This window comes from Reinekea marina, assembly GCF_030409715.1.
Classification (GTDB): Bacteria; Pseudomonadota; Gammaproteobacteria; order Pseudomonadales; family Natronospirillaceae; genus Reinekea; species Reinekea marina.
Map to the genome: position 1 here is coordinate 1 of NZ_JAUFQI010000001.1, position 459,755 is coordinate 459,755.

At 44.3% G+C, this 459,755-nt stretch carries 504 protein-coding genes, 1 other RNA gene, 6 pseudogenes and 1 riboswitch; of the genes and pseudogenes, 225 read left to right on the forward strand and 286 right to left on the reverse strand.

The window, feature by feature from the left end:
• From QWZ13_RS00005 to QWZ13_RS00025, 5 genes are all read left to right on the forward strand, one after another.
• A partial coding sequence (locus tag QWZ13_RS00005) for a hypothetical protein (RefSeq protein ID WP_290279864.1) occupies positions 1-185 on the forward strand: 185 nt, incomplete at its 5' end.
• 216 nt (positions 186-401) lie between these two features.
• Positions 402-668, forward strand: a complete 267-nt coding sequence (locus QWZ13_RS00010; RefSeq protein ID WP_290279866.1) for a DUF1513 domain-containing protein — start codon at positions 402-404, stop codon at positions 666-668.
• Positions 640-768: a hypothetical protein gene (locus QWZ13_RS00015; RefSeq protein ID WP_290279868.1), complete on the forward strand. Its 129-nt coding sequence runs from the start codon at positions 640-642 to the stop codon at positions 766-768. Before QWZ13_RS00010 ends, QWZ13_RS00015 begins: the two co-directional genes overlap by 29 nt.
• Positions 746-985 carry a hypothetical protein gene (locus tag QWZ13_RS00020; protein WP_290279870.1) on the forward strand — a complete coding sequence of 80 codons (240 nt, stop codon included), beginning with the start codon at positions 746-748 and terminating at the stop codon, positions 983-985. The genes QWZ13_RS00015 and QWZ13_RS00020 overlap by 23 nt, the downstream gene beginning before the upstream one ends.
• Entirely contained in the window at positions 966-1,280 is a 315-nt protein-coding gene (locus tag QWZ13_RS00025) for a DUF1513 domain-containing protein (RefSeq protein ID WP_290279872.1), read from the forward strand. Before QWZ13_RS00020 ends, QWZ13_RS00025 begins: the two co-directional genes overlap by 20 nt.
• A 7-nt stretch (positions 1,281-1,287) precedes the next feature.
• On the opposite strand, the gene QWZ13_RS00030 is transcribed toward QWZ13_RS00025, so the two are convergent.
• Positions 1,288-1,476: a hypothetical protein gene (locus QWZ13_RS00030; protein ID WP_290279874.1), complete on the reverse strand. Its 189-nt coding sequence runs from the start codon at positions 1,474-1,476 to the stop codon at positions 1,288-1,290.
• Between QWZ13_RS00030 and QWZ13_RS00035 the strand changes: the two genes are divergently transcribed.
• Together QWZ13_RS00035 and QWZ13_RS00040 are read left to right on the forward strand one after the other, a co-directional pair.
• Positions 1,459-2,208 (forward strand): NAD(P)/FAD-dependent oxidoreductase, encoded by a 750-nt coding sequence (locus tag QWZ13_RS00035; protein ID WP_290279876.1) that lies wholly within the window; start codon positions 1,459-1,461, stop codon positions 2,206-2,208. The genes QWZ13_RS00030 and QWZ13_RS00035 overlap by 18 nt on opposite strands.
• The gene (locus tag QWZ13_RS00040; RefSeq protein ID WP_290279878.1) at positions 2,172-2,603 is read left to right on the forward strand and encodes an FAD-dependent oxidoreductase; all 432 of its coding nucleotides are present in this window, start codon (positions 2,172-2,174) and stop codon (positions 2,601-2,603) included. Before QWZ13_RS00035 ends, QWZ13_RS00040 begins: the two co-directional genes overlap by 37 nt.
• Before the next feature lie 60 nt (positions 2,604-2,663).
• On the opposite strand, the gene QWZ13_RS00045 is transcribed toward QWZ13_RS00040, so the two are convergent.
• From QWZ13_RS00045 to QWZ13_RS20085, 5 genes and pseudogenes are all read right to left on the reverse strand, one after another.
• Positions 2,664-3,035 carry a DNA-deoxyinosine glycosylase gene (locus tag QWZ13_RS00045; RefSeq protein ID WP_290279880.1) on the reverse strand — a complete coding sequence of 124 codons (372 nt, stop codon included), beginning with the start codon at positions 3,033-3,035 and terminating at the stop codon, positions 2,664-2,666.
• Positions 3,014-3,172 carry a uracil-DNA glycosylase family protein gene (locus QWZ13_RS00050; protein WP_290279882.1) on the reverse strand — a complete coding sequence of 53 codons (159 nt, stop codon included), beginning with the start codon at positions 3,170-3,172 and terminating at the stop codon, positions 3,014-3,016. Before QWZ13_RS00050 ends, QWZ13_RS00045 begins: the two co-directional genes overlap by 22 nt.
• A gap of 16 nt (positions 3,173-3,188) precedes the next feature.
• Positions 3,189-4,046, reverse strand: a complete 858-nt coding sequence (locus QWZ13_RS20075; RefSeq protein WP_494338225.1) for a 3'-5' exonuclease — start codon at positions 4,044-4,046, stop codon at positions 3,189-3,191.
• Positions 4,025-4,524: pseudogene (locus QWZ13_RS20080) on the reverse strand (3'-5' exonuclease). The gene QWZ13_RS20075 and the pseudogene QWZ13_RS20080 overlap by 22 nt, the downstream one beginning before the upstream one ends.
• Before the next feature lie 84 nt (positions 4,525-4,608).
• A pseudogene (locus tag QWZ13_RS20085) lies at positions 4,609-5,450 on the reverse strand (UvrD-helicase domain-containing protein); the annotation flags it as partial.
• A gap of 48 nt (positions 5,451-5,498) precedes the next feature.
• On the opposite strand from QWZ13_RS20085, the gene QWZ13_RS00060 reads away from it, so the two are divergent.
• The 4 genes from QWZ13_RS00060 (at position 5,499) to QWZ13_RS00075 (ending at position 8,689) form a co-directional block, all read left to right on the forward strand.
• Positions 5,499-6,836 (forward strand): PAS domain-containing protein, encoded by a 1,338-nt coding sequence (locus tag QWZ13_RS00060; protein ID WP_290279884.1) that lies wholly within the window; start codon positions 5,499-5,501, stop codon positions 6,834-6,836.
• Positions 6,779-7,525 carry a GGDEF domain-containing protein gene (locus tag QWZ13_RS00065; RefSeq protein WP_290279885.1) on the forward strand — a complete coding sequence of 249 codons (747 nt, stop codon included), beginning with the start codon at positions 6,779-6,781 and terminating at the stop codon, positions 7,523-7,525. Before QWZ13_RS00060 ends, QWZ13_RS00065 begins: the two co-directional genes overlap by 58 nt.
• Positions 7,522-8,322, forward strand: a complete 801-nt coding sequence (locus tag QWZ13_RS00070; protein WP_290279887.1) for a putative bifunctional diguanylate cyclase/phosphodiesterase — start codon at positions 7,522-7,524, stop codon at positions 8,320-8,322. Before QWZ13_RS00065 ends, QWZ13_RS00070 begins: the two co-directional genes overlap by 4 nt.
• A gap of 172 nt (positions 8,323-8,494) precedes the next feature.
• Complete coding sequence (locus QWZ13_RS00075; RefSeq protein ID WP_216000553.1) at positions 8,495-8,689, forward strand: PA3496 family putative envelope integrity protein; 195 nt, start codon at positions 8,495-8,497, stop codon at positions 8,687-8,689.
• A 51-nt stretch (positions 8,690-8,740) separates the two neighbouring features.
• Here QWZ13_RS00075 and QWZ13_RS00080 read toward each other — a convergent pair whose 3' ends face one another.
• Positions 8,741-8,881: a hypothetical protein gene (locus QWZ13_RS00080; protein WP_290279890.1), complete on the reverse strand. Its 141-nt coding sequence runs from the start codon at positions 8,879-8,881 to the stop codon at positions 8,741-8,743.
• Positions 8,859-9,404, reverse strand: coding sequence for a gamma carbonic anhydrase family protein (locus tag QWZ13_RS00085; protein ID WP_252729015.1), 546 nt, complete (start codon positions 9,402-9,404; stop codon positions 8,859-8,861). The genes QWZ13_RS00080 and QWZ13_RS00085 overlap by 23 nt, the downstream gene beginning before the upstream one ends.
• A 215-nt stretch (positions 9,405-9,619) precedes the next feature.
• Here QWZ13_RS00085 and QWZ13_RS00090 point away from each other — a divergent pair, with 215 nt between their 5' ends.
• Positions 9,620-9,982, forward strand: a complete 363-nt coding sequence (locus QWZ13_RS00090) for a phosphoribosyltransferase (protein ID WP_353958960.1) — start codon at positions 9,620-9,622, stop codon at positions 9,980-9,982.
• A gap of 257 nt (positions 9,983-10,239) precedes the next feature.
• Here QWZ13_RS00090 and malG read toward each other — a convergent pair whose 3' ends face one another.
• From malG to malE, 4 genes are all read right to left on the reverse strand, one after another.
• Positions 10,240-10,881, reverse strand: coding sequence for a maltose ABC transporter permease MalG (malG, locus tag QWZ13_RS00095; protein WP_290279892.1), 642 nt, complete (start codon positions 10,879-10,881; stop codon positions 10,240-10,242).
• Positions 10,791-11,498 carry an ABC transporter permease gene (locus QWZ13_RS00100; RefSeq protein WP_290279894.1) on the reverse strand — a complete coding sequence of 236 codons (708 nt, stop codon included), beginning with the start codon at positions 11,496-11,498 and terminating at the stop codon, positions 10,791-10,793. Before QWZ13_RS00100 ends, malG begins: the two co-directional genes overlap by 91 nt.
• A gap of 16 nt (positions 11,499-11,514) precedes the next feature.
• A complete protein-coding gene (gene malF / locus QWZ13_RS00105; protein ID WP_290279897.1) occupies positions 11,515-13,083 on the reverse strand; it encodes a maltose ABC transporter permease MalF in 1,569 nt (522 codons plus the stop codon).
• A gap of 309 nt (positions 13,084-13,392) precedes the next feature.
• Entirely contained in the window at positions 13,393-14,475 is a 1,083-nt protein-coding gene (gene malE / locus QWZ13_RS00110) for a maltose/maltodextrin ABC transporter substrate-binding protein MalE (RefSeq protein WP_290279899.1), read from the reverse strand.
• Between malE and QWZ13_RS00115 the strand changes: the two genes are divergently transcribed.
• Positions 14,447-14,569 carry a hypothetical protein gene (locus QWZ13_RS00115; protein WP_290279901.1) on the forward strand — a complete coding sequence of 41 codons (123 nt, stop codon included), beginning with the start codon at positions 14,447-14,449 and terminating at the stop codon, positions 14,567-14,569. The two genes, malE and QWZ13_RS00115, sit on opposite strands and share 29 nt — an antisense overlap.
• A 10-nt stretch (positions 14,570-14,579) precedes the next feature.
• Here the strand turns inward: QWZ13_RS00115 and QWZ13_RS00120 are convergent, their stop codons facing one another.
• The 5 genes from QWZ13_RS00120 to serA form a co-directional block, all read right to left on the reverse strand.
• Complete coding sequence (locus QWZ13_RS00120) at positions 14,580-14,708, reverse strand: hypothetical protein (RefSeq protein ID WP_290279903.1); 129 nt, start codon at positions 14,706-14,708, stop codon at positions 14,580-14,582.
• Positions 14,709-14,753: 45 nt separating this feature from the next.
• Positions 14,754-14,930, reverse strand: coding sequence for a hypothetical protein (locus tag QWZ13_RS00125; protein WP_216000557.1), 177 nt, complete (start codon positions 14,928-14,930; stop codon positions 14,754-14,756).
• 137 nt (positions 14,931-15,067) lie between these two features.
• Positions 15,068-16,816, reverse strand: coding sequence for a methyl-accepting chemotaxis protein (locus QWZ13_RS00130; RefSeq protein ID WP_290279905.1), 1,749 nt, complete (start codon positions 16,814-16,816; stop codon positions 15,068-15,070).
• Between the two features lie 94 nt (positions 16,817-16,910).
• Complete coding sequence (locus tag QWZ13_RS00135) at positions 16,911-17,378, reverse strand: hypothetical protein (RefSeq protein WP_290279907.1); 468 nt, start codon at positions 17,376-17,378, stop codon at positions 16,911-16,913.
• Between the two features lie 40 nt (positions 17,379-17,418).
• Positions 17,419-18,648, reverse strand: coding sequence for a phosphoglycerate dehydrogenase (serA, locus tag QWZ13_RS00140; protein ID WP_290279908.1), 1,230 nt, complete (start codon positions 18,646-18,648; stop codon positions 17,419-17,421).
• Positions 18,649-18,679: 31 nt separating this feature from the next.
• On the opposite strand from serA, the gene QWZ13_RS00145 reads away from it, so the two are divergent.
• Genes QWZ13_RS00145 through QWZ13_RS00155 form a run of 3 tightly spaced genes read left to right on the forward strand, consistent with a single transcriptional unit; the run spans position 18,680 to position 19,559 of the window.
• Positions 18,680-18,886, forward strand: a complete 207-nt coding sequence (locus tag QWZ13_RS00145) for a hypothetical protein (RefSeq protein WP_290279910.1) — start codon at positions 18,680-18,682, stop codon at positions 18,884-18,886.
• 22 nt (positions 18,887-18,908) lie between these two features.
• Complete coding sequence (locus tag QWZ13_RS00150; RefSeq protein ID WP_290279912.1) at positions 18,909-19,319, forward strand: c-type cytochrome; 411 nt, start codon at positions 18,909-18,911, stop codon at positions 19,317-19,319.
• Positions 19,320-19,352: 33 nt separating this feature from the next.
• Entirely contained in the window at positions 19,353-19,559 is a 207-nt protein-coding gene (locus QWZ13_RS00155; protein ID WP_290279913.1) for a hypothetical protein, read from the forward strand.
• Positions 19,560-19,572: 13 nt separating this feature from the next.
• Here the strand turns inward: QWZ13_RS00155 and QWZ13_RS00160 are convergent, their stop codons facing one another.
• The 5 genes and pseudogenes from QWZ13_RS00160 to QWZ13_RS00175 form a co-directional block, all read right to left on the reverse strand.
• Positions 19,573-22,398, reverse strand: coding sequence for a M16 family metallopeptidase (locus tag QWZ13_RS00160; protein ID WP_290279915.1), 2,826 nt, complete (start codon positions 22,396-22,398; stop codon positions 19,573-19,575).
• Positions 22,399-22,460: 62 nt separating this feature from the next.
• On the reverse strand, positions 22,461-24,527 hold the full coding sequence (locus QWZ13_RS00165) for a peptidase domain-containing ABC transporter (RefSeq protein ID WP_290279917.1): 2,067 nt from the start codon (positions 24,525-24,527) through the stop codon (positions 22,461-22,463).
• A 231-nt stretch (positions 24,528-24,758) separates the two neighbouring features.
• Entirely contained in the window at positions 24,759-24,926 is a 168-nt protein-coding gene (locus QWZ13_RS00170) for a hypothetical protein (RefSeq protein ID WP_290279919.1), read from the reverse strand.
• Positions 24,927-24,944: 18 nt separating this feature from the next.
• Positions 24,945-25,538 (reverse strand): annotated as a pseudogene (locus QWZ13_RS19880) (CPBP family intramembrane glutamic endopeptidase); the annotation flags it as partial.
• Positions 25,539-25,802: 264 nt separating this feature from the next.
• Entirely contained in the window at positions 25,803-26,048 is a 246-nt protein-coding gene (locus QWZ13_RS00175; RefSeq protein WP_290279921.1) for a hypothetical protein, read from the reverse strand.
• Between the two features lie 17 nt (positions 26,049-26,065).
• Here QWZ13_RS00175 and QWZ13_RS00180 point away from each other — a divergent pair, with 17 nt between their 5' ends.
• Positions 26,066-26,203, forward strand: coding sequence for a hypothetical protein (locus tag QWZ13_RS00180; protein WP_290279923.1), 138 nt, complete (start codon positions 26,066-26,068; stop codon positions 26,201-26,203).
• On the opposite strand, the gene QWZ13_RS00185 is transcribed toward QWZ13_RS00180, so the two are convergent.
• The 4 genes from QWZ13_RS00185 to QWZ13_RS00200 all read right to left on the reverse strand — a co-directional run bounded on the left by QWZ13_RS00185 (position 26,178) and on the right by QWZ13_RS00200 (position 30,699).
• Entirely contained in the window at positions 26,178-26,336 is a 159-nt protein-coding gene (locus QWZ13_RS00185) for a hypothetical protein (protein WP_290279925.1), read from the reverse strand. The genes QWZ13_RS00180 and QWZ13_RS00185 overlap by 26 nt on opposite strands.
• A gap of 197 nt (positions 26,337-26,533) precedes the next feature.
• On the reverse strand, positions 26,534-26,686 hold the full coding sequence (locus QWZ13_RS00190) for a hypothetical protein (protein ID WP_290279926.1): 153 nt from the start codon (positions 26,684-26,686) through the stop codon (positions 26,534-26,536).
• A gap of 192 nt (positions 26,687-26,878) precedes the next feature.
• Positions 26,879-28,180, reverse strand: a complete 1,302-nt coding sequence (locus QWZ13_RS00195) for a beta-barrel domain-containing protein (RefSeq protein WP_290283212.1) — start codon at positions 28,178-28,180, stop codon at positions 26,879-26,881.
• A gap of 314 nt (positions 28,181-28,494) precedes the next feature.
• On the reverse strand, positions 28,495-30,699 hold the full coding sequence (locus QWZ13_RS00200; RefSeq protein WP_290279928.1) for an ATP-dependent helicase: 2,205 nt from the start codon (positions 30,697-30,699) through the stop codon (positions 28,495-28,497).
• Positions 30,700-30,807: 108 nt separating this feature from the next.
• On the opposite strand from QWZ13_RS00200, the gene QWZ13_RS00205 reads away from it, so the two are divergent.
• The gene (locus QWZ13_RS00205) at positions 30,808-31,062 is read left to right on the forward strand and encodes a DUF4404 family protein (protein WP_290279930.1); all 255 of its coding nucleotides are present in this window, start codon (positions 30,808-30,810) and stop codon (positions 31,060-31,062) included.
• Here the strand turns inward: QWZ13_RS00205 and QWZ13_RS00210 are convergent.
• From QWZ13_RS00210 to QWZ13_RS00220, 3 genes are read right to left on the reverse strand one after another with little or no spacing between them, the layout of a single operon-like run.
• On the reverse strand, positions 31,059-32,288 hold the full coding sequence (locus QWZ13_RS00210; protein WP_290283214.1) for a DNA recombination protein RmuC: 1,230 nt from the start codon (positions 32,286-32,288) through the stop codon (positions 31,059-31,061). The two genes, QWZ13_RS00205 and QWZ13_RS00210, sit on opposite strands and share 4 nt — an antisense overlap.
• Positions 32,281-32,937 (reverse strand): TIGR01621 family pseudouridine synthase, encoded by a 657-nt coding sequence (locus QWZ13_RS00215; RefSeq protein WP_290279932.1) that lies wholly within the window; start codon positions 32,935-32,937, stop codon positions 32,281-32,283. Before QWZ13_RS00215 ends, QWZ13_RS00210 begins: the two co-directional genes overlap by 8 nt.
• Positions 32,928-33,362: an SRPBCC domain-containing protein gene (locus QWZ13_RS00220; RefSeq protein WP_290279933.1), complete on the reverse strand. Its 435-nt coding sequence runs from the start codon at positions 33,360-33,362 to the stop codon at positions 32,928-32,930. The genes QWZ13_RS00215 and QWZ13_RS00220 overlap by 10 nt, the downstream gene beginning before the upstream one ends.
• Before the next feature lie 57 nt (positions 33,363-33,419).
• On the opposite strand from QWZ13_RS00220, the gene QWZ13_RS00225 reads away from it, so the two are divergent.
• A complete protein-coding gene (locus tag QWZ13_RS00225; RefSeq protein ID WP_290279935.1) occupies positions 33,420-34,394 on the forward strand; it encodes a hypothetical protein in 975 nt (324 codons plus the stop codon).
• 12 nt (positions 34,395-34,406) lie between these two features.
• Here QWZ13_RS00225 and QWZ13_RS00230 read toward each other — a convergent pair whose 3' ends face one another.
• A complete protein-coding gene (locus QWZ13_RS00230; protein ID WP_290279937.1) occupies positions 34,407-34,664 on the reverse strand; it encodes a PilZ domain-containing protein in 258 nt (85 codons plus the stop codon).
• Positions 34,665-34,877: 213 nt separating this feature from the next.
• On the opposite strand from QWZ13_RS00230, the gene QWZ13_RS00235 reads away from it, so the two are divergent.
• Entirely contained in the window at positions 34,878-37,493 is a 2,616-nt protein-coding gene (locus tag QWZ13_RS00235) for a bifunctional diguanylate cyclase/phosphodiesterase (RefSeq protein WP_290279938.1), read from the forward strand.
• Here the strand turns inward: QWZ13_RS00235 and QWZ13_RS00240 are convergent.
• The 10 genes from QWZ13_RS00240 to QWZ13_RS00285 all read right to left on the reverse strand — a co-directional run bounded on the left by QWZ13_RS00240 (position 37,485) and on the right by QWZ13_RS00285 (position 45,406).
• Complete coding sequence (locus QWZ13_RS00240; protein WP_290279939.1) at positions 37,485-38,393, reverse strand: DMT family transporter; 909 nt, start codon at positions 38,391-38,393, stop codon at positions 37,485-37,487. The two genes, QWZ13_RS00235 and QWZ13_RS00240, sit on opposite strands and share 9 nt — an antisense overlap.
• A gap of 63 nt (positions 38,394-38,456) precedes the next feature.
• A complete protein-coding gene (locus tag QWZ13_RS00245) occupies positions 38,457-38,879 on the reverse strand; it encodes a F0F1 ATP synthase subunit epsilon (protein WP_216000582.1) in 423 nt (140 codons plus the stop codon).
• 23 nt (positions 38,880-38,902) lie between these two features.
• Positions 38,903-40,303: a F0F1 ATP synthase subunit beta gene (gene atpD, locus QWZ13_RS00250; RefSeq protein ID WP_216000583.1), complete on the reverse strand. Its 1,401-nt coding sequence runs from the start codon at positions 40,301-40,303 to the stop codon at positions 38,903-38,905.
• Positions 40,304-40,324: 21 nt separating this feature from the next.
• Entirely contained in the window at positions 40,325-41,191 is an 867-nt protein-coding gene (gene atpG, locus QWZ13_RS00255) for a F0F1 ATP synthase subunit gamma (RefSeq protein WP_290279941.1), read from the reverse strand.
• A gap of 45 nt (positions 41,192-41,236) precedes the next feature.
• The gene (atpA, locus tag QWZ13_RS00260) at positions 41,237-42,781 is read right to left on the reverse strand and encodes a F0F1 ATP synthase subunit alpha (RefSeq protein ID WP_216000585.1); all 1,545 of its coding nucleotides are present in this window, start codon (positions 42,779-42,781) and stop codon (positions 41,237-41,239) included.
• Positions 42,782-42,794: 13 nt separating this feature from the next.
• Entirely contained in the window at positions 42,795-43,331 is a 537-nt protein-coding gene (locus QWZ13_RS00265; protein WP_216000586.1) for a F0F1 ATP synthase subunit delta, read from the reverse strand.
• Positions 43,332-43,343: 12 nt separating this feature from the next.
• Positions 43,344-43,814, reverse strand: a complete 471-nt coding sequence (locus QWZ13_RS00270) for a F0F1 ATP synthase subunit B (RefSeq protein WP_216000587.1) — start codon at positions 43,812-43,814, stop codon at positions 43,344-43,346.
• 49 nt (positions 43,815-43,863) lie between these two features.
• On the reverse strand, positions 43,864-44,091 hold the full coding sequence (atpE, locus tag QWZ13_RS00275; RefSeq protein WP_216000588.1) for a F0F1 ATP synthase subunit C: 228 nt from the start codon (positions 44,089-44,091) through the stop codon (positions 43,864-43,866).
• 86 nt (positions 44,092-44,177) lie between these two features.
• On the reverse strand, positions 44,178-45,059 hold the full coding sequence (gene atpB / locus QWZ13_RS00280; RefSeq protein WP_216000589.1) for a F0F1 ATP synthase subunit A: 882 nt from the start codon (positions 45,057-45,059) through the stop codon (positions 44,178-44,180).
• Between the two features lie 14 nt (positions 45,060-45,073).
• Complete coding sequence (locus QWZ13_RS00285; protein ID WP_290279946.1) at positions 45,074-45,406, reverse strand: hypothetical protein; 333 nt, start codon at positions 45,404-45,406, stop codon at positions 45,074-45,076.
• On the opposite strand from QWZ13_RS00285, the gene QWZ13_RS00290 reads away from it, so the two are divergent.
• A complete protein-coding gene (locus QWZ13_RS00290; RefSeq protein ID WP_290279948.1) occupies positions 45,381-45,575 on the forward strand; it encodes a hypothetical protein in 195 nt (64 codons plus the stop codon). The genes QWZ13_RS00285 and QWZ13_RS00290 overlap by 26 nt on opposite strands.
• A 57-nt stretch (positions 45,576-45,632) precedes the next feature.
• Here QWZ13_RS00290 and QWZ13_RS00295 read toward each other — a convergent pair whose 3' ends face one another.
• From QWZ13_RS00295 to mnmG, 4 genes are read right to left on the reverse strand one after another with little or no spacing between them, the layout of a single operon-like run.
• Complete coding sequence (locus QWZ13_RS00295; protein WP_290279950.1) at positions 45,633-46,517, reverse strand: ParB/RepB/Spo0J family partition protein; 885 nt, start codon at positions 46,515-46,517, stop codon at positions 45,633-45,635.
• 10 nt (positions 46,518-46,527) lie between these two features.
• Positions 46,528-47,337, reverse strand: a complete 810-nt coding sequence (locus tag QWZ13_RS00300) for a ParA family protein (protein WP_290279952.1) — start codon at positions 47,335-47,337, stop codon at positions 46,528-46,530.
• A 34-nt stretch (positions 47,338-47,371) separates the two neighbouring features.
• Positions 47,372-48,001, reverse strand: a complete 630-nt coding sequence (gene rsmG, locus QWZ13_RS00305; protein ID WP_290279955.1) for a 16S rRNA (guanine(527)-N(7))-methyltransferase RsmG — start codon at positions 47,999-48,001, stop codon at positions 47,372-47,374.
• The gene (mnmG, locus tag QWZ13_RS00310) at positions 47,998-49,884 is read right to left on the reverse strand and encodes a tRNA uridine-5-carboxymethylaminomethyl(34) synthesis enzyme MnmG (RefSeq protein ID WP_290283215.1); all 1,887 of its coding nucleotides are present in this window, start codon (positions 49,882-49,884) and stop codon (positions 47,998-48,000) included. The genes rsmG and mnmG overlap by 4 nt, the downstream gene beginning before the upstream one ends.
• Positions 49,885-50,059: 175 nt before the next feature.
• Here mnmG and QWZ13_RS00315 point away from each other — a divergent pair, with 175 nt between their 5' ends.
• A complete protein-coding gene (locus QWZ13_RS00315) occupies positions 50,060-51,439 on the forward strand; it encodes a hypothetical protein (RefSeq protein ID WP_290279956.1) in 1,380 nt (459 codons plus the stop codon).
• A gap of 44 nt (positions 51,440-51,483) precedes the next feature.
• Here QWZ13_RS00315 and QWZ13_RS00320 read toward each other — a convergent pair whose 3' ends face one another.
• The 12 genes from QWZ13_RS00320 to QWZ13_RS00375 all read right to left on the reverse strand — a co-directional run bounded on the left by QWZ13_RS00320 (position 51,484) and on the right by QWZ13_RS00375 (position 62,881).
• Positions 51,484-52,458 carry an FHA domain-containing protein gene (locus QWZ13_RS00320; protein ID WP_290279957.1) on the reverse strand — a complete coding sequence of 325 codons (975 nt, stop codon included), beginning with the start codon at positions 52,456-52,458 and terminating at the stop codon, positions 51,484-51,486.
• Positions 52,446-53,720, reverse strand: a complete 1,275-nt coding sequence (locus QWZ13_RS00325; RefSeq protein WP_290279958.1) for a S1C family serine protease — start codon at positions 53,718-53,720, stop codon at positions 52,446-52,448. Before QWZ13_RS00325 ends, QWZ13_RS00320 begins: the two co-directional genes overlap by 13 nt.
• 3 nt (positions 53,721-53,723) lie before the next feature.
• Entirely contained in the window at positions 53,724-56,114 is a 2,391-nt protein-coding gene (locus QWZ13_RS00330) for a Lon protease family protein (RefSeq protein ID WP_290279959.1), read from the reverse strand.
• Positions 56,115-56,122: 8 nt separating this feature from the next.
• Positions 56,123-56,335 (reverse strand): hypothetical protein, encoded by a 213-nt coding sequence (locus tag QWZ13_RS00335; RefSeq protein WP_290279960.1) that lies wholly within the window; start codon positions 56,333-56,335, stop codon positions 56,123-56,125.
• A 43-nt stretch (positions 56,336-56,378) separates the two neighbouring features.
• Positions 56,379-57,239 (reverse strand): hypothetical protein, encoded by an 861-nt coding sequence (locus tag QWZ13_RS00340; protein ID WP_290279961.1) that lies wholly within the window; start codon positions 57,237-57,239, stop codon positions 56,379-56,381.
• Between the two features lie 112 nt (positions 57,240-57,351).
• Positions 57,352-58,203 (reverse strand): thymidylate synthase, encoded by an 852-nt coding sequence (locus QWZ13_RS00345; RefSeq protein WP_290279962.1) that lies wholly within the window; start codon positions 58,201-58,203, stop codon positions 57,352-57,354.
• Positions 58,200-59,090 carry a prolipoprotein diacylglyceryl transferase gene (gene lgt / locus QWZ13_RS00350; RefSeq protein WP_290279963.1) on the reverse strand — a complete coding sequence of 297 codons (891 nt, stop codon included), beginning with the start codon at positions 59,088-59,090 and terminating at the stop codon, positions 58,200-58,202. Before lgt ends, QWZ13_RS00345 begins: the two co-directional genes overlap by 4 nt.
• A 64-nt stretch (positions 59,091-59,154) precedes the next feature.
• A complete protein-coding gene (locus tag QWZ13_RS00355) occupies positions 59,155-61,083 on the reverse strand; it encodes a protein kinase domain-containing protein (RefSeq protein ID WP_290279964.1) in 1,929 nt (642 codons plus the stop codon).
• Positions 61,061-61,339: a hypothetical protein gene (locus QWZ13_RS00360; RefSeq protein WP_290279965.1), complete on the reverse strand. Its 279-nt coding sequence runs from the start codon at positions 61,337-61,339 to the stop codon at positions 61,061-61,063. Before QWZ13_RS00360 ends, QWZ13_RS00355 begins: the two co-directional genes overlap by 23 nt.
• Positions 61,320-62,102, reverse strand: coding sequence for a bestrophin-like domain (locus QWZ13_RS00365; RefSeq protein WP_290279966.1), 783 nt, complete (start codon positions 62,100-62,102; stop codon positions 61,320-61,322). The genes QWZ13_RS00360 and QWZ13_RS00365 overlap by 20 nt, the downstream gene beginning before the upstream one ends.
• 251 nt (positions 62,103-62,353) lie before the next feature.
• Positions 62,354-62,587, reverse strand: coding sequence for a hypothetical protein (locus tag QWZ13_RS00370; protein WP_290279967.1), 234 nt, complete (start codon positions 62,585-62,587; stop codon positions 62,354-62,356).
• 3 nt (positions 62,588-62,590) lie between these two features.
• Positions 62,591-62,881: a GIY-YIG nuclease family protein gene (locus QWZ13_RS00375; protein ID WP_290279968.1), complete on the reverse strand. Its 291-nt coding sequence runs from the start codon at positions 62,879-62,881 to the stop codon at positions 62,591-62,593.
• Between the two features lie 67 nt (positions 62,882-62,948).
• Between QWZ13_RS00375 and QWZ13_RS00380 the strand changes: the two genes are divergently transcribed.
• Positions 62,949-64,427 (forward strand): efflux RND transporter periplasmic adaptor subunit, encoded by a 1,479-nt coding sequence (locus QWZ13_RS00380; RefSeq protein ID WP_290279969.1) that lies wholly within the window; start codon positions 62,949-62,951, stop codon positions 64,425-64,427.
• On the forward strand, positions 64,424-67,486 hold the full coding sequence (locus QWZ13_RS00385) for an efflux RND transporter permease subunit (RefSeq protein ID WP_290279970.1): 3,063 nt from the start codon (positions 64,424-64,426) through the stop codon (positions 67,484-67,486). Before QWZ13_RS00380 ends, QWZ13_RS00385 begins: the two co-directional genes overlap by 4 nt.
• On the opposite strand, the gene QWZ13_RS00390 is transcribed toward QWZ13_RS00385, so the two are convergent.
• Complete coding sequence (locus QWZ13_RS00390; RefSeq protein ID WP_290279971.1) at positions 67,455-67,598, reverse strand: hypothetical protein; 144 nt, start codon at positions 67,596-67,598, stop codon at positions 67,455-67,457. The two genes, QWZ13_RS00385 and QWZ13_RS00390, sit on opposite strands and share 32 nt — an antisense overlap.
• 58 nt (positions 67,599-67,656) lie before the next feature.
• Here QWZ13_RS00390 and QWZ13_RS00395 point away from each other — a divergent pair, with 58 nt between their 5' ends.
• Positions 67,657-68,445 (forward strand): transporter substrate-binding domain-containing protein, encoded by a 789-nt coding sequence (locus QWZ13_RS00395; protein ID WP_290279972.1) that lies wholly within the window; start codon positions 67,657-67,659, stop codon positions 68,443-68,445.
• Positions 68,446-68,537: 92 nt separating this feature from the next.
• On the opposite strand, the gene QWZ13_RS00400 is transcribed toward QWZ13_RS00395, so the two are convergent.
• Positions 68,538-69,011 carry a hypothetical protein gene (locus QWZ13_RS00400; protein WP_290279973.1) on the reverse strand — a complete coding sequence of 158 codons (474 nt, stop codon included), beginning with the start codon at positions 69,009-69,011 and terminating at the stop codon, positions 68,538-68,540.
• Between the two features lie 140 nt (positions 69,012-69,151).
• On the opposite strand from QWZ13_RS00400, the gene QWZ13_RS00405 reads away from it, so the two are divergent.
• Positions 69,152-70,654: a YifB family Mg chelatase-like AAA ATPase gene (locus tag QWZ13_RS00405; RefSeq protein WP_290279974.1), complete on the forward strand. Its 1,503-nt coding sequence runs from the start codon at positions 69,152-69,154 to the stop codon at positions 70,652-70,654.
• A gap of 15 nt (positions 70,655-70,669) precedes the next feature.
• Here QWZ13_RS00405 and QWZ13_RS00410 read toward each other — a convergent pair whose 3' ends face one another.
• Positions 70,670-71,410 (reverse strand): exodeoxyribonuclease III, encoded by a 741-nt coding sequence (locus tag QWZ13_RS00410; protein WP_290283216.1) that lies wholly within the window; start codon positions 71,408-71,410, stop codon positions 70,670-70,672.
• Between QWZ13_RS00410 and QWZ13_RS00415 the strand changes: the two genes are divergently transcribed.
• From QWZ13_RS00415 to QWZ13_RS00435, 5 genes are all read left to right on the forward strand, one after another.
• Positions 71,394-71,585, forward strand: coding sequence for a hypothetical protein (locus QWZ13_RS00415; RefSeq protein ID WP_290279975.1), 192 nt, complete (start codon positions 71,394-71,396; stop codon positions 71,583-71,585). The genes QWZ13_RS00410 and QWZ13_RS00415 overlap by 17 nt on opposite strands.
• Entirely contained in the window at positions 71,527-72,279 is a 753-nt protein-coding gene (gene pyrE / locus QWZ13_RS00420) for an orotate phosphoribosyltransferase (RefSeq protein WP_435406690.1), read from the forward strand. Before QWZ13_RS00415 ends, pyrE begins: the two co-directional genes overlap by 59 nt.
• A 117-nt stretch (positions 72,280-72,396) precedes the next feature.
• Positions 72,397-73,044, forward strand: a complete 648-nt coding sequence (locus QWZ13_RS00425; protein ID WP_216000613.1) for a DUF4124 domain-containing protein — start codon at positions 72,397-72,399, stop codon at positions 73,042-73,044.
• 49 nt (positions 73,045-73,093) lie between these two features.
• Positions 73,094-73,912: a DUF547 domain-containing protein gene (locus QWZ13_RS00430; protein ID WP_290279976.1), complete on the forward strand. Its 819-nt coding sequence runs from the start codon at positions 73,094-73,096 to the stop codon at positions 73,910-73,912.
• Positions 73,909-74,610 carry a TVP38/TMEM64 family protein gene (locus tag QWZ13_RS00435; protein WP_290279977.1) on the forward strand — a complete coding sequence of 234 codons (702 nt, stop codon included), beginning with the start codon at positions 73,909-73,911 and terminating at the stop codon, positions 74,608-74,610. The genes QWZ13_RS00430 and QWZ13_RS00435 overlap by 4 nt, the downstream gene beginning before the upstream one ends.
• Here the strand turns inward: QWZ13_RS00435 and QWZ13_RS00440 are convergent.
• The 7 genes from QWZ13_RS00440 to QWZ13_RS00470 form a co-directional block, all read right to left on the reverse strand.
• The gene (locus QWZ13_RS00440) at positions 74,582-75,157 is read right to left on the reverse strand and encodes an acyloxyacyl hydrolase (RefSeq protein WP_290279978.1); all 576 of its coding nucleotides are present in this window, start codon (positions 75,155-75,157) and stop codon (positions 74,582-74,584) included. The two genes, QWZ13_RS00435 and QWZ13_RS00440, sit on opposite strands and share 29 nt — an antisense overlap.
• 176 nt (positions 75,158-75,333) lie before the next feature.
• On the reverse strand, positions 75,334-75,465 hold the full coding sequence (locus QWZ13_RS00445) for a hypothetical protein (protein ID WP_290279979.1): 132 nt from the start codon (positions 75,463-75,465) through the stop codon (positions 75,334-75,336).
• Positions 75,466-75,480: 15 nt separating this feature from the next.
• On the reverse strand, positions 75,481-75,609 hold the full coding sequence (locus QWZ13_RS00450; protein ID WP_290279980.1) for a hypothetical protein: 129 nt from the start codon (positions 75,607-75,609) through the stop codon (positions 75,481-75,483).
• Positions 75,587-76,687 carry an IS110 family RNA-guided transposase gene (locus tag QWZ13_RS00455; protein ID WP_290279981.1) on the reverse strand — a complete coding sequence of 367 codons (1,101 nt, stop codon included), beginning with the start codon at positions 76,685-76,687 and terminating at the stop codon, positions 75,587-75,589. The genes QWZ13_RS00450 and QWZ13_RS00455 overlap by 23 nt, the downstream gene beginning before the upstream one ends.
• The gene (locus tag QWZ13_RS00460) at positions 76,653-76,817 is read right to left on the reverse strand and encodes a hypothetical protein (protein ID WP_290279982.1); all 165 of its coding nucleotides are present in this window, start codon (positions 76,815-76,817) and stop codon (positions 76,653-76,655) included. Before QWZ13_RS00460 ends, QWZ13_RS00455 begins: the two co-directional genes overlap by 35 nt.
• Positions 76,818-76,856: 39 nt before the next feature.
• Positions 76,857-77,072 (reverse strand): hypothetical protein, encoded by a 216-nt coding sequence (locus QWZ13_RS00465; RefSeq protein ID WP_290279983.1) that lies wholly within the window; start codon positions 77,070-77,072, stop codon positions 76,857-76,859.
• Between the two features lie 23 nt (positions 77,073-77,095).
• Positions 77,096-77,260, reverse strand: coding sequence for a hypothetical protein (locus QWZ13_RS00470; protein ID WP_290279984.1), 165 nt, complete (start codon positions 77,258-77,260; stop codon positions 77,096-77,098).
• A gap of 2 nt (positions 77,261-77,262) precedes the next feature.
• On the opposite strand from QWZ13_RS00470, the gene QWZ13_RS00475 reads away from it, so the two are divergent.
• From QWZ13_RS00475 to QWZ13_RS00495, 5 genes are all read left to right on the forward strand, one after another.
• Positions 77,263-77,394: a hypothetical protein gene (locus QWZ13_RS00475; protein ID WP_290279985.1), complete on the forward strand. Its 132-nt coding sequence runs from the start codon at positions 77,263-77,265 to the stop codon at positions 77,392-77,394.
• A 127-nt stretch (positions 77,395-77,521) separates the two neighbouring features.
• On the forward strand, positions 77,522-77,638 hold the full coding sequence (gene lptM / locus QWZ13_RS20000) for an LPS translocon maturation chaperone LptM (RefSeq protein WP_216000617.1): 117 nt from the start codon (positions 77,522-77,524) through the stop codon (positions 77,636-77,638).
• 20 nt (positions 77,639-77,658) lie between these two features.
• Entirely contained in the window at positions 77,659-78,909 is a 1,251-nt protein-coding gene (gene lysA, locus QWZ13_RS00485) for a diaminopimelate decarboxylase (RefSeq protein WP_290279986.1), read from the forward strand.
• A 7-nt stretch (positions 78,910-78,916) separates the two neighbouring features.
• A complete protein-coding gene (gene dapF / locus QWZ13_RS00490; protein WP_216000619.1) occupies positions 78,917-79,741 on the forward strand; it encodes a diaminopimelate epimerase in 825 nt (274 codons plus the stop codon).
• Positions 79,742-79,746: 5 nt separating this feature from the next.
• Positions 79,747-80,415, forward strand: coding sequence for a DUF484 family protein (locus QWZ13_RS00495; protein ID WP_290283219.1), 669 nt, complete (start codon positions 79,747-79,749; stop codon positions 80,413-80,415).
• Here QWZ13_RS00495 and QWZ13_RS00500 read toward each other — a convergent pair.
• Positions 80,384-81,289, reverse strand: a complete 906-nt coding sequence (locus tag QWZ13_RS00500) for an aspartoacylase (RefSeq protein WP_216000621.1) — start codon at positions 81,287-81,289, stop codon at positions 80,384-80,386. The two genes, QWZ13_RS00495 and QWZ13_RS00500, sit on opposite strands and share 32 nt — an antisense overlap.
• A 60-nt stretch (positions 81,290-81,349) precedes the next feature.
• Positions 81,350-83,491: a DUF1631 family protein gene (locus tag QWZ13_RS00505; RefSeq protein WP_290279987.1), complete on the reverse strand. Its 2,142-nt coding sequence runs from the start codon at positions 83,489-83,491 to the stop codon at positions 81,350-81,352.
• Between the two features lie 278 nt (positions 83,492-83,769).
• Between QWZ13_RS00505 and QWZ13_RS00510 the strand changes: the two genes are divergently transcribed.
• On the forward strand, positions 83,770-84,279 hold the full coding sequence (locus tag QWZ13_RS00510) for a dihydrofolate reductase (protein ID WP_290279988.1): 510 nt from the start codon (positions 83,770-83,772) through the stop codon (positions 84,277-84,279).
• Positions 84,280-84,332: 53 nt separating this feature from the next.
• Here the strand turns inward: QWZ13_RS00510 and QWZ13_RS00515 are convergent, their stop codons facing one another.
• A complete protein-coding gene (locus QWZ13_RS00515; RefSeq protein ID WP_290283220.1) occupies positions 84,333-85,550 on the reverse strand; it encodes a multidrug effflux MFS transporter in 1,218 nt (405 codons plus the stop codon).
• A gap of 60 nt (positions 85,551-85,610) precedes the next feature.
• Between QWZ13_RS00515 and QWZ13_RS00520 the strand changes: the two genes are divergently transcribed.
• Together QWZ13_RS00520 and QWZ13_RS00525 are read left to right on the forward strand one after the other, a co-directional pair.
• Positions 85,611-85,820 (forward strand): hypothetical protein, encoded by a 210-nt coding sequence (locus tag QWZ13_RS00520; protein WP_290279989.1) that lies wholly within the window; start codon positions 85,611-85,613, stop codon positions 85,818-85,820.
• A complete protein-coding gene (locus tag QWZ13_RS00525) occupies positions 85,801-86,874 on the forward strand; it encodes a Leu/Phe/Val dehydrogenase (RefSeq protein ID WP_290279990.1) in 1,074 nt (357 codons plus the stop codon). The genes QWZ13_RS00520 and QWZ13_RS00525 overlap by 20 nt, the downstream gene beginning before the upstream one ends.
• Positions 86,875-86,912: 38 nt before the next feature.
• On the opposite strand, the gene malT is transcribed toward QWZ13_RS00525, so the two are convergent.
• Entirely contained in the window at positions 86,913-89,612 is a 2,700-nt protein-coding gene (gene malT / locus QWZ13_RS00530; RefSeq protein ID WP_290279991.1) for an HTH-type transcriptional regulator MalT, read from the reverse strand.
• A 235-nt stretch (positions 89,613-89,847) separates the two neighbouring features.
• Between malT and hemL the strand changes: the two genes are divergently transcribed.
• Positions 89,848-91,143, forward strand: a complete 1,296-nt coding sequence (gene hemL, locus QWZ13_RS00535; RefSeq protein ID WP_216000627.1) for a glutamate-1-semialdehyde 2,1-aminomutase — start codon at positions 89,848-89,850, stop codon at positions 91,141-91,143.
• Positions 91,144-91,198: 55 nt separating this feature from the next.
• On the opposite strand, the gene QWZ13_RS00540 is transcribed toward hemL, so the two are convergent.
• The 4 genes from QWZ13_RS00540 to QWZ13_RS00555 all read right to left on the reverse strand — a co-directional run bounded on the left by QWZ13_RS00540 (position 91,199) and on the right by QWZ13_RS00555 (position 97,087).
• Positions 91,199-92,095 (reverse strand): hydroxymethylglutaryl-CoA lyase, encoded by an 897-nt coding sequence (locus tag QWZ13_RS00540; RefSeq protein WP_290283221.1) that lies wholly within the window; start codon positions 92,093-92,095, stop codon positions 91,199-91,201.
• Positions 92,096-92,111: 16 nt separating this feature from the next.
• The gene (locus tag QWZ13_RS00545) at positions 92,112-94,133 is read right to left on the reverse strand and encodes an acetyl/propionyl/methylcrotonyl-CoA carboxylase subunit alpha (protein ID WP_290279992.1); all 2,022 of its coding nucleotides are present in this window, start codon (positions 94,131-94,133) and stop codon (positions 92,112-92,114) included.
• A gap of 142 nt (positions 94,134-94,275) precedes the next feature.
• Complete coding sequence (locus tag QWZ13_RS00550; protein ID WP_290279993.1) at positions 94,276-95,883, reverse strand: carboxyl transferase domain-containing protein; 1,608 nt, start codon at positions 95,881-95,883, stop codon at positions 94,276-94,278.
• A 34-nt stretch (positions 95,884-95,917) separates the two neighbouring features.
• Entirely contained in the window at positions 95,918-97,087 is a 1,170-nt protein-coding gene (locus QWZ13_RS00555; protein WP_290279995.1) for an isovaleryl-CoA dehydrogenase, read from the reverse strand.
• Between the two features lie 175 nt (positions 97,088-97,262).
• Between QWZ13_RS00555 and QWZ13_RS00560 the strand changes: the two genes are divergently transcribed.
• Positions 97,263-99,263, forward strand: a complete 2,001-nt coding sequence (locus QWZ13_RS00560; protein WP_290283222.1) for a PAS domain-containing hybrid sensor histidine kinase/response regulator — start codon at positions 97,263-97,265, stop codon at positions 99,261-99,263.
• Here the strand turns inward: QWZ13_RS00560 and QWZ13_RS00565 are convergent, their stop codons facing one another.
• The 3 genes from QWZ13_RS00565 to QWZ13_RS00575 are packed head-to-tail and all read right to left on the reverse strand — an operon-like array spanning position 99,264 to position 100,577.
• On the reverse strand, positions 99,264-99,791 hold the full coding sequence (locus QWZ13_RS00565; RefSeq protein ID WP_290279996.1) for a phosphatase PAP2 family protein: 528 nt from the start codon (positions 99,789-99,791) through the stop codon (positions 99,264-99,266).
• Between the two features lie 10 nt (positions 99,792-99,801).
• The gene (smrA, locus tag QWZ13_RS00570) at positions 99,802-100,398 is read right to left on the reverse strand and encodes a DNA endonuclease SmrA (protein ID WP_290279997.1); all 597 of its coding nucleotides are present in this window, start codon (positions 100,396-100,398) and stop codon (positions 99,802-99,804) included.
• A gap of 26 nt (positions 100,399-100,424) precedes the next feature.
• On the reverse strand, positions 100,425-100,577 hold the full coding sequence (locus QWZ13_RS00575) for a hypothetical protein (RefSeq protein ID WP_290279998.1): 153 nt from the start codon (positions 100,575-100,577) through the stop codon (positions 100,425-100,427).
• Between QWZ13_RS00575 and QWZ13_RS00580 the strand changes: the two genes are divergently transcribed.
• The 4 genes from QWZ13_RS00580 to QWZ13_RS00595 all read left to right on the forward strand — a co-directional run bounded on the left by QWZ13_RS00580 (position 100,566) and on the right by QWZ13_RS00595 (position 103,675).
• Positions 100,566-101,264 (forward strand): response regulator transcription factor, encoded by a 699-nt coding sequence (locus QWZ13_RS00580; protein ID WP_216000635.1) that lies wholly within the window; start codon positions 100,566-100,568, stop codon positions 101,262-101,264. The two genes, QWZ13_RS00575 and QWZ13_RS00580, sit on opposite strands and share 12 nt — an antisense overlap.
• A gap of 3 nt (positions 101,265-101,267) precedes the next feature.
• Entirely contained in the window at positions 101,268-102,644 is a 1,377-nt protein-coding gene (locus QWZ13_RS00585; protein WP_290279999.1) for a sensor histidine kinase, read from the forward strand.
• Between the two features lie 14 nt (positions 102,645-102,658).
• Positions 102,659-103,138, forward strand: coding sequence for a Cys-tRNA(Pro) deacylase (gene ybaK, locus QWZ13_RS00590; protein ID WP_290280000.1), 480 nt, complete (start codon positions 102,659-102,661; stop codon positions 103,136-103,138).
• Between the two features lie 111 nt (positions 103,139-103,249).
• Positions 103,250-103,675 carry a DUF2147 domain-containing protein gene (locus QWZ13_RS00595; RefSeq protein WP_290283223.1) on the forward strand — a complete coding sequence of 142 codons (426 nt, stop codon included), beginning with the start codon at positions 103,250-103,252 and terminating at the stop codon, positions 103,673-103,675.
• A 58-nt stretch (positions 103,676-103,733) separates the two neighbouring features.
• On the opposite strand, the gene rpiA is transcribed toward QWZ13_RS00595, so the two are convergent.
• A complete protein-coding gene (rpiA, locus tag QWZ13_RS00600) occupies positions 103,734-104,438 on the reverse strand; it encodes a ribose-5-phosphate isomerase RpiA (RefSeq protein WP_290280001.1) in 705 nt (234 codons plus the stop codon).
• Positions 104,439-104,662: 224 nt separating this feature from the next.
• On the opposite strand from rpiA, the gene ilvA reads away from it, so the two are divergent.
• The 3 genes from ilvA (at position 104,663) to typA (ending at position 109,209) form a co-directional block, all read left to right on the forward strand.
• Positions 104,663-106,177, forward strand: a complete 1,515-nt coding sequence (gene ilvA / locus QWZ13_RS00605) for a threonine ammonia-lyase, biosynthetic (RefSeq protein ID WP_290283224.1) — start codon at positions 104,663-104,665, stop codon at positions 106,175-106,177.
• 14 nt (positions 106,178-106,191) lie between these two features.
• Positions 106,192-107,298, forward strand: coding sequence for a threonine aldolase family protein (locus QWZ13_RS00610; RefSeq protein ID WP_290280002.1), 1,107 nt, complete (start codon positions 106,192-106,194; stop codon positions 107,296-107,298).
• Between the two features lie 93 nt (positions 107,299-107,391).
• Positions 107,392-109,209 carry a translational GTPase TypA gene (gene typA, locus QWZ13_RS00615; protein WP_290280003.1) on the forward strand — a complete coding sequence of 606 codons (1,818 nt, stop codon included), beginning with the start codon at positions 107,392-107,394 and terminating at the stop codon, positions 109,207-109,209.
• A 60-nt stretch (positions 109,210-109,269) separates the two neighbouring features.
• Here typA and QWZ13_RS00620 read toward each other — a convergent pair whose 3' ends face one another.
• From QWZ13_RS00620 to QWZ13_RS00630, 3 genes are all read right to left on the reverse strand, one after another.
• On the reverse strand, positions 109,270-110,247 hold the full coding sequence (locus QWZ13_RS00620; RefSeq protein WP_290280004.1) for an ABC transporter substrate-binding protein: 978 nt from the start codon (positions 110,245-110,247) through the stop codon (positions 109,270-109,272).
• A 148-nt stretch (positions 110,248-110,395) separates the two neighbouring features.
• Entirely contained in the window at positions 110,396-112,687 is a 2,292-nt protein-coding gene (ptsP, locus tag QWZ13_RS00625; RefSeq protein ID WP_290280005.1) for a phosphoenolpyruvate--protein phosphotransferase, read from the reverse strand.
• A complete protein-coding gene (locus tag QWZ13_RS00630; protein ID WP_216000645.1) occupies positions 112,674-113,165 on the reverse strand; it encodes an RNA pyrophosphohydrolase in 492 nt (163 codons plus the stop codon). The genes ptsP (QWZ13_RS00625) and QWZ13_RS00630 overlap by 14 nt, the downstream gene beginning before the upstream one ends.
• Here QWZ13_RS00630 and QWZ13_RS00635 point away from each other — a divergent pair.
• The 3 genes from QWZ13_RS00635 to QWZ13_RS00645 all read left to right on the forward strand — a co-directional run bounded on the left by QWZ13_RS00635 (position 113,128) and on the right by QWZ13_RS00645 (position 115,176).
• Positions 113,128-113,277, forward strand: a complete 150-nt coding sequence (locus tag QWZ13_RS00635; RefSeq protein ID WP_290280006.1) for a hypothetical protein — start codon at positions 113,128-113,130, stop codon at positions 113,275-113,277. The two genes, QWZ13_RS00630 and QWZ13_RS00635, sit on opposite strands and share 38 nt — an antisense overlap.
• A gap of 73 nt (positions 113,278-113,350) precedes the next feature.
• Positions 113,351-114,013 carry a histidinol-phosphatase gene (locus tag QWZ13_RS00640; protein ID WP_290280007.1) on the forward strand — a complete coding sequence of 221 codons (663 nt, stop codon included), beginning with the start codon at positions 113,351-113,353 and terminating at the stop codon, positions 114,011-114,013.
• Complete coding sequence (locus QWZ13_RS00645; RefSeq protein ID WP_290280008.1) at positions 113,980-115,176, forward strand: imelysin family protein; 1,197 nt, start codon at positions 113,980-113,982, stop codon at positions 115,174-115,176. The genes QWZ13_RS00640 and QWZ13_RS00645 overlap by 34 nt, the downstream gene beginning before the upstream one ends.
• Before the next feature lie 5 nt (positions 115,177-115,181).
• On the opposite strand, the gene QWZ13_RS00650 is transcribed toward QWZ13_RS00645, so the two are convergent.
• Positions 115,182-116,375 carry a class I SAM-dependent rRNA methyltransferase gene (locus QWZ13_RS00650; protein WP_290280010.1) on the reverse strand — a complete coding sequence of 398 codons (1,194 nt, stop codon included), beginning with the start codon at positions 116,373-116,375 and terminating at the stop codon, positions 115,182-115,184.
• A 104-nt stretch (positions 116,376-116,479) separates the two neighbouring features.
• Positions 116,480-117,289: a 3'(2'),5'-bisphosphate nucleotidase CysQ family protein gene (locus QWZ13_RS00655; protein ID WP_290280012.1), complete on the reverse strand. Its 810-nt coding sequence runs from the start codon at positions 117,287-117,289 to the stop codon at positions 116,480-116,482.
• Between QWZ13_RS00655 and QWZ13_RS00660 the strand changes: the two genes are divergently transcribed.
• The 3 genes from QWZ13_RS00660 to hslO are packed head-to-tail and all read left to right on the forward strand — an operon-like array spanning position 117,280 to position 118,723.
• Positions 117,280-117,408: a hypothetical protein gene (locus QWZ13_RS00660; RefSeq protein WP_290280013.1), complete on the forward strand. Its 129-nt coding sequence runs from the start codon at positions 117,280-117,282 to the stop codon at positions 117,406-117,408. The genes QWZ13_RS00655 and QWZ13_RS00660 overlap by 10 nt on opposite strands.
• A 21-nt stretch (positions 117,409-117,429) precedes the next feature.
• Positions 117,430-117,828, forward strand: coding sequence for a ribosome-associated heat shock protein Hsp15 (gene hslR, locus QWZ13_RS00665; protein ID WP_290280014.1), 399 nt, complete (start codon positions 117,430-117,432; stop codon positions 117,826-117,828).
• The gene (hslO, locus tag QWZ13_RS00670; RefSeq protein ID WP_290280015.1) at positions 117,761-118,723 is read left to right on the forward strand and encodes an Hsp33 family molecular chaperone HslO; all 963 of its coding nucleotides are present in this window, start codon (positions 117,761-117,763) and stop codon (positions 118,721-118,723) included. The genes hslR and hslO overlap by 68 nt, the downstream gene beginning before the upstream one ends.
• Positions 118,724-118,759: 36 nt before the next feature.
• On the opposite strand, the gene QWZ13_RS00675 is transcribed toward hslO, so the two are convergent.
• The 3 genes from QWZ13_RS00675 to hemH all read right to left on the reverse strand — a co-directional run bounded on the left by QWZ13_RS00675 (position 118,760) and on the right by hemH (position 120,478).
• The gene (locus QWZ13_RS00675; protein ID WP_290280016.1) at positions 118,760-119,092 is read right to left on the reverse strand and encodes an HlyU family transcriptional regulator; all 333 of its coding nucleotides are present in this window, start codon (positions 119,090-119,092) and stop codon (positions 118,760-118,762) included.
• 153 nt (positions 119,093-119,245) lie between these two features.
• Complete coding sequence (locus QWZ13_RS00680) at positions 119,246-119,383, reverse strand: hypothetical protein (RefSeq protein WP_290280017.1); 138 nt, start codon at positions 119,381-119,383, stop codon at positions 119,246-119,248.
• A 78-nt stretch (positions 119,384-119,461) separates the two neighbouring features.
• Positions 119,462-120,478: a ferrochelatase gene (gene hemH, locus QWZ13_RS00685; protein WP_290280018.1), complete on the reverse strand. Its 1,017-nt coding sequence runs from the start codon at positions 120,476-120,478 to the stop codon at positions 119,462-119,464.
• 85 nt (positions 120,479-120,563) lie between these two features.
• On the opposite strand from hemH, the gene QWZ13_RS00690 reads away from it, so the two are divergent.
• Both QWZ13_RS00690 and QWZ13_RS00695 read left to right on the forward strand, forming a co-directional pair.
• Positions 120,564-124,037, forward strand: a complete 3,474-nt coding sequence (locus QWZ13_RS00690; protein ID WP_290280019.1) for a PAS domain-containing hybrid sensor histidine kinase/response regulator — start codon at positions 120,564-120,566, stop codon at positions 124,035-124,037.
• Positions 124,038-124,101: 64 nt separating this feature from the next.
• Positions 124,102-124,479, forward strand: a complete 378-nt coding sequence (locus QWZ13_RS00695; protein WP_216000655.1) for a hypothetical protein — start codon at positions 124,102-124,104, stop codon at positions 124,477-124,479.
• A 3-nt stretch (positions 124,480-124,482) separates the two neighbouring features.
• Here QWZ13_RS00695 and QWZ13_RS00700 read toward each other — a convergent pair whose 3' ends face one another.
• Both QWZ13_RS00700 and QWZ13_RS00705 read right to left on the reverse strand, forming a co-directional pair.
• On the reverse strand, positions 124,483-124,716 hold the full coding sequence (locus QWZ13_RS00700) for a hypothetical protein (RefSeq protein ID WP_290280020.1): 234 nt from the start codon (positions 124,714-124,716) through the stop codon (positions 124,483-124,485).
• Positions 124,717-124,882: 166 nt separating this feature from the next.
• Positions 124,883-125,539, reverse strand: coding sequence for a response regulator transcription factor (locus QWZ13_RS00705; protein WP_290280021.1), 657 nt, complete (start codon positions 125,537-125,539; stop codon positions 124,883-124,885).
• Between QWZ13_RS00705 and QWZ13_RS00710 the strand changes: the two genes are divergently transcribed.
• Positions 125,534-125,683 (forward strand): hypothetical protein, encoded by a 150-nt coding sequence (locus QWZ13_RS00710; RefSeq protein ID WP_290280022.1) that lies wholly within the window; start codon positions 125,534-125,536, stop codon positions 125,681-125,683. The two genes, QWZ13_RS00705 and QWZ13_RS00710, sit on opposite strands and share 6 nt — an antisense overlap.
• Before the next feature lie 3 nt (positions 125,684-125,686).
• Here the strand turns inward: QWZ13_RS00710 and QWZ13_RS00715 are convergent, their stop codons facing one another.
• The 5 genes from QWZ13_RS00715 to QWZ13_RS00735 are packed head-to-tail and all read right to left on the reverse strand — an operon-like array spanning position 125,687 to position 129,155.
• The gene (locus tag QWZ13_RS00715) at positions 125,687-126,937 is read right to left on the reverse strand and encodes a cystathionine gamma-synthase family protein (protein ID WP_290280024.1); all 1,251 of its coding nucleotides are present in this window, start codon (positions 126,935-126,937) and stop codon (positions 125,687-125,689) included.
• A 6-nt stretch (positions 126,938-126,943) separates the two neighbouring features.
• Positions 126,944-127,492, reverse strand: coding sequence for a DUF2058 domain-containing protein (locus QWZ13_RS00720; RefSeq protein ID WP_290280025.1), 549 nt, complete (start codon positions 127,490-127,492; stop codon positions 126,944-126,946).
• Positions 127,493-127,505: 13 nt separating this feature from the next.
• Complete coding sequence (gmk, locus tag QWZ13_RS00725; protein WP_290283225.1) at positions 127,506-128,120, reverse strand: guanylate kinase; 615 nt, start codon at positions 128,118-128,120, stop codon at positions 127,506-127,508.
• A gap of 44 nt (positions 128,121-128,164) precedes the next feature.
• Positions 128,165-129,073, reverse strand: a complete 909-nt coding sequence (locus tag QWZ13_RS00730; protein ID WP_290283226.1) for a glycerophosphodiester phosphodiesterase family protein — start codon at positions 129,071-129,073, stop codon at positions 128,165-128,167.
• Positions 128,997-129,155 (reverse strand): hypothetical protein, encoded by a 159-nt coding sequence (locus tag QWZ13_RS00735; protein WP_290280027.1) that lies wholly within the window; start codon positions 129,153-129,155, stop codon positions 128,997-128,999. Before QWZ13_RS00735 ends, QWZ13_RS00730 begins: the two co-directional genes overlap by 77 nt.
• A gap of 106 nt (positions 129,156-129,261) precedes the next feature.
• Between QWZ13_RS00735 and QWZ13_RS00740 the strand changes: the two genes are divergently transcribed.
• Positions 129,262-131,160: a DUF294 nucleotidyltransferase-like domain-containing protein gene (locus QWZ13_RS00740; RefSeq protein ID WP_290280029.1), complete on the forward strand. Its 1,899-nt coding sequence runs from the start codon at positions 129,262-129,264 to the stop codon at positions 131,158-131,160.
• Positions 131,161-131,874 carry a 3'-5' exonuclease gene (locus tag QWZ13_RS00745; RefSeq protein ID WP_290280030.1) on the forward strand — a complete coding sequence of 238 codons (714 nt, stop codon included), beginning with the start codon at positions 131,161-131,163 and terminating at the stop codon, positions 131,872-131,874.
• A 53-nt stretch (positions 131,875-131,927) separates the two neighbouring features.
• On the opposite strand, the gene QWZ13_RS00750 is transcribed toward QWZ13_RS00745, so the two are convergent.
• Positions 131,928-133,502 (reverse strand): BCCT family transporter, encoded by a 1,575-nt coding sequence (locus tag QWZ13_RS00750; RefSeq protein ID WP_290280031.1) that lies wholly within the window; start codon positions 133,500-133,502, stop codon positions 131,928-131,930.
• Here QWZ13_RS00750 and QWZ13_RS00755 point away from each other — a divergent pair.
• Positions 133,483-133,626, forward strand: a complete 144-nt coding sequence (locus tag QWZ13_RS00755; RefSeq protein WP_290280032.1) for a hypothetical protein — start codon at positions 133,483-133,485, stop codon at positions 133,624-133,626. The genes QWZ13_RS00750 and QWZ13_RS00755 overlap by 20 nt on opposite strands.
• Before the next feature lie 31 nt (positions 133,627-133,657).
• Here the strand turns inward: QWZ13_RS00755 and QWZ13_RS00760 are convergent, their stop codons facing one another.
• Positions 133,658-135,052: a hypothetical protein gene (locus QWZ13_RS00760; RefSeq protein ID WP_290280033.1), complete on the reverse strand. Its 1,395-nt coding sequence runs from the start codon at positions 135,050-135,052 to the stop codon at positions 133,658-133,660.
• 111 nt (positions 135,053-135,163) lie between these two features.
• Between QWZ13_RS00760 and QWZ13_RS00765 the strand changes: the two genes are divergently transcribed.
• The 8 genes from QWZ13_RS00765 (at position 135,164) to QWZ13_RS00800 (ending at position 144,698) form a co-directional block, all read left to right on the forward strand.
• Positions 135,164-135,346 carry a hypothetical protein gene (locus QWZ13_RS00765; protein ID WP_290280034.1) on the forward strand — a complete coding sequence of 61 codons (183 nt, stop codon included), beginning with the start codon at positions 135,164-135,166 and terminating at the stop codon, positions 135,344-135,346.
• Positions 135,291-137,141 (forward strand): hypothetical protein, encoded by a 1,851-nt coding sequence (locus QWZ13_RS00770; protein ID WP_290280035.1) that lies wholly within the window; start codon positions 135,291-135,293, stop codon positions 137,139-137,141. The genes QWZ13_RS00765 and QWZ13_RS00770 overlap by 56 nt, the downstream gene beginning before the upstream one ends.
• A 20-nt stretch (positions 137,142-137,161) precedes the next feature.
• Entirely contained in the window at positions 137,162-138,070 is a 909-nt protein-coding gene (locus tag QWZ13_RS00775) for a hypothetical protein (protein WP_290280036.1), read from the forward strand.
• Between the two features lie 74 nt (positions 138,071-138,144).
• Positions 138,145-139,074, forward strand: coding sequence for a hypothetical protein (locus QWZ13_RS00780; protein WP_290280037.1), 930 nt, complete (start codon positions 138,145-138,147; stop codon positions 139,072-139,074).
• A 14-nt stretch (positions 139,075-139,088) separates the two neighbouring features.
• Positions 139,089-140,135, forward strand: coding sequence for a caspase family protein (locus tag QWZ13_RS00785; protein WP_290280038.1), 1,047 nt, complete (start codon positions 139,089-139,091; stop codon positions 140,133-140,135).
• Between the two features lie 23 nt (positions 140,136-140,158).
• Positions 140,159-140,914, forward strand: coding sequence for an outer membrane beta-barrel protein (locus QWZ13_RS00790; protein ID WP_290280039.1), 756 nt, complete (start codon positions 140,159-140,161; stop codon positions 140,912-140,914).
• Positions 140,911-141,426, forward strand: coding sequence for a DUF4384 domain-containing protein (locus tag QWZ13_RS00795; protein ID WP_290280040.1), 516 nt, complete (start codon positions 140,911-140,913; stop codon positions 141,424-141,426). The genes QWZ13_RS00790 and QWZ13_RS00795 overlap by 4 nt, the downstream gene beginning before the upstream one ends.
• 131 nt (positions 141,427-141,557) lie before the next feature.
• The gene (locus QWZ13_RS00800) at positions 141,558-144,698 is read left to right on the forward strand and encodes a DEAD/DEAH box helicase (protein ID WP_290280041.1); all 3,141 of its coding nucleotides are present in this window, start codon (positions 141,558-141,560) and stop codon (positions 144,696-144,698) included.
• 42 nt (positions 144,699-144,740) lie between these two features.
• On the opposite strand, the gene QWZ13_RS00805 is transcribed toward QWZ13_RS00800, so the two are convergent.
• Entirely contained in the window at positions 144,741-144,869 is a 129-nt protein-coding gene (locus QWZ13_RS00805; RefSeq protein WP_290280042.1) for a hypothetical protein, read from the reverse strand.
• 73 nt (positions 144,870-144,942) lie between these two features.
• Positions 144,943-145,182: pseudogene (locus QWZ13_RS00810) on the reverse strand (endoribonuclease YicC domain-containing protein); the annotation flags it as partial.
• Between the two features lie 283 nt (positions 145,183-145,465).
• Here QWZ13_RS00810 and QWZ13_RS00815 point away from each other — a divergent pair.
• On the forward strand, positions 145,466-145,774 hold the full coding sequence (locus tag QWZ13_RS00815) for a helix-turn-helix domain-containing protein (protein ID WP_290280043.1): 309 nt from the start codon (positions 145,466-145,468) through the stop codon (positions 145,772-145,774).
• Between the two features lie 97 nt (positions 145,775-145,871).
• Here the strand turns inward: QWZ13_RS00815 and QWZ13_RS00820 are convergent, their stop codons facing one another.
• Together QWZ13_RS00820 and rph are read right to left on the reverse strand one after the other, a co-directional pair.
• On the reverse strand, positions 145,872-146,735 hold the full coding sequence (locus QWZ13_RS00820) for a YicC/YloC family endoribonuclease (RefSeq protein ID WP_290280044.1): 864 nt from the start codon (positions 146,733-146,735) through the stop codon (positions 145,872-145,874).
• A 45-nt stretch (positions 146,736-146,780) separates the two neighbouring features.
• On the reverse strand, positions 146,781-147,503 hold the full coding sequence (rph, locus tag QWZ13_RS00825) for a ribonuclease PH (protein WP_290283227.1): 723 nt from the start codon (positions 147,501-147,503) through the stop codon (positions 146,781-146,783).
• 73 nt (positions 147,504-147,576) lie between these two features.
• Between rph and QWZ13_RS00830 the strand changes: the two genes are divergently transcribed.
• Both QWZ13_RS00830 and QWZ13_RS00835 read left to right on the forward strand, forming a co-directional pair.
• Positions 147,577-147,708, forward strand: coding sequence for a hypothetical protein (locus QWZ13_RS00830; RefSeq protein WP_290280045.1), 132 nt, complete (start codon positions 147,577-147,579; stop codon positions 147,706-147,708).
• A complete protein-coding gene (locus tag QWZ13_RS00835) occupies positions 147,705-149,747 on the forward strand; it encodes a M3 family metallopeptidase (RefSeq protein ID WP_290280046.1) in 2,043 nt (680 codons plus the stop codon). Before QWZ13_RS00830 ends, QWZ13_RS00835 begins: the two co-directional genes overlap by 4 nt.
• Before the next feature lie 89 nt (positions 149,748-149,836).
• Here QWZ13_RS00835 and QWZ13_RS00840 read toward each other — a convergent pair whose 3' ends face one another.
• The 11 genes and pseudogenes from QWZ13_RS00840 to QWZ13_RS00890 form a co-directional block, all read right to left on the reverse strand.
• Positions 149,837-150,151: a cation:proton antiporter regulatory subunit gene (locus QWZ13_RS00840; protein WP_290283228.1), complete on the reverse strand. Its 315-nt coding sequence runs from the start codon at positions 150,149-150,151 to the stop codon at positions 149,837-149,839.
• A gap of 27 nt (positions 150,152-150,178) precedes the next feature.
• Positions 150,179-151,057: pseudogene (rimK, locus tag QWZ13_RS00845) on the reverse strand (30S ribosomal protein S6--L-glutamate ligase); the annotation flags it as partial.
• Positions 151,058-151,284: 227 nt separating this feature from the next.
• On the reverse strand, positions 151,285-152,226 hold the full coding sequence (locus QWZ13_RS00850; protein WP_290280047.1) for a DMT family transporter: 942 nt from the start codon (positions 152,224-152,226) through the stop codon (positions 151,285-151,287).
• Positions 152,144-152,329: a hypothetical protein gene (locus tag QWZ13_RS00855; RefSeq protein ID WP_290280048.1), complete on the reverse strand. Its 186-nt coding sequence runs from the start codon at positions 152,327-152,329 to the stop codon at positions 152,144-152,146. The genes QWZ13_RS00850 and QWZ13_RS00855 overlap by 83 nt, the downstream gene beginning before the upstream one ends.
• Positions 152,324-152,471, reverse strand: a riboswitch (FMN riboswitch). It overlaps the preceding gene by 6 nt.
• 69 nt (positions 152,472-152,540) lie before the next feature.
• Positions 152,541-154,064 (reverse strand): B-box zinc finger protein, encoded by a 1,524-nt coding sequence (locus QWZ13_RS00860; RefSeq protein WP_290280049.1) that lies wholly within the window; start codon positions 154,062-154,064, stop codon positions 152,541-152,543.
• The gene (locus tag QWZ13_RS00865; RefSeq protein ID WP_290280050.1) at positions 154,051-155,493 is read right to left on the reverse strand and encodes a rhomboid family intramembrane serine protease; all 1,443 of its coding nucleotides are present in this window, start codon (positions 155,491-155,493) and stop codon (positions 154,051-154,053) included. Before QWZ13_RS00865 ends, QWZ13_RS00860 begins: the two co-directional genes overlap by 14 nt.
• A 91-nt stretch (positions 155,494-155,584) precedes the next feature.
• Positions 155,585-156,973, reverse strand: a complete 1,389-nt coding sequence (locus tag QWZ13_RS00870; RefSeq protein WP_290280051.1) for a hypothetical protein — start codon at positions 156,971-156,973, stop codon at positions 155,585-155,587.
• A 1-nt stretch (position 156,974) separates the two neighbouring features.
• The gene (locus QWZ13_RS00875; protein ID WP_290280052.1) at positions 156,975-157,757 is read right to left on the reverse strand and encodes an outer membrane lipoprotein-sorting protein; all 783 of its coding nucleotides are present in this window, start codon (positions 157,755-157,757) and stop codon (positions 156,975-156,977) included.
• An 11-nt stretch (positions 157,758-157,768) separates the two neighbouring features.
• On the reverse strand, positions 157,769-160,219 hold the full coding sequence (locus tag QWZ13_RS00880; RefSeq protein WP_290280053.1) for an efflux RND transporter permease subunit: 2,451 nt from the start codon (positions 160,217-160,219) through the stop codon (positions 157,769-157,771).
• Positions 160,216-160,857: a TetR/AcrR family transcriptional regulator gene (locus QWZ13_RS00885; RefSeq protein WP_290280055.1), complete on the reverse strand. Its 642-nt coding sequence runs from the start codon at positions 160,855-160,857 to the stop codon at positions 160,216-160,218. Before QWZ13_RS00885 ends, QWZ13_RS00880 begins: the two co-directional genes overlap by 4 nt.
• 19 nt (positions 160,858-160,876) lie before the next feature.
• Positions 160,877-161,056 (reverse strand): hypothetical protein, encoded by a 180-nt coding sequence (locus tag QWZ13_RS00890; RefSeq protein WP_290280057.1) that lies wholly within the window; start codon positions 161,054-161,056, stop codon positions 160,877-160,879.
• On the opposite strand from QWZ13_RS00890, the gene QWZ13_RS00895 reads away from it, so the two are divergent.
• A complete protein-coding gene (locus QWZ13_RS00895; protein WP_290280058.1) occupies positions 161,031-163,151 on the forward strand; it encodes a diguanylate cyclase domain-containing protein in 2,121 nt (706 codons plus the stop codon). The two genes, QWZ13_RS00890 and QWZ13_RS00895, sit on opposite strands and share 26 nt — an antisense overlap.
• Before the next feature lies 1 nt (position 163,152).
• Here QWZ13_RS00895 and QWZ13_RS00900 read toward each other — a convergent pair whose 3' ends face one another.
• From QWZ13_RS00900 to QWZ13_RS00915, 4 genes are read right to left on the reverse strand one after another with little or no spacing between them, the layout of a single operon-like run.
• Complete coding sequence (locus QWZ13_RS00900) at positions 163,153-163,455, reverse strand: DUF1330 domain-containing protein (RefSeq protein WP_216000697.1); 303 nt, start codon at positions 163,453-163,455, stop codon at positions 163,153-163,155.
• Positions 163,456-163,470: 15 nt separating this feature from the next.
• The gene (locus tag QWZ13_RS00905) at positions 163,471-163,923 is read right to left on the reverse strand and encodes a DMT family transporter (RefSeq protein ID WP_216000698.1); all 453 of its coding nucleotides are present in this window, start codon (positions 163,921-163,923) and stop codon (positions 163,471-163,473) included.
• Positions 163,920-164,330: a DMT family transporter gene (locus tag QWZ13_RS00910; protein ID WP_290283229.1), complete on the reverse strand. Its 411-nt coding sequence runs from the start codon at positions 164,328-164,330 to the stop codon at positions 163,920-163,922. Before QWZ13_RS00910 ends, QWZ13_RS00905 begins: the two co-directional genes overlap by 4 nt.
• Entirely contained in the window at positions 164,308-164,451 is a 144-nt protein-coding gene (locus QWZ13_RS00915; protein ID WP_290280059.1) for a hypothetical protein, read from the reverse strand. The genes QWZ13_RS00910 and QWZ13_RS00915 overlap by 23 nt, the downstream gene beginning before the upstream one ends.
• Positions 164,452-164,484: 33 nt before the next feature.
• Between QWZ13_RS00915 and QWZ13_RS00920 the strand changes: the two genes are divergently transcribed.
• Positions 164,485-164,907, forward strand: coding sequence for a VOC family protein (locus tag QWZ13_RS00920; protein WP_216000699.1), 423 nt, complete (start codon positions 164,485-164,487; stop codon positions 164,905-164,907).
• Positions 164,908-164,921: 14 nt separating this feature from the next.
• Here QWZ13_RS00920 and QWZ13_RS00925 read toward each other — a convergent pair whose 3' ends face one another.
• Positions 164,922-165,512 carry a peroxiredoxin-like family protein gene (locus QWZ13_RS00925; RefSeq protein WP_290280060.1) on the reverse strand — a complete coding sequence of 197 codons (591 nt, stop codon included), beginning with the start codon at positions 165,510-165,512 and terminating at the stop codon, positions 164,922-164,924.
• On the opposite strand from QWZ13_RS00925, the gene QWZ13_RS00930 reads away from it, so the two are divergent.
• Positions 165,513-166,265, forward strand: coding sequence for a helix-turn-helix transcriptional regulator (locus QWZ13_RS00930; RefSeq protein ID WP_290280061.1), 753 nt, complete (start codon positions 165,513-165,515; stop codon positions 166,263-166,265).
• Here the strand turns inward: QWZ13_RS00930 and QWZ13_RS00935 are convergent.
• Together QWZ13_RS00935 and QWZ13_RS00940 are read right to left on the reverse strand one after the other, a co-directional pair.
• Positions 166,212-166,394, reverse strand: coding sequence for a hypothetical protein (locus QWZ13_RS00935; RefSeq protein WP_290280062.1), 183 nt, complete (start codon positions 166,392-166,394; stop codon positions 166,212-166,214). The two genes, QWZ13_RS00930 and QWZ13_RS00935, sit on opposite strands and share 54 nt — an antisense overlap.
• Positions 166,395-166,449: 55 nt before the next feature.
• Positions 166,450-167,436 (reverse strand): aldo/keto reductase, encoded by a 987-nt coding sequence (locus QWZ13_RS00940; RefSeq protein WP_290280063.1) that lies wholly within the window; start codon positions 167,434-167,436, stop codon positions 166,450-166,452.
• A gap of 74 nt (positions 167,437-167,510) precedes the next feature.
• Between QWZ13_RS00940 and arfB the strand changes: the two genes are divergently transcribed.
• From arfB to QWZ13_RS00960, 4 genes are all read left to right on the forward strand, one after another.
• Positions 167,511-167,927, forward strand: coding sequence for an alternative ribosome rescue aminoacyl-tRNA hydrolase ArfB (arfB, locus tag QWZ13_RS00945; protein ID WP_290280065.1), 417 nt, complete (start codon positions 167,511-167,513; stop codon positions 167,925-167,927).
• A 163-nt stretch (positions 167,928-168,090) separates the two neighbouring features.
• The gene (locus tag QWZ13_RS00950; protein WP_290280067.1) at positions 168,091-168,852 is read left to right on the forward strand and encodes a hypothetical protein; all 762 of its coding nucleotides are present in this window, start codon (positions 168,091-168,093) and stop codon (positions 168,850-168,852) included.
• Positions 168,853-169,023: 171 nt separating this feature from the next.
• Positions 169,024-169,953, forward strand: coding sequence for an exopolyphosphatase (locus QWZ13_RS00955; RefSeq protein WP_216000704.1), 930 nt, complete (start codon positions 169,024-169,026; stop codon positions 169,951-169,953).
• 24 nt (positions 169,954-169,977) lie between these two features.
• The gene (locus QWZ13_RS00960) at positions 169,978-170,412 is read left to right on the forward strand and encodes a GNAT family N-acetyltransferase (protein WP_290280069.1); all 435 of its coding nucleotides are present in this window, start codon (positions 169,978-169,980) and stop codon (positions 170,410-170,412) included.
• 22 nt (positions 170,413-170,434) lie between these two features.
• Here QWZ13_RS00960 and QWZ13_RS00965 read toward each other — a convergent pair whose 3' ends face one another.
• Entirely contained in the window at positions 170,435-171,937 is a 1,503-nt protein-coding gene (locus QWZ13_RS00965; protein WP_290280071.1) for a carboxypeptidase M32, read from the reverse strand.
• 84 nt (positions 171,938-172,021) lie between these two features.
• Between QWZ13_RS00965 and modF the strand changes: the two genes are divergently transcribed.
• Positions 172,022-173,488 (forward strand): molybdate ABC transporter ATP-binding protein ModF, encoded by a 1,467-nt coding sequence (modF, locus tag QWZ13_RS00970; RefSeq protein WP_290280072.1) that lies wholly within the window; start codon positions 172,022-172,024, stop codon positions 173,486-173,488.
• Here modF and QWZ13_RS00975 read toward each other — a convergent pair.
• The 3 genes from QWZ13_RS00975 to QWZ13_RS00985 all read right to left on the reverse strand — a co-directional run bounded on the left by QWZ13_RS00975 (position 173,454) and on the right by QWZ13_RS00985 (position 174,672).
• Entirely contained in the window at positions 173,454-173,945 is a 492-nt protein-coding gene (locus QWZ13_RS00975; protein ID WP_290280074.1) for a Crp/Fnr family transcriptional regulator, read from the reverse strand. The genes modF and QWZ13_RS00975 overlap by 35 nt on opposite strands.
• 99 nt (positions 173,946-174,044) lie before the next feature.
• Positions 174,045-174,539, reverse strand: a complete 495-nt coding sequence (locus tag QWZ13_RS00980) for an EVE domain-containing protein (protein ID WP_290280075.1) — start codon at positions 174,537-174,539, stop codon at positions 174,045-174,047.
• Entirely contained in the window at positions 174,529-174,672 is a 144-nt protein-coding gene (locus QWZ13_RS00985; protein ID WP_290280077.1) for a hypothetical protein, read from the reverse strand. Before QWZ13_RS00985 ends, QWZ13_RS00980 begins: the two co-directional genes overlap by 11 nt.
• Before the next feature lie 24 nt (positions 174,673-174,696).
• Here QWZ13_RS00985 and QWZ13_RS00990 point away from each other — a divergent pair, with 24 nt between their 5' ends.
• Positions 174,697-174,855 (forward strand): hypothetical protein, encoded by a 159-nt coding sequence (locus QWZ13_RS00990; RefSeq protein ID WP_216000710.1) that lies wholly within the window; start codon positions 174,697-174,699, stop codon positions 174,853-174,855.
• 59 nt (positions 174,856-174,914) lie between these two features.
• Here QWZ13_RS00990 and QWZ13_RS00995 read toward each other — a convergent pair whose 3' ends face one another.
• The 5 genes from QWZ13_RS00995 to QWZ13_RS01015 all read right to left on the reverse strand — a co-directional run bounded on the left by QWZ13_RS00995 (position 174,915) and on the right by QWZ13_RS01015 (position 177,343).
• The gene (locus QWZ13_RS00995) at positions 174,915-175,523 is read right to left on the reverse strand and encodes a 5-formyltetrahydrofolate cyclo-ligase (RefSeq protein WP_290280079.1); all 609 of its coding nucleotides are present in this window, start codon (positions 175,521-175,523) and stop codon (positions 174,915-174,917) included.
• A 33-nt stretch (positions 175,524-175,556) separates the two neighbouring features.
• A non-coding RNA gene (gene ssrS / locus QWZ13_RS01000) (6S RNA) lies at positions 175,557-175,736 on the reverse strand.
• A gap of 106 nt (positions 175,737-175,842) precedes the next feature.
• Complete coding sequence (locus tag QWZ13_RS01005; RefSeq protein ID WP_290280080.1) at positions 175,843-176,622, reverse strand: hypothetical protein; 780 nt, start codon at positions 176,620-176,622, stop codon at positions 175,843-175,845.
• 186 nt (positions 176,623-176,808) lie between these two features.
• The gene (locus tag QWZ13_RS01010) at positions 176,809-177,138 is read right to left on the reverse strand and encodes a cell division protein ZapA (protein WP_216000713.1); all 330 of its coding nucleotides are present in this window, start codon (positions 177,136-177,138) and stop codon (positions 176,809-176,811) included.
• The gene (locus QWZ13_RS01015) at positions 177,131-177,343 is read right to left on the reverse strand and encodes a TIGR02449 family protein (RefSeq protein ID WP_216000714.1); all 213 of its coding nucleotides are present in this window, start codon (positions 177,341-177,343) and stop codon (positions 177,131-177,133) included. Before QWZ13_RS01015 ends, QWZ13_RS01010 begins: the two co-directional genes overlap by 8 nt.
• 228 nt (positions 177,344-177,571) lie before the next feature.
• On the opposite strand from QWZ13_RS01015, the gene QWZ13_RS01020 reads away from it, so the two are divergent.
• The 3 genes from QWZ13_RS01020 to QWZ13_RS01030 are packed head-to-tail and all read left to right on the forward strand — an operon-like array spanning position 177,572 to position 180,283.
• Positions 177,572-178,222, forward strand: a complete 651-nt coding sequence (locus tag QWZ13_RS01020; protein ID WP_290280083.1) for a UPF0149 family protein — start codon at positions 177,572-177,574, stop codon at positions 178,220-178,222.
• A 12-nt stretch (positions 178,223-178,234) separates the two neighbouring features.
• Positions 178,235-179,569, forward strand: a complete 1,335-nt coding sequence (gene pepP, locus QWZ13_RS01025; RefSeq protein WP_290280084.1) for a Xaa-Pro aminopeptidase — start codon at positions 178,235-178,237, stop codon at positions 179,567-179,569.
• A gap of 57 nt (positions 179,570-179,626) precedes the next feature.
• Positions 179,627-180,283: an NAD(P)H-binding protein gene (locus QWZ13_RS01030; protein ID WP_290280085.1), complete on the forward strand. Its 657-nt coding sequence runs from the start codon at positions 179,627-179,629 to the stop codon at positions 180,281-180,283.
• Here QWZ13_RS01030 and QWZ13_RS01035 read toward each other — a convergent pair.
• Positions 180,280-183,393: an ATP-binding protein gene (locus QWZ13_RS01035; protein WP_290280087.1), complete on the reverse strand. Its 3,114-nt coding sequence runs from the start codon at positions 183,391-183,393 to the stop codon at positions 180,280-180,282. The two genes, QWZ13_RS01030 and QWZ13_RS01035, sit on opposite strands and share 4 nt — an antisense overlap.
• A 172-nt stretch (positions 183,394-183,565) precedes the next feature.
• On the opposite strand from QWZ13_RS01035, the gene QWZ13_RS01040 reads away from it, so the two are divergent.
• Both QWZ13_RS01040 and QWZ13_RS01045 read left to right on the forward strand, forming a co-directional pair.
• Positions 183,566-187,738: a response regulator gene (locus QWZ13_RS01040; RefSeq protein WP_290280088.1), complete on the forward strand. Its 4,173-nt coding sequence runs from the start codon at positions 183,566-183,568 to the stop codon at positions 187,736-187,738.
• Entirely contained in the window at positions 187,728-188,675 is a 948-nt protein-coding gene (locus QWZ13_RS01045) for a diguanylate cyclase (RefSeq protein WP_290280090.1), read from the forward strand. Before QWZ13_RS01040 ends, QWZ13_RS01045 begins: the two co-directional genes overlap by 11 nt.
• Positions 188,676-188,679: 4 nt before the next feature.
• Here QWZ13_RS01045 and QWZ13_RS01050 read toward each other — a convergent pair whose 3' ends face one another.
• Positions 188,680-189,318, reverse strand: a complete 639-nt coding sequence (locus QWZ13_RS01050) for a YdeI/OmpD-associated family protein (protein ID WP_290280092.1) — start codon at positions 189,316-189,318, stop codon at positions 188,680-188,682.
• Between the two features lie 6 nt (positions 189,319-189,324).
• On the opposite strand from QWZ13_RS01050, the gene QWZ13_RS01055 reads away from it, so the two are divergent.
• Positions 189,325-189,477, forward strand: coding sequence for a hypothetical protein (locus QWZ13_RS01055; protein ID WP_290280094.1), 153 nt, complete (start codon positions 189,325-189,327; stop codon positions 189,475-189,477).
• Here the strand turns inward: QWZ13_RS01055 and QWZ13_RS01060 are convergent.
• The 10 genes from QWZ13_RS01060 to recQ all read right to left on the reverse strand — a co-directional run bounded on the left by QWZ13_RS01060 (position 189,416) and on the right by recQ (position 196,084).
• The gene (locus QWZ13_RS01060) at positions 189,416-189,742 is read right to left on the reverse strand and encodes a YciI family protein (protein ID WP_290280096.1); all 327 of its coding nucleotides are present in this window, start codon (positions 189,740-189,742) and stop codon (positions 189,416-189,418) included. The genes QWZ13_RS01055 and QWZ13_RS01060 overlap by 62 nt on opposite strands.
• 39 nt (positions 189,743-189,781) lie before the next feature.
• Positions 189,782-190,186 (reverse strand): DUF1761 domain-containing protein, encoded by a 405-nt coding sequence (locus QWZ13_RS01065; RefSeq protein WP_216000723.1) that lies wholly within the window; start codon positions 190,184-190,186, stop codon positions 189,782-189,784.
• Positions 190,187-190,246: 60 nt separating this feature from the next.
• The gene (locus QWZ13_RS01070; protein WP_290280099.1) at positions 190,247-190,660 is read right to left on the reverse strand and encodes a DUF1801 domain-containing protein; all 414 of its coding nucleotides are present in this window, start codon (positions 190,658-190,660) and stop codon (positions 190,247-190,249) included.
• Between the two features lie 54 nt (positions 190,661-190,714).
• On the reverse strand, positions 190,715-191,305 hold the full coding sequence (locus QWZ13_RS01075) for a GNAT family N-acetyltransferase (RefSeq protein WP_290280102.1): 591 nt from the start codon (positions 191,303-191,305) through the stop codon (positions 190,715-190,717).
• A gap of 70 nt (positions 191,306-191,375) precedes the next feature.
• Positions 191,376-192,326 carry an aldo/keto reductase gene (locus QWZ13_RS01080; protein ID WP_290283230.1) on the reverse strand — a complete coding sequence of 317 codons (951 nt, stop codon included), beginning with the start codon at positions 192,324-192,326 and terminating at the stop codon, positions 191,376-191,378.
• A complete protein-coding gene (locus QWZ13_RS01085; protein ID WP_290280103.1) occupies positions 192,277-192,411 on the reverse strand; it encodes a hypothetical protein in 135 nt (44 codons plus the stop codon). Before QWZ13_RS01085 ends, QWZ13_RS01080 begins: the two co-directional genes overlap by 50 nt.
• A 38-nt stretch (positions 192,412-192,449) precedes the next feature.
• Complete coding sequence (locus tag QWZ13_RS01090; RefSeq protein WP_290280104.1) at positions 192,450-192,911, reverse strand: copper chaperone PCu(A)C; 462 nt, start codon at positions 192,909-192,911, stop codon at positions 192,450-192,452.
• Positions 192,912-192,991: 80 nt separating this feature from the next.
• The gene (locus tag QWZ13_RS01095; protein WP_290280105.1) at positions 192,992-193,333 is read right to left on the reverse strand and encodes a hypothetical protein; all 342 of its coding nucleotides are present in this window, start codon (positions 193,331-193,333) and stop codon (positions 192,992-192,994) included.
• 47 nt (positions 193,334-193,380) lie between these two features.
• Positions 193,381-194,244, reverse strand: a complete 864-nt coding sequence (locus QWZ13_RS01100; RefSeq protein WP_290280108.1) for a GNAT family N-acetyltransferase — start codon at positions 194,242-194,244, stop codon at positions 193,381-193,383.
• Positions 194,245-194,278: 34 nt separating this feature from the next.
• Positions 194,279-196,084: a DNA helicase RecQ gene (recQ, locus tag QWZ13_RS01105; RefSeq protein ID WP_290280109.1), complete on the reverse strand. Its 1,806-nt coding sequence runs from the start codon at positions 196,082-196,084 to the stop codon at positions 194,279-194,281.
• 206 nt (positions 196,085-196,290) lie between these two features.
• Between recQ and QWZ13_RS01110 the strand changes: the two genes are divergently transcribed.
• Complete coding sequence (locus QWZ13_RS01110; RefSeq protein WP_290280111.1) at positions 196,291-196,737, forward strand: YaiI/YqxD family protein; 447 nt, start codon at positions 196,291-196,293, stop codon at positions 196,735-196,737.
• 13 nt (positions 196,738-196,750) lie between these two features.
• On the opposite strand, the gene QWZ13_RS01115 is transcribed toward QWZ13_RS01110, so the two are convergent.
• Both QWZ13_RS01115 and QWZ13_RS01120 read right to left on the reverse strand, forming a co-directional pair.
• The gene (locus QWZ13_RS01115; protein ID WP_290280113.1) at positions 196,751-198,529 is read right to left on the reverse strand and encodes an aldehyde dehydrogenase family protein; all 1,779 of its coding nucleotides are present in this window, start codon (positions 198,527-198,529) and stop codon (positions 196,751-196,753) included.
• 72 nt (positions 198,530-198,601) lie between these two features.
• Positions 198,602-198,751: a hypothetical protein gene (locus QWZ13_RS01120; protein ID WP_290280115.1), complete on the reverse strand. Its 150-nt coding sequence runs from the start codon at positions 198,749-198,751 to the stop codon at positions 198,602-198,604.
• A 91-nt stretch (positions 198,752-198,842) separates the two neighbouring features.
• On the opposite strand from QWZ13_RS01120, the gene QWZ13_RS01125 reads away from it, so the two are divergent.
• From QWZ13_RS01125 to fghA, 4 genes are all read left to right on the forward strand, one after another.
• Positions 198,843-200,057 carry a hypothetical protein gene (locus QWZ13_RS01125; RefSeq protein ID WP_290280116.1) on the forward strand — a complete coding sequence of 405 codons (1,215 nt, stop codon included), beginning with the start codon at positions 198,843-198,845 and terminating at the stop codon, positions 200,055-200,057.
• Between the two features lie 20 nt (positions 200,058-200,077).
• Positions 200,078-201,094 carry a DUF6976 family protein gene (locus QWZ13_RS01130; protein ID WP_290280118.1) on the forward strand — a complete coding sequence of 339 codons (1,017 nt, stop codon included), beginning with the start codon at positions 200,078-200,080 and terminating at the stop codon, positions 201,092-201,094.
• Positions 201,095-201,293: 199 nt separating this feature from the next.
• The gene (locus QWZ13_RS01135) at positions 201,294-202,424 is read left to right on the forward strand and encodes an S-(hydroxymethyl)glutathione dehydrogenase/class III alcohol dehydrogenase (RefSeq protein ID WP_290280120.1); all 1,131 of its coding nucleotides are present in this window, start codon (positions 201,294-201,296) and stop codon (positions 202,422-202,424) included.
• A gap of 59 nt (positions 202,425-202,483) precedes the next feature.
• Positions 202,484-203,338, forward strand: coding sequence for an S-formylglutathione hydrolase (fghA, locus tag QWZ13_RS01140; protein WP_290283231.1), 855 nt, complete (start codon positions 202,484-202,486; stop codon positions 203,336-203,338).
• Positions 203,339-203,372: 34 nt separating this feature from the next.
• Here fghA and QWZ13_RS01145 read toward each other — a convergent pair whose 3' ends face one another.
• From QWZ13_RS01145 to ubiE, 15 genes are all read right to left on the reverse strand, one after another.
• Entirely contained in the window at positions 203,373-203,834 is a 462-nt protein-coding gene (locus QWZ13_RS01145) for a HopJ type III effector protein (RefSeq protein WP_290280122.1), read from the reverse strand.
• The gene (locus tag QWZ13_RS01150) at positions 203,761-204,642 is read right to left on the reverse strand and encodes a cytochrome c (RefSeq protein WP_290280124.1); all 882 of its coding nucleotides are present in this window, start codon (positions 204,640-204,642) and stop codon (positions 203,761-203,763) included. Before QWZ13_RS01150 ends, QWZ13_RS01145 begins: the two co-directional genes overlap by 74 nt.
• Positions 204,643-204,651: 9 nt before the next feature.
• A complete protein-coding gene (locus QWZ13_RS01155) occupies positions 204,652-205,530 on the reverse strand; it encodes an SPOR domain-containing protein (protein WP_290280125.1) in 879 nt (292 codons plus the stop codon).
• Between the two features lie 46 nt (positions 205,531-205,576).
• Positions 205,577-206,398, reverse strand: coding sequence for a shikimate dehydrogenase (gene aroE, locus QWZ13_RS01160; RefSeq protein ID WP_290280127.1), 822 nt, complete (start codon positions 206,396-206,398; stop codon positions 205,577-205,579).
• 78 nt (positions 206,399-206,476) lie between these two features.
• The gene (locus tag QWZ13_RS01165) at positions 206,477-208,135 is read right to left on the reverse strand and encodes a putative bifunctional diguanylate cyclase/phosphodiesterase (protein ID WP_290280129.1); all 1,659 of its coding nucleotides are present in this window, start codon (positions 208,133-208,135) and stop codon (positions 206,477-206,479) included.
• A 150-nt stretch (positions 208,136-208,285) separates the two neighbouring features.
• On the reverse strand, positions 208,286-209,404 hold the full coding sequence (locus QWZ13_RS01170) for a lipase family protein (protein ID WP_290280131.1): 1,119 nt from the start codon (positions 209,402-209,404) through the stop codon (positions 208,286-208,288).
• A gap of 20 nt (positions 209,405-209,424) precedes the next feature.
• Positions 209,425-210,183 (reverse strand): twin-arginine translocase subunit TatC, encoded by a 759-nt coding sequence (tatC, locus tag QWZ13_RS01175; RefSeq protein WP_290280133.1) that lies wholly within the window; start codon positions 210,181-210,183, stop codon positions 209,425-209,427.
• Complete coding sequence (tatB, locus tag QWZ13_RS01180) at positions 210,164-210,490, reverse strand: Sec-independent protein translocase protein TatB (protein ID WP_290280134.1); 327 nt, start codon at positions 210,488-210,490, stop codon at positions 210,164-210,166. Before tatB ends, tatC begins: the two co-directional genes overlap by 20 nt.
• Before the next feature lie 24 nt (positions 210,491-210,514).
• Complete coding sequence (tatA, locus tag QWZ13_RS01185) at positions 210,515-210,751, reverse strand: Sec-independent protein translocase subunit TatA (RefSeq protein ID WP_290280135.1); 237 nt, start codon at positions 210,749-210,751, stop codon at positions 210,515-210,517.
• A 14-nt stretch (positions 210,752-210,765) separates the two neighbouring features.
• Positions 210,766-211,125 carry a histidine triad nucleotide-binding protein gene (locus QWZ13_RS01190; protein WP_290280136.1) on the reverse strand — a complete coding sequence of 120 codons (360 nt, stop codon included), beginning with the start codon at positions 211,123-211,125 and terminating at the stop codon, positions 210,766-210,768.
• A 22-nt stretch (positions 211,126-211,147) separates the two neighbouring features.
• The gene (locus QWZ13_RS01195; RefSeq protein ID WP_216000745.1) at positions 211,148-211,480 is read right to left on the reverse strand and encodes a phosphoribosyl-ATP diphosphatase; all 333 of its coding nucleotides are present in this window, start codon (positions 211,478-211,480) and stop codon (positions 211,148-211,150) included.
• Between the two features lie 30 nt (positions 211,481-211,510).
• Positions 211,511-213,073 carry a ubiquinone biosynthesis regulatory protein kinase UbiB gene (gene ubiB, locus QWZ13_RS01200; RefSeq protein WP_290283232.1) on the reverse strand — a complete coding sequence of 521 codons (1,563 nt, stop codon included), beginning with the start codon at positions 213,071-213,073 and terminating at the stop codon, positions 211,511-211,513.
• The gene (locus QWZ13_RS01205; RefSeq protein ID WP_290280137.1) at positions 212,988-213,236 is read right to left on the reverse strand and encodes a hypothetical protein; all 249 of its coding nucleotides are present in this window, start codon (positions 213,234-213,236) and stop codon (positions 212,988-212,990) included. The genes ubiB and QWZ13_RS01205 overlap by 86 nt, the downstream gene beginning before the upstream one ends.
• Positions 213,133-213,765, reverse strand: a complete 633-nt coding sequence (locus QWZ13_RS01210; protein WP_290280138.1) for a ubiquinone biosynthesis accessory factor UbiJ — start codon at positions 213,763-213,765, stop codon at positions 213,133-213,135. Before QWZ13_RS01210 ends, QWZ13_RS01205 begins: the two co-directional genes overlap by 104 nt.
• Positions 213,762-214,532, reverse strand: coding sequence for a bifunctional demethylmenaquinone methyltransferase/2-methoxy-6-polyprenyl-1,4-benzoquinol methylase UbiE (ubiE, locus tag QWZ13_RS01215; RefSeq protein WP_216000748.1), 771 nt, complete (start codon positions 214,530-214,532; stop codon positions 213,762-213,764). The genes QWZ13_RS01210 and ubiE overlap by 4 nt, the downstream gene beginning before the upstream one ends.
• Positions 214,533-214,682: 150 nt before the next feature.
• On the opposite strand from ubiE, the gene hemB reads away from it, so the two are divergent.
• The 5 genes from hemB to rho all read left to right on the forward strand — a co-directional run bounded on the left by hemB (position 214,683) and on the right by rho (position 217,723).
• Positions 214,683-215,675, forward strand: coding sequence for a porphobilinogen synthase (gene hemB / locus QWZ13_RS01220; protein ID WP_290283233.1), 993 nt, complete (start codon positions 214,683-214,685; stop codon positions 215,673-215,675).
• A 7-nt stretch (positions 215,676-215,682) separates the two neighbouring features.
• The gene (locus QWZ13_RS01225; protein ID WP_290280139.1) at positions 215,683-215,811 is read left to right on the forward strand and encodes a hypothetical protein; all 129 of its coding nucleotides are present in this window, start codon (positions 215,683-215,685) and stop codon (positions 215,809-215,811) included.
• Positions 215,784-215,978, forward strand: a complete 195-nt coding sequence (locus QWZ13_RS01230) for a hypothetical protein (RefSeq protein ID WP_290280140.1) — start codon at positions 215,784-215,786, stop codon at positions 215,976-215,978. Before QWZ13_RS01225 ends, QWZ13_RS01230 begins: the two co-directional genes overlap by 28 nt.
• A gap of 4 nt (positions 215,979-215,982) precedes the next feature.
• Positions 215,983-216,309, forward strand: coding sequence for a thioredoxin TrxA (gene trxA / locus QWZ13_RS01235; RefSeq protein ID WP_216000750.1), 327 nt, complete (start codon positions 215,983-215,985; stop codon positions 216,307-216,309).
• Positions 216,310-216,466: 157 nt separating this feature from the next.
• Positions 216,467-217,723 (forward strand): transcription termination factor Rho, encoded by a 1,257-nt coding sequence (gene rho, locus QWZ13_RS01240; RefSeq protein WP_290280141.1) that lies wholly within the window; start codon positions 216,467-216,469, stop codon positions 217,721-217,723.
• A gap of 111 nt (positions 217,724-217,834) precedes the next feature.
• On the opposite strand, the gene QWZ13_RS01245 is transcribed toward rho, so the two are convergent.
• Entirely contained in the window at positions 217,835-217,972 is a 138-nt protein-coding gene (locus tag QWZ13_RS01245; RefSeq protein WP_290280143.1) for a hypothetical protein, read from the reverse strand.
• 597 nt (positions 217,973-218,569) lie between these two features.
• Between QWZ13_RS01245 and QWZ13_RS01250 the strand changes: the two genes are divergently transcribed.
• Complete coding sequence (locus tag QWZ13_RS01250; protein ID WP_290280144.1) at positions 218,570-218,689, forward strand: endo alpha-1,4 polygalactosaminidase; 120 nt, start codon at positions 218,570-218,572, stop codon at positions 218,687-218,689.
• Positions 218,690-218,864: 175 nt separating this feature from the next.
• Here the strand turns inward: QWZ13_RS01250 and QWZ13_RS01255 are convergent, their stop codons facing one another.
• From QWZ13_RS01255 to QWZ13_RS01285, 7 genes are all read right to left on the reverse strand, one after another.
• Complete coding sequence (locus tag QWZ13_RS01255) at positions 218,865-219,677, reverse strand: ABC transporter ATP-binding protein (RefSeq protein ID WP_290280146.1); 813 nt, start codon at positions 219,675-219,677, stop codon at positions 218,865-218,867.
• 5 nt (positions 219,678-219,682) lie between these two features.
• Positions 219,683-220,705 (reverse strand): FecCD family ABC transporter permease, encoded by a 1,023-nt coding sequence (locus QWZ13_RS01260; protein WP_290280147.1) that lies wholly within the window; start codon positions 220,703-220,705, stop codon positions 219,683-219,685.
• Entirely contained in the window at positions 220,698-221,762 is a 1,065-nt protein-coding gene (locus QWZ13_RS01265) for a FecCD family ABC transporter permease (protein ID WP_290280148.1), read from the reverse strand. The genes QWZ13_RS01260 and QWZ13_RS01265 overlap by 8 nt, the downstream gene beginning before the upstream one ends.
• On the reverse strand, positions 221,743-222,780 hold the full coding sequence (locus QWZ13_RS01270; protein WP_290280149.1) for a Fe(3+) dicitrate ABC transporter substrate-binding protein: 1,038 nt from the start codon (positions 222,778-222,780) through the stop codon (positions 221,743-221,745). Before QWZ13_RS01270 ends, QWZ13_RS01265 begins: the two co-directional genes overlap by 20 nt.
• A 175-nt stretch (positions 222,781-222,955) precedes the next feature.
• Entirely contained in the window at positions 222,956-223,459 is a 504-nt protein-coding gene (locus QWZ13_RS01275) for a VF530 family protein (protein ID WP_290280150.1), read from the reverse strand.
• 55 nt (positions 223,460-223,514) lie between these two features.
• Positions 223,515-224,513, reverse strand: coding sequence for an oxidoreductase (locus QWZ13_RS01280; RefSeq protein WP_290280151.1), 999 nt, complete (start codon positions 224,511-224,513; stop codon positions 223,515-223,517).
• 94 nt (positions 224,514-224,607) lie between these two features.
• Complete coding sequence (locus QWZ13_RS01285) at positions 224,608-225,906, reverse strand: NAD(P)/FAD-dependent oxidoreductase (RefSeq protein ID WP_290283234.1); 1,299 nt, start codon at positions 225,904-225,906, stop codon at positions 224,608-224,610.
• Positions 225,907-226,146: 240 nt separating this feature from the next.
• Between QWZ13_RS01285 and QWZ13_RS01290 the strand changes: the two genes are divergently transcribed.
• Positions 226,147-226,743, forward strand: a complete 597-nt coding sequence (locus tag QWZ13_RS01290) for a hypothetical protein (RefSeq protein WP_290280152.1) — start codon at positions 226,147-226,149, stop codon at positions 226,741-226,743.
• Positions 226,744-226,834: 91 nt separating this feature from the next.
• Here QWZ13_RS01290 and QWZ13_RS01295 read toward each other — a convergent pair whose 3' ends face one another.
• The 3 genes from QWZ13_RS01295 to QWZ13_RS01305 form a co-directional block, all read right to left on the reverse strand.
• Complete coding sequence (locus QWZ13_RS01295; protein WP_290280153.1) at positions 226,835-227,326, reverse strand: DUF4442 domain-containing protein; 492 nt, start codon at positions 227,324-227,326, stop codon at positions 226,835-226,837.
• Positions 227,327-227,464: 138 nt separating this feature from the next.
• Positions 227,465-228,646, reverse strand: a complete 1,182-nt coding sequence (locus QWZ13_RS01300; protein ID WP_353959006.1) for an alpha/beta hydrolase — start codon at positions 228,644-228,646, stop codon at positions 227,465-227,467.
• Positions 228,612-228,749 (reverse strand): hypothetical protein, encoded by a 138-nt coding sequence (locus QWZ13_RS01305; RefSeq protein WP_290280154.1) that lies wholly within the window; start codon positions 228,747-228,749, stop codon positions 228,612-228,614. Before QWZ13_RS01305 ends, QWZ13_RS01300 begins: the two co-directional genes overlap by 35 nt.
• Between QWZ13_RS01305 and QWZ13_RS01310 the strand changes: the two genes are divergently transcribed.
• Positions 228,730-229,584 (forward strand): DMT family transporter, encoded by an 855-nt coding sequence (locus tag QWZ13_RS01310; RefSeq protein WP_290280155.1) that lies wholly within the window; start codon positions 228,730-228,732, stop codon positions 229,582-229,584. The genes QWZ13_RS01305 and QWZ13_RS01310 overlap by 20 nt on opposite strands.
• On the opposite strand, the gene QWZ13_RS01315 is transcribed toward QWZ13_RS01310, so the two are convergent.
• Complete coding sequence (locus tag QWZ13_RS01315) at positions 229,581-230,765, reverse strand: MFS transporter (RefSeq protein WP_290280156.1); 1,185 nt, start codon at positions 230,763-230,765, stop codon at positions 229,581-229,583. The genes QWZ13_RS01310 and QWZ13_RS01315 overlap by 4 nt on opposite strands.
• Positions 230,766-230,849: 84 nt before the next feature.
• On the opposite strand from QWZ13_RS01315, the gene soxR reads away from it, so the two are divergent.
• Positions 230,850-231,281: a redox-sensitive transcriptional activator SoxR gene (gene soxR, locus QWZ13_RS01320; protein WP_290280157.1), complete on the forward strand. Its 432-nt coding sequence runs from the start codon at positions 230,850-230,852 to the stop codon at positions 231,279-231,281.
• 41 nt (positions 231,282-231,322) lie between these two features.
• Here the strand turns inward: soxR and QWZ13_RS01325 are convergent, their stop codons facing one another.
• Both QWZ13_RS01325 and QWZ13_RS01330 read right to left on the reverse strand, forming a co-directional pair.
• Positions 231,323-233,161, reverse strand: coding sequence for an ABC transporter ATP-binding protein (locus QWZ13_RS01325; protein ID WP_290280158.1), 1,839 nt, complete (start codon positions 233,159-233,161; stop codon positions 231,323-231,325).
• 23 nt (positions 233,162-233,184) lie between these two features.
• The gene (locus QWZ13_RS01330; protein WP_290280159.1) at positions 233,185-235,017 is read right to left on the reverse strand and encodes an ABC transporter ATP-binding protein; all 1,833 of its coding nucleotides are present in this window, start codon (positions 235,015-235,017) and stop codon (positions 233,185-233,187) included.
• On the opposite strand from QWZ13_RS01330, the gene QWZ13_RS01335 reads away from it, so the two are divergent.
• The 3 genes from QWZ13_RS01335 to rsgA all read left to right on the forward strand — a co-directional run bounded on the left by QWZ13_RS01335 (position 235,010) and on the right by rsgA (position 236,683).
• Positions 235,010-235,336, forward strand: coding sequence for a hypothetical protein (locus QWZ13_RS01335; protein WP_290280160.1), 327 nt, complete (start codon positions 235,010-235,012; stop codon positions 235,334-235,336). The two genes, QWZ13_RS01330 and QWZ13_RS01335, sit on opposite strands and share 8 nt — an antisense overlap.
• Positions 235,321-235,515, forward strand: coding sequence for a hypothetical protein (locus QWZ13_RS01340; protein WP_290280161.1), 195 nt, complete (start codon positions 235,321-235,323; stop codon positions 235,513-235,515). Before QWZ13_RS01335 ends, QWZ13_RS01340 begins: the two co-directional genes overlap by 16 nt.
• A 106-nt stretch (positions 235,516-235,621) precedes the next feature.
• Positions 235,622-236,683 (forward strand): ribosome small subunit-dependent GTPase A, encoded by a 1,062-nt coding sequence (rsgA, locus tag QWZ13_RS01345; protein ID WP_290280162.1) that lies wholly within the window; start codon positions 235,622-235,624, stop codon positions 236,681-236,683.
• Positions 236,684-236,717: 34 nt separating this feature from the next.
• On the opposite strand, the gene QWZ13_RS01350 is transcribed toward rsgA, so the two are convergent.
• Both QWZ13_RS01350 and QWZ13_RS01355 read right to left on the reverse strand, forming a co-directional pair.
• Positions 236,718-237,653: an isopenicillin N synthase family dioxygenase gene (locus QWZ13_RS01350; RefSeq protein ID WP_290280163.1), complete on the reverse strand. Its 936-nt coding sequence runs from the start codon at positions 237,651-237,653 to the stop codon at positions 236,718-236,720.
• Positions 237,654-237,751: 98 nt separating this feature from the next.
• A complete protein-coding gene (locus QWZ13_RS01355) occupies positions 237,752-238,696 on the reverse strand; it encodes an ABC transporter permease (protein ID WP_290280164.1) in 945 nt (314 codons plus the stop codon).
• Between QWZ13_RS01355 and QWZ13_RS01360 the strand changes: the two genes are divergently transcribed.
• A complete protein-coding gene (locus QWZ13_RS01360; protein ID WP_290283438.1) occupies positions 238,608-238,814 on the forward strand; it encodes a hypothetical protein in 207 nt (68 codons plus the stop codon). The two genes, QWZ13_RS01355 and QWZ13_RS01360, sit on opposite strands and share 89 nt — an antisense overlap.
• A 12-nt stretch (positions 238,815-238,826) precedes the next feature.
• The gene (locus QWZ13_RS01365) at positions 238,827-239,042 is read left to right on the forward strand and encodes a hypothetical protein (RefSeq protein WP_290280165.1); all 216 of its coding nucleotides are present in this window, start codon (positions 238,827-238,829) and stop codon (positions 239,040-239,042) included.
• Here QWZ13_RS01365 and QWZ13_RS01370 read toward each other — a convergent pair.
• From QWZ13_RS01370 to QWZ13_RS01390, 5 genes are all read right to left on the reverse strand, one after another.
• Positions 239,024-240,040 (reverse strand): IS110 family RNA-guided transposase, encoded by a 1,017-nt coding sequence (locus tag QWZ13_RS01370; RefSeq protein WP_290283236.1) that lies wholly within the window; start codon positions 240,038-240,040, stop codon positions 239,024-239,026. The genes QWZ13_RS01365 and QWZ13_RS01370 overlap by 19 nt on opposite strands.
• 103 nt (positions 240,041-240,143) lie before the next feature.
• Positions 240,144-241,265, reverse strand: a complete 1,122-nt coding sequence (locus QWZ13_RS01375) for an ABC transporter permease (protein ID WP_216000770.1) — start codon at positions 241,263-241,265, stop codon at positions 240,144-240,146.
• Complete coding sequence (locus QWZ13_RS01380) at positions 241,262-242,821, reverse strand: ABC transporter ATP-binding protein (protein ID WP_290280166.1); 1,560 nt, start codon at positions 242,819-242,821, stop codon at positions 241,262-241,264. Before QWZ13_RS01380 ends, QWZ13_RS01375 begins: the two co-directional genes overlap by 4 nt.
• Positions 242,822-242,943: 122 nt before the next feature.
• Positions 242,944-243,942 carry a BMP family lipoprotein gene (locus QWZ13_RS01385; protein ID WP_216000772.1) on the reverse strand — a complete coding sequence of 333 codons (999 nt, stop codon included), beginning with the start codon at positions 243,940-243,942 and terminating at the stop codon, positions 242,944-242,946.
• Positions 243,943-244,166: 224 nt separating this feature from the next.
• Positions 244,167-245,174 (reverse strand): BMP family lipoprotein, encoded by a 1,008-nt coding sequence (locus QWZ13_RS01390; RefSeq protein WP_290280167.1) that lies wholly within the window; start codon positions 245,172-245,174, stop codon positions 244,167-244,169.
• Between QWZ13_RS01390 and QWZ13_RS01395 the strand changes: the two genes are divergently transcribed.
• The gene (locus tag QWZ13_RS01395) at positions 245,146-245,310 is read left to right on the forward strand and encodes a hypothetical protein (protein ID WP_290280168.1); all 165 of its coding nucleotides are present in this window, start codon (positions 245,146-245,148) and stop codon (positions 245,308-245,310) included. The two genes, QWZ13_RS01390 and QWZ13_RS01395, sit on opposite strands and share 29 nt — an antisense overlap.
• Before the next feature lie 25 nt (positions 245,311-245,335).
• On the opposite strand, the gene QWZ13_RS01400 is transcribed toward QWZ13_RS01395, so the two are convergent.
• A complete protein-coding gene (locus QWZ13_RS01400) occupies positions 245,336-246,349 on the reverse strand; it encodes an asparaginase (RefSeq protein WP_290280169.1) in 1,014 nt (337 codons plus the stop codon).
• 216 nt (positions 246,350-246,565) lie between these two features.
• The gene (locus tag QWZ13_RS01405) at positions 246,566-246,697 is read right to left on the reverse strand and encodes a hypothetical protein (protein WP_290280170.1); all 132 of its coding nucleotides are present in this window, start codon (positions 246,695-246,697) and stop codon (positions 246,566-246,568) included.
• 4 nt (positions 246,698-246,701) lie between these two features.
• Here QWZ13_RS01405 and QWZ13_RS01410 point away from each other — a divergent pair, with 4 nt between their 5' ends.
• Positions 246,702-248,072, forward strand: coding sequence for a tryptophanase (locus QWZ13_RS01410; protein WP_290280171.1), 1,371 nt, complete (start codon positions 246,702-246,704; stop codon positions 248,070-248,072).
• Here QWZ13_RS01410 and QWZ13_RS01415 read toward each other — a convergent pair.
• From QWZ13_RS01415 to QWZ13_RS01425, 3 genes are all read right to left on the reverse strand, one after another.
• Positions 248,069-248,497: an acyl-CoA thioesterase gene (locus QWZ13_RS01415; protein WP_290280172.1), complete on the reverse strand. Its 429-nt coding sequence runs from the start codon at positions 248,495-248,497 to the stop codon at positions 248,069-248,071. The genes QWZ13_RS01410 and QWZ13_RS01415 overlap by 4 nt on opposite strands.
• 95 nt (positions 248,498-248,592) lie before the next feature.
• Positions 248,593-249,501: a DMT family transporter gene (locus tag QWZ13_RS01420; RefSeq protein WP_290280173.1), complete on the reverse strand. Its 909-nt coding sequence runs from the start codon at positions 249,499-249,501 to the stop codon at positions 248,593-248,595.
• 88 nt (positions 249,502-249,589) lie between these two features.
• The gene (locus QWZ13_RS01425) at positions 249,590-250,588 is read right to left on the reverse strand and encodes an antibiotic biosynthesis monooxygenase family protein (RefSeq protein ID WP_290280174.1); all 999 of its coding nucleotides are present in this window, start codon (positions 250,586-250,588) and stop codon (positions 249,590-249,592) included.
• Here QWZ13_RS01425 and QWZ13_RS01430 point away from each other — a divergent pair.
• Positions 250,566-250,763 (forward strand): hypothetical protein, encoded by a 198-nt coding sequence (locus QWZ13_RS01430; RefSeq protein WP_290280175.1) that lies wholly within the window; start codon positions 250,566-250,568, stop codon positions 250,761-250,763. The genes QWZ13_RS01425 and QWZ13_RS01430 overlap by 23 nt on opposite strands.
• Here the strand turns inward: QWZ13_RS01430 and QWZ13_RS01435 are convergent.
• Positions 250,684-251,094: a DUF3465 domain-containing protein gene (locus tag QWZ13_RS01435; protein ID WP_290280176.1), complete on the reverse strand. Its 411-nt coding sequence runs from the start codon at positions 251,092-251,094 to the stop codon at positions 250,684-250,686. The genes QWZ13_RS01430 and QWZ13_RS01435 overlap by 80 nt on opposite strands.
• Positions 251,095-251,407: 313 nt before the next feature.
• Positions 251,408-251,569, reverse strand: coding sequence for a hypothetical protein (locus QWZ13_RS01440; RefSeq protein WP_290280178.1), 162 nt, complete (start codon positions 251,567-251,569; stop codon positions 251,408-251,410).
• Between the two features lie 90 nt (positions 251,570-251,659).
• Here QWZ13_RS01440 and dndB point away from each other — a divergent pair, with 90 nt between their 5' ends.
• From dndB to QWZ13_RS19885, 5 genes and pseudogenes are all read left to right on the forward strand, one after another.
• Positions 251,660-252,820 (forward strand): DNA sulfur modification protein DndB, encoded by a 1,161-nt coding sequence (gene dndB, locus QWZ13_RS01445; RefSeq protein ID WP_290280180.1) that lies wholly within the window; start codon positions 251,660-251,662, stop codon positions 252,818-252,820.
• A complete protein-coding gene (gene dndC / locus QWZ13_RS01450) occupies positions 252,820-254,361 on the forward strand; it encodes a DNA phosphorothioation system sulfurtransferase DndC (protein WP_290280181.1) in 1,542 nt (513 codons plus the stop codon). The genes dndB and dndC overlap by 1 nt, the downstream gene beginning before the upstream one ends.
• The gene (gene dndD / locus QWZ13_RS01455) at positions 254,361-256,331 is read left to right on the forward strand and encodes a DNA sulfur modification protein DndD (RefSeq protein ID WP_290280182.1); all 1,971 of its coding nucleotides are present in this window, start codon (positions 254,361-254,363) and stop codon (positions 256,329-256,331) included. The genes dndC and dndD overlap by 1 nt, the downstream gene beginning before the upstream one ends.
• Positions 256,332-256,359: 28 nt before the next feature.
• Positions 256,360-256,683, forward strand: a complete 324-nt coding sequence (gene dndE / locus QWZ13_RS01460) for a DNA sulfur modification protein DndE (protein ID WP_290283237.1) — start codon at positions 256,360-256,362, stop codon at positions 256,681-256,683.
• Positions 256,684-256,841: 158 nt separating this feature from the next.
• Positions 256,842-256,958, forward strand: a pseudogene (locus QWZ13_RS19885) (integrase core domain-containing protein); the annotation flags it as partial.
• 67 nt (positions 256,959-257,025) lie between these two features.
• Here QWZ13_RS19885 and QWZ13_RS01465 read toward each other — a convergent pair.
• Both QWZ13_RS01465 and QWZ13_RS01470 read right to left on the reverse strand, forming a co-directional pair.
• A complete protein-coding gene (locus tag QWZ13_RS01465; RefSeq protein WP_290280183.1) occupies positions 257,026-258,810 on the reverse strand; it encodes a DUF262 domain-containing protein in 1,785 nt (594 codons plus the stop codon).
• Positions 258,811-259,152, reverse strand: coding sequence for a putative phage abortive infection protein (locus QWZ13_RS01470; protein WP_290283238.1), 342 nt, complete (start codon positions 259,150-259,152; stop codon positions 258,811-258,813).
• On the opposite strand from QWZ13_RS01470, the gene QWZ13_RS01475 reads away from it, so the two are divergent.
• A complete protein-coding gene (locus QWZ13_RS01475) occupies positions 259,139-259,297 on the forward strand; it encodes a hypothetical protein (protein ID WP_290283439.1) in 159 nt (52 codons plus the stop codon). The two genes, QWZ13_RS01470 and QWZ13_RS01475, sit on opposite strands and share 14 nt — an antisense overlap.
• 306 nt (positions 259,298-259,603) lie before the next feature.
• On the opposite strand, the gene dptH is transcribed toward QWZ13_RS01475, so the two are convergent.
• From dptH to tkt, 4 genes are all read right to left on the reverse strand, one after another.
• Positions 259,604-264,694, reverse strand: a complete 5,091-nt coding sequence (gene dptH / locus QWZ13_RS01480; protein WP_353958962.1) for a DNA phosphorothioation-dependent restriction protein DptH — start codon at positions 264,692-264,694, stop codon at positions 259,604-259,606.
• Positions 264,675-265,775, reverse strand: coding sequence for a DNA phosphorothioation-dependent restriction protein DptG (gene dptG / locus QWZ13_RS01485; RefSeq protein WP_290283240.1), 1,101 nt, complete (start codon positions 265,773-265,775; stop codon positions 264,675-264,677). The genes dptH and dptG overlap by 20 nt, the downstream gene beginning before the upstream one ends.
• A gap of 287 nt (positions 265,776-266,062) precedes the next feature.
• Positions 266,063-267,715: a DNA phosphorothioation-dependent restriction protein DptF gene (gene dptF / locus QWZ13_RS01490; protein WP_290280184.1), complete on the reverse strand. Its 1,653-nt coding sequence runs from the start codon at positions 267,713-267,715 to the stop codon at positions 266,063-266,065.
• A 208-nt stretch (positions 267,716-267,923) separates the two neighbouring features.
• Positions 267,924-269,915, reverse strand: coding sequence for a transketolase (tkt, locus tag QWZ13_RS01495; RefSeq protein WP_290280185.1), 1,992 nt, complete (start codon positions 269,913-269,915; stop codon positions 267,924-267,926).
• A 211-nt stretch (positions 269,916-270,126) separates the two neighbouring features.
• On the opposite strand from tkt, the gene QWZ13_RS01500 reads away from it, so the two are divergent.
• The 5 genes from QWZ13_RS01500 (at position 270,127) to QWZ13_RS01520 (ending at position 276,741) form a co-directional block, all read left to right on the forward strand.
• Positions 270,127-270,900: a cupredoxin domain-containing protein gene (locus QWZ13_RS01500; protein WP_290280187.1), complete on the forward strand. Its 774-nt coding sequence runs from the start codon at positions 270,127-270,129 to the stop codon at positions 270,898-270,900.
• Positions 270,890-273,232 (forward strand): EAL domain-containing protein, encoded by a 2,343-nt coding sequence (locus tag QWZ13_RS01505; RefSeq protein ID WP_290280188.1) that lies wholly within the window; start codon positions 270,890-270,892, stop codon positions 273,230-273,232. The genes QWZ13_RS01500 and QWZ13_RS01505 overlap by 11 nt, the downstream gene beginning before the upstream one ends.
• Positions 273,219-274,067 carry a DUF3034 family protein gene (locus QWZ13_RS01510; RefSeq protein WP_290280189.1) on the forward strand — a complete coding sequence of 283 codons (849 nt, stop codon included), beginning with the start codon at positions 273,219-273,221 and terminating at the stop codon, positions 274,065-274,067. The genes QWZ13_RS01505 and QWZ13_RS01510 overlap by 14 nt, the downstream gene beginning before the upstream one ends.
• A 7-nt stretch (positions 274,068-274,074) precedes the next feature.
• Positions 274,075-274,512 (forward strand): group I truncated hemoglobin, encoded by a 438-nt coding sequence (locus QWZ13_RS01515; RefSeq protein WP_290280190.1) that lies wholly within the window; start codon positions 274,075-274,077, stop codon positions 274,510-274,512.
• Positions 274,513-274,776: 264 nt separating this feature from the next.
• A complete protein-coding gene (locus QWZ13_RS01520; RefSeq protein WP_290280191.1) occupies positions 274,777-276,741 on the forward strand; it encodes an ABC transporter substrate-binding protein in 1,965 nt (654 codons plus the stop codon).
• 9 nt (positions 276,742-276,750) lie between these two features.
• On the opposite strand, the gene QWZ13_RS01525 is transcribed toward QWZ13_RS01520, so the two are convergent.
• From QWZ13_RS01525 to QWZ13_RS01545, 5 genes are read right to left on the reverse strand one after another with little or no spacing between them, the layout of a single operon-like run.
• Entirely contained in the window at positions 276,751-277,509 is a 759-nt protein-coding gene (locus QWZ13_RS01525) for a hypothetical protein (protein WP_290280192.1), read from the reverse strand.
• Positions 277,510-277,522: 13 nt separating this feature from the next.
• The gene (locus QWZ13_RS01530) at positions 277,523-278,512 is read right to left on the reverse strand and encodes an iron-siderophore ABC transporter substrate-binding protein (protein ID WP_290280193.1); all 990 of its coding nucleotides are present in this window, start codon (positions 278,510-278,512) and stop codon (positions 277,523-277,525) included.
• A gap of 9 nt (positions 278,513-278,521) precedes the next feature.
• Positions 278,522-279,553 (reverse strand): FecCD family ABC transporter permease, encoded by a 1,032-nt coding sequence (locus tag QWZ13_RS01535; protein ID WP_290280194.1) that lies wholly within the window; start codon positions 279,551-279,553, stop codon positions 278,522-278,524.
• Positions 279,550-280,587, reverse strand: coding sequence for a FecCD family ABC transporter permease (locus QWZ13_RS01540; protein WP_290280195.1), 1,038 nt, complete (start codon positions 280,585-280,587; stop codon positions 279,550-279,552). Before QWZ13_RS01540 ends, QWZ13_RS01535 begins: the two co-directional genes overlap by 4 nt.
• Positions 280,584-281,399, reverse strand: a complete 816-nt coding sequence (locus QWZ13_RS01545; protein ID WP_290280196.1) for an ABC transporter ATP-binding protein — start codon at positions 281,397-281,399, stop codon at positions 280,584-280,586. The genes QWZ13_RS01540 and QWZ13_RS01545 overlap by 4 nt, the downstream gene beginning before the upstream one ends.
• 124 nt (positions 281,400-281,523) lie before the next feature.
• Between QWZ13_RS01545 and QWZ13_RS01550 the strand changes: the two genes are divergently transcribed.
• Complete coding sequence (locus QWZ13_RS01550) at positions 281,524-282,492, forward strand: metalloregulator ArsR/SmtB family transcription factor (RefSeq protein ID WP_290280197.1); 969 nt, start codon at positions 281,524-281,526, stop codon at positions 282,490-282,492.
• A 25-nt stretch (positions 282,493-282,517) separates the two neighbouring features.
• Positions 282,518-283,666, forward strand: a complete 1,149-nt coding sequence (gene metK, locus QWZ13_RS01555; RefSeq protein ID WP_290280198.1) for a methionine adenosyltransferase — start codon at positions 282,518-282,520, stop codon at positions 283,664-283,666.
• 115 nt (positions 283,667-283,781) lie between these two features.
• Here metK and QWZ13_RS01560 read toward each other — a convergent pair whose 3' ends face one another.
• Positions 283,782-283,982 carry a hypothetical protein gene (locus QWZ13_RS01560; RefSeq protein ID WP_290280200.1) on the reverse strand — a complete coding sequence of 67 codons (201 nt, stop codon included), beginning with the start codon at positions 283,980-283,982 and terminating at the stop codon, positions 283,782-283,784.
• A 100-nt stretch (positions 283,983-284,082) separates the two neighbouring features.
• Here QWZ13_RS01560 and ahcY point away from each other — a divergent pair, with 100 nt between their 5' ends.
• From ahcY to QWZ13_RS01590, 6 genes are all read left to right on the forward strand, one after another.
• Positions 284,083-285,465, forward strand: coding sequence for an adenosylhomocysteinase (gene ahcY, locus QWZ13_RS01565; protein WP_290283241.1), 1,383 nt, complete (start codon positions 284,083-284,085; stop codon positions 285,463-285,465).
• A 642-nt stretch (positions 285,466-286,107) separates the two neighbouring features.
• Positions 286,108-286,947, forward strand: coding sequence for a methylenetetrahydrofolate reductase [NAD(P)H] (metF, locus tag QWZ13_RS01570; RefSeq protein ID WP_216000799.1), 840 nt, complete (start codon positions 286,108-286,110; stop codon positions 286,945-286,947).
• A 78-nt stretch (positions 286,948-287,025) separates the two neighbouring features.
• The gene (gene yihG, locus QWZ13_RS01575; RefSeq protein WP_290280201.1) at positions 287,026-287,928 is read left to right on the forward strand and encodes a 1-acylglycerol-3-phosphate O-acyltransferase, YihG family; all 903 of its coding nucleotides are present in this window, start codon (positions 287,026-287,028) and stop codon (positions 287,926-287,928) included.
• 105 nt (positions 287,929-288,033) lie between these two features.
• On the forward strand, positions 288,034-288,978 hold the full coding sequence (gene argC, locus QWZ13_RS01580; protein ID WP_290280202.1) for an N-acetyl-gamma-glutamyl-phosphate reductase: 945 nt from the start codon (positions 288,034-288,036) through the stop codon (positions 288,976-288,978).
• Entirely contained in the window at positions 288,978-289,355 is a 378-nt protein-coding gene (locus QWZ13_RS01585; protein WP_290280203.1) for a hypothetical protein, read from the forward strand. The genes argC and QWZ13_RS01585 overlap by 1 nt, the downstream gene beginning before the upstream one ends.
• Entirely contained in the window at positions 289,352-290,077 is a 726-nt protein-coding gene (locus QWZ13_RS01590; protein ID WP_290280204.1) for a 16S rRNA (uracil(1498)-N(3))-methyltransferase, read from the forward strand. Before QWZ13_RS01585 ends, QWZ13_RS01590 begins: the two co-directional genes overlap by 4 nt.
• Here QWZ13_RS01590 and QWZ13_RS01595 read toward each other — a convergent pair.
• Genes QWZ13_RS01595 through QWZ13_RS01610 form a run of 4 tightly spaced genes read right to left on the reverse strand, consistent with a single transcriptional unit; the run spans position 290,074 to position 293,059 of the window.
• Positions 290,074-290,976 (reverse strand): aldo/keto reductase, encoded by a 903-nt coding sequence (locus QWZ13_RS01595; protein WP_290280205.1) that lies wholly within the window; start codon positions 290,974-290,976, stop codon positions 290,074-290,076. The two genes, QWZ13_RS01590 and QWZ13_RS01595, sit on opposite strands and share 4 nt — an antisense overlap.
• Positions 290,977-291,016: 40 nt before the next feature.
• Positions 291,017-291,997, reverse strand: coding sequence for a TauD/TfdA family dioxygenase (locus QWZ13_RS01600; protein ID WP_290280206.1), 981 nt, complete (start codon positions 291,995-291,997; stop codon positions 291,017-291,019).
• A gap of 55 nt (positions 291,998-292,052) precedes the next feature.
• Positions 292,053-292,193, reverse strand: a complete 141-nt coding sequence (locus tag QWZ13_RS01605; RefSeq protein WP_290280207.1) for a hypothetical protein — start codon at positions 292,191-292,193, stop codon at positions 292,053-292,055.
• Positions 292,166-293,059 (reverse strand): LysR family transcriptional regulator, encoded by an 894-nt coding sequence (locus QWZ13_RS01610; protein ID WP_290280209.1) that lies wholly within the window; start codon positions 293,057-293,059, stop codon positions 292,166-292,168. The genes QWZ13_RS01605 and QWZ13_RS01610 overlap by 28 nt, the downstream gene beginning before the upstream one ends.
• 94 nt (positions 293,060-293,153) lie before the next feature.
• Between QWZ13_RS01610 and QWZ13_RS01615 the strand changes: the two genes are divergently transcribed.
• Entirely contained in the window at positions 293,154-294,137 is a 984-nt protein-coding gene (locus tag QWZ13_RS01615) for a YeiH family protein (protein WP_290280210.1), read from the forward strand.
• 17 nt (positions 294,138-294,154) lie between these two features.
• Here QWZ13_RS01615 and QWZ13_RS01620 read toward each other — a convergent pair whose 3' ends face one another.
• Complete coding sequence (locus QWZ13_RS01620; protein WP_290280211.1) at positions 294,155-295,477, reverse strand: cytochrome-c peroxidase; 1,323 nt, start codon at positions 295,475-295,477, stop codon at positions 294,155-294,157.
• 48 nt (positions 295,478-295,525) lie between these two features.
• Between QWZ13_RS01620 and QWZ13_RS01625 the strand changes: the two genes are divergently transcribed.
• Positions 295,526-296,026, forward strand: a complete 501-nt coding sequence (locus QWZ13_RS01625) for a tetratricopeptide repeat protein (RefSeq protein ID WP_290280212.1) — start codon at positions 295,526-295,528, stop codon at positions 296,024-296,026.
• A 62-nt stretch (positions 296,027-296,088) separates the two neighbouring features.
• Here QWZ13_RS01625 and QWZ13_RS01630 read toward each other — a convergent pair whose 3' ends face one another.
• The 3 genes from QWZ13_RS01630 to QWZ13_RS01640 form a co-directional block, all read right to left on the reverse strand.
• Positions 296,089-297,165, reverse strand: a complete 1,077-nt coding sequence (locus tag QWZ13_RS01630; protein WP_216000810.1) for a TRAP transporter substrate-binding protein — start codon at positions 297,163-297,165, stop codon at positions 296,089-296,091.
• Positions 297,166-297,266: 101 nt separating this feature from the next.
• A complete protein-coding gene (locus QWZ13_RS01635) occupies positions 297,267-298,553 on the reverse strand; it encodes a TRAP transporter large permease (protein WP_216000811.1) in 1,287 nt (428 codons plus the stop codon).
• A 3-nt stretch (positions 298,554-298,556) separates the two neighbouring features.
• Complete coding sequence (locus tag QWZ13_RS01640) at positions 298,557-299,126, reverse strand: TRAP transporter small permease (protein WP_290280214.1); 570 nt, start codon at positions 299,124-299,126, stop codon at positions 298,557-298,559.
• Between the two features lie 278 nt (positions 299,127-299,404).
• Here QWZ13_RS01640 and QWZ13_RS01645 point away from each other — a divergent pair, with 278 nt between their 5' ends.
• Together QWZ13_RS01645 and QWZ13_RS01650 are read left to right on the forward strand one after the other, a co-directional pair.
• A complete protein-coding gene (locus QWZ13_RS01645; RefSeq protein WP_290280215.1) occupies positions 299,405-300,175 on the forward strand; it encodes a GntR family transcriptional regulator in 771 nt (256 codons plus the stop codon).
• 52 nt (positions 300,176-300,227) lie between these two features.
• Entirely contained in the window at positions 300,228-301,340 is a 1,113-nt protein-coding gene (locus QWZ13_RS01650) for a Gfo/Idh/MocA family protein (protein WP_290280217.1), read from the forward strand.
• 57 nt (positions 301,341-301,397) lie between these two features.
• On the opposite strand, the gene pfkB is transcribed toward QWZ13_RS01650, so the two are convergent.
• The 5 genes from pfkB to QWZ13_RS01675 form a co-directional block, all read right to left on the reverse strand.
• The gene (pfkB, locus tag QWZ13_RS01655; RefSeq protein ID WP_290280220.1) at positions 301,398-302,321 is read right to left on the reverse strand and encodes a 1-phosphofructokinase; all 924 of its coding nucleotides are present in this window, start codon (positions 302,319-302,321) and stop codon (positions 301,398-301,400) included.
• Entirely contained in the window at positions 302,321-304,060 is a 1,740-nt protein-coding gene (locus QWZ13_RS01660; protein ID WP_290280221.1) for an alcohol dehydrogenase catalytic domain-containing protein, read from the reverse strand. Before QWZ13_RS01660 ends, pfkB begins: the two co-directional genes overlap by 1 nt.
• Positions 304,061-304,087: 27 nt before the next feature.
• Positions 304,088-306,682, reverse strand: a complete 2,595-nt coding sequence (gene ptsP / locus QWZ13_RS01665) for a phosphoenolpyruvate--protein phosphotransferase (RefSeq protein WP_290280224.1) — start codon at positions 306,680-306,682, stop codon at positions 304,088-304,090.
• A 146-nt stretch (positions 306,683-306,828) separates the two neighbouring features.
• Positions 306,829-308,211 carry a PTS mannitol transporter subunit IIBC gene (locus tag QWZ13_RS01670; RefSeq protein ID WP_216000817.1) on the reverse strand — a complete coding sequence of 461 codons (1,383 nt, stop codon included), beginning with the start codon at positions 308,209-308,211 and terminating at the stop codon, positions 306,829-306,831.
• A gap of 27 nt (positions 308,212-308,238) precedes the next feature.
• Positions 308,239-308,715, reverse strand: a complete 477-nt coding sequence (locus QWZ13_RS01675) for a PTS sugar transporter subunit IIA (protein WP_216000818.1) — start codon at positions 308,713-308,715, stop codon at positions 308,239-308,241.
• Between the two features lie 233 nt (positions 308,716-308,948).
• Between QWZ13_RS01675 and ulaR the strand changes: the two genes are divergently transcribed.
• The 4 genes from ulaR to QWZ13_RS01695 are packed head-to-tail and all read left to right on the forward strand — an operon-like array spanning position 308,949 to position 311,272.
• Positions 308,949-309,716: an HTH-type transcriptional regulator UlaR gene (gene ulaR / locus QWZ13_RS01680; protein WP_290280226.1), complete on the forward strand. Its 768-nt coding sequence runs from the start codon at positions 308,949-308,951 to the stop codon at positions 309,714-309,716.
• A 3-nt stretch (positions 309,717-309,719) separates the two neighbouring features.
• Complete coding sequence (locus QWZ13_RS01685) at positions 309,720-309,872, forward strand: hypothetical protein (RefSeq protein ID WP_290280228.1); 153 nt, start codon at positions 309,720-309,722, stop codon at positions 309,870-309,872.
• Complete coding sequence (locus tag QWZ13_RS01690) at positions 309,806-310,594, forward strand: substrate-binding periplasmic protein (protein ID WP_216000820.1); 789 nt, start codon at positions 309,806-309,808, stop codon at positions 310,592-310,594. Before QWZ13_RS01685 ends, QWZ13_RS01690 begins: the two co-directional genes overlap by 67 nt.
• 6 nt (positions 310,595-310,600) lie before the next feature.
• Positions 310,601-311,272 (forward strand): class I SAM-dependent methyltransferase, encoded by a 672-nt coding sequence (locus QWZ13_RS01695; protein WP_290280230.1) that lies wholly within the window; start codon positions 310,601-310,603, stop codon positions 311,270-311,272.
• Here the strand turns inward: QWZ13_RS01695 and QWZ13_RS01700 are convergent.
• On the reverse strand, positions 311,225-311,413 hold the full coding sequence (locus QWZ13_RS01700; RefSeq protein ID WP_290280232.1) for a hypothetical protein: 189 nt from the start codon (positions 311,411-311,413) through the stop codon (positions 311,225-311,227). The genes QWZ13_RS01695 and QWZ13_RS01700 overlap by 48 nt on opposite strands.
• Here QWZ13_RS01700 and QWZ13_RS01705 point away from each other — a divergent pair.
• Both QWZ13_RS01705 and QWZ13_RS01710 read left to right on the forward strand, forming a co-directional pair.
• A complete protein-coding gene (locus tag QWZ13_RS01705; protein WP_290280234.1) occupies positions 311,397-312,986 on the forward strand; it encodes an ABC-F family ATPase in 1,590 nt (529 codons plus the stop codon). The genes QWZ13_RS01700 and QWZ13_RS01705 overlap by 17 nt on opposite strands.
• 10 nt (positions 312,987-312,996) lie before the next feature.
• Entirely contained in the window at positions 312,997-313,125 is a 129-nt protein-coding gene (locus QWZ13_RS01710; protein WP_290280236.1) for a hypothetical protein, read from the forward strand.
• Here the strand turns inward: QWZ13_RS01710 and QWZ13_RS01715 are convergent.
• Positions 313,112-314,431, reverse strand: a complete 1,320-nt coding sequence (locus tag QWZ13_RS01715; RefSeq protein WP_290283242.1) for a DEAD/DEAH box helicase — start codon at positions 314,429-314,431, stop codon at positions 313,112-313,114. The two genes, QWZ13_RS01710 and QWZ13_RS01715, sit on opposite strands and share 14 nt — an antisense overlap.
• A gap of 203 nt (positions 314,432-314,634) precedes the next feature.
• Between QWZ13_RS01715 and QWZ13_RS01720 the strand changes: the two genes are divergently transcribed.
• From QWZ13_RS01720 to QWZ13_RS01745, 6 genes are read left to right on the forward strand one after another with little or no spacing between them, the layout of a single operon-like run.
• Positions 314,635-314,853 (forward strand): hypothetical protein, encoded by a 219-nt coding sequence (locus QWZ13_RS01720; protein WP_216000824.1) that lies wholly within the window; start codon positions 314,635-314,637, stop codon positions 314,851-314,853.
• Between the two features lie 9 nt (positions 314,854-314,862).
• Positions 314,863-315,072 (forward strand): hypothetical protein, encoded by a 210-nt coding sequence (locus QWZ13_RS01725; RefSeq protein ID WP_290280238.1) that lies wholly within the window; start codon positions 314,863-314,865, stop codon positions 315,070-315,072.
• A 25-nt stretch (positions 315,073-315,097) separates the two neighbouring features.
• A complete protein-coding gene (locus QWZ13_RS01730; RefSeq protein WP_252729042.1) occupies positions 315,098-315,418 on the forward strand; it encodes a YbjQ family protein in 321 nt (106 codons plus the stop codon).
• Entirely contained in the window at positions 315,327-315,875 is a 549-nt protein-coding gene (locus tag QWZ13_RS01735) for a YbjQ family protein (protein WP_290280239.1), read from the forward strand. Before QWZ13_RS01730 ends, QWZ13_RS01735 begins: the two co-directional genes overlap by 92 nt.
• Positions 315,872-316,651: a M48 family metallopeptidase gene (locus QWZ13_RS01740; protein WP_290280240.1), complete on the forward strand. Its 780-nt coding sequence runs from the start codon at positions 315,872-315,874 to the stop codon at positions 316,649-316,651. Before QWZ13_RS01735 ends, QWZ13_RS01740 begins: the two co-directional genes overlap by 4 nt.
• Positions 316,648-318,027, forward strand: a complete 1,380-nt coding sequence (locus tag QWZ13_RS01745) for an MATE family efflux transporter (RefSeq protein WP_290280241.1) — start codon at positions 316,648-316,650, stop codon at positions 318,025-318,027. The genes QWZ13_RS01740 and QWZ13_RS01745 overlap by 4 nt, the downstream gene beginning before the upstream one ends.
• Here the strand turns inward: QWZ13_RS01745 and QWZ13_RS01750 are convergent.
• The gene (locus QWZ13_RS01750) at positions 318,024-318,824 is read right to left on the reverse strand and encodes a TatD family hydrolase (RefSeq protein WP_290280242.1); all 801 of its coding nucleotides are present in this window, start codon (positions 318,822-318,824) and stop codon (positions 318,024-318,026) included. The genes QWZ13_RS01745 and QWZ13_RS01750 overlap by 4 nt on opposite strands.
• A 72-nt stretch (positions 318,825-318,896) precedes the next feature.
• Entirely contained in the window at positions 318,897-320,231 is a 1,335-nt protein-coding gene (gene glgC / locus QWZ13_RS01755) for a glucose-1-phosphate adenylyltransferase (RefSeq protein WP_353958963.1), read from the reverse strand.
• A gap of 183 nt (positions 320,232-320,414) precedes the next feature.
• Here glgC and glpX point away from each other — a divergent pair, with 183 nt between their 5' ends.
• Positions 320,415-321,437, forward strand: coding sequence for a class II fructose-bisphosphatase (glpX, locus tag QWZ13_RS01760; protein ID WP_216000832.1), 1,023 nt, complete (start codon positions 320,415-320,417; stop codon positions 321,435-321,437).
• Here the strand turns inward: glpX and QWZ13_RS01765 are convergent.
• From QWZ13_RS01765 to QWZ13_RS01795, 7 genes are all read right to left on the reverse strand, one after another.
• Complete coding sequence (locus QWZ13_RS01765; RefSeq protein ID WP_290280245.1) at positions 321,434-322,417, reverse strand: Gfo/Idh/MocA family protein; 984 nt, start codon at positions 322,415-322,417, stop codon at positions 321,434-321,436. The two genes, glpX and QWZ13_RS01765, sit on opposite strands and share 4 nt — an antisense overlap.
• 12 nt (positions 322,418-322,429) lie before the next feature.
• Positions 322,430-322,888 (reverse strand): hypothetical protein, encoded by a 459-nt coding sequence (locus QWZ13_RS01770; protein ID WP_216000834.1) that lies wholly within the window; start codon positions 322,886-322,888, stop codon positions 322,430-322,432.
• A gap of 74 nt (positions 322,889-322,962) precedes the next feature.
• Positions 322,963-323,487 carry a hypothetical protein gene (locus tag QWZ13_RS01775; RefSeq protein ID WP_290280247.1) on the reverse strand — a complete coding sequence of 175 codons (525 nt, stop codon included), beginning with the start codon at positions 323,485-323,487 and terminating at the stop codon, positions 322,963-322,965.
• Positions 323,488-323,492: 5 nt separating this feature from the next.
• Entirely contained in the window at positions 323,493-323,969 is a 477-nt protein-coding gene (locus QWZ13_RS01780; RefSeq protein ID WP_290280249.1) for a PspC domain-containing protein, read from the reverse strand.
• Positions 323,966-324,220, reverse strand: coding sequence for an envelope stress response membrane protein PspB (gene pspB / locus QWZ13_RS01785; protein ID WP_216000837.1), 255 nt, complete (start codon positions 324,218-324,220; stop codon positions 323,966-323,968). Before pspB ends, QWZ13_RS01780 begins: the two co-directional genes overlap by 4 nt.
• A 3-nt stretch (positions 324,221-324,223) precedes the next feature.
• A complete protein-coding gene (gene pspA / locus QWZ13_RS01790) occupies positions 324,224-324,892 on the reverse strand; it encodes a phage shock protein PspA (protein ID WP_216000838.1) in 669 nt (222 codons plus the stop codon).
• Positions 324,893-324,932: 40 nt separating this feature from the next.
• Positions 324,933-325,082 (reverse strand): hypothetical protein, encoded by a 150-nt coding sequence (locus QWZ13_RS01795; protein WP_216000839.1) that lies wholly within the window; start codon positions 325,080-325,082, stop codon positions 324,933-324,935.
• Positions 325,083-325,246: 164 nt separating this feature from the next.
• Here QWZ13_RS01795 and pspF point away from each other — a divergent pair, with 164 nt between their 5' ends.
• Together pspF and QWZ13_RS01805 are read left to right on the forward strand one after the other, a co-directional pair.
• Positions 325,247-326,257, forward strand: a complete 1,011-nt coding sequence (gene pspF / locus QWZ13_RS01800) for a phage shock protein operon transcriptional activator (RefSeq protein WP_290280253.1) — start codon at positions 325,247-325,249, stop codon at positions 326,255-326,257.
• A gap of 62 nt (positions 326,258-326,319) precedes the next feature.
• Positions 326,320-326,670 (forward strand): hypothetical protein, encoded by a 351-nt coding sequence (locus tag QWZ13_RS01805; protein WP_290280255.1) that lies wholly within the window; start codon positions 326,320-326,322, stop codon positions 326,668-326,670.
• A 145-nt stretch (positions 326,671-326,815) separates the two neighbouring features.
• On the opposite strand, the gene glnK is transcribed toward QWZ13_RS01805, so the two are convergent.
• From glnK to QWZ13_RS01820, 3 genes are all read right to left on the reverse strand, one after another.
• Positions 326,816-327,154, reverse strand: coding sequence for a P-II family nitrogen regulator (gene glnK / locus QWZ13_RS01810; protein WP_216000842.1), 339 nt, complete (start codon positions 327,152-327,154; stop codon positions 326,816-326,818).
• A gap of 93 nt (positions 327,155-327,247) precedes the next feature.
• On the reverse strand, positions 327,248-327,886 hold the full coding sequence (locus QWZ13_RS01815; RefSeq protein WP_290280257.1) for an ATP-dependent Clp protease proteolytic subunit: 639 nt from the start codon (positions 327,884-327,886) through the stop codon (positions 327,248-327,250).
• A gap of 152 nt (positions 327,887-328,038) precedes the next feature.
• Positions 328,039-329,886 carry an ATP-binding cassette domain-containing protein gene (locus QWZ13_RS01820; RefSeq protein WP_353958964.1) on the reverse strand — a complete coding sequence of 616 codons (1,848 nt, stop codon included), beginning with the start codon at positions 329,884-329,886 and terminating at the stop codon, positions 328,039-328,041.
• Between QWZ13_RS01820 and QWZ13_RS01825 the strand changes: the two genes are divergently transcribed.
• The gene (locus QWZ13_RS01825; protein ID WP_290283440.1) at positions 329,822-330,382 is read left to right on the forward strand and encodes a hypothetical protein; all 561 of its coding nucleotides are present in this window, start codon (positions 329,822-329,824) and stop codon (positions 330,380-330,382) included. The two genes, QWZ13_RS01820 and QWZ13_RS01825, sit on opposite strands and share 65 nt — an antisense overlap.
• A 28-nt stretch (positions 330,383-330,410) precedes the next feature.
• On the opposite strand, the gene QWZ13_RS01830 is transcribed toward QWZ13_RS01825, so the two are convergent.
• Positions 330,411-331,553 carry a hypothetical protein gene (locus QWZ13_RS01830; RefSeq protein WP_290280262.1) on the reverse strand — a complete coding sequence of 381 codons (1,143 nt, stop codon included), beginning with the start codon at positions 331,551-331,553 and terminating at the stop codon, positions 330,411-330,413.
• An 18-nt stretch (positions 331,554-331,571) separates the two neighbouring features.
• Here QWZ13_RS01830 and QWZ13_RS01835 point away from each other — a divergent pair, with 18 nt between their 5' ends.
• Positions 331,572-331,700 (forward strand): hypothetical protein, encoded by a 129-nt coding sequence (locus QWZ13_RS01835; RefSeq protein WP_290280264.1) that lies wholly within the window; start codon positions 331,572-331,574, stop codon positions 331,698-331,700.
• Here QWZ13_RS01835 and QWZ13_RS01840 read toward each other — a convergent pair.
• Together QWZ13_RS01840 and QWZ13_RS01845 are read right to left on the reverse strand one after the other, a co-directional pair.
• Positions 331,671-332,381 (reverse strand): nucleotide-binding protein, encoded by a 711-nt coding sequence (locus QWZ13_RS01840; protein ID WP_216000847.1) that lies wholly within the window; start codon positions 332,379-332,381, stop codon positions 331,671-331,673. The two genes, QWZ13_RS01835 and QWZ13_RS01840, sit on opposite strands and share 30 nt — an antisense overlap.
• 47 nt (positions 332,382-332,428) lie before the next feature.
• Complete coding sequence (locus QWZ13_RS01845) at positions 332,429-333,508, reverse strand: WD40 repeat domain-containing protein (protein ID WP_290280266.1); 1,080 nt, start codon at positions 333,506-333,508, stop codon at positions 332,429-332,431.
• On the opposite strand from QWZ13_RS01845, the gene QWZ13_RS01850 reads away from it, so the two are divergent.
• Together QWZ13_RS01850 and QWZ13_RS01855 are read left to right on the forward strand one after the other, a co-directional pair.
• Positions 333,496-333,858 (forward strand): GFA family protein, encoded by a 363-nt coding sequence (locus QWZ13_RS01850; protein WP_290280268.1) that lies wholly within the window; start codon positions 333,496-333,498, stop codon positions 333,856-333,858. The genes QWZ13_RS01845 and QWZ13_RS01850 overlap by 13 nt on opposite strands.
• 85 nt (positions 333,859-333,943) lie before the next feature.
• The gene (locus tag QWZ13_RS01855; protein WP_290280270.1) at positions 333,944-335,725 is read left to right on the forward strand and encodes a sensor domain-containing diguanylate cyclase; all 1,782 of its coding nucleotides are present in this window, start codon (positions 333,944-333,946) and stop codon (positions 335,723-335,725) included.
• On the opposite strand, the gene QWZ13_RS01860 is transcribed toward QWZ13_RS01855, so the two are convergent.
• Positions 335,722-337,890 carry a LemA family protein gene (locus QWZ13_RS01860; protein WP_290280273.1) on the reverse strand — a complete coding sequence of 723 codons (2,169 nt, stop codon included), beginning with the start codon at positions 337,888-337,890 and terminating at the stop codon, positions 335,722-335,724. The two genes, QWZ13_RS01855 and QWZ13_RS01860, sit on opposite strands and share 4 nt — an antisense overlap.
• Before the next feature lie 99 nt (positions 337,891-337,989).
• Between QWZ13_RS01860 and QWZ13_RS01865 the strand changes: the two genes are divergently transcribed.
• A complete protein-coding gene (locus tag QWZ13_RS01865) occupies positions 337,990-338,718 on the forward strand; it encodes a pyridoxine 5'-phosphate synthase (protein ID WP_216000852.1) in 729 nt (242 codons plus the stop codon).
• Here QWZ13_RS01865 and QWZ13_RS01870 read toward each other — a convergent pair.
• The 3 genes from QWZ13_RS01870 to QWZ13_RS01880 form a co-directional block, all read right to left on the reverse strand.
• Positions 338,715-341,780 (reverse strand): beta-galactosidase, encoded by a 3,066-nt coding sequence (locus QWZ13_RS01870; protein WP_290280275.1) that lies wholly within the window; start codon positions 341,778-341,780, stop codon positions 338,715-338,717. The two genes, QWZ13_RS01865 and QWZ13_RS01870, sit on opposite strands and share 4 nt — an antisense overlap.
• A 117-nt stretch (positions 341,781-341,897) precedes the next feature.
• Positions 341,898-343,085, reverse strand: coding sequence for an MFS transporter (locus QWZ13_RS01875; protein ID WP_290280277.1), 1,188 nt, complete (start codon positions 343,083-343,085; stop codon positions 341,898-341,900).
• On the reverse strand, positions 343,067-343,690 hold the full coding sequence (locus tag QWZ13_RS01880) for a LysE family translocator (protein WP_216000855.1): 624 nt from the start codon (positions 343,688-343,690) through the stop codon (positions 343,067-343,069). The genes QWZ13_RS01875 and QWZ13_RS01880 overlap by 19 nt, the downstream gene beginning before the upstream one ends.
• On the opposite strand from QWZ13_RS01880, the gene QWZ13_RS01885 reads away from it, so the two are divergent.
• The 3 genes from QWZ13_RS01885 (at position 343,663) to QWZ13_RS01895 (ending at position 345,176) form a co-directional block, all read left to right on the forward strand.
• Positions 343,663-343,818, forward strand: a complete 156-nt coding sequence (locus tag QWZ13_RS01885; RefSeq protein ID WP_290280280.1) for a hypothetical protein — start codon at positions 343,663-343,665, stop codon at positions 343,816-343,818. The two genes, QWZ13_RS01880 and QWZ13_RS01885, sit on opposite strands and share 28 nt — an antisense overlap.
• Complete coding sequence (locus tag QWZ13_RS01890; protein ID WP_216000856.1) at positions 343,809-344,450, forward strand: hypothetical protein; 642 nt, start codon at positions 343,809-343,811, stop codon at positions 344,448-344,450. The genes QWZ13_RS01885 and QWZ13_RS01890 overlap by 10 nt, the downstream gene beginning before the upstream one ends.
• Before the next feature lie 111 nt (positions 344,451-344,561).
• Positions 344,562-345,176: a hypothetical protein gene (locus tag QWZ13_RS01895; protein WP_290280282.1), complete on the forward strand. Its 615-nt coding sequence runs from the start codon at positions 344,562-344,564 to the stop codon at positions 345,174-345,176.
• Here the strand turns inward: QWZ13_RS01895 and QWZ13_RS01900 are convergent.
• The 5 genes from QWZ13_RS01900 to QWZ13_RS01920 form a co-directional block, all read right to left on the reverse strand.
• Positions 345,173-345,811: a UPF0149 family protein gene (locus tag QWZ13_RS01900; protein ID WP_216000858.1), complete on the reverse strand. Its 639-nt coding sequence runs from the start codon at positions 345,809-345,811 to the stop codon at positions 345,173-345,175. The genes QWZ13_RS01895 and QWZ13_RS01900 overlap by 4 nt on opposite strands.
• Complete coding sequence (locus tag QWZ13_RS01905; RefSeq protein ID WP_290280285.1) at positions 345,808-346,110, reverse strand: DUF1244 domain-containing protein; 303 nt, start codon at positions 346,108-346,110, stop codon at positions 345,808-345,810. Before QWZ13_RS01905 ends, QWZ13_RS01900 begins: the two co-directional genes overlap by 4 nt.
• A gap of 11 nt (positions 346,111-346,121) precedes the next feature.
• Positions 346,122-346,535, reverse strand: a complete 414-nt coding sequence (locus QWZ13_RS01910) for a translation initiation factor Sui1 (protein WP_290280287.1) — start codon at positions 346,533-346,535, stop codon at positions 346,122-346,124.
• A 43-nt stretch (positions 346,536-346,578) separates the two neighbouring features.
• Positions 346,579-347,199 carry a BamJ family beta-barrel-assembly machinery protein gene (bamJ, locus tag QWZ13_RS01915; protein ID WP_252729043.1) on the reverse strand — a complete coding sequence of 207 codons (621 nt, stop codon included), beginning with the start codon at positions 347,197-347,199 and terminating at the stop codon, positions 346,579-346,581.
• A 65-nt stretch (positions 347,200-347,264) separates the two neighbouring features.
• The gene (locus QWZ13_RS01920; RefSeq protein WP_290280292.1) at positions 347,265-347,909 is read right to left on the reverse strand and encodes a DsbA family oxidoreductase; all 645 of its coding nucleotides are present in this window, start codon (positions 347,907-347,909) and stop codon (positions 347,265-347,267) included.
• A gap of 162 nt (positions 347,910-348,071) precedes the next feature.
• Between QWZ13_RS01920 and ribA the strand changes: the two genes are divergently transcribed.
• Positions 348,072-348,680, forward strand: coding sequence for a GTP cyclohydrolase II (gene ribA, locus QWZ13_RS01925; protein ID WP_290280294.1), 609 nt, complete (start codon positions 348,072-348,074; stop codon positions 348,678-348,680).
• On the opposite strand, the gene QWZ13_RS01930 is transcribed toward ribA, so the two are convergent.
• The gene (locus tag QWZ13_RS01930; protein WP_290280296.1) at positions 348,677-348,808 is read right to left on the reverse strand and encodes a hypothetical protein; all 132 of its coding nucleotides are present in this window, start codon (positions 348,806-348,808) and stop codon (positions 348,677-348,679) included. The genes ribA and QWZ13_RS01930 overlap by 4 nt on opposite strands.
• Here QWZ13_RS01930 and QWZ13_RS01935 point away from each other — a divergent pair.
• Complete coding sequence (locus QWZ13_RS01935) at positions 348,790-349,719, forward strand: alpha/beta fold hydrolase (protein ID WP_290280298.1); 930 nt, start codon at positions 348,790-348,792, stop codon at positions 349,717-349,719. The two genes, QWZ13_RS01930 and QWZ13_RS01935, sit on opposite strands and share 19 nt — an antisense overlap.
• 4 nt (positions 349,720-349,723) lie before the next feature.
• On the opposite strand, the gene QWZ13_RS01940 is transcribed toward QWZ13_RS01935, so the two are convergent.
• From QWZ13_RS01940 to rpmH, 6 genes are all read right to left on the reverse strand, one after another.
• Entirely contained in the window at positions 349,724-350,149 is a 426-nt protein-coding gene (locus tag QWZ13_RS01940; protein WP_290280300.1) for a (deoxy)nucleoside triphosphate pyrophosphohydrolase, read from the reverse strand.
• The gene (gene mnmE / locus QWZ13_RS01945) at positions 350,124-351,428 is read right to left on the reverse strand and encodes a tRNA uridine-5-carboxymethylaminomethyl(34) synthesis GTPase MnmE (protein WP_290283244.1); all 1,305 of its coding nucleotides are present in this window, start codon (positions 351,426-351,428) and stop codon (positions 350,124-350,126) included. Before mnmE ends, QWZ13_RS01940 begins: the two co-directional genes overlap by 26 nt.
• Positions 351,377-351,556 (reverse strand): hypothetical protein, encoded by a 180-nt coding sequence (locus tag QWZ13_RS01950; protein ID WP_290280302.1) that lies wholly within the window; start codon positions 351,554-351,556, stop codon positions 351,377-351,379. The genes mnmE and QWZ13_RS01950 overlap by 52 nt, the downstream gene beginning before the upstream one ends.
• Positions 351,557-351,573: 17 nt before the next feature.
• The gene (gene yidC / locus QWZ13_RS01955) at positions 351,574-353,235 is read right to left on the reverse strand and encodes a membrane protein insertase YidC (RefSeq protein ID WP_290280304.1); all 1,662 of its coding nucleotides are present in this window, start codon (positions 353,233-353,235) and stop codon (positions 351,574-351,576) included.
• Positions 353,236-353,337: 102 nt separating this feature from the next.
• A complete protein-coding gene (gene rnpA, locus QWZ13_RS01960; RefSeq protein ID WP_290280306.1) occupies positions 353,338-353,712 on the reverse strand; it encodes a ribonuclease P protein component in 375 nt (124 codons plus the stop codon).
• A 27-nt stretch (positions 353,713-353,739) separates the two neighbouring features.
• The gene (gene rpmH, locus QWZ13_RS01965) at positions 353,740-353,874 is read right to left on the reverse strand and encodes a 50S ribosomal protein L34 (protein WP_216000867.1); all 135 of its coding nucleotides are present in this window, start codon (positions 353,872-353,874) and stop codon (positions 353,740-353,742) included.
• A 537-nt stretch (positions 353,875-354,411) separates the two neighbouring features.
• Between rpmH and dnaA the strand changes: the two genes are divergently transcribed.
• The 4 genes from dnaA to gyrB are packed head-to-tail and all read left to right on the forward strand — an operon-like array spanning position 354,412 to position 360,514.
• A complete protein-coding gene (gene dnaA, locus QWZ13_RS01970) occupies positions 354,412-355,857 on the forward strand; it encodes a chromosomal replication initiator protein DnaA (RefSeq protein ID WP_290280308.1) in 1,446 nt (481 codons plus the stop codon).
• A gap of 20 nt (positions 355,858-355,877) precedes the next feature.
• Positions 355,878-356,984, forward strand: a complete 1,107-nt coding sequence (gene dnaN, locus QWZ13_RS01975) for a DNA polymerase III subunit beta (protein ID WP_216001084.1) — start codon at positions 355,878-355,880, stop codon at positions 356,982-356,984.
• An 18-nt stretch (positions 356,985-357,002) separates the two neighbouring features.
• A complete protein-coding gene (gene recF / locus QWZ13_RS01980) occupies positions 357,003-358,100 on the forward strand; it encodes a DNA replication/repair protein RecF (protein WP_290280309.1) in 1,098 nt (365 codons plus the stop codon).
• The gene (gyrB, locus tag QWZ13_RS01985; protein WP_290280310.1) at positions 358,097-360,514 is read left to right on the forward strand and encodes a DNA topoisomerase (ATP-hydrolyzing) subunit B; all 2,418 of its coding nucleotides are present in this window, start codon (positions 358,097-358,099) and stop codon (positions 360,512-360,514) included. Before recF ends, gyrB begins: the two co-directional genes overlap by 4 nt.
• A gap of 73 nt (positions 360,515-360,587) precedes the next feature.
• Here gyrB and QWZ13_RS01990 read toward each other — a convergent pair whose 3' ends face one another.
• From QWZ13_RS01990 to QWZ13_RS02000, 3 genes are all read right to left on the reverse strand, one after another.
• Positions 360,588-361,148 (reverse strand): GNAT family N-acetyltransferase, encoded by a 561-nt coding sequence (locus QWZ13_RS01990; protein WP_290280311.1) that lies wholly within the window; start codon positions 361,146-361,148, stop codon positions 360,588-360,590.
• Complete coding sequence (locus QWZ13_RS01995) at positions 361,117-361,425, reverse strand: MGMT family protein (protein WP_290280312.1); 309 nt, start codon at positions 361,423-361,425, stop codon at positions 361,117-361,119. The genes QWZ13_RS01990 and QWZ13_RS01995 overlap by 32 nt, the downstream gene beginning before the upstream one ends.
• Positions 361,426-361,510: 85 nt before the next feature.
• Positions 361,511-361,987, reverse strand: a complete 477-nt coding sequence (locus QWZ13_RS02000) for a peroxiredoxin (RefSeq protein ID WP_216000873.1) — start codon at positions 361,985-361,987, stop codon at positions 361,511-361,513.
• A 35-nt stretch (positions 361,988-362,022) separates the two neighbouring features.
• Here QWZ13_RS02000 and QWZ13_RS02005 point away from each other — a divergent pair, with 35 nt between their 5' ends.
• Both QWZ13_RS02005 and QWZ13_RS02010 read left to right on the forward strand, forming a co-directional pair.
• The gene (locus QWZ13_RS02005) at positions 362,023-362,154 is read left to right on the forward strand and encodes a hypothetical protein (protein ID WP_290280313.1); all 132 of its coding nucleotides are present in this window, start codon (positions 362,023-362,025) and stop codon (positions 362,152-362,154) included.
• Positions 362,147-364,510 carry a hybrid sensor histidine kinase/response regulator gene (locus QWZ13_RS02010; protein ID WP_290280314.1) on the forward strand — a complete coding sequence of 788 codons (2,364 nt, stop codon included), beginning with the start codon at positions 362,147-362,149 and terminating at the stop codon, positions 364,508-364,510. The genes QWZ13_RS02005 and QWZ13_RS02010 overlap by 8 nt, the downstream gene beginning before the upstream one ends.
• On the opposite strand, the gene QWZ13_RS02015 is transcribed toward QWZ13_RS02010, so the two are convergent.
• The 4 genes from QWZ13_RS02015 to QWZ13_RS02030 all read right to left on the reverse strand — a co-directional run bounded on the left by QWZ13_RS02015 (position 364,511) and on the right by QWZ13_RS02030 (position 368,345).
• Positions 364,511-365,953 carry a sensor domain-containing diguanylate cyclase gene (locus QWZ13_RS02015; RefSeq protein WP_290280315.1) on the reverse strand — a complete coding sequence of 481 codons (1,443 nt, stop codon included), beginning with the start codon at positions 365,951-365,953 and terminating at the stop codon, positions 364,511-364,513.
• A gap of 59 nt (positions 365,954-366,012) precedes the next feature.
• The gene (locus QWZ13_RS02020; RefSeq protein ID WP_216000876.1) at positions 366,013-366,834 is read right to left on the reverse strand and encodes an endonuclease/exonuclease/phosphatase family protein; all 822 of its coding nucleotides are present in this window, start codon (positions 366,832-366,834) and stop codon (positions 366,013-366,015) included.
• A gap of 111 nt (positions 366,835-366,945) precedes the next feature.
• Positions 366,946-367,575, reverse strand: a complete 630-nt coding sequence (locus QWZ13_RS02025) for a thiol:disulfide interchange protein DsbA/DsbL (RefSeq protein WP_290280316.1) — start codon at positions 367,573-367,575, stop codon at positions 366,946-366,948.
• 137 nt (positions 367,576-367,712) lie between these two features.
• On the reverse strand, positions 367,713-368,345 hold the full coding sequence (locus tag QWZ13_RS02030) for a c-type cytochrome (RefSeq protein WP_290280317.1): 633 nt from the start codon (positions 368,343-368,345) through the stop codon (positions 367,713-367,715).
• Between the two features lie 140 nt (positions 368,346-368,485).
• On the opposite strand from QWZ13_RS02030, the gene yihA reads away from it, so the two are divergent.
• Positions 368,486-369,124 (forward strand): ribosome biogenesis GTP-binding protein YihA/YsxC, encoded by a 639-nt coding sequence (yihA, locus tag QWZ13_RS02035; protein ID WP_290280318.1) that lies wholly within the window; start codon positions 368,486-368,488, stop codon positions 369,122-369,124.
• On the opposite strand, the gene QWZ13_RS02040 is transcribed toward yihA, so the two are convergent.
• Entirely contained in the window at positions 369,116-370,102 is a 987-nt protein-coding gene (locus QWZ13_RS02040) for a MaoC/PaaZ C-terminal domain-containing protein (protein ID WP_290280319.1), read from the reverse strand. The genes yihA and QWZ13_RS02040 overlap by 9 nt on opposite strands.
• Positions 370,103-370,216: 114 nt before the next feature.
• On the opposite strand from QWZ13_RS02040, the gene QWZ13_RS02045 reads away from it, so the two are divergent.
• The 3 genes from QWZ13_RS02045 to QWZ13_RS02055 are packed head-to-tail and all read left to right on the forward strand — an operon-like array spanning position 370,217 to position 372,061.
• Entirely contained in the window at positions 370,217-370,453 is a 237-nt protein-coding gene (locus QWZ13_RS02045) for a YheV family putative zinc ribbon protein (protein WP_216000881.1), read from the forward strand.
• Positions 370,454-370,505: 52 nt separating this feature from the next.
• Positions 370,506-370,976: a 5-(carboxyamino)imidazole ribonucleotide mutase gene (gene purE / locus QWZ13_RS02050; protein WP_290283245.1), complete on the forward strand. Its 471-nt coding sequence runs from the start codon at positions 370,506-370,508 to the stop codon at positions 370,974-370,976.
• A complete protein-coding gene (locus QWZ13_RS02055) occupies positions 370,973-372,061 on the forward strand; it encodes a 5-(carboxyamino)imidazole ribonucleotide synthase (RefSeq protein ID WP_290280320.1) in 1,089 nt (362 codons plus the stop codon). The genes purE and QWZ13_RS02055 overlap by 4 nt, the downstream gene beginning before the upstream one ends.
• Before the next feature lie 37 nt (positions 372,062-372,098).
• Here QWZ13_RS02055 and QWZ13_RS02060 read toward each other — a convergent pair whose 3' ends face one another.
• Positions 372,099-373,337 (reverse strand): MATE family efflux transporter, encoded by a 1,239-nt coding sequence (locus QWZ13_RS02060; RefSeq protein ID WP_290280321.1) that lies wholly within the window; start codon positions 373,335-373,337, stop codon positions 372,099-372,101.
• 324 nt (positions 373,338-373,661) lie between these two features.
• On the opposite strand from QWZ13_RS02060, the gene coxB reads away from it, so the two are divergent.
• From coxB to QWZ13_RS02080, 4 genes are read left to right on the forward strand one after another with little or no spacing between them, the layout of a single operon-like run.
• Positions 373,662-374,801, forward strand: coding sequence for a cytochrome c oxidase subunit II (gene coxB / locus QWZ13_RS02065; RefSeq protein ID WP_216000885.1), 1,140 nt, complete (start codon positions 373,662-373,664; stop codon positions 374,799-374,801).
• Between the two features lie 10 nt (positions 374,802-374,811).
• Entirely contained in the window at positions 374,812-376,395 is a 1,584-nt protein-coding gene (gene ctaD / locus QWZ13_RS02070; protein WP_216000886.1) for a cytochrome c oxidase subunit I, read from the forward strand.
• 15 nt (positions 376,396-376,410) lie between these two features.
• The gene (locus QWZ13_RS02075; protein WP_290280322.1) at positions 376,411-377,007 is read left to right on the forward strand and encodes a cytochrome c oxidase assembly protein; all 597 of its coding nucleotides are present in this window, start codon (positions 376,411-376,413) and stop codon (positions 377,005-377,007) included.
• Positions 377,008-377,058: 51 nt separating this feature from the next.
• Positions 377,059-377,961: a cytochrome c oxidase subunit 3 gene (locus QWZ13_RS02080; RefSeq protein ID WP_216000888.1), complete on the forward strand. Its 903-nt coding sequence runs from the start codon at positions 377,059-377,061 to the stop codon at positions 377,959-377,961.
• A gap of 19 nt (positions 377,962-377,980) precedes the next feature.
• On the opposite strand, the gene QWZ13_RS02085 is transcribed toward QWZ13_RS02080, so the two are convergent.
• The gene (locus QWZ13_RS02085) at positions 377,981-378,205 is read right to left on the reverse strand and encodes a DUF2909 family protein (protein WP_216000889.1); all 225 of its coding nucleotides are present in this window, start codon (positions 378,203-378,205) and stop codon (positions 377,981-377,983) included.
• On the opposite strand from QWZ13_RS02085, the gene QWZ13_RS02090 reads away from it, so the two are divergent.
• The 8 genes from QWZ13_RS02090 (at position 378,204) to QWZ13_RS02125 (ending at position 385,906) form a co-directional block, all read left to right on the forward strand.
• Positions 378,204-378,926: an SURF1 family protein gene (locus tag QWZ13_RS02090; RefSeq protein ID WP_290280323.1), complete on the forward strand. Its 723-nt coding sequence runs from the start codon at positions 378,204-378,206 to the stop codon at positions 378,924-378,926. The genes QWZ13_RS02085 and QWZ13_RS02090 overlap by 2 nt on opposite strands.
• Positions 378,895-379,536, forward strand: coding sequence for a redox-active disulfide-containing membrane protein (locus tag QWZ13_RS02095; protein ID WP_290280324.1), 642 nt, complete (start codon positions 378,895-378,897; stop codon positions 379,534-379,536). The genes QWZ13_RS02090 and QWZ13_RS02095 overlap by 32 nt, the downstream gene beginning before the upstream one ends.
• 4 nt (positions 379,537-379,540) lie before the next feature.
• A complete protein-coding gene (locus QWZ13_RS02100; RefSeq protein WP_290280325.1) occupies positions 379,541-380,557 on the forward strand; it encodes a COX15/CtaA family protein in 1,017 nt (338 codons plus the stop codon).
• Positions 380,550-381,473, forward strand: a complete 924-nt coding sequence (cyoE, locus tag QWZ13_RS02105) for a heme o synthase (protein WP_290280326.1) — start codon at positions 380,550-380,552, stop codon at positions 381,471-381,473. Before QWZ13_RS02100 ends, cyoE begins: the two co-directional genes overlap by 8 nt.
• Before the next feature lie 34 nt (positions 381,474-381,507).
• Positions 381,508-382,170, forward strand: a complete 663-nt coding sequence (locus QWZ13_RS02110; protein WP_290280327.1) for an SCO family protein — start codon at positions 381,508-381,510, stop codon at positions 382,168-382,170.
• Positions 382,171-382,245: 75 nt separating this feature from the next.
• Positions 382,246-383,214, forward strand: coding sequence for a prolyl aminopeptidase (gene pip, locus QWZ13_RS02115; RefSeq protein WP_290280328.1), 969 nt, complete (start codon positions 382,246-382,248; stop codon positions 383,212-383,214).
• Positions 383,211-383,648: a D-aminoacyl-tRNA deacylase gene (dtd, locus tag QWZ13_RS02120; protein WP_290283246.1), complete on the forward strand. Its 438-nt coding sequence runs from the start codon at positions 383,211-383,213 to the stop codon at positions 383,646-383,648. Before pip ends, dtd begins: the two co-directional genes overlap by 4 nt.
• A 128-nt stretch (positions 383,649-383,776) precedes the next feature.
• Entirely contained in the window at positions 383,777-385,906 is a 2,130-nt protein-coding gene (locus tag QWZ13_RS02125; protein ID WP_290280329.1) for a diguanylate cyclase, read from the forward strand.
• Here QWZ13_RS02125 and QWZ13_RS02130 read toward each other — a convergent pair.
• From QWZ13_RS02130 to QWZ13_RS02150, 5 genes are all read right to left on the reverse strand, one after another.
• Positions 385,900-386,238: a hypothetical protein gene (locus tag QWZ13_RS02130; protein ID WP_290280330.1), complete on the reverse strand. Its 339-nt coding sequence runs from the start codon at positions 386,236-386,238 to the stop codon at positions 385,900-385,902. The two genes, QWZ13_RS02125 and QWZ13_RS02130, sit on opposite strands and share 7 nt — an antisense overlap.
• A gap of 6 nt (positions 386,239-386,244) precedes the next feature.
• Positions 386,245-387,147, reverse strand: a complete 903-nt coding sequence (locus QWZ13_RS02135; protein ID WP_290280331.1) for a DMT family transporter — start codon at positions 387,145-387,147, stop codon at positions 386,245-386,247.
• A 94-nt stretch (positions 387,148-387,241) separates the two neighbouring features.
• On the reverse strand, positions 387,242-387,916 hold the full coding sequence (locus QWZ13_RS02140; protein ID WP_216000900.1) for a YiaD family glycine zipper/OmpA-like lipoprotein: 675 nt from the start codon (positions 387,914-387,916) through the stop codon (positions 387,242-387,244).
• An 83-nt stretch (positions 387,917-387,999) separates the two neighbouring features.
• Positions 388,000-388,329, reverse strand: coding sequence for an HU family DNA-binding protein (locus QWZ13_RS02145; RefSeq protein WP_216000901.1), 330 nt, complete (start codon positions 388,327-388,329; stop codon positions 388,000-388,002).
• Positions 388,322-388,450 carry a hypothetical protein gene (locus QWZ13_RS02150; protein WP_290280332.1) on the reverse strand — a complete coding sequence of 43 codons (129 nt, stop codon included), beginning with the start codon at positions 388,448-388,450 and terminating at the stop codon, positions 388,322-388,324. Before QWZ13_RS02150 ends, QWZ13_RS02145 begins: the two co-directional genes overlap by 8 nt.
• A 125-nt stretch (positions 388,451-388,575) precedes the next feature.
• On the opposite strand from QWZ13_RS02150, the gene QWZ13_RS02155 reads away from it, so the two are divergent.
• Positions 388,576-389,787, forward strand: coding sequence for an MDR family MFS transporter (locus tag QWZ13_RS02155; RefSeq protein WP_290280333.1), 1,212 nt, complete (start codon positions 388,576-388,578; stop codon positions 389,785-389,787).
• Here QWZ13_RS02155 and QWZ13_RS02160 read toward each other — a convergent pair.
• Entirely contained in the window at positions 389,784-390,380 is a 597-nt protein-coding gene (locus QWZ13_RS02160; RefSeq protein WP_290280334.1) for a prepilin-type N-terminal cleavage/methylation domain-containing protein, read from the reverse strand. The genes QWZ13_RS02155 and QWZ13_RS02160 overlap by 4 nt on opposite strands.
• A 251-nt stretch (positions 390,381-390,631) precedes the next feature.
• On the opposite strand from QWZ13_RS02160, the gene QWZ13_RS02165 reads away from it, so the two are divergent.
• From QWZ13_RS02165 to QWZ13_RS02180, 4 genes are all read left to right on the forward strand, one after another.
• Positions 390,632-392,950: a Tex family protein gene (locus tag QWZ13_RS02165; RefSeq protein WP_290280335.1), complete on the forward strand. Its 2,319-nt coding sequence runs from the start codon at positions 390,632-390,634 to the stop codon at positions 392,948-392,950.
• Between the two features lie 181 nt (positions 392,951-393,131).
• The gene (locus QWZ13_RS02170) at positions 393,132-393,257 is read left to right on the forward strand and encodes a hypothetical protein (protein WP_290280336.1); all 126 of its coding nucleotides are present in this window, start codon (positions 393,132-393,134) and stop codon (positions 393,255-393,257) included.
• A complete protein-coding gene (locus tag QWZ13_RS02175) occupies positions 393,245-393,646 on the forward strand; it encodes a VOC family protein (RefSeq protein ID WP_290280337.1) in 402 nt (133 codons plus the stop codon). The genes QWZ13_RS02170 and QWZ13_RS02175 overlap by 13 nt, the downstream gene beginning before the upstream one ends.
• 69 nt (positions 393,647-393,715) lie before the next feature.
• Complete coding sequence (locus QWZ13_RS02180; RefSeq protein ID WP_290280338.1) at positions 393,716-394,129, forward strand: SRPBCC family protein; 414 nt, start codon at positions 393,716-393,718, stop codon at positions 394,127-394,129.
• Positions 394,130-394,140: 11 nt separating this feature from the next.
• Here the strand turns inward: QWZ13_RS02180 and QWZ13_RS02185 are convergent, their stop codons facing one another.
• On the reverse strand, positions 394,141-394,320 hold the full coding sequence (locus QWZ13_RS02185; protein WP_290280339.1) for a hypothetical protein: 180 nt from the start codon (positions 394,318-394,320) through the stop codon (positions 394,141-394,143).
• 51 nt (positions 394,321-394,371) lie between these two features.
• Between QWZ13_RS02185 and QWZ13_RS02190 the strand changes: the two genes are divergently transcribed.
• The 6 genes from QWZ13_RS02190 (at position 394,372) to rmf (ending at position 397,963) form a co-directional block, all read left to right on the forward strand.
• The gene (locus QWZ13_RS02190) at positions 394,372-394,539 is read left to right on the forward strand and encodes a hypothetical protein (protein ID WP_290280340.1); all 168 of its coding nucleotides are present in this window, start codon (positions 394,372-394,374) and stop codon (positions 394,537-394,539) included.
• A gap of 40 nt (positions 394,540-394,579) precedes the next feature.
• Positions 394,580-394,933: a DUF1428 domain-containing protein gene (locus QWZ13_RS02195; RefSeq protein WP_290280341.1), complete on the forward strand. Its 354-nt coding sequence runs from the start codon at positions 394,580-394,582 to the stop codon at positions 394,931-394,933.
• Complete coding sequence (locus QWZ13_RS02200) at positions 394,905-395,867, forward strand: sensor domain-containing diguanylate cyclase (RefSeq protein WP_290280342.1); 963 nt, start codon at positions 394,905-394,907, stop codon at positions 395,865-395,867. The genes QWZ13_RS02195 and QWZ13_RS02200 overlap by 29 nt, the downstream gene beginning before the upstream one ends.
• Positions 395,854-395,976 (forward strand): hypothetical protein, encoded by a 123-nt coding sequence (locus QWZ13_RS02205; RefSeq protein WP_290280343.1) that lies wholly within the window; start codon positions 395,854-395,856, stop codon positions 395,974-395,976. Before QWZ13_RS02200 ends, QWZ13_RS02205 begins: the two co-directional genes overlap by 14 nt.
• Before the next feature lie 11 nt (positions 395,977-395,987).
• Positions 395,988-397,541 (forward strand): glutamate--cysteine ligase, encoded by a 1,554-nt coding sequence (gene gshA, locus QWZ13_RS02210; RefSeq protein WP_290280344.1) that lies wholly within the window; start codon positions 395,988-395,990, stop codon positions 397,539-397,541.
• A 215-nt stretch (positions 397,542-397,756) separates the two neighbouring features.
• Positions 397,757-397,963: a ribosome modulation factor gene (gene rmf / locus QWZ13_RS02215; RefSeq protein WP_216000911.1), complete on the forward strand. Its 207-nt coding sequence runs from the start codon at positions 397,757-397,759 to the stop codon at positions 397,961-397,963.
• Here the strand turns inward: rmf and QWZ13_RS02220 are convergent, their stop codons facing one another.
• The gene (locus tag QWZ13_RS02220) at positions 397,964-398,341 is read right to left on the reverse strand and encodes a flagellar basal body-associated FliL family protein (protein WP_290283247.1); all 378 of its coding nucleotides are present in this window, start codon (positions 398,339-398,341) and stop codon (positions 397,964-397,966) included. It lies immediately after the preceding gene.
• A gap of 236 nt (positions 398,342-398,577) precedes the next feature.
• Between QWZ13_RS02220 and rsd the strand changes: the two genes are divergently transcribed.
• Positions 398,578-399,042 (forward strand): sigma D regulator, encoded by a 465-nt coding sequence (rsd, locus tag QWZ13_RS02225; RefSeq protein WP_216000913.1) that lies wholly within the window; start codon positions 398,578-398,580, stop codon positions 399,040-399,042.
• Between the two features lie 34 nt (positions 399,043-399,076).
• On the opposite strand, the gene lspA is transcribed toward rsd, so the two are convergent.
• The 3 genes from lspA to QWZ13_RS02240 are packed head-to-tail and all read right to left on the reverse strand — an operon-like array spanning position 399,077 to position 400,405.
• Positions 399,077-399,586: a signal peptidase II gene (lspA, locus tag QWZ13_RS02230; RefSeq protein ID WP_290280345.1), complete on the reverse strand. Its 510-nt coding sequence runs from the start codon at positions 399,584-399,586 to the stop codon at positions 399,077-399,079.
• A 51-nt stretch (positions 399,587-399,637) separates the two neighbouring features.
• The gene (locus QWZ13_RS02235) at positions 399,638-400,210 is read right to left on the reverse strand and encodes an Lrp/AsnC family transcriptional regulator (protein ID WP_435406691.1); all 573 of its coding nucleotides are present in this window, start codon (positions 400,208-400,210) and stop codon (positions 399,638-399,640) included.
• A 30-nt stretch (positions 400,211-400,240) separates the two neighbouring features.
• Positions 400,241-400,405, reverse strand: coding sequence for a hypothetical protein (locus QWZ13_RS02240; RefSeq protein ID WP_290280346.1), 165 nt, complete (start codon positions 400,403-400,405; stop codon positions 400,241-400,243).
• Positions 400,406-400,499: 94 nt separating this feature from the next.
• Here QWZ13_RS02240 and leuA point away from each other — a divergent pair, with 94 nt between their 5' ends.
• The 3 genes from leuA to QWZ13_RS02255 all read left to right on the forward strand — a co-directional run bounded on the left by leuA (position 400,500) and on the right by QWZ13_RS02255 (position 403,472).
• Positions 400,500-402,185 carry a 2-isopropylmalate synthase gene (gene leuA, locus QWZ13_RS02245; RefSeq protein ID WP_377362468.1) on the forward strand — a complete coding sequence of 562 codons (1,686 nt, stop codon included), beginning with the start codon at positions 400,500-400,502 and terminating at the stop codon, positions 402,183-402,185.
• A 77-nt stretch (positions 402,186-402,262) separates the two neighbouring features.
• A complete protein-coding gene (locus QWZ13_RS02250) occupies positions 402,263-402,655 on the forward strand; it encodes a tellurite resistance TerB family protein (RefSeq protein WP_290280348.1) in 393 nt (130 codons plus the stop codon).
• Between the two features lie 4 nt (positions 402,656-402,659).
• Complete coding sequence (locus tag QWZ13_RS02255) at positions 402,660-403,472, forward strand: DUF4922 domain-containing protein (protein WP_290280349.1); 813 nt, start codon at positions 402,660-402,662, stop codon at positions 403,470-403,472.
• Here the strand turns inward: QWZ13_RS02255 and QWZ13_RS02260 are convergent.
• Positions 403,469-404,089: a lecithin retinol acyltransferase family protein gene (locus tag QWZ13_RS02260; protein ID WP_290280350.1), complete on the reverse strand. Its 621-nt coding sequence runs from the start codon at positions 404,087-404,089 to the stop codon at positions 403,469-403,471. The genes QWZ13_RS02255 and QWZ13_RS02260 overlap by 4 nt on opposite strands.
• Before the next feature lie 75 nt (positions 404,090-404,164).
• Here QWZ13_RS02260 and QWZ13_RS02265 point away from each other — a divergent pair, with 75 nt between their 5' ends.
• Entirely contained in the window at positions 404,165-404,794 is a 630-nt protein-coding gene (locus QWZ13_RS02265; RefSeq protein WP_290280351.1) for a DsbA family protein, read from the forward strand.
• Positions 404,795-404,824: 30 nt separating this feature from the next.
• Here the strand turns inward: QWZ13_RS02265 and hemF are convergent, their stop codons facing one another.
• The 5 genes from hemF to QWZ13_RS02290 form a co-directional block, all read right to left on the reverse strand.
• Positions 404,825-405,748 carry an oxygen-dependent coproporphyrinogen oxidase gene (gene hemF / locus QWZ13_RS02270; RefSeq protein WP_216000921.1) on the reverse strand — a complete coding sequence of 308 codons (924 nt, stop codon included), beginning with the start codon at positions 405,746-405,748 and terminating at the stop codon, positions 404,825-404,827.
• A gap of 14 nt (positions 405,749-405,762) precedes the next feature.
• Complete coding sequence (gene tsaC / locus QWZ13_RS02275; RefSeq protein ID WP_290280352.1) at positions 405,763-406,326, reverse strand: L-threonylcarbamoyladenylate synthase type 1 TsaC; 564 nt, start codon at positions 406,324-406,326, stop codon at positions 405,763-405,765.
• Between the two features lie 54 nt (positions 406,327-406,380).
• The gene (dprA, locus tag QWZ13_RS02280) at positions 406,381-407,472 is read right to left on the reverse strand and encodes a DNA-processing protein DprA (RefSeq protein ID WP_290280353.1); all 1,092 of its coding nucleotides are present in this window, start codon (positions 407,470-407,472) and stop codon (positions 406,381-406,383) included.
• Between the two features lie 130 nt (positions 407,473-407,602).
• A complete protein-coding gene (locus QWZ13_RS02285) occupies positions 407,603-409,627 on the reverse strand; it encodes a methyl-accepting chemotaxis protein (RefSeq protein WP_290280354.1) in 2,025 nt (674 codons plus the stop codon).
• Positions 409,628-409,864: 237 nt separating this feature from the next.
• Positions 409,865-410,941, reverse strand: coding sequence for a LysM peptidoglycan-binding domain-containing protein (locus QWZ13_RS02290; protein WP_216000924.1), 1,077 nt, complete (start codon positions 410,939-410,941; stop codon positions 409,865-409,867).
• Between the two features lie 89 nt (positions 410,942-411,030).
• Between QWZ13_RS02290 and QWZ13_RS02295 the strand changes: the two genes are divergently transcribed.
• From QWZ13_RS02295 to QWZ13_RS02325, 7 genes are all read left to right on the forward strand, one after another.
• Entirely contained in the window at positions 411,031-411,153 is a 123-nt protein-coding gene (locus tag QWZ13_RS02295; protein WP_290280355.1) for a hypothetical protein, read from the forward strand.
• Positions 411,154-411,183: 30 nt separating this feature from the next.
• On the forward strand, positions 411,184-411,693 hold the full coding sequence (gene def / locus QWZ13_RS02300; protein WP_216000925.1) for a peptide deformylase: 510 nt from the start codon (positions 411,184-411,186) through the stop codon (positions 411,691-411,693).
• A complete protein-coding gene (gene fmt / locus QWZ13_RS02305; RefSeq protein ID WP_290280356.1) occupies positions 411,693-412,661 on the forward strand; it encodes a methionyl-tRNA formyltransferase in 969 nt (322 codons plus the stop codon). The genes def and fmt overlap by 1 nt, the downstream gene beginning before the upstream one ends.
• Entirely contained in the window at positions 412,658-413,953 is a 1,296-nt protein-coding gene (gene rsmB / locus QWZ13_RS02310) for a 16S rRNA (cytosine(967)-C(5))-methyltransferase RsmB (RefSeq protein ID WP_290280357.1), read from the forward strand. The genes fmt and rsmB overlap by 4 nt, the downstream gene beginning before the upstream one ends.
• Positions 413,954-414,042: 89 nt before the next feature.
• Positions 414,043-415,419 (forward strand): Trk system potassium transporter TrkA, encoded by a 1,377-nt coding sequence (gene trkA / locus QWZ13_RS02315; protein ID WP_290280358.1) that lies wholly within the window; start codon positions 414,043-414,045, stop codon positions 415,417-415,419.
• A gap of 15 nt (positions 415,420-415,434) precedes the next feature.
• On the forward strand, positions 415,435-416,883 hold the full coding sequence (locus QWZ13_RS02320) for a TrkH family potassium uptake protein (protein ID WP_290280359.1): 1,449 nt from the start codon (positions 415,435-415,437) through the stop codon (positions 416,881-416,883).
• A 64-nt stretch (positions 416,884-416,947) separates the two neighbouring features.
• A complete protein-coding gene (locus tag QWZ13_RS02325; protein WP_290280360.1) occupies positions 416,948-417,382 on the forward strand; it encodes a DUF1801 domain-containing protein in 435 nt (144 codons plus the stop codon).
• Between the two features lie 58 nt (positions 417,383-417,440).
• On the opposite strand, the gene QWZ13_RS02330 is transcribed toward QWZ13_RS02325, so the two are convergent.
• Positions 417,441-418,208: a transporter substrate-binding domain-containing protein gene (locus tag QWZ13_RS02330; RefSeq protein WP_290280361.1), complete on the reverse strand. Its 768-nt coding sequence runs from the start codon at positions 418,206-418,208 to the stop codon at positions 417,441-417,443.
• The gene (hisC, locus tag QWZ13_RS02335; protein ID WP_290280362.1) at positions 418,205-419,278 is read right to left on the reverse strand and encodes a histidinol-phosphate transaminase; all 1,074 of its coding nucleotides are present in this window, start codon (positions 419,276-419,278) and stop codon (positions 418,205-418,207) included. The genes QWZ13_RS02330 and hisC overlap by 4 nt, the downstream gene beginning before the upstream one ends.
• 90 nt (positions 419,279-419,368) lie before the next feature.
• Between hisC and QWZ13_RS02340 the strand changes: the two genes are divergently transcribed.
• Positions 419,369-420,274: a LysR substrate-binding domain-containing protein gene (locus QWZ13_RS02340; RefSeq protein WP_290280363.1), complete on the forward strand. Its 906-nt coding sequence runs from the start codon at positions 419,369-419,371 to the stop codon at positions 420,272-420,274.
• Here QWZ13_RS02340 and QWZ13_RS02345 read toward each other — a convergent pair.
• Positions 420,263-420,388: a hypothetical protein gene (locus QWZ13_RS02345; protein ID WP_290280364.1), complete on the reverse strand. Its 126-nt coding sequence runs from the start codon at positions 420,386-420,388 to the stop codon at positions 420,263-420,265. The two genes, QWZ13_RS02340 and QWZ13_RS02345, sit on opposite strands and share 12 nt — an antisense overlap.
• Positions 420,389-420,567: 179 nt before the next feature.
• Here QWZ13_RS02345 and glyQ point away from each other — a divergent pair, with 179 nt between their 5' ends.
• From glyQ to pdxH, 4 genes are all read left to right on the forward strand, one after another.
• Positions 420,568-421,530 (forward strand): glycine--tRNA ligase subunit alpha, encoded by a 963-nt coding sequence (glyQ, locus tag QWZ13_RS02350; protein ID WP_216001086.1) that lies wholly within the window; start codon positions 420,568-420,570, stop codon positions 421,528-421,530.
• Positions 421,530-423,593, forward strand: coding sequence for a glycine--tRNA ligase subunit beta (glyS, locus tag QWZ13_RS02355; RefSeq protein ID WP_290280365.1), 2,064 nt, complete (start codon positions 421,530-421,532; stop codon positions 423,591-423,593). Before glyQ ends, glyS begins: the two co-directional genes overlap by 1 nt.
• An 81-nt stretch (positions 423,594-423,674) precedes the next feature.
• Positions 423,675-424,496 (forward strand): bifunctional DNA-formamidopyrimidine glycosylase/DNA-(apurinic or apyrimidinic site) lyase, encoded by an 822-nt coding sequence (gene mutM, locus QWZ13_RS02360; protein ID WP_290280366.1) that lies wholly within the window; start codon positions 423,675-423,677, stop codon positions 424,494-424,496.
• A gap of 9 nt (positions 424,497-424,505) precedes the next feature.
• Entirely contained in the window at positions 424,506-425,144 is a 639-nt protein-coding gene (gene pdxH / locus QWZ13_RS02365; protein ID WP_290280367.1) for a pyridoxamine 5'-phosphate oxidase, read from the forward strand.
• Position 425,145: 1 nt separating this feature from the next.
• Here pdxH and QWZ13_RS02370 read toward each other — a convergent pair whose 3' ends face one another.
• Positions 425,146-426,357: a cyclic di-GMP phosphodiesterase gene (locus QWZ13_RS02370; protein WP_290280368.1), complete on the reverse strand. Its 1,212-nt coding sequence runs from the start codon at positions 426,355-426,357 to the stop codon at positions 425,146-425,148.
• A 156-nt stretch (positions 426,358-426,513) separates the two neighbouring features.
• Entirely contained in the window at positions 426,514-427,629 is a 1,116-nt protein-coding gene (locus QWZ13_RS02375) for an SAM-dependent methyltransferase (protein WP_290280369.1), read from the reverse strand.
• Between the two features lie 38 nt (positions 427,630-427,667).
• Between QWZ13_RS02375 and QWZ13_RS02380 the strand changes: the two genes are divergently transcribed.
• The 6 genes from QWZ13_RS02380 to QWZ13_RS02405 all read left to right on the forward strand — a co-directional run bounded on the left by QWZ13_RS02380 (position 427,668) and on the right by QWZ13_RS02405 (position 431,228).
• Positions 427,668-428,168, forward strand: a complete 501-nt coding sequence (locus QWZ13_RS02380) for a 2-thiouracil desulfurase family protein (protein WP_290280370.1) — start codon at positions 427,668-427,670, stop codon at positions 428,166-428,168.
• Between the two features lie 6 nt (positions 428,169-428,174).
• Positions 428,175-428,498: a hypothetical protein gene (locus QWZ13_RS02385; RefSeq protein WP_290280371.1), complete on the forward strand. Its 324-nt coding sequence runs from the start codon at positions 428,175-428,177 to the stop codon at positions 428,496-428,498.
• Between the two features lie 14 nt (positions 428,499-428,512).
• Positions 428,513-428,770, forward strand: a complete 258-nt coding sequence (locus QWZ13_RS02390; RefSeq protein WP_290280372.1) for a hypothetical protein — start codon at positions 428,513-428,515, stop codon at positions 428,768-428,770.
• Between the two features lie 69 nt (positions 428,771-428,839).
• Complete coding sequence (locus QWZ13_RS02395) at positions 428,840-429,298, forward strand: BLUF domain-containing protein (protein WP_290280373.1); 459 nt, start codon at positions 428,840-428,842, stop codon at positions 429,296-429,298.
• A gap of 12 nt (positions 429,299-429,310) precedes the next feature.
• Positions 429,311-430,159 (forward strand): PhzF family phenazine biosynthesis protein, encoded by an 849-nt coding sequence (locus tag QWZ13_RS02400; protein ID WP_290280374.1) that lies wholly within the window; start codon positions 429,311-429,313, stop codon positions 430,157-430,159.
• Positions 430,104-431,228: a hypothetical protein gene (locus QWZ13_RS02405; protein WP_290280375.1), complete on the forward strand. Its 1,125-nt coding sequence runs from the start codon at positions 430,104-430,106 to the stop codon at positions 431,226-431,228. Before QWZ13_RS02400 ends, QWZ13_RS02405 begins: the two co-directional genes overlap by 56 nt.
• A 2-nt stretch (positions 431,229-431,230) precedes the next feature.
• Here QWZ13_RS02405 and selD read toward each other — a convergent pair whose 3' ends face one another.
• From selD to mnmH, 3 genes are read right to left on the reverse strand one after another with little or no spacing between them, the layout of a single operon-like run.
• A complete protein-coding gene (gene selD, locus QWZ13_RS02410) occupies positions 431,231-433,468 on the reverse strand; it encodes a selenide, water dikinase SelD (protein WP_290280376.1) in 2,238 nt (745 codons plus the stop codon).
• The gene (locus QWZ13_RS02415) at positions 433,365-434,144 is read right to left on the reverse strand and encodes a hypothetical protein (protein ID WP_290280377.1); all 780 of its coding nucleotides are present in this window, start codon (positions 434,142-434,144) and stop codon (positions 433,365-433,367) included. Before QWZ13_RS02415 ends, selD begins: the two co-directional genes overlap by 104 nt.
• Before the next feature lie 4 nt (positions 434,145-434,148).
• Complete coding sequence (gene mnmH / locus QWZ13_RS02420) at positions 434,149-435,261, reverse strand: tRNA 2-selenouridine(34) synthase MnmH (RefSeq protein ID WP_290280378.1); 1,113 nt, start codon at positions 435,259-435,261, stop codon at positions 434,149-434,151.
• 243 nt (positions 435,262-435,504) lie between these two features.
• On the opposite strand from mnmH, the gene QWZ13_RS02425 reads away from it, so the two are divergent.
• Positions 435,505-435,984: an FKBP-type peptidyl-prolyl cis-trans isomerase gene (locus QWZ13_RS02425; protein ID WP_216000947.1), complete on the forward strand. Its 480-nt coding sequence runs from the start codon at positions 435,505-435,507 to the stop codon at positions 435,982-435,984.
• 86 nt (positions 435,985-436,070) lie between these two features.
• Here QWZ13_RS02425 and QWZ13_RS02430 read toward each other — a convergent pair whose 3' ends face one another.
• A complete protein-coding gene (locus tag QWZ13_RS02430; protein WP_290280379.1) occupies positions 436,071-437,567 on the reverse strand; it encodes an aldehyde dehydrogenase in 1,497 nt (498 codons plus the stop codon).
• 236 nt (positions 437,568-437,803) lie between these two features.
• Between QWZ13_RS02430 and aptA the strand changes: the two genes are divergently transcribed.
• From aptA to QWZ13_RS02445, 3 genes are read left to right on the forward strand one after another with little or no spacing between them, the layout of a single operon-like run.
• Positions 437,804-439,120, forward strand: coding sequence for an omega-aminotransferase AptA (gene aptA, locus QWZ13_RS02435; RefSeq protein WP_290280380.1), 1,317 nt, complete (start codon positions 437,804-437,806; stop codon positions 439,118-439,120).
• Positions 439,121-439,145: 25 nt separating this feature from the next.
• Positions 439,146-440,636, forward strand: a complete 1,491-nt coding sequence (locus tag QWZ13_RS02440; protein ID WP_290280381.1) for a CoA-acylating methylmalonate-semialdehyde dehydrogenase — start codon at positions 439,146-439,148, stop codon at positions 440,634-440,636.
• Positions 440,637-440,647: 11 nt separating this feature from the next.
• Positions 440,648-441,934, forward strand: a complete 1,287-nt coding sequence (locus tag QWZ13_RS02445; protein ID WP_290280382.1) for an NAD(P)/FAD-dependent oxidoreductase — start codon at positions 440,648-440,650, stop codon at positions 441,932-441,934.
• Between the two features lie 40 nt (positions 441,935-441,974).
• Here the strand turns inward: QWZ13_RS02445 and QWZ13_RS02450 are convergent, their stop codons facing one another.
• Positions 441,975-443,333, reverse strand: coding sequence for a glutamine synthetase family protein (locus QWZ13_RS02450; RefSeq protein ID WP_290280383.1), 1,359 nt, complete (start codon positions 443,331-443,333; stop codon positions 441,975-441,977).
• Between the two features lie 390 nt (positions 443,334-443,723).
• Here QWZ13_RS02450 and QWZ13_RS02455 point away from each other — a divergent pair, with 390 nt between their 5' ends.
• From QWZ13_RS02455 to QWZ13_RS02490, 8 genes are all read left to right on the forward strand, one after another.
• Positions 443,724-444,500, forward strand: a complete 777-nt coding sequence (locus QWZ13_RS02455; protein ID WP_290280384.1) for a gamma-glutamyl-gamma-aminobutyrate hydrolase family protein — start codon at positions 443,724-443,726, stop codon at positions 444,498-444,500.
• A complete protein-coding gene (locus QWZ13_RS02460; protein ID WP_290280385.1) occupies positions 444,497-445,849 on the forward strand; it encodes a glutamine synthetase family protein in 1,353 nt (450 codons plus the stop codon). Before QWZ13_RS02455 ends, QWZ13_RS02460 begins: the two co-directional genes overlap by 4 nt.
• 95 nt (positions 445,850-445,944) lie before the next feature.
• Entirely contained in the window at positions 445,945-447,036 is a 1,092-nt protein-coding gene (locus tag QWZ13_RS02465; RefSeq protein ID WP_216000955.1) for a polyamine ABC transporter substrate-binding protein, read from the forward strand.
• Positions 447,037-447,108: 72 nt separating this feature from the next.
• Positions 447,109-448,239, forward strand: a complete 1,131-nt coding sequence (gene potA / locus QWZ13_RS02470) for a polyamine ABC transporter ATP-binding protein (protein WP_216000956.1) — start codon at positions 447,109-447,111, stop codon at positions 448,237-448,239.
• Positions 448,236-449,138 (forward strand): ABC transporter permease subunit, encoded by a 903-nt coding sequence (locus tag QWZ13_RS02475; RefSeq protein WP_290283249.1) that lies wholly within the window; start codon positions 448,236-448,238, stop codon positions 449,136-449,138. Before potA ends, QWZ13_RS02475 begins: the two co-directional genes overlap by 4 nt.
• A gap of 29 nt (positions 449,139-449,167) precedes the next feature.
• Positions 449,168-449,962, forward strand: a complete 795-nt coding sequence (locus tag QWZ13_RS02480) for an ABC transporter permease subunit (protein WP_290283250.1) — start codon at positions 449,168-449,170, stop codon at positions 449,960-449,962.
• A gap of 15 nt (positions 449,963-449,977) precedes the next feature.
• Positions 449,978-450,952 carry an agmatinase gene (gene speB, locus QWZ13_RS02485; protein WP_290280386.1) on the forward strand — a complete coding sequence of 325 codons (975 nt, stop codon included), beginning with the start codon at positions 449,978-449,980 and terminating at the stop codon, positions 450,950-450,952.
• 99 nt (positions 450,953-451,051) lie between these two features.
• A complete protein-coding gene (locus tag QWZ13_RS02490) occupies positions 451,052-451,462 on the forward strand; it encodes a GFA family protein (RefSeq protein ID WP_290280387.1) in 411 nt (136 codons plus the stop codon).
• Positions 451,463-451,470: 8 nt separating this feature from the next.
• Here the strand turns inward: QWZ13_RS02490 and QWZ13_RS02495 are convergent, their stop codons facing one another.
• The gene (locus QWZ13_RS02495) at positions 451,471-452,766 is read right to left on the reverse strand and encodes an NAD(P)/FAD-dependent oxidoreductase (protein ID WP_290280388.1); all 1,296 of its coding nucleotides are present in this window, start codon (positions 452,764-452,766) and stop codon (positions 451,471-451,473) included.
• A 181-nt stretch (positions 452,767-452,947) separates the two neighbouring features.
• On the opposite strand from QWZ13_RS02495, the gene QWZ13_RS02500 reads away from it, so the two are divergent.
• Positions 452,948-453,505: a cupin domain-containing protein gene (locus QWZ13_RS02500; RefSeq protein ID WP_290280389.1), complete on the forward strand. Its 558-nt coding sequence runs from the start codon at positions 452,948-452,950 to the stop codon at positions 453,503-453,505.
• Positions 453,506-453,539: 34 nt separating this feature from the next.
• Here QWZ13_RS02500 and QWZ13_RS02505 read toward each other — a convergent pair whose 3' ends face one another.
• The 7 genes from QWZ13_RS02505 to soxA form a co-directional block, all read right to left on the reverse strand.
• Complete coding sequence (locus tag QWZ13_RS02505; RefSeq protein WP_290280390.1) at positions 453,540-454,829, reverse strand: NAD(P)/FAD-dependent oxidoreductase; 1,290 nt, start codon at positions 454,827-454,829, stop codon at positions 453,540-453,542.
• 95 nt (positions 454,830-454,924) lie between these two features.
• The gene (locus QWZ13_RS02510; protein WP_290280391.1) at positions 454,925-455,425 is read right to left on the reverse strand and encodes a DUF302 domain-containing protein; all 501 of its coding nucleotides are present in this window, start codon (positions 455,423-455,425) and stop codon (positions 454,925-454,927) included.
• The gene (locus QWZ13_RS02515) at positions 455,391-455,870 is read right to left on the reverse strand and encodes a thioredoxin family protein (RefSeq protein ID WP_290280392.1); all 480 of its coding nucleotides are present in this window, start codon (positions 455,868-455,870) and stop codon (positions 455,391-455,393) included. Before QWZ13_RS02515 ends, QWZ13_RS02510 begins: the two co-directional genes overlap by 35 nt.
• Positions 455,854-456,729: an alpha/beta hydrolase gene (locus tag QWZ13_RS02520; RefSeq protein WP_290280393.1), complete on the reverse strand. Its 876-nt coding sequence runs from the start codon at positions 456,727-456,729 to the stop codon at positions 455,854-455,856. The genes QWZ13_RS02515 and QWZ13_RS02520 overlap by 17 nt, the downstream gene beginning before the upstream one ends.
• Positions 456,730-456,742: 13 nt before the next feature.
• Positions 456,743-458,491, reverse strand: coding sequence for a thiosulfohydrolase SoxB (gene soxB, locus QWZ13_RS02525; RefSeq protein WP_290280394.1), 1,749 nt, complete (start codon positions 458,489-458,491; stop codon positions 456,743-456,745).
• 74 nt (positions 458,492-458,565) lie between these two features.
• A complete protein-coding gene (locus QWZ13_RS02530; RefSeq protein ID WP_290280395.1) occupies positions 458,566-458,871 on the reverse strand; it encodes a SoxAX-binding protein in 306 nt (101 codons plus the stop codon).
• A gap of 9 nt (positions 458,872-458,880) precedes the next feature.
• The gene (soxA, locus tag QWZ13_RS02535; protein ID WP_290280396.1) at positions 458,881-459,744 is read right to left on the reverse strand and encodes a sulfur oxidation c-type cytochrome SoxA; all 864 of its coding nucleotides are present in this window, start codon (positions 459,742-459,744) and stop codon (positions 458,881-458,883) included.
• Between the last annotated feature and the right edge of the window lie 11 nt (positions 459,745-459,755).

Genomic DNA, 459,755 nt, shown 5'->3' on the forward strand with positions numbered 1-459,755 from the left:
TGGTTGGCCAATTTTACGGACTGAGCGCTCAAATTAACACCTTGTTTACGCAGCTCGACCCTGGTTCTGATCAGCGTGCACGAACAGAACAGTTGCTTTCTCAAGTGATTAATTCAGACTTATCTTTAACTCAATCAGAGTTAACAAACTTAAACCAAAACTCAAATCGCTTGCGCAATATATAGAAAATGATCTTGCCTCATCACTCGATGTTTATTTAGGGTTTAACAATTTTGACGGTGATTAGTCGGCGAGCGTTTTTAGGCCAAGGGTCGGCTTTGGCGTTAGCACTCAACTTAAATCTTTAGCCTTTGCAAACGCCACGACCAATACTGACGAGCTAATCATTGGCGCGTCCAGATTAGGCAGCGACCACTTTGCCATCAGCGCGGTAAACCTCAATGGCGCGCTGCAATGGCAATGCCTTTACCGGGCGCGGGCATGATATTGCACTGCACCCAAGCCTAGACTTTGGTATTGCCATTGCGCGTAGACCAGGCCGCTATTTACAGTTATTTAGCTCACGAAACGGCCAAGATTTAGGGCTAGTCAGAGTTAGTAATCATTTAAAGTTAACGGCACGCTTGCTGGGTAAACAACAAGCTCATTGTCAGCGCCAGTCATCGAGCCAGCTCTCAAATGTGTTTACTCAGCTACAAATTAGCTGACAATAAATTGGTTGAAGTTGGCCAGCAGTTTTTGATTATGTTGGTCCACATGAAATCGCCTCTACGCCCAATGCCATTTGGGTTGCTGTTGGCGGCTTAAAAACCAAGGGTCGAGAAGTGACCAACAAAATAGTCTAACCTCATTTTTGCTTCAGCTATCACCCAATAACTTGACTGTTGAAAAAGAGTTCCCGGCTCCTTTTGCCGGGCTTAGTTTAAGCACCTTGCCTGCTCTGACAGCGGAAGCCTTATATTGCGGGCCAATACCAACTGGACCCAGGCGACAGCCCGCCACTGTTGTTTGCGCTAAAAAATGAAACGCTCACGCCACTGAAGGCACCGCCTAGCCTTTGGGCTCAACTGAAAGGCTATATTGGCAGTGTGGAAGTCAGTGAAGGAATGATTGTAGCAACCAGCCCTCGTGCTCACTGGCTAGGCTGGTTTGCAGAGCATAATTTTGAATTGAACGATCAGTTTTTACTGCCAGACGTATGCGCGCTGGCAGCAACCTCGCAAGGTTTGTTCGCAGGTTCAGGCACAGGGAGAGTCTACAACCAAGGAGATGTGATTCCGAGCAAGATACGATGGGATAACCATTTCAGCGTGACTTGAACACAAGCTAAAAGCCTGAGACTATCAGGGCATATATCACACCCGAGGTCTGTATGATTTTTCCAAACAATGATGATGGCTGTGGCTGGCTTAACCAACTCGCACCACGTACGCCTAACGTTGAACTAAAAAAGCGATCCAATGCGATTGGCTGATCATCGGCGCGGGTTACACGGGCTTGTCTGCAGCACGACAACTTGCAGCACTGCGACCCAATGACCGTATTGTTATTGTTGATGCACAACGCGCGGGCGAAGGTGCCAGTGCCAGAAATTCTGGCTATTTAGTTGACTCAACTTTGAACGACGGCCACCTGACCGGAGAGCACCTCAGTTTATACAAGCAAAAATATGATTTAAATCGAGCCGCCTTAGAAACAGTTAAAAGATTTGTGGATGCTTATCAGGTAGATTGTGATTGGGATGACTCAGGAAAATTTCACGCAACGTCGATGCTCAAAAACGAAGCAAAGCTCACTCAATTTCATCAAACATTGGCCAGCTGTGGCATTAAAAGTTCATTGCTGGCGGGTAGCGAGTTACACGAGCGCCTTGGTACCAAATTTTATCGCATGGCGGTGCACACGGAAGGTGGAGTCATGTTACAACCGGCTAAATTAGCGCGCGCTATGATTACCGCTTTACCCAATAATGTGGCGTTATATGAGAATACGCCTGTCCACAAAATAGAATACGGCTCCAAAAAAGTATCGGTGACTACACACCAAGGTTCAGTGACGGCGAAACAAATTTTATTATGTGCTAACGGCTTTTTGCCATCGTTAGGTGCATTCACGCAACGCGCCTTTCCTTTGACGTTAACCGCTAGCTTAACCGTACGCTTACCGAACAAGAATATTCATCAATCGGCTCGCCAAAACCTTGGGGGTTATTGTCGGCACAAGCTATGGGCGCAACCGTACGGTTAACCGAAGATAAACGCATTATGATTCGTAATACGGCTGAAGCGATCACCGGTGTTCACTTATCAACTCAAGGGTTGCAACGGCGTATTCATGTTCACAAGCAGGGCTTAGAAAAACGTTTCCCTTCTCTGCCCGATAACCTCATAGAGCACAGCTGGGCAGGCATCACCTGTATCAGCGGAAACTCAGCGAATATTTTTACTCGGGTCTCAGAAAATTGCCTTGCCGCTGGCTGCTATAACGGTGGAGGTATTGGCTTGGCTACGCACTTTGGTGAGCAGCTCGCTTATTTAGCCATCGGCGAGAACACGCCAGAAATTGAACAGATAAACCAGCGCCCACAACCGAATTGGTTGCCACCCAACCCTTTTTACAGTGGGGAGTTAAAATGCGTTTAGCCAAAGATAGGCTGTTCGCAAAAGCCGAGCGTTGATTAAAACGCTTAAGTGAGTAGTTCTCTAAAAGTACAAAGATAAGCATTGGTGCCATTGCTGACACTTTTGTTCAAATGACATCGCCGCAAAAGCAGGGCTTGTTGATGGCAACTTGTGTGTGGCGATGTTGGCAAATACAGGCTGCTTGGCAAATACTTTTTTAAAACTGGATTCTGCTTTACCCCCGTTGAATAAAATAGCCTCCACACTTGTGTGTTGCGTTATAAAAGCATCAATGGGGTTTGCTTGTTCCGTTTGTATATTGATGGCGCTGTCTAAACTGCCTTGACGCTCTGCCCGGCCAAGCACATCCCACAAGGCTATATTTTTATCGAGTAAGCCCGCTAGGCGGTGTTCATAGTCTGACTGTTCATCTAGACCAAAATAGCGACACATGATGGACCAAAAAGCATTTCTTGGGTGCGCGTATATTGGTGCGCGTTGAGAGAAGCAACGCCAGGAATCGAACCCAAAATTAATACTTTGGGCTCGCTCTTTGTTTCCGCATCAAAAGACTGAATGGCGTTATTCATAAACTGCTATTTTTGCTTACAACGGAATCAAGTTAGCGTATTGCAGCATGAGCACGCGCTCTTTACCTTCATCAAAGGCAACGGTAATTCGAGTTTGGGCACCTCCGCCTTCGGCGTGAACAATGGTGCCTTCGCCAAACATGGCGTGTTCGACGCGCTGGCCCATAGACAAACCTGCATCTTCTACAGCCATGTTTTGTTGCAAACCAAAATTAACTGGACGAGAGACTTGGGCGCGTAAGCGAACTTCATTTAAGTATTCATCGGGTATTTCACGTACAAAGCGTGACACACTATTAAATGTTTCATTACCGTACAACCGTCGGCTTTCTGCATAGGTCAGCGTTAACTCTTTTTTGGCACGCGTTATACCAACATAGGCGAGTCGACGCTCTTCTTGAATGCCGCCGACATCATCCATCGACATTTTATGAGGAAAAAGATTTTCTTCCATCCCGGCTAAAAATACGTGATCGAACTCGAGCCCTTTTGCACTGTGCAACGTCATTAGATTTACGCTGTCTTCAAATTCATCGGCTTGGCCGTCACCAGCATCCAACGACGCTTCCCCTAAAAATTGCGCCAGTAATTCACCTGTCGATTCAACATCGACTTCGGTTGAAAAGCTTTGTGCCGCGGTAATCAACTCGTTTAAGTTCTCTATACGAGTGCGCCCTTTTTCACCCTTTTCTTTCTCGTGGTATTCGATCATGCCTGAAGCGTCGTTTACAAACTTCACTATATCGCCCAGATCATCTTGTTCGATAACCTCAACTTCGATATCTGAAATGAGTTGCATAAAATTCTTGAGCGCATTGCCTGCGCGTGCGGCAAATACACCATTTTCTAGCGCTAGCTCTGCCGCTTGCCACAAAGAGCAGCCTGATCGCGAGCAAATAATCGCAAAGTCTCAACCGTTTTATTACCAATGCCTCGAGGAGGAACATTGATGATTCGCTCCATAGATGCATCGTCTAATCGGTTAACCACTAAACGTAAATAAGCGACTGCATTGCGTATTTCCATTCGCTCGTAGAAGCGAACACCGCCATAAATTCGATACGGCACCTGAACCTGAATAAGCGCTTCTTCGAGTACGCGTGATTGAGCATTTGAACGGTAAAGTAAGGCTATTTCGCTCGGGTTTGTCGAGGATTCGATGAGTCGCTTCATTTCGTCTGCAATAAATCGTGCTTCATCTTGCTCGTTAAAACCCGCATATAAACGGATAGGCTGGCCATCGTCGCTTCTGTCCAAAGTTTTTTACCTAATCGGCCGCTGTTGTTTTCTATTACCGCATTCGCGGCATTCAAAATATTGGCCGTCGAACGATAATTTTGCTCTAAACGCACAACTTCGGCATCACTTTGAACCGCCGAAAAATTTTGAATGTTTTCTACTTTCGCACCACGCCAACCGTAAATTGATTGGTCATCATCGCCTACGATCGTTAAGCTTAGCTTCTCTCCGACCAGAACACGTAACCAAGCGTATTGAATTTCGTTAATGTCTTGAAATTCGTCGACCAAGACATGCGTAAATCGGTCTTGGTAGTGGGTCAATAAATCAGGTTGATTCAGCCATAACTCGTGAGCACGCAACAACAATTCACCGAAATCGACCAAACCGCTTTGTTGGCAAAGCTCTTCGTAGCGGCTATATAAATCTTTTAATGTTTCTTGATACCAATCACCTTGGGTTTGAACATATTCCGCTCGGCGACCCTCATCTTTTTGCCCGTTAATAAACCATTGAACTTGCTTAGGCTGAACACGATCATCGGTAATATTGAGATCGGCCATGATTCGTTTAACTAATCTCAGCTGATCGTCAGAATCCATGACCGTAAAGTTTTGCGGTAGATTAGCTTGTTGCCAATGTGCTTTTAACAATCGATGCGCTAAACCATGAAATGTGCCAACCCATAAACGTGAGAAGGCGTTTCCAATAACTCTTCAATTCGGCCTTTCATTTCTCGTGCAGCTTTATTTGTAAAGGTAACCGCTAAAACACTGTAGGGAGAGGCAAGCCCTGCTGCAACGAGCCAACCAATGCGATGCGTTAATACGCGTGTTTTACCAGAACCAGCGCCCGCTAATACGAGTAAATGCTGTGCATCGCTAGTTACCGCTGCTCTTTGTTCGGTATTAAGCAAATCTAGTTGCAGAGAATTCATGAAAAAGCCTACTGTATATAAAAACAGGCTAAGTTTATCAGAATGAAATAAAAAGGCTTGGCCATTGAAAATTTTCAATGAAATCAAAGAAAAGCGCGTCATATCCAAAAACTTGCTTAAAAGTATCTATAATTAATTCACAGACTATAAATGAAGATACAGATGTACTCAGAATTTGAGACTTTAAGGCACCGACGCCTACAATATTTACTGAAAAATGCACCCTATTATTGGCTCACTAGCCTTGGTTTAAGCATCCTCTGTGCAATATATGAGCTCAATTTCAAAGAAACTCTGCACCTGGGTTCTATCGCTGTATTAGTGTGTGTATCTATTGCGGGTTATTTATCAACAGTTTTCAGCCAAGTACAGGCTCGCAAAGACCCTTTGTGGAGCCCGGTGTTATGGTTTTTGGCTATTTTATTGTGCAACAGCATGGTTTGGGGGCTTTTTGCACGCCACGAGCCCTTTTTTAACTCGCTTGCCCTTGTATTAGCAGCGGTTGCCAGTATGGCCTTCTACTCGCATTGCCGCCTAAGTGCTGCAGCCATCATTCCAGCAACGTTAATTCCAATTCCTTTTTTGTATTTTTCAAACCTTGAGTTTTTATGGCAACTTCATTTGCCCGCGATCATTTTAATATACATTGCCAGTAAGCAGCGCCACTCAATGGGTTTGGCGAACGTCCGGAGCGATTTTGAAGCATCGCGCTTGAATCATATGATGACGACAACGCAAACCGATCTGCAAAAAACCATTCAGCAAAAAAACCACGAATTACAGGAAGCAAATGCACGACTCAGTACTGAAGTCGATCTGCGTAAAGACGTAAACCAAGCGCTTATTAATAGCGAAGAGCAACTTAGTCTAGCTATTGCAACTGCAGGCATTGGGTTTTGGGATTGGGATATTCCCGCACGCAAAGTTTACCACTCAGACACCGAGCGCTTTTTTGGGTTTCAGCAATTGCCAGGACAAGAACCTTTGGATTTGTTCGATATCGTGCTTGAAGACGATATCCTTGTGATCAGAAAAGCCATGCTTGACCACCTACGTGGAAGGACAGATTACTATACCGCGCGGTATCGCGTTAAAACGATACGCAACCAAGATATCAAGTGGATCGAAGACACCGGGAAAATCAGCGAACGGGATGATTTAGGACGCGGCGTTCGTTTACTGGGAACGCGCCGAGATATCACCTTAGATATGCAACAGCAAGAAGAGCTGAGTTTGGCGGCCAGTTTATTTAATACCAATCCAGACGGTGTATTTATTTTAGATGCACAACAAAACTTCAGAACCTGTAACCGTGCATTTTGTGACATTTTACAACGACAAAAAGGTGAGTTACTTGGTGAGCCTTTATTCAAAGTATTGAGGACAGAGCAGCACGCACGGATAGAATTAGGTGTAGCCAACAATGGACGATGGAATGGCGACATTGTCGCCGCCAGAGGAAAGATGAGCGTATACCTATTTCCTTAACTCTGACCGCCGTCACTCGAGATGATAAATCTGTATCGCATTACTTAGGCATTTTTAGAGACTTATCCGACGTGAGCTCGGCCACGGCCAACACAGAAACGCTCGGTCATACCGATAAACTCACTGGCTTGTATAATCGTGGTTATTTTCATCAGGTTTTGAATCAATTCCATGAACACCGCCCATTGCAAGAAAATCATTACGCCGTGTGTGTTTTAAACTTGGACCGATTCAAAACCATCAATGAAAGCTTAGGCATCGAAGTTGGGGACCAACTGTTAAGTGATTTGGCGGCTCGCTTAAACAACTTGCAAGAGCCGGTAAGGCAGGTGTCTCGCTTAAGCAGTGATGAATTTGCTTTAATTATCGAGTATGAAAACGACCAAAATCACCTGCATGAAATTTTAACCGCTATCCAAGCCGATGTGACTCGTCCATTCTTAGTGGACGACCATGAGCTCATAGTTACGGCCAGTATTGGGGTTTGTATCGTTTCAGAAAATAACCTGAGCCAATTAATGAATCACGCAATTGCGGCTATGAATCAGGCGCGTTATAAAGGCGGCAATAATTTTCAGTTCTATCATCAAAAACTCGCGACTTCGCCTTTAGAGCGGTTACAACTTGAAAAATCGCTGCGCAAAGCCATCGTAACCATGAATTCTCTGTCGAATTCCAACCTAAATTGAACCTCTCCAGTGGCATTATCGATTCTGTCGAAGCGCTGGTTCGCTGGCGGCACCCACACAAGGGCTTACTCGATCCACAAGATTTCATCCCATTAGCAGAAGAAACAGGATTAATATCGGCCATTGGCGAGCAAGTGCTGAATAAAGCCTGCATGGAGGCCTCTACTTGGCGTGACCGAGGGTTTGGTGATATATCCGTTTCGGTTAACTTATCTAGCCACCAGATAAGACGTGATGATCTCTACGAAGTGATACAAAATGCACTCAAAACCTCGCAGCTACCGGCTGAGTACCTTGAGCTAGAGCTGACCGAAAGCATGTTGATGGAAGACATCAATCATGCTCAGGACTTTTTGAATCAATTAAGATCTCTCGGTGTGCGCTTGGCGCTAGACGATTTTGGCACGGGTTATTCCTCTTTAAGTTACTTAAAGCGATTGCCAATAGATACCCTGAAAATAGACCAATCGTTTGTGGCAGAGATACGCCCGGGAGAAAAAAGCCCGATCGTTGAGGCCATTATGGCTATGGCCGACAGTTTGAATTTAAGCGTTGTCGCAGAAGGCGTTGAAACTCGCCAACAACTGGAATATTTAGAATCGCTGGCTTGCGATTACGCACAAGGATTTATCATTAGCCGAGCGTTACCTGCATCTGAAATTCTCACCTTAATCAGGCATTCAAACTTACAAATGCTGAATCAAAGCCCGAATCAGTGCATTAGAAATGCGCTGATTGACCTCTCAAGACATAAAAACGCGACTTTAGCATTGTTGGCGCGACACTTGCTTACTTAATAGCGACCAAGTGACCTAGCCAATTTGGAAAGCGTCTTCATTGCTACGATGAAGTTCACAGAAATGTCATCCGAAATGGCTAAAATTACTCTCGAACTGAGCGATGATACGTACTCTTGGTTGAACGACTTATAACAATAATACGGCAGTAGCCTCTAAAGGAGCCATGTAAATGTCTACAAACCTTTTTGAACTCGAATTGGCCAATATTGAAGACTCTATCCTCCACAAGCCAGCCGATGCTAGCCAAAACAAGCGACAAGAAAACCATCGTCGTCTTGCGGCTCGTCGAGCTATTGAAGACTATATGGAGCAGCAAAGAATGCGCTCTGAGTATCACGACCTTGAGTTAGACGTTTTTAACTAACAGGGTAAACAATAAAGGCCGCATTAGCGGCCTTTATTGCTTTTGAAGCTGTTACTTAACTCTACGCGAGATGTTACCGATGGTTACCTGATCGCAGCACTCACCTTTTTCTTGATGGGGAGAACGGCCAGTCTGCTCAAAAAACTTACAAAAATTAACACCCTGCCAGTTATACGACTGATAAACCTTCATCAATGTACTGGTCTTTCAATTTACAATAGTTTTTGGCTGAGTATTTAAAAAAACTCAATTCTTTGTCGGTCAACTTTCGAGCTTGTTTCGCGGGTGAGCCAATGTACATATAACCCGATTCTAAGCGTTTTCCAGGTGGTACTAAAGCACCCGCCGCAATGATGACCTTATCTTCTACCACAGCACCATCTAATACCGTTGCTCCAATACCAATCAACACTTCACTTCCAATCGTACAGCCATGCAAACAAGCTTGATGCCCAATTGTGACATCTGAGCCAATAGTTAAGGGGTATCCTAGTTCATTGTAATCACTGGCGTGAGTAATATGCAGCACGGCACCGTCTTGTACAGAGGTTCGAGCACCGACGGATATTCGATGCATATCGCCTCGTATAATTGCGCCAGGCCACACAGAGACATCATCTTCTAAGGTAACATCACCCAGCACAAAACTGAGTTCTGCAATCATTACTCGTTGCCCGAGCCTAGGCTGCTGATCTCCTAACGTATGAATTGCCATGCGACTGTACCCTCCTGAAGTTTTTGGTTTTATCGCAAAAACTTACCACAGACACAGGTTAAAACACATGATTCTTTCGGTAAGCGCTCCTGAGCTTGCTTAAATGCTGAGATTATTGAGCGAACCGTTGCAATTTAAACTAAAATTAACCCATTCTCGTCAAGGTCGTTTATAATTCTGGCCAACAGGTTAACTTTCCTTTTAAGGTTCTCAACATGACAGACAAGGTTTTTATCAGCTCGCAAGAGCTCTTGCAGGACTCCTTTCGCTTGGCACATAAGGTATTAGAAGATGGCTTTCGTCCAGATTTTATTATTGGTATTTGGCGTGGGGGCGCTCCGATTGGTATCGCAGTACAAGAGTACTTTGATTTTAAAGGCATAGAAACCGATCATATTGCGGTTCGAACATCGTCTTATTACGGTATAGGAAAGCAATCTAAAGAAATTAAAGTACATGGTTTACACTACTTAATTGATCACGCCAATGCTGACGATTCGCTACTTATTGTTGACGATGTTTTTGATTCAGGTCGCAGTGTAGACGCCCTGATCAAATTCGCCAGCAGTCTCGGTTAAACACACCGAAAGATATTCGCGTTGCCTGCCCGTGGTATAAACCTAAAAACTCACAAGTGGACATTGTTCCTGACTACTACGTTCAGCAAAGTGAAGAGTGGTTGGTTTCCCACATGAATTATCTGGCCTTACGCCAGAAGAATTAGTCGAAGGCAAAAAAGAACTCAGTGCGATTAAAGATATACTTCTTTAAAAATGCCGATATAAAAAAGGCTCCTAAACGTAAGTTTAGGAGCCTTTTTTTGTGCTGTTAGAAATTAACCTTTCACACCACCAGAGGTTAAACCACCTACAAGGAAGCGCTGAGCAATTAAGAATACAATTGTAATTGGAACGCCGGCTAAAACGGCGGCCGCAGCGAAGTCGCCCCACAATAAATTTTGATCTTGAATGTATTGCTGTGATCCTACTGCGAGCGTCATCTTATTAATGTCACTGATTAACAAAGCCGCCAAAGGGTACTCATTCACAATACCAATAAAAGCCAAAATAAACACGACGGCCAATATAGGTACACTTAATGGCAATAAGATTTTATAAAATGTTTGCCACGGTGTTGCGCCATCGATTGAAGCAGACTCCTCCATCGCGGGATCAATGGTATCGAAATAGCCAATGATCAAGAAAATATTCAAAGCCATCCCGCCCATATAACCAAAGATGAGCGCCGAGTGCGTATTAAGTGCCAACAGATCAATAAATGCACCCAACTTATCAAAGATTAGGTACAACGCGACCAAGAATAAGGTATTCGGAAACATTTGAATAACCAGTAAACTTTTAAGCATCTGATCTTTACCCGTAAAGCCTAAACGCCAAAAGCGTATGCTCCCGTGGTAGAGAACAATAAAATTAGGAAGCCGGTAATACTGGCTACTTTTACTGTATTCATTAACCAAGACAACACAGGGAATTTAGGAACCGCTACATAAGCATCCCCGTATTGTAAGGTCGTTCGCGTTGCACCTTCTGGTAAACTCGGTACATCTAACTGCCCATTGATCGAGCCCTCGGGCGTTGTGAAATGAACATCACTTGAGTATTGATCACGGTTTTCTTCTAGATCTAATACAATTTTCTGATAATCGTAAAAGCCTCGCTTGTCTGCCCCTTCAATGATGATTTTGTCGCCTACTTGATTCAAGAAGGAAATCGCCAAGTAACTGGTAATAGGAAAGTCTTCTTCACTGAATTCCGTGTCTGCTTGCAACGACCAGCGACCATCAGCGTAAAAAGTAAGATCCCCTAAGCCGTTATTTAACTCAACAACCTCGACACCGTCTAAATCTTTCTTAAGCGGGTTCATACCGGTGTAATTGTTCTCCAGCGCTAACGCCCAGTGCTCCATTGTAGGGCTAGACGGTATAAGCAAATTAACTGGATCTACTAAGGTTTGGCCACTGCGAAATGAAATCGAAATAACATAGAGCAATGGATAGATAACAAAAAACAAGAATGCTAAGAGTAAAATGTGTACGCCAACAACTCGGGCGAAAAACGATTTTGATTTAACCATGTGAATTCTCCGAGAATTATTTTTGCACGCCAATTTTTACTTTCAATGCTTTGAGATAAAACACAGCCATGATGCCAATCATCACAAAGATAAAAGTCGATATGGTTGCACCCAGTGCATAATCTTGCGTATCACCCAAAAAGGCCAATCGGTAAGCATAGTTCACCAGTAAATCGGTTCCACCAGCGGGAGGATTAGAGGCCAACATCAGTGGAGCGCCTCGGGTTAAGAGCTGAATTAATACAAAGTTGTTAAAGTTAAATGCAAAGGAGGCAATCAACAACGGCAACAAAGGTTTAATGATTAACGGCAAAGTAATCTTAAAAAAGTTTACGATGGGGTTCGCTCCCTCTAAGCTCGATGCTTCGTATAGATCTTTCGGGATTGATTGCAACATGCCTAAGCATAAAATAAACATATAGGGGTAACCTAAATAAACATTCACCAGCAAGATTTTGGTTTTCGACATGGTGATGTCAGTATCCCAAGCCACCTGAAATTGAAACAGCGCATCTAAGGCGTGGTTAATCTGCCCAAAGTTCTGATTGAACAGTGCTTTAAAAACGAGCATTAGAATAAAGGCTGGCACCGAGTAAGGTAAAATCAATAGCAGCTGATAAATACTGCGGCCTTTGATTGGGTCCCATTGCACGAAACTCGCTAAGACAATTCCCAGCATAAATGTTGCGGCCACGGAGAATATAGAAAAGAAAATGGTCCAGGTAAAAATTGATAAAAATGGTTTTAACATATCTTTATCAGTGACGACTCTTATGTAGTTATCCAAACCAACGTTAACTTGGAAACCGGGAGAGACATAATCGCCATTGGGTAGCTCGAAGAAGCCAGTTTCAAAATTTGCGGAAACCTGCTCCCCTGTATCTTGATTGACCAACACATCGTCTTTTTCAGCGATCCACAATGGGTGTATTTCTGCATATTCCCGTAATTTAGATTTCGCGAGCTCTGTACCATTAGGCAGCACCAGCTTGATATCGGCGAGTGGTTGTCGGTAAGTAATCACAGACTTTCTTGGGGCTTCTTCCAGCGCTGGCTCTTCGTTGATTGGCACCATGGGTAGTTTAATGGCTTCAGAATTGTCTAATCCAATCGGATCTTGCGTGATGAACATTTGATCATCGTTCGCCACCAGCGCTAGGTGAAACTGATCACCTTGGTGATAAATTTTTAAACCATAAGATTCACTGCCTTCGGCAATATACGTTTGGCTTAAGAAATAATTCTTAGCTTGCTCATATTCGAGTAAGTGCAGGTTTGACTTATTCGTAAAGGTCAGCCCTAAGGTGTATAAAATCGGCATGATGATAAAAAAGGAAACGCCAACAAGTGACGGGAATATATAGCGCCAGACATAAGCTCTATCTGACGTAAATACGAATGCAAAAGCACACGTAAACACCAGCATAATGCCTGCGTATAGCATTTCACCTTGGGCATACATTAAAAAGGTAATGTATAAAAAAAACACCGACAACGTGCAGACTAAGCCGTACTGAATTACCGTTTTCCATCGCTCCTGGGCCGTCATTTCTGGCGCCATCGGGATGGCGTTTGCATTCGCCATGTTCCATCCTTTAATTTACTTGTAATTGATAGGGCTAAGATTAAAGTTTAATCGTTGATTTGTAAGGGTTGAATTTAACACAGTTGGGCAAAACCCAGCTTAATCCATTTCGTTGGTGGACTGCCCCTTAAGCTCTTCACTTAGATTATAGTTAAGCTAAAAAAAGGGCTTACAGCCGCAGCTATAAACCCTTTTTTAACCCCCGAATAGAGTTACGGGGGTCTAGCTAACGGATCACTTATTCAGTGATACGAGCCGCTGCATCATTCAATGCCGCTTCAGCTGTTTGCGCACCTTGAGTAATAGAGGTTAACGCAGCTTCCATGTTGCTCCAGAACGCATCCATTTCTGGTACGTTGGCATTGGCTCACTGGTTGTCCAAACTTTAAAGGCTTCAGCAATACGCTTATCTTCTTTACCCACTTTCTTCATGAATTTCTTATGAGTCACGGCACCTAGGGCACGATCATCATTAACCATGGTCAAACCTTCTTCAGTTAATAGGTAGTTTTCAATGAACTCTACCGCTAACTCTTTGTTTGGAGAAGAAGCGTTGATACCAGCAGAAAGTACGCCAGTGAAAGCTCTTGGCTTACCTTTTCCTACTTTAGGATAAGGTGCAAGTTCGAAATCGATGCCCGCTTTTTGGTAATCAGCCCAAGCCCATGGTCCGTTAATGACACAAGCTACTTCGCCAGCTTTAAATGCGGCATCGAATACGCCGTAGTCAACACCAGCCGGCATAACACCTTCGTCGATTAAATCTTTAATCATTTGAGCACCAGCAATGGCACCCGGAGTATTAACACCCGTTACTTTAGAATTGTAAGAACCATCAACCTGTTCAAACGCGTAACCACCTTCAGCTGTTAAGAAGCCATAAGTGAAGTAAGTGTTGTTGTAATCCCACATAAGCGCTTTTTTACCTTGAGCTGCTAGGCCAGGCGCTGCTTCACGTACTTCATCAATAGATTTAAATGGCTTGTCAACGATATCGGTGTTACAGATCTGAGTAGGACCTTCAACGTTGATTGGGTAACCATAGACTTGACCGTTATAAGATGTAGCCGACCAGAAAGAGTCATCTAATGCTTTCATAACATCTTTACTTGGAGAAATTGGAGAGATCAAACCAGACTTCGCCCAAGAGCCAAATCGATCGTGTGCCCAAATGAAAACGTCTGGACCTTTACCAATAGCAGCTTCTTGCTGGAATTTACCGGTTGCATCATCAGGCGTTTCAACAGTTACAGTAATACCAGTGTCATCGGCAAAAACATCACCGACTTCTTGCAAACCGTTATAGCCTTTATCTGAACCAATCCAAATGGTCAGAGAGCCTTCTTCCCAAGCCATTGCTTGAGTGCCTAAGGTAGCACTGGCAACAGCCAACGCCGTAACTAATGTTTTCTTCATCATTGTTGGAGCTTCCTATCTTATTATTGTCGTGTGCCTAAGAATTACTTCATTACAGCACTTAAATTAACGTCTTCTACTTAAGTGTCCAAGATCGGTTTTTTCATTCTACGGTAAAATCCACCTAACCCACCCCATCTAACTACCACTTTTGGCAAATTAGACGGAATGGCCATGAAATGTTTGACGATCTTAAGTCTATTGCTCAAAGGGTGAACAATAGCTGAATGCCAACTTTTTATTTGCCTTACGCTCTATTCATCGTCTAATAACGAATAATGCGTTTGCAATTGATACGCCACCAAAAAGGCAATCAACGCCCCGAGTGTGCAAAAAATCGATAAGCTGAACAGGCCACTGTCAATAAGTACCATGGCAGTACCTAATAAAGCGCAAGCGGTAAAAACGGTAATCAAGAACAACCCTTTCATACAACCCCCTCTCTTCAGAATTCTAGCGCACCCTGCGCCAACTGGTTAAAGAGAGTTTAGTTCACATATTTCAGGCCTGCATCGAATCGTACAAAAACAACACTATTTGACGACAAATTGACAGCTCAAAAGACCCCTTATGATTTGAGCTGATCACTTATTTTGTGCACGGAGCCTGCCATCTGATCAAGCAACAGGGCATGTTCAGTTAAGCGCGTAATCTGCTCTGTGATACGCATGACGCTGTCGTCGACACTGATGGCTACCGAAGATTGCTCACCCGTTGCCTCGGCTATTTGATTATTTAACTTTTGCATCTCACTCACGAGCTGAGCCACCTGCTCTATCGAATCTTGAACTTGCCGTGCATGTGCCATATTTTTTTCGCTGCTGGCACGAGATTCACTCATTTCTTTTACGGCCTGCTCGGCACCTTGCTGAAGCTTTTGTACAGTCTCTTGAATCTCAACGGTCGATTGCTGGGTTCGGCTGGCCAAGCTCCGTACTTCATCCGCGACCACGGCAAAGCCGCGGCCTTGATCCCCTGCTCTGGCGGCCTCAATAGCAGCATTCAATGCAAGTAAGTTGGTTTGCTCTGATATTCCACTGATCACTGACAACACCGTGCCGATTTCTTCGGTGTTTTTAGCCAACTCGTTCACGACTTCGGTAGAATTGTCGATCCGATGAGTTAATCGCTCCAAGCTTTGAACGCTCTCAGCAATCGTTTGCTGACCAAAAGTGACTGCACTGGTTACTTGTGAAACTAATTCAGACGCCGTTTCCGTGGTGGATTTTACCTGCTCCGCACTGTCGGATAATTGATGCGTGGCGACCGATACCATCTCTATTTCTTTTTGCACTTTGTTGGTATTTTCCGATAACCCTTCTTCTTTTGGACTCGCTTGAGCCATTAAAGAATCAAGTAGCTGAGCACTGTGTTCCGTTGCTTGCCGTGATGAGTTTATTTGCTCAACTAGCTTGTTATAAGCAGTAACTACGCCATGCAACTCTGGATCGCTATGCGCTTCTAAAAGCGGCCATTCGTTTCTTTTAATACCAGCCTGTATCCGTTTCGATAACTGTTGAATAGGTTTTAACAGCATTTGGAATGCAACCGCCGCCGCTATAACAATAATAACCAATAATGCAACGCTGTAGGTCAGTGCAGATCCGATAATACTCTTTGCGGTTCGTCCAATATTTTCTCCTGCAGCATAGGCTGCATCGCCAGCTTGCTTAATCGCGTTAGAGCCTTGGCTAATCTGATCCATTGAATTGGCTTGTTCATTCACGTATTGGTCACGTAAGGCATTGAGCAACGTCAATACTTTATCGGCCTGCAATTTTGCACCTTCGCCCATCGACTTACCCATAGACACCGAATTACTTTCGAACATTTCAAACATACGCTCAGCGTAGAGTTGAAAGCTTTCAGCCTCTTTTGTGATGCCTACAAAAACTGCAGCATTTTCGGGATCACTTCGGCTCATAGCCGTAAGCTGTTGCAAAAGCTGGTCATGCTTTTCTCGGCCAGACTCTAATGAGGCGGTGACCAACGTCAACGCTCCTTGAAAATACCAATAGGTGGTCTCATTCAGTAAATTAATGGCACCGTTTATTTGATGTACCCGCTCGATATTAATTTGCTGATTTGCGATTAACTCGATGTGCTGTGTTGATTGCGCTGCTTGCGTTGCTATGAGGGTTAATTGTTGATCGACTATCGGATGAACCGTCTGAATCTTTTTTATAATAAATAGGTTTACAGCAAGCACTGCCAGCGCAATCGCTAATATAAAACAGGCAAAACGCACCTTAAGTGACCCGCTTCGAGACTTAGGCTTTTCTGGGGAGTGGTTTTTCATTAAAGGCGCCTCAAACATAACTATACCTAAGGAGTAGCCTAGCAGCCTTTGCAAAAATAGTGAGATCAGGCTGATAGAGAAACAGAGTCTTATTTATCGGCCATTGTTTGAGTTACTTGAAGGGCTTTTCTTTCTCGAAACGAGCCTTATAAAAGGCATCATTCTCTGGGAGACCAATTAATAGCCACAATTCGCCTTTAGGACTGACCCGGCTACGAATGACTCGAGCTTCTCGGTCTAGGTATTTTTGTAGCCACTCTAAAGCGGCTTGCCTTGAATTAGGGAGCCGATACCACTGGTTCGCCCATTCATTACTCCATGCCATTATTTGATCTTCATACACATGGCGAATGCGCTCATCGACACTGGCGTCCGATAAAGGAGACTGCCGAAGTTGCGTAACAGGGTAACCCGGCATTTGAGGATCACACACAAATGCCGGCGCAGGAGTGCGGGGGCTATCGGGGTATACGCAACGAGTCATCTCGGTATTTAAAGACCGAGAACTACAGGACAACATCAAGCACCCTATGGCCAAATAGGCCAACAAAGACTTAATGTGGAGCCAAACGTTCGCCATAATTACCCTCGTACTACCTTTAAAACCCGAGCCTGTATTATTAAAACAATATACGAGCTCGAATTGTTCCCGTTACTGCCAATACTTTTTCTAATGCCGTTTCAGAGCAATCTGCCGAAACATCAATAACAACATAACCGATTTGCTCAGAAGTTTGTAAGTACTGACCAATAATGTTGATGTTATTTTCAGAAAACACGGTGTTAATTTCCGATAATACGCCAGGAATATTTTTATGAACATGCAAAATTCGATGCGCATTGGGGTGCGATGGTAATGCAACTTGTGGGAAGTTAACGGCCGACAGCGTAGTACCGTTGTCGGAGAATGTCGCCAGTTTTTCGGCTACTTCAATGCCAATGTTAAGTTGCGCTTCAAGCGTAGACCCACCGACATGAGGTGTAAGAATGACATTGTCGAACTCCCTTAACGGTGAGACAAACTCATCCGTATTTGAGCGTGGCTCAACTGGGAACACATCAATAGCGGCACCTAAAAGCTTGTTACTTCGTATGGCATCGGCTAAGTCGTCTATATCTACTACTGTGCCTCTAGCTGCATTAATGAAGACGCTATTCTCTTTCATTTGATCAAACTGCGCTTTTGCCATCATCCACTTAGTTGAAGTCGTTTCTGGCACATGAAGCGATACTACATCGGCTTTACTCAGAAGATCATTTAAAGAACCGACTTGTTGAGCGTTGCCCATTGGAAGCTTGGTCACAATGTCATAAAACAGCACTTCCATGCCCAGCCCTTCAGCAAGCACACCTAACTGGGTGCCGATACTGCCATAACCCACAATACCGAGCTTTTTGCCACGGATTTCATAGCTGTTCTCGGCTGTTTTTTTCCAACCACCTTGATGGCAGGCGGCGTTTTTCTCAGGGACACCGCGTAACAATAATATGGCTTCGGCCAAGACCAACTCAGCAACCGATCGAGTGTTTGAATAAGGAGCGTTAAAAACAGCTATACCACGGGCGGCTGCGGCTTTTAAGTCTACCTGATTGGTTCCTATGCAAAAGCAACCTACCGCGACCAGCTTTTTCGCGGCTTCGAATACTTTTTCAGTCAATTGCGTGCGAGAACGGATGCCAATAAAGTGGACATTTTTGATTTTTTCGATCAGTTCGGCTTCAGGAAGCGAACCTTTCAGTAATTCTATGTTGCTGTAACCAGCATTGGTTAGTGTATCTAAGGCGCTTTGGTGAACGCCCTCTAAGAGTAAAATGCGAATTTTGCTTTTATCGAGGGAAGTTTTGTTCATCTTTGGGCTCTGCTAAAGGTGACTAATAGGGTTGCAACTCCATGATAACACAGGCTTTATGTGGATTTTCAGCCAAATATTGCAATGTAATCATTCATTTCAGGGTATTTTCGCCCTTTTTCTAACTCAATCACAACCAGATACGAGTTATATTGAGTATTCTAACCTCTTTACCCTTGGGTTATTGCCGCCTAGGCCACTATATCGTTATACTTGCCGCCATTCTAAAAATTGCTGACTTGAATAAAACGGACTAATACATGAAAAAACTGCTTATTTTAATTAGTACATTGACTGCAAGCTTCGTGTTTGCCGACTATACAAGCTATGAAGACGAAGTAGCCGAACGTTTGAAACCGGCCGGAAACGTCTGTGTGCAAGGCGAAGAATGTACAACCGCCACGGCTACAGCGACCGTTGCTGACACGGGTCCTAAAAGTGGTGATCAAGTTTATACAACAGCCTGCGCCGCCTGCCACGGCACTGGTGCCTTAAATGCGCCGAAATTAGGTGATGCCGCAGCTTGGGCGCCTCGCCAAGCCAAAGGTTTAGACACACTTTACGCAAATGCTATTAATGGCTTCAATGCGATGCCGCCTCGTGGTGGTAATGCCGCGTTGAGCGACGATGAAGTGAAAGCCGCCGTTGATCACATGTTGAATGGTCTATAAAACATTGATCTGAGTACAAGCAAAAATTTAAGGGTGGCCTATGCTGCCCTTTTTAATGCCCATCCTTTGAGCGTCAGCGCCAACCCTGCTTTTGTGAACAGTTCGACTTCAACTTCTGTATTTAACTCCAATGTACGTACTACTGAGTCTACCACCAAAATAACTCTTCGTTTTTTCACTAATTTATACAGCCAGGTAAGAATAGGGCTAAAGACAAACACCTGCTTTAACCCTAAATAAAACCAATTCGACGTTATGGGTGGTGTACCGCGACAACTTTTTTCCCATTTAACAACAAACCAAGTAAGTCATTCACCTGCTCAGTTGTGACAGTGGCTAGCATAGCCTCACCATTATCATAATCTGTAATATCGCCGCCTAAAAATAGAATACCGGTTAGATTATTCAAAATACCTGTATTGGTGGCGAGGTTTTGTTTTTCTGATTCCGCCACACGATGACTTGCTTCCAAGACCTCCTGGTCCGTCAACGGGGTTTCTATCAGTTTTTGCAAGGTTTCATCCAATGCGGTTAGGGCTTCTTTTTCTCGAGCTGGTTCTGTACTCAGGTGAATTTGTAATTGCCACTGCTGTTGATCAAAGGTCTGAATACCCTGAGAAACCGCCGTTCCGTATGTGAGACCCGAATCTTCACGTATCGCTTTATGCAAGCGTTTTTCTACAGCTTGAATCATCACTTCCGACGCTAAGTAGCGTTGCACGTCAACGGGTAATTCTGTCTGTGCAAAAAGGTAGGTTATGTCGGTTTTTTCTTCAGCTTGACCCGCAACGCGGATAAATCGGCTCTCTGTGGTAATTGGTCCCAAGCTTCTGCTAACACTTGGCCCAGGCAATGGCAAACCCGCCAAATAAGTCTTTAAGGCGGGGGCAACTTGATCTGGCGTTACATCACCCACAATAGCCACTATAACTCCCTGATTATCCTTTAAAATCGACTCTTGCACCGCAACAAGATCAGCACTTGTAACCGCAGCAATATCGTCTGGGCTGAAATAGACATAACGTGGATCTTCAACGCCATAAACCGCCGCTAAGAACTGCTTTTCAAATTCATACGTCGGGGTAGTTTGGTATTGTGCACTGTGTTCCACACTGCTGTTTAAGGTAAGAGCGATCATTTGCTCGTTCAATGCAACATCGGTCAATGAACCAGATGTTAGCTTTAACATTTGGCCTAGCTGGTCTGCTTGACCGGAAAGTTCGACCCCGCTAGCGTTTCCATCAATAAAGACATTGTAACCAATGCCATCAAGATCTAATTTATCGAAAAAATCTTGGCCGCTTCGGCCTTCTAGCCCAGAACGAATACGGACCTCACTCCATTGCTCCGAAGCCGCAATGAGGTCATTGCTCATTTGACGGTTGCCACCAAAAACCATAGTTTGGGTATAGACACGACTCGGTTCAATGTCACTTTGCTTAAGAACGACGGTAATTCCATTCTCTAGCGCCCAAATAAACAAACCTTCCTCTTCTGTTAGGTCAAATTCTTGGCTAATGGAGCCTCGGAATTCATAATTAAGCCCTCCCCCTGCAGCAGAAGTTTCAACTGGCGAACTCACCTCTTGCTGCCAAGCCTTCGCGTATATTGCGGCCCAGTCTTGCGTCTCAGGTGTGATTGTTTTTGGGTGATAAAAATAGGCGGCCAGGTCTTGTGAACCGATGGTTTGAGCAATGTAGTGATTGATCTTTTCAAGTTTAACAGCAGCTGCCATTTTTTCCGATTCAATAACCGCGGCATCAATGTCTTCTAACGCCATGTTTGTGCTTAAAAAGTACATCAAATAATCGGCATGACTCCCGCTATCGGCACCTTGCAACCAGCTTTGAATGTTCTTATTCTGCATAAGAATTTTTTGTTTGGCCGTTGCAAACTCGGAGGCCGTAATACCATATCGTTGTAGGCGGTTAAGCTCTAGTGTTATATCGTTTAGCGCTTGGTTTTGTTGCCCATCATAAGCCGTCGCCCATACATTTAGGTATTTAGTTTGTTCAAAGAACTCCCCTATTTGAGAGCCAGCATCAATAATTGCAGCATCTGAAACTTCGCCCAATCGTTGTAACCTTGCACTTAAAACAGACGTATAGACCTGATCGATAAAATCAATCTCGCGGGCAATTGGCGTGTCTGAGCCATACCGATGTACTGGCAAATATAACTGCCATTGATGGCTTGTGACATTACTGTCGGTGACACCTTTAAAACGAGATCCTTCTATTGCTACGGCACCTAATGCGTAATTGATTTCAGGGGTTGGCTCAGCAGTCCAGGGCGTAAAAACAGTATTAATCGTTTCAACCGCATCAAAAACGCCTTCTGGATACACCACAACAAACTCAGCGTTGTCTGGGCGGTACCATTTCTGATAATAATCTCTTAGCTGTGTGGCCGTTGCGCTGGCCACGATATCATTGTCGCCAATAGGCAAACGATTCAGTAAATGCGTCCCCTGATACAAGTCGTTATATTCTTGCAACCAAGACTGCTCTTCTGTTCCAAAGTTAGAACGCCATTCTTCAATGACCACTGGAGCCTCTTTAGACACCTCTTCTTGCGCAAAGCTAATGGCCGTTGCCCAGTCGTACATTACTTCAAAAGCGGTTTTGATAAGCTCTGGTTGATCGGCGGGAATAGTCAGTTTGTAAACAGTCTCGCCAAACGAGGTATGAGCGTTGATATCGCCACCAAAACTCATGCCTGCCGATTCAAAAAACTCGACGATGTCATTTTTAGGAAAGCGTTCAGTGCCATTAAAGGCCATGTGCTCAACAAAGTGCGCAAGTCCTAATTCAGTATCCGTCTCAACCAACGAACCTGAGCGTATCCGTAAGCGCAACTCTACTCGGTCACGAGAACCGTTATCGGGTAACGTTTTTACATGCCAATCTAACCCATTAGGCAATGTACCACTTTGGATATGCCGATCGGGCACCGCCTGCCATGCTTGCTCAGCGCTGAAAGAAACGACTTGCGAGCGTTCTGTGGACTGCGATGACAGAACACTGCAACCTGCGAGTACAACTGCAGATAAGGTAGCTCCGATTACTGACTTTTTCATTAAGGTTCCTTCTATGATTTTAGTAAATAACTAATGGGTAAATATGCTTAGATTGGTTAATATCAATTACTTACAGAATTATTAAGCTGGCCCATATTAATAGCCAAGTCCGCACTTTTTATAGTTTCAGGGCGATGGGCAACAATAATGCGTGTCACGTCCATTTTCTTTATATTGCTATTCACAACGGACTCACGCTCAACATCTAAGTGACTGGTGGCTTCGTCTAGAAATAATAATTTTGGTTCACGGTAAAGTGCTCGCGCTAGGATCACGCGTTGTTTTTGGCCGCCGCTAAGAGAGGTGCCCATGTCCCCGACCAAGGTATTGTATTGCATGCCAAACTTTAAAATATCTTCATGCACGGCTGCTTTTTGGGCGCATAAGGCTATTTTCTCGAAATCGAGTTTAGGATCAAAGCAGGCTATATTGTCAGCTACCGAACCCGACAAAAGCTGATCATCTTGCATCACTGCGGCTATTTGGGTGCGATAATCATCTCGCTTAGTAATGTCCACTCCATCAACTAAGACTTGCCCGCTATTAGGTTTTAACAAACCCATCATTACTTTCAGTAAGGTAGTTTTGCCGCAGCCACTAGGGCCGACGATAGCAGCCGATTGACCTGCGGGGATGCGAAAGCTAATATTTTCAAAGATAGAATCGTCTGTTTCAGAATAACGGAAAGTTAAGTTCTTAACTTCAATAGATCCTTTAACATCAGATAGATGTTGAAGCTTTGAGGTATAACGGTCTACATCTTCGGCTTCGGTAAAGGTTATATCGGCAAGCCGATCAAGATGAAGGCCAATCATTTTGAATTCGATGAGCATATCTATTAGCCCATCCATACGGGCAACAAACTGGTTTTTATAGCTCATAAACGCATAGAGCATACCCAAAGACATTAGGTTACCCATCACCGACGTTGCCAATAGGTATATAACGACTATGTTTTCTATACCAAATAGCAGACTATTTAGGGTTTCATAGGCAATGCCCCATTTTGCAACGGACACGTCGGTATTTAGAGCTTCAGTGTATTTATTTTGCCATAAATTTTGTCGGTCATTCTCCCGCTGAAAAAGTTTAACCGTTTGAATGGCTCGAACAGACTCCATAAAATTAGAATCTTCTTTGGCATGTGCAATTATACTTTCTTCAGATAAGCGACGAAAAGGGCGATAAAGAGCAAAGCGCAATAGGGTGTATAGGCCTACGATAACTAAGACCACCAAGGCAACTTTTACAGAGTATATAAACATCGCCGTTAACGTGATTACAGCCATTACGCCATCGACTATGGAGCTAACTAAGCCCGTGGTAAGCAAATCTTTAACGGACTGTAACGACCCAAAACGAGAAACAACATCACCTATATGGCGTTTTTCAAAATAGTCTAAAGGCAACCTAATAAGGTGACGAAATAAATTGGCGGCCATCTGATAGTTCAATTTTGTCGATAGATGCAAGATCACAAAGCTACGCAGAGTATCAGTTGCGGTTTGCAACAGCATAAGTAAGCCAAACCCCAGCGCCAAGACCAACAACAAACTGCTGTCGTTCCGTAACAGCACATCATCAACAACCGTTTGCATATAAAAAGGTGCAACCACTGCAAAGAGCTGCAATAGAAAGGACAGCGCCACAATGGTGATTATATTTCGCTTAAGTCCAAAAATACGCTGCCAAAAGTGAGACAAGGTCAGCTTTTGTCGCACCTCCTTTCTCTCGAATTTTGCAGTGGGTGTTAGCTCAAGCGCAATTCCCGTGAAGTGCGCTGAAAAATCAGTGTGGCTATAAGTGACTTCTCCGATCGCAGGATCAAGAACCGTAACTTTGTTTTTGCCTACGGCCTTTAAAACAACAAAGTGGTTCATATCCCAATGCAAGATGCAAGGGAGTTGAAGCTTATATAAATCAGCAAGGTCTAATTGCAAAGCTCGACCCGCTAATTCTAACTTCGCAGAGATATCCATGAGCTGCTTTAAGTTTGTGCCTTGTGAAGAAATCTTAAATTGATTTCTTAAATTTGAGAGGTCAGATACATAGCCATAGTGGCCCGCAATCATGCCGACGCAGGCAAGTCCGCATTCTGAAATTTCCGTTTGTAGTATTAATTTAAGCATAAGTTATCTTGATTTTACTTCCTTGTTTTACTTTTTAACGTCGAAACACATAAACCCTATTAATACTTACCCAACACCTCTAACAATAAAGTCGGTAGTAGCTATATGTAAAAATAACAATTTATTTTTATTGGGTTAATATAAACGAAACTTTTATAGCAAAAATCTCGCCCAGAAAACAACGAAACTAAGCTTTGTAACTTCATAATACCTCACGTTATTTAGAGGAAATTAAACTTCTTCAAGGCTTCTAATATACCGCGTCGTAAGCCAGTATATTGAAATACTTGAAGTTACTATTAACATCATCAAAACAGCGATGTTTTCACTTAGGTAGACAGACGCAAGAGTATCTAGATCACCAATAATTTCATTGTCTATAAAGAACTGAAAAACCACCAAAAATCCGTTAAAAGTAGCATGAATAAAAATATTATTAGCAATACTTATAGAGCTTATATAGTAAAAGCTTAAGACCATCGAAAAAACAAATGATCCAATCAGGTCAATATGTACAATTCCAAAAATAAGTGCTACCACAATGATACTAAAAAGAGGCTTCATTCTATTTTTCAGTTTTTCATAAAGCCACTGTCGAAAGAAAATCTCTTCTACAATTGGAGCAATGATGATGAAGAGAAAAACATCCGAAATGAAATAAGGAATATTACTGTATTTTAGATTTGAGCCATCCTCAACCAGCCAACTCCAACCCAACACCTCCGTTTGCAAAATTATACAGCAGTAGGAAAAAGCTAAAAGGGAAATAGCAATCGGAACAATAGGCATATTGGGGCGAGTACCTACTTCGTCTATATACCTCTTTGGTTCAAAAGCTATTAATAGTAGAAATCCGTATATAGCGAGTACATATAAAAGAGTAACTACCCACTCTTTAGACAATGCCAAGCGATCCAAAAGAAACAATGTTATAATTATATATACAATGGAAATATAATATCTATTCTTTAACAATCTATCTAATATATTCATTAAATTTTTCCAAAACATAAAATTGTTACACAGAACCGTTTAAACTACATTTAGAAAATTTTCATTTCATTAATTTATTATGAATAAAATGAGATTTAATATAGTACTTATCAAAATAATATTTTTAAACTTTAGATTTTATTTTCTAGATTAAACCGATTCCGTGAATATAACACCAGCATTTTAAAACTACTAAGTTCTACAAGAGTTCCAAGTCAAACTAATATCATAAACAATTTTTCACTTTAAAATTAGAATAATTCCAAGTGTATATTTACATTGTCAATTTTCGTTTAGCTTTAATTTTAGGTGTTTTAAAATTTTAGAAACTCTAGTTAACGCATACCAAGCAGAATAAAGTAAGAAGACGTTATTCTCACTGTATTCAAAAGACACATTTATGTATACCACGCAACTGAATATGGATAGAAGCAATACTTCAGCAATAAGTCTAGCAGGCTTAACGCCTGCTATATTCTTACTTTTGGTGTCCACTATGTCGTACACTTTGGACTTCAGAAATAGCACCTATTGATGCTGCCGTCTTGCTCTTTGAGGACCTTCTAATTTTCTTAGCTGCCCATTTAACACTCTTAATTACTAGCCTGCCAACACCTCCTCTAACATGGGTGATATCTTCATCAATCAAATATTTCATTATCTTCCTCCAGTGCAGTATTTAATTCCACCGTTTGAAACATGGCATGAACCTGAAGACTTTCCGGAGTTAGACTTAGGTTTGGTTAGCATTTTGTAAGCCTTTTCAGCGGCCTTGGATACCGCATATCCTGCTGCAGTGTTCCCTAACCATTTCACACCTCTTTTAATAGCCTCAATTCGGCCACCACCAATTACTTGCTCTTGATGAAAATCTGCTAATTCTTTCATTTTATTTTCCTTTCCGTTTAAAAAATAACAACCCCAGTCATCTTGGCGATTTCCTCAAAGGCTGCTTTGCTTTACAAGCAAGTGAACCATTTCACTCCCTCGATTTGCTCTATAGAGCAAATTCTTTAATACTTATTTAGTCCAACTATCCCTGGCGTCGGCAATGGACGTTTCTGACCGCCTGCTTTTGGCAATGGTCTGTTTTGGCTTCTTATTACTACCGTACTTCGACCTGCGCCTTTTACTTCTACTAGATTTTTAGTGCCAATATCTTTCATGTATTTTCCTTTTCAAGTTTTATTGCTAAACTCGAAAGACCTCATTCCTTTTCGAGTGTTGGTTAGGGGCGCTTCCAGTCATCTTGGCGGATATCTCAAGGGGCGCCCCGCTTTTGTCACCATCAAACGAGTGATTCTTGTCTGTTCGTTTATCATTTCTAATTTTCACTATTGCAATTATGCAGCCAAGCACTACAACCTACCTTTTAAACTGAATAGGGGCTCAAATAACCATTCTAATAGGGTTCGTTCTGCTAATTTAATATCGGCTTCTAATGAAATACCTTCTTTAAGGCTCAAAGGTTTTCCATATGCGTCAATATTCTGCTGGGCAAGCTTTGCAGTCACTCTGTACATGGGTTCTTGAGCATTGATAGCCAAGCCTGTTAATTCATTCGGCAACAATACGGTTTGAGAGACATTCGTTATCGTTGCATCATATAGGCCAAACTTTTGGAAACTAAAAGCCGAGTAACGTATTTTGACGGCTTGATCTTTTTCAACAAAACCAATTGCACGGGCGGGCACCAATAATTCTGCCTCAAGCTCGCTGCCCTCTGGGGTTAGAGTAAGCAACGGAATATTACCAAGTGCTTCTTGCCCTTCACTTATTTGAATATTTGAAACAACACCTGCACTACTTGCCTTTAATATGTACGCTTGCTGGCCATGAAGCTGTGTAATACTTTGCGCAATAGCTGAAAGGCTGGCTTGCAACTGGTCTTCGCTATCCATTTGCTCAAAGCTTAGAGCCGTGCTTTGCAGTTGAAGTGTTTCTAGCGTTATTTTATGGGCATCTGAAGTACGAGCGATCTCTTGGAGTTGGGACTTTAACGACAGTACTTTTTCTATGGCTGCATCGACATCGCTTTGAGTTGCTAAGCCCTGATCAGCTAATGACTCCATATTTACTAGCTGTCTTGAGGCTAAATCAAGTTGTTGCGTTATTAGAGTTCGCTGTTTAGTTAAGTGCTTTAGATCACTCTTTGTAGCCTCTATGCGCTTGTCTAGCTCATTCGCCTTACCTGCATATACTTCTGGCAAGCGACCAATTTGATTGGAAAGTGTATGTTTCTGAGATAAAAATTCATCTAACATCAATGTTTCTAGGTGATCACCACTGGCTAGAATTTGATCGCCGTTTATCAATACGAGTGCTTGATCTTTAACAACTTTGTCACCTTCTTTTACGAAGATCTGGCGAACTATCCCTGAGCGCGATGCATATACTTTTAGCACTCCGGTATTGGGTACCAGAAAGCCCTGCACAGTTTCTTTACGCGCATAGCTGCCATTGACTAATAGAACCATAGCGGCTGTCACAAACAATATGAGGGTGATCGTTATGATGGAATACGACAGTGGCGGGATTACTAGAACATCGCCTAACAGTCTGTCTTGTTGTTTTTCAACAGCTTGTTTGCGAAATAAACCATGGCGCTCTTCTTTTTGTTCACCAGTATCTAGCGATGCATTGTCCATGTGAGTAGTCATTGCCAATCCCTTTTAAACCAAATAAAACATGACAAACTCTATTGTCAGTTCTGAGCAATCCTTGCTCGATCTGGCTTATATATTAGGGTGTTTTTTGAAACAAACAACAACTCTTTAAAGCAACAATCAATTTTGTGACCGTGATCAATAATTAGAATTAGCTAATTAATAGGAATGAAGAGATTGGTGTTACATGCGTTAAGAACATTGTGCTGCTACTAAAATTTTAATTGGCGATTCCATATAAAAATATTACTTAATAGGAATTTATCTCTTACTCTTTTAATACTTTAGTCAAGGAGTATTCAATCAAGTTAAAATTTAATCAACGGCAGCACTATGTCGCGTTCAAATTCTCTTATTTTCTTTTCGGTCAAAAAATGGATCGAAATTCTACTTGAGCTTTCTTTGACTATTTGCCCAATTCCTAACTTTGGATGTGAAACTGTTTGCCCAACCAGGCTATCGATCGTACTGCCAATAGACCAATCAATGGTTACTTCACTTTGAAAACTCTCTTTGTAATGCCCGACGCTGGGTCGGTGCATTAACCTAGGTAAAGCAACAGTGCTCTGGTCATTTTTTATTGCCTCTAAAAACTTTGGAATACCTTCGATAAAGTCCATCGGTAAAAAAGGCGACATGGGCAATTCAGAATCTTCTTTTGGGACACACAACACTAGCCTTTCTTGTGCTCGGGTCATGGCGACGTACAACAGCCGTCGCTCACTGGCTAACGAACTAGGGCTGGCCATTTCATGCTCTGGCTCGTAAGGGTAAAAGCGTCCATTCAACTCTGGAATAATCACCAGTGGCCACTCTCGACCTTTGGCTTTATGAATCGAAGAGATTAAAACACCTTCACCGGTGTTTTCCCTTTTTTGCTGCAACAGCACGGCCAAATGTTCAGTCGTATCGCTCGCGGCCCAATTGTTTTGGCGAAGGAATTTTGCGAAGGCTTTTACCGTTGCGATTTGATCGTCTACTTGCGAAACGGAAAACGCATTGTCTTTTAAAGCATCATAATAGTCGGTGCCTTGCACCCAGCCGACGGTCAGTTCATAGGCTGTGGCTTTGCCACGCTCAGCTTTTTCTATCCATCGTGCTCGCTCTAACAGCTGCTCAGCTTGATACTTCGATAAGGTTTCAGGAATGGCATTTCGAAGCGCTTGCCCCCATTTATGGGTATGGCCTACGAGCGAGCGCATCATGGTATCCGTCAACGATTTTTTAATTTTCAAAAATGGCTGCGTTAATAATGCTTGCCATGCAGCTCTGCGAACCGAGCTATTCCATGTGGTATTTGCGCCAGAAGCGAGCTGAAATAACACTCTAAAAGGCTTTAACTCATGACGCTCCAACACCACCTTACTGTGATCTAATTGGTAAGGTATGTTTTCCGATAACAACATTAACTCTAGACGGACACTGTTGGACCAAAGACGATTCAAAACCGCTATCTCGTTTAGTGCCCGATGCTCTGCCCATTGCTTAATTTCGGTTAGAGCTAATGCCGCACTGTCTACTCCTCGCAAAGCTGTTACGGTTGTTGAGGGTGTTGAATCATGCGAAAAACATTGGGTTCTAGGGTGATTGTCTTGATAATTTCCAGCAATAACTTGGTTGGCCAGCAAACTGATTTCATGACCAAAGCGAAACGTATTACTCAACTGATAATCTTTCACGTTGGCAAATGTTTCTGAAAAAGTATGCGTTAGCAAACTGGGGCGAGAGCCACGGAATTCATAGATCGTTTGGTCAGGATCGCCGACAACGATTACCTGCCCTCTGTTGCCATGCAGAGTATCTAGCAGAAATTGCTGGGTAGGATTGATATCTTGAAACTCATCAACAATTATTTCATCCATATGCGCGGCAAAGTGCGAGGCAATTGCAGGTTCTTTTTTAAACCTTAGGGCAGGCTCATAAAGTAGATCATTAAAAGAGAGTTTTTGCTGCTGGGCTCGCCAGTCTTCGAAGTGATCAAATGCTTCAATAAAAAGCTGGCAACTTTTGGGTAAACCTGAGCGTTCAAAGACATCCGTTGGCGAATCTAACGTACTTTTGACCTGCTCGATAAAAGACAGCATGGGTTCTACCCATTTCTTTTTTCGTGCGAGAATATCCTCTGCAAGCGTCGCATCGGCTATCGACCTTAAAATGCGCCACAACACTTGCTCAATCTCGCTGTCTTTGAGAAGCGCTCGATCAAATGCTGGCATGTGCCCTTGCTCAACCAAGCTTTCGCACAGCTTAAAACCCAAAGAATGAAAGGTACGAACATTAGGTAACTGACTCGGAGGCAGGCCCGATTGATCGATTAATCTACGCTGAAAATCTTGCTGCGCCGATTTATTGTACATTAAGATCAGCATGCGTTTGGGCGACACTCCCGCCGCTAAACGAGCGGAGACATAGGCCGTTAAGGTTTGGGTTTTACCTGAGCCGGCTACCGCGATAATACGGGCATGACCAGACGGATGCTGAATGATGTTAGATTGTTCGTCGGTATAGCGCACAGGTTGGTAGTCTGACTTTGAAGAGAGCGCTTAGAATAGCATTTTGGCGGGCTCCAACAAACCTTGCTATAGTGAATATCTAACAATTACAAAATCGGAGCACAGATTATGCCTAAAACCGAGCTAAAAAGTTTGTTCCAACGCCTTAGAGAGAAGTTGCCAGAATCGGAAGCCAGCCCAACGCAACAAATGCTGATGGAAAAAATACAGTACCATTTACACGATGAAGGGGAGGCAGACCCAGCCGAACCTAACTTAAGGGAATCGGTTGAAATTCTGCTTGATGAGATCGAAGCTGAGCACCCAAAAAGCGCAGCCATTGCACGCAATATTCTTGAAACGCTAGCCGCGATTGGTATTTAGCTTTCTTTCTCTACTTGCTTGCCGTGGTAGTTTTCGGGCATTGTTTTAGACGTCGGTGCCCCTAGGTCCTTTAATTTTTCAACCTGTTCAATTAATGAGCCGCGACCATCTCGTAGCGTCCCCATCGCTTCTTGCCAGGTTGATTGTGTTGTTTCCACTTGCTGCCCGAGCTTTTCTAACTTTTTCACCAGCACCGTCATTTTGTCGTATATTTTACCGGCATGTTGAAACAGGATAGATGCATTTTCATTCTGCTTTTCTAACACCCACATGGTGGCAACCGTTTTTAATGTTGCCAATAAAGTTGAAGGCGTGACAACAACAATATTGCGCTCAAAAGCCTCATCAAATAAACGCGGCTCCGCTTCGAAGGCGGTCACAAATGCGCTTTCTATCGGCATAAACATCAGCACAAATTCAGGCGCATTTAAGCCTTCTAAGGCCGGGTAGTTTTTGTCACTTAAGCTTCGAACATGCTGGCGTACGGCGGCGATGTGTTGTTTTAAGTACTGTACTTGTGTCTCTTCGTCATCTGCGCTGACATAGCGTTGATACGCATTTAAAGTAACCTTACTGTCTATTATGATGTGCTTGCCCTCGGGCAAATTAACGACAAAATCGGGCCGCTGATTCTGTCCTTCAGTGGTTTTGAAGTTTGCTTCTCGTTGATACTCTCGACCATTTTTAAGACCAACGCTTTCTAATATGCGCTCTAACTGCAACTCACCCCAGTTACCTTGCAACTTTTTGTCGCCACGTAAAGCTAGGGTAAGGTCTTCGGCTTGCTTATGCAGCTGGCCATTCAAATCTCTAAGCTGATTCAGCTGCGATTGCAACATCGCTCGGCCTTGAGTATCGTGCGTGTGTATTTCATCAACTCGCTGACGAAAGTGAGACAATTGCTTTTCAAAAGGCTCTAACATAGCACTGATATTGGCCTTTGATTGCTGTTGAAATTGATTGTTTTTTTGTTCAAACAAATGGCTAGCCAATAAACTAAATTCTTTTTTTAGTTGTTGTTTAGTGACATCCAATTCTTGTGATTGAAGTAATTGGCCTTGAACTTTTGCGAGTTCTAATTCGTATTGCTTCAATGTCTCCAGTAATTCGCCCTGTTCTCTCTGTCCACGACCATAGAGCCAAAGATAAGCCAAACTGCTGACAGCAAAACCCAATACAAAGACCGCTGCAAATAAGCTTTTATCGGCAAACAACCATTCAATCATTTTGATCACTCTCTAACCATTGGCGAAACAAAGGGTCTTTGGGCGGTGCTATGACACTGTATTTTCTACCCTCTAAATCAAACGCTAATTGCCAGGCGTGTAAATACAGACGGGCCGATGGCGACCCAGAATATAATGCATCCCCTAATATTGGGCTTCCAATGCTTTTCATCGCTACTCGTAACTGGTGCGTCTTACCAGTTTTTGGGAACAACTTAAATCCGCGTATTCCTGGCTCTATCAATTCAGATTCGAAATAAGTTATTGCGGGGTTTTCTTGGCTACGCAACAATTTATACTGACCGCGGCGGCTGGACGCCATATCACCTTTGATCCAGCCTTGCTTTTTTTTCGGCTTTTGATCGCTGATCGCTAAGTATGTTTTTTGAATTTCCTTGCTCGCGAACAATTGGCTAAGTTTTTGATTCGCATCACGAGTTAGGGCCACAATCAGTAACCCTGAAGTAGGCTTGTCTAATCGATGAACAGGAAAGCACGGCACAGAAAGCGTTTGCGTCACCCATTCTAATATCCCAGGCGCTTGGGCATCTTTTTGAACTGTCCACCCAATGGGTTTAAAGACAATACAAAAACCCTCATGACGCTCAATAATATAGGGAGTATCTAACGGTTGATTTGTTAGGTCCATAAACCCAAGTCTACGTCATCGTTTGGATTAACTTCGCTGAGTAAAGATTGTTTGAGTCGATCAATGGTCACACCCCAAAAGGTGTTTAGCCCAGCAGCATGTTGTGACGTCACTTGAAGATCGCGATGCTCCAACGTTAAGGTTTGACGATCATCTTGGCTCTCTAAGCGCCAATGAATCAATGTGTTCACCCAATCTTCAGGGCCTTGCACGCACAACCACTCAAGCGCTTGGTCGGGTATGTCTTCAACGACCTTAATGATGATTGAAGATTTTGTCGCCTGGTGCGTTAAACACCAGCTATCGCCGCCAGAAATTGAAACATCATCGGGCCACCACTTTAATAACCCTACACGCGTAGTTAACGCGGCCCAAACATCACTTGGAGAAGTTACTAAACTAATTTCATGATAGAGTGTGGACATAGTTGGGTTCTTCCAAGTAATAAAACTGAATGAGATAAGTTTACCAGAGTAATCTAGATGCGTAACCGCCCTGACAGCAAATCATTGACGATGACGCCTGATGGCTCGTTGAATCACTTAGAAGTTGAATGCTCACTGTTATCTCAACAGGACCCATTACTGGGTGCAGAAAATCTCACTGGGGCTCAATTGGCCTCTAGCCTTGCGTTACAGCAACTTATCACACATTTTATCGTGGATCGCTCATTGAATATTCGCCGATTTTTGGACGAATTCAGCGATAAAAATGCGCAACATAACGATATTCTCGATTGCTTCAGCCGCCGACTCGCCAGTGTGATTCATACCGCCAAAGCAGGTCAACGGTGGCCATCAAAAGCCAATACAGATTTAACAGCGTTGATGCACTATTGGCAACATACCGACACCATCGTTATTTCTGGTGGCTTAACAACGGGTTTATTTGGTCAATATTTAGCCTCTCGTATTGAAGCATTGCTTCCTGAAGTTACCGTATTGAGCTCGCCTTGGGCCGGTCAAACGGCGTTAATTGGCTTAGCCCAAACCGTAAAAAGCGCTACGGATTTACTGGTGATTGATTTCGGAGCTACAGGCATTAAACGAGCGGTGGCGTCTAATTATGGTAATCGCCTAAAAGAACTAACAGAATTTTCTACGGCTTCCTTTACTGACGCGCATGGCCACATTGGTAAACAGGGAGTATTAGAGGTTTTGAGGCAGACACGCCGTGAGTTATCGTCGCCGTTACCCGTAGCCATTAGTTTAGCTTGCTACCTAAACGAAGGTCATCCATTTCAATATAAATCTGGCATTTACTATCAATTGGAAGCTGATTGCGAAAACCTAACGAAGGCTTTAAACGATGATTGGCTGCCCAGTTGTGGGTTAGGCTCGCTTGCATTGCTAGAACATGACAGTTCAGCAGCGGGGCTAGCCTTTCGGTTCAATCAACCGGCAATGATGATTACATTGGGTACCGGTTTGGGCTCCGGGCCTTGCCCGTTAGCCTAATTAATAGCCGAGTTATACAAACCTAACGGCAAACCCATCGGCCTCAACGCGTTCAACAACAATCGATACGCTCGTTAAAGTGCCCCTTTTAAGCATTTTCGTCTGAAACATAGTCCCTACTTTTACTTCAGCTAAGGGCTCGGCGGGTCTTAGATAGGCTCCGGTACTGGAGATATTAATACATGAACAAACCAATGGCTGGTTGTCTTGTGTGACCAATGTCAGTGGTATTTCCAGCTGTCCACATCTTGGCGCTCTCGATTCTGTCACTTAACTCACCCTGTTTTAGTGTCGTTTTTTTGACTACAGTATCACGCTATTTTTAAAGCTTGTACCCCAAAGCCTTCTGTGGCCTTGCTCTTTATTTAATCGTTTTTTAACACAGTTAAAAACTTTAGCACGAAAAAGTGACAGATACGCTGACTCAGCTATACTAAATCGAATGAAACTAACTATTCTCCTACCGAAGATTAACTGGCAACTATGACATTTATTCTCACCATTATCGCATCTGTCTGTTTAGTTGCTATTTTACTGCTTCCATCAGTCTGGATTAACCTCTTACTCACAATGCTCGGTGTGGCAAGTTTAATCTATGTAGTGCAAAAATCGCCCAAAATGCTATTGCCCGGGTTTGCGTTGATAATGGCATTGATCGTGGTTCCGGTAACTAAATGGTACCTACCGGCACTGTTAAAACAGTCTACTTCGGTTTTAGAAAGCAAAATTGAAACAGAATTCGATGTTATCGAGAGTACTCTGCAGCAATTTTTCTTCAACAACTCTGCCGCTCTCGATTCTTTGAATCTGTTAATCGCCAATGAAGAAGTACTGACGGACCGAGTTTTTCAAAACTGGATGAAACAGCTGCTGCCTGATTACCGCAACAACTACTTAAATATTGCCATCAGTGAAGATCTTATTGCGAAACACGTTTACCCAAAATCTGAAGCCAATTTAAAGGTACTCGCACGCAATTTAGGCGAAACTCCCAACATGGGGTTTGTATATCATGAGGTATTAAAAACCAATGTACCTGGCATCATCGGCCCGGTCGATTTAATACAAGGCGTGCCTGGAGTGATTCGAGTGGTACCAGTCGAAGGCAAACCAAATGTCATCATTTCTGGCGTCCTTTCTTTACAAAGCCTAAAAGAACAGCTGATTCCTCTCGTTTCGGAGTCCAGTAAGCTATCTATTGCCGTCACCGGTTATGCAGACCCTTATTACCTAGTTAACCAAGCAGAACCTCAAAAGAGCATCCTAAAACGAGTTGAGTATCAGGATATTAAAGTAGATATCTATATTCAATCTGATTTACTGCAATCGACGATCACTCGAACGCGATGGACCTCTTATGCGGTGTCTTTTTTAGCTTGGCTGCTATTAACGTCTAGCTTCACATGGCAAAGGCATTCTATTCGCTTAAGAGACCAACAACGCAGCGCCATTTTAGAAAACAAAAACGCCTTAATCGAAGCTCAGCGCCTAGGTCAACTGGGCTCTTGGCGGCAATCGGGCGATGACTCCTTCAAGCTGTCAGAACCGCTGCAAAGTTTAATTGGCGTGATGAAAGAAACAATTGCGCTCAAAGACTTAGATAGCTTGGTTCATCCGAGTGAACACAAAAAGGTTCAGACTGCATTTGAGGAACTCTCCTCCGGGAAACTCACCAGAATCACGACTCAGCATCGCCTTAGAGTTGGCGAACGCTATCGCTGGTTTGAACACCGAATCGCACGCTCTGAAGATGGTGAGTTAACTGGCATTGTGCGCGATATTCAAACGATTAAAGAGCAAGAAAAGCAAGTGGCAAAGCTTGAAGCATTTGACCCGCTGACAGGTGCATCTAATCGTCGACACTTTCACCAGCTCGTGTCACAAAACATCGCCCTGTGTGATCGTCGTAATACCACTCTTGGTTTAATGCTGATCAACATTGATGACTTTCGATCCGTCAATGAAAAATACAATCAAGCCGTTGGTGATGAGCTGCTAAAACTAATCGCCAGCCGATTAACCACCATTTGTCGCAAAACAGATTTTATTTCTAGATTAGGTGGTGACACATTTGCAGTAGCACTTGTCGATGTCGGCACAGCAAGCCAGTCGGTTATCGCGGTTGAAAATATCCTTCGAAAGTTAAAAATGCCTTATCGATTAAATAATGAAGAGGTATTTCCGCAACTTACCTGTGGTGTGGCTCTATACCCAGACGATGGGCTAGATTTTGAACATCTGTTACAGCGGTGTGAACAAACATTATCGATCGCTAAAACTAATAAACGCGGACACTATTCATTTTATTCAGCCGAGTTGGATTCTCAAACGAACCGCCGGCAGCGAATTTTGGCTAGCCTTCCAAGCGCTCTGAAGAATGATCACTTTTACATTGTCTTTCAACCTCGGGTCAGCAGTACTGGGGATCACTCATCACTGAGCATGGAGGCGCTGGTACGCTGGCAAGACCCTGAGCTAGGGTTTGTCTCACCTGGCGAGTTTATTCCGATTGCCGAAGGTACCAGCCTAATAGCCGATATTGGTACTTGGGTCATGAACGCGGCTTTTTCAGCACTACATCAATATAAAGATCAGCTACCCAGAGGATTATCGATATCCATCAACCTATCTCCTCGCCAGTTAGAAGACACTACCTTAGTAAGCAAGGTAAAACAGGCACTCGATAAGTTCGATATTGACCCTAATTGTATAGAGTTAGAAGTTACCGAGCATTCAATCGCGGTCGAGTCTGATATCGTGTTGAGCAATATGAAGGAACTTAATGACTTAGGGTTTAAGTTCGCCCTTGACGATTTTGGTACCGGTTATTCTAATTTAAGTATGTTGCAATCTTTACCGCTACACGTTCTTAAAATCGATATGAGCTTCATTCGAAACATTGGCTTTAGTGATAAGTCGAATGAGTTGGTACGAGCCATTATTGATTTGGGCCACACCTTAGGGCTACATACGGTTGCAGAGGGTGTTGAGACCATTGAGCAAGTCTCTTATCTAGAAAAGTTAGGGTGCGAAGAGCTCCAAGGTTTCTACTTTTATAAACCAGCCCCCATTGAAGATCTCATCAACAGGTTAGCGTGATGCCGTTTTATTCAACAGCAGTGTAGCGGCAACACCTGCACTGACCAATGCAATGCCCATCCATTGTATTGGGCTTATTGTCGCGTTTAACACCACCATGCTTAAAATTGCGTTAAACAAAGGCGCAGTCGTGATCATTAAACCTGCAATAGTTGCGTTTGATCTGTTAACGGCCGATATCCAACAAAAGTAAGACACCAATGAAGGGAACAGGGCTACAAACAGAACAGCCCAATATTGATCCTTAGCCGGAACAATGAATGCGCCTTCTCGAACCATATCAAATACCCAAAACGGAACAATAAAGAGCGTTCCAACACCCATAAAAAATGTCAATAAAGCCACTGAACTGATACCAATGGGTGACAGCTTTTTCAATAATACGGTATAGAAAGACCAACTGAGCATGGCGACCACAAGCAGCAATTCACCGACTCCAGTACCAGATTCTCTTAAAACTGACCAGTCTCCCTGCGTAACAACGACAAGTGCGCCAAACACCGCCAACAAAAAAGTAATCCACTGGATAAGTGATTGTTTAGCGCCACCAAATATACTCGACACAATGGCAATAAATACTGGAAGCATAGCTAAAAAGGCCCCTACATTAACGGGCTGGGTATATTCTAATGCCCAATATTGGAAGGTGTTGTACAGGGTAACACTTAAAATGGACAACCCAACCAATGGCCAAAAATTCGCTTTAAACCAGTTTTTTTGGGCGAGGAGTTTTGGCAAACCGAATGGCAGTAAAATTAAAAAAGCGGTAATCCAACGAAACTGTGAAAGGGTAAAAGCCGGTAATGTTGCCACTACCATCTTTCCTACAATTGCATTGGCCGCCCAAAAAAAGCTGGCGGTCGAAGCGAGCACTACTGCAATTACTGTTTGATTTGCCATTGTCCCTCTCACTAAAAAAAAAGCGACCCTAGGGTCGCTTTTAACTTAAACCAAAAATGGTTATTAACGAAGTGCTTTTCGTGCCTGCTTAATGGTACGAAGTTGGCCAACAGCTCTTGCTAACTGAGAAGCAACTTCAGCAAACTCTTTGCTTGCCATGCTATCAGCTAAGGTTTGAGCAGCCGCTTGCTTCGCCTGTTCGGCTTTCGCTTCGTCTAAGTCATCGGCTCGCACAGCTGTATCAGCTAAAACCGTAATTTGGTTTGGCTGAACTTCAAGATAACCGCCATCTACGTAGATGACTTCTTCTTTACCATGCTGCTTAATGACTCGGACAGGTCCCGGCACTAATCGAGTTAGTAGAGGAGCGTGCCCTGGCTTTATGCCGAGCTCGCCCGCTTCACCCTCACACACCAACAGTTCGACAAGGCCATCAAAGACCTTCTCTTCGGCACTGACGATGTCGCAACGTACAGTCATAGCCATGTGATGTTACCTCCAGTGTGTGATTAACTACGCTTGTTGTGAGCTTCCACAACTTCGTCAATACTGCCCTTCATGTAGAAATCTTGCTCGGCAATGTGATCGTACTCACCGTCTAAGATGCCTTTGAAGCCACGGATCGTGTCTTTCAACGATACGTACTTACCAGGAGCACCCGTAAAGATTTCAGCAACGTGGAAAGGCTGAGACAAGAAACGTTCAATCTTACGCGCTCGGCTTACAGTCAATTTATCTTCATCAGACAATTCGTCCATACCCAAGATCGCAATGATGTCTTTCAGCTCTTTATAGCCCTGAAGAACACCTTGAACATTACGAGCCACATCATAGTGTTCGTTACCGATAACTAGTGGGTCTAACTGACGAGAAGTAGAGTCAAGAGGATCTACCGCAGGGTAAATACCTAAAGCTGCAATATCTCGGCTCAATACAACCGTTGCATCTAAGTGAGCAAAGGTGGTTGCTGGAGATGGGTCAGTTAAGTCATCCGCTGGTACGTATACCGCTTGAACAGAAGTAATAGAACCTTCTTTCGTTGAAGTAATACGTTCCTGAAGAACACCCATTTCTTCAGCCAAAGTTGGCTGGTAACCTACCGCAGATGGCATACGACCTAACAATGCAGATACTTCGGTACCAGCAAGAGTATAACGGTAGATGTTATCTACGAAGAAAAGTACGTCTTTACCTTCGTCACGGAATTTTTCAGCCATGGTCAAACCAGTCAAAGCAACACGTAAACGGTTACCTGGTGGTTCATTCATTTGGCCGTAAACCATCGCAACTTTAGACTCGGCAAGGTTATCCAGTTTAATTACGCCTGCGTCAGACATCTCGTGATAGAAATCGTTACCTTCACGAGTACGCTCACCAACACCTGCGAATACAGATAAACCAGAGTGCTCTGTAGCAATGTTGTTAATCAACTCAAGCATGTTTACGGTTTTACCAACACCGGCACCACCGAACAAGCCAACTTTACCACCCTTAGCAAACGGGCAGACCAAGTCGATTACTTTAATACCTGTCTCAAGAATGTCTTGAGATTGAGATTGTTCAGCATAAGTAGGCGCTTCACGGTGAATGCCCATCTTTTCTGTTACTTCAATCTCGCCACGTTCGTCAATTGGGTTACCCAATACGTCCATGATGCGACCCAATGTACCCATACCTACAGGTACAGAAATCGCTTCACCAGTATTGTTCACGTCTAGTCCACGTTGCAGACCTTCAGTTGAACCCATTGCAATTGTACGTACAACACCGTCGCCCAGCTGCTGCTGAACTTCTAGTGTTAGACCTTTCGCATCGACCATTAATGCATCGTAAACACGTGGCACGCTTTCACGTGGGAATTCTACGTCTACAACGGCACCAATGATTTGCGTAATACGTCCGCTACTCATGTTTGTGTCCTCTTTAAACCGTTATTGCACCGCCGCAGCGCCGCCAACAATTTCAGAAATTTCTTGAGTAATCGCGGCCTGTCGGGCCTTGTTGTACTCAAGTTTCAGGTTATCGATCATTTCACCAGCGTTGTCGGTGGCGCTCTTCATAGCCATCATTCGAGAGGCTTGTTCACAGGCTCCATTTTCGACAACACCCTGGTATACCTGGGCTTCGATAAAGCGTGTTAACAATCCATTCAAAAGCGATTCCGCATCTGGCTCATAGAGATAATCCCACGCATAACTGCGCTTCGTTTCATCTTCTGCCGCTTTCAACGGTAACAACTGGTCTACCTTTGGTTTCTGTACCATGGTGTTTATAAACTCGTTATAAACAACATACAGACGGTCAATCTTGCCGGCTTCAAAGTCATCTAACATAACTTTAACGCCGCCGATTAGGTCTTTTACGGTTGGCTTATCGCCAACATGCGTGATGGATGCGACTACGTCGAATCCACGCGCCTTGAAAAAACCTGTGCCTTTACTACCAATGGCACAAACCTGAGTTTCAACACCTTTTGCTTTCCATTCTTCAGCATTTTTGCTGATCGCCTTGAAAAGGTTAGCGTTCAAACCACCACAGAGACCTCGGTCGGTGGACACGACAATGTAGCCCACTCTTTTTACTTCACGATCTTGCAGATAAACGTGCTTATACTCAGTGTTCGCATTGGCTAGGTGCCCAATTACCGCTTGCACTTTTTGTGCGTACGGCTGGCTCACTAACATACGATCTTGAGCTTTACGCATTTTACTCGCTGCAACTAACTGCATTGCAGAGGTAATTTTTCGCGTATTATTAATGCTATTTATCTGCGTTCGTATTTCTTTTCCGACTGCCATAGCATTAGCCTCAGTTAGTTGGCTACTTTCGTAGCCAGAATCAATTTACCAGCTTTGAGTCGCTTTGAATTTTTCAAAAGCGGCTTTAAAGGTGCCTTCGATATCATCATTCCACTTACCTGATTCAGAAATTTCTTTCATCAGATCGCCGTGTTCACTGTTCATGTAAGCATGAAGAGCGGCTTCAAAAGGAAGTACTTGAGAAACTTCAAGTTCATTCAAGTGACCTTCGTTAGCGGCATAAACTGAGACAGCCATTTCAGCAACGCTTAAAGGCGCATACTGGTTTTGCTTCATCAATTCGGTAACACGAGCACCGTGGTCTAACTGTGCTTTAGTAGCGTCGTCTAGGTCAGATGCGAACTGCGAGAATGCCGCAAGTTCACGATACTGAGCCAATGCAGTACGAATACCGCCAGACAGCTTTTTCATGATTTTCGTTTGCGCCGAACCACCCACACGAGATACCGAAATACCGGCGTTCATAGCAGGACGAACACCTGCGTTGAATAAATCAGATTCTAAGAAGATCTGACCATCGGTAATCGAAATTACGTTGGTAGGTACGAATGCAGATACGTCACCACCTTGGGTTTCAATAATTGGTAATGCAGTTAAAGAACCTGTCTTACCTTTTACTTCACCTTTAGTGAATTCTTCTACGTATTCTGCGTTTACGCGCGAAGAACGCTCTAGTAAACGTGAATGCAAGTAGAAAACGTCACCTGGGTAAGCTTCACGACCCGGCGGACGACGTAACAACAATGAAATTTGACGATAAGCAACGGCTTGCTTAGACAAATCATCGTAAATGATTAGGGCATCTTCACCGCGGTCGCGGAAGTATTCGCCCATAGAGCAACCAGAGTATGGTGCAATAAATTGCATCGATGCTGGTTCAGAAGCCGAAGCTACAACGATGGTGGTATATTCCATCGCACCGTGCTCTTCTAATTTACGTACAACGTTAGCAATGGTTGAACGCTTCTGGCCGATAGCAACATAGACACATTTAATGCCAGTTCCTTTCTGAGCCAAGATAGCATCAACGGCCATCGCTGTTTTACCTGTTTGACGGTCACCAATAATAAGCTCACGTTGTCCGCGGCCGATTGGTACCATTGAGTCAACAGATTTATAACCAGTTTGTACCGGCTGATCGACCGACTGACGAGCAATTACACCTGGTGCAACTTTCTCGATTGGGTCAGACAATTTCGCATTGATATCGCCTTTACCATCGATTGGGTTACCCAAAGAGTCAACCACACGACCCAGTAGTTCAGGACCAACAGGGACTTCAAGAATACGGCCGGTGCACTTACAAGTTTGGCCTTCGGCCAACATCTTGTACTCACCAAGTACAACAGCACCCACAGAGTCTTGCTCTAGGTTAAGTGCCATACCGAAAGCGCCGCCTTCGAATTCGATCATTTCGCCGTACATTACATCGGCTAGACCGTGGATACGTACAATACCGTCAGATACACCGACGATAGTACCTTCATTTTGTGCTTTAGAACCCGTATCTAACTTCGCGATACGATCCTTAATAATGTCACTGATTTCTGAAGGATTCAGTTGCTGCATGCGTTTTCCCTCATTAGGAATTCATTGCGTCAGCGAGTTTCGACAATTTTCCGCGTACGGAGTCGTCGATAACCAGATCGCCAGCTTTGATGATGACACCGCCAATTAAGGCTGTATCGATTTCAATTGTCAGAGAAACTTCACGATCTAACTTCTTCGCCAGTTTATCTGATAACGTTTTTTGCTGAGCGTCGCTGAGTGAAAAGGCACTCTTAACGACTACATCGGCACTTTTTTCATGCTCGGCTTTGAGCAAGTCAAATTGTGCGCTGATTTCTGTCAACAAAGGAAAACGGTTATTTTCTGCTAATACATCTAGCAGGCTTTTCGCCCCTTCGTTGCAATCATCCCCTGCTAACTGCGCAAGAGTAGTCGCTTTCTCAGATGCCGTTACTGATGGGTTACCAATAAACTGGTGTACCTCATCAGAGCCAATAATTGCGCCAAGCGTTGCTAATGCTGAAGACCATGCGGATAGTTCGCCGGCTTCAACGGCTGCATTAAATGCAGCTTTCGCGTAAGGTCGGGCGAGCGTACTTAATTCTGCCATATTCCCATCTCCTTACAGCGACGCTGCTAGCTTGTCCAACAATTCGCTGTGTTTCTTCTCATCAACTTCAGACTGAAGAATTTTCTCTGCACCGGCTAACGTAAGTTCAGACACTTTAGCGCGTAATTCTTCACGAGCTAAATTGCGTTCTTTCTCTACGTCAGATGCGGCACTTGCGACAATGCGCTTAGCTTCAGCGGCTGCTTCAGCTTTTGCTTCGTCTACAATACCGGCAGCACGTCGATTCGCTTGCTCAATAATTTCAGCGGCAGTCGCTTTAGCTTCGCTAATTTGCTTTCCTGCGTTTGCTTGAGCAAGTTCTAAATCTTTGCTTGCACGGCTTGCGGCGTCTAAGCCTTCGGCGATTTTCTTCTGGCGCTCCTGCATGGCGGCCATAATTGGCGGCCATACATACATAGCACACAACCAGACGAAAATGGCGAAGACGACGATTTGGCCAATTAATGTTGCGTTAAAATTCACGCCTTCACCTCGTTTTGGTTAATGAATCAAAAGGTCTTTTGACCGACAATTAAGCACCAAGAACGAAGATCAGGTACATAGCAATACCAACACCAATAATTGGAATCGCATCGATCAAGCCAGCTACGATGAAGAATTTAGTTTGTAGCATTGGACCCAACTCAGGTTGACGAGCCGTAGACTCAAGCAATTTGCTGCCCAAAAGGCCAACACCGATTGCCGCGCCAATTGCGCCCAAACCCATCATCAAGCCAGCAGCTAGATATAAAAATTCCATATGTTTCTCCTAGTTTTTTTAAATTACAAGTTTCAGTTTATAAAAAGGGTGTAACCCTGGTGCCCAACCGAAGCTGAGCGAATTTTTTAATGATCTTCGTGTGCCTGACTTAAGTAAACTATCGTCAAGACCATGAAAATAAAGGCCTGCAATGGAATAACCAGAATGTGGAACGCGGCCCACGCTAACTGCATTACACCACCCAGTACTGCAAACACTAATCCACCGCCAAACATTAATGCGATCAAAATAAAGATGATTTCAGCCGCATATAAGTTACCGAATAATCGTAGGCCTAATGAGAATGGCTTAGCGATTAATCCAACTAACTCTAGTGGTAAGTTAAACCAAAACAAGTACGGCGTATTAAACGGTGTTAAACACAGTTCTTTAACAAAGCCCATGCCTTTCACTTTGATCGAATAATAGATCATAAGAATAAAGACGAAAATGGCCGTACCTAAGGTAATATTTGGATCTGTTGATGGAACGATCTTCTGGTATTTAACCCCAGCTAGCTCCAACAACCATGGAATAAGATCGACAGGTAGAATATCCATAAAATTGGACAACAACACCCAACAGAAAACTGTTAGAGCTATTGGCGCAATCCATGGGTTTCGACCATGAAAGACATCTTTAACGTTGTTATCTACAAACTCAACAACCGTTTCGATGAAGTTTTGCATACCAGAAGGTACGCCGGTAGTAACTCGTTTCGCTACGCTGCGAAATACCATCAAGAAGATAGCACCGAGAATGATAGACCACGCCATACTATCGACATGGATTGCATTGAACCCCATTGCAGCGGCTTCGTCGCCACAATGTGCAAAACCCCAAGATGATTGCTCGGCTACAGTACCGTCGCATAGCGTAGTGCCAGCTTCTAGTTTACCGTAGGTCAAGTTCGTCAAATGGTGCTGAATATATTCAGCCGAATTTGCGTAACCGCCTTCGCTTGCCATAAATGTTAAACCCCTTAATTGTATAATTCGTCTTTCGACGACTTTTTAACTAAAACTGGCAACAGCAATGCACCTAACGTATGAAGGCCAAAAACACTGGCGTAGAGCACTGCTGCATTAAATTCTTGTATTGTTACGGCTACCGCCGTAGTGGCTGCAATGATAATCAGCCATTTACCCCACATCGCCCTACTGGCGGAGAGTAAGACCAACCCCGTATTGGGTGATCCGTAATGTTTCAGCGCGCGCATGTTATAAAACGCTTGGCCGCAAATAGCAATCATTCCTCCGGACAATATCGTCATTCCGGATTGTGTGTTAATGAATGCCGCTAATACAGCTAGCACTATAGTCACAACACACATAACCACAAGCACCTGTGCTGTCTCAGGTCGTTTTATACTTGGCTTGGGTCTGTCTTTAAAATATGGCATCAACACTTATTTTTATTTACTGGCGATTCGGTGCCAAATTCGAGCGCAGAGTATATTGGGTTCGTTGTTCCGCATCAACTAGCATAGTGACATGGCGCTACAACAATTTACCTGCAACCCACCTGACACAGCGTTCGAATTACTTTACGTGCGCCAAGATACCGTCGAGCTCATCTAAACTGGTGTATTTGATTGTCAACGAACCTTTACCACCAGCTCCATGCTTAATTTGCACTGACGCACCCAAACGCTTTTCCAGCATGCTCTCTAGACGCTTTATGTTGGCATCATTAGACATGACCGATTTTGACGAATCCGTTGGTTTCGGTGAGTTCGTTTGACGAACCAATGCCTCAGTTTGGCGAACCGTTAAACCTTTAGCGACAACTTGCCGAGCCGCATCTATCTGCGAGTCTCCCGACAACCCTAACAAAGCTCGCGCATGACCCATTTCTAAATCGCCATGCTCTAACATGCGGCGCACATCAGGCTCTAAACTGATTAAGCGCAATAGGTTAGTCACCGTCACACGGGATTTACCAATGGCTTGAGCCACTTCAGCTTGAGTAAGCTCAAATTCTTTTTGCAGACGCTGCAATGCAAACGCTTCTTCCATTGGATTTAAGTTTTCTCGCTGAACGTTCTCGATCAACGCCATGGCAATGGCGTCTTCATCGGACACATCGCGAATCACCGCTGGAATTTTTTCCAACTCAGCCATTTGCGAAGCACGCCAACGACGCTCGCCAGCAATTAATTCATACGATTGCGGGCCGATAGGACGCACCACTACGGGCTGCATAACACCTTGAGCACGTATAGAACTGGCTAACTCTTCTAACGCCTCGGTCGACATATCGCGTCGAGGCTGATAAGTCCCCGGTTGTACCCATTCAATAGGCAACTCTTTAAGACCACCATCTTTAAGGGTCTCAACCGGCTGTTCTGTTATCTCAGCAACTTCCTGGCGCTTAGTAATGAGCGCGTCTAATCCTTTACCTAAGCCTCTTCTTTTGGCTGACATCTCTATTACCTTACTGTTTTACAGTTTCTAACGCAGTGTCTGTGCTGGCTTTGTCGCCTTCAACTCGACGAACAAGCTCGCCGGCTAACGCCAAATAAGCTTTTGCACCGCTGGATTGACGATCATAAACCAAGGCTGGCAACCCATAACTCGGGGCTTCAGCTAAACGCACATTTCTGGGAATGACGGCGCTGAATACTTTATCGCCAAAGTGCTCAAACAATTGTTCTGACACATCATTTGTTAAGCTATTTCTTGGATCGTACATGGTACGCAGTAATCCACCCACCTCTAAAGAGGGGTTAATCACTTTCTGGATTCGGCTGATGGTATCGAGCAAAGCGGCCAACCCTTCTAACGCGTAGTATTCGCATTGCATAGGAATAAGGATTTTTTGCGCAGCACAAAGCGCATTGACGGTAAGCATGTTCAACGATGGTGGGCAATCGATGAAAATATAGTCGTAGTTTTTCTTAACTTCTGCCAGCGCATACTGTAATCGATGCTCTTTCATTTTAAGCTCTATGAGCTCAACTTCTGCGGCCGTTAAGTCACCATTGGCTGGCAAGACATCGTAGCCCGCTTCTTCAGAATGCAATATGGCTTCATTGCAATCGCACTTGCCGGTCAATACATCGTAGGCTGACAAATTGAGGTCAGATTTATCAATTCCGCTGCCCATGGTCGCGTTACCCTGAGGATCTAGGTCGACCACCAGCACTCTTCGCTTCATAGCGACTAGAGATGCGGGCAAGTTAATCGCCGTCGTTGTTTTGCCGACACCGCCTTTTTGGTTCGTAATTGCGAATATTTGACTCAAAACGCTTCCTAAGTATGGGCTTTAATAATAATTGTTAACGAATACCTAGCTCTACCATGTGCCGCTCGCCTTCATTACCGGGAACTTTAATCGGCGAAACGGCCAACACATCAATGTCTTCAGGCAGTTGAGCTATTTCATCTTCGGGGTATTGCCCCTTCATGGCGATAAATCGACCATCTGATGATAATAAGTGGCGAGAGAAGCCTACCATATCTGACAGCGTTGCAAAGGCTCTAGATGTGATCTGGTTAAAATCTTGGCCAGGTTGCCAACTTTCTAGCCGATGATGGATCACTTCGGCGTTATCTACCTTAAGCTCCATCTTTACTTGATTCAAGAAGCGCGTTTTTTTGCCATTACTGTCTAGCATATAAACCGGCAGCGCTGGGTTAATTAAGGCAATGATCATCCCAGGCAACCCCGGACCCGTGCCGACATCCAGTAAATTGGTCGATTTTATAAAAGGAACAATACTTAAACTGTCTATTAAGTGCCTAGCGATCATCTGGGCTGGGTCACGCACACTGGTGAGGTTATAAGCTTTATTCCATTTTACGAGCATGGCGTGGTACGCCAAAAGCCGTTCAATTTGTTCGTCATTCAAGGCCAACTCTAACTGAGCAATGCCTCGTTCTAACTGTGCTCGATACTCTTGGCTCATGCGCTTTGCTTACTGGCGTTGTGTTTCTTGATATGAATATATAGCATTGAAATCGCCGCTGGCGTAACACCTTGTATTCGAGATGCTTGCGCTAATGTTTCCGGCTGAACTTGCTTCAATTTTTGCTTCACCTCGTTGGAAAGCCCACCTACATTGTCTAAATCTAATGTTTCTGGCAGCTTAGTGTTTTCATGGCGACGCATGCTTTCAATTTCTTCTTGCTGGCGAGAAATATAGCCTTCATATTTTGCCGCAATCTCAACTTGCTCGGCGGCATCAATCGAAAGTGGAGCATCAGGTGCGGCCGCTTGCTCTATGTCGCTGTAGGTGAGTTCAGGTCGTTTGAGGAGATCGGCTAAGCTAAATTCTTTCTTCAAAGGCTGTGGCAGCTTTTCAGATAACACGGCCGCTTGCTCTGTTTTAGGCTGAATAAAGGTAGTTCGCAATCGGGCTTGCTCAGCGGCAATGGCATCTTGTTTCGCACTAAATGCGGCCCAACGAGCATCATCGACTAAGCCTAACTGACGGCCGGTTTCGGTTAATCGCGCATCGGCGTTATCTTCACGTAACAGCAAGCGGTGTTCGGCTCTGCTGGTAAACATGCGATAAGGCTCTAAGGTGCCCATGGTAATGAGATCGTCGACTAGTACGCCAATGTAGGCTTCGTCTCTTCTTGGGTACCAGGTTTCTTGCCCTTGCGCTTTGCGAGCGGCATTTAAACCCGCCAATAAGCCTTGCGCACCGGCTTCTTCATAGCCAGTGGTTCCGTTAATTTGGCCCGCAAAGAACAAATTAGCGATGTATTTGGTTTCTAAAGAATGCTTTAAATCTTGTGGGTTAAAATAATCGTACTCGATGGCATAACCAGGACGAGTAATATGGGCATTTTCAAAACCTTTCATGGTGCGTATAAATTGCACCTGCACATCAAACGGAAGACTCGTTGAAATACCGTTCGGGTATAACTCGTAGGTGGTTAAACCTTCTGGCTCAACAAATATTTGGTGGCTGTTTTTATCTGCAAAGCGAGTGACTTTATCTTCGATAGACGGGCAATAGCGTGGTCCGATGCCTTCGATCTCGCCCGCAAACATGGGCGATTTGTCTAAATTATTACGAATAATGTCGTGTGTTTCTTCGCTGGTGTTGGTGATATAGCAACTCACCTGCTCGGGATGCTGCTCAACTGAACCCATATAAGACATAACCGCTGGCTTTTCATCACCGGGCTGCTCGATCATTTTACTAAAATCTACCGAGCGAGCATCGATACGCGCCGGCGTACCAGTTTTTAAACGGCCCACATTAAATGGCAATTCTCGTAACCGCTCTGATAGCGAATTACTGGGTGCATCGCCCATGCGACCACCGGAATAATTTTGCATGCCGACGTGTATTTTACCGCCTAAGAATGTGCCCGCAGTTAACACCACGGCCTTGGCGCGAATACGAATACCCGTTTGCGTGACGGCGCCCACAACCTGATCACCTTCTAAGATCAAATCATCGGCAGCCTGTGAAAACACCTCTAAGTTCTCTTGGTGTTCAACAATGTGGCGGATAGCGGCTTTATACAAAGCTCGGTCGGCTTGTGCGCGGGTTGCTCGAACAGCCGGACCTTTACGGGAGTTTAAAACTCGCCACTGTATACCTGCGTAATCGGTGGCGGTAGCCATAGCACCACCTAGGGCATCAATCTCTTTAACAAGGTGGCTTTTACCTATACCGCCAATCGCAGGGTTACACGACATAACCCCAACCGTTTCGATGTTATGGGTCAATAACAGTGTTTGACTGCCCGCACGCGCAGCGGCTAATGCCGCTTCTGTTCCGGCATGACCGCCGCCGATCACTATTACATCGTACTGTTTTGGAAAATCCACCACACACCTCAACTCAATTACGATTGATCAATTATCAATCAATGCCACACTAAAAGGGTGCGCGATTATACGTGCTTTTAACCCCCTATGCTATACACCTAATAGCTTTTCACTGCGCATTCTAAAATGCCTACTATACTGACCTTAAAATGCAGTAACCACAGGTAACTTTACAATGCGTCACACCCTTCACGCGTCTTTTATCACGCTGATTCTTTCACTTTTGAGCCAACTTGCTTTGGCGAATGGAAACTTACTTTTAGCGACCGATTTATCGGATGACTATTTAAATTTTCGGCCCGATCTACGTTTAATCGCGACGAATGGCCTCAATCGCTTACAAGATTACAATGTGGCCAATGCAAAAACACAAGTACGCCCTAATTCAGAAGAGGCAATTGCGGCCATGATCGACGCCGCGAGTAGTGCAAATTTAGACGCATTAGCGGTGGTAACGCTCTACACTCCAAAGCGTCGCCAAGCAACGGTTACCGTTTCATTATACAGCGTCGCAACGGGTGAGTTAATTATTCAGCGCGCTCTAGAGTTTCGCTTTAAAGAGATGACTGCGTTATTAGCTCAATTAGAATATGAGCTTCCTTTGATGTTAAAACGTGAGTTTCGCGAGTTAGGCTCTGTGGTTAAAATTACCAACGACCAGGTTTATTTTGACTTAGGCAAAAACGCTGATGTGGCCGTAGGGCAAGTTTACAAAGTATTTCGACGTGGTGCCGAAATTAAAGACCGCAGTGGCGATAGTTTTGGATTCGTAGATGAACAAACGGGCATCATTGAAGTGACCGAAGTGAGTTCAATTTATGCCGTCGCTGACATAAGCCTCGGGCGATTAAGCATTAAAGCAAACGACTGGGTTGAGTTAGCAGAGCCTGGCATACAAACCCGTGGCCAAGTATTGTCAAAATTAGACGAGCAAATTGCAGTGAATATTGGTCATAAAGCCGGTGTAGTTCCGGGTGCTTACTTTGCGGTTTACAAAGACATCAAAGAAATTGACGAAGATGAAGCATTTCGCGAAATCATAGGCCGCATTCGCATTACAGAAGTAGATGCTAACAGTGCGCGGGGCGAAATTGCACGCAGTGATCACTACCATTTAGCGAAAGCTCTCATTGAAGAAGGTGACTATATTGATGAAATTAGTTACCTACATCGAAACCAGATTATCTTTAGTCAAACGAGTTTCGGTGTCTTGGGAGAAACAGATTCTAAGTGGTCGCTCGGGCTAAACCTAGAGTCGGCTTTCAGCACAGATATGTCGTTCCGATTCAAAGGCAGCTATGGCGATAACTGGTATGTGAGTGCCGGATTAAATAATGCATTGAATCACGCCGAAAGTTTTCGTTATGGGTTAGATATTATGTATGGTGCCGATGGTGTAGGCACTTACATGTTCGCCGATGCGAACCTTCCTACACCACTCGATAAATACGTGCTGTTTGCCATTGAGGCCGGTTACTTACTGGGCGCTAATGAAGATGTCGAAGGCCTGAGTGTTGGGTTAAACGCTAAAATTGGCATGGGCAGTCTGTTTTAATCGGGTTGCCTCTTCTATAAAGCCAGCAAAACGCGGCTGGCTTTTTAATCCGTGTCGTTCTTTGGTGTATTTTCAAAGATCATCACGCTATCGTTAATGAATTGCGCATCCGTAACTGGGCTGTTCGGCACTAAAACCCACGACTTATATTTATCCGTTACCACCGGTCGAATTTTATCAAACTCTTTATCATCAGAATAATTTTTCACTAGATTGTAAGTTAATACTAAGCCTGCAAACGCGGTCACCATGCCGATTCGAAGCATTCGCTTTTCTGTAAACACATTAAACGTAATGATCCAAGCACCCATCAATGCAACAGAAAACAGAATAACAGCATCGAGCAACTCTTTGCTGTACCAATACCCAAAATTGAATATGAGTATGTCTAACAGCTCGCGACCAATATCCAACACCAAAATAAAGAGACACACATTGACCAAGTTTTCTATAAACAGCCATTGATGTCGAACGGCTTTAGCTAGCAAACTCAACATCAAACAGACCACCAGTACACCGGCACCTGCTTGAAAAAAACTCATGACGTAATCGGCTGCTTCAATCTCGACTATTTTGGTGGAATAGTCTTGGTACATTAAATTCAGCAACGATAGAATCAATAAACCAATAACTACCAGAGGCTTTTTCAACCACACTACCCAACCATTGTCGGGCACAATTTTCTGTGCTTTTGGAACAGCAATTGTTGAATCAACTACTCGGATTCGACTGTGACCAAGCTTAATTTCATCGCCAGAATGTATATCTAAAATAGACAAAACAGTCTTGGGTTTAGCCGATTTCTTAACCAACAAGGACCCATTCACCGTGCCTTGATCGACCACTCGAAAAGTACCATCTTCGTTAATACTAATTTCGAGATGCTTGGCATCAATGGTTTCATCGGCTAGGCGTAAGTCGTTCTCATAACTTCTACCGATGCTAACGCGATCTTGATCGAATCGCTCATAAGAAATCACCTCGCCTTTTTTATTAAGTACTTCAATTACTGTGGCCATTGCACGTCCTCAGTAAATGATTCCAAAAATGCCAGGGCCGATTGTTGGCTCACTCCTGAAACGGTGAGGTGACTGACCAAGGCAAAATCGTCTCGCTTAGCCAATCTAAAATAGAGAACATCGTAGAGCTCGGGAAACTGCGTATATTGTCTTGCGCAAAAAAATGATTTCGCAATGCCAGAGGTAGAGTCATTGCTATTTATTTGAGTGAAATCTTCATGGCATTGATAAGCGGATACATCTTTAAATGTAACTCGATTATCGGCTCGCCAATCCAACCGACCTTGCAAGAAGTGATCAAATTGAGCCCTCGACAGAGCTTGGCCATCGTACCAGTTAAACTGATACCCCAAGCTGCCTGTGGTCATACCACCGTTGATGTAAATATTGTCGGTTAAAGAACAACCCTTTGTGACCGCAACGATGAGCAACTCATCCACTTCATCGCGTGATGAGTTCCCCCAGCATGACACCAAGCCTTTAATATCCCCAATTACCTGAGCTTGCCCTAGTGTGTCGATATCACGCGGGTAAGTTAGAAAATCGTTCAGTAATTTTGATTGGCTGGCCAGTAACTGCGCCTGCGCACGTTCGGCCATTTTTTCTGGCAAAATCACTTCTTGGTTAGCTAAGAAGTGGGTTAGTTTTTTGGCGGGCACCAAAAAGCTAACCTGGTTTCCAGAAGTCGCGACATTAATGCCGGTCAATTCACCCGTGGCATTAAAAACCGGCCCTCCACTCATACCAGGGTTAATTGAGCCAGAAAAATGAATACGGTGGTAATAGGCTGTATCGGCCAATCCATTATAAGTGCCTGGCACAACTGTCATACCTAGGTCGTGGGGGTTCCCGACGGCAAAAATTTCCGTGCCTTGAATGGGTTCTTCATCGGCTATCCTAATAGGCGTGCCCAGAGAAACATCAGACGTTAGCAATGCCAAATCATTTACGATGTCAAAATCGACCACCTTAACCGCAATAGGCTCGCCGTTTTCAGGAATGATCATAACCCGGTACTTCTCCGGTTTTGACACAAAGGCCGACACCACGTGGTAGTTCGTAGCTACGGTTGTATCATCATGCACCACAAAACCTGAGCCAATAGAGGTACGGCTGTCGGACTCAATATCGACAACTTTTATCTGATAAATACGGCTTCGAAATTCTTTGAAAATTTCATCCGCCGTATAAGCATGCACCCAAGCCAACTGACACAATAAAACAATGAAGCACCATCGAATCGCTGCTCTTAAGGGGTTCATTGGCTACTCTTCTTCTGCTTCTTGGTACAGTTCACACAGTGTTTTTAATTCAGTCTGCGCTTTACCATTGACTGAATCGGCTGGGAACTCTAGTTTTTCGTTAGGGCTGCCTGGCTCTATGTCAGAAAGCAAACGTAAAGCTTGATACACATGCGAAACCGCCCATATCGTAAACTGCCCCGCTTTAACGGCCTCTACCACTTCAGGTGATAACATGAGGTGTTTAACGTTGTCGGCCGGAACAATAACGCCGTGCTCACCCTTTAAACCACGTAATTGGCAAAGCTTGAAAAAGCCTTCAATTTTTTCATTAACGCCACCGATGGCTTGAACTTCACCCAATTGATTCATTGAACCTGTAATAGCAATACTTTGTTTAATGGGTACCTGCGCGATGGCCGAAATTAATGAGCAATACTCTGCCACCGTGGCGCTATCACCATCGATATAGCCATAGCTTTGCTCCATGGCAATGTGCGCCGATAATGTCAGCGGAAAACGACGGCCAAATTCATGCCCTAGAAACCCGCTTAAAATCATCACACCTTTACTGTGCAACGATTGCCCGAGCTCAACTTCACGCTCAATATCTACCACACCTTTGCCACCGACATGCACTGTGGAGGTAATTCGCGCCGGTGAGCCGAATCGGCTTTCGCCAATCTCCATCACCGTTAGACCATTGATGCAGCCAACTCGTTCGCCTTCGGTGTCAATTAATATTGTGCCCTCTTCTATTTCGCTGAGCATCTGATCGGCTATTCGCCCATTTCGGTACTCTGCAGCTTCTAGAGCTTGCTGTATGTGTTGCTCAGTAATAAATTCAGATTGATCATGCCCACTGATAAAATCGGCCTCGGCAAACACTTTAAATAGTCGAACGATGCGAGCTGATATTCGCTGCTGATGTTCGGATTCTCGCAAACTGTATTCTATTAAGCGTTCTAATGCGTTGCGAGTCAGCGGCTTAAAGTTTTTTTCTTCGCCGTAATCTTTTATGCGTAAAATTAAGTTATCAACCGTGTTGCGAGTACGTGGTATAAAGCTGTCGAAATCTACCGGTACACGAAACAGCTCCATAAACTCTGGGTCCCACTCTTGCAATTGATAATAAATTTCGCGCGAGCCCAGTAAAATTACTTTAACGTCTAGATCGATCGATTGAGGGCTGAGCGTTATTGAATGCATGAGCGTTGCATCGGAAAAAGGCATTTCCATTTTTAGCTCTTTTGATTTCAATGCCAGTTTCAAGGCATCGTATGCAAAAGGCTCTTGCAATAATTTTTCGGCATCCAATATTAAATAGCCGCCATTGGCTTTTAATAAACTACCGGCACGAATCAGTTGAAAGTTTGTATTGGGAATTCCTTGCTGGGTTGTATATTCAATGCGGCCAAACAGGTTTTGATAGGTTGGCAGCATTTCATAGACAACCGGTGCGCCTTCGTTGGCTTCATGCTGCACCATCAAGTTGGGCTTTAACCATCGCTCTATTGTGGCACGACGCTCCTGATCAGAAGTTGCATCGGTAATAGATTCTTCAATAAACAAATCAACAATCAATTTCGGTAAATGATTTTTAATTTCGCGAATAAATCGAAGTACGCTTAACAGGCTTTTATTTTTTACTTCGAGTTCTTTCAACAAGGGTTTAATCGCTTGTTGAACCGTTGTAATGTTAAGCTGTCGGAAATCTTCTGAGCTTTTTCGCCGCCATGTGGGCAGTTCTAAAACTTGTTCATTTAAAAAGCCTTCGATCGCATTAATACGGTCTTGAAATGAGGTTCGTTGCTCTTCGGGCAGTTGTGCAAACTCTGTATCGTCGAGTGCTTTGCCATTCACTACGGGCAATAACATCACGGAGCCACCATCGGCGATAACGGCCACTTCTTTTTCATTGGCGAATCGCTCGACTACTTTCAAGGCGGCGTCGTAGCGTTTATTAAATTCTTTATCTATGCCGGTGCGCTTGCGTTGATAGGTTGGGTTTTCAAACGCGGCAGGAAAAGTATCCATCAAATCGCTTATGAATTGATCGATTGATTCTTTAAGTTTATTACCCTGACCCGCAGGCATTTCAAGGGCGTAGGGCTCTCGGGTTACTTCAAAGTTATTTATATAGGCCCATTCACTGGGTGCGGGTTGACTATCGGCCAGCTCTTTGACGTATTTAGAAACCAGTGAGTTTCGGCCGGTGCCGGAATCACCCATGACATAAAGGTTGTAGCCGCCTCCACGCATGGCGATGCCAAATTCTAGCGATTTTTTGGCTCTAGGTTGCCCCAAAAAACTGGATTCACCTTGAACATCGGCGGTGGTTTGAATATTTAAGTAGCTTAGATCTACACGGGCGCGCAACGCTTCTGGAGCGAGCGGAAGAACCTTTTCTGTCATGTCGTACTCTAGTCTGGTAACAATGACTTACAGTATGGCACAGGTGTGGTTTGAAGGCATAGCTTCTGGGGTGTATTGGTTGTTTGCTTTGGACTGGTTATGGTGGTTATCTTGGGCGGCTTAATTCTGTGGTTGAATTCGCCGAGAAGCGGTAACGGTCTAGCGGGACGCCGTGAATACATCCATGTAGGCTTGGAGACGGCATCCATGCCGTCTAACACCCGCTAGCCCGCTACCGCTTCGCGGCTTGGTTCATTTTAATATTTAGTATGTTAAATCTATTTCTTCTTCAGTACCGCCGTTTACGCTTACTAGGTAAATTAGGCCTTCATTGTCATACTTAATTGAAACTTCTACTTTCGAATTATTTTTACCATTTACAATCCAAGAACCAGCAAGCCCTGTTTTACTATAAGTATAGGGGCTGGTTGATCTTGTTGTGACTATTTTATTATCCCACGCTGGACTAGCCACAGCTAAAGCCCACTCCATTGAAAGGCCATTGTCATTAACGGTATATTCAACGGCGCCTTGAATCATGGTTGTTTCATTATCTATCGTAGAAGAGAAATCGTCGAAGGTTACGGTAATAACAACCGATTCAAACCCAAACGCATCATCTGACCCTTGCTCTTGTTCTGAAATTACACCGTCCCACTGTAGTTCAAACTCAAATGAGCCATTTAGGGTAAGCATCTCATTGTCTATAACTAAACTACAATTGGTGAAGCTTGCATCAACTGTCATCGAGCCAGTGTCACTGTATTCTCCAGATGTTGAAACATTTGGAGATTCAACCACAACAGTGGCTATACCATCGTTGCCTATACATTTTGGCGTATTTTTTCTGCTCTGAACAGCACTAGGTACTGGATCTTCCTCTTCATCTAAAGCAGCTGAAATACCTGCGTCTAAAGTACTCAAAGCGCTAGATTGTATGATAATCGCGGCAGTTTTGTCTTCTTCTAAAACTTCATAGGTTGGCGAGCTCAGCGCTATAGTTGCAAGCGTACTTGTACTTTGATTATCGTTTGAATCACTGTTTGCATCGCCTTCTACTTTGCAGCCCATCAATACTGCTGAGACAAAAGCCAAAGTCATTATACTTTTATTGATCTTTTTCATTGAAACATCCTTATTATTTTGAGTGAATGGTTAGTTTCGGCATAAATATGTATTAAAGGCTAACACCAAGTCAACTGCACTTTCGTAATAAGAATGATCACTTTTTATAACGCTATACCGAAAACGGGTAGGCAATGGCCTCATGGTGTTGATAGCCTTCTACGCTGAAATCATCCATGGTGACCCAGGTTTCTAAGTCTTTTAGCGATTTAATCTCTGGGTTTATGATCAGCTTGGGGGATGGGTAGGGCTTGCGTTTTAATTGCACTTCTCGCATGAGTTCCAACTGATCTTCGTATATGTGAGCGTTCACTATTTTGTGGTACGCCTTGCCGGGTTTGAGGCCGGTTATTTGCGCCATAATGGCTAAGAAGAAGAACACTTGTACTTGATTGAAGTTTAAGCCTAATGGCACATCGCATGAACGCTGGTAGCTGGTGAGCGAGAGCGTGTCGCCCAATAAGCTGAAAGTGTGGGTGTGCATGCAGGGGCGTAGGCAACCCATGTGGAATTCGCCTGGGTTATAGAAGCTGAGGATTTCACCGCGATCGTCGATACCGTTGCTGAGGTTGTCGACTATTTTTTTCAACTGATCGACAAAACCGCCGTCGGGTTTGGCCCATGCTCGGCCTTGCACGCCGTAAACTCGACCCATGTCGTCGGACCCTTTGCGGTGCTCATTGGCCAGCCAAGCGCTATTTTCGTTGGCGTTGGCGTCCCATGTTTTTGCACCCAGTTTGCGAAAGTCGGCAGCGTTGTCGTAGCCACGAATGTAACCTAAAAACTCAGCGATGGCGGCTTTATAAAAGCTTTTTCGAGTAGTAATGAGCGGAAATTCATTAGCGCCAACATCATATTCTAAATCGGCATTAATTACGGTTAAGCAACGTTTGCCGGTGCGTTTGTTTTCTACCCATTGGCCTTCATCTATGATGCGTTGGCATAAGGCTAAATACTGGTTCATTTTTTAGCGCCTTTTTTTGGTTGGCCAGACTTATTCTTTTTCTTACTTTTACCGCTTTCAGGCGCGGTTTCAAATACTGGGTTTCTATAGGCCAGAGTCATAAGTACACCACCGACTACAATCATCGGTATGCTGAGAAGCATGCCCTGTGTTAAATAGCCGCCTAACAAGTACCCTATGTGCTCATCGGGTTGCCTAAAGAATTCCGCTGCGGTTCTCAGCACGCCGTAGCCAATCATAAACATGGCCGATACGGCCATTCGTGGTTTAGGTTTGGCACTAAACCACCATAAGACGACGAACAATAAAAAGCCTTCGCCCATCATTTGATATATCTGTGAAGGATGTCGGGTTAGGCCATCGCCTATTTGCGGGAAGATCATGCCCCAAGCCACGTCGGTTTCTCGACCCCAAAGTTCACCGTTCCAAAAATTTCCGAATCGGCCAAAAAAGATGCCTGGCGGTACCAGTGGCGCGACAAAATCACCCACCGCAAACCAAGCTTTATTGGTGTGTTTTGCAAACAAAATAACCGCGACGGCGACGCCTAAAAAGCCTCCGTGAAAAGACATTCCGCCTTCCCACACTTTAAATAGATACAGCGGGTTCGCAAAGAATAAATCGATATGATAAAACAACACATAACCGACCCGACCACCGACAATAATGCCGACTACGATATAAAACAGCAGGTCTTTAACTTGATCGGGAGTAAACAACCGCCACGCATCTCTAGAGGCGCGCCAAATACCCAAATATTGGCCAGCCATAAAACCGGCTAAATACATCAGGCCATACCAATGCACAGACAGTGGGCCAATATCAAACCAAGGCAGAGACAACGGACCAATGCTAAGGGCAACGGGGTCAAATTGAGGGTGGATCATGGGGTGTCCTTAATTGAAAATCGCGCTCACTATACCAAAACCCGTGTGAGCTGCCACGCACTGCTTAGTCTGTCATGGGTAAAGTTGAAGGCTTCGGCGCTACTGGGTAAAAATGCGGCTCACATTGCTCAATATTGCTAAAGATTCGGGTATCTTTATAGGGCATTTTCATAAAACCACCAATGCCTAAGCCTTCAATATCGGATACGGCGATGAGTATTCTGTTTAAACACTCTTTAAATTCTTGTTCTTTGGCAGGGTCGAGCAAGCGATAATAATTGTGTATTTTTAGGTTTTTTTCCAGTACTTCAAAGATAATACAGCCAGTATGGTGAATGGTGTCGAGCAAACGAATGTTGTCCATTATAGATTCCGGCAACACTAAATGCTCATCGGGATCGCGACCATCTTCAAAGTAAGAATGCATTTTTTCATTAAGCCGACCTTCTGGCGCAGGCGTAATGGTGTACGGCAGTTTCATGTGATTTGGCACAATAAATGGCTGCTCTTCGCTTGAGCGATCTAAATGCAAGGTATCGCGTGCATCATACAATACGGCTTTAAAGGTGCCGTTGCGCGTCATGGCTCGGGCGAGTGTGACCATGTGGTTAAGCGATTGAACAAAAGATCGGCGCATGGCTTTATCAAATAGGTTAAACGCTGAGGAAATATGCACTTCTTCTGCCAGCCAACGCACGGTAATGCCCCCCACCACAGGAAAACGACCCAGCCGAGAAACTGCGGCAACAAAGGCCTTTTCGGTTTCGCCCATGCCTTGTAGGTAATTTTTGTAATATTTATCAAGCTGCTCATCTTCGATATCGTCGACATTGATATCGGGGTGCTGCTCCCGCAAAAATGACTTTCGCGAGCTATACACGACCGTATCGATTGTTTTGGGAGATTCGCCAATCCAAACCGGAATCAATGGTTTTTCTTCGGGTTCGCGTAATTCCGGTAGTACCAAATGTTTTAATCGCGGCATGTTGGCCATAAAGTAATCGGCGGCTTCGTTGCGCTGAGTTGGGTCGGTCGACATCATCTTGTCTAAAATGCGTGCAAACTCAATTGGTAACCCTAAAGACAAGGGGGTGATCACCTCGGAGGCAAAACGCGCACCTTGGCTGGAAGCCAATGCATATAAGGTAGCTGCGGTGCCTTGTTCATCAAATCGCGGCGACGATAAAGCGCCATTAAGTTGATCTCGTCCAATAAAATAGACATCGCCTAATTTGGCGTTGGTGTTATGCATATCGCTCGACATTAAATCCATAACGCTGGTCGATAAAAACTGGCCATGAATATCGGTTTGGGCAAACACAGAAGAACCCCAATCGATCAACTGAATAGACTCTGTCGTTGGATCATAAACAATATTCGAGGGTTTAATGTCGCCATGCACCACCGGCATTAATACACCCTGCTTATTTTTGAAGGTTCGCAAGTAATCTAAAAGCTCAGCCAATTGTGAAGCAATGCGCACCACAAGCCGAGGCGTCAAGGCTCCCTTTTCGAGACCCCACTGATCTAAATCTCGCCCTGGTGCCCGCGTCATCACCAAAATTCGCTGTTTACCGACACGAACATAATCAATCACCCTTGGGATCAACGGATGATCAAGCAATGACTGTAAATAACTTTCTTCTTCTAGTTTATCTTGAACATGTTGCGGCAAATTTACTCGTGAAAACTTAAACACCAATTCATGCCCAAATGGAGTGGTACCGCCAAACACAAAACCAAAGGCTCCTTTGCCGATGAGCTCAATATCTTGATACCCCAACCGCTCTAACTGCCTGATGCATAATTGAATCCACGCCTTCAGCTTTGCGGCATCACGATGTGATAGCAAATAAATACTTTGTTCTTCGGGGATGTAAAAGTGCTTAAGGTTGTGTTCCATCTGATTAAGGTAATGGGGATTTGAGGCGGCTGCAAGTTTTGGTTTTTTTAGGTGGATGGTTTTGTGGTTAACGTCGCCTAGGTGCACCATCTTTTTTGAGCGGCCGCTGTTCGCGCTTCCATGCGCCGCTTAACTTCGTCATCCATGACTCAGATAACCGCTCAAAAAAGATGGCACACCTAGGCTTTATTTGATGATAGTTGGCATCTAGTTGGGGTGGTGAGAAGCTAATCGCGTCTTTGCTTTGCTTTGAGCGCTCCAACAGAGATGAGTAACTGTAGGAGCCTTCGGAACGCAGTGGAGAGGCGACCCAAAAATGAAAAACCCTAAGGTTTTTGTAACTCAATCATCACACTTTGATTCACTTGAATCAGCCCTCTTTTTGGTCGGTCTAGATCAATAATGATAAAGACAATTAGGGCGATTAATAAGGAAATTAATATTATCGGGGTAAAGACTCGTTTGCCGCTTAATCCAGCAGAATACCCCATAAACCCACCTGAGCAAATGAAGACAACAAAGAGCAAAAGTAAAACAACTTCAGGTACATGCATTTGTAAAAGCGCGTTTCGTTTTCCTTGCGTGTCTATCACATCATTTAATGATTTTACAAAAGCGCCTGTCGTCACTGGGCTAGGGTCATCATTCGTAGCGGCCATAGCCAAAGCCCAGAGCTTGCGTTGTACTTGTTCAATCTTTGCATTATAAGCCCGACGCTCTTCAAGCATAGTAAGATCTACTGTCCCTATTTCCACTCGAAGTTGAATGTATTTTTTAAACAGGCCCATCGCTTCAGCGCTGTATTGCTCGGGTAATAAATCGACCCTCAATACGGCTGTGCCAATGGCATTTGCTTCATCGATCAACGCCATGGTTCGGTTATCGAAACGCTGCATCGACATACTAAATGTAAAACCTAGCAACAATGCCAGCAACCCTAGAACGCTGCCTTGAATAGATCCGGTTAACGCCTTAACTTCATCATCTGTTCGTTTTTGTACAAAACGCCCAATGCGAAAGCCACCTTCATTTACAGCGATCATGGTTAAAAACAAGATTAGAACGATCGCAACACTGCTGAAGGTATATAAGAACTCAGTTTGTGCCATTTGAATTTGCGCCTTTAGAAATTGAGGTACAGGTAATGGGATTAAAAACTTGCAGTTTTAGTAGCATATAGGGGTATGGGGTTATTCACCAGTTTTTGAGGCGGTTTAGTAGCGAGTTTTGAGGTTCAAGTACATGCGGATGGTCGCGTCTTCGCTTTGCTTCGAGCACCCCTAGTTAGTTGTAGTTTGTTTAGAATGTTAGAACTTAGGATGGTTGCGTTTTTGCTTTGCTTCGAACGCTCCAACAGCGATTAATAAATGTAGGAGCCTTCGGAACGCAGTGTAGAGGTGATGTTTGATTTAGAAAAACGCTGTAACTGACGCACAATACTCGCCCAAAAAAAAGACCCACGATTGTGAGCCTCCTTTCTCCATTGCATTTTTTCTTTTTGCCGTTTGGCTTTGTTGGTTTTTTCGTGTACACCGCCCTTTTTCATAATTGGGGCGAATGCATGTGGGTTTCGCTTGTGCTGTTTTTGAGCCATTGGTTACTCCTTTTGCTCACGGATATAGGTTTGAATTAACGCCTGTTTTTTTAACTTTGGAAGTTTCCGCAATTGGTACTCCACTGCACTGGCTTTGGATCGGTTTTCACACGGCTCGGCATACACCAGTTCAACGGGGCGTCGAGCTTGAGTATAGCGCGCACCTCCGACCAATTCACCATTATGTTGCCGAACTCGCCGATTTAAATCGGTGGTGATGCCCGTATAGAGCGAATTGTCAGCGCACTTTACAAAATACACCCACCAAGGGCTTTCTTGAGCCATTACTTCCATCTTTTTTGCACATTGTCGTGTGAAACTTTAACAAACTACCAACGATGCCACCATTTAAAGGGTTGTTATGCTAAATAAAATATTAATTCCTGCCATTATCATTGCCGCCGCACTGATCGGTTATCAGCTGATGAACGCCGATGAAGCGCCCAGCGGGGCTCGCCAATCAACACCAGCGGCGACGACTAAAACACCTGAGTCAAGCTCAGGAGAAGCCAATCAAACACCGCCTGCTAACCGAGGTAACCGCGAACGCCCGGCGAATGCCAACCGAGAATCAACACCCAATGCTGAAAGTGCAGATAGATCAGGTAGAGCTAATAGTAATGAAAGCACTGAAAGCGCTAATGGCGAAATATCGGAACAAACGGCGACAAGTAATCAACCACAACGTGGTGGTGGCGGTGGTGGTTTACGCAGCGGCGTTTTAGCCAGCCAGGGAGCTACCGCGGTTGAAGTTCAACGTGCGGTGTCTTATGAAGGCGCTTCTCAATTAAAAGTCTTTGGGGTGATCGATGCTCAAGAAAAAGCCATCATCACAGCACAAAGCAACGCCACGGTGACAAAAATTCTCGTTAAAGAAGGCGAGAAGGTCGAGCCGAACCAAGCCATTGCTCAACTAACGGATTCGAATATAACCGCGGCACTGGCACAAAAGCAGGCGTCATTAAGTGAGCTCGAAGCGCGTTTACGCAACGAAGCGCTGAAGCATGAAAACGATAAAGCTTCACTTGCCATTGAGAAAGAACTATTGGCCATTGCAAAAAACAGCGTAGACCGATTCTCCAATTTAGGCTCTCAACAACTGAGCTCAAGTTCCGATTATGAGAGCGCGCTAAAAGCATACCAAGCCCAATTAATGTCGGTTCAAAACCGTGAACTGACCATTGCACAATATGCCGATACCTTGGCTCAATCTAACGCTCAGCGTGCCTCATTACAAAGCCAAATTGAACAAAGCCAACTACTCGTGAATGCGTTATCGCCATCGAGTGAATTTGCCGGCGTTGTGGCTAAACTGCCTATCAATCAAGGGCAAATTTTAAAATCTGGCGAAACCCTAGCTGAGTTATACAACCCGAGCTCCTTAGCGGCTTATGTTCGAGTGCCTCTACGCTATCGGCTGGATAATTTTGATTTAACGAACATTACCGCAACCGATGCCAGTGGCCGTACTTGGTTAGCCCAAGCCATTCGCCCCATCAGTGAAAGCGGTGCTCAACGAATTACCTTTACACCAGAGTTTCCGCTCGCCTCTGCACCCTTACCAGGAACCCACCTTGCGTTAACGCTGAATTTCCCTATAGAAAAAAATGCCGTTGAAGTGCCTATTACCGCCGTGTACGACCAACAACGTGTCTACCTATTTCAGCGTGGCACTATTTCACCTGTCGACATTGAATTGATCGGGCAAACGGATCAAGGCTTTTTAATTGCCGCGCCGGAACTTTCAAATGAATCAGCCATGATAGTGACCACTCGCTTGAATAACCCAATTACCGGAATGGCTGTATCATTGGTTCAGTCTACAGGTGGCCGACCATGATGAAATGGATCGAAACATTCGCCAACCATAAAATTGCCGCAAACGGTGCCATGATACTCATCATCGCGTTGGGTTTATGGAGTGTCGGGAAAATCAACAACCAGTTTTTTCCAGACTTCGAAACCTCTCGCATATCTGCCAGCGTTAGCTGGAGTGGCGTAAGCGCTGAAGATATGTACAACACAACCGGAGCGCCGTTACAACAAGCGCTTATCGGTTTACCAGAACTCGATGGCATCACCACCAGCGCCAGTGAAGGCCGAGTGAGTTTGTCGATCGGTGTCAGTGATCGTGCCGAGAGTGTCGAAGCTGCGGCTGATTTAGTAGAAGAAACGCTGGCAGCGGTTTCTTTGCCTGAAGACGCGGGTGAGGTAAATGTGTCCATGCCGCAACGCCGTGAGAACGTTGCTGACTTTCTACTGTATGGAGACGTTGGCTTAGATGAACTAGCATCCTATGCCTATAGCGTTCAGTCTGATCTATTGCAGACGGGGTTTGCACAGGTCAGCCTGCAGGGTATTCCAAGCCAAGAAGTTCAAGTCAGTGTCGCTATGGAGACATTACTCGATACTGGCCTAACCCTAGCCCAAATATCTCAGAGCATTGAACAAGAATACACACCGTCACCTGCGGGTACGTCGAGTGGTGATTCCATTACCTTGCAGCTGCGCTCGCAAACACCTGAAATTGAATTAAACAGTTTGTTAAATACCGTCGTGCAATCTTTAGAAGATGGCAGCGTGCTTACCTTGGCCGATGTTGCGACGGTTAAACAAATTGAAGCCAAGCAATCGAACCAACTCTACTTCGAAGGCTTACCGGCGATTCGCATTTCGCTGTTAAGAACTTTAGGCGAAGATACGTTAGAAAACGCCGAGCTGATGAATCAATGGTTGGAAGAATTTATTCCGACACTTCCGCAAAGCGTTCAGCTGCATATTTATAACGAAACGTGGAAGATTGTTGAATCGCAATTGTCGTTGCTTATAGACAACGGTTTGTTAGGCATGGCCTTGGTGTTGGTTACGTTATTTATCTTTTTAAATACTCGATTAGCGTTTTGGGTAGCGCTAGGTATTCCGATTAGTTTTTTCGCAACGTTCATCATTATGGCTCAATTAGGCATATCGATGAACACCATCAGTTTGTTCGGCTTTATGATTGCGCTGGGCATCATTGTCGATGACGCAATTGTAGTGGGCGAACAAGCCAGAGCGTATCAACAGCAAGGTTTACCTGCCAACGCAGCGTCTCTAAAAGCCGCTAAAAAAATGTGGCCGCCTGTTCTAGCGTCTAGCTTAACCACCATTGCTGCTTTTTTACCCCTAACCTTTATTAGTGGCCCCATTGGTCGTTTATCGGTAGATTTGCCAGTGATTGTAACGATCGCGATTGTTGCCTCACTGATTGAATGCTTCTTAATTCTTCCGGGGCATTTATCTCACAGCAACCATAAAGAAGATCGGCCCTTCCGTAAAAAAATGGACGCGGGTTATAACTTTGTACGCGACCAATACTTCCGCCCTATCGTTCGCTGGAGCTTAACGCACCGCGCTATCCTTATTTCGATGATTGTGGCGGGTTTTATCATCGCCGTTGGGATGATCACTAGCCGAACCGTACCCTTTCAATTTCAGCCATCGGTGGAAGCGCCTAGTTTATCGGTCAGTGTGGCTTTTACCGAAGGAGCCGACCAAACCAAAGTGGATAATTTTGTCGATCACTTAGCCGACACATTGCAAGCCGTGGAAGATGAAACAGGCTACGACTTTATTAAAACCGCCCTAATTACTCGAAACCAGGGCAACCAAGGGAATCAAGCACGGATCGATGTTGAGCTTATCAGCGATCAAAATCGACCTTACACCAACCAAGAACTCGTCAATCAGTGGCGTCAAGCCACCAACTTACCCTCAGAGATCGACAGCATTTCATTTGGTCGAGGCCGACGTTGGGGCGGTGAATCAGGTGATATCAGCATTGAACTCAGTGGCAGTAACGTTACCTTGTTAAAGGCTGCTGCGCTTGAGTTACAAAACAGATTAGAAGCGCTCGATGCGTTATCGGATGCAACGGATACGCTCGCCTATGGAGATGAACAACTTCAATTTTCCTTGACTCCTCTAGCGATAGACCTAGGGATAACCGAAGCAACCTTGGCAAACTTTTTAAGACAACATATTGAAGGTGTTAAAGCGACAACGGTGATTGATGGCAGCCAAACGTTTGATGTGATTGTCATGCTTCCAGAAGCTCAGCGCAGAACCATTAATGAAATTATGGCGCTGCCTTATCGACTAGCGGACAATAGCTTGGTGCCAATGCAAGATCTGATCAACAGTTCTTATCAACGTGGTATTGAAACGATTCGAGCGCAAGACGGTGTCATTTCTGCCAGTGTTTCGGCAACACTCGATACCGATCAGATGACCAGCGACAGTATGTACACTTTACTTGAAGAATCTGTGTTACCAGCGTTCGCGGCTCAGTATGGCGGCATAGACGTTGAGTTGGCCGGAGATGCTCAAGAGCAAGAACAGTTTTTTGCTGAAACAATGTTAATACTGTTGGCGGTGCTTGCCCTCATTTATGGCATTCTCGCTTGGGTGTTTGAGAGCTGGATTTGGCCACTGGCCATTCTAGCGACCATTCCGTTTGGTTTAACAGGCGCTATTTTTGGGCACTGGATTATCGACTTACCATTATCGTCTTTATCGATCCTTGGTCTGTTTGGTTTATCGGGCATTGTGATTAATGACAGCATTGTATTAATCAGCGTGTACCAAGAATTACGCGACGAAGGCTTGGAAATAGTTCACGCACTCGAAGAAGCGGTAGCGCGTAGGTTAAGACCGGTTATTTTAACCACCGTGACCACAATGTCAGGGTTGACGCCCTTCTTATTTGAGACCAGTCTCGACGCTGAGTTTTTAAAGCCAATCGCAGCGGGGATCGTATTTGGTCTACTGTTTGGTACCACCTTAATCTTGCTGTTTGTGCCTGCTTTATTATTGACGATTGAGCAAATCAAACTAAAGTTAAACTTGATACGACAATAAGTTGACCGGCCAAAGGGCAATTTTCAATCAAATTGCCCTTAAATACCTTAAAATAGGCGTCAAATTGCACAAATGCGGCGCAAATTAAAGAAATTTGGCTCTTGCCGTTCAAAAACCGAACGTATGTCGCTATAGTCGGGCAACTAAAAAATAATTAGATCGAGAGTTCAATGAAAAAGTCAATCGTCATTACGTCGGTCGCTGTCATCGCAATACTTGGCGCTGCAGCAGGCTGGTGGTACTCAAGTAATCAAATCGCTCCATTGGAATATACCACGGTTAAAATAGGTGTTGATGCACCTTACCCTCCCTATGAATTTTTTGATAGCAATGGAGAGCTCACAGGCTTTGAAGTCGAACTTGGAAACTCCATGTGCAGCTACTTAAACATAAAATGTGAGTGGGTGGTAACGCCTTGGGATTCCATAATTGATGACTTAAATGCAGGTAAGTTCGATATGATCATGTCTTCCATGTCTATCGAATCTGAGCGTAAAAAGCTGGTTGATTTCAGTGACCCTTATTATTCTACGCCGTCAGTTTATTTTGCTCGAAAGGGGGATTTTTTTGAAGGGACGTCTGTCTCTGATCTAAAAGGCAAAAAAGTAGCCGTTCAATCGGGCACCCTACAATATAAGCACTTAGTAGAAGAATATGGCGACAATATAACCATCTTAACATTCGATGGTTGGGATGGCGTCAGTGCATCGTTCCGTTCAGGGGAAGCCGATGTGGTATTGACCGATTACCCACAATGGGAAGGCGAGTTTATGTTAGAAGGCGTCTACGAAGTTATTGGTGAGCCACTTCAAATTGGTGATGGCGTTGGCATAGCCTTCCGTAAGTCTGACGAGAACTTAAGAAAAGCGATGAACAAAGCCTTAGATAACGCCAAAACCTATGGCGATTTCCAGCGCTTCCGTCGTAAGTATTTCTTCTATGACATTATGGTGAAGTAATTTGAATCGTTGTTGAAGGAGGCCGCTTTTAGCGGCCTTTTTTCATTTGTAACCCTACTAATTTCCAAATATGGAATCATTTAGTAGGTTTTTTAGCTGTGCAAATCGCATAGTTCTAACTGCTTAAACGCCCAAAGCCCATTCGTTCTCTCGATCGTAAGGCAATGTGTTTGTACTCGATAAACTTGCTCGCTTGAACTCTTTTCAATCAGTTGCCATTGCTCTTTAACTTTGGGCAAAGCACGTATTCTTTGATTCAACCAAGCCACTACGGCTTTGTCATCTTTTAAAAACTCAGTGGCTAAAGGCATCATCAAAGTACTCGCCTCATTTGGTGCTTCTATATTAGAAGCTTTTAGCTGACTAATGAGCTGCATTTCAATGAGACTTTTATATTGCTCTCGCACGTGCTGGATTGCGGTAGTCGATAACGCAACTTTTTGAGAAGTTCGAATGTCATCCACAAGTTGAGCAGGCGCTGAAATATGTGTTGACCGCCAAGAAATTAAAAAGGTAATACTGATCGCTATGATCAAAACTACGATCAAACCAGTAATCTGTTTCACTCTTTTTGCTGTGGTTAAGATATACACGGAAGGAGAAAGCCTTTATTGAGAAATTGATCACAAAGAATTCATGGGTGCCTTGTTGATTCTACCCAAGTTAATTAGGCTGGCCTAGTAATTTTGTCACAGCAAGGATGCCTATGACACTCGCCGTAACTTATAGCCGTGCCCACGTGGGTATGGAGGCTCCACTCGTCACCATCGAAGTACACATATCTGGAGGCTTGCCTGCCTTTTCAATTGTGGGTTTGGCTGAAACGGCCGTACGTGAAGCCAAAGAACGAGTTCGCTCAGCTATTTTGAATAGCCAATTTGATTTCCCCAATGGCCGGATCACCGTCAATATGGCGCCGGCCGACCTCCCTAAACAAGGTGGGCAATTTGATCTCGCCATAGCTTTGGGTATTCTCGCCGCCAGTGAACAGATTGCAATAGAAACGCTCAACACTTACGAATGGTTGGGTGAATTATCGCTTTCAGGGCATTTAAGCAACGGTCCTGGCGCATTACCTGCTGCCATGGCCTGCCACAAGGCTGGCCGTGCTTTAGTTTGCACAACTCAAAACGCCCAAGAAGCCGTGCTGGTTAAAGAGGCCAACGTGTACGGTGCCAGCCACCTGCTAGAAGTGTGTCGAATGTTAAAAGATGCCGACTTTACACTGTCCACGCCTACGGCGAGTGTTGAACCCAATGCACAACACTACCCCTGCATGTCTGATGTAAAAGGGCAAACCAGTGCTCGCAGAGCCTTAGAAATAGCCGCTGCGGGCAAACATAATTTATTGCTTTTTGGTCCACCGGGAACGGGCAAAACTCTGCTGGCCTCTCGATTACCTGGGCTTCTGCCTTCAATGACAGATTCTCAAGCGCTTGAAGTTGCAGCGGTGCAATCCGTCGCAGGGCTTCCTCTTACATGGCAGCAAAGACCATTTCGAAGCCCGCATCACTCGGCTTCAGCGGCCGCTTTAATTGGCGGCGGCAGTATTCCTAAGCCGGGTGAAGTCACTTTGGCGCACCAAGGCGTGCTATTCTTAGATGAGTTACCAGAGTTCCCTCGCCATGTTCTCGACGTGTTACGCGAACCTCTTGAAAGCCACGAAGTGTGCATTTCAAGGGCAGCACGCCAATGCACTTTCCCGGCTGGGTTTCAGTTGGTGGCAGCCATGAACCCGACACCCGGCGGCTATGGTGCCGATGACCCACGTTCAAAACGATATTCACCCGATCAAATTCAACGCTACATTTCGCGATTATCCGGTCCATTTCTCGATCGCATAGACCTCCATATAGAAGTCCCTACACTCCCTAAAGAGCTGTTATTAACAGACCAACCCGCTGAAAGCAGCAAAGATATCAGAGTAAGAGTTGAACAAGCATGGCAAGCACAGTTGTCACGTCAGGGTTGTTCAAACAGTGAGTTGTCGGGGAAACAGTTAGAATCTATTTGTAAAGTGTCCGCAGCCGAAAAGGCACTGTTGGATAATGCCATTGATCGGCTGGGGTTAAGTGCTCGTGCCTACCATCGAATTTTAAAAGTGGCGCGCACTGTGGCCGATTTAAAAAACCAGCCACTCATTGATAAGCCCGCAATCATTGAAGCGTTAAATTGCAGGCAGCTAGAAAAACTACTGGGTAAATGGTAGGGGTGGAAACCTCTACTATAAGTCCATATCGTATTCTATTTGCACGGCACAGTGAGGGCTTAATCGAGGTTCACGAATGATCGTGGCCTCTACGATAAAGTCGGCAATGTTAGGCGTTACAAATTGGTAATCGTATCGCGCGCCGTTGACTTGAGCTTCATCAAAAGGCCAAAAAGTATGCTGACGATCTTTTTTGTTTACGGATCTAAAGCCATCAACAAAGCCGATCGGTCCGGTCACTTGATCCATCCAGGCTCGTTCTTCAGGTAAAAATCCGGGTTCACGCTGATGAGATTCCCAATTGCCTAAATCTACTGAACGGTGGGCAATGTGAAATGAACCTGTGAATATAAACTCGCGGCGTTTGCGACGAGTCTTTTTAAAATGTAATTGCAGCGCTTCTAAGTAGTCGAGCTTATCATCTACATCTTCAATATAATCGGCTTGTGGCACCCAAATAGAAGCCACACTGACGTTATCGAAATCGGCCTGAATAAAGCCGCCCTGCAAGTCACAATTCATGTTTCCAAAACCACGCATCACCGCCTTTGGCATAACACGACTGTATATGGCCGTACCGGCATGGCCATCTTCATCGGCATCGAAAAAGAAGGCGTTAAATCCAGGAACATCTAATAGGTTTTCTGGCAGCTGGTATTCTTTGCTTCGGGTATCCTGAATGCAGACGACGTCGGCATCGACGTGTGTCAACCAGTCGAGGAATCCTCGCTCTGCCGCATTGACCAGGCCATTCACATTCAAGGTTATTACTTTCATTCGGTTCTTCCAGATATTAAAAAGAAGGCCTCAGTTATGCCCTCAATTATTGAGTCAAATTTCTAACTGCGTATGTTACTCGATTTTCACGTATAATGCCGACCTCGGAACGTGTAAAACGCCAATTCCGTCCGAATTTTTATCATTTTTATAAGGTCTACTTAATGAATAGTACAGAAACTGCAAAAAGTACAGACACATTACACGATTGGCAACGATCATTTATTGAATTTGCACTGGAAAAACAAGTGCTACAGTTTGGTGAATTTACGTTGAAGTCTGGCCGAGTCAGCCCTTACTTTTTTAACGCAGGCAATTTTAACGATGGCGAATCTCAACAACGAATCGGAGAGATATACGCCAAAACGCTGGTCGAATCTGACATCGACTTCGATCTAGTTTTTGGACCGGCCTACAAAGGTATTCCCTTGGCGGCGTCTACCGTGTTTGCTCTACAAAACAGCCATGGTCAAAATAAGTTTTTTTCATTCAACCGCAAAGAAGCAAAAGATCACGGTGAAGGTGGCACCATCGTTGGCGCACCATTAGAGGGCAATTTAGTCCTAGTTGATGACGTTATTACGGCAGGAACAGCCATTAAAGAAACGCTTTCCTTATTAGAAGCATTCCCAAGTGCCTCTTTGACGGCTGCAGTGATCTTGATTGATCGCCAAGAAAAGCTGGCCGACTCTGATTTATCGGCGATTCAAGCGCTAGAGCAAAACTTTGGCTTACGCATTTTGCCGGCTATTCGCTTGGATCAGATTATGAAGTACTTAGAAGACAACGGAAATCACAAAGAAGCCCTAATTGCCATGAAGAATTACCGTGAGCAATACGGTGTTTAAACGAGCTCATTCAGTCTGGGTTCACCGACCAATGGGTATAAAGAACGAGACCCACATCACTTGTGGTTTGGCAATTTAACGATATAGTAATAACAGTATCAATTTAGGCAGTTATTCATGAAACGCATTATCAGCGCTACTATTTTAGTATCTTTTATTGGGTTGGCCACCAGTGTCAGCGCCGCCCAGTTTTATCGTTGGAAAGATGAACAAGGCAACCTATTTGTTCAAAGCTATATACCGCCAGAATATGTCGCCAATGGCTATGAAATCGTTGATGAGGCTGGGAATTTAATTAAATCGGTTGCGCCTCAAATCAGCGAAGCAGAAAAGCAAGCCAAAGAACTCTCACGAATTAATGGCGAAATGCAGCGCGCACGCGATGAAGAGCTACTTAAGTTTTATCGCTCGCCTTCCGATGTTGATCGTGCCATGAGTACTTGGTTGAGCCGAATGGACATGGAAATTCGCGTAAAGCAAAACCGGATACGGATCAAAGAAAATGAGTTTGCAAAACTGCAGGAGCAGGCAGCAAATTTAGAGCGTAGCGGTCAAACGGTCGATCCAGAGATTGAAGAAAAGATGAAATCCATTCGTTTAGAAATCGAGCAATTTAAATTAGAGATACGTGAAGTTCAACTTCGGCAAGATGAATCACGTGGACAATTTGAGCTAGACCGAGAACGCATGGTCGAACTGTGGAAGATTATCACGGGTGAAGAATGGGTAGATAAAGAAGAATCCACAGATTCGAGTGCCGAGTAGAACTTTTTGACCTCCTCGCGGTCTAAACCACATTCCACAGGAGGTCACCATGTTCAAGTATATTTTAATGGCGGTTAGTTTATTCGCCTTTACCGCAACAGCCCACGCCAACACGCCGATATCAGCTTTTAGCACCAACCAGCCGAATTCAACCACCGCGCTTGATCATTCCGATTGGCAGTACTTCTTAGACACCCATTTAAACTACGATGAATTTGGGCAATCTTACTTTTCATATCAGCAAGTCACACCGCAAGAACTTGCCATGTTAAACAACTATATACAGCGCATGGAAAAGGTAAAACCACACCAACTCAGTGCCATCGAAGAAAAAGCATTTTGGATTAATCTGTATAACGCACTGACTGTAAAAGTTGTTTTAGACGCCTACCCTGTAGATTCCATCAAGGATATTGATGGCAAGTTTGGTGGTTTATTTGCCACTGGCCCGTGGGAGAAAGAACGCATCATGGTCAGTGGCGTTGGGTTAAGCTTAAACAATATAGAACACGATATTGTTCGCCCAAAATACAATGACTACCGCATTCACTTTGCACTCAACTGCGCCGCGAAAGGCTGCCCTAACCTTTCTAACCAGGTGTTTACGGCGTCTAATATCGAACAACAGCTAAACGAAGCCGAAGCTACTTTTGTCAATCACCAACGCGGTGTTCGGTTTGATGGCCGACAGTTGGTGTTATCTAAAATTTTTGACTGGTATTTAGAAGATTTTGCACAAAATGAAACCGCCTTGATTCAGCTTATCGCCCCGAAAGTCAACGCTACAACGCGAGCTCGCTTGAATGGCTACAAAGGTAAAATTAAATACGAATACGATTGGTCACTTAACGAGGTCGCACAGCCGTGAAAAAAATCATCATACTAACCGCTGCTTTACTAGTGATTGGGTCTTATTTCTATTTCGATTTAGGTCAATGGCTAACGCTTGAGCAACTAAAAAGCCAACAAGCCGCGCTCGAAGGGTATCGAGCCAACAACCCAATATTGGTTGCTCTCATTTATATGTTGACCTACATCGTCATTGCCGCACTTTCTTTACCGGGTTCGGCCATAATGACGCTTAGTGGCGGCGCGATTTTTGGATTAACACTAGGAACAGGGCTTGCTTTAGTCTCCGCAACTATTGGGGCTACATTTGCGTTTTTAATCGCCCGATTCTTATTAAAAGATTGGGTACAGACCAAGTTTGGTGATCGTATCGGTGCTATAAACCAAGGCATCAACAAAGATGGCGCCTTTTACTTATTCAGCCTTCGGCTCGTACCTGTGTTTCCCTTTTTCGTGATCAACGTAGTGATGGGCATCACCACCTTAAAGGTTTGGACTTTTTTCTGGGTATCTCTCATCGGGATGTTGGCAGGCGCAGCGGTTTACGCAAATGCTGGAACCCAGTTGGCTAAAATAGACAGCTTAGGAGATATTGCCTCGCCCGCTATTTTACTATCGTTCGTTTTATTAGGTATCTTCCCGATTCTCGCGAAGAAAATCATCGAGTTTATTCGTCAACGAATGGTTGTTAATACCAATAGCGAACAACAAAGTTAAAAAAGTTGTATCCATTATTAGGCTTCTTGATATCACCGTTGGATAAATGCTGATATCGAGTGCCTAACTCCCAGTCCCCTAGAGAAACAGCTAAGCCTAGGACTTCACCAAATTGGAAATGAGTGCTAATTTCACGATCTTGATGTTCTGTTAAACTGAGCCAATTCGCACTCAAACCCGTTTCAAGCGCAGGCGAACCAGGCAAATTTGCAAACCTCCAAGACAGAACAGGCATAAACCCTAGCTGAACATTTTGGGGCGAAGGGGTTATTTGACCAAATGAAAACTCATAATGCCCCGTTAACGAAATGGGTCCAATGGCAGTAATCGTTTCATCCATAGACCACAGCCAAAGCAAGCGGGAACGATCAAAATCACCGTCCGAACCTTGATCAAACCCAATGCCATCTAACTTCATTGGATTCCAAACTAACAAAGAAGCCACACTCACACCAATCGCACTTTCTCGCCAAGGAAGATCTTGAGCGTAAATCGATTGCTGCGCAGACGTAAGCAACAAAACAAGCACCAACAAAATTTTTGGCATGTCATTCTCAACGTGATGGAATGTAGGTAAGTTTAGGGAGAAGGGAGTGCTGCTGCAAGTTGGGGTGGGTTATTGGCTTCGGGCTTCGGGCTGCGAGTAAAGTCACAACACTAGAACAATCGCGTCTTCGCTTTGCTTCGAGCGCTTATATGGACCCGTCCGTTGTTGCAAGCCACTTATTTTACATTAGATTGAGATTGCACGCTTATATTCGGCTTCTTATTTAGGACGGCCGTCGCCTTCTGTCCTGAGCCATTATGAGTTGTGCTCTTACTGTCCTGATCTCCTACGCGGCTTCTTTGAGCCAAAGCGCTCTCAAGGGTTCAGTAAGTCGATCTTATCTTTTGTGTCTTAAGGGTCTGCGCAACCTCTAGGTTAATCTGATTTATAACTTCTAACTTACCTTGCTGGTTCTTTTTCTCTTTTGACTTAAGAGTGGTATACCGAACCATTTTTCATCAGTGCCCAACTGATTCTGGCGAGCTTATTCGCGAGTGCCACGATGATGACATTGGGATGCTTGTTCCCTTCGTGCTTCATCACCCATTGCTTTAGAGCACTGTCTTTTTCCTGCCGCTGCAAGGATTTATAAGCCGACCTCGCGCCATGCACCAGCATCTTACGGATCTGTTTATTGCCTTGTTTACTAATGCCAAGCAAGACATCTTTCCCTCCGCTGGAGTGCTGTCTGGGAACCAACCCCAGTGAAGCACTGACATGACGACCACTGGCAAACGATGCAGCCTTGCCAATGTGACTGTAGAGAAGCGTTGAGATGATTGGACCGATACCCGGTATGCTTTGAAGACGCTTACAGGTTTCATTTGAGTTGGCGATCTGCGCGATTTCTTTGGCGTATTGCTGCTCTTGCTGTTCGCGTTGCAACCACTGCTGCCTGAGGTCGGCTATCATTCGCCGACCTCGAACGCTGAGCTCATTCGTTCCATCCTCTAACACCAATAACACCTGCTCACGGATAGCTTTTGCACCCTTAGGAAGAATGACTCCATATTCAGCCAACAGACCTCGGAGCTCATTGCCTACGGCAACACGCTCTTTCACTATACGCTCCCGAACACGATGCAACGCCTGAAGATCTTGTTGCTCAACATTTTTTACAGCAACGGTCGGCATGGTTGGTCGACTCGCTGCTTCAGCGATGCCAAGAGCATCCCTGGTGTCATTTTTGTTCACCTGAACGAAGGGTTTAACGTAACGAGGGTGTATAACTTTAACGGTGTGACCGAGCTTAGCCAACTGCCTAGCCCAGTAATGGGATCCGCTGCAAGCTTCCATAGCGACGACAGATGTTGGCTGCTTCGCAAGAAAAGGCAACACTTGAGCACGCTTGAGCTGCTTCTTTTTAATCTCATTGCCGCGATGATCTAACACAGACAATTGAAAAACAGACTTCGCCAAATCAAGACCGATAATGTTAGTATTTTGCATGATGGATCCTCCTGCTGGATGCCGTACCTGATTAGAGTTTTGCAACTTAATCATGGCACAAGTGGGACGGGTCCATCTCATTTCTTACTTTGTCTTGGCGCTGATGATTAGCTTTGGTGGTGGGTTTCGCTGGAATGGACATCTGAGTCATGGATGGCGAAGTTGAGCGGCGCAGGATGCGCGAACAGCGACCCATGTAAGTGGAACACACTGCCGATGCGGGTTAAGCCGGTTTTAGGCCGCGGGGGTTTTAGCTGCAAGTTTCAAGCTGCAAGCTGCAAGCTGCAAGTAAATTCACAACATTAGAACAATCGCGTCTTCGCTTTGCTTCGAGCGCTCTTACTTTGTCTTGGCGCTGATGATTAGCTTTGGTGGTGGGTTTCGCTGGAATGGGCATCTGAGCCATGGGTGGCGAAGTTGAGCGGCGCAGGATGCGCGAACAGCGACCCATGTAAGTGGAACACACTGCCGATGCGGGTTAAGCCGGTTTTAGGCCGCGGGGGGTTTAGCTGCAAGTTTCAAGCTGCAAGCTGCAAGTAAATTCACAACATTAGAACAATCGCGTCTTCGCTTTGCTTCGAGCGCTCTTACTTTGTCTTGGCGCTGATGATTAGCTTTGGTGGTGGGTTTCGCTGGAATGGGCATCTGAGTCATGGATGGCGAAGTTGAGCGGCGCAGGATGCGCGAACAGCGACCCATGTAAGTGGAACACACTGCCGATGCGGGTTAAGCCGGTTTTAGGCCGCGGGGGTTTTAGCTGCAAGTTTCAAGCTGCAAGCTGCAAGTAAAGTCAAAACATTTAAGCTATCGCGTCTTCGCTTTGCTTTTTATTGCAATACTAAGTTGAAGGTTTCGGGGTTCGCGCGACCTTGAAACTTAGGTATACTCACTTTAGATTTTTTGTAGAGAAGCACCGTGAGAAGAGCCCTAGTATTCAGCTTACTCGCCTTATTATTGGTGGCGTGTGGCAATAAAGGTCCGTTGGTACTGCCTATAGATGCAACTTCACCTGTAACCATCGTGGTTCAATAACGTAAAGGTTCCCCCGCTTGATGTCCGCATTTACTTATCAGCAAGATCAATTGTATGTCGAAAACGTATCTTTAACAGAGCTCGCCGAAACTCACGGTACACCGCTTTATGTTTACTCTAAAAGCGCAATCGAGCAACAATTCGATGCCTATCAACAAGGTCTTGGCGGCCATGATGGGTTAATTTGTTTTGCCGTGAAAGCCAACTCCAATTTAGCGGTTTTAAACTGTTTAGCAAAACGCGGAGCCGGCTTTGATATTGTTTCTCAGGGCGAACTTGAGCGAGTAATTGCAGCCGGCGGTGATGCAAGCAAAATTGTATTTTCTGGTGTTGCTAAGCAAGCAAAAGAAATGGAACGGGCACTCGAACTTGGCATTCACTGCTTTAATGTCGAATCGGATGAAGAGCTCGATCGGCTAAATGATGTTGCGGCCAAGTTAAATGTGAAAGCACCCGTCTCATTTCGCGTCAACCCCGATGTTGATGCCCAAACGCACCCTTATATATCGACAGGACTGCGTGAAAACAAATTTGGTATTGATATTCGCACCGTAAAAGCAACTTATCAGCGCGCCGCTCAAATGAGCCATATTAATGTGGTTGGAATGGATTGCCATATAGGCTCACAATTACTAGAAGCCCAGCCCTTTGAAGACGCTATCGACCGGTTATTAACGCTGGTCGACGAGTTATCGGCCATCGGTATTAACCTCAAGCACATTGATATGGGTGGTGGAATCGGCGTTAAGTACTCAGAAGACGACATTGAACCTAATGTGACTCAATATATTCAAAAACTGGTCAACCATCTTAAATCTCGCAATTTAGCCTTAGTTTTAGAACCAGGAAGAAGCATCGTAGCGAACGCAGGTGTATTAGTAAGCCGAGTTGAATACTTAAAAGACAATGGCGAACATCATTTCGCAATCATAGATGGCGGCATGAATGACCTAATACGCCCCGCCCTGTACCAAGCTTGGATGGAAATTAAACCTGTTCAACCGCGTAGCGATGGCAAAGAAGCGTATTGGGATTTTGTCGGACCTATTTGCGAAACAGGTGATTTTTTAGGCAAAAATCGTAAAATGTCTTTAAAATCAGGTGATTTGATTGCGGTGATGTCGGCAGGCGCCTATAGTTTTGTAATGGCATCGAACTATAATACCCGTGGTCGCCCTGCTGAAATATTAGTCAGCGACCGTGAAGCTAAAGTAGTACGTCAACGTGAACAGTTGTCCGATTTATGGGCGTTAGAATCTCTTGGGGAATAAGCATTTCATGCGCTTAAAATTTACGAAAATGCACGGACTCGGCAATGATTTCATGGTCGTTGATGGCGTATCCCAAGAGGTTGAACTTTCTCCTGAATTAATTGAGCAGTGGGCTGATCGGCATTTTGGCGTTGGCTTCGACCAACTGCTCTTAGTAGAACCTCCTACACGGCCAGACCGAGACTTTAAATACCGCATTTTCAACGCCGATGGTACCGAGGTCGAAAACTGCGGTAATGGCGCACGTTGTTTTGCTCGATTTGTTTTAGACGCCAAATTAATCAAAGCAACAACGATTCGTGTAGAAACCGCGGGCGGCGATTTAGAACTTCATGTTCAAGAAGACGGCCAAGTAACCGTCGATATGGGTCGTCCTCGATTAAATCCAAGTAAAATACCTTTCAATGCCGATGAAAAAGCACCGCTTTACCCCATTGAAGTGAATGGTGAAACGCTGCATATCAGTGCTGTTGGCATGGGTAACCCTCATTGTGTCATTCGCACCGAAGATGTAGACACCGCAGAAGTAGAAGCTCTGGGTACCGCAGTGGAAAGTCACTCTGATTTCCCACAACGCGTCAATGTTGGCTTTATGCAAATAGTTTCCCCTACGCACATAAAATTGCGTGTATTTGAGCGCGGCGTTGGAGAGACCATGGCCTGTGGCACAGGAGCATGTGCAGCGGTTGTAGCGGGTATCATAAATAACTGGCTTGAACACAAGGTGACTGTTACCTTACCAGGTGGCGATTTAACAATTGAATGGTCCGGTGAAGGGAACGTTAGAATGACAGGACCCGTGGCAACCGTATATCAAGGAGTGTTGGTTTGACCGAAGTGATCAATAATGATGAATTTAGCGAAGAAGATATTGTTCGTTATTTAAAGCAACACCCTTCATTTTTTGAACATCATCCTATGTTGTTGAAGCGCTTGCATTTACAGCATGATAGCGGCCAAGCGATCTCCTTAATTGAACGCCAAAATCATATTTTTCGCCAAGAAAATCGAGATTTGATCGACCGATTAAATAAATTCATCAATGTTGCGCAAAGAAACGATCGCCTATTTTTAAAGCTGCAAGCCTTAGTATTAAAATTAATCGAATGCGAGCAACTGAATGAAATGGCGGCTATTTTACAAAAAGGCTTAATTGAAAACTTTGATGTAGACGATGTGCAGCTAGTGCTTAGCCACCAAGTCAGCCGTGATGGAGACCTATGGTTACATTGCGATAAGCACACCTTATTGAAACAGTTTCCTTCGGTTATCAAAGATCAAAAAAGTAGTTGTGGCATCTTTGATGAAGAAACTCGAAGCTTATTATTTGGCCAAACCCCAATGGGCTCCCTTGCACTAGGAGCCATCAAATGTAAATCTGGGCAAGTGGGGATTTTAGCACTCGGCAGCAAGAGTGATGCTCATTTTCGATCGGGGACTGATACCCTATTTTTAAGCCATCTCGCGAATGTGATCAGTCGTTTGCTGGATCGTTTTTCAGACTGACCTCTACTTTTTCCATAAAGCTTAATCCAACATGTGCGTCATAATAAGCGGCTTCGTTTATAAAAGCGCCATACACTTTGTCTTTGCCTTGGTAAGGGATGGTTGTTCCATCAAGCTTCATAAACAAGGGATCGCCAGGGTTAATGGGCTGGTAATCTTGATCTTGTAAATTTGGATGCACCATTGCGGTGATCTCACCCTGCTCGTTTTCAGGCAGTTTAACTTTTTCAATAAACCGATAACCTTCGCGAACTTGAGGCTTAACAGGGCTTTCGCCTTGGTTTATTAATTCCAGATAATCCAAGCAATGTTTGGTTGCTTCACGAGTAGACTGATAAACATCGGCTCTCAGCAAACCTTGAGGCACTGCGCCTACCTCTATCAAAAAGCCATTAAAGCGAGCAGTAGACGTTAAGAAGCTATCTTCCAGGCGCTCAACGGGATCAAAAAACAACGTTGCTTCGGGCATTTTATCTTGAACATAAAACGCCATTCCTACCACTAAAGGATCATCGGTGTTAAAAATTAGCGTCATGCCCATGTTAGCGGTGGTAGTATGTAGGTCGATAATAAAATCGACGCGCGGGTTTTCTTTAGGCCCCAGCAACGTATTAATAACTTTTGCACGGCTATGTTCGTAGCCACTTAAACAGGGGTTATTGAGATCTTGAATTTTGAATTGGCGGTTGAGATCTTGATCGATGTACCGCCGATTGGCTTTGTTGGCTTGCGGATTGGCTAAGTGAAGTTCTGTTGCGAAATTTGTTCTAGAAACTTCTTCAGGTGCTTCGCGCCAATGTTTTAGCAGATGCACGCCAGTCAGTTCATTACCATGCGTACCACCTGTGATGGCGACTTTTTTAATTCGTGACATGCCGCAAACCTTTTAACCTATTTATTTACGGCATAGCTTAGCAGATGTTGAATAGCTCGGTCAGCCAATATCATCCACAATGGAGTCAATCATTCGATCAAACAATGGGTCTTCAGCTATGGGCGTAAAGACTTCATCACGCATTCCCATCGCTAATCCAATCGCTGATCTTTCGACAATTTTTTCTCCTTGGCTGTCGGTAAAAATGTATTTCGCTCCTTCTCCGACAATTAGACTGAGTTCACCTCGCTTAACTTCGCCTGGCTGTAATTCAATATCGAACCATTGCTGCAGAGCTAAAGATTCAACTTGATCTAAATAATAACTTAAATCAGCCTGGCGAAGCTCTTGAACAGGTTCGTCGACCGGCAAGGGTATTTCGGCCTCAATAACTCTTTCGGCCTCTTCTGCGGCTTCTTCAAAGTTATCTAATTTGGCTTGTGCATCCCAAATATTCTCATCCAATGCGCCGCTATTAATGGCGTGCTGATCTTGAATAGACGTAATGATGGACTGCCGCTCAGCATCTGATAATCCAATACTTTTAAGACCGTCTTGAAGGCCCGAAAGCATTTTGGGCACGATCGTTGTAAAGCGTTTGCCGTGCGTCATTTGCACACTGGGTTGAAAACTCCAAACCAGTTCACGGGCAATTCTGGCACTGGTCTTCCAAGCCTGACATTCGCCCTGCTTTTTAAAAATAGCCGCCATTAAACGATACCATTTTTCTCCCAACAACAACTCTATGTCTTCTGGCAAACCTTGATCGGCCATTAGAGTGTCAATAAACACTCGCGTACGGTCTAAGGCTACGTGAGCTTCTACGGTGGCAATTTCGACTTGCTCAAGCTCACGTACTTTCGTTTCTGAATTAGCGCGATAGCTCTCATGCAATTCAGTAAATTGCTCTAACAAGGTCGAGAATATTTCGATGTTATCGTCTAAATCATGGTTCAGTTGATCAACAATGTGTTCCATTCCGGTAAGCAATGCATCGCCTTCGACATTGTCTTGCTTATGCCAACCGTTGGCCGCTTTGGCCATTTTATTCAGTAACTGTCGCGCGGCATGTTCAGATTGTTGGAAAAATGATTTATCCAGCAACGCTACCTTAATTATGGGTATTTGCATGCGTGCTAATAATTGCTTCATGTATGGAGAAAGCTGATCATCATCAAGAATGTATTCGAACAGCATGGCAACTAAGGAAATCGTGCCGCTTTCTTGCGTGCCTTGCACCGATTGTGAAACTTGTTGAACCTGAGCACTGGTCCACTGCTTCAACTCATCCATATTGGTTGCGGCCGGGGCTGCATTTTGCTGTAGCAATGTGAATGAACTTAATAAATTAGTTAGCAATGCAGGGTCTATGGTAACCCCGCCGGCGTTGGCCATGGGTCCTGGCGTAAAACCACCTTGGCCTGTTGTTAAGTTAGGCTGGCCCGACACTTGTTGCTCCGACAACAGAGCCGCGACTTTAGATAAATCCGATGTATCAATGGAGCTGGGTGTTTCGCGCCTCGCATTTTCTAATTTTAAGTTGGGTAAGATGCCTTCTTCAATTAACCAATGGTTGCTGCTTTGGTAAAAATCGGTCAATTCGTTTACGGCTTTATCATCGAACAGGCGAAACAGCATCAGAGTGGTTTTTGTCGGGAATTCAAGTGACTCAAGTTGCTTAAAAACGATATCGCCAAAAACATAGGGCGTGAAAGGCGTTTCTTTATTGTGTAGTTTTTTTGCGCACGTTACCGCTAACATGCGTTCATGCCAAGCCAGCCATTCATTACCCGCCCGTTCATAAACTCGATTGGCAAAACTTGAAATAGCAAGATCTCGCTCAAGCTCTTGGTCTTCCATTAAGGATAAATCGTCTAACGCTTCGGCTTTTTCTTCATGCTTAGGCGCCCCTTCAGTCACCCACTTTCGAACATCATGAAGCATCAGTTGCTGTAAATTATCTTTTTGCTTGCGCAATTGACGAAGCTGATCAAAATATTTATTAGCGGCGAAGCCATCGACCGATTTTTCAGCTGTGTTAAAAAGAAACTCATCGGCGTGATTAAAAAATGCCGTCATTAGATTGGGCATGCGTTCGCAAAAACGGTCTGATAGCTTCGTAAGACGCTGATGATCAGGCGCTCGATTGAAGCGGCGATGCTGGTCCAACGACGTCACTGTCGCTGCGTTATTAGATGACATAATTTAAGAGCTCTCTATTACAACTGGGCTTAGTTTAGCTGATTGGTTGTTTTTAAACCGTAAGTTTGCCAAACAAATCACAGATCTGTGCACTCCCTAGCAATTTGATCAGTGTTCAACTATTTCAATATACTCATTTTCGATGACCTCGCCAACTTTTTGACTCTCTTTTACACATCACTCAGTTCTACTTAATTTGACGCCCATCTTTTGCCGAAGATCTAGATCATTAGACACCGTTCAACCTATAATACGGCTGAACCTGCAAAGAGCGTACTATGAAAATTTCACTCATCTGGGCTATGTCTGAAAACAACGTCATCGGTAGAGACAATAAGCTTCCGTGGCATTTACCAAACGACTTAAAGTATTTTAAACGGCTTACCACAGGAAAGCCGGTGATCATGGGCCGTAAGACCTATGAAAGCATCGGGCGTCCATTGCCAAACAGAACCAATATCGTTATTACTCGGGATCAGAGCTACCAAGCTGATGGCGTAAAGGTGGTAAACACTCTTGAAGCGGCGATTGAATTAGCCGAGGCTAATTGCTTAGTTAACGCGCAAGACGAGGTGATTGTAATGGGCGGGGCTGAAATATATAAGTTAGCTTTACCAAGCGCAGACCGGCTCTATGTTACGTTGGTACATGCTCAGGTTGAAGGCGATGCTTATTTTCCAGATATCGATTTAACTCAATACAACGAAGTCACGCGGGAGTTCTTCGAAAAAGACGGACCAAACCCTTATGACTATTCGTTTTGTGTGTTTGAAAAGCAAACGCACTGAGTAAAATTATGGGCCATTTAAAGTTTAGCAGCTGCCTTTAAATGGCCAAGGTATTAGCCTATTTGGTCTTCTGATTTATCTTTTACGAGTAAGACTAAGCCTAAAGCAAGTACTGCGGAAACAAAGAAACCAGCAACAACGGGCAATAACGTACCGTTAAAGAACCAGCCAATTGAGACCGAGACCACAACAGAGACAATGTTTTGCAACGTCCCCACAACGGCGGCACCGACACCGGCTAATTTCCCTAGGGGTACCATCGCTAAAGAGCTGAGATTGCCGAACAAAATCCCCACGCAAAACATGAGCATGAAACCAAGCAGCATGAATTGCCATAAGGTGGGGGAGCCTCCCTGTAGCATGGCTAACACCACTAAGATAAGCGCTAAGAGCATTTTGCCAATAAGAGCGTAAATGGCTAAGTTCAGTGCACCGATGCGCATCACAAGCCGGCCATTTACGTAACTCGCCGAACCGATGCCAAAGGCTAAGGCTGCAAAAAAGAATGGAAACTTATCGCCCAATCCATAAATGCCTTCAAAAATGGCTTGCGCGGAACCGACATAGGTTAGGAGCCCACCAAATATTACCCCTGACGCCATCGAGAACCCAAGTGTTCTTGGGTGGGAAACAACAATTTTGATGCCAAATCCTATCGACTTAGCATTCATCGGTCTACGATTTTCCGGCTGTAACGTTTCGGGTTGACGTATTGCCAGCCAGATCCCTGCAATCACCGACAGCACGACAAATAAACCAAAGATGGCACGCCAGCTGAATGCCAGCAAAATCGCCTGACCTACTAGTGGTGCAAGCATTGGCACCATAACAAAGGCAACCATCACGAATGACATAATTCGAGCCATCGCATTGCCAACAAACTTATCACGGACTAACGCCATGGTTGCAATTCGAGGGCCAGAAACACCGATGCCTTGAATAAATCGTCCAATCAACAAGGCCTCAAAAGACTGCGCTGTCATCGATAAAACCGCACCGAAACAAAACAACCCTATGCCCAATAATATGGAACCCTTTCGACCATAAGCATCTGAAAGAGGTCCAAAAAACAGCTGGCCAAACGCCATGCCTACAATAATGGCCGTAATGATCCATTGGGTCTGGCGAATATCTTGGATATTAAGATCAGCGGCGATCGTATTAAAGGCCGGTAGCATAATATCTAAGCTTAACGCGACCAAGGAAGACAGCAGCGCGATAAGCATGATGAACTCAGCAATGTGAGGTTGTTTTTGAGATTGAGACGGCATGGCCAAGGGGGACCCTAGAAAAATAGCGGCGCAGTTTACCACGCCAAAAAAAATAAACGAATGGTCAACTTAAAATCAATTGGAAACTTCACTGTACAGCGAGATGTTTGTGAAAATGCGTCATTTTCAGGCGCACGACTAGATTGTTTTGCCAGTTCGATTACCTTTGACCCTGAGTTGCGCCCACAAGGCTTTCAAACTACAACAAAAAACGCTACGGCCCATAACCTGAGCCGTCACAGGAGCAAAAATGAGCTTTTTTACCCATAAAGACTTCGATAACCACGAACAAGTCTGTTATTTCTCTGACCAAGACTCAGGACTCAAGGCCATTATCGCCGTTCATAACACCCAACTAGGTCCATCCCTAGGCGGTACACGATTTTTTGATTACGCCAGTGATGAAGATGCGCTGACCGACGCGCTTCGGTTATCTCGCGGAATGACCTATAAAAGTGCCATGGCTCGATTACCTTTAGGTGGTGGAAAATCTGTCATTATCGGGAACCCCAAGACATTAAAAAGCGAAGCATTACTGAAAGCATTCGGAAATGCGTTAGAACGTTTGAATGGCATTTATGTGGCCGCAGAAGACTCAGGCACCTCCGTACCAGACATGAAAGTTATTCATCAGCAAACTGAACATGTTACCGGTTACCATGAAAAAGTTGCTTCCGATGGCGGCAGCAAATCGGGTGATCCTTCTCCAGCCACCGCCTATGGTTGTTACCTTGGCATAAAAGCGGCCGTAAAACATAAGTTTAAGCGTGACGATATTGCGGGCCTTCGAATCGGAGTACAGGGCCTTGGTAATGTGGGTTACCGACTCGCCGAGTTTTTACATCAAGACGGGGCTCACATTATCGCTTGTGATCTAAATGAAGCGGCGCTAGAAAAAGCCAAACAAGAGCTGAACGCTGAAATAGTAGGCTTGAATGACATCTACAGCCAGCCGATGGATATTTTTGCCCCATGTGCAATGGGCGCAACGGTGAATCCAGAAACCTTAAAGCAACTCAACGTTACGATTATTGCCGGGAGCGCAAATAACCAACTCGATACACTGAAAACAGGTGAAGAGCTGCACACAAGCGGTACGCTTTACGCTCCCGATTACGTTATCAATGCTGGCGGCATAATTGATGTTTGTTACGAACACTTAGGTTTGTATGAAGCGGAAAAAGTAAATAAACACATCGAGGGGATTTACGACACCCTAATTGAAATTTTTGAACGCTCAGAAAAAGACAACATACCTACGGCTCTACTTGCCGATACCATTGCTCGCGAACGTCTTAATCAAGGCGTGCCAACGTTGGCATAAATCAATTGGGGAGCACACTCGTGCTTCCCAATTTAACGCTAAGTTACCAGTTCCTTTCCTAACGCTATCGCTTCTTTGCGATTTGCCACACTCAATTTTTTGTACAGATTATTAATGTGCGTTTTAACAGTACTTACGGCAATAAACATTGCATTTGCGATGTCGTCGTTGCTTTTTCCATCGATAATATACTGCAACACACGCCACTCCTTTTTCGAAATGCCTAAGGCCAACAATCCATCCGGAACCTCTTCTTCACCTCGTCGACTGCTGGTGTTGCGTTGCTTGTATAAAATTAACAACTGCTCAACAAACTTCGATTGATCTTCTGGCAAGGTTTCTAATGCCATGTCTTCAAACAATGGCATGATCCAGTTTCGTAAATACAAAATGCTGGCGACAATTGAATTCTGTTGAATGAGCGGTAGAAGCAGCAGCAACTCGTTTTCAGCGTCTTCTTTTCGACCTTGAATGTTTAATAATGCCACCAATAAAATACCGAGCCTTATAAATTCAAACTGAAACGGTCGCCCTTCGTATTCTCGCAGCGGTTCGTAGATCTGCTCAATACGCTGCAATGCTTCTTCATATCGATGGCAAGCTATATGCCCGTATAGTTGAGCTCGCATCATCGAGTAATCTCGAGCACTGACTGGCTTTTTAATAACCGGTGACGTCTTTAACCAAGTTTCAATCTTCTTGGTTTCTTCATTTTGCCACCAATACATCAGCTGCACTTCCATCGAATAGGAAATAAGATGTTCGGCCACATCTTCGCGAGCCAAAATGCGCTCGTGCTTAGCAGACAGCTCTCGTGCAACGGTTGGCTTTCCTTTGAGCATTTCCATTTTTAACAGCCAGCCATACGAATGCTGCTGCCAAAATTCATCCCAGTTTTGCACGTAACTGTTTACATCATTAATAATTAAACGAGCTTCGCGCAAGTGGTAAGCCTCTAAGGCAAGCTCAGCTTGGCAGTATAATGAGAAGCATGCGTTATAGCCGCTGCTTACATTATGCGCCGCTGCATATTCTTGAACTTCTTTTGCTAACTGCAACGCATGGCTAAAATCACAACGTTGCTTCCAAATTTGTGCTTGTTGATTCAGGCTCCATAAAACCGCATCGTGGTTTCCCTCTTGCCGACTTAGCACTTCACTCTCTTCATAAATAGACAGAGCTCTGTCTAACTCGCCTTGTTCGAATTTCACATTGGCGTAAGTTAACAAGGCCGATTGTCTGCGAGTGTTTTTATCTGGGAATAGCTCAAGCGCAGCCTTAGCCGATTCTTCGGCCTGGCGATACAAACCCAGCCCATAAAATGCTTGAGATTGAACCGTTTCGTATTCGGCCTTAAGAATTTCAGCGTCCATCGATTGATCGTGGATATGAGAAACCGCCATGTCTAACATCGGTTGCACCCGCTTTGGGTCTCCGGAAATAGCTTCAACCCAGCAATAAACCAGCGTCAACTGACTGTTACTGGCAATAACCGAATCAGGCAGCGCCACTAAACAGGATTTAACCAATTCATAATGGGCTTTATGGATCAGGTCATCGCCGTAGTTCACTAATATACTGACGATCTGATCTTGATCTTGGGAGCGAATGGCATGGTCTACAGCACCCACAATATAGCCCATCGTTAAAAAGGCATTACTGGCTTTAAAGTGCAACGCTTTTACATCGTCTCCGAGTGCGGTGTTCAACTTATGTTGCAGGAATTCACGCAAAAGATGGTGGTAGCGGAACCATTGTTGAGGCTCATTGAATTGCACAATAAATAGATTTTGGCGCTGTAAAAATTCTAACACTTCATGCACGTTAATGTTTTGCGTCAGTGCTTCACCTATGTCGACATTAAATCGTTTTACGATACTGGTCGACAGCATAAATTGCTTTACGTCTTCAGGCAGTGCATCGAACACTTCTGACTCAAAATAATCGATAGCGTTTAAGTCTTTCTGATCTAACCGAGCTTTGAGTTCGTCGAACGATGGCTTAGTTTTTAGGCCAAGTACAATTAACTGTAAACCAACAGCCCACCCTTCGACGTGCTCTAGCAACTGCTTTACATCATTTTCAGCGAGCTGAAAGCCACCGCCTAGGTGTTGGAAAAAACTCTGCGTTTCTGGAATCGTAAAGCCCAGTGTCTCAGCATTTATATCGGCGACCAACCCTTGCAGCCTTAAAGTCATGATACTGGCCGGCGGATCTGAACGAGTGGTCAATACTAATGTAACACTAGTTGGGATATGTTTTGTGAAGTAAGCAATCGCCTGATGCACTTCTTCATTATCAATGAGGTGATAGTCATCCAACACAATTATAAGGGGCTGTTTTGATCGATCTAGCTCGAAAAGTAGTTGCCCAAAAAGTGATTTCAATTGCGCTTGCTTTTCGTGAACACCGGAGTGGGTGAGTTGCTCGGATAACCGAATTTGTTTTGCAATGGCCGAGATAAAATAGGCGGCAAATAAGTTGGGATCGGTATCTTCAGGATCTAACGACACCCACGCCAGCCGTGTGTCTGGCTGTTGTTCTTTCAACGCTTTAGCACCGTGCAGCACAGCGGTTGTTTTACCAAACCCAGCAGGCGCGCTAAGCACCACCAAAGATTTTTGACACGCTCGTATAAACTCTTCGTCTAAACGAGACCGATGAATCGCGTTAGGCGGTAAATACGGCACCGATAATTTCGATGGAACTAAATATTGAGAAGAAATCGATTCACTCATGAATCACACACGGCCTAATTAGAATAACAGAATGATACATAATACAGACCTGAATAGGTGAGTTTCAAACAATCTCGATCAATGTTTAAGCATTTAATCACTTGAATCAGTAAAAAATTGATAATAAATGGCTATTTAACTCGAAAAGGACTCAATAGTTCGCCTACATATTTGCGCAATGGGTCGAACATCGCCAAAATAGCCGCCATCTATTTTCTGGCTTAGGAGAGTCCTAATGACTCAACCAACATCTGAACAGCTTTTTGAACGCGCCCAACAGCACATTCCTGGTGGCGTAAACTCGCCCGTTCGTGCTTTTAAGGGCGTCGGCGGTACACCGGTCTTTTTTGACCACGCCAAAGGCGCATACATGTTTGATACGCAAGGTAAACGGTATATCGATTACGTTTTATCTTGGGGGCCAATGATTTTAGGTCATAACGCGGAACCGGTGACTCAAGCGGTTCACGCACAAATAGACAAGGCGATGTCTTTTGGTGCTCCAACCCTACTTGAAGTCGAAATGGCTGAGAAAGTATGCGAGATTATCCCGACCATCGAGAAAGTGCGTATGGTTAACTCAGGGACCGAAGCCACCATGTCGGCAATTCGTTTAGCTCGCGGCCACACTGGCCGTGATTTACTGGTTAAGTTTGAAGGTTGCTACCATGGCCATGCGGACAGCTTACTTATTAAAGCCGGCTCTGGCGCATTAACGCTAGGGGTCCCTACCTCTCCTGGCGTTCCGGCCAGTGTTGCGAAGCACACCATTACATTGGAATACAATAACATTGACGATGTGAAAAAATGCTTTGCCGAGTTGGGCGACCAAATAGCCGCCGTCATAGTAGAGCCGGTTGCTGGCAACATGAACTGTATTCCTCCACGCGAAGGTTTTTTAGAAGCACTTAGAAGTGTGTGCGATGAATCCGGTGCAATTTTAATTTTTGATGAAGTCATGTGTGGGTTTCGTGTCGCTTTAGGCGGCGCTCAAGCTCATTACGGTGTGAAGGCTGATTTAACAACCTTAGGTAAAGTTATAGGTGGTGGTATGCCAGTGGCCGCATTTGGTGGACGCGCAGACATTATGGACAGCCTAGCACCCACCGGTCCTGTCTATCAAGCAGGCACATTATCGGGCAACCCTGTTGCCATGGCGGCGGGTTTGGCGGTGTTAGATGAAATTTCTAAACCTGGCGTATACGAGCAATTAACCGAACGGACCACGGCGTTAGTATCGGGCATTACAAATGCGGCTAAGGATGCGGGCATTGCGATGACATCGAATCAAGTCGGCAGTATGTTCGGGTTATTCTTTACCGATCAAACGTCGGTTTCAAGTTTTGCCGAAACCTCTAAATGTGATTCAAACGCCTTTAATACGTTTTTCCACGGCATGTTAGAAGAAGGGGTTTACTTAGCACCTTCAAGCTACGAAGCAGGCTTTATGTCTTTGTCACATAGTGAGCAAGATATCGATGACACTGTAGCGGCGGCTACTCGCGTACTGTCTAAAATGGCGGCTCAATAAGCGATAACTAAAGCCGCTTAGTACAATCACTAGGCGGCTTATTTTTACCAGGCCATTAACCTTGGCAAGCAATAGCTACTTTAGAACCACTGCTGCGACCTAAATGTTGGCATATAGACGTTCCGGCTTGTATTAGCTTGTCTAAATCAATGCCGTGATCGATGCCTAAACCATTGAGCATATAAACCACATCTTCTGTGGCGACATTACCCGATGCCCCTTGCGCATATGGGCACCCACCTAATCCTGCAACTGAACTATCTATCACCGAAACACCTAACTCCAAAGCTGCATATATATTTGCTAAGGCTTGGCCATAAGTATCGTGAAAATGAACGGCCAGTTTCTCAATCGGTACCTGTTGTTGCGTGGCCGCTATAATACGCCTTATCACTGCGGGTGTTCCTACTCCAATGGTGTCGCCCAAGGAAATTTCATAGCAACCCATGTCGAATAAAGTATGTGCTACTTCAGCTACTTTATCGATAGAAATATCGCCCTCGTATGGGCAACCTGCTATGCAAGATACATAGCCTCTCACAGGGATATTTGCTTTCTGCGCAGCTTCCATGACCGGTTTAAAGCGCACTATACTCTCTGCGATACTGCAATTAATATTTTTTTGACTGAAGCTTTCGGATGCCGCACCAAAAATGGCCACTTCAGATGCCCCTGCGGCTAATGCGGCTTCAAAGCCTTTCATGTTGGGCGTCAGTGCCGAATAAGTGACACCACGTTGTCGCTGCAAGCCATTAAACACATCGGCACTGCCGGCCATCTGCGGCACCCATTTCGGATTCACAAAACTGCCGGCTTCTATGTGAACAATACCGGCATCGACTAATTGATGAATCAACGAAAGTTTAGTAGCGACATTAATGGGTTGTTTTTCGTTTTGCAATCCATCGCGTGCACCAACCTCAACGATTCTCACTTTTTGCGGGTAACTCATCGAGTAAATGTCCTTTCTATTCTGAAACATTAAAGGCCAGTAATTCTGAGCCACCTTCAACTAATTCTCCGGCTTTATAAAAGAAGGTGTCCACTTGACCATCGGCCGGCGCTTTCACAGTATGCTCCATCTTCATGGCTTCCATGACCAACAAAGCATCTCCTTTCTTAACCGATTGACCGGGTTCGACCAACAAGGCCACCATGGTGCCATTCATAGGGGCGGTTAAACTCCCTGCAGCGCCGTGTGCATCGTCGATGCCTAAATCGGGCGTTGCAACTTTAAACTGCATCGTGCTATCTGCATGAACTTGGTTTGAACGATATACACTGTAAAACTCATCGTGTTGTGCCACATGCGCGGTTAACTGAACACCATCAATGTTAACGGCCATCTCATGATTGTTGAGCTGACCTTGGGCTTTCAGCACCTGATCATTAACAAGCAATTGATAAAAACCACTTTCACTGGAATCGTGAATAACGACCACACGATGCTCAGTTTCTTCAACCTGCAGATGAAAACTTTGCTGATTTGGTTCGCCAGAGCGCCAGGCACTCGTATCATGCCAAGGAGAAGTTGCATCACCACGGTTTAATCTGTGTTGTTCATTTTGTTGTTGCTGGCTGAGTACCAAATACAATCCCGCTAACGCCAAATCAAATGTGCTCAACTCGGGCATTGGTCTGAAAATTAGCGCATGATGCTTTTCAATGAACCCGGTATCGAGTTCAGCCGCTCTAAATGGCTTACACGCAGCAAGATCGTGCAAAAAACCTATGTTGGTGGTCATACCAGCCAATTGATACTCACGCAATGCTTTGGTTAAACGGCTTAACGCGCGATCTCGATCTTCATCCCACACCACCAATTTAGCGATCATTGGATCGTAAAACACACTGACTTCATCGCCTGCCACGACACCCGTATCAATACGGACATACTCAGATTCTTTCGGCGGGTTTAAATAGGCAATACGACCGGATACTGGTAGAAAATCGTTGCTAGGGTCTTCGGCGTAAATTCTAGCTTCGAAGGCATGACCGTTAATTGTGAGATCTTTTTGTTGACAAGGCAAAGGCTCACCTGACGCCACACGTAACTGCCACTCAACTAAATCTTGCCCCGAGATCATTTCGGTAACTGGGTGCTCCACCTGAAGACGAGTATTCATCTCCATAAAATAAAACGACCCATCTTCATCGAGCAGAAACTCAACAGTGCCTGCACCTTCGTAGTCAATTGCTTGCGCTGCTTGAATAGCGGCTTCACCCATCGCGCTTCGCAATGCTTCAGTCATGCCAGGTGCAGGTGCTTCTTCAATAATTTTTTGATGTCGACGCTGAACAGAACAGTCACGCTCAAAAAGATAAACGGCGTTTTTATGTTGATCACAAAATACTTGAATTTCGACATGGCGAGGCTGGGTTAAATACTTTTCAACCAACATGGTGTCATCACCAAAAGCGTTTAAAGATTCACGCTTCGCTGCGGCCAAGGCTTCATCAAATTCCGATTCCGACCATACTTGGCGCATGCCTTTGCCACCACCACCGGCGGTGGCTTTTAACAGCACGGGGTAACCCATGTCATTAGAAGCGTTTCGTAACACTTGCGGGTCTTGATCTTCACCATGATAACCTGGCACTAACGGAACACCGGCATCACCCATAATTTGTTTGGCCGCCGACTTAGACCCCATGGCTTCAATTGCGGATTTTGGTGGTCCGATAAAGGTTATATTGTGCTGAGCACAGGCATCACAAAAGGCGGCGTTTTCAGATAAAAATCCATAACCTGGGTGAATGGCTTGTGCACCGGTTTTAAGCGCTGCGTTAATTACTTTATCAACACACAGATAGGAATCGCGAGAGGCAGAACCGCCAATGTGCACAGCTTCGTCGGCGAGCGATACATGCAAAGCATTTTGGTCGGCATCGCTGTAAACAGCCACGGTGCGAACACCCATTTTTCGAGCGGTGCGAATCACTCGGCACGCAATTTCGCCTCGATTCGCTATTAGAATTTTATCAAACATCGCCTTTCCTTCTTATTTTTAACGACCAGTTGAAAGCACTTTGTTTAAGTTCATATCGTTATACTAAGCGATATAGTGCTCTTTCCAACCCATCTAAAATCTGTAGCTAAAACTTAAATTATTCCCACGTTAAAACGTTCAACTACATTCGGAACAATCCAAACTTGGTGTCTTTAATTTCTTGATTAAGGCTGGCTGAAATGCTCAGACCCAAAACACGTCGTGTGTCTGCAGGGTCTATTACGCCGTCATCCCACAGTCGAGCCGAGGCATAGTATGGGTGTCCCTGCTTTTCGTAGGTATCTATAATTGGCTGCTTAAATTCAGCTTCTTCTTCTGCGCTCCAGGTTTCACCCAGTTTAGATTTTTGATCGCGCTTCACTTGGGCAAGGACACCTGCGGCTTGCTCCCCTCCCATGACAGATATTCGAGCATTGGGCCACATAAATAAGAATCGAGGGTCGTAAGCACGACCACACATACCGTAGTTACCTGCGCCAAAAGAACCGCCAATGAGCACGGTAAATTTAGGTACTTGTGCTGTTGCAACAGCGGTCACCATTTTTGCACCATGCTTTGCAATACCATTATTTTCATATTGCTTGCCGACCATAAAGCCGGTGATGTTTTGTAAAAATACTAATGGGATTTTTCGTTGCGCGCACAGCTCAATAAAATGCGCGCCCTTTTGTGCTGACTCACTGAATAAAATTCCGTTATTCGCAATGATGCCCACTGGGTAGCCGTATATATTGGCAAAGCCACACACTAAGGTGGTGCCATAAAGCGCTTTAAATTCATCAAATACCGAGCCATCAACAATGCGCGCAATGACTTCACGGACGTCGTATGGCTGCCGCGAATCTTTCGGAATTATGCCGTAGATTTCTTTACTGTCGTAAAGTGGCTCTTTAGGTTCCCTGATCGCTAAATCTACTTTCTTAACACGGTTTAATCGTGCAATGGCATCGCGTGCTAACTGCAGGGCGTGATGATCGTTTTGTGCAATGTGATCAACGACGCCAGATGTCCGCGCATGAACATCGGCACCACCTAACTCTTCAGCACTGACGACTTCGCCAGTAGCAGCTTGAACCAATGGTGGACCGGCCAGAAAAATAGTGCCTTGCTCTTTAACAATGATTGATTCATCGGCCATGGCGGGCACATAAGCACCACCAGCAGTACAAGAACCCATAACAACAGCGATCTGAGGAATATTTTGCGCCGACATATTGGCTTGATTAAAGAATATTCGACCAAAGTGATCGCGATCCGGAAACACTTCGTCTTGGCGTGGTAAGTTAGCACCTCCAGAATCGACCAAATAAATGCACGGTAAGTTGTTTTCCTGAGCAATTGATTGCGCACGCAAATGCTTTTTCGCGGTCAGCGGATAATAAGTACCCCCTTTCACCGTCGCATCATTAGCGACGATCATACATTCTTGGCCATTAACTCGACCAATACCACTGATGACACCTGCTGCATGAACATTTTCACCGTACACTTCCCAAGCGGCGAGTTGCGATAACTCTAGAAATGGTGAGCCTTCGTCTATCAGGGCATATATTCGCTCACGAGGAAGTAATTTACCACGCGATAAATGCCGCGCATTGGCTTTTTCACCGCCGCCTTGCTTGATGATTTCAATAGTCGCTTCCAAGTCTTTAACTTGCGCTGTCATATGTTCAGCGTTAGCGGCAAACTCGTCTGTTCGAGTATTTATTTGGCTTTTAAAAATGCCCATAGCGATACCTTTAGTTTGTGCCCGACTTCAATGATTACTTGGTTTCGTTAAATAATTCTCGACCTATTAACATTCGGCGGATCTCACTGGTTCCCGCACCAATTTCATATAACTTAGCGTCACGCAATAAACGACCGGCAGGGAATTCATTGATGTAGCCATTGCCACCTAACAACTGAATCGCATCGAGTGCTTTTTGCGTGGCTCGTTCTGCGGTATACAAAATAACGGCGGCGGCATCTTTTCGACTCGATTCACCTCGGTCGCATGCCTTGGCAACGGCGTATAGGTAGGCTCGTGACGCGTTCAGTTCAGCGTACATATCAGCCACTTTGCCCTGCACTAACTGAAACTCGCCTATCGATTGATCAAATTGCTTGCGATCATGAATATAAGGTACAACAATATCTAAGCAAGCTTGCATAATACCTACCGGCCCACCGGATAAGATGGTTCGCTCATAGTCAAGACCACTCATCAACACTTTGACGCCTTTGCCTTCTTCGCCCAAAATATTTTCAACGGGGACTTCACAGTCTTGGAACACTAACTCACAGGTATTCGAACCACGCATGCCGAGCTTGTCGAGCTTCTGCGCTTGGCTGAACCCTTTAAATCCACGTTCAATAATAAAAGCAGTAATGCCTTTAGAGCCGGCGTTTATATCGGTTTTAGCGTAAACCACATAGGTGTCAGCATCTGGACCATTGGTGATCCACATTTTGTTACCATTGAGAATGAACTTATCGCCTTGTTTTTCGGCTTTGAGTTTCATGCTCACAACATCGCTGCCGGCACCAGGCTCAGACATCGCCAAAGCACCCACGTGTTCACCGGAACATAATTTAGGCAGGTATTTTAACTTTTGCTCGTGCGAACCGTTTTTATGGATCTGATTCACACATAGATTCGAATGGGCACCATAAGAGAGCGCTACCGAAGCCGACGCTCGTGAAATTTCTTCCATTGCGACCGTATGCGCTAAGTAGCCCATATCCGAACCGCCATACTCTTCCTTAACGGTGATGCCCAATAAGCCCATATCACCAAACTTACGCCACATGTCGGCCGGAAATTCATTTTCTATGTCTATTTGCTCGGCGCGCGGTGCTATCTCTGCTTGAGCAAACCGATATACGGTATCTCGCAGCATGTCGATATCGGAACCTAGGTCAAAGTTTAAGGTGGCGTAATGGGTATTCATGTGTGTTCTCCAGCCAAATATCGAAAAAACTCGATGGATTGTTTTTTATTTGGTTTGGATAGTACTTAACCTTTACGTTAACGTAAAGTGATGCTTTGATAAATATTAATGATAGTATCTTGCGCTGGAGCGACTATACTGGACAGATATTCAAAATGATTCGTTATTGCATACTATGAATGGAATCTTGCTCGCTATCGCTATTATCTCCTCTATTGGGTGGTTGGCGTCCTATATAAAACAGCGTCGCATCGCTAAAGATCATCGTCGCATTGAAGACGAGATAGAACTGATCCAAAACTCCATTCGCACAATCGGTGCGGGCACCTTTTACTACAACATTCAAAAAGACGCGTCGTATTGGGATGCACGGTCGAAAGAGATTTTTGGCTTTCCTGATCTGCCTGACCCCATTCCACCAGGGTTTTGGGAATCACGGGTATTTGAAGAAGATCGCGAACGCGTCATAGATGGCGCCATTCAATTACTCAGTGATAAAGACACCCAAATCATGTCTCATGAATATCGAATTTGCTTACCTTCAGGTGAGATTCGTTGGGTAGGCGGTACTGGCTATTTAAGAAGGGATCACGAAGGAAGCATCATTGAATCTTTTGGCTTTCACTTCGACCTCACCAATCAAAAGCGCTATGAGCAAGCATTGCTACGTGAACGTCAACGTGCAGTTTCGGGCATGCTGGCCAAAACACAATTTTTAGCCAATATGAGCCATGAAATACGCACACCGATGAACGCTATTATAGGGCTTATCGAATTACTTGATGAGCAATCGCTCAACTCTGTCCAACGAAGCTACTTAAGTACGCTTAAAAACAGCGGCAATGTCCTAATGCGCATTGTGAATGATATTTTAGACTTAAGTAAAATGGAGGCTGGCAAGCTACACCTAGAGATGAAACCGTTTGATTTGAAAGAAGCGGTCACTCAGTGCTTGTCTGTATATACCCAAGAAAGCGACAGCAAAAATATTTTCTTAGCAGCGCACTTAGATTCAAGGCTTCCCAACACATTAACGGGCGATTCAATTCGCCTACAACAAGCCCTGTTAAATTTACTTGGCAATGCGTTCAAATTTACGCAAGAAGGATCCATTTTACTAACCATCAGCTTGGCCGATCAACAAACCATGCGAGTGGAAGTGAAAGATACAGGAAGCGGTATCCAAGAGAAGCACCTTACAAAGTTATTTGAACGATTCGAGCAAGGCGCAGAAGACATCAGCAATCGATTTGGAGGCTCAGGTTTAGGGCTTACGATTATCAAAAACATCGTTGAGTTATGGCAAGGTAAGGTTGGCGTAGACAGCGTATATGGCCAAGGCTCTACATTTTGGTTTGAACTGCCAATTAAAGAGCCATCAAAAGCAATAAAGACAAGCAACAAAGGCAATATATTAGTTTGCAGTCGGTTCGATGAACTCGCGCAACTATGGACTCTAGACCCAAATGCGCCCAACGTTACTTTTGCGCGTGATGCCGAAGCATTCAAACAATTGTTTGCTCAACAACAGTTCGACCAAGTTATTGTCGAGCAGCGAGCACGAAATGGTCATGGCCCGGATTTATTAAAGTGGGTAAAAGAGCAGTCTGAATCTGCCTTCACAACGTTAATCGGCTATGAAAAATACGTCGGCGATTGCAGCGACTTACCCTTTATCGACCGTTACTGCTCTAAGCCCTATATTTTACAAGATCTATGGTCTAAGTCGCCAAAATCTACAGCGCTTGCAGCAGCTTCAACGCATGACCAGATACCGAATGAGTTCCGAGAATTATCTGTTTTGGTGGTCGATGACGTAGAAACCAACTTGATGGTTATCAAGGGTCTATTGAAACGATTGGGAATCAAAGCCGACAGCTGTATTGACGGGTCTGAAAGCATTGCTCAATGTAAATCAAAAGCCTATGACTTGATTCTAATGGATTACGAAATGCCTGTGTTAAGCGGACCAGAAGCCGCGATTGAAATTCTCAAAATACAGCCAACCATCATCGTCGGGTTATCAGCTCATGTTGGCACAGAGTTTGTGAACGCCTGCTTCGAGGCGGGCATGGTCGATTACTTATCCAAGCCCGTAAACAGTCAACGTTTAACTGCACTTCTGAGCAAACATTTTCCAAGCAAGCAAGAACAACCTTTAGTCAAAGAAGGTTAATTAAAAAGCCAGTGCAAGTTTAAAGTGCCAACCATCTTGGCTCGGCATAAGGCCAACTTCTAAATCTAAGCGTTCAGAAACGAACCACTCGTTCATGCCAATTGCCAACAAAGCACCCGCACTGACGTCTACCCAATCGTGCTTTTGCGCGTGCACTCGACTATAGCCGACAAAACCAGCGGCTAAATAAGCCGGCAAGCCAACATCCCAGCCATAGCGCTTTTGCAAAAATGCCGCGCCAGACATAGCCGAACTGGTGTGCCCACTAGGAAAACTTAACGTATTTGATCCATCGGGGCGCTCTTTATTCACGGTCCTTTTTAAAATATGAGTAACCGCAAATGTACTGCCAAAAGACCATAAGAATTGCTTGCGACCTTCAGGGTCATCGAGCGTATAAGTTGCCACTAAGGCCGTTAAAGGAAGTGCGAGCTGAACAATGTCACCGGCTGTTTCTATTTCATCGGCGTGAGCCTGTGAATGCAACAACACCATACTGGCCATTAAAATTGATACTATTTTTTTCATCAAATTAACCTTATTTAGGGTCTACACGACCTTTACTGTAGACCAACTTGTTTTCTAGTTTTTTATGCTCGCTCTTTTTAATCAGCACGTAAAGCGCACCAACACTGCCATGTTTTTTTTGAGCGGAATGAAAAGCTAAGACCTCAGGAATTTGCTTTAACCAAGTATTCACACACGACTTCAAAAAAGCCTTGGGTTCGCCGAGCTCACCTTTACCATGCAAAATAATCGCGCTGCGAATGTCGTACTTTTGACAATCCTTAATAAACTGAAAAACTTCAGTACGGGCTTGGTGCATTTTTTTCTGATGCAAATCTAATCGAGCATCAATGGAGTATACGCCACGCTTAAGGTTTCTATACACGCCATGCGCCACACCATCACTGCGGTATTCAATAATATCGAGTGGGTGCACTAAATCGATGATTTCTTCCGTTAACGGATTACCCGCGGCCGTTTCTTTCAACGTAATGGCCATTTGTCTGCGCGCAATTAACGACGGCTCAGCAACCGTCGTTTTTCGCAGATCAACTTTTTTCTTCGCCTTGAGTGGGGCGACTCCTTGCATTTCTTTTGCAAAGGATTCAAATTCTGAGTCGTCTATCATAGATCACCTATTACAATTGGCTCAGTTTACCTTAAAATACGCAGGCTCGCATGGTGTAAACGTGCAGTAAATGGCATTGCCAATAGCTTTAGATTTGTCGATTTTGGCACCATAAAGTGCCTAACGCCCGTTATATTTCGCCCGTACAGAATTTTGGAGCACAGACAATGAGTACACACAGTATATTACTGATCGATGACGATAAAGATTTAGCCGAACTGCTTGGCGAATACCTTGAAGTTGAAGGCTATCGTCTTGTTGCCGCCCATTCGGGTGAAGCGGGTATCGACCAACTTAAAGAACACCACTACGATTTAGTTCTGCTCGATGTGATGATGCCAGGCATAGATGGCTTTGAAACGTTGAAACGCATTCGTGAATTTTCGATTATCCCAGTGCTCATGCTTACGGCTAAAGGCGAGGAAACAGATCGCGTGTTGGGTTTAGAGCTCGGTGCAGATGATTATTTAGCCAAACCCTACAGTCACCGCGAATTGTTAGCACGCATTAAAGCTTTAATTCGTCGCATTGAACTGGATAAGAATGAAAAAGCCTCCGATCGCGGAATTTTAGCGATTCAAGGTGTAGAACTTAACTTTGATACCTACCGGGTGCATTGCAATGGTCAACACCTACCAATGACCACCAGCGAATTCAAAGTATTACGTGTATTAATGACCAATGTTGGTAAAGCTGTGCCGAAGGAAGACCTCTATTTAGAAGTGCTTGGCCGAGAAATCATGGCTTATGACCGATCCATTGATATGCATGTCAGTAATGTTCGCCGCAAGTTAGCCAGTGCTGGGAACGAAAACTCAATCCAAACCATTCGTGGTGTCGGCTATATGTTTGCCGAGGCCGAGTAACTCGTGCAGTGGCGCAAACTTAACCCTCTGGGCTCAGTCTTAGGAAAAATTTGGCTGAGCTTTTGGTTAACACTTATTTTTATTGTGCTCGCGGTGTATTTCGTGTCGTTCCAAGTCGCGCAAACCTACCAAATCGCACCACCCGCTCCTCGCCACATTGATATTTTGACCAATATTGTCTTGCCCGATTTCACCTATGTTGGCAACGACTACAACCTCATTGCCAACGAATTGGCGGCTTACAATGCCCAATCTCGTTTACAGTGGTACCTCGTTGATAGCGCTTATCAAATGCTCGGCACGCCTAAACCGCCTAACCGGATTTTGGTCATGCTGTCCGAAATGATCGAAAAAGAAGGCATGCAAGTGGGTCAATGGCGCAGTGAAGCCTGGTTAGGCCCTATGGACATTCCAATTAACGGGCAAAATTTCCAACTATTTTTAAGAGGCGTTCCTAATTTGCCGCCAGCAAACCTCCCCTTTTGGATGGAAAGCCAGTGGGTTCGCGTTGTCTTTGCCTTAGTGGTTTCTGGCCTGATGAGTTTGGTGTTGAGCTGGTCTATTGTAAGGCCGTTAGAAAAGTTAAGAACCACCACCAAAGCTCTGGCCAGTGGTACCTTAGACGCACGTGCTGGTTCTAGCGTAAGCCGGCGTAGTGATGAAATCGGTGAATTAGGCCGTGACTTCGACGACATGGCCAGCCGCATAGAAAAACTGGTCGCCGCCCAAAAACGATTGCTTGGCAACGTATCTCATGAGTTGCGCTCTCCTTTAACCCGTTTGCAAGTGGCTATGGGTATTGTTCGTCAAAAGTCCCCGCCCGAGCTCGATAAAGCGTTAAATCGAATTGAGCGTGAGAGCGATCGTTTAGAAAACCTTATCGCACAAATTTTAAAGTTAAGCCGGTTTGAAAACGACATGTTGAAAGTAGAGTTGCAACAGGTCAATTTTAGCGAACTCGTTACCAAGGTTGTAGAGGATGCTCGGTTTGAATCCTCCACTCGAGCGGTCACCATCCATGAAGAACTTTTGGAAGAGTGCATCTTAGTCGGCGACCCTCAACTATTGCACTCAATCGTAGACAATGTGCTGCGTAATGCCTTGCGCTTTTCACCGGAACACGGCGAGCTAAGTGTGACCATGACGCTGAAAAAGAAACAGGTTCAACTTTCCATTACCGATCAAGGCCCTGGCGTGCCCGAAGACAAACTCGAGCGATTGTTTGATCCTTTTTATCGTTTAGATCAAGCCAATACTGGCGCTGGATTAGGTTTAAACATTGCGTTGCAGGCTGTTCAATTGCACCACGGTAAAATATCGGCTCACAACAACTCCCCTAATGGCTTAACCGTAGACATTCGCCTACCGGTGGCAAAATAAAAGGTTTAGCGATTGTGACACCCGCCATAAACAGCCTAAAAAAACACGGAATAGACTTTCAAGTTCATAAGTATGAAGTCGATATTCACAACGCCGACAACTATGGTCAGGCCGTTGCCGATGCCTTAAACGTGCCACATGACCACCTTTTTAAAACTCTATTGGTCAGTCTTAATGGAGACGACAAACAACTCGCTGTATGCATTGTCCCTGTGTCGAGTACGCTAAATTTAAAAAAAGCCGCAAAGGCACATCAAGCAAAATCTGTGAATATGGCAAAAACGGCCTTTGCAGAAAGAGCAACGGGCTATGTTGTCGGAGGAATTAGCCCCTTTGGCCAAAAAAATCGTCTACACTTTGCTGTAGATGAGTCGGCGTTAAATCTAGATCGAATGTTTGTCAGTGCTGGCAAGCGTGGAATTCAGCTAGAATTAAGCCCAAACCATTTATTATCATTACTCAATGCCACCCGCTATGAGCTCACTAATGATTAAACCATCTTCATTAGTGAAGGAAATTCACAAAAACTTAAGCGGTATTTGAGGTGACCTATTCATCTGGTAAGGTGGCCACACAACAAAGGAGTTTACATAACAATGAAAAAAATATTACTCACATTACTGTCCGTTTTCACCCTGTCCTTAGCCAGCGCAGATAACTCTTCGCCAGAAGGCACTTGGAAAACCATTGACGATGAAACAGGAAAAGCCAAAAGCCTTGTCAAAATCTGGATCGACAAAGGTGAACTTAAAGGCCAAATTATCGAACTACTAAACCCAAGCGAACCAAATCCTGTGTGCAAAGAATGCAAAGGTTCTCGTAAAAACAAACCTATTGAAGGCATGGTGTTTGTTTGGGGGCTCGAAAAAGACGGTGACGAATGGACCGGCGGTAAAATTTTGGATCCAAACAACGGCAAAGAATACAAAGCCAACTTAGAGCTCATTGAAAACGGCAAAAAACTTTCAGTGCGCGGCTTTATCGGATTTGCGTTGATCGGCCGTACCCAAGTATGGGAACGTGTAAACTAAACATTGCTGTTATTTAAAGCCTAAAAAAGCCCTCGGTTGAGGGCTTTTTTGTTAGCGATTAATAAAACTCGCCTGAAGCTGACATGGTGTTTATCACCGTCAGAGTTTTAACACCCTCTTCGGTGCCCAGCATGAGTACATCGGCAGGACGATGCGCAAACAAGCCGTTTGTGACCACACCCACGATATTATTCAGCGTTTTCTCTAGATCTTTCGCATCGGTTATCGATAAGCCGTGTACATCTAAAATAACATTTCCATTATCGGTAACAACCCCTTCGCGGTACACAGGCTGACCACCTAGCTTTTGAATTTCACGGGCAACATAGCTTCGAGCCATAGGAATAACTTCTACCGGCAAGGGAAAGCTGCCTAACGTTTCAACGGCTTTAGAGGCATCTGCAATACAAATAAATGTTTCCGCCACTGCGGCTACAATTTTTTCACGAGTTAACGCTGCGCCACCACCTTTTACCACTTCCAACTTGGCGTTGGCTTCATCTGCACCATCTACGTACACTGACAATTGATCAACATCGTTTAAATCGAATACTTCAATACCATGCCCTTTTAGTCTTTCGGCTGTCGCATCACTGCTGGCAACAGCGCCTTTAAATTGACCAACAAGTTTGCCCAAAGCATCGATAAAGAAATTTGCGGTTGAGCCAGTGCCGACGCCTATAATCGCATCGTCGCGCAGATCGGGTTTAATGTAGTCGAGTGCGGCTTGAGCTACTTTTTGCTTCAATTCGTCTTGAGTCATGGCGAACATCCTAAGGTTATGTAGAGCCTTATTATAGAGGGTAACGCTCTATTTCTCACCTACTGTGCCTAAAAAAGCCACACCGAAAATTTAGACTAGGGGTAAACCCCAATATACGCAGTTCACGCAACGTAATATCGCAGTTTTAGCGCCATTTTTTGCTAGGGTTCATGCGTTATAATCCGTACACTGTGTGTTCCATTCACCCTGTAAGGCAAGATTGCATGTTAGAGTCGTACGTTAAACAAATACTGAATGCCAAAGTTTATGAAGCGGCCATTGAAACTCCGCTCGACGAAGCGAGTTCACTCAGCGCACGCATTGGCAATCGTATTTTGATTAAACGTGAAGACTTGCAGCCGGTATTTTCATTTAAGCTTCGTGGCGCTTACAACAAGATGGCACATTTGACTGAAGCTCAGAAAAAAGCAGGGGTCATATGCGCCTCTGCAGGCAACCACGCCCAAGGAATTGCCGAAGCCGCGCGACTTATGAAAGTCAAAGCCACCATCGTGATGCCCGTGACCACACCCGACATTAAAGTGAATTCGGTCAGAGCACGTGGTGGTAAAGTTGTATTGTTTGGTGATTCATTTGATGTGGCTTTTGCGCACGCCATTAAATTACAAGAAGAGCAAGGCCTAACCTTTGTTCACCCATACGATGATGAACTGGTTATAGCCGGGCAAGGCACAGTTGCTCGCGAAATCATTCATCAAATTGGTTCAAATAACCTCGATGCAATTTTTGTCCCCGTAGGCGGAGGCGGTCTGGCCGCTGGCATAGCTGCGTACGTAAAGTACCTAAGACCAGATATCAAAGTGATTGGAGTCGAATACGAAGAAAGTGCGTGCCTGGCCGCCGCATTGAAATCGGGCAAACGCTCAACGCTCAAAGAAGTGGGGTTATTTGCAGATGGCATTGCCGTGGCACAGATTGGCAAAGAAACGTTTAAAATACTGAAGTACCACATTGATGAAGTCATCACCGTGTCTGCGGATCAAATATGTGCCAGCATTAAAGACATTTTTGATGACACTCGCTCCGTTGCTGAACCAGCCGGAGCAACCGCGCTTGCGGGCATGAAAAAGTACATTGATCGTGAATCCGCGCAAGGCCAAACCTTCATCAGCATCTGCTCTGGCGCCAACATGAACTTTGATCGCCTCAGATATGTTGCCGAGCGAGCACAAGTGGGCGAACATCATGAGGCCATCTTCGCGGTCACTATTAATGAGAAGCCAGGTAGCTTTAAACGATTTATCTCTCATTTAGGCAAACGATCTGTAACGGAATTTAATTATCGCTACAACGACAGTAAAGATGCACAAATTTTTGTCGGCATAAAAATCAGCAGCGACGAAGAGCGCTCCGATTTACTGCAACGTCTTACCGACGATGGCTATGCGGTTCTTGATCTGACTCACAATGAGGCCGCAAAAACGCACGTACGGCACATGGTTGGAGGGCATGCGCCTCAGGCGCAAGATGAACGGCTGTATCGATTTGAATTTCCAGAACGCCCAGGAGCTTTGTTGAAATTCTTAAACGCCTTAGGTGGGCATTGGAACATCAGCTTGTTTCATTATCGAAACCATGGTGCGGCCTACGGTAAAGTGCTCAGCGGCGTTCAAGTACCAAAGTCCGATCTAAAAGCCTTTAAAAAAGAGCTCGATAATCTTGGGTATCGGTACTGGGATGAAACAGACAACCCTGTTTACAGCGCGTTTTTGGGATAACAAAAAGGAAGTTCATGAACAACATTCAACCCGCTATCCAACACTACCGATCGCTCTTTAACCAAAGTGAGCATGTCATGGTTAGGCATGCTAAGCGCAGCATGAAACAACGCCTGCAATCACTGGCAGACAACTTAAGTACTGATGATGAACCTGACCTCTATGGTTCTGGAAAACTGATCGAATCGTTTGAACAAGACGTCGCTCAATTACTGGGCAAAGAGGCGGCGCTGTTTTTACCTTCTGGCACGCAAGCGCAACCCATCGCTCTACGTATTTGGGCCGACCAAGCACGCACACCCTATGTTGCACTGCCGGCAACCAGCCACGTGCACATTCACGAAGAAAACGCATACCAAGTTCTGTATCAGCTAAAAGGTTGTACATTAGGCGATGCTGATCAGATTCCGCAATTAGACGATTTAAAACACGCCGCAAATGACCCGTTAGCCGCCATCCTATTAGAGCTGCCAATGCGTGAAATTGGAGGTCAACTGCCCAGCTGGGAAGCTTTGCAAGAACAATCCGATTGGGCGCGTGAACAAGGCATCAAGTTACACATGGACGGCGCACGCTTATGGCAATGCCCCAGCTATTACGGTAAATCTTTGGCTGAAATATCAGCATTATTCGATTCAGTTTATGTCAGTTTTTACAAAGATTTAGGCGGGATTGCTGGCGCGGTATTAGCGGGCGATGCCGATTTCATTAGCAAAGCGAAAATCTGGCAACGCCGCGTTGGAGGAAACCTATACGCGCTGTATCCTTATATTTTAGCGGCAAAACAAGGTTTAGAGCATTATCTACCTAAAATGCCCGTCTATTTAAAGCACTGCCACTCTTTTGCGCCGGTCCTAAACGCGACACAAGGCGTCTCAACTTGGCCCAAAACGCCTCAAACGAATATGTTTAGATTACGCATTGAAGCCGACCCTGAGCGTTTTTTAGCCAAAGCCAGCCAATGGGTTGAGCAAAATAAGATTGCGATATTGCCGCCCCCTTATAAAGTGACCAATGGTCAACTTTGGTTCGAGCTTAGCTTTGGCGAAGGTTACGAAACCTTGATGCCAGAGCAGTGGCGTGAGCATTGGCGCGATTTTTCGACCTTTGTTTTAAGTTAAAGATTTCTTCCGATTCTGCTTAAAATTGTATCTTTTTCGCTCACTAAAGGTATAATCCGCGCCCTTGAATTTTAATACCGGATAATCAAAACAGTGATCGATAACTTACGCAACATTGCCATTATTGCCCACGTTGACCATGGTAAAACTACCCTAGTCGACCAACTATTAAGCCAGTCGGGCACACTTGGCCGTAAAGACCAAGGCAGTGAACGTGTCATGGACAGCAACGACCAAGAAAAAGAACGTGGTATCACGATCTTGGCAAAAAACACCGCGATTAAGTGGAACGATTACCGTATTAACATCGTAGATACCCCTGGCCACGCCGACTTCGGTGGCGAAGTTGAACGTGTATTGTCGATGGTAGATTCCGTATTATTGTTGGTAGACGCAGTAGATGGCCCAATGCCACAAACTCGCTTCGTTACCTCTAAAGCATTCGCTCAAGGCTTAAAGCCAATTGTTGTTATTAACAAGATTGACCGCCCAGGCGCACGCCCTGACTGGGTAATGGATCAAGTTTTTGATTTGTTTGATCGTCTTGGTGCTACCGATGAGCAATTAGATTTCCCTGTTATTTATGCTTCTGCTCTAAATGGTATTGCGGGCTTAGACCCAGAAGAGATGGCAGAAGATATGGAACCGTTGTTCCAAATGATTACTGAACGCGTACCTTCGCCAGAAGTTGATTCTGACGGTGCGTTCCAAATGCAAATTTCTGCATTAGACTACAACAGCTATGTTGGCGTTATTGGTGTTGGCCGAATTACTCGCGGCAGCGTTAAGCCTAACGACCAAGTCGTTATTGTAGATAACGAAGGCAAATCGCGTAAAGGTAAAATCTTACAAGTCATGGGTTATCATGGCCTAGAACGTGTTGAAGTAGACACTGCAAATGCCGGTGACATTGTTTGTATTACGGGTATCGAAGGCTTGTCTATTTCAGACACTTTATGCCACCCTCAAACAGTTGAAGCATTACCTGCTTTAACGGTTGATGAACCAACAGTAAGCATGACATTCCAAGTAAACGACTCTCCATTTGCGGGTAAAGAAGGTAAGTTCATTACCACTCGTAATATTAAAGAGCGTTTAGACCAAGAACTTATCCACAATGTTGCTCTACGTGTAGAGCCAGGCGATACACCGGATAAATTCCGTGTTTCTGGTCGTGGAGAGCTTCACCTTTCTGTATTGATTGAGACAATGCGTCGTGAAGGCTTCGAGCTGGGTGTGTCCCGTCCTGAAGTAATTCAACGCGTTGTAGACGGCAAAATTGAAGAGCCGTTTGAAACCGTTGTTATTGACGTTGAAGAAGAGCACCAAGGTTCTATCATGGAAGAACTAGGCTTGCGTAAAGCCGAGTTAACGAACATGGAACCCGATGGTAAAGGCCGTATTAAGTTAGAATTCATGGCACCTTCACGTGGTTTGATTGGCTTCCGTGGCTTGTTTTTAACCTTAACCAGCGGTTCTGGCATCATGACCAGCATCTTCGACCACTATGGTCCGGTTAAAGAAGGTGATGTAGTCAGCCGTCAAAACGGCGTATTGGTTTCTATGGTTAAAGGTAAAACACTGGCTTACGGTCTGTACCCACTGCAAGATCGTGGTCGCTTATTCTTAGGTCATGGTATTGATGTTTATGAAGGCCAGATTGTGGGCATTCACTCACGCGCAAATGACCTCGTTGTTAACCCAACGAAAGGAAAGCAGCTAACTAACGTTCGTGCCAGCGGTACCGATGAAGCTTTAACATTGTCACCACCAATTAAGCACACATTAGAGCAGGCGCTTGAATTCATCGAAGACGATGAGCTCGTAGAAGTTACGCCTGAAAGCATACGTTTGCGTAAGAAGCTGTTGACTGAAAACGAACGTAAGCGCGCAAGCCGCTCTTCTAAGTAGTTTTTAATCCGCATAAAAAAATCCTGCTTAGCAGGATTTTTTTTGCCTTCTAGAAAGCGTTTATTCTACGAATACAGCCTGAGAGCGAGTTAAGGTGGTGAGTTTTACACCCCACTTTTCTAAACCTTGTTTACTGTAAACGTACTGCCCTGAGATTGACGTAATTGGCGGCACTTTATTGATAGAGACCCCTCTTAAGATAAGCTGAGCCATACGGGCCGCGGCCTTGCCTTCTTCATAGGCGGTAATTGAATAACCACCAATGGCTTTGTCAGCGCCGATAAATATGTTCCAAAATGAGAAGACCGGAATAACAGAGGTCTCACGTAAGAAAGCTATCGCGTCAGCTGGCGGGAAGTAAGTATCATCTGCATAACGCAAGGTATGGTAGGTTCCAATAATGATCGCGTCATAGCCATCATCTTTTGCGGTTCTAGCGCGTTCTTTCCATTGCTCGGCACTGTTCGATAAAAAGAAGTCTACCTGGGTATTTTGCACAGTGGCGGTACGTTGATCTCCGTAGGTTTCGCTTACGGCGTTTCGCATCGTTATGGAATCGTCCATTAACACCAAAAAACGACTGTTATTGTCGGTCACTTTACGTAAGTGGCGCACACTTTGTTCAAAAAACGGCCGCTCCAAAACACCTGTAATATTTGCACTGCCTTGTACGCCATAGTCTTGCAAGGTGCCATTAACACCAAGAAAGACTACGGGAATAGTAGAACCATTCAAGGCGACCGCAACTGAGCTCATGGCGTTATCGTCACCTACAATGACGATATCGGGTTGAACCTGCTTTATTTCTTCAACGACTTGGCGCGCCGTTTCTTTCCATTGCTCTGGCTGCTTACGCTTGCTGTCTAATTCTCGAATGGTGTAGTTGTGCTCTGCACCTAGAACACGTTGAACCGATTCCACGTACTCGGCATCCCATTCATATTCGATGTTATAGCTTTGCACTATAAAAACATCACTGGCAAATACCGGCAACGACAACATTAAACTTACAATGAATAACCCGAATTTTAACTTCATTTTTGCATCTCTTTTTATTATTTCTTTTTGTTGTATTGGTTAAAAATAGAGCAAAAGCGAGCGGATAGCCTCCTACATTGTAAGGAGGCAATACTATTTAATGAGAGTCAATTTGATAAACGTGCACAAAACCGCTGAAGGGAGAGAACTAATGAGTAGGCAATACACCTAACGAAGTAAGCGGAACGCCCGCTTTTTGCAACGCCAACTGCAAGGTAGAACGAATAACTTTAGGATCATCTAAATTAAGCAAACCGCTCGACACCGTTTGCGCCCAACCCGAATCAATCTGCATTAAAACGGCCTTCACTCGCAGTAGGTTTGCACTGCTCATGGATAAATTACGGTAACCTAGGCCTAGCAAAGTAACAGCCCCTAACGGATCACCGGCTAACTCTCCACACAAACTTAACGGAACGTTTGCCGCATCGCATTCATCGACTATAGATTTTAGCGCCTTTAGAACGGCCGGGTGCATACTGTCGTAGATGTCGGCCACTCGTGGGTTGTTGCGGTCGACGGCAAGCAAATACTGGGTTAAATCGTTACTGCCTACCGACATGAAATCGACCAAATTCGCAAAATCTTTGATCAAATAAACCGCCGATGGCACTTCAATCATCACACCTACATCAGGCGACTCTACGGGCACGCCCTCTTCATTCAGCTCGTACACGGCACGATGAATTATTTGCAAGGAATCTTCAACTTCACTAATGCTAGTGACCATGGGCAGCATGATTTTTAAATTATTCAGACCTACGCTGGCACGCAACATGGCTCGAACTTGAACAATAAAAATCTCAGGATGATCTAAAGTCACCCTTAACCCACGCCACCCCAAAAACGGGTTGTCTTCAACAATCGGGAAGTAATCTAAGCTTTTATCCCCACCGATATCCAAGGTACGCATGGTCACCGGTCGTGGATGAAATGTTTGTAACTGGGAGCGATAAATTTTAGCTTGCTCTTCTTCACTGGGGAACCGCCCTAGCATCATAAAGGGCACTTCGGTACGAAACAGCCCTACACCATCGGCGCCGGAATCTTTTGAGCGCAATATGTCAGTTTGTAAGCCGGTATTCACCATCAGGTTAATGTTTAACCCATTGGCGGTTTCTGCGCGCATATCGATCAGCGCATCTAACCCAGATACCCTAGCTTTTTCGTCGGCCACCAACTCTTCAAAGTGAGCTCGTCGTTCTTCCGATAATTGATAGTAAACATGCCCACGATAACCATCGACCACCAGCTCTTTGCCTTCGAGCTCGGTCCAGGGAATATCTTGCGCACCTAAAACTGTAGGAATGTTTAAAGCTCTAGCCAAAATAGCTAAATGCGAATTAGCGGAGCCCCGTGCGCACACGATACCGGCAATGTGTTCTGGATTAATATCGCCAAACACCGTCGCGGATAACTCTTCACCCAACAGGATTGCGCCTTTTGGAATAACACGCTCCGATTCATCGGCCAGTAAACAATTGAGTAAACGTTGGCCGAGATCGCGCATGTCAGCGGCGCGTTCTCTTAAATAGGTGTCTTCCATTTCTTCAAAGTGCTGAATATAGCCACGCATGACAGTCGCTAAAGCACTCGGCGCGCTTTCACCGTCTTCAATTTTTTCTATGACGGAGCCACCCACGGCCTGATCATTTAATATGCCAGCATACACATCAAACAACGCGAGTTCTTCAGGTCTAAGCTCATTCTCTAACCGCTCTCGAGTCTGCGATAAATCTTGGCGAACATCGTCGAGTGCGGTTTTAAAACGCTCGATCTCACCGTTGATGTCTTCTGTGGAGTGAAAACGAACGCTGTCGAGCTCGACTTCGGCCGCGATCACATGGCCTTGCCCAATGGCTACGCCAGTAGAGCACGCAACGCCAGAAAACCGGATATCGTCTTGGCTTTGCTCGCCAATTAAGTTCATACCACTCAGTGCGCCCGTGGCCTCAGCATTGGCAATGATTCCCGCCATTTGAGCCGACAAAGTCACCAAAAAGGCTTCTGCTTCATCGCTAAAACGGTCATCTTTAAACCGTTGAACCGTCAGTACGCCTAACAGTTTGCGATTGTGAATGATGGGGACTGCCAATAAGGCACGAAATTTTTCTTCACCGGCCGACGGCACAGAATGGAAATTGGGATGTAATGTAGAGTTTGCAATATTCAGAGGCTCTTCGCGCTTACCCACCAGACCAATCATGCCTTCATTTTTGGTCAAGGTTATTTTACCTGCTAAGCCATCTTTGAGCCCGTCGGTCGCCATTAAGACATAGCGTTCAATGTTCCCATCCCATAAAAATACCGAACAGGCATCTACTTCCATGCCTTCGCGCACCATTTTGGTTAAGCGCTCTAATGACGGCTGTAAGTTGCGCGACCCAGTGACGGCTTCGACAACTTTACGCAACAGGTGCAGTAAATCAGGCATAGGCATCAGCCACCTTGTGCACACGAGGACTAAGCTCCGTCAAGGCTTTGCGGTAGACATCCCGCTTAAAGGAAACGACTTTAGACAGCGGGTACCAGTATGACACCCATTGCCAGCCATCAAATTCAGGGTCTTCGCAGGCATCAAAGTTTACGCAATGGTCTTCACTGAGCATTCGCAATAAAAACCATTTTTGTTTTTGTCCAACACAGATAGGCAACGTGTTTTGGCGAATCATGCGTTTAGGGAGCCGATATTTTAGCCAACCACGCGTGCAGGCTAAAATATCGACATCTTTAGGGTCGAGGCCAACTTCTTCTTTGAGTTCACGATACAGAGCTTGCACAGGCGTCTCATGCTGACGAATTCCACCTTGTGGAAATTGCCAAGCATCTTGACCAATACGGCGTGCCCACAGTACCTGCCCTTCATTATTGGTTAATATAATGCCAACATTTGGGCGAAACCCATCTGAATCGATCATACCCTTCTCATCTCATGTCCTATCGTTTGAACGCCCGTTTTATTCAAGCGACGAATATCCATTGTTTCACAAGCGCTTAAAAAGCGCCATTCCTGTTAACCTCACACTCTGAGCCTAAAAGAGCTGCAGCGCGCCAATAAAACACATAAAATAGCCATCAAACCCAATTTAAACAAGGACTTACCGTGGCGCTTGCTATATTTGATCTCGATAACACCCTCATCCATGGCGACTCCGACCATGCTTGGGGCGAATTCTTAGTAAAGCACAAATTGGTCGATCCTGACGTCGTACAAGAAGCAAATGACAAATTTTTAGTTCAATATCAGCAAGGCAGCTTAGATATTAACGAATACCTTCAGTTTGCATTGCAGTTTTTAAGTGGCAAAACTCCAGAAGAGCTCGCCCCGCTGCATCGGCAATTTATGGCTGAGTACATTGAACCTATGTTGCTTTCACAAGCCAGTGCGCTCATCGATCAACACCAAAAAGCCGGTGATACTTTGTTGATCATCACGGCGACGAATCGCTTTGTAACCGAGCCCATTGCACACCGTTTAGGCATACACAACCTTATCGCCTGCGAACCTGAAATTGTCGATGGCAAATATACGGGGAACGCGACTGGCACGCCGAGCTTTGCTCATGGTAAAGTAGTGAGGTTACAGCAATGGCTCGATGATTCTGATGAAAGCCTCACCGGCAGCTATTTTTACTCAGACTCTCACAATGATTTACCCTTGTTAGAACAAGTAGACCATCCGGTAGCTGTTAATCCTGATGATCGTTTGCGTGATATTGCGCAACAACACTCATGGACAATAATGGACTTACGAGGCAACGCGTGAAGCGACTGACCACCTTGACTTGCACGTTACTGCTGCTGCTTTCGAGTTGCGGTGACAAGGACGACGATATTTCAATCACGCCTTCTGAAGGCGCAAATACCAATGCTGGAGAATCGGAATTACCCGCAACCAGTGAACGCCTGACCGATTTAGCCCCTGTAGCGGCGGCATTTCAACAAGCGGCTCAATCCGCTATGGCCGAAACCGTGGCGCTATGCCGTCAACTCGAAGTTGGTGTTCAAAGTTTCTTGAACGATCCAAATGAAGAAACCCAAGCCAACGCCCAGCAGCGTTTTATTGAATGCCACCAACGCTGGACTGCCAGCGCGTTGTACTTTACGGAGCCCTTTAATTTAAACGAAGCGAAAGGCCTAAAACGTACACTCGACCTGATTGATACGCGCCCATTTTTACCAGGCTATATCGATGGCATTCCTCTTTACCCTTATAGTGGCTTAGTGCACGAGCTCGAACTGGCGATCACTGAAGACACGCTTTTGGGCCAGCACAGGTTGATGGATGAAGAGTCTGCATCTCTCGGCTTTCCCGTTGTAGAATTCTTTCTTTGGAAAACGCCTTTAGCCGATTTTTGGCAAACCAAAACCGATGAAGATGCGCAAACGCTGGTGAATCGACGATTAAGTTATTTAAAAATTGCCAACGCTCACCTAAGCAAACAACTTGATAAAGCGCAGGCTCGTTGGAGTGATTCTGGTGAATTCAGCGAACTGCCCGATCGGGCAAAGTTCAATGTTTTAGTAAAAACCTTGCAGCGTTTTACAATGGTTAAACTGTTAAATCACACCTTTGCTGAAACTTCGCTAGAAGAACCAGAGTGGATCCACCCAGCACAATTTGCCGGCAACGGTCGTGCTTACTTGTTAAAACAAGTCGATGAGATTTCGCGGCTATTAGGCACTGAGGCTGAGCCGTCGGTGTTTAGCCAATGGCTAACCAAAGAAACCAGTATAGAAATAACCGGCAAAAACTTACAAGCGGCTGTGGCTAAAGTACAAGCAAGCTTAGCCGAGTTACCTGAAAGCTTTCCATTTGAATCGGAAACGAATGAACAATGGCTCGCCGCTCGACAAGCCGTTGCTGCGATGGCGCTTGAATTCACCAAGCTCTCACAAAACCTAAATTTAACCGTCGTAACGCAATAGCCCAACTATAAGCTTGGGCTAATTTGCGCAAAGATCGATTTGATATAGCGCGTCTCAGGGACAGCCGGCAACACTGGATGATCGGCCCCCTGATACCCTTCTGAAAGTATCATGGCATGCCGTTCAAGTTTTATCGCACTGGCTCGAATCATATCGCGCAGGCGATCACTTTCTAAATGCATTGAGCAACTGGCACTGACAAGAATTCCGCCATGGCTCACCAGCTTCATTGCGGCATCATTGAGCTTTTGATAAGCACGCTCACCTGCGGCAATGTCTTTGCGGCGGGTAATAAAAGCAGGCGGATCAACAATGACAATATCGAATCGTCGTTTTTCTTTTTGGAATTGAGCTAGTACCTCAAACGCATCGCCATGAGCGGTTTCTACTTTACCTTGCAAGTTGTTTAAAGCAGCGCTTTCAAGTACGCCTTCTAACGCTAACGCTGAGGCATCCACACACGTCACCTGCTCAGCACCTGCATTTGCTGCGGTTAGTCCCCAGCCCCCTAGATAACTGAAAACATCTAAGACGGTTTTACCTTTCGCATAGGAAGCGGCTAATGCTCGATTCGGTCGATGATCGTAGAACCAACCGGTTTTTTGGCCCGTCATTAACGGCGCTAAAAACTTAGTGCCATTTTCGACCAACTCTACTAAATCGGGCACTTCGCCATAAGCAACGCGCACATAGGAGTCTAGCCCTTCAACGGCGCGCATTTTGCCATCATTTTTGAGCAAAACACCCTTAGGCTGAACCAGCCGAATCACGTGTTCTAGAATGACATCAAGCTGCGCTTCCATACCCGCCGTAGAAACTTGCACCGTGAGAATATCGAAAAAGCGATCAATCACTAACCCGGAGAGGCCGTCACTGTCACCAAAAACCCATCGGTAGCAGGGTTGATCAAAACACTGTTCACGAATGGCTAACGCTTGCTTTAAGCGGTTTTTTAACAACGAACTGCTGAGTTGGCGATCCGCTTTTCGACTTACCAAACGGCCACAAATGAGCGCATTTGGGTTAACCATAAAGCTGCCTAAGTTTTTACCTTGAGCATCAACAATGTTAATCACTGAGCCAGGCTGAACTTCTTTTAACGGCGCAAAACTATTGTCTATTTCATTGCTGTACACCCAATGATGCCCAGCTCGAATACGCCGCTCTGCGCCTTTATTTAATTTCAGTACATTAATCATAATTAAACTCTAAACTCGTTTTTTTGCATAAGAAGTAAGTGCTCACTGCAGCTTAGTGCACAAGTTACATTGGTGCGACCAAGCGGTAACGGAGCGTTTTTTATTTACGGGTTCACTAGCATCGCTAATAAGCTTTTATCTTTAACCGCGACAAAGTGAGGGTTCAGGGTGTTTTCTTTTCCATAGCGTAGGGGCGAACCATCCCATTGCACGATAGCGCCGCCCGTTTGCTCTAAAATCGCTTGAGGCGCCGCAGTGTCCCATTCACTGGTCGGGCCCAAACGGGGGTATAGATCGGCATCCCCTTGCGCAAGTTGCATAAACTTGAGCGCGCTGCCGAGAGATTTTTTTTCGACCTGAAAATCGGCTTGTTCTAATGCACTTAACCAAGCGCCCTGCCATTTAGAACGGCGAGACCCCAGCGCAACTAAAGACTGTGAGCTTTTGCTCGGCCGCATCGATGAGTGGCTTTCAGGCGTCCCCATAAATGCCCCTAGCGATTGCCCACCCCACCAGGCAAATCTCGTTTGCGGTTGGTAAAGCATGCCAAACACAGGTTGGTGCTGATGCATAAGCGCGATGTTAATAACAAACTCGCCCGTTTTATGAATAAACTCTCGCGTGCCATCCATCGGGTCGACTAACCAATAAATTGGCCATTGTTGCCGCTGTGTGTAGTCAGGTAAGGCTTCTTCAGACACCACCGGCGCATGAACAATATGAGGCAACCCTTCAATTAGAATATCTGAAGAGGCTATATCAGCATGAGTGACGGGCGTTGCGTCAGACTTTTGTTCGGTATGCCACAGCGATTCATCTTCGTATATTTTTAAGATGGCATCGCCGGCTCGTTCGGCCAGTTGATACAACAAAGGGATATGTTGAAGGCCTAGTAAGGGTAAAATTGAGTTCATGCCGATTCGAATACGCAAAATTGGTCGTCTATATTACCATGTGCAGATTAATCCCACGACTCATGGTTGCAAATGGCAATTTTGCCCTTACCTTGAGACGCTTAGTTCCAATGGTTTAAAACACGTATAAGCGACCTAACATGTCTGATGCTAAACCCAATGTTCGTCTCGATAAATGGCTCTGGGCGGCTCGTTTCTATAAAACACGAGCACTGGCCAAAGCTGCCATAGAAGGTGGCAAAGTTCATTACGATGGCGCTAAATCAAAACCCAGCCGTGTCGTAGAGCTAGGCAAGGAAGTACGCCTTAAACTGGGTTGGGATGAAAAAACCGTCATTGTTGATGCAATTTCAGAACAACGTCGCGGAGCACCTGAGGCTCAACTACTCTATACCGAAACACCAGAGTCTATTACCAAGCGAGAAGCGCTTGCGGTGCAACGCAAAGCCATGAACGTGGGTAAAGTATTAAGTGACCACCGACCCAATAAAAAGGAACGACGACAAATTCATCGTTTCAAAACCAAATCTACTGAATAAGCCAAGGCCAGTTATGACATTACACGATGCCACACAACGATTTTTATTCGAAGATACGCCCATTCGTGGTGAGTTAACCCAGTTAGAAACCACCCTAAACGACGTATTCAGCAAGCATAATTACCCCGATACAATTAAATCTTTGTTGGGCCAATTCATGGCAGCCGCGGCCATGCTCAGCGATACAATAAAGTTTGAAGGCACCTTATCATTGCAAGTACGCGGCGCGGGACAAGTACGTACGATTATGGCCGAGTGTCGCGACAACAGCGCGATTCGTGCAATTGCTCAGTACAATGATGATTTTGACGAACAAGGCGAATTGCTAGGCCATGGGCAAATGGCGATCACCATTGAGCCCAAGAAAGGACAGCGCTACCAAGGTGTGGTGCCCATAAATGACAGCGAACTCTCTTTAGCGGCCGTTTTAGAAGACTATTTCCAGCAATCTGAACAAATTCGCACTCGAATTTGGCTATTTTCCAATCAACATCAATCAGCGGGCCTGATGATTCAAGCAATGCCGAGCTCGGCAAGCGAAAGCAGTTTAAGCAGCGATGCCGACTTAGAAACCTGGGAAAGAGTTATTCATTTGGCCAGCACCACTTCCGAAGAAGAAATTTTGTCGCTTGAGCCCGATGTCATGCTAAATCGCTTGTTCCACGAGGAGACTGTGCGTGTTTTCGAACCCAGAAGCCTAAAATTTGAATGCACGTGCAGTAAAGAAAAAACCGCGAACGCTGTAAGAACATTAGGTGAAGATGAAGCGTTAGATATTGTTCGTGAAATGGGCCACATTGACCTAGATTGCCAGTTTTGCCGTGAAAAGTACGCCTTCAGCGCAGAAGATGTGGTTGAGCTGTTTAAAGAACCTGGTGACTCAACCCTAAATTAAACAATATCGTTTTAGCGCAGTTGATTGACTGCGCCGTTATTCTTCAAATAAACGTTCACCCATCTGATCGACCATCATACGGGCTTTCAGCTGGGTGATACGAACGGCTTCTTCCTCATTAGGAATCAAATCAGCGCGCACAAAACGGTGCTGTTTAGTTGTTTCACCTTCTGCTGCAAGCTCGATTACACCTGAAACACGAAACTGTCCACCCTCATTGATTGGGGTCGCTGCTATTTGAAACCCCTTATATTCTTCAAAGTCTAACTTTGGCACTGACGCCTTACCTGACTTATCCTTTTTAAACCAACCAAACATACACACCTCATTGACACTAAATAATGACTGAAGCCTATTATTAAACGGCAAATTTTTGGTTGCTAGCCAAATATTTAACTATTTTTGCAACATAACATTACATACTTGAGACGTTTTGATGCAAAACGTTACCCTGACTTAAAAAGTGTTACCTCAGTTCCCAAACGTTACCTTCAGATTCGGTAACAAACTTGCTTTCATTGCTCAAAAAACAACCATTGAGCCGTAACCCATTGATATATAAGGGTTTTTCAAAACTGGCACACCAAGTGCTATTACTAGGTCACAACGATTAAAAGACACTCGAAAACAAAAACAATAAAAGAGTGGAGTTAAGAACATCGGCGCCCACCTAAAAACAAGAATAAGGGCGCTGTTTTTATTTCTAGCCACTAAAAATAAAAATAGCTAGAAACGTTGTTAAAGTTCCCACCCGCTCAACTCTGCTTTTACCAATTGCTCAATCATATCCATTGCTTCACCGCTGTCGTTTAAGCACGGTAATACATCATAATGTGTGCCCCCAGCTTCTTCGAAGACCTCTTTGCCTTCCATCGCAATTTCTTCAAGTGTTTCTAAGCAGTCCACCACAAATCCTGGCGTCAGCACTAATATGTCTTTTACGCCTTCCTCTGCCAACGATGTTAGCGTTGCATTGGTATAGGGCTCTATCCACTTGGCTTTACCGAAACGGCTTTGGAATGTCACCAAAACATCATCTAATGACCAGCCGATTGCTTCAGCGATCAGCCGACGGGTAACAAAGCAATGACATTGGTATGGATCGCCTTGATTAATAAATCGCTCGGGTAAACCATGAAAAGACATGATGATTTTTTCAGGTGCTGATTCACGCTCGTTTAGGCGCGCCTTCAGTAGAGCGGCGATGGCATTAATATAGGCTTCTTGGCGGTACCAAGGGTGTGCAATGCGCACAGTAGGCTGCCAGCGAAGCGTTTTAAGGTGATCGAACACCGCATCTGATACTGTGGCATTCGTTGTCGCTGAATATTGAGGATACATAGGAAACACAACAATACGATCACAACCCTTTGCCTGTAACTGAGTGAGCGCTGTACTAATACTAGGTTGCCCATACCGCATCGCCCAAACCACATCGACTTCTGGCATTTGGTGGGCCAGCTTTTCGGCTTGCTGTTGTGTGTAATGACGTAACGGTGATTCATTAATATCGTGCAGCCAAATTTTACGGTAAGCCTGCGCCGACTTTTTAGGCCGTGTGTTTAAAATGATGCCATTCAACAGTGGCCACCAAAGAAGTTTAGGTATTTCAACCACACGAGAATCAGATAAAAACTCTTTTAAATAACGTCGAACACTTTTAGGTGAGAGATCATCAGGCGTGCCTAAATTCACTAAAACTACGCCAATGCGTCCAAATTTAACGTCAGGATGCCCAACTGGGAAATGCTTCATTCAACGGCCTTTTAAAAAATAACTTGTTTGCAAAGTCTAACTCTGATTCATTATCGCTTAAGTATCATAAACGAATACAATAATAATGACTTCTTGGATTATTTTAGTTTGTGCTTTTTTATACGTCGCCATCTTATTCGCGATTGCTATCTATGGTGATTCTGAACGCGGCATCAGCAAAACAAAAGCAATATCGCCTTATATTTACGCTTTATCTTTAGCTGTTTATTGTTCTAGCTGGACATTTTATGGCGCGGTAGGCACAGCAGCCAGCTCCGGTTGGAGCTTTTTACCCATCTATTTAGGTCCATTTTTAGTCTTTGTGTTTGCAGGCCGCTTACTGAATAAGCTAGTGCGCGTTGGCAAACGCCAAAACACCACCTCCATTGCCGACTTTCTTGCTTCACGCTACAGCAAAAAACGCGGCGTAGCCTTTTTAGCCACGTTAATTTGTACGGTGGCGGGTATTCCATATATAGGCTTGCAGCTCAAGGCAGTAACCAACAGCCTAACGATTGTCAGCCAAACCTCGGCCATGCCATTTAACTCTTCGAATACAGCTTTGTTTGTGGCCATTGCGATGATTATATTTGCCATTTTATTTGGCACTCGGCAAGTCGATGCTTCAAGACACCATCATGGCATCATGTTAACCATTGCTTTTGAATCGCTGATTAAACTAGGGGCATTAATAGCGTTGGCGGCCTATGTCATTTTTTATTTCTATTCCGGCTACGGAGAGTTTAAAGGTGAGTTACAAGCAACCGGCCGATTTACATGGAATGGTTTAAACTTAAGTTTTTTAACACAGCTACTATTGGCGGCGAGCGCCGTTTTAGTACTTCCCAGACAATTCCACGTGATGGTTGTGGAAAATACCCACCGATCACACTTACAAACCGCCCGCTGGGTTTTTCCTTTGTACTTAGTCATCATTTGCATTGTGATTTTGCCAATCACTGCAGCCGGGTTACGGCTCTTTCAACACGCAAACATGAATGCCGATACCTACGTATTGTTGTTACCTCAAGTCGCTGAACAAACTTGGTTAGTCGCGTTAGTATTTATCGGTGGTTTTTCTGCTTCTGTGGCCATGATTGTTATAACCACTCTAGCGCTTTCTACCATGCTCAGTAACGATGCACTGTTCCCTGTACTGATCCGAAATAAATTAGCGCAAGATTCTACTCAAGTGGCCACTTGGCTCATTTTAATGCGGCGCTTAATCATTGTTGCCGTTATTTTATCGGCCTGGTTTTACTCCGTGATGTTTGGACAAAGTGAAGCCTTATCAAAAATTGGTTTGCTCGCTTTTTCACTGGTGGTACAACTTACGCCCGCACTGTTGCTCGGTCTGTACTGGCGTAAAGCACACTACCGAGGCGCTTACGCTGGCATGATAGCGGGCGGCATTACCTGGGTATGGACACTGATGATCCCCATGTTAAATGACGCCGGATATGTTCCTTCGTCACTCATCGAGAACGGTCCTTGGGGCATTAGCTGGCTTCGCCCAGAACAAATGCTAGGGTTTCAATTCAGTGACAGTTTATCGCATGGTGTTTTCTTCAGCTTACTGTTTAACATCACCTGCTTAATTTGGTTTTCAGCACGAGCCGAGCATTCATTGGCCGACCGGCTCCAAGCCTCAGCTTTTGTGCAACTCGATAAACACTTACTCCCAAGCGAAGCAAAACAATCTGAACGGCAAGTACGATCCGGCGATTTAGTGTCAATGTTAGAGCGCTTTGCAGGGAGTACTCAAACGCGCCGCTGGATCTCCGATTTTGAGCGCGTAAACCATTTAAGAATTATCGACAACGAGCCCCCTTCGTCTGAATTTATTCGCTACATTGAACGTATCTTGTCAGGTGTCATTGGCGCAAGCTCAGCACGCGCTATGATACATTCAGCGGTAGCAGGCAGCGTCCTTCACCTTGAAGACGTCGTAACTTTTTTCGATGAAACCACCCAAGCCATTCAGTTTAATCAAAAGGTTTTATCTTCAACTCTTGAAAACCTCGACCACGGCGTTTCGGTTATAGACCGAGATCTAAGATTAGTTGCTTGGAATCGTAAGTACGTTGAGATGTATCCCTACCCTACTGATCTGCTCAGAGTAGGCACGCCCATTGCAGATTTAGTTCGTTACAATGCTGAGCGAGGGGAATGCGGTCCTGGCGAAGTAGAAGACCATGTCATTAAACGGGTCGAGCATTTGCACTCTGCCGCACCGCATCGTTTCATCCGAGTGCGACAAGATGGCAGTGTGATTGAAATCAAAGGCAACCCGCTCCCGGGCGGCGGCTTTGTTACCACCTTCAATGACATTTCAGAATACGTCAAAGTGCAAAACGATTTAAAAGAAGCCAAAGATAATTTAGAGAAGCGTGTCCAAGAACGCACCTTAGAGTTGCGAAATGAAATTAACGAACGTGAACGCGCTGAAGAATTATTATTTGAAGCGAAAAACGAAGCCGAGTTGGCGAATGAAAGTAAGACCCGATTTTTAGCCTTAGCCAGCCACGATATTTTGCAACCACTCAACGCGGCACGTTTATATAACACGGCCTTGCTCGAACGATACCGCGATGACGATGTGGTCATAAAACTAGAACATTCATTAAAAACAACCGAAGAGCTGTTATCGACCTTGCTCGAAATTGCCAAGTTAGACGGCAACCCAAGAAAACCCGAGTTAGAACCGGTAGATTTAAATGGACTATTCCATTCCATCGCCAATGAATTTTACTCACTGGCCGAAGAAAAAGGCCTGCGTTTAATTGTGCGGCCTAACGCTTACTTTGTTCTATCTGAATCGAGACAACTGCGCCGTATCATTCAAAATTTAGTCTCTAATGCGGTCAAGTACACTCAACAAGGCTCCATTTTATTAGCCGCCCGAAAACGCGGTGATGCAATTTTAATTCAGGTGTGGGACTCCGGCCTAGGCATAGCCGAGGCCGACCACGAGCGTATTTTTCACGATTTTAATCGGCTAGATCAGCATGCCCAGTATGCGCATGGCGTTGGTTTAGGTTTAAGTGTTGTGTGGCGCATGAGTGCGCATTTAGGGCACAAAATCAGTGTCAAATCTCGCGAAGGCAAAGGCTCTTGTTTTGAAATTCTCACGCCGCTGAGCAACATTGAGCACCCAATTGCCGTGCAAAAGCCAAGCTATAAAACGCGCAGTGCTTTAGGGCTAACGATCGCCGTTATCGATAACGACCAAGACAATGTGGATGCGTTAACAACCCTTCTGGCCAGTTGGGGGTGCCGTGTGGTATCTGCAACCGATGCTCAGAGCGCTCAGAACATTCTTAAGCCCGATGCCTTGATCATCGATTATCAATTGGGCGAAAAACTCACGGGATTTTCGCTTTATGATACTCTTTTAGAGCAATGGCAAGCGGCTGTCCCAACCATTCTAGTTACGGCACATACCGACAGTGACTTGCGTGGCCAAGCGCTAAAAAAAGGCTTATCGTTTTTAGCCAAACCGGTAAAACCAGCGGCACTAAGAGCGCTATTAAAGCCCATTGCCGCAGAGAAAATTTGAGATCTAATGCACGGTATTTTGTAAAAACCTAGGTTATTGTCACAAATCGAGGAAGGAAAACAGAATGCCACTATTAAAATTAACGGATGTTCCAGAGCATATTCTGGACAAGCCGGCCGGCATAAAGACCGGCACAACATGGCAATCTGAGTACAATGTCGCCGCGTGGATACGCTTTGATCAATCTCACAGTGATCTTTGCAAGTTGTATCTGGTGTGGGTCGATGAGTTAGGGGAGCATCGACACTGTGTCGATCAATGCACCACCTCATCGGTATCGTCATTGTTATCAGGTATTGCTAAATTAAAGTTGGTTGGCCAATTACGCTCTATGAGCGTTGCATTAGCCACCGCTCAATCAACGTATCATGTCGATGAGCTCTACGTACAACCGGTAAAAAAAGAAACCAAAAAACCGCCAGCAAAGCGCTTTTTTAATTAACCATTAATCGGCTAACTTTGCCCATACAGGCCCTTCAACAACCTCTGTAAGTACAGGGGCCTGTTCCGATTCTACCTGCTCTAAGTGCGACGACAGTTCTTGCTCTGCTAAGTTAACCAAGCTTTGTGGTGCAGCATCAAAATCCAGTCCGGTTGCGCGCTTTAATCTTTCTAAAGCCAGTTCTGGGCGTTTTTGTGATAGGCGAATGACATTATCCTTTACTGCTTGAGTCATCATCGGCTCCGATAAGATTATTTAAACAGTAATAAAGCGATAACTATGCCAATTAAGCACAGCCTATTTATAGCGTTAAACGGGGAAGTTGGTCACAGGCAAAATGCCAATTACGACTGTAAGTGACCTAAAGCGTCACCTAGTCATTGAGGAAGGCTAGCAGAAGCAATTAGCTCGCGATGGGCGTATCTAGCTGGAGTTTATTCGCTAAAATCACCGCTTGCGTGCGATTTACTACCCCAAGTTTGCGAAATATGGCCGTAACATGGGCTTTTACCGTGGCTTCGGAAATATCAAGATCGAACGCAATCTGTTTATTCAGCCGGCCTTCTTGCAAATGCTTGAGCACCACCATTTGCTGATCAGTGAGTTCATGAACTTTGGCGGCTATATTGGCAACTTCCGAATCGGGATCATCACGCCCTGCTGGCCAAAATTCTTCGCCGTGAAGCACGGCTTGTACGCCTTCGACAATGACACTCGACATCGCCGATTTAGATATAAAGCCCGAAGCCCCACATGCCTTGGCTTTTGCTACGGTTGCGCCGTCGTCATTGCCAGAGATAACAACCACGGCAACCGCAGGATACAGCTTACGTATTTCAACCAAGCCCCAAAAGCCATCGTGGCCGGGCAAATGTAAATCGAGCATAATCAAATCTATGTTCGACGTACGCTGTAACTGGCCAAAGGCATCTTCTAAGGAGGCTGAATATAAGATCGGGCTTTCTTGTGAGAGCTGTAAAACGCTGGCTGCTTGGTTCAGAGATAAGCTTAACGCATCTCTAAAAAGCGGATGGTCATCGACAATTAGCAGTTTATGCATACACAGATACTCTTAGTTGACGACTACTCTTCTAAAGCATTAGAAGGGCAGCACAGCCGTCTTGGCAACAAAAGGCGACTTTATAATTTTGTATTTATTATGCGCCAATTGTTACTTGTTTTTCGCCGCTTGTCACTGCCTTAATTTTTACAGTGTTTTAGCCAATGTATCGAGCCCATGTTGAAAGCCATTCACTAAATCATCTGCATCTTCAATACCAATTGAACAGCGAATCATTTGCTCACTGATGCCAGCCGCAGCACGATTTTGTGGACCCATTTCATAAAAAATAGTGCTGGCCATAGGCAAAGCTAAGGTTCGGTTGTCACCTAGGTGCGTCGCATTGATCACGATATCGATACTGTCGAGCAAGGTTGCGCAATCGTAACCTGGTTTTAGATCGAAACTTAAAATAGCACCAAAGCGCTTAAACCATTTCTCAGCTTTTTGGTGCTGCGGATGCGAGCTTAAACCTGGGTAATAAACCTGAGCAACTTTTTCATGTGCATTCAACATCGTTGCTAAAGCGAAGGCATTTGAGCAGGCGCGGTCCATTCTTAGTGCCATAGTTTCAGCACCTACCGATATTTGGAACGCGGCATCGGAGCTAAGCGTTCCGCCCATATCACGTAGCGCTTTTTTCTTTATTTGTGTCAGCGCCCATTTTTTTGCATCACCTTTTCGGTAACTATCAAAAATATTCGGGTACTGTGACCAATCGTATAAGCCGGTATCGGTTATCGCGCCGCCTAATACCGTACCGTGACCGCAAAAGTACTTAGACAAGCTGTTCATAATTAAACTGGCTTTTACCGACTTTGGGTTAAACAAATAAGGGGACGTTAGGGTGTTATCCACTAAATACACTAGCTTATTTTGTTCACACCAATCGCCAATTGCCGCTAGGTCGACCACCTGTGTCCCTGGGTTTGCAATGGTTTCAACAAACACAATGCGAGTATTTTCTTGTTGAACCGCTCTCACGTTAGCTACGCTTGTGGCATCGACCAAACTGACTTCAATGCCAAAGTTTTCTAATGTGGTTAACAAACTATGGCTATTGCCAAACAAGAATCGGCTAGCAATGAGGTGATCACCGCTTTTCAGTAAAGAAAAGAAAACCGCACTGAGTGCCGCCATTCCCGTAGCAAACACCAACGAACCCAAACCGCCTTCGGCTTGCGTAAGCATTGATTGTAGAGAATCGGTGGTGGGCGTCGATTGCCGAGCATAAGCATGTCCGGTTTTATTGCCTTGAAACACGTCTTCTAAATCTTTAGTGGTGGCATAACCATAGGGCACCGAGTTATACACGGGCGCATGAATGGGTCCATCGGCATAGCCTTGCTGGCGATCGTGGTGAATTATTTTACTGGTGAAACCTTGCCATTTACTCATGAATGGTTACCACATTAAATCATCAGGAACGACGAAGTCTTTATAAGGATCGTCGTCATCTACTTGAGAAGAATCGTTGGCGGCGATAAAGACAATTGACGCTTCACTGCGCTCGGCAATTTTATCGGCCATATTTTTTGGAATCACAAAATACTTTTCTTCAACACTAGCAATGGCTAAACGAGCCATGGCTAAGTCTTTCTGGATTTGCTCTGTGACATAAAGTGATTTTACTTTATTGTCGGTTTGATCAACAAAACTGTATTTTACATCGCCGTCATCTAAGTTTAACTTTGCATGCATGACCATTTGTTTCACTTGCGCCATGACTTCACGCTTTTTAAGCGCCTCTTGACGTTCTAAATTTAGCTGACGGTCTTTTTCGAGTTTTTCTTTGCGGGCTTTTTCAACTGCCGCTTTAGATTCATCGACGGTTTCTATTTTATGCTTTCGCGCAAGCTTCTCTTGCTTGCGTTTTTCAGCTTTGTCTTTCTGTATTTGTTTCTTATTGGCGAGGCCTAAGCCTGCCAATTGATCTGCCAACGACTTTGACATATTTCAAATTACCCTAGTTAAGCAATTGTTCTAATAAGTTTTGATAACGATCTTTTTGCTGCTCAATCGTCATGCGATTGGCCACAAAAATAGCACTCATTTCATCGAGGGCTTTATAAAAATCGTCGTTTATTATTAAGTAATCAAACTCAGCATAATGCGACATTTCGGAAACGGCATCTTTCATGCGCCGCGCGATCACTTCTGCACTGTCTTGCTGACGTTTTTCTAAGCGTTCTTGTAAAGCATCTTTTGAAGGCGGCAGAATAAAGATACTTTTTGCATCGGGCATGAGCCGACGAATTTGTTGACCACCTTGCCAATCAATTTCCAATATTACATCGTGCCCCGCATCGAGCTGTTGCTGAACATAGGTTTGCGATGTGCCATAGTAGTTATCAAACACCTTCGCATGCTCTAGAAATTCGGCTTGTTCGATACGTGCCGTAAAATCTTCTACAGTCGTAAAGTGATAATGTTCACCATCTTCTTCACCAGGGCGCATGGGCCGAGTGGTGTGAGAAATAGACAAATAAACAAAGGGCAACCGCGCAATTAATGCGTTCACCAAGCTGCTTTTACCCGCACCGCTAGGCGCGGCAACAATATATAAGGTACCAGGAATAATTTTGGGCATAAGAGCGCCTATTTAACGAGTTTTAAAGTGCACAATCATAGCAGATTCGGCGATGGTCGTCCTGTTTGCAGGGCATTTAACAGGGCTGGGCGATCGGTCATAATGCCATCGGCACCTATACCTATCAGAAACCGCATGTCTTCTTCTTGGTTGATTGTCCAGTAATGCACTAATATCCCCGCATTATGAGCCGCCTGTATGAAACGCCGCGTCGCCAGGTTTACGTTACCGCTGCTCATAGGCACCGCAAATGCATCGACAGAATATGGGAACAGTTTTTCTAGCCGCAAAAGATGTAAGGCGTAAAAAAACTTTATTTCAGATTCGCCCGCGTACGTTTGCGCCTGAGGGTGAGACGCACGTAATTTTTGCAAGGTATCTAAATAGAACGAAGCCACCAGCGTATTATGCCAACGGTTATACTTATCTAGTGCGGTCGCTAATGCATTACGCAGTTCATCGGTATTATCTTTGAGTTCAATGGTGAACCGGTGATGTGGATAACGATCAAACATTTCATTTAATGTCGATATTTGCAACCCAGCCCCGCGGTACGGAAACTCTTGGCCAACGGGTACCCGTACTTTTTCAATATCATCGTTAGGGTGATACGGCCACCAGTAAGCCGCATCGAGTGCCTTAAGCTCGGCTAATGTGTGGTCTCTTACAGCGCCTTTGCCATTAGTGGTTCTGTCTATGGTAGTATCGTGCAATACAATTAGATGGCCATCTTTGGTTAGATGAACATCAACCTCAAGCACATCGGCTTGGCTGTTTAATGCTTCATCGTATGCTTTAAAGGTAGCGTCTGGATACTCTAAATTACCACCTTGGTGGGCAATATTATCTACCTGCCCTTTTGCAAATTCAGGTAGGTTTGTGGTGGGAGAAACCCATAAGTAACCGCCATAAAATGCCGCTATTATTACCAATGCGCGAACCAACATTGCGGTAAACTTCATTTTTTCTCCAATCAACATCATTATGAATGGGCAAATTATAGGCAGCTAACGCTCCCCGACTCAACCGTTAAATGCAAGCTCGGCATTGATTTGCGTTACAAATATGCAACACTTCTGAGCACACAATTATTCTCTACAGCAATGCCCACTTATGCTGAGGTTACTGGCCTATGTCGATCGAAATACAAGATATTATTACCTTTGTTGGCGCACATGAACCGTTTGATGACCTCCCCGAGGAAGACCTGGCCAAACTGTGCGCTCACATAGAAGTCAGTTACTTCCAAGCCCAAAGCCAAATTCTGGCCTATGGCGCATCTATTGATGCTCTATTTATGATTCGTTCAGGTTCGGTGGAAGTGTTTCGGCGCACGGGTGAGCTTTACAACTGGCTAGAGCCTGGTCAGGTGTTCGGCCAAATGGGTATTTTAATGAATGGCCATGTTCGATACCCAGTACAGGCACGTGAAGACACGTTAATTTACCGTATACCCACGGCTTATTTTTTGGAAATGTGCGACAAGCACGGAGAGTTTGGCGACTTTTTTGAAGTCAACGAGCACTCTACACTGCAACAACAAGTGCAAAGCCTTGCCGATGAGAATGATATGACTACGGCCAGCGTGCGTGACTTAATTATGCGACCTCCGGTGCACTTAACCGCCGATGCTACCGTTCATGAATGCGCACGCCTGATGAACGACCAAAAAGTATCGTCGGTGGTCGTGTACGATTACATCGATAATTCTGAAGACGATGATGACAGCAAAGACCAGTTGCTTCCCGCCGGCATTGTCACGGATCGCGACTTACGCAAACGTGTTCTCGCTAAAGCTTTGCCCTATACCACGCCATTGCGTGAAATAATGTCAACCGATCTCATCACCATCGCCCACGATGCTTATGTGTATGAAGCCATGTTAATAATGCTGCGCCACAACGTGCACCACTTGCCCTTAATTAAGCAGCATAAAATCACCGGTGTTGTAGCGCTTTCAGATGTGGTTCGGCACGAATCGCAAAACAGCTTATTGTTAGTGCGTGGAATTTTAAGTCGTGAAACCTTGGAAGAGTTGGCCGAGCTTTCACCGCAAGTGAGCGCGGTCATGGTGCGTATGCATAAAGAAGGCGCAAACTCGCAAATGATAGGCACGGCGATGTCGGTAATTGGTCGAGCATTTAAACAAAGGCTCTTACAATTAGCCGAGCAAAAACTAGGTCCGCCTCCAGTGCCCTATTGTTTTTTGGCTCTTGGGTCTATGGCGCGCGAAGAACAACTGATTGTAACCGATCAAGACAACGCAATAATTTTGTCGCCCGATTATGATGCCAACCTACACGATGATTACTTTAACGAACTCGCCCATTTTGTATGCGATGGCTTAGCCGCCTGCGGTTATTCCTATTGCGACGGAGGCATCATGGCCACGAATCCTAACTGGCGCATGACTTTACAAGACTGGAAAAAACAGTTTTCCAGTTGGATAGAAAACCCGGATCCAAAAGCCCTACTCAACGCTTCGATTTTTTTTGATTTAAGTGGCGTTGAAGGACGCACCGCCTGGGCTGATCAACTCACTCGATTTATCAGCCAAAAAGCCAAAAACAATAAAGCTTTTCTGGCGGCCTTGGCGCGCAATGCTTTAAACAGAACACCGCCGCTGGGGTTTTTTAAAGACTTTGTTTTGGAGATAGATGGTCGCCAACGCTACAGCATGAACTTAAAGCGTCGAGGTACCGCACCGATGGTCGATGTCATTCGCGTGCATGCCCTTGCCGTTGGCTCGCTTTCACAAAATTCATTTGATCGCTTAGAAGACATTGCTAATTCCTCGCTATTACCAGAAGGCAAAACCGAAGAGCTTTCCGATGCGCTAGAGTATTTATCTAAAATTCGTATTCGCCAACAGGTAGTCGCACTAGAAGCCGAAGAAGAACCCGATAACACAGTAGAACCCGAAACACTCACTGGCAAAGAACGTCGCGGTTTAAAAGAAGCTTTTCAAGTTTTGAGCAGCGCACAAAAATTCTTAAAATTCCGCTATACCGCTTCAAGTAAGGGTTTATAAATGGCGTTGCTGAATTACCAAGAAGTGCCTGAACATTGGGATGCTTTTTTCGCCGAGCAGCGCAATACAGACCTGCCTGAAGCCATGAAATTATTTTACCTTCAAGCTCTTCCTGAAGCCCAGCAAACCTTACAAGAAACAAATTTTGTTGCGCTCGATATTGAAACCACTGGCTTAAACGCCCAAACCGATGACATTGTCAGCATTGGTATTGTGCCATTTGATGTACACCGAATTTATTTAAGCAAAGCCAAGCATTGGATAGTAAGACCCCGTAAACTCACAACCGAATCGGTGCTTGTGCATGGCATTACCCATACCGATGTCGCCGAAGCACCCTCGTTTAAATCGGTTTTGCCAGAAATTTTAACGCACTTACAGGGTAAGCAAGTTGTGGTGCACTATCGCTATATGGAAAGAGAATTTTTTCGTATTGCCGTGCAAAAACTATTTAAACAGAATTTATTGTTTCCGGTCATAGATACGTTAGAACTCGAAGCCCAATTTTTGAGAAACTCGCGAAGTATTTTTGATAAGTTACGAAATAAAACCATGCCCTCTTTACGTTTATTAAACGTTAGAGAACGCTACAATTTACCCGCCTATGAAAACCACAATGCCCTGGTAGATGCCTTAGCCACAGCCGAATTACTGCAAGCACAATTAGCAAAGCAACAATTACATAATAAACTGGTACGTAATGTTTGGTTATAAAAAAAGCGCCCAAGGACTGGGCGCTAAGTTTTGTCTGCTTACTAGCCGATGGGTTACTTATTAATTTCCGTACGCATGCCCATTAATAAAGAGACACACATAATTAACAGCACAAACATAAACGGCAATCCGGTAGAAATAGCGCCCGCTTGCAATGCTTCGATGGCTTGAGTACCACCTATCCACAGAAGCGCCGCTGCAATGGCACCCTCGATAGACGCCCAAAAAATACGCTGAGGAACGGGTGCGTCAATTTTGCCACCGGCGGTTATGCTGTCGATAACCAATGAACCGGAGTCTGACGAGGTAATAAAGAACACCAATACCAAGACAATTGCCACGAATGACAAGAGTGAGCCTAGGGCTAATTCATCAAACATTTGGAACATCGCCAATGGGACAGATGTTAAACCATCAACACCCAATGCACCGATGCCGTTTTGAATTTGATCAATGGCGATACCACCGTAAACCGACATCCAAACGATGGTCACAGCCGTTGGAATCAACAATACAGCGGTGACAAATTCTCGCACGGTTCGGCCTTTAGATACACGGGCAATAAACATACCCACGAACGGCGACCAAGACATCCACCACGCCCAATAGAATACTGTCCAGCCTTGCAACCAAGCTTCATCTGGGCGGCCATGTGGGTTAGAAAGAGGAATGATGTTCTTAACATAGGCTCCGATGGTTTGCGGAATGGTGCCCATAGAAACCGCAAACGCCACCGCTGCGACAAACAGCAATAACAACAGGGCAATCACCATGTTGATGTTAGACAACAATTTCACGCCACCTTCTAAACCACGAATAACAGACACTATGGCCAGCAAAGTCACGCCTACGATGACCATAATTTGCAGCCCTGCTCCGCCTGTAATGCCAAAGACATGGCTCATGCCAGCCGCCGCTTGTTGCGCACCTAAACCCAACGACGTTGCCAAGCCAAATAAAGTGGCTAACACCGCGATAATATCAATAATGTGTCCTGGCCAACCCCAGGTTCTGTCACCCAGAATCGGATAAAAGACCGAACGAATAGACAAAGGCAAACCTTTGTTATAAGTAAAAAAGGCGAGCGATAACGCCACCACGCCATAGATAGCCCAAGGGTGTAAGCCCCAGTGATACATGGTAGCGCCTAAGGCTAAATCGGCCGCTTCTTGCGTAAAAGGCTCTACCCCTAAAGGTGTTTCATACCAACCTGTAAAATAGGCCGCCGGTTCCGCGACACCCCAGAACATTAAACCAATACCCATGCCGGCCGCGAATAACATCGCGATCCACGATAACGTAGAATGCTCGGCCTTGGCATCACGCCCACCTAAACGAATTTTGCCCCAAGGCGACACGGCCAAACCAATGCAAAAAACAACAAAGATATTGCCCGACCACATAAACCAAGTATCAAACTTAGCAATAATATCCCACTTCAAACCATCTAACGTGGCCTTTGCCGTTTCAGCATCGCTCACTAAAACCGCCAATAAAAATAACAGGATCAATCCTGCACTGATGCCAAAAACAGGATTGTGAATATCAAAACCCCATTTCTGAACGTTATCTTGCCCAACCGAATAATCGGTATTTTCAATACTGTACTTGTCCTTAGACGTACTCATTACTTCCTCCAGCTGTTTAAGGTACCGTAACCATAGGCGTGTGAGGTATAGAGTGCAAGGGAGGTTGGAGGTTTGCTGTTGCCATAAGCATAAAAAAACCCGACCTAAGTCGGGTTTTTACTAATCGCTTTTACGGTTGTAAAACTGATTCTTGATTATGGGTAAAACACTTGGTCAAAGGCGCCATCCCAGTTTAAGCCGTTCGGGAAAACGGAGTCTAAGTAAACAGGTGCCATCAGTTCTGTTGAACGCCAATCCATCGGATTTGTTCCTTGGTTTTGCTCTTGATTCGCAAACCCATCTTCTACTACCGCGTTGATCAATTCGACACAGTTGTCACCGTCGGCTGCGCATTCTGACCCAGTGAAGTAACTGCTTCCGAGTTCTAATTCAGCCGCGATCATATCTAATGAAGGGTCAAATGGGTTTAACCAAGTACCGCCAGTTGCGGCCGTGGTGCGACCACCTTCTAACGTTGCAGCGGTAAAGGTTTTTGCAATGTAATCCCAATCGGAATCGCTGTCGAAGTAGTAAGTATCTTCTTTGGTCGTTAAGTAGTTACCTAGGTGATTGGTATTGGTTAGTTCCAGAGGCAATACTAAGTCTGTCATTTGAGCTACAGCCGCGCCATCACCTAACTGGTTTGCTACGGTGTAAACACTTAAGTCAGGTAAGGCTTCAATGCCATTCACCGGCACGTACTGCGCTGTCATGGCCAACAAACCTTGCGCTTCAAATACCTTGCCAGAGAGTGGTGCCGTTAAATCTTTAGTGACTTTAATGCGGTAACCTTCGGCCCATTCATTTGCGTCATCAAACTTCATGTACATGTCGGCCACTTTACTCGATTCGCTGAAATCAAAATCCAGACGCATTTGCACAGGATCGTCGCTTTCAGGTACTTCATCATGGAACTGAGTATTAATGATCAGCTTACCGCTGACATCGCTTAAGAAACTATCCCAGGCTAAATAGAAGCCAGCTTCATCAGAAGATGTGGGGGGTAGCTCTTGATCATAGCCGTAGTATATTCGGATCGTGGTTTGGCTATCGCTGTCATCGCTCACGCTATAATGCGTTGGTTCGTCGGCCTCAAAGCCTTCAGTCCCTTTTACGTTATCGGTCGCAACAATAGCGCCATCATGTGGAAGACCGTCTGTTAGGGTAATTAAGGTATCGGCAACACAGGTCCAGGTTGAAACAGCAGATACCATAAACCGAGTCATGTTATAGCCGTTAGCAAACATATCGTCGTCGCTTACGCTGTTAAAACTACAGGGTTCGCCTGTACCGCTTCGAGTACTGACACCCCCATTGTTAAAGGTATTTCCAGCTTCGCCAGCGCTAACGGAAATTGTTTCTAGTGTACGGCTCATTGAATCCATACGTTCCGCATTCGTTTTTGCGGTTTCGCTTGAAGCTTTCAAGCTACTGGGTATATCTAAATCAAATTCTGGCGCAGCGCTTAAACCTGGTTGCTCACAACCCGCCAAAGAGATTGCGAGAATTGTGCTAAAAAGTACTGTTTTCGTGGTTGCTAACGGTTTCATAGTCTCACCTGTTCTGTCATGTTTGGGTTGCTGACAACACGTATTGCCAGAGGTCAGGTAACTAAAGACACCCTAATATTGGTTATTTGAAAAAATAATTTAAAAAAGTTTATGTTCCTTAACAAAGCTAGGCTTAAAGCGCTCTATTTAAGGCGAGATCAAATATTTAAACTTTTTATTCAAATGATTCACCATTCAGAGTCTATTAAGATAAAACTTATAAAGTACGTTATGCTTCATGAACCTAAAAGCGACTTCAAGACCCATGAAATTTGTATTATTGACACTCTTTAGCCTGTGCTTAACATCACCTATTGCTAGGGCGACGACTCAGATTTCACCCAATGACCCGACGCAATATATTCGGTATTGGAATGATCAAATTGTAGATCCTGCCAACCATGAAGAGGTGTTATGGGCGCACCAAATATTCGACCGCCTGCTAAGAGCATGGGATTACACTCGCGTTGCACCTACTTTAAACATCATTGAAGCAACAAACGGCCCTTGGGCAGCCTCACTTGCCGATGGCAACATTCTGCTCACCCGCAGCGCGATTAGACTGATTCAAGAACAACACCCAACACAAGCCGACCACCTATTGGCCTTTGTAATAGCACATGAATTGGCGCATCAGCGTTCTGATGATTTATGGCACTTAAAATTTTATCGCATGGTGGGCGATCAAAGCCCAGAACAGCAATCTAAAGTGATGGGGAATTTAGCCAACGCCGATATGGCCGACATTGAAAAAGCCGAGGCGCAAGCCGACCAAGATGCCATTGTGTTAATGGCCAGCGTAGGCTTTGACACCCAAGCCGTGATTCAAACCCAACACCAGCAAGACTTTTACACCACATGGGTTGAGCAACTTTGGCAAAACAGTTGCGAACAAGGTGTGAATACCCAATTCAAAATAGCCTGCGCGCAAGCACAATTACGCGCTTTGCGTACTAAGTCGCAAATTGAGGCGATTTCTGCCCAAGCCGTGTTGTATGAAATGGGTGTTCAAGCGATGGTCACCGGAGACTATGAGCAAGCCAGACGATACTTTACAACCTACGGTCGCAGTTATCCGAACCGTGCCGTTTTAACCAGCATAGGGTTAACTTATTTGGCCGAAGCGTTTCGTGTATATCAACTGCATGCCGCCAATAAGGAAACCTTTCCGTATTACTTCCCATTATTCATTGATGCAACACCACAGCTTCGACCAGCGTTGGTGGCCAAACGAGGCATCCAAACGCACCAAGGAGTGAATGCTCTGGCACAGAAGAGCCTTGAATACTTCACGCAAGCAAAAAAATTAGCGCCAGATAACCCAGCCACCTACGTATTAATGATTAGCGCCTACCAAATGATGAATAACACCCCCATGGCCGCAGGCATTCTTCAAGGTGAATACATAGCGCGTTTTGGCAGTGACATTACAAGCGCTTATTTGCAAGGCATTAACTTGCTATTAGATGGGAAAAACAGCCAAGCATTAAACCTGTTGAGCGAAGTTAGAGATAGCCAAAGCAAGCCGCAAGGGTTGTCATTAAGCCAACTCCAGTACGCCGCCTTAATGAACATGACCGGCCATTATTTACGCGAAAGCCAAGCAGACACCGCAAAGCAACTGTGGCTGCAGTATGCTCAACGTGAACAACAAGCACACAGTGATTTATTTCAGATGGCGTTAAACCAATTGCAACCCAATAGAATGGCAAAGCAATCGGTTTCCATACCGTTTGCTGTGCAAGAATATCGCATTGGGGAAAAATGGTTGAAAGACCGACCCGATGCAACCGCCGAGCTATGGTACAACGGCGCGCCATTTCAACTGTTAACACTTGATGGCCGCTCTATCGTTGTTGATGACCAAGCGCGGATTATTAGTGTTTGGGTGACCGATAATGTCCGCGATATGATTGATAAAGTGCAAATGCGCTGGACTATAGATCGCGTGATAACAAACCTTGGTACACCCAGTCGGCGGCTCGATCTCGTTGCCGGCCAGTATTTGGCTTACGACCATTTAGGTTTGGCTGTAAAAATTGAACAAGGAGTTGTGCATGGTTGGTTTTACTATTTACCCAGCTCATAAGACGGTGATGTTACCCACTTATGACTGACGTAACCGCGACTAAAAAAAACGAAAACGCCAAACTCATCGCCCGTGTGCTAGAGGGAGACACGCGAGCTCGGGCGCAATTAAGCCAACTGGTAGACCCAGAAGTGCAAGCACAAACGGATCGGTTTTGTCGTCGTTTTTGCCAGCAAAACAAATTTAACTCGCAATGCACCTTAAAGCCACCAGAAGGCTCAATGAACAAAGAATTGCCCTTATGTGAATGGGCAAATGCCAGCTACGGTTGGATGCTCGCCGATTTAACCAACAATAAACGCCTAGATACCTTTAGCCAAAAAGAAGGCGCTCCTTTTATTCACTACGTACGCGTTATTGTAAATTCAATGCCGTTTTATGAACGCTGGAAAGATTGGCGTTTTGGCCGCCGAGTGCACGTACCTGAATTTATAGAAGCCTTAAACGTTGATGCGAAGAAAATATTTCTTGCGTTACGCACCGGCGATTCGGCATCGTTAATCGCATCCAAATTAGCACTGCCACCAGAACAAGTGACAGCAACCGCCGAGCAAATTTTGCTCACGTTGCTAGAGCACAATAAACTGCATTTATTAGACCCGCCAACGACCCGAGCATTTTCTGAGCTGAACGATGAAGCCGAAGAATTTGACGCCGTTAGCGAGCAGCCCAGCCAAGAGCAATGGTTACAATCAGAGCAGTTAAATAAAGCATTTTCTCAACTCGATGGCGTAGAACAGTTTGTACTAGAAGCCATGGTGATAGATCAAGAAGATGCCGAGAGCGTTTTACAAGCGCTGGCGCAGCTTGATTTGCCGTTAAGCCCCAACATTCCGGCGGCTAGCACCAACAAACAACAGCTGTATTATTTTAAACGTAAAACGCTCGCTAAGTTACACACGCTTTTGCACAGAGACGAGCACAATTAATATGAACTTAATATTCAAAATAAACCCGTTTCTGCGTCTATTGACGAACGGACCAATGAAAACGAAGATAGCTTATGAACCATTTTAACGCCGAAGAATTATTGGGTTTTTTGGATAATCCAAGTAACCCTAGCCAACAGGTGCTAAGAACTCACCTAGTTGATTGTGCGCAGTGTCGTAGCACATTGGCGCAATTAAAAGCGATGCCAACGCAGATTTTAGAAAGCCAAATGAATTTAGCTTCTAGCCAAGGCCTCACCGATGACGATGCCTTATTAATTGCCGCCTACGTAGAAAAAAAGTTAGACACGGCTGAACATAAAAAAATAGAACAACTCATCAAACACGATGCACAATGGCAAAAAGCCGCGCTGCATTATGCAATGCACTCTAACCAAGTGAACACTCTAGAAAGTGTGCAACATACGACTACGGTAATCAGTTCAAAAAAATCTCAGCATAAAAACAAACATTCATGGTTTGAAAAAATACTGAACATATTAGATAGCTGGCAAGCTCCCGTTTGGCAACCCGTTGCAGCAACCTTCATTGTGACCTTTGCAATAGGGCTGTTTGTGATGAACGATGCGCAGAATAAGGCGATCGATGCGCCGCAACTGGTTCAGTTTCAAAGCGATGAAAGCTTATTTTGGCAACAGCCAACCCCCGGTTTGGGATTCTTCCATTCAGCCAATGCAGAGCGTGCGCCTTACGCTGGCGTTTATATTCAGCTCGATGCGCTCCAACTAAATGCCCAATGGCCCGCCATTGAAGGTGTAGAAACCTATCAATTCAGAATCACCCATTCTACGCAGGGCGCTATAGATACAATTGCCGATCAGCAAATAGCAGACACAGAACTAACCCTACCCGCTTCGCTCTTTTCTAGCGGTAAAGCCTATGAATGGGTATTATCTGGATTAGCAAACGATGGACGGCAATTTCAAACCAGTGGTGGTTTTGTGGTATCAAACATCGATGCCGTTAAAAGCAGTAGCGAATAGGATGAGTAGCGTATATGTCTATAAAAAAACCAAGTAATCTAAGGCGCATGAGTATTGCTGCTTGTTTATTGGCAACCACCTTGCTTTTAACGACAAACGTTTTAGCCAAAATGAACGCCAAACGAGGCATACAAATAGAAGCCAACACCAAGCTAAACCACCCATTAGCCACCGGCACCTACCGCGCACTAATCATTGGTAACAACGACTATCTCGACCCCGAAAACTTATGGGCGCCGTTAAAAACGGCCGTATCCGATTCAAGATCGGTGGCAAGTGTATTAACCAACGACTACGGCTTTACCGATGTCACGCTGTTAGAAAACGCCTCTCGACGTGATATTTTGCTGGCCTTACGCAACCTAACCGACCGTGTTCAACCCAATGACAGTGTTTTATTGTATTACGCAGGGCATGGTTTTTTAGATGAAGACAATAATAAAGGTTACTGGGTACCTGTAGATGCCGTTGGCACCGATCACACAACCTTTGTTCGTAACTCAACCATACGCGATGAGCTTTCTATTATTGCTGAACGGGCCAAGCACACCCTGTTACTCAGCGATTCATGCTTCAGTGGTACCTTACTGCGAGACGGAAATCGCGGAGCAGTGGATAAGGACGATAGCTATTCCTACTATGAAAAAATCGCCCAAAAACGCAGCGCACAAATTATTGCCGCCGGAGGTATTGAATACGTAGATGATGATTACCGATCTTCTGGGCACTCACCATTCACCTATTTTTTATTAAGCGAATTGACGCTCAATAACAACCCTATTTTAACGGCAACCGAACTGGGCGCGAACGTTAGCAAAGCCGTAGCGAATAATGTGAATCAGGTTCCCGAAAGTGGGGTTTTGTATGGCGCTGGTGACGAGCTTGGTGAGTTTTTATTTATTAAAGTGAACATAGATACAACCAGCAAAGCTAATGAAACTGTGGTTGAGATAAAAGTACAGCAGCCACAATCTACGCGTGAAGTGCGCGATGTAGAAAAAGACCCCGAACCAAAACCAGAAAAACTCAGTGACGCCATGGTTCCCATGCCAACGTTGTAAACCTATTTAGCGAGATTCATTCAATGGCACGATACACGGGAAAATGTATGCAAAAATACGGAGTGATTGGACTAATTATAGCCGCAACTCTAGTGGTACTTACTTCGAACGTTTGGGCGCAAACACCTTTTAATTTTGTTGGCGGCGTAAAATTAACCAATGGCAATTGGAGCGGCGTAAACAGCGAACCCGATAACGAAGCTTTTTACGGTGAAGGTGGCGGGTTAGGCATAAGTGCAGGGTATCAAAAAGATAAATGGGTAGGAGCACTCTCGCTTTCATTAGCCGGCTACAATTTTGATGGCACCGGCCCAGACAGAATTCCACTTGATGAATACATGGGCTTAGATTTTAAAAAAGCCGGCGCGTCTGAATTCGATTTAGCCTTTGGGTACCGCGTGTGGCCTCGGTTGTACCCTATATTTGGCTTCAAGCGATTCGGCTTAGTTTGGGAAGACCCCGATATAACTCAAGAACTCGCAGGCTATTCCGTAGGCATTGCCGGTAACTACCCTATTTCAAAACGCTTTTTATTATTTGGCTCAGTGGCTTCAGAAAGCATGAACATAAATATTAAAGTGGACGGTGAAGCAGAAGACATTGGCGACGCCAGAGGCGTAGCCATTGAGCTCGGCACCGCTTACTATTTTTCAAATAGAACGCTACTGCAAATTTCTTTAGAAGGCCACAGCCTAGAAAACCAATATCGCAACCAGAAAAATCAGACCCATAGCATAAGCACAATCACCATTGGCCTTCAGCGGCGCTTTGGGAAATGAAGCATTTACTCATTGCAATGGTGGCTCTGTGCATAAATATTCACAACTTGGCACAAAGCGCAGACACACCAGCAACAACTAGTGAGCACTTCTCGGTAACAACATCACTGGGCGATAACGCCAGCTATGTTGCAGGCGATACAATACAATTTTTAATTACCACCGAAACCAGCGGCTACCTAAGCTTATTTTTGCAAGACGCGAACGGAAACATTCAGCAATTACTGCCCAACACCTACCAAACCAGCCTATTTATTGAGCCTGGGTATTTTATCGCCTTTCCCGAGGTTAACGCCCCGTATAAGCTGACGGCATCGGCTCCTTTTGGGGAAGAGGTTTTGTTTGCGGTTTTGAGTGAAACTCAATTGCTTGATTTAGATAAGAAAATACTTACGAGGAAGTCAAAGCGTAAAACATTTTTAATGTCTGATTTAGAAAGTCTGATAATTGACATAGATAGTAGCGCGGTAGTTTCTAGTGTTGGGTATCAGGTTTTAGAGGGGGCTGAGTAAGAAAAAGTTAAACTTAGAAGCCCTTCCGAAATTATTGATATATTCAAATTGACATATAGTGTTAGACAGCGAGGTCAATATAGGTGTACTTTTAGGATCAAAATAGTATCAACTATATTTCTAGGAAGAGCATGCAACAAACAGGAATTTATGAACAACTTGTAACCCAACTCATTGAAAGTAATATTGATCATGACCGGTTCTATGTAGGTGAGCGAGAACTCACCAGCAGTGAAGCTTCTATTTGGCTATCGCAATTCTTAGCACGAATAATTGAATATGCCATTGATTCTCTTCCTAATAGTGATGACCGCCTACAGCAGCAAATTAATTTATCAAATCAATTGTTACTTTGGTTAAAGGAACAAATCCAAGATAACGGTTTAATCGAAGATAACTTACTTGTCAGCCAAGGTAAAATTCTAACCGCTCTCTTTGAAGTAGAGAACCCTGTTTCCTCGGACCTTAAAAACTATATTAAAGATATAACACCTTTAACAGGACTTTCGCAAAGTGAACTATTTTGTGGAAGCAATGCTGGACTGTCACTTGAGTCTGAACTAAAACGGGAAATTTTATCGGCAGATAAAATTTATTGGCTTGTTTCATTTATTAAATGGGCGGGGATTAGAATTTTTCGTAATGAGCTCGAAGAGTTCACATCCAGTGGGCGTCAGTTAAAAGTAATAACTACTTCATATATGGGAGCGACTGATGCTAAAGCGGTAGAGTTTTTAGCTAAATTACCCAACACAGAGGTTAAGCTAAGTTACAATACCGATCGAGAGCGATTACACGCCAAAAGCTATCTTTTCTTACGAAATACAACCTACCATACAGGCTATATTGGGTCCTCGAATCTTTCTCATTCTGCTTTGACTAATGGCTTAGAGTGGAATTTAAAGATTACCGCTCAGGAAATCCCACACATTATTAATAAATCACTAAGCACTTTTGAAACATACTGGGCATCCAATGACTTTGAGCTTTTTAGCGGCGACGCAGTGAGCAGCGAAAAGCTTAAAAAAGCATTACAACAGCAACGCGGAGACTATGAAACTGGTCCGTCACACTTTTTCGATCTAACGCCGTTCCCACATCAAAGTGAGATCTTGGAGCAAATTGCTGTTGAACGTAGCCTTCATAAGCGCTTTCGTAACCTGATTGTGGCTGCTACCGGCACTGGGAAAACGCTCATTTCTGCCTTTGATTTTGCTCGTTTCGTAAAAAAACAACCAAGGGCAAACTTCTTATTTGTGGCTCATCGCGAAGAGATTTTAAAGCAAGCAAGATCGGCATTTAGAGGGGTCCTGCGTAACAGTAGCTTTGGCGAGCTATGGGTGGGGGCGCACTCCCCTGCTCACTACCGCGAAATTTTTGTGTCAATTCAGACATTGAATAATCAACTTAGTCAGCTCAATTTATCTGAAGACTTTTTTGACTACATTGTTATAGATGAAGTCCATCATATTTCAGCAAGTAGCTATCGTTCGGTATTAGAGCATTTTTCACCTTCTATATTACTAGGTCTTACAGCAACACCAGAGCGACATGATGGTAGTGATATTTTAGGAGATTTTGGCGGAGTTATTGCGGCAGAAATTCGTTTGCCGGAGGCAATTAATCGACGTCATCTTTGCCCATTTCAGTATTTTGGAATTGATGATGATACTGACCTACGGAAAATACCATGGAGTCGAGGCCGTTACGACATTGCTCAATTAACTAATTTATATACGTACAACCAAGCTCGTTTTGATAAAATTCTACTGAGCTTGCAAGAAATAATCACGGACGTGAGTCAAATGAAAGCACTCGCCTTTTGTGTAAGTAAAGAACATGCGCAATATATGGCAAAGCAATTGTTGCTTAAAGGAATTAATGCGGATGTCTTGACCAGTGATAACAGCCAAGAGCGACAACAGAAACAACAAGCCATTCGCACTGGGCAAATTAACGTGCTCTGCGTCGTTGATATTTTTAATGAAGGTGTTGATATTCCGGAAGTTGATACATTGTTATTTTTACGGCCGACGGAAAGTTTAACCATTTTCTTACAGCAACTTGGCCGTGGTTTACGCTTAGCTGAAGGTAAAGAATGCTGCACCGTGTTGGATTTTGTGGGTAATTCTCGCCCTGAGTATGATTTTGGTAACAAGTTTAGAGCATTGGTAGGGAAAAGCCCAAGTTCTATTGGTGACGAAATAAAACAGGGCTTTCCACATGCACCATTTGGTTGCCGGATTGAATTAACCAAACAATCTCAAGAGATGGTATTACGTAACATCCGACAAGCATCACTAACTTTAAATCGACTCATTGCTATGATACGGCAATACCCTCATCATTCTACACTGCCTTTAACATTAACAAACTTTTTATCTCATCACCCTCATATCGATCTTAATGAGTTATATAAACGCGGTAGCTGGGCGGACTTAGTCGACCAAGCTGAGGATAAAATAAGCGAAAATACCGCTGATGAGAATGCACGTAAAATGGTTAAAAAGGCCATATATAATCGAATTCTTACCTGTGATGACCACGCTTATTTAAGCTTTTTGAAGACTATGTGCCAAACGAACTTTTCTCTAGAAAACTATAATCACCGACATGCTCTAATGTGCCATTATGATTTCTGGCAGAAGCCAGGAAAAGAGAATGGGTTGGAATCTATTAAAGAAAGCATCACAAATTTGGGTAGTCTCGGCATGAAAACAGAATTATTGGATGTATTGGATTGGCAGCTTTCGCAAACGAAACATGATCAACCCGAAATGCAAAACCTTCCTAAAGTTCCACTTAGACTACATGCTCGCTATGCTCGCGAACAGATATTTGTCGCTTTTGGTGCGACTACATTTGAGAAAAAATCTCCTTCACGCGAAGGGGTATTGGTGATTAAAGATCAAAATATTGAATTGATGTTTGTCACTTTAAATAAGAATACCAAACAATTCTCGCCAACTACCATGTACCACGACTACGCCATTAACGAAAAACTATTTCATTGGCAATCGCAAAACAGCGCAAGGCCAGATCGAGGACAAGGCAGAAGTTACATTCAGCATCAACAATCCGGCAAGCGTTTGTTTTTATTTGTTCGAGAGCAAACCAAAGATGAGTACGGGCGAACGTTAGGTTTTGTTAACTTTGGTGAAGTAAAATATAAGTCCCATACAGGGTCTCAACCTATGAACATTACTTGGCGATTGGAAACGCCTATGCCGAGCTTTATGTGGAAACAGGCAGCTAAGTTGGCTTCTGGTTAAGTTGTTTCAATTTAATAAGAATATGCTCCCGTAATTAGGGGTTCACCTTTTGTTTCGCAATTGGATTGGGTTTTTGATGAAGTTGGTATTTTTCTTAAAATAAATAAGCTGCTGAAATACACAACCTAAATATATCCCGAGTGATAGTACGCAAGGCGATTTAATCGACATATCATTTAAATGTGTCGATTAAATGCTGTTTTTTCGACATGAAGAGTCGGAGCGGTGATCTAAAAGACCATAGCTACTCAATATTCTGAACCTGCTCCCGCATCTGCTCAATCAACACCTTCAACTGAACAGCATTACGCGTAATACTTTCTTTAGTGGCCTTAGACCCTAACGTATTCGCTTCGCGGTTAAACTCTTGCATTAAAAAGTCGAGTTTGCGGCCTACCGCGCCTTTTTGTTTGAGGATGCTACGGCATTCTTTTACGTGGCCGTCTAGGCGGCCTAATTCTTCGGCTACGTCGGCTTTTTGAGCGCCAACCGCAATTATGTATAAATTAGCGAGTTAATTATTCATCAAGCCTAAGATATGTATAATTTTTAGCAATATTTATACATTAAATTGTCATGAAATATAAAAAGGTGTCGCTGCAAAACAAACCCGTTTACCCAAGGTAGGCAGGTCATAATTTATCTATAATTACCGATCGATTAATTCAACTTGATATATTATAGCTAATCAATCTTTTATATGCCAAGACACAGTGATATGTTTATATATATAACCTTCCTTTAACGATACGCTTAGGTATATCAAATTGAGCTACGTAACAGAGCAACTACTAGAAAACCTCCGAGAAGCTCGAGTACGAAAAGGGTTTAGCCAAAGAGAGTTGAGCGCTCGTTCGGGTGTGCCTCAAAGCCACATCTCGAAAATCGAGTCTGGTGGTGTTGATATAAGAGTGTCGAGCTTAATTACGCTTGCTCGTGCGCTCGATTTAGAGTTGTTTGTTGTACCGAAAAAGTCGGTACTTGCCGTTAAGTCTATAATTCGAAGTGCCCAAGGTAACAGCGATGTAGCCAAGCAAATGTCACCTGCATACCAGCTAGATGACGACGACACATAACAAAGTATCAGCTTTAAATATTCTATTTTATGGCGAAACCATAGAAGCAATAACCTACGTTGGAAATAATTGAGCGCCTAGTTTCTAGCCTAAGTACTCACTCAATATTCTGAACCTGCTCCCGCATCTGCTCAATCAACACCTTCAACTGCACGGCATTACGCGTAATACTTTCTTTGGTTGCTTTAGAGCCTAACGTATTCGCTTCGCGGTTAAACTCTTGCATTAAAAAGTCGAGTTTGCGGCCTACCGCGCCTTTTTGTTTGAGGATGCTGCGGCATTCTTTAACGTGGCCGTCTAGGCGGTCGAGTTCTTCGGCTACGTCGGCTTTTTGGGCTAACATCACCACTTCTTGTTCTAGGCGGTCTGGGTTTATTTCGGCACCTAGGTTTAGGGCTTTTTCACGTAGGTTGTCTCGGAAAGTTTGCACCCATTCAGGGGCTTCTTCGCGTATGGCGGCAACAATGGTGGTGATGTCGTCTAGGCGTTCGGCAATGGCGTTGGCCAGAACTTCGCCTTCTCGGGTTCGGCCGGCTAGGAAGTCGGTTAGGGCGTCGTTAAATTGGTTTAATAGGGCGGCGTTTACGGCGTCTATATCCAGTGCTTCGTCGATTAATACACCAGGGTATTGCAGTAGCTCCAGTGGGTTTACTGGGGCGGTGTTGGTTACTTGCGCTTGTACTTTTTCAAGGGCGCGTTGTACGGCCGTTAGACGGGCTTCATCGACGCCAAGGCTATCGGCACCCGATTGTGCGTAAAAGCGAACGTTTACTTCTAGCTTGCCGCGTTTTACTTTTTGCTTAAGCCGTTCGCGCAGTTTCATCTCCACTGGGCGTAGGGTTTCAGGTAATCGAAAGGTGGGTTCCAAGTAACGTTGATTCACCGATTTAATCTCTATTGAGAGTGTACCGAAATCAAAACTTTGCTCTTTGCGCGCAAACGCGGTCATGCTGTACGTCATTTGAAACCCTTATTTCTTTACCGTTGTCACAGTATTAATCTGGCTTTAGCTAGCTTGTGTTAAGGCTTGTTCTTGCTTTGCACACAGTTCTTTTACGCCTTTTTCAGCTAGGGCCAACATGGCCGTTAACTGTTCAGGGCGGAATGGCTCGCCTTCTGCGGTGCCTTGAATTTCTACAAAGCCACCGTTACCAGTCATAATAACGTTTAGGTCGGTTTCGGCGGTGCTGTCTTCGGCGTAATCTAAATCGAGCACGGGCGTGTCTTGCCAAATGCCCACTGAAATTGCGGCTAACGAGTATTTAATGGGGTTCTTTTTAATGGCGCCCTTAGCCAATAAACCGTTGATAGCGTCGGTCAATGCGACAAATGCCCCGGTAATTGAAGCCGTTCTTGTACCGCCATCGGCTTGTATCACATCGCAATCAACCACTATGGTGTATTCACCAAGTTTTTCCATATCGATAGCGGCACGCAATGAACGGCCAATAAGGCGGCCAATTTCTACGGTGCGTCCGGTTTGCTTGCCTCGTGCGGCTTCACGGTTGTTACGGGTGCCGGTAGAGCGCGGTAACATGCCGTATTCGGCAGTAACCCAGCCTTTACCTTGGCCCTTCATAAAGCGTGGTACGCCCGCTTCTACCGATGCGGTGCATATTACCTTGGTATCGCCAAAGCTGATTAATACAGACCCTTCGGCATGCTTAGTAAAGCTTCGCTCGATGGAGACTTCTCGTAATTGATCATTTTGTCGGCCACTTGGACGCATAACGCTACCACTCTTTTCTAAATTTGGCCGGCGATTATATAGCGAGTGGTGCCTAATCACCACTTTAGGTGATTTGCTGTCAGCTTTTGCCTCCAAGACCGAATCGGTGAGTTTACATGGGTTGACCAGCGTTTTACGTTGCCTTGCTTGCAGTTACAGGTTTTGGCCTTATAGTAATTTTATGTTTAAAAGGAACCGATTATGACAACCCCAAACCCGCTACTCGAAAACCATGAATTGCCACCGTTCGAGCAATTTAAACCAGAACACATAGAGCCTGCCATTACACAGCTTATAGACGATGGTAAAAAGCTGATCAACGAACTCACCGAAAACGCCAGCAACGCTACTTGGGCAAACACCATAGACCCTATTGATCAGCAAAGCCGATTACTCGATAACGCTTGGGCCGTGTTTAGCCATTTAAGCAACGTGGCCGATACGCCCGAATTGCGTGAAGCCTATGGCAAAGCACTTGGGCTAGTGACAGAATTTTCTACTTGGGTTGGCCAGCATGAAGGCTTGTTTAAAGCGTACCAAACCATCAGCGAGAGCGATGCCTTTGCCAGCCTAAGCCAAGCACAGCAAGAAAGTGTGAACCAGGCGTTGTTAGAGTTCCGATTAAGCGGAATTGATTTACCCAAAGAACAGCAAGAACAATTTGCGGCGCTAAAAGGCGAGTTGGCAAAGCTGAGCCAAACCTTTTCTGAGCAACTATTAGATGCGACCCAATCTTGGACCAAGCACATTACCAACGAAGCTGATTTAGTTGGCCTGCCCGATACGGCGAAAGCAACACTCGCTCAATACGCCAAACAAAAAGACAAAGATGGCTGGCTAATTACTTTAGAAATGCCGTCGGTATTACCGGTACTCACTTATGCCGACAATCGCGAATTGCGTGAAGAAGTGTATCGTGCCAATGTCAGTAAAGCGTCTGATCAAGGCCCCGATGCTGGCAAGTTTGATAACGGCCCAATAATGACACAAATTTTAGAGAAGAAGCAGCAAGTGGCCGAGTTGTTGGGTTACCGTCACTACGCCGATGTATCACTCGCCACAAAAATGGCCGAATCGCCTGAAGAAGTGATCGTGTTTTTAAATGAACTGGCCGAAAAAGCTTACCCTCAAGCGCAAAAAGAATTTGCAGAGCTCGCTGAGTTTGCCAAAACAAACCTTGGCATAGACGATTTACAACCGTGGGATGTCAGCTACGCGTCTGAAAAGTTAAAGCAAGAACGTTACGCGGTATCGCAAGAAGAGTTGCGCGCTTACTTCCCTGCGCCAAAAGCGTTGGCAGGTTTGTTTGAAACGGTAACGCGTTTGTTCAACGTTACTTTTGAACCCGCGGAAGATTACGAAACTTACCACCCCGATGTTACCCTGCATAACGTTTATGAAGATGGCAAACTCATTGCGCGTTTCTATTTAGATTTATACGCGCGTGAAGGCAAACGCGGTGGCGCTTGGATGGACGATTGCCGAGTGCGCATGAACACGGGCGATGCTGTGCAGCTTCCTGTTGCATACCTTACCTGTAACTTTACCCCGCCAGTCGATGGTAAACCTTCGTTGCTTACGCACGATGAGCTGACCACCTTATTCCATGAGTTTGGTCATGGTTTACACCACATGCTGACGCGCATCGATTCTAAAGCGGTGAGCGGCATTAATGGTGTTGCTTGGGATGCAGTAGAACTGCCAAGCCAGTTTATGGAAAACTGGTGCTGGGAAGAAGAAGCGCTGGCGTTTATTTCTGGTCACGAAGCTACCGGTGAACCACTGCCGAAAGCCTTGCTCGATAAACTGCTCGCGGCGAAAAATTTCCAAAGCGCGATGGCGAAAGTGCGCCAGCTTGAGTTTTCTTTATTCGATATGCACCTACACATGCGCACCGAAGGTTACAGCAGCGATGACATTCAAAGCGTGCTCGACACCGTTCGTGAACAGGTGGCGGTTGTTCCTGCCATTGCAGAAAACAAATTCCAAAATGGATTTGGGCACATCTTCGGTGGTGGTTATGCAGCCGGTTACTACAGCTACAAGTGGGCAGAAGTACTCAGTGCTGATGCGTTCAGCAAGTTTGAAGAAGAGGGTATTTTCAACACCGAAACGGGCTTAGCGTTCCGCAACATTGTATTAGCCAACGGCGGTTCTAAACCCGCGGCTGAATTGTTTGCCGAGTTCCGTGGCCGTGCACCGAGTGTTGATGCGCTGCTACGCCACAATGGCATTGCGGCTTAATGATTGCACTCTAGGGTAAGGTTTTTCTTACCCAATTTGGCTGTGTTACGGTACTTCAATGAACCGTACACAGCCGCTCTTCAACTTATTTAAACATCACCTATAGGCTGAGACGGCTCTTCAGCGGTGATGTCTGTGTCTAATTTCTTAAGATCCGGTTTACGATTATCTCGTGCCGATTTAGGCACTAACGTTTTCATCGACGCCATTTTTCCAAAGCACAACAGTTTATCGCCCGGCTCTAACACTCGTGAGTACTTCGGGTTAGGAATTACCTTTTCGCCACGATAGAGCGTAAGTACATTTACGTCTAGCTCTGGTAGCCCCGATTCGGTTATGGTTTGTCCGACAAAGTTAGCTTCCGGTGGAATGTATATTTCGGCAATGCCGTAGCCTTTACTCACTGTTAACCGTTGACGAATATCGATTTCAGGGAAGTCTACTTGCGCGGCAATGTAATCAATGATCGCGCCGGCAATGTCTAACCCTGTGCAGGTTTCAATGCCTTCTAACCCCGGTGAAGAATTCACCTCCATAATTTGCGGGCCGTCTTTACCTTCGAGCATGTCCACACCCGCAACTTGCAGCCCTAAAATTTGTGCGGCTCGTACCGCGGTTTCTTTATAGGCATCACTGAGTTCGACTATTTCGGCAACACCGCCTCGGTGAACATTACTGCGGAATTCTTGGCCTTGCGCCACTCGGCGCATAGCCGCCACAACACGATCACCCACCACCAATGCGCGAATGTCTTTGCCTTTACTTTCTGCCACGAACTTTTGAACTAACACGTTTTGCTTTTGGCTTTGCAACAACTCTATGATGCCTTCTGCAGCCTTGGTAGATTCGGCCAGCAATACACCGATACCTTGTGTACCTTCAATCAGTTTAATTACAACGGGCGCATTGCCAACCCGCTCGATGGCCGGCAGTACGTCTTTTTTATCGCGTACGAAATTGGTTTTAGGAATACCTAAATGGTGGCGGCTTAAAATTTGTAGGCTGCGCAACTTATCTCGTGAATTCAAAATACCGTGGGCCGTATTGGCACAATAAACACCCATCTCTTGAAACTGCCGCACGACCGCGGTTCCATAATAGGTGATCGATGCGCCTACGCGAGGAAGTACGGCATCGTATTCACTTAATTGTTTTTGCTTGTAATAAAGACTCGGGGAGCCGCGTTCGAGGTCAATAGCAAACTTCAACGTATTCAATACTTTAACGTCATGTCCGCGTACTTCAGCGGCTTCTTTGAGCCGCTTAGTGCTGTAAGAATTGGGTCCGCAGGAAAGAATGGCGAGTTTCATGGTTGGTACCTTCCGTTATGAAGCTAGTGTTCATTTAACATAGCACTCTACTCTTTAAACCGATATTTTTATTTTTCGGTTGGTGCTCTAAATTCGCACACCCTTTTCACTCGGATCAATCTAAGCGCAGAAGGTCGTTGGTCAAAGCTAGCCACGCTCGATAATAGGCATAAACAAGATTTACGTTATGCCTATTTGATTAGAAGCATTGCTTGATACTTGGTGAACTAAGGTTGACTCACAACACCCACTGGTGGCTGTACTTCTGTCTCTATTTTCGGCTCTCGGGTGACCATGATAGAACCTAAAATTAACACAGCTCCGCCAGCCATCTGGTGCCAGGTCAGTGGAATGTCTAAAAATAGCCAATTTATCAGAACCGCCGCCACAGGAAAAAATAATTCGCCAATGGTGCCGTAGCGCGCCGGTATCCGCTTTAAGCCTTGGTAGTAAAGCCACATGCCCAACAATCCCGACATGGCCACCATTAAGGTGAGCTTGGGTAGAGACCCAACGCTGAGCATAAAACTTTCTTGATAGGCCACCATTAAAATGAGCAAAGTTACAAAGCCCAATGAAAATCGGCCGGTCATAATTTGGTGGCTTTGGTAACCCATTAGGGTGAGCTTGCGACCAAACACGGTGCTGCTGCCCCAAACAAATACGGCAATTAAGGCAGAACCTGTGGCAAGCAAAACTTTTTGCAATGCAGGGTCATAAAACCATTGGCTGGTTTTTAAAAGAGCGCTTATGTCTGGCAGAATCATTAAAATTGAGCCCGCCAAACTTACCGCCGCCCACAAGGCGAAACGCTTGCGTAAAGGCTCGCCCAACAAAAAAGCCGCCATGGCAATGGCCACTACTGGCTGCAGCTTTTGCAACAAAATGACCAAGGTTGGGTTCATCATGGTAAAGGCTTTGGTAAACGCTAAGGTGCCAACCGCTGAGCCTAAAATGCCAATAAAGAGAAACGGAATGAGCGCTTCTTTTTTAAACATAAATTTAGTTCGGCGGTTAATTAGCGTAATGCCAATGAGCGCGATCACTAACAATAAGTGCTCGTAGAATACAATCAGTAAGGTCGAATTAGTTTCGAGTAGAGGGTAACGAATTAACGTATCGGCTGCCCATAATGTTGCGGCGAGCATGATTAACAGAATACCTGTCACGTTGTTTTCCTTTTGGAAGCGTTAACGTAAACAGGGCACAGAAAAGCAAAAGCACCAGCCACCACGCAGCCAAAAAGGCGCGTTGATAGCCAATACTTAGCAACTTCTCTTTATCCGGACTGTAACCGTCGGCTCTGGAGTTTCACCAGATCTGCTTGACCTTACATAAGAATGTAAGCGCTCGTGGGCTTTGGCCTAAACCATTTACCACCGGTGGGGAATTTCGCCCCGCCCTGAAGTTGTGCACCTAGGTGCGCCGCACACAATACGGATTTTCAACTAAATGGCAATTAAAACGAGCGTTTAAATGAGCCTTAGGGCTTAAATTCTATCGGTGGTAACGATTCTGGCGCGGCTTCAATCTCTGGCTCTGGTGCCGTAGCGCCGAACTCAACCTTTGCTGGCGGTATCGTGGGTGTTGATACAGGTTGCGCATCAAACACCGCTTTGCCTGCCGGTCGCGCGGCCTCCTTCGGAGCTTTAGCGGGCATACGTTGTTTAAGTTTTTCCAACAGCAAGCCACACTTTTTAGCCATAGCGTCTTGCCCAAGCGCTTGCAGAGCTTTTGTCAGTAATTGATACGCCTGTACAATGTTTACATAGTTCAAGTCATCAACATGCAAGCCGTTGATCATCCAAACCACGGCTTTAAAATTACTTTGTTGCTCACACGTTACCGCCAACTGATAACGCAATTCGCTCGATTGCGGTTTGTATTTTGGCAACACCAGGCTAAGCCTACGATACTGTGAATACAGTCGGTTCATTTGAGCCTCGCGGGCTAAATTCATAAAATAGATGTCGGCATAGGTGGCTAACGCCTTGTGTTGTTTTAATAACAACAATAAATCAAAATACTTCTCGGCCAGTTTCTTATTGGTTGGAAAAGTGGCTGCGCCTTCTTTGAGTAAACCTAAGCTGCGCGCATAGTCGCCTTCTTTTAAAAACACACCCACTTTTGCCAGCAGAGTATCTTCGGGGTTCCGCTCGTGGTCGTAACCGGTAATATCGTTACCCGACGTAAAGCCTAAGCGATCTTGGTATTGATACAGCATGTAACCCATAATATGAAACATCACTAGGGTGTAATAGTTCGCCACGATAGACTGAAACACAGAAGATACCGCTGCAAAATCGTTGCCGATGATGGCTGAAATAGCGCTCACAGAAGACGTCATCACCAGTAACAACCCAAGCAATACCGCATAAGGGAACCCAACTTTAGCCATTAGGTTAACAAACATAACGGGATTGAGTGATTGAATAATACTGCCGGTATGCGCAAAGCAAATGAGAATGGCTGGTAAGCCAACAATAAAGAGCAACCCTAATAAGTTGACAGCAACCTGGCCCACTTGCAAAGCCGTCACGATTAGAATCCCGACCATGAGTATAATCATTAAGATCATTTTAAAGGATAAACCTAACCCGCCAGCAACAGCGTCGACAGCAGTAGGCGGCTCAAAGTCACCATCGGAAGAAAGCGTCATGGCCATAAAACTGTAATTTAACATAGCACCGTAAAGGGCAAGCGTAATGATAAATAACGTTAAAGCACCGAAGGGTAAGCTAGAAACCACGGCCATACCAACCGACACACCCACAATCATCATGAGTGCTTCAGAGTTAAGCGGGTATTTAAATGCCTGCTCAATACGTCGCCAAAACGGTTCAACGTTGTCACTGTTTGCGACCGACTCTAAAAGTTCACCGCATCGAATGCAACGTGGTTGACCGTGGCTACTGGAATTATCAACACACTCACTGCAGGTATCTTGTTCACAGCTATTGCAATGAAACGATGTAGGAACAAGCGGGTGGTACTTACAGGTGTCCATGCGCACACTCCTGCGTTAATGATTGATAACGTTCTTTAAATAAACTTAAATTGTGGTGATCATGTTCTTGCGCAAACACTTCCATGAGCTTTTGCGTCAGCAGTTTTAAATCGGCGGGCCGTGTTTCAAGTTGGAACAATCGCTCGTGAATCGATTTAGCGGCGACCGAATTATTCGGCGTAAGTATTTTTAAAGCTAACTTTAGTAGTTCATCGGGCGCTAACGTAGCGTATTGCTCGCCCGTTGTTTGCCAAACCTGTGCAAGCTCTTTTTTCTGTTCGATCGATAAGTTAGACAGCGATAGAAATTCATTCAGTTCGCGGCTGAAGGTTTTATTGCGAACAACACGGTTTAGGTTGTAGCGAATATTAGCCAGTTCATAATCGAGCCCTTCGGCTTGAATTAACTGATTAAGTTGCGTAAGTGCCGAGTCAAAACGAAGCGCATCTATTGCTGAGTATATTTTGGCTAAGGCTTTTTGACGCGGTGAGAAATCTTGATCTTCGTCTAAGTAGCTTTGATCTAATAATTTTGGTGAAAGTAACAATGCTACGCCAATTAGAATTGCGCCAGCCACAAACCCACCCGCGTGCGCCATAAAGGCAACGTTAGAATCTACGGCTGTCATGTAAGAGTATATTTCTTTACCTATATAAAACGGCAAAATAAGCAATGCAGGCGCTCTAAAATAACCCACAAAAAACAGAACCCAATAGAAAAATTCTATTTTCTTAAATCGGAAGACCGCTAAGTACATGGCCATAACGCCAGAAATTGCGCCAGAAGCGCCCACTAGGGGAACGCCGCTGTCGAGATGAGTCACTACTTGCGCTAAACCGGCGAATACACCGCCTACTAAGTAAAAAACTAAAAATCGTAGATGACCAATCGCGGCTTCTACGGCATAGCCGAAGATAAACAAAAACACCATATTGCCGAGTAAGTGGCTAACGCTACCGTGTAGAAACTGATGTGATAATAAATCGGATACTGAAACATCGTTGGAGATTAGTCCGCCGGAGAAAGAGCTAATAGACGAAAACTGATCTTGAATTTCTTGCCTTGGTCGGCGCCATTCATTGTAAAAGCTGAGTTCAAATTCAGATTTTGCGTACCGTTGTAAATGGCTATAAAACTCGGTGTGCATCAGAATGCTGGCGGCAACATTCACGAGCTGTTCATCGTAGTAAAACTGTTCTACTCGCTCTAATGTAACTTTGTCTTCTTCAGCTTTAAGGTAGTCAACAAAAATGGGGTATTCTTGCTCAAGAAAATTACGCTCCATGTAGCTTTCAATTGCTCGGCCTGCCTTTTCGTTATCACCTGACTGATAAGTAAAATAAATGAATACATTTAATAAAATAAGCGCAATGAGCACGAACGGCGCACGAGACATTTCGAGCCGTTTTTCGGTGGGGAAGATAATCATGATTTGTTTCCTTACAATCAACTTGCAAGGTTAACAAAATTTTTCAGGAAATTCCTAGTGATATCAACTTTTTTAGTATTTTTTCGTGCTTTTAAAATTGGTACGTCAACTCGAACACGAGTCGATCTCTATCATCTGCACCGATTAGCAATGGGAAATCACCCGCGACATAATCGATGAAACGCAGTGTACTGCTCAATGCATCATGATGCTGGTACTCCAGCGCTAGGCCTTGAATACGGCCAGAATCGGAATCGAACCCAAAACCCATCGCTTGTGCCTGAAGCGAAAGAGTATCTCTCAACCATGATTTAGAATACAGCATCAGCCAGGCGACATTAGTTTTGTTTTCGGCCATTAAATTAAGTGCGTCATAGTTAAGCACTTGTCCAAATTGAACTTCCGTCATGAACCTACCCATTGATGCAGGGTGGTAGTCTAACCCCACGACCGCATTGAACTGGTTGTAATTCACAAGATCGGCCGGCAGGCCTTCAATAACGGTTTGCGCCTTTAAGTTTGTGGTGATCCCTGTTTCAGCTTTCAACAACGTTGAGCCCAGCACATAACTGGCCGCGGCCGAAACGGATTGCGTTCTCGCAAATAGGCTGTACTCAGGTGCTAACCCGCCTTCAACCGGTTGCATTTTGAACGTCGGCGTGTGTTGAAGCTGCGTGTTGGCATTGAGCTGCCAATCTAACGCGCCATTCACGCCAGAAAGCGATAAAAAGGCACTCATGTTTTCAATAGCAAACGGCTCAGCAGAAACATCCAAGGCCGACAAAGGTGTTGTGAAATCGGTTCCTGGCGCGCCCAGTTTAGATACTGTGTGCTCGTGCACCACGCCTAATTTAACTCGAGTAGAGCCAAAAGAACCCGATGCCCAACTGGTCCAGGCAGGAATAGACGCATCTTTAGGGTCGACTAAGCCAGGCAATGAGAGATCTTGTGCATACAAGGTATTGGCAATAGAAAACGCATCGGCCAGGCCAAGGGTTACGGTTTGAATACCGGTACTGTATTGCCATAGGTTGTGTTGCACACGTGCCGTTAGCTGGTTGATTGAATAACTAAACTCACGAGCGCTTTGATCTTGTGAACTCCAATCTTCATCGCTTCTCAGTATGAATATTGAGTCGGCTTGTAACGAAACATCGGCTTTAATATCTAACCATTGAGTCGGGTTAATATTTAATTCAGGGTTATAGTATGCCTGCACGCCAGAGACACCGGAAAAACGTTTTTCTACTGGGGTAGCTTCATCACTGTTAATGTTAGCAATCACCTTCGATCCAATTTCATGCTGCCAATTAATGAGACTGGGCGTTGTTTGCAACGGTTCATTGGGTTCAATTGTATCGAACAAGTCTTCTGAGAAAGCATCGTCAAAATCGTCTGCACGCGCTTGATTGTGTGCATATAATGAACCCGTAATGAGTGTAATCACAACCAGTGGGCACAGCTTTATCGGCGTATTCATCTTACAAACCTTGCTCTAAGCGATTCAACGTAAAACTATTTTGATCAATATTTGCATCGACAATAATATCCGTCGTGCTCATTTGTGTTCGATGAACGGTTTTACCATTTTTTTGGCTTATCATTTGAACTTTAGTGTTTATCCAATAGCCGTTAATTAACTTCGTTTCTGCAACATTCAGTAGCTTAACCTCTCCTTTCTTTTCTAAATAGTTTATGCCTCTAATTGGCAAGAAATTATCTTGCCGAACATAACTAATGGTTTTTACATAACCGGTCTTTTCAACAACCGCTTCAGAAACGGGTAAGGCTTCTATGACCCACACCTTTTGATCATTCACTTCGTCTTCTTTCAGCAATTTGAATTGCCAGTCTTCTAGGTTTCGTTTACTCATATCGGCGTATGAGAAGTCACTGCCCATAAAGCTTCCTGTTTTATCGCTCCCAGCTATTCGCTTAGCTTTTCCTAAGCTGGGTAAAAACATCCACTGATCGTCGTCTTCATTCGCCGCTTTGTAATCTTTCATTAAAAACCCGGTACCCTTCACATCGGCCGGTTCTAAAAAGAACAACAATGACGCGTCATAGCTGCCCATATCGGCACTTTGCGATTGCATGGCTCGAATACGTTGCTTGCCTTTGTTATCAACTAAAATCATCGTCATATTCGACTGCAAGGTTGAAGGCGTTTTAACTTGATCAACGCGCGACATAATTTCATCGGCGGTCATTGCCATTAACGATCCAGACAAAACCAGAACGGCGATCAGCAGACACTTTTTCATGAGCCTCTCCTTTAAGTTATTGAATGTTCTTTTTCAGTTTCCGTATTCCTAAAATACCAGCGCAATAAAAATGGCGTTAAGGTAAAGTTAGAAAGCATGGCCAATACAAACGAAGTTCCACACAAAAAACCTAGATTGAATATGCTACTCACATCACTGAATAGAAATACATAAAACCCTGCCGCTAATACAACGCAGGTTGTTAATAACGCTTTACCTGCCCCCGAAAAGGCATCGTCCATCGCCTGTTTCAATGCGTGCCCTTGTTCAATGCCGCGCCGAAAGTGATGTGTAAAATGCACGGTGTTGTCTACCGCAATCCCAATGGCGATTGTGGCGACTAAAATGGTGAGCATATCGAGCTCAATGCCTAACGGGTACATTAACCCCATTACGATGACAATGGGGGCAACATTGGGAATCATGGCAACAACGCCGAGCTTTATTGAGTTGAGTAACAGCATCATCATCAGCCCAATAACAACCGCCGCAATGACGTAACTGAATGCCGCCGAGTAAACCAATGCAGTCATGGTGCCGGCCAATAATGCGATCAGCCCACTTACATTTACGCTAGCGTGATCGGCAAATAGCGCATCCCCTTGTGCTTGAAGTTCGGCAACAAACCCTTCGTAAAACATCAAGTCACTCCAAGGCAGTATCAACGTCATTCTAGTTTTTTGAAAATCACTATCAACGAGCTGATACAATTGCTCGGGCGCACTGTTTTCAAATAGAAACAACTCCTCATTGATCAGCGACTGAGTCTTTGGCAAAGAAAAATGTTCTACGCCGCCACCTTGCAGTGCACGATTAGACTCTTTAATAACATCGATAATGGAGTTAACGCCTTTAACTTCTACGTTCCCTTTTGAGTAGCTTTCAAGGGATTCTTGCCAGCTTGCTAGCTGAGTTAAAAATGCCAATTGCTTTACGCCGTTGGGCTCGCCAGTATCAAACACCACATCCATGGTCATGGTGCCACTGAGCTGGTCATCAATAACTTGGGTCGCTTGCACAATAGGTAAGCTTGCTGGCATCCAATTGAGTGGATCATGAGAAAAGTTGAGTTTTACAATTTGCGTAAAAGCCAGCATAGAGCCTATCAACCACAACACGGCAATTTTACCGCCGTATTGCCAAGAGACCTTCGACAGAAATGTCATAAGCTCAGAAAGCCGATCATCACTTTCTAACGGTTTCACCGCTGCTTGAGGAAGGAGCATCAGCAAGGCGGGCACAATCGTTATCGTCAGCACGAATGCCAACATTACGCCAATTGCCGCATAGATTCCTAGGTTCTTAATAGGCACGACATCAGCAACCGATAAAGACAACAAACCACCGGCCGTCGTCAAAGAAGTGAGCAACATCGGTATTGCAGTGTTTTTAATGGCGCTGTGAATGGCCTGGGGTTTTAATTGCCCTTTTCTAATAAACTGGTAATAGTGCGTAAGTAAGTGAACGGCATCTCCGACCGTAACGGCCAGCAAAAATGTTGGCAGTAGTATCAATGGAATTTGTATTTTTTGACCCGCTAACACAAATACTGCGAAAGTAAGCAGTAACCCAGATAATAGCGCTACTACAGGCGCAATAACCGCAGCAAGCTGGCGGAAAAAGAGCAGCAATGTAATCACAATGAGAGCCACCGTGAGGCGTAAGAAAAAGGCCATTTCGCTTTTCATGGTGCTTTCTAGTGCCACATTTAAGGCAGGCATGCCCGCTAAAATGGGCGATAGTTGCGGGTAATCGGCCATGATGAGTTCAACTTCTTCGATCATGTCCATAAGTTGAAACTGAGTCACTAACGGCAAACTTTGTTGCTCTCGAGGTGCTTCAAAAGCCACCGTTGAAAATGCATCATCGCTAAAGGCATCTTCAAATGCGTTATCAAAATCTGCGGTATCTTGGTTTTGCTCGCCATAATCATAGGTGGCCGGCTCTATCATCACCAGCGCCATCGTGCGGGCATCGTTCACTAAAATTGTACTGGCCAGAGTACTGTTCTGAATTCTTTGCTCTAGCTGCTTAAAATCGGCCTCAAGGCTTGGCAGTTCTTCTACTAAATCGACCACCAGTAAGCTGTTATCAGACCCCTGCTGATACGGCGCATTGATGAGCGAGGTGACGTCATCAACATACGGCAGTTCATCTTCTAGCCGTGTGTGCAACTGCTGAAGTGACGCCATAAAAGACGCCGACAAAACGTCACCTTGCAGGCCCAACATGACAATATCATTGCGGCCAAATGCTTCTTTAACAGCACTATAGTCGACTCGAATATCTGAGGTTGGCGAGACAAAACTTTCCATTTCAGGGTCTAATTCAATAAACCGTAGGTTTTGGCCCATCGCAACAATGACGATTAAAAAAGCCAATAAAGATCGCTTGGGGTGATGCACAAAAACTGAACTGAGAGCAACAAGCCACTGCTCTACTTTCATCATCCACTGGCTCATTCTGTAGCCTCCAAATTAAAATAGCTGGCAAAGAGTCGGGCGTTGAATTTAGCCAGTTGTTGATAAAAGTCATCATCGATGGTGCCAAGATCGAGCTCATTTAATGGTTTTTCGAGTAATTTTGGCCCTACAAGCATCGATTGGAACGACACTCGAACAACCATGGTAATTTCGTCTTTATTTGAATGTGAAATGACCTGCGCAAAATAGGCTTCGGCCATCGCCAGTGTTGGTTTCAAGAGCGATTCCAATATCCAATCGCGCATGTCGCTTTGCTCAAAAGACAAGGTTCTGAATAAAAGCGTTGCTAGCTCAGCGGGCATGCTGCGGTAAAAATTCAATAAAATGCCCTCTAATGAGGATGCTTTAGGAGTTTGGTTTATATTGGCTTTCAGCTCAGAAGTAACTTGCTCGACATAAGACGCCAACATTTCTCTAAATAAGCCGCTCTTGGAGCCAAAATAATAGGCAATCATGGCGGAATTCACCTTAGCCTTATCGGCGATTCGGCGAATGGATATATTGGCGTAGGCATTTTTCAAAAACAGCTCACGCGCCGCATTTAATAGCGCTTTCCGAGCCGTATCTTGTTGCTGGCTGTCGGGTGTCATGTGGCTGACCTTTATTGAATTAATCACTTGATGAACAGGTTAGACCTTACAAATCGACTTGCCTAGCCATTTCGTTCATCGAAATTAAGCGTTTGATTAAATCCGCTAAGTACTCGCCCTGCTTAGCTTTGCTTAGAAATTCGACTATACTCAAATAAAAGTTATCCAACATTGAATCTTTATGCAGGGTTATACGTAAGATGTCCTCAGCAAAGCTCCATACCACTCCACAGTTAGAGCGTTTGTGGATTTCGATGATTCAGTCTCCGCTAGAGACATTGTCTGAACTGGATAAGTTAATTTCTGAGATGCCTAAAACGGCCCCTGAATACGAAACCGCCATTTTTTACCGTGGGAGCTGCCTCATCTTTACCGCTGATTATCGCGGTGCAATTCAACAGCTCAACGAGGCACTGGACCGTGCGGTTTTAGCTAATGACCTTAACCAAATTAGACGCGTAAATAATGCATTGGGCATGGCCTACAAAAGTACCGGTGAATACGGCCAAGCTCTAAAGGCCCTAGAAACAGCGATTGAGCTGTCCAAAAAACTGAACGATGTCTATGGTCAATTTACCGCTCAATTGAATTTAGCCGACTTGTTTTTTGAAACCCATGACTACAGTACTTGCGAGCAGCATGTCAATGAAGTTACGGGACTCGACCATAGCCATTGCGATGAAGAGTCCATCGCCGAGCTTTACTGGCAACAAGCTCGTATCTTTTTATTGCACATGGATTTTAACAGTGCCGCACAAGCCTTAAAGCGTACTTTCGAAATTGCCGTTAAAATAGATTACGTTCATTTGAGAATATTCTCACTTATCCTAAAGGGGCGTATGTATCGCCTGATGGGAGATTTATCTCAAGCCGAGACTATTTTAGAAGCTGTCATTAATGACCCAAACTTAGAATTCGAAGGTACGATGGGGCTCAGTGCCTATATCGAGTTAGCTAAAGCTTTATTCAGCGACGGCAATCAACAACGAGCGCTGACCGTCATTAATCTTGCGCTCAATGTGAATTCAGATGGCAGTGATCATGCCGCCCTGCGTTTGCAAGTTTACGAGCTGGCCGCATTTTGTTATCAAGCCGCAGGCGATATCGAAAAGGCAAACCGCTACTTCCAATTAACGTTAGAGCTTGAACGGTCGGTGGTTAATCAGCGCAACCGCAGAGCTATGGAGTTAAGTAAAGCTCGCTTGCAACAAGAAAATCAAAAAATAAAACAAGAAATCATTCAAAAAGAGAACACCTATTTAAAGAACGAACAAAGCCAACTGCAAACTATAAACAAGATTGCCATTCGACTGGCCGAAACCTTAAGCTTGAGCGCGCTGGGTGAACGCTTATATGGATTGCTCAGCGAGTACCTAGACGCCCATGTCATTGCGCTTTCGGAAAATGATCCAGAACAGTCAAGGGTCGTCTTTAGAACATTTATTGACGACGGTACTCCGTTAGAGCTTTACGAGATACGTTACGACGAACCCGGTAGTAACACCGTTCTTGCGGCCGTAACAGGAAAACCTGTTTCTATTAATGAACCCAGTAAAAAAAGAAAGCTGGTGGGCAAAAGCAAGAAAGTACCTAATTCTCAACTATTTTTACCGTTAAAAAATAAAGACGATGTGATCGGTGTTTTGTCGATACAAAGTGAAATACCCAACCGGTTTACGGGTAGTGAATACAAATTGATCTTGGCCATTGCTCCATTTATTTCATTAGCGTTTAGCAACGCGCTGAGCCATGAAAAACTTCAGAAATTGAATCGTGTGTTAGTGCAAGATAAGAAAGAGATCATTGCAGCTCAGGAAAAAATTGAATTTTTGGCGCTGCATGACCCACTCACAGAAATGCCAAACCGAAGGGCGCTAACACAATACATAGATACCACGATTGCAAACTTACAGCCCAACAAATTTTTTTCGCTGGCCTATATAGACCTTGATAAATTCAAACCAGTGAATGATCAATTCGGGCATAAAGTTGGAGACAAAGTATTACAAATAGTCGCCGAGCGAATTAATAGCGTGTTAAGAAGCTCTGATTTTTCAGCTCGAGTTGGTGGTGATGAATTTGTGTTAGTGATAGACCACATTGATGATAAAACTCAGCTGAAAAATATGTGCAACCGAATATTAGAATCGATAGAAAAGCCAATTAGCGTAGACTCTCATATCATTAATATCTCAGCCAGCATTGGTGTGGTCGATTATCAAAAGCACGGCATTAATTTAGATACACTCATTCACAATGCCGATGTAGCCATGTATGAAATTAAAAATTCATCGAAAGGCGGTGTCTTATTGGCCAGTTAAATTAGCTAACTTCGTGAATGCCAATGACGGTTTTATAGCTTACTGACTTAGCGAAATGGGCTTGTTGAATTTTTAAATACTGTGGATCTGAAAAAAAGGCATCCATCACCGCTTTACTTGGGAACTCGATCGTGAATACCCGGTTTATTGGATCTTTGGTTTTAGATATTAAAACATCAGATACTTTGAAATCGTAACCAAAGGCACCACCAAAATCATGCAGTATAGGCGTCATGCCTGCACGATATAAACTATACTCTTCTTCGTTCGTTACGAACAAACCCATGATTCGTTCAATCGCCATTCCAACTTCCTTTCGTTAATTAGAGCGTTTCTCGTCTTTTACTACCGACATCAAATAAAAACCGGCCACGAGCATCAAGCAACCGATCACTAATTGCAGGCTAGGCCAGTTTAGGTTGAGCCTTATGTTTCCGAGAAAAATATCCACCACGACACTGACGATTAATTGGCCTGCAATAACCAACAACGTTGCCAATGTGGCCCCTAATTTTGGCGTGACAAAACTGTTGAGACCGACATAAAGCCCGCCGATGACACCACCAAAATACAAGTACCATGGAATAGAATTTAACGGTGCATAAAACCCTTGGCTAAAGAGCAACAGAATCGATAAAAACAAAAACCCGCCAATATGGTTAATCCAGCTGGAGTAAAATGCGCCGCTATGTGTGGCTAGCCGACCATTGAGTAAACGAGCGACCGCAATTAAAATTCCGTTAAACAGCGCCAAAACAATATATAAGGTCATAACTGCCCCTTCGCAACAACGATCAACATGCTGCCAAAGAAAATGAGTAAGCTCGATACCAACCGACGTGCTGTAAGCACTCTTTTCGCAAAGCCAAACCAACCCCATTGATCGGTTATCAAGCTAAATAATATTTGCCCTGTGATACTCAGCACTAGTGTTCCGGTAAAACCTAACGTGCTGTTGACTGTAATCACAGCTAATACCACTACAAAGGCGCCTGGAATACCCCCGAAGAAAGACCAAGTAGGCGCTTTCGATAAATTAGCCGTTGCCTCCGCCGTTCGTTTGTATCTTACCCATTGAACAATAAACAGTGCGGCAATTGCACCCGTGGCATGGGCAATCCATGAGGCGTAAATGGGTGAGACAAAGGCCATTAATTTACCATTTAAGGCGATCATCATGGCCAGTAAACCGCCGCCAAGCAACGCAACTAGAGAGACAAAAATTCGGTTCAAAAGATGACCTTAAGTTAAACTTTATCTGTTGAATGTAGCTGATGAATGTAAAAATAACAGCGCACAATGATACAGTGTTCTTTTTTAAGGAGCGAATGTTATGAAGCCACGCATCAGCATGATTACATTAGGGGTAGACGACCTTCAACGGGCCATAAAATTTTATCAGCATGGCCTTGGCTTTCCTCGCCACGGTGAAGGCGAAGATGAGAACGTTGCGTTTTTTAACTTACAGGGAACTTGGTTGGGTTTGTATGGTCGCGAAGCACTGGCCGAAGATGCTCAAGTAGCGTTTGAAACAAGCTCATTTAATTCATGTTCAATGTCTCACAACTTAGCGAGTGAAGCCGATGTGGACGAGGTTTATCAGCAAGCTATCGATGCGGGTGCACAGGTTGTTAAAGCCCCCCAGAAAGTTTTCTGGGGTGGCTATAGCGGATATTTCAAAGACCCTGATGGGCACTTGTGGGAAATTGCCCACAACCCCTTTGCTTGGATAGGGCCAAAAGATACCGATTCGTGAATTAGGCGAATGGTTTAAACGTCGCCTCGGTATTCACCTCGTGCTGGGTAGCTGTTTTTAATGACAAAATCCAAGGCACCCACCAGCTCGGCAAAGTTTGGTCGTATAAACGGCATGGTTTGTATCGAAGAAAAATACAGGCTTTGATCTGGGCTTATTAAGAATAAACCGGGCTCAGAAAACAACGCAGGCTCTTCTATACCCAGCGATGTTTTTCCACGCGACGTAGAAATAAACAAACCCCACTCTTTTGCGACAGTTAACGGTAAATCGTACGCAAATTGTAACGTGCTTGAGCCAACTTTATCGGCCATGACTTGAGTGCGCTCTTGATTATCACTGCTAACCGCCACTACTGTAATTCCGTGCTCAGCTAATGCGGGTAATTGTTCATCGAGCTCTTTCAAATATTTAGCGCAAATAGGGCAATGCAAACCGCGGTAAAACACCACCAAGGTACCGCGATCGCCACTGGCGGTGGATAAATCAAACTCAGCACCCCCTAATGTGGGTAGTTTAAGGTTTGGCGTTTTTTGACGTGGAATAAGCATAGTGGCACCTCTTTTTAAGTTAGAATCACACTTTACAGTACATTCTGCTATCATATGTGCATATTTGATGATGGAATGTACAAAAAGATGCCTCTTGATCGCCTAAGCACCTTATTCCGACAAGCTCACTTCAGCATCGCCAACCCACCCCCAAACTTATCAGCACCAATGTTGGTGCTCTCTGAGGCTCAGTCAGGACACATCGAGATTCGCTATCAGCGCAGCGCTCAAAATAGCAATAATGATCCTCTCGCTATATTCATAGATTTTGGCGGAGAGCAAAGTGCACTGTTTCAAGCCATTCCAGATGCAATTAGAATGAATTTGAATCCGCAACACGCAGCATGGGCGGTGGCACAAACGGTCTTAACCGAACTCCAAACACCTCGATGTGGCGGTCCTATTATGTTGGAACGGCTGGTCGAAGTTTTGATGATATATCTGCTTCGGGATGCCATAGAATTTGGGGCTCAACAGACGGGCATGTTATTAGGGCTGGCCGACCCTCAATTAAAACATGCATTAGTTGCTGTGCATGACTCCCCAGACCACCCTTGGACCGTAGATGAGTTGGCGCATCAAAGTGGAGTTTCTAGAACCGTTTTTTATAAACGTTTTAATGAAAAAGTAGGCTGCTCCCCTTCTCACTACCTCCGCCAATGGCGACTAACTTTAGCCAGAAGCCAACTGCTTAAAGGCCATCGAATTAGCCAAGTTGCAAAGTCAATTGGGTATCAATCTAACGAAGGATTCTCACGGGCGTTCCACCAGCATTTTGGGGAATGGCCGAGTGAGGTGGGGGAGTGAGGGTTTTTGGCTTCGGGCTGCTGGTAAGGTCACAACACCGGAACAGTCGCGTCTTCGCTTTGCTGCGAACACTCCTACCCTGGCTGCTAGCCCTGTAGGAGTGTCCGAAACATAGTGGAGGCGCGACAATCGTTGTGTTCTTTACTTGCAGCTTGAAGCTAAAAACTTGCAGCTTTCCAAAACCTTAAGGCACTGGGTGACCGTCAGAAGCGGTCCAGATTTCGAACCAGGTGTGGCGGTCTATCTTAATGTTTAACGCTTCGCTTAAGCCGTTTATTCGGCTTATGTTGTTGGTTCCTGCTACCGGCATAATATTAGCTGGATGTGCTAACAACCAAGCTATCGCGACCAAATCTACACGCGTGTTTTGAGCTTCAGCAACACGTGATAACAACGGCATTACCCGCTGCGCCGCTGCACTATTGCCAAATATTTCCCCGCCGGCTAATGGCGACCATGCCATGATTTTTATATCGTCGTTTTGCAGCGCCGATACATCACCGTTTCTGAAAGGCTCTTTGGCAAGAACGTTCATTTCGATTTGGTTCAGCACCAATTTATGGTGCATATTTTTTTGCAGCCATCGCCAATCTTCAGGCTTAAAATTAGAAACGCCAATAGTTTTGACCTTGCCTGAATCAATCAATACATCTAACGCTCGGCCAGTTTTTTCTGCGTCCATGAAAGGATCAGGGCGATGCAAAAGCAGTGTATCTACAACATCGGTTTGCAACAGCCGCAAAGATTCCGTGACACTTTTTTCAATGTACTCTGGCGATGTATCGTAAAACCCGACATTGCGTTCAGGAAATTTGTCGGTGTTCATGCAGATATCGCATTTAGTCACTATCTCCATTTGATCTCTAAGTGACTTGTTTTCTGCGAGCGCCAATCCAAATAGCTTTTCGCATTCGTGATTACCATAAATATCGGCATGATCAATTGTAGTGATGCCTTCCGCCAATACGGCATCAATTTTTGCACGTACGTTCTTAATGCTGGTATCCGAATCATCAGCCAAACGCCAAGCGCCATAAATAAGGCGACTTAGACTCACCGAAGAATTTGGCAACGTAATTCTTTGCATAACACACCTATAAACCCTAAAAATTAAGGTAACTGTAACGCTACAGCGGCCAATAGCAACCAACCACCACGTGAAAATTCGCACTTTGGTGCGAACCCCAAACAAGCCAACCAAACTGAAAACTGTTAAACTGAGTAAAAACCAATAGGAACCTAGCTTTGTTGTATATCTCGAATAACGTCAGCCTCAGCAGCGACGAAATAGAGCTTAACGCCATCCGCGCTCAAGGCGCCGGCGGACAAAATGTCAACAAAGTCTCATCTGCAATTCACCTGCGCTTCAATATACACTCATCTTCACTGCCCTACTTCTACAAAGAACGTCTACTTGCCTTAAAAGACAGCCGCATCACAGCCGATGGCATCGTCATCATCAAGGCCCAACAACACCGAACCCAAGAAAAAAACAGAACAGACGCGCTAGAGCGCCTAAAAACCCTCATTTTAGAAGCCACCGTAGTTCAGAAAACACGAAGGCCCACCAAACCTAGCCGTAACTCGCAAAAGCGCCGAATGGATAAGAAAACCAAACACAGTCGGACAAAGGCTTTGAGAGGCAGGGTTAAGGACGGGTAAAAAACAACGGATGTTGTTTTTTAGTTTTGGGCTTCGAGCTGCGGGCTGCGGGAAAGTTCAAAAGATTAAAACAATCGCGTCCTTGCTTTGAGGGCTAGCTTTGGCGGTGGGTTGCGCTGGAGCGGGCATCTGAGCCATGGATGGCGAAGTTTAGCGGTGCAGGATGCACGCACAGCGACCCGCGGAAGTGGAACACGCTGCCGAAGCGGGTTTGACCTGTTTTATGCTGCGGGCTTCGGGCTACGGGCTACGGGTTAGATCAAAACATTTAAAACAGTCGCGGCTTCGCTTTGCTTCGCGCGCTCCTACTTGTGTGGCATTGGTGATTAGCTTTGGCGGTGGGTTTCACTGGAGCGGGCATCTGAGCCATGGATGGCGAAGTTTAGCGGTGCAGGATGCACGAACAGCGACCCGCGGAAGTGGAACACTCTGCCGAAGCGGGTTTAACCTGTTTTATGCTGCGGGCTTCGGGCTACGGGTTAGATCAAAACATTTAAAACAGTCGCGGCTTCGCTTTGCTTCGCGCGCTCCTACTTGTGTGGCATTGGTGATTAGCTTTGGCGGTGGGTTTCACTGGAGCGGGCCTCTGAGCCATGGATGGCGAAGTTTAGCGGTGCAGGATGCACGAACAGCGACCCGCGGAAGTGGAACACGCTGCCGAAGCGGATTTAACCTGTTTCAGGCTGCGGGCTTCGGGCTGCGGGTAGGGTCAAAACATTTAAAACAGTCGCGGCTTCGCTTTGCTTCGCGCGCTCCTACTTGTGTGGCATTGGAGACTAGCTTTGGCGGTGGGTTTCACTGGAGCGGGCATCTGAGCCATGGATGGCGAAGTTTAGCGGTGCAGGATGCACGAACAGCGACCCGCGGAAGTGGAACACGCTGCCGAAGCGGGTTTAACCTGTTTCGGGCTGCGGGCTTCAAGTAAGGTCAAAACATTAGAACATTCGCGTCTTCGCTTTGCTTCGAGCGCTCCAAGCGAGAACCCTTAATACTTACCGCTTTAAAATGTTCCTCACGTTTTCAGCCAGTTTCTGTATTTTGGTAAATTTGCTTCTATACTGAAAAAACAGCAATTTATCGAGTAGGTTGACAGAGTATGGCAGAACAAAAATATAGATTGGTCACTCGGAGTGATTTTGATGGCTTGGTTTGTGCCGCCATTTTAAAAGAACTCGATATGATCGACGATATCTTATTCGTGCACCCTAAAGACATGCAAGATGGCAAAATTGAGATCACATCGAATGACATAACCACCAATCTGCCATTTGTAGAAGGCGCCTATCTAGCCTTTGACCATCATTTAAGTGAAACCATTCGTAATGAAAAAAGAGCAAACCACATAATTGACCCTACCGCTCCTTCAGCGGCGAGGGTTGTATACGATTATTATGGTGGCAAAGAAAACATAGGTCACATTTCAGATGAGCTTATGATCGCGGTGGATAAAGGCGATTCAGCAAACTTTACCAAAGATGAAATTCTAGACCCTCGTGGCTGGGATTTAATGAACTTCTTAATGGATGCACGAACCGGTCTTGGCCGCTTTAGAGAATTCACCATTTCTAATTATCAATTAATGATGAAACTTATTGATGAGTGTCGTCGCAATCCCATAGAAGAAATTTTAAAAATGCCCGATGTTCATGAGCGCGTCGAGCTTTATATGGAACACCAAACCAAAGCGAACGAACAAATAATGCGCTGTGCCACAGTTCATAAAAACTTGGTCGTGCTAGACTTGCAAAATGAAGACCCCATTTGGGCAACCAATCGTTTCATTATTTATGCCTTGTTCCCACAATGTAATATTTCTATTCATAGAATGTGGGGCCTAAAGCAACAGAACACGGTATTTGCCATCGGCAAATCGATTCTTGATAAGTCTTCAAAAACCAATGTCGGTGAACTTTGTTTATCTTATAACGGTGGCGGCCATCATGCTGCAGGAACCTGCCAAGTGAGCAATGAAGAAGCGGATGATGTTTTAGCGATTCTGATTGATAAAATCACGCGAGACGGTTAAAGACTATAAAAAAAGGGGTGAACAATGATTCGGCAGGCCACCAATACCGACTTTCCTGAGTTAGCCGACATATATCACGATGCAAGCTTGCTGGCTCACCCCTTCATAGACCCTGAATTTATTGCGAAAGATCGGCACCGAGTTCGAGATGAATACCTTCCATTGAATCAGTCTTATGTCTATGAAAAACATAGACAAATTCTTGGATTTATCTCACTGACACAAAGCCACATCAATGGATTGTTTGTTTCCGTAGATGAACAACGCAAAGGAATTGGTTCTGATTTAATTGAACACGCTAAAGAACGACATGAGCAGTTAGAATTATATTGCTTTGCCGACAATTACAAAGCGCAACGCTTTTACTTTTCTCAAGGCTTCGAAGTTACAGGAGAACAAAAAAATGCGCACTTGCCATTTGATGAGTACATCATGCGTTGGGAAAAAGCCGCGGCTTAATCCCCACGCATTGTGATCGCGTTTAGCCTAAATAACGATTCTTAATATGATCAATAAAGTAACTCGAGTTAAGTGGTTCACCCGTCGCATTAATCATTAACTCATCGTAACTGTTCAAGCTGCCCTGGCTCCAAATATTTTTCCCTAACCAATCAAATATCGGTGCAAGCTCAAACGACGCAATTAAATCGGCCGCATTAGGGATTTGCTTTAACATGGCATCATGCAATTGAGCCGCATTCATGGCCCCTAATGTATAAGAAGGGAAATAACCCACCGCGCCACCTGGCCAATGCACATCTTGCATAGGACCATTCTTATAATCACCGCGCGTATCTAGCCCTAAGTATCGACTCATCGCGTCATTCCAGCGATCAGGAATGTCTTTGACACTGGCTGAACCTAAAATAATATCACGCTCTAATTCATAGCGAAGAATAACGTGTAATGGATAAGTTACTTCATCGGCATTGACTCGAATTAACCCCGGTTCAACGTGCGTATACATTTTACGCATATTCTCCGCGCTGTAGGCTGGGTCGTTACCCGCGTATTGTTGCACTAATGGCGCGATGGCACTAATAAACGGCGCCGAACGACCCATTTGCATTTCAAAAAACAAACTTTGGCTTTCGTGTACGCCCATACCCATGGCTTGACCTACGGGCTGGTAACGCCAGTCTTTCGGCAAACCCGTTTCGTAGCGTGAGTGCCCCGTCTCATGGATAACACCCATAATGCCTTCAATAACGTTGTTTTCATCGTAACGTGACGTGATTCGGCTGTCGTCACTCACGCCACCACTAAACGGGTGTGCGGCTTCGTCTAAACGGCCTTGGTTAAAGTCAAACCCTAGCGCGCCCATTAACGCTTTCGCCAGTTCGATTTGTTTAGACTTAGCCACCGGTGCCGAAGGCTGAATTATCGGTGAAGCCGCGTTTTGCTTTTCCGTAATCTGTTGCAATAAACCTGGAATGGTTTCTTTTAATTCAGCAAAAACTGGATCAATCCGGCTCATTTTTGTGCCCGGATCAAATATATCGAGCATGGCTTCGTAGTCATTCGCATAACCATTTTCTGCACCCAAAGCACTGTTAAGTGCTTGTGCTTTCTCTTTGGTTAAGTCGAACACTTTTTGCAACATGGGCTCAAAGTCGGCCCAGTTGTTGTCTGCTCGCATCGTTCGCCACGCGTATTCACATTCATTTGTCGCGATCGAGATGGCTTCTACCAAAGCTTTGGGCATGGCAGTGGCGTGCTGCCATTCTTTTTTCATTTGTTTTAAGTTAGCTAGTTGCCAAGTATTTAATTTTGTCTGTTCCTGTTCTGCACGCGCGAAGTCATCGGCCAATGCCGGGTTTTGCAATATCTCAGTCGTTAATACGCTAAGCTCAGCTAATGCTCGGCCTCGTGCATCGTTACCACCACTGGGCATCATGACTTGCTGGTCCCAACCTAACATAGCGCCCGCGTGATCTAATTGTGCAAGCCTATAAAAGGTTTTTTCTAGTGAGGCGTAACTCATTGATATTGCTCCCTTAGCGATTGTCGAAACAGTAAAAGTTCGTCAGTATAGTGGCTTATTCCATAAAGTATTACGAGTCATCTAATGTTGTTATCTGATTTGACTGTCAAAATTGGTGCACAGTCTTTGTTATCTGTAAAAAACTGGGAGATCCAACCATCTGAGTCTTGGCTGGTCATGGGCACAAACGGCAGCGGTAAAACCACACTAGGAAAAGTACTGGCCGGAGAACAGTCTCTTGCCTCGGGTGAGATAGTTGGGCTACCTAAAAAGGTTAAGTTTTTGTCATTAGAAAGCCAACAAGAACTCTACGAACGCGAACTGTACCGCGACGACACAGACTTTCTGGATCAAATAGATAACGGCACCCTAGTAAAGGATTTGCTCGTTGAACAACGCCAATGGTCGGATACTCATGATCGTACAGTGGCGTCACTGCATTTAGAGCCCCTACTGAACAAAGGCTACCGAGTGCTTTCGAGCGGCGAAGGGCGTCGGGTTATGTTAGCCATGGCGTTACTAGAAGCGCCTGATCTATTAATTTTAGATGAGCCTTTTGAAGGGCTCGATCTAGACAGCCGTAAAGAACTGCATACGTTAATTAACAACCTGATCAACGACGGTCATTGGTTAATGCTGCTTGTGAACCAGTTTGAAGATGCCGTACTTGGCTTTGATAAGTTAGCCTTTTTAGATAAAGGTAGACTGCTTTATCAAGGTCCGAGATCAAATGAAGCGTCTGAGTCTCAGTGGCAGCATTTAGCCTCCTTGAGCCGAGGTCCTATCGAGCTGCCCGAGACACTGACAAACAACCAAGCATGGCCAAAAGATAAACCGCTTATACAATTAAATAATGGCTTTGTTCAATATGATGAAACCTACCAATTTAAAGATTTGGAGTGGTCATTAATGCCAGGACAACACAGCCAAATTCACGGCCCTAATGGATGTGGGAAATCAACGTTGTTGGGTCTCATTACTGGCGATCACCCACAATGCTACCGAAACGATTTAGCGGTACTGGGCTTTCAACGCGGACAAGGTGAAAGTATTTGGCAAGTGAAGAAAAACATTGGCTATGTTTCTGGCGCATTGCACCGAGATTATAGAGTTTCTGGCAATGCGGTTACCGCTATCATTTCAGGTTTAACTGACTCAATAGGTGTGTACCAAGCCACTGGGGAATCGGAACATAAAATTGCGATGCAATGGCTGGCACTCATTGGCTTAGCCGATAAAGCCAATCGGCCGTTTAAACAGCTTTCTATGGGTGAGCAAAGACTAGTGTTAATCGCACGCGCGTTAATAAAACAACCCACACTGCTCATTTTAGATGAGCCCACTCAAGGCTTAGATGACTTTAATCGCCACTATGTAATGCAGGTTGTCAATGCGCTCATTGAATCGAATGATAGTACTTTATTGTTAGTGTCACACCGCCAAGATGAAACATTAGACTGCATCGCATCTCGGTTAGTTTTTAGTGAGTCGCCACAGCCTAATACATTATTTGAAATTAATGTGTTGAGCTCATCGTATCGAGAAGCTTAAAGCTGGTATGGCGCAGGCGGTGACTAATAGACTCCGCCAATTTCCAGAGTACGTGGAAGGCCAATGCGGGTTCGTCTTCAGCCATTTGCAACAATTGGCGTTTGGTTGTGATAACAAATTGCGTTTTGGTGGTTGCTTCGGCTAACCCCGAACGCGGTGCGCCATCGATGAGCGATAACTCGCCAAAGGTTTGCGATTCTTTCAACGTGGCCAACGCTCTTACTTGGTTGTCGGCGGCTGTTTTACTAATGCGGATAGAACCTGAGACAATGAGACCCATGTAGTCGGCTTTGGCCCCTTCATAAAAGATGACTTGCCCGCGCTCAGCTTCATAAGCGGTAAAATACTGGCCCATCAACAGAATATCACTCCATTGAAAATCATTAGCCCAGTTTGTGGAATCTATGAGCTCTGCAACGGCTTTGGCTGAAAAGTTTGTGGCTTTGATTTTTTCCATAGCGATTACCTACGACGGCTGATCTTCAGTTAACCACCCAATATTGATTCGAGCAAGATCTGTACAATTTATTTTATGTTTTAGAAACAGTTCACAGAATCACTTTAAAGTTATCAAGACCTCGTATTCATCGGCCGTTACCGGCGATACAGATAAACGAGATTGCTTCACTAACTTCATTTCTGACAATGCTTTGACGGTTTTTATAGTGGAAAGTGGCACTGGTTTTTGCCATTTTTCGACAAAGGCAACATCCACCAGAGACCAACGGTTTTTATCGGCACTGCTTTTTTCATCAAAATACTTAGATTTCGGGTCAAGCGCAAAGTGATCATCGTAAGCGGTTTTAATAATCTTACCTTCTCCGACAATGGCCGGTACAGCACAGGCAGAGTGATAAATTAAAACGGTATCGCCCATCGCCATTTCCCTCATAAAGTTGCGAGCCTGGTAGTTTCTAATACCATCCCAGGGCTCACCATTTGAACCTTTCGCTTTTAAATCATCGATCGAGAACTCGTTTGGTTCAGTTTTTAACAACCAATATTGCGAAGTCATGATGATATATCCCTTTAAAAGTTGGTTATAGTTCACGTTTTGACGCTAAATGCGCCGATATGAAAACAAAGTTTGAACTTGGGCACAGAACTGGGTTATAAATAAGTGCACCATTAAAAAAGAAGTCAGGAGTAAGCGCAAGTTTGCTATCTGAACATTGAGTAGTCACTAAAAACTTATAAAAAGAATAGCTATGATCAAAAAACGCAGTAAGCCAGATATTATTGTGCTTCTAGTGTTGATGTTAGGTTTGGGCGTTACTGTTTCGAGCATGTCGAACAGCGATCAACGTCGCCCGCTCAGCCAAGCTGAGATTCAAGCATCAGGCATTATCATTAGCAATAGCCAATAATAAATAGAGTCGCGAAAAGGAGTTCGCGTACTTACCATCACTCTTTTTAAAACCTCAGACTAGCCAACGCTATACCACTGTTTATCTGAAACCACGCCAGTTAATGCTATATCCCAAGGCTCTAGCGGTACCTTCTCTAATTTTTGACATTCATGTGCTACGCCAATCAATTTAGGCTTATGAGGCCAGCGTTCTTTGCCAGCAAATGTCCGATCATAAAAACCTCCGCCCATGCCAATGCGCCCACCAAATTCATCAAACCCGACCAAAGGCAATAAAACCATACTGAGCTGCCAAGATTTAATTCTCTGTTTAGCTTGCGGCTCTGGAATACCAAAGTGATTGTCTAACAGCGGCGCGCCTGGAGAGTATTGGGCAAACCACAAGCGTGGCTTAAACGGATGCAGTACCGGCAAATACACTTCTATGCCTAGGTCAAAACAATACTCCATCAACGGCTCTAACGAAATTTCACCATCAGCAGCCCAATACATAGCAATACGTGGCGTTTTAGCAACGCTAAGTTGTGGCCTAATGGCTTCAACTAATGCATTCGCTGCTGCTTGTTGCTCTGAATAGGAAAGAGAACGTCGCGCTTTTCTTAGCCGGCGTCGTAATTCTACTTTTTGGATAGCATTTGAAGGATTGGGTGTTGCATTAACCGACATAAACAGTCAAACCCTGCATCAAAAGAAGGGAGGTAGAGCCCCAAGTTACCGCTGCTATGTGAGACCTTGAACCGTAGAGTTCAAGACGGAGCCTTCCGAACTGAATTAGGCTTTCTGCTCAAGGCAGACATGCACACATCAATCACAGGCCGACCCCTAAATAAGATTTATCGGCAGAGGACTTTGCACAGCTGGCGAGTAACCCAGGGTTAAACCGATTATAACTAAAAATTAAAAAATCACAGCCTTGACATTGAGAAAACAGCCAACAAATTAAGCCACTACTCGGCTAAGCCAGAGCATGACCGCTTTCCAGCGGTTAGAACTTTTTCAACCAATCTTCATGCGAATAAGTTCTAACCCATTGGTCGTTTAAACTGACCGTGACGCCATTTTCAGAATGTACGACGGCCAGTAAATTGCCATCGTCGTCTTTGTAGTGCACTTCTCCGACAACCTTAGATACATCGCTTCCTAAAAAGCTCCAGCGCACGTCTGTAATGGTTTGAGCCGTTATTCGGCCTTTATAAGCGTGTGTGTTGTACTGGTAAACGCCGGCGTGGCTGTATTGAATGGTCCACTCTAGCTGGGTTAAACCGCTGTATTGAGCTTCTAACAGTACATCGGCAGAATAATCGGATACACGAATGGTATGGTTGGCACGTTTTATATCGATACCGCCAGACAACGTATAATCTAGGCTAAGTGATTGCTCACTTATATGGCCGCTGAAGCTACCGGCCACCACACCATCTAAGGTTGCCTGTGGCTGACGGCACTGATTAAAAGCAAGGTTAAACTGCCCTTTAAACTCAGGTTCAACCTCTGAGTACTCACCGGTAAATTGATAATCACCAGTATCGTTTAAACACTTGTCTTCAACATAAAAATTAGAGAGCGCTTTGGCAGATAAACGATTTAAGCTTTTAGTGAGGGAGGCTTGGGACTGAACACCAATGTGCACGGTATCGTTAATATCCGTGGTAACAGAGCTCGCGGCGAGGATAGTCTCAACATTATCAGCATTGATTTCCGTATCGGGCATACAGGCTACTAACCCGAAGGTTGCAACCGCCAACACAAATCCTTGAATGTTCATAATTACCTCTTCACAAGCTTTAGGTTACATTAACCCTGTAAAGCTGAGTGTAACCTGAACCATTACAAAATATTTGCGCTAGATCGCATTTATGGCATTAATAAAGAGGAGAAATCGAGTTTTTGCCAACTGAGTAACCCTTTGCCATTTTCAACATCAGGGTTAGCCACTATTAAAGAATAGAACTTAAACAGGTTCTACTGGATCAAAATCTAGATCGAAGTCGTCATCTGAGCTTTCAGGTAAAACGGCGTCTATTTTTGCGCTGAGCTTTTCTATGGCGGCACTGTTGTTTTCGAGGCTTGGACTGGCTTGCAATAACTCATGGGTTAAGTTTAATGCGGCCATTACAGCGATTCTTTCAATGCCGAAGACTTTGCCTGTGCCACGAATTTCTTTCATTTTCTCATCAAGTTTACGCGCGGCTTCTGTTAGCTCATTTTCTTGGCCTGCTGGGCACGCCACACGGTAATCACGATCTAAAATGGATACGTTAAGTGTATTTTGTTCAGACATCTGGCGCCTCCATGGTTTTCAGTCGCTCGATCATAGCTTCTACACGGCTGCGGGCCAGCTCGTTTTGTTTAATGAGCTTAGCTCTCTCTGTTTTCCATGCTTCACGTTCGGCACTCAACAGTCGGTTCTCTTGCTCTAATTTTCGATACGCTTTTAGCAGCTCGTCGATTTTACTTTCGAGCCCAAGCAAATTTTGATTAGCCATAATCACAGAAATCTCAATACACAACAAAAGACGTGTTATTTAACACAACAGTAAAAACCCTTACTTTTTACATCACTAGGGCCGAAAAATCATCTATCACATTAAGTTTATCAGGCTGGTTGTTAGGATGCATTGCCCATTCGCTCAGAATATGTGTGGAATCAAGCAAAAATCGTCATTTTTACAGTTTGACGCCAATAAAATTAGCACGAATGTTTAGCAACTGCCTTGAATAACGTATTATCTGCTGCATTAATGTCGCTTCACCGAGCCTACACTGGAGAATTTATGAGTAACACACCCCAATCGGGTATTGCACTAACCTATGATGATTTAGCCGCCCTTTTCGTCAAATTAGGCTCAAGTTTAGCGCCAAATTACCTTCATGGCTCTATTTGCGGTGTTCTCGCCGCCGGTAAACGCATGGCTCAAGAAGATTGGCTGGATTGGGCATTAGATCAAATGGCCCCAAGCCAAGAAGTAGAAGAAAGCCACGTGACCATTCTGCAAGGGCTTTACTTTAAAGCATTATCTGAGTTTGAAGACCCCGGTTTAAGTTTCAGTTTATTGTTGCCTGATGAAGACGCCCCGATGCTCGACCGCCTCTTTGCGCTCAGTGAATGGACGGGCAGTTTTTTAGGAGCATTTGGTGCGGCCGGAACGGTTCAAGAAACCAGCGATATGCCAGCGACCATTCAAGAAATTTTAGAAGACTTAGCCGAGATAGCACAAGTAGATGCACAAAGTGGTGACAGTTTAGAGAACGCTGAAGAAGACTACTTAGCTATTGCCGAGCACGTAAAAGTAAGCGCTATTACCGTCTACCTCGAGTACAACGAGCCACCTAATTCTGACGATTCTGAATCCGTTATTCATTAAAGGTTATTCGATATGAAAACAATAAGTCACAGCGAGTTTGCAACTCGACGCACCAAGTTAATGGAGCAGATGGAAAACGGTAGCATCGCTATTATTCCAGCTGCCAAAGAGCAAATTCGTAACAATGATGTACACCATCTTTTTCGCCAAAACAGCGATTTTCAATATTTAACCGGCTTTGAAGAGCCCGAGGCAGTATGTGTGCTCATGCCAGGGCGCGAGCAAGGTGAATACGTATTATTTGTTCGCGATAAGAACAAAGAACGTGAAATTTGGGACGGATACCGTGCCGGTCCTGATGGCGCGGTTCAAGACCATAAAGCCGATGATGCTTTTCCAATAGACGATATCGACGATATTTTACCCGGTCTTATGGAAGGTAAAACTCGCGTGTATGCACACATGGGTGTTGATTCTGCCTTTGACCACCAGCTTATGGCTTGGTTAAACCAAATTCGCGGCAAAGTTCGTCAAGGTGCGGTACCACCGGAAGACTTTTCTGATATTGCCCACCTGCTGCACGATCAACGCTTGTTTAAAAGCAAGCAAGAAATCGCAATCATGGCCGATGCAGCGAGCATTTCTGCACGCGCCCACACGCGTGCCATGACCAGCTGCAAGCCAGGTATGATGGAATACCAGCTGCAAGCCGAAATTGAGCACGAATGCATGATGGCCGGTAGCTTGAGACCTGCCTACACAGCCATTGTAGGGGGTGGAAAGAACGCCTGCATATTGCATTACATTGAAAATAATCAGAAGCTAAATGATGGCGATTTAGTCTTAATCGACGCTGGCTGTGAACTGCAATACTACGCCTCTGATATTACCCGGACTTTTCCGGTCAACGGCACATTCTCAACGGAGCAACGTGCAATTTATGACTTAGTGTTGAAGTCGCAGTTGGCCTCGATTGATGCGGTAAAACCGGGAAACAGCTGGATTGATCCACACAATGTGGTCGTAGAAATCCTAACCGAAGGGCTAGTAGAGCTCGGTATTTTATCGGGCGATGTAGAGCAGCTCATTAAAGATGAAGCTTATAAAGAGTTCTTCATGCACAAAACCGGACACTGGATAGGCATGGACGTTCATGATGTAGGCGACTACCGAGTCGGTGGCGAATGGCGCGTGCTTGAGCCGGGCATGGTGCTTACAATTGAGCCAGGTATTTATATCTCGCCAGATAACACCGATGTAGATGAAAAATGGCGTGGAATCGGCGTCCGAATTGAAGACGATATCGTTGTGACTAAAGATGGCTGTGATGTTTTATCAAAAGACGTCATTAAAGACCCAGCCGATATAGAAGCCTTAATGAAAGGCGGGCAAGCAAGCTTGTTTTAAGTAACTCAGGCGCGACTCAATCTCGCGCCTTTTTTTTGCCTTTATAAAAGGGTACCTATGAAACACATAGTGGTGGCCGGAGCCACAGGTTTAATTGGTCAGCAATTATTAAAACATCTTACTGTTGAACATTGCCAGCACGTCACCGCTCTCAGTCGGCGGAAAATCAATCTCCCACATTCGAATCAATCGGTGTTATTAGTCGATTACAGTGACTTAACCTTAGAGCCAGCTCTAGATGAGTCTTCCGTTGTTATTTGCGCTTTAGGGACTACCATAAAAACCGCAGGGTCTAAGAAAGCGTTTGCCGCTGTCGATTATGACATGGTCATAAATTTAGCTAACCAGGCACTCTCTAAAGGTTACAAACATTTTGTGGTTGTATCCAGTTTAGGGGCCGACAAGCCAGGAAGTAATTTTTACTTACAAACCAAACATAAAATGGAAGCAAGCTTATTTCCATTGCCGTTTACCAGCCTTACCATTGTAAGGCCGTCTCTTTTATTAGGGGCTAGAGGAGAGTTTCGGCTAGGCGAAAAAATGGGCGAATTGGCTGCAAAGGTTTTTGCTCCGATACTAAAAGGAAAACTTCTAAAGTACCGGCCAATACAAGCCAGCAAAGTATCGAATGCCATTCTCACCCACTTAAAACAATCGCCAAAAGGGCACTGTGTTATCGACAATACTAGCCTTCATAAATTGGGCAAGGGCTAAAGCGAATTCTTGTCACTCGCTTTAGCGAGCCACTGAAACACTTTACTTTCAAATAAACTAGGGTCTATCGGCTTCGGTATAAAATCATTCATGCCGGCGTCTAAACAGGCCTCACGCTCTCCAGCCATTGCACCCGCTGTTAACGCAATGATAGGCACATTTTTTACTCGCTTGCCTGCGTGACCATTGCGAATGGCACGAGTCGCATCAAAGCCATTCATCACCGGCATTTGGCAATCCATCAAGACGAGATTAAAGCGCACATCGGTTTCATCGTTTAATATGCTGAGCGCTTTTTCACCGTCACCGACAGAATAGGTGGTTACGGGAAAGCGTACTAATAAGCCTTCGGCAACGACCCTGTTTATTTCATTATCATCTACGATTAACACATTGTAATTGCTTTCTGGCATATCCAAAATTTCTTGCGCATCGGGCAATTTAGTTAAATTTTTGGGCATTGTATTAGGGTGTCGTAGCTTCTTAAGTAACAAATAGAGTGGGTAAGGTAGTATCGGACGCTTTATAAAACCATAGGGAATCGTACCTTGCTCTAATATGTCATTGGAGTAGTGTTCATTACTTAACACTATAATTTTACACGCCTGCTCTTTGGTTAATTTTTGATACAGCTCATCAAATGAGTCTTGCGTAAAGTGCTCATCAATCACCAGCAAATCTATTGGGTATTGTGCCGCTAAATTTATACAACTTTGCACATCATTGTATACCGAAACGAGCATTTCCCAACGGTTAAACTGACGATACAAAATATCCCGCTCTCGACTATCTTGCATAATCAGGTGGCAGTTTATTTTGGTTTCTTTCGGAAACTCAAAAAAACTAAAATCAGGATCAACAATTTCCGGCTCAAAGGTAAAGGTAAATTCACTGCCCACGCCAATGTTGCTGCGCAGTGAAATATCCCCACCGAGTAAATTAGCCAGTTGTTTTGAAATGGATAGGCCCAGCCCAGTACCTCCGTAATTTTTTGCAATGGAATTCTTTGCCTGAATAAAGGGTTTAAATAACTTTGCTTGCTGGTCTGTTGATATGCCGATACCCGTATCTGCAACGCTGATCTCAATGGCAGGGCGATTAAAATTAGTCGAAGTCGTCGTTGAGGCCAGTTTTACGGTTATCGTACCTGTGTGCGTAAACTTAATGGCGTTACCCACAAGATTTGTTAAAATTTGCTTTATTCGATAAGGGTCAGAGACTATTTTTTCATAGTTTAAATCAGCGCAATCGAACAACAATTCAAGGTTTTTAGCCGACGCGTTTATTGACATGCTTTCCATGATAGCACTGGTTGTTTCAATTAAATTTAACTCGGTGAGCTCTATATCCAATTTGCCGGATTCAATTTTAGTTAAGTCCAATAAATCGTTAATTAAAATGGATAAGGTCGCAATACTGTTTTTAGCCATACTAACGTAACCGACTTGATTCTCAGTTAGGTTTTCTCGCGATAACAGTTCTAACATGCCACGAATACCATTTAATGGCGTCCTAATTTCATGGCTCATGTTGGCAAGAAAAGCACTCTTGGTTTGGCTTGCACTCACGGCTTCTTCTGTGGCTATTTCTAGTTGCTCAGTACGCTCAATGACTTGCTTTTCTAACGAGTCATTCATGGAGATAATTTCTTCTTGGTTTTCTTTAAGCTCAGTAATATCTCGAACAATGGCAGCAACCGTTGGCGCAATAGAACTGTCTTTTGGTATAACAGGAGAAAGACTTAAAGAGTAAACGCGTTTTGTCCCTCTTGAATTGTAAGATTCAACCTCTAGTTGAACAGATTGATTGTTTTCTATAATGGACGAATACAAGGACGGCTCAAGTCTAGGATTGCGTCCATCGACCGGAATAATATCTGTAATGGGTTTTCCTTCGCTTTGCTGCAACGTTAAACCAAACATATATGAAGCGGACTCATTCCAACTTTTAAGCCTGCCATTACGATCTAAATTAATGATGGAATCAGAAGAGCCAGCAACAATAGCTTCGTAACGCGATTGATCATCATAAAGCGATATTAGCCGGGCTAAATAACGTTTATAAAACCAGATAAACACAAAAGTCACCAAGAACAAAAGCGTCACACCGATGAAAATGGCTAATCGCTTGGGTTGCCAGACAGCGTCAAGAGTCGATTTCGGTAGGGTTGAAATTAACACCAACTGGCCGTTTCCTCGATTCGAGTAAAGGTAATTCTTTGACAGGGCAAAATGCGTTTCATTAGCCAGTAATATCTGACTCACTTGACTGGCCTTGGGCAATGGTTGCCCATTAGCAAGTGCCGCCCAGTTGGCATCTTCATTATTGAGATCTTGGCCAAACTCAAGCGTTTTAGTCGGGGCTACTATAAAATAACCTTCTGAATTAGTGATGTAGAGTGATAACCCAAGGTTAGAATGAATATTGGTTAGGTTTCCCAATACTTCAGTGGCGTCGAAATTTGCAATAATAAACCCAAAAAAGTTGTAGTTTTCATCAAATACAGCTTTAGCCACGCGAAAAGTGGGCCAAATAGGAACATCTAGAACGCCATACTCTCGGTTTAAATCAATGTTGGATATATAAATTTCTTCAGGCTTTAATCGCTGAATATCATTGAAGTAAAAAGCATCGGATTTTTCTTGGAGTAACTCATCGGGCACTACGGTAACGGCGTCGGAACGCTTTTCGACTCTGATAATTTCTTTACCGTTGTTTTGCGCACTGACAAATCGTAACTGCCGAATAGACGGTGTGCTTTTGATATAGGCCGAAAAAATAGCCGTCAGCCTCTCTTTCCAGCGCTCTGCGGCCACATTTTCTAGGGGATCGATGCCGCCGTTAAGCAGAGCCCGAGTAATGCCGTGAACGGGGGGCGTTGCGTGCAGAAAGTCTACCGCGTTCCTGGCATTATTTAACTCTTTATCCAGTAAACTGTAGGCCGTATCCGAAGCTTGCTCTAATTCACTGGTTTTATCGTCTAATAAGTCCTCTTTAAGCACCCAGGCAACGATAAAATAAAGCAAACCGCAAATGAGCAGTGAGGCTAGTCCACTCATTGGCAGTGGGCTCTTTTGATAGGTCGTTTTAATCGATTTATTTATGTCCATTAGAGTGCGGTCGCAGCGGCCTTGAATCAGTGTTTGTATGAATGTAACTTAACCTAGGTTGCAGTAACTAATGGTAGACGAATATTAATGATTCGCCATACCAAAATGAGCACGGTGCATTGGCAAATAACCATTTTGTAATCTATTGTTAATATCCTATGCACATTCGAATATGATAGTTCAGGGAACGGTCGCTATGGTAAACAGATTATTCTTCAGGTTATGGTTTCCATTAGGGTTACTGATCATCGGTTTGCTTTACGGCCAATACAGCATTATTCAAACCCAAAAATTCAATGAAACCGCGATTGCAAACGCAGTAACCTCCCAATTATCGCACGTTAATTCAAATATATTAGATGCCGTCGGTTTATATGAATATGGGGTCAGAGGCGTCAGAGGCGCTGTAGAGTCCGTGGGCTTTTACCAATGGAGCTACGATCAGCAATTACGATATTTTCAAAGCCGTGATTACGACACTGAATACCCCGGCGCACGCGGGTTTGGGTTAATAAAGAAAATCTCTGAAGATGAGTTGGATGCTTTTTTAGCGGAAGCAGCGAAAGATCGCAATGCGCCATTTGAGTTAAAACAGCTATCGAGCCCTCAAGACCCTTTATTTATTATTCAGTACATTGAGCCCCAGATAAATAATGAGCAGGCTATCGGGCTCGATATAGGTTCAGAAGCAAACCGTCGACATGCTGCCTTGACCAGTGCCGCAACCAAATCAACACAGCTCACCGCGCCCATAACGTTGGTACAAGCCAGTGACAAAGTAGATCATGGTTTTTTATTGCTGCACCCCATTTTTGAATCAAAGGAGGCTTCGCTTTCACCTAAGTTGTTGGGGTGGTCTTATGCCCCTTTACTGATAAATGAAATACTCGATGCCACTCTGGTGGAGGACGACCTTTATAGAATTACCGTTTCTGATACCACGGCAACACCTGCCATTAACTTTTACTCTACCGACATCGAAGGTTCGAGCTACATAGAAGATTATCAACAATCAGAGTCTATTGTTGTTTTTGGGCGTCAATGGACCGTGTCGATTACGCCAACCCGAAAATTTCTCGATCAGTTAGAGCTGGCCACTCCAACCAACAAAGCTTTTACCATTGGCGTGATCACGCTTGTGCTGATAGGGCTAACCTATTTACTGGAGAGCCTGTTCCTACAAAGTGTCCTGAAACTCAGGCAACGCATCGCGTTCGCATCCGTGGTCGATAACTCCAGCGATGGCATTATTGGTGTAGATGAGCACTACAAGATAACCCATTGGAACGACGCGGCTGACAGAATTTTTAATTTACGCGCCAGTGGTGCACGAAATCACCCGATCATTGACTGGTTATCGACCGGTATAAATTCAGATGAAATTGTAAATACATTTAAACGAGTTGCCGCCGGTGACACGGTTAAAAACATGTTATTTACCCTTCCTGGCGATAATCAAGGCGAAATACGAACACTCAATGTGAATATTTCACCGATTATTGCCAGAGATAAGTTTACCGGTGCAACCATTAGCTTAAACGATGTATCGGAGATAAAAAATTTACAACGTGAACTACTTGATAAAAACTCCGATTTAGAAAACGAAGCACAATTACTGGAAGGCGAGCTCAAAAAATCAAAAATTTTAGAACAGGTAGTCAAAGCCACTCGTCACCAAGCGACACTTGCCTGCGACAGTAACGGGGCTATATTGTCTTGCAGCAAGCAGGCCTTAACGATTCTCGGATACAGTGAATCAGAATTAGAGTCTAAACTAAACATCGTCGATGTTTTAAGATTCACTGACCCGGATATCCCGTCTGATACGGCAAAGTCATTTAAGCAACTCATTCGCGTACTCAATGTACCCATACACTCGGCCATCACAAAAAAAGAAGAGTGTAATTTAATCACTAAGAAGAATGAGAGGCTCGCTTGCTTTACAGAAATTACCGCGGTCAATGAATACGACACGATTTTGGGGTACGTTTTCCAGATTCAAATCACAGGCATGGAACCTGAACACCACCCAGACAGTATCAGCGGTACACAGAAAAACCACAGCGCGAACTACCCGACCGTAGCCAGTCGATTATCTAATTTAAGCAACCAACAGGTGAACGCTTTCACGGCGAATGTTTTTCATGAGTTTCGGTCGCCGTTAACGGCTATTCATGGCTATATATCGCTATTTGAATTATCAAAACTTGATGATGTTCAACGCGATTATCTCACCGATATTAAGCGTGCTGTGAATACCCTTACCCACTCAATTGACGATGTGCTCGATTTAGCCTTTTTAGATCATGGTGTTGTAACCGTGTCTAAATCAGAATTTGAATTAGATGAGCTGCTTGCAGAGGTGTCTCAGAACTTATTTGAATTTACTCAAGGTAAGCGCATAGAGATTCATTTTGATGTTGATATAAATGTTCCATACATTTTAAAAACCGATCGGCATAAACTCAAAAGGATACTGCTTCATTTAGGAAATAATGCCATCAAATTTACCAACTATGGTGAAGTGGTTTTCAAACTGTCGGTGGCAAAAAGTGAATCGGCATCGGACATCAGTTTACAGCTAGAAGTATCAGATACCGGCATTGGTATACCAGATGCCGACCAAGGCAAAATTTTTAACGAATTTTGGCAGCTTGATAATAGTGAATCTCGCTCGCACAGAGGGCTGGGAATCGGGTTATCGATTGTGAAGAAGTACGTTCACTTACTGGAGGGTGATATCAATGTAACCAGTACCGTGAATAGAGGGTCTAGCTTTAAGCTAACGTTTAAAGCAGAGGCGGGATCACCTCCTCAAAAGGTGAGTAAATTCGCTGAAATAGTCAGTCCAATTAAAGTGCTTATTGTGGATGACAACGCGACTAGTGCTCAAATCCTTCAATCGACCATGGGTAAAATTGGTTGGAACGTGACCGTTGCGTCCAACTCCTTTGATGCACTAGAAATTATCCAAACGGCTGTCGCCAAAAAAGAACGATTTGATATTGCGTTGATCGATTGGGTTATGCCTGAAAAGGACGGTTGGGAGCTAGGAAAAGAAATAAAGCAATCGTTAAGCAGCGATGATTTACCGATTTTAATCATGGCCTCAGCCAGAACTCAAGAACAGCTTTATCAGCAATTGGAAAACAACCCAGGAATATTTAACGGTTGCCTAACGAAGCCTATTACACGCACACAAATATTTGATGCTTATATAGATGCCATCCAAACCAAAACGAATCCTATTTTAGTTGAAAAGCCTCTGCCCATGCCAACGGCACCTCTACGGCGAGTGAGGGTGTTAGTGGTTGACGACAACCCGACAAACCAACTGATCGTGAAATCGCTGTTAAAAACTCAGGGGGCCAGCGTGGCCATTGCCGCCAACGGTAAAGAGTGCTTAAAAGAACTCGAAACAACGTTAATGCCTTATGACGCTGTTCTTATGGATATACACATGGCGGGTATGGACGGACTAGAAACCGCCGCTCGAATCAGGCAAAACGACCTCTACCAAAACATGCCTATTATTCCAATGACCACAAATTTAAAAGATTCGGTTAAGGAGAAATGCCGCCTCTTAGGTATGACGGGCCACATAGAAAAGCCATTCAGCTTGAAAGACATGGTTAATGAAATACTTAAAGCAAAACGCAAAAATCGCGCGATGGAAGCTCAAGAGAGGGCCTTTAATCAAGCCACTCCCGTCGGAGGTGGGTTAAGCCCGGCTGCCACGCGTTTTGGATTAGAAAACGACATTGACTTAGCAAGCGCGTTAGTTCGTTTTAACAATATGCCCGAATTGTACGATAGAGCGCTGCAATTGTTTATTGTCAGCTTAGGTGATTATGCCAACCAGCTCGAAAACAAAGAGCTAACACGCGACGATGTGGTATTAATCTTTCATACCTTGAAAGGCACTGCCGCTTCGCTAGGTTTTATAAAATTAGCGGAAATGGCTAAATTTGAAGAAAACCAGCTCGCGAAATGGGTCCACCTTGATGAACGCAACGAAATGCATATGAGCGTTGTGAACCAAATCAAGAGTGCCCAAAATAATGCCATAATGCTAAAAAGTATGTTACAAAGTACGGGCAATGCCTCTAAAGCAACCAAGCACGAAAGCTTTACCGAAGCATTTAATGAGCTTAAAAATGAAGTATCTAGCTTCAATATGCATGCCATTGATACTTTTCAGAAAATTACGGTTCATTTGAAAGACGTATCACCCGACATAACAGATAGCCTCATGAGCGCATTGAATGGGTTAGATTTCAAACGTGCCGAGCAGTTAATGAGTGATTTAGAAAAGCTATTAAAAGGTTTAGAGAATGGAAAGTAAGAAAATCGAGGATTTTTCCGAAGTAGATTTATCAACCGCAAAGATATTGGTTGTCGACGATCAACCGATAAATATCCAAGCTGTTTACAACATACTCTCCGATTCTTATACCGTACTCGCGGCCACAAGTGGCCCGGCTGCTCTTGAAGTATGCAACGAGGTACTTCCAGATCTAATTTTGCTCGACGTGCTAATGCCTGGTATGGACGGATTAGAACTGTGCGATCAGCTAAAACAGGATGACGCTACTCGAGACATCCCGATAATCTTTGTAACTTCCTTTAATGAACAACACGAAGAAGATGAATGCTGGAGCCGCGGCGGTGTCGACTTCATCATGAAGCCTGTCAACCCGATGACGTTAAAAAACCGTGTCAAGGCACATTTAACCCTAAAGGCACAAAAAGACATGCTGCATAAGCTGGTTTTTGTGGATGGCCTTACGGGTACTTTTAACCGCCGCTATTTAGACTTGCACCTTGATCGCGTTAAGAATGAAGCAAGCCGAACAAAGCATGACGCGGGCTGTTTAATGGTCGATATAGACCACTTTAAAGCATTTAATGATGACTATGGCCATATTGAGGGCGATCAAGCGCTCATCTCAACGGCCAATCTAATTCGAAAAGCTTTATTGAGACCAACTGACTTTGTGGCGCGCTATGGTGGTGAAGAATTTGCCGTCATTTTACCCGATACCGATTTACCAGGGACACTTGAAGTAGCCAATCGTATAAAATCGGCCTTTGATTCTGAAAAAATCACCAACAGTGAAGGTACCAGCAACCCAATAACCGTAAGCATTGGCGCTTCGACAATACTTTCATGTAGCAATGTTGAAATTATTGAATGTTCAGATACATACCTATACGAAGCTAAGAATCGTGGGCGCGATCAAATATATCATCCTTCTCTAGAAAGCCCGGATATCTCTTAAAAGTTCAACCTTTTTGATACTCATTAAACCCAAGGCCAGAAATGACCTTGGGTTTAATTTTTAATGCCCTTGTAGAACGAGTTTTAGATTGCTTAGCTGAAGATACATGTAAAAAATAGGAACGTTGACGACCCGGTGTTAACTGTTCGAACGCTTCAAAAAACTCAGGGTCAGATTCAAGCGCCACTAGCAACTCTTCTGGCATGACATATTTTTCGGTATTCTTTTCAACTTTTTTTCCTGCTCTTACTAACTCAATGCCTTCTTGAATGTAGCCTGCAAGTACATTTTTGTACTTTTTAATGTCGTCTACACTGGTAAACTTTGCCACTCGGCCCGACTCTGAATTGGGGCCCGGTTTATGTAATATATTTTCTGGGTCTTTTAATAAGGAGCCTTTAAAAAAAGTCATGATAGCGTGCTGTTTAAACGCACTGACAATAACAATATTAGTACCTTGGTAGGTATAGCAAGGCTGGCTCCATTTCAATTCTTCTACCAGCCCAGCACTCAATGCTATTTGCCGTAGCATGGCCAGTTCCTGTGCCCAGGTATGTACTTTGCAATCTGGTGTGCTGCCTTTTTCACAACGACCACAACCAATCGTAAAATACTCTTCAATGGTGGTGATTTTCTTTTTCATGGCGGTGTGACTCTGCTACTTGTTTTATTAAAGCGGAAGAAAGGCATTGAATGGCGCATTGTAAAAGCGCCGTTCAATACCTTAATGGGGTGTAAGTTTAAGCTTGAGACATATCAAACACTTGAGCTACCTCGACACTTCCGCCTGCGTCTAAAATAGGACATTTACTGGCCAATTCGGCGGACGCTTCGGCATCGCTAGCTTTAAAGACACCGTATCCGGTCACAGGGTTACTGCCACCGTCGTTTGTCACTTTTCCACCGGCATGCACGGTTATGTTTGGTCCAACAGGGTTACCCCCATCTACAACCGCGTTACCCATTCCTTCATACCATTGTTGCCAAGCTTTAATAGTGCTTTGAAATTCTTCTTCAGATTCTGGCTCTTTGCCGCCATGGTATACAAATAGATAGTTATTCATCATGAATGCTCCAAAATATGATTAACGTTTAGGATACGGGCTTTAATGCCACGCTCCTACGATGCCACCGACAAGTGTAAAAGTGACGATGTGGTAACCGGCGTTAATGGCATACAGGGCTAAAGATCGACGTTCAAATAAATCATTAATGGCAAATGCCATCGCCACCCAACCAAAACCCGTTATAAAACCATAAAACACACCCGAACCGAATGTGCTGCTCGGACCTAAGAACATGGCTAAATTAAATGCAATGACCAAGCTGGCTAAAAAAGCGAGCCCGAATACCTTTTTCATATCAACTTCGGCGATGGATTCTTCCGTGAGGCCCGCTTCAGCCATCCAACGCTTTCCAAAGCCTATTGGTGAATACCAGACACCGCCTATTACAAAGCTTGATGCCGCGGCGACAAAAATTGCGAGTATGTTGAGTTGAGATATGTCCATTTCTGCTTCCTTTTTTTTGTTTTTTTAAGTTAAGCACGGTATGAGGTTTGCCTTAAGAAACTACTTCTTGCGCATATTGGCGAGATAATCCGCTCTTACGATCTCGGTTAAAATGTTTAAATCGACATCGTCTAATTTATTGATATAAAGGCACGCAACGGATTTCTTATACTTTCCTAACCGTTCGTACAGACTAGCAGCCCCTTCAAATTTGTCACCCACATACAGCGTCAAATTTGCTTTTCGGGGTGAAAAGGCTGTCACAGGCATAATGCCAGAGCGACCACTGTCGTAATGAAATTCCATTTGCCCGAAGCCAATAATAGATGGCCCCCACATAACGGCCTCTTGCCCTGTAACATTGGTAAATAGTTCTAACAGTACTTCTGCATCGGCTAAACGACGTTTCACCGTAACCGTTTTTAAGAACTCAGAGACGGGTACATCGGTGGGCTGGGTTTTATTTGTAGTCATAAACACATCCAAAATCAGAAAGAGCTATTAACGTTGATGCATACGACTCAACGTTTAGCGATAACGGGCTAGTTTGCTTGCTAAACTGCACTTAACCGCCGGCCATTCATGGTCAATGATCGAAAATACGACGGTGTCTCGATAAATTCCCTCGGGCGATTTTTGATGGTTTCGTAGCACGCCATCTTGTTTAGCGCCTAAACGTGCAATGGCTTGCCTTGAGGCCAAATTATGCCAGTGCGTTCTAAACTCTACAGCAATAGCCTCTAAGGTTTCAAATGCATGGGTGAGCAGCAGTTGCTTGCACTCGGTATTTACGGATGAACGTTGGAAGCTTTTTGCATACCAAGTATAGCCTATTTCAACCCGCTGATTTTTTAAATCTGCATTGCAAAACCGAGTAGAACCTATAACTGTATTAGTGGCGCGGTCAATAACCACAAATGGCAAAGCTACGCCTTTTTCTTGATCAAGTAGGGCTTGTTTTACATAGGCGGAGGCCGATTCTTTACTGGGCACCCCGGTAAACCATAGCTCCCAGAGACAGCCATCAGCGGCGGCTTGAACCAGTGCTTCAATGTGCGTTTCGCGCAAGGGTATTAAAATGACAGATCTAGAGACTAACTCAACTTCTTGTAACCACATAACAACATCCTTGAAAGAACGTTACATAAAGGCGGCTGGCATGTGCTAACCGCCATATCCTAATCAATGATTAACGACCAAATCTATCCGCCGCTGCAGGCTTATTGTTTACGATGCCTTCAATTCTCGCCATAATTTCAGGGGTTAGTTTCGCCAACGAATCCATCGCGTTTAAGTTATCTTCAAGTTGCGACAAGCGTGAAGCGCCTAATATTACGGTACTAACATTGGGGTTCTTTAAACACCAAGCAATCGATAAGTGGGCCATACTAATGCCTATCTCATTTGATAACTCGGTTAATTGCTTAATTTTGGACAGCTTTAACTTACCTTCTTCGCTCATCCAAAGATCACGCAACCACTCGTAGCCCGGTAGATTTAATCGGCTGTCATCTGGAATGCCTTCATTGTACTTTCCTGTTAGCATGCCGCTCGCCAAGGGAGACCAGATAGTGGTGCCCATAGCATATTCTTCATACAACGGCGTAAACTCACCATCAACTTTATCACGGTGCAATAAGTTGTATTGTGGCTGCTCCATGGTCGGCGGTGTAAGATGCTCTTGTCGAGCAATGGCATGAGCCTGCGTGATTTGCTGCGCATTCCATTCTGAGGTTCCCCAATACATCACCTTACCTTGCTGAACTAGGTTATGCATAGCTCGTACGGTTTCTTCAATAGGTGTGTCAACATCAGGGCGGTGGCAAAAGTACATATCTAAATAATCAACATGCAATCGTTTCAGAGCTGCATCACAGGCATCGCGTACGTGTTTTGCACTGAGCCCCATTTGCATTTGCTGATCGCCGCCCCAAAATACTTTGGAGGACACCGCAAAAGTATCACGTGCTAAGCCTAAACCACTGATGGCATCACCCATAATTTTTTCAGACTCACCAGCCTCGTACCCTTCGGCATTGTCAAAAAAATTAACGCCGCCATCGTAAGCTGTTTTTAATAATTTCTTTGCATCACTGGTATTCACTTGTTTGCCAAAGGTCACCCAAGATCCAAGCGACAATGCGGATACTTTTAACCCGGCTTTTCCCAATCGACGATATTCCATAACAATTCTCCCAAAGGTATAAAAGGCTCAAGACAACCAACGTTGCCTTGAGATATTCAGTAAGGTGCTTTGATTATTTTAGTGAGACATGCTCATGTTATTCCCCTGCATCACCTCAAGTTGCACGGTGATGTCACCTGCATGCTCAAAGGTCAGCGTTACAGAATAAGCTTCGCCCACTTCAAAGTTTTTACTTAAACCCATAAACATTAAATGGTAGCCTCCCGGAGCGAACGTAACCATGCCATTCGCGGGAATAACGACACCCTTTTTTTGGTGCTCCATACGCATGATGCCATTGTCTTCAAACGACTGATGTACTTCTAATTTTTTGGCAAAGTCACCGCTTACACTTAAGAGTATGTCGTCATCATTGCTGTGATTGTGAAGCACCATAAAGCCGGCTGAAGGTGCACCAGGAGCACTGGCTCTTGCCCAAGCGGATTCAACGGCTATAGCGTGTTGAGTGGAGCCATGAGCCCACAATCCAACAGATGAAAGGCAAAACGCGGCTACTAATAAACTGTGTAAAAACTTCATTCTATATTTCCTATTTATATCTTAATTCAGGCAGCATCACTACTGCCAACAAAAGCTCTTTCTTTACTGATCATGTTGAATTAAGAAACGAATGGCGGCGCTCTGGAGTGATAGCGATGAAAGCTAGGTTGGCTAAAGCGACTTGCTTGAATCAGGCTCGTGGCACTAATAGAGGCTTCAGGAGAGTTATAGTCTAAGGTATCGGGGCTAATTACAGCGCTTAAACAGACACATGCACTCTGGCTCTTATTAGCCTCAGATCCTATCAACTGTACCCATTGAGCCCCTTTTGCGGTACAAAGGCGCAGAAAGCCCTCATCCGACTGAGCGAATGAGGTAGCAATGGGTGCGAAGGTTAAAATCAGCCAAGCAAAGAAACCTAACCAATAACCTTTGAGTTGTTGTGAAAAAGATAAGGTCATTTTTGCAGTCTAAAACTTAGCCCAAAAACACGCAAGGCCAGCTTCTCTTAATTTGTTAAAATATACAGCCCAAACTCACCACACGACTGATACCCTATTTTTTCATAGGCTTTCTGAGCGGCGATATTTTGTTCGTCCGTGAATAGAATTGAGCGGCTAAAACCATCTTCTCGCGCTGTTATTAATGCCGCTGCAACGGCGCATTGCGCATACCCACGACCTCTTAACTGAATAGGCGTCCATACGGCTCCTATTTGAACAAAAGGGTGTGTTTTTGCGTTATAGGAGGCGGTGGCAACCGGCTCATCATTGTGAGTAATAACAAAAGTCATCTGATTATTAATTTTTGACAACGTTGATTGAGTTGTTTCTTCTACTAAGGCCTCATTTTTTACAGCACCCAATGCTTCAATGTTGTAATCGACCATCCAAGGCACTAGATATTCCAGATCGTCAAGTGTTGCTAAGCGCCACTGAATTTGGTTCTCATTGATAAGCGTCGGCGTTTGTAGGGCAGATAAATCTAGTTCATAAAGACGCTCTTTTGAGCTAATACTATAGGCTCTTGCGTTTGGTTGTTGATCGTATTTAGCTTTCAATAGTTGGCACAAATCTTCTCGCCCAATAAAGCCATTAATCTTTGTAAACTCCGTTCCAAACCGAACCCAAAGCTCTTCTATTGCGTCAGCATCGCCTTGAAACATTAAATTTCCATTCCAATACTGCACAAGAACCGCTATTAACTGCGCGCCATCAAATGCACCATAGTATCTACCTTCAAACATTGCACCGCTGTAGTTAATTTGTGTTTGCTCTATATTACTGAGCATAAACAAACTCGTACTGGCGTTTTTTTTCAGTAAGGTTTGTAATGCTTCTTGATCATTATTGTTGAGTATTCGGAAGTTCAAAATTTTCTCCAGCGAGCTTTTCAGTTAAATAACTTTAGGAAAATTGTTCAATAACGGCTAAGAATTCTTGCCCGTACTTTTTCTTTTTGGTTTCACCGATGCCGCTGATCGAGCCAAAGGAATCCATGTTTGTAGGTTTAGCTTTCAACATTTCGTGCAATGTCGCATCATGAAAAATAACAAAGGGAGGCACCTTTTGTGTGCTGGCCAAAGATTTACGACACGTTCGCAACGCCTCCCATAGAGGTGCATCTGCTTCGGATATCTCTATACTCTTTTTGGCTTTTTTGGTACTGCTGGTTGAATTATGCCGCTTTTCATCCAGCCTTAATTCAATGCTCTGTTCTCCTTTGAGAATAGGTCTGCATTGTTCAGACAAATTTAACTGCCCATAGTTTTCATCCACATTTAAAAAGCCACGTGCGACTAGTTGTCGGAACACTGAGCGCCATTGCGCCTCAGATAGTTCGGTTCCTATTCCAAAAGTAGAAATCGCGTTGTGATTAAACTGCATTACCTTGGGCGTTTCTTTGCCACGTAGCACATCGATTAAATGGGTTACACCAAACCGTTGATCCGTTCTAAAAACACAGCTTAATGCCTTGCGCGCTGCCTCAGTGGCCTGCCATGTTTTGGGCGGAGTTATACAGTTATCGCAATTACCACAGGGTTGCGGTAATTCATCACCAAAATAATTTAGCAATACTTGCCGTCGACATGTGGTTACCTCGGCGATCCCTAGCATGGCATTTAGCTTTTGCTGCTCTAAACGTTTAAAAGCCTCATTACCTTGTGAGCCTGCCATCATTTGCTTTAGCTTCAATACATCTTCTAAGCCGTACGCCATCCAAGCGGTTGAGGGCTCTCCATCTCGCCCTGCTCGGCCCGTTTCTTGATAATAGGCTTCTATGCTTTTAGGTAAATCAAGGTGTGCTACAAAACGTACATCGGGTTTGTCGATTCCCATTCCAAATGCAATCGTTGCGACGATGACCACCCCATCTTCATTTAAAAACTGGGTTTGATGACGTAAACGAACGTCTGCACTAAGCCCGGCATGATACGGCAACGCATTAATACCTTGGTCTCTTAACCAATCGGCGGTGGCCTCTACTTTTTTCCGTGATAAACAATAAACAACACCGGCTTGATCGGCATGCTCAGACTGAATAAAAGAAAGCAGTTGTTGCTTTGGGTTGTTTTTCTGCGTGATTCGATACTGGATGTTTGGCCGATCAAAGGAACACACAAACGTTTTAGCCGTATCGAGTGCTAATCGCTGAATAATTTCTTCGCGTGTTCTTTTATCCGCGGTGGCCGTTAAAGCAATTCTAGGGACTTTGGGGAACTGCTCATGCAACATAGCTAACTGCAAATAGTCAGATCGAAAATCATGCCCCCACTGTGAAACGCAGTGTGCTTCATCAATGGCAAACAAAGACAGCTTGAGTTGCTTTAACCAGCTAAGCGTTTGCGGCAAGACCAATCGCTCAGGTGCGATATACAATAGATCCAATTCGCCGGTTAACGCTTTTGCTTCATTGCTGGCATTTTCGCTGGCTGTTAAAGTCGAATTTAAGCACGCGGCTGAAATACCTAATTGACACAATGCCGCAGTTTGATCTTGCATCAACGCAATAAGAGGAGAAACCACGATCGCCACACCTTCGCGAACCAGAGCAGGAATCTGAAAACATAATGACTTACCGCCCCCAGTAGGCATGAGAACAAAGGCATCGCCGCCATCTATTACCGTCGAAATGATGTCCGCTTGTGGCGGTCGAAACTCGTTGTAACCGAATACTTTATTTAAAACCTGTAGCGCTTGTTCAGCGGCCATTTAAACACAACCTAAAATTGTTCAATTTGAATGGCTAAATATACGGGTTTTAAGGATTTAGAGCGAACGATTACGGTTAATTTAAGAACTTAAACCAAGTTTTGTGACCCGTTTATAAATTTGCTTCCCAAACGCACTTACTTTATCAACTGGAGATTAGCGGGCTAAGCTCTTATCATTACGTTTTTACACTCTTAGGAAATGATATGAAAATATGGGTCGATGCCGATGCTTGCCCTTTGCCGATCAAGGAGATCATCATTCGGGCGGCGAATCGTAAAAAAATACACACGACCTTTGTTGCTAACCATTTTATTAAGTTACCCAACTCCCCTTATTTGCATTCGCTGCAAGTATCACAGGGTTTTGACGTTGCCGATGATGAGATTGTTTTGCGCTCCGAGGCTGGCGATTTGGTGATGACGCAAGACATCCCTTTAGCGGCCGAACTCATCGAGAAAGGTTGTTTTGCCATTAATCCGCGTGGCGAACAGTGGACAAAAAACAATATAGGCGCACGTTTAAATATGCGTGACTTTATGGAAACCATGCGCTCTTCGGGTGTTCAGTCTGGTGGTCCGGCTCCTTTTAATAAGCGAGATGCGAATGAGTTTGCCAACGCACTGGATAGAATATTAGCGAAACTGATTTAGACAACTTCACGCATTATTCCTCGCTCTTAATATGGCCAAACGCCAAACGCTTTTTATTCATGAGGTGCTCATAGGTAACATTGTCACTGGTAGAGCCGCCGCCGGCCGTTCCACACCCTAATGTCCACGAAAGCTTTAAGCCATTGCAAGCGCCAATACAGCCTTGAGTACCGGGTGAGTTTACGAGCACTCGGCTAACGTCTACGGCTTTGGTGTAAGCTTCTACCGCCTCTCTATTTTGGGAATGAACAATCGCCGTATGACCTCGGCCTTCGCTAGCAAGAATAGCTTGCGCTATGCTTAGCGCTTGCTGGTCTGTGTTGACTTGAAGTAAAGATAATATCGGCGCAAGCTTTTCACATAGAAATAGACTATCAAGCTGGTCAACCTCAATTGGGCATACCAACAGTTCAATGGGGTAATCTCTTTCGATGTCGCAGTGCTCGGCTATAGCTGCCGCCGATTTACCCAGCCAATCACGTTGTATTCCTTTCGTGTCGAAGCAATGGCCTAACAGTTGTTGAACTTCATGTTCGGCTAACACCGCTGCATTGTTAGCTATTAACGATTCACAAAAATCACTCGCTATCGCTTCACTAACGATTAAATTATTTTCAGAGCCACAAACAACGCCGTTATCAAACGCCTTACTTTCGACAATCATCGCCGCAGCTTGATTAATATTCGCATCTTCTCGAATCCAAACCGGTGCATTACCTTTACCTACGCCAATGCTCGGGGTTCCAGATCGATAAGATTCTTGCACTACGCCTTCGCCGCCCGTGGCTAATATAAAGTTGACACCCTTATGGCGCATCAATAACTGAGTCACCTTACGCCCAATGGGCAAATCTGGAAGTAACACGACATCTGAATTGATTCCATATTGAGTTAAGACTTGGTGAATAATAGACACGGTTTCTAGGCTGACATTCTTGGCATTTCTATGGCAACTGAGCACGATTGAATTACGAGACTTTAGTGCAATGAGAACTTTAAATACCAGTGTTTCAACTGGGTTGGTAATAGGGATAAGCCCTAAGATTACACCCATAGAAGTAAGCATTTGCTCTACTTCATCACCTTCTAATGTCAGCGAACCGACACCGGGTTGATCTTTTAGAGAAGCCGCCACCTCAAGTGAACCGAGCATGATTTTTTGCACTCGGTGTTCTAACTTACCCATACCAGACTCTGCAATGGCTTGAGCGGCCAACTGCCAAGCTTGCCTATTTATCTGATCGGCAATGTCAAAAATTAGTTCGTCTAACTCTGCTTCTGGTAATTCAAAAAGGGAGGATTGCGCTTGAACAGAGCGGTCAATAATTGCGTCTAATACCGGGCTCGATTCTTCATAATTTCTAACGTCTATCGCCGTTTGAGTTTGTGCATTTAAGGTGTCGCGCATCATTTGAAAAAAATACTTTGATTGCGCTACAGTGCCACTCATTAAAGCTTCTGTCGTTTCTTGGCTCAGTAAACACACTGTTGATTCTTCTAGTGCTCTGGCACTGACACAATGATGCTGGCCATGGCTTGCTACGCTCGTTAATAACTGTCCCGATTTATACAAGCGATGGTTTGATTCCATTTCTAACGCATCATCGAATTCAAAAGTGTGAATTGACCCATTGGTCACAAAAATGGTGTCTTTTGCTAACTCACCTTGACGATACAACAAGTCACCTTTGCTCACGGTCACAAGAGTCCCCAATTCCGTGACTTTCGCGATTGATCGATGCTTAGAATTCAATGCGACAATGTCATCATGGACAAAAATTTTATTCATCATACAACGGTCCAACCTAACAAATAGAGGTTTGAGTACCGTTTAACTAAAACATTATGAGGCCATTAATTTATGTTAAGTGCGTCTAACTATTGACGAATTGGTGTTCGAGAAATGGTTTTCGAGAATGTTTCCTGCGATTTTGTGACGCACGTCTATAATATTAAGAGACCAATTTGACGCGCTGACAGAGTCATTAATACTCAAGGCATCATCAAACAGCAAAACTCTTTTAGTGATGCGGAAATTTTTAAAAAAGGTGATTTAATTTTTTTAATTTAATCAGTCTACTAAAATTGTTGCTTTAGCATTTGGAATGAAAATGGAAAGTTTAAAGAATGAAGATTTTGCAAGAGTGCTCGGGGTTTATTTACCTTGGGTCGTTAAATCGCTTGAGCTATCAACCGATTCCGATTCTTTAACGATCATTATTGAAAAGCAAGCCGAGAAAGGTCGCTTTTCTTTTTTGACCAGTAATAAGAAGCAGCAACAAGTGACGCGACGCTGGCAACATGTACGCATTGGTCACTACTCCACTTATATACAGGCGACCATGGCGCTAAACGATTTAGCCGAACTAACAGAGTCACACTGCCCAGCGTTTCTTGGTCTGGATGGAAAAAAGATTACCCGCGAACTTGACGAAACGATTCGCATTGCGCATTCAAGAACATCATTACCAGATATCATTAGTGGATTACTCGGCGTGTCTCCGGAAATTATTGAAACTAAGATCCGAGAAATTGAAACCGAAGATTCTCAAGCAAAGAAACTGGCTGTTTTGCCACTAGAATCCGATGCAGTGTGGCGAGATATTTTGCTCGACAAAACCAAACTCACCACCCGTTTGTTGCCCCTTAAGTTATTATTGTCTCGGCTTAAGTTAGACATTAATCGCAATCCAGATGACAAAGCATTAATGCAACGATCTTCAGCAGAGCTGCGAAACTTTTTTGATCGACACGCATTGCAGCTTAAAAGTGAATACGAGCAAGTGGGTGCAACTCAGAATAGATCGAATCAGTCGGCTCCTCAAACTAAGGTTAAGCTTGTTCTGCCCAGCACGCAAAACCCAATTTGGCATTCGATATTGATGGGAGAGATGGATCTACCAACATCTAGCATGCCATTGCAATTGAGTTTGGCACACAAGAAGAACAGTTATCGTTCTGCCGAAACTAAAGCCGAACAGTTAGATATTATTCGTTCATTGCAGATATTCTTTAAACGCAATGCAAAAAAATATATCTCTGAGCTTAAATTTTTAACCGAGATGATTTCTACTCAACAGACAGTTTCTGACATTTTGCCACCGCAAAACCATGACATATGGAAGAAGCTACTGACAGACGACAAAATTTTATCCAGTGATAAAATAAATTATCGGTTGTTTCTATCTAAGGAAAAATCTAAGTACCTCAAGGAACAAGATGAGGAATGCTTGAAAAACATCAGAGATTTCTTCTTTCAAAACTCTCGATCAATGAAAGAAGAAATAGCGTTAATCAATTCGCTCGCTAAAGCCAGTTAATCAATATCCAAGGAAATAAAATGTCTAATAAACAATCAATTAAAATAGAAAGCCAAATGCTGGACTTGGATACCGTTAAAGCTAAGATCCAAGCTGGGGAGTTTTTAACCATTGCCGCAGACGAAGGTATTTTATCAGAGCTCCCATCTGGTAATTGGATTGGCGGAACTATTCCCTATTTCATGGATGAATCAGGCGGAGTAGTAAGCAAAGAAAAAATATTTGTTAACTCCATAGAAGGTGTTCAGAGCAACAACCCACCAAGAATTACTATTTATGATAACGGGTCAATTAATCGTATCGCAAAAGATGCCCCTAGCCATGGTTTTACACTTTTAATATTGCCTGCGTCTTCTGATGTGCATCTGAATTATTCACAAAATGCACCTGAATTTCCAAATATGTTTTTTACGCCTATTGTTGGTTGGATATCGGGCTACCACTTAGACGATGACGCAACGGCCAAAGTAGGGTTTGGACCCGGTAATAATATGCTGTTAGACCAGCAAGCGGTGGCTATGCACATTCCGTTACCCGAACATCAGATGGCCGATGTCAGTATTATCAATTTATTTGAAGAAGGTAAGGGAGCAACGATAGAGTTCCCAACCACCGGCTTTGCGGCAGGTACCTGCACCATTGATGGCAAAGCCAGCAATTTAGCTCAATACATTCAAGAACAAAATATCGATACGCGACTTCCGCTTGTGGCCGATTATTCTGGAATTAAGGTAAACGTGAGTGTTAAGGCCGTAGATGCAGATGCAGGCCGCGTTGATTTATACGCGCCAGTGTTTGAAGGCGTTAAATACCATTTTGCCAGCCCGATTGATAATTACGTGACCGAGTTTGAAACCGAACTGAAGAAAAACGACACACAAAACATCGCGTTTTCATGTAACTGTATTTTAAATTTCTTATACTCAGAATTAGAAGGCAAAAAAACAGGGCATATGACGGGTCCAATTACCTTTGGCGAGGTTGCATACCAACTTCTCAACCAAACCATGGTCTATTTAACGCTCTCGGAAGCCTAGTAAAGCTCACGACCAGCCCAGCGGCACACGCTGGGCTTTTTTCATCAATAAGCCCCTTCCTAGCCAATCAAACTCAGCACACTTTTTGTCTCTGTACTTAATTCGTATAGCGGATTAACTTTTTTTTGTATGTCACTATACTGGCAACCGAGAAACAGCACTTAAGGTGCTGGAAAAAAATAACGCGAGGAAGCCTGACATGACCGATACATTTATAAAATCAAAAGCCGCCATTGCCTGGGGTCCTAAGCAACCACTGAGTATTGAAGAAGTTGATGTAATGATGCCTCGCAAAGGCGAAGTATTGGTTAAGATTATCGCAACCGGCGTTTGCCATACCGATGCCTTTACGCTATCAGGTGAGGACCCTGAGGGCGTGTTCCCAGCCATTTTAGGTCACGAAGGGGGCGGTGTTGTGGAAGCCGTAGGTGAAGGCGTAACCAGTGTCGCCATTGGCGATCATGTTATTCCGCTCTACACACCTGAATGCGGTGAGTGTAAGTTCTGTAAATCGGGCAAAACCAACTTGTGTCAGCAAATACGCGAAACGCAAGGCAAGGGCTTAATGCCAGACGGCACCACGCGTTTTTACAAAGACGGCCAGCCCATTTATCACTATATGGGTACTTCTACTTTTTCTGAATACACGGTATTGCCAGAAATTTCTCTCGCCAAAGTCAATAAAGTAGCCCCCCTTGAGGAAGTTTGCTTACTAGGCTGTGGCGTTACAACCGGCATGGGCGCTGTTATGAATACGGCAAAAGTTCAAGCCGGAGACACGGTCGCAATTTTTGGGCTTGGTGGTATTGGTTTATCGGCCGTTATTGGTGCCACTATGGCAGGTGCGTCTCGCATAATTGCGATCGATATCAATGAAAGTAAATTCGAACTGGCCAAGCAGTTGGGCGCCACCGATTGCATTAACCCGAACGATTACGATAAGCCAATTCAAGAAGTGATCGTAGAGCTCACCGATGGCGGTGTGGATTACTCATTTGAATGTATTGGTAATGTTGATGTCATGCGTTCGGCATTAGAATGCTGTCATAAGGGCTGGGGCGAATCCGTCATTATTGGCGTGGCAGGCGCAGGGCAAGAAATCTCTACCCGACCTTTCCAATTAGTTACTGGCCGTGTTTGGCGTGGCAGTGCTTTTGGTGGTGTTAAAGGGCGTTCGGAATTACCAGGTATTGTAGAGCGTTATTTAGGCGGTGAGTTTAAGTTAAATGACTTTATTACCCACACCATGGGCTTAGAAGACATTAACGAAGCCTTCGATTTAATGCACGAAGGCAAAAGCATCCGCAGCGTTATACATTACAACAAATAGTATTTTAACAGGCACATAACTCTGTGCCTGAATTTCATCACTCAAACGCGAGATTCATTATGAGCTTAGAATGCCTGAGTAGCGCTAAATCATTTGACGGTTGGCATAAGCAATACAGCCACCCCTCAACCAGCACGCATTGCAACATGCGCTTTGCAATTTATCTTCCACCACAAACCGCAACAGGCGAAAAAGTGCCTGTGCTTTATTGGCTGTCAGGTTTAACCTGTACCGATGAGAACTTTATGCAAAAAGCTGGTGCGTTTGCTGAAGCGGCTCGTTTAGGCATTGCCATTGTTGCACCCGATACCAGCCCGCGTGGCGAAGGTGTCGCCGATGACCCGGAAGGCCGTTACGACTTTGGACTAGGTGCGGGGTTCTATCTGAACGCCACTCAAGCACCATACAACGAACACTACCAAATGTACGATTACATTGTGCACGAGTTACCTAAACTGGTTGAAGAAAACTTCCCCGTAACGTCAACTCGTGCTATCAGTGGGCACTCTATGGGGGGGCATGGTGCTCTCATGATTGCACTTAAAAACCCTGAGCGGTATACCTCGGTCTCAGCGTTTAGCCCTATTGCAAATCCGATTAATTGTCCGTGGGGGCAAAAAGCCTTTACGGGTTATTTAGGGGCTGATCAGTCACTATGGCGCGAATACGATAGCAGCTTATTATTGGCCGATTGTAAACCAGAAGATCGGCGCCCTGCTTTAGTAGACCAAGGCGATGCAGATAGCTTTTTAACGGAGCAGTTAAAGCCTGAGGCTTTAACCGCTGCGGCCAAAAAGAGTGATTTTCCACTAACGTTGCGCATGCAAAGTGGGTATGACCACAGCTATTTTTTTATCAGTAGCTTTATTGACGATCACCTACGCTTTCACCACCAATATTTAGCTTCGTCCTAATCAATAAAAGCCAACTTAAGTTGGCTTTTAAAAATCACTTTTTCACTAACACATTTTTTTTCTCAAAACTGATGCCTTTCCAACCAGACTTCATGAAAGCGCGAATGTTTTGATGGCTAGTGCCATTCACATTCTCTAGCACTTCGGTGTAATGCTCTGCAAATAACTTTAACGTATGCGCTTGAGATAAGCCGGCTTGATTCGCAAAAGCAAAGACTTTACACGAGCCTTGATTTTCACTCGCTTGACTGTGCACTTTTCCATTTGTAAAGGCACTGGGAGTAAATTCAAAGTCACTGTCGATTGCTTCGAGTACTTGAGAAAAAACCAATGATTCCGGATTGGTGTGTAAAACAGCGAGTAATTCCTTCAGCGTCATAATCTTATAAATCTCTATGAAAATTGTTAGTGAGGCTCTGCATTTACCGCTGAACCAATGAAAATAAATAATCGGCAATGGCCTCTCGGTCTTCAAATGGCATATTCGAAGTGCCATGTTCGATGACCTCTACCATTGAGCTTCCGATAAAATCGCCATCGGGGAGCATGCCGTCTTCTAAAAAGTAAACTAAATCGTCTTTAGTCCACTCCATTTGTTCAAAGGCACGAGCTGTAATGGGAGGTGCCCAGTCACCATTTAAATCGGCGCCACCTAAATAGGGCGGGATGGGTGCCCCTAGTGAGTTTCTAGGGGTATGACACTCGCCACAATGCGCTACGGCGTCAACTAAATATCGACCTCGGCCGACCGATGTAGTTTGATCAATTTTTAATGGCTTAACCGTGGAAAATAACCAACGCCACGGCTTTAACCCTAAACGAATATTAAAAGGAAAGCCGACTTCATGGTCTCGGTGATCCTTTTCGACGGCTTCAACTTGCTGTAAAGCCGCAAATAAATCGGCAACATCTTGATCCGTTAAGCTTCGATAACTCATAAATGGAAACGCCGGGTAATAAGATTGCCCGTTCGGATTAACACCTTGGCGCAGCGCTCTTTCAAACGTCACAATATCCCAATCGCCAATGCCATGTTGTTTACTCGAGGTTATGTTGGGCGCATAGAAATTCCCAAAAGGCGAGACCAGTGCAGCGCCACCCGCATATACACCATTAGCGCTTTCCGCCTGAGTATGGCAAGCGTAGCAACCCGCTGTTTGCAACAACGTTGCTCCGTTTTGCGCATTGCCTGCGACCGTTATTTTTGGGCGCTCCTCTACATTGAGGCCGACCAGAAGAACGACGGCTAACCCAGTGAAACCAAAGGCAAGTAGCCCAAAAATTATTTTTTTGGTTAATGACATGACGAATCCTTATGGCCGAGATGGCTCATTTGGCTTTTGATAGACAAAACTGTCTAACTTGAGTTGTTGCAATTGGTCTACGACCGTTGCGGCCCGTTGTTCTGAGTAAGGCCCTAGCAACAGACGGTAAGCACTTCGGTTACTATCATACCAGCGCACAAACTGATCTTTATAGGGTTGTAAACGTAAATCTTGCTCTAAACCCACGAGTGAATCGATTTTTGAGAATAATCCCAAATGCGCGAACCATTGCGACTCTTCAATACCGTTTAACGCCAATGGCTCAATGGCAGTGGCGCTTGATTCAACGTCGTCAGTATCCGATTTAAGCGCCTCTTCAACGGGGGAGGTTAGGGTCATGGTTTCGGCTTTGCTTTCACGAACGCCACCGCTATAAACTGCCCCTACTGGTTGTGATCTTTTTACACGGCTATCGAGCGATGAAAAGCGACTCAGCCAAATTCTTAACCCCAGCTTGTGGTGAACTTCTCGATGCTGCATTGACCATAACGTCTCGGTGAATAACCCCACTGCTCGGGTCGTTTGGAATTGTGCGCCAATGCCAAAACCTGTCTCTATGCTTTGCTCGGCCAGTCGGCTTCGCGCATACAAAGCAGGATACCATTGGCTACTTAAACCCATTGAATACAAAAGCCGACCATTAACCCCAATGATCACTTCTCTTGGTTCGCCAGAGCTGGGCGCATCGGTTACACCAATTTCTGCAGCAAGCACGGTGCGTTTATTAAAAGTATTGGCTGTTTCGATCGACGCTCCTGGCGCAGCGAAGCCAAGCGCCGTTGCATTGGCACCCATAGACACTTGGGGGTCGTAGCCATAGGCGAAAGAGCTCACAAGCAGAATCGCCAACCGTATTACTCGAAACATCAGATCACTCAAAGCCAATGTATTATTTTTATTGAAGAAAATAGTCCTAACCTTTGGAATCTGTTAATTGGCCCCTTAAGGCATCGATTACCGGTTTAACCTCGGGTCTTACATCTCGCCAACAGTAAAAGCTTTCAGCAGCCTGACCAACCAGCATGCCTAATCCATCGGATACATCAACAGCACCGAGCTGCAACGCCCATTTAAGGAAGGCGGTGGGCTCCGCGCTGTACATCATGTCATAACATTTCACATCTGGATTGATCAGAGATTCTGAAATGGGCGGTAGTTGGCCAGATAAGCTGGCCGAAGTGCCATTGATAATAATATCGAATCGGCCACTGAGCTCTTCAAAGGAGCTCGGTGTAATTTGCGCAAAGTCATCCGCCAGTTCTTCAGCTTTCTCTAAGGTTCTGTTTGCCAAGGTGAGGGATGCAGGGTTGGCCGCTATGATCGGGTCTAACACGCCTCTCACTGCGCCACCCGCGCCCAAAATAAGAACATTGGCCCCGTCTAGTTTCCAGCCTAAGTTATCTTGTAAATCATTCAACAAACCTATGCCGTCGGTGGTATCTCCCATGCTTCGACCATCGGGCAGAATTTTAATGGTATTCACGGCACGAGCACGCTTAGATCGCTCTGACAATTCATCAACAAAATCAAAGGCATCGCCTTTAAACGGGACCGTCACATTAAACCCTAAATAGCCCGATTTAATTAATTGCCAGAGCCGAGTTTCAAAACTCGTCAATGGTAACTCGATGCCTTCATACTCGAGAGCTTGCTGGGTTTGTTTGGCAAAAATAGTATGGATTTGCGGTGACAAACTATGCGTAATTGGGTGTCCAATAACAGCGTAACGATCCATAATGACCCTTGAAGTGAACTATTTGAAATGAAGATAGTGGTCTAAGCCCCAAAAGTCCATGCTATAGCGGTTTAAACACTATGTCTTTGTAGCATTTCGTTTTGAGGAATCGTTAACGGAGCGGGTATAGGCCGCAAATTGCGCCAACGGTAAGGCTTTTTCAAAGTAGTAACCTTGCCCTTGTTCACACCCCATCGCTTTTAGCGCGATAAGGTGCTCTTGGCGTTCAATGCCTTCCCCTACGACAGCCATTTTTAGCCGATGAGCAAAATTAACGATCGACTCAACAATATCATGTGATGAACGGTCTTTATCCATCCGTTGCACGAAACTCTTATCGATTTTAACCACTGAAATTGGAAATTCTTTTACATGGACCAATGCCGAATAACCGGTGCCAAAATCATCCAATGAAATACTGACACCCATTTCGTGTATTTCTTTCAGTGTCGCTTTTACCAGCTCAGGATTACTCAGCACCGCGGTTTCTGTGAGCTCAAATTCTAAATGCGATTGATAGTTTTGCCAGGATCGGATGCGCTGAGGCAGTGTTTCACAAAAAGTAGCGTCTTGAAGTTGTTTAAAGCTTAAATTAATGGCGATATGAAGACCAACTAAACCACTGGCTTCTAACGTTTGGATATCGGACTCGGCCTGACTGAGCACCCAATTACCTAAGGGTAAAATCATACCGCTATTTTCTGCAACGTAGATAAAATCGGTAGGGGGAATATTGCCGTGTTCAGGGTGTGGCCACCTCAGCAGAGCTTCCATACCAATGACGCGGCCAGTCTCTAACGCAACTCTAGGTTGGTAATGCAGTTCAAATTCATTTTCGCGAAGCGCGCGCCTAATTTCAGCGGCCATGTCCATTTGGAACCATGGCGATGATGAGCGATCGTAGAGATAAATTTTACTATTGTGTCGTTTACCGGTAATCATGGCTTCATGGGCCTGAGCCACCAGCTCTTCAGCATTACCAAATGTATCTGGGTAAAGCACCGCACCGATAAAGGCTTCTACTTGAATATTTTGATCACTGATTTCAAACTGATGGTTAAACGCGTTTCGAACTATATCTAGGATTTCGCTGAGTTCATTTTTATCGGCCACACTTTCAATTAACAGCAGGAATTCGTTGCCACCAAGCCGTCCAACTTTAAACCGCCCTCCTAAAATAAGGGCAAACCGCTGCGCAATTTTGCACAACAATTGGTTGGCAATGGTATAGCCATGCGATTCATTAATTTTCTGAAACTGAGCGATATCAACTGAAATAACGCTTAAAGGGGTGCCGCTTTGGGTAACAAATGCCATGGCACGATTCAACTGCGCGACAAAGCCTTCGGTATTTAAACACCCTGTCAATGAATCATGTGTATTCATGGTTGTGACGACTTCACGCCGATGCATCGCACGAAGTATGGCTTGCATCAATACTCTACGATTCAGTTCTTCCAAGGTTATTACATCGTGTATCCCTAGTTCGAGTAGAGCACTGAAATGGGGTTCTATAAACTCTTCTTCTATCGCGATCCAAATACTCGCATCTTGATACTTTTCAAAAGCACTGAAAGCTTTTTCGCTGGGTGAAAATAGGATGATATCAGCTTCTTCGATATCGGTAGGTGATTGAGCAACGTACGGTAGGTAACCTAGTTCAGACAATATGGGGGACAGAGTCGACAGGATGTCGGCTTCTAATGTAAACAGCACAATTCGCAAGTTTTCTTGCATAGCGTTATCAACAATTCAATTGTCTAAGCACTAAGTTATAGCTCTTGAAAAGCTTTTCGCCCAATTTTCAGCCATGTAAATGTGATCTGTTTGGTAATTATTTGCAATTGCCCCCGTCAAAAAGGGCAACAAAAACACCTTTGTTGGGCTTTATGAGCTTTCCGAATTACGCTTTATGGCATGAAATCGTAGCTTTTCAATATACTGATCAATACTGTGATCGGTCAAAGGTTGCTTCCATAATCGCCATTTAAAGGCACGTTTAACATACCAATTTGCACGCGTTAACGCAGGTACATTTAACGTTAAGGTAACGTTTTTACCATGGCCAACTAAATAGCTGACATACCCACAATGGTAATATTCATGAAATTGCTGCAGCCGTTGCTCAATTTTACTCGACCAATTTTTTTCGATCAGTAAATCTGTGAACAGGTTTAATCGCCCTGCCACAATTTGAACAAATTTAAATAAAAGCTGTGTGCCCATAACCAAGGTTTGGTTTGGCAGTCTTGGTACGATATCTGTTTCATTGATGATTTCGTAAACCGGCGTTTTAAGCCCCTCTTGAAACGCTTGATTGCCGACAGGAGGTGCGCCATAGGTATAGCAACTGGCTTGATCAGCTGGAAAGTACTTTCGCGTGAACAATTTCGCAATGGCACCGCCCAACGAATGCCCGACAATAAACAGCTGATCGAATTTTTGCGCCTTAACAAAGGCCGATAAACTGCCTTCCGATGTTCGATCGAGGGCATCTAAATAGCTTCGAAAGCCTCTATGTACCTTAGATTTTTGTCCAAAATCAGGGTCGAGATCTAAATTGGCCATAAGATCAGCCTTAATATCGCGCTTGTCTTTTATCTCGGTACCGCGAAATACGACGTACAATTCTACTCGGGTACCACCACCGTTTAACTGAGATTCGCGCTGGCACACAAAGGCTTGCGCACCGATGTGATCAAAAGTTTTAAGCAATGTAAAACCGCCGGCACCGAGTAGCTGTGCAAACACCTGTTCTGCGTGACTCGGCTTAACGATATGCATGGCAAGAATTTTATTCAGGAGGGTATTTAATTGCGCTTGCTTGGCTGAGTCGGTAACCAGCGCTTGGGCATCAGCAACCAGTTTTTCTTGGTCCGCTAAGCCCTCAAACGGATAGTATGCGTATTTTGCGAGAACCGCACATACAAAAGCTTGCCTATCAGAGAACGCCGCTCGAAAAGAAGGCGGATACATTAAATCGGGTCGATCAAACTCGTTATGCATAAGCGTGCTCTATATAATTATTATTTTGGGTCTTCTTCTTTTACAGCCTTTGGTAAAAAGCGGCTCATCAATAAGCCTAATTCAAACAATGCATACATGGGTATGGCTAATATGCTTTGTGAAATAACATCTGGCGGAGTCAGAAGCATGCCAATGACAAAGCACCCGACAAAGATATAAGGACGCTTTTCACCCAGCGATTGTGCGGACACCATCCCTGCACGAACCATCAAAAAAGTAGCGATAGGAATCTCAAAAGCAATGCCAAATGAAAAGAACATTTTCAAACAAAAATCGAGTACATTTGATATGTCCGGCATAATATTAATGCCTTCAGGGCCCGTACCGGTAAAAAAACCGAACACTAAAGGCAATACAACGAAGTAAACAAATGCTACGCCGCTGTAAAATAAAATCACACTGGTGATAAAAAGCGGTATCGCAAGTTTACGTTCGTGTTTATAAAGTGCCGGTGCAATAAACCCCCAAACCTGATGCAGTATATACGGCATGGCTATCAGCGCTGACATAACAAACGCCAGCTTTAAGGGCACCAAAAAGGGAGACGCAACACCTGTTGCAATTAAGGATGCGTTCTCTTTATCGGCGATGAGTGCATTTAAAGGCTCGACCAGTATTAAATACATTTCACCAGAAAAGAAATACAGCCCGACAAACAAAATTAAAATAGACAACACCGACTTTAACAACCGATCTCTCAGTTCTTTAAGGTGTTCTACCAAGGGCATGGCATGTTCATTAGGATTTGGCGTTGTCATTTTCTTCCGTTTTTTCTACTGAGCTAAGCGAAGCGTCAGCCTCTGGAGGGCTGGTAGGCGTTTGCGCATCTTCTGTTTCATGAGGAGATAGAATCTTTTTTTCTAAATCCTGTGCCATTATTTTTTTATTCAACTCATCGAGCTTAACTTCTTGCTCTATTTGGTTTTGAATACCCGTTACAAAGCGGCGCGCTTGACCCGCCGCTTTGCCAACTGTACGCATCACTGTGGGCAGTTTTTCAGGACCCACAACGACCAACGCGATAATGACCAACACCAAGAGCTCGGTGAATCCAATATCAAACATGATTATCTACTTCCGCTGTTCAGCTTACTTTTTTTCTTCGGCTTTTTCTTCAGATTTTGCTTCGCTGAAGTTCGCATCGGCTATGTCTTTGTCTTCTAAAGACTCTGGCTTCTTATCGTCTTCATTCATGGCAGACTTAAAGCTTTTGATCGCTCCGCCCATATCGCCACCAATGTTTTTTAAACGTTTAGTACCAAAAATTAAAATTACTATGGCCAATACAATCAATAACTGCCAAATAGAAATACCACCAAAACCCATATTGAAATCCTCTTTTATTTATCTTGTATCGGAAAACCACTCCAGGTGGCCTTTCTGACATCACCTAAAATGTGTAAATGTATGTGACCAACTTCTTGCCCACCACCGTCACCGGTGTTAACGATGGCACGAAAACCATCGTCTAGCTTCATCAGTCGTGCAATTTCTGGCGCTTTGCTCATCATGCCTTGAACAACGCCCACATTACTATCATCCAAATGGTATAGACTGGCAATGTGCTGTTTTGGAATCAACAGTATATGAACCGGCGCTTTCGGAGCAATATCCCAAAACGCGAGGTATTCATCATCTTCATAAACTTTTTTCGATGGAATATCGCCATCGACAATTTTACAAAATAAACAATCTGACATTCAAAAGCCTCATTAAACCATACTAGGGCTGCCGGCTGGCCTTTTCTTCGATTCCTGAAAGACCTTCACGACGCGCAAGCTCGGATAAAATCTCATCCGGATGTATATTTAACTGCGCTAACATAACAAGCGTATGAAACCACAGGTCAGCCGTTTCATAAACAACCTTTTCGCGTTGCTGTGTATCAACTTCAGCATTTTTAGCCGCTAATACCGTCTCAAAGGCCTCTTCACCGACCTTTTCCAAGATTTTATCAAGACCCTTGGCATACAATGATGATACATACGAGGTTTCGGGTTCTGCTTTTTTGCGGTCTTCCAGCGTTTTAGCCAACGTGCTAAGGATATCGCTCATTGAGTTTCCTTTTACTGATTTCAATCTATGTTATGACCACAAAAACAACAGCAGCCCTGCTATTATGGCTAGCCATTGCCCCGTGCTGACCGATTCAAGCCAATTTTCCGCATTTGGCAACCACAAAGCAACCGCCACGACGGCGACACCAATCCATCGTCGGGTTCGTTGCTTAGATTGTCGCTGTTCACGCAGGTTGAGAGCGGCGAGCTCGTCGACCAATTGCTGGTTTGCCTTAGAGCCTGTTTGCAATTGCGTTAAGGCTGTATGTACTAAATCTGGCATCTCAGGGGCTTTGGTAATCCAGCTCGGTGCATGTTGTTTCACTGAATCAAAGAAACGTTTTGGTCCCACTTGCGCCTTTACCCAGTTTTCTAAAAAGGGTTTAGCTGTTTTCCAAAGATCTAACTGTGGATAAAGCTGGCGGCCTAACCCTTCAATATTAAGCAAGGTTTTTTGCAACAACACTAATTGTGGCTGCACGGTCATATCGTATCGTCTGGCCGTTTGGAATAACCGAATCAACAGCAAGCCAAACGAGATCTCTCCTAGTGGCTTTTCAAATATAGGCTCACAGACACTGCGAATGGCGGCTTCAAACTCATTGACGCGCGTCGTAGAAGGCACCCAACCCGACTCTACGTGCAATTGCGCCACTCGGTAATAATCACGATTAAAAAAGGCCAATAAGTTCTGCGCTAAATAGGCCTGATCTTCACGAGACAACGAGCCCACTATGCCGCAATCAATACCAATATACTTAGGCTGGCCAGGGTTGGTAATATCAACAAAGACATTGCCAGGGTGCATATCGGCATGAAAAAACGAGTCTTCAAACACCTGGGAAAAGAATATTTCCACGCCTCGCTCGGCCAACACGGCCATATCGGTACCTTCGGCTTTTAGCGTATCGGTATCTGAAATAGGAATACCGTAAATTCGCTCCATGACCAAAACAGAGCGTTTGGTTAAATCGAAGTCTACCCACGGTACGTAAAGTTTGCCGGCTTCGATGGTATTACGTCGCAACATCGAAGCATTCGCGGCTTCTCTTAGTAAGTCGAGCTCATCTAAAATGGTGCGTTTAAAATCATCGACCACTTCAACGGGGCGTAATCGCTTGCCATCGTTTGTCAGGCGGACCAGTTTAGCGAGGCGACGCATTAACTTAACGTCTTTGCGTATCGTTGGCTCGATATTTGGGCGAATTACTTTAACCACGACTTCAGAGCCATTGTGCAAGGCCGCGGTATGCACTTGAGCAATGGAGGCCGAAGCCAACGGTTTTTCATCGAAGCGAGCAAAGGTTTGCGAGACAGGCTGCCCGTGTGCGTTCTCAATAATTTGAATCGCCAACTTACTTGAGAAAGGCGCTACTTTGTCTTGCAAAAAGGCCAGCTCAGTTGCCATGTCTTCTGGCAATAAGTCTCGTCGCGTCGACAATATTTGCCCAAACTTCACAAAAACAGGACCAAGATGCTCTAGTGCCAATCGCAAGCGACGGCCGTTAGAACCTTTCGCGCGAAAAATCCATCGCAGAGGGAAGCAGGCTAAGGCTAGCCGTAAATACCATGGCAATGCGGGCGCATCTATTAATGTATCTAAACGGTAACGGCCAAATACCCAGACAATTTTTAATAATCGCAATGAACTCAATGTTTGTTCCCTGAATCGGTTGACGCAGTTCGCGTCGCGGCGAGCTTGCGAATTTTAGCAGCCATTCTGTCGGCATCCATTCGCAGTTGCTGAACCGCATCTTTGTGTGGTCGCCATAAATCAGACTGAACGAAGAGCTGGCTTTCTTCTCGAAAGTAGTTTCGTGACGTACGTTCGAATGAGGTGACCTGATTCTTCAACATTGAGCCAAACAATTTAAGGCCATCGGCAACAAAGTGCGCGGCGGTATCACCAATTTTATCACCAATCGCCATTTCCCAGTCTATATCTAAATGCGACATAATCTCTTGAAGCGTAAAAAAGGTTCGCGTATCGCCTTCAATGCTAATTTGGTGCGCCATCATCGCGGCGGTTCTGTCTTCTGCTCGCATGACCGCGAACAAATCACTGGCTTTACCGGCCACTAAGGCATCAAACGGTACAACTTTTTCAGGCTGCAAAAACACAAAGCCGTCAGACTCAATTGATACGCTTATCGACAAGTTCGGCTCTTTGGTTTCAAGAACTAATGTTTTACCCGCAAGATTTTTGACCTTTTCCTTAGAGGCAAGATCATACTCTAGGCCATCGTTTATTAATTTCTGTAATGGCCACAACCATTCACTCATGCTTTTACGCCTCGATGCATCGCCACGATCCCACCAGTGAGGTTATGAAAGCTGACTCGAGCAAAACCCGCGTTGAGCATCATGCCTTTTAAGGTTTCTTGATCGGGGTGCTTGCGAATAGACTCCGCAAGATATTGATAGCTATCGGCATCTTGAGTGACTAATTTGCCCATTAGTGGGAGCGCTTTAAATGAATAAAGATCATAGGCTTTACTGAGCAGTTCATTTTTAGGCTTAGAAAACTCTAACACCAGTAACCGACCACCGGGCTTTAACACACGGTGCATTTCAGCCAACGCTTTGTCTTTATCGGTAACATTTCGCAACCCGAATGCAATGGTGACTACATCGAAAAAATCATTCGGGAACGGCAGAACTTCCGCGTTGGCTTGCACAACTTCTAAATTGCCTGCCACACCGGAATCCGCCAATTTATCGCGACCCACTCTAAGCATCGATTCATTGATGTCCGCTAAAATGACCTGGCCATTAGGCCCAACGCGCTTTGAAAATGCTTTAGTGAGATCACCAGTTCCGCCAGCAATATCGAGCACTTTATTGCCAACACGTACACCAGACATCTCAATGGTGTATTTTTTCCAAACGCGATGAACGCCGAACGACATGAGATCGTTCATGATGTCGTATTTCGCCGCTACAGAATGAAAAACATCGGCCACCATGGCCTGCTTTTCTTCAGTTTTAACGGTCTTATAGCCAAAATGCGTGGTGTCTTGTTCGGGCTTTGGATTGTGTTGGTCGGTCATGGTCAGCTCTAAATTTGATAATAGCCAGCATTGTAACGGTTTCCGCCGCGGGGGGCGACTGTCATAGATCATGTAAAAAACAGGTACTGCGCTTTGCCCTTTGATCGTGCTGTCGTTAACCTATGTCAAAACTTAGCAAAGGTAAGCCGCATGCGCGCATTTCCAAATACTCGATTACGCCGCCTAAGAGCGCAAGATTTTTCTAGACGGCTGGTACGTGAAAACAAGTTAACTGTTGATGACCTCATCTATCCGGTTTTTGTCCTCGAAGGTGAAAACCAGCGTGAGGCCGTACCTTCAATGCCGGGCGTTGAACGCTTATCAATCGATCTATTAGTCGAGTCGGCTAAACACTGGGCCGCATTAGGCATACCTATGCTGGCGCTGTTTCCCGTGACTCCTGTAGACGCTAAATCAGAGCTGGCCGAAGAAGCCTACAACCCTGACGGATTAGCACAGCGCGCCGTGCGTGCTTTAAAGGCCGAGCTACCAGAGCTAGGCATCATGACTGATGTCGCTTTAGACCCGTTCACCACACATGGACAAGACGGCATCATTGACGACAACGGCTATGTTCTCAACGACATCACCAAAGACATACTAGTCAAGCAAGCCCTCTCACACGCCACGGCCGGTGCCGATGTTATCGCGCCAAGCGATATGATGGACGGTCGCATCGGAGCCATTCGCGAAGAACTTGAACAGCAAGGCTTCGTGAATACGCTCATCATGGCTTATTCAGCCAAATATGCCTCTAGCTTCTATGGCCCCTTCCGAGACGCCGTCGGCTCAGCCGGCAACCTTGGTAAAAGCAGCAAAGAAACTTACCAAATGGACCCCGCCAACAGCGACGAAGCCATACATGAAGTTCGCCTAGATTTAGAAGAAGGCGCAGACATGGTCATGGTCAAACCCGGCATGCCTTACTTAGATATAGTTCACCGTGTAAAAACCGAACTACGCGCACCTACCTACGCTTATCAAGTCAGCGGCGAATACGCCATGATCCAAGCGGCCTCCCAAAACGGCTGGCTAGACCACGACAAAGTAATGATGGAAAGCTTATTAGCCTTTAAACGCGCAGGGGCCGATGGGATTTTGACCTATTTTGCGGTGGAAGCGGCGGAGATTTTGAAGGGTTAGGGCGGTTTTGGGCTGCGGGCTGCGGGCTGCGGGTTTGAAGCTGCAAGCTGCAAGCTGCAAGCTGCAAGCTGCAAGCTGCAAGCGAAAGATTAAGAGCAAATTTGAGCTGTGGGTCAAGACGGTATCGCTAAAATAAGCCTAGAAAGCTTAACAGCGTGTTTGTATCACTTGAACTTACTTGCAGCTTACAGCTCAAAACTTGAAGCTTTTTTTATTACTTGCAGCATTTTTTCAGCCCAACTATTGGACAGTGGTCTCGGAAAGGGTAAACTCTGCCCTTCAACTCTTAGCGAAACTATATAACCAAATGAGCGAAAATATTCTTAACGTAACTGATGACAGCTTTGAATCTGATGTATTACGCAGCGAACAGCCTGTTTTAGTTGATTACTGGGCTGAATGGTGTGGTCCGTGCAAGATGATAGCGCCGGTTCTTGAAGAAGTAGCAGATGAATACAACGGCAAAATGGCCGTGGCCAAATTAAACATCGATGATAACCCGAACACACCGCCTAAATACGGTATTCGTGGCATTCCTACATTGATGATTTTCAAAAATGGCGAAGTAGCCGCCACTAAAGTTGGCGCACTATCTAAGTCTCAGCTGCTTGAATTCATTCAAGCGAATAGCTAAAAAGACCTAACCCTGGAGCACTTTTTCAGTGTTTCAGGGTAATTAACGCTGGACAGCCTCAAAATCAGCGCCTATATTGTCTGAATCGAACAAAAAACCTTCAAATATAACTCTCTGAGCAATCAGCTCCTCCTACTTTCAAGTAAAAAAAATACCTATGAATCTTAGTGACCTAAAAACCAAAGCCGTTCCTCAACTTCTCGACATTGCGAAAGAAATGGGACTTGAGAACATCAACCGAACTCGTAAACAAGACCTTATTTTCACCATCTTAAAGCGCCACGCTAAAAGCGGTGAAGACATTTACGGAGAAGGTGTACTTGAAATTCTGCAAGATGGGTTCGGATTTTTACGAAGCGCATCGGCCTCTTATTTAGCGGGTCCTGACGATATCTATGTATCGCCAAGCCAAATTCGACGCTTTAACTTACGCACAGGTGACACCATCGCTGGGAAAATCCGGCCACCTAAAGACGGCGAGCGTTATTTTGCATTATTAAAAGTCGACTCAATCAACTTTGCCTCTCTTGAAAGCTCGAAGAACAAGATTTTATTTGAAAACCTTACCCCACTTTTCCCGGAAGACCGCCTTAAGTTAGAAACTGGAAACGGTTCTACTGAAGACATGGCCGGCCGAATTTTAGATTTAGCGTCGCCTATCGGGAAAGGTCAGCGTGGTTTGATTGTATCGCCACCAAAAGCGGGTAAAACGTTATTGCTACAAAACGTTGCCCAGGCGATCACCAATGATGATCCGGATGCGCACCTTATTGTTTTGTTGATTGATGAACGCCCTGAAGAAGTAACCGAAATGCAGCGTTCAGTGCGTGGCGAAGTTATTGCTTCAACCTTCGATGAGCCGCCAGCTCGTCATGTTCAAGTGGCTGAAATGGTTATCGAAAAAGCTAAGCGTTTAGTCGAACACAAGCGCGATGTTATTATTTTATTAGATTCGATCACGCGTTTAGCGCGTGCTTACAACACCATTGTACCAAGCTCAGGTAAGGTATTAACCGGTGGTGTTGATGCCAATGCCCTTGAGCGTCCTAAGCGTTTCTTCGGTGCGGCACGTAACGTAGAAGAAGGTGGGTCATTAACCATTATCGCTACCGCATTGGTTGATACTGGTTCTAAAATGGATGAAGTTATCTACGAAGAATTTAAAGGCACCGGTAACATGGAAGTGCATTTAGATCGTAAGATTGCTGAAAAACGTATCTTCCCAGCCATTAACATTCGTCGTTCTGGTACCCGTCGTGAAGAAAAACTAACGACCCCAGAAGAACTGCAACGCATGTGGATTTTACGAAAGCTACTCACCGAAATGGAAGACGTAGCCGCCATAGAATTCTTAATGGATCGCCTAAAAATCTCCAAAACCAACGACGAATTCTTCAACAGCATGAAGGGATAAAAACACAGTTGAGCTTCGCTCAAATTTAAATACCTTAACGGTATTTTAATAGTGTTTTTATGACCAGCCATGGATGGCTGGGCCGGCATATACACTCACGATGAGTTACGTTTACTCTATGTCGAAGCCCTGATTATTTAGGGCTTTTTTATGCCCGAAATAATCACGCGTTTTTATGACCAGCCATGAATGGCTGGGCCGGAATATACACTCACGATGAGTTACGTGTGCACGTCGTCGAAGCCTCATTTAGTTGGGGCTTTTTTGTATGGGGTTGTTTTACGTCGAGGAGATGGATTTACCTTGCTCGGTCGCTGCAAGTACATCCATGTAAGCTAAGCTTCGCCATCCATGGCTCAGATTCCCGACCAAGGCAAATCCATCACCTCTACTCACTATGGCACCACTTTTTAATTTCTCACACACCTGTAGGAGCGACCGAAGCTTGCGGAGGCGCGATCATTGACCTCCGCTGCGCCACTGAACTTCCCTTACTCGGTCGCTTCAAGTACGCCCTTGTAAACTAAGCTTCGCCATCCATGGCTCCGATTCCCGACCAATGCAAACCCATCACCACTGCTCACTACGGCACCACTTTTTAATTTCTCAAAAACCCGTGGGAGCGACCGAAGCTTGCGCAGGTGCGATCATAACCCTTCGCTAGGTAACTGAACTTCCCTTGCTCAGGTTTGCAGCCTGACAATGTCGATGGTTACACAAATAGTCCAGGTTTTAATTTTACGGGTTATGACCAACTAGATTAAAATAAATTTCTAGCACACGAAGCACACGCCCCCTAATTTGGCGATTGGTTTAAAAAACGATTTAGACTAAGTTATTTAACTAGTGGACTATTTTGATTTTGCCGTGAATGAACAATGTTTCGAATACGATGAATGTAACTTACTAAAGCCTTTTATTAGCCGAGAAAAGCCGTTTTTATTGCTGAGTACCAACAAAGCTTGATCGATAATGAAACGCAACGGAACGCAATTTGTAAGCAATCGTCTTCCAATAATTTCAGCACTTTAATTCTGCCATTAAATTTAGACGCTAGCTTTGGAATTACCTGTTGACCCTATTCGGTCTATTCGAACGCAAAGCCGTGTCTTGCTGACTTAAGCATCTAAAGTGACTAATCTTAAGCAACTTTTCGTAAGCCTTTTTTACACGGAATAGCCATTGGCGTTCCTGTTTGAGGGTCGAATATTATTTGGGCATTCAAATCAAAAACAGTGCTAAGCATTGACTCTGTAAAAACTTTACTCGGCTCGCCCTGTGCGAACACCCTACCTTCATTAATGATAATGAGTTCATCGGCAAAGCGACAAGCTTGGTGTAAGTCGTGCAATACCACAACGATGGTTTTACCTTGCTGCTGAACTAATTCCTCTAGTAACTCTAATAGCTCAAACTGGTGAGCAACATCTAAATACGTAGTTGGTTCATCTAATAAAATTATATCCGTGTCTTGTGCAAGCACCATGGCTATCCAGGCGCGTTGACGCTGGCCACCCGACAAAGCCGCGATGGATTTCTCCGCTAGATCTGCCACATCGGCTTGCTGCAACGCTTGTTCAACTTTGAGGTGATCATGCTCTCTCATTTGACCCATGAAATTTAAATAAGGTGCGCGACCATAACCAACCAGTTGGCGTACGGATACGCCTTCGGGGGAGAGTGGAGTTTGCGGTAGCATAGACAATTTACATGCTCGTGCTTTAGCCTCCAAGTGTTGAGTTAAGGTGCCATCGGCTAGCGCTATATCACCTTCTTGATACGGCAAACTGCCATTAATGCTATTAAGTAAGGTAGACTTTCCACAGCCATTCGGACCAATTAACGCCGTTAGTTTTCCTTGTTTAATACTGCAGTGAATACCCGACAAAATTTGTTTTTTGCCATAGCCGGTACTGAGGTTTGAAATCGTTATGGCTGTTGAAGTAGCGTTCATTTGCATCACCAATTTTTATATCGACTGAGTAAAAATATGAAGTAAGGCGCGCCAATGAGCGCCGTAAGAATTCCAGCGGGTAATTCAATAGGTGGCATCAAAACCCGGGCAAACAAGTCAGCACTGACCAACAGTATGGCTCCGAACACCATGGCTAACGGTACAAGCGCTAAATGGCGATTCCCCAAAACAAAGCGTGCGGCATGTGGTGCAACTAACCCTATAAATCCAATATTGCCGCATACCGAGACCGCAACGCACGCTAAGCTGATAGCAACCAGCAGCGTCACTATGCGCGTTCTTTGTACATTAACTCCAAGCCCATGTGCCGTAGGTTCACCCAGGCTTAGTAAATCTAATCGATAAGCAAGCCAAATAGCGCTTGGCAAAAGCACGGCAAAAAAGCTCAATAAGATGGGAAGGTGCGACCAATTTCGCCCCCAAACCGAGCCCGTTAACCAAATGAGTGACAAGTTGATTTCCATTGGTCTACTAATTAATACAAAGTCGATCCCAGCATTCATAACTGCTGCAAGCGCGATTCCAATTAAGGCCAATGCAGCCGGGTGCTGTATCACTGGTCTTGCTATGGATAGCAATATAACTGTGCTTATCGCCCCTCCCATGAGAGCCACTGCAGGTAGCCACGCAACAGCAATAGTCGGTAACAATGCATTAGCAAGCACCACGGCTAAACTCGCACCAGTTGTTACGCCTAGTACATCGGGTGAAGCCAAAGGATTGCGCACAACGCCTTGTACTAAAAGGCCTGATAGCGCCAAACTAGCGCCAACTAAGGTTGCAATTAACATGCGCGGCAGTCGATACCCTTTAATAATAAAAGCATGCTCGTCACTTTGTCCGAACACGCTGTTAAACACCTCTGTCCAAGGAATCGAAACTGCGCCAGCACTGACATGCCAGACGGCAAAAAACATCCATGAAAGGACGAATAGACTAAACAACAGCAGGTTTTTTTTGAATGGGCTCCTTTCTTTGTTGGTAATACTTTTCGACAGACTAGACATAAGACTTCCTTACCTGCCGACGAACCAGCGCAAGGAAAAAAAGCGCACCGCATAAGCTGGTGACAATACCAACAGGGTTTTCTTTACCCGGGCTATAAAGTCTGGCCATTGCGTCGGCATACACCAACATGTTCGCGCCCAATATGGCAACCGTTGGCACTAACATACGTATATCGGTTCCAACAAAGGCTCGACATATATGAGGGATGACTAAGCCAATAAAAGCCAGCGGTCCGGCAACCGATACAGCTGCAGCAATAAGCAAAATTATGGTAAAAGCCGCTAACAAGCGAATCCACCAAAGCCGCCCGCCGAGGCTTTTCATCATTGTCTCACCCAAGGCTAATAGGTTGAGCTGAAAGCTCAAGTAAACACTAAATGCTACGCCCACGAGAAGTGCAGGCCATATGACTCTGACGTGAGTCCAATCTACATTCGCTATCGAGCCAGTTAACCAGTGCAGAACCCCGTAGGCATTCTCATCGGCAAAAATAACCGCCGCACGTGTGAGTGAGATAAATAAATAATTCAGTGCAATACCCGCTAAGACAACTCGAATAGGGTTTACAGTTTGTTTGTATAAACCTGCTAAAAAGAAAACTGCAATGCCAGCGATAAGGGCACCTAATATCGTAACGATTAAAATTGGCAAAGCCGAAAACCATGGCAACAAACCAGTAGCGGCAAATGCAAACGCAAAGGCTGCTCCAGCACTCACACCAAATACAGACGGTGACGCCAGCGGGTTGCGGGTCAGTGCTTGCATTAGCAACCCTGCTAAAGCAAGCGCGGCTCCGACGCCTGCCGCACTTAATACTCTAGGAAGACGAGTTTCTTTAATGATGTGCTGGTGAATAATTTCACCTTCTTGTCCAAAAAGAAAATGGCCTACATCTATCCAGCTCATATCAAATTGTGAAGCAACAAATAAAGACCAACCCATGCCAACGAATAGCGTGCATAAACCAAGCCAGCTAACAACGAGCAAACGCCAGCGAATTGCTGGCGTTCTATACGAAACGACTTGCGTCACTGGATTAATCTTTAAGCAATGCAATAATTTCTTCAGCCATAATTTCGGCTGCTATCATGCCGCGATTAAGCGACCAAAGGCGAGGATCTGTTTCAACATAGTGATCATTTTTGACCGCACTCATTAAGGTCCACAAGCTATTTTCTTTAAACGTATCAATTACCGTTTCTTCACCATATTCACCCACTAAAAAATAATCTGGGTTGGCTTTGACTAATCCTTCAATGGTTGTTTGTACATACGCTTCTGTTTCATCGGGTACGGGCGATCGTAGCCCTAGACGATTTACCACCCCTCCGGCATAGGCTTTTGGTGCATGCATATAGACACCGCGCGCACTCGACACAGCAAACAACAAACTTGCATCGTTATCTATTTGCTTTGCAAAGGCATCCATCTTTTGGCTATGTTCAGCGACTTTTTGCGCCATTTCACCTTCTCGATCGAAAGCACTAGCTACTTTAATCACGGATTTTAAGTTGTCTTGGTATGTTTCACCACGGCTTTTCAATATAAGCGTTGGGGCAATGCGTTTTAGATCTTCATATATCGCTTCATGGCGTTCACGATCGGCAATAATTAAGTCTGGCTTGAGCGAAGCAATCACTTCCAAGCTGGGCTGAGAACGTGAACCTAAAGATACCCAGTCTTCACCTATGCGCGCTCTAATTTGTTCAATAACGCGTGTTTTATCGCCATCATCTGCTACGCCCACAGGAGCAATACCTAAGCTTGCCAAGGCATCGACAAAAGAGAATTCTAATGCCACTACTCGTACTGGAACAGAATCAAGTTCGACAGTTCCTAACTCATCATTCACGGTAATTTGACCAAAAGTTAAACTACTAATGAGTAGGGCAGCACAAAGCGAAACGAGTTGCTTGACCATATTAATCTCCTTCAATTGATAATGGTTCGCATTATCCCTAGATGATAATGAATTGCAACTGATAATGAGAATAAATATCAACAAATGAAATTTAAAAGCATCCAAAGCTGGCTCGCTTAGGCCCATGAAACTACGAGTTGTCAGCTCGTTCAACGAAGGACAATGAAGGACAACGCCTTATTTATGTATAGATAACACAGTGAAGGTTAATTGTAGGGGTTAATTTGGCTAAACTTTATAGGCTATGCGAGCCTTTGCGTAAGAAACCTTATCAGCGAATAACGCCACACACTCATGAAGCGCTGTTTTCATTTTATGATTTATTCCACTAACTGTTATCGCCATTCTTTTCAGCAATTATTTTACGGGCGTTTGCCCATGGGTCTGCACTGTCATCTGAAGGCTTAGTTGAAGGTGTTTTGCTTCGATAATGTGAATCGCTTCTATTGTTAGGCCGACCGCGGTTTGACTTAGGTGCATTCTTCGCTTTACGCTCATTAATACGCTCTAACTCTTCTAGCGTTAACACAACTGAGTCGCGAGGCTTCTGGTGCTCTGGAATGATGCGATCTCTCGGTGGCAGCGCAAACTGCTTGTCGTCTGGTCTTGGCAGGTGCTTGTAGCGGTAAAGGTAGAACGCTTCTAGTTTATGTCGCGCCCATTCGGTTTTTCTGAAGAACTTTACGCTGCCTTTGATCGATGGATTGGTTTTAAAGCAGTTAAAGTTTAAAGCAGCGGCGAGTATTTCCCAGCCATAAAAATCGACGAGCTCCGTTAGCAATACGTCTAATTTGAGTCCATGTAACGGGTTATTTAAATATTGTTCGCTCATCGATTAACTGTGTCCACTGTCATTTTAAAATTAGTCTCTACAGTGTAACTTGTGGCTAAGAATTTTCCATGTTTACTACGATTCGACCATGAGATTGTCCTTTTAGCATGGCCAGCAATGATGATTCAGCTTGGTCTAAGGTTATCTCGGTAACTAAGCTTTCGAGTGTTTCTACCTTATAGTCACTCGCGAGCGCTTGCCATGCTTGAGTTCGAACATCCATTGAGCACTCTACTGAATCGATACCGATTAATCGCACCCCCCTTAAGATGAATGGAAATATCGATGTCGTAAAATCGACTGCGCCGACTAAACCACTGGCGGTGACAACACCATTGTATTGGCACGATTTTATTGCATTGGCTAAGGTATCACCTGCCACCACATCGACTACTCCTGCCCAGTGCTCTTTAAACATGGGTCGGCTGTTATCTAGCAATGTCTCACGGTTAATTACTTCACTGGCGCCGAGACGCTTTAAGAAGTCTTCAGCACTGGCCTTGCCAGTGGCGGCCGTTACGTTGAACCCTAGCTTCGATAATATAGATACCGCGATTGAGCCAACGCCGCCTGTTGCTCCGGTCACTAAAACAGGGCCTTTCTCTGGTGTTACGCCATTACTTTGCAGTGCACTGATCATCAATGCGGCGGTTAAACCGGCCGTTCCGAAGCCCATCGCTTCTTTTGCGGTTAGCCCTTGTGGGCGTTTTAGCACCCACTGCTGGGGAACGCGAATATATTGGCCCAGCCCACCAGCGGTGTTCATGCCTAAATCATAGCTGGTCACGATCACTTCATCGCCTTTTTTGAAGGCGTCACTCTGGCTTTCAACGACGGTGCCTGCGGCATCAATACCGGGCGTATGCGGAAAGATCCGGCTAACACCAGGGTTGCCTGTGGCCGATAACGCATCTTTATAATTAAGCGATGAGTACTGAACTTTTATGAGTATTTCACCTTCCGGTAACTCATCAATGGTGCGCTCGCCGATATGGCGACTGAACTGTTTGTCTTCTGATTTTTCAACGATGAGTGCTTTAAAGGATGTCGACATAATTTCGTTTCCCGCTCTGATTCAGTGTTAATTTATAACAGCATAGATGGGTTCCATAGCCGTTGAGAATACGACTATGGTCTGGGAGGTGCTTTTAATGCAACTTTAAACGAGGGCGAATAATTTTATTGATTCGATCAGACACCATCCGTAACCCTGTTCTCACCCAACCATGCAAAGCGAGTTGATGTAATCGATACAGCGAAACATACATTAGCCGCGCGATACGGCCTTCTATCATCATGCTGCCTTTAGACAAATTGCCCATGAGGCTACCTACGGTTGAGTATCGGCTTAGGTTAACCAGTGAGCCGTAATCCGTGTATTGGTATTCTTTATCTGCTGGCTCCCCTTTTAACTGCCGAGCAATATTCAAATAGACATGCGACGCCATTTGGTGTGCCGATTGAGCCCTTGGAGGAACTTGTTTGCCATCGGGCATGATGCAGGCGGCACAATCGCCAAGGGCGTATATGTTGTTATCGAGTGTGGTTTGCAGAGTAGGCTTTACCTGCCACTGGTTTATGCGATTAGTCTCTAAATCAGACATAGCGGCGAACTGATCGGGAACCTTGATTCCGGCGGCCCAAACGAGTAAATCGGCTTCTATGGCTTGATCGTCTTTAGTAATAAAGGCGCCCGCTTCACCGCGCGCTACGAGCGTATTCGTTTTTACATCCACGCCTAATTCACCGAGTTCTTTATGCGCCGATGCCGATATCCGCTCGGGCAGTGCAGGCAGTATACGAGGGCCTGCCTCTATTAAGCTGATTTTAAGTTGTGATGGCTTTAGCTCATTAAGACCATAGGCTTTCATGGTATTAAAGGTGTGGTGCAATTCTGCTGAAAGCTCGACACCGGTCGCTCCAGCGCCAACAATAGCAATGCGGTATACGGCAGACTTATCTTGCTCCGCATTTTTATTTAGCTTTAGTAGCCCATTCAATAATTTGGTGTGGAATTTTTCAGCCTGCGTTGCAGCATCTAAAAAGAGTGCGTGCTCCTTAACCCCTGGTGTTCCGAAATCATTAGTGACACTGCCTAAGGCTAACACCAGTATGTCGTAATCTACTTTGCGCTCGGGCAATACCTCTTGGTCTTCTTCATCGGTTAATGAGGCGAGTGTAATTGTTTTGGTGTTCCGATCTATCCCGCTCAGTGAACCGAGCTTGAATCGAAAATGGTGATTATAAGCATGGGCTCTGTAGCTGAGCGAGTCTACGCCCATATCTAAACTGCCCGAAGCCACTTCATGAAGTAGTGGCTTCCATAGGTGAGTATTGTTCCGATCGATTAAAGTGATGTTGGCTTTTTTACGTCGTCCAAATTTGCGACCTAATCGCGTCGCCAATTCCAAACCACCTGCACCTCCGCCAACAATGACTATATTCATGTTGCTCTCCCGATCGGTAAAATGTAATTTAATTACATTATGGGCACTTTTTCTCAGCTCGCAACCTAAATTCCACCGTTTTAATTGCAATTCTGTATATAAAACTACAAATTCAATGTGTGCTTACTGTTAAAAGCTATTGAAATAAGCACCCTTTATAATTTCACCCCTTGCCATTTTGCTACGGTAATAATTGTTGTATATTGACGCCGAAACTAAAAATTCTAAAAAGGAATTAGAATGAAACTTAAGCTACTTGCCACCATCACTGCTTTTTCAACTCTGACAGGATGCGCTTCGTTAACTTATCAAGCTACCGTTGAGCCAGAAAAAATAGCCACAGGGTACCGCTGTGATATTAAGGAAAAGGTATCGGCAACTTCAGGGAATACCACCTATCAGTTAATCAACTTAATCAGTGAAGAAGTAAAAGAGGAATCTCAATGTAAACCAGAGAATTTTACTCAGAAGGCCTATTTGCGTTACATCTTAGTAGACTCGGTCAGTGGACAAAAAAAATACGGCAGCCAATTCGCCTTTCGTCGTGAAAACGGCCGCTTTGGCTTTATGGATAACTGGGTTGACCTTAAAGCCATCTATAAAGACTTAGATCGCGACAAACTAATAAACTTTGCAGAAAACCTACCTTACCGTTACGAAGACGAGGTAAACACACCAGACTATGCGTTTTGGTCAAAAACTTACCGAAACAGCGCTAACAATGAGTATATATTCTTACGAAGTAATGGCGATTCCGGTTTGAAACGTACAGTTCGCAATGGAAATAGTTCAGTAGAGCAATGCAGTACCGATGGCGTTACTTGGACAGATTGTTAATGCTCTGAGTGAGTACAATGGAGAAGCCCCCTTGAACTGAGGGGGCAGCATTGTGTTTGAGTCTCTTTAATTTGCCATTGTCGTTGCTAATCTAACGCCGCTTAGGAGTCCATGCCCATATCATTTCACACTGCACGGGCTGCTTATTTTCCCCGTCAATAATGGTCACAGGTACGGTAACCTCACCCTTTTCTTGAGTCTTAATTTGCTCTCTTTGGGCATCGGTTAAATGTGCTTCGGCGGTTATGTTGCCCTTGCAGCGCTTTTCATAATCAACCTTGAGGGTCTTTATCACTGGCACGCTTGAATCGGGCACGTTCATCGCAACTAAATAGCCCGTTGCTGATTCGGCCGCAATAGCGATTGCAGTCGCATGAATACTACCAATATGGTTTTGAACACTGCGCTTATTTTTGATGGTGATGACCGATTGGGAGTGGGTCAGCTTTTCAACGCGAACCTTTGAACGACCGGCGTAAGGGATCATGGTACCGAACGCGGTTGAAAGTACCCATGTACGCATAAATTTAGGCGCTTTTTCTAAGCGCGCTACGGTTTTAGATACTTTATTTAACTGAGTCATGTGGATGCTTTCGAGTTATGAGTGAATGCGGAGATTGTTGATCAGATAACTCCAATCTCCCAGTATTCTTTGCGCGAGTTAAATCCCTGCTCACAAGCACGCTCTTTTATGAGGCCACTCGTGACCTTGAGGCAATAATCACTGTTTTAATGGCTGCGTTAAGTTGTGCCGCAAAATCCAGTAATTTAACTCAGTGTTTTGATACGGCACGGCGACCAAATGCTCTCGCTGCTCCGCTCGCTTGCCTTCGACCAACAATCCAGACAAATCTTTAATCAAAATAGCCGTTTCGGCATAATCTGAATGACCAAACATACTGTCGCTTACTTCAGAGGTATCAATCGTTTCTACACCCTTGGCGACCGTGATGTCTTTACCCGATTCACCTGCGCGTGGGTATTTGCCATGTATGGTTTTAGAGGCTTTTAAGGCGACGTCTTTTGACGATGAGTACAAAGTAATAGGCAGGTGGTGCGCTGATAATCGTGGTAATAAATCTCGTTTAAAATAATCGGCATCAATGTCTGGAGAGGCCAACACCAATTCTCCTAAACACTTTCGATAACTGGGTGAATCGTTAAACAGGTTGATCAACGCCGAAGTGACCAGTCTTGAGCCCATCGAATGCGCAATGATATCGAGCGTTTTTACTTGAGTTTGGTCACATATACTTTTAACTGTCTTTATAAAATCAACTTTACTCCACTCAACATTGGCTTCATCTACCGTATATTGGGCGAAATTCCCCCGAGAAGGCCAGCTAAACGCAAAGGCGAGACCTGAAAACCCCATGTCATGCTTTAACTGTGCAGCAATGCGAATGGCATTTTCAAAGGTGACGTTATAACCATGTACATATAATAGCGCGTGATCGTTTTGCGATTTTTCTGTGTGGCTCACTTCATGAAAGAATTCACTGGGGTTTAACGTACTAACATCGTGTAAGAAAATATTTTTACTCGGATTACGATTAATTCCAACAGGTCCCCAAACAAACGCTAGCTTGGCATCGGCGGTTTGATAAGTTGCTTTGGGAATACTAATTAGCGAAGCACCATAGGTGAGAGAGCCTCGATCATCGGTGATGTTGGCCAGTTTCCCCGGCGATTGAATGAGCCGGTTGGTCGCGTAGTGCACTTCGACAAAATCGAGTTCATCTAGGCTTACTTTATCGGCAATTTGGTATCGCTCAAAGGCACTATTTGCGCCGGCATACTGCAACGTTGGCGTCATAGAACAACTGCTCAGCGAAAACACCAACAACCCCAGCCAAAGCTTTTGATGTTTAAACAAAGAAGTGATTAGAGAGTAAATACGCATTAAAGAAGCCTGTTGCTCGTGACGGATTTGATTGTTCAATGTTATTGTAGGGGCTCACCTTTCGACTGAGAAGCCTTCTTTTCGTGTCCTTGATAAAACTCATTGTAATGACCAGCTTAGCGCTTGTTGCTTTTGCGGCTAATTCCGTACTGACTCGAATGGCATTGGCGCAAGGGCTTATCGACCCTGGGAACTTCACTTTAATTCGCTTAATCAGTGGAGCTATGACCTTGGCGATTATCTGTTTCTTTGTAAATAGAAACAGCGTGCAAGGCGTTTTTACATCGGGAACTTGGTTGGGCGCATTTTCTCTGTGGATGTATGCAGTATGCTTTTCTTATGGCTATCTCCACTTAGACACCGCAACTGGCGCTCTCATTCTATTTACGACAGTTCAGTTAACCATGTTAATAATAAGTTATGTTCGCGGCCAACGGTTTTCTATCATGGAGTGGGTAGGGCTAATTATTGCCTTTATGGGTTTTGTCGTATTGATCTTACCTAACTTAAGCTCAGGTACTACAAGCCTTGGCATTTTGCTTATGGTGGCTTCAGGTATAGCCTGGGGCAGTTATACGCTATTAGGTAAGGGAGCTGTTTCACCCACCTTATTAACGACCGGCAATTTTATAAGGGCTTCAATTATGTCATTGCCGATTATTTTCTTTAGCGCTTCCATACAATATGTAGAGTTTTCAGGCGTCTCGCTTGCCATTGCTTCGGGCGCTTTAGCCTCTGGTATTGGTTACGCACTGTGGTACACCGTGTTACCAAAATTGACCACCAGCCAAGCGGCCGTATCTCAATTATTGGTTCCAGCGCTGGCCGCATTTGGTGGCGTTTTATTTACTGGCGACCGCTTAACAACTCTCTTAATTGTGTCACTCGCCATTATTATGAGTGGAATCTTTATTGTTATAAGAGCTAAGGCGCACTAAACCGGTATATGCGCGCTTTGCTTAAACAGAGCTTTCATGGCAAATGCCGACACGAGCAGAATAATGGCTGCAATTAAAAATCCAAGATATGTCATTTGCGAATGGCTTAGCCAAGCAATCAACACGTAACCTAAACTTTGGCTCATCGTAGAAAATAGTTTTAAACCGCCATCGATACGGCCCCGTTCCGATACATTAAGTTCGCGGCTCATTTTTACCGTTCTGGCGATTCGGTTAAATGAATTAAAAAAGCCAAAAGGCAGTGTAAACACTATTAACAAAAGTGGATTCAAAATAATAAACATAGCCACCAATAGCATCGAGAGTATCAACACGCTGTTAAACATCACTTTTTCAGTTTCAAAATTTTCTAACAGTTTGGCTACACCGATCCCACAAATGAGCGCTCCTAGCCCGTAAGCCACTTTCCAAGCTGCAAAGTAATCGCCTGTTAAGCCCAACTCAGAAAAATAAATTGGTATTAATTTCGATAAAAAGGTTAATACGGGGTATGAAAGGCATGACAATGCTAAAAATATAAAAAATCTAGGCTGGCGCTGAAAAATAGTTTTAGTTTCTACCAGCTGCGCAATAAATGAAGACTTTAGAACAACACTGAGCTGCCGGCGGTAGGGCATTAGCCCGTAGCATAGTGCCGCAATTAGGGAGGCGATCATTGCAAAAGCTGAGAATTCTCGCATTGACCAAATCGACATCAATAAAATTCCCGCCGCCCCTGAGCCGAGCGATGTAGTTTGCATGACCATTTCTAGTCGACCAGAAACCATAGGGTATTCATTGGCGTTGAAGTGTTCTTGAGTGAAGGCTGAGTTGGTACTCCATGCAAAATCACCGGTCCACCAAAAAACCAGCTGAGCGAAGATGAGCACTCCTATGTGCGCATCACCTTTCACAAAACTCATAAAAACCAAGGCAGCCGTAAGCGCCTGTATACATTGAACACCGATAAGGATATTTTTGCGCGAATGACGATCAATATAAGTAGCCAATATGGGTGTAAGCAAAAATGAACCCGCTGTACAAACAAAAGCCGTTAATGCAACCAAAGCGCCACTCGCCCCATTGGCCAGCATAAGCCAAGGCAATGCCATCATAAACATGCCTGAAGACAGGCCATCAAAAAAACGACCGCAGAGAAAGGCGCGATAAAAACTCGTCATCTAGTTTCCTTATGTATTCGTTGCTGTGTATGATGCAGTTTAAAACCTCAAGTTAACTTTAGGTCAAGCCTTTAAGGAGTGTTTATGGAATTAAGTGTGGGCGAAGTGGCAAAGCGTAGCGGAATCTCGGTACCGACATTACACTTTTATGAATCTAAAGGACTAATAACGAGCCGTCGAAATCAGGGGAATCAACGCCGCTATGAACGAAGTGTCCTTCGAAGAGTAGCGATTATTAAAACTGCGCAACAGCTTGGTCTTAGCTTAAAAGATATCGCCCAGTCGATGGCCTGCTTGCCCACCAACAAAGCACCGACCAAACAAGATTGGTTAAAAATGTCTAAACAATGGCAGCATGAGCTTGATGCTCGAATATCAAGGCTTGAAAAATTACGCGATCACTTGGGAGATTGCATTGGCTGCGGCTGCCTATCGTTGCAATCATGCAAACTGCGCAATCCTGACGACATCTTGGGAAAAAAAGAAGTAGGTGCTGTTGAACTCAGTCAACAGTAGCTAAGGCAAATGCTTTAGCTACCGTTCACTAGGTTAGGCGATTATATCTCACCTTCTTTCAATAGCGTTTCCTCCAGTTCGTTTTTGAACTGCTTTTGGTAAAGTTCAAAGTAATGACCCTTTTTCTCTAGCAATTCACTGTGACTGCCTTGTTCGATCAACCTGCCATCTTCTATCACGACAATCACATCCGCATTGCGAATGGTTGAAAGCCGATGAGCAATGATAAAGCTGGTGCGGCCTTTCAGCACTGTGGCTAAGCTCTTTTGCAGGCGAGCTTCTGTTTGCGTATCAACCGACGACGTGGCTTCATCCATCACTAAAATTTGCGGATCATGAATAATGGCGCGGGCAAAACTGATTAATTGTTTTTGCCCTGTAGAAAGGTTTGTCCCCCCTTCTTGTACCTGTGTTTCATAACCATGCTCCATACCCATGATAATATCGTGAACGTTAACAGCTTTTGCGGCCGCTTCTATTTCAGCGTCTGTCGCATCTAACTTACCGTATCGTATGTTTGATCGAATGGTGCCGGTAAAAAGAAACGGTGTTTGCAATACAATGCCTAGATTCGATTGCAGCCATAAAAGACTACGATCTCGGTAATCAACACCGTTAACCAATACTTGCCCTTGGTTTGGCTCATAGAAACGACACAGTAAACTGACGACAGTTGATTTACCGCTTCCAGTTGGACCAACGAGTGCCACGGTAGAACCGGCTGGAACTTTCAAATTGAAGTCTGAGAGTACGGGCTCGTCTGGTTTATATGAAAACTGAATATCTTTAAATTCTATATCTCGAATATCATTTTCTAAACCATCAAGAGTTTGGTGATCCGATTCATAGGCTCGCTTCATTAGTTCAACAACTGCGTCAGAATCTTTAATCGTTGGCTCAACGACTAATAACCCCATAACTCGCTCAACACAGGCGGTTGTTCGCTGTAAGTTGGCCAAGGTTTCACTGACCTCCAACATTGGATCCATCAGTGTACGTGCATAATTCATAAACGCGACTAAGGTACCTAGCGTTAATACACCAGCAAGTACATCAACACCGCCTAGCCAAAGAGCAATACCCACGGCCAAGCTGACAAAGACGTTTACAAAAGGAAAAAATGCCGACGTCAGTAACAGATTATGCATAGATAGCCCGTACATCTTATCGGTATCGACTTTAAATTCTTTTAAATTTTGCTGTTCACGTACCAAGATTTTACTGGTTTGTATGCCTGCAATCCCTTCGTTATATACAGCGGTTAGCCTTGAGTTAGTTTTACGTAACTCACGCGAACTGTTCAGTATTTTTTGATTAAACACCCAAGCCACGCCGGCCAACAATGGGAATAAGGCCAATACAATTAAGGCCATTCTTGCGTCTAAAACAAAAAGCACAATAAAGATCGCCAGAATCATGGGTATTCCCCAAAACAAATCCAGTGTCCCCCAGGCAACTATTCTGGCAATACGGGCTGTATCAGAAGTTATTCGAGAAACCAACCAGCCTACGGCGTTGTTGTCATAAAATGAAAACGATAGAGATTGTAGGTGTTCGAAACTCTCTTTTCTTAGCTCGTACATGAGCGTCATCGACAACTTACCGGTAAGCCGAATAAAGCTTCTAATGCATATCACGAGCACGGCTAATGCAGTAAAGAATACCAGCCCATAACCTAACAGCTGAGCATCCGCTCCTTTATCAGCAATTTCGTCGAAGACTTCTTTTGTAATCAACGTAAAGCTGGCTTCAACACCAGCCGTCGTTAGTGCAAGTGCGATCACTCGGTGAAATAGTTTTTTTTGTGGCTGGTAGCATCGGTTAAAAACCGCTTTCCAGGCGCCTTTTTCAAAAGGCGTACTATTTTGTGTAGCGTCCATCTTAATTCCTTCTCCGTAACAGCTTAAACCGTTACTTTAATTTCCGATTCAAATTGGTCTTTTTGGTCGCTTTGAATTTCCCATAGCTCATTGTAAAAACCATCTCGATGAGTCAATTCGTTATGCGTTCCTTGATCAGTAATCCGACCGTCTTGCATCACAATTATTCGGTCTGCCTTTTGGCACACACTGATTCGATGCGTAATTATGAGCAGCGTTTGCTCACCCTTTTTCTCATGCAAGGCCGAGATAATCTTTTGCTCAGTCGAGGCATCTACAGCACTGAGCGTGTCATCTAGCACCAAAATGGGTGGCGTATTTAATAAAGTACGAGACAAAGTTACCCGTTGCTTTTGGCCACCACTTAAACTCACACCCCGTTCACCAATGACGGTGCTATAACCACCTTGGAAACTTTCAATAGTGTGATGAACAGCCGCCGCTGTTGTCGAATGAACCATTGCGCCATCGCTGGCCTCTAAGTGACTGAACTTAATGTTTTCACGTAAGCTTCGACTGAATAAAAACGGCTCTTGAAGTAGTGTGCCTATTTGGTGACGAATATCCTTTCGAGCAATTGAACTCAGTTCAATACCATCTACTGAAATAGACCCTTGTTCATAATCATGTAAACGCATCAGCAATTGGATCAGGGTACTCTTACCAGCACCGGTAGGACCTACAATGGCTATGGTTTCTCCAGGGGCAACATCAAAACTTACGTCGGTGAGCACTGGGCGATCTTTATCGTACTGAAAGTGTATATTCTCAAATTTTATCGCCCCCATGATTCGGTCTGGTAAAGGCGTAACATTCTGGAGTTCTTCTTCCTCTGGCGCTTCTAATATTTCTTGAATTCGGCCAATCGCTACGGTGGCTTTGCCAGCTTCACTGAGTTCTTTGCCTAACTGTCGAATCGGCCAAATTAACAAATTGGTGTATCCAATGAATGCAAAGTAGGTACCGAACGAAATATGACCTTGCGCGGTTAACCAGCCTCCGCCGATGAGAACAATGCCGCTCTGCGCAATACACAATAAATCTGAGAGCGACCAGAAGTTGGCAAACATACAAATAAGTTTGTAGTTTAAATCACTGTATCGCGCATTTTTTTCATCAAATTTTTCACACTCATAGTCTTGGCGAGCAAAAGCGCGTACCACTCGAATACCGGTAAGGTTTTCTTGGACTATGGTAGTCAGTTCGCCTTCGGCTTCGTCTACTTTCTGAAACAATTCTCGAACTTTTACAAAGAACACCATGCCGTAGTATAAAACTACAGGTACCAATATGAGTGAAAGAACCGTAAGCCACGCATTTTGCATAAACATCAGTGGAATAACGACGGCCATTAAAATAATGGTTCGGCCTATATTCATCACTTGCATGGTTAAAAACTCTCGCAATGTATCAATATCGGATGTGCAACGCTGAAGAATGTCACCACTGTCGGCATTATTTAAATAGCGCTCATCGATGTGATGTAAATGATGGTAGAGTTTATTCCTCAGTTCTCGAACCGTCGTTTCGCAAGCACCTGCGGCGAGGTAGTCTTTGAGGTACATAAAAAGACCGCTCAATGCTGTAACGATGACAATGGCCAAACCGGCTAACCAAAGTTGGTTGGCTAGGGCATCTGGCCCACCGACCCAACTAATTACGGCATCAATCTTGTCACCATTGTGAACACGCGGCTCGGTAATGACTCGATCTATCACTAACTTACCAATGGTTGGTACTAGAAACATAAAGTAACTGGCAATACCCACGCTAATAATTGCGCCGAGGTAGGGCCATTTTTTTTGATGAATTAAATCTATTAATATTTGATTACGCTGTGAAGCTTTCTTGTTCACGTTATCTTCCTTAATGCTTTGTTTTCTAAGACTTTTTCACAACACCAACACGCAAAAAAGCCCGCAATTTAGCGAGCTTTTTAAAAATACGATTAATAGTTTTTGGTCGTATTCGAAAGCCCGCGAATTTATCAGACGGGCAATCGACAAACGATTAGCTACCCGTCAGAAGGTATTTCCAAGCGCTGCAAAGGCGCCGTATGGTACTGTGATTAACATAGTCATATTTGGTTATTCCTATTTAAAACTAATCATTAAAATATGCCGTAAGACGGGTGAGTGTTTTGCACAATGTGCAACTGAGTGTCGACAAAGTTAGAACAAGCCATTCAAAAAGGCAAGCGCTTTTTGGAAAACTTTTTAAATCAGTGTTGCATTTTAAATTTGAAAGGCGCAGTATCACGCCAAATTTCTATCGCCTTTTTCACGGCGTTTTCTCAATTCGGAGGGTTAAATATGATTGTATTAAACAAAACGCACTTAGGATCTGGCGCGTAATTTAACACTCTTTTTAAAAATTACCTTCAGCTTCTCGGTGCTTAACTTTTGCATCGGGCCATCTATTGATGACCCTTTTTAATTTTATTAATTTGGGGTTATACCATTGAACAATCCAAATAAAATGTCACTGACCGATCTCGGTTGGCGACCTATTTTACAACAACAATTAACGTTAGAAGATTTAGAACAAGGCTATGTTGCTCGCGTTGTTAGTGCTCAACGGGATGTTATCGGCGTTTTATCTGAACAAGGCGAGTCATTATTGCCTCTCAGATTATTTGATCAAAAAGATGATCCAGAGTTTCGACCCACGGTAGGGGATTGGGTTTGGGTAGATTTTGAACACAGTCGTGCACGTGTATTCGAGCGTTTAAGTTATTTAAAACGCACGGCGGCTGGCAGCAACCCAAAACCTCAATCGATAGCCGCAAATGTTGATACGTTGTTTTTAGTTAGCTCGTGCAATAAAGACTTTAACGTCAGTAAGTTAGAACGCTATTTGGCTCTGGCATTAGAGGCAAAAATTCCGACAGTGATTGTTCTCACAAAAGCCGATCTGACAAACAGTGTTGAAGACTATGAAGCCCAAGCAAAAAGCATACATGTAAACACACCCGTGGTGGTAGTGGATGCTTTATCTGAAGAAGCGATTGACCACCTTAAACCTTGGCTGGTCAAAGGTGATGCCATTGCCTTTGTTGGGTCCTCTGGTGTGGGAAAATCTACGCTTACGAATGCAGTTCTGGGTAGAGAGGCACAGGCGACCCAAGGCATTCGGGTAGATGATGCCAAAGGACGGCACACTACAACGGATCGATCAATGCACCTTTCTCCGACGGGGACTTGGGTAATAGACACACCCGGTATGAGAGAGCTTAGAATTACGGATGTGAGCGATGGCATTGCTGAAGTATTCGATGATATTGAAGCTTTGAAGTTGCGATGTAAGTTTCGTAATTGTCAACATGAAGGTGATGAAGGATGTGCCATTCAAGAGGCCATTGAGGCTGGCGAACTGACAATGCGCCGCTGGTCGAACTACCTCAAACTACAAAGAGAAGCAGACTTCGCAGCCAGTAATAAATGGCAACAACGTGAGAAGCACCGGCAATTTGGTAAGATGATAAACAACCATCTTAAGCAAAAGAAAACGCTAAAGTACTAGCATTAAAAAAGGGGCTAGCGCCCCTTTAACTGCCTTACTTTACCAGGCCGATTTCTCGTAAGCGTTCCATTAGGTAGTCATGAGCCGTCGTGGGTTCAAACTGTTTCGGATTTTCTTCGGTGACGCATTGAGGCAAGCAATCTAAAGACATATCTGGATTGGCGTGCATGAAAAACGGAATCGAGTAACGTGACGTTTTTCCAGCTTCGCCTTTTGGATTCACCACTCGATGCGTTGTTGAAGGCAGCACTTTATTGGTTAAACGTTGCAGCATGTCACCAACGTTACAAATAATCGTACCTTCGATCATTGAGATGCCAACCCATTCGCCTTTTTTACTGAGCACTTCTAAACCTTCTTGCTCGGAACCGACCAGTAACGTAATAAGGTTAATGTCTTCATGTGCACCAGCACGAACATTCGGTAAGCTCGGATCGGTAATAGGCGGGTAGTGTAATGGGCGTAAAATTGAGTTACCCCAGTTTGCCTTGTCTTCAAAGAAATCCGCTTTTTCACCTATAAATAACGCAAATGCTCTTAACATTGTATTGGCCAGCTTATCGAGCTCGGTAAACAGCTCTAACATGACCGGCTTAAACTCAGGAACTTCTTCAGGCCATACATTCGGCGTCAACTGCGGGTACGGTGGTGTTCCGCTAATTTCACGGCCTACGTGCCAAAACTCTTTTAAATCTACATGGTCTGCGTTTTTAGCAATTTCAGTTCCGAAAGGCGTATAACCGCGAGTACCACCGTTGTCTTTAAAGTACTGTTTTTTAGTGTCTTCTGGCAACGAAAAAACCGCTTCCATAACAGCCATGGCACGTCGAATGAGGTCTGTAGAAATACCATGGTTTTGAATGCCCGCAAAGCCCCATTCTTGGTAGGCTGCGCCTAGTTGGGCAACGAACGCATCTTGGTCTTTCGCAAAACTAGAGATATCAAGTGTTGGTACGGTGGGTTGAGTCATTGTTATTTCGCCTTATTAAAAAAAACCTGCCAAGAGCTTGGCTCAAGACAGGTTGTCTCAGTGAAGCCCCAATCTAACGCTGGGTGAATTCAGTTATATTAGGTACGCTCTTTCACGTACGGTTTACCAATAGCTTTTGGTGCCACAGCTCGGCCAATAAAGCCACCTAATAGGATGACCGTTAAGATGTATGGCAATGCTTCAATCAGCTGCACTGGGATGGTAAATGTACCAATAGCGGCTCCTTGAGTTCTGTCTGCAATAGCTTGCAAGATACCAAACATTAAGCAGGCTAACAGTGCGCCACGAGGATGCCATTTACCAAAAATTAGCGCCGCTAAGGCCATATAACCTTTACCCGCACTCATGTTCGGTAAGAACTGAGCCGTTACCGCAACCGATAAATAAACACCGGCCAAACCAGCCAGAATACCACAAATTAACAAGGCAGAATAACGCATGGTGGTAACAGAAATACCCGCGGTATCTACAGCCGATGGGTTTTCACCTACGGCTCGAAGGCGCAAGCCAAAGCGTGTTTTAAATAATATAAACCAGGTAATCGGAACCATGATAAGTGCCACATAGACCAGCAAAAAGTGCCCGCTGATCAGCTCGGAATAAATACCCCCAATGATAGGAACATCGGCTAACGCATCGGCAAACGGAAAATTAAGTGGTTCGAAGCGAGCATTAATGCCATTCGCAGAATCTACTAGGTTTGGCGTGTTACCACCTTGCTTAAACCAGTAATTACCCAGTGCAGCCGTTAAACCGGCCGCTAAAATGTTAATGGCCATACCAGAAACGACTTGGTCACCGTTGTGAGTAACCGTTGCAAATGCGTGCATCATTGCAAATACAACCGAAACCATTACACCGGCCAAAAGGCCCATCCAAGGTGAGTTGGTTACATAGGCCGCAGCAGCACCGGCAAAGGCCGATGCCAAAATTTTGCCTTCCAAAGCAATGTTTACGATACCAGATCGTTCTGAAAACATACCGGCCAAAGCCGCAAAGATTAGAGGCGTTGCTACACGCAATGTTGCATCTAAAATAAGGATTAAATTAGTGAACGCTTATATGGACCCACCCCGTTTGCAAGACATATTTGATCATCATGTGAGAGAAAATCATTGCTCTCATATATCCGGCCTTTGACTGAAGGTGTTTTTGACCTCCTGGCCCCGATGGTTATCTGCGCTCAACCCCCTCATCATCCATACGGCCTCGAAGGCCAATGCGCGTGTAAGGGTTCGGATGAGCCGGTCTGACCTATCTCACCATCCGATCAATCTGTCTTTTGCAACTGAAGTGAAAGGTAATTACTTTCTCTTATTATATTGCCAGCCTTTGGCTGGCGTTTGCTTCTATACCGCTAAGCGGTAACTCTCTTCTCGGGCCATAACTACCCAAGCAATACGTGCTAGTTTATTAGCTACAGCGACACAGGCTTTATTATGCCCGCGGCGCGCCAACAGTGCTTGTGCCCAACAACTGAAGCGATCGATCTTGCCGGCCGAATGCATGAGTACTGCGCGAGCACCGTGTATCAATAGAGTGCGTAAGTAGCCGTTACCCCGTTTACTGATCCCAAGTAAACCTGCCTTGCCGCCACTGGCGTGTTGCCCAGGTACGAGGCCAATCCACGCAGAAAAATGACGACCATTCACAAAGTTTTTGCCATCGCCTGCAGCCGCATACAATGCACTGGCGGTTATTGCGCCGATGCCCAACACGCCTTCTAGGCGTTTACAGGTCTCGTTCTCTTTGTTCACTGCTTTTATCCTTTGCTCGCAGATGTGCAGTCGTTGATCCAGTTCGTACAGCTCGTCGAGCAAGTCGGCAAAGAGCTCTCGTGCCATAACCGTTAAACCATTTTCTGCATCTTCTAATACTTCCGGCAATGTTCGGCGTACAGAGGCAATCCCTTGGTTAATCACAATCCCATACTCCGCCAGTAACCCTCGTACCTGATTGACCAATCCGGTACGGGCCTTTTTAAGACGTTCACGGCGGCAGTGATAATTCTGTACATCTTGTTGCTCAATACTCTTGATAGGCACAAAGCGCATCGTTGGCCGCTGCGCGGCTTCAGCGATTGCCTCAGCATCGTTGTAGTCGTTTTTATTACCTTTTAAAAACGGCTTGACGTACTGCGGCGCGATAAGTTTGACCTGATGACCTTGCGCAATAAACGCCCACGCCCAGTAGTTGGCGCCGCCGCAGGCTTCCATCACAATTAAACACGGATCTAAGTTTGCCATGTAAGCCAAAACCTCTTTTCGACGCAGCTGCTTTTTCTTAACCAGCTTGCCCATCCGGTTGGTAGCAAACAGATGAAAAACAGACTTTGCAATATCTAACCCAATCGTTGTAATCTTCATATCGACCCACTCCGCTTCTGTTAAATGGTTTGTGTTCAACTTCCATTTTGGCCCATTATGAGGCCGATAGGGAAGTGGGGTGGGTCCATACCATTATCCATGATTAAGCCTCCTTCGCATCTGGTTTAGTTAACAGCGCAGACAATTTTAAATACGCTTTTTCAACAGGGTGCTTTGTCATGTTTTCTAAGGCACTAGAGAACAAGATAACTAAGCCTTGTAAGACGACGATTATGCGAGGGTCAACGCCGTATTCAAACTGCAACTCACCGCCACCTTGATACAAGAAACCAAATAACAAGCTTGCTAAGATAATACCCACTGGGTGGTTTCGGCCAATTAATGCTACCGCAATACCTGTAAATCCAAAGCCATTGACAAGGTTCAGTTTAATTTGGTGGGCTTCACCTTGAACCACGTTAAGCGCGAAGAAACCGGCTAACATGCCAGAAACCAGCATGGTCATAATAATAGTTTTATCAAGCGGGATACCGGCGTATTTAGCCGCACTTGGGTTTTGCCCAGTGGCTCTAATTTCATAGCCCCAACGGGTACGCCACATAAAGAAGTACACACCCACACAGCATATTAATGCCCAAACTATTGATAGGTTTAAAGGTGAGCGCTGCAGGTTTATGCCTAAAGGCGAAAGCACTTCAGATATTTTTGGAATCCAAGCCGATTGAGCAAAGACCGCACTTTCAACTGACATCGAGCCTTCAACTTTGAAGACTTCTACTAATAGATAACCCATCAAAGATGCTGCAATGAAGTTGAACATAATGGTCGTAATTACAATGTGAGAGCCACGCTTAGCTTGTAAAAAGGCTGGAATATAAGCCCATGCTGCACCAAAAATGCCCGCCGCCATAATGCTAAGCGGTAACAGAATGATGAAAGGCAGTACGTCACCTAAGGCTAAACAGACAATGCCTACGCCCAATGCACCCACATAGGCCTGGCCTTCGCCGCCAATGTTGAATAAGCCCGCCTGAAAGGCAACCGCCACCGCTAGGCCAGTAAAAATAAAGCTCGTTGTGTAATAAAGGGTATAACCCCAGCCGTAAGAATCACCAAAGGCACCATAGGCCATCGTGTTTACAGCTTCAATTGGGTTAATGTCTAAGTACCAAAACATAATACCGGCTGCGAGCGCCGCTAACATGATGTTAACGATGGGGATAATGACTACATAGATCCACGCGGGAATTCGTTGCGCACTCATACGTTGGTCTCCTGCTGCAGTGCTTTAACTTCATCAGGCACAATATTGGCCATCATTAATCCTAAGATTTGTTCATTTGCCTTATCGGCCGGTACTTCACCGACGATTTGTCCATCGAACATCACCAAAATTCGATCCGCTAAGCTCATGATTTCCTCAAGCTCAACGGAAATGAGCAACACGGCTTTGCCGGCATCTCGCATATCGATAACGCGTTGGTGAATGGTTTCAATTGCACCGATATCAACACCACGAGTAGGCTGACCAACCAAAAGTACATCGGGGTCTTGTTCCATTTCTCGTGCAATGACTAGTTTTTGCTGGTTACCACCAGAGAAATTTGCGGCTTTGAGATTTGGGTCTTGAGGACGCACATCCCATTTTTCCATTTTGGCTTTGCAGTCTTCGGTAATGGCTTCGACTTTCGTGAGTAATTTACCGTTGTAGTCTTGATGGCGATGGAAACCAAGAATATAGGCTTGTTCCGCAGGGAAAGAGTTAATCAAACCCATCTTATGTCGGTCTTCAGGAATGTGACCCACTTTTATGTCGCGTATTTCAGAGGGTGTTAACGGGTTTTCTTTAGTGATGGTATGCCCGTTAATGTCGATAGAACCATTTTGCAAAGGCTCAATCCCAGCGATAACATCTAAAAGCTCAGACTGACCATTACCACTGACACCGGCAACACCAACAATTTCACCAGCACGCACGTTGAAGCTCACATTATCAAGGCGAACAACGCCGGCATCGTTTTTCAATGAGACGTTTTTAACGTCTAGCAATACGTCTTTTGGTTCTGCAGGTTGCTTATCAACACGCAACAGAACTTTACGGCCGACCATTAATTCAGCTAAGTCTTCACGGCTGGTTTCGGCGGTTTTAACATGAGCCACCATTTCACCACGACGCATAATGCTAACGTTATCTGTGGCGGCCATAATTTCTTGTAACTTATGGGTGATCAACATAACGGTATTGCCTTGCTCTTTCAGCGAGGCTAATACTTTAAATAGATGCTCTGTTTCTTGTGGCGTAAGTACGCCCGTCGGCTCATCTAAAATTAAGATTTTAGCGCCTCGGTACAGAGCTTTTAAAATTTCGACGCGCTGCTGCATACCCACAGACAGCTCTTGAACCGGTGTATCTAAAGGCACATCTAAGCCATATTCATCGGCTAGGCGTTTTAACTCTGCACGAGCTTTATCAAGACTTTTATCGATTAACTCGCCGCTCTCAGCGCCTAATACAACGTTTTCTAGGGCGGTAAAGTTTTGAATCAACATAAAGTGTTGGTGAACCATGCCGATGCCTGAAGCAATGGCCACTTTTGAATCGCTGATTCGGGTAACTTCGCCATCGATAAGAATATCGCCTTCATCGGCTTCATAGAAGCCATAGATAATACTCATTAAGGTCGATTTGCCGGCACCATTTTCTCCGACAATGCCGTGAATGGTTCCTTTTTCGACTTTCAGATCGATATATTTGTTTGCGTGAACGGCACCGAAACGCTTGTCGATACCACGCAACTCTATTGCGAGTTGAGTTGTCATGACGCACCTGATAGTTGGTTATTGAAAGACTAGACGATTAAAGAACAGTGGTCTGTTTTTTAATAGTCCAGATACGAAAAAAGGCATTGGCTCTTAAGCCAATGCCTTAATTTTAATCGATCTTAGTAGTTACAAGTGTTGTCAGACATGTAGTCGTGAACCTTGATCTTACCAGCGATGATGTCAGCTTTGATTGCATCTACCTTCGCTTTTTCATCTGCAGAAATCAGTGCTTCGTTGTGCTGATCAACCGCGTAGTCAACACCACCTTCTGCTAGACCAAGAACCTGAATACCTGGAGTCCACTCACCGTTTTGAGCATCTTCCCAAGCACCGTAAGCTGCAACACCAACACGCTTAACCATAGACGTTAACATTGTGCCTGGCTGGATGTGGTTTTGGTTTGAATCTACACCAATTGCGAAAACGCCTTCGTCTTTAGCGGCCTGATAAACACCGATACCGGTACCACCAGCAGCTGCGAATACAGTGTCTGCGCCTTTAGAGATTTGAGACTTAGCAAGCTCAGAACCACGAGCAGGGTCATTAAATGCTGTTGGCGTAGAACCTGCCATGTTTTGTAATACAGTGATGTCACCAGAAATGTGCTTAGCACCTTGCTCATAACCACATGCGAACTTACGAATAAGAGGAATGTCCATTCCGCCTACGAAGCCTACAGTGTTTGATTCAGACTTAAGTGCCGCTAATGCACCCACTAGGAAAGAACCTTCATGCTCAGAGAAAACAATAGACTGAACGTTTGGTAGATCAACAACCATATCAATGATGACGAACTGGCTATCTGGGAACTCAGCCGCAACTTTAGTTACTGAAGAAGCCATGTTGAAACCAACGGCAACGATTGGGCTATTGCCACGACTCGCTAAACGACGAAGACCCTGTTCACGCTGCTCTTCGTTTTGTGGTTCAAATTCACGAACGGCAACGCCTTTATCCATAGAGAACTTCTCAGCTCCGTTACGGAATACAGCTTCGTTGAATGATTTATCGAACTTACCTGCGGTATCGTAAACAACCGCTGGGTTAAAGTCTGCTGCGATGGCAGATGCAGACATACCGATAACGGTAGATGCAGCTAAAGTTAATAATGCTTTCATGGAGAGTCCTCTATACGTATTTATTGTTAGTGTTTCTAGTTTACGCGTGGCATACCATTTGGTGGCGATGCCACTTTAAGCTTTGTTGACCATATGGTCAATGGAATTGCTTAAAATTCTTTTTCATTATACACGCTGAATGACCAGTTACATCGCTCAAGTCAACTTTCATTCATCTTTTATTCATAAATGAAATCAACTTCGATCGTGCCTAATTTTATTCACTAGCCTTCTATAAAAGGCACCGGACACTGGTTGGTGGCGTTGTAATCGACCACTTTAATTTTGCCCGACTTAATAGCGTCGCGAATTTTGTTGATCTTTTTCTCATCGCTTTTTGAAACCAAACCGCGGTTGAAAATATCCAACACCCAATCAACACCATTTTCGGCGAGACCAAGCTCTGTAACACCTGGGTTCCAAATGCCTTTTTCAGCATCTTCCAGAACGTTATACGCAGCAATGCCAACGTTCTTAACCATTGACGTTAACATGGTGCCGGTATGTAAAAAGTTTTGATTAGAATCTACGCCGATAGCGTATACATTAGAATGGTTGGCCGCTGCTTCATAAACCCCATTCCCAGTACCACCGGCGGCGGCATAGATCACCTCGACACCTTGAGTAATCATTTTACTGGCCAGTTCATTACCCTTTTCCGGAATCGAAAAGCCCGAAAAATCGGTAGAAGCCATACTCAAATACACTTGAATATCATCATTAATATAGGCGGCACCTTGTGCGTAGCCACAACCAAAACGGCGAATAAAAGGTAAATCTACACCACCGATGAAACCAATTTTATCGCCCTTTGCTTTTAACGCCGCTAACGCGCCAACCACGAATGACCCTTCGTGCTCTTTAAACACAATTGATTGAACATTGGGTAAATCGACTACGGAATCAATAATAGCAAACTGAGTATCGGGAAATTGTGGCGCAACTTCTTGAAGAGCCGATGCGAAAGAAAACCCCAATGCAATAATAGGGCTACGACCCTGCTTTGCTAAATTGGTCAATTGACCGACAAATTCATCCGGAGAACTCGGGTTCGCCTCAACGAGATTTCGACCATATTCGGCCTTAAACGGCACAACCCCTTGGCGATACATGGCCTCATTAAATGAGCTGTCGAATTTAGGCGCCTCGGTATAGACCACCGCTGGGTTACTGGCCAACGCTAACGGTGCAATTACAGCAACTATGGCGCAGGCGATCGATTTTAAGTTCATATTATTTTTCTCATTAAGGAGTTGGTACAGCCACGTCAATTTACATCCATGCATTTTATCTCAACGACCTTGTCCAAAGATTGACCGATTATACAGTTATTTCGACGATATCAAAAACAATGCAAGACAGTATTGAGAATCGTCAGTCTTTTGTGAGTTTTTTACATCGGACAGATGATTTCACCTGTCTCAATCTGATTCCAGTTCTTAATCGACACCCGATCAAACCTCTCTAATTGACCACGATCAACATGATCTGTAGCGCCGACCTTGTGCAACAAGGCTGTCATTACAGATTCAGCGCCACGAGTTGCGCCATCTTCACATTTTAACGCTATAGCTAATTTGAGATCTGGAATAGCGGCTATATAGACGCCTTCGGCACCCACTTTCAAAAACACTCGCTGGCCTAAAGCTTCCATCATTTCTGTGCAATATCGCTTTGTACCTGCGACCATGAACGGGTTATTCACTACCGCATTGAACATGGTTCTACACGCTTTTTGTCGCTCAGCTGAAAGATTAGAAGGATCTGCAAATTTTGCAAAACCTAAGGCTAAGTTGAACAAAGGCATCGCCCATGTAGGTGCAGAGCAACCATCGGGAGAATGCGGCAACGTTGAAAAGTCTATTTCACACATTTGCCCCATAGTGTCTGCAATGGTTTGCTGAACATCGTGCTCCACCTGTATGTAACCTTTAGAGTCTACGTTTAGTAGCTTTGCCAAACCCAACATACCGGCGTGTTTACCCGAACAGTTATTGTGCAAGTTATTTGGCGTTTCACCTTTACCTGCAAGTTCATAACCTGCTTCAACAAACATGGGCCAATGGTGCCCACATTCGAAATCTTTCGGCGTATGCCACAGCTTAGCTAGCATTTTCTGTACCGTTTCGGTGTGTCTTTGCTCGCCATTATGTGAAGCACCTAAAATAGCGATCTCTTGCTCGGTAAAATCGTATTTTTGCGCACCGCCTCGCTCTAAAAATGCTAAAGCTTGCAGCGCTTTAATGGCACTGCGCGGATACACCAATGGTTCCATATCGCCCCAAGAGTGGAGCGTTTCACCCGAGGAGTTTACAATAATTGCTTTAATTTGGTGCGCAGATTCGGTAATGCCACCGCGTTTAACCTGTACATTGATAGCAGGGTGGTTCATAAGGTGAGGCTCCATTGATTTTGGCTTACCTTAGTACGCATTAAGCCGTTAAATCAATCCTTTCACCTTTAATGACGTCTTTGAATCGCCTACTAAATGGGATAAAGTAAGCTCAAACAACAAGAGCTTTCATCGTGCAGCTAATTTTTTTTCAACAAACAAACGACAGCAGCCAGTGGTATAACCACGATTACCGCCTGTCTAGCGCCTGCCTACACTTCTAATCTCGCTTTAAAAACGACTGAACTTTAATGAACTGCCAACGCCTTTGATGTGTTGGCGGGTTACGTTTATTGATTTTAAAAAGAGCTGAAACATGAAAAGAATTCCTGAACCCTTTCGTATAAAAATGGTTGAACCCATTAAAATGACCACCCTTGCAGACCGTGAGGTTGCCTTGAAGGAAGCGGGCTATAACCCGTTTTCACTCAAAAGCGAAGATGTGTATATCGACTTACTCACCGATTCAGGCACCGGCGCAATGAGTGCAAACCAATGGGCCGGGCTTATGATAGGCGATGAGGCCTATGCCGGAAGTCGCAGTTTTATCAAGCTTCAAGATTCGGTTCGCACCTTATTTAAATACCAACATGTGATTCCTGTGCACCAAGGTCGCGGCGCCGAGCAAATTTTATTCCCTACGCTAATCGAAAAACGCCAAAAGCAATTTAAAGCCAACCATGAATCGGGCGAGTTTAAGCCCATCTTTATATCTAATTACCACTTCGACACCACCGCAGCGCATGTTGAATTAAGCGGTGCAAAAGCCATTAACACGCTAACGCCAGAGGCGACCAACACCGCACAATGGTTCGACTTTAAAGGCAATTTTGATCTGCCCCAGTTAGAAAAAACCATTAACGACGCCGGTGCCGCCAATGTGGCCGGTGTCATTATTACCATTACTTGTAACTCCGCGGGCGGCCAACCCGTCGCCATGGCAAATATTAAAGCCGCCGCTACTTTGGCGCGTAAGCACGGCATTCCTATCATTATTGATGCCGCACGCTTTGCTGAAAACGCCTGGTTTATCAAACAACGCGAAGAGGGCTATGCCGATGTGGCCATAGGCGATGTAATTCGCGAAATGTTCGCCTATGCCGATATGTTTACCATGTCGGCCAAGAAAGACCCCATGGTGAACATGGGCGGTTTGTGCTGCTTTAAAGACAATGAAGAATTGTTTAAAGCCGCACAAGTGTTGTGCGTACCGATGGAAGGCTTTGTTACCTACGGCGGATTAAACGGACGAGACATGGAAGCGCTAAACGTAGGTTTATGGGAATGCGCCGATGAAGACTTTTTGCGCTACCGCATTGGTCAAGTGGAATACTTGGGCGAACGCTTGCGCGAAGGCGGCATTCCTATTCAGTACCCAACGGGTGGGCACGCGGTATTTGTAGACGCGGGCAAGCTATTACCGCACATTCCGGCCGATCAATTCCCGGCCCATGCGTTAGCCAATGAGCTTTATCTAGAGGGCGGTGTACGCGGTGTTGAAATAGGCTCGCTTCTGCTAGGCCGAGACCCTGAGAATGGACAACAAAAAGTGTCGCCTTTTGAATTGCTGCGATTAACCATTCCACGCCGCGTATATACCAACGACCACATGGATTATATAGCCGATAGCTTAATTGCCATCAAAGAAAGAGCCAGCCAAATTAAAGGCTTAACCTTTGATTACGAACCCCCAGTACTGCGCCATTTTACCGCGCGGTTAAAACCGATAGAAAACTAAAAGTATTGGTTTTCTAGTACATAGGTTGGCAAGTCAGCTTCGTTTGGTATTTGGGTTGGCTTGCCGTTTTCATCGATCGCGACAAATTTAAAATGCCCTTCTGTCACTTTTTCGCGGTTACCAATGCGGTCTCTTCTGACCCAAGCTTGCACATGAATAGTCATCGACGAACGACCAATTTCAGAAACTTGAGTATATATGCCCAGAATATCACCCACCTTAACCGGCCGAATAAAGCTCATGCTGTCGAGCGCCACCGTAACCACACGCGATTGAGCACGCTGCCCAGCGCAAATGCCGGCCGCAATATCCATTTGCGACAACACCCAGCCGCCAAAAATATCGCCCGCAGGGTTAGTATCGCTGGGCATAGCAATAGTGCGGGTGGTTAAACGGCCAATCGATTCTGCTTTGTCTGTTGTCATGGTTTGCGGTTCTGCTTTGTTTATAAGTTAAACAATAGTAGAGGGTTACCATTAGCGCACCAAGGCTCTGGCATCACAACAGCACTTCCCAAAAGTTAGCTATTGCGGCGACTGATGGCTAGCCCGGTTAAAATTAACAATAAACCGGCCAACATCGCCCAAGTGACTTGTTCATTCAGCATTATCACCCCGAAAATTACGCCAAACACCGGCACCAAATAACCAACCTGCGATACAAAGGTGTAACCGGCTCGTTTGATTAAATAGAAACGTATTAAAAAGGTAATTCCAGTCGGCACAATACCTAACCAAGCCAATGCCAGTAAACCATGCAAAGCATTGGGTTGCAGGGCGGCGGCAATGGGCGTTTCAATAGCCAAGCTAAACGGAATGGTCATAGCACTGGCAAAAAGCAACACACACGCGGTCATCATGACACTGCTCACTCCATATATACGACGCGCAAACGCACCAGATACGGCATAACAGGTGGCGGCAAGTAAAATGGACAACTGAGGCAGCAAACCACCCAAACCATTCGCCAACGGCTGAATACCAATGACCAACAGTACGCCAATAAACCCTAACGAAAATCCGAAACTTTTGTATCGATTCATGCGCTCATCGGTGGTGGTAAAGTGCCCAATCACTAACGCAATCAAGGGACCAATGGCCATTAAAATAGCCGCCTGGCCCGATTCTAAGAATTGCTCACCCCATGGAATTAAGAAAAACGGCAAAGCGCAATTGAATAAACCAACCACAGCCAATAAGCCTAACACCGCAGGCGAACGAGGAAACTTTTCGCCACGCATCATGGCGTATAACAGCATCACCAACGCCCCGAAGCCAATACGACCCGCCGCCACCGTAATAGGACCAAAATCTATCAACGCAATTTTTATGATGAAAAAAGACGAACCAAAAATAGCGCCCTGCAAAAAGAGCAACGCATAGGCAAGAAGAACTGGCGCTTGTAACGAACTGGAATTCTGTGTGGTCAAAGTGAACTCACTTTTTAGTAAAAGGTTAACATGCAAAAAGGCTTGGCTTATTCAGAGGCTGCAATCGCCAAAACGCAAAGAAGCATCTTTAAGGCAGCGAAGATAACCGCTCGGTAATAAGCGATTCTACCAATTCGATATCGATCAGATAATACAACGATTCCCAGCCCCATGGCGTGCGGCCGATGTTATGAAATAATACCCCAGCCACCATGTCTTCTGCACTGAAGTTTTCATAATGATCAGCAAAATAAAGCGCCGCCTTACCTTGCTCACCATCACCCAGCAACCGGCGCATGTTTCCAATGCCACTGTGGTAAGTTTGCACCAGCAGCAAGCCAAACAATCGCTCCCGCTTAGCCACCGGCACATGCCCAAAGCGACTCATAAACAAAGGTTCTAAATTGCGACGATTCAACACATACAACCTAACGGCGCAATCGACTTGCGCCATACGGTGCCGATAAAAACGCGTAGGAATTTCGCAATCTTGCAGAACTTGCTCACGCAGTTGAAAAATACCAATGGCATTATCACGGGAGGTAGCGGCCTTATCGGCCCCGCTTTCAATCACCAATTGCGCCAAAAATAACTCGAAACTTAACGCTTGCAGAGGCTGTTTAAAATTGCCTTGCCTATGCTGCCAAACCAATTGAACCGTTTCAGCCAAAGAAATTGGCTGCTGTTTACTGCCCGCAGTAATGCCATCCCAAGTTCCCCACAACCGATCGGCCTTTGCATCGCCAAACAAACTCGCCACCGAATCATCGACATTCACATGAGGCTGATTACAAGACAGCGCAAACGGGTAGCCCAAAGAACTCTCACTGCCTGCCAACCATTGGCTAACCAAACCATTATTGAAATAGGTTTCACGTCGCTCGTTCAACAAAGCTTGTGTCGCTTTATCGCTCGGGGCATTCTCCATCCAACCTAAAAAGCGCCCAGAAATATCAAATAAAATATGGCGACTTGCCGTTTCACAATAAGCCTCACCAAACAAAACCCAACGACGAATAGTCTGAAAATTCGACGTCATCCCGTTAGCCGAATAATAAGGCGCATTGCGGATAACATCCGTCCACACCGAAGCACTCGCAGAGAATGAAAACCCTGAAAGGCTGCAGAATAGGATGAAGAGTTGGGATGTTTTCCTTAGGATTACTTTAACCCTCTTTTTGCTTATTCATAAGTTTCGCCTTTATATTTTAACCAACCGTCTACATGCTTTCCGGCCGGGTCGTGATGAGTCCAATGAATAACCCCGCCTTCATCATTCCATTCGTAAACACCATAGAATTCAATTCGATTTCCAGTGGCGATTACATCGATCCGTGGAGCAATATCAATATTATGTGCAATAAGTAACGTTTGACCAGAATCTAAAGTAACGATAAAACGCTGATGCTTATCACCTTCAGTATCATCTGCCAATAACCTGGTCACTTCACCAGAACCCTCAACCTGAAGACCACTGGTTTTATTATCATAGGCGTTCTGAAGAATTTCGTCAGATTCAGACAAAGGCTCTTCGCAGCCTGCTAAAAACAACAGACTAGCGATGACAACTAGACTTTTAAGGACTTTATTCATTCGAGAGGGTACCTTTTAATTGTAGTTTAAGCGTGTCCCATATAGACAAGCTACTTATAATGACAAGCAAGCAGATGATTCTATGTGAATTCATGTGATCCAGAAAGCCTAGACTTAGGAAAAAGACCTAACAAAGCTCGCAAGCTTCTTAGATAGCCCTGACAATATCGCTTCAATAGACCTAGATAACCACAATGCAAGCCATAGCAATGACGGCCAAAAGCTCGGTGGTATTAGCTAAGTTTGGGGTTCAGACTCAACCGGTTGAATGTGGACCATTACCACCAAACCAAGTCATTTAGCGCAGCGCTCTTTATGTGGGTAATGTTGTTTTCGAATTAGGTGGATAACTACAAGCAAGGATTTGGTTTCTCGGGAAATACGCTGTGCGCAATAGCCAAATTAATGAGGGCAGGATGTCTGAATTAACACGCAAAAACAGCTCCAGAATGTAACAATGTAAATAAAAGGACATCTAGTTCATATCACTTCCACATTATAATTGGCCAAAAAACAACCTATTATGACAAGTGGACGCTAATATTTTGCAGGTGGAAGTCATATTTTGACTTCCAAATTACTTCGTGATGTTTTAAAGTGTCGCGCAAGTTCGAAAAGCGAGGAGCTCGCCGTGGCAAAATCACTTATTAATGAATACAGTCATAAATTCCCAGCTGTGCGAGGAATGCAGGCAGGCAGGCCTTGCTATATTGCTATGTGTCCAATGCGGCTCGTCCCGAAGATATTTGAGTTTGATGGCGAGGAAGTTCCTCCAGAAATGCGTGCACAACGCGTTTTAAACAAAGCCCGAATTCCTGAAATCGCAGATTATCTAATATCTAATCAATCTGATTATACGCTGTCTGCAATTACAGCCTCTATAAATGAACAGGTCCACTTTGAACCGATGGCAGATACTGGTCCTGCAGTTAATATGGGAATGTTAACGGTCTCTATGAGCGCTCAAATATTAATAAATGACGGACAGCACCGAAGAGCGGCTATTGAAGAAGCAATAAAGGAGGCCCATGAATTAGGCCACGACAATATTCCTGTCTTGTTTTTCGTAGATGAAGGGTTACAAAGAGCACAACAGATGTTCGCAGATTTAAATAAGCATGCTGTACGACCGAACGATTCATTGAGTACCTTGTATGACCATCGTGATCCTAACTCAGAACTCGCTAGGTATATTGTTGAAAAGGTAGATTGTTTCAATCGACTAACAGAAATGGAAAAATCTAGCTTATCAAACAGAAGCTCAAAGTTATTCACTTTAAGCAGTATTAAGTTAGCAAGCAGAAGCTTATTGCGAAAATCAGCTAAGGACTCTTTCACTCAAGAAGAGAAAGACTTAGCGGTCGAATACTGGTCTGAAGTATGCGCCAATATTCCAGATTGGGCTGCAGCATTAAAGAAAGAAGTCTCGACTGCTGAGCTAAGAAAGAACTACATACATGCCCATGGTGTTGCACTGCAAGCGCTAGGTAACGCCGGCGCAGATTTAATAAGCAAGAGACCGAAGTCCTGGAAGCCCAAAATTAAAAATCTTAAGGCAATTGACTGGTCACGCTCTAATTCAGAGGTTTGGGAAGGCAGAGCTCTTGTGTATGGCAAACTTAGCAAAGCCAGAGCTAATGTCACCCTTACAGCCAACCTCATTCGGCAGGCTTTCGACTTAGCCCTTGAAGGGGATAACCTAATTTTAGAAGAGCAATTTAAATAATGAGTACATCGCAAACGACATATTCATCTATGGATGAAATGCTTCAGAATGAATCTGCAGCCGGAAGACCATTAACCGATTTAATCGGTGAAATTCAATCAATCTACTTAGGCGACGATAAGCCATGGGTGATTGGCTTTAGTGGTGGTAAGGATAGCACTACAATTTTGTCGCTCATCTATGTGGCAATTGAAAACCTGAAACCAGAGAAACGCCATAAGCATATCTATGTGATTTCATCAGATACCCTAGTAGAAACGCCAATGGTTGTCGATATGATTGAAAGTGTTATCACGACGATAAATGAAAAGGCGAAGACAAATGGTCTACCGATGTCTGCCCACCAAGTACACCCCAAAATGGATCAAACTTTTTGGACCAACCTACTAGGCAAAGGCTACCCTGCGCCAACACAGAATTTTCGTTGGTGCACTGAGCGAATGAAAATTGACCCAGTCAGTGAATTCATTCTCGACAAGGTAACCCGATTCGGTGAAGTGGTCGTTGTTTTGGGTGCTAGAAGCGATGAAAGCGCGTCACGGGCCCAAGTTATCGCTAAGCACAAAATTGATGGCTCTTCGCTTTCTCGTCATTCATCGTTGCCCGGGGCCTTCACCTACATGCCCATAGAAGACTGGACATTTGATGATGTCTGGTTGTATTTATTAGGGGCTCCCGCACCTTGGGGTGGGGATCATTTTGAGTTATTTGATTTGTATAAAGATTCCTCGGCAGGCGAATGCCCATTAGTCATAGACACCAAAACTCCATCTTGCGGTAACTCTCGGTTCGGATGCTGGACATGTACCGTAGTTACTAAAGACCGTGCGATGGAAGGGCTCATAGATTCAGGAGAGACATGGCTACAAGAGTTAAAAGACTTTAGAGACCAGCTATACCACAGCACGCTCCCTGAAAATAAAGAAATATACCGAAACTACAAGCGACGTACAGGCAAGGTTCAGTATGCTCGAAAAAACATCGATAGTGATGCTACTGAAGTCAAAACCATTCCCGGTCCATATTGGATGGAGCGTCGTCAAATCTGGCTTAAAGAGCTTCTCAATATTGAGAAAAAACTAAGAGACGCTGGACGAGATATAACACTAATTCAACCAGAGGAACTCTATGCAATCCGCCGCGAATGGATGTTTGACCCTAACGAGCCGGATTGGGCAGATACGGTTCCCAAGATTTACCGTGATGTATACGGTACTGATTTAGATTGGGCCGACCAAGACGCAGGCAGCTTTACCCAAACCGATGCAGACATACTTAACTCACTCGGTACGGAATTTGATGTACCTGCCGAGCTTGTGATGAAGTTGCTTGAGCTTGAACACGCAATGGATGGGTTAAGCCGAAGGAAAGGTCTATATAAAAAAGTCGACAGTCTCTTGAAGCAAGATTGGGGAACTTACGAAGATATTCGAGAGAAAATGGTTAAAAACAAACACCAAATAGGTCTCGATAAAAATATTGATAAAGGCTATGACGAACGCCTATTAGAACTTGCTAAAGAACTAGAGAGCCTAAATTAATGATTTTAAACACTTTAACTCTACAAGATTTTGGTGTCTTTAGTGGTTGCCACGAAATAAACTTAGAACCTAAAGAAAAATACGGTCGCAAGCGACCCATTATACTATTTGGCGGGCTCAATGGCGCAGGTAAGACAACAACTCTGACGGCTGTTCGCTTAGCACTGTATGGTAAACAAAGCCTTGGCAAATCGATTCCCTTAGCTAAATACCACCAATACCTTGCGGACTCTATTCATAAAAGCCATGAGCAGCTTATACCAATAAATCATGCGTCCATTAGCTTAAGCTTCACCTATGGTAAACATGGGGTTTTAAGCGAATACCACGTTACACGGTCCTGGGAAGTCAAAGGCTCTTCAACTACTGAATATTTAAACATTGAAAAAGACGGCGAATTACTCAGTGGCTTAAATGCCGAGCAGTTACAAAGTTTTTTAAGTGAGCTAATTCCTATTGGAGTAGCTGACTTATTTTTCTTTGATGGCGAGAAAATCGCCGAATTAGCAGAAGACAACACGAACGAAGCCTTGGCTGATGCGATTAACCGCCTCTTAGGCCTTGATATTGTAGAACGATTAAGAACTGATTTGGGCATTTACCTAAGGGAGCATACTCAAGACAAGCTTCCGAAAAACATTTCAAACGATATTAAAAATTTGGAGTCACAATACCAAGACTTCTATAATCAATATCAGCAGAAGTTAAACCTCGTTAGTGAGCTTAAGGCAAAAGAAGGCTCATTAAATGCAGATATTGAAGCTCTGAACAATCGACTCAATGATCTTGGCGGCGCTTGGGCGAAAAGTAAGCAAGTTGAAGAGCAAAAAGTTGACCTTCTTATTGCAGAGAAACAACGACTAAATGCAGAACTGACTATGTTGTTTAGCGATACGTTTCCACTCTCCCTCGCACCAAATTCGCTAAGTGCGCTCTTAAAAAAACTTGAAGCTGAACGTGAAACAAAAACAAACCTAGCATCTAGAGAAAAGCTAGCCGCCAAAATAGAGCAACTTAAGAATCAACTTAAAGAATTAGAAGGCGTCGAAACTGCAATCAACAATACCTTTGCCGACGTATTGGATAGCTCATCGGATGTTGAAGTCATTCATGATATTTCAGACTCAGAATTTCAAACAATTAGTCACACCATAACCCATAAATTACCAGAACAAATTAGAAGTTTTAAGTCATTAGCAAGCCAACTAGAAATGACTGAGGCAGGAATTGGAGCCGCTGCCGACAATATTGCCCGCGCACCGGATGAAAGCCGCTTAGAGGCTATACTTGCGGAACTGGGTGAGCTCCAAAAAGCCCTCGGCTCAGTTACTACTGAAATCGAACAAGAAAAAAGTAATGCTAAGAAGCTATTACGTGAAGCGATGGATACCATGCGTAAGTTAAAGGAGCTTGACATAAAATATTCATCTTCGATGAATCTAGACCAAGGCATCGAACTGGCTTCTAGTGCACGCGAACTGCTTTCTGAATTCGGGCGCATTACTAAAATCCGGAAAATAGAGATCCTGGAGCAAGAGTTCATTAAATCTTTTAGCAAGCTTGCTCGAAAAGAAGATATGGAAGTTCAAGCAAAGATAGATCCAAAAACGTTTAATGTCACGTTAACGGATTTGCATGGGAAGAAAATAAACAAAAAGAAATTATCGGCTGGTGAAAAACAAATATTTGCAATTGCTATGCTGGAAGCTTTAGGAAGAACATCAGGCCGTAACTTACCGATCATCATCGATACCCCCTTAGGACGGCTTGACTCCCATCACCGAACAAAACTGGTGAAAAATTACTTCCCAACAGCGAGCCATCAGGTATTGATTCTATCTACCGATACTGAAATTGACGAAAGCTTCTATAAAGACCTTTCGCCTGAGATATCCCACGCGTTCTACGTAGACTACGATGCCACTGAAGGTTCATCCAGCTACACCGAAGGCTATTTTTGGCGTAAGTGAGAGGATTTAAACAATGTTACCAAATGAAATGAAAATTACAGACAAAGCCTTTAACTCATTAAGACGCTTCCACCTAAATACTGGGGTAACCGTAAACATCGGTGCCAGACTTGCATTCTTTAAATCTATTGAAAGTGGCTATATATATGACGGAAAGGAAATTGAACCCCGGCAACGACAGCTGAGTAAGCATGTATGGCTTGGGGGGCTTGAACAGATTGTAGAAATTTTGTTAAAAGAACGCTATCGCGAATATGACGACAAAGCATTGTATAGAGCCTGGAATGCTCATGTAGAAGATGGTGCAGCATCAATTGAAGGGAAAACAAACCTTAGCTCATTTGCCCAGTAACTATACTTAGGATTTATGATATGAAATAAACTAATCAGCCGAAACCTTTACTGCTGCTTCATAAATTCTCATTTAAATTATATAGGTTGTTGAAGTTTGAAAAATGACTATTAGTAGACTGTTATATCTTCAACGGCTTAAATTAGGTTAAGAAGCTCACTAAAGATTGGATCGAAACCTATAATAATGAACGGCCACATAATTCACTCAATGATATAATACCTAATGAGTATAAAAATGTGGCTCAAATATTCTACGAAATAACTGCGTTATAAATAGGTATTTACAGTTCAAACTATCTATAACTACAGTTACAACATACTCGGATTAAATACTAGTCAATTATAAAGACCAAACAGAGGCTGCATACTTTTCAGCCATATATTGCTGCCTTAAATTTATTGCATCAAAATTCCATTGAGACTTAACCGCCCATGCATCAAAATTACTAACTAACTCTTTAGCCAATAAATGCTTACTGTTTGAGTAGTCTAAACTGAAACTATTCTTAATTTTATATTCTATGTTTCTATTCTTAATATGTTGATTAACATGTCCTTCCAATACCAATAGGTTACCTACTCTATTCAGGTATTTAGGATATCCTTCTAACTCCGCTACACCTTCCCAATCTGGATCTGGTTTCTTCGGCATTATATGTTCTACATGCTGAGCAGAACTTTGCCAATTCGGTTTAATCAAACTATGACCATCAGTCATCGCCTCTATTTTCCAAAGCACATAATATGCCTGTTTCATATTAGTAACTGAGAATTTCTTAAAGTGATCAATAAACTCCTCATCGGGGCTATGTCGTTTAAAGAACTTTGTTAATTCATAAATGGTCGCTCTTCCATTTACTAGAATTGCAGCATCAGTGAATACTTTCTGAAGGACTCCTACTGAATCTCTAGAAACCATTCCCTGTCTGAACAAATAGTGCTCGCAAAGCGACAACGCTTTTTCTAAGTAGCTTAAATCACTCTGGTAGCTATTCATTAAACTCAAAATAAATGGCGCACAATGCTTCTTCCAAAGTGGATCCACAATGGAAAATTGAGCCCTTTCCAATTTATCCGACCAGTTAACTAGATCACCCTGTAGAAATGCTGTCCAGTTTCGAGAGTCAACTTCTAGTTCGTCTAAAAATGAAAATACGTTAAGCTCCCCGGCTCTTAGTTCTCTAGAAACAGTATCAAATATGTCACCTTTTTTAACAAAAGAATGCCTGAAACTATATGAAAACTGTATTAGATGCGGCATATCCAACTTAGTAACTGGTTGAGATTCATAATTATCTACGAATTTTTTCCAAATTCTGTCTGCTAAATCAATATCCGCCTTTCCTGTCTCACTTGCGTGTTCAATTAAAACATTCTTTATAAGCTCGGCCTGTGTTAAATCCAAGCCCCTTTCATTCAATGTTTCGAAAACACGGTAGGCCATCCATAAATTGCTTACTCTGACTAACAGTAAATAGAAACTACTATTAAGTGTTTGTACTAACTCAGTAAGCTCCTCTTGCCAACCTTCACCGGCTGAATTACAGTAATTTTTTATTTCTAAATCAAAAAATTCAAATGCCGTTTTAATATTATTTTGTACCTCGTTTGAAGCGTTAAAATTACTATTAAAGAAAAATTCTCTTTCAGCCACATCTTCACAATCAGCAATCAGCCCTTCATAAAACTTACTTTCACTGTTTAACCTAATCCTCGGTGCCTCATTTGCTTCAGGTGATAACACTGCACTATAAATTGTATTACTAAGCAGCCTTTTTGTTTTTCCTGCATCCAAATTTTGTACATAGGATTTCAGACAAGTTAGCAAGATTGTTAGAGTTGTTATTCTTTGTTGGCCATCTACAACTAACCAACGATTAGAGTCTAAAGATTGCTTCTTTCCAATCACTACTATTGAGCCAAGAAAATGGCCTGACGAATCACCCCCAACACTCCCTTTTTCTTCTTCAACGGTTAGCATAAGGTCATTCCAAAGCTTTTCTAATTGCTCCTTACCCCACCTGTAATCCCTTTGGTTCTTGGGGATTTCGAAATAGTTGTTACATAGTAACTCACTAACACTTAGTGAATCTGGATTTAATTGGTCACGAGGTGAATTGGACATCTATAGAGTTCCTCCAGTAAGGCGGCTGTTGTGCAAATCAGCATCTAAAAGTTTATTCTTATTCAGGTAGTCAAAAAATCCCTTCTCTACCAAACGGTCTAATTCTATACAATCAACAGTGACCCAATGATGGTAAAATATGAGTATAAGTAGATCTGGCTTAAGTTGGTCCCTTAACATAGCCCAGTACTTTTCTTTATTAGTTAAACTACATTCATTTACAAAGGTCATGACTTGATTTAAAAACCTAAATAACAATGAAATACTATCATCATGGTTTCTGTAGAAGCGTTTATAAGCGGCTACCAAAGTTAACTCGGCGTCAGAATTGTCACCTTGCATAATCTTTTCTGCTTTGTATGCATTCTTCAAGTTCTCTAACAGTTGTTTAATCGCAAAGTCACCAGTCATCGATTTTTCGTTTTTAATGTCACTAACGCTAACAGCATTAATCTTCTCCATTAACATGCTTAAATATGATATATAAGAGTTCTCGAATGTTTGGATTGACAGTTGACGTTCCTGTGCCTTGAGAACTTCTCGAGACTCTTTTAGCTCTATTCTTTGAATATGAATTGTGTAAAGAAGCGCAAGGAATGAGCCAAATGCAAAAATTGGATTGAGTGTACCACCTACAAAATCACCAAAAGTACCCCACCTCTGGTGATCACTAGTGACTTCTGAACCCACATTATTAACGTAGAAAGCAATAACTATTATCCAGGAAATCGCAGCAAAAACGGAAGCTACGATGATTGATAATAAATAACCAGTTATCTTGGTTTTTACTAAGCTACTTTTCACTTACCAGCTCCCAAAAAGCCTTGTCCTTAATTTTAATTAGCTTTTTTTCACCATTAACATACAAGCTATAGTGTTTTTTTAACCCACGAATCTCATTCATCAATCGCTCTTGCTCAATTTTATCATCTATATTAAAAAGCGATTTAATATCCTGATTCTTAATTTGAGAAACCCGGTGAACAACCCAACTCAAAATATAAGCTGAATAGTCATTTTCTTTTGTTTTAAAGTGGGTAATGTCTTGCGTGGATAGTATCACCCCTACACCATATTCCCGGCCTTCTTTTAACACTTTTCGCAAACTAGGAAAGTCTTGTGACATAAAGTTATCGGCTTCATCAACAAGTATTAATTTCGTAACTTGCCTAAAGTCACCTTGAACCTGAGGTTTACCTTGCTTCTGCATTTGGGAATAGAATAAATCTAAAGTTAATGCTACTACAAGGTTTTGAATTTCTGGGGAATAGCCAGCTAATTCTATAACGGTAATACCATTAACCAATTCATATAAACTTGTACATTTAGCATTTTGGTCTTCAAAAACCTCTAACTCCGCTAGACTTTCCAATGCAGCGTAAAGGGAATCTTCCTCAATTTTTTCTTGATCTAAAAATAGTGCCCATAAATCTGCGACAGTGGGCGCAGGCTTACTCCAAGTGGACTTATCAGCCTTACTAATTCCTGCTCGTGAATAAGCCTCACTGATCAGCTGACGTAACCGTAATTGTTGTTTTTGTCCTAAGCCAAACGCTTTTCCCATGGTTTCCGCGAAGCCTCTTGCGGTATGCACTGGCAGCATTGGAGTATCGCCAAACAAACTGAGAGGATTATAGGGCAGCTTGTGCAGCTGATAGTGCTTCCCATTAGTTGCAGACAAGAACTTTTCATCTACATAGTCAGATTTGTAATCAAAAATTAGAATCCCTATGGGTTTTCCATCAACGTTCTTGCTTTTATTTTGATAAAGTTGCGTCACGACGGATTTGGTTGACTGTGTTTTTCCTGTACCCATGGTCCCAATAGTGCCTGAGTTTGTATTCATAAACTTGGCAGTATTGGTAGGTTCCCAATAGACCGGTTCTTTGTGATTTACATCATGACCAACCAGCACCTTAAGAGGCCCGGCTTCAATACTTGCTGTGTGTTCTATCTCTTTATCAATCCCTACCTGGGCGCCTTCTTCAATATCATCTTTGTTATCCTGCTGAAGGTTTTCTGCATCCTGCTGATCTAGTTTTGGTTTTTTATCTTGAAACTCAGAGCCGTTTTCGAGGAAGTAATTGTCTGAAATTGCCGCCGCTGGCGTTCCAGAGTAATCCTGCCAAAGCACTTTTAACGGCCGGGATATTGTCGTTTCAATAAAGCTTGAAGGAACTTCGAGTTTTAGAATCTTATCTTCGACAGTAACGCTCGTTGAAAAGCATTTCTCCGGCTCAAGATTAGCAACCACAAAGCCATCAGCATATTCGCTTAACTCTGCGATTTCATAGTTTCCTTGAAGCCACCATTCTTTAGTGGTTGAGAGACTATTAAAGTAATCATCGTCAAACACATTATAGAGCTCATATTTATCTACCTGTAAAAGTGCTTGGCGAACAAATAAACTGCGGTATAGGTTACCTGCTAAAGTCTCAGCACCTAAGACCTCACTTAAATACCGTTTTAGTTCTTTGGCTTGCGTAATTGCTTTCTTAGAGTCGTAGCTTTTGCCTGTTTTCACTTCAAGGGGTAGGAGATACAGTTTTTGATCTTTGAAACCAATGAACAAGACATCATCGGAAATAGCGCCACTCCTATACCCGTGAATATGGCGCGCAAATTCAGACTCTGTCATTTTCAAGCCGATGTTCCCAGAAACACGAACCATCTCTGCGATGGAAATGGGTACCCAAGTAATATCGGACTTTGACAGAAGGATGCTGACCAGCTTATAGGCACTTAAGATACCTTTGTGCTCTTTCTTAAGTTTGTCGTTATCCGTTAAAAGCTTAAGTAACCATTCACCATTAAAAGCGTTAAATTCCGACACTAACCCACCACCATCGCGCTCAATCACTTTAGTAAACATCTTAGTTTGGCGAGTTACCGTAATGGCATCGTAACCGGATGAGCTAGTATATTGGTCAGAATAATGGATTAACAACGTATCACTGTCGCTATCGAAGAAGTCCAAGGTGACTTTAGGGTCAATTATGGTTGTCCAAATCGAGCTGTCGTAACATCGCTCAAGCTTTGCTTTAAAACCTGAATTTACCGCTAATGCAATGGCACTGCTGTTACGGTGTTGAATAGTCTCCTTTTTAGCTGGTTTCACTAGTCGTGAGTACTTAAGCGCTAATGCAAGTGCAGGTGACTGTTCGACCTCAACATTACGGGTACCAAAGCCTGTAATGTAATTCATCTGTTCTACTGCGGAAGCTTCACCATTAATAAGGCCCCCGGCGCTGATGCCGCTTAACTCCTCTTCAGGATCAACATCAACAACTTCAACCTTTTCATTATTCCTATAAAAGCAAAGGTGTGAATACGCCTGCGAATCTACGTCTGCGTTTCTAAATTTACTGTAGGTTAGACGAGTCCTAAGGATATCCACAATCACATCAGAATGGTCTTTTACCTCAGCTTTGTTAAGTCCATATCTAGCTTTAATTTTTTCATAATTGCCCATATTGGAAAATAGATCAAACTCAGTCTGCTCAAACTCGTCGTCATAAAGATTGACGTGTACATTAAATGATTTGTCTCTAGATTTGCTGAAGTGATCTACAAGACCTAAAAACACGCCATGATTATCATGGTTGTTGACTGAATTGATAATCAATGTTGGGCGAGTATTGGGGTTTGATTCCTCAAATAAGGGATTGAACGCTTCAGAGAACTCTCGTACTTTCTCACGAACTAACTTCGGAATATAACTATACTCACTGGCTTCATTAGGAACGCATCTAAGCCAACCACTATTCTCCTGCTCAGCCTGCACATAGGCAAACTCATGCTGTTCATCATACAGGTATGGGAGCAGTCCTTGAGCATTTAGCCGATTTAGCGTGACTTTAGGTAGGTCGAAGAAACTTAATGAACTATCCTGCTTGGCTCTCTCGACCAATTGGAGCGTATAAGCAAGCACTATTGGGTGGAATGGGGTTAGCCAAATGGTCTCATCTTCATAAAACCCAATTTTCATTAGGTTAATGCTGGCCGCATCCAGATACTGGTTGATTGGGGATTCAGCGAGTGCTTGGTCGAATGCTGAAACAACATCAGAGACAATATCGATATAGTCCTGCCCCCAGCCACAAAGCGACGGCAAGGTATTATTTACAGCTAAATATGCAAATAGAGCTCGGTATGCAGAGCCGACCTCGGGGTTGTCTGCCAGAATATCATCTACAGAGAACGTCTCAATAGGGTTGCGATATAGAACTTCGCCTTCAATTAACTCCGCCTCGATGACCAGCTTATCTATCTGACTCTTTTCTGCTTTTAGCTCGGAGTTTTCAACATAGACCCGTCGCTTAAGCTCATTAAGGGTGCCATTAAAGCCCTCGTTAAGGAGTTTTTCCTTTCGTGACTGGTCAAACAATAAGGGTAAAACCAGATTATCTGAAGCTGACGCCCCTTCAACTTCCAACTTCAGTTTTGCATTACCATTCTGTATAGAAAAAGTGATCTGTTCTACATCATTAGCGATGGATTCAAAATCGAGCCAACCTTCAGTATTCACATCATAGACTTGGTTAACTTTGTCTATTTCCCTACGGTTTTTGGTATTGACATCGTGCGATATACACAACTCCGCTTCTTGTGTCTGGAGAGTCACGTTTTGCTTTGAGTCATTTACGACAAAATGATTTTGAATCTGGCTAATGTTGAACCAACCTGCTTTCACAACCAGACACCGAAATTTAAATTTTTCACTGGACTTTTGGCGCTTCAACTCTATTCGAAAAAAAAGTGGCTCATCAGAAATGGAGCCGACAAGTACTATTTCGGTATTCTGACTTCCGCCGCTGACATTAGGTATTAACTTTTTAATACGATCGCTTTTCGATGAATAATAGACTTCTTTCCTTTCGACCTTGGCACCTTTCAAGCCAATACTTATGTCAAAATCTGAACGTTCAGGTTCAACTTCGATGATGATGAATCGTTCTTTTTTACCTGCAGAAGTACTTCCTTTAAACCTCTCGTAGAAATTGCCACTAGCAGAACCGACATTTGTAACTTCAAGAAGTTGCTCTCGATTACTTTTTATTTCATTGTCTATCGCATCAAAGGTACATTGCTGCTTCCACTTGCCACGGTCTTCACTTGGCATGTGCTTCTCTATAAACGAATCACTGAATTCAGTTAGATTCTCCTTTAGTTGATCAGGGTAGTACTCAATAGTCTTCTCGATCTTGTCGTATAGCTGCTTATTCCGTTCAAGTCGCTTGCGTATCTGGTCATCATTGGACATGTGTATAATGGCAGGGTCATTCAGCATCCCAAGTTCTGAAAACCTTAAGTTACCATCCGATATAGCGCGGTGCAGTGAGTCGAAACCAAACATGCTGCCGCCGTCTTCTGTAATGAGATCAAACTGGTGCTCCAAAAGTAACTTTGAAACTCTCTGTCCATCCTGTGAATCATTTTCACTGATAAACGTTTCGAGAGACTCCTTTACTTTTAAAGGATGAAAGGGGCCACCTTCGGCAGAAAGATCCTTTGAGCTGTTTATAAGTGTATCTAGTAAGCTATTGTGAATAATGATTAGTGCAGTATTTGCCCACTCACCCTTTTGAGATGAGATCTCATCCCGGAGGAAGGAAATATAATTCTCAGTAAAACCTATTTCTTCACCATTCTTATGCAAAACGACTACGAGTTTAATGCCAGACACCACAATATAATGAATGTCCTCTACCTTACCTAGCGTCAACTTCGACGCTGACGAGTGGTTCAAAAAAGCTTTATATAACTTCACGCTATTTTGGTGATTTGGGGATTTAAACTGGTATTTATAGCCTGGAACAATCTCACCTTGCATACGGTCCACAAAGTGGTCAACAATAAACTTTTCAAATTGTTTTGCGGACATAAACGGCGTCTCCACTATCACTCATACGTTCAACATTTCCCATGCGCTCATAGAATTCAACTAACGCTTTCTGGCTTTGCTTATCAAAGAAAATCCCTCGTTCTTTAAAGCCTGCGATTAACTCACTAAACCTCAATGTATCTTCTTCACCGATGACCATATTGGTAATAAGAGTAACGTAGTCCTGGTTCATTACGAGAACATTACCTCTGTCTCCTCGCTGACGGACAAAATGTGAACACAACTCTGACCTTACCGTACGAATGAATTTTTCTTGCGCAGCAGCTCGCGTCTTGCCCTTTGAAAACTGAGACACAGATGCTTTCAGTAACTCCTTCAGCCAGTAGTTCGGCGAAAGCTCACTGTCATCTAAAACTGGTACTTCCCCCTCAGAACGATCGTTAATGAAGTCGATTGCATAGGTTTTGAGTGCGGGTGTATCACTTTCAACCAATCTTTGAGCCAACCACCAAAGGGGACGCAGGCGGCCATCGTTAGTGCTCTTTGGATCTTGTAAACTCTCAGAAATTGAAAGATAGGGAAACAGTAAATGCATGTTCTCTACGATCCGCTTATAGCCATGCTCTACTATTTCGACTCGCTCCTTACTAGCCTTCTCATTTTCCATTATGAAGTACTGGGGTTTTGCGCTTGGTTCCGATTCAATATTGGATATGTTAAGCGTTAATTGCGCGGTGTATATGTAGCCATATAAGCGCAGAAAGTCCTCTAAAAATGCATTAAAGTAAACTTGATAACGCGATAGAAACTCAAGGTCTTTCACAAACAGCTTGGACAACCAAGGTAAATAGGGGTACTCACTGATGCCTGTTGACATTAGAGATTTGGCTTCTTTAACCTCAGTAAAGATACTCTCCGACTGAGCACTTTCCTGGACTATACGTTCCAGAAAATTGCCGGGCTGAAAATCTACTTCCTCTGGTCTCAAGTGGTAACCATTCATCATCGAAGTAAACATATCAAGAAGCTTTCTTTTTGGTGAACTCTTGCTTTCATTTTCTAGCAAGGATACTTTTGTAACAGGAGCAATTTTAAAAATCCTGCCTTCACAAAAATACATATTGTTGATGACATGCCAAAGCCCGGGGTCATCAGCCCTTTCCTCGAACAAAGTTTTACATTCATCCTTTACAAGGCCAGTAACAAACTCGCTCTTAGCTCCATTCTCACTTGAAAAGGTTTTGTAGACCTGCGGCTTTACTTCCTTTCTATATAAGTTTCTAATTATACCGGCGGCAGAAAATGTCCAGTCGAAATCGCTGTCTTTCGCGACTTTGGTTCTGGCTGGGAAGTATCCACGTATTGAATTATCTCTTACTGCCAAATCTTTCTTAAGCACACTCATACTCACAGCCCGCCTACTTCTATTTCTTGGTCTTCTTCACTGTAACTGACTTTAATGCGCTGATTATCCGTGCCGTAAATGTGAAGTTCATCTGCACTACTCAACTGTGTAGAAATCTTTGAAACTAATTCATCAATAACCACCACGCTGTTTTTGTCAAACTTGTTAGGTTTAAGTCCATTATTGATCTGCATCATCACGCTCAAAAGATTGACATTCATTGGAATTTCTTCAACTGGTTTCTTGTTTACCGTAAATAAGAGATTAAACGAATGGATGTCGGAAGGCTGATATTCTGTAATTTCATTGAAGTTAGGTTTAAACTTTGTCTCTGCAGCGATCTTGTATGAACCATTAGTTGATAAGTACACTTCACCACTCGGTAAATCAGGGGCATTTCGATTCGCATATAAGTTAATCGAACGGAAAATAACGTTCTCGTAAAAAATCTTTAGTTTCTTTCTTTCTTCAGGCTCTAGCGCATCGGAGTTATGAAGGTTCCATGCCTGCCTATATACAAACTCAGACTCATCTTGGAAGTCTACGCAGAGATTCTTGGTAAATGTGCTCGATATATTGGCGTTCTTAAAAAGAAAAACCTGGCGAATGATGGAACTTGGGTTTACCTTCCCTCGATTATCTATTTGGTATTTTTTGTGTACTTCATCTCTAAACTCTTCATATTCTGGATTAGGCAGCTTCAGTGATAGATTTAGGATGAAGGTATCGACTTTCTTAGTTCGCTTTACTGAGGGGTCAAACGTTGAGATTGCGCAAGTCAATTCATTTTCCGACTCAGAAAAGAGGTTATTCCATATATGACCACCACCAGCAATTAATTGGTGGATGAAATCCAGCAACATTCGAGTCGTAATAAATTGATCTTCTCTAATTCTTGCGTTAAGCAGAAGTTCAATTATTGTTTTCTGAACACCTTTCTCCCTAAGAATTAGATAATTCGAAACAAGTTTTTTTGTTACATTGTCCGCATTTTTTTTATCTACTTCACCAAGCGCTTTATTGAAAAAACTTCGGAATGCATTGTTTTGGTCATCGGCAACCACTCGGCCAATCAACGCCTGCATATGTGGCGCTGAAACTCTTGCCTCTTCAAACTCAAATTTCGAATAAGCCTCAAAATTTAAAAAGTAGAATCTTCCATTTCCGAATGGAGGGTTATTTTTGTTAGGGCTTTTAAGAAATTTTCGAATTGCTGATTTTATTTCATGAAACTCATCATCGCCTTCACGCTCATAGTTGGCCATCATTCCGATATTAATACCGACGACCAAAGGTCTTCTCGTTGTAACCTGCTGTCTAAATCGATCGTTTAAAGCTTCAATGGCTGTTTGATTAGGCTCAAAGCTATGTGTGGCATCTAAATGGAAATCGACTCTATTTTTGTAATTGCCCTCATAACGGGTCAAAATTTCAGACTTACCATCACCGCTGCTTCCGCATAAGAAAACAATTTGTCCTGAGTCTAATTCGTCTAAGGTTGCTTTAAAATCAGCTTCAATGTCTGTCTTAACGTATAAGTAGTCTTTCAGCTTTTTTAACTCAGGGTTTTCAATTTCACCTGATGTCGTAACTGCCAATGGTGATGCTTTCGATAAGATGCTTAAAGCTTGTTCAAGATTCACGGGTGGACGCATCCTTTGTCTTTTTTTTGGGTTCTACATGTGATGGTGCTCACAAAACATGGTCCAATCTATCCATTCGTCTCTCAATAGTCAAATTGATTATATTAATCAAAACTTTGATGGTTCAATTGAATATAACTATCTCGAGCAACAAACTTAAGACATAAAAAAACAGCGCCGAGGCGCTGTTTCTATTCATTGCTTACGACGTGCGAATGAATTAAATCTTAGAGTTTACTAACTCTACTAGTGCATCAGCAGTAATGCCGAAGTGCTTGAACAATTCACCGGCTGGGGCAGATTCACCGAAGGTGTCCATGCCGATGATGCCGCCTTCTAGGCCTACGTACTTGTACCAGAAGTCTTTGGCACCGGCTTCTATCGCGAAGCGTTTTGGTCCTGCTGGTAATACGCTGGCTTTATATTCATCGCTTTGTGCTTCGAATACATCGGTACAAGGCATTGATACAACTTGTACGTTTTTACCGGCCGCTTCTAATTTTGCAGCGGCTTCTACCGCTAGGCTTACTTCAGAACCGGTCGCAATCAATACCGCGTCTGGTGTGCCATTAGCCGCTTTCAGTACGTAACCACCTTTGGCAATGTTTGCAATTTGCTCAGGCGTACGTTCGTTGTGCGCTAGGTTTTGGCGAGAGAATACCAAAGCGTTTGGCGTTTCTTTGCTCTTTAACGCATAAACCCAAGACACGGCACTTTCTACCGCATCGGCCGGGCGCCAAGTGTTTAGGTTTGGCGTAGCGCGCATGGCGGCTAGTTGTTCAACCGGCTGATGCGTTGGGCCGTCTTCACCTAGACCGATAGAATCGTGCGTGTAAACGTGGATCAATGGCAACTTCATTAATGCCGCCATGCGTACCGCGTTACGTGCGTATTCCATGAATATGAAGAAGGTTGCGCCGTAAGGTTTTAAGCCACCGTGCAACATAACGCCGTTCATGATGGCGCTCATACCAAATTCACGTACACCGTAGAAGCAGTAGTTGCCCGATGGGTCGGCGCTGCTGACGCCTTGCGCACCGCTCCAAAGTGTTAAGTTAGAACCGGCTAAATCGGCTGAACCACCAAACAATTCCGGTAGCGAAGGTGCCAATGCTTCTATAGAGTTTTGAGATGCTTTACGGCTGGCAATGGTGTCGCCTTTGGCATCGACTTCTTTGATGAATTGCTCTGCAATATCATCGAAGTTATCGGGTAAGTCACCGGCCATACGACGGGTATATTCTGCGGCAAGCTCAGGGAATTCAGCGCTGTAAGCGGCGAATTTTTCTTCCCAAGCGGCTTGAGCGGCCTTACCTTTTTCTTGAGCGTTCCAAGCGTCTTGAATATCAGCGGGGATTTCAAACGCTGGCGCTGTCCAACCCAATTTTTCACGGGTCAGTTTAATTTCTTCATCACCTAACGGTGCGCCGTGGCAGTCTTCTTTGCCTTCTTTGTTTGGCGAACCAAAGCCGATGATGGTTTTGCAGCATATTAATGTAGGCTGTTCGGTGTTTTCACGAGCGGTTTCAATCGCCTGCTTAATTTCTTCAGGGTCGTGGCCATTTACACGTGGAATAACCTGCCAACCGTAAGACTCAAAACGCTGAACGGTGTCGTCGGTGAACCAACCTTCAACTTCACCATCGATAGAAATACCGTTGTCATCGTAGAATGCAACCAGCTTACCTAAGCCTAGTGTACCGGCGAGTGAACACACTTCATGAGAGATGCCTTCCATCATGCAGCCATCGCCCATAAAGGCGTATGTGTGGTGATCTACGATCTCGTGACCGTCGCGGTTAAACTGCGCCGCCAAAACCTTTTCAGCTAACGCCATACCCACCGCATTGGCAATACCTTGGCCTAGAGGGCCAGTAGTGGTTTCAACGCCTGGCGTGTAACCGTATTCTGGGTGGCCTGGTGTTCTGGAATCCATTTGACGGAAGTTTTTAATGTCGTCAATGGTGACATCGTAACCCGATAAATGCAGCAGTGAATAAATAAGCATAGAGCCGTGGCCGTTTGATAACACAAAACGATCACGGTTAGACCAATCTGGGTTGGTAGGGTTGTGGCTTAGAAAATCGCTCCATAATACTTGGGCGATATCGGCCATACCCATGGGCGCACCTGGGTGTCCAGACTTGGCTTTTTGAACGGCATCCATGCTTAAAGCACGAATGGCATTGGCTAAATCACTACGAGAAGGCATCTATAAGGTTCCTTTGAGTTGGATGTAACGCTTGGCACATTTTGAAAGCGCGGATTATCCCTGAATAGCGCCCTATTCGCAAAGCCAATTCGGCTATTTTCTAATCATTTCAGTCAATTGAATGAAACCAGGGTGAATTAATGTAAATTCAAGTTCTTCAACTATACTCATTTTTACAGGGTGATCTTTCGTACCAAACGGGTTTTGACCATTGTTAAATTTGATCCAAGCTTTAGAGCACCATGTATATCGTTGCTTGCGATTCTTCTTATTTTCTCAGCACCATGTTGTAAAGGTAACTATGCGAAACTACATCAAAATCACACTATTGTTTCACCTACTGCTAGTGACAAGCATTACTTCCGCGGCCTCGCTGAATGGCGTTCAACTGATAGACTTATCTGGCAAGCCCATCCCGAATGCTGTCATTGAAATGAGTGCCACGCCTACTGTAGAAGTTCGCACGCAATCGGAATATTTAATGGACCAAGTCAATTTTGAATTTGTGCCAGAAGTGCTAATTATTCCAAGAAACGCCTATGTCCGATTCCCAAACAGCGATGACTCTCGCCACCATGTCTATTCGTTTTCTGAAACGAAACAATTTGAACTAAAGCTATTTTCCGGCAATCAGGCGCCGCCTGTTCAATTCGATAAAACAGGCGCAGTGGCCGTGGGTTGTAACATTCACGATAGAATGAATGGTTACATCTACATTACCGATTTCCCAATTGCGGTTAAAAGCGATGCCAATGGCATGACGGCAATACCCGAGTACAAAGAAGCCAGCACAAACGAAATCCAAGTATGGCATCCACTGCTCATGCGACCACAGCGGTTTAATCTGGCCAACCTGAACATTGATTCCAGCAATAATACGGTTATTACGTTACCTATCGCATTGCCCGAAGTTCAAGAAGAAAGTTCAGACGCTATCAACAGCCTGAAGTCCCGTTTAAAGAGCTATAAAAACGATGGCGATTAGTTTTAGAAGCCGCCTGATTATTCTCTTTATTTTATTGGTCGGCATTACACTTTCTACATTAACTTGGGCTGTTTTACGCGCGTTGGATACCAATGCGGCGGTAAACGCCGAGCGCGAACTCTTAGTTGCCGAGCGAGTTTTTGAAACTTTATTGGAAGAGAACCGACGACAACTGACCGATAGAACATCACTGCTCGCCGAAGACTTTGGTTTTCGCCAAGCCATCGCCACCAATGAAGAACAAACTATTGTGAGTGCGTTGGTGAATCACGGTGAACGTATTGCCGCAGATCTAATATTGTTGATGGATACGAGTGGGGAAATACTCATTGGTACCCACGATTTATCGGGCTCGGTAACAAAAATCCAGCAGCAAACACAACAAATGTCGTCGCCTTTTAACGAACTCATCATTGCTGAGGAAGAACCTTTTCAGCTGGTTATGGTTCCGGTTTATGGGCCCGATCTTATTGCCTGGGTTGGGGTGGGGTTTAGTATCGACGATAGCCTCATTGATAGCTTTCGATCTATTACCAAAGCCGATGTTAGCTTGTTGTTTCACAGCGAAACCCAAAGCAGCGTAAAGGTACTTTCGACATTAAACACAAACATTATGCAAAGCACGGCGACAAGCCAAAGTTTTGATTCCTTCACTACAGCTTATATAGCAGCGCTAGAAAACAAAGACTGGCTAAATTTAGAAACTAGCCTGCTCAACGGTGGCGAACAACGAATAAATCTTGTTCTGTCGGTAAGTTTACAGCAAGCCATCGCCGCCAATAGAGACCTACAAACCCAAATGTTAGTGATTACCATTTTTATATTGATACTGGCGCTTGTAGTGTCTATTTTCATTGCAAATTCGTTTAACAAACCCATACACGCTTTAGTAAAAGCCGCACGTAGAATTGCCCGTGGTGAATACCAACACAATATCAATGTACCGGGCAATACAGAGTTTAACGAATTAGGCGAGACACTGAATCAGATGCAGCACGATATTCAGGAGCGAGAGCAACATATAAGCCACCAAGCTGAGCACGATCTTCTAACCCACTTGCCAAATCGCCATAAAATGGCTTCTATTTTGAACCAACGGCTTTCCGATTCTAGCGGTAACTCTTCAATTGCTGTGCTTTTAGTTAAGCTTATAAATTTCGAGTCGCTCAGTGATATTTATGGCATGTCTATAATGGATTCGGTGTTAAAACAGGCCGCCGACATTTTAAAAAATAACTCTGAGGCTTGGCTTTCTCTTGGCCATGTTGGGCATGACGAGTTTTTAGTGCTTGTGCAGTTGGCACCGAATCAACCAATTGGTGGCACTGTTAACGCCATTAAAAATATCTTTGCTAAGCCCATCTATTGTAATCAAATAGAACTGACCCTAGACACCCGCATTGGCGCGGTTATTTGCCCTGAACACGCTGATAACTATGAAGACACATTAAGACGCGCGCATATCGCGATGAATGAGGCAAGGCTGACCAACAGTTGTCACTCCGTTTTTGATTCCCGTTTAGAAAAGCGGTACTTACGCAAACTGGAAGTCACACAAAGGCTTCAACAAGCGATAACGACCCAATCTTTCACCTTATTGTTTCAGCCGCAATTTAATTTAAAAGAAGGTCGAGTTCATTCCGCCGAAGCACTCATTCGTTGGCACGATGCTGAGTTGGGCCCTGTTTATCCAGACGAATTCATACCATTAGCAGAAAGTTCCGGCGATATAACCTTAATTACAGAATGGGTCTTTAGTGAATCTCTTAATCAACTACAGCAATGGCAAGATCAAGGGTTTGATTTAGGCGTCAGCATTAATTTATCGGCAAGAGATATTCTCAAAAATGAATTTATAGACCACGTCTTAGACACCATAAAAGAGCGTCATATTCCCAGCCATTTGCTGATGCTAGAGGTCACCGAGAGTGCCATTGTGGAAGACATGGAGCACGCAATTCAAAATTTGCGCAGGCTCTATGATGCCGGAATACAGCTCGCAATGGATGACTTTGGCACAGGGTTCTCATCATTAGCGCAATTAAAAGAGCTCCCCGTACACGAGCTAAAAATCGACAAATCTTTTGTATTGAATTTGAATGAGGATGCTGATGATCAAAAAATTGTACGATCTACCATAGAAATGGCTCATAGCCTTGGCATTAGCACCATTGCTGAAGGCACTGAAAACATAGAATCGATCAACCTATTAAAAGCAATGAATTGTGACGCAATACAAGGGTATTTTCTAAGCAAGCCTATTAGTTCAGCTGAACTTTTAACCTGGCTTGTACAATTCAATAAATCTGGACTCAATTATGAAACTCATTAAAAATTGCTTTCGCCTAGCCGCCATTATTCTTTTTAGTGCTCAAGCTTTCTCTAATGACACCAGTAAAATACTGGCAACCTCTGCACTGTCTTCAATAGAGGGTAGCGCAGGCGGCGGAATAGTGCCCTGGGCTGTGATAGGAGGCTATGGCAGTACTGGCGAATGGAGTGTTGCGGCCAGTAGCAGCCAAGTAAACGTAGAAGACTTCAAGCTTTCAACGCACAGCCTATTAGGCTCTTACAACAATCGCTTAGAGTTAAGCTACGCCCAACAAGCCCTGCAAGTTTTACCTTTAAATACAGCTATTGTTCAAAATATTTTCGGAGCCAAAGCGCGTCTTGCTGGCGATCTTATTTATCAAGACTGGCCTCAAGTCAGTGCGGGTTTTCAGTATAAAATTAACGAAAACCCCAGCATCGCAATTGATGTGTTAGGCGCTCAATCTGATCGAAGCACCGACTACTATATAACAGCAAGCAAGCTGTGGTTACATGCGCTTGCCGAACGTAATTTACTTTTAAATGCAACGCTCCGCTATACCGATGCAAATCAAACGGGCTTATTAGGCTTTGGGCAAGGGTCAGAAAGCCAATACCGCTGGGTGGGTGAAGTCAGCGCGGGATTATTTCTGAATCATCAGTGGGCTATTGGCGGAGAATTTCGGCAGCAACCAAACAAGTTGGCATCGGTAGATGAGAGCCACTGGTGGGATCTCTATTCAGCTTGGTTTCCAAATAAACGCGTTGCTGTAGTAGCCGCCTATGTGGATTTAGGCACCGTTGCCCTTTGGGAAGAGCAGCGTGGCATGTACCTTTCTATTCAAATAACCCATTAGGTCCTTTATGAATATTTTTATTAAGCTCATTCTTGCTTTAGTGGTCTCTATCTCTTTAGGTTGCGCGGGTTCGACACAATCAAATGCGCCGACTCTCTATGATCGTTTGGGTAAAAACCAAGGGATAAGCGATATTGTAGACAGCATGCTTTATGACATTGCCAGCAACGAAAAGCTGATTGAGTTTTTCATAGAGACCGACTTAGATAGATTTCGAACCAAGTTAATCGAAATGCTTTGTGAAGTGAGTGATGGTCCTTGTGAATATACAGGTGACTCTATGAAGCAAGTGCATGAATCCATGGCGATTGACAAAAGCCACTTCGACGCATTAGTCACTAGCTTAGTAGCGGCAATGGATGAAAATAATGTTGAAGTGGGCGCACAAAATGACTTATTAGCTCGTTTAGTGCCATATTACCCTGAGGTGATTCCCAGCAATTAACTTTAGCGGCATTAAAAAAAGGTGCAGCGCAGAGAACTGGCCGCACCAAAGGCCTCTATGGAAGAGACACACCGTAAACTGTGTATTGCAAGAACGCAGCTACACTATCGCAAATGATAATTATTATCAATAACTAGCGCGTTGATTTTTGGTTCTTTTCGCTAGTTATGCACCTCACGTACTATGAAACGTTGATTTTCCACGCTATCGCACTATGCTTATAACTTACTTTGTGTCTGCTATGGGCTTGAATTGAAAGGTTTAATGTTAAAAAGAATCACTAAGAAGCTCATAGGGTGTTTTATTCTACCGACCTTATTTTTGGGCTCGGCTGTATTTTCAGAAGATTTAGAATCGGTTTCCTTAAAGCTAAAGTGGCAGCACCAATTTCAATTTGCCGGTTACTATGCCGCCATTGAGAAAGGCTTTTACCGAGAGGCCGGGTTTGATGTAACACTTATCGTACACGATGGCTCTTCTGATCTATACGACCCAATTATCAACAATGAAATTGAATTTGGCACCGCCGACTCTTCTCTTGTCGCTAGGCGGCTTAAAGGTGACCCACTCGTTGTACTTACGACGGTCTACCAACATTCTCCATCTGTTTTAATCAGTTTAAAAGAAAAAGGCGTGCTAGGTCCTTTTGAACTGAAGGGCAAACGAATTATGTTTCAGCGCAACGCTGACGATGCGGCCCTACAAGCTTTGCTAATTTCTCTGGGCATTCAAGAATCGGATTACGAATTTGTGCCCCACTCTTTCAACAAGCTTGCGTTATTACAAGACGAGCCAAGCATTGATGTAATGTCTGCCTACTTAAGCAACGAACCATTTTTGTTTAAAGAAAAAGGCCACGACGTTCAGATAATAGACCCAGCTAACTACGGCATCGATTTTTACGGCGATTTACTCTACACCACCGAAGACTATATTAAGCAGTCTCCCGATCGAGCCATCGCCTTTAAGGATGCCAGCTTACGAGGTTGGCGATACGCTTTAGACAACCCAGAAGAAGTTTTTACTTGGCTGCAAACTAAGTACCCTTCCGGTAAAAGCTTGGCAGCGCTTGAATACGAAGCTGAAATCATAAAAAAAATGGTCGCTCAAGACTTCGTACAACTCGGCAGTATGTACCCGGCGCGATTCAGCCGAATTGCAGATGTATATAAACAACTTGGTCTCGCACCGAAAAGTGGCGATATATCTGGTTTAACGTTAGATGAATATCTCAAGCAAAAATCAGACACGTCTAAACAGTACTTACGCGCATTGGGTATTGTTTCAGCAATACTCATTAGCCTAATCGCGTTGCTGGTGATCGGAATGCGATCAATGCAGAGCACGATTAAAAAGCGCACATCACAATTATTTGAATTAAATAAAGATTTAACACGCCAAATAGAATTGTCCGATAAGCACGTAATTTCGGCGACTATCGGTAGTAACGGTCTTTTTAAAGAAGTTTCGACCGCTTTTTGTCAGTTGGCAGGATACAGCCGTCAGGAATTACTCAGCATAGACCCAGAGCAACTCACCCCACCAGGATACCGTGAAGGGCGTAATGAAATTATTCATCGCGTTTTTGCGGGCACCTCAGAACACGGTGAAATACGGCAAATAAATAAAGACGGCTCTTCTTACTGGTTGCACATGTTTGCTGACCCTATTCGAGATGAGAACGGCAATATTAATGCGATACAGATCACTGCAACTGATGTTACTGAGAAAAAACTCGTGCAACGATTATCTGAAACAGATGTGTTGACGGATATTGCAAATCGTAAAAAGCTCGACAGTACCTTAAAGCAGGAATGGGCTCGTTATATTCGCTACAAAGAAGTATTTTCAATTATCGTTTTAGATTTAGACCATTTTAAAAACATCAATGATAGCTTTGGGCACCCTGAAGGGGATCGGGTGTTAAAGGCCGTAGCCGACGCCATTACCTTAGTTATTCGCAATACCGATTTGGTCGGCCGTTGGGGCGGTGAGGAGTTTTTAGTTATATTACCTCTTACGCCTATTGAAAATGCTGTTCATGTCGCTGAAAAGTTACGATTGGCAATCAACCGATTAGACGGATTTCCAATGTTGGATGTTTCGGCGAGCTTTGGTGTTGCCTCTTCAGATCAAGTCATTGATTTAGATAACCTATTCAGAATTGCAGATGCCGCACTATACACCGCCAAAGAAAGTGGCCGAAATTGTGTCAGAGCCGCCGACTAGAAATTAAAATCACCCCACCAAAAGTGCGTTAATTCGCTCAATTTGATTATCTATTGAGCGATGAATGCAGCCGGCGCAGTAGTCTGCTCCAAGTGCCGTATAATATCGGCAGCACCCTCCGCGACTGACGAAATACCGGTTATTTTTTTGGCATAATTTAATAATGCAGGTTTGTGGGTTCGCTATCTTAGACCCGTTAATTTTCTGCATGGCTCTAAACAGATGTATCGCTTGTTCCGATTTATTGTGAAGCTGACCTGCGGCTAAGCAGGCTGAGGCAATGGCGTCTGCAACGAGTCGCCATTGCGCGCCAATACTTAACCGCATGGCGTTGCGCTGTTTATGTATTAACGGCTCTACGAACTGACCAACGGTGCAATATAAATGTTCAGCCAATGGCCTCACAGTCGTCGTTTGAGCACAAACACAAGGTTCATTAAAATGAAGTGTGGGTAAGCGACTTTGTGCCTGGAAACCACTTTCACCATTTAATCCAAGCTGTACATCTTCAACGCTAATGTTCAATTGTAAGTTTTCAGACAGCGTAGCTTCAACGAGAACGGAAGCCAGTTGATAAGTTAACAACTGTACGCTAAAGCTAGCCTGGCCCTTTTTATCCAAGCCAGGGTACGTCTTGGCGAAGGTTAGGTACAGCTGATCAAGTACATCGCTATCATCGTCTATTAAGGTTGACCAACTCACTTTCATCGCCTTTGAATCGGCTGTTGGCAATAACGAAGTGAAGCGTTGTATATTTACCTTCTGCATCTAACTTTCTCAATTAATAAGATGAACGCGAAGATGGTACGACTGTTTTAGGGTCACCATCGATTGCCAGCTCTAGCTCGGGCAGTAAATTATCGAGCAAATACTCCAAACTGAGTGGGCTCATAAAAGAAAATGCACCGCCCACTAATTCGCCTAAAAACACTTCTCGACCTTCTTTGTAAAAAGGCATGTGCTTTCGCAATGGCAGTGCATCTACATCGGTCAAAGCGTCTGAGGCAGATAACCACAGCAACGCATCAACGTTTAGCAAATCGAGTTTTTCTTCACTGAAAGATGCATAGAAAGACTCACCGGCTAACTCATCGTATTGAGGTGGAATTACAAAGCCGAGCTGCTGTAATAGTTGGCTTCTTAAATCATGCGTAGCGTACACACCCGGTTGGCCTGAATAGTAAAATGCAACAGCCGCTGATTTACCGGTGAAGTTTGTATGGCTTTGTGCTTCTCGCTCAATGCGTGATTCTATTCTATCGACGATTTTATTGGCTTGTTCAAACTTGCCTAATGCTAAGCCAATACTTCGGGTTCTTTCTTGCCACGGCATTCCCCATTCGACGTAGTCTCCGGACTGCGGTAATGTCGGGGCAATTTTGGATAATTTATTATAATCTTCTTGAGTCATTCCCGATGAAATTCCGACTATTAAATCGGGGTTCAGGGCTGCAATGGCTTCAAAGTCGAGGGCATCTCTTCCTAGCACTAACGGTTTAGCATCACCGAGTTCATCACTAGCCCATGGCCACGTAGCAAATGGTTTATCGCCAAACCAGTCTCTAACGGCAATTGGTTGAACGCCCAGCGCTAAGATGTCGTCTTGATCACTGTAGCCAATAGACACCACTCGTTTTGGCGGCTCTTGTAGCGTTAAAGAGCCAAACTTATGGTCAATAGTTACTGGGAAATCGCCAGCGTTTACCAAGGTACTGTATAAAGTGACCACCAGCGTTACTGTGGCCATCACCGTTAATCGTGAAAAGTTCATGGTTGTTCCTTAAGGTTTTTTGGGGTTGGTAAAAAGTAAAATAAGCAGTAGCGGGGCGCCTGCTAACGTTGAAACAATTCCAGCGGGTATTTGCACCGGAGCCCACAAAGTTCGACCTAGTAGATCAGCACCTGAAACCAACAACGCCCCCACAAACATGCTGAGAATGAGTTGATGACGAGGAGAGCCTAGTGTTAATTTCCGTGCGATGTGCGGTGCAATCAGGCCAATAAATCCAATTGGGCCAACCACCGCTGTGGCAATAGCCGCGGCTAAAACGGCCACCAGCAATTGCAATGAATGAATTGCTTTAAGTGGCACACCTAAACTTTGTGCCAACTCATTTCCCAGCTGCTGTGCTTTTAGAAAATGAGCCAGTATCCAAGCACTGGGTAAAATGAGTAAAGTGCTGATACACAACAAACTGACATCAGAAGCGCTTACTCGATGCAAACTACCGCTGAGCCAAGACAAGGCCGTCATGACATTTTCTAATTGGCCGTAAGTTAAAAAAGTAGAGGTGAGAGCTGTTATAAAAAGGGAAAGGCCCACTCCCGTCAGAATAAACACTAGAGGCGAGGCCGATTGATTTTTACGCGCGGTTAAGGTGTAAATGAGAAAGGCTGCCAAACAAGCACCAGACATTGCCGCCCATACACGATTCCCCGCTAACTCTTGAGGGTACAGAACAACAAACAATACTACCGCAAGCGCGGCGCCTTGAGAGACACCAATCAAAGATGGGTCGGCTAATGGGTTGCGCGTTAGTCCTTGCAATAAAAAGCCAGAACTCGCGAAAAGAGCGCCAACAAATAGCGCACTGGCGAGCCTAGGTAAGCGAAACTCCCACAGCATTAATGTTGAGCTCGATTGCGAATGAGGGTCCAATAAGCCCTGCCATACTTCTTCTAAGCTTAACTTGTAACTGCCAGCCAATGTCGAGCCAATGGCCACTAGTATTAATGCGATCAACAATGCGCTGTAGATATGCTTATAAGATGGTTGGCTTGAGATAATTTTAGTGAAGGTACTTTGTATCATCTAAGACCTCGACCAAAATTTTGGCGAACCAAGTAAATAAACAGTGGCGATCCAATTAGTACGGTTAACAGGCCTGTTGATAATTCGCGAGGAGCAATCATTGTTCGGGCTAAGCAATCAACGCCAATCAAATAAGTGGCACCAAGTACCGCTGAAAATGGCAGAACCCATCGATAATCAGCACCGATTAGCATTTTAACCACATGCGGAATGACCAGCCCAACAAAACCTAATGGCCCAGCTACAGCAACCGCCGCAGCAGATAGCAAAATCAAACAAACGACAATCAAGGCTTTTCGCCTCGGTAAATGAGCCCCCATTGCTTGAGCGGTTTGCTCACCTAGCAGCAGCAAGGTAAAAACACGTGATTGCGATAAGATTCCAACCAGTGCGAGGCACCATAACGGCACCACCCAGTAGAAAGCTGGCCATGCATTGCCCGCTAAGCTGCCCACTAGCCAAACGCGCAACTCATTAAAGCTTTGATCATTAAATAATTGCAGCAGAGTTATGGCCGCCGTGAGCATGGCCGAAACGATAGCACCGCTGAGGATAAGCGCCAGCGGCGAAGCCCCTCCTGGCAATTTTCTAGCTATCCCCCAAACACATACACCCGACACACTTGCGCCTACCGCCGCTACAAGTGGAATGAAGGCCACCGCAAACCACTGCAATACACTGACAAACGCGAGCACAAAAAAAGATGCTCCTGATAAAATCGACAATAGACCAGGGTCGGCTAAGGGGTTTCGAGTCAGTGCTTGTAAACCAGCCCCCGCCAAAGCCAAACCGGAGCCAGCAACAATAGCGGCCACCAATCTTGGCACTCTAAGCTCCATAATAATGATATGGTTTAAGTTTGAATCGTTGAACGAGAAAAACGCGGACATCACTTCAGTAATTGAGACCGTTCGGGCACCCAAGGTAATGTGCAGAACGGATATACCGATAAGAGCGAGCATGCTAAGTACAAAGCCAACATTACGCCTTAAATTGATTCTATAAGCAGAAGCTACTGGCAAAGAAGTTGTCATGACCCTACCAACGCCAGCTCAGCAGAGTGCGATTTAATGTTAGGAATACAGAAAGGCTTTCCAGAATGAGCGTCGGTAACAACCTGTGCCACTAAATCAAACACCCGGCTCAAGTTAGCCTCTGTAAAAACGTGTTGAACGCATCCTTGTGCTTGCACTTGACCCTCTTTCATCATTACAAGTTTATCGGCGAACGCCGCTGCCAAATTGAGCTCATGCATGACTATGCCGATGGCGTATTGCTTGTTTTTTGCTAGCTGTTGTAACAGTTGTAATAATTCAACTTGAACTTTTAAATCTAGATAAGAGGTAGGCTCGTCTAACAGCAGAACATCCGTTTCTTGAGCCAACACCATGGCGATCCAGCATCTTTGACGTTGCCCACCCGACAACTGATCTATCGGGCTATTCGCAAATTCACTGACTTGCGCCAAATTCATAGCGTCTTCTATGCAATAAGCGTCTTTTTTATTGCCACTCAACAAACCCTGGTAGGGGAAACGCCCCAGACTAACGAGCTCCTTAACAGTGAGTTCTTCTGGCGCAAGTGGATGCTGAGGCAATACCCCTAGTTGCTGTGCCAGTTGTTTGGTTGGCCATTCTTTAATGCGCTTACTATTAAGCAGCACCGAACCGCAAGACAAAGCCAGTCTGTTAGACAAGGCTTTAAGCAACGTAGACTTACCGCAACCATTAGGTCCGATTAGGATAGTCAGTTCACCTGAGTTAAGTTGTAAATCAACATTTTTTAGTATCGGCAACGTATAACCAGCACTTATATGGCGGCATTCTAGAGGGGCAGTAAAATTCATCTGTGCTCATCAATTTAGATTCAAACAGATAGTAATGAGAACCATTATCAAATGCAAATAAAAACCATCAACTTTTCGTAACGACATTAAACCAAATCTATATCAAAATATATTGATATAGTTCTTGCAATTATTCAATGCGCTGCTATCGTTCCCCGTTATGAACATAAATGACATTTCAGGCTTCTTTAAAGCCATTTCAGACCCTACTCGTCTGGCTATATTGCAGATTCTTGGTTCAGGCGCATACGGCGTACTGGAACTGTGCGACATGCTCGATGTGAAACAATCGGGAATGAGCCATCACTTAAAAGTGCTCAGTACGGCCGGCTGGGTAGAAAAAAGACGTGAAGGCAATACCATTTTTTATCGTCGAGCGTTGGGAGATGCACTGAGCATACAACAGCAAATATTTCGTGAGCTCGATCTACATCCAATTGACGAAGCCGTGCGTATACAACAACAGCAAATCCGATCTGAGCGTTTAAATTCTGCTCGGCGGTTTTTTGTTGAACATGTTGATGAGTTCGAATTGCATCAAGAACGCATCGTTTTATTTGAACATTACGGTCCTGAAGCCTTGCAATTGTTAGACAGCTTAGACCGACCCAAACAACAAAATGTATTAGAAGTAGGCCCCGGCAAAGGCGAGTTTTTACGCGCCTTGGCTGAACGTTTTGATGACGTCACGGGCATCGATATTTCTCCCGTAATGCTTGATCAAGCAAAAGCTCAAGTGGGCGAATATAACAACGTGAAATTTATAGAAGGTAGTACCGAGTTTTTGGCCGAGCAAAACCAACAATTCGATATCATCATCTACAATATGGTTCTGCACCACGTACCCACACCTGAAGGCGAGATAGCGCAATGTGCGCAACTGTTGCGGCCAGGTGGTTTGCTCATCGTGACCGATCTGTGCCACCACGATCAAGAGTGGGCAAGAGAACAGTGTGGGGATCAATGGCTGGGATTTGAACCAGAAGAATTACACCAGTGGGCCAATAAACATGGATTCGCCCACAATCAAAGCCGATTTTTAGCCTTGCGTAACGGGTTTCAAGTGCAAACCCAAGTGTATAGCAACGCATAACAGATTAGATAAAGAGGACCCTTAAATGAGCGAATACAGTGTTTTTACTTCTGAAAGTGTTTCAGAAGGCCACCCAGATAAAATGGCCGATCAAATATCCGATGCGGTATTAGATGCCATCATCAAAGAAGACCCACATGCACGCGTGGCCGTTGAAACCTTAGTAAAAACCGGCATGGCAATAGTCGCAGGCGAAGTTCGAACCTCAACATACGTAGATTTAGAAGACATTGTCCGCGATGTTATTTTAGACATAGGCTATGACAGCTCAGATGTTGGTTTCGATGGTAAATCTTGTGCCGTTTTAAACGCCATTGGCAAGCAGTCGAGCGATATCGCCGTGGGTGTAGATGAAGCCGAAGATAAAGACTTAGGCGCCGGCGACCAAGGCTTAATGTTTGGCTACGCAACGAATGAAACCGACACCCTAATGCCAGCGCCTATTTACTACTCTCACCGATTAGTAGAACAGCAAGCAAAGCTTCGTAAAAACGGCAAGCTTGGCTGGTTGCGCCCCGATGCAAAATCACAAGTCACCTTACGTTACGAAAACGGCAAGCCAGTTGCTGTCGATGCCGTTGTTCTTTCAACCCAGCACAACCCAGACATCAGCCTAGATGATTTGCGCGAAGCCGTGCGTGAAGAAATTATTAAAGAAGTGTTACCGGCCGAGTGGTTACACGCTGATACTCAATACCACATCAACCCAACGGGGATTTTTGTCATCGGTGGTCCAGTAGGCGATTGTGGCTTAACCGGTCGTAAAATCATCGTCGATACTTACGGCGGCATGGCACGACACGGTGGTGGTGCATTCTCAGGAAAAGACCCTTCTAAAGTAGACCGTTCAGCGGCTTACGCAGGTCGGTATGTGGCTAAAAATATTGTAGCCGCTGGCCTAGCCGACCGTTGTGAAATTCAAGTGTCTTACGCAATTGGTGTGGCAGAGCCAACATCAATTTCAATCAATACGTTCGGCACCCATAAGATTTCAGAGCAAGCCATCGCACAACTTGTTCGTGAAAACTTTGATCTGCGCCCACGCGGCATTATTGAAATGCTCGACCTTCGCAAACCAATTTACCAGCCAACCGCGGCTTACGGTCACTTTGGTCGTGAAGGCTTTAGCTGGGAGAATTTGGATAAAGTTGAGGTTTTGAAGAGCGCTTTGTAAGTGTTAGAAAAAGCTGCAAATTTTTAGCTGCTAGCTGCTAGCTGCTAGTAAGTTCAAAAGAAAGGGTTTGCGGTAAACCGTTCGTATCAGATGCTTGCTGGGCGAGGGTGTAAATTTAAAAGTGAATGACTGTTTGAGCGTAGCGAGTTGTTATGAACGGCTTAGATCTATACCGGAGCGCAGAGCAAGCATCGTGGCACTGTAGGAAGAGGAGCTGCAAGCTGCAAGTAAGTTCAAAAGAATGAGCTTGTGGTAAACCGTTCGTATCAGATGCTTGCTGGCGAGCATCGTGGCTTTGAGTATAGGTATGCTGCAAATTGGTTGTACCTAGCAGCTTGAAGCTTGAAACAGAATTTTAAAAAATGGCTGGATCAGATCGTCCTGATGCACCTACTGAAAATAGAGGATTACAACATATGTCAACATTTACCGATTATAAAGTGGCCGATATTTCTTTAGCTGATTGGGGCCGAAAAGAAATCGCCATTGCCGAAAGTGAAATGCCAGCCCTGATGGCCCTGCGAAAAAAGTACCGTGCAGAGCAACCTTTAGCGGGTGCAAAAATTATGGGTTGTATCCACATGACAATCCAAACTGCAGTATTAATTGAAACCCTTATAGACCTCGGTGCCGATGTTCGTTGGTCTTCTTGTAATATTTTCTCAACGCAAGATCATGCAGCCGCCGCCATTGCTGCAGCCAACATTCCAGTATTTGCTTGGAAAGGCGAAACCGAAGAAGAATTTTTGTGGTGCATTGAACAAACCATACTGGCTGAAAAAGATGGTACCGATGTTTGGGATGCCAACATCATATTAGACGATGGCGGCGACTTAACTGAAATGGTGCACAACAAATACCCACAGTTGTTAGATAACATACACGGCATTTCAGAAGAAACCACCACCGGTGTTCACCGTTTGTTGGAAATGTTAGAAAAAGGTGAACTTAAAGTTCCCGCCATTAACGTCAACGATGCCGTCACAAAATCTAAAAACGACAACAAATACGGTTGCCGTCACTCACTAAACGATGCCATAAAACGCGGTACCGATCACCTACTGGCCGGTAAAAAAGCCTTAGTAATTGGCTACGGCGACGTAGGTAAAGGTTCCGCCGCCTCTTTGCGTCAAGAAGGCATGATTGTAAAAGTTACAGAAATTGATCCAATCTGTGCCATGCAAGCCTGCATGGACGGCTTCGAAGTGGTTTCACCGTACAACAACGGTCAAAACGACGGAACAGCAAGCAGTATCAACACCCAACTGTTAGAAAATACCGACCTTATAGTCACTACAACAGGTAACACAAATGTCTGTGACAAGCACATGCTCGCCGCCGTTAAAAAAGGTGCAGTAGTGTGCAACATCGGTCACTTCGACAACGAAATCGATACCGCATTCATGCGCAAAAACTGGACCTGGGAAGAAGTTAAACCACAAGTTCATCAAGTGTATCGAAGTGACGCCAAAGACGACTTCATCATCTTGTTGTCTGAAGGGCGACTCGTAAACCTAGGCAACGCCACCGGCCACCCTAGCCGAATCATGGATGGCTCATTTGCCAACCAAGTACTGGCTCAGATGTATTTGTATGAGCAAAAATTTGCCGACTTACCCGCTGAAGAAAAAGCAAAAAATTTGTACGTTAAAATTTTGCCAAAGAAATTAGATGAAGAAGTTGCAGCGGAAATGGTTAAAGGATTTGGAGGCGTTATAACCACGCTAACCGCCGATCAGGCGAGCTACATTAACGTGCCCGTTGATGGTCCATTTAAGCCTGATGATTATAAGTATTAGGGGAAGCTGCAAGTTTTTAGCTGCTAGCTGCAAGTAAGTTCAAAAGAAGGTGCTTGTGGTAAACAGTTAGTATCAGATATTTGCTGGGCGAGGGTGTAAATTTAAAAGTGAATGACTGTTTGAGCGTAGCGAGTTGTTATGAACGGCTTAAATTTATACCGGAGCGCAGAGCAAGTATCGTGGCGCTGTAGGAAGAAAAGCTGCAAGTTTTTAGCTGCTAGCTGCTAGTGAGTTCAAAAGAAGGTGCTTGTGGTAAACAGTTAGTATCAGATGCTTGCTGGGCGAGGGTGTAAATTTAAAAGTGAATGACTGTTTGAGTGTAGCGAGTTGTTATGAACGGCTTAAATTTATACCGGAGCGCAGGGCAAGCATCGTGGCACGGTTTGGAAAGAAGCTGCAAGTTTTTAGCTGCTAGCTGCTAGCTGCAAGTAAGAGATTAAGAGCAGTTTTTAGCTGCGAGCTTCGGGTTTATAGACAAGAGACATAGCTTATGAAAAGGGTAGCTCCCACTTTTGAACTTACTCGCAGCTCGAAGCCCGCAGCTTAAAACCGTTTTTACATAGTTAGTCAAAATCAAATTACAGCGTTATTTAGATCTTCTTAAGAAGGCGTTAATGCTCTAAAAACCAAAGGAAAATGAAAATGAACACTGTCGTTCCTGTTAGCTTTGAGTTTTTCCCGCCTAAGACTGAAGCGGGCTATGAAAAACTTTTAAAAGCACACGACGAATTGAAAGCGGCTAACCCTGAGTTTTTCAGTGTTACATACGGTGCAGGCGGCTCAACTCAAGAACGAACCATTAACACTGTGATCGAACTGAACCAACGTGGCGTCTCTGCTGCCCCTCATTTATCGTGCATTGGTTCTGAGAAAGAAACAGTAAAAGCTTTGCTAGAGAAATACCAAGCGGCCGGAATTAATCGCATCGTGGCACTGCGAGGTGACTTACCCAGCGGCATGGTCGGCACTGGTGGTGATTTTAGCCATGCCTCAGATTTAGTACGGTATGTGCGAGAAACTTTTGGCGACGCATTTAATATTGAAGTAGCCGCCTACCCAGAAATGCACCCACAGGCCGAAAATTTAGATAAAGACATCGACTTCTTTGTCGCCAAAGCAAATGCGGGGGCCGATAGCGCAATAACCCAGTATTTTTATAACGCCAACGCCTACAAGCACTTTGTAGATGAAGTGAGAAAGCGGGGATGCAACATACCGATTGTGCCCGGCATTATGCCAATTACCAACTACAGTGCCCTAGCTCGATTCTCAGACGCGTGTGGTGCCGATATTCCACGCTGGATGCGACTGGCCTTGCAAACTTGCGGAGACGATACCAAGAGAATTCAATCCATTGGTTTGAACTTTGTCGTCGATCTGTGCAAAGAACTCATCGCCGCAGGTGCACCAAAGCTGCACTTTTACAGCATGAATCAATCAGCACCATCGCTGGCCATTTTGGAGCAACTGCAGAATAACTAAATGGCAACTGTATCTGCTCACTTGCAAATGTGAGTGAGCAGCGCAAGAATACTCATTTAAACTGTAAAGATTTATGCCGTGCAATCACTCTACTTTAACCTAATTGGGCTCTTGTCTGTATTCGCGTTGATAGTACACACGCTGTTTTTAGGGGTGTTTCTTTTTTGCGGTATTTTACTAAAACTAATCCTACCTAAATCGCTCAAAATACGCCTAGCCGATCCCATCATTGTTGAAGTGTCTCTCATCTGGATGGGCGGGATTCTTTTTTGGATGCGCCATGTGCACCGCTTAAAAGTTACCATAAATAATGAAGCTCAGCTGAGCATGGCTCAATGGAACCTCGTCATTGGTAATCATCAAAGTTGGCTCGATATTTTTGTCTTGTTCTTTGCAACCTATCGCAAACTGCCGGTATTGAAATTCTTCATAAAAAAACAGTTATTGTATGTGCCAATAGCTGGTGCGGCTTGGTGGGCGATGGATTACCCCTTTATGTCGCGATATTCACGTAAATACCTCACAAAACACCCGGAAAAGGCAGGAAAAGACTTAGAAACTACCAAAGAGGCCTGTAAAAAATTTACCCATGTACCTACTTCCATTGTAAATTTTTTAGAGGGCACGCGCTTCACAGAAGCCAAACACAAGCAGCAGAAATCTCCTTATAAACGGTTACTTAAGCCAAAGTCAGGTGGCTTAGCCTTTACCATTCAAGCGCTTGACGACAAGTTTGATACCTTGCTCGACGCTACCATTTATTACCAAGACAAGGCACCCAGCACTTGGGAAATGGCTTGTGGACGCTGCGGTGATATCAGCCTACACATTAAACAACGGCCAATACCGGCTCAATTTTCAAATATGGACTACACCCATAACCCAGAACACAAAGCACACTTTCAAGCCTGGGTTAACAAACTCTGGCAAGAAAAAGACGATCAGTTAGCCGCCATGCACGCGCAATCGGACCACCGTTAATACTGCTCAAACTGCAAAGCCAGCTTGCGAAAGTCGTTTTTCAGTTTTGCCCGCCAATAGCTTATACTCAGAGCACTAGCAACCAGGCATCTAAGTACCTTTATCATGACGAACATTACTGCATACATCGATGGTCAGTACGGCACCACCGGCTTACAAATTCAAGACCGATTAGCCAAGCACCCTAATGTAAGTGTTTTAAGCATTCCGGAAGCTCAAAAGAAAGACCCTAAATTGCGCAAAGAATACCTTAACAAAGCCGATGTGGTGTTTTTATGTTTGCCCGATGATGCAAGCCGTGAAGCCGTTTCACTGATAGACAACGATAATACCGTGGTGATCGATGCATCCAGTGCCTTTAGAACGGATCCAAGTTGGGTGTATGGTATTCCAGAATTACCAAACCAACGTTCACGACTAAAGCAGACTCAGCGTATCGCAAACCCAGGCTGCTACCCAAGCGGTATGACACTTCTGATCACGCCCTTGGTTCAAGCGGGTATCGTACCTAAAAATTACCCAATGGTTGTGCAAGCCATTACCGGTTATAGCGGTGGCGGAAAAACCATGATTGCCGACTACCGAGCCTTTAATAAGCAACAAGCTGAAGACGGTGCCGCTCGGCTAAAAAACTTAGACCTTAACCACAAGCATTTACCTGAGATGCAGGCCATTCCCGAATTAGATTTCGCACCTGTCTTTGTGCCGACAGTTGGCAACTTTGAACAAGGCATGTTGGTCTCTATTGCACTTCATGGGCACTTACTTAAGGGTTCAGCAGAATCTATTTATCAATCGCTGTTAACCACTTACCAAAACGAACCTTTTGTAACAGTGATGCCGCTAAACGATGAATCCGTATTGAATGAAGGTTTTTTAGCACCGACAGCCTGTAATGGTACGAATAGAATTGAATTGTTTGTTTACGAATCCGATCAGCGAATTTACCTTGTCGCGCGATTAGATAATTTAGGTAAAGGGGCTTCAGGGGCGGCCGTCCAAAATATGAATTGCCGATTCAACCTTGATGAAACCACCGGTCTGCTTTAATGATGCGACTTTTAATTTTTGTACTTAGTTTCGCACCTTTGATGTTAACGGCTGAGGAATCTGCGCGCGCTCAAGTACCTTCAGTCATTTACTTGCAGTTCCTAAATCAAAACGCCCCCCAATGGCTCTGCCAGCAAGACGCCACTTTTAGTTGTTTAGGTATTCCGGCAACAGTGTGCACGAAGGGCATTGAATCTGCTGCAAATCGTTGTGGTCCGACCTTATTATCACAATGGCCGGAATCGTTCACTGAAAGCCAAGAGAATGCGTTGTTTTATGGGGCTGAGTATCGCCAGTGTATTTTAGAAGATTGGATCACTCAACAATGGGTCACCCCCGAACAACTCACCCTGTGCGAGCCGAATAACAGCCTATGAGAACCATTAGAGCCTTATTACCCGAAGCCACCAAAGCTGGGCAAACCTTAGTGCTACCCGACAGCGTATTTCAGCATCTGATTAAAGTGCTAAGGCTTAGTAATGGAGCGGAGCTGCAGCTATTTAATGGCCAAGGTCAAAGATTTTCTGGGCAGTTAATCGAAGTTAGCAAGAAATCGGCTCAGGTTACCTTGTTAAGCGAACTTACTTCGCAGACTGAATCCCCCATTCAAACTCGAATGGGGCTGGTCATGAGTAAAGGGGATCGTTTTGACTACGCACTTCAAAAAGCCACCGAGCTCGGCGTCACACACATAACACCACTGACCAGTGAACGCTGCGATTTAAAGCTCAAAGCCGATCGAATAGAAAAGAAAATGCACCATTGGCAAGGGGTAATTTCCAGTGCTTGTGAGCAATGTTACCGAGATAAACTGCCAACACTATTACCCATTTCAAACATAGAAGAGTGGACTCGCACACAAGAAAGTGAGGTCAAACTTGTTTTGCATACGGCAACCGATGAGCCAAACTGGCCCGATCAATCACCGTCATCAATCAGTTTTTTAATTGGTCCCGAAGGCGGGTTAACCGAAGCCGAAATAAAGTCAGCGCAAAATAATGGCTTTGATGCATGGCAACTAGGGCCACGCATCTTAAGAACAGAGACAGCACCAGTGGTAATTCTGGCTCTATTGCAGCAACGCTGGGGTGACTTTTAAGGCACCTCATGTCCGTCTGCAGCAACCATTATTTCAAACCAAGTCTCACGATCAAGCTCAACTTCTAACGCACCCGCTACGCCATTCAAACGCTTAAGGTTATTAGTACCCACCACCGGAATAATATTCGCAGGGTGGGCCAGCAACCATGCAATGGCCACTAAGTCTACTCGGCTATTTTGCTCTTGCGCAATTCGCGCTAACACAGGCATCACTCGCTGAGCTGCCGCTTCATCGCCAAATAAACGACCACCCGCTAAAGGAGACCAAGCCATGGTAGCCATATTATCGTTCTGTAACGCTGAAAGGTCGCCATTTTTTAAAGCGCTGTTTTCCATGACGCTCAATTCTATTTGGTTTAACACCAATTTATGATGCATATTTTTCTGCAACCAGCGCCAATCTTCAGGCTTGAAATTTGAAACACCTACCGATCGAACTTTGCCTGACTCGATCAGGTTATCGAGTGTTCTGCCCGTAGCTTCAGCATCCATAAAGGGGTCAGGGCGGTGAATTAATAAGGTTTCAATCGTGTCTGAATGCAATAATTTCAAAGATTGCTCAACACTGGACTGAATATAGTTCGGTGACGTGTCGTAATACTTTACTCGGCGCGCCGGAAACTTATCGGTATCTAAACAGATATCACATTTAGTAATAATTTCCATTTGCTCACGCAGTGACTTATCTTCTGCCAGCACCTGGCCAAACAAGCGTTCACATTCATAATTGCCATAAATATCAGCATGATCAAAGGTCGTCATACCTTGCTCTAAAGCCAATTCAATTTTAGCGCGAACGTGCTTTGCGCTTGTGTCGCTGTCATCCGCAATTCGCCAAACGCCATAAACCAACTGACTCAAACTAAAATCCGAATTCGGTAGCATGACTCGATTCATAATGTTTCCTTAACGTTTATCTAAGTATGATTTTTTACGATTATTTAAATGCTATTGACGCCAGAATACGCCGATCACCTGTAAAGGGCTGGCGCGCATGCAATACCGTGTGATTATTCAAAAACAAAACATCGCCTTCGTGCCATTTAAAATTAACACACAGCTCATCCATGGCCTCTACTGTTTGTGCCATAACTGTGGCATCCATTTCTTGCCCATCGGCTAATACCACGGCTTTGTTTGCAACATTCCGGGCATCATCCCAACCGGTGTAAACGGCCAAAATAGAATTGAAGAAAGTTTTTTGTTGGGTCTCTTCATCAAATCGTATCGCAGGTAATGTTTTCGATTCAGTACGAAGCAGATCATTGTCTAACCACGACCAGGACATGCCATGTTCTTTCAGTTTTTCTTCACAAGAAGCTCGGTCACTGACGTTAAATGTTTCTTTCCAAGAGCGACCAATGGCCGAGCTTGCATCTGTTTCTGCAGGCATGAAGCGGATATAGCGCACGCCCTGCCGCTCTACTTCTTGAGCAAACTCAGGCGAAATTTCAAAAAAACGTTCGCATATTTCTCCTGAGTGTAAAATGGAAGTTGCCCCCCCAGACGCTGGAGCGGTATCGCAATAGAAAAATATATAACCCGGTGGGTGAGGGGTTTGTGCCATTTCATGATGAAATGGTATTTTTTCTGTGGCGGGAGACTCATTCGCCGTAACAATTCGCGAGGACGTGACCTGCGTTCTTGGCGCCGCACCGCCGACATAAGGCATGTTTTGGTAATCGGTTTGGTCTAAAAACTGTTCGAAGGCATCGGCCGATGACACAGGAAAGCCTCGAAACAAAAGTGCACCGTGTTTAATAAGTTGCGCATGAAGCGCCTCTTTGTTTTCTGTAACCCAGGTATCAAACGCTGGCTTCTCACTGGCGACCGTTTCATTGGGTGGTAATACGACTAAAGGGAAATCTAAGCCATTCACCTGTTTTTGTTCTTCAATTTTACCGATGTTTAGACTCATTCAATGCTCGCTTACTTACGTGTATCAATGTTGTATGAATTTAACTAAGAGCACCTTAACAATGAAATGCATTGATGTAAATCAATAGTGAATGAATTAAGCAAAACTCGCGCAGAAGCTCCGCCTTTATTCTCTGGCCGATTTTAAAAATTATTATTGAAATTCCTGTTAGAATTGACTCAGAGCCGGTCGCCATTGGCGTGCAAAAGAAAGGAAAGTATCTAACGTAGCATTGGGCGAAACATCTTTATGCGCTAACAATGTAAACTGACGCGCCAATGCGAGCTCTGTTTTTAATTCTATTAGCGTATTTGCGGCCAATTCATCCCGAACGGCCAATCTCGACAAACAACCGACACCAAGGCCGGCTCGGGCTGATTGCTTAATGGCTTCTTGTCGCGACAACGACATCGCTATTTTGGGTGTTTCATGTCGCTGCGCAAAAGCCGTATCAAACACAGCCCGAGTACCAGAGCCTTGCTCACGCACAATCCAAGGCTGAGCCGCCAATTCACTACTGGGTATAAACCCCTTGTTAGACCAAAAGAAGCCGGGCTGAGCAAAGACCACTAGTTCATCATCTAACCACATCTCTGATTTGGCATGAACAGAATAGGCCGGCCCTTCAATAAAGCCGACACTGGCTCGGCCGCTTTCAATATGCTGAACAACACGCTCAGTGTTATCGATATTTAACTGCGGTTGTACTTTTGGGTAATGGGCTACGAAGTTGGCCAGTAGCTGAGGCATTAGGTAGGATGCGATTGTTTCACTGGCACTGACGTTTAAGACACCGCCAACAAAATGCTCGCTGGGGAAGCGAAGGCTGTCTAAGCTCGCTAAAACTTGGCGCACTTTTGGCAAAGCCAAGGTTCCGGCTTCGGTTAGCTTCAGCGTTCGTCCCGTTTTCCGAAATAGTCGATACCCCAGCTGATTTTCGATCTCTTTGAGGGCTTGGCTAGCCGCAGATTGGCTGATAGCCTGCTCGTTTGCTGCCTCAGTTAATGACTGACAACGACAAATGGCTTCGAACAACTTCAACTGACGCATCGATAAATTCATTAGAAATACTTATATATTGAATTGTATATATCCATTATTTTTATCTATATAACTGATTTAGTCTAGTGTTATTGAAATACTAGTGTGATGCCTTATGTGGTTAGCTTTACCAATCATCAGTTTGATCGCCTTTATGGTCGCAAAAACAGAATTTGCACAGCAAAATGGGATCGGCGCACTGCCTCTGGCAATTGTACTAGGGATAATTGTTGGCAATTTACTGGCGAATAAGCCATTAACTCAGCGCAGTTCGACCATTCTTGAGTTCAGTAAAAAGAAACTGTTACGCGCAGGTATTATTTTATTTGGAAGCCACCTTACTTGGTCACAATTAGTGGCGGTTGGTTGGCAGGCCGCCTTACTAGATGCGGTTGTTATCAGTACCGTTCTGACTGTTGGCTATATTCTTGGCGTGCGCTTTCTGGGCATGGATCGAGAAGAAACCATTCTTATTTCGGTAGGCAGTGCGGTATGTGGCGCAGCGGCCATATTGGCTACAGAACCCGTTTTAAACGCCAAGCAACGTGATGTTTCGGTCGCGGTTGCAACCGTTGTGGTGTTTGGCACTTTGGCCTTATTTTGCTACCCCTTTATATTTCACCTCAGCCAATTGAGCAGTGAAGCCTTTGGAGTATATATTGGAAGTACCGTACATGAGGTAGCCCAAGCCGTTGCTGCAGGCCAAGCCATAGACTCTGAGGCAATGAATAACGCTGTCGTGGTAAAACTAATGCGAGTGATGATGCTTGCGCCTGTCGTGATTATTATTGCTTCGCTTTATCAACGCACCATCAGCGGCCAACAATTGAATACGGCTCACGCCCTTCCTTGGCCGTGGTTTGTGTTTGGCTTTATTGCGATGGTTGCATTTAACAGCCTATTTAATTTGCCAGACTTTATCGTTAGCGCCTTTCAAGTTAGCGCTCAGCTGCTACTGACCGTGGCTATGACGGCCCTTGGGTTGCAGACCAAATTCAGCGCGATTAAAGCAGCAGGTACTAAACCGTTATTACTTTCAGCCACCTTGTTTGGTCTTTTATTGGGCGGCGGTTTCTTAATACACCAAGTACTGTACTAGCACTTTCAAAGACGTTGCTAATCAACTTTTAACCCTGAGGGTACCCGTTCGGGCACACCTAAACGACCTCGCAAACTTTCTTTATCGGTCAGGGCTTTTAAAAAAGCCATGATGAATGGCATGTCAGATGGATTTACTGTAACGGGGATGTTTGTCACGGTGCTGAACAATCGCTGTTGTTCTTGTTTATCGTGCCACAAAATATCATCAGGTCGAATGTGTTCGGCTTTGGGCAATGTGGCTAAATCTAATCGGTAATTTTTAAAATAAGTCTTTGGGTCGGTATGGTGCATGACAATTTCTGCTAGCGAATTATAAGCACCGTTATGTCCGTATGGCCCTGTCTCAGTAACATTACGCAAACTTGGTGTTCTAAACTTATAGGCATCTTCGGCTAAATCGGTTTCATTTATTCGACCCATATCGCGAGCTTTATAATCAAACTGCCGAGTCCGGCCAGGACCTAAAAAAGGCAGTGCGATGTTATGAAAGTCATGGTCGGTTTGTAATGCACCCGCGTGGCAGATAGCGCAGTTAGCTGAGCCATAAAAAAGTGCCATTCCTTTTTTCTGTTCTTCATTTAACGCGGCGGTATCGCCTCGTAAGTAGTCATCAAACGGACTCTCATCGGCTCTAAATTCAAACCGTTCAAACGCACTGATGGCATTGGCAATATGCACCATTGTTATATCAGAACTTTGTTCAACGTCATCAAAGGCATCTATAAACAGATCTACATACTCAGGAAAACTCACAATGCGCTGAACCATTATTTGCCAACCATAGTCAATACGGCGGCGAACAGCGCCCGGCATTTCATTTTCATTTTTATCGCCCGCCATTTCAACATCGGATGCTAAAGGAAACATGGCTTGCACGGCGACCAAATCGGTTAAGCCTATTGGCAAAAACTCCTCGGCTGGGGAGTTAAAGCCTGAAGCAAATAAGGTATCTCGGCTGACGCGCCCATCGTGAAATAAGTGAGTAAATTCACGCGCGCCAATATTCCATAATGCAGGCGCGTTCCGTGGCACTCGTCGTTCAGCTTTTAAATGTCCAGAACCGAATGATCGCATTGCGCCAATGCCATCACCGCCTTCGCCAATACCTAACGATAATCCATCGGAACTGCCAAAGTCGGGGTGATGACAAGTCGCGCAGGCAATATTTTTATTTCCGCTGAGAATTTTATCGTAGAACAAAAGCTGTCCAAGCTTCGCGGCCTCTAATGACACGGGAAGAAATGCATCGTCCGTTAAAGGCTTAGGAAGGCTTTGTGCCAACACGAGTTGATTCAAAAAACAAAACACAATTGTGCTCAGCCAATGCCGTATATTCACACTCGTATCTCTTTTATTGTTGTTATATGCTGAGTGTATCAAATATGAATGAATGACACAGCAATGAAACTATTTAACGCAATAATTATCGGCTTAACGATCTCTTTTTCAACCACAACTCAGGCCGACTTAGAACACGCCAAACAGTTAATGGAAGCGGATCAATTTACCAAGGCGTATCAAACTTTACTGCCATTTGCGCAAGCTGGAAATGCCGAAGCTGAAGAGTTAATCGGGGTCATGTATGCCATGGGCCTGGGAGTTGAGAAAGATGATATTCGCGCTTTTGAATGGTATTTACGTTCCGCTATGAAAGGCCACCCTGGAGCGCAATCAGGTATTGGTTGGTACTATGAAGTGGGTCGAGGTATCACAGAAGTTGACTTAGTAAGGGCTTATCTATGGTACGGTCTTTCTGCAATTGGTGGTGACCCTGATGCAGCGGTCAGCATAGAGGAGGTTGTAAAGAAAATGACACCCAATCAAATCAGCAAGGCTCGAGAATTAATTGAAGATTATCGAGGTCATTTGTATCCATTTAAAGATTAGTATCGCCATGGATTCACTATAAAAAAGCGGCGATTCATAATTCGAATCGCCGCAGCTTTATCTTAATTTAAATCTTTCGCGTACTGCATAGCTACGGCTTTTTCAGCTTTGCTCGCTTCAGATACAAGTAATTCGTAATATTTCTTACCCGACTTCACATTTTCACTGAACCAAGTATAAACAGGGGCTGCCGCTTGTTTGAATTGTGCTTTTTCTTCAGGCGTTGGTACGTAAAGCGTCCCGCCAGCTTTGGCGAAATCTTGATAAGCTTGAATCGACTTTCGCTTAGGTGAGGCAAACGTCGCTTGCTGAAGTGCACTGAAACCATCGACCATAACGCGACGTAGTTCTTCAGGCATATCTAAAAATACTTCATTATTCATGAACCATAATGCAGACATGTAAGCGTGACCATCTAAGGTTACATACTTAAGACCGGCTTCAGGAAATTTCATTCCCATTATATCGGTAATTCCGTTTTTAGAACCTTCAACAACACCGGTTTGGAACGAGGTATATAGCTCAGGCCAAGGGATTGGTGTAGGGCTAGCGCCTAACGCTTTAACTAATTCTTGTGGTAGGTCGGCCACTACGGTACGAATTTTTAAGCCTTCCATATCTTCAGGCGATTTGACCGTACGCTTGGTATTAGCAAAGTTGCGCCAGCCACCAGTATTACCAATGGTCATTAAACGAATGCTGTCATTCGAATCAGCCAAAATGTCTTTGCGCATTTCACGAACGAAATCTCCAGAAAGAACCGCTTCGGCAATGCGGTCATCACGCAATAAGTAGGGTAGGTCGAGTACCTGAACATAAGGGAACATGTTCGCGGTACCGCCACTGGTCGAAATATAAATATCAACCGAGCCATCTTCTAGCGCTTGCAAACACTCCGTACCGTTTGCACATAGTTGAGTACCAATAAATAGATCGACACTGATCTTGCCGTTAGAGTGAGCTTCTACGAAATCTTTGAACACAACTAAGCCATCGTAGTCTTCATCATTTTCGTTAGAGTTTGCTACTGCACGCAGTTTAAAATCGGCAGCTTGCGCTACGCCAATAGAAAAAGTAAGCGCTGCAGCTGCAAGGCCGCCAACGATTCTTTTTGTGAAGTGTTTTGTTTCTACCGTCATTGAGTAACCCTCATTATTATTGTTTATATTTTCCGATTTAAGGAACCGGTCGACCGTTAAAACCTGATATCAGCTCTATGCCCGATTAGGCTTTAATTCTCTTACGCAAGCCCCAGCCAACGAGGAATCGTCATCGATACCGCTGGGAAGAATGTAATTAAAAAAATCACTGCAATTTCAACCGCTAAAAACGGCAATATGGCCTTGGCAATGGATTCCACCTTTTCACCGGAGACACTCGACGCCACAAACAACACCAAGCCCATGGGAGGCGTTGCTAAGCCAACGGTTAAGTTAACACTCATGATGATTGCAAAATGCACAGGGTCTATACCCAATTGAATAAAGATGGGCGCTAATATTGGCCCTAGAATAATGATGGCTGGTCCTGCGTCTAAAAACATTCCCACAACGAACAGCAATAAATTGATGGCTAATAATAGAATCAACGGATTATCGCTGATCGCCAAAACCCAACCTGCAAGATCTTCTGCGGCATGAGATAAGCTCACTACCGTTTTAAAAGCAATGGCGGAGCCGACGATGAGCAATACCACCGAAGACGCCATGGCCGATTTTGTGAAAATAGCCGGTAAGTCAGAAAGCTTTACGGTTTTTAAAACCCAGATACTTAGAAACAGTGCATAGCCAACGGCAATGGCAGAAGCCTCTGTTGGCGTAAAGACACCAAATATAATTCCGCCTAAAATTATTACGGGTGTCAGTAAGGGTAAAATAGCCAACTTAGTGGCGGAGCCACGTTCGGACCAAGTGGCTTTTTTGGCAGCAATTGGAAAATCGTGCTTTTTAGCCAATAGAGCGGTGACACCCATTAACGCTAAGCCGACTAAAATGCCGGGCACTATGCCTGCGGCAAACAACGCTGCAACAGAGACTTCCATCGTGTAAGCGTAAATAATCATAATGCCTGAAGGCGGAATGATGGGGCCTATTACTGAACTGGCCGCGGTAATCGCGGCGGCAAAACGCCGAGAGTAGCCATTTTTTTCCATGGCAGGAATCAACATGGATCCTAACGCCGACGTATCCGCAACTGCAGAACCACTCAGGCCTGCAAACAGCATACTGGACATAATGTTAACGTGCGCCAAGCCACCTCTAACATGGCCAATAAACACTTGCGAAAAGTTAACAAGGCGCAAAGTAATACCGCCTCGATTCATCACTTCACCAGCGAGCATAAAAAACGGAATGGCCATTAACGGGAATGAGTCAATGCCGTTATAAATATTGCGAAAGAGCAAAGGAATGTCACGCGACATATCAGACAGAATTAGCATTAAGCCTGGCGCGAATAATGTAGCGAAAAAAACCGGTAAGCCAATTAAAATAAGTATCAGAAACAGAGGTAAAAAAAGCACTAACATAGACTATTCCCCAGACATCGTTACTTGGGTGGGCGCGTGTTTAATGCCCAGCAAATTTTTTAACACCATTTCGATATTGACTAACAGCATGGTGCCAAAGCACACCGGCATCGCGAGGTATATCCAAGCGCGCGGCAATTTGAACGATGCTGCACGGGTTCGAAAGCCACGATCAAAAAACTCAAGACCTAAAAAGAACAACTTATAGAGAACGACGCCGGCTATAAGTAGAAGCATCAATTGAAGCCAGCGACTCAGCGCGGCTGGTAAGGCATCGGGTAACATGTTGATCGCAACAAAGGCTTGGTTTCGGTAGGCTTGTGAAGCAACTAACGCCATCATCCAAATCATTAAGGCACGCGCCACTTCTTCTGGCCAAGGCAGCGCATTATTAAAGACGTACCGCAACACTACTTGCATTAAAATGGTGATCACCATTAAAGCCACGCATACCCAAGCCACTTGAGCACCGATGCGCATTATGAGGGTGTTTAACCCTTCTAACAGAGAAACAAACTGATTGATGGCTTTCATTAAGCCCTCCATCGTCGACTGACGTACTTCATAGGTCATCCATTATTGTTTTTATTGTTCTCCATTCGCTCTAGTGGCAAATGGTAGTTTTGCTTTTAACACGAACACTTTTATCTTTTTTGAAAACGATTTCAAAACTTAAGGGTAAGCTTATCAGTCTATAAAAATAAATAAACAGAAAAGCATTTCATTTACTATTCATTCATATTTCGCTTGCTAGAACACCCTAGCAATGTATGATACTGATGTAAATCAATAATGAATGAATTTTTCAAAAAATAATTTGATTTAGAAAATGTGATAGGCTGGCGATCTTTTTGATATCTAGTGGAGCTCCATGCGCGATGACTGACGATCAACACCCTAAGTCTGATGATTTTGCGGCCCGATCTGGCAAAAACCGCCCGAAATACGTTCAAGTCAGTGATTTATTGATTCGTGAAATTAAAGCGGGTCATTGGCGTGAAGGTGAGCGATTACCGGTAGAAGCAGAATTGGCCGTTGAGTTAAAAGTAGCCGTTGGTACTTTGCGAAAAGCACTGACTCTGCTCGAAAGCGAAGGGTTGTTAGAGCGTAGGCAAGGCTCAGGCACTTATGTAAAAAAGCCGCCAAAAGAAGCTGCATATCAGCTGTTTAGGCTTGAACTGTTGCAAGGTGGCGGTACTCCGCATGCAAAAACCTTAGCCGTAAGAAAAGAAAAAAATTCTGAGGTTGCCAGAGTATTTGGTGTTTCTAGCTCCACTCTGTTTTGGCGCATAGAGCGAAAGCGATTTCTCAATGAAACGCCCATCGCGGCCGAAGAGATGTGGATTCGTGGATCACACGCTAAACAGTTGACGGCTGAAGAATTAGATGAATCGCTGTATCGCCATTATCGTGAACATTTTGGCTTTTGGATCAGTCATGTTGAGGATCGTATTCGACTCGATTTTTGCACACCTTGGTCGGCTGACATTCTTAATAAAGAATCGGGCGCGCCCTTAGGGTGGATCGAGAGAATTAGTTGGTCTAGCCAAGACTCGGTAGAAGAGTATTCTCGCACTTGGTTTGATCCTGACGTTTGTCATTATGTATCGCGGATGGCCTAAGCACATTTTCTGTTAGCACTCATTTTAATAATAACAACTAGCAGGAATCTCTATGACCCTAAGATATGGAATCATTGGCTGCGGAATGATGGGCCAAGAACACATTCGCAATATTCTGTTGCTGCCAGACGCGGCAATCCATGCCATTGTCGAGCCCGATACTCACATGCAATTATCTATTAAAACGCTACTGCCAACGGTAGAGTTTGAATCGACAATAAATTCCCTTCTTAAACGAAAAGACCTGGATGCTTTGCTAATCGCCAGCCCCAATTTCATGCACGCGGAACAGTTGTTGGAGATCTTCCAAAAATCCGATCTGCCTATTCTGGTAGAGAAGCCACTGGTCACACGTACTGAAGATATCGAAAAAATAAAGCAAGCTGCCGCCGCACACCCGGCACCGGTTTGGGTTGCTATGGAATATCGCTACATGCCACCTGTCGCAGCCTTGCTAACAGAAATTAAAAAACAAACCCACGGCCACACTAAACAATTCAGTATTCGCGAGCATCGCTTCCCATTTTTAGAAAAAGTTAATGATTGGAATCGATTTAACGAGAATACTGGCGGCACTTTGGTTGAAAAATGTTGTCACTTCTTTGATTTAATGCGCTTACAAGCCAACAGTGAAGCTGTTCGAGTTTTCGCCTCGGGCGGGCAGGACGTTAACCATATTGAAGAACGATACGATGGTAAGCAGCCCGATATTCTAGACAATGCTTTTGTTATTGTTGATTTCGCCAATGGTCAGAGAGCGCTACTAGAACTCAGTATGTTTGCCGAAGGATCAGAATACCAAGAAGAGCTTTGTGTAGTTGGTGAAAAGGCAAAAATAGAAGCCAAAGTGCCAGGTCCTGGCCGTTTTTGGAACACCAATTTAGGGCCGGCTCCTTTGCCGAAACTCATTGTTAGCCCACGAAATCCGACCGGTCCAATAGAAACACCGATTCCTGTAGACCCCAATTTGCTAGCCGCAGGTGATCACAATGGTTCTACTTACTATCAGCATTTAGGCTTTTATAACGCCATAACGGAAGGCGCAGATGTTGAAGTAACTGTAGAGGATGGACTGAAAGCCGTCGTATTAGGCTTAGCAGCGCAGGAATCCATTAAAACAGGCCAAGCCATGCGGATTTCAAACAACGGGCTTCAATTCAGCTAAGAAAAAACCCGAATACTTGTACTTGCCCAACAGCGTTTAGCCGTATTGGGCAAGCCATTATTGAACGTCTACTCTCGCCATTAATTGTTGAACCTGTTCGAGCGTTCCTAAGCCAGTGCCTTCGATGCTGGCTGTTGCCGCTCCGCAGGCGATCCCTTTTTTAAGCGCTATGGGTAATGCGTCGCCTTGGAATAAGCCCCAGACCATGCCAGCAACCAATGAATCACCCGCGCCGACAGGGTTCTTTTCAACAATATTTGGCGATTTAACAATATTTAAAGACGAACCATCAAAGCAGCAAGCGCCGTCTTTACCTAATGAAATGACCACCTTTTCTGGTCCTAGCTGAATCAGTTTTTGGCTGATTTCTTTTAAACTAAGCCCATGCCCTTTTGATAACCCAAGAAGCTCTTCGGCTTCTTCTAAGTTAGGCTTGATTAAAGTTGGTTGTGCACTGCAGGCTAATTTAAACGCCTCGCCACTGCTGTCTAGAAAAACTTGTGCGCCTTTTTGCTTTAACAGGCGTATTAATTCTGCATACACAGTTAAAGGTACGCCTGGCGGCACACTGCCCGCTAATATCCACCAATCACCCGGTAGCGCTAGTCGGCTCACTTTTTCATAAAGACTGGCCACTTCAAATGCGGAAATTTCTGGACCAGGATCATTCACTTTATAATGATCAGAACTGCCTTCACGAACAAAGCTGACATTGGTTCGAGACTCACCTGTTATATCGCAAAAGTTCGTTTCTATTTTTTGTCGTTTTAACGCCGCTTCCAAACGCGCACCCGAGTGCCCACCAATAAACCCAACCGCGGTGCTGACCATGTCTAATTGAGCCAACATACGCGAGACATTAAAGCCTTTCCCACCCGCATCCATGCGGCACGAAGACGCACGGGTGACACTGTTTAAATCGAACGATTTAACCTGATACTCAATGTCTACGGCTGGGTTTAACGTGAGCGTATATATCATTATTTCACCTCTAGAAACTCAGCGAATAAGGCTTCTTCGGCTGCAACTGTCCAGATGTTTCCTGGCGCGAGCGCCTTTGCAACGTTTGGTAGTTTTTCAGCAAGTTCATCAAGGCCCATTAGCGGTAAATCTAATAGCTGAGGAAATATCAAAATTTTGCCAGGATATTCGCTGGCGATCATGGCTTCAATGCCATCACGGGCCACTTTCATTCCGCCTATCGCGGCAACACAAACCGCCGGAGCGATGTTACCGGCTACGGCGTTATCCATCACAACGGTTTGATCATCAATGGTTAAACCAGAAGTACCCGTAAATTGTGCATTGTTCAGATAGACATTGCTCAGGTCGACCGGCGCTAAGGTGCCATTAGGAACCCCCGCGAACAATACCAACATACCATTTTCATTCATGAAGGTTGCTGAATCGGCCATGATGCCACCATTTGGTACACACACGACAACATCATCAGCACCCTTTTGATCGGTATGCTGCATTACAAAATCATGCAAGCTGGTGTCATTACCCACAGGGTTGTAAGTAAGCAAGGTACAGCCGTTAGCTTTCGTTAGTGGCGCAAAGCGAGATTCAATTTCAGTCAAGCGCTGATCATTAATATCGGTTACAACAACTAGTTTAGGTCCATTTTCTTTTTCTATTGCGCGCTGAACGTGCATTTGGCCCATGGGGCCACCTGCGCCTACAAATACGGCTGAACCTTCGTTGCTTAAATCGCAGCGATTTCTGGCTTCGCCATAGGCGGTCGAAATATCACTTTCTTGTGTTCCGAAGAACGCTATATAATCATAGTGCAAACGACCTACATCGGCGTCGACTAAACCGTCTAAAGGCCTGTTTGCTGCTAAGGTCATAGTGCCTCGACGAGCGATATGCTTTGCCACTTCAGTTACTTTTTTCGCTGAAGTCGTCTGAATAAGCACAATGTCATCAAAGCCAACACCTTGCGTCAGTTCATCTGATAGTGCCTTTACATTATTGAAATCGACATCATCCCGGACTACAACGTCTGTACCACTAAGAGCATTCACTAACTGAGCAATGCTTTGCGGTACGTTGGTTAAGACGATCGTTTTGGGAGCATCTAACCCTTTAGTGAATTGATATTCGCCGTTGTCACCAGGCTCGCCCACAATCCACATGATGCCATCTTGTTTTGGCTCTAAACGGCGACGCTGAGTGTATGAAGCCCAGACACAACCCCATGGTTCGAGCAACGCCGACTCTGCAAAACCCATTTGATCTGAAACCCTCAGCAAACATGCGCCGGTATCTGTTTCAAGCACTTCAGGCCCAATGATTTGATATTGAGTTAAACCGCCCGGAACTGTGTAGCCATAAGCTGTGCTCTTGCCGTTTTGGTAAATATCCGGTTGCACGGCATAGCGTTCACCCGTTTTATAGTCTGCTGCTAAATTTTTGCCCGCTTTAACAATCGTAACCGTTGCTTCATGCCCTAAACGAGTAGGTTCCACACTGAGGTCTCGGTTATACAGTTTCGGGTGAGCGCTGCCTTGATTGATCACTTTCACGTCAGAAAAGCACAACCCTACGGCATCGATGCGCACCAGCAATTCATTATCGCCAGGCTCTTCCACCGGGAAGGCTTCGGCTTGGTCGTTTTTGCCAATATTAGAAACGCCTTCGCCGTAGAGGTTCCAAGCCAAAGTGACCTCTGGAATCGGGTTTACTAATGATTTGTAGTCTTTATATGTGGACATATTAAGCTCCTAAATAATGTTCGTTAGTTATTCCGATGAGGTCTCGAATAACGCTTTAATTTGTGAAGGGTCGTCCAGCGCCAACGCTTGCTCTGCTTTTTCTTTCAAGCTTTGGTAATTCATGGAACGAATGAGGTGTTTAACCGCTGCTACGTTGGCGGGGCTGATCGACAATTCAGTGACGCCCAACCCTGTTAACAAGCAAGCTAGATGAGGGTCAGCGGCCATGTTTCCACACACGCCGACCCACTTGTTATGTTTGTTCGCGGCATCAACGGTCATTTTAATTAACCGAAGTAACGCAGGGTGATAATTATCCAATTCACTCGGGAGTTCAGGGTGTAAACGGTCCATCGCCAAAGTGTATTGAGTTAAGTCGTTGGAACCGATTGAGAAAAAATCGACCTCTTTCGCAAAATGGTCCGCACAAATCACGGCGGAAGGTACTTCAATCATGATGCCCAGCGGTAATACCGGAGCATCTAATTGCGCACGGACCTGCTCAGCAATATCGCGCGCTTTTCGCCACTCAGCCATATTCGCAATCATCGGAAACATAATGTGCAGTCCGGTTGATTCGCCTTTATCGGCTTGCCACTGAGCTGCACGGTAAATGGCTTCCAGCTGGCGTCGAAACATGCCTTCATGTTTAAACGATAATCGAATGCCACGAACACCTAAGAATGGGTTTTCTTCTTTAGGCATATCCATCCAGGAGACGGGTTTATCGCCGCCGATGTCTGCGGTTCGCACCACCAACGGTTTTGCACCTAAGTGCTCAATAATTTTTTGCAGCGCTTGTTGCTGTTCTTCAACCGTCGGCTCTACAGCTGAAGCTTCAAATAAAAACTCGGTACGTAATAAGCCCACCCCTTCACCGCCTTGTTCTACCACGCTTTCGGCATCATCTGGGCTTGCGATATTACACACCACCTCCATTTGATGACCGTCAAGGGTAATCGGTGTTTCGTGTTTTACTTTATCTTGAGCTTCTACAACCAAACGCCATTGGTCAATGAGTTGTTCCGCCTGCTTTGATGTCTGCTCATCTGGATTAACCACAAACATTGACGATTGAGCATCAACAATCACGGGTGTATTTTGCGAGACAGACTGAGTGAGCGGCTCGCCAATACCAACAATGGCCGGCAACCCTAGTGCGCGGGCTAAAATAGCCATATGGCTGTTTGGTCCACCTTGCTCGGTACATATAGCTTTTATGGGGGCATTTTTTAGCTGAACCGTTTGTGAAGGCGTCAGCTCTTTTGCCAATAAGATAAAGTCATGTTCGGGGAATCGAATATCAGCGGAATGATTTAGCAATATATTCACAATACGATCGGACACATCCGACATATCCGCTACTCGAGCCGCTAAACGCTCATCTTTAATTTGCTCAAGTGCTTCAATTTGTTTTTGAACCGCTTCTTTCCATGCCCAGGCAGCCGTTCGCCCCTGAATAATGTGCTGTTGAGCATCATTTAAAATTGATTCATCTTGGAGTAACTGGCGCTGAGCTTTAAAGATAGCCGACTCTTGTGGTGCGCTAGATAACAAACTTTCTTCAACCACGGCCAACTGGTCTTGCCCGGCTTCTAAGGCTGTGTTGAGGCGATGCTGTTCGGCGCGTGCATCACGTGCGTCTTTTTCAATACTCATTTGTTCTTCGCCAACCAAAACAAAGGCAGGCGCTAAGGCAATACCACTGCTGGCGGATGAGCCTTTAGCGATATGATCCGCTTTAGGATCTTTCAGGGCCGCTACCGATGACGTGGCTTGATACGTTGCGTTTTCACATTCGTCGGCGTCACCGTCTAAGCCCTGCTTAATAGCGTCAGAGATTTTGTTTACGGCTTGTTGGGCTTGTTCTCCTTGTGCAGATACAACTAATGTATCGCCTAAAACCGCGCCCATGGTGAGCAACTCAGCCATAGATTTTGCACTGGCTTTGTTACCACCGTTACGAATTTGAATTTGAGTTTCTTTAAACGCACTGGCCATCTCTGATAAGAGGCTGGCTGGACGTGCGTGCATCCCAGCCTCATCAACCACTTCAACAGAGGTCGCATGGGCTAAATCGGTCACCGCTGAAGCATCAGAGCTTGTTTCGTTTTTATTTAAGGTATCGACGATAAGCTTGGCCGTTGCATGGCTACCCAGAATCGTCGCCAGCTCTTTATCCATAACCACTTTGGTCAACTGCTGAAGTAAGGCTAAATGGTCTTGCCCTTTAGCCGCGATACCAACCGCAAAATGGACCACTTCGCCTTTTTCATTCCACTTAACGCCAGCAGGAATTTGGACAACAACGAGGCCTGTTTTTTCAACCTGCTTTTTCGCCGTTTCGGTGCCGTGAGGGATGGCGACACCATTGATTAAATAGGTACTTACTTTTTCTTCGCGCCCGATTAATGCGTCTAAATAGTTGCCAGATACATAACCGCGCTGTTGCATTTTTTCGGCTATCAACGCCAGTACTAATTCCTTGCTTGTCGCGTTACATGAAACAACCACATCTTCGGCATGAACTTGAATGGCCTGCTCTTGCGCTTTGCTTTCCGTTGTTTCATTTTTGGTTGGTTCAACCGGTGTTTTTTTATTTAGCAGTCCAAAAAGTGCCATGATAATTCCCCAACGTTGTTGTGAATTTATTAAACTGTCTATCTAGCCTAAAACCGTTACAAATATAGGGCTGAATAGACCGCCTAATAACTCCTTAGAAAACGGGGGCACTGACCGTAAGGGTACAGCCATGCCCCAAAAAAGACTTAGACTAGCTTCGCAACCAGATCGTCATAAAACGAGCTGTCCATGAAGTTGTCGATGCTTAAATGCTGTGCATTCGGTAATTTACCTTGCGCTCGAGCGGTTAATTCCGCTTGCGTAATCACAATGTCTGCGTGGTCTAAATCATTGATGGCTAGGTTCGTCACTTCGATATTCAAGCCTTTTTCTTTGATTTTTTCACGCAACACGGTTGCACCCATGGCTGAAGAGCCCATGCCAGCATCACAGGCAACCACAATTCGGCTAACAGAAGCCGCCGTTACGCCTTGACCTAAACCTTTAGATTCAGCCTTCGCTGAACTCACTTGCGCTTGAGCAGACGCTAACGCACTTTCATCTACTTCTTCATCTTTGCGAATAAGTAACGCAGCCACGAAGAAAGAAACACCGGCCGCTATTGCAATTGACGTTAGGGTTAGTACAACACCGAAACCTTTAGTCGACATAATCGCTAATGCAAAAACAGAGCCTGGCGAAGGAGGTCCAACTAACATGTTTCCTGTAATCATGTTAAATGCAACGCCTGCCATACCACCGGCAATGACCGCAAAGATAAGCTTTGGCTTCATTAAAATGTAAGGGAAGTAAATTTCGTGAATGCCACCAAAGAAATGAATGATACTAGCGCCATACGCTGATTTTTGAGCGGCACCTTTGCCTACAAGCATGTATGCAAGCAATACACCTAAACCAGGGCCAGGGTTAGTTTCGATGAGGTAGAATATTGAACCACCGGCGGTCGCAGCTTGATCAGCGCCTAATGGCGTAAACACACCGTGGTTAATGGCATTGTTTAAGAATAAAATTTTAGCCGGTTCTACGATGATAGAAACCAACGGCAAAAGGTGGTGATCTACGATCCAACCGACACCATTGCCTAACGCCGTGGTGATGGCCGATACAACCGGACCGACCACAAGATAAGCAATAATGGCCGCTATCATGGCAATGATGCCAAGCGAAAAGTTATTAACCAGCATTTCAAAGCCGGGTTTGATTTTCCCGTGCACTTGTTCATCAAACTTTTTAATGAGATAGCCGCCCATTGGACCGGCAATCATCGCGCCAAGGAACATTGGAATATCTGTACCGACAATGACACCCATCGTCGTTACCGCTCCGGCTACGGCACCGCGCTCACCTGCAACTAATTTACCACCGGTGTAACCAATAAGCAGTGGCAGCATATTTAAGATCATCGGACCCACCAGGGCCGCTAGATTTTCATTAGGAATCCATCCGGTTGGAATGAATAGCGCAGTGATTAAACCCCATGCAATGAAGGCTCCGATATTTGGCATCACCATGCCACTTAAGAATCGCCCAAACGATTGGACGCCGACTTTCATATTGTTTACAGACATTACAATGCCCCCGATTAATTATTGTTTTTACTTATGATCCGCGAACGCGTTCTGCAGATCGGTCAGTATGGTTTGAGGCTGATCGGCATTAGCCCAACGTTCGAGAACGTCGGGTTGACTGATCAACTGTGCGACTGATGAAAAAACATAAGACTGACTTTTACGCAGCTGTTTTAGATCATCTGTTGCTGGCGCGCAAAGCAACAACACGAATAAAACTTCTTCATCATCACCGTCCCACGTGATCATTTGATCACCTAAACGAGCAAAACATAGCACCGGCTGATCAACATGATTGGATATGGCGTGTGGAATCGCTGTTTGGCAACCGGCAAAAGTGCTAACAATGTTTTCCCGCGCAATAATGTCATCGTAAAGTTCAGACGGATTAGACGTAAGTTTGTTCAGAAACATGTGGCCACATAATCGGTGAATCGCATCTTGCTTAGAATCACTTTCTAAATTAAGTAACACGGTTTCTGGTGTGATGAGTGTATTATTCATATTGTTTCCTCATTCGACGAAAATCAGTATAGAGCTAAGCTCGAAGAGGTCAAAAAAGCAGCAACCCTTAGTGAGCACCCAGATGACCACAAAATTGATCACAAATTTGCTTATGATCAAATAATCAAAACTAATCAACAGTAATCACCAATCAACCTAAAAAGTGACTATTTAAAGCGCTTAGGCTCAACTATAATCAAATTTCTGGTCTCATTTTTAAAGCGAGCTGCCCTTTGTCATCACGAAGTCGTCATAGAAAACTGGTTGAATATGTTCAGGAACATACCGTTGCCACGGTATCTGATTTAGTCGAAGAGCTGGAAACTTCACCGGCAACCGTTCGACGAGACATAACAGAGTTAGACCGCCAAGGGCTTATTAAAAAGATTCGAAATGGCGCAGAGAAAATTCTTTCACCAAGAGAATCAAAATCTTCTGGTATCAGTAAGCTATACCCGAACATATCTGATTATTCAGATTTCAGTGAAAGTGAGCGCATTGCTAAGGCCGCCGTTCATATTTGCCAAGACAAGGACAATATTTTTATAGGTGAAGGCCAAACCACCTTTTTAATGGGCAAATATTTGTTAAATGAAAACATTCACGTATACACCAACTATTTGCCGCTCATTACCTACCTGATTACCGAAGACTTTCCACACCTTGTCGTGCTTGGTGGACAATACATTAAAAGCCAAAACTTATTGGTGTCGGCTGAGAAAAACATGTCCTATCAAGGTCGCTACTTATTTGTATCTGGAGATGGACTAACCGATGGCGGCCTAACAAAGTCTGCGCTCTTAGCTTTTATGGAAGAAAAGAAAATGTTGGCTTACGCCGATAAAGTTATCGCCTTAGTCGATTCCGACAAGATCGGTGTTTTCGGCGGCATGTCATTGTTTGGACTCGATGAACTCGACATGGTGATCACCGGCCGAGGAGCCGACCCGACAATATTAGATTTGCTCAAACGTCACCATGTTGCGGTAATTTTAGTGTAGTACTTGCTATGTTATTGCCACTTTGAACATTTGAGAAATCATCGAACCTCTACTTTACTGTCATCAGGCATTGAAAAGGTATTCGTGCAATGGCTCATTACAGTAATGTTCAATATTTCACCCGCGGTTATTTGGCCACTCTTCTTGCAAACGTAGCTTTGGCATCGTTTGTTTTTTCAAAAGAGCCTCAAACGTTAACTTGTTACAGCACCACTTATGAACCCTACGTATTTGAGCGTGACGGGAAGGTTGTTGGTATCGACTCCGATGCCGTTCGCGAAATTGGTCGGCGACTGAATCTTGATATCTCCATCGAACTTAAACCTTGGGTACGCTTAGAACGTGATATAAAACAAGGTATTCACGATTGTGCGTTTGCCTATTTTCGAACCGATGAACGTTTAACTTATATGCATTTCACTAACGTTCCACTGCACATTACTAGTTACACTTTATTTGTGAATGCCGATCAACTTCGTCCTTTTGACTCCATGGAAGATATTAAAGGCTTTCAAGTGGCCGTGAACCAAGGCTTTCAAACCACACCTGAATTTGAAGCGGCTGTAAAAGAAGAGTTGATCAGCGAGTATCGTGTTCGTGAAGATTCCCAAGCCTTTAAAATGTTAAATGCTGAACGCGTAAATGCCGTGCTTACCAATCAAGTCGTGGGTGCTTACCAGGCAAAACAGCTGGGCTACAATGATATTGAGCCATTGAAGCCACCCATTCGATCTACAGCGGCGTTTCTTACCTTTGCAAAAAAAGACCATTTAAAGCCTTGGGTCGAGAAGTTTGATCACGCCTTCTTTGAGATTTTAGAAGACGGCAGTTATCAAGCAATCTTTGATAGCTACGTTTCACCAAAGTTGGCAGAATAGCTGTATTTGAGCTCTGTTAACATGCCCTCAAGTTTATTAGGTATTCGCTGCCCACTGTGCCGGCACAATACAACCTTTTATCATCAAGATAAAAAACGCCGCTACGTACAGTGTACTCTTTGCCATTTAGTTTTGGCCGATCCTGAGCAACGGCTCAGCCCTGAGCAAGAAAAGCAAGAATATGATTTGCATGAAAACAGCCTAGAAGACTCTGGTTATCATCGGTTTTTAAGCCGCATCGTGCCTCCCATTGTGAACCTCATCGGCACCGATAAATCGTTGTTAGATTTTGGTTGTGGCCCAGCACCGGCACTGGCCGAACAATTTAAAGAACGGGGTTATTCGGTATCGCTTTACGATGTGTTTTATCATCATTCGCCAGAAACACTGGAACAAACCTATGACGCAATTACTCTGACAGAAGTGATTGAACATTTACACAACCCCAAGCAAGTGATTGATCAACTATGGCGAATACTGAAGCCTGGCGGTGTGTTAGCCATCATGACTCAAAGAGTTATCAGCTTAGAGCGATTTAAACAATGGCAGTATAAGAACGACCCTACGCATGTGTGCTTTTTCCACGAAGAAAGCTTTACTTGGTTGGCAAGCTATTTAAGCGCTCAAGCACTAACATTCTATGATCGCGATATCGTTCTTATAACCAAGCCTGATTAAATAACCATCAAAAAAGCACAAAAGATCGTGGACTCTGAGTGTCTTTATCATTAGCATCTGCGCCTTTAGAATTCGGCTCGCTACTGAACACCCTTTTGACACTACGACATCTGGATACAATACCTTGCTAACCACTGCCAATATCACCATGCAATTCGGCGCAAAGCCGCTATTTGAAAACGTCTCTGTAAAATTTGGAGAAGGTAACCGCTACGGCCTAATCGGCGCAAACGGCTGCGGTAAATCGACTTTCATGAAAATTTTGGGCGGTGACCTTGAGCCTAGCTCGGGCAACGTTTCAAAAGAACCCAACGAGCGTTTAGGTAAGTTAAAGCAAGACCAGTTTGCTTTCGAAGAATACAGCGTAATCGATACCGTCATCATGGGCCATACAGAGCTTTGGGCGGTAAAATCTGAAAAAGACGCAATTTACGCAAAAGCCGAAATGACCGAAGCCGATGGTATTCGCGCCGGTGATCTTGAAGGCGAATTTGCTGAAATGGACGGGTATTCTGCCGAAGCACGCGCCGGCGAATTGTTATTAGGCGTCGGTATTCCTAGTGAGCAACATTATGGCCCGATGAGTGAAGTCGCACCGGGTTGGAAGCTCCGTGTATTACTGGCGCAAGCTCTGTTCTCTGATCCTGAAATATTGTTATTAGACGAACCAACCAACAACCTCGACATTAACACCATTCGTTGGTTAGAGGGCATCTTAAACGAACGTAATTGCACCATGATTATCATTTCGCATGACCGTCACTTCTTAAACAGTGTGTGTACACACATGGCCGACCTAGACTACGGTGAGCTGCGCCTTTACCCAGGCAACTACGACGAGTATATGACCGCATCGACACAAGCCCGTGAGCGTTTACTCAATGACAACGCAAAGAAGAAAAAAGAAATAGCTGATTTAAAATCCTTTGTTAGCCGCTTCTCTGCCAACGCATCTAAGTCTAAGCAAGCCACTTCACGTGCGAAGCGCATTGATAAAATTGAATTGGCCGAAGTGAAGCCTTCTAGCCGTCAAAACCCGTTTATACGTTTTGAGCAGGAACAAAAGCTGCATCGATTAGCGTTAGAAGTTGAAGGTTTAACCAAGAAGTACGAAGAAACCCTGTTCGAAAACTTAAACCTTAAAATTGAAGTCGGCGAGCGCATTGCCGTGATTGGCCCGAACGGCATTGGTAAATCCACTTTGATGAAGTGCCTAGTTCAAGACATCGAAAACGATGGCGGCACCATTAAATGGTCAGACAACGCCAACATAGCTTATTACGCGCAAGATCACGCCGATGATTTCAAAACAGACACCAACCTATATGATTGGATGTCTCGGTACGGAAAAGAGGGCGATGATGAGCAGGTTATTCGCGGTACCCTTGGTCGCTTACTATTTTCGAACAACGATATTTCGAAAAAAGCCTCGGTCATTTCAGGTGGTGAACAGGGTCGTATGATCTTTGGTCGCATGATGCTGCAACGCCCAAATATCATGGTAATGGATGAACCCACTAACCACTTAGATATGGAATCGATCGAGTCATTGAACCTAGCATTAGAAAACTACGCGGGTACCTTATTGTTTGTCAGCCACGACCGTGAGTTTGTTTCAAGCCTAGCCACTCGAATTATCGAGTTAACGTCCAACGGCATTGTAGACTTCCACGGCACATACGATGATTACCTAAAAAGCCAAGCAATAAGCTAATTCAATTTTTTTGGGAATCTATGGGCCGTTTTACAACGGCCTTTTTTTTGGGTGCCAATCTAGTCAAGGCCCTAACACGGCCAAGTTAAACAGATTACGACCGCTGACTAGGCTCGTCAGTGCGACTATTGAGGATTAGATCGCCTTGGTTTTTTGACTGGTTTAGCCGCGCCATTCGGTTGATGGCCGCGTCTGTTCTCACCTGAGCGCTGTCCATCGGCATGCTGTGTTTTTGGCTTTTTCGGTTTCTTAGGCTTTTTAGCCTTAGCCGGGCGTAACCGAGATTCTGGCAATGGGCTGGTTGTGTTATATCCCTTCACTTCAACACGATCTAGTATTTTACCAATGAAGCTTTCAACATCGACCAGCAGTGGAAACTCATCATTGGTCACAAAAGAAACCGCTTCACCTTCCGCACCTGCTCTGCCGGTACGACCAATGCGATGCACATAATCTTCAGAGACATTCGGAAGATCAAAGTTAACCACATAGGGCAGCTGATCAATATCGATCCCACGTGCGGCGATATCGGTCGCCACGAGCACCTGTACTTCACCTGACTTAAACTGAGCAAGGGCTTTTGTTCGTGCGCCTTGGCTTTTATTGCCATGAATCGCAGCAGCGGAAATCCCCTTAGCCAGTAACTTGGTGGCAATTCGGTTAGCGCCATGTTTTGTACGTGAAAACACCAATACCTGGTGCCAATCGCGCGTTTTTACTAAATCTATCAACAGGTTAGTTTTCTGTGCTTTTTCACACGGTACAACACTTTGCTTAACGGATTTAGCCGCGGCATTTTTAGGAGTTACCGAAATTTCGATCGGGTCATGCACAATGGTTTTTGCTAAACTTCGGATATCATCAGAAAATGTCGCCGAAAACATTAAATTTTGTCGCTTGGAAGGTAGTAGTTTTAAAATGCGACGAATGTCATGAATAAAGCCCATATCGAGCATCCGGTCGGCTTCATCTAACACCAATATTTCTAACTGATCAAACTTAACCGCTCGTTGTTGAAATAAGTCCATCAATCGCCCTGGAGTGGCAACCAAAATATCGACGCCCCCACGTAACTTCATCATTTGCGGATTAATTTTAACACCGCCAAACACAACGGTAGAGCGAATAGGTAAGTGCTTACCGTATTGATTCACACTTTCTTCAACTTGAGCGGCGAGCTCGCGCGTGGGCGTAAGTACTAAAGCACGTACTTGATTGCTCTTTAAATGTTGGCCACTGGCCAATGCCTTCTCTGAAAGCAACTGCAACATCGGCAGAGTAAAGCCAGCGGTTTTACCGGTACCCGTTTGGGCAGCGGCCAGTATGTCGCGGCCTTGCAATACAGCAGGAATGGCTTGCGCCTGAATGGGCGTAGGTGTGGTGTAGCCTTGCTCAGCCACAGCGGTTTCTATCTTCGGAGATAACTTTAATTCAGAAAAATTCATAAATAGGATCGGTTCAACTTTTGCAAATGCGCACAGAAGGGCGCGAGGTGAGAATTTACACAGTATAGCATTTACTCTGCACACTCGCTTGTGACATTTGTGCTATTTATGAGCGTATTTTATGACTTTTCACCGTTCACTTTTCCCAGTATCGGTTTAAACTGGCTGCCAAACGAATAAAAAGAACAAGGAAGGAGAAAGATATGAATGTTTTCCAAATGGTCTTTGGCATCGTGTTGGCGCTGGTTATCGGCGCAACCATGATCATGAAACAAGTGGTGAAAATGCGTGAACAGGAGCCATCAGACATAGAAAATGCCTTGAAGCAGAAGGTATCTGAGCTCGAAGACCGCATCCAAACCTTAGAACGTATTGCAACAGACACTAAAACCTCACTTAAAGATAAGATTGACGCACTGTAAGGAACCGATATGGATATTTTTGTTTTTATTCTTGCCATTGTTGCATTGGGCATCATTGGTGATGTCGTCAAAAAGCATTTAGAAACCAAAGACAACGATTCAACTTCTACCGAAGACACAGAGTCTCGCTTTAGAGAGTTGGAGCAACGCATTATTACGTTAGAGCGCATTGTGACCGATCAAAAGTCACAACTTAAAGAGAAGATCGATTCTCTGTAAGTTTTTTATACGCCATTAAAAGGGAATGACTGTGTTAATAAGTAATCTTGAGCTAGTACCTGGTAAGAAAATCGTTCAGCATTTAGGGTTGGTACAGGGCAGTACAGTGCGTGCGAAACATGTTGGGCGTGACATTATGGCTGGCTTTAAAAACGTCTTTGGTGGAGAGTTAAAAGGTTACACGGAGCTATTAGAAGACTCTCGAGAAGAAGCTCTACTGCGCATAAAACAGCAAGCCGAAGCGTTAGGCGCAAATGCCATTATTAATATTCGGTTCTCGACTTCTTCGGTCGCTCAAGGCGCGTCTGAAATATTTGTCTACGGGTCTGCCGTTATCGTGGAGTAAGAGGATGGACTTTTATTTTACTCTGGGCAGCTTTATCGTTTTTATGGTGCTGGGATATATCTTCGGGAGCCTTGCTGAACGGCGACATTATAAATCGATCCAAGAACGAGAAGAACGCTATCGAAACATTGTTGTTATCGCCCAACGTTTCCCTTTTGTGCCAAATGTTCGCCGCACGGTGCTGGTTACCGGCAGTGTTGTTATCTCCGTCGATTACTTTAAGCGTTTCGTAGCGACACTTAGAATGCTAGTCGGTGGGCGATTAACCAGCTACGAAAGCCTGTTAGACAGAGCCCGACGCGAAGCCATATTACGCTTACAAGCCCAGGCCGATTTTTATCATTCTACTCAAGTTTATAATATCAAATTTGAAACCAGCTCAATCTCAAAGGGTGCAAAAGACCGAATTGGCAGTATTGAAGTGTTAGCTTATGGAACGGCGTTAATAACAGAATGATGCCTAACGAGAACCCTCGCATTCCAGAAGGGATCAATGTCAGCAAGAGCCACCCCATCAAAGACCTGTTGATGTTATCGTTTGGTGTGGCGGTTATTTTCACTTTAGTCGCTCTAGCTCTATGGATGTCTCTTACGTTCTTAGTGCAATTTGTACCGCTGAGCTGGGAGAAACGTATTGCCGACCCCATAGTCGCTTCGATGGTAAAAGACTCTGATCAACAAGCTAATCTGCAAGTTCGTTTAGATAGAATACTAGCTGTTATGGGTTATCACGGCGAAGCAGGGATTCAAATCCACCTCATCGAGAGCCCAGAGGTGAACGCTTTTGCTACGCTAGGGGGCCACATTTTTATACTAACCGGCCTACTCGAGTCTATTGATTCAGATATTGGATTAGACATGGTGATTGCCCATGAAGCCGCTCATATATTGAATCGAGACCCCATTCAGGCGGCATCAGGCATGTTAGGGATCAGTTTAGCAACCGCAATCATCACCGGGAATGAAAACTTTGCGCAAGCCAATGGTTTGATTTCGGTTGGCAATCAAATGATTTTTTTAAACCACAGTCGAGCGCAAGAGAAAGCCGCCGATCAAGCCGCTTTAAATGCCCTTAAAGCCATTTACAGTGAAATTAACGGCGCTGAAGAATTGTTTGTGAAATTGTTAGAAAGCGATCACCAAGATGTTCCGGTTATATTTTCTAGCCACCCACACCCTCAAGCTCGAATAGACGCTATTCGCGCCATGACCACGGAAACACCAACTCAATGAGCGACCAAGAAAACACCCACGCGTTAGATGGCCCCATCAATCTAACCTTTTATCGGTACTTGCTGCCTTCAATCGTTGGTCTGCTGGCCATGACATCCGCTTCTCTGGTCGATGGCATCTTTATTGGTAACTTTATTGGTGTGCCTGCACTGGCTGCGGTGAATTTAATTATCCCAATTTTATCGCTGTTGTTCGGTGTTGGCCTCATGCTATCGATCGGAGGGTCTGTAAGAGCGGGGAAGTTTCTAGGTGAAAAGAACCCCGCGGCGGCCTCGGCGATTTTTAGTAAAACACTGATTGCCGTCCTTATTTACGCCACTGTGGTAATCGCCTTAGGGCTCATCTTTGAGCGCCAGTTGTTTCGACTTTTGGGTGCCGATGCCGACTTAATGAGGTTAATGAGCGAATACTATCGCGTTGTTATGCCGTTTTTCTTTGCTCAATTGGGTACCATTGTTTTGTATTTTTTTATACGACTCGACGGTTACCCTTCCTTGACGGCCGCGGCACTCGTCGTGGGCTCGGTCATCAATATTGCATTGGATTATTTGTTTATTGCGCACTTTCAATGGGGCATTTCAGGAGCCGCTTGGGCAACAGGCTTATCACAGATGTTCCCTTTATTGGTATTACTCGGCTACTTCTTTACTAAGCAACGAAAGCTGAGATTTTCAATAAAACAATCAAACTGGTACGAAGTGATTCAAGCAGCCTATAACGGAATTTCTGAGTTTATTAATGAGATCTCAGGCGGCATCATCGCATTTTTGTTTAACTTAATGCTGATTCATCGCGCCGGTGTTGATGGTGTGGCGGCCATGACCGTCATGAACTATTTAATGATGATGGGCTTTATGGTGTTTTTTGCCATTGGCGACACCAGCCAGGTGATGATGAGTCAAAACTTTGGGGCTAGAAACGGCAAGCGCATGAACGCCTTTTTCTATGTCGCCGCCGCGAATGTTTTGGCGATCAGTGCCATTTGTATCTCGTTGCTGTTGTTTTTTAATGAGCCACTTATTTTAATTTTCTTATCAGATCAAAACAGTGACTTAGCGCTAGGGCTGGCCAATGAATTTATTCATTATGTTTGGCCACTGTTCTTGTTTGCCGGCTTTAACATGCTGATTTCTGGCTATTTAACTTCAGTTCATTTGGCTTTCCAATCTGGCGTTGTAGCACTCAGTAGAAGCTTATTACTGCCTGCAACATTGCTTGTGACACTTTACTTCTTAATTGATGATTACCGGTTCATTTATGCCCTAGCCTTAGGAGAAGCGCTCACATTCGCGCTCGCGCTATTTTATTTAATGAGGCATCGCCCTTCGAAAGTCTTGCAACAAACGGCACCTAAGCTAAGCGATGGCATGGTTTAAGTAAAATCAAACAATCGATTTGAATTGGCGTAGCTGTATTGAAGAACCTGCTCAACAGTAAGCTCTTTAACTTCAGCAATTTTTTCTATGATGAACGGTAGGTATTTTGATTCGTTTTGCTTACCCCGATACGGAACCGGTGTTAAATAAGGGGCATCAGTTTCCACGACAAGCTGCTCTATTGGTGTTGCTCGTAGCACATCGCGCACGTTCTCGGCTTTATTAAAGGTTATGATGCCGTTAAAGCCAAGCATAAAACCTTGCTCTAAACAAAATTCAGCCAGTGGTAACCCCGAGGTAAAGCTGTGAATAACGCCCTTGCGTTTTAATTGAGGCGCGAAATTTTTCAAGATGGCTTGAGTATCGGCATCGGCTTCACGCGTGTGCACAACAATGGGCTGATTCAGCTCTACGGCTATAGCCAATTGCTCTTCGAACACCTTACGCTGCACAGCTCTGTCGGCATGATCATAAAAGTAATCTAACCCAATTTCACCAATCGCAACTATTTTATCGGCCTTGCCGTACTCTCGTATCTCTTGCGCCGTTTCGGGGGTAAACTTCTCAGCATCATGAGGGTGAACACCTTGGGTGCCAAAAATAATGTCATGCTGGGTTAAACTACGGACAGTGCTAAGGTTATCGGGTGACACCGCAATGGTCACAATTTTTTCAACGCCAATGGCCTGGGCATCACAAACCACCTCGTTTAACTCAGAATCTTTGAGATAATCAAGATGGCAATGGGTTTCGATAATAGGCTGGTTAAAAACTGGTATCTCGCGTTTCTTACTCATGGCTTGCTCAATGAAAAATGAAGCACGCTAGTGTAGGCGCAAGGCAATGCCGCATCAACCAAAGTACTGATTTTATGCATACCCCTCTGGCTGCCCCAACATACCCCGTGTGACCAAAACGATGCCTTTTTCAGACACTCTAAAGCCATTCTTTTTATCTTGCTCAGTGTCGAAACCGATCACGGTGTTATCTGGCACAGTGCATCCACGATCGATGATGGCATTTTTAATTTTACAATTCCTTCCGATATCGACTTTTGGCAGTATCACGGTGCTTTCTATAGAGCTAAACGAATGGACTCTTACTTCTGAAAACAACAAAGATCGCTCGATGTGCGCGCCAGAAATAATGCAGCCACCCGATACCATTGAGTCTACAGCCATACCTCGACGTTCCTCAGAATTAAACACAAACTTAGCCGGCGGCAGTTGGGTTTGTGCTGTCCAAATTGGCCAGTCCGGATCATACATATCTAAAGAAGGTGTTGTAGAGACCAGTTCCATATTAGCCTCCCAGAAAGAATCAAGCGTTCCTACGTCTCGCCAATAGGCACGCTCACCTGTTTCTAAATTTCTGAAAGGGAATGCCTGCACATGATGATGATCGACAACCTTAGGAATAATGTCGTTGCCAAAATCATGCGATGAACCTTCCGTTTGCGCATCTATTTGCAGTTGCTCAAACAAAAAGTCAGTGTTAAAAATATAATTTCCCATTGAGGCGAGCGTTAAATCGGGCTGGCCAGGAATGGGTGAGGGTTGTTCGGGCTTTTCTTCGAAACCCACAATTCGATTGGTTTCGTCGACCTTCATCACGCCAAATGCACCAGCGGCTTCTTCTATTGGAACTTCCAAACAAGATACTGTCATTTGAGCGCCACTTTCGACATGGGCGACCAACATGGCGCCGTAATCCATTTTGTAAATGTGATCACCGGATAAAACCAAAACGTACTTTGGTCGTTCTGCTCGAATAATGTCTAAGTTTTGATAGATTGCATCTGCCGTTCCTAAATACCAATCTTCAGAATAGCGCTGTGAAGCCGGTAAAATTTCAACAAACTCGCCCAGCTCTTTTTTAAAGTGAGTCCAACCATGAACTAAATGGCGAACCAATGAGTGCGCTTTATATTGCGTGAGCACGCCCACTCGGCGAATGCCTGAGTTAATGCAATTGGAAAGTGGAAAATCGATGATGCGATACTTACCGCCAAAATAGAGGGCAGGCTTGGCGCGCCAATTGGTCAATTCTTTTAGGCGAGATCCGCGCCCACCGGCTAGAACTAACGCAAATGTGTCTTTCGTTAGCCGACTCACATACCGAGAATTTTGATCGATCATCATGGACTCCTTCCGTAAAGCAATGCTCATTAAAACATTGTCTTCGTTAGTTTGTTGACCATTCAATCAGAATCAAATGGGGTTTTATACTTTTTTTTACGCCATCACTTAAAATATAGCGACTCTCAAAAATTTTAAAACCTATTCCTGACTTTAATTAACGTTGTTTACGGATTTAAAGAGTTTGAGCGTGGTCGTCAGCCTATCAACAAGGTAGAATGCGCGCAAAATTTATTCAGGATATTTCCCATGCGACGTGACCTAGCGTTCAATTTTTCTCGAGTAACTGAAGCCGCCGCTTTAGCCGGATACAACTGGTTAGGACGTGGCGATAAAAATAAAGCCGATGGCGCGGCGGTTGAAGTCATGCGCTCAATGCTCAATAAAGTTGAGTTCGACGGTGAGATTGTGATTGGTGAAGGTGAAATTGATGAAGCGCCCATGTTGTATATTGGTGAAAAAGTTGGCACGGGTCGAGGCGACGCTTGTGACATTGCTGTAGACCCAATTGAAGGGACACGAATGACTGCCATGGGGCAATCAAATGCTGTCGCTGTTATGGCCGTGGGAGAAAAGGGTGCTTTTTTAAAAGCTCCTGACATGTACATGGAAAAGTTAGTTGTTGGACCCGAAGCAAAGGGCTTCATCGATTTAACTTTGCCTCTTGAGCAAAACATAAAACTGGTTGCGAGAGCTTTAAACAAAAAACTCGAAGATCTAGTGGTCGTTACTCTGGCTAAACCAAGACACGATGACGCCATCGCAATGATTCAACAAATGGGCGCTCGAGTGTTTGCATTACCCGACGGTGATGTCGCTGCAAGTATTTTAACCTGCATGCCAGAGAGCGAAGTCGACATGATGTATTGTGTTGGTGGTGCGCCTGAGGGCGTGATTTCAGCAGCGGTCATTCGCGCATTGGGCGGTGACATGCAAGGTCGATTAGTGCTTCGGACCGAAGCGAAAGGCAATGATCCAGAAACTGTGGCCCTAGCGGAAGATGAAAAACGTCGCTGCCAAGAGATGGGGGTTGAGCCTAATGTTATCTTCAAATTAGAAGACATGGTTCGATCAGACAATATTGTTTTTTCGGCAACAGGCATTACCAAGGGTGACTTACTTGAAGGCATACTTCGAAAGGGTAACTTAGCCACAACCGAGACGTTGTTGATTCGCGGCAAAAGCCGAACGGTTCGAAAAATCCAATCTACGCACTTCTTGGACCGAAAAGATGACGACATCAAAGAAGTAATCTTAGCTAAAAATACCTAAGGCTGCTCAAACGGATAAATAGGGCCGTATTCTGAACGAATACGCTCTAACAATGTCGCTAAGCTCAGCGCATCTTGCCAGCTGTGCTTAGGCGATTCCAATAAGCCAGCCGCAATACAGCGGTTCACTTCGTCAAACTCATAACCCCAACCACGGTTTGTAAGAGCAAAGTATTGCGATTCTATGGGTTGGTCTGCCATGCACCAGTCAGCCCTGTTACTGGCAAACCAAGGCGCTTCTAATTCAACATAGCCCTTGGTGCCAGCAATGAAAGCCTTATTCGGCAAATAGGCATCCAGTCTATAACTGAGCTGCGCACTCACACCCTGTGGATAAGTTAGTATCAGATCCGACGCCAAATCTACTTGGCTCTCTGAAAACTCAACATTGGCCTTAATTTCGGTAGGTTGGCCTAGTAAAAACAACGGCAATAGCAGCGGGTATAGGCCAATATCAAGCAAGGCCCCGCCGGCTAACTGTGGGTTTAACAACCGTTGTTGATGATCCTCTAAATCGACTCTAAAGCCAAAATTCGCCGAAATATGCCTAATTTCGCCGATTTTACCAGAAGATATGTCACTTATTACGGATTCTAATGTAGGCGTAAAACGAGTCCATAACGCTTCAGCACAAAAGCGATTCGCCTTTTTTGCGGCGGCTATAATCTGTTGAGCTTGTGTGACATTAAGCGTCATCGGCTTTTCAATCAGAACATGCTTTTTAGCCTGCAACGCACGAATAGCTAGGTCGGCGTGCGTGGTATGCACCCCGGCAATGTAGATGACATCTAGATCGGGGTTTTCTACAAACGCATTATAATCATCGTAGGCATGGTCTAACTTATGCTGTTGAGCAAACGCTGTTGCGCGAGAAAGAGACCCTGAATACACCGCATTAAAATGACCAGAGGTGAGCTTTGAAGCATCATCTAAAAATAAGCTCGCCATTCCGCCTGTCCCTGCGACACCCCAAGTTGTCATAGACTCTCCATTTTATTGTGAAATTGATTTTTTAATTTTCGCGATCAACTGCTGAATGTCCATAGGATTGGGTGGCTGATTACTGTGATAGACCAGTCGTGAAGGCGATTTATGTCGAAGGTAGCGGACTTGCTCACACAGAGCTTGAAATTGCTCCGGTGTTGCGGCTTCTTGCCCACCGTAAGCAATGACGGCCGCTTCTGGCATTTGCGTTTCATTGCTTATTGGGTCTTGTGCACCCTCTTGCAAGGCTCGCTCAGCAATAAAGTGAGGGCTTACTAACGACCATTGACCACCAAAATCTTCTGCGTGTAATGAACTGGCCACTTGGTACTCTATATCAACAAATACCATTTGAGCATCAGACACTTCACCGTACATCAGATAGCCAATGCCATGAGCATCGAGCTGATGTAACAAATAGACCAATGCGGGCGGCACCGGCAAATTTGCAAACGGGTTGGGTTTCATACACGACCAATGAACTGAGTTTTTTACAGTTTAGCGCAATTCACTAGATTGGCGTGACTTTTTAAAGCCAATCTTTACCGGCCTTGCCAACGAATGCGATCTAAAAAGATTTTTGCCCGATCCACGCGTGTTTCCATCGAGGGTTTATACATCATTGAGATTTTCACCCATTGATCACCGTCTAAAAAAATACGGTGTTCTTGGGTACGGTTTTCCGCATCATACAGCGTGTAACTCGCGCTTTGCTCTGTGGTGGCTAGCGGTACTTTAATATCACCGGCGCCTACTTGTTGGTCTTGGACCATGAGATCACGAACGAATTCATCGAATGGCTTTGCTAAGGTATCGGTTTGCACCATAAACAGCATTCGCTTTCTATCGAGCACCCATGTTGTTGGCTGGTTGGCTACCTGATCCGGCTCATCTTCCCATTGAAGAGAAAGGTTAGGGCTGATCTGTTGGGTGACATAGGTGGGCTCTTCAACGGTTACGCCGCGAGTTGGCCACTGCATATAGAAAAAACCAGCCGTTAACACAATGAGAACCCATCCTGTGGGTTCTTTAAGAAGTCGCGGTAAGCGATCCAGTACCTGAGTCATATCACCTAATCTTGTATTTTGGAGAATTCTTTATCGAGTTCAAAGCGTCGCGAAGTCACATAGGATTCCATTCGGCTGGTACGCTCAACAATGGCATCCAGTCTTTCTTTTGCGAGCGATAACCGTTCGGTGGGGTTGCTCCTATAACGGAACATATTAATTGGACGGTCTTCGTGCAAGTGCTCGTCGTATCGGTAATGAGTGCTTATCGTGCCATGCTTTGGACGCTGAGCCATGGCTATCCAAGCGCCGATATAAGCGAAAAACATCAAGGTGTTAAAAAACAGAAAACCACCGAATGCCGCTAATCTCATCACCCACGGTTCCACATTAAAATGATCGGCGAGGCCGGCGCAAACTCCTGCGAGCTTTTTATTGTCCATGTTGCGATACATGTTCATGCCATAGCCGTCTTTACGGCGAGCCCACCAGGTTTGAACGGCCTCAGCAGGATCTTGATAAGTATTGCGCTGACGATTCATCGTTTATCCTCTCTTCTTGAAGATTCACGCCGCCACTGAGGACTGCGCGCATCGAGAATAGATTCTAATGTTTCCATGCGGTCGGTTAGTTTATCCAAAGTTCGCAATAAATCATCTAAAACCGCCTGATCGGATTCCGTTAAGCCACGGCTGTTTTTGCTCTTGTACCGATAATGCATTATCAGCCAAAGTGGCATCACAATGACCAAGAATAAGATGGTCGGTACAAAAATAAAGTCAAAAAATTGCATGGTTTAGTCCTGCTTCATATCCTTACGGAGCTTCTCAAGAGCCTCATTAACGGCATCGTCTTTGGCTAATGAATCGATTTCAGTTTTTAGATCTACTTTGGCATCCCGGCCTAAATCATCGGCTTCTATTTGGCTTTCCATTGTATCCATTCGACGCTCATAATGCTCGAACTTCTCAAATGCATCCGTCAGCTGCTCACGACTTAATTGGCCACGTGTGCGCATACGAGTAGAAACCGTCTTTTGTCGCATTAACAAGCCTTTCTGTTTGGCTTTCGCATCGTTCAATTTTTGTTGTAATTGAGCGATTTCTTCCGATAAATGGGCCAAATGATCGTCTAGTGAATCAAATTCCTTTTCGACCATGATGACTTCGTCATCGATCGATTGCTTTTCAGCAATTGCAGCGCGGGCAAGGTCTTCTCGGTTTTTATCTAAGGCTAATCGTGCTTTAGACTCCCAATCGAGCGCTTCTGATTTTAAGCGATTTAAGCGACGTTCGGCATCTTTTTTGTCAGCGATGACGCGTGCAGAGCTTGAGCGTACTTCAACTAAAGTTTCTTCCATTTCTTGAATTATCAAGCGAATCATTTTTTCAGGATCTTCCGCTCGATCTAATAACGAGTTGAGGTTGCTGTTTATGATATCGCTAAGTCTTGAAAATATTCCCATCTTTTTTCTCCTGATAAAACGTGTCGATAAAGGTTTATTTCTATCGATTAAAAATTCGATTAACGGCTTCCAAAATCAAGGCTGAAACTCCAAAACTTAATAAGCCAGCCCATAAAAACGTGACTGAGGCTAATGCGCTGCTCAGTGTAATAAGACCTAAATAAAGCGGTGTTCGCTCGGTTAATTCCATGTTGAGTCCTCCATTTTATTCTTATTTTGCATTATCACAATGCGTGCCAACTTTTAAGTTGTTGTTTTTAAAGGACTTTTCTAACATCTGACTTTTGGCTATTGCTTAAATTTGATCATTTAGGCTAAGTTATTTAGCGAAATCAGCCAAATGTAACTATAAAAATGGATCGTAACCAAACACAACGTATGATTGGTGAAAGCTCAGCATTATCGGATGTCTTTGACCAAGTATCACAGGTCGCGCCGCTAAATAGGCCCGTTCTGGTTGTCGGAGAGCGTGGTACCGGCAAAGAACTCATTGCCGAACGATTGCACTTTCTATCGACACGATGGGATGCGCCCATTTTAAAAGTAAACTGCGGCGCTATCAGCGAAACCTTATTGGATGCTGACTTATTTGGATACGAACCAGGGGCTTTTACCGGCGCCAATAAGATACACAAAGGGCGCTTTGAACGCGCAGACGAAGGCACATTATTTTTAGATGAGCTCGGTAATATGTCCGCTCAGTTACAAGAAAAACTTCTCAGGGTAATCGAGTATGGTGAGTTTGAGCGATTAGGCGGACAAAAGACGTTGAAAGTGAACGTACGCATAATTGCGGCCACCAATGAACACTTGCCCGAGCTTGCACGCAATGGGAAATTTCGTGAAGACTTGCTCGATCGATTAGCCTTTGATGTTATTACCATCCCGCCACTGCGTTCTCGCGAGAATGATATTTTACGGCTGGCGGAACATTTTGCGGTATCGATGAGTACCGAATTGGGCTGGGAAGTGTTTCCAGGGTTCTCGCTTGATGTTCAGGACGAACTCAGAGCCTTACCATTTTATGGCAACGTTCGAGAGCTTAAAAATATTGTCGAGCGAAGCGTTTACCGGTGGGGTAACCCACTTGAAGAAATCAACCATTTGGTTGTTGATCCATTTGAATCCCCATGGAAACCTAGCTCTAATCATCTACAATCGTCTACCAGTAAAACTGAATCACTAGACCCTACGTTGGGATTCAGTGAGCAAGTAGCCCGCTTAGAGGTTTCTTTATTAACTCAGGCGCTCGATAAAAATGACCAACATCAGGGCAAAGCTGCAGACGTATTGGGTCTCACTTACCACCAATTTCGCAGTCAGTTGAGAAAGCACGGCTTAATCGGAAAAGATAAAGCCGGTTGACACCAAAGTCGAATAGACATGACTCCCGTAAAAGCGCTTACTGAAAGAAAAAAGTGAGTGTTATGGCCAATCAACAATTATTTACGACCGTTATATTAACGTTAATCAGTCTTATCTTTGCTGGGATGCTACTGTCTTCGCCATATCAAGTTTGGATGGTGCTCGCCGCCATTGGTTTAATCACCGGGCTGCTATTCAAAGGTGGGCAACGCCATGTGATTACAGGGTTTGCGATAGGGATTGCACTGACACTTGTACGCGAATACATGAGTTACGGAGAGGTGGTTAGAGTAACGGCTCCGGTCTACTTAGCCGGCTATCTTTTTGCCATCGCAACCAGCTTATTCGTCAGAACCGTAAAACTAGCCGTGATGAAACGATTCGGTAATTCGCTTGCACCGGACGCAACTTAAATGATTCTTGTGACTCGCATGTGAACAGCCTTATTTAGCTAGATATAGCGCCAAATGTCGGCTATCGTCTTTTAAGTTGCCAAAAAAAGCCACGAACTAAACGTCGTGGCTTTTTTATTTGCCGCTTTAAAACACAAAACTGGTTTTATACGGCTTCAGAACCCGTTTCACCGGTTCGGATACGGATGACTTGCTCAAGGGGTGACACAAATATTTTGCCATCGCCTATTTTACCGGTGGCTGCTGCTCGTGAAATCGCGTCGATCACGGCTTCCACTTTTTCATCATCAATGGCGATTTCCAATTTGATTTTTGGCAAAAAATCTACCACGTACTCTGCACCACGGTACAGTTCGGTATGACCTTTTTGGCGCCCAAACCCTTTAACTTCTGTCACAGTGATGCCTTGGACACCCACTTCCGACAACGCTTCTCTTACGTCATCGAGCTTGAATGGTTTGATGATTGCAGTCACCAGCTTCATAGAGTATTCCTTTGTAATTGTTATCTGTTCAACCTCAACAGTTTACTGAGGCTGGCCTTGTAATATCAAGACCAGGTTAACGAGGTATAACCTCTAAAGCTCACGGCTGGATTTAATGACTTTACTCACAATACCGTATTCAATAGCTTCTTGTGTTGTCATCCAGTTATCACGCTCAATGTCTAAGCGTACGCGCTCAATGGGCTGCCCAGTGGTATCAGAGATGGTACGAGCTAACCGTTCACGCATTCTTATAATTTGCTCGGCCTGAATTGCGATATCACTCGCCTGACCACCGACTCCGCCAGAGGGTTGATGAATCAAAAATCGAGTGTTCGGTAAACAAAAGCGGTCTTCTTTATCGGCCGCTAAAAAGATATGCGTGCCCGCACTCGCCACATACCCTGTACCCACAACTTTAACTTTAGGCTCAATAAATTGAATCACATCGTGGATGGTATCACCGGCTTCAACATGACCACCTTGGCTGTTGATAAACAAAACGATGTCATCATTGGATTCTTCAGCCAGCGCCAACAATTGAGCGGTAACGCGCTTTGCCATTTTTTGGTTAATTTCTTCAACAATTAACACCTTGCGACCCGAGAATAGGCGTTCTCCTACAGGATCTAATGATTTTTCTTCGTCTTTCACAATACTCTCCTTTGAATCAATCACCACAGTATAGCGCGTGTTCGACCAATGATTTAGTTTAGCAACGGAATGAATCAACTTTCTTTTTCAATTTCGCGCTAAGTTATTGAATTACCTGTATTTCTGATTACTTTAACGGCATTCGATGCCAGCCACCAGCGGCTCTAGCTTAGCCACTTATGCACAGAGGTTATCCCAAGAGTTATCCACAGATACTGTGCATTAAAATATTAACTGGCTTGCGCTTGCTCAATTTGCTCTGACAGATCGAGCCATTCTAATTCTACCGCTTCAACTTCTGTCTTTAATTGGCCTTGCTCTTTTAAGAGAGGCTGTAGCTTAGATTTATTGTCGGCTTCATATAGGGTTGGGTCAGCCAATTGAGTTTCAACCTCCACCAACTTTTGTTGCGCTTTGTCTAAACGGGCTTCGGCTTTTTTGAATGCAGATAATAAAGGTTTTAATTTTTCACGTTCAGCGGCTCTTGCTTGGCGTTGCGCTTTTTTATCATTGACTAGGTCTGCACCTTGATCCGCGCTTGCCGGCACCGCGTTAGGCGCTTTCAGCAGAGCTTGAAAGTAGTCTTCTAAATCACCTTCGTATTGTTCTACTTGTCCATTGCGAACCCACCAGAACTCATCAGCGGTTGAATTAAGCATGTAACGATCGTGTGAAACCAATATAACCGCGCCATCGTATTCTTGTAACGCAATGTTCAGCGATTCTCGCATTTCTAAGTCAAGGTGGTTAGTCGGTTCATCCAGCAAGAGCAAATTAGGTTTTTGCCAAGCAATCATTGCTAAAGCGACGCGTGCTTTTTCGCCTCCTGAGAAATTCACGATGGCTTCATCCGCCCGTTCACCTGAGAACCCAAATCGTCCAACAAAATTTTTCAACACCTGATCTGAAGCATCGGCATCTAAACGTCTTAGATGTAAAAAAGGTGAGGCTTGTTCATCAAGCGATTCCAATTGATGCTGCGCAAAATAGCCTATACGTAAATTATGCCCTCGAATAACTTCCCCAGACTGCGGTATTAAATCGCCGACGATGGCTTTAATTAACGTCGATTTACCCGCACCGTTAACGCCCAATAGCCCCAAGCGTGAACCGGGTTGCAAAGAAACGTTCACGTTTTTCAAAATAGGTTGGTTTGTTGCATAGCCTAAATCTACGTTATCTAAACTGACAACAGGATCAGAAACACGTCCACCCGTAGGGATCGTAATATTGTATTGATAACTGATAGAGGCGGGCGCTGTGAGCGTTAGTTTTTCGAGCATCTTTACTCGGCTTTGCGCTTGTTTCGCCTTTGACGCTTTCGCTTTAAAGCGCCGTACAAACGATTCTAAATGTTCTTTTTGCTGTTGCTGCTTATCAAAGGCTTGTTGCTGCTGCGCTAAACGTTCACCTTTTTGACGTTCGTATTGGCTGTAGTTACCTCGATAACCGATTAACTTTTGCTGTTCGAAACTCACAACCTGCGTAGCGACACCATCCATAAAGTCTCGGTCATGGGATATCAGTAAAAGCGTTCCGGGATACTGTTTTAACCATTGCTCCAACCAATAGCAGGTATGCAAATCTAAATGGTTGGTTGGTTCATCTAATAATAATAAGTCGGAAGGACACATTAACGCGCGTGCAAGGTTTAGCCGAACTCGCCAACCACCAGAGAATTCACCAACCGGCTTTGCAAATTCATTCACGTTAAAGCCTAAACCCGCCAGTAACTGTTCGGCCTGGTTTTGCTTTTCGAAAGCATGATAGGTATCGAGCGCACCGAGCGCTTGTGCCATTGCATCATCATCATGTTTGTTTTCAGCTTCGGTCAGTGCGCGTTGCAATTGTCGTAACGGTTGGTCACCATCCAATACAAAATCAAGAGCACTGCGATCTACCTCTGCAATCTCTTGTTTCATGTGCGACAATCGCCAATGCTTAGGCACTTCTACCGTTCCGGCATCGACTTGCAGTTCATTTTGCAAAACCTTAAACAAGGTCGTTTTGCCCGTGCCATTTGCGCCAATTACCGCAATGCGCTCACCGGTATTGAACGTGACAGAGGTATCATCCAATAAGGATTTACCGCCAAGTTGTAAAGAAATATTAGAGAGTTTTATCATGGGGCAGAAGTTTACCAACGTGTCGTACGCTAAGCCATTGTGGAAGTACGCTAATAATGTTTATTCTGGAAATAAAGCGGCTTTTCTCAATTTCCAAAACACCGAACAATTGTGCGTGAATGATCTCATTGCCCTAGGGTTTTGTTTAAATCACCAATTGAAGTCAGATCATCCCTGGTGGCAGAACCCTGATTTACAGTCGTTAAGAGTGATTATTGGACAACTCCGAACACTTCGTGATCGACCAGAATATCGACCCTATAGAGATATCATTCTCGATATAGAATTAAGATGCGAACAACAAGATCTAGACATAATCGCAGAAAGCCTCGTATCTGACCATGACAACTCTCTCTTATTCGAACAATATTGTGCCCACTACACGGTGGCAAACGCATCGGCATTAAAGGCATTTATTGCAAGTCTAAACCCAAAAAAAGGAGCCTAAGCTCCTTTTTAGTAAAATCTATACCAATTTAGGCATCAGATTTAGGATCGAACAGGCTACGACCTTCAGATGGTGCTGTATTAACAACAGGTTCTGCAGGTTTAGCCGCTGGTGCTGGTGCACTGATAGGTGCCGCCGGAACACTAGGCTTTACAACAGGTGCCGGAGCAGCGGCAGGTTTCACTTGAACGCTCGGCTTTTCAACTTTCTTCACTGGTGCTTTTTTAGCGACAGGCTTTTTAGCTGGCGCCTTCTTTGCGGCCTTTTTAACGGCAGGCTTTTTAGTTGCTGTCGCTTTTTTAGCCGCAGGCTTCTTAGTTGCAGCCTTTTTAGGAGCGGCCTTCTTCGCAGCAGGCTTTTTAGCGACTGTTTTTTTAGCGGCAGCTTTCTTTACTGTGGCTTTTTTAGCCGTTGTCTTTTTAGACGTTGCCGTTTTTGCCGCGGCTTTTTTAGCAGCAGGTTTCTTAGCTTTTGCTTTTTTCGCTGCAGCAGCTGCTTTAGCTTTCGCCTTCTTTAAGGCTAACTTCTCTTTCTCTTTAGCTTTCTTCTCAGCGGCTTTGGCTTTCTTTTCAGCGGCAGCGGCGGCTTTTTTCTCTGCGGCGGCTTTCTTCTTCGCTTCTGCAGCGGCTTTTTTAGCAGCCGCTTTTTCTGCAACCTTACGTGCAGCTTCTTCAGCCTTTCTTAAAGCAGCTACGCCTTTTTGATACTGATCGGCAAGTTTTTGTTCAAATTTGTGTGCGGCTAAGGTTTCTTTAGCGGCTGATAATTCATCTTTTAGAGTTGCAACAGTGGCTTTCGCAGCTGCAACAGCTTCAGCTGCTTTCGCAGTCGCTGCTTTACCTGCTGGTGTTTTCTTAGCCGCTGCTTTTGCTTTCTTCGCAGTCGCCGCTTTTACTTTAGCGGTTGCCGCTGTCAGTTTTTTGGTGAGTTGGGCCACTTCTTTATCGGCTGCTTTTAATTCTTTTTCCTGCTCTTTCGCTATCTGAGCTTCAAGCTTTAGTAAGTCTTTGTTCAATTGATCGACAACTGAAACCGCTTTTTTCTGAGCGGGTGCTTTCTTAGCGACAGTTTTTTTAACAGCTTTTTTGGCTGTTGTTTTTTTCGCAGTTGCTTTTTTAGCAACCTTTTTTGGAGCAGGTTTTTTTACAGCTTTCTTTTTAGTGGCAGCCATGATCGAGTTCCTCTTTCAATGAAAAATTTCACGCACGTTTTTAGTACCGCCATACTATTGTTATCACCTGTAAAAATTCAAGCAATAAAGACGAATAAAGGCGGTTTTTTTGCTGTTTTAGCTGTTTTCGTCAATCCAATCGACTAATTTTTGCCAATCGCTTAAATCTTTCTTTTGTGCATTTTGTAAATCGTGAATGCCTAAGCCGTATTCTGAAGCACGAATATAGTATTGAGTGTCTCTAATAGTAGATACAAAAGGAATTTTTAAACTTTTCAAAAACAGTTCAAGCTTCGAATAAACAAGGGTGTTTTTACGAACACGGTTCGCAACCACGGCAATTTTCTTTTTATTTGAACGATATGCTGCACTGAGAAAGAGTTCTTTTATAAAAAAAGTGGTGGCGCGAATATCAATTGGGGAAGGCGTGACCGGTATAATGATAAAATCACACTCGCGTACGAGGTCGTTTAAAAGCATACCACTCAGGCCTGCTGGCGTATCAATCACAACTTTGGTGGTCTTTTCTGGCAAATTTCTTAAATACCAGGTCCGAGTCACATGGCCCGTTGCCTTTTTAAAGGCATTAACACCGTGTATTTTGGAACGGACATTTTGACGTAATTGCAGCCATTGAGCTGATGAACCTTGTGGGTCAAAATCTATTAATGCGCATTGTTCATCACGACTCGCATAGAAGCTAGACAAATTAGTTGCAACGGTTGTTTTGCCGCTACCACCTTTAGCGTTAGCCACTAATATTCTTGTTGGCGTGGGTGTATTGACAACACGGGCACGCGATTCAGATACTGACAGTGTATTTACCATCTTTACTCCTATCGATGTTCCATCATGCTAACAGATATTCCTTAAGGTCAAAACGTATATAGGTAACCGTTTGATCCAACGGCGATAAGCCGCCCTCCTTTATAGCCAACATCTAACACCGATGTACTTTTTAGTGCATGCTTAGCTTCTGTTCCAATACGCCAACGCGATAACTTTTTACCCGTCTTCGCATCAAATTCAAAAATATCACGGTAGGTTGTCCCGGTAAGTAGTCGAGAATCGCCCATAAAGGTTGCACTTGTAAGTCTGTATTTTGCAGTTTTCAGTTCAGCAATTTTTTTCCGCGTCGCTAAATTCCAAAGTTCCGCTTTTTCACTGGAAGGAACCATTAACGCAATAACGCCTGTTTCACTCAATTTTACTAACGATACCTGATTCGAATATTTAAACTCTCGAATCATGCTGGCATCTCTTGTATTCCAAAGTATAGCTGAGTTGTCTTCGGAGCCTGTTAATGCGATCCCAGCCTGGATATTAAGACTGACACTGATCACCGGGCCTCCGTGTTGAAACTCTCTTAAAACGCCACCGTTTTGAATGTCGAACAATACAGCTTGGCCGTTATCCATGCCCAGCAATGCAAATCGCCCATCGCCGGATAAATCGGCCGATTGAATTCTAGAGGGCGCTTCCCAAAATGCGACAGACTCACCAGTCGCGGTATTCCATAACACTAAATTATAGTAGTTAGCCGTTAATGCATACTTTCCATTCGAAGAGAAAGAAGAATAGAGTATTTCAGTCAAGAAACCTGCTCGGTGATTCCAATTATACAGGCGCGCGTATTTGGGAATATTCCAATAACTGCCACCATGCTGCAACGAACCAATCACTAGGTTTTGCCCTTGAGGATCGATCGATGCTGAATATGCACCTTGCATAGCAAGTTGTTGATGCTTTTCAGGGCCCGTTGGCCAACAGGCAACAAGTAGCGGTATGCAAATAAAAATTATAAGGTGTTGTATACGCACACAAACTCTCAATAAAAACCAGACTGATACTATAGAGTGTAGCATTGACACAGGGGAATGTGTTTTGGGGTTTGTCCGGTCTTGGTACTTACGCACATAAAAATAGTTAATGAGGAATGCACATGTTATTAGCACAATGCCATTGTGGTCAGATATCTGTCACCGCCACACATAAGCCCAGTACCGTGACGGAATGTAATTGTTCCATATGCGGCCGATTTGGTGCCCGTTGGGCTTATTACAAACAAATCGAGGTTACGGTTAAAACAACAGGTTCTGAAACCCACACGTATCGCTGGGGCGATGAGGACATTGACTTTCACCACTGCCCAAATTGTGGCTGTATGACCCATTATACCGGCACCGGTAAACAAAGTGAGCAGGATCGTGTCGCCATTAATACGAGAATGTGCAACCCGCAAGATATGATCGACATTACTGTTCGGCACTTTGATGGCGCTGACACATGGCAATATCTAGATTAACTTTATTTTTTTGCACTTATAAACGTTTCAAAATGGCAGACACTCATAATTAAACTACGCTATATAGGAAGTAGAGGAGCATCCTTTGTATCGTCAAAGTTTAATAGTGTGGGTCTGTTTTTTGTTCGTGATACCATTTTCTAGCGCTACTGAGTTTAAAATCAGTAGCGAAGATCTTGTATCCGGTCAAAAAATCGAATTAATTGGCGAATGGTGGTTTGAGTTTGGCGAGCACCTTTCGCCCGAAGCCCTTACTTCGGCAATTAATCAAAATACTTTGATTAAAGTACCCAGCCCCGCTAGTTGGCATGACTTTTTAGACCAAGACAAAGCTAACCCTAGCTTACATGGTATAGCAACCTACGCCGCCCGAATAAGTTTCGATAGCCTTACCGATGAACCTTACAGTGTGGCAGTGCCTTTTATTAATGATGCTTATCGAATTTTGTGGATGCCATTTGGGCAGCCAGAACAAGCGATGGTTATTGGTGAATCCGGCGATTGGCAAGTGGGTATGATCAACTCCCGCGAAGACTTGCTTTACCCTTTGCCGACGCTAAAAGACGCACTATTAGTGATATACGTTGCTAAAACGCAGTCTTTTCCAGGTGGCATTCGAGAACCTATCGCATTGCAAAACACGATCGATGCTCAAAATATGAGAGACTTAACCACCTTTGCACGCGCATTGATGATGGGCGCAATATTGATCATGAGTATTCACTATATGGTGCAATACTTTCACTGGCGAAAAAACATCAGCCTACTAATTCTATCGCTCATTTGTTTGGTTATGTTTGTTCGCTCATTGGGCGTTTCAGGTTATACCGATTTAATCTTGTCTTACTTTACGCCACATCATTTTGTTATTCGCCTTCGCCTTGAATATTTGTCTATTATTGTCGGTCCGCCCTTGTTTTGGCACTTTATTCAATCGCTGTTAAACGAATACCTATCAAAGCGATTTATTATTTCGATTTGGGTGTACACACTCACGTTCGCAACCCTAGCTATGTCTATTCCGTTTTATCTCATGACTAAGTACTTGCTGCTTATTCAGCTTCATTTAGGGATTATATCGGTGCTTGTGTTGTATAGCCTCCTTGTTCCCGTTCTGCGCGGTGAGCCCTTTGCTCGCTTAATGTTGGCTGGCACCGGCATCATTGTGGTGGGCGTACTTAATGACCTTTATGCGTCAGTATCAGACACTTACCATATTTATCTGATCGAATTTTTTGGCTTTCTATTCTTGATTTTCCAGGCGCAATTAGTGGGAATAAAACTGAATGAGACTGTTAACCTAGCGGCACGCCTTAAATCGGAAAAGCAAAAGCTCGAACATAAACACGACCGCGTCATTTTAGAAGGACAGTTGGATCACCTTACCGGTCTCTATAACCGCAAAGCATTTTCTGAGTTGTTTAGCCTAACTTGGCAAAGCGCAATGATCAGCCAAGAAACCGTCAGCATCATCATTATGGATTTAGATCACTTTAAGGAAATTAACGATACTCATGGTCATTTAATCGGTGATGAAGTTCTGGTTTATACAGCTTCTTTATTACGCAGTCAGAATCTACGCAAAGGAGATTTTATCAGTCGCTATGGCGGTGAAGAGTTTGTTGTTGTATTACCCGATACGCATTTAGAAGATGCCTACAATATTGCTCAAAACCTTCGCAAAGCAATTGCCTATGGTCCTGCCTATCAAGATGAGCAGATCTCCTTGACGATAACAGCCAGTTTAGGGGTATACGCCACCATTCCCAAAGAGGAAAACTATCAACACGCCCTCGCTAAAGCGGACGAAGCTTTATACAAAGCTAAGGATAACGGGCGCAACTGTGTGGTCAGCCTTATTAACTAACTCGTTTGGAATGGCGCTGAAGGTTTAAATGCAAAAAGTTTGGCTAAGAATACGTCCGGTAATTTCTCGATTTGATTGTTATACAGCATTACCGCATCGTTATAACCTTGGCGAATCAAGGCTAACTCGTCTTCTGCTTCGCTCATTTGTTGCATAATTAACTCGATAGGCTTATTGGCTTTTAAATCTGGGTATTGTTCTACCAACGCCAAAAGAGAGTGCTTGGCCGCGTTTTGAGTCTTCAACTGAGTTTCTGCTTCAACTACGGATTCTCCTACGGGAGTTACTTGAGATCTTGCATTAACCAATTGCTTCATTACGTCGGATTCGTGCGATAAGTAAGCACTGACAATTTCAGCCAAGCGTGGAAAAAGATCGGCTCTTTTTTGCAACAAGGTATTAATATCAGCCGCAGTTTTATGAATTCTTTGCCTTAAAAAAACCAAACTGTTGTAGTGCATTATCACAGTGATACCCAACAATATAGCGGGGACAACGAGGGAAACCTTCAGAAGATCGAGCGGACTAAAGTTACTTTGCAAAGTTAGCCACATGGTAGCGGCCACAATCCCAAACATCAGCGCAAAACCCGTCAGTAAAAAACCATTCACGCCATTGCCTAGAATCACTTGTTGCTCAGTTTTTGCAGAGATTAGAAACTTCATCTCTTTATTTGGGTCTTCTGCTAATATGAGCTGGCCTGCTGTTTCGGTATCGATTCGTGCAAAGCCTAAGCAATAGAGTTGTGCGCCAGTCGCCAACCATTTTTCGGTGTAGCGGCGAGATCCTTTTTGTTCAACTTTTTGATCGGAGTATTCAATATTAGCTCCATTAGGATTAACTCGAACGCGCCCAAGTTCGTCTTTTAGCGAAAATGACACACGTTCCGCACCAGATTCAATTTCAACCCACTTTTGGTTTTTGCCAGTGCCTTGTTTTTGTTCTATGCAGTATTCATAGGCAAAACATTCTTGCTGATTAAGTGGGCTAGTCAGAGCATGGGTGTGAGTCTTAGCTTGACCATTTAATTCGGCTAATCCATAGCTTAGGCCGGTTGTTTTGGAGGTTGGAATAAATTCAACTAAGCGCTTAAAACGTATGGCTTTTAGAGCAGAGCCAATAAACACCAAACAAATAATGGCACCGACTATAGCAAGTAGAGAGCCTAACCAAACCGGTTTTAAACGGCTGAAATCACGTATCAGTGCGGCTTCTTGGAGTTGTTGCTGCTCTTGCTGTGACCAAACATTTGGTTGAGTTTTAGTGTCAAAAAAACTAGAAAACAATGCACTGTCTGGCCAGCCTTGAGCGCTTTGTTCAATGCGTACAAAATATTGATACAAGTCTTGCTCAGCACTTTTGTTATTTGGTTGATGTAAGACCCCTTCGGATCTTAATGAATACAACCGCTCAGCTCTTTGCCAATCTATTTGCACCCAATGCAATCCAAGATAGGAAAATGCACCCATGAGTCCCAATGTCATAGTAACTACAAATACCCAAAAACGATGAACCGCAAAGCTCGACAGCAGCAATGCAAAGCCAATCGCCAATGCTCCAGCCGATGCGCTGAGTATTAAGCTAATGCCTAACAAAGACTGACCTGTAGATTCATTTAGCGCGTCGTTGGTAACGAATTTTGGGAGAGTCATATTTGATTGCAACTCGAGGGTTTGGTTTTCAGAACCGTAGGTGCCCGTCAACTGAATAGCATCACCCGAACGCAAGGTCTGTTCTGTATAAGTTAAGTCCCCTGTTTTATGTTGGTAGGTTTGCGGGGCAATAAAACGAATATCCGATAACCTAAAACCTGGGTCAACTTGGACCTGCGCTGTGTTGTCTTGAATAAAAAATGGAGTCGCACTTTTACCGCTTTCTAACGTTCTGGTTTGTTGATTCCCGTCCGAGTCCGTATAGGTTTCAGTAAGCTCATAGTGGTAATACACAACCGCATCATCAGAATAGGGCGCAATAATGCTAGTAGCCTTATTTGTGATAGTACCCGACACTAAATATTCGCCTTTGGTCAATGCTGACAAAGGCGATACCGGTAAACGATCGAGCTGACGGACATCAGCCAGTTTGGAAAAGCCCACTGTAAAACCCAAAAGGGCTAACCCCATTAAACACAAAGCGATGCAAAAATACGCAATTCGACGTACCACTAAAATCTCCTTTTAATGAGCCTGATCAATAGATTCACTGGCCTGTTGGTTAAATTTCCTTACACTACACGGCAACCATGAATCTGAATAGGATCCAGCATGACCGAATTAAGTGTGAATGTGAATAAAATAGCCTTGTTGCGAAATTCACGTGGCCACGACACGCCTAATGTTGTGGGCTTTGCTAAGAAATTTATTGAGCAAGGCGTAAAGGGCATCACCATTCACCCCCGACAAGATGAGCGGCACATTACACGACAAGATGCGCGTGACCTTGGTGATTACATTCGCCCTTTGAACGGGGTAGAACTCAATATAGAAGGGTATCCTAGTGAAGACTTCTTGCAACTGATCGAAGAAATCAAACCTGACCAAACCACCTTGGTTCCGGATGCACCAGACCAAATTACATCCGATCATGGTTTTGATTTTCATACCCAAGCTGAGTTTTTGGACCCAATTCTAGCGCGCTTAAAAGCCACGGGGACTCGTGCGTGTGTCTTTTTAGACCCTGATGTAGAGCAAGTACGGCTGGCCGCTCAATCAAAAACTGATCGCATAGAGTTATACACAGAAGAATACGCTCGAACTTACCATCAGCCAATTCACCAAGAGGTGCATGCTCGTTACAAACAAGCGGCGATTGAGGCTCAAAAATTAGGGCTTGGTGTCAATGCTGGGCACGATTTGAGTTTAGAAAATCTAGCTAAGTTTGTGACCATTCCAGGAATTCTGGAGGTGTCGATCGGCCACGCACTTATTGTTGAATGTTTAGAATTCGGCTTGCCATCCGTGGCTCGTCGATATTTGCACATTTGCAATGGCTAGCTAAAGTTAAGCTGATAGCGATAGGTCGTCTCTGTCAGCTTAAATTCCTCATGCACACTCGGTGTCCAAGAGTCATCACCACCAATACCCATGTGACGGTGATCTATATTAACCACCCATCCTGCTTCGGACTCTAATTCATGGGGATGTTGGGCGCTTGCTAAGCTAAGTTGACTGTAACGGCTTACGCTAAATTGAAATAGTCCACTAACCCGCAACGAACCAATTTTTGCTTCACGCACATCGCATCGTAATCCGTTTTCCGAAGGGTAAATGTAAGGTGTATATAGCGCCTCTTTAGTTTCACTGTAGCGGCCAATCAGCGCAGATTCACACCGATCGGGATAGTTTTCATGGGGTCCACGACCATACCAGCTCACCTTTTCAGAGTTGTCAGGCACTTGAAATGAAATACCCACCCGAGCCAATGACGGCAAATCAGGACTGACATTATTCGTAATTTCAATATGCCATTCACCGTTTGCAAAAAAACGATAACGCCAGGTCGATTCTATAATGGCATGACCGTTTCCAAAGTAACGTTGAACCACCAGCACTTCTAGAGCACCCTTTGACGACTTAAGGAGCTCTACCGAATCACATTGTCTTTGCAATGCATCAATGCCGAATCGCTGCCACTGTACCATCGGTGCATTTGGGTCAAGTGCACTGGCTTCACTGACTCCGATATCGTTGTCTATGGGGGCTCGCCAGAAGTTGTCGACTGGCGGCGTCAATAGTTGCGATTCACCCGATTTATGCCAGCCGATTAATAAACCCTGGGTTGGATCGATCTCCCAACGACTGTCCGCAGCTGAAATAACCCAATGCTGGTGTTGTTCAATTTCAATGTTATTCGAATCGGTTTTGAATCGCTCAGGCATCGAAAGTTGGCTGGGTAAATTAAATTGTGCTTGGGCCGTAGTATGCCCAGCTTCACTCCATGGCGTTGCCTTTTTATGGCAAACATTCAAACTTAAAAAGTATTCTCGGCCGGGTTTAGGGTCTGGAAGCTTTTCCGCCAAAGCGATCTCGAGCGATTCACCAGGGCTCAGCTGTAAGTCGATGATACCTGACTGAATGGGCTCGCCGTTTTCCAAGATACGCCAATGCAGCTGCTCATTATCGGTACTCCTAAACAAATACTCGCTGTAGGCACAAACAATAAGTGGGTGAGCCGAAACCAAATTAAATTGAATATGTTGCTGACAATATTTTGCTTCAAAAGCACTCGGGTGCGGACTTCGATCAGGGAACATAAGACCATTTATACAAAATTGCCGATCATTGGGTTGATCACCAAAATCACCTCCGTAAGCATAATAATGGTGACCTTGCTCGTCTTGCTGACTTATCCCTTGATCTACCCAATCCCAAATAAAGCCGCCTTGCAGCCGAGGGTATTCTCGAAACGCTTGCCAGTATTTGTTAAATGAACCCAAGCTGTTGCCCATCGCGTGTGCATATTCACATAAAATAAGTGGGCGCGATTCGTTAGGTAGGCTAATCCATTTTTTAAGCGCCCATTTAGGGACTGCAGGATGCGGGACTTCGGAATCAACACGTGCATACATTGGGCAAATGATATCCGTGGCCGCTGTATCGGCACCGCCACCTTCGTACTGCACGGGTCTTGTGGGGTCTGTGGCTTTTACCCATTGATACATAGCGTGATGGTTTTTTCCGACCCCCGATTCATTACCTAACGACCACACAATGACGCAGGGATGATTTCGATCGCGCAGCACTAATCTAATGATTCGATCCATATAGCTGTTCAACCACAGAGGGTCTTCTGACAGTCGAGAAACAGGCGCCATGCCGTGAGTTTCAATATTAGCTTCATCTACCACCAGTAATCCATACTGATCACATAGATCATAAAAATCTGGATGGTTAGGGTAGTGTGCTGTACGCACCGCATTAAAGTTGAACTGCTTCATCAAGATAACATCGCGTTCCATACTGTCGTTACTCACAGCATGGCCCTGAATTGGGTCGTGTTCATGGCGATTAACGCCTCGAATGAGCACCGGCTTTCCATTTAAGCGCAACTGACCTTCTTTGATTTCAACACTCCGAAATCCAACCGAGGTAGCTTCGGTATCTAACACGTCTCCCTGTTCATTTTTTAATGACAAAACAAGCCGATATAAATAGGGGCTTTCATCGCTCCATTTTTTAGGTTCCGTAATTGCAATGCGCAGCTGACATATTTCACGGTAACCACCAGCTTCATCAACTATTTTTGAACCGAGTAACGATGTTTCAGAAGCCACGCAAAGTTTGTCGGCATCAAATAGCTCGGCACAAACGGTTAGGCCAGCTTGAAGAGCCCCTTGAATGCGAGTTTCGACGATTAAATCAGCATCGCGATAGCAGGCATCTAATTGTGTCTGTACCCAATAATCTTCGATACCGGTTGTTGGCTTGACCAACAATGATACATCTCGAAACAACCCGCTCAACCACCACATGTCTTGGTCTTCTAGATAAGAGCCGTCACTCCAGCGCACGACAATCACGGTCAAGTTATTGATGCCCTTATGTACACAAGCTGAAATATCGAACTCTGCGGGTAAACGACTGTCTTTACTCAGACCAACAAATCGCCCATTACAATAGACGTTTAATAAGGAGTTAGCCCCTTCAAAGACCAGCCTAATTTGCTTAAGCACATCATGTTCGGTTAATTCAAATTCGGTTCGATAAACGCCAGTCGGATTTTGGGCTGGCACCTTAGGGGGAATCACTTCAAATGGGTATTGAACGTTGGTATAAATTGGCCGGTCGAACCCTTCTAATTGCCAATTAGCCGGTACTTTGATCGTACTTTCAAAGTTATGGTCGGCGTCTAGGACTTTTTCTGGAATGTCCTCAGGGCGATCATAAAAGGCAAACTTCCATTGGCCATTCAGACTACGACGTTGAGATTGCTTATGTAAGGCTTGCTGTTGATTTTGAAAGCCATGCAGAGGTGCATGTGCCGTCAAAGTCTCGATTTGAGTAATGCTCGGATTTTCCCAAGGTCGAGAAGCAATAAAATCTCTAATCGTTATCATTATGGCCTCTAATTAGTCTTTTTTAAGGATGTAGCGTAATTTTGGTAACGTTTTCAAGACTATAGAGATTTTAGTTAAACAAGGCAAATTAAGCTGTATTGCTCCGGGTGAGGCTCTTTAATTAGGTTTCAATCGAGATGCTTTTGACAAAGCCATGAAGGCAATAATTGCCATCAGGGTACATGCCACAAATACACCCCGAATACCGATCATTTGCGCTAAAACACCGCCGCCTAAAGCACCTGCCAAACCGCCCATTCTTATGGCATTAGTGTATAGAGTTGAAGCCATGCCCATACGGCCTTTCATTAAGGCTTGGAAAACCGATATCCCCAACCCCGCCATAATGCCGATAAATGCACCATTGAAAAGCTGAGCCATAAACAATATCGATAAATTTTGGCTAAAAAATATCAGGCTATAAAAAACCACGCCCATTAAAGCAGCAAACTTAAGTGGAGAAAATAACGGCCAATGATTCGAGCGTGCCCCCGTGTATATCATCATGGGAATTTCTAGCCCAGCCGTAAAACCCATTAGTAAACCGGGAATAACCGCAACAAAATTTAGGTTTTCTTGGAGGTAAATTGGCATATATACGATGTACATATTGTTAGCAGCGAATACGGCAGCCATAGCTAGAACTAACCATTTTAGACGAGGATCCGTCAGTTTCACCTCAGTAGTTTTAACCTGCAATGGTGCGTCTTGAAAGCCTTTAAGTGAAACTAATGACAACAAAAAAATGCCCGCGCAAATAAATGAGAGGCCGCTAAAACCAATTAACGAAAACAAAATGTAAGCCAACGGCGGCCCAATAATCCAACTAAACGAAATAGAAGCACGCAATAGGCTTTGAAAGAGTGCAGCATCCTCTTCTTCGACTAAATCTCGAGCCATGGCAAATATTTGCGGCTGAATCGGAGATACGGCCGCAAACAAAGCCATGCCCGTAACCATCAAAACAATATAGTGAGTCGATACGCCCAAGCCGATCACGGAGAAAAAACTAATCCAAGCCCCTTTTTGAATAATGCCTAATCGGCTTAAGCCAGAATCAGAATGGTTCGCGATCCAATGGCTGACAACAATGCCTGATAATGTATTCGCCGCAAAAATAAAGCCGATCCACAAGGGTTCTATACCCATGTTTAGTGCAAGGTGCGTACTTAAAACCGGCATAATGGAGGCGCCGGCCATACCCATGCTTAAAGACAACAGCAAGAGCTTAAATCTCATCCGATCTTTAAATATTAACGTTAATTGCTCAAGCATGGAGATCTTCATTAACCCAGCGCCAACCAAAACGCGACACCAATCATGAGCGTGCCCGATATGCGGTTTAGCAATTGAACATTAGAGGATTTCGCTAATAATTTACTCAGCGTTTGACCACCGCTGGCATAAGATAACAGCGCTGAAAATTCGATAAGCAATATCATAAATACTAAAACACTGAGCTGCATTGGCATGGGAAGCGATTCATCGATGAAGGGTGGCAAAAGAACCATAAAGAAGGCCCAGCCCTTAGGATTTGCAATGGCCGTAACAAAGCCTTGAGTCATCAGTGCTTTTGCTGAGACATTCGGCTGAACATTGGCATCGGTCGGTATCGCCATTTTACCTTTGGATTGCCACATTTGAATGCCCAGCCACGCCAAGTAAGCGCCACCTAACCATTTAAAGGCCGTAAACACCATGGGTGCGCCAAGCATAATGGCGGCAACACCCACAACCGCGCAGATGGCAACTATGCCAACCCCGACTAATTCACCTAACATCATCCACAGCGCTCTTTTAACTCCAAGCGTAATGCCTAGTGTCATTGAAAGCGTCATACACATGCCCGGTGTAAACGAAACAAACAAAAACGTGGGTACAAATGCAACGAGGAGAGCCCAATTTAACATCTTCTTCCTTAATAAGTTTTGAGACCTGTTTAAGATTAGTGACACTTCGCGCTATGCTACACTGTGACCAAATTAGACTATTCACCGTGCCAATCGGTGTCATCAAGGAGATTCCACCATGGGACTAAATAAAAAACGTATCGCTTCGCTGGTAGTTTTATCCGCGGCCACTGGTTTTAGCATGGCTGATGTCGGTGTGCTCGATAAATACGACTGTCATAAACATCAACAGACGAAACAATATCATTGTCATGGGGATGCTAACAATGCCAAATTGGGAGGCTTGATCGTCAGTGCAGGTGCTCGTTCGCAAGTTTGGTCGGTCGGTAATAACAGTGTTTACCTTTTAGCCGGTGCCGGTGTTACCGGTGAATACACCCATATGTGGTACGCGGTAACGGCGTCCTATTATGGAAAATACCTATTAACCGCAGATTTAGAAGCCAATGAATCGGTACTTCAAACCGGTTGGGATGCGGGTATTAAAGTCGGTCCTGGTGTTGGTCGTATTGGCACCAAGCATTATGTTTTAGCCGGATGGAGTGGATCTACATTAACCAACAGCATTGACGACACAACCGCCGAGTTAGGCGGATATTATGTGGGCGTAGGTACTGGCTATAACTGGCCAGCGATGAGCCTGGATGCCAGTGTCGTATATAACGATCCAACCACCGCAAACGACTATGTGGAAAGCACGCAATCTGAGTCTGTGGCTTATGATATCGGCGCCCAGGTAAGTTTAGGGGCTCGCTTCTAAACGGATCGAATCAACGCAATATGAGCAAGGCCTGTCTTGCTCATTGTCTTCAAAAATTTCACTTCAATAACGTACAGTTGCTGAAAGTTAAAGAACGGTGACCTTAGATAAATGAGAAACCAACTAATGGCAACGCTGGGTTGTTTGATGGCTAGCGTTGTTTTGGCGAGCCCTGGCGCAATAGATCGATACGGGTGCCATAAAGACAGCTCGAATAATTACCATTGCCATGGTGACTTGACACAAGCTAAACGAATTCACACTTTAGTAGGCCTAAATTTGGGTTCTAGAATTTGGTTTTATGGCGATGGACCGGCTAATTTTTTTATAGGCCCAAGTTTAGAAACCGAAGTAGCCTTTGATGCACTTGCTGTTAGAGGCGGGTATACACTAAAACCTTTATGGTTTGGTTCAAGCGGTTATTCATTGTCGGGTTGGGATGTTGGCGTCAAGCTAGGAAAAGGTTTGTCACGCTTAGGAAAACATAGCTTTTTAGAAGTAGGTTATTTTAACACGCCATTTAAACGACCCAATAAGACTGATGTGGTAATATCGGGCTTACAATTTGGTGCCGGGTTTATTCTAAATACTGAGAACTGGTCGTTCGATGGTCGTATAACCTATCGCGATGTGTCTAAACTTGAAGAATATTGGAACTATCAAGAAAACATTCCAACAGAAGCAGCAGATTATACCTTTTCAGTTGGAATGTATCGTCGGTTCTAATGCAACGATTCGCCACCAGCATCGGCTTCAACAGCCATTCCTAAGCGGACATGTAAATCGGCCGCTTTAGGAAAATTAGCTAACACCTGGTCGGCTAATTGTTCGGGTCTTAGTTTTGATTTTTTCTGTTTTAAGAATGCTTTGGCATTGTCTGTACTGGCAAAAAAGCTCAGTGCAAATACTTGTGAAGTCAGTTCTTTTTGCAACTCATTCGGTATTTTTACCGACCATATCGACGAAATTCTGTCATAACCCGCACTAAAGCCTTGGCTAAAACTGTTTAATTCACTGCCCGGTTTCAACCCTTCAAGCGCATCGCCTGCATCGGGTAAATTATATTTTTGCGAAATCATCCGCTTTTTAAGGTGCATTTGGTATGAAATGAGCAGATTCACGGCTGTGGCTGCTTTTTCATCATCTGGCAGCTGAACTAACGGCAATAAATCCCCTAACCAATCGGTAGGTGATACGGTTGCTGGTGCACTGCTGATGGCAAATAAATAGCCATCTATCGTACTCATATTTGCATGAAGATCACTGATAATAACTCGATCAGTTTCGCTAAGTTGCTGTAAACGTCGGGAAAATTCGTCTAAACATTCACGATAAGTGTAACTACTGGCCCATTGGCTCATTGTGAGTCCTTCGGTTTATTTGCTTCAAAACTGGCTTGTTGCTGTGCATTGGCAGGTGTTTGATAATTTTTCTTCCACTCAGAATAAGGCATTCCGTAGATGTGTTCCCGTGCCGTATCTGAATCTATTTCAAAGCCTTTTTCCAGTGCGGCTGCGGCATACCATTTAGACAAACAGTTTCGGCAAAACCCAGCTAAATTCATTAAATCTATATTCTGGACATCTTTTCGGTCATCTAAATGCGCCAACAAACGTCTAAACGCTGCCGCTTCGATTTCGGTTTGAGTTTGCTTATCCATGTTTTCCTCTATTAACCGCCTGCTATTTTTACAGTGTAACCGCGCTGCTCCAGTTCTTCTTTTAGCAGATCTCGGAAATCACCTTGAATTTCAATAACACCTTCTTTGACTGTTCCGCCCGTTCCACATCGCGTTTTTAACTTTTTAGCGAGTGCTCTAAGCTCAGATGGTACTAATAACACTCCCGTAATAAGCGTGACACCCTTGCCTTTACGGCCTTTGGTTTCACGTTTTAATCGAACGATTCCATCACCTTCTGGCACAACATCATTAGAGCACAAACATTGATCAACGGCTTGATCACAGACGGGGCATATTCGACCTTGTTCAGTGCTATATACTCGTGAACCGCCTCCAAATAGGGCATCTAAATCAGACAATTGGGTCGCTTTTTTCTGCGCCATAGTAAGTGTACCTAGTTTCATTGTAGCCTAAGCCAAGTATTCTCAGCTTAGGCGTACAAACGAATTAAACGATATCGAGTAATTCTACTTCAAAGATTAACGCTTGGTATGGGCCAATCGCACCACCGGCACCTTGTGCGCCATAAGCTAGGTGATGAGGAATATAAAGCTTCCATTTATCACCAGGCACCATTAACTGGAGCGCTTCGGTCCAGCCGGCAATAACACCGTTTACGGCAAATTCAATTGGCTGGCCACGATCCACTGAGCTATCGAATACATCGCCCGATATTAATGTTCCGTGATAGTGAGTCTTCACTTTAGAATTAACCGCTGGCTTTGTAGCCGATTCGTCCCCGGATTTAATAACTTCATATTGCAATCCAGATTCCGTCACCGTTACTTCTTCGCGTTTAGCGTTTTCAGCTAAAAAGTTTTCGCCTTCTTTCGCGAGTTCCTTTTCTTGCTCAGCCTGAACTTTTGACATTTCTTCACGGATAACGTCATAGGCTTTTTGCATATCCATTGGGTTGATAGGATCGGCAACGCCAGTGAATGCTTCGACAACACCTGCAGCAACTGCGTCGATATCCAAACCTTCAAAAGGTTGTTCTAGAAGTTGGCCACCCATTTGACGACCAATACCATAACTGACTTGTAGCTGAGGCGTGTTGTATTTAGACATAGTAATTCCAATTGGTAAGTGTATTTAGGCTTAAAAACGAAGCCCATAAAACGGCGCGCAGTTTATCACATTTCTGCAGATATTTGAGTTAAGGCTTGTTTAAAAGCAGCAACAGGTTGGCCACCAGAAATGGCGTATTTGTCATTCACAATAAAGGTGGGTACTGACGTTATACCCAGCTGTTGCATTTTATTTTGTTCTTCTCGCACATCTTGGGCAAATTCGTCGCTGTTCAGTACATTTTCAGCGGCGTCTTTATCTAACCCTACAGATTCAACAACAGTTAAAAGCTGTACAGGATCACTCAAATCTAGATTTGTCGTAAAGTGTGCATCGAATAGCGCTAATTTTAACGGCGTTTGTTTATCAAAGCGTTTGGCCCACGTCAGTAGTCGATGGCAATCAAAGCTGTTAATCATGCGCATTTTCTCTGAAAAGTTAAATTCAAAGCCTGATTCTTTGCCACGGTCGATTATATTTTGTCGGTTTTGATCGCTTTGCGCTTCGGTAATACCGTATTTCTCCATCAAATGTTCTCGGAGATCTTGGCCTTCTTTCGGCATGGCGGGGTTAAGCTCAAACGCATGCCATTCTATATTCGCTTGTATCGAATCATTCAATTCATTTAATGCGGCGTCTAAGTTGTTATAACCCACTACACACCAAGGGCACATAACATCCGATACGATATCTATTTTTAGGTTTTTCAAATGAGGTCCTTAATTGCGATCATTCTTTAGATCGTAAATGATCACCAAAGTTTAATTTACTCGCTTTAATGCGTGCGTAGTTTGAAAATACAAGCCATAGATAACTTTAATGCGCTAAACTTGCCCATATATATTCATTTCTAGTCATTATTGAGAAAGCACATGTCTGTCACTATCCGTGCAAATGTACCAATCCCTCTTACCAACCAAGCCGTAGAAACTAAATTCATCAGTTTTTCAGGTTTTTCTGACAATAAAGAACACATCGCAGTGCTTTTTGGACAACCTACCGAACAAGACGCGCCATTAGTGCGAATACATTCAGAATGTTTAACAGGTGACGTCTTTGGTTCGCAGCGGTGTGATTGTGGAGAACAACTTGAAGAAGCGCAGCGCTTAATGAGTGTAGAAGGTGGCATTCTGCTCTACTTAAGACAAGAAGGCCGCGGTATTGGTCTCTATAACAAATTAGATGCCTACGCCCTGCAAGACAAAGGAATTGATACTTATAAAGCCAATGAGATGCTGGGCTTTGGGCACGATTTACGCGACTTTGGTCCAGCCATTGAAATGTTAGCCAGCCTCAACGTTAAGCGCGTTCGGTTATTATCCAATAATCCTCATAAGGCCGACGAACTAGAGCAAGCCGGTATTGAGGTAACAGAAAGAGTTGATACCGGCGTATATGTGAATAAATATAATGCCGGCTATCTAAAAGCTAAAGTGGAGCAGCAAGAACACCGCATAAACCTAGAAGATAACGACAGTTAGGTGGTTTTTAGCTTACTTTCCGCAAAACTATAATGTGGATAACTTTGTAGATAAACATTGAGTAACCAGTTGTATAACCTATGATTAAGCCGTGATAAGCTGGGAATAAATGGTAGAGGGCACCTCATTGCAGTATTTAGAAGAGTTTTTAAACGCTCCCGATGGACACGAAATTCCGGTCAGACTCTGGCGACCTGAGCCTTGCGAACAGCTGTTGGTCATTTCTCATGGTATGGCTGAATATTGCGAGCGTTATGCACCGCTAGCTGAGTTTTTAACTGAACAAAATATTGCTGTTCTTGCTATTAATCATCGCGGCCATGGAATGGATTGCCCCGACGATGATTTAGGCCACTACGCCGATGATCAAGGCTGGCAAAAAGTTATCGATGATTTACATCAAGCTATCGAATACGGCCGCAAAGAAATCCCTAATGTGAAGGTAAGTCTGCTCGGACACAGCATGGGCTCTTTTATTAGCCAAGCTTATATTCAACAATACGGCCAACGTTTAGAGCACCTGATTCTCAGTGCTACAAACCGAATTGATCGACCTAAGTTACATGCCTCAAACCTGTTAATCTCTGCCATCAAAGCCTTTAAAGGAAAAAGAAGCATTAGTACGTTTGTCACCCAAACGGCTTTTTCTCCTTTTAACGCAAAGTTTAAGCCTAATAGAACTGAGTTTGATTGGATATCTCGCGATGAGGCTGTAGTTGATGAGTATATAGCCGATCCATTTTGTGGGTTTGATTGCACGCTCGGCCTGTGGGCAGACTTTATTTCTGGCATGTTGGCGATTCAACCTAAATCTTGGCCTAATGACGTGAAGTTGCATCTTTTGTCTGGTACATCAGACCCTGTCGGAGATATGGGTAAAGGGGTTAAATTACTCGCGAAGCAATTGAAGCAGAGCGAAAAAAACCTTCAAAGCGTTAAACTTTATCCACAGGCTCGACATGAAATTATCAATGAGAGCAATAGGGAGGAGGTGTGGCAAGACATCTTAACTATTTTGAAAACAGGTAAAACGCTTTAATATTTTAGAGAATTGTCGCTAAACGATTCACGATAGGTATGTCTGCAGGTGCCCATTTTAAAGGCGTGCAGTCGGTCAGTGACAACCAGCGGTATTCATCATGATCAACCAACTGAAGCTCGCCCATGAAGGATGCTATCTGGTAAACATGTAAAACTACTTTTTTATCCCCATAATCATGGGTCGTTTTCATAAAAAACGACCCTATTTCTGTGGATAAATTAAGTTCTTCGGCTAACTCTCGTTCTAAACATTCAGACGCGGTTTCGTTGGCTTCAATTTTTCCACCTGGGAACTCCCAATAACCCGCTAAATGCCGTCCACTACTGCGTTTTGCTGCAAAGACTTTTCCATTGTGAATTAACAAAGCCGCCGTCACATGAATGACAGGGCGCTCTTTTAGGTTACTTCCCAATGCAAAAGCTTCCAAAAATTCGACCTAACAAATCATCTGAACTGAATTCACCGGTAATCTCATTCAATGCATTTTGTGCCACTCTCAGGTCTTCAGCTAACAACTCACCAGCCGCTGGTCCTAAAAGTTGCGCAAGCCCCTTATCAAGTGCATCTTGTGCAACGTTTAGGGCCTCCAAATGTCGTTTACGTGCGATAAAGCCAGACTCATGTTGGCCTTCAAAACCCATTATTTGCTTTAAATGATCTCGTAATACGTCTAAGCCGATTTCTTTATCAGCTGAAATTCTGACAACGGGATAACTATCCTCGCATTCCGTTATTCCAGCACTCTCAAGCGTCTTATCAATTTTATTGCGAACGACGGTTATGCGAGCATCTTCGGGTAATTTGTGCATAAAATCGGGCCAAATAGTCTCTGGGTTTGTTGCATCAGTATCACTTGCATCTACCATCAACAAAATACGATCCGCTCGTTCAATTTCTTGCCATGCTCGTTCAACACCTATTCGTTCAACCTCATCAGGTGCATCTCGCAGGCCTGCAGTATCGATGATATGCAAAGGCATCCCATCTAGGTGTATATGCTCTTTAAGGACGTCTCGTGTCGTACCAGCGATGTCTGTGACAATAGCCCGCTCTTGACCTGCTAAGGCGTTCATTAAACTGGATTTTCCCGCATTGGGTCTACCGGCAATAACCACAGACATGCCTTCTCGCATTAAACTGCCTTGATTGGCCGTTTTAAGCACTTGTCGCAATTGCGCCATAACGCTTGTTAAATCCGACTCGACCTTTCCATCAGACAAAAAGTCGATTTCCTCTTCTGGGAAATCTATGGCGGCTTCTACATAGATTCGCAACTGTATGAGTTGTTCGACCAATGAATGAACTTGTTTTGAAAAGTCGCCTTGCAAGGATCTGACCGCTGATCGAGCGGCTTCTTTTGAACTAGCATCAATTAAATCCGCAATGGCTTCGGCTTGGGTTAAATCTATTTTATCGTTTAAGAAGGCACGTTCTGAAAATTCACCAGGGCGAGCTAATCTGACGCCTAAGGAAACAACTCGCTCCAGTAAAAGCTCTAATATGACAGGTCCGCCGTGCCCTTGCAGTTCCAGAACGTCTTCACCTGTAAATGAGTTTGGACCCGGGAAATAAAGTGCAATACCTTGATCGATGGCACGGTCTTGCGCATCTAGGAAATCACCATAGTGGGCAAACCTTGGTTTAGGAAGTGTACCTAAAATGGCTTGTGCAATATTGGCGGCTTTTGCACCTGAAACACGGATAATACCGACACCACCTCTTCCAGGTGGTGTTGCGACGGCGGCAATGGTTTGCGCACTGAGCATTGTGTTATACCTTTATCGGACAATTTAAACGAAAAAAGGCAGAGTTTAATCTGCCTTTTAGAATACACGCTAGCCAGTTTAGTCGTTACTTGGCTTTTGCGTCTGCCTTTTGAACACTGCGGTTAACGTAGGCTTGCTGCGCAATGGTAATCAAGTTATTCACAAACCAGTATAATGTTAAGCCAGCTGGGAACCATAAGAACATGAAGGTAAACATGATCGGCATCAACTTCATGATTTTAGCTTGCATTGGGTCCATAGTCGGTTGTTGCTGCATTTGCATCTGGAAGAACATAGAAGCACCCATCAACAACGGTAGAACGAAATAAGGGTCCTTAACCGACATGTCGACAATCCAGAAGATAAACGGCGATTGGCGAAGTTCCACAGATTCCATCAACACCCAGTACAACGCAATAAACACAGGCATTTGCACCAACATAGGTAAACAACCACCCAAAGGATTCAGCTTTTCTTTCTGATAAAGCTTCATCATTTCTTGGCTCATCTTTTGACGATCATCGCCATACATGTCGCGCATTTCTTGAATTTTAGGTGCAAACTTCTTCATTTTCGCCATTGAACGATAAGAAGAGGCGGTTAATGGGTATAGCACCATTTTAATGGTTAAGGTCATTAGAACGATAGCCCAACCCCAGTTACCGACTAAACCATGGATTATTTGCAGTAATTTGAAGATTGGATTGGCGATCCACCACAACCAACCATAATCGACGGTTTTCTCTAGGTTAGGCGCTATTTTCTCTAAAGCGTCTTGGTCTTTAGGTCCAACATAAAGTTGAGTTGCAGTCGAAGCAGACTCGCCCGGACCCATAACCATGGTTGGCGCCTGGTAACCGGCATAGAAATGCCCATTTTTACCTTGCTGGCCATAGTAGTTATTTACATCGGTTTGTGCCGGAATGAAAGCCGATAAAAAGTAATGTTGTAAAATAGCGACCCAGCCACCTGTACTGGAATCGGTAAAGCGATCTTTCTCTAAATCTTTAAATTTAACCTTGTTATAGGCTTCATTTGAAGTCGAGAAGGTAGTACCTAGGTAAGAATTCATACCGATACCACCAGTTGCACTAGGATCTTCGCTCTTATCGCGGCGTAATTGAGCAAATAAATTCATTCGGACCGTTTGAGAAGACTTGTTTTCTACATCGTAGCGAATATCCATTAGATAAGAGCCGCTAGTAAAACGGTAAGTTTTCTTAACCACGATGCCATCTTCGCTGATATGGGTTAACACCACATCAAGGCTATCTCCGTTTAAAGTATATTCTGATTGTTCGGATGTATATTGCGCGCGATTTTGAGCGTCTACGCCATTTTCACCCACTAACCCAGATTGAGCGATATAAGTACGGTCAACATTTTCTAAAATCGCGAATGGGACATTTGGGGTATTTATATTGGCAGGGTATTTTGGAAGGCCTGTGTATAAGACATCCCCACCGTTAAGATCGATGGTTACAATCAATTCATCCGTTTTAACGGTCACTAATCGATTGTCAGAGGGCGCCGTCGCAGCGGTAGGTGTTTGATTAGTGGTGCTATTACCCTGTGGGATATCACTTGCCACGTTTTCACTGACTACGCCACTGCTATCAACAACGACTGCCTGTGCAACGTCTGAGGTGGTTGGCTCAACGCCAGAATAGTCTTTTGACCACTGTAATATCATTAAATAAGAAACTACGGCTAATGCAGCCATGATTGATATACGACGAACATCCATTATTTAAAGTTCCAAAGTTGGAAAATGCCCTTTATAGGCGTTTATACGATTAAAAAAGAGGCGAAATGGTACCTGTCGACGGCCTATATTGCCAGTCAGAATTTAGGGATTCAGGTTTTTATTAGCGCGCTTGGCTAATTTTTTAAATTGCTTTTCTATCAACTCATGTAATTCTTTATCTGAAAGCTCTGACAAGCCTTTTCGACCCATAAATATGATGTCTAAATTTGGCAATTTGGATTGATTTAGGCGGAAATAATCTCGGGCAAACCGTTTAACACGATTCCGATCAGTCGCATTTTTTACATTTTTTTTGGAGATGATAAAACCAAGGCGAGGCTTAGTTTCATTAAATTTTGCCAACAATAGGCAATTTGGGGAAGGGGCTTTGACATCTACTTGGTCAAAAACCGTTCGGAAATCTGCTGCCGTGAGAAGTCTTACACGACGTGGAAATCCGAACGTTTTTTCAGCCACTGAATTCTTTAACAAAATGTTAATGAATTAAGCGCTCAATACCGCACGTCCACGAGCACGACGACGAGCTAGGATTTTACGGCCGTTTTTTGTTGCCATACGTGCACGGAAACCGTGGCTACGCTTACGCTTGATGGTACTAGGTTGAAATGTACGTTTCATGTTCACGATCTCTTTTGGTTAGCCATCGTCAGTTTGATGGCTTTACAGTTCTGTGATCAACCTTAAATTTAAAAAGATCAATCGGCTAAAAATTGGATGGCGGATTCTAAAGGCTTTGAACCAGTAAATCAATGATGTTTTTTTGATCATGGACAAATAATCTTTTTTGATCTCAAAGAGGTTTAAATTATTAATATATATATGAATTATATGTTTTTAAGATTTATTGTTATTAGTATTTATTAGAGGAGCCTTTATCTGTGGAAAAGGTTCTGCAGGCCTTTAATTTATTAACGATCAGAGAATGATAAGGTTGTTTAAAAAGACAAGATAAACTGAGTATGGAGGGCGTGTAACCAGTGTATAAGTAGCCGTTTTATGCACAGAACTTTATACACATTTTAGAGCACAAGCTTAATAACAGGCTTATGCGCCTAGTTTTCCACAGCTTTTATCCACAAAAATAGCGATTAAGGGTAGCGATGCCTTGCTCTGTTAGCTAAAATGTTCGGCCGTTTTAATTGAATTGGAGTAAAGGTGCACGAGTCACTTTGGCAGCAATGCATAGAGCAACTACAAAATGAACTGCCTTCTCACCAATTTAATACTTGGCTGCGTCCTCTAATATTGTCTGAATCTGGTGTTTTTACACTATTGGCACCCAATAGATTTATTGCTAACTGGGTTCGAGATAAATATGTTCAGCGAATTCAAACTATTTTAGAAGAACTTGGTTATAACGATGCAATCGAAATAGAAATCGCTAATGGCCAGGGTAAAAAACCGGTCGTTGCCTCTTCTAGACAAGCCGGGGCTAAAAAACCAATTCAAATGGATCTTAAACCATCGGCCAGTGCACCTGTTTCAACAAGCAGTGCATCGCCTGTTGTGATTGAAGATCGTAAGCAGCCAAAAGAAATTGAAGTTCAAACAACAGGCGCTAAACGCGGTAAAGGAAAGGTTCAGAGCTACTTAAACCCTTCCTTTACGTTTAAGTCGTTTGTTGAGGGCAAATCAAACCAGCTCGCATTGGCCGCCAGCCAGCAAATTGCTGAAAATGTCGGTGGGGCTTACAACCCATTGTTTATATACGGTGGAGTGGGTTTAGGTAAAACTCACTTAATGCAGGCCATTGGTAATCACATTATTGATCAAAACCCCGCCGCTAAAGTGGTTTATTTGCACTCAGAACGCTTCGTAGCCGATATGGTCAAGGCATTGCAATTAAATGCGATGCCAGAATTTAAAAAGTTTTACCGTAGTTTAGATGCGCTGTTAATTGATGATATTCAATTTTTCGCAAAGAAAGATCGTTCACAAGAAGAATTTTTTCATACCTTTAATGCACTGCTTGAAGGTAACCAGCAAGTCATTCTTACCTGTGACCGGTTTCCGAAAGAAATTGAAGGTTTAGAAGATCGTTTGAAATCTCGGTTTGGATGGGGTTTAACCGTTGCGGTAGAGCCTCCTGATCTTGAGACGCGTGTTGCTATTTTGATGAAGAAAGCAGAAGAGCAAAAAGTTAAATTACCTGGTGAAGCTGCGTTCTTTATAGCGCAACGGATTCGATCAAACGTTCGTGAATTGGAAGGCGCTTTAAAACGAGTCAGTGCCAATGCTCGATTTACCGGCTCTGCTATTAATACAGCTTTTGTTAAGGAAGCGTTAAAAGACCTATTAGCCTTACAAGATAAGCAAGTCAGTATTGAAAACATTCAACGAACAGTAGCAGAATACTATAAAATAAAGATATCTGATCTTCACAGTAAAAGACGCAGTCGAAGCATTGCACGCCCTAGGCAGGTGGCTATGGCTTTGTCAAAAGAGCTGACTCAACACAGTTTGCCTGAAATAGGTGAGGCATTTGGTGGTCGAGACCATACAACGGTGTTGCATGCATGCCGAAAAGTAAAAGAATTGCGTGAAACTATTCAAGATATACGAGAAGATTACAGTAACTTACATCGAACTTTGACAACATAAAAGATGGAACGAACCTAATGATTCAATTTTCCCTCGCTAGAGAACAACTTATTAAGCCGCTGCAGCTGGTCAGTGGTGTAGTTGAGAAACGTCAAACATTGCCCGTACTTTCTAATGTGTTGTTGGAAGTCGAAGCAAATATGTTGTCGTTAACCGGAACCGATTTGGAAGTCGAGTTGGTCGGACGAGTAGAATTATCTGAGCCAGCAACGGAAGGTGCTATTACGGTACCGGCTAAGAAGTTCTTAGATATTGTACGATCCCTGCCCGACGACGCCATCATCAGTTTGCAGCAAAATGAAGAGCGTGTTCAGGTTGTTAGTGGTCGTAGTAAGTTTACCTTATCTTCTTTAGCCGCGACCGAATTCCCTAATATTGAAAACGACGCTGAAGCTGAGCAATATCAGTTGCCGCAAAATGTAGTCAGCAAACTCATTGAAGCCACAGCTTTTGCAATGGCCCAACAAGACGTTCGCTACTATTTAAATGGTATGTTGGTTGAGTTTCATAACAGCACGGTGAGAACTGTGTCGACAGATGGTCACCGATTAGCGATGAGTGCTAGGCATATCGAAGGGCTAAATGTTGTTGAGCGCAAGCAAGTTATTGTACCTCGTAAAGGCATATTAGAGCTTAATCGTTTGCTCGAAGATAGCGACAGTACGGTGCAGATTGATATCAGTTCGTCGCATTTAAGAGCAGTTACGCCGACTTTTAGTTTTACCACTAAACTCGTAGATGGGAAATTTCCAGATTATGAGCGCGTTATTCCACGTGGTGGCGATAAAGAAATGGTGGGTGATCGTCAGGTTCTTAAATCAATATTCAGCCGCGCGGCTATTTTATCTAACGAAAAGTATCGCGGTGTCAGAATGTCATTGAGTGATGGCAATTTGGTTGTTAAAGCGAATAACCCAGAACAAGAAGAAGCCGAAGTAGCGATCGAAGTGGATTATAACGGTCCAGATATCGAAGTAGGGTTTAATGTGAGTTACCTTCTCGATGTTTTAAACGTTATTAATGGCGAGCAAGTTCGATTTGTGATGGCCGATGCAAACTCGAGCTCGTTGGTTACCGACTTTGATGATGACGCATCTCAATATGTCGTTATGCCAATGCGCCTATAGCGTTTAATCGAGCTTAAAGTGTCAATTGACACATTGTCTGTACAGGGTGTTCGTAATCTCGCGAACACCCAGTTAAATCTGTCCCCGAATGTGAATATATTCTACGGCTTAAATGGGGCAGGTAAGACCTCCTTGCTTGAAAGTATACATTTGCTTTCTATGGCGAGATCTTTTCGCCAAGCCCGCACTAAAACCGTAGTTAGTCATGAGTTAGATGAGCTACTCATAACCGCAAAGGATTCTGATTTAGGCCTGCTAGCCGTCCGAAGGACAGCAAAAGGCCAGGTTCAAATTCGTCAAAACGGCCAGTCACTTGCAAGTCTTGCTGAGTTGGTGCAACAAAAGCCACTACAGCTGATCGATTCCAGTAGTTTTTCATTACTTGAAGGGTCACCCAGTGATCGACGCCAGTTTCTCGACTGGGGTGTTTTTCATCAATTTCCTAACTTTCATTCAGATTGGCAAAAGTTACAAAAAAGCCTTAAAAATCGGAACTCTTTGCTACGTTCTGGTAAACTATCTAAAGCTGAATTTGAAGTGTGGGAGCGTGAATACCTAAGTTGTTCTGAGCGTATTGATCAGGCTAGAAAAGGGTATTTAGAAGGGTTCGTCCCTTGCTTTCATGAGGTGTTATCGGCCTTAATCGAGTTGCCAGAGCTTCGTATTCATTATTATCGAGGTTGGGATAGATCTAAACCGTTGAATGAAGTGATAGAGCATCAAAGGGAGCGTGACCAAAAATTAGGTTACACCCAATCGGGGCCTCAAAGAGCCGATATGAGAATAAAGACGGGTAAGCTTAATGCAGCGGATGTTTTATCGCGGGGCCAACAAAAATTAGTGGTCTGTGCATTAAAGATTGCTCAAAGTGTGTATTTGCAGTCTCAGCAAAAGATGCCAACCACCTTTTTGTTGGATGATTTACCTGCTGAACTGGATCAAAATCATATTCAGAAGTTGGGGGCTTTAATGGAGCGTTTAGAAGGTCAAGTGTTTATGACCTGCGTTGATCCTAAGCCACTCAGTAATTTTTGGAATAAGCCTGAACAAGTAAAGATGTTTCACGTGGAACATGGCGCAGTCATAAACTCTGCGGTCAATGGAGAACAAGAATGAGTGATAATTACGATTCCTCGAGTATTAAAGTACTTAAAGGATTAGATGCAGTTAGAAAACGGCCGGGTATGTACATTGGTGATACCGATGACGGCACGGGTTTGCATCACATGGTATTCGAGGTAGTGGATAATTCTATCGATGAAGCCCTAGCGGGTTATTGCAGTGAGATATCCGTAACTATTCACCCGGATGAATCGATCAGCGTAGAAGATAATGGTCGTGGTATTCCGACAGAGCCTATGGAAGAAGAAGGTGGCAAATCGGCCGCTGAAGTTATCTTAACCGTGCTGCACGCGGGCGGTAAATTTGATGATAACTCTTATAAAGTTTCAGGCGGTTTACACGGTGTTGGTGTTTCAGTTGTAAACGCACTATCGGCTGAGCTAAAAATGACCATTCGCCGAGAAGGTAAAGTACACGAACAAGTCTATCGCCATGGTGTACCTATTGAGCCGTTAAAAGTAGTAGGCGATGCCTCTACAACAGGTACGAAGGTAACCTTTATGCCTTCCAGTGAAACCTTCGGTAATATTGAATATTCTTTCGATATATTAGCTAAACGCCTAAGAGAGCTTAGCTTCCTGAACTCAGGCGTTGCTATTCGTCTAAAAGATGAGCGAACTGGCAGTGAAGAGTTTTTCCACTATGAGGGTGGTCTAAAGGCTTTTGTGACTTACCTAAATCAAAATAAGACAACCATTAACGAAGTGTTTCACTTCAACTTTGAGCGTGAAGAAGATGGTATTGCCGTAGAAGTTGCGTTGCAGTGGAATGATAGCTACCAAGAAAATATCTTCTGTTACACCAATAATATCCCTCAACGTGATGGTGGTTCTCACCTTGCTGGTTTCCGCGCGGCCCTGACACGAACCCTTAATGGTTACATTACGCAAGAGAATGTACAAAAGAAGCAAAAGGTTGCCACAACGGGCGACGATGCTCGAGAAGGTTTGACTGCCATTATTTCGGTTAAAGTTCCAGATCCTAAGTTTAGCTCTCAAACAAAAGACAAGTTGGTTTCTTCTGAAGTAAAACCTGCCGTTGAACAAGAAATGGGTCGAGTATTCGCTGAATACCTATTAGAACACCCAAATGAAGCTAAGGTAATCGTTGGTAAAATGATTGACGCGGCTCGGGCGCGAGAAGCGGCTCGAAATGCACGTGATATGACTCGCCGAAAGGGAGCTCTCGATATTGCCGGTCTGCCTGGAAAGCTAGCAGATTGCCAAGAGAAAGACCCTGCATTATCAGAGATATACCTTGTGGAAGGGGACTCTGCTGGCGGTTCAGCCAAGCAGGGGCGCGATCGTAAGGCGCAGGCTATTTTGCCGTTGAAGGGTAAAATCCTTAACGTTGAAAAAGCGCGCTTCGACAAGATGTTGCAATCGCAAGAAGTTGGCACTCTAATTAAGGCGCTGGGCACCGGCATTGGGCGAGAAGAGTTTAATGTTGAAAAGCTGCGCTATCACAGCATCATTATTATGACCGATGCCGACGTTGATGGATCTCACATCCGTACTTTATTGTTAACCTTCTTTTTTAGGCAAATGCCTGAGTTGATTGAAAACGGGCATATATTTATTGCGCAGCCACCGTTATATAAAATCAAAAAAGGTAAGCAAGAGACTTACATTAAAGATGAAGCCGCTTTAGAGCAATTCTTGTTGTCACAAGCTCTTGAAGGCACCACTTTATACGTAAACGACTCTGCTCCAGGAATCGGTGAAGTTCAATTAGAAGCGCTTGTTACTCAATATAAGGCTGTTTTAGCCCGGATTGAGAAGATGAGTCGGGTATACCCTAAAGCGGTGCTTGAGCAATTGCTTTACATGCCTAAGCTAGCCGTTGACCAACTTGGAAACCAAGAAGCTGTTGCGAGCTGGTGTGATGATTTAAGCGAAGCTTTAGTTAATTTTAGATCTGGTTCCGCTGAATACCAGGTTCTGTTAGAAGAAGACAAAGAGCGTCATATTTTCTTACCGAAAATACAGGCTACCGCTCATGGCCTAAGTACAGATTACCCAATTTCACACAGTTTCTTTGAAAGTAATGACTACAGGTTGATTGTTGAGTTAGGGGATACCTTACAAGGTTTAATTGAAGAGGGTGCCTATATTGCTCGTGGAGAAAAGAAACACGAAGTAAGCTCATTTGAGGAAGTTATTGAATGGTTAATGGGCGAAGCAAAACGTGGTTATCAGATTCAACGCTATAAGGGTCTGGGCGAAATGAACCCAGAGCAATTATGGGAAACAACCATGGATCCTGAGGCAAGACGTATGTTAAAGGTTACGATCGAAGATGCCGTTGCGGCCGATCAAATCTTTACGACGCTGATGGGCGATGATGTTGAACCTAGACGTGAATTTATTGAGTCTAATGCTTTGATGGTGTCAAACTTAGACTACTAAGTACCATTGCCGTTAAATTTAAAAAGCCTACCTTCTGAAAAGAGGTAGGCTTTTTTGTTCCACGTGGAACACTTTACTTTCTTAGTTTCATTTCCATCCATAAAACATCATGGTATTGATCAAATTTTCGGCCTGCTTCATTCAATATACCCACCTCATAAAAGCCCATTTTCTTATGTAACCCTATAGACGCTGAATTAGGCAACGTAATCAATGCATGTGCACGGTGAACGTCTTCTTTTTCTAAGCGATCAAATAAAGCCTCGTACAAAACAGATCCTAACCCTTTGTGATTAACATTCGATGCTTTATAGATACTTACTTCAACCGAGGTGTCATAGGCGGCCTTTGGCCTTAGAGGTCCGGAATTAGCATAAGCGACTACTTTAGAGTCGACCTCTGCCACAAGGCATTGATGCCGACCAGAATGACCAAATTGATTAAACCAAGGGAGTCTAGTTTCAGTGGAATAGGGCAGGGTATCGAAAGTGACCGCAGTATCTTCAATAAACGGATTAAGGATTGAAACAACGGCTGAGAGATCTTTTTCTTCAATATGTCTAATGGTAACTTTTGGGTGCATGTATAGCCTTAAAAATGGATTACGGAGATTCGTTAGGCCAGTAATACTCAATAGGGAACTTTCCTCTTTCGTTAGGAATTAGGCCTTCTTTGGCTAACAGTTGGTGCTGTAATAACGAACCAGAGTGTTGAGTGATTTTTCGCTGACTGTTTATGATTCTAAACCAGGGTAAATGACTGCCTTCGGGAAGGGTTCTTAACCAAGCTTGTATTTGTCTTACATGCACGCCACAAAGTTGGGCAATCGCCCCGTAACTTGTGTAATAGCCCTCCGGAATGGAGGCTAAGGTTTGGAAAAATATGGTTTTGTCGTTCATCGCACTGTGCATTTACACTTGAATGACTAAGCATAAACTGAAAGACAAAAAAAAGCCCAACAAATAATAGTTGGGCTTTTTAGTTAATTGCAAAAAATTAAAGTGCGTTTAATACCGCTTCCACTGAAGAGTGCTCGAATCCACCTTCTTCAATGCCAATCCATTCAACGACACCATTATTAGCTATTAACGCGTAGCGTTCTGAACGAACACCCATGTTTGCATCGGTTAAATCTAAAACTAAATCCACGGCTTCAGTAAAATTAGCACTGCCGTCTGCAATCATACGTATATTTTCTGCGTTCTGAGATTCGCCCCAAGCACCCATCACCCAGGCATCATTGACACTGAGGCATACAATTTCATCTACGCCTTTAGCTTTCAACTCATCCGCTTTTACAACAAAGCCTGGAAGGTGAGCAGCGCTGCAAGTTGGCGTAAACGCGCCTGGAAGTGCGAAAAGCACGACCTTTTTGTTTGCAAAGATTTCATCACTGGAAACCTTCACAGGCCCTTCTTTTGATAGTTCAGATAGTTCAACACTGGGTAAAGTATCACCGACTTTAATAGGCATAATAAATCTCTTATTGTATGAAAAGTACTTAAACAATGGGGACAAGTTGCACGCTTTCAATGCTTACTTTTCACCATACTCACTATTTAGACGGCCATTCCCGATTAAATACTGCTAGACTAAAGAGATATCTTGTTATAATTGTGAGTTACTTCTATTTTGCTTAAGTTTAATTCCCATTTGATTCATAAGAAGCTTTTAGCATTCGGAATGTTTGTTCTTTTCGCACTTCAGCAAATGTCAGTCGCCGCTGAAACTACAACAACCGTTGAACTGAATAACCAGCCATCTCCTTTTCTGGGCTCGTTTGTTGAATTCCTCCCCGATAAAGATGATGCCCTTTCACCGTTCTCGATTGCTTTGCCTGAATGGTCCTCGCAATGGCAAAGCTATGATAAAGACATTATTAATTTAGGTTATGCCACAATTCCTTACTGGATTCGGTTTAGAGTAGACGCATCGGCGTCACTCTATAAACAGTGGGACCTAGTGATCAGTACGGCTGTATTAGATTACATAGATATCTACCAAATCTTTGAAGATACAGGGCCTAGGCTAATTTATCGTTCAGGTATGCAACGGTCTTTTGCGAATAGAATAGAAGATCATCGGTTTTCAATTGTGCCGCTTAAAATATACAACGAACCGGGCAAGCCTACAGAGTTTATGTTGCGCGTTAAAACAAAAGGTTCTTTTTACATGCCACTAAAGCTCTACCCGAGTGGCGATTTTTGGTCTCCTTTGCAAAAGCAAGATATTTTCAACTGGATGTTTTACGGCGTAATTCTAGCCATGGCGTTGTACAACCTATTTTTATACACCTCGGTTAAAGACTCTGCGTACCTATATTATGTGTTCTTTATTTCCTCGTTTGCGATGTTACACCTTTCACTCGACGGCTATATCTTTCAGCATTTCTGGCCATTTGACCAAGGCTATAGTTATGCACCAGATACTGTTTTTACACTAATGACGGCCATGTTCGGCTTCCTTTTTCTCAGCAAATTCATGGATTTAAAGCATCAGCTCCCAAACATTAACCGAGTTATTGTTTCACTGGCGCTGATCCAAATTCCAATTATCTCCTTATCAATTTACTACCATGATGTTGCGTTCGATCGTTGGACATTACTGCCGATATCTCTCATGTTGGTTTTAGCGGTTTGCGTTGGCTTTTATGCGACGGCTAAAGGTCTCGAAACAGCAAGGTACTTCTTAATTGCGTGGTTATTGTTTGCCTTAGGCAATACCTATTTGATGATTTCTTTATCAGGTGCAAACTTATTTGATTTTTCGCCTTTGCTGGTATCAAAAGCCTCTGCATTTGCTGAGGCGATGCTTTTGAGCTTTGCTTTAGCGCAAAGAATACGACGACTCAGTGATGATCGTGAAAAACAACGTATTAAAGCGGAAGCGCAAAGTTACTTTTTAGCCCAAGTAAGCCACGAAATTCGAACCCCGCTTAACGGCGTTTTAGGGACAGTAGAGCTATTAGATCAGACAGATTTAAACCAAGAGCAAAAAGGTTACATAAATATCATTAAAGGGTCTGGGCAGTCTTTGTTAACCCTTGTGGGTGATGTTCTTGATTATTCTAAAATTGAAGCCGGAAAAATGGACGTTAAATATGATCAGGTAGCAATACAGGATCTGGCCACCCAAGAATTTGAATTATTCAGGCCGAATGCGGCACAAAAGAATTTAGAGTTTACGCTCCATATTTCCAGCAATGTTCCAACATGGGTCTCAACAGATGCACACCGTTTGCGACAAATTTGGTCTAACCTAATTTCTAATGCGATTAAGTTTACGGATTACGGCTACGTCAGAGTCTTTTTAGGAGTCACAGTCGAAAACGATGTGAAACAGCTCAGTTTTTCAGTAAGCGACAGTGGCATGGGTATACCTATAAATGAGCAGCCATCACTATTTAACGCCTATAAACAAGTGAAAGTAGGTAAGCGAAGAGTTTATGGAGGAACCGGCTTAGGCTTGGCAATTTCTAAAGAATTAGTCGAGTTGCTGGGAGGTTCAATTTCGTTAGAAAGTGACTTAGGTAAAGGGTCTATCTTTAAAATACTATTACCGTTGAATGTAGTTGAGCTCCCAGAACTGCCCTCAGAAAAAGAGCTTAAAATAGAGCCAGGCCGAACAATGAAAATTTTGGTGGCTGAAGATAACTTAGTGAACCAAAAGGTAGTGGAAGGTTTATTAATTAAATTGGGCCATTCTGTCAGTGTGGTACACCACGGTAAAGACGCACTGGAAAGAAGACAGTCGGCTGATTTTGATTTCGACCTTATTTTGATGGATTGTGAGATGCCAAGTATGGATGGTTACGAAGCGACAGCAAGAATTAGAGCATTTGAAAAACAAGAACGCTTGCCTGAAATTCCAATTGTCGCGCTGACCGCACATGCCCTGGAGGAAGTACGTAATCGTTGCATTCAATCGGGTATGACTGACTTTTTAACTAAGCCAATAAATACCAATAAATTGATTCGAACTTTAAACAAATATTAATTAGGCGGCTGTAGAAACCTTATTGCGTCCCTCATTTTTTGAAGCATAGAGTGCGCCATCGGCTCTATTTATCCATTCTTCAGTGGCTTCGTTTTTTACCAATTGAGCCACACCGGCTGAAATGGTAATGGGGACCGGTTTGTTTTGAAAATGAAATGGTCGGGATTCTATTCGCTGTCGTATTTTATCAACCGCCGTAAACGCCTCTTCTAAGGAAGTTTGCGGTAATAGTAAAATAAATTCCTCGCCACCAAAGCGGGCTAAAAAGTCTGAAGCGCGGGATACTTTTTTCATTTCTTTTGACATCATTTTTAACACTTTATCACCGACAAGATGTCCAAACTGATCGTTAATGCGTTTAAAAAAATCAATATCCAAAACAGCAATGCTAATGGCTTGGTTAAAGCGCTGAGCGCGAGTGAGCTCTTCATTCAGCCTTTGCTCAAAACCAAGCCTGTTGGGTAATTGAGTGAGGGGGTCATGCATACTCAATTGCCGTTCTTTTTGTAGAGCCTTGATCAGTGAAACATTCTCACTTTCTAGCGCTTGAATGTGCTCATTCATTACAATTTTATTAGCATTAAGGTTAGACAGTTTTCCAGCGTAACTGCTTTGATAAGCTTCTAAACGATTTGTAATTGCGTCGAGAGATTCGAGTAAATCGTTTTTGAGTAAATTCAGTTCACTGTGTTGGTCAATTTTATCGCGAGCATCGCTCATTTGCTGACTGATACTGCTGTTAAAATCTAAATTTATTTGTTTGATTTCATCGAGCGTCCTTGAATCGTCGGCAACGATGTCATTGATGCGCTTGAGCTTTAAATTGAGTTCAGCTAGGTAGTCTTCAAATTGCTCTTTTTCTTTTGTAACTCGCTCTTGCAATAAAGTAATAATTTTCGATGCTAATTTATCTAAGGTTTCCCAATCAGGCGTGGGTGAGAGCGATTTTGATAACTCAACCAGCACTCCGTCTTGGTCCCCCAATTGCGCTAAGGCTTCGATTAAAGATAAAAATCGGGAACTTAATCGTTCTCTTACCTTATCTAAATCTTCGTTTACAGTACCCTCAGATACTGGGTGCAAAAGGACCTTATCTATTTCGGCAGATATGGGTTCGGCTATTTGGATGAGATCATTTATTAAAGCGTCCTTTTGTAATAACGGACCAACGAGTGATTCTCTTCTCTGTTCAGTGCTGCCATGCAAGAGTCTTCTAAAGGAATCACCAAAACGATTTATGTTGGCTTGCATATCAAGTTCTAGCTCATCATAGACCGCCTCAGCATCGCTTAATGCTGCCTTTAGGGCATCATCAGAAACATCATTCGATTTAAGAAGGCTACGGAACTCTTTTAACTTAACATCTAGCTTTGCATCTAAGCCCATTAACATAAGTGCTAAGCTGTTAGCACTTTGTTCACATGCATTAATATCTTGAGGCATCGATTAAAACCTACTTACGGGATAAATGATTAGTATAGCCTAAGTCTCAACACTGCCAGCTAAAATGGCTTTTCGATCTCGATTGCAACCGGGAGGTGGTCCGATAAGGCAAAATCGAGTACGGCCATACGTTCAACTTTTAAGTGTTGGCTAATGAGTATTTGGTCAAAACACTTTACCGGACGCCAGCTGGGGTAGGTCGCTCGCGCATGAGCCGACTTTAGGTTGCACTCACTAAGAGGGGAGTCATTAAGTATTCTTAAACTGTGCGTATTCATATCCCCCATGATAATGGCATGACGATATCGATTAACGAGGTTTTTAATATAGCGAAGTTGCTTGTTTTGAGCCTCGCGTGTTAACGCTAAATGAACGACCACAATTAATACGGGTTCGATATCGCCAATTTCGAATGCTATCGCACCACGACCCTTTAGTCCGGGAAGGGCATGGTTATCGATTCTAATTGGCTGTAAATCACTGATCACGCCATTACTGTGCTGACCCCATTTACCTAAATTACGGTTGCGTTGTTGATGCCAAAATTCTTTGTTGGCGGCTTTTGCAAGGTAATGAATTTGATTTATGAATTGCGTTCTGTAACTTCCACCATCGACCTCTTGAAGTGCTACTAGGTCAAAGTGCTGTATTAATTGAGCAATTTTATCAAGGTTTGTTAAACGGGATTTCGAAGGCAGTATGTGTTGCCATGCCCGAGTTAAGTAATCTCGGTAGTGGCGAGTTTGAATGCCTACTTGAATGTTATAGGACAATAACTTGAGCGTGTCTTTCTGATGATTCGCTTGATCGTGCAGGTAGCGTTGCCAAGGCTCCAGTACAACAGGGGTGCACATTTGTTTGTAGGACAAGTTGTTTAACATGCTGGCAACGCAATGAAGGTGTTTTTATAGACTAGCAGATTTTGAAATGAATTCTGTAGAAGTTACCGATAAAGAAGTCACCCGCACTCTTTTTAGTGCGGGTGTAACTTTTTATTGAGCAGCGTCACGCTCTACAAGCCATTTAGCAACTTCTAACGCGACATTATTGCCACCAACCGCGCCAGAGTCTATTAAGTATTTACCATTGGCCATAATTGATGGCGTGCCTTGGATTCCGCTCTTACCAGTTAACTGAATACTTTGATTCACTTTCCCAGCTACGCCAAATGAATTAGCCATCGCCATATATTGATCTTCTGACACGCCAAAACGAGTAAAGAACTTCGCGAAAGCTTTATCCGAACGCATGGGTTTACGTGCTACGTGAAACTCATTGTAGATTGCTTGGTGGGCATCGTCGTTGATCTTTAGTAGCACAGAGGCGTAGTAAGCCTTTACTTCGGCAGATTGACGCTCGTTAAACATGACAGGTACTGGTGAAAATCGAATGTTTTCCGGTAGGCTCTTTTTAAAAGCTTGAGCGGCGGGTTCTAGATTGAAACAATGAATACAGCCATAACTGAAGAACTCTGTAATCTCTCCAATTTCGTCACCACTGTAAGTTGTAGGTAGTGGGTTGGCTAGAGTTCGATAGTGAACACCTTCTACCCATTTATCTTCAGCGGCGGCGAAAAGTGACACCGCGAATAAGGCCGCTGTAATCATAAGTTTTTTAATCATGTTCGTGCTCCAAAAAAAGAATGTCTTGTCTGCTCTATAGTGCCTTGAGGGCTTAAACAAAAAAAGCGAGTAGAAGTCTCCTTCTGCTCGCTTTTCAGTATCTTTACTGCGCTTGAATATAAGCTGAACAATAAATCTTAATGTAGACCTTGGATATAACTTGCTAAGGCTTCAATTTCGAAATCTTTCAAATTGAAAGCAATACTACGCATAATTTTTGCTTCACCATCATTAATGCGGTTATCAGCCGCTGGCTCATCAAAACGATAGCCCTTTTGGAATTTCTTCAATTGCGCGATGGTGTAATCAGCGTGTTGGCCCGATAACGCAGGGAAACCGCCTAATGCAATACCTTCCCCTTTAGGAGAGTGGCAACCTGCACAGGCAGGAACACCCGTTTTAGCATTTCCGGCTTTGTACAATGCTTCGCCAAGTTTAACTAGTTCAGGGTCCGCTTGACCTACTTGAGTACTTTGAGCGGCGTAAAAAGCGCTGATATCTTCAAGTTGTTGATCAGTGTAGGGTGTTAATAGGCCGGTCATCTCAACAATGACACGATTGCCTTCTTTAATATCCTTTAACTGCTTAACCAAGTACTTTTCACCTTGGCCGGCCAATTTAGGAAAAGTAGCGACGGCGCTGTTACCATCGGCACCGTGGCACCCTGCACATACAGCAGTCAGTGCTTTACCATCTTCTGCATTACCAGCAGCATTGGCGCCAGCGGCCAAACCGGCAATGACTAAAAAGCTTACTAATAGTTTTTTCATATCGCATTCCAGGCTAAATTTTTGTCATTGTTCGCACCAGCACTATCGCTGAGCCATTAATAAAGTGCCGATAGTATATAGAGTAGATCAGAAAACCGCTACAATGCTAATTACATCATCAAACTTTTAAATGGTTCTATATGTCTTCAATTAAGTATGACTCCGCCGAATTTATGACCAGCGCAGCAAAATATTCGCAATGCCCAGCCGATATAGGCTCCGAAGTGGCCTTTGCAGGTCGATCTAATGCCGGTAAAAGTTCTGCTATGAATACAATCACCCGAAACTCAAAGCTCGCGAGAATTTCAAAAACACCGGGACGCACTCAATTACTGAACTTTTTTACCTTATCAGGTGGTGAATACCGGTTAGTCGATCTCCCAGGTTATGGCTTTGCCAAAGTAAATAAAAATATGAAAGCCGATTGGGAAGAAAATATCGGCGAATACATGGCAGAGCGACTCAGTTTAAAAGGTGTCGTTCTTTTGATGGATATTAGACACCCGTTGACTGAATTCGACCGAATGATGATCGACTGGGCTGTAACCGCTGAAATGCCATTGCGCGCCGTGCTTACTAAATCTGACAAATTAAAAAAAGGTCCGGCAAAGAGCACCTACTTAAAAGTACAAGCTGAGCTGCAATCTAAAGCGCCCTGGTTAAGTGCTCAAATGTTCAGTTCATTAAAGAAAGAAGGTGTGCCTGAATTAAATCAATGGATCACTGAACAGTTAACAGACGTAAACAACGAAGAAGAGCCGAACGAAGAATCAGTTTGAGCAAATGTATCGGCCTGATACCAATAAATTGCCTTCATCATCGATCAGTTCAAAGTGATCTAATGTGCACAGCAGAGTTGGCTTTGACGGTTGGGAAACAGGGCGAATAAAGTTGATATCGACACTGCGTATCGTGCATTTCCAGTGCTTTCCTAGAGTGGCCACAACGACGTTTAAGGTACATAAGCCTTGTATAAACGATTTTTTATGACCAAACAGGCGAGCGCCAATAGAGGAAATGTGCATTGGGTTCAAATCGCCCGATAACTTACCGTATTGCTGGCCCAGTGAGCGACCAATATCTATTTTTAAGCTGTCGGCCATTTTATTATTTAATAAGGTGGCCTTGGTGTTTCGGCGCTGAGTTTCTTCGCTGCTCAAATTAAGTTGTTTTACGAAATCCTCATCTAAGCCTGCAACGTAGAGTTCATCTTCCAGATGCATAATGTCTTGGCCGCGAACATTTTTTACAATTGATAAAAAACGAATCATAACGGCGCGCTTGCTGTGCGGTTTCACGCCCAAATAATGCACATAGGTAGAATAATGCTCGCCAACCTGAAAGCCGTCTTTACTCAACATTAGCAGCCGACTGCTTAAGTGCATTATGCGCCCAAAACTGATGCCAATTTCCTTGAGCACTTGCATCAAAGCCCAAACACCGGCCGGTGCACTAAACGTAAATGCCTGTGGATAGGGTAAATCATAGCCAGTAAGTTTGAGCCATGCCGCCATCTTTTTTTCTGTTAAAAACCAAGTGGTTTTCATAGGCGGCAGTTCAGAATTTAGAGAGAGGGTTTCATCTTGAGCGATGCTTTTAAAAACTTTGTAATAAAACTTTGTCGCATAGCCAAAGCCAGAAGAGGGCGTTTCAAACCATTTGGATTTTAATTTGGCCATAAAAAAGCATCTGATATGAAAGAAAGTGGGTTGCCTATTCAATGAATATAGCAGAAAACCACGATAGTAAGTTGTCATTACTAATAATTAAACTGCAAACCTGACTAAAAGGCCAATTAAATAATTAACCCTACCTCATGACGATTGGCTTACAGGCCGCTATACTAGCGGTCTTTGTCGAGTGCTTCCTTTATGAAAAAACGTTTTATCGCCGGTGTAGTGTGCCCAAAATGTGGTGCTGCCGATGCAATGCGTGCAGGTGAAAATGAAGACGGAACGGTCTTAGAGCGCGAATGTGTAGACTGTGGCTTCACCGACAAGCTCAGCACGGGGTTGAATGTGCCGAATGAGCTCACGACTCGGGTGAATGACCCATTAAAACCTTCAACAGAACATGAACCGGTACAAATCGTAAAATTTATTGAATAAGGAACGTCCTGCTGTGTCTAGTAATACCAATTCTCCGCTTGTAGGAATCATCATGGGGTCTCAATCTGATTGGGCGACCATGAGTCATGCCTCTGAAACACTCACATCCCTTGGCATCGTCCATGAATGTAAAGTGGTCTCTGCCCATAGAACGCCTGATTTATTATTTGAATATGCCACAGAAGCCGACACTCGAGGCCTTAAAGTTATCATTGCCGGAGCCGGCGGTGCAGCCCATTTGCCAGGAATGTGTGCAGCAAAAACACATTTACCCGTTTTAGGGGTGCCGGTGCAAAGCAGTATGCTCAGTGGCGTAGACTCTCTGTTGAGTATTGTGCAAATGCCTGCCGGCATTCCAACAGGCACCCTAGCTATTGGTAAAGCTGGGGCAATAAACTCAGCTCTAATGGCGGCCAGTATTCTGTCGTTGAATGACGAATCTATCAAAGCGGCATTACTATCTTATCGGACAAAGCAGACCGACACCGTGTTAGCAAACCCAATTCCAGGTGAGGTGAAATGAAATTAGCAATCGTAGGCGGAGGTCAGCTGGGTCGAATGATGGCTCAAGCTGCACTGCCATTGGGAATAAAGACGGTTCTACTTGATCCATCGGATCAAGCCTGTGGAGGTGATTGCGGCGATCTGATCATTGCCGATTACGCTGATGAAAAGGCTCTAGACCAACTGACGGATAAAACAGACGCCGTGACGTTTGAGTTTGAAAATGTCCCTGCCGCTGCATTTGCTAGACTTGAGCGAGCTTTGCCAGCATTTCCGCCAGCGAAAGCGCTCGATACGGCTCGTGATCGTTGGAATGAAAAATCGTTGTTTCAATCGTTAAACATTACAACTGCGCCGCTCGCGTTAGTCGATGATCAAGCAAGTTTAGAAGCGGGTTTAGAAAAAGTAGGGTTGCCTGCCGTGTTGAAAACACGCACCCTTGGCTATGATGGCAAAGGGCAAAAAGTTATTCGCGAGAACAAAGACATAGCCGGTACTTTTACAGAGCTGGGCTCGGTGCCAATGTTACTGGAAGGGTTTGTAGCATTTGATTACGAGGTGTCTTGTATCAGTGTTCGGTCGAAGCAGGGCGATTGTAAGTTTTACCCGTTAGTTGAAAATGAACACCGCCAAGGCATATTGCACAAGAGCCAACCATTGATAAACCATCCGTTGCAATCTAAAGCTGAACAGGCCGCACAATCCGTCATGAACGCTCTCGATTATGTCGGTGTAATGGCGTTTGAATTTTTTGTAAAAGGTGATGAGCTGATAGCTAATGAAATAGCCCCTAGGGTCCATAACTCAGGACACTGGAGCATAGAAGGCTCTGCTTGCAGCCAATTTGAAAATCACGTTCGTGCTGTTTTGGGTCTTCCATTAGGTTCTACAGAAACGTTACACCCAATAGCAATGCTTAATGTAATCGGTGCACGTCCAGATATCTCGAAACTTTTGTCGGTTCCTGGAGTGCATCTAAACGATTACGGTAAATCAGAACGGCCAGGACGGAAAATTGCACATATCAATATAAGTGCACCTTCTCAAGCCGAGTTAACGGTTCGTGTTAAAGCCGTTGAAGCATTGTTGGTTAATCAGCTTTAGTCGAATCGCAGTCATGCTTCTTGCGTGGTATTTAAGGTTAATAGACACGCCGGAAGAATACGGTCAATAACCAAAGTGACCGCACCATAAACATACAATGAAAGCTCAACCACAACCCTGTGTTGGACTCGATTAAAAACCAACTGATGCCAAAAAAGCTTAAAAAGCCAAAGACCACGCTGTTACGCATGGCTTTTGATTCTCGTGCACCAATGAATATACCGTCTAACCAAAATGCTAATCCACCCGTGATCGGTAGCCACGCAATGAGCCAGATGACTTGATTGGCTTCGATAAGCACATCTGGCTGGCTATTCAGCAATGCCACAAAATGGCTGCCGAACACACCAAAAAAAGCGCTCATGGTGAGCATAAATCCAACCGTTAATAAGAATGTGGTTTTAAACACTAACCTTTTGAGTGGCTTATTGTTACGACCAATAGCATGACCCGTTTGAGCCTCTGCGGCAGCGGCAGTGCCGTCTAAAAAATGCGAAATAAAGTAGAAAAACTGCAGCAGTAACCCATTGGCTGCAAGTGTAGACGCTCCTAAATCTGCACTAATTCGACTGAACCATAAAAAACTGGTCAGTAAAATAAAGGTACGAACAAAGATATGGGAACTGACTTCGAAGATTGGTTTAAAAGCCTGCCATTTAATGCTAAATGAACTAACTTTCGCGTTTTTTAAAGACGTTGACTGAAAAGTTCGCCACAATCGCCACAATATTAAACTTAGGCCAAGGTACTCACTGATGACTGTACCCCAAGCAATACCATCAATTGTCATGCCCAGCCCATAAACGAACCATAGGTTTAAGCCGATATTTGCCACTTGGCTTACGGCGACTGTTTGTAAGCCAATCTTTGTGTTTTGCATGCCAATAAAAAAGCCCAGCAATAAAGAATTTAACACTAATGCCGGGACGCCAAACATTCGGATACTTAAATACAGTTGGGCTTGTTCTGCGACGACCGCTGGCGGGTTTATAAACGTTAGCCCTACTTTGATGAAAAGCGGCGAAAACAAAATGAACGATACGATTAAGAAAAGCGCTAAAGCTAGGTAGCGATACAACGTCAGTTTTAACTCGGTGTAATTTTTCTGACCAAGGAGTTGCGATGTAAACCCCGATAAACCCATGGCCAGAAAATTAAAACCGCCAAATACATAAGCCATGAGTGCCAGGCCCGCAGTTACACCAGCTAAATAGAGGCTGTTGTCGAGGTGGCCGAGTATCGCCGCATCGGTTAACCCTAATAATGGCATAGACATATTCGCCAATATAACTGGCCACGCTAGCGACCAGCTTTTAAAAAGTGCTGTTTTTTCCTCTTTTGCAAAAATATTTGCGAAAAAATTAAATATTTTTAATGACATAGATCAACTTTAAGTGACTGATTTATATAGATTTTCTCACAAATATACATCGGCTGATGGTTTTTTGATCTAAAAACCCTCTTGGGTGTTTAAATTAACACTGTTTATACTAAGGGTGTAAGGATTTCATCGGTTTCTATAAGGATTCTAAGAAAACTTATTCAATTGAGTTAATTGAATCCTTTGATGACCAAAAATAACAATAAACAGGGGTGAATTATGCCGTTTAAGCTGCTTGTTAGAACAGTGGCACTACTGGTCTTTGCGTTGAGTTCTCTCGCGCATGCCGACTGGGAATTAAATATGCCACGAGGTGTCACAGACATAAGTGCGGATGTGTATGGTCTGCACATGCTGACGTTTTGGGTCTGCGTTGTCATTGGCATACTGGTGTTTGGTGTCATGTTCTACGCAATGTTCAAACACAGAAAATCAAAAGGGGCCGTTGCCTCTAATTTCCATGAAAGTACAAAAGTAGAATTACTTTGGACCATTATTCCAACCATCATCATTGTTGCCATTGGTGTTCGAGCCTTCTTTACATTGGAAAAAATGTACGATTTTGAAGACTCCTCTATGACGGTAGAAGTTGTTGGTTATCAATGGAAGTGGCGTTATACCTATTTGGATGAAAACCCAGATGAACAAGTGAGTTTCTTCTCAACGTTAACTACGCCTCAAGATCAGATTAATAACTTACAAGAGAAGTCAGAAAACTACTTACTTGAAGTTGATGAGCCATTGGTTTTACCTGTCGGCACGAAAGTTCGCTTTGTGTTGTCGTCGGCTGATGTAATTCACAGCTGGTGGGTACCGCAGTTAGCCGTTAAGAAAGATGCAATTCCAGGTATTGTGAATGAAAGCTGGACCATTATTAATGAGCCAGGCACTTACCGTGGCCAGTGCACTGAGCTGTGCGGTAAAGATCATGGCTTTATGCCAGTAGTAGTAATTGCAAAGCCTCAAGCTGAATTTGATGAGTGGTTAGCGGGCAAGAAAGAAGAAGCCCGTAAATTGGCTGAGTTAACACAAAAAGATTGGACCTTTGATGAACTCATGACCTTGGGTGAATCGGTTTACCAGAAGAACTGTGCCTCTTGTCACCAAGCCAATGGCGAAGGTGTACCGGGTGTATTCCCTGGCTTAAAAGGCAGCCCAATTGCCACCGGCGCGGTATTTGATCATTTAGATGTAGTGATTAATGGGTCTGCGAAGAACCCAGCCATGTCAGCCTTTGGCGCACAATTGAGCGAAGTAGATCTAGCTGCGGTTATTACCTACGAGCGAAATGCGTGGGGCAATGACATGGGCGATATGGTTACGCCAGTAGACGTTCTCAACTTTAATTCGGGTCAATAGGAGATTTGTTATGACAGCAGTTACCGATCATCACGATGATCATGAACATCATGGCCCGGCTAAAGGTATAGGCCGCTGGTTATATTCTACCAACCACAAAGACATCGGCACACTGTATCTATGGTTCAGTTTTGCTATGTTTATTTTAGGTGGTGCTTTTGCAATGGTCATCCGTGCTGAATTATTTCAGCCGGGTTTGCAATTAGTTCAACCTGAGTTTTTCAACCAAATGACTACCATGCATGGTTTGGTGATGGTATTTGGTGCAGTCATGCCAGCGTTTGTGGGTTTAGCTAACTGGATGATCCCACTCATGATTGGTGCGCCAGATATGGCGTTACCACGCATGAATAACTTGAGTTTTTGGATTCTTCCTTTTGCGTTTGCCATGTTGGCCAGCACGTTGTTTATGGAAGGCGGCGCACCTAACTTTGGTTGGACCTTTTACGCGCCATTATCGACAACGTATGCGCCTCCAAGTGTAACCTTCTTTATTTTTGCGGTTCATATTATGGGTGCGAGCTCAATTATGGGGGCAATTAACGTTGTTGCGACCATTTTGAATATGCGCGCTCCAGGTATGACTTGGATGAAGATGCCATTATTCGTGTGGACGTGGTTAATCACGGCGTTCTTGTTGATCGCGGTAATGCCAGTGTTGGCTGGCGTGGTTACGATGATGTTGATGGATATTCACTTCGGCACCTCTTTCTTTAATGCCGCTGGGGGTGGTTCACCTGTATTGTTCCAGCATTTATTCTGGTTCTTTGGTCACCCAGAAGTGTACATCATGATTTTACCGGCCTTTGGTGTGGTTTCCGCTATCATTCCAACCTTCTCGCGTAAGCCACTATTTGGCTATGCGTCTATGGTATACGCCACTGCGTCGATTGCTTTATTGAGTTTCATTGTTTGGGCTCACCACATGTTTACCGTTGGTATCCCATTTGCCGGTGAATTGTTCTTTATGGCCGCCACCATGTTGATCTCGATTCCGACAGGTGTGAAGGTATTTAACTGGGTCACCACTATGTTCCGTGGTTCGATCACATTTGAAACTCCGATGCTGTTCTCAATCGCCTTCGTGGTGTTGTTTACCATTGGTGGCTTCTCAGGGTTGATGCTTGCGGTGGCTCCTGCAGATTTCCAGTATCACGATACTTACTTTGTTGTTGCTCACTTCCACTATGTTCTTGTTCCGGGCGCTGTATTCTCAATTATGGCGGCTGCCTATTACTGGTTACCTAAGTGGTCAGGCAAAATGTACAACGAGACATTAGGTAAGGTTCACTTTTGGTTGAGTTTTGTGGGCGTTAACTTAACGTTCTTCCCACAACACTTTATTGGCTTGGCCGGTATGCCACGTCGAATTCCGGACTATGCCGTGCAGTTTGCCGATTTCAACATGGTGTCGAGTGTGGGTGCGTTCTTGTTTGGTGCGAGCCAGATCTTATTCCTGTACATCGTGATCAATACGATTATGGCAGGTAAGAAAGCGCCAGCGAAACCTTGGGAAGGTGCGGAAGGGCTTGAGTGGACTGTACCATCTCCAGCGCCGTTCCATACTTTTTCTACGCCACCTAAAGTAGATTAAGAAGACGTTATTGCTATGACTGAACATACACAGACAGATCAGCCAATATCTCATAAAAAGGTGGTCATCAGCTCAGTGCTGGTGGTTATCGGGATGGTTCTGTTTGTGTACTTCGTACTTCGACCGATGTATTACCTGATATGTGAATGGACTGGTATTACCGGCAGCACATTTGAGGAGGTCGAAGCACGATCGTTCGAGGTTGATTACGATCGCCCAATCAAAGTTCAGTTTTTAGCAATGAATAACGCCAGTATGCCCTGGAAGTTTAAGCCAGTAGAAACGGAAATAATTGCTTACCCTGGTGAGCAAACGTCTATTTTCTACTACGCTAAAAATACCAGTCAGCGAGATATGGTGGCTCAAGCGGTTCCGAGTTTATCGCCTTTTGATGCAACCAATTATTTTTTAAAAACTGAGTGCTTTTGTTTTAATTCTCAGCCATTGGCGGCTGGTGAAGAGGTCGATATGGGGTTGGTTTTTCAAATAGACCCCGATTTACCGGAGTGGGTAAAAACGATCAGCTTAACCTATTCACTCTTTGATATTACCGAAAGCGCACAACTTGCTGAACAAAAGACCATTAACAACAGTGATCAAGCAACCAACTAGGTTGTTCGATTAAGAGTACATCAAACACAATAAAAACAATTGGAGAGCAACATGACCTCATCCAGTCAACATACAGAACATGATCATTATTATGTTCCAACGCAATCACGATTGCCGGTATGGACCGCATTTGCAATGTTCCTTACCGTTTTTGGTGCGGGCAGTTTATTCAATGATATGTCAAAGGGCATTGAATCGAATGCCCAGTGGATACTATTAGCCGGATTTATTGCATTAGCCTTTGTGCTTTATCTTTGGTTTGCAGCCACGATAAAGGAAAACCAAGCCGGTTTAGTAAATAAGCAGCTTAAACACTCCTACGTTTGGGGAATGGGCTGGTTTATTTTCTCTGAAGTGATGTTTTTTGCTGCATTCTTCGGTGGGCTTTTTTACATTCGTAACTTTGTTGGTCCTTGGATTGGAGGCGAAGGCGCCAAGGGTGTTACAAATTACCTTTATGAAGGCTTTAGCTACAGCTGGCCTATGTTGAGTAACCCCGACAACAGTTTGTTTACGCCACCTACAGAAGTAATCAATGCTTGGCATTTACCTCTGTTGAACACGATTCTATTAATAACATCTAGTATTACCCTAACGTTTGCTCACCATGCATTGCGCGCACGTAAGCGTAAGCAATTAAACATTTGGATGGCCATAACCGTGGCATTGGGTTTAACCTTTTTATTCTTCCAAATTGAAGAATACATTGAGGCTTACACGCATCTAGGGCTAACACTGCAATCAGGAATATATGGGTCAACCTTCTTTATGTTGACCGGCTTCCACGGTGCCCACGTTACCATTGGTACTTTTATGCTGATTGTACAAATGATTCGTGGCTTTAAAGGTCACTTTGAACCGGACGATCATTTTGGCTTTGAAGCGACCGCATGGTATTGGCACTTTGTTGATGTTGTGTGGGTCATGTTATTTGTATTTGTTTATATCGTATAAATAAACACTCTGGACAGGCTTAGTATTTGCCTGTCCAGGGTGCTCCAATCGTCAACTCCCCAGTAAAAAAACCAATTGCCACAACGACGCCAATAGCCACAGCTAGAGTCACTCGAATGGTTAGCCAGTTGAGAGTCTTTGATTTTCCATGCGCTTGACCTTGCTCTTTAAAAAGAGCTTTTAGTGAAGCCGCAAGTGACACTAACATGGCAATGATTAAAATCACGAGAATAAATTTATACATGAAAGTACCTGTCATAGTTGTATTAAAGCGGTTTAAGCCCGGTAAGTTATTAACGGTGTTTTTTACGGTATTTTTTTGTTTATTCTTAACCTTGGGTTTTTGGCAGTTAAATAGAGCACACGAAAAATCGATCTTAGCTGAGCAGGTTAATTCATCGGCCAGCCAATTTGAAGCCTCGACCAACCCATCACCTTATCAATCCTTTAAAATAGCAGGGCAGTTTACCGAGCTGCCAACCTTTTATATGGATAACCGAACGCTGAATGGGCAGGCGGGTTACGAGGTTTGGTTGTTCTTTGAAACCAAGCAAGGACGCTGGTTGGTTTCTTCTGGGTGGGTCGCTGGGCTAAATACTCGCGAAAAAATGCCTAGCTTTGAGCTTTCGACAAAACCCCAAGCTATTGAAATTATTGTACGACCCGATTCAGAAAACCCGATGTACGGTGTCGATACAAATACGCCCTTAAACGACGGTAAAAGTGTTTGGTTGGTACAAAGCCTAAATCAACAATGGATTGAAAATTTATACCCTAAAAAGCCATTGCTCGGATTGGCTCAATTAAAAGATTCTGAGCTCTTTGGCGTAGGGCCTAGTGTTTGGCAACCATCAGTCATGACCGTAGAAAAACACCTTGGGTATTCATTGCAATGGTTTGGTATGTCGATAGCTTTGCTGGGCATGTTTTTGTATGCTGGCTTTTCTAGAAAGCAACAACAATAAAATATTAGAGGATGTAACCGTGTCACAGAATTCAGCCGTTTCTCCGGCGCAGAGTGCTCCATACAGTAAAATGCAGCTACTCATCATTCTTTTAACGCCTATTATAGTGATGGGCGCTTCTAGTTGGTTGTATTTTAGTGGGGTGTTAATGCCAGATGGTCACACCAACAAAGGCGTACTGTTGACGCCGGTATTGTCCGTGACCGACTTTGGTTTTCCTGAGCCCGTCATTAGCGAAGAGCGTCAGTGGATGATGATTCAACTTTCTACCGATTGTACCGAGCAATGTGAAGAACGTGTCTACGTTCAACGCCAAATTCACGTAGCACTGGGTAAGCTGGAATCGCGTATTGATCGGGTGTTGCTTACTGAAAATTCGAACAGTGACCAGTTAAAACAAAACTTCCCTCGATTAACGATAAAGCCAATCACTCAACAGGATTTAAGCGAACAATTGCGTGAGCGCGTTCCTGAAGAAGTGTTATTAAACAACCCCGTGTTTATTGCCGACCCTTTTGGAAACGTCATGCTCTACTTTACAGATGAACATGATTATAAAGCCCAAATCAGTGACATTAAGAAGTTACTGAAATTATCAACAATAGGGTGATGCCATGAGCTTTAGAAAAGTAAAACCCGGTTTTGGGTTGTCTCTATTAGCGACCATAGTGGTTTCCGTTGTCGTTGTTTTGGGTGCATTCACTCGTTTAGTCGACGCAGGGTTAGGCTGTCCAGACTGGCCAACTTGCTACGGTCATATTTGGGCACCAACGACAGAAGGTGAGATTGCTGCGGCGAACAGTGCCTACCCCGAGATTCCGGTTGATCTGAATAAAACTTGGCCAGAAATGGTTCATCGCTATTTTGCGTCGAGTTTAGGGTTGATCATCATCGCCATTGTCGCAGTATCGGTTCGGCATCGAAAATTGCCGGATCAGCCATTTAAACTGCCGTTGTTTTTATTGGCGTTTGTCATTATTCAAGGCATTTTCGGTGCTTGGACTGTGACCATGAAATTATTGCCTCAAGTGGTCACGGCTCACTTATTGGGTGGGTTTACAACCTTTACTTTATTAGTCATTTTAACCTTACGATTAAGTGGTCTTAATTTTCCAAAAATTTCTTTGTTAAACCGTGCGCTCAAGCCGAAACGATTGGCTGCGGTGACATTGCTCGCAGTCATTATACAAATCTTTTTAGGCGGCTGGACCAGCTCGAACTATGCCGCTATGGCCTGCCCAGACTTACCTACTTGTCAGTTACAATGGTGGCCAGAAGCAGATTTTAAAACCGGTTTTGATCTTATTCATCCAATAGGTCCTAACTATCAAGGTGGTTCTTTAGATTTGCCTGCACAAATAGCTATTCATTTGTCGCATCGTATTGGTGCGATGATTGTTACCTTGCTGAGCTTGATGTTAGTTGCCGTGTTATACATGCGAGGATTGAAGCCATGGGCGATGGGTTTGCTCACGCTATTAGCCATTCAAGTTAGCTTAGGGCTCAGTAACGTTTATTTTGGATTACCGCTGTCTGTTGCGGTACTGCACAATCTTTTTGGTGCACTTTTACTTATTTATCTCGCGGTTTTGAATGTAATGCTCAACCGTAAGGAGCCTGTTTATGTCTGATCACGCCATTGCACCCACGTCCGATTCTTGGCGAGAAATACTCGCCGACCTGTTTGAAATGACCAAGCCCAAAGTGGTGTTTGTTATGCTAATTACCGTTTGGGTTGGTATGGCACTGACCCCAATCGGCGCGATTCCATGGCTCGCGGTAATAGCAGGAAATATAGGGATTGCAGCATTAGCCGGTGCTGGTGCGGCCTTTAACCATATTCTTGATGAGCACATTGACCAGAAAATGGCTCGAACCCACAAACGCCCAGTTGCAACGGGTCGTATCAGCCGTAAAGCGGGTCTTATTTTTGCAACGAGCCTATCCGTCTTTGGTTTTGTTGTGCTCATGGCATTTACCAATGCGTTAACGGCTTGGCTTACCTTGTTTTCAATGGTTGGGTATGCGCTGGTGTATACGGCGTTTTTAAAGCGCGCAACGCCACAAAATATTGTCATTGGTGGTTTAGCCGGAGCAATGCCTCCTTTGCTGGGCTGGACAGCGATTACTGGACACATTATGGGGCTTCCACTGTTGCTGGTTTTAATTATCTTTGCATGGACACCGCCCCATTTTTGGGCGTTAGCCATTCACCGTAGAGATGATTATGCGCGCGCGGAAATTCCTATGATGCCAGTAACCCACGGTATTGCCTTTACTAAAATCCAAGTCTGGCTGTACAGCTGGTTGTTGTTGTCTATCTCGATGCTACCGGTTGCATTGGGCTCATTAGGATTAATATATGCCGTTTCAGCGCTTATTTTAGGTGCGCGATTCTTGCAGTGGAGTTTTTGGCTGTTGTATGACAAGAAACCAGATGCTGCGTGGGGTACGTTTAAATATTCAATTACCTATTTAATGGTGTTGTTTGTCATGATGCTGGTAGATCACTTTACCTGGCCGTGGCTAGCTACTTTCATAAATTAAACCACTTAAACGAATAACAGAGCGATATTACAGAATGAGCACACGCACTGCCGCACAAAAGAAATCCATTCGACTGACCGTAGGTATATTGATTTTTATTATTACCAGCATTGTTGCTGGTATTGTGCTTCAGGTATTAACAACAAAACCAGATGTAAAGTCGGCGTTGTCGGGTTATTCGGTCATTTGGTTTGAAAAGCCAAGATTAATTCCTGATGTTGCATTGGTCGATCATCAAGGTGCCACTTTTTCAATTGAGCAGTTTAAAGGTCAATGGGATTTAATTAACTTTGGTTACACACATTGCCCTGACATTTGCCCAACTAATATGGCCGATATGAACATTGTTCATCGATTAATGACTGAGACAGGAGAAGCAGACTCGATAAACTTTTGGATGGTAACGGTTGACCCAGCACGAGATACCGTTGAAAAACTCAGCCTTTATGTACCTTATTTTAATAAAGCCTTTACGGGCCTAACGGGCGACTTGGATAACATTCAAGCCATAGCAACGTCGATGAGTGCCGTTTTTTATCAAGAAGGTACTGGAGAAGGGTATACCGTTGCGCACAGTGACAACTATGCGGTAATTGACCCAAATGGCCATTTTGTCGCTCTACTAAGACCACCGCATAAACCGCAATCTATGTTTGAAGCGTTGTCGATTATGATGAACGCTTGGTCTGGAGCCTAGAGGCTGACTAAAAATTAACCTGTCGACAGCCGAACGGGTTCTATGTGACACTGTAGCGCTAAATGGAGGTTAGCCATGAAAGCCCTATTTCCTGAGATTAGACCTTATATGACGACCATGCTGCCAGTTTTAGATGGTCATCAGTTGTACGTTGAGTGCTCTGGCACTCAATCAGGAATTCCCGTTTTAGTGATACATGGTGGTCCTGGTGCGGGTTGCTCAGATAAAATGCGGCGATTCTTTGACCCAGAGCGTTACAACATCATCGTATTCGACCAGCGCGGTGCCGGTCGGTCTACACCTCATGCCAGTATCGAACATAATACGCCCAGCCATATTCTGGACGACATTGAAGTGCTTAGGAAGCATCTAGGCATCTCTCGTTGGGTGTTGTTTGGGGGCAGTTTTGGCGCAACATTAGCCTTACTCTACGCCCAACAATTCTCAAAACATGTCTGCGGATTAATATTAAGAGGCGTTTTTCTAGGCAGACAACAAGATTTAGATTGGCTCTATAAAAATGGCGCAGGGCGCTTTTTTCCTGAAGAGTGGCAACTGTTCTTAGAGCCGTTGCAAAGTAACGATAAAGCTAACGTTATTGATCAATACTATCAAATATTACAAGGCGATAACGATTTAGCGAGAGTTGCCGCCGCTAAAGCGTGGGCTCGATGGGAGGCGGCGAACAGTTCATTTCGCCCAAATCAAAGCTCAAAAGACTACTTTACCGCAACCCATGTAGCCTTAGCGCTGTCGTGTATATCAAGCCATTATTTTAAAAATAAATGTTTCTTAGATGAGAACCAAATTCTCGACAATATAGCCAAGATCGCCGATATTCCTGGCCATATTGTGCACGGACGATACGATATGGTTTGCCCACCTGAGCAGGCTTATATACTTTCCGAACATTGGCCGTTGGCTAAGTTAAATATAGTACGTGAAGGTGGCCATTCAGCGTTTGATAACGCCATGCTAGATGCACTGATATGCGTAACGAACGATTTTGCGAAACAGTTAGGAGCGCCAGAAACAGAAGCATGAAAGCCTTAGTTCAAAGAGTTGTCGAAGCGAGAGTAGAAGTTGATGGCCAGGTGGTTGGAGCTATTTCACAGGGCATGTTGGTGCTCATTGGCATCGATGCACATGACAACCAAGACTCTGTAAAAAAGCTTTCAGATAAGCTGCTAAAGTATCGAATTTTTGCTGATGATAGCGGTAAAATGAATCTAAACGTTCAGCAAATAAATGGACAGCTCTTGCTCGTTTCGCAATTTACCTTATCTGCGGATACTCACAAAGGGTTAAGACCCGGCTTTTCAAGCGCGGCTACCCCAGAACAAGGTCGCGAGCTTTTTGACTACGCATGCCAGTATATAAAAAACCAACGACCTGATACACAAATGGGTGTATTTGGCGCTGATATGCAGGTTTTCCTGCAAAACGACGGTCCAGTGACGTTTTTATTAGAAAACTAATCAAAATCTAAATAAAGCTGACTGTTTAATCAAAAATGAGGTATAAGTACAATAAAGCAACAAATAAATGTAGTTTAATACAAGTCAGTCGTGATTTTTTAGACCTATTTCAAAGAAGAGCTCATTGAATGGAAGCCCAAGTTCAGATAGAACAATGGTTATCTGCTTGTTGGGATATAATGATTAGTGAGCCTGCTAAGGCCATTACATTAGCCAACCAAGTTATAGATAACTCAGAACCTCAGAGCGAATTTCGTTCTTCAGGTTTGTACTATCGTGGCTTAAGTTATATGTATCAAGGTGACTTTAACCGTGCTTTTGATGAACTCACCGACGCCCTACACCACGCCCATGAACACCACTTTGATTTAAATACTTCGCGTATAAACAATGCTTTGGGTATGGTGCACCAATCCAATGGTCGATACGGCCCAGCTTTAGATCACTTTGAACTCACTTCTGAATTTGCACGCGAATCGGGAAATACCCCGGCGCTAGTACCGCCTTTGTCTAATATGGCTCAAGTATTCTTTGATATGGGTGATTTGGAGTCGGCCAGCGATCAACTCAGAGAAATAGATGAGTTAAATACCAAAATATCTGATGACAATCTGGTGGAGATTGATCTGCTTCGGGCTAGAATTCAGTTAGGTTATCTAAATTTTCAAGAAGCAGAAGCCTACTTGGCTAAGGCGATAGCTTTAGCGCATTCGATAAATTACGCCTCATTTAAGTTACGCTGCCAAGAAGTGCTGGGGCGCTTACGACGTTTACAAGGGCGATTAGACGAAGCCGAATCGATTTTTAAAGCTTTAATAGAGGACAGTGATATTTATTCTGTCGGATCTGATGCTATTTATATTTATATCGAATTATCTAAGTTGCTGATAAGTAAAGGCCAAATCGATGATGCCATTGAGATAGTTGAAGACGGCATTACTTTTGTTAAACCTTTAAAGCGATCCCCGCAAAACATTAAAGCCTTAGGTCAATTGGCCTATGCCTATGAAATGGCTGAAGATACTCATAATCACGCAAAGGCGTTGTCTTTGCTGGTATCTGCTATGAAGCACAGTAGCAAGCGTCAAGGGCAAAGCTTTTTAGATGTGCGCCGCATTAAGCGTCAGCAAGTGAAAGATCAATTTCAAAAGAAGTTGCTCGATCAAGAAAACCAAGCTCTAAAGAGAGCTCAAAACCGATTAGAATTCTTAAATGATATTGCTCATCAGTTAGCTTCAACGTTAAATTTTGTAGAATTGGGACAGCGACTGTTCGATATCTTTAGCCGAAAAGTGGACACTCATTTCTTGTCCCTAGTGACAACAGATTACGAATTGCAAAGCTTAAAATTTCAGTTCGTGATAGACCAAAATGAATTGGTCGAGTCAGAGAATATCCCCTTTAATACGCCCGGAAGTAATATGGTTAAAGCCGCCCTTACACGCAAGGTAGTGGTTATTAATGACGCGCGTAAAGAAAAAGTAGTGAATTTAATTGGTAATCACGCCGTTTCACCTCGAACCATGTTGTTCTTTCCATTGGTTCAAGAAAATGAAGTCATCGGTGTGTTTTCAATTCAGTCGCCAATACCTTCAGCTTTTAGTGAAGAAGAGATTCATTTGTTAGAGGCGGTGACAACGTTTATTTCGATTGCGGTCAGTAATATTCAAAGTCATGAAACAGTGAAGCAGCTCAATAAAATTTTACATCAAGAAAAGCAAGAAATTGAAACGGCACAGCAACGTATCGAACACATGGCGTACCATGATTCTCTTACCAGCTTACCAAACAGAGAGTCGCTCGACATTTTCATTAATGGCCAAATAGAAAAAGCTCGTTTTGAACGGCGTAACTTCCATTTGGTCTATATCGACTTAGATGGATTCAAACCGGTTAATGATCAATTTGGTCATCGAGTTGGTGATCAAGTGTTAATTGTCATCAGTCGTCGAATTCAAAAAGCCTTAAGATCATTAGATTTTGCCGCACGAGTTGGGGGAGATGAGTTTGTATTGATCATCGATAGCTTCGATAAAAAGGGCGCGGTTAAGGGCTTTTTGGAACGCTTACTGGGTGTTATCCAAGAGCCTATATCGGTTGATCAACATAACTTAACTGTTTCTGCCAGTATTGGTGCCGCCCGTTTTCCTGAACAGGGCTCCGATTTAGATCGCCTGATGCACAGTGCCGATCAAGCAATGTACGCCATTAAGCGATTAGGAACCGGTGGGTTTCAATTCGTTGAAAACCATCAGTGAGTGATCATATAGCTGATTATTTTAAATAGAAACAAAAGCAAAAAACCACTAGCTAACAACCAAGCCCAATACATCAGAAGATTCCACAAGTTGGAAAACCAGCCAGACAATCCCGATTTTTTCTGTTGATGTTGAAAAGCTATGTCTATGATCGCACCACTGGAAAACAAGAATGCCGTCGTCGCAAGAGCCGTAAACCAATACAAAGTATCAAAGCTTGGAAAAATAACTGGCAATGCTAATGTCCCAATGAGTGAGCAAGCGGCAACCCAATATATAGGCTTTGCCAGAAAATGAACTTTTTGAAGCGCTTTAAACAGTGCGTTTTTCATGTGACATTATACCGCTACAAAAATGAGAGAAGTGCCGGCGACTACGATTGCCGCGGCAATAAAAGACATCATCGAAGGGCGTTCTTTGGTTGCATACCATACCAAGGGTAACAATATAATTGGAGTGGTTGCCGATAAAATTGACACGATCCCGAGCGGCGCTAGGTTAACCCCCCAAAGTAGCAAGCTCATGCCCACGCCCATGCCTAAAAAGCCGCTGATAAATACTTGGCCTAAAGATCGACGCGTTAATTGACGGTAAATGGCAACGCCCCCTAAAGACTTAACGGTAAACACCGCAAGGCCAAGGCAAATGACGGCAACCCAAACTCGGATCATGGTCGCAAAAATTGGATCTTGTCCGCCTTTCATGATGTCATACACCACAAGCGTGCCTATTGACTGGCACAGTGCTGCGCCAAAGCCTGCTACTAGCCCTAAACTGGCTTGCCCTAACGTTTGTTCCCATTGATGTGCGCCTGCTTTCCCACGGCTGGCAATAGCTAAAAAAACACCAAGCATGACTCCAAGTACACCGAGAATATTAAGCCAAACATAGTGTTCACCCAGCAACCAAGCTCCAAAAGCAAAACTCATGGGTGCATTACAGGCAAAAAGTAAACCGGCCATTCTTGGGCCCAGTATCTTTACCGCCGTAAACAGCAGCGTATCGCCTAAAAAGATACCGATGAAACCAGAGACAATGAGGATGCCAATATCTTCATTCGATGGTGGGTGCCATTGCCCTGAAAAGATTAAAAATAAAGTGAGGAATAGCGCCACCATGAACATTCGAATGGCATTAAATGGAATGGGCCCTAATTGGCGAACGGGGCCAACAGAAAGCATGCTGCTTACAGCCCAACAGGTAGCCGCGCCAAGTGCAGCAAGATAACCAATAAATTCCACGAAGATCCTTTTTAACGAAAAAGCGCGCTAAATAGCGCGCAAATTTGAGAAAAACGGTTAAGCCAACATATGCGTTAGCAAAACAAGCGTTCTATCATTCAGCCACAATGGCGTCGAGCGTAATTTCAACTCGGCGGTTTTGAGCGCGTCCTTGTTCCGTGCTGTTATCTGCGATGGGTTTTGATTCGCCGTGACCCATCGCTGCAATTCGCTCTACAACAATGCCTTGCTCTAATATAATATTGGCAACCGATGTAGCTCGTTGCTCTGAAAGTAATTGATTGTAAGATTCGCTGCCGGTGCTGTCAGTATGACCGGAAATCGTTACCAGCGTATCATCATATTCTGCGAGTACTTTAGCCACCGACTTTAAGGTTGGTAAAAAGCTACCAGCAACTTCGCTGCTGCTCACATCAAAAGTGATGTTACCCGGCATGATAAGTTCGATTTGCCCTTCTTCTGTACGTTTAACCTGAACACCTGAGCCGACTAACTCATCACGTAACTTTTCTTCCTGTTTATCCATGTAGAGGCCAACACCACCACCTGCAACACCACCGATACCGGCACCAATGATTGCACGTTTCATTCGATCTTCTTTAGGCGAAGTAGCTGCACCAATTACGGCGCCAATGAGTCCACCAGCAATGGCTCCTTTAGAAGCACCGCTAATTTGAGATTCACCAGAATAAGCTTCTAATGTTGTACAGCCACTTAAAATAGCTCCAGCAAACAGGGAAGACATGCCTAATTTTGTTAAAAGACGCATTTTACGTTGCTCCTATAGTAATGAAGTGCCATTTAAAAACATGGATGGCACATAATTTAACAAGGTAAACGACAGGAGGTGACTTACTCAGCCATTTCTTTTAAACGCTTAAGAGGACGAACTTTAACGGCAGTAGAAGCGGGCTTAGCTGCAATCATAATTTCTTCACCGGTGAATGGGTTAACACCTGGACGTGCTTTTCTAGCTGGTTTTTTAACGGTTTGAATTTTTAACAAACCTGGTAATACAAACTCACCACAAGAACGCTTACGAATATGACGTTCAATCACGTCGGCTAACTCATCTAAAACGGAAGCGACTTCTTTTTTGCTCAACTCAGTGTTTTCGGCAATTTCAGATAAAATTTGAGTTTTAGTGTAACGTTCTTTGACTGCTGTTGTTTTTTTAGCCATGTGATAGATCCTTACATGTAGGGTGTTTTTCAAGATAGTTCGCCGAGTATTGCAGAGGCTGTAAAAAAGACAATAGAGAATTTAGCAAAAAAGTAAAAAAACCCACTAATTTCCACTTCATCGGCCAAGCTTTACCCACAATTCTGTGGCGTATTACGACTGAGATTTGTTTGCTAAAAATAAATTAGGCTGTCGAATTGATTCGTATTCGGTATCATTCGCCACCCAGTCAAGGAAGCCAACGGCATGACATTGTCAAACATTCGATATTTCCCCCTGCAAATATGGGTTGTTTTAATTGGAACCTTTTTAACGCGCGCTGCTTTTTTTATGGTTTGGCCGTTTATGGCGGTGATATTAAATCAACGCTTTGAGATGAGTGAGGCTGTCATTGGTTTTATTTTAAGCCTCAGTGCGTTGGCTAGCGCTTTCTTTTCACTTTATGTTGGCTACTTATCCGATAAATTGGGTCGAAAAGGCTTGATGATGTTGGGGTGCGTAACCTATGTGGTGGCCTTCATCATTTTAGCTATATCTACGACGGCTGTTTGGTTTTCTGTGGGCGCTATGATGGTGGGTATGAGCCGGTCAATGCTAGAAACACCCGCTAGAGCAATGATATCTGATCTTTTGGAAGATAAAGAAATAAGAGATTTAGCCCATCAGGTGCGGTATTACATGGTCAATGTTGGCGCTTCAATGGGGCCTATCTTAGGTTTATATTTAGGCTTCACAGGAGCACAAACCACTTTTTGGTTTGTAGCTTTAACCTATGCGCTCTATGGATTCGGATTTATGTATGTATTCCATTTGGTTAAAAATGAGGTTGAGCCGCCAAAAAGTGAGTTGAATTTTCAACAGACTCTTACCGTATTGCGCCAAGACCGCTCATTCTTGTTATTGATACTGGCTAATATGTTTGTGATGTACAGTTATATGCATCAAGAAACTTCGCTCGTTCAGCATTTAAATCAGCTGGGTGACCGAGTAGTCGATGTGTATACCCCGATGATTTTGATTAACGGCGTGATTATTATTGTTTTTCAGTTTCCGTTGTTAAAGCTTATGTCGGCTTGGCCACTTACCCATCGCGCCTACTTTGGCTTATCGGGCTTTGCGTTGGCATTTTTAATGTATGCCTTTACACCACTCGATGCGCCTGTCTATTGGTGGTTTGCAGGCGCCGCCGTGTTGGCCATCGGTGAAGTGGTGTTGTTTCCTACCTTCAATTTATTTATAGACCGAGCCGCACCAGCGCATATGCGTGGCAGTTACTTTGGTGCTGGCAGCCTTGCCGCCATTGGTGTGAGTTTGTCGCCGTTAATTGGCGGAATAATACTGCAGTTTTTTGGCGGTACGGCACTGTTTGTTTCGACCGCTTTTGTGTGTGTTATCGCTGGTATTTTTTATCACCTATCTGATAAACAACGTAGGCTACAATCTCCAGTAGTTAACTAACATTCATCGGTGACCATATTAATCGTGCATTCTGGTAGGCCAAACGAGTCATAAAATACGTAGCAACCCGGGTTAAGGTTTGAATAATAATTAACATTCCTACTTGGGTTTTGGTCTAAATCGTAGCCAACGACGGTGTAACGGTTTCCATACCATAATTGAATTTGACCGTTTAACGTATTGATTTGTGGCGTGTTTGTACTTGTAATGTCACTGGTAATAGTGAGGGTGCTTTCTGTAAGGTTTAGAAAGTGATACATGTCTTTCGCATCCCCGCGCTCACCAGAGCTTTCAGGGCATAAATTGCGCCAATCAACTTCTACAGAAAAACCTTCCATTTGAATGAGATGGGAGTCTTGAGCTGAGTTTCCTGGATTACTGGGCAACACTGACAACCCGTTTGCTAAGGCATTCACTCTTGCTACCGCAATGGCAGAGCGCATTGAGCCTTGCATGCCTTGGAGCACCGCTACTCTTGAGTTCTGTTGTAAATTTGCAAATCGCGGTAAAGCAAAGGTCGCTAGGATGGCAACGATAACGATGACCGTGATGAGCTCGATGAGTGTAAAACCAGATTGGTGGTGACGTTTCAAAATATTACTTCCCTGTGACCTTGATCACATTTTAGTTGACCCATGGGTAAAAGGGCAAGCTTTAGACAAGTGAACATATAAATCACTAAACTTAGGGTAACCTAGAGTTACTCAACCTCACAAAATAGTGACTCGTCACATTTCTAATAATGCAGTAAAATCATAGAGTTAGAATAGTGTAGAGTAGTCTTAAGTTTTGTCATTGCTCAAATGATGGCGGAAATGTTTATCGTTACCTGATTAGGAAGTGTATGAGTCTCATCGAACAAAAAATTGCCAACGAATTAAATGTACATGAGCGCCAGGTGGCCGCAACCGTCGCTTTATTGGATGAAGGAGCCACGGTCCCGTTTATCTCACGATACCGTAAGGAAGTAACAGGGGGCCTTGATGACACCCAATTGCGTAATTTAGAAGAGCGATTACGATATCTGAGAGAACTGGATGATCGCAGAGGCACAATTCTCGCGAGCATTGAAGAACAGGGCAAACTAACGGATGCACTCAAAAAAGACATCTTAACGTGCGAAACCAAAACCGAGCTAGAAGACCTCTATCTACCGTATAAGAAAAAACGCCGTACCAAGGGTGAGATAGCTAAAGAAGCGGGGTTAGAGCCATTAGCCGATGCATTGCTCAACGACCCAATGCTTAACCCAGAATCGGAAGCCGCAAATTATTTAAATCCTGAAAAAGAAATTAATGAAACCAAAGCTGCGTTAGACGGAGCAAGATACATTTTAATGGAGCGTTTTGCTGAAGAAGCCAGCTTGTTGAAAACTTTACGAGACTACATGTGGCGTCACGGTGAAATGCAGTCTCGCGTGATTGCAGGGAAAGAGCGAGAAGCTGAGAAGTTTCGTGACTATTTTGAACACGATGAGTTGATTTCTAAAGTGCCCAGTCACCGAGCGTTGGCAATGTTCCGCGGCCGTAATGAAGGTTTTTTGCAAGTCAGCCTTGTTATGCCCGATGAAGATCCACGCGCTGCCGGCGTTGGTGCTTTGATGGTTGCAGAGCAATTTGGTATCGAAGATCAGCAGCGCCCTGGTGATAAATGGTTGTTGGATGTATGCCGGTGGACGTGGCGCATTAAATTGTTAACTCATATCGAGACGGACCTGTTTGGGCGTGTAAGAGAAGAGGCTGAGCAATCCGCGATTGATGTATTTGCTAAAAACCTTAAAGACTTACTGTTGGCAGCACCGGCCGGACCAAAAGCCACGATCGGTTTAGATCCTGGCTTGAGAACCGGTGTAAAAGTTGCGGTGGTAGATGCTACCGGCAAAGTACTTGATCATTGCGCTATTTACCCAACAGCACCACAAAATAAAACGGTTGAATCCGAACAAATATTAGCCGCACTGTGTGCAAAATATAATGTCGAGTTGATTGCCATTGGTAATGGCACCGCCAGCCGAGAAACTGAACGTTTTGTTAAAGATATGATCAAGAAGTACCCGCAAATCAAAGCGCAGCCGGTGGTTGTTAATGAGTCGGGCGCTTCTATTTACTCTGCATCAGAATACGCAGCCAAAGAATACCCTGATTTAGATGTAACCATTCGTGGCGCTGTCTCAATTGCCCACCGCTTGCAAGACCCGCTAGCCGAACTGGTGAAGATTGACCCTAAATCAATTGGCGTAGGTCAGTATCAGCACGACGTGTCGCAAGTGGCGTTAGCGCGTCAGCTAGACTCCGTTGTTGAAGATTGTGTAAACGGTGTGGGTGTGGATCTAAATACTGCATCGGCTCCTTTATTGGCGCGTGTTTCTGGCTTAAATCAGACCATCGCTTCGAATATTGTCGCGTTTCGCGATGCAAACGGTGCTTTTGTTGAGCGTAAACAGTTAAAAGACGTGCCGCGTTTGGGCCCGAAAGCTTTTGAGCAGGCCGCTGGCTTTTTAAGAATTATGAACGGCAAGAACCCGTTAGATCGATCCGGTGTTCACCCTGAAGCTTATTCAGTGGTTAAGCGTATTGTAGAAACGCACCAAAAGGCTGTCAGCGATGTGATTGGCGATACCGCATTTCTTAAAGCAGTGAATGCGGCAGATTTTACCGATGATACCTTCGGGTTACCGACTGTTACCGACATTATCAAAGAACTTGATAAACCTGGCCGCGATCCTCGCCCTGAATTTAAAACCGCCACTTTCCAAGATGGCGTTGAAAAAATCGGTGATTTACGTCCAAATATGACACTTGAAGGCGTGGTTACTAACGTCACTCACTTTGGGGCATTTGTTGATGTAGGCGTGCATCAAGATGGCTTAGTGCATATTTCAGCCTTGAGCCATACCTTTGTTGAAGACCCATCTAAAGTGGTTAAAGCCGGCGATATTGTCAAAGTTAAGGTGATGGATGTAGATCCAGAGCGGAAACGAATTGCTTTATCTATGCGCTTAGACGATGACGCCAGTGAGCATGAACAAGCCGGTGCTAATCGTAGCGGGCAACGGCAACAAAACAATGGCAGCAGGGCAAAAGCACGTTCAAATCAACAGCAACAAAAGCAAGCACCCGCAAACACGCTAGGGTCATTGTTTGATCAAGTATTGAAGAAGTAACCATTGCACCTAATCACAACGCTTTCTAAACAAAGAAAGCGTTGTGACTCTGAACTCCCTTCCGTAATTTTCTAGCGCCCTCACACAATATTGTTCGAAATTTAATCGTTCCCGTTGACTCCAACGAACCTAAGCTACAATATGAGTTTCTAAGAGCAATTTCCAATTGTAAAAAGGCAGGTTGAAGTTCGCCTATTGCCAAGGAGCTAGAAATAAGTTCGATGGTGAAGCTCCAAGTAGTGATGAACTACTAAAAAACCGTCAATTTAGGGCAAACAAACGGAGAAACCCTTTATGGCTAAAATGATCTTTGTAAACTTACCTGTCGTAAGTTTATCGGACTCAATAAATTTTTATGAAACCCTAGGTTTTAAAAATAACCCGACCTTTACAGACGAGACAGCGGCTTGCATGGTATGGAGTGAGACCATAAATGTCATGCTACTGACACATGAAAAATGGCGCACCTTTACCCAACGTGAGATACCCCCTTCAACGTCAAGTGAAGTCATGTTGGCGATTTCTCTCGATGATAAAAATACAGTCGATACACTCACTGAAGCAGCCATACAGTCTGGCGGGACGGGAGATATCAATCCCAAACAAGATTTAGGCTTTATGTATAATCGAAGTATTGCTGATTTAGATGGTCATGTTTGGGAGCTCATGTGGATGGATCCCTCAGCCATGGCCTAGTTCAGATACCTCAAGTCAATGCCCATAGCGCATGGCTTAAAATCCACCGCTTTTTAAAAAGGAACTTTGATGCAAATAGCCATTGAAACCACCGTTAATGCAACACTCAGCCAAGCCTGGAATGCGTGGGTCACACCAGATGATATTATCCAATGGAATTTTGCCAGTGCCGATTGGGCTTGCCCGAAAGCAGAAATTGACCTTCGCGTGGGTGGGCGTTTTTCATATCGCATGGAAGCAAAAGATGGGTCGATGGGGTTTGATTTTGAAGGCGAATTTGTCGCAATTGAGCCAAATAAATCAATACGTTATAAGCTCGAGGATAGTCGTCAGGTGCTTATTGAGTTTATTGAGGTTGAAGCTGGGGTGAAAATTATGGAGACCTTTGATGCTGAAAATGAAAACACTATTGAGTTGCAGCGTACGGGTTGGTTGGCTATTTTGAATAACTTTAAGCGCCATGTAGAAAATAGTCATCGCTGATGGACAACTTACTAGAATTTCACTGGTGGTATATCCTTATTGCGGTGATCATTTTTGCCATTGTTAAAAGAGGCAAAGGTGGCGTTGTAACTAAGCGCTATGAAGCAAAACTGGTGGCAGTTGAGCCAAGTTTTCAGGGCTGCAAGACAGAAGCAACTTATGCAGTATTTAAAGAAGGTCGCCCTGATCATATCAATATCGAAATTGATAATTTACCGATTGCAGCAGGAGAAGAGGTTGAATTGCTTATGGATGGTCAGCGGTTCGCGAGAGTTAAGGTAAACCGACGCTCGAGTATAGATTTTGACCACTGGAGTGATGAAACAACGTCCTTTCCGGTTGTTTCTGGAGGAGAAGACCTCTGTGTGCGTTTTCAAGGATCAGACCTATTTAAAGGCACATTTAGTTAAATCAGAGTGATATACAACTAACATTATTAAGGGACACACTATGCATTACTTTGATTGTTTTGTTGCTGCAGTACCCAAAGAAAATAAACAAAAATATTTAGAGCATGCTCGGATTTCCGCGGAAGTATTTAAAGACCACGGCGCGCTCAAAATAACAGAAGCTTGGGGTGATGACATACCTGAGGGTGAAACCACTTCGTTACCCTTGGCTGTTCAATGCAAGGAAGATGAGAACGTTGTATTTTCTACTGTCGTGTGGCCGTCGAAAGAAGCTCGAAACCAGGGCTGGGTCGCCATCATGGAAGACCCCAGAATGAGTGAAGAGGCAAACCCAATGCCTTTTGATGGTAAAAGACTAATTTACGGTGGCTTTGAAACATTACTTGAATCCTAGTCTGGGTATTGGCATGGAAAGCGCACTGCAATTTTATAAGCTCATATTAGACTCAACGTCTGAACACATTGTAGTCATCGATGAGCAGGGCGATATTCAATTTGTGAACAAGCAATGGTCTAATTTTGGCTTGCATAATGAATGTACGGTTGGTCAAAGTTGGAAGGGCGTTAACTACATTTCTGAATGTGATAAAGCCGCCGCCATGGGAGATGAATTTGGCGCTCAAGCCGCGATGGGGATTAGAGGGTTGATCAACCAAACGTTGCCCAGCTTCTATTTTGAATATCCTTGTCATAGCCCTTTAGAAAAGCGCTGGTTTATGATGCATGTGACTCAGTTTGAACTGGATGGAGACCGATTTTTTATTATATCCCATCAAAACATAACCGAGCGTAAGCAAGTTGAAGAAGCCATCGCGAACCTCGCCATGGCAGACGGATTGACGAACATTGCTAACCGTCGAATGTTCGATCAGTTTTTGAATCTAGAATGGCGACGGTGTAAGCGCTTAGAAAAGCCTATTTGCTTAGCCATCATTGATTTGGATTTTTTTAAAGAGCTCAACGACGAATACGGCCACCAAAAGGGTGATGAATGCTTAAAGCTCGTGGCGAATTTACTTAACGGGTTAGCGCATCGTCCTGGTGATCTTGCCGCTCGTTATGGAGGTGAAGAGTTTGCCTTAGTGTTAGGAGATACTCAGCTAGAAAATGCCTGCACTTTTGCTCAATCCTTCCTTGATCAGCTTGCCGAGTTAGACATTGAAAACATCAATGCGCCTACAGGAACTAAGCTTTCTGCGAGTATTGGCATAGCAGAACTCATGCCTATTGATTATGAATCAGAACAAGATTTAATCAAACGAGCCGATAAACTGTTGTATAAGGCAAAAACCAACGGTCGTAATAGAATAGAGCTTGACAGGGGTTAGCAGTGAACTTGGTAGTAGAGAAAGAGCCGGATTTGGGCAGCCAACCAATGATAGAAATAATTTGATCTTATTCGAATTGCCCCCATACTTTGAGTCACTCATTATTTAAGGATTTCCGGTTTGGCGAAACTTTCCAGGCTAAAGCGTCTACAAGCGCTCGATCATGCCGCATTTAAATTTCAACGAGGAATCGAGCGAGAAACCCTTCGAGTCGATACAACGGGTACCCTTAGCCAAACGCCTCATCCAGAGACCTTGGGCGCCGCGTTAACCCATGGCTCTATTACCACCGATTACTCCGAAGCCCTGTTAGAGTTTATTACGGGCGTTCATACCAACTCCGACGAGCTGATTGAAGAGCTAGACTCGTTGCATCGCTTTACTCATAGTCAGATGAAAGGCGAGCATTTTTGGGCTGGTAGCATGCCGTCTAAGTTACCAGAGCAAGAGCAAATACCTATTGCTCAATATGGCTCAAGCCACAGCGGTTTGATGAAAACCTATTATCGCCATGGCTTATGGCACCGCTACGGTCGTAAAATGCAAACCATAGCGGGTCTGCACTACAACTGGTCATTACCGGATGCATTTTGGACACAATGGGCGAAAAGCAACGGTGAAACCGATAACCTGCAAGATTTTAAAACCAAAGAGTATTTTGGATTAATTCGCTCGTTCCGTCGCCACTCCTGGTTGTTACTGTACTTATTCGGTGCTTCACCTGCCATGGACAAATCATTTTTAGACACTAAAAATGATAATTTGGCATCCTTGGGTGATGATACGCTTTTTGCTCCCTATGCCACGTCGTTACGGATGAGTGATTTAGGCTATTCCAATCGTGCGCAAAAAGAGCTCTTCGTCTGCTTTAATTCGCTAGAAAGCTATGCCGATACCCTGATTAAGGCAATCAAAACCCCTTATGCCGATTATGAAAAAATAGGTACAAAAACAGAAGCAGGGTATAACCAACTCAATACCAGTATTTTGCAGATAGAAAATGAGTATTACAGCGATATAAGACCCAAACGAGTTGTAGGCAGTGGTGAGACGCCAATCAATGGTTTGAGGGCGCGTGGTGTTGAGTATATTGAAGTACGTTGTTTAGATATCAACCCATTTGAGCCTCTGGGTATTAATAAATCTCAAATGAACTTTATCGATTTATTTTTACTTTGGTGTTTAGTTCAAGACAGTCCAATGATTGAGCCGAACGAGTGTTCGTTATTGAGAGATAACAGTGAACGCGTCGCTCTAAAAGGTCGCCAACCCGATTTAGGCATCTATTTTAATGGTGAAATTGAAGCGATTAAGCCACTTTCAGAACGTTTATTGGATCAAATTTATCAATTTGCGGAACTGATTGATGAACATGAAGGTTGCACTCGATACCGAGAAGCCTGTACTGAGCAGCTTGCAAAAGTTCGTGATGAGAACCTAACGCCTTCGAGTAAAATACTGTCGAGAATTAAGCAAAATGGATCGTTTGCGAGCACGCTTTTGGAGCATTCAAAAGCACTTAGCCGGTATTTCACTGCATTAAATTTACCCAAAGAAAAACAAGACGCCTTTACAAAAATGGCCGAACAAAGTTGGCAGGAAGCTCGAGATAAAGAAGCCGCCGATGTCGGTGATTTTGACTCGTTCTTAAAAAGTTATTTCGAACAATCTTAATTGATCTGATTTTGACTGTTTACTTATCGATCAGCGGCAATTTTTTGTCGCTGGGTCGGTAATTGCAAACCAATTCTCAAAATTCACGCTAAAAGTGTGATCAAACCAGCGTTTTCAGTACTAACATCCTATACAATGTCTGCTAAATTGAACGTAAGATTCAATATTACTGATTGAGGCCTTCTCTATCTCGATAAATAAAGGAATGAGCTAGCATGTCAGAAACAGAATGGACACTGGAGACACTGAACAAAGGTTACCAGCAGGGCTATATGACAGGCCTCGCCGGTAAAGAACGAAGTGAATGCCAGTTTGAAAATGATGTACTCATTGCTGCTTGGGAAGCCGGTTGGGATGATGGCGCCAGTCAATACCAGCGTTCTCTCGATGAAAGAAATCGCAGCAGTATGAAATCTGCCTAATTACGATTGCACAATAAAATCAGTAAATAGAACGCGGTCGATTAATGGTCGGCCCGTCTCCTTTATCATCAAATCTTGAAGCTCCCGCAACGCTTGATCCAATATATTATCACGACCCGCCGATGACTTGATTTGCTCGGGAGATTGTCGTGAAAACAGCATTATAATTTGATGCCGAATAGCATCGGAATGAGCCGTTACATCAAGCGCTGCAGAACTGTCTCTTACCCGAAGGGTTATTGAAGCTTGTATATAGCGTAAACGAGCAGAGGAACCATAATTTAGCGTAAACGAAGGTTCTAATTCTACATACGAAGGCCCTGTGGCGGCGGGTGGATCTTCGGCAAATACCGCTGAAACTAACCCAAAGCAGCAAATTAGGCTGCCAACGCCGCGTAAAGTGCATTTATAAAAGTGGCGAAGTAACATGAGAATCCTTCTTTACGGTTAATGAGTGGCTTAGGCAAGTATAGGTTAGCTTTATAAATCGGCCACTTAAATGGAAACTTGACCTAGAAAAGGTAAAAGATCAATCTGCGGTTGAATGCCTTGATGACAAAGCATATATTGAAGTTAATGGAAGGTATCAAAGCTTACATAAAGGGTTATTAATTATGTTGGAAAATTGTAAAACCGCACAGGAACGCTGGGGTGGCACACACGAGATGATTGATCGTTGGTTAGCCGACCGACGTGAAACTCTGGTCACATTTTTTGATATACAAGGCAAGGAAGGGGAAGAAGACGTCTCTTCATCGCTCAAAGCTTTCTGTGAACGTTTGATGGACTATTTATCAGAAGGGCATTTCGAAATTTATGAGCAGCTGTTTCGAGAGGCTAAAGAATTTGATGACGGCGGGCTGGCTTTAGCGAATGAGATTTATCCAAAAATCGACGCAACCACTCAAATCATGCTCGACTTTAACGATAAATACGACACTGATGCCCATATTCATGAGAACTTAACCGACCTTCATGAAGACCTATCTCGACTAGGTGAAAAGTTATCTGAACGCTTTGATTTTGAAGATCAACTTATCGAAAAACTGCATAATGTCCATAAGAACGCTGTAGCTTAAAAGCGAGCATTGGGCAAAAGACACATTAGCTAAGCTAGTGTGTCTTGTTTTCTTTGTGGCCAAAAATTGCTGGGCCTACGATCATTAAACCGGCACCAATCATGATGTAAACATCGGCGATGTTGAATATCCCTGTTCGTAGTCCACCAATGCCCATATTTAGGAAATCTACCACACCGCCATTGTTCATTGCTCTGTCTATGAAGTTGCTGTAGCCACCGGCCAGAACCAAAGCCAGTGAGATTAGGCTGATTTTATCCATATCTTTACTGACCAACACATAGATCAAAAGCGCTGTTAAAAAGACACCCACTAATGCGGTAAATATCCAAAATCGTAGATTAGGATCTAGGCTGGTACCTAACCCTAAAAATGCGCCATAGTTTTCAGCATAAAGAATGCGGATAGAATCAAATAGATAGCTGTATTGTGGGCCTGACTTTAAAAAAGAGACGGCCCAAAGCTTTGAAAGCTGGTCAACTATTATGGTCACCGCCATCAATGGAAGTAATACTTTTAAGCGGCTTTTAATTGTAAATGTCATAAAGGTCTGTCGATCTGATGATTTAACGTGAGTATAACTGAAATTACCGCATCAAATGTACTTCAACGGTAAAGCTTTATGGTTAATGATTTGGCGCAGCAAAAAGCTAGAATGAACACCGTCGACGCCTTCAATGGTAGTAATGTTTTTTAGTAGCACATTGTGGTATTCATCCATATCTGGCACGACCACTTTTAATTGATAATCGGCATCTTGCCCTGTGACAAGCAAGCACTCGATGACTTCGGGTAGCATGGCAACGCGCTGCTCGAAGTTTTCAAATCGTTCAGGGGTATGTTTATCCATGCGAATATTGAGAATTGCCGTTAAGTTTAAATTCACCGATTTAGGGTTCACTACGGTAATGCGGCGCTGAATATAGCCCCGATCTTCTAAGCTCTTAATTCGCCGTGAACAAGGCGAAGCAGACAGTCCAATTTGATCTGCTATATCTTGATTAGATAAACTAGCATCGGTCTGTATTATCTCTAGAATTTTGCGATCATATCGATCTAAGTGCGATTCACTTTCCATATAATCTTCCTTTGCGCAATATAATTGCGTTTTAATGAGTTTCTTGAGTGATTGGTTGTTCAAAAATAGCAAATAACTTTGAACTTGCACACACATTGCGCACCTTTAGTTCTATTATTTTTACCAACTAAGGCATGAATGCTTCAGCGCTGGATACCACTGACGCTTATTCGAAGATTTGTTACCCGCAATCAACGATGCATTTAATCCAATACCTACCCGGTAAGCACATGATGGTCTATCCTCATCATTACTATCTACGGTCGGATCAGCAGAGCCGACCAATATCTTTATTTCTTTGTAAATCTTGGTAATTTTTTTTGGGTGAATTATGAGTGATACTAAATCGATGAAAGCGAATACGTCTGTCGCGCAACAAATGGCCGCCGCTGGCTCGTTCGACCACCGTAAATATAAACAGTATCAACCCATGAGCCTGAAAGATCGAACCTGGCCGGATAAAACCTTAAACAAAGCGCCAATTTGGTGCAGTGTTGACTTACGAGATGGTAATCAAGCGCTCATACAGCCGATGTCGGTTGAGCAGAAAGTGACCATGTTCAATATGTTGGTTAAACTTGGCTTCAAACAAATAGAGATTGGCTTTCCATCGGCTGCGCAACCAGAGTTCGACTTTGCACGTCGATTAATCGAAGAAAATCTTATTCCCGATGATGTTACGATTCAGGTACTGGTACAGGCACGCGAGCATCTTATCGAACGCACCTTTGAGTCTTTAAGGGGTGTTAAGCGTGCAATTGTGCATGTGTACAATTCGACTTCAACGGTTCAACGCCAACAAACCTTTGCCATGAGTAAAGAGCAAATTGCAGCCATCGCCGTGCAGGGCGCAACGTGGGTGCAAGAATATGCTGCAAAACACCCTGAAACCGAGTGGACATTCCAGTATTCTCCAGAAAGTTTCACCGGCACAGAAATAGACTACGCCATTGATGTCTGTAACCAGGTGATCGAAACGTGGAATCCAAAAGATACTGGCAAGGTCATTATAAACTTACCTGCTACCGTCGAGATGTCTACGCCTAACGTATTTGCAGATCAAATAGAGTACATGTGTCGAGGGTTAAGTCAGCGCGACCATGTCATCGTCAGTTTGCATACACATAACGATCGCGGCTGTGGTGTGGCAGCGACTGAACTTGGCTTGATGGCCGGTGCAGACCGTGTTGAAGGTGCGTTGTTAGGCAATGGGGAGCGTACCGGGAATATGGACATCGTTACCCTAGCCATGAACCTCTATTCTCAAGGAATCGACCCTGAGTTAGATTTTAGCAACGTCCAAGAAATGATCGATATATGTACGGCATGTACGAATTTGCCTGTTCATCCTCGGCACCCTTGGGTAGGCGAGCTCGTTTACACGGCATTTTCCGGCAGCCATCAGGATGCCATTCGAAAGTCGTTGCAATACCACAGTGATGAAAACTTGCCTCATTGGCAGGTCGCTTATTTGCCGATCAACCCCGCAGATTTAGGGCGTGATTACGAGGCTGTGGTGCGTATCAACAGCCAATCTGGTAAAGGCGGTGTGGCGCATGTACTTGAACGTGATTACGGTATTGAATTACCAAAATGGATGCATGGTCATGTAAGCCAAGTGGTTCAAAAAGCCGCGGAAGTGTCGGGTGATGAAATCTCAAGTAAAGCTATTCATCAGTTGTTTGTGGATAATTTTATTGAAACGCCGACACAATGGGCTCTCAATGGGTATTCATTGAACAGTCAGGACAATTTAACGATCGCTAACTTTAAAATTGGTGATCGTAAATTTGAAGGAAAAGGGCAAGGCGCTCTAGAAGCACTTGCTCAAGCGATATCGAGTGAATTGGGCGTAGAACTTAAGGTCACTCAATTTGATGAGCATGCTTTAACGCAAGGCACCGATTCTAAAGCCATTTCCAGTGTGTGTATTGATGTAGACGGTAAACAAAGTGTGGCCTGTTTTATTCATGAAGACACCACCACCGCAAACCTACAGGCGTTGTTATCGGCCGTTGGCCGTTCTGGGTTGAATTTATTATCGCAACAAGCCGAATCAGCCTAACAGCGTTAAATTCGCTAGCGCTCATTATAAAAACCCATTACAGTTTGTCGTGGGTTTTTTAATGGGTAGAAAATACGATGACGATGTTTACCGATATCTTGCTGTTGTTAGAAAAAACAGAGCCTGTAGACCAAGTTAAATCCGAAGCCATCATTGCGATCATGACCTTACTGTATCAAGTAGACGGCAAGTTCCGCATTCAAGAGCAGGAAGCATTTGATCGTGTGATGGAAGACCTTCCATGGCACGACAAAGGTATTTCAAAAGAAGCATTCCATCGCAGTCAAATCACTAAGTCTTTAAATGCCCTTGAGCAAAATAGCATTGCTGACTATCTTCAGGAGTTTGTGCCTGCTTTGCGCTCAGATGGGAAAGTCTTAGCTTTATTCCGTAATTTGGCGAATGCGGATGGAGATTTGCACCCTAAGGAGGCTGAAATAATACGCCAAGTGGCTACAATGATGGTGTAGACAAATGAATGACCTCCAAGAAAAAGGTCTTTGGCAAAAGGTACGAGATACTGCGAAAAAAGCGACGCTTTCAGGGCATTTAATTCATTATAAGAGCATTTTGTACTGTATCGAAAGTGACGGCAATCAAGTTGTCGTGCGAATAGCCCCTGAATTATCTACTGCTAAGTATCCGAAATCGTCGACAAAACCCAACAACCCTTTTTTGCCGCCAGAACCTGAATTAACAGTTACTTCGTTGTGTAATTCACACAATCTTGTCCTCAATAAATACAGTGTCATACCCAATCATTGCCTTTTAACGACTCAAGAATTTGTTTCTCAAACGGACCAACTGCACTTGAGTGATTTCAAGGCTATTGAAGCTGTACTCCGAGAAGTTGATGGGCTGGTGTTTTATAATGGTGGCCGTGAGGCCGGAGCGTCGCAATCTCATCGCCATTTTCAGCTCGTCCAAAAAGACTTAGGAGGCGGTAATCTCCCAATTGAGAGGATCATCGAGCGCGTTCACCATTCGTCATCTTCGAAACTTTTTCCCTTTGAGCACCGATTTTATCGTCTACCTAACTTTGAAAACGGCACATTGCTCGATGCGTGGCAGAAAATTGAGTTTAGCTGGCAGCCTTATAACTTATTAATCACTCGTGACTGGATGTTAGTGATTCCTCGTCGTGCTGAAAAAAGTGAAGGGATGTCGGTCAATGCATTGGGGTTTGCTGGCGCACTCTTAGCGAAAAATGAAAAAGAGCTTCAGCGCATTCAAAAGGTAGGCTATTTGAAGTTACTTGGACACGTTTGTTTCAACCGTCAATTCTAGTGTTTTCGGTGTTGCAATATTTGTTTGGATACTCGGTATCCAACATAGGCTGCCACTCCAACCGGGCCTGCGACCCATCGTGCGGCAGACTTTAAGCCCCAGTCAATCGCAAGGTCTTTTGCGATCGCGCCAATGACTTGTTTGCGTGCTCTGCTAGACATGCCGCTTGGATGTTTTAAACCACTCACCCCTTTACTCGCGGCTTCAAGACCGGGGTGAATTGCCCCTAATGCGGTATTGAACCAATCTACTTGCTTAGAATTATGCTCGCCCATAATGGCCCAGGCGCAAAAGTGCTCACAATTGTTGTCGTGAACGTTGTATTGGTCTTCTCCTAAGCGTTGCAGCGCCCGCTCGACACTTTCTTCGCGGCTATAGAGTCGATTTCGATACTGGCGAACATGCACCGTTTTACCTTGGCTAAATCGATCTAAGGTTTCTAGGCACAACGGACCACTGCGAAAGCCATCTACCCAGCCAGCATAATGAATGACCATAGGGTGTTCTTCTTGGGTCAAACCCACAAATAACGCATGATGACTGTAGCCTTTTTTATGAATCCAAAGGTGATCACCGAGCCTGGGGAGCTGGTCTGGTTGAAGTATGTTTGAGGCCATAAAGTGCCCTTTAAAAATAGTCTCGCCTTACTGTAGCCCTTGTCGTTAGACTAGGCATAGGTCAAATGTCATATTTTGGATAAATTTATGGAAAACAGTCAGTTTTATTATGTTCATGACCCAATGTGCAGTTGGTGCTGGGCGCACCGACCTCAATGGGATCAATTTAAAAAAGCCCTTGAATCACGAAACATTCCGGTCGAGTACGTTGTTGGTGGATTAGCGCCCGACAGTGATAAACCGATGCCAGAAGAGCAAAAGGAAACGGTTTCTGGCTATTGGAGAAAGATTGAAGCTTTATTAGGAACGCCATTTAATCATGACTTTTGGAACTCTGCGACGCCAAGACGCAGTACCTACCCAGCATGCCGAGCGGTCATAGCGGCCAAAAGCCAGCAGGCGGAAGAAAAAATGATACATGCCCTACAAGAAGCCTATTATTTGCGTGCCTTGAACCCTTCGGATGTTTCAACTCATGAGCTTTTAGCGGCTGAACTCGGCTTAGACGTATCCAAATTCAGCAATGAATTAGCCTCTAACGAACTTGAGGCCGAGTTTAACCGGCAACTGCGGTTTGCACACAGTATGCCGATATCAGGCTTCCCCTCTATGGTGCTGAAGCATAATGATCAATGGCACAGTATCGTTTTAGATTACAAAGATTATAGCGGGGCTTTGGCTCAGGTTGAGGAGATTTTATCCTGAGCTAAATAAGCCCTGATGATTTAAATTGAGTTATAAGACTCCAAGCCAGTCTCTGTTCTGAAGTGTGTGAGTGAGTAGCTTTTCTTCAGCACTGCCTGGCTCCGGCTGGTGGTTATAACGCCACTGCACATTCGGTGGCAACGACATTAAAATCGATTCTGTACGGCCGCCCGATTGCAGTCCAAATATTGTGCCTCGGTCAAATACCAGGTTGAATTCAACGTAGCGGCCACGCCGAACTTCTTGCCAATCACGATGTTCGGGTAAGTAAGGAGTACTTTTACGCTTTTGTACAATGGGTAAATAGGCGTCTAGATAGGAGTTTCCGATAGACTGCATAAAGGCAAAGCTTTGTTCAAAGCCCCACTCGTTTAAATCATCGTAAAAAATACCGCCCACACCGCGTGGTTCGTCACGGTGTTTCAAGTAAAAGTATTCATCGCACCACTTTTTGAAGTCGTTATAAACATGGCTTCCAAAGGGATCACAGGCCGACTTTGCGGTTTGGTGCCAATGTACGCAATCTTCGTCAAAGCCATAATAGGGGGTAAGATCATAACCCCCGCCAAACCACCAAACCGGTTCCATGCCTTCGCGCTCGGCTACAAAAAAACGGACATTGGCGTGAGAGGTTGGTACAAAAGGGTTTTTAGGGTGCATTACCAAGGAAACACCCATGGCTTGCCAGCGAGCACCGGCTAATTCTGGACGTGCTTGTGATGCTGAAGGCGGTAACTGATCACCCATTACGTGACTAAAACCGACACCGCCTTTTTCGAATACGGCTCCATTTTCGATGATTCGAGATCGGCCACCGCCGCCGCCAGGGCGCTCCCAACTTTCTTCTTGAAAGTGTGCAGCGCCATCTTCTGCTTCGAGGTTCTTGCATATATTGTCTTGAAGAGACAATAAATACTGCTTAACTGCGTTGACATCAAATGCGCGCTCGGTCATTTAAAACACCCTTGTTAATTGGCTCGTAAAACGAGTCCTGTGGATAAATCGCGAATGGTACTGGCCTTACCAGCAGATTGCACCTGTCCGGTGACGATTGCATCGACTTCTTGGCCTAAACAAGTGGCCACTTGAGTTCGATTAGTAAAGGCTGGTTTACCTGATCGGTTGGCACTGGTGGAAACCAATGGTTGTTTTAAAGCGGCACACAAGGTTTTTACAATAGGATGGTCGCTCACACGAATAGCCACGCTTGGTCGACCACCGGTCACCCAATCTGGCAGTGTTCCATTGTGCTCTATTACCCAGGTATTTGGCCCTGGCCAGCTTTGTTGAAGCAAGTCACATTGAGCAACGGTTATTGGGGCCAAAAATGGCAAAACAGAGTCCATTGAATGTGCAACTAAAATTAACCCTTTAGCAACGTCTCGTTTTTTTATGTCTAAAATACGCTGCACGGCTTGCTGGTTCCGATAATCACAGCCTAAACCGAAAACACCTTCGGTAGGGTAAGCAATAACACCCCCAGCGTGAACAATATCGGTGAGTTTTCTTAAAGTATGGTGAGGAATTAACAACGGCAAACCATCGGATAGTTGAATTTGCCGTAAAGAGTAGCGATTTGGATTCGTCTAGGCAAACCCAGAATAAACATAACCACCCGGGTGCTGTTCTATCAAGCCTTCCAGCTCCAGTTCGAGCAAAGGCTCTAGAAGTTGGTGGGCAGCGATGGACAACTCATGGCTGAGCCCTTCTATCGGTAAGTGCGCTCTTTTTAGCTGCTCAATAATTCTTAGCTGAACGGGGTTTAAGTGACTAGGTAGCTCAGGTATTTCTACTTGATTTTGGTGACCAAACTCCAACATATCTTGAGCATCGGTTAACAGATAAGCACCATCTCGAATTAATTGATGACAGCCCGCACTGTTCGGGTTGAGCACATCGCCGGGCATTGCATAGACATCGCGCCCTTGTTCCAATGCGTGCTGTGCCGTTACAAGTGAACCACTTTTGAGCGCGGCTTCTACCACCACTATTGATTCCGATAGACCACTGATTATGCGATTTCTTCTCGGAAAGTGACCCGGTTTTGGTATGGTTCCTAATGGGTGCTCACTGACTAGTGCTCCGGATCGGGCTATTTCACCAAACAATGCACGATGGCTTTTAGGGTAAATCTGATCAATTCCACAGCCAAAAACAGCGATGGTATGGCCCTGTGCTTCTAAGGCTCCCTCATGACAGGCTTTATCAATACCGGAAGCACCACCGCTGGTTATAGTCTTTTGGTGGCGACATAACTTTTTGGCGAGTGACTTTGCATGATTACGAGCATTTGGGCTGGCACTGCGGCTGCCAACAATGCCAATCTGTTGGCTGCTGAGTAGAGTAGGTTGACCTTGTACCCATAACATTAAGGGAGCGTCATGAATCTCAGCCAATAAACTTGGGTAAGCATCATCGGGCAGCGCGATCAGGTGATGATTATCGTTTTCAGCCTGCCAAACCAGTTGATCCATTGCACGGCGATGCACCGGATGTTGTTCGCCTAAATGTGCCATCTGTTTGAGAACGGCTTTAATAGAATCCGGTAAAGGCCAGCGGTCAGGGTGTAAAAATAAACTGGAAGGTGAGTCAATGTGGGCTAATAGTTCGTGGGAGCGCTTTACGCCTAAACCAGGCACAAGCACCCAACGCAGCCACGCAAGCGTGTCTTTATTCATTCGAACAATCCTTGTTCTGTGTTAAGAAATGGGCTTATAAAGCCCAGTTCAGATTAAAGCGAATTGTCGAAAAATAAAACCGAAAGAATAAAGCTAAGAGACCTTTTTGTCATAAATGTGATCAAAGTAGCTATATTTTGAACCGAGAGATAGAGGCGTGTTGCTTTTCAACCAGTTCGTTTAGGGCTTCAAATGAATTTACGTTTTTGCCTGCGTTATTAAATACTGAGTCTGCAATACTCGCAATTTCTTGTATTTCAAGTTTTACATCATCAACCGTAGCTTGTTGTTCTGATGTTTGTGCATCGATGCTTTCACTCATGTGCGTAATTCGGACGAGAGATTCCATGATCAATGACATGGCTTTATTGGTCGCCTCAAAATTTTCAAGCAAATCGTTTATTTGCAGTAAATTATGACTCATCGTATTCGCGGCTGTGTTGGTTTGGTTCTGAAAGCCTTCAATGGTGTTGTAAATTTCTTCTGTCGCGGCTTGAGTCTTGCTGGCCAAACTTCTGACTTCATCGGCTACCACTGCGAAACCACGACCTTGCTCCCCGGCTCGCGCTGCTTCAATGGCTGCGTTCAAAGCCAGTAAGTTGGTTTGTTCGGCAATGGCTTGAATCGTGGTGACAATTTGGCTGATGTTATTACTTTCTTGCTTTAACTCGCCCATCACATCATTGGTTTTAGTAATATCAGAGACTAATTTTTTAATGAATTGGTAGCTGGTATCAACATTAGATTGACCCTGTGTGGCTACTTCGCTTACCTCTCGGACATCGGTGAGTGTGGCGGAAGAGTTGCTATTGATCCCTTCAGACGCGTCCGCCAATCGCCCAGTGGCCTGTACAATGCCTTCGGATTTGTCTTTTTGAACCTGCAGGCGTGTTAAGGAGCCTTTTGTTGTGTTAGTGACATTTGAAACAAGGTTTTCGATTTGAGTCGCGTTTTCGATTATTTCACCGATCACATTTCGTATGTTTGTGATTAGGGTATTCACCCCTTCAGAAATTTGACCAAATTCATCCTTACTGGCCACTTGAGCGGTAGAGGTTAAATCGCCATCACTGACTTTTCTTAGTGTGGAAATTATAGTTTTCAGTGGCTTTTTGATTGACCGTACTACGCTGTATACGACTAAAGCCCCTAATAAAAGAGATAATCCTGCTACGAAAAATTGCACCAATAAAGCATTCTGGCTGCTTTTCTGTACTCTAGCGGTGGTTAAATTGGTGTTTTCTGTAACTTGATCAATGAGTGCTTGCTGTTCAGTTAAGGTGGTATTAACCGAAGTTGCTAAGTCGGCTAATAAGGTGCTGTCGTTGTTTTTAGCCTGCTGTAATTTAATATACAGGCTAAACATGGACTCATCGCCATCGATGATTTTGTTCGATAAATCAACATATTTACCAAGCTTACGAAATAGAAAGCTTTGTTCAGTTTCGAGCTTCGCCATGCTGTCTTGAATCAGTTTCGCATTGCGAGTTAGGTTATTTAGGGTAATTTCTAGTGTATCGGTACTTTGCACACCAACGATAGCACCCGCAGAAGCTCGAGATAACGAGAGTTTTTCTGTGACTAAACGAGCCGCGGTTTCAATGGAGGTTGCGTTTGGATTTCCTTCACTCTTCATCCGACCAATGGTGAGATCTACTATCTTTAAATCGCCATTATAAGCCAGCCATTGGCTGTTTATTTCGTTGTATAGAGCATTGAAGTCAGCACTGAGCTTAAGTTTACGCTTATGGGAATCCATATGCTGCTTGCCCAGCGTGATACTCACCTGTGCAGATTCATCCGAGCGTTGCAGCGCGGTCATAAGTGGCTCATCAATTAAACGGTTGTTTTGAATTTGTTCAAGTACTTGGGCGTATTGGGCTGAGAATCGTTCGTATTGAGTGGTGAAAGCATCCAGTTGTTCTGCATCTTCTACCGCCGCGTGTTGGGTTACCGCCTTATTGATATTTTGAATGGTGGATTGAAGTTGATAAACCTGTTGTAACAGCGGTATCACTTCATTACTTAAGGACTCAAATTCGTTACTGGCCGTTCGCTGATTATTGATCGCCACTAGAGTAATTGCGATAACAAACGCCAAAACGAGCGCAAAGCCAAAGGTGACTTTACTAATGATAGTTTGCAATACACGCATAATTTGCCCTTAAGTATCTCAATGAAAGTCGTTCAATATTTATCGACCTATAGCTAAATTTCTTAACTGAAATTAAACCGTATTGTTAGAATAAATAGATGAAGTTAGCTTCAGTATAGTTAAAAACACAGGACTGCAAGTAAATATCATGCGAAAGAAGTAGGGCAGTGTTCAGGTGTAGAGCAAAAAAAAACAGCCATGAAGGCTGCTTTTTAACGTAGTCAAAAGTACCCTTGTTTAGAATCCAGGGTTGGTCACTCGGTCTCCAATCCGCATTGGAATATCAGATTCTAAGACGAGCGCGTAAGACATTTTATCAAACACTCGGAAGACCATAGCTAACCCAGCATCTTCGAGCGGTAATTGGATTTTTTGGTTGTTAATCGGGTCACGAACTTTATCCCCAAAGCGTGAAACTCGGAAAATGTTACCGGCTTCAACTCCTTCTCGAGCACCAAGGTTTAACAAAACAATGTCGTATTGCCCAATGAAACGAACACCTCTGGCAACATCAACGATAGCACCGACTAAATCTTTAGGAGGCTCACTCGGGTAGAAAAAGGTGTCTAACGTCGCTTCATCGGAAGGCAAGATGCGATCGGAAATTCCGATTTGCTGGTTTGAGCGTTCAATTAAAAACGTTGCAATGTCGCTCTCTAAATCTTTAATTCGAGCTTGGCCTAGCTCGATCGCTTCAAAACCTAAGCCTTCTTTCGTAAATGGATCTTTATAGCGCTTGCCCATTCGGTAGATTTGGTACACAGGTAATTCGGAATCAAACTCACCTCGTCCGAAAACAGTATCGCCAGCACCCATAATCACACGGCCTTCTGTACCGCTTATGATATATGGTGCTGAATTTAACTCTTGAGTGCTTAAAATACGGTTACCCGATAAAAAGCCTTCAATGTGCTCACGAGCAATGGCAGGGATCGCACCAAATATTGGTGTTATGCGCGCCGTAGGCCGTAATTTAACCACGCCATTTTCATCGGCTTGGTTGGTGTTAATTTTTAGCGTGTTGGCGTTGTCCCCATCAGTTAAACGAGTTAACCGAGTTTGGCCATCTACAGTGATCAGCCCTATAATATCGCCAGGGAAGATGAGATGTGGGTTTTCAACTTGCGGGTTGAGATACCAAATGTCTTGCCATTTCCAAGGGTCCTGCAGGTACATGGCAGCGATATCCCATAATGTATCGCCTTTAACGACGACATACCGCTCAGGTACATCATTATTGATGACTAATTCGTCGGCCCAAGACATCCCTGTTATGACAATGGATGTTAATAAAGCAGCGATGATTTTCCTCATGGCCAGATTCCCTATACAATTCGGTGTTGTAGGCACTAAGCTAATTTTAATTCTTGTAGCCAGTATAATACAGGCGACAGGGTACAAGAGTGAACACTTTTAGTTTAGCAGTCAATCGCTTAGCGAAACACCTTAAAGCCAAATCTATCTGTGAAAAGTGTGATTTTGTTAACTGCGTATCATTTTGCAGAAGGTTCGCTAAGATTATTTAGCTTAATAAACAGTTGGTGAATCAATAAGTTATGGCAATACTCGATATTTTAGAATTTCCCGATGATCGTTTGCGTACCGTTGCAACGAATATCGAAAAAGTGGATGCAAACATCCAAAAATTAGCCGAAGACATGCTCGAAACCATGTATGAAGCGCCTGGTATTGGTTTAGCGGCCAGTCAGGTAAACGTACATAAGCGTTTAATTGTCGTCGATGTATCAGAAGATCAGGATGAACCTCATGTCTTGATTAACCCAGAATACGTGAAGTTAGGCGATGATATTGAATACCAAGAAGGGTGTTTGTCTATTCCTGGGTTTTATGAAAAGGTGTCACGTTCCGATAAAATTGAAGTGACGGCGCTGAATAAAGAGGGCGAGTCGATCAAATTTATTGCTGAAGACCTATTTGCAATCTGTATTCAGCACGAAATAGACCATCTCGATGGCAAGCTGTTCGTAGACTACCTCTCTAACTTAAAGCGAACCCGCATTAAGAAGAAACTAGAGAAGCAGCATAAAATGGCGGCACGCGGTTAATGGCGTTGAATATTGTTTTTGCAGGCACGCCAGAATTTGCAGCACATCACTTACAAACGCTTATCGACAGTGACCATAATGTAATCGCTGTCTACAGTCAGCCAGACCGCCCAGCCGGTCGCGGCCGAAAACTGGTCGCGTCTCCGGTAAAAGCGTTGGCACTTGAGCATGACATTCCTGTTTATCAGCCGCTTAACTTTAAAAGTGATGAAGCCGTGCAAGAACTGGCCTCACTCAACGCCGATTTAATGGTGGTAGTGGCCTATGGCTTAATTTTGCCGCAAGTTGTGCTTGATACGCCGCGCTTAGGGTGTATCAATGTTCATGCATCTTTATTGCCACGTTGGCGAGGTGCCGCACCCATTCACCGCAGTTTGCTGGCGGGCGATGAAAAAACCGGTGTCACCATTATGCAAATGGACAAAGGCTTAGATACGGGCGATATGCTAGTAAAAGCAGAGTGTGACATTTTACCAACCGATACCAGCGAAATGCTACATGATCGACTCATTTCTATTGGTAGTCCTGCTCTGCTAGAAGCTTGCGCTCAACTTGAATCCGGGTCTGCCTATCCAACAAAGCAAGAAGATTCGCAAGCAACCTATGCGCATAAGTTAGAAAAATCCGAAGGCCTCATTGATTGGTCAGAATCGGCGGACGCTATTGACCGAAAAATAAGAGGTCTCACACCTTGGCCGGGCGCATATACGCAATGGCAAGGTGACAACATTCGCATCCACAAAGCCAAAGCACAGCTTTACAGCGGTGCATTACCACCGGGTTCATTAGCATCAATGTCTAAACAAGGTATTGAAGTGGCCACCGGCGAGGGCAGCTTACTGGTTACCACGCTGCAAATGCCGGGTAAAAAAGCCATGTCCGCGGCCGATGTCTTAAACGCACGTAAAGCCCAATTCGAAGCACATCCCGTTTTTGGTCAGACCCATAACACCGAAGGCGATCAATGAGTTTATCCACACGATTAGCGGCAGCAGACACCTTGTATCAAATGGTCGAGCACGGACGCAGTTTAAATGACCTGATTCCAGCTAACCTAGAAAAACTCGATATTGATCAACACCCGTTTTATCAACAGCTGGTCTATGGCGCTACCCGTTATTACTTCGCGCTTGATGAAATTGCCAGCCTGTTGCTCGAAAAGCCCATCAAAGAAAAAGAACGCTTGGTTCATATGTTGCTGCTGGTGGGTGTATACCAATTGTGGAAACTAGAAGTGGCTGATCACGCTGCCTTGAATGAAACCGTGCAAGCGGCGGTCGATAGCAAAAAGCAATGGGCCAAACCCTTGTTAAACGCCACATTAAGGCGTTTTCAGCGTGAAAAAGAGCAAATTACCGCCGATCTTCGTCGAAGAGACTCTTTTCCAGGTTGGTTGAATAAGCGTTTGCGCAAAGCCTACCCTGATCACTGGCAAGACATTTGTCAGCAATCTAACCAGCTCGGCCCAATGACGTTACGCGTTAATCAGCGTCACCACACTCGCGATGCTTGGCTAGCTTTAGCTGATGAACAAGGGCTTGAATGCCAAGCCACCGAATATTCACCGGTGGGTATTCACTTAGCTGCTCCAGCACCCGTGTTTGCTTTGCCAGGCTTTGAGCAAGGGCAAATTTCGGTTCAAGATGAAGCGGCGCAAATGTGTGCCACGCTGCTGAACGTGCAAGACGGTGAAAAAGTATTGGACGCTTGTGCCGCACCCGGTGGCAAAACCGGCCACTTGTTAGAATCGGCCAACATAGATTTGATTGCTTTAGATGTTGATGAGCGTCGTCTGACCCGAGTTGAAGAAAACTTATCAAGAATTGGCTTGGCAGCGACTCTGACGGCTTGCGATGCTGGCGATTTAGCGCAATGGTGGAATGGCGAAGCTTTTGATGCCGTTTTATTAGATGCGCCTTGTTCTGGCACCGGTGTTATTCGACGCCACCCTGATATTAAATTGCTTCGTAAATCAGCCGACATCACCGCGCTGGCCAAAGTGCAGAAAAATTTGCTTGAAAAACTCTGGTCTACAGTAAAGCCGGGCGGGCGTCTGCTCTACGCGACCTGTTCGATTCTGCCTGACGAAAACAGCGACCAAGTGGTTCAGTTTTTGGCCAATCATGCTGATGCCGAGCTTTTAGCGCTTAATTTAAAAACTGACGTTGCCTGTGAAGCGGGTGTGCAATGGTTACCGCGAAGCGAAGGGCACGATGGTTTCTATTTTGCGTTATTGCATAAAAAAGCCACCGAACAATAGTCGAAAGAATTGAAAACAGAGTACTATAGTTAGAGTGCAGTTCTTAAGCTGCGTAAACGTAAAAGTCATTAACGAATGGGTGTGCTGCGTTGAAGATTATTTTGTTAGGAGCGGGTCAAGTTGGTGGTAACTTAGCTGAGAACCTCGCTTCTGAAGAAAACGATATTACCGTAGTTGATACCGACGGTAAGCGATTGCGAGATTTACAAGATCGGCTCGATATTCGAACCGTCAATGGCTTGGCCTCGTTACCCGATGTATTAAAGCAAGCCGGTGCCGAAGACGCTGACATGCTGATCGCAGTTACGAACAGCGATGAAGTCAACATGATTGCATGTCAGGTGGCTTTCACCCTGTACCGGACGCCCATGAAGATCGCCCGTATTCGCAACCCGCAGTACATTCGTGAAGGCGACCGTCTGTTCAAGCAAGAGCATGTTCCGATCGATGTGCTTATCTCGCCAGAGCTGTTGGTGACCAACTACATTCAAAGGTTAATTGAAACACCCGGTGCATTGCAGGTGCTCGATTTTGCGCAAGGGCAGTTGCAGTTAGTGGCCGTTAAAGCCGTTCATGGTGGGCTATTGGTGGGTCAAGAGCTTCGGTTTTTAAAGCACCACATGCCGTCAATTGAAACGCGAGTTGCTGCTATTTTCCGAAAAGGCCGCGCCATTACTCCGCAAGGCTCAACCGTTATTGAAGCCGATGATGAAATTTTCTTCATTGCGGGAAAAGCCGATATTAACGCTGTCATGAGTGAGTTGCGTCGTAAAGAAAGCAACTATAAGCGCATCATGATTGCCGGTGGCGGCAATATTGGTTACAGCCTTGCTAAAACCCTAGAAAGCCGATACTCCGTTAAAATTATTGAACGCAATGAAGAGCGCGCCGACTGGTTAAGTAACCATTTAACGCAAGCCATCGTGCTGAACTCCGATGCGTCGGATCAAGATTTAATGCTCGATGAAAACATTGAAGACATCGATATTTTCTTATCGCTAACCGATGACGACGAAGTAAACATCATGGCCTCAATGCTGGCAAAACGTTTAGGCGCGCGCAAAGTGATGACGCTAATTAACAACACCGCTTATGTTGATCTTGTTCAAGGTGGTGATATTGATATTGCGATTTCACCTTCTCAAACCACCATTGGTAGTTTGCTGACGCACGTAAGACGCGGCGATATTGTGAATGTGTATTCATTGCGTCGTGGCGCGGCTGAAGCCATTGAAGCTGTCGCCCATGGCGATGAACGTTCTTCGAAAGTTGTTGGCCGCAGCATTGAAGACATCGACTTACCCGAAGGCTGCACCATTGGGGCGATCGTTCGAAAAGACCAAGTGATTATCGCGCATGATCATACGGTTATTGAATCGGGCGACCACGTAATTTTGTTCCTCATTGATAAACGCCGTACCGTTGATGTAGAGCGTTTGTTTCAGGTTGGCTTTACTTTCTTTTAACAGGACCCCTAATTTATGCAGTTTCGCTTGATCATACGAATACTGGGATTGCTGTTGATGGTATTTAGTTTATCGATGCTACCGTCGGCCGTAGTGTCGTTAATCTATGACGATGGCGCGCATAACGCTTTTGTACTGGGGTTTCTATTAGTCCTCTGTGCGGGCTTTATCATGTGGTATCCAGTACGAAACCGCCGCAAAGAACTGCGCACCCGAGATGGGTTTTTAATCACAGTTATGTTTTGGGTGGTACTCGGCGTGGCCGGTTCTGTACCACTTTCTTTAGCGCCTTCAGTTGATCTAACCTATACCGATGCCTTTTTTGAGTCATTCAGTGGGCTTACCACGACAGGCTCTACCGTTATAACTGGAATTGATTCCCTTCCAAAAAGTATCCAGTTTTATCGCCAGCAACTTCAGTGGTTGGGTGGCATGGGTATCGTCGTATTAGCGGTCGCAGTATTACCTATGCTAGGCATTGGCGGTATGCAGTTGTACCGCGCTGAAATTCCTGGGCCAATGAAAGACAGTAAGTTAACGCCGCGCATTGCAGAAACCGCTAAAGCTCTTTGGTATATCTATTTAACCCTAACTATAGTGTGTGCACTGGCCTATTGGGCGGCAGGGATGAGCTTTTTTGATGCAATAGCGCACAGCTTTTCGACGGTGGCCATTGGTGGGTTTTCGACCCACGATGCATCGATAGGCTATTTTGACAGCGCCACCATTGAAATGATCGCGATATTGTTCATGATTTTATCGTGCGCTAATTTTGGATTGCACTTCGCCGCATGGCACTCAAAATCTATAAGTCATTATTTAAAAGATCCTGAATATCGTTTCTTTCTATTCATTGCATTTGGACTCATGGCGTTGGCATCGTTGGTGTTGTGGGGGACTCATACTTACAATTTAAGTGATTCCGCGCGCTACGGAATGTTTGTCTCCGTTAGCCTGTTAACAACAACAGGGTACGGCACGGCTGATTTCTCAACCTGGCCATTATTCTTACCTTTTTTACTTTTCATGGCATCTTTTGTGGGTGGTTCCGCGGGCTCTACCGCCGGTGGCATGAAAGCCATACGCGTATTACTGATACTTAAGCAAGGCATGCGTGAGGTGAAAAGGCTAATACACCCTACCGGTGTGTTCCCAGTTAAAATTGGGAAGCGACCAGTGAGTAACCGAGTGGTCGAATCGGTCTGGGGCTTTTTTAGTGTTTACATTATGGCTTACGCATTGATATTTTTTGGCTTGCTAGCCACGGGTCTCGATTTTGAAACAACTTGGTCGGCAGTAGGCTCTTCGTTAAATAACTTAGGTCCTGGCTTAGGCGAAGTGGCATTAAACTACGGCTCAATCCCCGATACGGCAAAATGGTTGCTATGCTTTGCCATGTTGTTAGGGCGACTCGAAATATTCACCTTGTTGGTGATATTAACGCCCCAGTATTGGCGAAAATAATCGTTTCGTGCGTTTTTATTGAAATAAGCCTATTCTAAATTTTTAAGCAGTATGCGAGGTTGGTATGGCTAAATACACATTAAAAACACAACCCACAACGAAATCTATTGAAACCTATCTCAGCGCGATTGAAGACGAATCGCGCCAAGCTGACTGTCGTAAAATTGTTGAAATCATGCGCGAAGAAAGCGGTTGTGAGCCGGTTATGTGGGGCGCCATTGTTGGCTTTGGCAAATATCATTACAAATACAAAACCGGCCATGAAGGCGACTTTATGCGTGCGGGTTTTTCGAGTCGTAAGACCAATATTTCGTTATATATCATGGCAGGCTTCGATGCCTATCCCGATTTAATGTCCAAGCTGGGCAAGTTTAAAACGGGCAAGTCTTGTTTATACGTTAAGAAACTAGACGATGTTGATATTGATGTCTTACGTCGGTTAATTCGAGAGTCTTTAGATTTTATGGAAAAGACTTACGGGCCAGAAGAGAGTCATTAACTCGAAAGGTGTATGGCCCCAAACGCAGCTTAAGCGTTTAGGGCGGGTGAATCGTTGGTTATTCGCCGTAAATATCAAAATTGAAATATTTAGCGGCAATTTTATCGTATGTGCCGTTCGCTCGAATGGCTGCGATGGCCGCATTAAATTTATCCGCTAGTTCTTTGTCGCGTTTACGCAATGCTAAAGCCGTACCCTTCCCAATATAGGCTTCATCGGTGACAGGCTTGCCGACAAATTCAAACGGCTTACCGTCTTCGGTATTTAAAAAACTGAGCGCTAGCTGATCTGAATTAGCGAAAACCAAATCCAAGCGGCCGCTTACCAGCTCCATATAAACTTCACTTTGACCATCGTATCGTAAAATATTGACCGCTTTGCCGAAGGTGTCTGAAATATAGGCATCGTGAATGGTGCCACGTTGTACGCCAATATTTAGCCCTTTTAAACCTTCTGGGCTGATATCAAAGTTGCGGTCACTTCGGCCAGCAAATTGGGCGGGTGTTTTATAGTAGCGATCCGTAAAGAGTACTCTTTTTTCTCGCTCTTCTGTTATTCGCATAGACGCCATGATGACATCAATTTTACGAGACAATAAGCCTGGTATTAATCCGTCCCACCCCATCGAGACCCACTCGCAATCGAGCTTTGCTTCAGCGCATAAGGCGTCTGCGATTTCAATGTCAAAACCAACCGGTACCTGTTGCTCGTTTTTATAGTTAAAAGGAGGGTAGGTGAAATCGGACCCTAATTTAACAGTTTCTGCAAAAAGGCTTGCACTGATGCAAGTAGCGGCTAACCCTAAAACGGTTACTAATTTTTTCATACGGCATCTCTCACTTTGTTATTAAGGGCCAAAAGTATTTCGGCCATGCTTTTTTCTGAGCCAATGGTAATGCGCACGCAATCTTGCAGCGCAGGTTCGTGACTTTGATTGCGCGTGACAATGCCCTGCGCAATCAAAAGATCAAAAGGGTTTATGTTGGGTTTAAAGCGCACCAGTACGAAATTGGTCGCACTTGGGTATAGGGCTTCTATTAAACCGGTTTGTATGAGTTGTTCGCAAAAACTCACTTTTATCCGATTTAAATTTGCAACACCTTGGCGCATGATTTCTGTGTTTTTAGGCTTTAAAGCGGCAATGGCGATGTCAGCGCATGGATCCGGGATCGGGTAAGGCGCGATTAATTTGCGCAATGCATCAATAACCGTGCAATGTCCCAAAACAAAGCCAACGCGCGCGGCTGCTAAACCAAATGCTTTTGATAAAGTGCGAATGACAACCAAGTTTGGGTACTGATCTAATAAGGGCAATACAGAATCTTGTTCGCTGTATTCAATATAGGCTTCATCGACGACCACAATGTGCGATTGCCGAGTATGTTCAAGCAAAAACTGGATGTCGTCTAGGTTGATCAAATTACCGGTTGGGTTATTTGGGGAGCAAATAAAAATAAGTTTAGAGCTAGGTAACTGTTGGTCAATGGTGGCGAGGTCTAATTGAAAACTATCGGTGAGTGCCGCTTTATGAACGCCAACGTTGGTGGCGGTAGCGCAAATTTCATACATGCCATAGGTGGGTGGACAAACAATAATGTGATCATCACCTGGGGCGCAAAAAGTACGTACTAATAACTCTATCCCTTCATCGGCCCCACGTACGGCTATGCAATCAGCATCGGTACCGCTAAAAGCCTGATAGGCATCGGCCAGTTGCTGAGGTTTAAAATCTGGATATCGGTTAAGTGGCGCAAAGCTAGGTTCAGTGGCTAAAGGCTGCTCAAGTTCATTAGCATTTAAATATAAATGCCCTTTTGCACCAATGCGTCTTGCCGATTGGTAAGGTATGAGATTTTTTATTGCCTCAGGCAATAATTGTTCAACAAGGTTATTCATAGCGTACTCAAAACTATAGGGCAAATGCCGCTTAAATGATCAATATTCAGTTGACTATAGAGAGTCTTAGGTTGATAAAGAATCGAATTATTGTCATGCTTGCCATGCAATTTAATCATGGCTGAGCCAATGAAACGCTTACCCTCTAGCAAAGCTATGTTGGCTTTTGTTACCACGGCTCAATGCCTGAATATTACCCGCGCGGCAGAATCTCTAAACTTGACGCAAGGCGCGATTAGCCGCCAGTTATCTAGCTTTGAACAAGACCTTGGGGTTAAATTATTTAATCGTGAAGCAAGAGGGTTATCGTTAACGAGTGCAGGCCGGCAACTATTGCCCGAGATAAGCCAAGCGTTACAGAGAATTCAACAAGCTGTCGATCACCTGGCAATCAATCATCGCCGAATTCGCTTGAAAGCCCCAAGCTGTATTACCTATTGGCTGATGCCAAAGTTGGCCGACTTTCATGGCCGGCACCCAACCTTAGAAGTGGAGCTCACTTCGACAACCACCCACGATGTTAACTTTTTGACCGAGCAATTTGATGCCGCCATTTGTTACGGACACCGCTCAAATAGCCAAGGAGCCGATAGGCATTGGTTGCTGGAGGAAGTACTTACACCTATGTGCAGCCCTGAAATAGCTCAAACTCTGGATAACAATGATTTGCTTCACAGCTTTACTGAACATACGTGGTTGCACGCGAATCAAGAACAAGCCGATTGGCGACTTTGGTTGAACGGAACGGGGCACGAAAGTATTCAAGCCGAACGAAACCAAATATTCGCCACCTTAGATATGGCCACCAGTGCAGCCGCCAGAGGCTTTGGTATTGTCATAGGGGATATCAATTTGGCCGTTCATGAATTGGAAAGCGGGCGGCTTATTACGCCGTCTCCCACACAGATAACCACCGATAATGGCTACTACTTGCAAATTCCGCAAGATAACCACACCCCAGCCGCAGAAACCCTATTGAAAGATCTATTGCGTTAACCAAACAGGAAGCCAAAGGTAGCTAATGCGTGCAACAGCCAACGATAACCAACAACAAGGTGACGCAACGCTAAGCGAAGAGCCGACTAAATTGTAAAAGGGAATCTGAGCCAAGGATGGCGAAGCATAGCGCGCACGGACGTGTTCACAGCGACCCTTTACAATTTAGTCGGCTCTTTGCGCCACACTCAAACGTCTCAAACTAAACAATAAAAAACCCGCATGACCACTGGCTTTGCCCTGTGTATAATGGCAGACCTTTTGAATTTTAAACTATCGGGCGAACGGACTTTATCGTGACGAAACTAAAATCGGATACACAGACATTTCAGGGTTTAATCCTGACACTGCAAAAATACTGGGCCGACCAAGGCTGCGTAGTTTTACAACCTCTCGATATGGAAGTGGGCGCGGGTACCAGCCACCCGGCTACCTTTTTACGTGCGCTCGGGCCAGAAACCTGGAACGCCGCCTATGTGCAACCTTCACGTAGACCGACCGATGGCCGTTACGGTGAAAACCCGAACCGCTTGCAGCACTACTATCAGTATCAGGTTGTGTTGAAGCCAAGCCCAGATAACATTCAAGAACTGTACTTAGGTTCGTTAGAAGCCATTGGCATTGACCCAACCGTGTATGACATTCGCTTTGTTGAAGACAACTGGGAAAACCCAACGTTGGGCGCCTGGGGCTTAGGTTGGGAAGTGTGGCTCAACGGTATGGAAGTCACTCAGTTTACCTACTTCCAACAAGTTGGTGGCATTGAATGTTACCCAGTTACCGGCGAGATCACCTACGGTTTAGAGCGACTCGCCATGTACGTTCAAGGTGTGGACAGTGTTTACGACCTTATTTGGACGGTTGGGCCCGATGGCACACCGGTTACTTACGGAGATGTATTCCACCAAAACGAAGTTGAGCAATCAACCTATAACTTCGAGCACGCCAACGTAAAAGAATTGTTTCACCAGTTCGATTACCACGCCGCTGAAGCGCAAATGCTCATTGGTAAAGATTTACCGTTACCCGCTTATGAGCAAATTTTAAAAGCCGGTCACACCTTTAACTTGTTAGACGCGCGTAAAGCTATTTCGGTAACCGAACGGCAGCGCTACATTTTGCAAATTCGTACCTTGTCTCGTTCGGTGGCGAAAGGCTACTACGATTCGCGCTTACGATTAGGGTTTCCACAAGCGCCTGCGGCGTTGCGTGATGAAGTGATTGCAAAAGAACAAGCTCAGGGAGATAAAAAATAATGTCACAGGCCAATTTTTTAATAGAACTGGGCACCGAAGAATTACCGCCAAAGGCACTTAAAACACTTCAAAATGCCTTTGCCGATGGCATATTAAAACGCCTGAAAGACGCTGGTCTCGCATTTGAGAGCAGCGAACGTTTTGCCGCACCGCGTCGGTTGGCGTTAAGTATTAGTGCATTACAGCTCACTCAGCCAGATGAAAAAATTGAACGTCGTGGCCCTGCCATTCAAGGTGCCTATGATGCCGATGGAAAGCCGACCAAAGCTTGTGAAGGTTTTGCACGTTCGTGTGGTGTGAGTGTCGATGAGCTAACGCAACTTGAAACCAATAAAGGCACTTATGTGGTTTATAACGGCACCAAAGCCGGACAAGCCACTAAAGATTTATTGCCTTCTATTGTGCAAGAAACACTCGATACGCTGCCCATTGCCAAACGCATGCGTTGGGGTGCCAGCCGAACTGAGTTTGTACGTCCAGTAAAATGGATGTTGATGCTATTAGATGATCAAGTTGTACCGGCCAGCATGTACGGTGTTGAAAGCGGCAATACAACGCGCGGCCATCGCTTCCACGCACCGCAAGAAATTACCATCACCGATCCACTGTCCTACGCCGATGTATTGAGAAGCCAAGGTAAAGTTATGGCGTCTTACTCTGAGCGTCAGCAATTAATCGAAACGCAAGTAAAGGCACTGGCCAAAGAAAAAGGCATTGTGGCGGTCATCGACCCAGCGTTACTTGAAGAAGTGACCTCGTTGAATGAATGGCCGGTGGCATTGGTTGGACAATTTGAAGAACGCTTCTTAGATGTGCCCGCAGAAGCGTTGATGTCTTCTATGGAAGAGCATCAAAAATATTTCCCAACGGTAAACAGCAAAGGCGACATACAGCCGTACTTTATTTTCATCGCTAACATCGAAAGTAAAGACCCCCAAATTGTCATCGAAGGTAACGAGAAAGTGATTCGCCCTCGATTAGCCGATGCCGCTTTCTTCTGGGAGACTGATAAAAAGACGCCATTAGCGAATCGAGTACCGCAATTAAAAACGGTCATGTTCCAAAAAGATTTGGGCAGTACCTTTGATAAAGTTGAACGCTTACAAAAAGTCGCGTCGTTTATTGCCGCTAAAATTGATGCCTCGGTCACCGAGTCTGAACGAGCGGCTTACTTATCAAAAGCTGATCTTGTTACCGACATGGTGTTTGAATTTACTGACTTGCAAGGTTTAGCCGGTAAGTACTATGCCTTGGCCGATGGCGAAGCCGAAGCCGTCGCCGAAGCATTGCACGAGCAATACAAGCCAGCCGGAGCAGGTGATGAACTGCCGCAAACGCGTGAAGGTATGGCACTGGCATTAGCCGACCGTCTCGATAATTTATCGGGTTTATTCGGTATTGGTCAGCCGCCCACGGGTACAAAAGATCCGTTTGCGCTGAGGCGTGCCGCGCTAGGTGTATTGCGAATTTCTGTTGAACGTAAACTCGACCTAGATTTAGTCGACATGGTGAGCTTTGCGGCACAGCAACACACAAGTCTGAGTAACAAAGAGGTGGTGTCTCAAGTGGTAGAATATGCACTCGATCGGTTTAGTGCCTTATACCAAGATGCCGGTATTCGTACCGAAGTGTTCCAATCGGTTAGAGCGTTAAAGCTCACCCACCCATACGATATTGATCGTCGTGTGCGTGCTGTGTCTCAGTTTAGTCAATTAGAACAAGCCAGTGCGCTAGCGGCCGCAAATAAACGTGTGTCGAACATATTGTCGAAAGTGAAAGGTGGGATCAGCGAGCAAGTGGATGAAAGCTTATTCATTGAGCAAGCCGAAACCGATTTACTGCGTGCGCTCGACTCCGTCAGTGCCGATGTCAATGCCGCCGTGGCCGAAGCTGACTACGCCGGTGCGCTGGCCTTATTAGCTGGATTGCGCGAGGTAGTTGATTCGTTCTTTGATAAAGTGATGGTGATGGCCGACGATGATGCCGTTAAGAACAACCGCTTAGCGCTACTCGCTAAGTTACGTGGGTTGTTTATCTTAGTGGCTGATATCTCAGTCTTATAAAAGCACAGCGCAGAACCTCTTTACGGGCTGCACGTTTCGTAAAGAGGTTACTTCTGCAACTCACGTAGATGAAGGGTTGTTATGCCAGAATTACCCGAAGTTGAAACTACCCGCCGTGGTATAGAGCCCCATGTTATAGGGCGCTCTATTTCACGAATTACGATTAGAGATAAACGGCTACGATGGCCGATTCCAGATAGCCTACCTGCTTGGGCAGAAGACCAAACCATTGTGCGTGTGGAACGCCGCTCGAAGTACCTTTTGTTGGTGCTTGAGCGCGGTACCGTGCTGGTGCATTTGGGCATGTCGGGCTCGTTACGCGTACTGCTAGACGACCCAACGCCTACCAAGCACGATCATGTGGATGTAGAACTCGATAACGGCATTCGGTTACGCTACAACGATCCACGTCGTTTCGGTGCTTGGCTATATACTGAGCAGCCTGTAAACGAGCACAGTTTAATTGAAAAGCTCGGTCCTGAACCACTCACCGATGCCTTTAATTTTGACTACTTCTACCCGCTAACTCGTAAGCGTAAAACCAAGATCAAGACCTTCATCATGGACGCCCATATTGTTGTCGGTGTTGGTAATATTTACGCCAATGAAGCACTGTTTTTATCGGGTATTAACCCGCACAAGTTGGCTGGTAAAATCACCAAAGCCGAAACAACTTTGCTGATTAGCAATATCAAAAAAGTATTGGCGCGCGCCATAGACCAAGGCGGCACCACTCTAAAAGACTTTGTCGGTGGCGATGGCAAGCCAGGTTATTTTGCACAATCGCTCAATGTTTATGGCCGCACCGGTTTACCTTGTTTTCAGTGTGAATCACTCATAAAGGAAATGCGTACCAACAATCGTGGCACCTTCTATTGTTCACATTGCCAGCCATCACGTTAAGGGAATTTCATGAAGTTAGAAGACATTCGCAGAGAATACACTCAAATGGGGTTGAATCGAGAAGACCTTCATTCAGACCCGATCGTTCAATTTGAAACTTGGTTAAACCAAGCCATCGAGGCCAAATTGTCGGCCGACCCAACGGCCATGTGTTTAGCCACCGTCGATGCCTCTGGGCAACCTAGCCAGCGCATTGTGTTGCTCAAACACTTGGATGAAAAAGGCTTTGTATTTTATACCAACTTAGAAAGCCATAAAGCCAAAGACATCGCGCAAAATAGTAAAGTAAGTCTTCACTTTCCTTGGACACCATTAGAACGTCAAGTGATCGTTTACGGTGAAGCTGAAAAATTGAGCCTTGCCGAAGCCACGAGCTATTTTGTATCGCGCCCATTCGATTCAAAAGTGGCGGCATGGAGCAGCCAGCAGAGCCGCGTTGTAGAGTCTCGCAAAGTATTAGAGCAAGCCTTTGATCAAATGAAAGCCAAATTCAAACAGGGCGATGTTCCGATTCCATCTTTTTGGGGCGGCTTTCGCGTCAAGCCTGTTAAAATTGAGTTTTGGCAAGGGCGAGGTGCACGGCTGCATGACCGCTTTATGTATGAGCGAGCTGAAGATGAGTGGCAAATTAATCGCTTGCAGCCATAAATTAAATAAAGTCAGAGATGTCGAGTTTTAATGATCGAGCATCAAGTGTATTGACTATTTCGAGGCTTACTTTGTTGTCAGCGAGATTAATGATTTCTTGTTCAATTTGATGGTTATGACGGGTGTTATAAAACACCTTAACTAATGGGTGCTTTGGGCTGCGGCGGTTGGCTTCTAGAACAACGCCCGCTCGGCCATTTGAAAGCTCGACTAACGTTCCCACTGGGTATACCGACAAACTACGAATGAAATCGTAAACCAACTCTTTGTCGAGATGGAAAATACTCCATTCTACCAGTTTTCGTAACGCATCGTTGGGCGGCATACCAGTGTGATAGACCCGATCGGCGGTAATAGCATCGTAGACATCGCAAATAGCAGACATGCGACCGTATTCAGAAATTTGCTCGGCTTTTAGATTACGTGGGTATCCACTGCCGTCTAAGCGTTCATGATGTTGGCTGCAAATAGAGCGTGTGATGTCAGAAAGCCCTGAAGTAACATCAAGAATTTGCTCACCATAAGTCACGTGGCGCTTCATTTCTTCCCATTCATGGCCTTCAAGCTTTCCGGGCTTATCTAAGATTTCGCTAGGGACCAGAATCTTTCCAATATCATGAAGGATGCCTCCAGAAACCACTTGGCGCATGATCTCTGGCTCTACTCGGCGAGCACGGCAAAAGATGCCGAGCAGAATGCCAACATTGACAGAGTGCTCTAGTAAGTATTCATCTTTTTCACGAATAAAAGATAAGCAAGCCAAGGCATTTTCGTTTTCATTTAAGGATAAAATTAAATCATCGGTGGTGTTGTCTACAGCTTGAGCGTCAATGCCTTTACCGTTCTTAATATCAGCAAGTATGTCGCCTACTAGCCCTTTTGCTTGCGCGTATGATTTCTCGGCTTTATCTCGGGCTTTCTCAACAGACAATCGCTTTGGCGTATGGTTAGCGTCACTTTGGGTTTTTAACGATTCAAACTGGCTAGCTTGCAGTTGCTTAATAGAATCGGCCGCCTCGCCAGCCTCACAGTCTAACCCTTTGCTGGTATCTATATAGATTTCTGTGACGCCGAGCGCCTTAATTTTATTGACTGTCGCTGTACTGCCAATTTTACCGCTGCGCGATGCATTGCCAGAGGGCACCCACTGATTATTCAGGTCCGATACGTACATGCCTGGAATGAGGTGCTCGATGTTTATTTTTTTGATCACAGTTGAATCTCGTTAATACATACAACAAGCATAGACCAGAATTCTGACGGGCTACTCAATTTTCCTAAAAAATTGGCTTATTTTTATGGGCTATCCATGAGGTCAGTCATAGTCTTGTTTAGAATGGTGATCGAGTACTTCTTACCCGAAATCAATTCATAGACTGAGGTGTTGAAACTCTATGCAAGGGTATGACCCATAATAGTATTGAGCGTGCCAAACTTGATTTGGCAAAGCGTTATCTAAAGAAAACGCTGGCACAGTTAAGGTGATGTCCGATTCATCTTCATACAACCAAATATCATTCAAGACTTGTATTCGGGTTTGTAGCACAAAGCGTTGTTGCACAGGGTTATATAGTTCAGGTATGTGAAATTGAGTCAGGGGCAGCCTAAGGCTGTTTTGGTTTGCAGCGTTGTTTAATTTACTAAACAGCGGGCATTGACACGACAGCGCCAGTAAAGGCTTAGACTTATTTTTGAAAACTAAGGTTTCTCTATCTTGAAGCGCTAACGAAACGAATATTTCTTCGGGTATAAAAATACCGGTTGGTTTTAACTGGTCAGCAAGTTGAGCGGTCACCATAAACTGGGGCTCTTGTTCCAAGGCTTTTTGCATGGTTTCTGCGACGATGATGTCAAAAGGATCGGGAGCCTGAAAGTGACAAGCATTATCGCAATGATAGTGAAGGCGAAGCTGGTCAAAGTTAAAAAACTGCATGAGTGTTTGCACACTGCTAAGCGATTCTTCGTGGATGTCTAAAAAATGAATGCTTATTTCTTTTTCGCAGTGCAGAGCCAGTAGTGGCAATAATAACGTTGCGAATGGGCCGCACCCTGCGTATAAAATTTTTAGGGTAGATCCTGGGTGTAAAGCGTGCTGTTGCGTGATGGCGTGATGCACAGCATTAACAAACTTAATAGTACGGATGTAGTCTTTCACGCACTGCGCGGCGGCTGCAGGGTTAATTGCGATTCCCTGAGTTAACTCGGTATCTCCAGAGAAGGCTGAAAAGCAAACATCGGGGGTTATCTCAACGGCACTCTGGCAAAGTACAATAAACTTTTCTAAGGCATCGATTTGGTGCTCAGTGCTTTGGTCTGTAGTGATAAACTGCGCTATTTCTCTAAGCGTATTCAACGCCTCGGCCGTTGCCTTAGTTGTCATAAATATAGATCGTTCTATTGGGTGAAAGCGTTGAATTATAAAGCGAATTGAATAATTTATCTTGCGAACACTAATCAAATTGACACCTAACGGATAAGCCGCCAAACTGACCCATTAATAGACTTCAAATAGAGTCACTAGTAATGCCTCAAGATAAAATATTAGTCAGCGCTTGCTTACTTGGCAATCCAGTTCGTTACAATGGTAAATCGCTCACACTGCAAAGCGATATTCTTCTTCACTGGCAGCAACAAGGTAGAGTGGTTTCAGTATGCCCAGAGGTGGGGGGTGGTATGAGCACTCCTCGTCAACCTGCCGAGATAAAGAACGGCAGCGGAGAAGACGTTTGGCAGGGAAAGGCGATCGTCGTAAATAACGATGGAGAAGAGGTGACCAGTGCTTTTACAACGGGAGCACAACTGGCCTTGAGGCTTTGCCAGCAGCATCAAATTAAAGTGGCGGTTTTAACAGAAGACAGCCCTTCTTGTGGTAGCCAAATGATCTATGATGGCACCTTTACCAGCCAAAAAACCGCTGGGAAAGGCGTTACAGCGGCCTTACTTGAGCAACACGGCGTCCTTGTTTTTAATCAATATAATTTAGAACAGGCTGAACAAGCGCTGACTTTAATGGAAACTGTGTGAACAACGATGAATAACCAAAAGCCTCTATTCAGTAAAAAAGAAATCCCTAATCCTGCAAAGCCGGTGCAAACGGCACAACATTTTTTTATGTTGGCATTAATGATGTCAATGGCGTTTGTATTTTTGACAAATAAATCGATCGATGCGCTCTATGTTTTTATCTTGCCATTTAGCGTTTACCACAGTTGGCAAGTTGCTAAAACAGGCTATGCTTTAACAAACAATGACGTTTATCATCGCGATCAAAACGCCATCGCTTATTGGGTGAACCTATTTTGTTCTGTGGCATTTACCGTTCTGCTTGCTTGGCTTGTGTTGGCTGAAAATTAAAAAGGTAAGGCCCTATGGATATTGAATATTATGATTTTAACGAACACATCGGTTCAATTGAGTGGATGCAAGAGTTACCGAAAGGGCTAATAAGCGACAAAATTGATATTCGCTACAATACCGTAACGATTTCAAAAATGGAGTTTGGATACGAGGTTTATATCGCGCCAAAAGATTTAGACAAAGGTGGTGATGGTTTACTGATTCATTTAGACGCTAATTTTAAACTCATTGATTATGAAATAGAACGAATAGAACCTAACCCGTTTTAAACAGTGGCGTTAGCCAAAGCGTAAGTTTAAATAAGCACCTCATGAGTAAACGCCAATAGGTATCAAACTATGTCGAGCGATTCAGAAGAACCAAATTTAATGCATTGTATTTATGCGAGTACGGCATCGATAGATTTCTCGGAAAAAGATATTGAATTACTGTTAGAGAAGTGCAGAAAGAATAACGCCATGCTCGGGGTATCGGGCATGTTACTGTTTGAAGGAAACTCATTTTTTCAAATTCTAGAGGGCGAGCAAAAAACATTAGAAGCACTTTACAAAAAAATCAGTTTAGACAAACGCCACTCTCATATTTCAAAAATAATCGTTGAACCGATAGATGACAGAGATTTTGCAGACTGGAGTATGGGGCTTGCGCCCTTAAAAATGAAACAGCTAGCCACGATAGAAGGGCTGAACGATTTTTTTCAATCCGGACAATGCTTCACAGACTTAGACGATAGTAGAGCTAAAAAACTACTCAATGCATTTAAAGAAGGGCAGTGGCGATCTTCCATTACCGAATAACAGGAGATTAAAATGGCATTATTTAAAGTGGCGGCGTTTTCGGACGGTCAACAAGGTGGCAACCCTGCCGGTGTATATATTAGTGATCAACACCCAGAAGAATCTGAAATGAGAGCAATAGCGGCAAAGCTAGGATATTCTGAAACAGCGTTTGCGGCCCCTATTGAAAAAGGCGGGAATGCCCGAAGTTGGCGAGTGCGCTACTTCTCACCTGAATCCGAAGTGCCTTTTTGCGGTCATGCTACTATTGCCTTAGGGGCTGTGTTGTCTAAGGAGTTTGGACCAGCCGTTTATAATTTGCAGCTAAATAACGCGAATATAACAGTAGAAGCTTCTAAGAACGAAAACCTTTATATCGCAGCGCTTCAATCGCCTGCTACCCACAGTCAAAAAGCGAGCGATGCAATAGTACAATCGGCTTTAGGTTTATTTAACTTAGATGCAAACGACTTAGACAGCCGATTGCCGCCTTACATTGCCCATGGTGGTGCCGACCACCTTATTTTATCAATGAAAAATCGTGAACTGTTGGCCGGAATGAGCTACGTGCAAAGCGCAGGTCGAGATTTTATGCTAGCAAACGGTTTAGTCACCGTTATGCTTGTCTATGCCCAAAGTAATACTGTTTTTCATTCACGAAACCCCTTTGCTTCTGGCGGTGTATATGAGGACCCAGCAACCGGTGCGGCGTCAGCGGCCTTCGCCGGATATCTACGAGATATAGATTGGCCGCATGAGAATAGTATTCAAATTATTCAAGGGGAAGATATGGGTGCACGGTCTTTGTTAAAGGTTGAACTGAGCAATGAGAAAGGTGCCTCAGTTCGCGTATCAGGTTCAGCTAGATTTATTGCAGATTGATTCAGTTATTTTCAAAAAATTTTTAAAGGACATATCAAATTTAATGATGAGTAGAAAATTGTTGGTAGCTTTAGTTGCCATGATCGGTATCAATGTGCACTCGGCGACTATAGTTACAGAAGCCTATAATGTCGCTGTTTCAGAGCAGTTCCCAGAATTAAATCTATGGGGATACCGAGTATTACCTGAACCGGGTGCTAAAGAGCTAAAGCCAAATACAGAACTGGGTGAAGTCGATAGTATTTTTATTGCCCCTAGACAAGAGCAGCGACCCGTCTTAGGTGAGTATACTTATACGGCTTGGGATTTTTCAGTCAATGGCAATATTGTCCATACACTGAGTGTTGGCCGAACATGGATACTGCAACGCCGAGATAACAAGATTGTAATAGATGAAGAGGTTGCACATCGAACGAGAGGCTTATTGGCCGCGCAAGTGTTAGGCGCTGATATCTACTATCGACATTTCGTTGATCGGTTTTCGATGAGTTATATGGATCCATTCGTATATTTTGGTGATCAAGAAAAAAAGAAGTACATGGATTTTTTCAATAATAAGAATATCCTTATTCAGTCACTTGCGAAGTCTAATACAGATTATTTGAATAATGTAAGTAAAAACATAGTAACCAAGAATAACTGGGTTTCTTATTCTAGACATAAAATTCCTAGCGATCAGTTAGCTTGGACTGTTGAAGACCCTGAATTAAAATCAAATTTAGTTTTTGTAAGGGCTCTTGGTGAAAGTACCGATAAATATCTTATACCTGGTGACAATTTAGCCCTACAAGAAAGAACCATCAGTCTTAAAATGGATGTTAAAATACACCGAAAGTCTATGCTAAGAAAAATCACGCTAAACGAACCGGTGTTATTTACCGATTTAGTAACGCTCTATATGGCCTGTAGCTATAAATCAGCTTCCGAAACTTTAGATTGGTTGTTCTCCAATCTCACTACAGCGTCTACCCAGCCGAACATAGACGGTGCTCATATTGTTTCAGTGAAAGAGTTCTTGAACGCGGTATTGCAATGCCAGGAAAAAAATCAAGAAAATATAGCACTTTAATTTTAATTCTGAATTAAGTTTATTTTCATTCCATCACTACACCGCTGAATTTGTCCAATTTTAACCGCGTCTGTTTTAGCGATAATTTCTTTTGCGGTGCTCGGGTCTGTCGATACCAATAAGCCACCGTTTGTTTGAGGGTCTATTAAACAGTTAACGAGCGCTTGCTGTGTATTGTTTAGAGCGCATTCATTGAGCAGCGGCAATAGTTGTGGCATAAGTGAAGAGGTGATGCCTTGATGACTCGCGTCGAGTGCTCCAGGTATGAGAGGTATGTCCTCTACGTTAAGGTTTGCTGCGAGCGATGTGTGTTTTAACATTTCCAAAAGATGGCCTATTAGCCCAAAACCGGTGACATCGGTTGCCGCATGTATTTTTTCATTCTTTATCGCTAAAAAGAAATCTCGATTTGACTGTTGTAGCACATGCCAGAGGGCTTCTTTTGATGGAGCAGGTGCCTTACCTTGAGCATCGGCGGCTAACAGTATGCCGGATCCAAGCGGTTTGTTTAGCAGTAGCCAATCGCCTTCTTCCACGGCGTTCTTTGGCCAAACCGAATGCCCTAAACTGTTCACCACCAACGCGACATGGGTTTCTGCGCCTTCGGTACTGTGCCCACCCACTAAGGTTGTTTCGTGGTGCAATAGTGTTTCGGTAATGCCCGTCATCAAGCGTTTAAAATCGCGTTGGATTAATCGAGGGTGATTAAACGCTAGGTTAACCCATACCTGTGCGCTTGTAGGGGTATTACCCATGGCGTATAAATCATTGATGGCATGGTGAGTTGCTACGACGCCTAGCCGGTACATATCGTCTGTGAAGGCTCGGAATCCGTCGATACTTTGCAGCATAGTAACGTCTTGATGCACAGCGGCCACCGCTGCATCTTCAGCAAGTGTTAGGTCTGGCTTTAAAGTTGAATTCGGAAATAAGGGCAGTTCTTTTAGCGTGTTGCTTAACAGCTCTGGTCCAATCTTGCTTCCGCATCCAGCACAGTGCATAGGTTCATTCCCCATGCTATCCATCGCAGACAGTGGCGCATTGAATTTAGACATAAACGCTTGATCAATACGGTTTTTCCATTGCCAAACCCAGTTTCCTGAAAAACTAACGCCGAATCGTTGCCCTACTGCGCGTGTATCACCTAAAGATATAAGCGATAAAAAGTCAGCCTGTAAATTTAAAGGTGTCATGGCGTTACCCGACATGACAGCACGAAAGTTTTTAACAAGAAAGGGAGCGGATCTAACGGCAAATACGCCAGACTTAGGTCTTGGTGATTTTAACATAGCGGCCACATCTCCGCAGGCAAACACATCGCCATGAGAAGTGCTTTGCAAAAATTCATTGACGGCGATAAAACCATTTTCGTCCGTTGCTAAACCAGACTCGCTTGGCCAAGCAGGGGCCGTTGCGGGTGTACACCAAATGGATTGGTCTACATCTAATTTTTGCTCTTGAGTCGACACAATCGAAGATTGATGTACTTCAGCCACACGAAAATGACTAACAACCGAAACGTGAGCGTTAGCCAGTGCTTTTTCAGCTATTTTCCGAGTGCTGGATTTGACGTGCGGCAAGATGCACTCGCCCGCATGCACTAATGAAAGTTGAATAGATTTGTTGGACAGTTTAAATCGATGGGCAATGGCCAGTGTCATTTCAATACCCGCAGCACCCGCGCCAACAATAGCCCAATGCGGTGTTTTCTGAGCGTTGCTTTTATCGAGAAGTGTTTGCCACGTTTGCGTTAATTGACTCACAGGCTTAACACCTAGAGCAAACTCAGCGGCACCCGGTACACCAAGATTAGGAGTTGATCCGGTGTTAATAGAAACTTTATCGTAGCGAATATTGGCTTGACCAATAATTTTGATTTCTTTTTTATTGATATCTAACCCACAAACTCGACCATGAATTAATCGAACATTAGCGCGTTGGCAGAGCAGGTTTAAGTCAATATGGATGTCGTCGAGTGAATAGTGTCCAGCGATGTAACCGGGCAGCATTCCTGAATAGGGCGTTTGGAGTGTGTCTGTAATTAAAGTGAGCCTAGCATTCTGCAAGGGCTTCATTGCAAGCATGCGAATTGCTAGCGCGTGGCAATGACCGCCACCAATAAACACAATGTCACGTTCATGCATAATTAGCTGATCTATTAAATAAGTTGAAAGTGGCTTTATACCCCAGCCACAGCGTGGCCATTGGAATAATGATGCTTTTAAATAACATGCCGACAATGAGCGTCACCACAGAACTTGAAATTTTTGCGCCCAAATCTTCATCGGCAATCACCGGTGCATCTGAACCAAAAATAAGCTCACTCAAATTTATTTGTGAGATACTCTCCTTTAATCGCTCAACGACGGCAATAGTGGCTTCTAAAACAGACAGGGCTTGTTCACCCGTAGCCTCAAAATAAAGCGTATCAAATAGCCAAACTAAGAAGATTTGCACAACTAGTATAAACCGAATAAAAACCGCAACCAAAATCCAACGAAGTATGGTTTGGGATGTACTGGGCTTTGCCCAAATTAGAATCGTCGCTATCAAGCACACAGCGGTAAAGACGGTTTTTAAAGTAACCGAAATAGTTAACAGTAACAGCACTTGAGAAATACCCAAAGCGGTTAGGGTTATCAACAACAAACCAGAAAACCGCTCAACCAAATCGTTGACGGGGTCTAATATTTCACCAATAGAAACACTGGCAACCCCAATGCCGATATCGGCCGACTGAATAACCGATATAACACCATTCAGTGTGCGGACAACACCAAACACAATGGCGTTGCTGTTGATGCTGTCAGATAAAAATTGCTGCGCCATTGCGTCAATCTGAGGTAGCCAGTTCATAACGACCATAAAAAGAAGTGCAACGCTAATGGCCATTTTTTGTGTGTGGTTGAATAACATAAAGTTACCTAGTGGCTAACCATTCTAGGATGTCAGAATGAGACCCTTTGAATATGGTTTTATGAGCCTTTTGTTGGTATTGATATTGATACATAGGGTCATAGTAATCGTTTAATAACACTTCGATTAACGCATCGAACCCTGTCCAATCGTTTTGGTTTTTTAACGAAACTATCGCTGAATCTAGCATGTCATTGAGCAGATTAAAGCGAACACCGCCCAATCGTTTTTTTATTCTCGACACTGCGTTTCTGATAAAATCATCGAGCAATTGGTAGGCATGATCAGATGCTGCCTTTTGAAAGTGGTCAAAAGCGTCCATAAAATAGTCTTGCCTTATGCGTCTGACTCGCTCTTCAAAAGGGGCTTCCAGTAATACATTATTGGCGTCTTTTGCGGCATCTAGGTATTCAGGTAACACGGCAATTCGGCCAATGAGGCGGGACTCATCTTCAATCAACACAGGTGCACTGCTCAATTGCTTGCGCTTTAACCAGGCCACTGACCATGCATTTTCAAAATCTATTTGTGAGGGTTGCGGCTGCGTTGTTTTTCCAAAAGCACTGCCTCGATGTTTTGCTAAGCCTTCTAGGTCGATCGAGTGTGGCCAATCGTGTATGACCTCTGTCTTTCCTGAGCCCGTCGCGCCGGATAACACCATGAATGCGCCTGACTCGACCCGTTCGTGTAATTGTTGCAATAAAAAGCCCCGCATGGCTTTATAGCCACCTTGAATAAAGGGACGGTTTATACCGGCTTCCGCTAACCATTGCTGTGTAATACGAGACCGCAAACCGCCGCGAAAGCAATACAAAACACCTTTAGGGTATTGTTCTGCGAAGTCAATCCAGGCGTTGATGCGTTGTTGTTTTACGTCGCCACAAACAAGGCGGTGACCTAAGTCTTGTGCTGCTTGAGCACCTTGGTCTTTATAGCAAGTGCCGACTAGCTCACGTTCTTGGTCGTTCATTAAAGGGGCATTAATACTGGTTGGAAACGCCCCCTTGGAAAACTCGATCGGTGCTCGAACATCCAGTAATGGGGTATCAGATAAAAACAGTTGCGCGTAGTCGGTTATGGCCTGCAAGGTAATAGCTCTTAAGATATGAGATGCCATTATGGCGTGGTTCAGTGCATTAACTCAAATAAGATTGAACTTCATCTGAAATAACCTGTCAAAGAAAGGCAGCCAGCCCCCTGGTAATTGAACACAGCCCTTTCACAGGAGGGGTTGTGTTCTGCTACAATAGCCGCACTCGCGTGTTTCTTCGTTGAACGGCGGTTGCTTTTGCACTGCTCCGTACGTCCCCTTCGTTAGCTCGCATTCATACATTAAAACTAACCGAGGTCACGTTCTACCATGATCGAAGATAAAAAAGTTATCACTCTAGAATACCAAGTTACTGATGAAAAAGGCGACGTTATCGACACGTCTGAAGGCCAAGATCCATTGGTGTATTTACACGGTGCTCAAAACATCATTCCAGGCCTAGAAAACGCATTAACGGGTAAAAACCTTAACGACACTTTTGAAGTAACCGTAGAGCCAAAAGACGCTTACGGTGAGTACAACGAAGAAATGGTTCAAGTTGTGCCGCGCAGCGCATTTGAAGGCGTAGAAAGCGTTGAGCCGGGTATGGCATTTACCGCACAAACTCAAGGTGGTCCTGTGCAGTTAGTTGTTACGGGTGTAGAGGGTGACGACATCACCGTTGACCCAAACCACCCATTGTCTGGTAAAACGCTAGGCTTTACCGGAAAGATCATCGATATTCGTGAAGCGACGGCTGAAGAAATTGAACACGGTCATGTTCATGGCGCCGGTGGTCATCAGCACTAAGCGTTGGCGTAACCAACCCAAATTTGTCACAAAAAAGGGCGCTGATACATGCGCCCTTTTTATTACATTTTAAATTCTCAGACTTTTTACAACTTTATCCAAGTGGCCTTTATTTCACTGTATTTATCAAAAGCATGCAACGATTTATCTCGCCCATTACCGCTTTGTTTAAACCCGCCAAAAGGCGCGGTCATATCACCACCATCATATTGATTTACCCAAACCGATCCGGCCTGCAGTTTGCTTGAGAAACGATGCGCGCGGCTGAGGTTGCTTGTCCATACACCTGCGGCTAAACCATAAATAGAATCATTAGCAATGCTCAAGGCTTGCTCTTCTGTTTTAAATGGGATGACCGATAAGACCGGACCAAAAATTTCTTCGCTGGCAATGGCCATATCGTTGCTGACATTCTCGAAAATGGCGGGTTCTATAAAGCAGCCATTTTCAACAGGCGCTTGTAGGTTGCCACCTTGTGTTAAGGTCGCCCCTTCGAGCTTACCTTTGTCGACATAGCTCAAAACGCGTTGCATTTGGCTGCTGTCGACTATAGCGCCCATTTTAGTTGTAGGGTCTAATGGGTGTCCAGGTGTCCATTTTTTCATGGCTTGGCGAACTTTGGCTGTGAATGCTTCAGCAATGCTTTCTTCGACAAGAAGCCTTGAGCCTGCCGTACAAACCTCGCCCGCATTAAAGCAAATAGCGCCCGCCGCCGCTTCAGCGGCTTCGTCTAAATTCGGGGCATCGGCAAATACAACATTTGCAGATTTTCCGCCGGCTTCTGTCCAGACACGTTTCATGTTGGATTCGCCAGAATAAATCATCAGCTGTTTAGCAACGCCAGTTGAGCCGGTGAATACGAGCGTATCAACATCCATGTGTCGTGCGAGTGCTTTTCCTACGGTATGCCCAAAGCCGGGCAGTACATTAAAAACACCCTTTGGTATGCCCGCTTCTAGAGCAAGTTGCGCCATGCGAATGGCTGATAAAGGTGACTTTTCAGAGGGCTTAAGTATGAATGAATTCCCCATCGCTAATGCCGGTGCAAATTTCCACGCCGCCATAATCATTGGGAAATTCCATGGCACTATGGCCGCAACCACACCAACGGCTTGGCGCGTAACCAGGCCAAGCTCATTACTCGCGGTAGGTGCAACCTCATCGTAGATTTTATCAATCGCTTCGGCTGTCCATTCAATTGCGCGGGCGGTACCGTTAATGTCTACCGTTCGTGAATCGCCAATCGGCTTACCCATATCTAAGGTATCTAACAAAGCAAGCTCATCGCCGTGTTCACGAATGAGGCCGGCAAATTTCAAGAGAATTTTTTTGCGCACAGCCGGTGGTCGTTCAGACCAAACGCCAGCATTAAAAGAGTCACGGGCGGCTTTTACAGCTAAGTTGGCATCGGCTTGATCGCAAGAGGCTACTTTGGCTAGGAGTCGCTGGTCTATCGGTGAAGTTTTTTCAAAGGTTCCACCATCGACAGCGTCAACATAAACGCCATTTATAAAGGCGCGAGATTCGATCGAGAGAGATGCCGCTTTTGCTTGCCAAAAGCTTAGATCATGTAAGTTAGCCATAGTGTCTCCGCAGGCAAACATTTATAAAGAATGGAGAACATACTCACTTTAGTGCTTTGTATCAATATATCGAACACAAATATTCGCATTTATTTTGTTAAGTTAGCCCTCTAGCCCAATACACATAGACTTGCGGAAGAATTTTGATGTTTTAAATAACTTTTTATTGATGTTTTATTTAATTGACATAAACTCGGCCTTGCTTGTTCAATATAAAAAACACTAAGGTGCGATTTATGACTCAATCTACCCCCGCAAATCTAGACGCGTTTTGGATGCCATTTACGGCTAATCGTCAATTTAAAGCGCAACCTCGCATGCTTGTGTCAGCACAGGGAATGTACTATCAAAGTGACGATGGGCGATCCATTATCGACGGTACAGCGGGTTTGTGGTGCACTAACGCAGGGCATGGCCGAACAGAAATTACCCAAGCGGTGAGCAAGCAAATTCAAGAGCTCGATTTTGCACCGACCTTTCAAATGGGGCACCCTTTAGCCTTTGAATTGGCAAATCGTTTGATTAAGCACACACCTGAAGGCATCAATAAGGTGTTTTTTACCAATTCAGGCTCTGAATCGGTAGATACCGCGCTGAAGATTGCCTTGGCATACCACAAAGCTCGCGGAGAATCGTCGCGTACTCGTTTAATTGGACGAGAAAAAGGCTACCACGGCACAGGCTTTGGTGGCATTTCTGTTGGGGGCTTGGGCAATAATCGAAAAGGCTTTGGTCCATTATTAAGCGGTGTAGATCACCTTAAACATGCATGGACCCCTGGTACTGAGTTTACCAAAGGACTGCCCAAGGAAGGCGCCCATTTAGCGGATGAACTTGAATCAATGGTTGCGTTGCACGGTGCCGAAACAATAGCCGCTGTCATTGTTGAGCCTATTGCTGGGTCGGGCGGCGTTTGGATGCCGCCTCAAGGTTACCTTAAACGCTTATGTGAGATTACAAAGAAATACGGCATTTTACTGATATTAGACGAAGTTATTACCGGCTATGGTCGAATAGGGGATGCCTTCGCCGCAACACACTTTAACGTAACACCCGATATTATAACTACAGCAAAAGGGTTAACGAATGGTGCTGTGCCTATGGGGGCGGTTTTTATCAGTGACAATATTCACCAAGCATTTATGAGCGGACCAGAAGAGGTGATTGAGCTTTTCCATGGCTACACTTATTCAGGACACCCTGTGTCTGCGGCGGCAGCCATTGCGGCGCTCGATACCTATGAGCAAGAAGGCTTGTTTAACAAAGCCAAGCAACTCGGTGGCTACTTTGAAGAACAACTGCACAATTTACGAGAATTCGATGTTGTTAAAGATATCCGCAATTATGGTTTGGTCGGCGCTATTGAATTTAAGTCGACCGATAAATTTGGCGAGCGTGGTTACAAAGTTTTTGAGCATTGCTTTTGGCACGGTAATGCCCTGGTGCGATGTACGGCCGATACCATTGCGCTGTCTCCACCATTAATTTTAGAAAAAGAACACATCAATGAACTAATGAATGCTCTTCATTGTGCCATTCGATCATTGAATTAAAATAGATAACAATAAAAGGCGAGTTATGAACCAGATTACACACTTTGTTAGCGGAGCAAAGACCGCGGCCAGTATACGCACTGCGTCGGTTTTTAATCCCGCGCTCGGCTTACCCATAGCTGAAGTTTCTTTGGCTTCTAAAACTGAAGTTGAACAAGCCATCGCCTCTGCAAAGGAAGCTTTCCCTGTTTGGTCAGCAATGAGTCCGTTGAGTCGATCACGTATTCTGTTCAAGTTTAAAATGTTACTAGATGAGCGCATCGATGAATTGGCACACGCCATTACAACCGAGCACGGTAAGGTATTCGAAGATGCCAAAGGCGAAATTGTCCGTGGAATAGAAGTAGTCGAGTTTGCGTGTGGCATTCCGCAAATGTTGAAAGGCGAGATGACAGAACAAGTAGGCTCTGGTGTTGATGCTTGGACACTGAATCAAGCGCTAGGCGTGGTGGCTGGAATAACGCCATTTAACTTTCCCGCCATGGTGCCCATGTGGATGTGGCCAGTGGCCATTGCGTGCGGAAACACCTTTGTATTAAAACCGTCTGAGAAAAACCCTACGGCATCAATGCTCATAGGCGAATGGCTAAAAGAATGTGGGTTACCAGACGGTGTATTTAATGTGATCAATGGCGATAAAGAAGCTGTTGATGTACTACTGACCCATAAAGACATCCAAGCCGTCAGCTTTGTTGGCTCAACGCCCATTGCAGAATACATTTATGGCACCGCGAGCGCGCACGGTAAACGAGTGCAAGCTTTAGGTGGAGCAAAAAATCACATGGTGGTAATGCCTGATGCCGATATCGATGCCGCTGTGAATGCCTTAACGGGCGCTGCCTATGGTTCAGCGGGCGAACGTTGCATGGCTATTTCTGTGGCCGTAGCTGTCGGTGATATCGCCGATGAATTGGTTGCTAAGCTGAAAGAAAAAGCCACTCACTTAAAAATTGGCAATGGCAAAAACCTTGGTTTAGATATGGGTCCTTTGATCAGCAAAGAGCATCATGTAAAAGTAAAAAACTATATTGATGCCGGCGAGGCTGAAGGGGCTACATTAGTGGTCGATGGTCGCAACATTGTTGTACCTGGTGCTGAAGAAGGCTACTTTTTAGGCGGTACTTTATTCGACCATGTTACGCCAAACATAAGTATTTACACCGATGAAATATTTGGGCCGGTATTATGTGTCGTTCGGGTAAGCGACTACGCTGCCGCCGCTAAGCTTATTAACGAGCATGAATACGGTAACGGCACCTCAATCTTTACCCGCAGCGGTGCCGTGGCTCGTAAGTTCAGTCATGATATTCAAGTAGGCATGGTGGGCATTAATATTCCAATCCCAGTTCCCATGGCGTTTCATAGTTTTGGCGGTTGGAAGCGAAGTTTATTTGGAGCCAACCACATGCACGGCCCTGAAGGTGTTCGTTTTTATACCAAACGAAAAGCGATTACCGCGCGTTGGCCAGAAGGCGATGTCAGCAACGCTGAATTTGTTATGCCGACGATGAAATAAGGGAGCAGTAAATGACAAACCGAACACCCCATACGGGTTCATATTATGCGGCAACACGCCAAGACACCAATGATAGACCGATACTGAAAGAATCGATTGAAGCCGATGTGTGCATTGTCGGTGGTGGCTTTACCGGTATGTCCAGTGCATTGCATTTGGCCGAAGCGGGTTTTAGCGTTGTTGTTTTGGAAGCGGCGCGGATAGGCTTTGGTGCCAGCGGTCGAAATGGCGGCCAACTGGTGAATAGCTACAGCCGAGACATAGACACCATTGAAAAAAACTACGGTAAAGATCTTGGTAAAACACTGGGGGATATGGCGTTCGAAGGCGGAAACATTATTCGCGAACGCATTAAAAAATATAATATTAACTGCGACTACAAACCTGGTGGAATTTTTGCTGCTTTTAACAAAAAGCAAATGCATGCGCTCACCGAACAAAAAGCGCTTTGGGAGCGCTATGGCCATACAGGGTTGGAGCTACTCGATAAACAAGCCATAGCAGAGCAGATTCAATCGGATGTCTATATAGGTGGCATGCTTGATCACACTGGTGGGCATATTCATCCGTTAAATTTACTGCTCGGCGAAGCGAAAGCGTTTGAAAGCTTGGGCGGTGTTATTTATGAAGATTCAAAAGTTGTCCACGTTGAACGCAGTGAAAAGCCGGTGGTTAAAACAGAGCACGGTCAGGTCATTGCAAACTATGTATTAATGGCAGGCAACGCCTATATGGCCGGATTAATTCCAGAACTCGCGGCCAAGTCAATGCCTTGTGGGACGCAAATTGTAACCACGGAAGTGCTTGATGAATCACTGGCTAAGTCACTCATTCCGAATCAATACTGCGTTGAAGATTGTAATTACAAGCTCGATTACTATCGCGTGACTGCAGATAATCGATTACTTTATGGTGGAGGCGTGACCTATGGCGGCGGAGATCCGGCTTCTATTCAAGCATTTCTTCGTGGCCGAATGGAGAAGACGTTCCCACAACTTAAAGGCATTAAATTTGATTACGCATGGGGCGGTGACTTCTTGTTAACGATGAGTCGGCTACCTCAGTTTGGGCGACTAACGCCTAACATTTATTATGCGCAAGGCTACAGTGGGCATGGTGTGACTACTACGCATTTAGCCGGAAGGCTCATCGCGGAAGCAATGAAAGGGCATGCAGAGCGGTTCGATGCGTTTGGCCAATTAAAGCACTTCCCGTTTCCAGGGGGGCGCTTGTTTCGAGTGCCTTATACCGCAATTGGTGCAACCTATTATGGTTTACGAGATAAGCTAGGTCTTTAAACAAAAAAACCTGTCTAAGACAGGTTTTTCATTCAATTTATTAAACGTACGGCAGTAATAAATCGTATTCCATCTGCGTTATTTGCTGCTCAAACATTCGAAGTTCAGACCATTTACAGGCACTGTAAAGCTCAACAAAGTCTTTGCCAAACCAATCACTCACTCTAGGGTCGGCTTCCATTTTGCGCAGTGCATCGCGTTGATTGTCGGCAACTTGCTCGTGCTCTTGATCGTAAGCATTCCCGACGACAGGATCGGGCGCTTCAAGTTTATTTTGTATCCCTTCTGTGACACCGGCTAACAGTACGGCCGTTGCTAGATAAGGGTTGGCATCGGCACCAGACATACGATGCTCTATACGTGTAGCTGATTGGCCGCCAGAAGGAATTCTTAGCGCAACGGTTCTATTGTCATAAGCCCAAGTCTTGCTGGTGGGCGCAAAATTTTCCGGGGCTAAGCGACGAAAGCTGTTCACAGTCGGGGCTAAAAATGCTTGTGTGCTGTCTGCCATACTTAATAACCCCGCGATGGCTTGTCGAAGCAGTGGATTTTGCGTTGGGTCTTCTGCAGCAAAAACATTTTCACCGTCTTTTAATAAACTTAAATGAAGATGCAAACCACTACCCGATTGATCAATATAGGGTTTTGCCATAAAGCTGGCATCCATATTGTATTTGTTAGCGACGCTGCGGATAACGCGCTTTAACAATACCGCTTGGTCTACAGCTTTTAAAATGTCAGTGCCATAATCCAGATTGACTTCAAACTGGCCCGGTGCGTATTCTGCTATGACGGTATCGGCCGGTATGTTTTGTTGGCGAGCCGTTTCGATCACATCGCGAATGAAGAAATCGTATTGATCTAAATCATCGATAGAATAAACCTGTGACGACATCATTCGGCGTTCGCTGCCTAAAGCTATCGGTGGCTGGATATTGCCTTTTTCATCGCGCTGTTTATCTATTAAATAAAATTCAAGTTCAACGGCGAAACCTACGTCATACCCGAGTTGGGAAAAACGGTCGATTGCATTCACCAAAACCTGACGAGGGTCGGCAAAAAAACCAGTGGAGCGGTCTTTATACATGGTACATAGCGCCTGCGCTCTGTCGCCTCCTTCATGCCAAGGAACAATACTTAGCGTGCCTGGAATGGGTTTGCATAACCGGTCTCGATCGCCCACATCCATGCCTAATCCAGATTCTTCTACGGTCGTGCCGGCAGAATCCAAAGCCATTACAGAACCGGGTAAATAAAACCCTTTGGTAAAAACCTTCTCTAACAGATCGCGTTCAATACGTTTACCGCGCACCACGCCATTTAAGTCACTGAGCAAGAGCTCAATGGTGGTGATGTCTGGGTGTTGGCTTAAAAAATCTTTAACTTCGCTTTTACTCATATTGCTGTCGCCTTTTTAACAACCTAACGGTTGGTAAACGTCTATATTAGTTGAGTTGTTGATGGGTGTTATTCTCCCAACGGACAACAAAAGTCTTAGGGTGCGTTCTGGTGTTATCTAAACTGCGTATATTTGCTTTTTTATGCGTTTAAACATCAAAGAGTGATTTATATATTGAACACTAATGTAACTATTATAGGTACGCGAAACAATAAAATTTATTGCATTTATCGATAAATTTCGAAATTATACCGCTACCGATGCCCAGCTATAGCGCACTATAGAGCGGGATTGCACTTTTTTGAACCAATTGTAAATAATGTTGGTCGAGGTGTTTAAAATAATTTATGGTGTGTGTACACTGTAGTTGTTCAATTTTTGAGTGAAGACATGAGCACAGCACAAAAACAAAAACATTTAAAACCGTTGGTTGGGGTGGTGTGTGATGTTCAGCATATTGCACCGCACGACTTTCATGCCGCTGGAGATAAGTATCTGAGAGCGCTCAGCCGCAGTGCCGATGTGATCCCTGTTTTAATTCCGGCATTGTTAGAAGATCAAGACGTAGATCAATGGTTAGCAAGACTGGATGGTTTGTTTCTAACGGGCGCTTATTCAATGGTAGACCCAGCGCACTACAATGAAATCAAAGTCGATAAGCAATACGACTATGATGCGCAACGTGATGCCACAGCATTTGCTTTTGTGCATAAAGCGATTGCCAATAATTTGCCTTTGTTAGGGGTATGTCGAGGCTTGCAAGATATCAACGTCGCTCTAGGCGGGTCGTTACATCAGGTTGTGCAAGAGCACCCAGAATTGAATGATCATAGAGAAGACAAGAATGCTACATTAGATGAGCAATACGCACCAGCTCATACAGTGACGTTGAGCGAGAATGGTATGCTTCAAAATATCTTTAAAGCAAAAAAAATAGACGTTAATTCACTTCACTCTCAAGCGATTAACCGAGTGGGCTCGGGGTTAGAGATAGAAGCCAAAGCCGATGACGGGTTAGTGGAAGCTATCCGGGTAGAAGGGGTGTCATTTGGTTTAGCCGTGCAATGGCACCCAGAATGGAAAGTGACAGAAAACAAAACCCAAACACTATTATTTGAGGCCTTTGGCGACGCGTGCAGAGCGCGACAGCTAGCAGGAATACCATGAAAAAATTAACGAAGTGGCTTGAAGAAAATAAAATAACCGAAATTGAATGCATTACGCCAGATCAAACGGGTATTGCACGCGGTAAAATAATGCCAACCGACAAATTCATCGATGAGAAAGGAATACGCTTACCAGAAAGCGTCTTGCTGCAAACCACCACGGGCGACTACCCAGACGATGAAACTTACTACAGTTTATTAGACCCTCAAGACATCGATATGGTCTTGCGACCAGATGATTCTGCGGTCTTTACCGTTCCGTGGGCGGCCGAACCTTCTGCGCAAATCATCCACGATTGTTATGACTCGATGGGCAATTTAATGGAGCTTTCTTCGCGTGCTGTTTTAAAGAAAGTACTGGCCTTGTATGAAGCTAAAGGTTGGAAGCCCATCGTTGCGCCTGAAGTCGAGTTCTATTTAACCAAACGTTGTACCGACCCAGATTTACCCTTGGTACCGCCCATTGGCCGTTCCGGTCGCCAAGAAAGCGGGCGGCAAAGTTTCAGTATTGATGCTGCAAATGAATTCGACCCAATCATTGAAGACATTTACGATTGGTGCGAAGAAATGCACCTCGATATTGATACATTAATTCATGAAGAAGGCGCGGCACAGTTAGAATTCAACTTTCGCCACGGGGAAGCCTTAAAGTTAGCCGATCAAGTTTTTATTTTTAAGCGCGCAGTGCGTGAAGCGGCTTTGAAGCACAAAATAGGGGCTACGTTTATGGCCAAACCTATCTCAGGTGAGCCAGGCAGTTCGATGCATGTGCACCAATCTTTGACCGATGCTAAAACCGGAAAAAATATTTTCTCCAATGAAGATGGGTCGGCTTCAGAACTTTTCCACAGTTATATCGGTGGGTTACAACACTATATACCGCAAATGATGCCGATTTTCGCCCCAAACGTGAACAGTTATAGACGCTATTTGCCAGGCGCGGACGGGAACGCACCGGTAAACATTGAATGGGGCAATGAAAACCGCACGGTAGGGTTAAGGGTACCGCAAGCGGCTCCATCGGCGCGCCGTGTTGAAAACCGATTACCGGGTTCAGATACCAATCCATACCTATCGCTGGCAGGTAATTTAATCTGTGGCTATTTAGGGATGGTTAATCATTTGAAACCACGCATGCCAATTCAAGGCAGGGCCAGTGAAGAAGCCGATGAAACGGTTCCTTGGAATTTAGAAGCGGCACTCGAAGCCATGTCTAATTCGGAGGATATTAGGAACGCACTTGGCGCCAATTTTGTAGATGGCTTTGTAGCCACACGTCGTGCGGAGTATGAAGGATTTCGACGAGTGATAAGTTCTTGGGAGCGACAGTATCTGTTGTCTACCGTCTAATTATTTAAAGAAGCAATTGAATTTTTTAAGAGTCAAAATATGAGTAACACCCTAAATAATCGCAAATAACAATAAACCGAGAAGGTGAATGCGCTATGAAACTGATGACTAAAACACTGTTGGGAGCCGCTATTGTCGTAACGACAGCCACAGCCACCCTAGCCGATGATCAAATTGTTCGTGTCTATAACTGGTCAGATTATATTGCCGAAGATACGCTCGAAAAATTTGAAGCTAAAACAAGTATTAAAGTGACATACGATGTATTTGATTCTAACGAAGTCTTAGAAGCAAAAGTACTGTCGGGGCAATCTGGCTACGATATTGTGGTGCCAACAAGCGATTATTTAGCTCGCCATATTAAGGCCGGTGCTTATCAAAAACTAGATAAGTCAAAGATTCCGAATTGGGGCAATCTTGATAAAGAGTTGTTAGCGTCACTTGAAAACTACGATCCTAATAATGAATACGGAGTGCCGTGGCAGTGGGGTACAACGGGTATTGGCTACAACGTTGCTAAAATTGAAGAAATTCTGGGTGACGATGCACCGACCGACAGTTGGGATCTTATCTTTGATCCAAAGTATGCCTCTAAACTAGAGCAGTGTGGAATCTCAATTTTAGACTCCTCCGGTGAAGTTTTACCTTTGGTGTTAAATTATTTAGGTTTGGATCCGAATAGCCTGTCGACTAAAGATTACCAAACAGCTGCAGATAAATTGCTTGAAATCAGACCCTACATTACCTACTTCCACAGTTCTCGCTACATCTCAGATTTAGCGAATGGCGATATCTGCTTATCGGTCGGCTGGAGCGGCGATGTATTCCAAGCCATGGCTCGAGCGGAAGAAGCGGACAATGGCGTTGAGATCAGCTATTACATTCCAAAAGAAGGGACGGCTATGTGGGCTGACATGATGGCGATTCCAAAAGACGCTAAGAATGTAGAAGAAGCGCATGAATTCATCAACTTCGTATTAGACGCCCAAATTGGAGCTGATATTACTAACTATGTTTGGTACGGAAGCCCTAACGAAGCTGCAAAAGAATTCATTGATGAAGAAATTCTTAATGACCCCGGCGTGTTTCCTCCTCAAGGTACCAATCTGTTTACCTTTGCAGTGTTGCCGAATAAAGTCACACGTGTGATGACGCGCATTTGGACTTCTATCAAGTCTGGACAATAACAATAAGACCTGCCCGAGCGTAGTATTGCTCGGGCTATAAATCTAAGTTCTCTTTTTTAAGAAGTGTATGTTATGACCTCTACGGATATTGCGCGTAAGTCCACTCGTGCCCAAGAAGAAATTTTAATCAGCATTAAGAATATCACTAAATACTATGATGATGCTTTAGCGGTAGATGATGTCAGTTTAGACATTCGTAAAGGTGAGATTTTTGCATTGCTTGGTGCATCTGGTTCAGGCAAGTCAACCTTGTTACGAATACTAGCGGGGTTTGAAAAGCCGACATCAGGCAAGCTTTGTCTTGGTGAGGATGACATCACCGTGTTGTCTCCAAATGAACGTCCCTTCAATATGATGTTTCAATCTTACGCGTTGTTTCCTCATATGACCGTAGAGAAAAATATTGCTTTTGGACTGAAGCAAGACAAGATGCCGAAGGCTGACATTGATGCTCGGGTGTCTGAAATGCTAAAACTCGTGCATATGGAGAAATACGCTAAGCGTAAACCTCATCAACTATCAGGGGGCCAGCGTCAACGTGTGGCCTTGGCTCGATCGTTAGCAAAGCACCCTAAGCTGTTGCTTCTAGACGAACCCATGGGAGCATTAGATAAAAAGCTTCGTACAGAAATGCAACTCGAAGTTGTCGATATTATTGAACGAGTGGGTGTTACCTGTGTCATGGTCACGCACGATCAAGAAGAAGCGATGACCATGGCCGATCGCATCGCGATCATGGACGATGGTTATATTCAGCAAGTAGGTTCACCCGTCGATGTATACGAAAGCCCTATGAATCGGATGGTGGCCGAGTTTATTGGTTCGGTAAATATTTTCGAATCTGAAATTATCGATGACCAAGAAAATTTCATGGTGTTAAGAAGCCCAAGCTTAGATCATGATATTTTCGTAGGACGCGGTGTGTCATCGGGTATCGACGACCGAAATATGTTGTTTGCATTGCGACCAGAAAAAACATTTTTGTCTGTTGAGCTGCCCGATCAACAATATAACTTTGCATCGGGAATCGTAGAAGACATTGCCTACTTAGGAGGCCATACCGTTTATTACGTTAAACTGAAAGATGGCAAAATTATTCAATGTTTTTTAGCTAATACAGAGCGCCGTGTTGAACGCCCAGAATGGGAAGAAGCGGTGTATGTATACTGGGCGGAAGATGCCGGCATGGTCATGCGTTCATGAGGGCGGTGAATATGAAAATGTGGTTACCAAAGGGTCGACACTACATCATCAGTGTGCCTTTTATTTGGCTGTTTGTTTTTTTCTTATTGCCGTTTATTTTTGTTGCAAAAATAGCCGTATCCGAAGCTGAGTTAGCAATTCCTCCTTATACTCCCATGTTTCATTGGTTAGAAGGCGTGCTAAGCATTCGAATTAGCTTCAGCAATTTTTCGTGGTTAATGGATGACCCTTTGTACGCGTTAGCCTATTGGAATTCGATCAAGATGGCGTTTTGGTCAACGGTTTTCTGTTTGCTTCTTGGTTATCCTATGGCGTACGCCATTGCAAATGCGCCAAAAGATAAACAGGCCATCTGGTTATTGCTGGTGTTGTTGCCAAGCTGGACTTCATTTTTAATCCGAGTTTACGCTTGGATGGGCTTATTGAAAAATACAGGTCTCATAAACGGATTTTTAATTTGGACCGGCTTGATCAACGAGCCGATTCAAATGATTAATACCAACTTCGCTGTATACATTGGAATCGTCTATTCCTACTTACCTTTTATGGTGCTACCACTCTACGCCAATCTGGTAAAACACGATAACGCCTTGCTAGAAGCGGCGTCAGATTTGGGCGCAAATAAGCTGACGCAATTTTTTAGAATAACACTACCGCTGTCGGTTAACGGAATAGTTGCCGGTTCGATGTTGGTTTTTATTCCTGCGGTGGGTGAGTACGTAATACCTGAGCTTTTAGGCGGTACGGAAACCATAATGATCGGTAAAGTGCTCTGGCAAGAATTCTTTAATAATCGAGATTGGCCTGTGGCTTCAGCCTTGGCATTGATTATGGTCACGATTTTAATTGTGCCGATCATGCTCTTCCATCGATTCCAAAACAAGGAGGCGAACACATGAAGCTGTCAAATTTCAGGTTTTCCAACTTTATGTTTTGGCTCGGAATTGTATTTTTATACGCCCCGATGGTGGTGCTGGTTGTATATTCATTTAATGAAAGTAGGTTAGTAACCGTTTGGGCGGGCTTTTCAACGAAATGGTATGGTGAGTTATTCCGAGATCAACAAATGATGACCGCCGTAGGGCGATCGCTTGAGATTGCGTTCTATTCAGCCACAGCGGCGGTTTTTTTCGGTATATTTGCATCGGTTGTGATGGTTCGGATTAAAAAATTTAAAGGGCGCACCACGTTTTCAGGCATGATTACCGCGCCGTTGGTCATGCCAGATGTCATCATTGGTTTATCAATGCTGTTGTTGTTTGTGGCAATGAGCCAGTTCTTAGGCTGGCCAGAAACGCGTGGCATGTTAACCATTTGGATTGCACACACCACCTTTGGTTTGGCGTATTCGACCGTTGTCATTTCTTCACGATTAAGAGAAATGGATCATTCATTGGAAGAAGCGGCGTTAGATTTAGGCGCGAGCCCATTAAAATCATTTTTGTTAATCACCTTGCCAATAATATCCCCAGCCGTCGTGTCGGCTTGGCTGCTTTCTTTTACGTTGTCATTGGATGATGTGGTGATTGCAAGCTTCGTCACCGGTCCTGGTGCCACAACGCTACCTATCGAAGTTTTCAGCTCAGTTCGCTTAGGGGTGACGCCTAAAATTAATGCACTAGCAACTTTGATCATCGGGACGGTCACATTGGTGGCCATTTTTGCTTGGTTTATGACGCGGCGGCTTAATCGACGTGTCAGTGCTTCAATGCAAAACGCCTAATAAGTAGAGTACATAATGAAAGACGATTTTAATCAGTATAACAGTGGCGACTTAGCCTTTACTCGGCAAAACCCGTATGGGACTGAAATTGAAGCGATGTATTCGGGCGCGACCAGTTTTATGCGCCGACGTTACAGCCGAGATTTGACCAATGTTGATGTCGCTGTCATTGGTGTCCCGTTTGATCTAGCTACCTCGAATCGCCCGGGTGCACGCTTTGGTCCCCGAAGTGTTCGTGCGGCCTCAACTCAATTGAGTTGGGCGCGCCCTTGGCCATGGTTAGAAGATCCGTTCGAGACCTTGAATGTTGTTGATTACGGTGATTGTGTGTTTGACCCTGGCCAACCGGAGACCATCGCACCAACAATAGAGCGCTGGTATGACCATATACTTAGCCAAGGCGTAAAACCTTTGTCGATTGGCGGCGATCATTTTGTCAGCTATCCGATCATCAAAGCGTTGGCTAAAAAACACGGCCCCATTTCTTTAATTCACTTCGATGCACATTGTGATACCTGGCCCGATAAAGAAGGTCGCGTTGATCATGGCACTATGTTTTATCATGCCGCAAAGCAAGGTATCGTTGATGCGACTGCGTCGGTTCAAGTGGGTATGCGAACCGTGAATGACCTTGATTTAGGCTATAAAGTATTAGACGCCCTGTGGTTGCATGAGCAGGGGGTCGATGTGGCGCTGAGGGTGATCAAAGAAACCGTGGGTAATAAACCGACATACATAACGTTCGATATCGACTTCTTAGACCCATCTTGTGCTCCGGGTACGGGCACGCCTGTCTGTGGAGGGTTCGATACCATCACGGCTATTAAGCTTTTGCATGGGTTACAAGGTGTGAACTTGATAGGTGCCGATGTTGTAGAAGTTGCGCCAGCTTATGACCATGCTGAAATTACCGCGTTGGCAGGTGCCACGATAGCCACGAACTTAGTGTGTTTGATGGCTGAAACTATGAAGCGCAAAGCACAAAGTTAGGCGTTTAATTCTAAAGCGTAAGATTGTTTAAAACTGTTGGAAAAGAAAGGGTAGATATGCAAGTCTAGTGTCTACCTTTAACAGCACAGAGGGATCAATATGAGCTATCCAATAGAGGGTGCTTGCCAGTGTGGCCAAGTGAGCTACAAACTATTAGAAGCGCCAAAAAATGTCATTGCTTGCCATTGCACGGAATGCCAAAAACTCGCCACCAGTCCATTTAGTGTGACGGCCATGGTCAATTCCGACACGATAGAGTTTAAAGGCGATATGAGTGAGTGGTGTCGTTTAGCTGATAGTGGCAACACCAGTTGCGCTAAGTTTTGCCCTACCTGTGGTACGCGTATTTATCACTACAACCCAGATGACCCTACCAATATAAAGCTGAAGCTAAAATCTAAAGGCGAAGATGACGCTGTTTTTGCCCCTAAAGCGCACATTTGGGTGAGCAGTAAACTCAGTTGGTATGACATTCCAGAAGGCGCGAAAACTTTTGATAAACAGCCTTAAATAGCCGCTTAAAAAAGATCCTTTAGGCGATGAAAGATCATCCCTGCGGCTAACATCGGCGACCTAAATCGACGACCACCAGGGAAGCGCATGTGATGTATTTTTTCAAATATTTCCATGCGCCTCGTTTCTCCTGAAATATGCTCAGCAATTACTTTCGCACATAGATGCGTCGCGTTTACGCCATGACCTGAATAGGCCTGGGCATAGTAAACATTCGGATGAAGCCTACCAACTTGAGGCATGCGGTTAGCTCCGATACCGATCATGCCGCCCCATTGGTATTCTATTTTTACGTCTTTTAAATAGGGGAATACATCGTCCATATGCGGTTTTAATGTTCCAACGATAGATTTAGGGTCGCGACCTGAATAATTGCACAACCCCCCAAAAAGCAATCTCTTGTCGGCACTTAACCGATAATAATCTAGGGCGACCCGCAAATCACAAACCGCCATATCTTTCGGCAGGACGCGCCGCCAAACACTTTCTGGTAATGGTTCCGTTGCAATTACGTAGCTTCCCGCGGGGAGGACTCGTGCTTCCAGCTCATCATTTATTCCGGCGACATAAGCGTTACCGCATATGACGAGTTTATCGGCCGTCACTTGGCCGTTTTCCGTTTTGACAACGGGGCGCTCGCGGTATTCGATGTTGACCACCTTGGATTGTTCATAAATTTCAACACCTTGCGCCTGGGCCGCATTTGCTTCACCTAACGTGAGGTTCAGTGGATGAACATGGCCACTGCCCATATCAATAAGGCCGCCAATATAATTCGAGGAGCCGACCACCTCGTGCATTTCATGCTGTTTAAGCAGCCGCGTCTCATGGCTATAGTTTACGCTGTCTAACCATTCTTTTTCGGTTTCTAGTTCACGCATATGGCGTGGCTTGTGAGCTAAATCGGAATAGCCCATCTTTAGGTCGCATTGAATATTGTATTTCTTAACACGATCACGAACGATATCCACAGCCTCTAAACCCATATGATCGAGGGCATTCACACCATCAACACCGATGCTATTAGCAAATTGAGCCGTGCCATGCCCGATTCCTCGAATGAGTTGCCCTCCATTTCGACCAGAGGCACCCCAGCCAATTTTGAAAGCCTCGAGTAAAACGACTTTGTATCCTCGCTCGCTCAACTCCAACGCCGTATTAACACCACTGAGGCCTCCTCCTATTACACAAACCTGCGTGTCCTTTGCTTCGCTAAGTTTCGGGTAATCACAAGAGTATTCGCGTGTGGCGGCGTAGTACGAGTCGGGGTAATCAGCAGAGTGGGTTTTAGGGTTAAGCATGGATCGGCCTGTTTGATATATTTTATGTTGATGTTTTCAATATCGCACATTAGATACGCCACATCAATGCGTTAGCGCTCATTTGTTGCAAATAGTAGACAGGTGTTCAACTATTTCAATCACCTAGCGTAGGACGTATACTGTATTTAAATAAGTAAGACCAACACAAAGGGAAAAACGAGTGGATGATATTGGCAAACGCCTAAAGACCGTACGTAAACAGGTCGGTATATCTCAACGTGAACTCGCCAAACGAGCTGGCGTAACTAACTCTACCATTTCAATGATTGAAAAGAACAGTGTGAGTCCAAGTATCAGCTCATTGAAAAAGGTATTGTCGGGTATCCCCATGTCATTGCTTGAATTTTTCAATACAGAAGAATTCGAATCGGCTGAGACGCCGGTGGTTTATCGTAAAGAAGATATTCGTGAAGCTGCGGGCGATGGTGAAGGTATTAAGTGGGGGTTAATTGGTAAGTTTTTCCCAGATAGAAAAATAACCTTTTTAGTCGAACATTATGAATCCGGTGCCGATACCGGTGATGAAGCCTATAGCCATGAAGGTGAAGAAGTTGGTTACGTGGTGTCTGGGCAAATTGAAGTCATTGTCGATGATCAAAAATATACCTTAGGCCCAGGTGAGGCTTATTACTTTGATTCAAAACGACCGCATCGATTTCGAAACCCCTTTGACGAATCTTGCCAAGTAGTTTCCGCAACAACCGCCACCAACCTATAATGAACTAACCCAAACGATTGGGTTAGTTTGGCGTTTAGCGCAGCTTTTCTAATAATAAGTAATACCACATACCTAACGCTAAAAATTGATTCCCTAACCATTCGGAACCTGGTACCCGAATGTGAGGGCATTGAGCAAAAACGTCGAATTGAGATAATTGGCCCGTTATAGCATTCGCCATAATTTCAGCGACAATATGCGAAGTAGCCACGCCATGGCCTGAATAACCTTGCGCATAAAAGACATTCTTCGAAAGTTTGCCCAACTGCGGGATACGGTTAATAACCACGCCCATCATGCCGCTCCATTGATAGTCAATTTTTATGCCCTTAAGGCGCGGAAAGGTGCGCTCTAAGGCGGGTCTTAGCTCCGCTTCTATATCACGACTCGGCTTTCCGCTGTAATGCGCACCGCCACCAAATAACAGCCGTTTATCGGCCGTGAGCCGATAATAATCAAGTACGAAACGACAGTCATAAACGGCTACATCTTTTTGGTTAATGGCGTTGGCGGTTTCATCTCCCAACGGTTGAGTGGTAATGATACCCCCAGCCGCGGGAAAAATTTTGCCCCTCATTTTTTTGCGTTCGAGTCGATGATAAGCGTTTCCGGCAATCAAGATGGCATTTGCAGTGACAGATCCTTGTGAGGTCATAACTTTGGGAGTATCGCCATGAATAATGTCGATGGCTTTTGATTGCTCAAAAATAAGAGCGCCTAAATCGGATGCCGCCTTAGCTTCACCAAGGCAAAGGTTTAACGGGTGCAAGTGCATGTTCTTCTTATTATACAAAGCACCTTGATACAAATTGGTTTCTAAGAAGCTTTGTACTTCCCGTTTATCTAAAAGTGATACTTGGTCGGCCATGCCATGAGCTATGGCTTCATTAAAGTTTTTATGAAGCTCCTTCATATGGCTAGGCTTCATGGCTGTATGCAAATGCCCATGCTTTAAGTCACATTGAATATTATATTGGGCCACTTTCTTTTTAATGATGTCATGTCCGCGCCAGCGAAGGTTCCAAACAAAATCATCGGCCTCATTGCCTAGGTGATTACGCATGGCTTTGCGCATAGCGTTGTCTCCAGAAAGGCTGCCAGTCACTTGGCCGCCGTTACGGCCACTGGCTCCCCACGCGATTTTATTTGCCTCGAGCAACGCTACTTTTACACCTCGTTCCGCTAGCTCAAGGGCGGTGTTGATACCCGTGAAGCCGCCACCAATAATGGCTACATCAACCCGAATATCCTCCGATAAAACAGGAAAATCCAGTTGAGTGTTCATGGTTGCCGTGTAGTACGCATTGCAACGAGGTTCTAGCATTCTTGTGCCTATGTTTGTTATATTTTACAATCGTTCGATATTACATTAAATATTGAACGAACCATAGGCCAAAACACACTTTCCAAACAAGACGGTTAGAACCCGTCTTGAGCTTCTTCAATGATCGAAATTAATAGCTTGGCAATTTCACTGCTGAAGGGTGCGGCAGGGTCTGGTTTGCGAATCGAAAGGTAGGTAAGTTCAGGTTGTTGAAATATTGTGTAGATACTAATGGAGTAGGGGCACAATGGAAGGTGATGAGGGTTATCGGCAACCATGGCATGCGATAAGTCTGATTTACAAAACAACAGTATTTGAGCGTCGCCATATACTTGATTTTCTGTGCCCACGGCACTTGCGGTTCGATTCAGCATTTCACTGGCATGTGCCGTATATGAAATAACTAGGCCTCTAGATTCAATTGCAAATACTAAGTTTTCTAAGGCGGATTCAAAGTTATTTTCCGTGCTAAATACCCAGCTGGCGTCTATTTCTTTGTAATTACTGGCTTGGCTAGCAAAAGGAAGCAGCAACGCTAAAAGAATAATAATTCTCACGACATTAGGTTCCTTGTAATTGTTGGCGGGCTTGCTCAATACTTTTATCTAAATAAACCCAATAAAAATCAGCCCCACGATAACCTTCAATTCGCTTTGCAATTTCTTCGCCTTTTTCATTCAAAAACAACAACGTAGGGGTTGCTCTTACTTTATACATCGTCACGATGTCATCGGGGGGCGTGGGTAAGTTATCAATCCAATTTACAGGAGCGAAGCTGTCCCAAACCAGTTTCTGCACGATGACGGTGTCTGTGTACGCCTTGCTGTTTAGTACGGCCGGCATTATTTCTTTATCGAGCTGTTTGCAAAACGGGCAGGTAGAGTGGGCGACGTATAAAATCAAAGGCTTTTGTTGGTCAACAATGTGTAGCGCAGCCTTTGGCAAATCGACGGGCGCAAAATTCAAGGGCTCAGAAAAAGCCGCAACACTGATTAAGAAACCAAATAATAAGAGGCAAAAGTGCTTAGTTATTGAGGTCATTCAAGACCTCCTCGATGATTTCATCCGCGTAAAAATCTCGGAAAAAGTGATCGGCTCCTTCAATCCACTTTATAATGACATGGCTGTTTTGATCGAATTCAGAGTGGTATTTATTAAATTCATGAGAAAGATTATCCTCTGACCCTAAAAAGACGGTGGTTGGAATATCTATCGATTTCAGTAAAAACGGCGTGTGTTTTTCTTGAGAAGGTGAGTAGTATGATAAAAAGGACTTTGCGCTGACTTTGGCAAAAATGCAGTACAAAATTGAAGTCTCAGTTAAGGGCGACTCTTGATCTTCGAGTTGCTTAAAGTAGGCTAACTGGTCGTACAAACTAGTGGAGTATCTATTTTCATAGCTCTTAGCAACGTTTTCTTGGTTGTACGTAGCCGGCGCTAGTAAAATCAACCGCTCTAAGCCGGGGTAGCGAAAGGTAGTATAAAAAAGACTCGATTGCGCTCCGCCACGAGAATGACCGAGTAATATAAAGCGCTCGTGTCCTTGCTCCGATAACCAATCAAACCAAATTTTTAATTCGTCAACAGCCTGCTCGTGTGTATCCGTAATGGTGGGCGTGGTTTCGCAATCAACAAATTGTTGTCGATCATCTACTCCCAAACTTAAGCTAATATTTAGACTGCTATAGCCTTCGTAATCAATAAGCTCTTGAAGATAAACGGGCAGATCGTTCGTCTGATGCATCCAAGTGCCATGCAGCATGACGAATATAGGTTTATCGGTGCCGTGGTTAATATAGTCGGCATTAATGCTGAGCCCCTGATAGTTTAGCTGCACAGGTTTCGCTACAGCAAAGCTAGCGCAAAATGAAATTAAGAGAGTGGTGAAAACTTTTAACATTGCTCTACTCCTATTACGCAAGCCCTGGGTTGCTGCCTACATTTTTAAGTGCAGGACTGTTTACTTTTTCTAAATTGACTTGCTTTTGGTCTCTTAAATAAGTTGCTACGGTGTCCCAAATAGGTTCACCTTCAGATTGTGAACCAACGGTAGCCCAGCCAGAGACCTTATAGTTTTTATTCAGATCTATTGATTGGCCATTATCGAGTTGCATTGAGTCGATTCGTTTACCAAAGCCCGCTTTGGGATCAATGCGATAATCTAAACCGCCAACCCGAACCATATCGCCCCCTTGTTGATAATAAGGATCGCTGTTGAACAGGTTATCCGCCACATCTTCTAAAATGAGCTTTAAGTCTGCGCCAGACATTTCACGCGTGTAGGTTTCTGGATAAGTAATGCAGGTTTGATCAAGGACATTTTCCATGGTGATAGATTGCCCCGGTAAAATGGTGGTGCCCCATCTAAAACCAGGCGACAATGAAATTTGCGAATCGTTCACTGAGCGCAGAGCATCACAAATGACTTGATCGAACGTGCCATTAAAATTACCACGTCTGTAAAGTAGACTGCTGGCCGTAGCTAGCGGTTCGGTCAACGTATCGAGATAAGGCGCTCGAATGTTGGTAATTAATTGATCCATTTCAGGGTCGGCTCTTAATCGATCAGAAAATACTGGCAGCAGTCGGTACTGATAACTCTCTATGCCGTTTTGACCAAATTTTAAATCGAGTACGCCCAAGAATTTGCCGTTAGAGCCAGCATTTGTAACCAGCGTTTTACCCTTAGCGTTCGTAACTTCTATAGGCTGAGGAACTCCGTCGTGGGTGTGTCCGCCAAGAATGGCATCAATCCCTGAAACATCGGCCGCTAATTTTAGATCAACGTCCATGCCGTTATGAGATAACAATACGACGGCATCGACCGATTCGGTCTCTCTAATGCTGTCGACGAGTTCTTGTAAATCTTGTGGGTTAATGCCAAAAGTCCAGTCGGGAATAAAGCGTTGTGGGTTTGCAATTGGGGTATAGGGGAACGCTTGCCCGACTACCGCAACTCTTCGACCATTAAGCGTTTTAACCACGTAGGGTTTAAAGGCATGGCCCGTGAATTCATCGAATGCTTCCGCTCCGTCGAACAACGCATCTTCTTTTACTTTTATATTCTGGGCTACAAATTCACCATTGAACGCTTCAATGTTGGCTCGCACTTCTTCACTGTGGTAAGTAAATTCCCAGTGGCCGGTCATAATGTCGACGCCAAGTAAGTTACACGCATCTACCATGTCTCGCCCGCGCGTCCAAAGCGCGGTACCTGATCCTTGCCAAGTATCTCCGCCATCGAGAAGCATTGTTTTATCGGGACCAAACTCACCGCGCATTAAATCGACCAGCGTTTTTAAATGCGCAAATCCACCGACACGACCGTAAAGTTGTGCCGCGTCGGTAAAATTGAGTGCCGTGTAAGCGTGCGCATAAGGGGTGTCTGGTTGAATACCGAAATAATTTAACAGTGCATCATTGACCAAGTGTGGTGGGCGGCCAAAAGCATCGCCAAATCCTAGGTTCACAGTGGGTTCTCGAAAGTACACAGGCATCAGTTGCGCGTGAGTGTCGGTGATGTGTAACAATCGAACATCGCCGACATTAGCGACCTGATATAAATCTTCGTTTTGTTTTCCAAGACTGATACAGCCAGGCAAGATACCCGCAGCACCAGCTAAACCTAGAAGTCGTGAAAATTCTCTGCGTGAAAGTTGCATAAGTGAAGGAACCCATTGTTATTGTTAAAATATAAGAGCACCTTGCGGTGCTCCTGTTCGTTGTCGTCAGGCCGTTACCTAGGAATATAGGCCTGCCAATTTTCTTTCATATAATCACCTTGCTGCTTGGCTAATACAGCTTGTTCATAAGCCGATTGTGCCAAATCGAACGCTTCAGCTTCTTTACCATCGGCTAAGGCTGTCTTAGCTTGTGCGATCATTTTTGCTGTATCGCGCCATTCAAAACCGACTTCCGCGGCCAAAGCATTCGCTTGTTCCGCTTCTATAATCATCTCTTGTGCGCTCATCGAATTTTCGGAAAAAGTCAAAGAGGCCATCAAGATAAAACTAACCAGTGCAATGTATTTTAATAAATGCATGACCTTCTCCTATTTTCGTGAACCAGGACCATTAAATTCCAGGCTATTGGACATCACTGTTTGGAAATATTCCAAATTGCGATATTCCGGTGATTGAGGGGCAAACGCTTTCGCGCGTATGTTCTCATTGCAACCAGCATAGCGGCGATGGAGTGTTCCTAGTTGTCCCCACTTGGAGCGGTGTACTGGGAAATGAGTCACTTGACCAATAGCGGGTGATGGAATATCGGCACGTAGGTTGTACCCTGTTGCTCTCATATGGCAATCGGCGCAGCTGATATTAAATTGCCCACGTTTACTGTAGAAAAATTCCTTTCCTTCCATGTAAGCGTCATAGGCACCGGCCGAATTTACGTCTATCGCAACTTTTTGCCCACGGCTTTGATAGGCAATGTAGGCTGAAACATTCGCTATGTTGCCTTTCTTATAGCTGTAAGGTTTCTCTCCGTTGCTTTCGAGACACTCATTGATTGCCAACTCTAAAGTCACCACCATTTCGCGTTTTTCATCAAAGTGCGGATACTGGTCGCGAACGCGTCCGTCACCGAAGCAATCAGCAAAAGATTTGCCATTTGCAAACGGAGTTTCATACAGAATTTGTCCTTCCTCTATTTCAAACTCATAGGGCGGAAATTCTTCTAAATCGAGCCACTGAAATCGTGCGTTTTCATCAATGGCATAAACACCGTCTTTATAGTCTTCAAGCGCTACATCTGGAAATCGCTTCTTAAAAAAACTTTGAAACGTTGCAATATCTTGATCCACCAAGGCTTGATAATCAGCGTCGCTTTTTTTTGCATTTGGCATGCAAGATACAGCCAAACTGACAGCGGTTATCAAACTGAGGGTTAGTTGAGTTTTTGTTTTTAACATAACCTCTCTCC

Coding starts and splice junctions, on each gene's coding strand:
- QWZ13_RS02320 (WP_290280359.1), top strand. CDS start 415,435: ATGCAGTTTCGCTTGATCATACGAATACTGGGATTGCTGTTGATGGTA.
- QWZ13_RS01400 (WP_290280169.1), bottom strand. CDS start 246,349: ATGGAGCCTCACCTTATGAACCACCCTGCTATCAATGTACAGGTTAAA.
- pip (WP_290280328.1), top strand. CDS start 382,246: ATGAAAGCCCTATTTCCTGAGATTAGACCTTATATGACGACCATGCTG.
- QWZ13_RS01030 (WP_290280085.1), top strand. CDS start 179,627: ATGAAACACATAGTGGTGGCCGGAGCCACAGGTTTAATTGGTCAGCAA.
- soxB (WP_290280394.1), bottom strand. CDS start 458,491: ATGCAACTTTCACGCAGAGAATTTTCACGACTTCTAGGTTTAGCTGGT.
- QWZ13_RS00880 (WP_290280053.1), bottom strand. CDS start 160,219: ATGAGCCAGTGGATGATGAAAGTAGAGCAGTGGCTTGTTGCTCTCAGT.
- QWZ13_RS00745 (WP_290280030.1), top strand. CDS start 131,161: ATGGCGTTGCTGAATTACCAAGAAGTGCCTGAACATTGGGATGCTTTT.
- QWZ13_RS01245 (WP_290280143.1), bottom strand. CDS start 217,972: ATGAGGCTTCGACGACGTGCACACGTAACTCATCGTGAGTGTATATTC.
- QWZ13_RS01615 (WP_290280210.1), top strand. CDS start 293,154: ATGTGGTTAGCTTTACCAATCATCAGTTTGATCGCCTTTATGGTCGCA.
- QWZ13_RS01880 (WP_216000855.1), bottom strand. CDS start 343,690: ATGTTAAATTGGGCTCTCCTCGTTGCATTTGTACCCACGTTTTTGTTT.
- rpiA (WP_290280001.1), bottom strand. CDS start 104,438: ATGACTCAAGACGAATTGAAGCAAAAAGTAGCTCAAGCCGCACTCGAC.
- ptsP (WP_290280005.1), bottom strand. CDS start 112,687: ATGCCTATGCCTGATTTACTGCACCTGTTGCGTAAAGTTGTCGAAGCC.
- QWZ13_RS00610 (WP_290280002.1), top strand. CDS start 106,192: ATGAACAACATTCAACCCGCTATCCAACACTACCGATCGCTCTTTAAC.
- QWZ13_RS00100 (WP_290279894.1), bottom strand. CDS start 11,498: ATGGTTAAATCAAAATCGTTTTTCGCCCGAGTTGTTGGCGTACACATT.
- QWZ13_RS02060 (WP_290280321.1), bottom strand. CDS start 373,337: ATGTCTATGCCATTATTAGGGTTAACCGATGCGGCGATACTCGGCCAC.
- QWZ13_RS01835 (WP_290280264.1), top strand. CDS start 331,572: ATGAAAAATTTCACGCACGTTTTTAGTACCGCCATACTATTGTTATCA.
- rsmB (WP_290280357.1), top strand. CDS start 412,658: ATGAGTTTATCCACACGATTAGCGGCAGCAGACACCTTGTATCAAATG.
- atpB (WP_216000589.1), bottom strand. CDS start 45,059: ATGGCAAGCGAAGGCGGTTACGCAAATTCGGCTGAATATATTCAGCAC.
- QWZ13_RS01600 (WP_290280206.1), bottom strand. CDS start 291,997: ATGAGTCTAAACATCGGTAAAATTGAAGAACAAAAACAGGTGAATGGC.
- lgt (WP_290279963.1), bottom strand. CDS start 59,090: ATGATCCACCCTCAATTTGACCCCGTTGCCCTTAGCATTGGTCCGTTG.
- QWZ13_RS01260 (WP_290280147.1), bottom strand. CDS start 220,705: ATGTCTAGTCTGTCGAAAAGTATTACCAACAAAGAAAGGAGCCCATTC.
- QWZ13_RS02380 (WP_290280370.1), top strand. CDS start 427,668: ATGCCTCAAGATAAAATATTAGTCAGCGCTTGCTTACTTGGCAATCCA.
- QWZ13_RS01060 (WP_290280096.1), bottom strand. CDS start 189,742: ATGATGAATAACTATCTATTTGTATACCATGGCGGCAAAGAGCCAGAA.
- QWZ13_RS02040 (WP_290280319.1), bottom strand. CDS start 370,102: ATGACAACTTACTATCGTGGTTTTCTGCTATATTCATTGAATAGGCAA.
- QWZ13_RS01735 (WP_290280239.1), top strand. CDS start 315,327: ATGCCATTATTAATATTCGGTTCTCGACTTCTTCGGTCGCTCAAGGCG.
- QWZ13_RS01740 (WP_290280240.1), top strand. CDS start 315,872: ATGATGCCTAACGAGAACCCTCGCATTCCAGAAGGGATCAATGTCAGC.
- rph (WP_290283227.1), bottom strand. CDS start 147,503: ATGCGTCCAAGTGGCCGACAAAATGATCAATTACGAGAAGTCTCCATC.
- QWZ13_RS00345 (WP_290279962.1), bottom strand. CDS start 58,203: ATGAACCAGTATTTAGCCTTATGCCAACGCATCATAGATGAAGGCCAA.
- QWZ13_RS00965 (WP_290280071.1), bottom strand. CDS start 171,937: ATGAGTTACGCCTCACTAGAAAAAACCTTTTATAGGCTTGCACAATTA.
- metF (WP_216000799.1), top strand. CDS start 286,108: ATGAACACTGTCGTTCCTGTTAGCTTTGAGTTTTTCCCGCCTAAGACT.
- QWZ13_RS00295 (WP_290279950.1), bottom strand. CDS start 46,517: ATGTCAGCCAAAAGAAGAGGCTTAGGTAAAGGATTAGACGCGCTCATT.
- pepP (WP_290280084.1), top strand. CDS start 178,235: ATGAAAACAATAAGTCACAGCGAGTTTGCAACTCGACGCACCAAGTTA.
- dptF (WP_290280184.1), bottom strand. CDS start 267,715: ATGCGTCCACCCGTGAATCTTGAACAAGCTTTAAGCATCTTATCGAAA.
- QWZ13_RS02430 (WP_290280379.1), bottom strand. CDS start 437,567: ATGGCTAACTTACATGATCTAAGCTTTTGGCAAGCAAAAGCGGCATCT.
- QWZ13_RS02075 (WP_290280322.1), top strand. CDS start 376,411: ATGACTGAACATACACAGACAGATCAGCCAATATCTCATAAAAAGGTG.
- QWZ13_RS00925 (WP_290280060.1), bottom strand. CDS start 165,512: ATGATAGCAGAATGTACTGTAAAGTGTGATTCTAACTTAAAAAGAGGT.
- QWZ13_RS00330 (WP_290279959.1), bottom strand. CDS start 56,114: ATGACAGAAAAGGTTCTTCCGCTCGCTCCAGAAGCGTTGCGCGCCCGT.
- ribA (WP_290280294.1), top strand. CDS start 348,072: ATGTCTGTCACTATCCGTGCAAATGTACCAATCCCTCTTACCAACCAA.
- QWZ13_RS00315 (WP_290279956.1), top strand. CDS start 50,060: ATGCGTCACACCCTTCACGCGTCTTTTATCACGCTGATTCTTTCACTT.
- QWZ13_RS01305 (WP_290280154.1), bottom strand. CDS start 228,749: ATGAGTTTTATCAAGGACACGAAAAGAAGGCTTCTCAGTCGAAAGGTG.
- QWZ13_RS01715 (WP_290283242.1), bottom strand. CDS start 314,431: ATGAATTTTTCTGAATTAAAGTTATCTCCGAAGATAGAAACCGCTGTG.
- speB (WP_290280386.1), top strand. CDS start 449,978: ATGAAAGACGATTTTAATCAGTATAACAGTGGCGACTTAGCCTTTACT.
- QWZ13_RS00165 (WP_290279917.1), bottom strand. CDS start 24,527: ATGCTTAAATTAATACTACAAACGGAAATTTCAGAATGCGGACTTGCC.
- QWZ13_RS00975 (WP_290280074.1), bottom strand. CDS start 173,945: ATGGAAAAAATCAAAGCCACAAACTTTTCAGCCAAAGCCGTTGCAGAG.
- bamJ (WP_252729043.1), bottom strand. CDS start 347,199: ATGTCTAAATACAACACGCCTCAGCTACAAGTCAGTTATGGTATTGGT.
- QWZ13_RS01165 (WP_290280129.1), bottom strand. CDS start 208,135: ATGCAAGAAAACTTGCGAATTGTGCTGTTTACATTAGAAGCCGACATC.
- QWZ13_RS00065 (WP_290279885.1), top strand. CDS start 6,779: ATGGAATGGCGACATTGTCGCCGCCAGAGGAAAGATGAGCGTATACCT.
- QWZ13_RS01195 (WP_216000745.1), bottom strand. CDS start 211,480: ATGAGCGATATCCTTAGCACGTTGGCTAAAACGCTGGAAGACCGCAAA.
- QWZ13_RS00375 (WP_290279968.1), bottom strand. CDS start 62,881: ATGGAAGTAATGGCTCAAGAAAGCCCTTGGTGGGTGTATTTTGTAAAG.
- QWZ13_RS01380 (WP_290280166.1), bottom strand. CDS start 242,821: ATGACAACTCAACTCGCAATAGAGTTGCGTGGTATCGACAAGCGTTTC.
- QWZ13_RS00240 (WP_290279939.1), bottom strand. CDS start 38,393: ATGGCAAATCAAACAGTAATTGCAGTAGTGCTCGCTTCGACCGCCAGC.
- QWZ13_RS02090 (WP_290280323.1), top strand. CDS start 378,204: ATGAAAGTACCTGTCATAGTTGTATTAAAGCGGTTTAAGCCCGGTAAG.
- QWZ13_RS00820 (WP_290280044.1), bottom strand. CDS start 146,735: ATGACGTACAGCATGACCGCGTTTGCGCGCAAAGAGCAAAGTTTTGAT.
- malF (WP_290279897.1), bottom strand. CDS start 13,083: ATGGCGAATGCAAACGCCATCCCGATGGCGCCAGAAATGACGGCCCAG.
- QWZ13_RS01510 (WP_290280189.1), top strand. CDS start 273,219: ATGAAACTCATTAAAAATTGCTTTCGCCTAGCCGCCATTATTCTTTTT.
- QWZ13_RS01840 (WP_216000847.1), bottom strand. CDS start 332,381: ATGGTAAATACACTGTCAGTATCTGAATCGCGTGCCCGTGTTGTCAAT.
- aptA (WP_290280380.1), top strand. CDS start 437,804: ATGACTCAATCTACCCCCGCAAATCTAGACGCGTTTTGGATGCCATTT.
- QWZ13_RS01525 (WP_290280192.1), bottom strand. CDS start 277,509: ATGCAGAAGGTAAATATACAACGCTTCACTTCGTTATTGCCAACAGCC.
- QWZ13_RS01470 (WP_290283238.1), bottom strand. CDS start 259,152: ATGCAAGGTGACAATTCTGACGCCGAGTTAACTTTGGTAGCCGCTTAT.
- dprA (WP_290280353.1), bottom strand. CDS start 407,472: ATGAATAAAGACACGCTTGCGTGGCTGCGTTGGGTGCTTGTGCCTGGT.
- pspA (WP_216000838.1), bottom strand. CDS start 324,892: ATGGGAATATTTTCAAGACTTAGCGATATCATAAACAGCAACCTCAAC.
- QWZ13_RS00355 (WP_290279964.1), bottom strand. CDS start 61,083: ATGGTGCACCTAGGCGACGTTAACCACAAAACCATCCACCTAAAAAAA.
- serA (WP_290279908.1), bottom strand. CDS start 18,648: ATGAACAAAACTTCCCTCGATAAAAGCAAAATTCGCATTTTACTCTTA.
- QWZ13_RS00195 (WP_290283212.1), bottom strand. CDS start 28,180: ATGACTACTCACATGGACAATGCATCGCTAGATACTGGTGAACAAAAA.
- QWZ13_RS01635 (WP_216000811.1), bottom strand. CDS start 298,553: ATGTTAGTGCTTTTTTTACCTCTGTTTCTGATACTTATTTTAATTGGC.
- QWZ13_RS01530 (WP_290280193.1), bottom strand. CDS start 278,512: ATGAACTTTTCACGATTAACGGTGATGGCCACAGTAACGCTGGTGGTC.
- QWZ13_RS00995 (WP_290280079.1), bottom strand. CDS start 175,523: ATGTCGGTTAATGCAACACCCAATCCTTCAAATGCTATCCAAAAAGTA.
- QWZ13_RS00265 (WP_216000586.1), bottom strand. CDS start 43,331: ATGGCAGAATTAAGTACGCTCGCCCGACCTTACGCGAAAGCTGCATTT.
- pspF (WP_290280253.1), top strand. CDS start 325,247: ATGGATCGTAACCAAACACAACGTATGATTGGTGAAAGCTCAGCATTA.
- QWZ13_RS01375 (WP_216000770.1), bottom strand. CDS start 241,265: ATGAGTGCGCAACGAATTCCCGCGTGGATCTATGTAGTCATTATCCCC.
- QWZ13_RS02140 (WP_216000900.1), bottom strand. CDS start 387,916: ATGCGTCTTTTAACAAAATTAGGCATGTCTTCCCTGTTTGCTGGAGCT.
- QWZ13_RS02100 (WP_290280325.1), top strand. CDS start 379,541: ATGAGCTTTAGAAAAGTAAAACCCGGTTTTGGGTTGTCTCTATTAGCG.
- QWZ13_RS00380 (WP_290279969.1), top strand. CDS start 62,949: ATGCTAAATAAAATATTAATTCCTGCCATTATCATTGCCGCCGCACTG.
- QWZ13_RS00050 (WP_290279882.1), bottom strand. CDS start 3,172: ATGAATAACGCCATTCAGTCTTTTGATGCGGAAACAAAGAGCGAGCCC.
- QWZ13_RS00505 (WP_290279987.1), bottom strand. CDS start 83,491: ATGTCATCTAATAACGCAGCGACAGTGACGTCGTTGGACCAGCATCGC.
- fghA (WP_290283231.1), top strand. CDS start 202,484: ATGAGCTTAGAATGCCTGAGTAGCGCTAAATCATTTGACGGTTGGCAT.
- QWZ13_RS01590 (WP_290280204.1), top strand. CDS start 289,352: ATGAGAACCATTAGAGCCTTATTACCCGAAGCCACCAAAGCTGGGCAA.
- QWZ13_RS01775 (WP_290280247.1), bottom strand. CDS start 323,487: ATGACTCAGGTACTGGATCGCTTACCGCGACTTCTTAAAGAACCCACA.
- QWZ13_RS01465 (WP_290280183.1), bottom strand. CDS start 258,810: ATGTCCAATTCACCTCGTGACCAATTAAATCCAGATTCACTAAGTGTT.
- QWZ13_RS00060 (WP_290279884.1), top strand. CDS start 5,499: ATGAAGATACAGATGTACTCAGAATTTGAGACTTTAAGGCACCGACGC.
- QWZ13_RS02460 (WP_290280385.1), top strand. CDS start 444,497: ATGAAAAAATTAACGAAGTGGCTTGAAGAAAATAAAATAACCGAAATT.
- hemL (WP_216000627.1), top strand. CDS start 89,848: ATGACTCAACCAACATCTGAACAGCTTTTTGAACGCGCCCAACAGCAC.
- QWZ13_RS01435 (WP_290280176.1), bottom strand. CDS start 251,094: ATGAATAAAGTCCTTAAAAGTCTAGTTGTCATCGCTAGTCTGTTGTTT.
- QWZ13_RS00715 (WP_290280024.1), bottom strand. CDS start 126,937: ATGAGTAAATGGCAAGGTTTCACCAGTAAAATAATTCACCACGATCGC.
- QWZ13_RS00955 (WP_216000704.1), top strand. CDS start 169,024: ATGGCAGAACAAAAATATAGATTGGTCACTCGGAGTGATTTTGATGGC.
- QWZ13_RS02405 (WP_290280375.1), top strand. CDS start 430,104: ATGAGAAAGGTGCCTCAGTTCGCGTATCAGGTTCAGCTAGATTTATTG.
- QWZ13_RS02285 (WP_290280354.1), bottom strand. CDS start 409,627: ATGCGTGTATTGCAAACTATCATTAGTAAAGTCACCTTTGGCTTTGCG.
- QWZ13_RS01515 (WP_290280190.1), top strand. CDS start 274,075: ATGAATATTTTTATTAAGCTCATTCTTGCTTTAGTGGTCTCTATCTCT.
- dptG (WP_290283240.1), bottom strand. CDS start 265,775: ATGTATTTTTGTGAAGGCAGGATTTTTAAAATTGCTCCTGTTACAAAA.
- cyoE (WP_290280326.1), top strand. CDS start 380,550: ATGTCTGATCACGCCATTGCACCCACGTCCGATTCTTGGCGAGAAATA.
- QWZ13_RS02085 (WP_216000889.1), bottom strand. CDS start 378,205: ATGTATAAATTTATTCTCGTGATTTTAATCATTGCCATGTTAGTGTCA.
- QWZ13_RS01065 (WP_216000723.1), bottom strand. CDS start 190,186: ATGGACATATCTCAACTCAACATACTCGCAATTTTTGTCGCCGCGGCA.
- QWZ13_RS02395 (WP_290280373.1), top strand. CDS start 428,840: ATGTCGAGCGATTCAGAAGAACCAAATTTAATGCATTGTATTTATGCG.
- QWZ13_RS00205 (WP_290279930.1), top strand. CDS start 30,808: ATGCCTAAAACCGAGCTAAAAAGTTTGTTCCAACGCCTTAGAGAGAAG.
- QWZ13_RS01540 (WP_290280195.1), bottom strand. CDS start 280,587: ATGACAACTTCTTTGCCAGTAGCTTCTGCTTATAGAATCAATTTAAGG.
- QWZ13_RS01625 (WP_290280212.1), top strand. CDS start 295,526: ATGAATGACACAGCAATGAAACTATTTAACGCAATAATTATCGGCTTA.
- QWZ13_RS01690 (WP_216000820.1), top strand. CDS start 309,806: ATGGCTCATTACAGTAATGTTCAATATTTCACCCGCGGTTATTTGGCC.
- QWZ13_RS00320 (WP_290279957.1), bottom strand. CDS start 52,458: ATGGCCACAGTAATTGAAGTACTTAATAAAAAAGGCGAGGTGATTTCT.
- QWZ13_RS01295 (WP_290280153.1), bottom strand. CDS start 227,326: ATGACTCAGTTAAATAAAGTATCTAAAACCGTAGCGCGCTTAGAAAAA.
- QWZ13_RS01415 (WP_290280172.1), bottom strand. CDS start 248,497: ATGACAACAGACAAAGCAGAATCGATTGGCCGTTTAACCACCCGCACT.
- QWZ13_RS01910 (WP_290280287.1), bottom strand. CDS start 346,535: ATGAAACTAGGTACACTTACTATGGCGCAGAAAAAAGCGACCCAATTG.
- QWZ13_RS00135 (WP_290279907.1), bottom strand. CDS start 17,378: ATGGCGAACGTTTGGCTCCACATTAAGTCTTTGTTGGCCTATTTGGCC.
- mnmH (WP_290280378.1), bottom strand. CDS start 435,261: ATGGCATCTCATATCTTAAGAGCTATTACCTTGCAGGCCATAACCGAC.
- QWZ13_RS01745 (WP_290280241.1), top strand. CDS start 316,648: ATGAGCGACCAAGAAAACACCCACGCGTTAGATGGCCCCATCAATCTA.
- QWZ13_RS02175 (WP_290280337.1), top strand. CDS start 393,245: ATGGCTAAAATGATCTTTGTAAACTTACCTGTCGTAAGTTTATCGGAC.
- QWZ13_RS00900 (WP_216000697.1), bottom strand. CDS start 163,455: ATGGCGATTGAACGAATCATGGGTTTGTTCGTAACGAACGAAGAAGAG.
- dndC (WP_290280181.1), top strand. CDS start 252,820: ATGAGTACATCGCAAACGACATATTCATCTATGGATGAAATGCTTCAG.
- QWZ13_RS00620 (WP_290280004.1), bottom strand. CDS start 110,247: ATGAAGTTAAAATTCGGGTTATTCATTGTAAGTTTAATGTTGTCGTTG.
- QWZ13_RS01280 (WP_290280151.1), bottom strand. CDS start 224,513: ATGTCGACATCCTTTAAAGCACTCATCGTTGAAAAATCAGAAGACAAA.
- lspA (WP_290280345.1), bottom strand. CDS start 399,586: ATGACATTTACAATTAAAAGCCGCTTAAAAGTATTACTTCCATTGATG.
- pyrE (WP_435406690.1), top strand. CDS start 71,527: ATGCCGACCTCGGAACGTGTAAAACGCCAATTCCGTCCGAATTTTTAT.
- ctaD (WP_216000886.1), top strand. CDS start 374,812: ATGACAGCAGTTACCGATCATCACGATGATCATGAACATCATGGCCCG.
- QWZ13_RS00765 (WP_290280034.1), top strand. CDS start 135,164: ATGTTCCTTAACAAAGCTAGGCTTAAAGCGCTCTATTTAAGGCGAGAT.
- ahcY (WP_290283241.1), top strand. CDS start 284,083: ATGTCAACATTTACCGATTATAAAGTGGCCGATATTTCTTTAGCTGAT.
- atpD (WP_216000583.1), bottom strand. CDS start 40,303: ATGAGTAGCGGACGTATTACGCAAATCATTGGTGCCGTTGTAGACGTA.
- QWZ13_RS00080 (WP_290279890.1), bottom strand. CDS start 8,881: ATGAAGGTTTATCAGTCGTATAACTGGCAGGGTGTTAATTTTTGTAAG.
- QWZ13_RS01125 (WP_290280116.1), top strand. CDS start 198,843: ATGAAAATGGAAAGTTTAAAGAATGAAGATTTTGCAAGAGTGCTCGGG.
- QWZ13_RS00475 (WP_290279985.1), top strand. CDS start 77,263: ATGGCGAAGTTGAGCGGCGCAGGATGCGCGAACAGCGACCCATGTAAG.
- argC (WP_290280202.1), top strand. CDS start 288,034: ATGACGAACATTACTGCATACATCGATGGTCAGTACGGCACCACCGGC.
- QWZ13_RS00385 (WP_290279970.1), top strand. CDS start 64,424: ATGATGAAATGGATCGAAACATTCGCCAACCATAAAATTGCCGCAAAC.
- malT (WP_290279991.1), bottom strand. CDS start 89,612: ATGAGTGAATCGATTTCTTCTCAATATTTAGTTCCATCGAAATTATCG.
- QWZ13_RS00450 (WP_290279980.1), bottom strand. CDS start 75,609: ATGGTTCGGTATACCACTCTTAAGTCAAAAGAGAAAAAGAACCAGCAA.
- QWZ13_RS00920 (WP_216000699.1), top strand. CDS start 164,485: ATGAAGCCACGCATCAGCATGATTACATTAGGGGTAGACGACCTTCAA.
- QWZ13_RS00085 (WP_252729015.1), bottom strand. CDS start 9,404: ATGGCAATTCATACGTTAGGAGATCAGCAGCCTAGGCTCGGGCAACGA.
- QWZ13_RS01410 (WP_290280171.1), top strand. CDS start 246,702: ATGACCACCCTTGCAGACCGTGAGGTTGCCTTGAAGGAAGCGGGCTAT.
- QWZ13_RS01520 (WP_290280191.1), top strand. CDS start 274,777: ATGTTAAAAAGAATCACTAAGAAGCTCATAGGGTGTTTTATTCTACCG.
- ilvA (WP_290283224.1), top strand. CDS start 104,663: ATGTTAGAGTCGTACGTTAAACAAATACTGAATGCCAAAGTTTATGAA.
- QWZ13_RS02425 (WP_216000947.1), top strand. CDS start 435,505: ATGATCGAAGATAAAAAAGTTATCACTCTAGAATACCAAGTTACTGAT.
- gyrB (WP_290280310.1), top strand. CDS start 358,097: ATGAGTGATAATTACGATTCCTCGAGTATTAAAGTACTTAAAGGATTA.
- QWZ13_RS00340 (WP_290279961.1), bottom strand. CDS start 57,239: ATGAAAAAGATCAATAAAAGTATAATGACTTTGGCTTTTGTCTCAGCA.
- QWZ13_RS00090 (WP_353958960.1), top strand. CDS start 9,620: ATGACAGACAAGGTTTTTATCAGCTCGCAAGAGCTCTTGCAGGACTCC.
- QWZ13_RS01750 (WP_290280242.1), bottom strand. CDS start 318,824: ATGAGTAAGAAACGCGAGATACCAGTTTTTAACCAGCCTATTATCGAA.
- potA (WP_216000956.1), top strand. CDS start 447,109: ATGACCTCTACGGATATTGCGCGTAAGTCCACTCGTGCCCAAGAAGAA.
- QWZ13_RS02185 (WP_290280339.1), bottom strand. CDS start 394,320: ATGATCAGGGCGACCTTCTTTAAATACTGCATAAGTTGCTTCTGTCTT.
- atpE (WP_216000588.1), bottom strand. CDS start 44,091: ATGGAATTTTTATATCTAGCTGCTGGCTTGATGATGGGTTTGGGCGCA.
- QWZ13_RS02505 (WP_290280390.1), bottom strand. CDS start 454,829: ATGCTAGAACCTCGTTGCAATGCGTACTACACGGCAACCATGAACACT.
- QWZ13_RS00705 (WP_290280021.1), bottom strand. CDS start 125,539: ATGCATAAACTGCTAATTGTCGATGACCATCCGCTTTTTAGAGATGCG.
- QWZ13_RS00770 (WP_290280035.1), top strand. CDS start 135,291: ATGAACCTAAAAGCGACTTCAAGACCCATGAAATTTGTATTATTGACA.
- QWZ13_RS01385 (WP_216000772.1), bottom strand. CDS start 243,942: ATGAAAGCATTATTAACTTTAGCTGCATCTACCGTTATCGGTATGTCT.
- purE (WP_290283245.1), top strand. CDS start 370,506: ATGGGGTCTCAATCTGATTGGGCGACCATGAGTCATGCCTCTGAAACA.
- QWZ13_RS00325 (WP_290279958.1), bottom strand. CDS start 53,720: ATGAACCCCTTAAGAGCAGCGATTCGATGGTGCTTCATTGTTTTATTG.
- ptsP (WP_290280224.1), bottom strand. CDS start 306,682: ATGGCACTTTTTGGACTGCTAAATAAAAAAACACCGGTTGAACCAACC.
- QWZ13_RS01300 (WP_353959006.1), bottom strand. CDS start 228,646: ATGCGTATTTACTCTCTAATCACTTCTTTGTTTAAACATCAAAAGCTT.
- QWZ13_RS02495 (WP_290280388.1), bottom strand. CDS start 452,766: ATGCTTAACCCTAAAACCCACTCTGCTGATTACCCCGACTCGTACTAC.
- QWZ13_RS01585 (WP_290280203.1), top strand. CDS start 288,978: ATGATGCGACTTTTAATTTTTGTACTTAGTTTCGCACCTTTGATGTTA.
- QWZ13_RS01070 (WP_290280099.1), bottom strand. CDS start 190,660: ATGACTACAAATAAAACCCAGCCCACCGATGTACCCGTCTCTGAGTTC.
- QWZ13_RS00905 (WP_216000698.1), bottom strand. CDS start 163,923: ATGACCTTATATATTGTTTTGGCGCTGTTTAACGGAATTTTAATTGCG.
- QWZ13_RS01630 (WP_216000810.1), bottom strand. CDS start 297,165: ATGACGGTAGAAACAAAACACTTCACAAAAAGAATCGTTGGCGGCCTT.
- QWZ13_RS00555 (WP_290279995.1), bottom strand. CDS start 97,087: ATGAATACCCATTACGCCACCTTAAACTTTGACCTAGGTTCCGATATC.
- QWZ13_RS01395 (WP_290280168.1), top strand. CDS start 245,146: ATGGCGCAGGCGATCGATTTTAAGTTCATATTATTTTTCTCATTAAGG.
- QWZ13_RS01095 (WP_290280105.1), bottom strand. CDS start 193,333: ATGACCTTATCTTTTTCACAACAACTCAAAGGTTATTGGTTAGGTTTC.
- lysA (WP_290279986.1), top strand. CDS start 77,659: ATGTCCGCATTTACTTATCAGCAAGATCAATTGTATGTCGAAAACGTA.
- QWZ13_RS02125 (WP_290280329.1), top strand. CDS start 383,777: ATGGAAGCCCAAGTTCAGATAGAACAATGGTTATCTGCTTGTTGGGAT.
- QWZ13_RS01040 (WP_290280088.1), top strand. CDS start 183,566: ATGATAGTTCAGGGAACGGTCGCTATGGTAAACAGATTATTCTTCAGG.
- QWZ13_RS01795 (WP_216000839.1), bottom strand. CDS start 325,082: ATGGAATTAACCGAGCGAACACCGCTTTATTTAGGTCTTATTACACTG.
- QWZ13_RS00690 (WP_290280019.1), top strand. CDS start 120,564: ATGACTTCTTGGATTATTTTAGTTTGTGCTTTTTTATACGTCGCCATC.
- QWZ13_RS00160 (WP_290279915.1), bottom strand. CDS start 22,398: ATGAAAAAGTCAGTAATCGGAGCTACCTTATCTGCAGTTGTACTCGCA.
- QWZ13_RS01900 (WP_216000858.1), bottom strand. CDS start 345,811: ATGAGCCAATGGGCCAGTAGTTACACTTATCGTGAATGTTTAGACGAA.
- hemH (WP_290280018.1), bottom strand. CDS start 120,478: ATGAAGCATTTCCCAGTTGGGCATCCTGACGTTAAATTTGGACGCATT.
- QWZ13_RS01935 (WP_290280298.1), top strand. CDS start 348,790: ATGGTAGAGGGCACCTCATTGCAGTATTTAGAAGAGTTTTTAAACGCT.
- QWZ13_RS00835 (WP_290280046.1), top strand. CDS start 147,705: ATGACAACCCCAAACCCGCTACTCGAAAACCATGAATTGCCACCGTTC.
- QWZ13_RS02465 (WP_216000955.1), top strand. CDS start 445,945: ATGAAACTGATGACTAAAACACTGTTGGGAGCCGCTATTGTCGTAACG.
- QWZ13_RS00795 (WP_290280040.1), top strand. CDS start 140,911: ATGAAGCATTTACTCATTGCAATGGTGGCTCTGTGCATAAATATTCAC.
- QWZ13_RS01545 (WP_290280196.1), bottom strand. CDS start 281,399: ATGAATTTTACTGCCCCTCTAGAATGCCGCCATATAAGTGCTGGTTAT.
- QWZ13_RS00645 (WP_290280008.1), top strand. CDS start 113,980: ATGGACAATAATGGACTTACGAGGCAACGCGTGAAGCGACTGACCACC.
- QWZ13_RS00930 (WP_290280061.1), top strand. CDS start 165,513: ATGTGCATATTTGATGATGGAATGTACAAAAAGATGCCTCTTGATCGC.
- QWZ13_RS00990 (WP_216000710.1), top strand. CDS start 174,697: ATGATCAAAAAACGCAGTAAGCCAGATATTATTGTGCTTCTAGTGTTG.
- QWZ13_RS00210 (WP_290283214.1), bottom strand. CDS start 32,288: ATGATTGAATGGTTGTTTGCCGATAAAAGCTTATTTGCAGCGGTCTTT.
- QWZ13_RS01610 (WP_290280209.1), bottom strand. CDS start 293,059: ATGAATTTATCGATGCGTCAGTTGAAGTTGTTCGAAGCCATTTGTCGT.
- QWZ13_RS02025 (WP_290280316.1), bottom strand. CDS start 367,575: ATGATTAAAAAACTTATGATTACAGCGGCCTTATTCGCGGTGTCACTT.
- dptH (WP_353958962.1), bottom strand. CDS start 264,694: ATGTCCGCAAAACAATTTGAAAAGTTTATTGTTGACCACTTTGTGGAC.
- hisC (WP_290280362.1), bottom strand. CDS start 419,278: ATGAATAACCTTGTTGAACAATTATTGCCTGAGGCAATAAAAAATCTC.
- tkt (WP_290280185.1), bottom strand. CDS start 269,915: ATGCCTTCTCGTAGTGATTTAGCCAATGCCATTCGTGCTTTAAGCATG.
- QWZ13_RS00950 (WP_290280067.1), top strand. CDS start 168,091: ATGCACGCACAGCGACCCGCGGAAGTGGAACACGCTGCCGAAGCGGGT.
- QWZ13_RS01770 (WP_216000834.1), bottom strand. CDS start 322,888: ATGAAACCCAACCCGTTTGCAAATTTGCCGGTGCCGCCCGCATTGGTC.
- QWZ13_RS00225 (WP_290279935.1), top strand. CDS start 33,420: ATGCGTAACCGCCCTGACAGCAAATCATTGACGATGACGCCTGATGGC.
- QWZ13_RS02325 (WP_290280360.1), top strand. CDS start 416,948: ATGGCTAAATACACATTAAAAACACAACCCACAACGAAATCTATTGAA.
- QWZ13_RS01130 (WP_290280118.1), top strand. CDS start 200,078: ATGTCTAATAAACAATCAATTAAAATAGAAAGCCAAATGCTGGACTTG.
- rmf (WP_216000911.1), top strand. CDS start 397,757: ATGTCAGAAACAGAATGGACACTGGAGACACTGAACAAAGGTTACCAG.
- QWZ13_RS01035 (WP_290280087.1), bottom strand. CDS start 183,393: ATGGACATAAATAAATCGATTAAAACGACCTATCAAAAGAGCCCACTG.
- mutM (WP_290280366.1), top strand. CDS start 423,675: ATGCCAGAATTACCCGAAGTTGAAACTACCCGCCGTGGTATAGAGCCC.
- QWZ13_RS01205 (WP_290280137.1), bottom strand. CDS start 213,236: ATGCGGTTCAGCAACTGCGAATGGATGCCGACAGAATGGCTGCTAAAA.
- QWZ13_RS00525 (WP_290279990.1), top strand. CDS start 85,801: ATGAGCTTTTTTACCCATAAAGACTTCGATAACCACGAACAAGTCTGT.
- QWZ13_RS02155 (WP_290280333.1), top strand. CDS start 388,576: ATGACATTGTCAAACATTCGATATTTCCCCCTGCAAATATGGGTTGTT.
- QWZ13_RS00910 (WP_290283229.1), bottom strand. CDS start 164,330: ATGATGATCGCCTTAAATGGTAAATTAATGGCCTTTGTCTCACCCATT.
- recQ (WP_290280109.1), bottom strand. CDS start 196,084: ATGGCCGCTGAACAAGCGCTACAGGTTTTAAATAAAGTATTCGGTTAC.
- QWZ13_RS01905 (WP_290280285.1), bottom strand. CDS start 346,110: ATGGATAAGCAAACTCAAACCGAAATCGAAGCGGCAGCGTTTAGACGT.
- QWZ13_RS01885 (WP_290280280.1), top strand. CDS start 343,663: ATGCAACGAGGAGAGCCCAATTTAACATCTTCTTCCTTAATAAGTTTT.
- QWZ13_RS02415 (WP_290280377.1), bottom strand. CDS start 434,144: ATGTTATTCAACCACACACAAAAAATGGCCATTAGCGTTGCACTTCTT.
- QWZ13_RS01350 (WP_290280163.1), bottom strand. CDS start 237,653: ATGACTCAACCCACCGTACCAACACTTGATATCTCTAGTTTTGCGAAA.
- QWZ13_RS01595 (WP_290280205.1), bottom strand. CDS start 290,976: ATGAATCGAGTCATGCTACCGAATTCGGATTTTAGTTTGAGTCAGTTG.
- QWZ13_RS00540 (WP_290283221.1), bottom strand. CDS start 92,095: ATGAGTTACCCGCAAAAAGTGAGAATCGTTGAGGTTGGTGCACGCGAT.
- QWZ13_RS00130 (WP_290279905.1), bottom strand. CDS start 16,816: ATGTTTGAGGCGCCTTTAATGAAAAACCACTCCCCAGAAAAGCCTAAG.
- QWZ13_RS01015 (WP_216000714.1), bottom strand. CDS start 177,343: ATGGCTAATCAAAATTTGCTTGGGCTCGAAAGTAAAATCGACGAGCTG.
- leuA (WP_377362468.1), top strand. CDS start 400,500: ATGGCCGCCGCTGGCTCGTTCGACCACCGTAAATATAAACAGTATCAA.
- QWZ13_RS02530 (WP_290280395.1), bottom strand. CDS start 458,871: ATGCATTTATTAAAATACATTGCACTGGTTAGTTTTATCTTGATGGCC.
- fmt (WP_290280356.1), top strand. CDS start 411,693: ATGGCGTTGAATATTGTTTTTGCAGGCACGCCAGAATTTGCAGCACAT.
- QWZ13_RS02480 (WP_290283250.1), top strand. CDS start 449,168: ATGTTTTGGCTCGGAATTGTATTTTTATACGCCCCGATGGTGGTGCTG.
- QWZ13_RS00710 (WP_290280022.1), top strand. CDS start 125,534: ATGCATACACAGATACTCTTAGTTGACGACTACTCTTCTAAAGCATTA.
- modF (WP_290280072.1), top strand. CDS start 172,022: ATGTTGTTATCTGATTTGACTGTCAAAATTGGTGCACAGTCTTTGTTA.
- QWZ13_RS02180 (WP_290280338.1), top strand. CDS start 393,716: ATGCAAATAGCCATTGAAACCACCGTTAATGCAACACTCAGCCAAGCC.
- QWZ13_RS02150 (WP_290280332.1), bottom strand. CDS start 388,450: ATGAAGTGGAAATTAGTGGGTTTTTTTACTTTTTTGCTAAATTCTCTA.
- QWZ13_RS00650 (WP_290280010.1), bottom strand. CDS start 116,375: ATGATTAATGTACTGAAATTAAATAAAGGCGCAGAGCGGCGTATTCGA.
- rsmG (WP_290279955.1), bottom strand. CDS start 48,001: ATGAGCCAAGAGTATCGAGCACAGTTAGAACGAGGCATTGCTCAGTTA.
- QWZ13_RS01670 (WP_216000817.1), bottom strand. CDS start 308,211: ATGTCTGTAAACAATATGAAAGTCGGCGTCCAATCGTTTGGGCGATTC.
- QWZ13_RS00780 (WP_290280037.1), top strand. CDS start 138,145: ATGAACCATTTTAACGCCGAAGAATTATTGGGTTTTTTGGATAATCCA.
- QWZ13_RS01830 (WP_290280262.1), bottom strand. CDS start 331,553: ATGGCTGCCACTAAAAAGAAAGCTGTAAAAAAACCTGCTCCAAAAAAG.
- QWZ13_RS02030 (WP_290280317.1), bottom strand. CDS start 368,345: ATGAAAAAACTATTAGTAAGCTTTTTAGTCATTGCCGGTTTGGCCGCT.
- QWZ13_RS02015 (WP_290280315.1), bottom strand. CDS start 365,953: ATGCCTCAAGATATTAATGCATGTGAACAAAGTGCTAACAGCTTAGCA.
- QWZ13_RS00635 (WP_290280006.1), top strand. CDS start 113,128: ATGCCAACATTTGGGCGAAACCCATCTGAATCGATCATACCCTTCTCA.
- pfkB (WP_290280220.1), bottom strand. CDS start 302,321: ATGATATATACGCTCACGTTAAACCCAGCCGTAGACATTGAGTATCAG.
- dndE (WP_290283237.1), top strand. CDS start 256,360: ATGAAAATTACAGACAAAGCCTTTAACTCATTAAGACGCTTCCACCTA.
- QWZ13_RS00045 (WP_290279880.1), bottom strand. CDS start 3,035: ATGTGTCGCTATTTTGGTCTAGATGAACAGTCAGACTATGAACACCGC.
- QWZ13_RS02080 (WP_216000888.1), top strand. CDS start 377,059: ATGACCTCATCCAGTCAACATACAGAACATGATCATTATTATGTTCCA.
- QWZ13_RS01275 (WP_290280150.1), bottom strand. CDS start 223,459: ATGAGCGAACAATATTTAAATAACCCGTTACATGGACTCAAATTAGAC.
- QWZ13_RS00395 (WP_290279972.1), top strand. CDS start 67,657: ATGAAAAAGTCAATCGTCATTACGTCGGTCGCTGTCATCGCAATACTT.
- QWZ13_RS00860 (WP_290280049.1), bottom strand. CDS start 154,064: ATGGACACCTGTAAGTACCACCCGCTTGTTCCTACATCGTTTCATTGC.
- def (WP_216000925.1), top strand. CDS start 411,184: ATGGCAATACTCGATATTTTAGAATTTCCCGATGATCGTTTGCGTACC.
- QWZ13_RS01870 (WP_290280275.1), bottom strand. CDS start 341,780: ATGATAACGATTAGAGATTTTATTGCTTCTCGACCTTGGGAAAATCCG.
- QWZ13_RS01605 (WP_290280207.1), bottom strand. CDS start 292,193: ATGGCGACCGGCTCTGAGTCAATTCTAACAGGAATTTCAATAATAATT.
- glyS (WP_290280365.1), top strand. CDS start 421,530: ATGTCACAGGCCAATTTTTTAATAGAACTGGGCACCGAAGAATTACCG.
- QWZ13_RS00520 (WP_290279989.1), top strand. CDS start 85,611: ATGGTCAACTTAAAATCAATTGGAAACTTCACTGTACAGCGAGATGTT.
- QWZ13_RS00785 (WP_290280038.1), top strand. CDS start 139,089: ATGTCTATAAAAAAACCAAGTAATCTAAGGCGCATGAGTATTGCTGCT.
- QWZ13_RS01660 (WP_290280221.1), bottom strand. CDS start 304,060: ATGTCCACATATAAAGACTACAAATCATTAGTAAACCCGATTCCAGAG.
- QWZ13_RS00655 (WP_290280012.1), bottom strand. CDS start 117,289: ATGAACTCAATTTTACCCTTACTAGGCCTTCAACATATCCCTTTGTTG.
- QWZ13_RS02095 (WP_290280324.1), top strand. CDS start 378,895: ATGCTGGCTTTTCTAGAAAGCAACAACAATAAAATATTAGAGGATGTA.
- QWZ13_RS02145 (WP_216000901.1), bottom strand. CDS start 388,329: ATGGCTAAAAAAACAACAGCAGTCAAAGAACGTTACACTAAAACTCAA.
- QWZ13_RS01110 (WP_290280111.1), top strand. CDS start 196,291: ATGAAAATATGGGTCGATGCCGATGCTTGCCCTTTGCCGATCAAGGAG.
- QWZ13_RS02330 (WP_290280361.1), bottom strand. CDS start 418,208: ATGAAAAAATTAGTAACCGTTTTAGGGTTAGCCGCTACTTGCATCAGT.
- QWZ13_RS00550 (WP_290279993.1), bottom strand. CDS start 95,883: ATGGGCATTTTTAAAAGCCAAATAAATACTCGAACAGACGAGTTTGCC.
- QWZ13_RS01725 (WP_290280238.1), top strand. CDS start 314,863: ATGGATATTTTTGTTTTTATTCTTGCCATTGTTGCATTGGGCATCATT.
- tatC (WP_290280133.1), bottom strand. CDS start 210,183: ATGACAACGCCAAATCCTAATGAACATGCCATGCCCTTGGTAGAACAC.
- QWZ13_RS00500 (WP_216000621.1), bottom strand. CDS start 81,289: ATGTCACGAATTAAAAAAGTCGCCATCACAGGTGGTACGCATGGTAAT.
- QWZ13_RS01325 (WP_290280158.1), bottom strand. CDS start 233,161: ATGGACGCTACACAAAATAGTACGCCTTTTGAAAAAGGCGCCTGGAAA.
- QWZ13_RS01535 (WP_290280194.1), bottom strand. CDS start 279,553: ATGATACAAAGTACCTTCACTAAAATTATCTCAAGCCAACCATCTTAT.
- QWZ13_RS00190 (WP_290279926.1), bottom strand. CDS start 26,686: ATGAAAGATATTGGCACTAAAAATCTAGTAGAAGTAAAAGGCGCAGGT.
- soxA (WP_290280396.1), bottom strand. CDS start 459,744: ATGTTAAAAACAAAAACTCAACTAACCCTCAGTTTGATAACCGCTGTC.
- QWZ13_RS00700 (WP_290280020.1), bottom strand. CDS start 124,716: ATGATGACTCAAGCAGTAAAGGATAATGTCATTCGCCTATCACAAAAA.
- QWZ13_RS00425 (WP_216000613.1), top strand. CDS start 72,397: ATGAAACGCATTATCAGCGCTACTATTTTAGTATCTTTTATTGGGTTG.
- soxR (WP_290280157.1), top strand. CDS start 230,850: ATGGAATTAAGTGTGGGCGAAGTGGCAAAGCGTAGCGGAATCTCGGTA.
- QWZ13_RS02130 (WP_290280330.1), bottom strand. CDS start 386,238: ATGAAAAACGCACTGTTTAAAGCGCTTCAAAAAGTTCATTTTCTGGCA.
- QWZ13_RS00805 (WP_290280042.1), bottom strand. CDS start 144,869: ATGTCGATTAAATCGCCTTGCGTACTATCACTCGGGATATATTTAGGT.
- QWZ13_RS02400 (WP_290280374.1), top strand. CDS start 429,311: ATGGCATTATTTAAAGTGGCGGCGTTTTCGGACGGTCAACAAGGTGGC.
- pspB (WP_216000837.1), bottom strand. CDS start 324,220: ATGCAATTTTTTGACTTTATTTTTGTACCGACCATCTTATTCTTGGTC.
- QWZ13_RS00010 (WP_290279866.1), top strand. CDS start 402: ATGGCGCGCTGCAATGGCAATGCCTTTACCGGGCGCGGGCATGATATT.
- QWZ13_RS00430 (WP_290279976.1), top strand. CDS start 73,094: ATGTTCAAGTATATTTTAATGGCGGTTAGTTTATTCGCCTTTACCGCA.
- QWZ13_RS01405 (WP_290280170.1), bottom strand. CDS start 246,697: ATGGGTTCAACCATTTTTATACGAAAGGGTTCAGGAATTCTTTTCATG.
- QWZ13_RS00565 (WP_290279996.1), bottom strand. CDS start 99,791: ATGAAAAAAATAGTATCAATTTTAATGGCCAGTATGGTGTTGTTGCAT.
- QWZ13_RS02055 (WP_290280320.1), top strand. CDS start 370,973: ATGAAATTAGCAATCGTAGGCGGAGGTCAGCTGGGTCGAATGATGGCT.
- aroE (WP_290280127.1), bottom strand. CDS start 206,398: ATGGATCGTTACGCTGTTATTGGACACCCAATTACGCATAGTTTGTCA.
- QWZ13_RS00510 (WP_290279988.1), top strand. CDS start 83,770: ATGAAAATTTCACTCATCTGGGCTATGTCTGAAAACAACGTCATCGGT.
- metK (WP_290280198.1), top strand. CDS start 282,518: ATGAGCGAATACAGTGTTTTTACTTCTGAAAGTGTTTCAGAAGGCCAC.
- QWZ13_RS01370 (WP_290283236.1), bottom strand. CDS start 240,040: ATGAAGATTACAACGATTGGGTTAGATATTGCAAAGTCTGTTTTTCAT.
- QWZ13_RS02005 (WP_290280313.1), top strand. CDS start 362,023: ATGGGGACAAGTTGCACGCTTTCAATGCTTACTTTTCACCATACTCAC.
- QWZ13_RS00245 (WP_216000582.1), bottom strand. CDS start 38,879: ATGGCTATGACTGTACGTTGCGACATCGTCAGTGCCGAAGAGAAGGTC.
- rsd (WP_216000913.1), top strand. CDS start 398,578: ATGTTGGAAAATTGTAAAACCGCACAGGAACGCTGGGGTGGCACACAC.
- QWZ13_RS00075 (WP_216000553.1), top strand. CDS start 8,495: ATGTCTACAAACCTTTTTGAACTCGAATTGGCCAATATTGAAGACTCT.
- QWZ13_RS02445 (WP_290280382.1), top strand. CDS start 440,648: ATGACAAACCGAACACCCCATACGGGTTCATATTATGCGGCAACACGC.
- QWZ13_RS00720 (WP_290280025.1), bottom strand. CDS start 127,492: ATGTCAAAGTCGTTGGCAGATCAATTGGCAGGCTTAGGCCTCGCCAAT.
- QWZ13_RS01115 (WP_290280113.1), bottom strand. CDS start 198,529: ATGATGAATAAAATTTTTGTCCATGATGACATTGTCGCATTGAATTCT.
- QWZ13_RS00960 (WP_290280069.1), top strand. CDS start 169,978: ATGATTCGGCAGGCCACCAATACCGACTTTCCTGAGTTAGCCGACATA.
- atpG (WP_290279941.1), bottom strand. CDS start 41,191: ATGGCAGTCGGAAAAGAAATACGAACGCAGATAAATAGCATTAATAAT.
- QWZ13_RS02250 (WP_290280348.1), top strand. CDS start 402,263: ATGACGATGTTTACCGATATCTTGCTGTTGTTAGAAAAAACAGAGCCT.
- QWZ13_RS00015 (WP_290279868.1), top strand. CDS start 640: ATGTGTTTACTCAGCTACAAATTAGCTGACAATAAATTGGTTGAAGTT.
- QWZ13_RS01440 (WP_290280178.1), bottom strand. CDS start 251,569: ATGTCCTTTTATTTACATTGTTACATTCTGGAGCTGTTTTTGCGTGTT.
- QWZ13_RS00695 (WP_216000655.1), top strand. CDS start 124,102: ATGCCACTATTAAAATTAACGGATGTTCCAGAGCATATTCTGGACAAG.
- QWZ13_RS00370 (WP_290279967.1), bottom strand. CDS start 62,587: ATGGCTCAAAAACAGCACAAGCGAAACCCACATGCATTCGCCCCAATT.
- QWZ13_RS00150 (WP_290279912.1), top strand. CDS start 18,909: ATGAAAAAACTGCTTATTTTAATTAGTACATTGACTGCAAGCTTCGTG.
- QWZ13_RS02165 (WP_290280335.1), top strand. CDS start 390,632: ATGAGTCTCATCGAACAAAAAATTGCCAACGAATTAAATGTACATGAG.
- QWZ13_RS02045 (WP_216000881.1), top strand. CDS start 370,217: ATGAAAAAACGTTTTATCGCCGGTGTAGTGTGCCCAAAATGTGGTGCT.
- QWZ13_RS00775 (WP_290280036.1), top strand. CDS start 137,162: ATGACTGACGTAACCGCGACTAAAAAAAACGAAAACGCCAAACTCATC.
- QWZ13_RS00865 (WP_290280050.1), bottom strand. CDS start 155,493: ATGATTATCTTCCCCACCGAAAAACGGCTCGAAATGTCTCGTGCGCCG.
- pdxH (WP_290280367.1), top strand. CDS start 424,506: ATGAAGTTAGAAGACATTCGCAGAGAATACACTCAAATGGGGTTGAAT.
- QWZ13_RS01090 (WP_290280104.1), bottom strand. CDS start 192,911: ATGAAGTTTTTACACAGTTTATTAGTAGCCGCGTTTTGCCTTTCATCT.
- QWZ13_RS00470 (WP_290279984.1), bottom strand. CDS start 77,260: ATGACTCAGATGCCCATTCCAGCGAAACCCACCACCAAAGCTAATCAT.
- QWZ13_RS02255 (WP_290280349.1), top strand. CDS start 402,660: ATGAATGACCTCCAAGAAAAAGGTCTTTGGCAAAAGGTACGAGATACT.
- QWZ13_RS02440 (WP_290280381.1), top strand. CDS start 439,146: ATGAACCAGATTACACACTTTGTTAGCGGAGCAAAGACCGCGGCCAGT.
- QWZ13_RS01720 (WP_216000824.1), top strand. CDS start 314,635: ATGAATGTTTTCCAAATGGTCTTTGGCATCGTGTTGGCGCTGGTTATC.
- QWZ13_RS02490 (WP_290280387.1), top strand. CDS start 451,052: ATGAGCTATCCAATAGAGGGTGCTTGCCAGTGTGGCCAAGTGAGCTAC.
- QWZ13_RS02520 (WP_290280393.1), bottom strand. CDS start 456,729: ATGTTAAAAGTTTTCACCACTCTCTTAATTTCATTTTGCGCTAGCTTT.
- QWZ13_RS00405 (WP_290279974.1), top strand. CDS start 69,152: ATGACACTCGCCGTAACTTATAGCCGTGCCCACGTGGGTATGGAGGCT.
- QWZ13_RS01290 (WP_290280152.1), top strand. CDS start 226,147: ATGAAACTTAAGCTACTTGCCACCATCACTGCTTTTTCAACTCTGACA.
- dapF (WP_216000619.1), top strand. CDS start 78,917: ATGCGCTTAAAATTTACGAAAATGCACGGACTCGGCAATGATTTCATG.
- QWZ13_RS02450 (WP_290280383.1), bottom strand. CDS start 443,333: ATGAGTAAAAGCGAAGTTAAAGATTTTTTAAGCCAACACCCAGACATC.
- QWZ13_RS01865 (WP_216000852.1), top strand. CDS start 337,990: ATGACCGAATTAAGTGTGAATGTGAATAAAATAGCCTTGTTGCGAAAT.
- QWZ13_RS01805 (WP_290280255.1), top strand. CDS start 326,320: ATGGCCAATCAACAATTATTTACGACCGTTATATTAACGTTAATCAGT.
- QWZ13_RS01145 (WP_290280122.1), bottom strand. CDS start 203,834: ATGGCACTTCGAATATGCCATTTGAAGACCGAGAGGCCATTGCCGATT.
- QWZ13_RS01315 (WP_290280156.1), bottom strand. CDS start 230,765: ATGACGAGTTTTTATCGCGCCTTTCTCTGCGGTCGTTTTTTTGATGGC.
- dndD (WP_290280182.1), top strand. CDS start 254,361: ATGATTTTAAACACTTTAACTCTACAAGATTTTGGTGTCTTTAGTGGT.
- QWZ13_RS00760 (WP_290280033.1), bottom strand. CDS start 135,052: ATGAAACCGTTAGCAACCACGAAAACAGTACTTTTTAGCACAATTCTC.
- QWZ13_RS00455 (WP_290279981.1), bottom strand. CDS start 76,687: ATGAGATGGACCCGTCCCACTTGTGCCATGATTAAGTTGCAAAACTCT.
- dtd (WP_290283246.1), top strand. CDS start 383,211: ATGAAAGCCTTAGTTCAAAGAGTTGTCGAAGCGAGAGTAGAAGTTGAT.
- QWZ13_RS00630 (WP_216000645.1), bottom strand. CDS start 113,165: ATGATCGATTCAGATGGGTTTCGCCCAAATGTTGGCATTATATTAACC.
- hemF (WP_216000921.1), bottom strand. CDS start 405,748: ATGACCGAGCGCGCATTTGATGTCAACGCAGTTAAGCAGTATTTATTG.
- QWZ13_RS00440 (WP_290279978.1), bottom strand. CDS start 75,157: ATGCCAAAAATTTTGTTGGTGCTTGTTTTGTTGCTTACGTCTGCGCAG.
- QWZ13_RS02000 (WP_216000873.1), bottom strand. CDS start 361,987: ATGCCTATTAAAGTCGGTGATACTTTACCCAGTGTTGAACTATCTGAA.
- QWZ13_RS00235 (WP_290279938.1), top strand. CDS start 34,878: ATGACATTTATTCTCACCATTATCGCATCTGTCTGTTTAGTTGCTATT.
- QWZ13_RS00750 (WP_290280031.1), bottom strand. CDS start 133,502: ATGAGTACGTCTAAGGACAAGTACAGTATTGAAAATACCGATTATTCG.
- QWZ13_RS00545 (WP_290279992.1), bottom strand. CDS start 94,133: ATGTTTGATAAAATTCTAATAGCGAATCGAGGCGAAATTGCGTGCCGA.
- QWZ13_RS01045 (WP_290280090.1), top strand. CDS start 187,728: ATGGAAAGTAAGAAAATCGAGGATTTTTCCGAAGTAGATTTATCAACC.
- QWZ13_RS01995 (WP_290280312.1), bottom strand. CDS start 361,425: ATGCACAGTGCGATGAACGACAAAACCATATTTTTCCAAACCTTAGCC.
- QWZ13_RS01930 (WP_290280296.1), bottom strand. CDS start 348,808: ATGAGGTGCCCTCTACCATTTATTCCCAGCTTATCACGGCTTAATCAT.
- QWZ13_RS01190 (WP_290280136.1), bottom strand. CDS start 211,125: ATGTCAGATTGTTTATTTTGTAAAATTGTCGATGGCGATATTCCATCG.
- rho (WP_290280141.1), top strand. CDS start 216,467: ATGAATCTTAGTGACCTAAAAACCAAAGCCGTTCCTCAACTTCTCGAC.
- QWZ13_RS00895 (WP_290280058.1), top strand. CDS start 161,031: ATGTCCTCAGCAAAGCTCCATACCACTCCACAGTTAGAGCGTTTGTGG.
- QWZ13_RS00680 (WP_290280017.1), bottom strand. CDS start 119,383: ATGTTCTTAACTCCACTCTTTTATTGTTTTTGTTTTCGAGTGTCTTTT.
- QWZ13_RS01765 (WP_290280245.1), bottom strand. CDS start 322,417: ATGACAACTTGGGGTGTCGCAGGGACAGGCGGAATGGCGAGCTTATTT.
- QWZ13_RS00290 (WP_290279948.1), top strand. CDS start 45,381: ATGAATGCCGCTAATACAGCTAGCACTATAGTCACAACACACATAACC.
- hslR (WP_290280014.1), top strand. CDS start 117,430: ATGTCTGATGCTAAACCCAATGTTCGTCTCGATAAATGGCTCTGGGCG.
- QWZ13_RS01170 (WP_290280131.1), bottom strand. CDS start 209,404: ATGCATAACGAGTTTGATCGACCCGATTTAATGTATCCGCCTTCTTTT.
- QWZ13_RS02110 (WP_290280327.1), top strand. CDS start 381,508: ATGAGCACACGCACTGCCGCACAAAAGAAATCCATTCGACTGACCGTA.
- QWZ13_RS01640 (WP_290280214.1), bottom strand. CDS start 299,126: ATGACCTATGAAGTACGTCAGTCGACGATGGAGGGCTTAATGAAAGCC.
- QWZ13_RS01010 (WP_216000713.1), bottom strand. CDS start 177,138: ATGTCTGAACAAAATACACTTAACGTATCCATTTTAGATCGTGATTAC.
- glpX (WP_216000832.1), top strand. CDS start 320,415: ATGCGACGTGACCTAGCGTTCAATTTTTCTCGAGTAACTGAAGCCGCC.
- atpA (WP_216000585.1), bottom strand. CDS start 42,781: ATGCAGCAACTGAATCCTTCAGAAATCAGTGACATTATTAAGGATCGT.
- yihA (WP_290280318.1), top strand. CDS start 368,486: ATGTCTTCAATTAAGTATGACTCCGCCGAATTTATGACCAGCGCAGCA.
- rpmH (WP_216000867.1), bottom strand. CDS start 353,874: ATGAAACGTACATTTCAACCTAGTACCATCAAGCGTAAGCGTAGCCAC.
- QWZ13_RS02455 (WP_290280384.1), top strand. CDS start 443,724: ATGAGCACAGCACAAAAACAAAAACATTTAAAACCGTTGGTTGGGGTG.
- hemB (WP_290283233.1), top strand. CDS start 214,683: ATGCGCGCATTTCCAAATACTCGATTACGCCGCCTAAGAGCGCAAGAT.
- QWZ13_RS02390 (WP_290280372.1), top strand. CDS start 428,513: ATGGATATTGAATATTATGATTTTAACGAACACATCGGTTCAATTGAG.
- QWZ13_RS01650 (WP_290280217.1), top strand. CDS start 300,228: ATGACCCTAAGATATGGAATCATTGGCTGCGGAATGATGGGCCAAGAA.
- coxB (WP_216000885.1), top strand. CDS start 373,662: ATGCCGTTTAAGCTGCTTGTTAGAACAGTGGCACTACTGGTCTTTGCG.
- QWZ13_RS00870 (WP_290280051.1), bottom strand. CDS start 156,973: ATGAATACGCCGATAAAGCTGTGCCCACTGGTTGTGATTACACTCATT.
- QWZ13_RS00580 (WP_216000635.1), top strand. CDS start 100,566: ATGAGTACACACAGTATATTACTGATCGATGACGATAAAGATTTAGCC.
- tatB (WP_290280134.1), bottom strand. CDS start 210,490: ATGTTTGATATTGGATTCACCGAGCTCTTGGTGTTGGTCATTATCGCG.
- QWZ13_RS02290 (WP_216000924.1), bottom strand. CDS start 410,941: ATGAGGAAAATCATCGCTGCTTTATTAACATCCATTGTCATAACAGGG.
- QWZ13_RS00800 (WP_290280041.1), top strand. CDS start 141,558: ATGCAACAAACAGGAATTTATGAACAACTTGTAACCCAACTCATTGAA.
- QWZ13_RS02020 (WP_216000876.1), bottom strand. CDS start 366,834: ATGTTAAACAACTTGTCCTACAAACAAATGTGCACCCCTGTTGTACTG.
- QWZ13_RS01850 (WP_290280268.1), top strand. CDS start 333,496: ATGTTATTAGCACAATGCCATTGTGGTCAGATATCTGTCACCGCCACA.
- ubiE (WP_216000748.1), bottom strand. CDS start 214,532: ATGACCGACCAACACAATCCAAAGCCCGAACAAGACACCACGCATTTT.
- smrA (WP_290279997.1), bottom strand. CDS start 100,398: ATGATAGACGACTCAGAATTTGAATCCTTTGCAAAAGAAATGCAAGGA.
- QWZ13_RS02260 (WP_290280350.1), bottom strand. CDS start 404,089: ATGGCCTCAAACATACTTCAACCAGACCAGCTCCCCAGGCTCGGTGAT.
- QWZ13_RS01890 (WP_216000856.1), top strand. CDS start 343,809: ATGGGACTAAATAAAAAACGTATCGCTTCGCTGGTAGTTTTATCCGCG.
- QWZ13_RS00875 (WP_290280052.1), bottom strand. CDS start 157,757: ATGAAAAAGTGTCTGCTGATCGCCGTTCTGGTTTTGTCTGGATCGTTA.
- QWZ13_RS01255 (WP_290280146.1), bottom strand. CDS start 219,677: ATGAACGCTACTTCAACAGCCATAACGATTTCAAACCTCAGTACCGGC.
- QWZ13_RS01895 (WP_290280282.1), top strand. CDS start 344,562: ATGAGAAACCAACTAATGGCAACGCTGGGTTGTTTGATGGCTAGCGTT.
- QWZ13_RS01505 (WP_290280188.1), top strand. CDS start 270,890: ATGGCGATTAGTTTTAGAAGCCGCCTGATTATTCTCTTTATTTTATTG.
- QWZ13_RS01675 (WP_216000818.1), bottom strand. CDS start 308,715: ATGAATAATACACTCATCACACCAGAAACCGTGTTACTTAATTTAGAA.
- QWZ13_RS02385 (WP_290280371.1), top strand. CDS start 428,175: ATGAATAACCAAAAGCCTCTATTCAGTAAAAAAGAAATCCCTAATCCT.
- QWZ13_RS02475 (WP_290283249.1), top strand. CDS start 448,236: ATGAGGGCGGTGAATATGAAAATGTGGTTACCAAAGGGTCGACACTAC.
- QWZ13_RS01285 (WP_290283234.1), bottom strand. CDS start 225,906: ATGAATATAGTCATTGTTGGCGGAGGTGCAGGTGGTTTGGAATTGGCG.
- trxA (WP_216000750.1), top strand. CDS start 215,983: ATGAGCGAAAATATTCTTAACGTAACTGATGACAGCTTTGAATCTGAT.
- QWZ13_RS02195 (WP_290280341.1), top strand. CDS start 394,580: ATGCATTACTTTGATTGTTTTGTTGCTGCAGTACCCAAAGAAAATAAA.
- QWZ13_RS01155 (WP_290280125.1), bottom strand. CDS start 205,530: ATGTTTCGAGTAATACGGTTGGCGATTCTGCTTGTGAGCTCTTTCGCC.
- tatA (WP_290280135.1), bottom strand. CDS start 210,751: ATGGGTTTTGGTGGTATTTCTATTTGGCAGTTATTGATTGTATTGGCC.
- QWZ13_RS02515 (WP_290280392.1), bottom strand. CDS start 455,870: ATGACCTCAATAACTAAGCACTTTTGCCTCTTATTATTTGGTTTCTTA.
- QWZ13_RS00740 (WP_290280029.1), top strand. CDS start 129,262: ATGTCGATCGAAATACAAGATATTATTACCTTTGTTGGCGCACATGAA.
- QWZ13_RS01730 (WP_252729042.1), top strand. CDS start 315,098: ATGACTGTGTTAATAAGTAATCTTGAGCTAGTACCTGGTAAGAAAATC.
- QWZ13_RS01075 (WP_290280102.1), bottom strand. CDS start 191,305: ATGTGGTTACAAGAAGTTGAGTTAGTCTCTAGATCTGTCATTTTAATA.
- QWZ13_RS00560 (WP_290283222.1), top strand. CDS start 97,263: ATGAATGGAATCTTGCTCGCTATCGCTATTATCTCCTCTATTGGGTGG.
- QWZ13_RS01005 (WP_290280080.1), bottom strand. CDS start 176,622: ATGAACATTCAAGGATTTGTGTTGGCGGTTGCAACCTTCGGGTTAGTA.
- QWZ13_RS00220 (WP_290279933.1), bottom strand. CDS start 33,362: ATGTCCACACTCTATCATGAAATTAGTTTAGTAACTTCTCCAAGTGAT.
- QWZ13_RS00365 (WP_290279966.1), bottom strand. CDS start 62,102: ATGGCACAAACTGAGTTCTTATATACCTTCAGCAGTGTTGCGATCGTT.
- QWZ13_RS00790 (WP_290280039.1), top strand. CDS start 140,159: ATGGCACGATACACGGGAAAATGTATGCAAAAATACGGAGTGATTGGA.
- yidC (WP_290280304.1), bottom strand. CDS start 353,235: ATGGATGTTCGTCGTATATCAATCATGGCTGCATTAGCCGTAGTTTCT.
- QWZ13_RS01780 (WP_290280249.1), bottom strand. CDS start 323,969: ATGAATCGTCAGCGCAATACTTATCAAGATCCTGCTGAGGCCGTTCAA.
- QWZ13_RS01390 (WP_290280167.1), bottom strand. CDS start 245,174: ATGAACTTAAAATCGATCGCCTGCGCCATAGTTGCTGTAATTGCACCG.
- QWZ13_RS01210 (WP_290280138.1), bottom strand. CDS start 213,765: ATGAGTGAATGGTTGTGGCCATTACAGAAATTAATAAACGATGGCCTA.
- QWZ13_RS01135 (WP_290280120.1), top strand. CDS start 201,294: ATGACCGATACATTTATAAAATCAAAAGCCGCCATTGCCTGGGGTCCT.
- QWZ13_RS01150 (WP_290280124.1), bottom strand. CDS start 204,642: ATGTCATTAACCAAAAAAATAATTTTTGGGCTACTTGCCTTTGGTTTC.
- QWZ13_RS00215 (WP_290279932.1), bottom strand. CDS start 32,937: ATGGACCTAACAAATCAACCGTTAGATACTCCCTATATTATTGAGCGT.
- QWZ13_RS00515 (WP_290283220.1), bottom strand. CDS start 85,550: ATGCCGTCTCAATCTCAAAAACAACCTCACATTGCTGAGTTCATCATG.
- QWZ13_RS01050 (WP_290280092.1), bottom strand. CDS start 189,318: ATGAAAAAGAAAATCACCACCATTGAAGAGTATTTTACGATTGGTTGT.
- QWZ13_RS00125 (WP_216000557.1), bottom strand. CDS start 14,930: ATGAAAGGGTTGTTCTTGATTACCGTTTTTACCGCTTGCGCTTTATTA.
- glnK (WP_216000842.1), bottom strand. CDS start 327,154: ATGAAGCTGGTGACTGCAATCATCAAACCATTCAAGCTCGATGACGTA.